Annotated in this window: 412 protein-coding genes, 5 tRNA genes, 3 rRNA genes, 1 other RNA gene, 4 pseudogenes, 5 riboswitches and 3 other annotated features (1 of these 433 cut by a window edge); of the genes and pseudogenes, 314 read left to right on the top strand and 111 right to left on the bottom strand. The window is 43.5% G+C overall.

Translation table 11 applies throughout. The features are described from left to right. The 5 genes from ACZ449_RS20950 to ACZ449_RS20930 all read left to right on the top strand — a co-directional run. On the top strand, nt 1-1420 hold the 3' portion of the coding sequence (locus ACZ449_RS20950; RefSeq protein ID WP_464257994.1) for a histidine kinase N-terminal 7TM domain-containing protein. Its footprint begins 308 nt before the window's first position; only the last 1420 of its 1728 coding nucleotides appear in the window; its start codon lies off the left edge, out of view; the stop codon is at nt 1418-1420. Nucleotides 1421-1677: 257 nt separating this feature from the next. Then, on the top strand, nt 1678-3402 hold the full coding sequence (locus tag ACZ449_RS20945) for a sensor histidine kinase (RefSeq protein ID WP_464257993.1): 1725 nt from the start codon (nt 1678-1680) through the stop codon (nt 3400-3402). After that, nucleotides 3380-4030: a response regulator gene (locus tag ACZ449_RS20940; RefSeq protein WP_464257992.1), complete on the top strand. Its 651-nt coding sequence runs from the start codon at nt 3380-3382 to the stop codon at nt 4028-4030. The genes ACZ449_RS20945 and ACZ449_RS20940 overlap by 23 nt, the downstream gene beginning before the upstream one ends. A gap of 200 nt (nt 4031-4230) precedes the next feature. Then, nucleotides 4231-4566, top strand: coding sequence for a hypothetical protein (locus ACZ449_RS20935; protein WP_464257991.1), 336 nt, complete (start codon nt 4231-4233; stop codon nt 4564-4566). A 26-nt stretch (nt 4567-4592) separates the two neighbouring features. Next, the gene (locus ACZ449_RS20930; protein ID WP_464257990.1) at nt 4593-5333 is read left to right on the top strand and encodes a LytR/AlgR family response regulator transcription factor; all 741 of its coding nucleotides are present in this window, start codon (nt 4593-4595) and stop codon (nt 5331-5333) included. Nucleotides 5334-5419: 86 nt separating this feature from the next. On the opposite strand, the gene ACZ449_RS20925 is transcribed toward ACZ449_RS20930, so the two are convergent. Further along, a complete protein-coding gene (locus tag ACZ449_RS20925; protein ID WP_464257989.1) occupies nt 5420-5761 on the bottom strand; it encodes a hypothetical protein in 342 nt (113 codons plus the stop codon). Nucleotides 5762-6145: 384 nt separating this feature from the next. On the opposite strand from ACZ449_RS20925, the gene ACZ449_RS20920 reads away from it, so the two are divergent. From ACZ449_RS20920 to ACZ449_RS20850, 15 genes and pseudogenes are all read left to right on the top strand, one after another. Next, complete coding sequence (locus tag ACZ449_RS20920; RefSeq protein ID WP_464257988.1) at nt 6146-6988, top strand: phosphate ABC transporter substrate-binding protein; 843 nt, start codon at nt 6146-6148, stop codon at nt 6986-6988. A 46-nt stretch (nt 6989-7034) separates the two neighbouring features. Beyond that, nucleotides 7035-7865, top strand: a complete 831-nt coding sequence (locus tag ACZ449_RS20915) for a phosphate ABC transporter substrate-binding protein (RefSeq protein ID WP_464257987.1) — start codon at nt 7035-7037, stop codon at nt 7863-7865. A 44-nt stretch (nt 7866-7909) separates the two neighbouring features. Beyond that, nucleotides 7910-9253 (top strand): TAXI family TRAP transporter solute-binding subunit, encoded by a 1344-nt coding sequence (locus ACZ449_RS20910; protein WP_464257986.1) that lies wholly within the window; start codon nt 7910-7912, stop codon nt 9251-9253. 108 nt (nt 9254-9361) lie between these two features. Continuing rightward, nucleotides 9362-11251: a clostripain-related cysteine peptidase gene (locus tag ACZ449_RS20905; RefSeq protein WP_464257985.1), complete on the top strand. Its 1890-nt coding sequence runs from the start codon at nt 9362-9364 to the stop codon at nt 11249-11251. A gap of 241 nt (nt 11252-11492) precedes the next feature. Continuing rightward, nucleotides 11493-12377, top strand: a pseudogene (locus tag ACZ449_RS20900) (two-partner secretion domain-containing protein); the annotation flags it as partial. Nucleotides 12378-12479: 102 nt separating this feature from the next. After that, nucleotides 12480-16496 (top strand): beta strand repeat-containing protein, encoded by a 4017-nt coding sequence (locus tag ACZ449_RS20895; protein WP_464261909.1) that lies wholly within the window; start codon nt 12480-12482, stop codon nt 16494-16496. 137 nt (nt 16497-16633) lie between these two features. Further along, the gene (locus ACZ449_RS20890) at nt 16634-16900 is read left to right on the top strand and encodes a hypothetical protein (RefSeq protein ID WP_464257984.1); all 267 of its coding nucleotides are present in this window, start codon (nt 16634-16636) and stop codon (nt 16898-16900) included. A gap of 47 nt (nt 16901-16947) precedes the next feature. Further along, a complete protein-coding gene (locus ACZ449_RS20885; RefSeq protein ID WP_464257983.1) occupies nt 16948-18636 on the top strand; it encodes a ShlB/FhaC/HecB family hemolysin secretion/activation protein in 1689 nt (562 codons plus the stop codon). A gap of 50 nt (nt 18637-18686) precedes the next feature. Continuing rightward, nucleotides 18687-19556: a CAP domain-containing protein gene (locus ACZ449_RS20880; protein WP_464257982.1), complete on the top strand. Its 870-nt coding sequence runs from the start codon at nt 18687-18689 to the stop codon at nt 19554-19556. A 236-nt stretch (nt 19557-19792) separates the two neighbouring features. Continuing rightward, a complete protein-coding gene (locus ACZ449_RS20875) occupies nt 19793-20941 on the top strand; it encodes a TPM domain-containing protein (protein ID WP_464257981.1) in 1149 nt (382 codons plus the stop codon). Between the two features lie 231 nt (nt 20942-21172). Continuing rightward, the gene (locus tag ACZ449_RS20870; RefSeq protein WP_464257980.1) at nt 21173-22852 is read left to right on the top strand and encodes a ShlB/FhaC/HecB family hemolysin secretion/activation protein; all 1680 of its coding nucleotides are present in this window, start codon (nt 21173-21175) and stop codon (nt 22850-22852) included. A gap of 24 nt (nt 22853-22876) precedes the next feature. After that, nucleotides 22877-27571, top strand: coding sequence for a beta strand repeat-containing protein (locus tag ACZ449_RS20865; RefSeq protein WP_464257979.1), 4695 nt, complete (start codon nt 22877-22879; stop codon nt 27569-27571). A gap of 297 nt (nt 27572-27868) precedes the next feature. After that, complete coding sequence (locus ACZ449_RS20860) at nt 27869-29869, top strand: clostripain-related cysteine peptidase (protein ID WP_464257978.1); 2001 nt, start codon at nt 27869-27871, stop codon at nt 29867-29869. Between the two features lie 139 nt (nt 29870-30008). After that, nucleotides 30009-30254 (top strand): phospho-N-acetylmuramoyl-pentapeptide-transferase, encoded by a 246-nt coding sequence (locus tag ACZ449_RS20855; RefSeq protein WP_464257977.1) that lies wholly within the window; start codon nt 30009-30011, stop codon nt 30252-30254. 59 nt (nt 30255-30313) lie between these two features. Continuing rightward, entirely contained in the window at nt 30314-30676 is a 363-nt protein-coding gene (locus ACZ449_RS20850; protein ID WP_464257976.1) for a magnetosome magnetite crystal formation protein family, read from the top strand. 256 nt (nt 30677-30932) lie between these two features. Here ACZ449_RS20850 and ACZ449_RS20845 read toward each other — a convergent pair whose 3' ends face one another. The 3 genes from ACZ449_RS20845 to ACZ449_RS20835 form a co-directional block, all read right to left on the bottom strand. Next, on the bottom strand, nt 30933-32348 hold the full coding sequence (locus tag ACZ449_RS20845; RefSeq protein ID WP_464257975.1) for a phosphomannose isomerase type II C-terminal cupin domain: 1416 nt from the start codon (nt 32346-32348) through the stop codon (nt 30933-30935). Next, complete coding sequence (locus tag ACZ449_RS20840) at nt 32348-33598, bottom strand: glycosyltransferase family 4 protein (protein ID WP_464257974.1); 1251 nt, start codon at nt 33596-33598, stop codon at nt 32348-32350. Before ACZ449_RS20840 ends, ACZ449_RS20845 begins: the two co-directional genes overlap by 1 nt. Nucleotides 33599-33679: 81 nt before the next feature. Further along, nucleotides 33680-34687: a glycoside hydrolase family 130 protein gene (locus tag ACZ449_RS20835; RefSeq protein ID WP_464257973.1), complete on the bottom strand. Its 1008-nt coding sequence runs from the start codon at nt 34685-34687 to the stop codon at nt 33680-33682. A 357-nt stretch (nt 34688-35044) separates the two neighbouring features. Here ACZ449_RS20835 and ACZ449_RS20830 point away from each other — a divergent pair, with 357 nt between their 5' ends. Next, the gene (locus ACZ449_RS20830) at nt 35045-36055 is read left to right on the top strand and encodes a glycosyltransferase family 4 protein (protein WP_464257972.1); all 1011 of its coding nucleotides are present in this window, start codon (nt 35045-35047) and stop codon (nt 36053-36055) included. Nucleotides 36056-36061: 6 nt separating this feature from the next. Here ACZ449_RS20830 and ACZ449_RS20825 read toward each other — a convergent pair whose 3' ends face one another. Then, on the bottom strand, nt 36062-37000 hold the full coding sequence (locus ACZ449_RS20825) for a glycoside hydrolase family 130 protein (RefSeq protein ID WP_464257971.1): 939 nt from the start codon (nt 36998-37000) through the stop codon (nt 36062-36064). Between the two features lie 515 nt (nt 37001-37515). On the opposite strand from ACZ449_RS20825, the gene ACZ449_RS20820 reads away from it, so the two are divergent. The 6 genes and pseudogenes from ACZ449_RS20820 (at nt 37516) to ACZ449_RS20795 (ending at nt 43456) form a co-directional block, all read left to right on the top strand. Then, nucleotides 37516-38220 (top strand): virulence RhuM family protein, encoded by a 705-nt coding sequence (locus ACZ449_RS20820; RefSeq protein WP_464257970.1) that lies wholly within the window; start codon nt 37516-37518, stop codon nt 38218-38220. Nucleotides 38221-38370: 150 nt separating this feature from the next. Next, nucleotides 38371-38784 carry a hypothetical protein gene (locus ACZ449_RS20815; protein ID WP_464257969.1) on the top strand — a complete coding sequence of 138 codons (414 nt, stop codon included), beginning with the start codon at nt 38371-38373 and terminating at the stop codon, nt 38782-38784. A 78-nt stretch (nt 38785-38862) separates the two neighbouring features. Beyond that, the gene (locus ACZ449_RS20810; RefSeq protein ID WP_464257968.1) at nt 38863-40437 is read left to right on the top strand and encodes an ABC transporter substrate-binding protein/permease; all 1575 of its coding nucleotides are present in this window, start codon (nt 38863-38865) and stop codon (nt 40435-40437) included. Continuing rightward, nucleotides 40430-41146 (top strand): annotated as a pseudogene (locus tag ACZ449_RS20805) (amino acid ABC transporter ATP-binding protein); the annotation flags it as partial. The gene ACZ449_RS20810 and the pseudogene ACZ449_RS20805, both read left to right, overlap by 8 nt. A 745-nt stretch (nt 41147-41891) precedes the next feature. After that, the gene (locus ACZ449_RS20800; protein ID WP_464257967.1) at nt 41892-42941 is read left to right on the top strand and encodes a PocR ligand-binding domain-containing protein; all 1050 of its coding nucleotides are present in this window, start codon (nt 41892-41894) and stop codon (nt 42939-42941) included. A 26-nt stretch (nt 42942-42967) separates the two neighbouring features. Continuing rightward, complete coding sequence (locus tag ACZ449_RS20795) at nt 42968-43456, top strand: chemotaxis protein CheW (protein WP_464257966.1); 489 nt, start codon at nt 42968-42970, stop codon at nt 43454-43456. Between the two features lie 134 nt (nt 43457-43590). Here ACZ449_RS20795 and ACZ449_RS20790 read toward each other — a convergent pair whose 3' ends face one another. From ACZ449_RS20790 to ACZ449_RS20775, 4 genes are all read right to left on the bottom strand, one after another. Beyond that, nucleotides 43591-44436, bottom strand: coding sequence for a metal ABC transporter permease (locus ACZ449_RS20790; RefSeq protein WP_464257965.1), 846 nt, complete (start codon nt 44434-44436; stop codon nt 43591-43593). Beyond that, nucleotides 44430-45245: a metal ABC transporter ATP-binding protein gene (locus ACZ449_RS20785; protein WP_464257964.1), complete on the bottom strand. Its 816-nt coding sequence runs from the start codon at nt 45243-45245 to the stop codon at nt 44430-44432. Before ACZ449_RS20785 ends, ACZ449_RS20790 begins: the two co-directional genes overlap by 7 nt. Next, entirely contained in the window at nt 45242-46168 is a 927-nt protein-coding gene (locus tag ACZ449_RS20780; RefSeq protein WP_464257963.1) for a metal ABC transporter substrate-binding protein, read from the bottom strand. The genes ACZ449_RS20785 and ACZ449_RS20780 overlap by 4 nt, the downstream gene beginning before the upstream one ends. A 121-nt stretch (nt 46169-46289) precedes the next feature. Beyond that, nucleotides 46290-46715, bottom strand: coding sequence for a Fur family transcriptional regulator (locus tag ACZ449_RS20775; protein WP_464257962.1), 426 nt, complete (start codon nt 46713-46715; stop codon nt 46290-46292). Nucleotides 46716-47184: 469 nt separating this feature from the next. Between ACZ449_RS20775 and ACZ449_RS20770 the strand changes: the two genes are divergently transcribed. From ACZ449_RS20770 to ACZ449_RS20695, 16 genes are all read left to right on the top strand, one after another. Next, nucleotides 47185-49056 carry an ATP-binding protein gene (locus ACZ449_RS20770; protein WP_464257961.1) on the top strand — a complete coding sequence of 624 codons (1872 nt, stop codon included), beginning with the start codon at nt 47185-47187 and terminating at the stop codon, nt 49054-49056. Nucleotides 49057-49081: 25 nt separating this feature from the next. Further along, entirely contained in the window at nt 49082-50314 is a 1233-nt protein-coding gene (locus ACZ449_RS20765) for a hybrid sensor histidine kinase/response regulator (RefSeq protein WP_464257960.1), read from the top strand. Nucleotides 50315-50355: 41 nt separating this feature from the next. Further along, the gene (locus ACZ449_RS20760; protein ID WP_464257959.1) at nt 50356-51546 is read left to right on the top strand and encodes an HDOD domain-containing protein; all 1191 of its coding nucleotides are present in this window, start codon (nt 50356-50358) and stop codon (nt 51544-51546) included. Then, on the top strand, nt 51546-52601 hold the full coding sequence (locus ACZ449_RS20755; RefSeq protein ID WP_464257958.1) for a response regulator: 1056 nt from the start codon (nt 51546-51548) through the stop codon (nt 52599-52601). Before ACZ449_RS20760 ends, ACZ449_RS20755 begins: the two co-directional genes overlap by 1 nt. Before the next feature lie 302 nt (nt 52602-52903). Further along, complete coding sequence (locus ACZ449_RS20750; RefSeq protein WP_464257957.1) at nt 52904-54010, top strand: ABC transporter substrate-binding protein; 1107 nt, start codon at nt 52904-52906, stop codon at nt 54008-54010. A gap of 46 nt (nt 54011-54056) precedes the next feature. Beyond that, the gene (locus ACZ449_RS20745; RefSeq protein ID WP_464257956.1) at nt 54057-55064 is read left to right on the top strand and encodes a radical SAM protein; all 1008 of its coding nucleotides are present in this window, start codon (nt 54057-54059) and stop codon (nt 55062-55064) included. After that, nucleotides 55061-56182 (top strand): hypothetical protein, encoded by a 1122-nt coding sequence (locus tag ACZ449_RS20740; protein WP_464257955.1) that lies wholly within the window; start codon nt 55061-55063, stop codon nt 56180-56182. The genes ACZ449_RS20745 and ACZ449_RS20740 overlap by 4 nt, the downstream gene beginning before the upstream one ends. Nucleotides 56183-56199: 17 nt before the next feature. Continuing rightward, complete coding sequence (locus ACZ449_RS20735) at nt 56200-56808, top strand: FmdE family protein (RefSeq protein ID WP_464257954.1); 609 nt, start codon at nt 56200-56202, stop codon at nt 56806-56808. A 51-nt stretch (nt 56809-56859) separates the two neighbouring features. Next, nucleotides 56860-57948, top strand: a complete 1089-nt coding sequence (locus ACZ449_RS20730) for a FecCD family ABC transporter permease (RefSeq protein WP_464257953.1) — start codon at nt 56860-56862, stop codon at nt 57946-57948. 32 nt (nt 57949-57980) lie between these two features. Next, complete coding sequence (gene tsaA, locus ACZ449_RS20725) at nt 57981-58814, top strand: tRNA (N6-threonylcarbamoyladenosine(37)-N6)-methyltransferase TrmO (RefSeq protein WP_464257952.1); 834 nt, start codon at nt 57981-57983, stop codon at nt 58812-58814. 32 nt (nt 58815-58846) lie between these two features. Then, the gene (locus ACZ449_RS20720) at nt 58847-59455 is read left to right on the top strand and encodes a MotA/TolQ/ExbB proton channel family protein (protein WP_464257951.1); all 609 of its coding nucleotides are present in this window, start codon (nt 58847-58849) and stop codon (nt 59453-59455) included. After that, the gene (locus tag ACZ449_RS20715) at nt 59445-59840 is read left to right on the top strand and encodes an ExbD/TolR family protein (protein WP_464257950.1); all 396 of its coding nucleotides are present in this window, start codon (nt 59445-59447) and stop codon (nt 59838-59840) included. The genes ACZ449_RS20720 and ACZ449_RS20715 overlap by 11 nt, the downstream gene beginning before the upstream one ends. Nucleotides 59841-59845: 5 nt before the next feature. Beyond that, the gene (locus ACZ449_RS20710; RefSeq protein WP_464257949.1) at nt 59846-60586 is read left to right on the top strand and encodes an energy transducer TonB; all 741 of its coding nucleotides are present in this window, start codon (nt 59846-59848) and stop codon (nt 60584-60586) included. 24 nt (nt 60587-60610) lie between these two features. Continuing rightward, complete coding sequence (locus ACZ449_RS20705; protein ID WP_464257948.1) at nt 60611-61393, top strand: ABC transporter ATP-binding protein; 783 nt, start codon at nt 60611-60613, stop codon at nt 61391-61393. A gap of 122 nt (nt 61394-61515) precedes the next feature. Further along, nucleotides 61516-62121 carry a tetratricopeptide repeat protein gene (locus tag ACZ449_RS20700; protein ID WP_464257947.1) on the top strand — a complete coding sequence of 202 codons (606 nt, stop codon included), beginning with the start codon at nt 61516-61518 and terminating at the stop codon, nt 62119-62121. Between the two features lie 119 nt (nt 62122-62240). After that, a complete protein-coding gene (locus tag ACZ449_RS20695) occupies nt 62241-64226 on the top strand; it encodes a TonB-dependent receptor (protein WP_464257946.1) in 1986 nt (661 codons plus the stop codon). 57 nt (nt 64227-64283) lie between these two features. Here ACZ449_RS20695 and ACZ449_RS20690 read toward each other — a convergent pair whose 3' ends face one another. Then, a complete protein-coding gene (locus ACZ449_RS20690; protein ID WP_464257945.1) occupies nt 64284-64628 on the bottom strand; it encodes a hypothetical protein in 345 nt (114 codons plus the stop codon). Between the two features lie 423 nt (nt 64629-65051). Here ACZ449_RS20690 and ACZ449_RS20685 point away from each other — a divergent pair, with 423 nt between their 5' ends. The 4 genes from ACZ449_RS20685 (at nt 65052) to ACZ449_RS20670 (ending at nt 68551) form a co-directional block, all read left to right on the top strand. Next, on the top strand, nt 65052-66542 hold the full coding sequence (locus ACZ449_RS20685; RefSeq protein ID WP_464257944.1) for a sigma-54-dependent transcriptional regulator: 1491 nt from the start codon (nt 65052-65054) through the stop codon (nt 66540-66542). Nucleotides 66543-66799: 257 nt separating this feature from the next. Further along, the gene (locus ACZ449_RS20680; protein WP_464257943.1) at nt 66800-67870 is read left to right on the top strand and encodes an HD-GYP domain-containing protein; all 1071 of its coding nucleotides are present in this window, start codon (nt 66800-66802) and stop codon (nt 67868-67870) included. Nucleotides 67871-67924: 54 nt separating this feature from the next. Then, complete coding sequence (locus tag ACZ449_RS20675; RefSeq protein WP_464257942.1) at nt 67925-68101, top strand: Spo0E family sporulation regulatory protein-aspartic acid phosphatase; 177 nt, start codon at nt 67925-67927, stop codon at nt 68099-68101. A gap of 258 nt (nt 68102-68359) precedes the next feature. Beyond that, on the top strand, nt 68360-68551 hold the full coding sequence (locus tag ACZ449_RS20670; protein ID WP_464257941.1) for a Spo0E family sporulation regulatory protein-aspartic acid phosphatase: 192 nt from the start codon (nt 68360-68362) through the stop codon (nt 68549-68551). 340 nt (nt 68552-68891) lie between these two features. Here ACZ449_RS20670 and ACZ449_RS20665 read toward each other — a convergent pair whose 3' ends face one another. Then, nucleotides 68892-69059 (bottom strand): hypothetical protein, encoded by a 168-nt coding sequence (locus ACZ449_RS20665; protein WP_464257940.1) that lies wholly within the window; start codon nt 69057-69059, stop codon nt 68892-68894. 173 nt (nt 69060-69232) lie between these two features. On the opposite strand from ACZ449_RS20665, the gene ACZ449_RS20660 reads away from it, so the two are divergent. After that, nucleotides 69233-69643, top strand: coding sequence for a hypothetical protein (locus ACZ449_RS20660; protein WP_464257939.1), 411 nt, complete (start codon nt 69233-69235; stop codon nt 69641-69643). A gap of 11 nt (nt 69644-69654) precedes the next feature. Here the strand turns inward: ACZ449_RS20660 and ACZ449_RS20655 are convergent, their stop codons facing one another. Continuing rightward, complete coding sequence (locus ACZ449_RS20655; RefSeq protein ID WP_464257938.1) at nt 69655-69879, bottom strand: hypothetical protein; 225 nt, start codon at nt 69877-69879, stop codon at nt 69655-69657. 152 nt (nt 69880-70031) lie between these two features. On the opposite strand from ACZ449_RS20655, the gene ACZ449_RS20650 reads away from it, so the two are divergent. Both ACZ449_RS20650 and ACZ449_RS20645 read left to right on the top strand, forming a co-directional pair. Then, nucleotides 70032-70991 (top strand): 3'-5' exoribonuclease YhaM family protein, encoded by a 960-nt coding sequence (locus ACZ449_RS20650; RefSeq protein ID WP_464257937.1) that lies wholly within the window; start codon nt 70032-70034, stop codon nt 70989-70991. Between the two features lie 23 nt (nt 70992-71014). After that, nucleotides 71015-71773: a hypothetical protein gene (locus ACZ449_RS20645; protein ID WP_464257936.1), complete on the top strand. Its 759-nt coding sequence runs from the start codon at nt 71015-71017 to the stop codon at nt 71771-71773. Nucleotides 71774-71826: 53 nt separating this feature from the next. Here ACZ449_RS20645 and ACZ449_RS20640 read toward each other — a convergent pair whose 3' ends face one another. Then, the gene (locus ACZ449_RS20640) at nt 71827-72159 is read right to left on the bottom strand and encodes a hypothetical protein (protein WP_464257935.1); all 333 of its coding nucleotides are present in this window, start codon (nt 72157-72159) and stop codon (nt 71827-71829) included. A 156-nt stretch (nt 72160-72315) separates the two neighbouring features. Here ACZ449_RS20640 and dinB point away from each other — a divergent pair, with 156 nt between their 5' ends. Further along, entirely contained in the window at nt 72316-73476 is a 1161-nt protein-coding gene (dinB, locus tag ACZ449_RS20635) for a DNA polymerase IV (RefSeq protein ID WP_464257934.1), read from the top strand. Nucleotides 73477-73507: 31 nt separating this feature from the next. On the opposite strand, the gene ACZ449_RS20630 is transcribed toward dinB, so the two are convergent. Continuing rightward, the gene (locus ACZ449_RS20630) at nt 73508-73825 is read right to left on the bottom strand and encodes a hypothetical protein (protein ID WP_464257933.1); all 318 of its coding nucleotides are present in this window, start codon (nt 73823-73825) and stop codon (nt 73508-73510) included. 85 nt (nt 73826-73910) lie between these two features. Here ACZ449_RS20630 and ACZ449_RS20625 point away from each other — a divergent pair, with 85 nt between their 5' ends. Beyond that, complete coding sequence (locus ACZ449_RS20625) at nt 73911-75041, top strand: M20/M25/M40 family metallo-hydrolase (RefSeq protein ID WP_464257932.1); 1131 nt, start codon at nt 73911-73913, stop codon at nt 75039-75041. Nucleotides 75042-75112: 71 nt separating this feature from the next. Here ACZ449_RS20625 and ACZ449_RS20620 read toward each other — a convergent pair whose 3' ends face one another. After that, nucleotides 75113-76183 carry a tetraprenyl-beta-curcumene synthase family protein gene (locus ACZ449_RS20620; RefSeq protein WP_464257931.1) on the bottom strand — a complete coding sequence of 357 codons (1071 nt, stop codon included), beginning with the start codon at nt 76181-76183 and terminating at the stop codon, nt 75113-75115. A gap of 25 nt (nt 76184-76208) precedes the next feature. Continuing rightward, nucleotides 76209-77723 carry a Ppx/GppA phosphatase family protein gene (locus ACZ449_RS20615; RefSeq protein WP_464257930.1) on the bottom strand — a complete coding sequence of 505 codons (1515 nt, stop codon included), beginning with the start codon at nt 77721-77723 and terminating at the stop codon, nt 76209-76211. 375 nt (nt 77724-78098) lie between these two features. Between ACZ449_RS20615 and ACZ449_RS20610 the strand changes: the two genes are divergently transcribed. From ACZ449_RS20610 to ACZ449_RS20595, 4 genes are all read left to right on the top strand, one after another. Next, nucleotides 78099-79646: a Ppx/GppA phosphatase family protein gene (locus tag ACZ449_RS20610; RefSeq protein ID WP_464257929.1), complete on the top strand. Its 1548-nt coding sequence runs from the start codon at nt 78099-78101 to the stop codon at nt 79644-79646. A gap of 5 nt (nt 79647-79651) precedes the next feature. After that, nucleotides 79652-81772 carry an RNA degradosome polyphosphate kinase gene (locus tag ACZ449_RS20605; RefSeq protein ID WP_464257928.1) on the top strand — a complete coding sequence of 707 codons (2121 nt, stop codon included), beginning with the start codon at nt 79652-79654 and terminating at the stop codon, nt 81770-81772. Nucleotides 81773-81860: 88 nt separating this feature from the next. Continuing rightward, on the top strand, nt 81861-82151 hold the full coding sequence (locus ACZ449_RS20600) for a hypothetical protein (protein WP_464257927.1): 291 nt from the start codon (nt 81861-81863) through the stop codon (nt 82149-82151). A 208-nt stretch (nt 82152-82359) separates the two neighbouring features. After that, nucleotides 82360-82479, top strand: a complete 120-nt coding sequence (locus ACZ449_RS20595; protein ID WP_464257926.1) for a hypothetical protein — start codon at nt 82360-82362, stop codon at nt 82477-82479. A 104-nt stretch (nt 82480-82583) separates the two neighbouring features. On the opposite strand, the gene ACZ449_RS20590 is transcribed toward ACZ449_RS20595, so the two are convergent. The 3 genes from ACZ449_RS20590 to pdxR form a co-directional block, all read right to left on the bottom strand. Continuing rightward, nucleotides 82584-83342 carry a hypothetical protein gene (locus tag ACZ449_RS20590; RefSeq protein ID WP_464257925.1) on the bottom strand — a complete coding sequence of 253 codons (759 nt, stop codon included), beginning with the start codon at nt 83340-83342 and terminating at the stop codon, nt 82584-82586. A gap of 99 nt (nt 83343-83441) precedes the next feature. Further along, nucleotides 83442-84500 (bottom strand): ATP-binding protein, encoded by a 1059-nt coding sequence (locus tag ACZ449_RS20585; protein ID WP_464257924.1) that lies wholly within the window; start codon nt 84498-84500, stop codon nt 83442-83444. A gap of 165 nt (nt 84501-84665) precedes the next feature. Next, entirely contained in the window at nt 84666-86066 is a 1401-nt protein-coding gene (pdxR, locus tag ACZ449_RS20580; RefSeq protein WP_464257923.1) for a MocR-like pyridoxine biosynthesis transcription factor PdxR, read from the bottom strand. A 124-nt stretch (nt 86067-86190) separates the two neighbouring features. Between pdxR and ACZ449_RS20575 the strand changes: the two genes are divergently transcribed. The 4 genes from ACZ449_RS20575 (at nt 86191) to ACZ449_RS20560 (ending at nt 90540) form a co-directional block, all read left to right on the top strand. Next, the gene (locus tag ACZ449_RS20575) at nt 86191-87132 is read left to right on the top strand and encodes a DMT family transporter (protein WP_464257922.1); all 942 of its coding nucleotides are present in this window, start codon (nt 86191-86193) and stop codon (nt 87130-87132) included. Nucleotides 87133-87344: 212 nt separating this feature from the next. Next, the gene (locus ACZ449_RS20570) at nt 87345-87806 is read left to right on the top strand and encodes a MarR family winged helix-turn-helix transcriptional regulator (protein WP_464257921.1); all 462 of its coding nucleotides are present in this window, start codon (nt 87345-87347) and stop codon (nt 87804-87806) included. A gap of 131 nt (nt 87807-87937) precedes the next feature. After that, entirely contained in the window at nt 87938-88909 is a 972-nt protein-coding gene (locus tag ACZ449_RS20565; RefSeq protein WP_464257920.1) for an MBL fold metallo-hydrolase, read from the top strand. A gap of 132 nt (nt 88910-89041) precedes the next feature. Continuing rightward, nucleotides 89042-89277, top strand: a binding site (T-box leader). 117 nt (nt 89278-89394) lie between these two features. Then, nucleotides 89395-90540, top strand: coding sequence for a YkvI family membrane protein (locus ACZ449_RS20560; RefSeq protein WP_464257919.1), 1146 nt, complete (start codon nt 89395-89397; stop codon nt 90538-90540). Between the two features lie 15 nt (nt 90541-90555). Here ACZ449_RS20560 and ACZ449_RS20555 read toward each other — a convergent pair whose 3' ends face one another. Then, a complete protein-coding gene (locus ACZ449_RS20555; protein WP_464257918.1) occupies nt 90556-91779 on the bottom strand; it encodes an EAL domain-containing protein in 1224 nt (407 codons plus the stop codon). A gap of 287 nt (nt 91780-92066) precedes the next feature. Here ACZ449_RS20555 and ACZ449_RS20550 point away from each other — a divergent pair, with 287 nt between their 5' ends. From ACZ449_RS20550 to ACZ449_RS20535, 4 genes are all read left to right on the top strand, one after another. After that, nucleotides 92067-93191, top strand: coding sequence for a DUF362 domain-containing protein (locus tag ACZ449_RS20550; RefSeq protein ID WP_464257917.1), 1125 nt, complete (start codon nt 92067-92069; stop codon nt 93189-93191). A gap of 229 nt (nt 93192-93420) precedes the next feature. Then, complete coding sequence (gene nuoE, locus ACZ449_RS20545) at nt 93421-93915, top strand: NADH-quinone oxidoreductase subunit NuoE (protein WP_464257916.1); 495 nt, start codon at nt 93421-93423, stop codon at nt 93913-93915. Beyond that, a complete protein-coding gene (locus ACZ449_RS20540; protein WP_464257915.1) occupies nt 93902-95704 on the top strand; it encodes an NADH-ubiquinone oxidoreductase-F iron-sulfur binding region domain-containing protein in 1803 nt (600 codons plus the stop codon). Before nuoE ends, ACZ449_RS20540 begins: the two co-directional genes overlap by 14 nt. Before the next feature lie 12 nt (nt 95705-95716). Then, entirely contained in the window at nt 95717-96481 is a 765-nt protein-coding gene (locus tag ACZ449_RS20535; RefSeq protein WP_464257914.1) for a 2Fe-2S iron-sulfur cluster-binding protein, read from the top strand. A gap of 69 nt (nt 96482-96550) precedes the next feature. On the opposite strand, the gene ACZ449_RS20530 is transcribed toward ACZ449_RS20535, so the two are convergent. Together ACZ449_RS20530 and cooS are read right to left on the bottom strand one after the other, a co-directional pair. Continuing rightward, the gene (locus ACZ449_RS20530; RefSeq protein WP_464257913.1) at nt 96551-97069 is read right to left on the bottom strand and encodes a 4Fe-4S dicluster domain-containing protein; all 519 of its coding nucleotides are present in this window, start codon (nt 97067-97069) and stop codon (nt 96551-96553) included. Nucleotides 97070-97080: 11 nt separating this feature from the next. Beyond that, nucleotides 97081-99003, bottom strand: coding sequence for an anaerobic carbon-monoxide dehydrogenase catalytic subunit (cooS, locus tag ACZ449_RS20525; protein WP_464257912.1), 1923 nt, complete (start codon nt 99001-99003; stop codon nt 97081-97083). A 310-nt stretch (nt 99004-99313) separates the two neighbouring features. Here cooS and ACZ449_RS20520 point away from each other — a divergent pair, with 310 nt between their 5' ends. After that, nucleotides 99314-101692, top strand: coding sequence for an ATP-dependent DNA helicase (locus ACZ449_RS20520; protein WP_464257911.1), 2379 nt, complete (start codon nt 99314-99316; stop codon nt 101690-101692). Between the two features lie 157 nt (nt 101693-101849). Here ACZ449_RS20520 and ACZ449_RS20515 read toward each other — a convergent pair whose 3' ends face one another. Beyond that, on the bottom strand, nt 101850-102404 hold the full coding sequence (locus ACZ449_RS20515; protein WP_464257910.1) for a flavodoxin family protein: 555 nt from the start codon (nt 102402-102404) through the stop codon (nt 101850-101852). Between the two features lie 158 nt (nt 102405-102562). Here ACZ449_RS20515 and ACZ449_RS20510 point away from each other — a divergent pair, with 158 nt between their 5' ends. The 8 genes from ACZ449_RS20510 to ACZ449_RS20475 all read left to right on the top strand — a co-directional run bounded on the left by ACZ449_RS20510 (nt 102563) and on the right by ACZ449_RS20475 (nt 106848). After that, nucleotides 102563-103015 carry an aminoacyl-tRNA deacylase gene (locus tag ACZ449_RS20510; protein WP_464257909.1) on the top strand — a complete coding sequence of 151 codons (453 nt, stop codon included), beginning with the start codon at nt 102563-102565 and terminating at the stop codon, nt 103013-103015. Then, complete coding sequence (locus tag ACZ449_RS20505) at nt 103012-103614, top strand: dienelactone hydrolase family protein (protein WP_464257908.1); 603 nt, start codon at nt 103012-103014, stop codon at nt 103612-103614. Before ACZ449_RS20510 ends, ACZ449_RS20505 begins: the two co-directional genes overlap by 4 nt. Nucleotides 103615-103724: 110 nt before the next feature. Continuing rightward, nucleotides 103725-104084 carry a MerR family transcriptional regulator gene (locus ACZ449_RS20500; RefSeq protein ID WP_464257907.1) on the top strand — a complete coding sequence of 120 codons (360 nt, stop codon included), beginning with the start codon at nt 103725-103727 and terminating at the stop codon, nt 104082-104084. Nucleotides 104085-104123: 39 nt separating this feature from the next. Further along, nucleotides 104124-104912, top strand: a complete 789-nt coding sequence (locus tag ACZ449_RS20495; RefSeq protein WP_464257906.1) for an amidohydrolase family protein — start codon at nt 104124-104126, stop codon at nt 104910-104912. A gap of 25 nt (nt 104913-104937) precedes the next feature. Further along, entirely contained in the window at nt 104938-105564 is a 627-nt protein-coding gene (locus tag ACZ449_RS20490) for a LysE family translocator (RefSeq protein WP_464257905.1), read from the top strand. A gap of 82 nt (nt 105565-105646) precedes the next feature. Continuing rightward, the gene (locus ACZ449_RS20485; protein ID WP_464257904.1) at nt 105647-106177 is read left to right on the top strand and encodes a histidine phosphatase family protein; all 531 of its coding nucleotides are present in this window, start codon (nt 105647-105649) and stop codon (nt 106175-106177) included. A 35-nt stretch (nt 106178-106212) separates the two neighbouring features. Then, nucleotides 106213-106533, top strand: coding sequence for a carboxymuconolactone decarboxylase family protein (locus ACZ449_RS20480; protein ID WP_464257903.1), 321 nt, complete (start codon nt 106213-106215; stop codon nt 106531-106533). A gap of 236 nt (nt 106534-106769) precedes the next feature. Continuing rightward, nucleotides 106770-106848: transfer RNA gene (locus ACZ449_RS20475), tRNA-Arg, on the top strand. A 472-nt stretch (nt 106849-107320) separates the two neighbouring features. Here the strand turns inward: ACZ449_RS20475 and ACZ449_RS20470 are convergent. Together ACZ449_RS20470 and ACZ449_RS20465 are read right to left on the bottom strand one after the other, a co-directional pair. Continuing rightward, nucleotides 107321-107497: a transposase domain-containing protein gene (locus ACZ449_RS20470; protein WP_464261908.1), complete on the bottom strand. Its 177-nt coding sequence runs from the start codon at nt 107495-107497 to the stop codon at nt 107321-107323. A gap of 277 nt (nt 107498-107774) precedes the next feature. After that, nucleotides 107775-108188, bottom strand: coding sequence for an ATP-binding protein (locus tag ACZ449_RS20465; RefSeq protein WP_464257902.1), 414 nt, complete (start codon nt 108186-108188; stop codon nt 107775-107777). A 767-nt stretch (nt 108189-108955) separates the two neighbouring features. Between ACZ449_RS20465 and ACZ449_RS20460 the strand changes: the two genes are divergently transcribed. The 5 genes from ACZ449_RS20460 (at nt 108956) to tnpC (ending at nt 114279) form a co-directional block, all read left to right on the top strand. Continuing rightward, the gene (locus ACZ449_RS20460; RefSeq protein ID WP_464257901.1) at nt 108956-110767 is read left to right on the top strand and encodes an NACHT domain-containing protein; all 1812 of its coding nucleotides are present in this window, start codon (nt 108956-108958) and stop codon (nt 110765-110767) included. Between the two features lie 39 nt (nt 110768-110806). Further along, entirely contained in the window at nt 110807-111766 is a 960-nt protein-coding gene (locus tag ACZ449_RS20455; protein ID WP_464257900.1) for a hypothetical protein, read from the top strand. 121 nt (nt 111767-111887) lie between these two features. Next, entirely contained in the window at nt 111888-112256 is a 369-nt protein-coding gene (gene tnpA, locus ACZ449_RS20450) for an IS66 family insertion sequence element accessory protein TnpA (RefSeq protein WP_464256740.1), read from the top strand. Continuing rightward, nucleotides 112250-112606: an IS66 family insertion sequence element accessory protein TnpB gene (gene tnpB, locus ACZ449_RS20445; protein ID WP_464256741.1), complete on the top strand. Its 357-nt coding sequence runs from the start codon at nt 112250-112252 to the stop codon at nt 112604-112606. The genes tnpA and tnpB overlap by 7 nt, the downstream gene beginning before the upstream one ends. A gap of 89 nt (nt 112607-112695) precedes the next feature. Further along, a complete protein-coding gene (gene tnpC, locus ACZ449_RS20440; RefSeq protein WP_464257899.1) occupies nt 112696-114279 on the top strand; it encodes an IS66 family transposase in 1584 nt (527 codons plus the stop codon). A 710-nt stretch (nt 114280-114989) separates the two neighbouring features. Here tnpC and ACZ449_RS20435 read toward each other — a convergent pair. Continuing rightward, the gene (locus tag ACZ449_RS20435; RefSeq protein WP_464257898.1) at nt 114990-115367 is read right to left on the bottom strand and encodes a helix-turn-helix domain-containing protein; all 378 of its coding nucleotides are present in this window, start codon (nt 115365-115367) and stop codon (nt 114990-114992) included. A 53-nt stretch (nt 115368-115420) separates the two neighbouring features. Here ACZ449_RS20435 and ACZ449_RS20430 point away from each other — a divergent pair, with 53 nt between their 5' ends. The 6 genes from ACZ449_RS20430 (at nt 115421) to argR (ending at nt 121336) form a co-directional block, all read left to right on the top strand. Then, complete coding sequence (locus ACZ449_RS20430) at nt 115421-115753, top strand: helix-turn-helix transcriptional regulator (protein ID WP_464257897.1); 333 nt, start codon at nt 115421-115423, stop codon at nt 115751-115753. 261 nt (nt 115754-116014) lie between these two features. Then, nucleotides 116015-117277 (top strand): arginine deiminase, encoded by a 1263-nt coding sequence (gene arcA, locus ACZ449_RS20425; RefSeq protein WP_464257896.1) that lies wholly within the window; start codon nt 116015-116017, stop codon nt 117275-117277. A 30-nt stretch (nt 117278-117307) separates the two neighbouring features. Next, nucleotides 117308-118309, top strand: coding sequence for an ornithine carbamoyltransferase (gene argF, locus ACZ449_RS20420; protein WP_464257895.1), 1002 nt, complete (start codon nt 117308-117310; stop codon nt 118307-118309). A 31-nt stretch (nt 118310-118340) separates the two neighbouring features. Next, complete coding sequence (gene arcD / locus ACZ449_RS20415; RefSeq protein WP_464257894.1) at nt 118341-119762, top strand: arginine-ornithine antiporter; 1422 nt, start codon at nt 118341-118343, stop codon at nt 119760-119762. A 28-nt stretch (nt 119763-119790) separates the two neighbouring features. Next, nucleotides 119791-120729: a carbamate kinase gene (arcC, locus tag ACZ449_RS20410; RefSeq protein ID WP_464257893.1), complete on the top strand. Its 939-nt coding sequence runs from the start codon at nt 119791-119793 to the stop codon at nt 120727-120729. A gap of 166 nt (nt 120730-120895) precedes the next feature. Further along, nucleotides 120896-121336, top strand: coding sequence for an arginine repressor (gene argR, locus ACZ449_RS20405; RefSeq protein WP_464257892.1), 441 nt, complete (start codon nt 120896-120898; stop codon nt 121334-121336). A 127-nt stretch (nt 121337-121463) separates the two neighbouring features. Here argR and ACZ449_RS20400 read toward each other — a convergent pair whose 3' ends face one another. Next, nucleotides 121464-122342 (bottom strand): LysR family transcriptional regulator, encoded by an 879-nt coding sequence (locus tag ACZ449_RS20400; protein WP_464257891.1) that lies wholly within the window; start codon nt 122340-122342, stop codon nt 121464-121466. 109 nt (nt 122343-122451) lie between these two features. On the opposite strand from ACZ449_RS20400, the gene ACZ449_RS20395 reads away from it, so the two are divergent. Next, nucleotides 122452-122988, top strand: a complete 537-nt coding sequence (locus ACZ449_RS20395) for a flavodoxin family protein (protein WP_464257890.1) — start codon at nt 122452-122454, stop codon at nt 122986-122988. Nucleotides 122989-123114: 126 nt separating this feature from the next. Here the strand turns inward: ACZ449_RS20395 and ACZ449_RS20390 are convergent, their stop codons facing one another. Further along, complete coding sequence (locus tag ACZ449_RS20390) at nt 123115-124446, bottom strand: aminotransferase-like domain-containing protein (RefSeq protein ID WP_464257889.1); 1332 nt, start codon at nt 124444-124446, stop codon at nt 123115-123117. 137 nt (nt 124447-124583) lie between these two features. On the opposite strand from ACZ449_RS20390, the gene ACZ449_RS20385 reads away from it, so the two are divergent. The 3 genes from ACZ449_RS20385 (at nt 124584) to ACZ449_RS20375 (ending at nt 127210) form a co-directional block, all read left to right on the top strand. Beyond that, entirely contained in the window at nt 124584-124871 is a 288-nt protein-coding gene (locus ACZ449_RS20385; protein ID WP_464257888.1) for a YciI family protein, read from the top strand. A gap of 635 nt (nt 124872-125506) precedes the next feature. Continuing rightward, entirely contained in the window at nt 125507-126475 is a 969-nt protein-coding gene (gene arsM, locus ACZ449_RS20380; RefSeq protein WP_464257887.1) for an arsenosugar biosynthesis arsenite methyltransferase ArsM, read from the top strand. A gap of 15 nt (nt 126476-126490) precedes the next feature. Beyond that, nucleotides 126491-127210, top strand: coding sequence for an aquaporin (locus ACZ449_RS20375; protein ID WP_464257886.1), 720 nt, complete (start codon nt 126491-126493; stop codon nt 127208-127210). 290 nt (nt 127211-127500) lie between these two features. Here ACZ449_RS20375 and ACZ449_RS20370 read toward each other — a convergent pair whose 3' ends face one another. Further along, the gene (locus ACZ449_RS20370) at nt 127501-129306 is read right to left on the bottom strand and encodes an MATE family efflux transporter (protein WP_464257885.1); all 1806 of its coding nucleotides are present in this window, start codon (nt 129304-129306) and stop codon (nt 127501-127503) included. A gap of 324 nt (nt 129307-129630) precedes the next feature. Between ACZ449_RS20370 and ACZ449_RS20365 the strand changes: the two genes are divergently transcribed. Beyond that, nucleotides 129631-130164, top strand: a complete 534-nt coding sequence (locus ACZ449_RS20365) for a hypothetical protein (protein WP_464257884.1) — start codon at nt 129631-129633, stop codon at nt 130162-130164. A 268-nt stretch (nt 130165-130432) separates the two neighbouring features. Here ACZ449_RS20365 and ACZ449_RS20360 read toward each other — a convergent pair whose 3' ends face one another. Continuing rightward, nucleotides 130433-130768, bottom strand: a complete 336-nt coding sequence (locus ACZ449_RS20360; protein ID WP_464257883.1) for a L,D-transpeptidase — start codon at nt 130766-130768, stop codon at nt 130433-130435. Nucleotides 130769-130857: 89 nt separating this feature from the next. After that, nucleotides 130858-131250 carry a carboxymuconolactone decarboxylase family protein gene (locus ACZ449_RS20355; RefSeq protein WP_464257882.1) on the bottom strand — a complete coding sequence of 131 codons (393 nt, stop codon included), beginning with the start codon at nt 131248-131250 and terminating at the stop codon, nt 130858-130860. A 75-nt stretch (nt 131251-131325) separates the two neighbouring features. On the opposite strand from ACZ449_RS20355, the gene ACZ449_RS20350 reads away from it, so the two are divergent. Together ACZ449_RS20350 and ACZ449_RS20345 are read left to right on the top strand one after the other, a co-directional pair. Next, nucleotides 131326-131694 (top strand): MerR family transcriptional regulator, encoded by a 369-nt coding sequence (locus ACZ449_RS20350; protein ID WP_464257881.1) that lies wholly within the window; start codon nt 131326-131328, stop codon nt 131692-131694. 289 nt (nt 131695-131983) lie between these two features. Further along, nucleotides 131984-132172 (top strand): hypothetical protein, encoded by a 189-nt coding sequence (locus ACZ449_RS20345; protein ID WP_464257880.1) that lies wholly within the window; start codon nt 131984-131986, stop codon nt 132170-132172. Between the two features lie 156 nt (nt 132173-132328). On the opposite strand, the gene ACZ449_RS20340 is transcribed toward ACZ449_RS20345, so the two are convergent. Next, a complete protein-coding gene (locus ACZ449_RS20340; protein ID WP_464257879.1) occupies nt 132329-132934 on the bottom strand; it encodes a hypothetical protein in 606 nt (201 codons plus the stop codon). Next, on the bottom strand, nt 132931-133161 hold the full coding sequence (locus ACZ449_RS20335) for a helix-turn-helix transcriptional regulator (RefSeq protein WP_464257878.1): 231 nt from the start codon (nt 133159-133161) through the stop codon (nt 132931-132933). The genes ACZ449_RS20340 and ACZ449_RS20335 overlap by 4 nt, the downstream gene beginning before the upstream one ends. Before the next feature lie 315 nt (nt 133162-133476). On the opposite strand from ACZ449_RS20335, the gene ACZ449_RS20330 reads away from it, so the two are divergent. From ACZ449_RS20330 to ACZ449_RS20300, 7 genes are all read left to right on the top strand, one after another. Further along, the gene (locus ACZ449_RS20330) at nt 133477-135105 is read left to right on the top strand and encodes a bifunctional diguanylate cyclase/phosphohydrolase (protein WP_464257877.1); all 1629 of its coding nucleotides are present in this window, start codon (nt 133477-133479) and stop codon (nt 135103-135105) included. Nucleotides 135106-135409: 304 nt separating this feature from the next. Further along, nucleotides 135410-135736 (top strand): hypothetical protein, encoded by a 327-nt coding sequence (locus tag ACZ449_RS20325; RefSeq protein WP_464257876.1) that lies wholly within the window; start codon nt 135410-135412, stop codon nt 135734-135736. 174 nt (nt 135737-135910) lie between these two features. Next, nucleotides 135911-136159: an AbrB/MazE/SpoVT family DNA-binding domain-containing protein gene (locus ACZ449_RS20320; RefSeq protein ID WP_464257875.1), complete on the top strand. Its 249-nt coding sequence runs from the start codon at nt 135911-135913 to the stop codon at nt 136157-136159. 57 nt (nt 136160-136216) lie between these two features. Then, the gene (locus ACZ449_RS20315; protein ID WP_464257874.1) at nt 136217-136933 is read left to right on the top strand and encodes a 2-phosphosulfolactate phosphatase; all 717 of its coding nucleotides are present in this window, start codon (nt 136217-136219) and stop codon (nt 136931-136933) included. Between the two features lie 133 nt (nt 136934-137066). Continuing rightward, nucleotides 137067-137432 (top strand): hypothetical protein, encoded by a 366-nt coding sequence (locus ACZ449_RS20310; RefSeq protein ID WP_464257873.1) that lies wholly within the window; start codon nt 137067-137069, stop codon nt 137430-137432. A 200-nt stretch (nt 137433-137632) separates the two neighbouring features. After that, nucleotides 137633-137878, top strand: coding sequence for a hypothetical protein (locus tag ACZ449_RS20305; RefSeq protein ID WP_464257872.1), 246 nt, complete (start codon nt 137633-137635; stop codon nt 137876-137878). A 133-nt stretch (nt 137879-138011) separates the two neighbouring features. After that, on the top strand, nt 138012-138716 hold the full coding sequence (locus tag ACZ449_RS20300) for an N-acetylmuramoyl-L-alanine amidase family protein (RefSeq protein WP_464257871.1): 705 nt from the start codon (nt 138012-138014) through the stop codon (nt 138714-138716). Nucleotides 138717-138746: 30 nt separating this feature from the next. On the opposite strand, the gene ACZ449_RS20295 is transcribed toward ACZ449_RS20300, so the two are convergent. Next, nucleotides 138747-139007, bottom strand: coding sequence for a DUF2164 domain-containing protein (locus ACZ449_RS20295; protein ID WP_464257870.1), 261 nt, complete (start codon nt 139005-139007; stop codon nt 138747-138749). Between the two features lie 181 nt (nt 139008-139188). Here ACZ449_RS20295 and ACZ449_RS20290 point away from each other — a divergent pair, with 181 nt between their 5' ends. From ACZ449_RS20290 to ACZ449_RS20220, 15 genes are all read left to right on the top strand, one after another. Beyond that, a complete protein-coding gene (locus ACZ449_RS20290) occupies nt 139189-140379 on the top strand; it encodes an MFS transporter (RefSeq protein WP_464257869.1) in 1191 nt (396 codons plus the stop codon). A gap of 135 nt (nt 140380-140514) precedes the next feature. After that, nucleotides 140515-141081, top strand: a complete 567-nt coding sequence (locus tag ACZ449_RS20285) for a TetR/AcrR family transcriptional regulator (protein WP_464257868.1) — start codon at nt 140515-140517, stop codon at nt 141079-141081. A 20-nt stretch (nt 141082-141101) separates the two neighbouring features. Further along, a complete protein-coding gene (locus ACZ449_RS20280) occupies nt 141102-142169 on the top strand; it encodes an efflux RND transporter periplasmic adaptor subunit (RefSeq protein ID WP_464257867.1) in 1068 nt (355 codons plus the stop codon). Beyond that, nucleotides 142166-145222, top strand: a complete 3057-nt coding sequence (locus ACZ449_RS20275) for an efflux RND transporter permease subunit (protein WP_464257866.1) — start codon at nt 142166-142168, stop codon at nt 145220-145222. The genes ACZ449_RS20280 and ACZ449_RS20275 overlap by 4 nt, the downstream gene beginning before the upstream one ends. Nucleotides 145223-145250: 28 nt before the next feature. After that, complete coding sequence (locus ACZ449_RS20270; protein WP_464257865.1) at nt 145251-146606, top strand: amino acid permease; 1356 nt, start codon at nt 145251-145253, stop codon at nt 146604-146606. Between the two features lie 807 nt (nt 146607-147413). Beyond that, nucleotides 147414-148277, top strand: coding sequence for a class I SAM-dependent methyltransferase (locus ACZ449_RS20265; RefSeq protein ID WP_464257864.1), 864 nt, complete (start codon nt 147414-147416; stop codon nt 148275-148277). Between the two features lie 109 nt (nt 148278-148386). After that, on the top strand, nt 148387-149391 hold the full coding sequence (locus ACZ449_RS20260) for a nucleoid-associated protein (protein ID WP_464257863.1): 1005 nt from the start codon (nt 148387-148389) through the stop codon (nt 149389-149391). Between the two features lie 41 nt (nt 149392-149432). Further along, complete coding sequence (locus tag ACZ449_RS20255) at nt 149433-150644, top strand: DUF401 family protein (RefSeq protein ID WP_464257862.1); 1212 nt, start codon at nt 149433-149435, stop codon at nt 150642-150644. Between the two features lie 269 nt (nt 150645-150913). Next, nucleotides 150914-151681: an SDR family NAD(P)-dependent oxidoreductase gene (locus ACZ449_RS20250; RefSeq protein ID WP_464257861.1), complete on the top strand. Its 768-nt coding sequence runs from the start codon at nt 150914-150916 to the stop codon at nt 151679-151681. A gap of 43 nt (nt 151682-151724) precedes the next feature. Further along, entirely contained in the window at nt 151725-152987 is a 1263-nt protein-coding gene (hisD, locus tag ACZ449_RS20245) for a histidinol dehydrogenase (RefSeq protein WP_464257860.1), read from the top strand. Nucleotides 152988-153009: 22 nt separating this feature from the next. Continuing rightward, nucleotides 153010-154557 (top strand): sugar ABC transporter ATP-binding protein, encoded by a 1548-nt coding sequence (locus tag ACZ449_RS20240; RefSeq protein WP_464257859.1) that lies wholly within the window; start codon nt 153010-153012, stop codon nt 154555-154557. Next, nucleotides 154523-155551 (top strand): ABC transporter permease, encoded by a 1029-nt coding sequence (locus ACZ449_RS20235; RefSeq protein ID WP_464257858.1) that lies wholly within the window; start codon nt 154523-154525, stop codon nt 155549-155551. Before ACZ449_RS20240 ends, ACZ449_RS20235 begins: the two co-directional genes overlap by 35 nt. Before the next feature lie 28 nt (nt 155552-155579). Continuing rightward, the gene (locus tag ACZ449_RS20230; protein ID WP_464257857.1) at nt 155580-156653 is read left to right on the top strand and encodes a sugar ABC transporter substrate-binding protein; all 1074 of its coding nucleotides are present in this window, start codon (nt 155580-155582) and stop codon (nt 156651-156653) included. Nucleotides 156654-156692: 39 nt separating this feature from the next. Continuing rightward, entirely contained in the window at nt 156693-157322 is a 630-nt protein-coding gene (locus tag ACZ449_RS20225) for a DUF3786 domain-containing protein (protein ID WP_464257856.1), read from the top strand. Nucleotides 157323-157434: 112 nt separating this feature from the next. Further along, on the top strand, nt 157435-158637 hold the full coding sequence (locus tag ACZ449_RS20220) for a GGDEF domain-containing protein (protein WP_464257855.1): 1203 nt from the start codon (nt 157435-157437) through the stop codon (nt 158635-158637). 93 nt (nt 158638-158730) lie between these two features. Here the strand turns inward: ACZ449_RS20220 and ACZ449_RS20215 are convergent, their stop codons facing one another. The 3 genes from ACZ449_RS20215 to ACZ449_RS20205 all read right to left on the bottom strand — a co-directional run bounded on the left by ACZ449_RS20215 (nt 158731) and on the right by ACZ449_RS20205 (nt 163077). After that, nucleotides 158731-160488 (bottom strand): B12-binding domain-containing radical SAM protein, encoded by a 1758-nt coding sequence (locus tag ACZ449_RS20215; protein ID WP_464257854.1) that lies wholly within the window; start codon nt 160486-160488, stop codon nt 158731-158733. Beyond that, nucleotides 160481-161656 (bottom strand): N-acyl amino acid synthase FeeM domain-containing protein, encoded by a 1176-nt coding sequence (locus ACZ449_RS20210; protein ID WP_464257853.1) that lies wholly within the window; start codon nt 161654-161656, stop codon nt 160481-160483. Before ACZ449_RS20210 ends, ACZ449_RS20215 begins: the two co-directional genes overlap by 8 nt. 167 nt (nt 161657-161823) lie before the next feature. Then, nucleotides 161824-163077, bottom strand: coding sequence for an ATP-binding protein (locus tag ACZ449_RS20205; protein ID WP_464257852.1), 1254 nt, complete (start codon nt 163075-163077; stop codon nt 161824-161826). 792 nt (nt 163078-163869) lie between these two features. On the opposite strand from ACZ449_RS20205, the gene ACZ449_RS20200 reads away from it, so the two are divergent. Next, a complete protein-coding gene (locus tag ACZ449_RS20200; protein WP_464257851.1) occupies nt 163870-164310 on the top strand; it encodes a YaiI/YqxD family protein in 441 nt (146 codons plus the stop codon). Nucleotides 164311-164325: 15 nt separating this feature from the next. After that, entirely contained in the window at nt 164326-165210 is an 885-nt protein-coding gene (locus ACZ449_RS20195; protein ID WP_464257850.1) for an EamA family transporter, read from the top strand. Nucleotides 165211-165313: 103 nt separating this feature from the next. On the opposite strand, the gene ACZ449_RS20190 is transcribed toward ACZ449_RS20195, so the two are convergent. Then, on the bottom strand, nt 165314-165802 hold the full coding sequence (locus ACZ449_RS20190; RefSeq protein WP_464257849.1) for a chemotaxis protein CheW: 489 nt from the start codon (nt 165800-165802) through the stop codon (nt 165314-165316). Between the two features lie 26 nt (nt 165803-165828). Continuing rightward, complete coding sequence (locus ACZ449_RS20185; RefSeq protein WP_464257848.1) at nt 165829-166887, bottom strand: PocR ligand-binding domain-containing protein; 1059 nt, start codon at nt 166885-166887, stop codon at nt 165829-165831. Between the two features lie 278 nt (nt 166888-167165). Between ACZ449_RS20185 and ACZ449_RS20180 the strand changes: the two genes are divergently transcribed. From ACZ449_RS20180 to ACZ449_RS20160, 5 genes are all read left to right on the top strand, one after another. Beyond that, nucleotides 167166-167765 (top strand): nitroreductase family protein, encoded by a 600-nt coding sequence (locus tag ACZ449_RS20180; protein WP_464257847.1) that lies wholly within the window; start codon nt 167166-167168, stop codon nt 167763-167765. 214 nt (nt 167766-167979) lie between these two features. Continuing rightward, nucleotides 167980-168429 carry a tRNA adenosine(34) deaminase TadA gene (tadA, locus tag ACZ449_RS20175; RefSeq protein ID WP_464257846.1) on the top strand — a complete coding sequence of 150 codons (450 nt, stop codon included), beginning with the start codon at nt 167980-167982 and terminating at the stop codon, nt 168427-168429. 4 nt (nt 168430-168433) lie between these two features. Beyond that, nucleotides 168434-168523 (top strand) — tRNA-Ser (locus ACZ449_RS20170). A 322-nt stretch (nt 168524-168845) separates the two neighbouring features. Beyond that, nucleotides 168846-169751 (top strand): ATP-binding protein, encoded by a 906-nt coding sequence (locus ACZ449_RS20165; protein WP_464257845.1) that lies wholly within the window; start codon nt 168846-168848, stop codon nt 169749-169751. A gap of 414 nt (nt 169752-170165) precedes the next feature. After that, entirely contained in the window at nt 170166-170339 is a 174-nt protein-coding gene (locus ACZ449_RS20160) for a hypothetical protein (protein ID WP_464257844.1), read from the top strand. Nucleotides 170340-170696: 357 nt separating this feature from the next. Here ACZ449_RS20160 and ACZ449_RS20155 read toward each other — a convergent pair whose 3' ends face one another. From ACZ449_RS20155 to ACZ449_RS20140, 4 genes are all read right to left on the bottom strand, one after another. Then, complete coding sequence (locus ACZ449_RS20155) at nt 170697-171392, bottom strand: LrgB family protein (protein WP_464257843.1); 696 nt, start codon at nt 171390-171392, stop codon at nt 170697-170699. A 3-nt stretch (nt 171393-171395) separates the two neighbouring features. Next, nucleotides 171396-171800, bottom strand: coding sequence for a CidA/LrgA family protein (locus ACZ449_RS20150; protein ID WP_464257842.1), 405 nt, complete (start codon nt 171798-171800; stop codon nt 171396-171398). A gap of 36 nt (nt 171801-171836) precedes the next feature. Further along, nucleotides 171837-171998 carry a hypothetical protein gene (locus ACZ449_RS20145; protein ID WP_169717580.1) on the bottom strand — a complete coding sequence of 54 codons (162 nt, stop codon included), beginning with the start codon at nt 171996-171998 and terminating at the stop codon, nt 171837-171839. 183 nt (nt 171999-172181) lie between these two features. After that, complete coding sequence (locus ACZ449_RS20140) at nt 172182-173105, bottom strand: LysR family transcriptional regulator (RefSeq protein ID WP_464257841.1); 924 nt, start codon at nt 173103-173105, stop codon at nt 172182-172184. Between the two features lie 553 nt (nt 173106-173658). On the opposite strand from ACZ449_RS20140, the gene ACZ449_RS20135 reads away from it, so the two are divergent. Then, on the top strand, nt 173659-174576 hold the full coding sequence (locus tag ACZ449_RS20135) for a bifunctional helix-turn-helix transcriptional regulator/GNAT family N-acetyltransferase (RefSeq protein WP_464257840.1): 918 nt from the start codon (nt 173659-173661) through the stop codon (nt 174574-174576). A gap of 650 nt (nt 174577-175226) precedes the next feature. Next, complete coding sequence (locus ACZ449_RS20130; protein ID WP_464257839.1) at nt 175227-175718, top strand: CBO0543 family protein; 492 nt, start codon at nt 175227-175229, stop codon at nt 175716-175718. Between the two features lie 82 nt (nt 175719-175800). Here the strand turns inward: ACZ449_RS20130 and ACZ449_RS20125 are convergent, their stop codons facing one another. Beyond that, the gene (locus ACZ449_RS20125) at nt 175801-176601 is read right to left on the bottom strand and encodes a transposase (RefSeq protein WP_464257838.1); all 801 of its coding nucleotides are present in this window, start codon (nt 176599-176601) and stop codon (nt 175801-175803) included. Continuing rightward, nucleotides 176594-177058 carry a hypothetical protein gene (locus ACZ449_RS20120; RefSeq protein ID WP_464257837.1) on the bottom strand — a complete coding sequence of 155 codons (465 nt, stop codon included), beginning with the start codon at nt 177056-177058 and terminating at the stop codon, nt 176594-176596. The genes ACZ449_RS20125 and ACZ449_RS20120 overlap by 8 nt, the downstream gene beginning before the upstream one ends. Nucleotides 177059-177458: 400 nt before the next feature. On the opposite strand from ACZ449_RS20120, the gene ACZ449_RS20115 reads away from it, so the two are divergent. Beyond that, nucleotides 177459-177977 (top strand): DUF2975 domain-containing protein, encoded by a 519-nt coding sequence (locus ACZ449_RS20115; RefSeq protein ID WP_464257836.1) that lies wholly within the window; start codon nt 177459-177461, stop codon nt 177975-177977. Nucleotides 177978-178117: 140 nt separating this feature from the next. On the opposite strand, the gene ACZ449_RS20110 is transcribed toward ACZ449_RS20115, so the two are convergent. The 3 genes from ACZ449_RS20110 to ACZ449_RS20100 all read right to left on the bottom strand — a co-directional run bounded on the left by ACZ449_RS20110 (nt 178118) and on the right by ACZ449_RS20100 (nt 179501). Beyond that, nucleotides 178118-178753 carry a hypothetical protein gene (locus ACZ449_RS20110; RefSeq protein WP_464257835.1) on the bottom strand — a complete coding sequence of 212 codons (636 nt, stop codon included), beginning with the start codon at nt 178751-178753 and terminating at the stop codon, nt 178118-178120. After that, nucleotides 178686-179228: a hypothetical protein gene (locus ACZ449_RS20105; RefSeq protein WP_464257834.1), complete on the bottom strand. Its 543-nt coding sequence runs from the start codon at nt 179226-179228 to the stop codon at nt 178686-178688. Before ACZ449_RS20105 ends, ACZ449_RS20110 begins: the two co-directional genes overlap by 68 nt. Before the next feature lie 132 nt (nt 179229-179360). After that, nucleotides 179361-179501 carry a hypothetical protein gene (locus ACZ449_RS20100; protein WP_464257833.1) on the bottom strand — a complete coding sequence of 47 codons (141 nt, stop codon included), beginning with the start codon at nt 179499-179501 and terminating at the stop codon, nt 179361-179363. Between the two features lie 354 nt (nt 179502-179855). Between ACZ449_RS20100 and ACZ449_RS20095 the strand changes: the two genes are divergently transcribed. Further along, nucleotides 179856-180011 (top strand): hypothetical protein, encoded by a 156-nt coding sequence (locus ACZ449_RS20095; RefSeq protein ID WP_464257832.1) that lies wholly within the window; start codon nt 179856-179858, stop codon nt 180009-180011. A 430-nt stretch (nt 180012-180441) separates the two neighbouring features. Then, nucleotides 180442-180873 carry a metal-dependent transcriptional regulator gene (locus ACZ449_RS20090; protein ID WP_464257831.1) on the top strand — a complete coding sequence of 144 codons (432 nt, stop codon included), beginning with the start codon at nt 180442-180444 and terminating at the stop codon, nt 180871-180873. A gap of 27 nt (nt 180874-180900) precedes the next feature. Here ACZ449_RS20090 and ACZ449_RS20085 read toward each other — a convergent pair whose 3' ends face one another. From ACZ449_RS20085 to ACZ449_RS20075, 3 genes are read right to left on the bottom strand one after another with little or no spacing between them, the layout of a single operon-like run. Beyond that, the gene (locus ACZ449_RS20085) at nt 180901-182307 is read right to left on the bottom strand and encodes a nucleoside recognition domain-containing protein (RefSeq protein WP_464257830.1); all 1407 of its coding nucleotides are present in this window, start codon (nt 182305-182307) and stop codon (nt 180901-180903) included. Further along, entirely contained in the window at nt 182304-183077 is a 774-nt protein-coding gene (locus ACZ449_RS20080) for a FeoB small GTPase domain-containing protein (RefSeq protein WP_464261907.1), read from the bottom strand. Before ACZ449_RS20080 ends, ACZ449_RS20085 begins: the two co-directional genes overlap by 4 nt. A 21-nt stretch (nt 183078-183098) precedes the next feature. Next, nucleotides 183099-183347 (bottom strand): FeoA family protein, encoded by a 249-nt coding sequence (locus ACZ449_RS20075; protein ID WP_464257829.1) that lies wholly within the window; start codon nt 183345-183347, stop codon nt 183099-183101. Between the two features lie 319 nt (nt 183348-183666). Between ACZ449_RS20075 and ACZ449_RS20070 the strand changes: the two genes are divergently transcribed. After that, nucleotides 183667-183933: a hypothetical protein gene (locus ACZ449_RS20070; RefSeq protein WP_464257828.1), complete on the top strand. Its 267-nt coding sequence runs from the start codon at nt 183667-183669 to the stop codon at nt 183931-183933. 189 nt (nt 183934-184122) lie between these two features. Here ACZ449_RS20070 and glsA read toward each other — a convergent pair whose 3' ends face one another. After that, complete coding sequence (gene glsA / locus ACZ449_RS20065) at nt 184123-185043, bottom strand: glutaminase A (RefSeq protein ID WP_464257827.1); 921 nt, start codon at nt 185041-185043, stop codon at nt 184123-184125. Between the two features lie 179 nt (nt 185044-185222). Continuing rightward, the gene (locus tag ACZ449_RS20060) at nt 185223-186389 is read right to left on the bottom strand and encodes a M20 family metallopeptidase (RefSeq protein WP_464257826.1); all 1167 of its coding nucleotides are present in this window, start codon (nt 186387-186389) and stop codon (nt 185223-185225) included. A 408-nt stretch (nt 186390-186797) separates the two neighbouring features. On the opposite strand from ACZ449_RS20060, the gene ACZ449_RS20055 reads away from it, so the two are divergent. After that, on the top strand, nt 186798-188219 hold the full coding sequence (locus ACZ449_RS20055; RefSeq protein WP_464257825.1) for a YfcC family protein: 1422 nt from the start codon (nt 186798-186800) through the stop codon (nt 188217-188219). Nucleotides 188220-188233: 14 nt separating this feature from the next. Here ACZ449_RS20055 and ACZ449_RS20050 read toward each other — a convergent pair. Next, a pseudogene (locus ACZ449_RS20050) lies at nt 188234-188377 on the bottom strand (IS3 family transposase); the annotation flags it as partial. A 93-nt stretch (nt 188378-188470) separates the two neighbouring features. Here ACZ449_RS20050 and ACZ449_RS20045 point away from each other — a divergent pair. The 4 genes from ACZ449_RS20045 (at nt 188471) to ACZ449_RS20030 (ending at nt 193950) form a co-directional block, all read left to right on the top strand. Then, nucleotides 188471-189775, top strand: a complete 1305-nt coding sequence (locus ACZ449_RS20045) for a hypothetical protein (RefSeq protein WP_464257824.1) — start codon at nt 188471-188473, stop codon at nt 189773-189775. A gap of 312 nt (nt 189776-190087) precedes the next feature. Continuing rightward, entirely contained in the window at nt 190088-193042 is a 2955-nt protein-coding gene (locus tag ACZ449_RS20040) for a bifunctional diguanylate cyclase/phosphodiesterase (RefSeq protein WP_464257823.1), read from the top strand. Between the two features lie 335 nt (nt 193043-193377). Next, nucleotides 193378-193692 carry a hypothetical protein gene (locus ACZ449_RS20035; protein WP_464257822.1) on the top strand — a complete coding sequence of 105 codons (315 nt, stop codon included), beginning with the start codon at nt 193378-193380 and terminating at the stop codon, nt 193690-193692. 111 nt (nt 193693-193803) lie between these two features. Beyond that, on the top strand, nt 193804-193950 hold the full coding sequence (locus ACZ449_RS20030) for a hypothetical protein (RefSeq protein WP_464257821.1): 147 nt from the start codon (nt 193804-193806) through the stop codon (nt 193948-193950). Nucleotides 193951-194009: 59 nt separating this feature from the next. Here the strand turns inward: ACZ449_RS20030 and ACZ449_RS20025 are convergent, their stop codons facing one another. After that, nucleotides 194010-194879: an IS3 family transposase gene (locus tag ACZ449_RS20025; protein ID WP_464257513.1), complete on the bottom strand. Its 870-nt coding sequence runs from the start codon at nt 194877-194879 to the stop codon at nt 194010-194012. Then, complete coding sequence (locus ACZ449_RS20020; RefSeq protein ID WP_464257514.1) at nt 194876-195595, bottom strand: transposase; 720 nt, start codon at nt 195593-195595, stop codon at nt 194876-194878. The genes ACZ449_RS20025 and ACZ449_RS20020 overlap by 4 nt, the downstream gene beginning before the upstream one ends. 160 nt (nt 195596-195755) lie before the next feature. Here ACZ449_RS20020 and ACZ449_RS20015 point away from each other — a divergent pair, with 160 nt between their 5' ends. The 6 genes from ACZ449_RS20015 to ACZ449_RS19990 all read left to right on the top strand — a co-directional run bounded on the left by ACZ449_RS20015 (nt 195756) and on the right by ACZ449_RS19990 (nt 199274). Then, nucleotides 195756-195926 (top strand): hypothetical protein, encoded by a 171-nt coding sequence (locus tag ACZ449_RS20015; protein ID WP_464257820.1) that lies wholly within the window; start codon nt 195756-195758, stop codon nt 195924-195926. Next, a complete protein-coding gene (locus ACZ449_RS20010; RefSeq protein ID WP_464257819.1) occupies nt 195926-196351 on the top strand; it encodes a hypothetical protein in 426 nt (141 codons plus the stop codon). Before ACZ449_RS20015 ends, ACZ449_RS20010 begins: the two co-directional genes overlap by 1 nt. A 230-nt stretch (nt 196352-196581) precedes the next feature. Beyond that, nucleotides 196582-197472: an EF-hand domain-containing protein gene (locus ACZ449_RS20005; RefSeq protein WP_464257818.1), complete on the top strand. Its 891-nt coding sequence runs from the start codon at nt 196582-196584 to the stop codon at nt 197470-197472. Between the two features lie 155 nt (nt 197473-197627). Further along, nucleotides 197628-197885 carry a GlsB/YeaQ/YmgE family stress response membrane protein gene (locus tag ACZ449_RS20000; protein ID WP_464257817.1) on the top strand — a complete coding sequence of 86 codons (258 nt, stop codon included), beginning with the start codon at nt 197628-197630 and terminating at the stop codon, nt 197883-197885. Between the two features lie 455 nt (nt 197886-198340). Further along, nucleotides 198341-198880, top strand: a complete 540-nt coding sequence (locus ACZ449_RS19995; protein WP_464257816.1) for a biotin transporter BioY — start codon at nt 198341-198343, stop codon at nt 198878-198880. A 123-nt stretch (nt 198881-199003) separates the two neighbouring features. Then, nucleotides 199004-199090, top strand: a riboswitch (cyclic di-GMP riboswitch). A 52-nt stretch (nt 199091-199142) separates the two neighbouring features. Then, nucleotides 199143-199274 carry a hypothetical protein gene (locus ACZ449_RS19990; protein ID WP_464257815.1) on the top strand — a complete coding sequence of 44 codons (132 nt, stop codon included), beginning with the start codon at nt 199143-199145 and terminating at the stop codon, nt 199272-199274. Nucleotides 199275-199482: 208 nt separating this feature from the next. Next, nucleotides 199483-199569: riboswitch (cyclic di-GMP riboswitch) on the top strand. Between the two features lie 326 nt (nt 199570-199895). Here the strand turns inward: ACZ449_RS19990 and ACZ449_RS19985 are convergent. Continuing rightward, nucleotides 199896-200117 (bottom strand): hypothetical protein, encoded by a 222-nt coding sequence (locus tag ACZ449_RS19985; protein ID WP_464257814.1) that lies wholly within the window; start codon nt 200115-200117, stop codon nt 199896-199898. 347 nt (nt 200118-200464) lie between these two features. On the opposite strand from ACZ449_RS19985, the gene ACZ449_RS19980 reads away from it, so the two are divergent. The 17 genes from ACZ449_RS19980 (at nt 200465) to ACZ449_RS19900 (ending at nt 217893) form a co-directional block, all read left to right on the top strand. Next, nucleotides 200465-200587, top strand: a complete 123-nt coding sequence (locus ACZ449_RS19980) for a hypothetical protein (protein WP_464257813.1) — start codon at nt 200465-200467, stop codon at nt 200585-200587. 124 nt (nt 200588-200711) lie between these two features. After that, nucleotides 200712-201092 (top strand): response regulator, encoded by a 381-nt coding sequence (locus ACZ449_RS19975; RefSeq protein WP_464257812.1) that lies wholly within the window; start codon nt 200712-200714, stop codon nt 201090-201092. A 138-nt stretch (nt 201093-201230) separates the two neighbouring features. Further along, nucleotides 201231-201812 carry a TetR/AcrR family transcriptional regulator gene (locus ACZ449_RS19970; RefSeq protein WP_464257811.1) on the top strand — a complete coding sequence of 194 codons (582 nt, stop codon included), beginning with the start codon at nt 201231-201233 and terminating at the stop codon, nt 201810-201812. 170 nt (nt 201813-201982) lie between these two features. Further along, nucleotides 201983-203080, top strand: coding sequence for an efflux RND transporter periplasmic adaptor subunit (locus ACZ449_RS19965; RefSeq protein WP_464257810.1), 1098 nt, complete (start codon nt 201983-201985; stop codon nt 203078-203080). Between the two features lie 16 nt (nt 203081-203096). Further along, nucleotides 203097-206168 (top strand): efflux RND transporter permease subunit, encoded by a 3072-nt coding sequence (locus tag ACZ449_RS19960; protein ID WP_464257809.1) that lies wholly within the window; start codon nt 203097-203099, stop codon nt 206166-206168. Nucleotides 206169-206260: 92 nt separating this feature from the next. Further along, nucleotides 206261-206425 carry a hypothetical protein gene (locus ACZ449_RS19955; protein WP_464257808.1) on the top strand — a complete coding sequence of 55 codons (165 nt, stop codon included), beginning with the start codon at nt 206261-206263 and terminating at the stop codon, nt 206423-206425. Beyond that, nucleotides 206422-208452, top strand: coding sequence for an ATP-binding protein (locus tag ACZ449_RS19950; protein ID WP_464257807.1), 2031 nt, complete (start codon nt 206422-206424; stop codon nt 208450-208452). Before ACZ449_RS19955 ends, ACZ449_RS19950 begins: the two co-directional genes overlap by 4 nt. Beyond that, a complete protein-coding gene (locus tag ACZ449_RS19945) occupies nt 208427-209182 on the top strand; it encodes a response regulator (protein WP_464257806.1) in 756 nt (251 codons plus the stop codon). The genes ACZ449_RS19950 and ACZ449_RS19945 overlap by 26 nt, the downstream gene beginning before the upstream one ends. A gap of 68 nt (nt 209183-209250) precedes the next feature. Beyond that, the gene (locus ACZ449_RS19940) at nt 209251-209481 is read left to right on the top strand and encodes a FeoA family protein (protein ID WP_464257805.1); all 231 of its coding nucleotides are present in this window, start codon (nt 209251-209253) and stop codon (nt 209479-209481) included. Nucleotides 209482-209502: 21 nt separating this feature from the next. Continuing rightward, nucleotides 209503-209772, top strand: coding sequence for a FeoA family protein (locus ACZ449_RS19935; RefSeq protein ID WP_464257804.1), 270 nt, complete (start codon nt 209503-209505; stop codon nt 209770-209772). After that, nucleotides 209735-212110: a ferrous iron transport protein B gene (gene feoB, locus ACZ449_RS19930; protein WP_464257803.1), complete on the top strand. Its 2376-nt coding sequence runs from the start codon at nt 209735-209737 to the stop codon at nt 212108-212110. The genes ACZ449_RS19935 and feoB (ACZ449_RS19930) overlap by 38 nt, the downstream gene beginning before the upstream one ends. Before the next feature lie 18 nt (nt 212111-212128). Beyond that, on the top strand, nt 212129-212269 hold the full coding sequence (locus ACZ449_RS19925; protein WP_464257802.1) for a FeoB-associated Cys-rich membrane protein: 141 nt from the start codon (nt 212129-212131) through the stop codon (nt 212267-212269). A 106-nt stretch (nt 212270-212375) separates the two neighbouring features. Next, a complete protein-coding gene (locus ACZ449_RS19920; RefSeq protein ID WP_464257801.1) occupies nt 212376-212678 on the top strand; it encodes an HMA2 domain-containing protein in 303 nt (100 codons plus the stop codon). A 6-nt stretch (nt 212679-212684) separates the two neighbouring features. After that, nucleotides 212685-213209, top strand: a complete 525-nt coding sequence (locus ACZ449_RS19915) for an HMA2 domain-containing protein (RefSeq protein WP_464257800.1) — start codon at nt 212685-212687, stop codon at nt 213207-213209. Then, nucleotides 213209-215305 carry a heavy metal translocating P-type ATPase gene (locus tag ACZ449_RS19910; RefSeq protein ID WP_464257799.1) on the top strand — a complete coding sequence of 699 codons (2097 nt, stop codon included), beginning with the start codon at nt 213209-213211 and terminating at the stop codon, nt 215303-215305. The genes ACZ449_RS19915 and ACZ449_RS19910 overlap by 1 nt, the downstream gene beginning before the upstream one ends. 28 nt (nt 215306-215333) lie before the next feature. Continuing rightward, complete coding sequence (locus tag ACZ449_RS19905) at nt 215334-215561, top strand: hypothetical protein (RefSeq protein WP_464257798.1); 228 nt, start codon at nt 215334-215336, stop codon at nt 215559-215561. A gap of 289 nt (nt 215562-215850) precedes the next feature. Further along, a riboswitch (cyclic di-AMP (ydaO/yuaA leader) is annotated at nt 215851-215987 on the top strand. Nucleotides 215988-216045: 58 nt separating this feature from the next. After that, nucleotides 216046-217893, top strand: a complete 1848-nt coding sequence (locus ACZ449_RS19900) for an APC family permease (RefSeq protein WP_464257797.1) — start codon at nt 216046-216048, stop codon at nt 217891-217893. A gap of 161 nt (nt 217894-218054) precedes the next feature. On the opposite strand, the gene ACZ449_RS19895 is transcribed toward ACZ449_RS19900, so the two are convergent. Genes ACZ449_RS19895 through dapA form a run of 3 tightly spaced genes read right to left on the bottom strand, consistent with a single transcriptional unit; the run spans nt 218055 to nt 221319 of the window. Next, nucleotides 218055-219248 carry a sialidase family protein gene (locus tag ACZ449_RS19895; protein ID WP_464257796.1) on the bottom strand — a complete coding sequence of 398 codons (1194 nt, stop codon included), beginning with the start codon at nt 219246-219248 and terminating at the stop codon, nt 218055-218057. Nucleotides 219249-219262: 14 nt separating this feature from the next. After that, on the bottom strand, nt 219263-220426 hold the full coding sequence (locus ACZ449_RS19890) for an iron-containing alcohol dehydrogenase (protein WP_464257795.1): 1164 nt from the start codon (nt 220424-220426) through the stop codon (nt 219263-219265). A gap of 17 nt (nt 220427-220443) precedes the next feature. Then, nucleotides 220444-221319, bottom strand: a complete 876-nt coding sequence (gene dapA / locus ACZ449_RS19885; RefSeq protein WP_464257794.1) for a 4-hydroxy-tetrahydrodipicolinate synthase — start codon at nt 221317-221319, stop codon at nt 220444-220446. A 257-nt stretch (nt 221320-221576) separates the two neighbouring features. Here dapA and ACZ449_RS19880 point away from each other — a divergent pair, with 257 nt between their 5' ends. Together ACZ449_RS19880 and ACZ449_RS19875 are read left to right on the top strand one after the other, a co-directional pair. Then, nucleotides 221577-222257 (top strand): GntR family transcriptional regulator, encoded by a 681-nt coding sequence (locus tag ACZ449_RS19880; protein WP_464257793.1) that lies wholly within the window; start codon nt 221577-221579, stop codon nt 222255-222257. 412 nt (nt 222258-222669) lie between these two features. Continuing rightward, nucleotides 222670-223980 carry an Nramp family divalent metal transporter gene (locus tag ACZ449_RS19875; protein ID WP_464257792.1) on the top strand — a complete coding sequence of 437 codons (1311 nt, stop codon included), beginning with the start codon at nt 222670-222672 and terminating at the stop codon, nt 223978-223980. Nucleotides 223981-224141: 161 nt separating this feature from the next. Here ACZ449_RS19875 and ACZ449_RS19870 read toward each other — a convergent pair whose 3' ends face one another. After that, nucleotides 224142-224849: a flavodoxin family protein gene (locus ACZ449_RS19870; RefSeq protein WP_464257791.1), complete on the bottom strand. Its 708-nt coding sequence runs from the start codon at nt 224847-224849 to the stop codon at nt 224142-224144. Nucleotides 224850-225282: 433 nt separating this feature from the next. On the opposite strand from ACZ449_RS19870, the gene ACZ449_RS19865 reads away from it, so the two are divergent. The 9 genes from ACZ449_RS19865 (at nt 225283) to ACZ449_RS19825 (ending at nt 230260) form a co-directional block, all read left to right on the top strand. Next, nucleotides 225283-225372 (top strand) — tRNA-Ser (locus tag ACZ449_RS19865). A 60-nt stretch (nt 225373-225432) separates the two neighbouring features. Next, nucleotides 225433-225532: signal recognition particle sRNA small type (gene ffs / locus ACZ449_RS19860), an RNA gene on the top strand. Between the two features lie 224 nt (nt 225533-225756). After that, a complete protein-coding gene (dnaX, locus tag ACZ449_RS19855; protein ID WP_464257790.1) occupies nt 225757-227523 on the top strand; it encodes a DNA polymerase III subunit gamma/tau in 1767 nt (588 codons plus the stop codon). Nucleotides 227524-227545: 22 nt separating this feature from the next. Beyond that, entirely contained in the window at nt 227546-227872 is a 327-nt protein-coding gene (locus ACZ449_RS19850) for a YbaB/EbfC family nucleoid-associated protein (RefSeq protein WP_464257789.1), read from the top strand. A gap of 3 nt (nt 227873-227875) precedes the next feature. Beyond that, nucleotides 227876-228469, top strand: coding sequence for a recombination mediator RecR (gene recR, locus ACZ449_RS19845; protein WP_464257788.1), 594 nt, complete (start codon nt 227876-227878; stop codon nt 228467-228469). 53 nt (nt 228470-228522) lie between these two features. Then, nucleotides 228523-228777 carry a YaaL family protein gene (locus ACZ449_RS19840; RefSeq protein WP_464257787.1) on the top strand — a complete coding sequence of 85 codons (255 nt, stop codon included), beginning with the start codon at nt 228523-228525 and terminating at the stop codon, nt 228775-228777. A 100-nt stretch (nt 228778-228877) separates the two neighbouring features. Further along, on the top strand, nt 228878-229174 hold the full coding sequence (locus ACZ449_RS19835; protein ID WP_464257786.1) for a YaaL family protein: 297 nt from the start codon (nt 228878-228880) through the stop codon (nt 229172-229174). A 50-nt stretch (nt 229175-229224) separates the two neighbouring features. Next, entirely contained in the window at nt 229225-229509 is a 285-nt protein-coding gene (locus ACZ449_RS19830) for a pro-sigmaK processing inhibitor BofA family protein (RefSeq protein ID WP_464257785.1), read from the top strand. 61 nt (nt 229510-229570) lie between these two features. Further along, nucleotides 229571-230260, top strand: coding sequence for a hypothetical protein (locus ACZ449_RS19825; protein WP_464257784.1), 690 nt, complete (start codon nt 229571-229573; stop codon nt 230258-230260). A 451-nt stretch (nt 230261-230711) separates the two neighbouring features. Here the strand turns inward: ACZ449_RS19825 and ACZ449_RS19820 are convergent, their stop codons facing one another. Both ACZ449_RS19820 and mgsA read right to left on the bottom strand, forming a co-directional pair. Then, entirely contained in the window at nt 230712-231350 is a 639-nt protein-coding gene (locus tag ACZ449_RS19820; protein WP_464257783.1) for a C40 family peptidase, read from the bottom strand. A gap of 159 nt (nt 231351-231509) precedes the next feature. After that, nucleotides 231510-231887 (bottom strand): methylglyoxal synthase, encoded by a 378-nt coding sequence (gene mgsA / locus ACZ449_RS19815; protein WP_464257782.1) that lies wholly within the window; start codon nt 231885-231887, stop codon nt 231510-231512. Nucleotides 231888-232227: 340 nt separating this feature from the next. Between mgsA and ACZ449_RS19810 the strand changes: the two genes are divergently transcribed. From ACZ449_RS19810 to ACZ449_RS19755, 12 genes are all read left to right on the top strand, one after another. Beyond that, a complete protein-coding gene (locus tag ACZ449_RS19810) occupies nt 232228-233532 on the top strand; it encodes a phenylacetate--CoA ligase family protein (RefSeq protein WP_464257781.1) in 1305 nt (434 codons plus the stop codon). A gap of 29 nt (nt 233533-233561) precedes the next feature. After that, a complete protein-coding gene (locus ACZ449_RS19805; protein WP_464257780.1) occupies nt 233562-234014 on the top strand; it encodes an ACT domain-containing protein in 453 nt (150 codons plus the stop codon). Between the two features lie 188 nt (nt 234015-234202). Further along, nucleotides 234203-235153, top strand: a complete 951-nt coding sequence (locus tag ACZ449_RS19800; RefSeq protein WP_464257779.1) for a sugar kinase — start codon at nt 234203-234205, stop codon at nt 235151-235153. A gap of 334 nt (nt 235154-235487) precedes the next feature. After that, nucleotides 235488-235729, top strand: a binding site (T-box leader). A 74-nt stretch (nt 235730-235803) separates the two neighbouring features. After that, on the top strand, nt 235804-236346 hold the full coding sequence (ilvN, locus tag ACZ449_RS19795; RefSeq protein WP_464257778.1) for an acetolactate synthase small subunit: 543 nt from the start codon (nt 235804-235806) through the stop codon (nt 236344-236346). Beyond that, on the top strand, nt 236327-237319 hold the full coding sequence (gene ilvC, locus ACZ449_RS19790) for a ketol-acid reductoisomerase (RefSeq protein ID WP_464257777.1): 993 nt from the start codon (nt 236327-236329) through the stop codon (nt 237317-237319). Before ilvN ends, ilvC begins: the two co-directional genes overlap by 20 nt. Before the next feature lie 35 nt (nt 237320-237354). Continuing rightward, a complete protein-coding gene (locus ACZ449_RS19785; RefSeq protein WP_464257776.1) occupies nt 237355-238899 on the top strand; it encodes a 2-isopropylmalate synthase in 1545 nt (514 codons plus the stop codon). Between the two features lie 5 nt (nt 238900-238904). Then, complete coding sequence (gene leuC, locus ACZ449_RS19780; protein WP_464257775.1) at nt 238905-240170, top strand: 3-isopropylmalate dehydratase large subunit; 1266 nt, start codon at nt 238905-238907, stop codon at nt 240168-240170. Next, nucleotides 240170-240670, top strand: a complete 501-nt coding sequence (locus ACZ449_RS19775; protein ID WP_464257774.1) for a 3-isopropylmalate dehydratase small subunit — start codon at nt 240170-240172, stop codon at nt 240668-240670. Before leuC ends, ACZ449_RS19775 begins: the two co-directional genes overlap by 1 nt. 83 nt (nt 240671-240753) lie before the next feature. Beyond that, nucleotides 240754-241827, top strand: coding sequence for a 3-isopropylmalate dehydrogenase (gene leuB / locus ACZ449_RS19770; RefSeq protein WP_464257773.1), 1074 nt, complete (start codon nt 240754-240756; stop codon nt 241825-241827). 17 nt (nt 241828-241844) lie between these two features. Continuing rightward, complete coding sequence (ilvB, locus tag ACZ449_RS19765) at nt 241845-243509, top strand: biosynthetic-type acetolactate synthase large subunit (protein ID WP_464261906.1); 1665 nt, start codon at nt 241845-241847, stop codon at nt 243507-243509. Between the two features lie 113 nt (nt 243510-243622). Continuing rightward, nucleotides 243623-244552 carry an ABC transporter ATP-binding protein gene (locus tag ACZ449_RS19760; RefSeq protein WP_464257772.1) on the top strand — a complete coding sequence of 310 codons (930 nt, stop codon included), beginning with the start codon at nt 243623-243625 and terminating at the stop codon, nt 244550-244552. Then, nucleotides 244552-245301, top strand: a complete 750-nt coding sequence (locus ACZ449_RS19755) for an ABC transporter permease (protein WP_464257771.1) — start codon at nt 244552-244554, stop codon at nt 245299-245301. The genes ACZ449_RS19760 and ACZ449_RS19755 overlap by 1 nt, the downstream gene beginning before the upstream one ends. A gap of 47 nt (nt 245302-245348) precedes the next feature. Here ACZ449_RS19755 and ACZ449_RS19750 read toward each other — a convergent pair whose 3' ends face one another. Beyond that, nucleotides 245349-245525, bottom strand: a complete 177-nt coding sequence (locus tag ACZ449_RS19750; protein ID WP_464257770.1) for a hypothetical protein — start codon at nt 245523-245525, stop codon at nt 245349-245351. Nucleotides 245526-245722: 197 nt separating this feature from the next. Here ACZ449_RS19750 and ACZ449_RS19745 point away from each other — a divergent pair, with 197 nt between their 5' ends. The 7 genes from ACZ449_RS19745 (at nt 245723) to ACZ449_RS19715 (ending at nt 256984) form a co-directional block, all read left to right on the top strand. Further along, nucleotides 245723-246958: a DUF445 domain-containing protein gene (locus ACZ449_RS19745; protein WP_464257769.1), complete on the top strand. Its 1236-nt coding sequence runs from the start codon at nt 245723-245725 to the stop codon at nt 246956-246958. After that, nucleotides 246955-248214, top strand: coding sequence for a DUF445 domain-containing protein (locus tag ACZ449_RS19740; RefSeq protein ID WP_464257768.1), 1260 nt, complete (start codon nt 246955-246957; stop codon nt 248212-248214). The genes ACZ449_RS19745 and ACZ449_RS19740 overlap by 4 nt, the downstream gene beginning before the upstream one ends. Before the next feature lie 45 nt (nt 248215-248259). Further along, entirely contained in the window at nt 248260-249579 is a 1320-nt protein-coding gene (locus tag ACZ449_RS19735; protein WP_464257767.1) for a Na+/H+ antiporter NhaC family protein, read from the top strand. A 229-nt stretch (nt 249580-249808) separates the two neighbouring features. Further along, complete coding sequence (locus tag ACZ449_RS19730; RefSeq protein WP_464257766.1) at nt 249809-252016, top strand: methyl-accepting chemotaxis protein; 2208 nt, start codon at nt 249809-249811, stop codon at nt 252014-252016. A gap of 30 nt (nt 252017-252046) precedes the next feature. Continuing rightward, entirely contained in the window at nt 252047-254764 is a 2718-nt protein-coding gene (locus ACZ449_RS19725; RefSeq protein WP_464257765.1) for a hybrid sensor histidine kinase/response regulator, read from the top strand. A gap of 23 nt (nt 254765-254787) precedes the next feature. Next, entirely contained in the window at nt 254788-256023 is a 1236-nt protein-coding gene (locus ACZ449_RS19720; protein ID WP_464257764.1) for a response regulator, read from the top strand. A gap of 13 nt (nt 256024-256036) precedes the next feature. Beyond that, nucleotides 256037-256984: a diguanylate cyclase gene (locus ACZ449_RS19715; protein ID WP_464257763.1), complete on the top strand. Its 948-nt coding sequence runs from the start codon at nt 256037-256039 to the stop codon at nt 256982-256984. 46 nt (nt 256985-257030) lie between these two features. Here ACZ449_RS19715 and ACZ449_RS19710 read toward each other — a convergent pair whose 3' ends face one another. After that, nucleotides 257031-258416 carry a PhoH family protein gene (locus ACZ449_RS19710; RefSeq protein ID WP_464257762.1) on the bottom strand — a complete coding sequence of 462 codons (1386 nt, stop codon included), beginning with the start codon at nt 258414-258416 and terminating at the stop codon, nt 257031-257033. 247 nt (nt 258417-258663) lie between these two features. Between ACZ449_RS19710 and ACZ449_RS19705 the strand changes: the two genes are divergently transcribed. The 21 genes from ACZ449_RS19705 to ACZ449_RS19605 all read left to right on the top strand — a co-directional run bounded on the left by ACZ449_RS19705 (nt 258664) and on the right by ACZ449_RS19605 (nt 278741). Next, entirely contained in the window at nt 258664-259362 is a 699-nt protein-coding gene (locus tag ACZ449_RS19705) for an NAD(P)-binding domain-containing protein (RefSeq protein WP_464257761.1), read from the top strand. A 138-nt stretch (nt 259363-259500) separates the two neighbouring features. After that, nucleotides 259501-260982 (top strand): tagaturonate reductase, encoded by a 1482-nt coding sequence (locus tag ACZ449_RS19700; RefSeq protein WP_464257760.1) that lies wholly within the window; start codon nt 259501-259503, stop codon nt 260980-260982. 14 nt (nt 260983-260996) lie between these two features. After that, the gene (locus ACZ449_RS19695; protein ID WP_464257759.1) at nt 260997-262442 is read left to right on the top strand and encodes a UxaA family hydrolase; all 1446 of its coding nucleotides are present in this window, start codon (nt 260997-260999) and stop codon (nt 262440-262442) included. 125 nt (nt 262443-262567) lie between these two features. Further along, the gene (locus ACZ449_RS19690) at nt 262568-263092 is read left to right on the top strand and encodes a TRAP transporter small permease (protein WP_464257758.1); all 525 of its coding nucleotides are present in this window, start codon (nt 262568-262570) and stop codon (nt 263090-263092) included. After that, on the top strand, nt 263092-264384 hold the full coding sequence (locus tag ACZ449_RS19685; RefSeq protein ID WP_464257757.1) for a TRAP transporter large permease: 1293 nt from the start codon (nt 263092-263094) through the stop codon (nt 264382-264384). Before ACZ449_RS19690 ends, ACZ449_RS19685 begins: the two co-directional genes overlap by 1 nt. Nucleotides 264385-264441: 57 nt before the next feature. Then, nucleotides 264442-265452 (top strand): TRAP transporter substrate-binding protein, encoded by a 1011-nt coding sequence (locus ACZ449_RS19680; protein WP_464257756.1) that lies wholly within the window; start codon nt 264442-264444, stop codon nt 265450-265452. A gap of 97 nt (nt 265453-265549) precedes the next feature. After that, the gene (locus ACZ449_RS19675; RefSeq protein ID WP_464257755.1) at nt 265550-267397 is read left to right on the top strand and encodes a sensor histidine kinase; all 1848 of its coding nucleotides are present in this window, start codon (nt 265550-265552) and stop codon (nt 267395-267397) included. After that, a complete protein-coding gene (locus ACZ449_RS19670; protein WP_464257754.1) occupies nt 267372-268118 on the top strand; it encodes a response regulator transcription factor in 747 nt (248 codons plus the stop codon). The genes ACZ449_RS19675 and ACZ449_RS19670 overlap by 26 nt, the downstream gene beginning before the upstream one ends. Nucleotides 268119-268128: 10 nt before the next feature. Beyond that, entirely contained in the window at nt 268129-269382 is a 1254-nt protein-coding gene (locus tag ACZ449_RS19665) for an MFS transporter (RefSeq protein WP_464257753.1), read from the top strand. A gap of 146 nt (nt 269383-269528) precedes the next feature. Next, nucleotides 269529-269798, top strand: a complete 270-nt coding sequence (locus ACZ449_RS19660) for a hypothetical protein (protein WP_464257752.1) — start codon at nt 269529-269531, stop codon at nt 269796-269798. 130 nt (nt 269799-269928) lie between these two features. Next, a complete protein-coding gene (locus tag ACZ449_RS19655) occupies nt 269929-270768 on the top strand; it encodes an ABC transporter ATP-binding protein (RefSeq protein ID WP_464257751.1) in 840 nt (279 codons plus the stop codon). A 234-nt stretch (nt 270769-271002) separates the two neighbouring features. Continuing rightward, nucleotides 271003-271233, top strand: coding sequence for a hypothetical protein (locus ACZ449_RS19650; RefSeq protein WP_464257750.1), 231 nt, complete (start codon nt 271003-271005; stop codon nt 271231-271233). Between the two features lie 43 nt (nt 271234-271276). Continuing rightward, nucleotides 271277-272374 carry a 3-phosphoserine/phosphohydroxythreonine transaminase gene (serC, locus tag ACZ449_RS19645; protein WP_464257749.1) on the top strand — a complete coding sequence of 366 codons (1098 nt, stop codon included), beginning with the start codon at nt 271277-271279 and terminating at the stop codon, nt 272372-272374. Nucleotides 272375-272399: 25 nt separating this feature from the next. Continuing rightward, a complete protein-coding gene (locus ACZ449_RS19640) occupies nt 272400-273050 on the top strand; it encodes a histidine phosphatase family protein (protein WP_464257748.1) in 651 nt (216 codons plus the stop codon). 161 nt (nt 273051-273211) lie between these two features. Continuing rightward, a complete protein-coding gene (locus tag ACZ449_RS19635; protein WP_464257747.1) occupies nt 273212-274288 on the top strand; it encodes a tetratricopeptide repeat protein in 1077 nt (358 codons plus the stop codon). A gap of 13 nt (nt 274289-274301) precedes the next feature. Then, entirely contained in the window at nt 274302-275309 is a 1008-nt protein-coding gene (locus ACZ449_RS19630; protein WP_464257746.1) for an aldo/keto reductase, read from the top strand. A 20-nt stretch (nt 275310-275329) separates the two neighbouring features. Further along, a complete protein-coding gene (locus tag ACZ449_RS19625) occupies nt 275330-276193 on the top strand; it encodes an NAD(P)/FAD-dependent oxidoreductase (protein WP_464257745.1) in 864 nt (287 codons plus the stop codon). A gap of 227 nt (nt 276194-276420) precedes the next feature. Beyond that, complete coding sequence (locus ACZ449_RS19620; RefSeq protein ID WP_464257744.1) at nt 276421-276627, top strand: hypothetical protein; 207 nt, start codon at nt 276421-276423, stop codon at nt 276625-276627. Between the two features lie 312 nt (nt 276628-276939). Continuing rightward, nucleotides 276940-277239 carry an MTH1187 family thiamine-binding protein gene (locus tag ACZ449_RS19615; protein ID WP_464257743.1) on the top strand — a complete coding sequence of 100 codons (300 nt, stop codon included), beginning with the start codon at nt 276940-276942 and terminating at the stop codon, nt 277237-277239. 301 nt (nt 277240-277540) lie between these two features. Next, nucleotides 277541-277867, top strand: coding sequence for a YnfA family protein (locus ACZ449_RS19610; protein WP_464257742.1), 327 nt, complete (start codon nt 277541-277543; stop codon nt 277865-277867). Nucleotides 277868-278198: 331 nt separating this feature from the next. Further along, nucleotides 278199-278741, top strand: a complete 543-nt coding sequence (locus ACZ449_RS19605) for a hypothetical protein (protein ID WP_464257741.1) — start codon at nt 278199-278201, stop codon at nt 278739-278741. Between the two features lie 447 nt (nt 278742-279188). On the opposite strand, the gene ACZ449_RS19600 is transcribed toward ACZ449_RS19605, so the two are convergent. The 3 genes from ACZ449_RS19600 to ACZ449_RS19590 form a co-directional block, all read right to left on the bottom strand. Beyond that, complete coding sequence (locus ACZ449_RS19600) at nt 279189-280058, bottom strand: IS3 family transposase (RefSeq protein ID WP_464257513.1); 870 nt, start codon at nt 280056-280058, stop codon at nt 279189-279191. After that, complete coding sequence (locus tag ACZ449_RS19595; RefSeq protein ID WP_464257514.1) at nt 280055-280774, bottom strand: transposase; 720 nt, start codon at nt 280772-280774, stop codon at nt 280055-280057. Before ACZ449_RS19595 ends, ACZ449_RS19600 begins: the two co-directional genes overlap by 4 nt. Before the next feature lie 110 nt (nt 280775-280884). Next, entirely contained in the window at nt 280885-281553 is a 669-nt protein-coding gene (locus tag ACZ449_RS19590; RefSeq protein ID WP_464257740.1) for a uracil-DNA glycosylase, read from the bottom strand. A 369-nt stretch (nt 281554-281922) separates the two neighbouring features. On the opposite strand from ACZ449_RS19590, the gene ACZ449_RS19585 reads away from it, so the two are divergent. The 16 genes from ACZ449_RS19585 (at nt 281923) to feoB (ACZ449_RS19510) (ending at nt 299337) form a co-directional block, all read left to right on the top strand. Then, nucleotides 281923-282507: an HD-GYP domain-containing protein gene (locus ACZ449_RS19585; protein WP_464257739.1), complete on the top strand. Its 585-nt coding sequence runs from the start codon at nt 281923-281925 to the stop codon at nt 282505-282507. Nucleotides 282508-282976: 469 nt separating this feature from the next. Continuing rightward, nucleotides 282977-284245, top strand: coding sequence for a serine--tRNA ligase (gene serS, locus ACZ449_RS19580; protein WP_464257738.1), 1269 nt, complete (start codon nt 282977-282979; stop codon nt 284243-284245). Between the two features lie 60 nt (nt 284246-284305). Beyond that, a riboswitch (glycine riboswitch) is annotated at nt 284306-284394 on the top strand. Between the two features lie 285 nt (nt 284395-284679). Then, a complete protein-coding gene (gene gcvT / locus ACZ449_RS19575; RefSeq protein WP_464257737.1) occupies nt 284680-285780 on the top strand; it encodes a glycine cleavage system aminomethyltransferase GcvT in 1101 nt (366 codons plus the stop codon). Continuing rightward, a complete protein-coding gene (gene gcvH, locus ACZ449_RS19570) occupies nt 285780-286172 on the top strand; it encodes a glycine cleavage system protein GcvH (protein ID WP_464257736.1) in 393 nt (130 codons plus the stop codon). Before gcvT ends, gcvH begins: the two co-directional genes overlap by 1 nt. Before the next feature lies 1 nt (nt 286173). Beyond that, on the top strand, nt 286174-287520 hold the full coding sequence (gcvPA, locus tag ACZ449_RS19565) for an aminomethyl-transferring glycine dehydrogenase subunit GcvPA (RefSeq protein ID WP_464257735.1): 1347 nt from the start codon (nt 286174-286176) through the stop codon (nt 287518-287520). Continuing rightward, nucleotides 287517-288974: an aminomethyl-transferring glycine dehydrogenase subunit GcvPB gene (gene gcvPB / locus ACZ449_RS19560; RefSeq protein ID WP_464257734.1), complete on the top strand. Its 1458-nt coding sequence runs from the start codon at nt 287517-287519 to the stop codon at nt 288972-288974. Before gcvPA ends, gcvPB begins: the two co-directional genes overlap by 4 nt. Then, nucleotides 288962-289795: a radical SAM protein gene (locus tag ACZ449_RS19555; protein ID WP_464257733.1), complete on the top strand. Its 834-nt coding sequence runs from the start codon at nt 288962-288964 to the stop codon at nt 289793-289795. The genes gcvPB and ACZ449_RS19555 overlap by 13 nt, the downstream gene beginning before the upstream one ends. Beyond that, nucleotides 289792-290763, top strand: coding sequence for a radical SAM protein (locus tag ACZ449_RS19550; protein WP_464257732.1), 972 nt, complete (start codon nt 289792-289794; stop codon nt 290761-290763). The genes ACZ449_RS19555 and ACZ449_RS19550 overlap by 4 nt, the downstream gene beginning before the upstream one ends. A gap of 154 nt (nt 290764-290917) precedes the next feature. Further along, nucleotides 290918-291745, top strand: a complete 828-nt coding sequence (locus ACZ449_RS19545) for a lipoate--protein ligase family protein (protein ID WP_464257731.1) — start codon at nt 290918-290920, stop codon at nt 291743-291745. Nucleotides 291746-291791: 46 nt separating this feature from the next. Continuing rightward, nucleotides 291792-293195, top strand: coding sequence for a dihydrolipoyl dehydrogenase (lpdA, locus tag ACZ449_RS19540; protein WP_464257730.1), 1404 nt, complete (start codon nt 291792-291794; stop codon nt 293193-293195). Nucleotides 293196-293239: 44 nt separating this feature from the next. Beyond that, nucleotides 293240-293424: riboswitch (cobalamin riboswitch) on the top strand. A gap of 114 nt (nt 293425-293538) precedes the next feature. Continuing rightward, complete coding sequence (gene cobI / locus ACZ449_RS19535; RefSeq protein WP_464257729.1) at nt 293539-294261, top strand: precorrin-2 C(20)-methyltransferase; 723 nt, start codon at nt 293539-293541, stop codon at nt 294259-294261. Continuing rightward, on the top strand, nt 294258-295316 hold the full coding sequence (locus tag ACZ449_RS19530) for a FecCD family ABC transporter permease (RefSeq protein WP_464257728.1): 1059 nt from the start codon (nt 294258-294260) through the stop codon (nt 295314-295316). The genes cobI and ACZ449_RS19530 overlap by 4 nt, the downstream gene beginning before the upstream one ends. Before the next feature lie 9 nt (nt 295317-295325). Beyond that, on the top strand, nt 295326-296087 hold the full coding sequence (locus ACZ449_RS19525; protein ID WP_464257727.1) for an ABC transporter ATP-binding protein: 762 nt from the start codon (nt 295326-295328) through the stop codon (nt 296085-296087). Between the two features lie 23 nt (nt 296088-296110). Then, a complete protein-coding gene (locus ACZ449_RS19520; RefSeq protein ID WP_464257726.1) occupies nt 296111-297064 on the top strand; it encodes an ABC transporter substrate-binding protein in 954 nt (317 codons plus the stop codon). A 161-nt stretch (nt 297065-297225) separates the two neighbouring features. Next, the gene (locus ACZ449_RS19515; protein WP_464257725.1) at nt 297226-297444 is read left to right on the top strand and encodes a FeoA family protein; all 219 of its coding nucleotides are present in this window, start codon (nt 297226-297228) and stop codon (nt 297442-297444) included. A gap of 45 nt (nt 297445-297489) precedes the next feature. Continuing rightward, a complete protein-coding gene (gene feoB / locus ACZ449_RS19510) occupies nt 297490-299337 on the top strand; it encodes a ferrous iron transport protein B (RefSeq protein WP_464257724.1) in 1848 nt (615 codons plus the stop codon). 229 nt (nt 299338-299566) lie between these two features. Here feoB (ACZ449_RS19510) and ACZ449_RS19505 read toward each other — a convergent pair whose 3' ends face one another. After that, nucleotides 299567-299938, bottom strand: a complete 372-nt coding sequence (locus tag ACZ449_RS19505) for a P-II family nitrogen regulator (protein WP_464257723.1) — start codon at nt 299936-299938, stop codon at nt 299567-299569. A 41-nt stretch (nt 299939-299979) separates the two neighbouring features. Continuing rightward, nucleotides 299980-301395, bottom strand: coding sequence for an ammonium transporter (locus tag ACZ449_RS19500; RefSeq protein ID WP_464257722.1), 1416 nt, complete (start codon nt 301393-301395; stop codon nt 299980-299982). A 361-nt stretch (nt 301396-301756) separates the two neighbouring features. Between ACZ449_RS19500 and ACZ449_RS19495 the strand changes: the two genes are divergently transcribed. The 4 genes from ACZ449_RS19495 to ACZ449_RS19480 all read left to right on the top strand — a co-directional run bounded on the left by ACZ449_RS19495 (nt 301757) and on the right by ACZ449_RS19480 (nt 304536). Next, nucleotides 301757-301853, top strand: a tRNA-Sec gene (locus ACZ449_RS19495). A gap of 172 nt (nt 301854-302025) precedes the next feature. Beyond that, nucleotides 302026-302811 (top strand): DUF4145 domain-containing protein, encoded by a 786-nt coding sequence (locus tag ACZ449_RS19490; RefSeq protein ID WP_464257721.1) that lies wholly within the window; start codon nt 302026-302028, stop codon nt 302809-302811. Between the two features lie 285 nt (nt 302812-303096). After that, nucleotides 303097-303864 (top strand): REP-associated tyrosine transposase, encoded by a 768-nt coding sequence (locus ACZ449_RS19485; protein ID WP_464257720.1) that lies wholly within the window; start codon nt 303097-303099, stop codon nt 303862-303864. Nucleotides 303865-304071: 207 nt separating this feature from the next. Next, nucleotides 304072-304536, top strand: coding sequence for a DUF4879 domain-containing protein (locus ACZ449_RS19480; RefSeq protein ID WP_464257719.1), 465 nt, complete (start codon nt 304072-304074; stop codon nt 304534-304536). Nucleotides 304537-304755: 219 nt separating this feature from the next. On the opposite strand, the gene ACZ449_RS19475 is transcribed toward ACZ449_RS19480, so the two are convergent. Continuing rightward, complete coding sequence (locus tag ACZ449_RS19475; RefSeq protein WP_464257718.1) at nt 304756-305778, bottom strand: branched-chain amino acid aminotransferase; 1023 nt, start codon at nt 305776-305778, stop codon at nt 304756-304758. 180 nt (nt 305779-305958) lie between these two features. Beyond that, nucleotides 305959-306206, bottom strand: a binding site (T-box leader). 622 nt (nt 306207-306828) lie between these two features. Here ACZ449_RS19475 and ACZ449_RS19470 point away from each other — a divergent pair. The 5 genes from ACZ449_RS19470 (at nt 306829) to ACZ449_RS19450 (ending at nt 313344) form a co-directional block, all read left to right on the top strand. Further along, nucleotides 306829-307074, top strand: a complete 246-nt coding sequence (locus ACZ449_RS19470; RefSeq protein ID WP_464257717.1) for a hypothetical protein — start codon at nt 306829-306831, stop codon at nt 307072-307074. Between the two features lie 288 nt (nt 307075-307362). Continuing rightward, the gene (locus ACZ449_RS19465) at nt 307363-309084 is read left to right on the top strand and encodes a uracil-xanthine permease family protein (RefSeq protein WP_464257716.1); all 1722 of its coding nucleotides are present in this window, start codon (nt 307363-307365) and stop codon (nt 309082-309084) included. A 546-nt stretch (nt 309085-309630) separates the two neighbouring features. After that, on the top strand, nt 309631-310392 hold the full coding sequence (locus ACZ449_RS19460) for a transposase (RefSeq protein WP_464257715.1): 762 nt from the start codon (nt 309631-309633) through the stop codon (nt 310390-310392). 73 nt (nt 310393-310465) lie between these two features. Further along, entirely contained in the window at nt 310466-311083 is a 618-nt protein-coding gene (locus ACZ449_RS19455) for a ribonuclease H1 domain-containing protein (RefSeq protein WP_464257714.1), read from the top strand. Between the two features lie 206 nt (nt 311084-311289). Then, the gene (locus ACZ449_RS19450; RefSeq protein ID WP_464257713.1) at nt 311290-313344 is read left to right on the top strand and encodes a sigma-54 interaction domain-containing protein; all 2055 of its coding nucleotides are present in this window, start codon (nt 311290-311292) and stop codon (nt 313342-313344) included. A gap of 113 nt (nt 313345-313457) precedes the next feature. On the opposite strand, the gene ACZ449_RS19445 is transcribed toward ACZ449_RS19450, so the two are convergent. The 8 genes from ACZ449_RS19445 to ACZ449_RS19410 all read right to left on the bottom strand — a co-directional run bounded on the left by ACZ449_RS19445 (nt 313458) and on the right by ACZ449_RS19410 (nt 323137). Next, nucleotides 313458-315431, bottom strand: a complete 1974-nt coding sequence (locus ACZ449_RS19445) for a methyl-accepting chemotaxis protein (RefSeq protein WP_464257712.1) — start codon at nt 315429-315431, stop codon at nt 313458-313460. A gap of 223 nt (nt 315432-315654) precedes the next feature. After that, nucleotides 315655-317040, bottom strand: a complete 1386-nt coding sequence (locus ACZ449_RS19440) for an SLC13 family permease (protein ID WP_464257711.1) — start codon at nt 317038-317040, stop codon at nt 315655-315657. 194 nt (nt 317041-317234) lie between these two features. Further along, the gene (locus ACZ449_RS19435; protein ID WP_464257710.1) at nt 317235-318620 is read right to left on the bottom strand and encodes an SLC13 family permease; all 1386 of its coding nucleotides are present in this window, start codon (nt 318618-318620) and stop codon (nt 317235-317237) included. Nucleotides 318621-318793: 173 nt separating this feature from the next. Beyond that, a complete protein-coding gene (locus tag ACZ449_RS19430) occupies nt 318794-318910 on the bottom strand; it encodes a DUF7577 domain-containing protein (RefSeq protein WP_464257709.1) in 117 nt (38 codons plus the stop codon). A 54-nt stretch (nt 318911-318964) separates the two neighbouring features. Beyond that, complete coding sequence (locus ACZ449_RS19425) at nt 318965-319294, bottom strand: 4Fe-4S dicluster domain-containing protein (RefSeq protein WP_464257708.1); 330 nt, start codon at nt 319292-319294, stop codon at nt 318965-318967. Next, entirely contained in the window at nt 319294-321615 is a 2322-nt protein-coding gene (locus tag ACZ449_RS19420) for a molybdopterin-containing oxidoreductase family protein (protein WP_464257707.1), read from the bottom strand. The genes ACZ449_RS19425 and ACZ449_RS19420 overlap by 1 nt, the downstream gene beginning before the upstream one ends. 442 nt (nt 321616-322057) lie before the next feature. Beyond that, nucleotides 322058-322375, bottom strand: a complete 318-nt coding sequence (locus tag ACZ449_RS19415; protein WP_464257706.1) for a DUF362 domain-containing protein — start codon at nt 322373-322375, stop codon at nt 322058-322060. A gap of 39 nt (nt 322376-322414) precedes the next feature. After that, a complete protein-coding gene (locus ACZ449_RS19410) occupies nt 322415-323137 on the bottom strand; it encodes a DUF362 domain-containing protein (RefSeq protein ID WP_464257705.1) in 723 nt (240 codons plus the stop codon). A gap of 425 nt (nt 323138-323562) precedes the next feature. Between ACZ449_RS19410 and ACZ449_RS19405 the strand changes: the two genes are divergently transcribed. From ACZ449_RS19405 to ACZ449_RS19355, 11 genes are all read left to right on the top strand, one after another. Beyond that, nucleotides 323563-325278 (top strand): sensor histidine kinase, encoded by a 1716-nt coding sequence (locus tag ACZ449_RS19405; protein ID WP_464257704.1) that lies wholly within the window; start codon nt 323563-323565, stop codon nt 325276-325278. Beyond that, nucleotides 325275-325940: a response regulator transcription factor gene (locus ACZ449_RS19400; RefSeq protein WP_464257703.1), complete on the top strand. Its 666-nt coding sequence runs from the start codon at nt 325275-325277 to the stop codon at nt 325938-325940. The genes ACZ449_RS19405 and ACZ449_RS19400 overlap by 4 nt, the downstream gene beginning before the upstream one ends. A 223-nt stretch (nt 325941-326163) precedes the next feature. Further along, entirely contained in the window at nt 326164-327882 is a 1719-nt protein-coding gene (locus ACZ449_RS19395) for a ShlB/FhaC/HecB family hemolysin secretion/activation protein (RefSeq protein WP_464257702.1), read from the top strand. A 12-nt stretch (nt 327883-327894) separates the two neighbouring features. Then, the gene (locus ACZ449_RS19390; protein WP_464257701.1) at nt 327895-333963 is read left to right on the top strand and encodes a YDG domain-containing protein; all 6069 of its coding nucleotides are present in this window, start codon (nt 327895-327897) and stop codon (nt 333961-333963) included. Continuing rightward, nucleotides 333960-334226 (top strand): hypothetical protein, encoded by a 267-nt coding sequence (locus tag ACZ449_RS19385; protein ID WP_464257700.1) that lies wholly within the window; start codon nt 333960-333962, stop codon nt 334224-334226. The genes ACZ449_RS19390 and ACZ449_RS19385 overlap by 4 nt, the downstream gene beginning before the upstream one ends. A gap of 53 nt (nt 334227-334279) precedes the next feature. Next, nucleotides 334280-334675 carry an OmpH/Skp family outer membrane protein gene (locus ACZ449_RS19380; RefSeq protein WP_464257699.1) on the top strand — a complete coding sequence of 132 codons (396 nt, stop codon included), beginning with the start codon at nt 334280-334282 and terminating at the stop codon, nt 334673-334675. 243 nt (nt 334676-334918) lie between these two features. Further along, the gene (locus ACZ449_RS19375) at nt 334919-335260 is read left to right on the top strand and encodes a hypothetical protein (RefSeq protein WP_464257698.1); all 342 of its coding nucleotides are present in this window, start codon (nt 334919-334921) and stop codon (nt 335258-335260) included. A gap of 270 nt (nt 335261-335530) precedes the next feature. Then, nucleotides 335531-336535: a beta-ketoacyl-ACP synthase III gene (locus ACZ449_RS19370; RefSeq protein WP_464257697.1), complete on the top strand. Its 1005-nt coding sequence runs from the start codon at nt 335531-335533 to the stop codon at nt 336533-336535. A 41-nt stretch (nt 336536-336576) separates the two neighbouring features. Further along, a complete protein-coding gene (locus ACZ449_RS19365) occupies nt 336577-337584 on the top strand; it encodes a hypothetical protein (protein WP_464257696.1) in 1008 nt (335 codons plus the stop codon). 133 nt (nt 337585-337717) lie between these two features. Then, the gene (locus ACZ449_RS19360) at nt 337718-337963 is read left to right on the top strand and encodes an acyl carrier protein (protein ID WP_464257695.1); all 246 of its coding nucleotides are present in this window, start codon (nt 337718-337720) and stop codon (nt 337961-337963) included. A gap of 124 nt (nt 337964-338087) precedes the next feature. Continuing rightward, on the top strand, nt 338088-339086 hold the full coding sequence (locus ACZ449_RS19355) for a beta-ketoacyl-ACP synthase III (RefSeq protein ID WP_464257694.1): 999 nt from the start codon (nt 338088-338090) through the stop codon (nt 339084-339086). A gap of 8 nt (nt 339087-339094) precedes the next feature. Here ACZ449_RS19355 and ACZ449_RS19350 read toward each other — a convergent pair whose 3' ends face one another. Continuing rightward, entirely contained in the window at nt 339095-340096 is a 1002-nt protein-coding gene (locus ACZ449_RS19350; RefSeq protein ID WP_464257693.1) for a hypothetical protein, read from the bottom strand. Nucleotides 340097-341081: 985 nt separating this feature from the next. Here ACZ449_RS19350 and ACZ449_RS19345 point away from each other — a divergent pair. Together ACZ449_RS19345 and ACZ449_RS19340 are read left to right on the top strand one after the other, a co-directional pair. Continuing rightward, complete coding sequence (locus tag ACZ449_RS19345) at nt 341082-341387, top strand: zinc-ribbon domain containing protein (RefSeq protein WP_464257692.1); 306 nt, start codon at nt 341082-341084, stop codon at nt 341385-341387. A 609-nt stretch (nt 341388-341996) separates the two neighbouring features. Next, the gene (locus ACZ449_RS19340; protein WP_464257691.1) at nt 341997-342560 is read left to right on the top strand and encodes an SGNH/GDSL hydrolase family protein; all 564 of its coding nucleotides are present in this window, start codon (nt 341997-341999) and stop codon (nt 342558-342560) included. An 8-nt stretch (nt 342561-342568) separates the two neighbouring features. On the opposite strand, the gene rnhA is transcribed toward ACZ449_RS19340, so the two are convergent. Continuing rightward, entirely contained in the window at nt 342569-343303 is a 735-nt protein-coding gene (gene rnhA, locus ACZ449_RS19335) for a ribonuclease HI (protein ID WP_464257690.1), read from the bottom strand. 208 nt (nt 343304-343511) lie between these two features. On the opposite strand from rnhA, the gene ACZ449_RS19330 reads away from it, so the two are divergent. The 7 genes from ACZ449_RS19330 to asrC all read left to right on the top strand — a co-directional run bounded on the left by ACZ449_RS19330 (nt 343512) and on the right by asrC (nt 351195). Next, nucleotides 343512-344480: a TAXI family TRAP transporter solute-binding subunit gene (locus ACZ449_RS19330; protein ID WP_464257689.1), complete on the top strand. Its 969-nt coding sequence runs from the start codon at nt 343512-343514 to the stop codon at nt 344478-344480. Nucleotides 344481-344578: 98 nt separating this feature from the next. Beyond that, entirely contained in the window at nt 344579-345055 is a 477-nt protein-coding gene (locus ACZ449_RS19325) for a DUF1850 domain-containing protein (protein WP_464261905.1), read from the top strand. A 32-nt stretch (nt 345056-345087) separates the two neighbouring features. Next, entirely contained in the window at nt 345088-347028 is a 1941-nt protein-coding gene (locus ACZ449_RS19320; RefSeq protein ID WP_464257688.1) for a TRAP transporter permease, read from the top strand. A 138-nt stretch (nt 347029-347166) separates the two neighbouring features. Continuing rightward, complete coding sequence (locus tag ACZ449_RS19315) at nt 347167-348246, top strand: Gfo/Idh/MocA family protein (RefSeq protein WP_464257687.1); 1080 nt, start codon at nt 347167-347169, stop codon at nt 348244-348246. A gap of 165 nt (nt 348247-348411) precedes the next feature. Further along, nucleotides 348412-349434: an anaerobic sulfite reductase subunit AsrA gene (gene asrA, locus ACZ449_RS19310; RefSeq protein WP_464257686.1), complete on the top strand. Its 1023-nt coding sequence runs from the start codon at nt 348412-348414 to the stop codon at nt 349432-349434. Continuing rightward, nucleotides 349421-350215 (top strand): anaerobic sulfite reductase subunit AsrB, encoded by a 795-nt coding sequence (gene asrB / locus ACZ449_RS19305; protein WP_464257685.1) that lies wholly within the window; start codon nt 349421-349423, stop codon nt 350213-350215. The genes asrA and asrB overlap by 14 nt, the downstream gene beginning before the upstream one ends. Before the next feature lie 17 nt (nt 350216-350232). Next, nucleotides 350233-351195, top strand: a complete 963-nt coding sequence (gene asrC / locus ACZ449_RS19300; protein ID WP_464257684.1) for a sulfite reductase subunit C — start codon at nt 350233-350235, stop codon at nt 351193-351195. A gap of 44 nt (nt 351196-351239) precedes the next feature. Here the strand turns inward: asrC and ACZ449_RS19295 are convergent, their stop codons facing one another. Beyond that, complete coding sequence (locus tag ACZ449_RS19295) at nt 351240-351494, bottom strand: hypothetical protein (protein WP_464257683.1); 255 nt, start codon at nt 351492-351494, stop codon at nt 351240-351242. Between the two features lie 477 nt (nt 351495-351971). Here ACZ449_RS19295 and ACZ449_RS19290 point away from each other — a divergent pair, with 477 nt between their 5' ends. The 7 genes from ACZ449_RS19290 (at nt 351972) to ACZ449_RS19260 (ending at nt 361958) form a co-directional block, all read left to right on the top strand. Continuing rightward, nucleotides 351972-354359 carry a CheR family methyltransferase gene (locus tag ACZ449_RS19290; protein WP_464257682.1) on the top strand — a complete coding sequence of 796 codons (2388 nt, stop codon included), beginning with the start codon at nt 351972-351974 and terminating at the stop codon, nt 354357-354359. A 100-nt stretch (nt 354360-354459) separates the two neighbouring features. Beyond that, nucleotides 354460-355680 carry a two-component system sensor histidine kinase NtrB gene (locus tag ACZ449_RS19285; RefSeq protein WP_464257681.1) on the top strand — a complete coding sequence of 407 codons (1221 nt, stop codon included), beginning with the start codon at nt 354460-354462 and terminating at the stop codon, nt 355678-355680. A 105-nt stretch (nt 355681-355785) separates the two neighbouring features. Then, nucleotides 355786-356367 carry a hypothetical protein gene (locus tag ACZ449_RS19280; RefSeq protein ID WP_464257680.1) on the top strand — a complete coding sequence of 194 codons (582 nt, stop codon included), beginning with the start codon at nt 355786-355788 and terminating at the stop codon, nt 356365-356367. Between the two features lie 173 nt (nt 356368-356540). Then, nucleotides 356541-357200, top strand: a complete 660-nt coding sequence (locus ACZ449_RS19275) for a TetR/AcrR family transcriptional regulator (RefSeq protein WP_464257679.1) — start codon at nt 356541-356543, stop codon at nt 357198-357200. A gap of 30 nt (nt 357201-357230) precedes the next feature. Next, a complete protein-coding gene (locus ACZ449_RS19270) occupies nt 357231-358364 on the top strand; it encodes an efflux RND transporter periplasmic adaptor subunit (RefSeq protein ID WP_464257678.1) in 1134 nt (377 codons plus the stop codon). A gap of 14 nt (nt 358365-358378) precedes the next feature. Next, nucleotides 358379-361513, top strand: a complete 3135-nt coding sequence (locus tag ACZ449_RS19265) for an efflux RND transporter permease subunit (protein WP_464257677.1) — start codon at nt 358379-358381, stop codon at nt 361511-361513. 172 nt (nt 361514-361685) lie between these two features. Then, a complete protein-coding gene (locus tag ACZ449_RS19260) occupies nt 361686-361958 on the top strand; it encodes a hypothetical protein (RefSeq protein WP_464257676.1) in 273 nt (90 codons plus the stop codon). Between the two features lie 403 nt (nt 361959-362361). Here the strand turns inward: ACZ449_RS19260 and ACZ449_RS19255 are convergent, their stop codons facing one another. Further along, the gene (locus ACZ449_RS19255) at nt 362362-362928 is read right to left on the bottom strand and encodes a DUF2284 domain-containing protein (RefSeq protein WP_464257675.1); all 567 of its coding nucleotides are present in this window, start codon (nt 362926-362928) and stop codon (nt 362362-362364) included. Nucleotides 362929-363136: 208 nt separating this feature from the next. Then, the gene (locus ACZ449_RS19250) at nt 363137-363421 is read right to left on the bottom strand and encodes an SH3 domain-containing protein (protein ID WP_464257674.1); all 285 of its coding nucleotides are present in this window, start codon (nt 363419-363421) and stop codon (nt 363137-363139) included. A gap of 181 nt (nt 363422-363602) precedes the next feature. Here ACZ449_RS19250 and ACZ449_RS19245 point away from each other — a divergent pair, with 181 nt between their 5' ends. From ACZ449_RS19245 to ACZ449_RS19220, 6 genes are all read left to right on the top strand, one after another. Further along, entirely contained in the window at nt 363603-363896 is a 294-nt protein-coding gene (locus ACZ449_RS19245) for a hypothetical protein (RefSeq protein ID WP_464257673.1), read from the top strand. Nucleotides 363897-363915: 19 nt separating this feature from the next. Further along, complete coding sequence (locus ACZ449_RS19240; protein ID WP_464257672.1) at nt 363916-364494, top strand: ECF transporter S component; 579 nt, start codon at nt 363916-363918, stop codon at nt 364492-364494. A gap of 16 nt (nt 364495-364510) precedes the next feature. Next, nucleotides 364511-364750, top strand: coding sequence for a DUF1653 domain-containing protein (locus ACZ449_RS19235; RefSeq protein WP_464257671.1), 240 nt, complete (start codon nt 364511-364513; stop codon nt 364748-364750). 180 nt (nt 364751-364930) lie between these two features. Beyond that, nucleotides 364931-365899: a tripartite tricarboxylate transporter substrate binding protein gene (locus ACZ449_RS19230; RefSeq protein ID WP_464257670.1), complete on the top strand. Its 969-nt coding sequence runs from the start codon at nt 364931-364933 to the stop codon at nt 365897-365899. 95 nt (nt 365900-365994) lie between these two features. After that, on the top strand, nt 365995-366444 hold the full coding sequence (locus tag ACZ449_RS19225; RefSeq protein ID WP_464257669.1) for a tripartite tricarboxylate transporter TctB family protein: 450 nt from the start codon (nt 365995-365997) through the stop codon (nt 366442-366444). 15 nt (nt 366445-366459) lie between these two features. Continuing rightward, nucleotides 366460-367965, top strand: coding sequence for a tripartite tricarboxylate transporter permease (locus ACZ449_RS19220; protein ID WP_464257668.1), 1506 nt, complete (start codon nt 366460-366462; stop codon nt 367963-367965). A gap of 43 nt (nt 367966-368008) precedes the next feature. Here the strand turns inward: ACZ449_RS19220 and ACZ449_RS19215 are convergent, their stop codons facing one another. Beyond that, nucleotides 368009-368566, bottom strand: a complete 558-nt coding sequence (locus tag ACZ449_RS19215) for a guanylate kinase (RefSeq protein WP_464257667.1) — start codon at nt 368564-368566, stop codon at nt 368009-368011. A gap of 78 nt (nt 368567-368644) precedes the next feature. Continuing rightward, nucleotides 368645-368833, bottom strand: coding sequence for a YjfB family protein (locus tag ACZ449_RS19210; RefSeq protein WP_464257666.1), 189 nt, complete (start codon nt 368831-368833; stop codon nt 368645-368647). A 284-nt stretch (nt 368834-369117) separates the two neighbouring features. On the opposite strand from ACZ449_RS19210, the gene ACZ449_RS19205 reads away from it, so the two are divergent. From ACZ449_RS19205 to ACZ449_RS19190, 4 genes are all read left to right on the top strand, one after another. After that, complete coding sequence (locus tag ACZ449_RS19205) at nt 369118-369765, top strand: bifunctional 4-hydroxy-2-oxoglutarate aldolase/2-dehydro-3-deoxy-phosphogluconate aldolase (RefSeq protein WP_464257665.1); 648 nt, start codon at nt 369118-369120, stop codon at nt 369763-369765. 153 nt (nt 369766-369918) lie between these two features. Continuing rightward, nucleotides 369919-370941, top strand: a complete 1023-nt coding sequence (locus ACZ449_RS19200) for a PfkB family carbohydrate kinase (protein ID WP_464257664.1) — start codon at nt 369919-369921, stop codon at nt 370939-370941. Nucleotides 370942-370947: 6 nt separating this feature from the next. After that, a complete protein-coding gene (locus ACZ449_RS19195) occupies nt 370948-371964 on the top strand; it encodes a LacI family DNA-binding transcriptional regulator (protein WP_464257663.1) in 1017 nt (338 codons plus the stop codon). Nucleotides 371965-372290: 326 nt separating this feature from the next. Beyond that, on the top strand, nt 372291-373052 hold the full coding sequence (locus ACZ449_RS19190) for a tRNA threonylcarbamoyladenosine dehydratase (protein WP_464257662.1): 762 nt from the start codon (nt 372291-372293) through the stop codon (nt 373050-373052). Nucleotides 373053-373087: 35 nt separating this feature from the next. Here the strand turns inward: ACZ449_RS19190 and ACZ449_RS19185 are convergent, their stop codons facing one another. Further along, nucleotides 373088-373279, bottom strand: coding sequence for a hypothetical protein (locus ACZ449_RS19185; RefSeq protein WP_464257661.1), 192 nt, complete (start codon nt 373277-373279; stop codon nt 373088-373090). Nucleotides 373280-373835: 556 nt separating this feature from the next. Between ACZ449_RS19185 and nifH the strand changes: the two genes are divergently transcribed. From nifH to ACZ449_RS19130, 11 genes are read left to right on the top strand one after another with little or no spacing between them, the layout of a single operon-like run. Next, nucleotides 373836-374663 (top strand): nitrogenase iron protein, encoded by an 828-nt coding sequence (gene nifH, locus ACZ449_RS19180; protein ID WP_464257660.1) that lies wholly within the window; start codon nt 373836-373838, stop codon nt 374661-374663. Nucleotides 374664-374696: 33 nt separating this feature from the next. Continuing rightward, a complete protein-coding gene (locus ACZ449_RS19175) occupies nt 374697-375023 on the top strand; it encodes a P-II family nitrogen regulator (protein WP_021167799.1) in 327 nt (108 codons plus the stop codon). Nucleotides 375024-375036: 13 nt separating this feature from the next. Beyond that, nucleotides 375037-375444: a P-II family nitrogen regulator gene (locus ACZ449_RS19170; protein ID WP_464257659.1), complete on the top strand. Its 408-nt coding sequence runs from the start codon at nt 375037-375039 to the stop codon at nt 375442-375444. A gap of 35 nt (nt 375445-375479) precedes the next feature. Beyond that, entirely contained in the window at nt 375480-377093 is a 1614-nt protein-coding gene (gene nifD / locus ACZ449_RS19165) for a nitrogenase molybdenum-iron protein alpha chain (protein ID WP_464257658.1), read from the top strand. Between the two features lies 1 nt (nt 377094). Next, the gene (nifK, locus tag ACZ449_RS19160; RefSeq protein WP_464257657.1) at nt 377095-378483 is read left to right on the top strand and encodes a nitrogenase molybdenum-iron protein subunit beta; all 1389 of its coding nucleotides are present in this window, start codon (nt 377095-377097) and stop codon (nt 378481-378483) included. Between the two features lie 27 nt (nt 378484-378510). Next, nucleotides 378511-379866, top strand: a complete 1356-nt coding sequence (gene nifE, locus ACZ449_RS19155; RefSeq protein WP_464257656.1) for a nitrogenase iron-molybdenum cofactor biosynthesis protein NifE — start codon at nt 378511-378513, stop codon at nt 379864-379866. A gap of 1 nt (nt 379867) precedes the next feature. Then, on the top strand, nt 379868-381196 hold the full coding sequence (locus ACZ449_RS19150; RefSeq protein ID WP_464257655.1) for a nitrogenase component 1: 1329 nt from the start codon (nt 379868-379870) through the stop codon (nt 381194-381196). A gap of 31 nt (nt 381197-381227) precedes the next feature. Then, nucleotides 381228-382475, top strand: coding sequence for a nitrogenase cofactor biosynthesis protein NifB (nifB, locus tag ACZ449_RS19145; RefSeq protein WP_464257654.1), 1248 nt, complete (start codon nt 381228-381230; stop codon nt 382473-382475). 19 nt (nt 382476-382494) lie between these two features. Next, complete coding sequence (locus ACZ449_RS19140; RefSeq protein ID WP_464257653.1) at nt 382495-383112, top strand: Fe-only nitrogenase accessory AnfO family protein; 618 nt, start codon at nt 382495-382497, stop codon at nt 383110-383112. Nucleotides 383113-383117: 5 nt separating this feature from the next. Further along, nucleotides 383118-384158 carry a homocitrate synthase/isopropylmalate synthase family protein gene (locus ACZ449_RS19135; RefSeq protein WP_464257652.1) on the top strand — a complete coding sequence of 347 codons (1041 nt, stop codon included), beginning with the start codon at nt 383118-383120 and terminating at the stop codon, nt 384156-384158. 13 nt (nt 384159-384171) lie between these two features. After that, nucleotides 384172-385005 carry a beta/alpha barrel domain-containing protein gene (locus ACZ449_RS19130; protein WP_464257651.1) on the top strand — a complete coding sequence of 278 codons (834 nt, stop codon included), beginning with the start codon at nt 384172-384174 and terminating at the stop codon, nt 385003-385005. Here the strand turns inward: ACZ449_RS19130 and ACZ449_RS19125 are convergent. Continuing rightward, nucleotides 385002-385163, bottom strand: a complete 162-nt coding sequence (locus ACZ449_RS19125; RefSeq protein WP_464257650.1) for a hypothetical protein — start codon at nt 385161-385163, stop codon at nt 385002-385004. The two genes, ACZ449_RS19130 and ACZ449_RS19125, sit on opposite strands and share 4 nt — an antisense overlap. A gap of 23 nt (nt 385164-385186) precedes the next feature. Continuing rightward, nucleotides 385187-385357, bottom strand: coding sequence for a hypothetical protein (locus ACZ449_RS19120; protein WP_464257649.1), 171 nt, complete (start codon nt 385355-385357; stop codon nt 385187-385189). Nucleotides 385358-385527: 170 nt separating this feature from the next. Between ACZ449_RS19120 and ACZ449_RS19115 the strand changes: the two genes are divergently transcribed. From ACZ449_RS19115 to ACZ449_RS19105, 3 genes are all read left to right on the top strand, one after another. Next, nucleotides 385528-386082 carry a hypothetical protein gene (locus tag ACZ449_RS19115; RefSeq protein WP_464257648.1) on the top strand — a complete coding sequence of 185 codons (555 nt, stop codon included), beginning with the start codon at nt 385528-385530 and terminating at the stop codon, nt 386080-386082. A gap of 31 nt (nt 386083-386113) precedes the next feature. Beyond that, a complete protein-coding gene (locus tag ACZ449_RS19110; RefSeq protein WP_464257647.1) occupies nt 386114-386755 on the top strand; it encodes a lactate utilization protein in 642 nt (213 codons plus the stop codon). Nucleotides 386756-386904: 149 nt separating this feature from the next. Further along, the gene (locus ACZ449_RS19105) at nt 386905-388167 is read left to right on the top strand and encodes a L,D-transpeptidase family protein (RefSeq protein ID WP_464257646.1); all 1263 of its coding nucleotides are present in this window, start codon (nt 386905-386907) and stop codon (nt 388165-388167) included. 36 nt (nt 388168-388203) lie between these two features. Here the strand turns inward: ACZ449_RS19105 and ACZ449_RS19100 are convergent, their stop codons facing one another. Both ACZ449_RS19100 and glgA read right to left on the bottom strand, forming a co-directional pair. Then, nucleotides 388204-390768 (bottom strand): glycogen/starch/alpha-glucan phosphorylase, encoded by a 2565-nt coding sequence (locus ACZ449_RS19100; protein ID WP_464257645.1) that lies wholly within the window; start codon nt 390766-390768, stop codon nt 388204-388206. Next, entirely contained in the window at nt 390758-392314 is a 1557-nt protein-coding gene (glgA, locus tag ACZ449_RS19095) for a glycogen synthase GlgA (RefSeq protein ID WP_464257644.1), read from the bottom strand. The genes ACZ449_RS19100 and glgA overlap by 11 nt, the downstream gene beginning before the upstream one ends. A gap of 516 nt (nt 392315-392830) precedes the next feature. Here glgA and ACZ449_RS19090 point away from each other — a divergent pair. From ACZ449_RS19090 to ACZ449_RS19050, 9 genes are all read left to right on the top strand, one after another. Continuing rightward, nucleotides 392831-394386 (top strand): 16S ribosomal RNA (locus ACZ449_RS19090). A gap of 168 nt (nt 394387-394554) precedes the next feature. Further along, a 5S ribosomal RNA gene (gene rrf / locus ACZ449_RS19085) occupies nt 394555-394671 on the top strand. Between the two features lie 418 nt (nt 394672-395089). Further along, a 23S ribosomal RNA gene (locus tag ACZ449_RS19080) occupies nt 395090-398006 on the top strand. The 16S, 23S and 5S rRNA genes sit together here with 1 tRNA gene alongside, the layout of an rRNA operon. Before the next feature lie 134 nt (nt 398007-398140). Then, nucleotides 398141-398216 (top strand) — tRNA-Met (locus tag ACZ449_RS19075). A gap of 270 nt (nt 398217-398486) precedes the next feature. Beyond that, nucleotides 398487-399509 carry a polysaccharide biosynthesis protein gene (locus tag ACZ449_RS19070; protein WP_464257643.1) on the top strand — a complete coding sequence of 341 codons (1023 nt, stop codon included), beginning with the start codon at nt 398487-398489 and terminating at the stop codon, nt 399507-399509. Further along, the gene (locus ACZ449_RS19065; protein ID WP_464257642.1) at nt 399510-400376 is read left to right on the top strand and encodes an SDR family oxidoreductase; all 867 of its coding nucleotides are present in this window, start codon (nt 399510-399512) and stop codon (nt 400374-400376) included. Nucleotides 400377-400419: 43 nt separating this feature from the next. After that, nucleotides 400420-401496, top strand: coding sequence for a non-hydrolyzing UDP-N-acetylglucosamine 2-epimerase (gene wecB, locus ACZ449_RS19060; protein ID WP_464257641.1), 1077 nt, complete (start codon nt 400420-400422; stop codon nt 401494-401496). A 19-nt stretch (nt 401497-401515) separates the two neighbouring features. Beyond that, on the top strand, nt 401516-402115 hold the full coding sequence (locus ACZ449_RS19055; protein WP_464257640.1) for a class I SAM-dependent methyltransferase: 600 nt from the start codon (nt 401516-401518) through the stop codon (nt 402113-402115). Between the two features lie 20 nt (nt 402116-402135). Further along, entirely contained in the window at nt 402136-405567 is a 3432-nt protein-coding gene (locus ACZ449_RS19050; protein ID WP_464257639.1) for a glycosyltransferase, read from the top strand. 129 nt (nt 405568-405696) lie between these two features. Here the strand turns inward: ACZ449_RS19050 and ACZ449_RS19045 are convergent, their stop codons facing one another. From ACZ449_RS19045 to ACZ449_RS19030, 4 genes are all read right to left on the bottom strand, one after another. Beyond that, complete coding sequence (locus tag ACZ449_RS19045; protein WP_464257638.1) at nt 405697-407082, bottom strand: glycosyltransferase family protein; 1386 nt, start codon at nt 407080-407082, stop codon at nt 405697-405699. Nucleotides 407083-407137: 55 nt separating this feature from the next. Then, complete coding sequence (locus tag ACZ449_RS19040; RefSeq protein ID WP_464257637.1) at nt 407138-407812, bottom strand: glycosyltransferase family protein; 675 nt, start codon at nt 407810-407812, stop codon at nt 407138-407140. Then, complete coding sequence (locus ACZ449_RS19035) at nt 407799-409565, bottom strand: glycosyltransferase (RefSeq protein ID WP_464257636.1); 1767 nt, start codon at nt 409563-409565, stop codon at nt 407799-407801. The genes ACZ449_RS19040 and ACZ449_RS19035 overlap by 14 nt, the downstream gene beginning before the upstream one ends. A 460-nt stretch (nt 409566-410025) precedes the next feature. Next, entirely contained in the window at nt 410026-411609 is a 1584-nt protein-coding gene (locus tag ACZ449_RS19030; protein WP_464257635.1) for a DUF6385 domain-containing protein, read from the bottom strand. Between the two features lie 246 nt (nt 411610-411855). Here ACZ449_RS19030 and ACZ449_RS19025 point away from each other — a divergent pair, with 246 nt between their 5' ends. Genes ACZ449_RS19025 through ACZ449_RS19015 form a run of 3 tightly spaced genes read left to right on the top strand, consistent with a single transcriptional unit; the run spans nt 411856 to nt 417013 of the window. Beyond that, nucleotides 411856-413835 carry a glycosyltransferase gene (locus ACZ449_RS19025; RefSeq protein WP_464257634.1) on the top strand — a complete coding sequence of 660 codons (1980 nt, stop codon included), beginning with the start codon at nt 411856-411858 and terminating at the stop codon, nt 413833-413835. Continuing rightward, nucleotides 413832-415580, top strand: a complete 1749-nt coding sequence (locus ACZ449_RS19020) for a glycosyltransferase (protein ID WP_464257633.1) — start codon at nt 413832-413834, stop codon at nt 415578-415580. The genes ACZ449_RS19025 and ACZ449_RS19020 overlap by 4 nt, the downstream gene beginning before the upstream one ends. Further along, nucleotides 415559-417013 (top strand): glycosyltransferase, encoded by a 1455-nt coding sequence (locus ACZ449_RS19015; protein ID WP_464257632.1) that lies wholly within the window; start codon nt 415559-415561, stop codon nt 417011-417013. Before ACZ449_RS19020 ends, ACZ449_RS19015 begins: the two co-directional genes overlap by 22 nt. Before the next feature lie 67 nt (nt 417014-417080). Here the strand turns inward: ACZ449_RS19015 and ACZ449_RS19010 are convergent, their stop codons facing one another. Continuing rightward, nucleotides 417081-417608, bottom strand: a complete 528-nt coding sequence (locus ACZ449_RS19010) for a DUF3794 domain-containing protein (protein ID WP_464257631.1) — start codon at nt 417606-417608, stop codon at nt 417081-417083. 338 nt (nt 417609-417946) lie between these two features. Here ACZ449_RS19010 and ACZ449_RS19005 point away from each other — a divergent pair, with 338 nt between their 5' ends. From ACZ449_RS19005 to ACZ449_RS18990, 4 genes are all read left to right on the top strand, one after another. Continuing rightward, entirely contained in the window at nt 417947-418498 is a 552-nt protein-coding gene (locus tag ACZ449_RS19005; RefSeq protein WP_464257630.1) for a DUF3794 domain-containing protein, read from the top strand. A 32-nt stretch (nt 418499-418530) separates the two neighbouring features. After that, complete coding sequence (locus ACZ449_RS19000) at nt 418531-419154, top strand: DUF3794 domain-containing protein (RefSeq protein ID WP_464257629.1); 624 nt, start codon at nt 418531-418533, stop codon at nt 419152-419154. A 24-nt stretch (nt 419155-419178) separates the two neighbouring features. Continuing rightward, complete coding sequence (locus tag ACZ449_RS18995; protein WP_464257628.1) at nt 419179-419742, top strand: DUF3794 domain-containing protein; 564 nt, start codon at nt 419179-419181, stop codon at nt 419740-419742. A gap of 165 nt (nt 419743-419907) precedes the next feature. Continuing rightward, on the top strand, nt 419908-421206 hold the full coding sequence (locus ACZ449_RS18990; RefSeq protein WP_464257627.1) for a hypothetical protein: 1299 nt from the start codon (nt 419908-419910) through the stop codon (nt 421204-421206). A gap of 165 nt (nt 421207-421371) precedes the next feature. On the opposite strand, the pseudogene ACZ449_RS18985 reads toward ACZ449_RS18990, so the two are convergent. The 4 genes and pseudogenes from ACZ449_RS18985 to ACZ449_RS18970 form a co-directional block, all read right to left on the bottom strand. Further along, nucleotides 421372-421560 (bottom strand): annotated as a pseudogene (locus tag ACZ449_RS18985) (SPOCS domain-containing protein); the annotation flags it as partial. 136 nt (nt 421561-421696) lie between these two features. Further along, a complete protein-coding gene (locus ACZ449_RS18980) occupies nt 421697-422191 on the bottom strand; it encodes a DUF3794 domain-containing protein (protein ID WP_464257626.1) in 495 nt (164 codons plus the stop codon). Nucleotides 422192-422819: 628 nt separating this feature from the next. Next, nucleotides 422820-423254: a hypothetical protein gene (locus ACZ449_RS18975; protein ID WP_464257625.1), complete on the bottom strand. Its 435-nt coding sequence runs from the start codon at nt 423252-423254 to the stop codon at nt 422820-422822. A 123-nt stretch (nt 423255-423377) separates the two neighbouring features. Then, on the bottom strand, nt 423378-423896 hold the full coding sequence (locus ACZ449_RS18970) for a hypothetical protein (RefSeq protein ID WP_464257624.1): 519 nt from the start codon (nt 423894-423896) through the stop codon (nt 423378-423380). 332 nt (nt 423897-424228) lie between these two features. Between ACZ449_RS18970 and ACZ449_RS18965 the strand changes: the two genes are divergently transcribed. From ACZ449_RS18965 to ACZ449_RS18950, 4 genes are all read left to right on the top strand, one after another. Next, nucleotides 424229-425350 (top strand): glycosyltransferase family 2 protein, encoded by a 1122-nt coding sequence (locus ACZ449_RS18965; RefSeq protein WP_464257623.1) that lies wholly within the window; start codon nt 424229-424231, stop codon nt 425348-425350. Between the two features lie 49 nt (nt 425351-425399). Then, entirely contained in the window at nt 425400-427625 is a 2226-nt protein-coding gene (locus ACZ449_RS18960) for a glycosyltransferase (RefSeq protein ID WP_464257622.1), read from the top strand. Nucleotides 427626-427693: 68 nt separating this feature from the next. After that, nucleotides 427694-428359: a glycosyltransferase family protein gene (locus ACZ449_RS18955; RefSeq protein ID WP_464257621.1), complete on the top strand. Its 666-nt coding sequence runs from the start codon at nt 427694-427696 to the stop codon at nt 428357-428359. Between the two features lie 72 nt (nt 428360-428431). Beyond that, nucleotides 428432-429820, top strand: coding sequence for a glycosyltransferase family 4 protein (locus tag ACZ449_RS18950; protein ID WP_464257620.1), 1389 nt, complete (start codon nt 428432-428434; stop codon nt 429818-429820). 76 nt (nt 429821-429896) lie between these two features. Here ACZ449_RS18950 and ACZ449_RS18945 read toward each other — a convergent pair whose 3' ends face one another. The 6 genes from ACZ449_RS18945 to ACZ449_RS18920 all read right to left on the bottom strand — a co-directional run bounded on the left by ACZ449_RS18945 (nt 429897) and on the right by ACZ449_RS18920 (nt 439354). Next, on the bottom strand, nt 429897-431171 hold the full coding sequence (locus ACZ449_RS18945) for a glycosyltransferase family 4 protein (RefSeq protein ID WP_464257619.1): 1275 nt from the start codon (nt 431169-431171) through the stop codon (nt 429897-429899). Nucleotides 431172-431177: 6 nt separating this feature from the next. Continuing rightward, on the bottom strand, nt 431178-432755 hold the full coding sequence (locus ACZ449_RS18940; RefSeq protein ID WP_464257618.1) for a hypothetical protein: 1578 nt from the start codon (nt 432753-432755) through the stop codon (nt 431178-431180). Nucleotides 432756-432847: 92 nt separating this feature from the next. Then, nucleotides 432848-433828: an FkbM family methyltransferase gene (locus tag ACZ449_RS18935; RefSeq protein WP_464257617.1), complete on the bottom strand. Its 981-nt coding sequence runs from the start codon at nt 433826-433828 to the stop codon at nt 432848-432850. 90 nt (nt 433829-433918) lie between these two features. Continuing rightward, on the bottom strand, nt 433919-434887 hold the full coding sequence (locus tag ACZ449_RS18930; protein WP_464257616.1) for a class I SAM-dependent methyltransferase: 969 nt from the start codon (nt 434885-434887) through the stop codon (nt 433919-433921). Nucleotides 434888-435087: 200 nt separating this feature from the next. Continuing rightward, a complete protein-coding gene (locus ACZ449_RS18925; RefSeq protein WP_464257615.1) occupies nt 435088-436842 on the bottom strand; it encodes a peptidase G2 autoproteolytic cleavage domain-containing protein in 1755 nt (584 codons plus the stop codon). 76 nt (nt 436843-436918) lie between these two features. After that, a complete protein-coding gene (locus ACZ449_RS18920) occupies nt 436919-439354 on the bottom strand; it encodes a glycosyltransferase (RefSeq protein WP_464257614.1) in 2436 nt (811 codons plus the stop codon). A gap of 279 nt (nt 439355-439633) precedes the next feature. On the opposite strand from ACZ449_RS18920, the gene ACZ449_RS18915 reads away from it, so the two are divergent. Further along, nucleotides 439634-441736: a glycosyltransferase gene (locus tag ACZ449_RS18915; RefSeq protein WP_464257613.1), complete on the top strand. Its 2103-nt coding sequence runs from the start codon at nt 439634-439636 to the stop codon at nt 441734-441736. 72 nt (nt 441737-441808) lie between these two features. Here ACZ449_RS18915 and gmd (ACZ449_RS18910) read toward each other — a convergent pair whose 3' ends face one another. Then, the gene (gmd, locus tag ACZ449_RS18910; protein ID WP_464257612.1) at nt 441809-442870 is read right to left on the bottom strand and encodes a GDP-mannose 4,6-dehydratase; all 1062 of its coding nucleotides are present in this window, start codon (nt 442868-442870) and stop codon (nt 441809-441811) included. A gap of 63 nt (nt 442871-442933) precedes the next feature. Beyond that, entirely contained in the window at nt 442934-444022 is a 1089-nt protein-coding gene (gene gmd, locus ACZ449_RS18905; RefSeq protein WP_464257611.1) for a GDP-mannose 4,6-dehydratase, read from the bottom strand. Nucleotides 444023-444211: 189 nt separating this feature from the next. Here gmd (ACZ449_RS18905) and ACZ449_RS18900 point away from each other — a divergent pair, with 189 nt between their 5' ends. Together ACZ449_RS18900 and ACZ449_RS18895 are read left to right on the top strand one after the other, a co-directional pair. Then, nucleotides 444212-444901 (top strand): class I SAM-dependent methyltransferase, encoded by a 690-nt coding sequence (locus ACZ449_RS18900; protein ID WP_464257610.1) that lies wholly within the window; start codon nt 444212-444214, stop codon nt 444899-444901. Nucleotides 444902-445096: 195 nt separating this feature from the next. Next, nucleotides 445097-445219, top strand: a complete 123-nt coding sequence (locus tag ACZ449_RS18895; protein ID WP_021169817.1) for a hypothetical protein — start codon at nt 445097-445099, stop codon at nt 445217-445219. A 685-nt stretch (nt 445220-445904) separates the two neighbouring features. On the opposite strand, the gene ACZ449_RS18890 is transcribed toward ACZ449_RS18895, so the two are convergent. From ACZ449_RS18890 to ACZ449_RS18880, 3 genes are all read right to left on the bottom strand, one after another. Continuing rightward, nucleotides 445905-446663: an energy-coupling factor ABC transporter ATP-binding protein gene (locus ACZ449_RS18890; protein WP_464257609.1), complete on the bottom strand. Its 759-nt coding sequence runs from the start codon at nt 446661-446663 to the stop codon at nt 445905-445907. Further along, the gene (gene cbiQ, locus ACZ449_RS18885) at nt 446663-447472 is read right to left on the bottom strand and encodes a cobalt ECF transporter T component CbiQ (protein WP_464257608.1); all 810 of its coding nucleotides are present in this window, start codon (nt 447470-447472) and stop codon (nt 446663-446665) included. Before cbiQ ends, ACZ449_RS18890 begins: the two co-directional genes overlap by 1 nt. 134 nt (nt 447473-447606) lie before the next feature. Beyond that, nucleotides 447607-448647 (bottom strand): energy-coupling factor ABC transporter permease, encoded by a 1041-nt coding sequence (locus ACZ449_RS18880; RefSeq protein WP_464257607.1) that lies wholly within the window; start codon nt 448645-448647, stop codon nt 447607-447609. A gap of 377 nt (nt 448648-449024) precedes the next feature. On the opposite strand from ACZ449_RS18880, the gene ACZ449_RS18875 reads away from it, so the two are divergent. The 10 genes from ACZ449_RS18875 to ACZ449_RS18830 all read left to right on the top strand — a co-directional run bounded on the left by ACZ449_RS18875 (nt 449025) and on the right by ACZ449_RS18830 (nt 461023). Then, on the top strand, nt 449025-450038 hold the full coding sequence (locus ACZ449_RS18875; protein WP_464257606.1) for an FAD:protein FMN transferase: 1014 nt from the start codon (nt 449025-449027) through the stop codon (nt 450036-450038). Between the two features lie 17 nt (nt 450039-450055). Next, nucleotides 450056-450712, top strand: coding sequence for an NUDIX hydrolase (locus ACZ449_RS18870; RefSeq protein WP_464257605.1), 657 nt, complete (start codon nt 450056-450058; stop codon nt 450710-450712). Next, on the top strand, nt 450709-451968 hold the full coding sequence (locus ACZ449_RS18865) for a sensor histidine kinase (protein ID WP_464257604.1): 1260 nt from the start codon (nt 450709-450711) through the stop codon (nt 451966-451968). The genes ACZ449_RS18870 and ACZ449_RS18865 overlap by 4 nt, the downstream gene beginning before the upstream one ends. A gap of 71 nt (nt 451969-452039) precedes the next feature. Further along, entirely contained in the window at nt 452040-452900 is an 861-nt protein-coding gene (locus tag ACZ449_RS18860; protein ID WP_464257603.1) for a response regulator, read from the top strand. A gap of 106 nt (nt 452901-453006) precedes the next feature. Next, nucleotides 453007-453498 (top strand): molybdopterin-guanine dinucleotide biosynthesis protein B, encoded by a 492-nt coding sequence (gene mobB / locus ACZ449_RS18855; RefSeq protein WP_464257602.1) that lies wholly within the window; start codon nt 453007-453009, stop codon nt 453496-453498. Nucleotides 453499-453741: 243 nt separating this feature from the next. Then, a complete protein-coding gene (locus tag ACZ449_RS18850) occupies nt 453742-455166 on the top strand; it encodes a ThiF family adenylyltransferase (protein WP_464257601.1) in 1425 nt (474 codons plus the stop codon). Between the two features lie 46 nt (nt 455167-455212). Beyond that, nucleotides 455213-456412, top strand: coding sequence for a tungsten cofactor oxidoreductase radical SAM maturase (locus ACZ449_RS18845; RefSeq protein ID WP_464257600.1), 1200 nt, complete (start codon nt 455213-455215; stop codon nt 456410-456412). A 417-nt stretch (nt 456413-456829) separates the two neighbouring features. Beyond that, on the top strand, nt 456830-458569 hold the full coding sequence (locus tag ACZ449_RS18840; protein WP_464257599.1) for an aldehyde ferredoxin oxidoreductase C-terminal domain-containing protein: 1740 nt from the start codon (nt 456830-456832) through the stop codon (nt 458567-458569). 109 nt (nt 458570-458678) lie between these two features. Continuing rightward, complete coding sequence (locus tag ACZ449_RS18835) at nt 458679-458915, top strand: MoaD/ThiS family protein (RefSeq protein ID WP_464257598.1); 237 nt, start codon at nt 458679-458681, stop codon at nt 458913-458915. A 113-nt stretch (nt 458916-459028) separates the two neighbouring features. Further along, nucleotides 459029-461023, top strand: a complete 1995-nt coding sequence (locus ACZ449_RS18830; protein WP_464257597.1) for a sigma-54-dependent Fis family transcriptional regulator — start codon at nt 459029-459031, stop codon at nt 461021-461023. Nucleotides 461024-461373 lie beyond the last annotated feature (350 nt).

Genomic DNA, 461373 nt, shown 5'->3' with positions numbered 1-461373 from the left:
TTGGGCAGTGCTGCTGTTTGTGCCGGCTGTGTCTTGGCTGCTGCTTTTCACCAATTCGTGGCATGGCTGGTACTGGACTCAAGTCAGCAGTAGGGATGACGAAGTGTTGACTTTTGTCCGGGGCATGGGCAACTTGCTCATGGTTTCCTATAATTTGTTGTTGCTGTTGCCAATTTTTTTTCTTGTCGTTCGCTGGGTGAGAGAATGCAGCGGCCTTCGTCGGCGTCAGGCCATTATCATTATACTGGCTCCGGTTATCAGCATGATCGGTACGCTTATTTGGATGTTTATGCAGCACACCGCCATGTTTGCGCCGCTGCCGCTTAGCTCGCTTATTGCCGGCGTGGTTTGGACTTACGGCTTTTTTTATCTAAGAGTGCTTAATCTTTTGCCGTTAGCGCAGGCTGCGGCAGTGGAAATAATGGGAAACTGTCTGGCAGTAGTAGATACAGAAGGCTGGGTTGTTGATTTGAATGCTGCCGGTGCAAGGAGTTTAGGGATTACTCCCGCGCAGGTCATTGGCAAACCGGTTGACGAAGTTTTCAGCAACTGGACTGCGTTTTCGCAAGCGCTTGCTGCTGAACATGCGATGACACAGGAACTCTGCCTGGAAAAAAATAATCAGACAACCTACTATGAACTTCATAGTGTACAATTGGCTGACCAACGCGGTCAGATATTAGGCCAAGCCTTTGTCTGGAAAGATATTACCGAGCAAAAGCAGGCGCAGCTGCAGTTAATGGAGCAGGAGAAAGCGTTGTCTATTCTAACAGAACGAAACCGAATCGGCAGGGAAATTCATGACGGGCGAGGACAAGTGGGCGGGTATTTCCAAATGGAGCTGCAGACAATCCAGGTATTGCTGGAAAAAAACCAGCCCGAGAAGGCCAAACTTCATGTGGGGCGCCTGAGCGCAATGGCCAGGGAATATAATACCGATGTTAGGGAAACTATTGCGGGGCTGAAAATCGGCTCGGCTTCCGCTAATCAGGACTTTTTAACTATGCTGCAAGAATACCTGGACAGCTACGAAAAAAATTACGGAATTACTACTGAGATTAATGTTTCGCTGCAAACAGAGGTCTTGTCATTAGATATTTCCGCCGAAGTACAACTGTTGCGCATCATTCAGGAAGCCTTGAATAATATTCGCAAGCATGCCAAGGCTAAGCGGGTACAGGTAAGCATTCAGACGTCCGGCGGCGAGATTACCGTATGTGTGGCAGATGACGGTCAAGGCTTTGACACCTCGGCCTCTCCGATGGGCAAAAACCATTATGGCCTGGGGATTATGAAAGAGCGGGCTGAGGAGGCCGGAGGTGAACTTCAGGTTGAATCCGAGCCGGGTGTCGGAACCAAGGTAACTGTCAAATTTTCCTTACGAAAGGTTGGACAGCATGAAGATATTGTTGGAGGATGATCAGGGGACGAGGGGGACAGGCTCGTCGTCCCACTATACTCTATCACTGCTCCACAAATACTTACTTATATCTTTTGTAATTCCCGCTTTTAATGGGTTTTGATGAATATACTGCAAAACAATAAACCTGTCCCCTTGTCCCTTAGTGCCGACTATACCTTTCGAATATGCTATAATAAACACATCAATCCCAAAGTAGAATGTTAATTATGTAATGTTTTGGAATAAAATTTGCTGCTTTTCATTGGAGGTCAGTGTTGTTTGAGTTAAGTTATCACTCCATTCAGGATGTCTGGTTTTACTCGCTGGTGGCGTTTGTCTTAGAAGCGCTGGCCGTATATGTCTGGCAGTATCGCCAGAGTCCGGGGGCAGTGCCGTTGGCCGGTGTGCTGGTGAACCGGTCAATTTGGTTGATTAGTCTTGTTGTCATCGGTACAACCGCAGATTATGAAGTTAAACTTTTGGGGGCCAAAGTGCAGCAGGTAACAGCCTCGCTGCCACCGGTTCTTTGGCTGATATTTATGATGCAGATGGTGTATCGCTGGCAGCGGGGAAATTGGCGAATGCTGTCAGCCTTGATGGTTGTGCCGGTTGTTTCCTGGCTGCTGCTTTTTACCAATCAATGGCATGGCTTGTACTGGACTCAGATCCGCGCTGATAGTGATGTGCTAACCTTTGCGCGCGGTTTGGGCAACATGCTTATGGTTTCTTACAATTGTTTGTTGCTGCCGGCGATTTTGTATTGTGGCTGGTACTGGATACGGCAATGTACCGGACTGCGCCGCTGGCAGGCCATTATCATTATCCTCGCCCAATTTAGTGGAATAATTGGTACTTTTAATTGGGTATTAACTCAGCATACCGGCATTTTATCACCGTTGCCGCTAAGTTCGCTTATTGCCGGCGTGGCTTGGACCTACGGCTTTTTTTACCTGCGGGTGCTTAACCTTTTGCCATTGGCTCAGGCTGTGGCTGTGGAAATTATGGGGAACTGCTTGGCGGTAGTGGATACCGAGGGCTGGGTTGTTGATTTGAACGACGCAGCTGCGCTTACCCTGGGGATTACGCCTGAACAGGCTGTCGGAAAACAAGCCACTGAAGTTTTCGTCAATTGGCCTGTGCTGAAAAAGCTGTTGGCAGAGGAGAGCGGGGTGCTTCAGGAATTTGGCTTGGAAAAGGATACCGGTACAAGTTATTATGAATTTCATTTGGTAAAGCTGGCTGATCAAAGCGGCCGGACACTGGGGAAAGCCTTTGTCTGGAAAGATATTACGGCACAAAAACAGGCGCAGTTGCAGCTAATGGAGCAAGAAAAAGTCCTGTCTATCCTAGCGGAACGGAAGCGAATCGGACGGGAAATTCACGACGGGCGAGGACAACTGGGAGGGTATCTCCAAATGGAGCTGCAGACGATCCATGCATTGTTGGATAAAAATCAGCCAGATAAGGCGAAAATCCATGTCAAACGCCTAGGCGCAATGGCTAGGGATTATAATACCGATGTCCGGGAAACCATTGCTGGGCTAAAAATTGGACCAACTTCATCCAATCAGGACTTGTTTGCTATGTTGCAGGAATATCTGGACAGTTATGAAAAAAATTACGGAATTGCTACTAAGATTATTACCTCGCAGCAACCGGGTGCCTTGCTGTTAGATATTGCTGCTAAGGTGCAGTTGTTGCGGATCATTCAGGAAGCACTGAACAATATTCGCAAACATGCCAAGGCTAAGCGGGTACAGGTAAGCATTCGGGCGTCTGGCGGCGAGACTACCGTATGTGTGGCAGATGACGGTCAGGGCTTTGACACCTCGTTCCCTCCGATGGGCAAAAACCATTATGGGCTGGGAATTATGCAGGAACGGGCTGAGGAGGCCGGAGGTGAACTTCAGGTTGAATCTGAACTGGGTGTCGGAACCAAGGTAACTGTCAAATTTTCCTTACGAAAGGTTGGACAGCATGAAGATATTGTTGGTAGATGATCATGCCTTGTTTCTTGAGGGGATTAAGAATTTTTTGGAGGTTAATGACATTGAAGTACTCGGCACAGCCAAAAGCGGGGAGGAAGCGCTGGCCAAAGTCGGGCTGCTGAAACCGGAACTCATTCTGATGGATGTTCAGATGGCAGACGGCGATGGCATTGATACTACCCGTTTGATAAAGCAAGAGTATCCTGACGTGAAAGTGGTTATGCTCACAGCTAGTGAAGACGAAGACAGCCTTTTTGCTGCAATTCAGGCTGGGGCGGTAGGGTATTTGATAAAAAGCATGGAACCCCAACAATTTCTTCGTCAGCTAACAAGTTTGAAAGAAGGGGAAATACCGCTAGCTCCTGGTTTTGCAAAACGCCTGCTCGGGGAATTTACCCGCCGCAGGCAACCCCCTGCTGAATCGGGTGATGCGCCGGAGCAGCAATTGACTGCGCGGCAGACGGAGATATTGCTGTTGTTGACAGAAGGCCTAACATACCGGGAGATTGCCTTGCGGTTAAATCTGAAGGTGGTTACTGTCAAGTATCACATCAAGGAAATTATGAGCAAACTTCATTTGTTTAACCGGACGCAATTGATCGCTCATGCGTCCCGGCTGGAGCTGACCGGAGAAAAATAGTTCCCTAACCGATTGCTTTTGTTCACAAGATCATCCCAAGGTATAGTCGGAAAACTATCTTAAAGTATAGTGCTGACTATACTTTTTTTTTTTTGCAGCTATACCAAAGGTGGGTATCAGGACAGAATATTTTTGCTATCATGATGTCAGTAACGAATTTTAATGGTTACTATACATAGTAAACGAACAGGCGGGTGATTGTGCTGAAACAGCGCTTGGAAGTAGGGGTATGTGGCAACAGCCTGTTTTTGAACGGAATGACGGCAAGTCTCCAAGCGCGGGGGCACTTCAGGATAAGCCGACTGGAAAAATCCTTGGCAGAGGCGATGCTGGATATTAAGATGCTTTCTCCCGATGCTGTGCTCTTTGAATATAGTGACGCAGAAAAACCTGCAATAGCTGCTTTGCTACGAGAGCAACCGGGAATTAGGCTGATTGGACTTGAGGCTGAACGCAATTGCCTTATCGTATTTTCCGGCAGCGAGCACTCCGTGACAAACGTGGAAGAACTGACGCAGGTAATTGTCGATAAATAGGATTCCAACAACTGAGGTGAATGGTGATGATAATTCGAACCGTATTAGTTTACGATGAATTTACGGCATTAGCCAGTTTGCACGATATGCTGACGGTTTTTCCGGAATTTACGGTAGTGCAAACATATAATGCAGCAGAAGACGCCTTGCCGTTTTGTGAGGAGCAGGAGGTGGATGTTGTTTTTTTAGATCTTGAGATTAGTAAAGAAATAGAACTTGCGGCAGCAATAAGGGACGTTAAGCCTGCTATCAGTATTGTCTTTGTAAATGCCTGCAGTGATTATGCAGTCAAAGCATTTGAAATAAATGCACAGGACTATTTGGTAAAACCGATTACCCAAGCGAGGATGTCCATTACTGCCGAAAAATTAAACTATCTAGTCCAACTGCGGCAAACTGTTATGCCAGCAGCCTCATTGGCAACTACAGCCACAGAGGTGATCCCCGCCAAAAACAATGGGCGTATTTATTTGCTAAAAGTGCAGGATATTTTCTACTTCACCAGTATAGGCAGGAACGTTTTTGCTGTCATTGTCGATGATTTGTATAAGTTGAAAGGCAGTCTTTCTTATTGGGAAGAGCGCTTGCCGCCAGAAAAATTTTTCCGGTGCCACAATGGCTATATTGTTAACCTGAGTAAAATCGAATATATCGCACCATTCTTCAAAAATGCTTACTCAATCAAGCTCACCGGGAGTATAGAAACAATTCCGGTCAGCCGCACCTTTGCCAAAGGTCTCAAACAACGAATCCTGCTAAAGGCTTGATAATAAAGTCTGCTGTAGACTAAACAAAAACGCTTGCCCTCACAATTGGTTGGGCAAGCGTTTTTATTGACTAGTGTCGCCTGTATCTATTGCAAATTGGCAGTTCCACTGGCATCCAGAACGACTTGGGAAACACCTTGCAGATTTAAGTTAGTCCAGGAAAGCGTGTTGCCATCAGGATCTTGCGCCTGCATATCCCAAGCTCCGGCATTCGGATCTAAGCTGATGCCGATTTGTGTACCACTAGGCATTACTTCGGATCCCAGAAGATCTCCGCCCCAGTCGTTTTGGCTGGAAATCGTAATATGCAATTCATGGATTTCGACGCCGGTTTGATTGACTACGTTGATTGTGGCGGCTGAAGCGATGCCTGAGAACATAAGCAAGCATAAGGATAGTACGACAAACAGGGTAAGACTTTTTTTCATAGTAGATTCCTCCAAAAATTTATTTCTTGCGTATGGTTATATACGATGGCTGGAACGAAATTCCTTCTGGGGAAATAGTTAAAAATGGCCGAAAACGGGTGATATTCAGCTAAAAATGCACCTGTTATGGCAATAATAGTGCTAAATAGGCGTAAAAAAGCGCCAGTTATGCAAATTTGAATTTTTTTAACAAATGAAAGCTGATTTATCGGGGTGTCAGATAGCAGTAATGTCCAAAATTAATTCATTTGATACCAAAAAAGTACTAGTTATTCCCTAAAAAGAACTAATTATCCCCAAAACGTTCCTACTGAGCGTAGAGCAGAGTATACTTATCCAATAAATAATTTGAATATCGAATTATGTAAGAAAGGTAGGTATAATATGCGGTTATCTAAAAGCCTGATCCTGAGTGGGGCAGTTGTATTAATCATTAATATTTTGTTTATAGCTGGGTGGAACGCCAAACAATTAGAAACTAATAACATTCATTTGCGCGGTTCCGGCAATGTTGCGCCGATTGCGGCCCAGGCGGCGGAAATGTTTATGCAGGAGAATCCCGATATTGTCGTAACCGTATCGTCTACCGGCACTATGCGCGGAATCAAGTCATTAATTGATGCTACCTGCAACATAGGCATGGCTTCGGCTGATTATGATGAAGGAGTCGCCAAACGGGCCAAAGACAATGACCTTACCCTGGTCGAACATGTAATTGCCCATGATGCCCTTGTACCTATTGTCAATCCGCGCAATCCAGTAACAGGTCTGACGGTGGAACAATTGCGTCAACTCTATAGTGGTGAGATTAACAATTGGCAGCAACTCGGTGGTGGAGATGAACCTGTGATTATTCTTTCTCATGACGGTACTTCCGGCAACTATGAAACCTGGAAAGAAAAAGTAATGGGAGAAGGCAAAATTGTTACTCCCAAAGCCAAAGTTATGGTGTCAGGCCCAATGAAAACCTATGTGCAGCAAAATCCTGGTGTTATTGCTTTTTTAGGGTTGAGTTATATCGATAATACTGTCAAACCACTGACCGTCAATGGCATCGAAGCCACAGCAGCTAATGTAAAAAACGGTAGCTATCCGATTGTCCGTGATCTAAAGCTATATACCACCCAGCACTCACCGGCGTCGATTGCTAAATTTATTGAATATATGCTGGCGCCTGACAAAGGACAGAAGTTTGTTGAGCAAGCAGGGGTATTGCCTGTAAACTAATGGCGCAGGTAAAAGACTATATATTAAGGCAAGGCGGTGTTCTTCGTTGAAACAAAGTATTAGAGCTAAACAGCTCAGAGCAGTTAGTATGGTTTGCTGCTTACTCCTCCTTTTGTTAGCAGCGGCAGGTTGTGGTAAACAAGCGAAACAGGAAACCTTGCTAGTGGCAGGATCAAGTACTATGCTTCCCTATATGGCTAAGCTGGAAACCGGCTTTACCAAAATGCATCCCAAAATATTGATTGAAAGCGAGGGAGGCGGCTCCACGGCAGGACTGATTGCCGTCAAACGAACCGCCATTGACCTAGCAACTATGTCCAGAGAAGTAAAGCGGGATGAAGATGACCAATACACCAGAGATTATTTGGTTGGTAAAGATGCGGTTGCCATCATTGCGCATCCGGCTAATCAAGTCACAGGCCTTAACGAAAAGCAACTGCATGACATATTTATCGGAAAAATTACCAATTGGCAGCAAGTCGGCGGCATAGATGCAGCGATCGCCATAGTTGGCCGGAAAACCGGGTCAACGACCCGTAAGGCCATGGATGAAATGGTAATGCAGGGACTGGACTTTCCCAAATTAGCTGTTGCAACAGAATCGGCAGAAGCTGTAATAAAAACAGTAGCTGCCAATCCCCATGCTATCGGCTATGTGGCCTTAAAAGATTTGTCAACAGGTGTGCAAGCACTCCAGATCAACAACATACCTATCAGCAAGGAAACCATATTGTCTGGTAGATATCCACTAAGCCGTTCCTTTTATTTGGTGATCTATGACAAACCAAAAAGCGCTGTACAAAAATTTGTGGACTATGTGATGAGTAATGAAGGTCAAACCATTCTCGAAAACGAGGGTTTAATTAGGGTATATTAATTGCCGTCAGTCTGTTGACAGGCGTTTATTGGGGGATAGAAAATATGTCGAGTACCTTTGAAGCGGAACAACTGCTGCGGAAATACCTGAATAAATTACAAAAAAATAAAATCATCATGAATTCCCTGGCTGCGCTGGTTGTACTTCTTTTGTTAGGCGCATTTGGTAAATTTGTTTATGATATGATACCCCGGCAATATACCTTGACAATTACCGGTGGCGATATCTTATCACAGCGCCATATGATTGCCAAAGTGTTAGAAGAAGAAGCAGCCAAAGAAGGAATCACCCTGGTAATTAAACCGGTGTCAGGCTCGGTAAAAGCGTTAGAGCAAGTAAATGACGGTACGCTGGATCTGGCCTTTATCCAGGGCGGACTCAACCTGCGGCTGGAAAATGTGGAGCATGCGGCTACTGTGTCGTCAGAGGCGCTGCATCTATTGGCTAAACCGGAAATCAAAGATATCAGGGATCTGCGGGGCAAGGTGGTCAATGTGGGGTCGAAAACCGGCGGAACCCGGGTAGTAGCTCACCAGGTAATGAAATTTGTCGGTCTTACCGAAAATCTTGACTATGCCGAAACCAACGATTCGACTGAAGATGTGCTGGCTATGCATCCGGCCAAACTGCCTGATGCCTTGTTTATCGTATCTATGCCGCCTTCCTATGTGGCGGAAACTCTGGTCAAGAAACAAGGCTATCATCTGCTGGAAATACCTTTTCCGGAAGCATTAGCCTTGCGGGAAGGCTGGGTAAGCGGGGAGAAAATCCTGGCCTACACCTATAATAGTAATCCGCCCGAACCGGCTAAAGACCTTAAGTCAGTCGGTGTGAATATGCACTTGGTGGCCAACAAAAAGGTAGAGACAAAAGCGGTCTCGAAACTTTTGGAAATACTCTACAGTCCCAAAGTACAAAGCAAGCTGCGGATGAAACTTGACGAAAAGAATATTACCATTCCGTCCGGTTTCCCCATTTCGGCGGCAACCGAAACCTTCTTAAAACGCAATGAATCAGTCTTCTCCGCCAAAACCGTAGAAAATATCCAAAAAGGCTTTGGCGCTGTTATGACGCTGCTTACCCTGGGGCTTATGATGCTAAAATGGTTTAAAGGCGGCGGCCTTGATGACAATGCCTACTTTAAAGGCTATGTCAAACAAATTGCAGACATTGAGGCTGAAGTAAATCAGCTGCGGCAAAGCGGTCAGTTCAATGTAGAACAATTGCGGGACTTGCAGAATAAAATTACCACATTACGAATTGAAGCTATGAACAGATATACTACAGCCAAATTAACCGATCCCACCATTATGGACAAAGTTTTGAGCAGCAGTAACGGCACCTTGCAGCACATAGCCGTTCTGCAGCAAAGGGGTTCGCAAAAATAGCGCAATAAAGGGAGCCTTCGCCGGATAACCCTGGCGGAAGGCTCCTTTTTGGTCAGAAGCGAACAAGCTGTTTGCAAGTCGTGTTACATCGGTCAAGGAGGTTTATCCATGTTTACCCAAAGAAAACAGAGACTATTTGCAGTCTTAGTTGTGCTGCCGTTGTTGTTAATGTCAATAACCGGCTGTTCCCTTTTTGACAACGATTCAGAGATAGATTCAGGCAAAGCCCAATATACAGTTATGATTTATATGAATGGCTCTGACTTAGAAAGTGATGAAGAAGAAGGCGGGGCTGCCACCGATAATTTACAGGAACTTGTGGACAGAGGCTCCAACGCGAAGGTCAAAGTCGTTGTTGAAACCGGCGGAACCAAAGAATGGTTTGCCGAAGAAATCAGCAGTGACAATCAACGCTGGCTGATAAAAAAAGATGAAATCGAACTGGTAAAAGATGATTTGGGCAAAAAAAATATGGGCTCACCAGCAACCCTTGAGGATTTTATTACCTGGTCGGTAGAAAATTATCCTGCCGAAAAATATGTGCTGATTTTTTGGAATCATGGTGGTGGTGCGGTCTACGGGTTTGGTAATGACGAGAACTATCCGGACGAACCGTCAATGACACTCGATAAAATCCGGGTAGCGTTAGCTGCTGCATATCAAAAAACCAATACACGGTTCGAAGTAATTGGGTTTGACGCATGCCTGATGGCCAACCTGGAAACCGCTGATACCGTAAGACCTTATGGCAACTACCTGGTTGCATCCGAGGAAGTCGAACCGTCACATGGTTGGGATTATGCAAACATGCTGAAAAGCCTCAAAAAAAATCCGAACATGCAGGGTGCGGAATTAGGCAAAGCAATTGCCGAAGGCTATAAGGCCAAAGCCGAGGAGTGGGAAACCCTCTCCGAAATTACCATGTCGGTCATTCAACTGGACAAAGTGCCTGCCGTGATTGAAGCCGTCAATGTTTTTGCCCAACAAAGCACAACCGAAGTGTACAACCCGACACAGATTATGAATATGGCCAAATCCCGGGCGCGATCAGAAGACTATGGCGACCAGGGAGATGGTGTGGCCTCAGACATGGTGGACTTGTATGACCTGGCGAAGACTGCCCACCCGGCTGCCTCCCAGCAAATTATGGAGAGTATTAAGGCGGCTGTTGTGTATAATGTGACCGGCGATATGAAACCAGATGCCCAGGGCATTTCCATCTACTTTCCCTGCCGGGATAAAGAGAGCTTTACCGGCAACCTGAAAAAATACCAGCAGCTTGGCTTCTCGCCCGAATATGTCCAATTTGTTACGCAATATGCCGCCAATCTGGCAAACACCCAGGTAGTAGAGCTGGCTCCCAAAATGCCGCAGCAAATAAGCAATAAGGCAGAGGACAGCATAAACTTCCAGTTAACCCTTGATCCGGCAGAACTGCCTTATGTTGATACCGTCTATTCGGTACTGGGGCAGCCGGTGGCCGGCTCTGCCAACCAAGTCGTGATATTAGGCCGGGATTGTGATGTCGACGTCTATGAAAATGGTCTGATGGAAAGCGAATTTGTCGGCGGATGGGTAACACTGGGCGGCAGTTTTGTCTGCATGAACCTGACCGAAATCACTGATGAATATGACGCCTATTCCATCCCGGTCAAACTTAACGGCAAAAACATGTATATTATGGTGCTGTACACCGAGGAAAAACCGGACGGCAAAATTATCGGCGCCTGGCGGGGGATCGACCGAAACACCGGCATGGCTGACCGCAGAATCCGGAAAATAAAACCTGGCGATAAAATCATTCCGCGGTACCAGGTGCTCAACCTAGATACCAAACAAGAAACCGAAATCGAAGGCACTGAATTTACCGTTGGCCAAAAACTGCGGCTGGGTGTCAGTGAGCTGCCGCCTGGCAACTATTTGTACGGGTATGCCATTAACGATATCTTTCAGCATGAGCAGTATTCCGGGTTTTCCAAGATAACGGTAGGCAGATAAATAGAACTACTGAGGGAAGCAGCCACATAACACCGGCTTTTAACAGAGGATTATTCCAAAGTATAGTCGGCAAACTATCCCAAAGTATAGTGCCGGCTATACTTAAATTTTTTTGTGACTATCCCAAAGGTAGGTATTCAAACTACATAATTTTGCTATCATGAGGTTTAATGACAAGATTTAGCAAACTGCTTCGAAAAAGACAAAAGCAAGTAAATAGATAGTCAAGGAGGACATTTTAATGCAAAGAACCTGGCGCCGTGCCTGGCTGCGCGGCAAACCTGATTTTATGAGCTGCCAATCACAGCCTTCGGCACGGCAAACGAAAAAATCCACGGTGTATACCCTTAGCTCCCGTCTGGCGAAAAAACTTCTGCCCGCAGCAGCAGCCGCCGGTATCTTCCTTAGCACCATGACAGGTGTGCAGGCCAATCCTGCCGGCGGTACGGTTACTGCCGGCGCAGGCACAATTAACGGTCAAGGCACCGCCAATGTCACCATTAACCAGAATAGCGATAAACTGGCCATCAACTGGAACAGCTTTAATATTGCCAATGGCGAGAAAGTACAGTTCCTCCAGCCAGGCACTTCCTCTATCGCCCTTAACCGGGTGCTGGGTAATAACGCCTCAAGTATTTACGGGCAGCTGTCGGCTAACGGCAAAGTCTTTCTCATCAACCCCAACGGCGTACTATTCGCCAAAGGTGCCCAAGTCAATGTCGGCGGTTTGGTGGCTTCGACGTTAAACCTCAGTGACAACGACTTTATGAATGGTAACTATACCTTTAGCGGCGACAGTCAGAAAAGCGTCATCAACCAAGGAACAATCACCGCAACAAACAGCGGCTATGTCGCCCTCCTTGGCGCTGACGTTGCCAACGAAGGCGTTATTGTCGCCAAACAAGGCACAGCCGCACTGGGTGCAGGCAGCAAAATCACGCTGGACTTTATCGGCGATGAATTGTTAACTCTGTCTGTCGACCAAAGCGCCGTCAACGCCCTGGCCAAAAACAGCGGCCTCATCCAGGCTGACGGCGGTTTGGTGGTCATGAACGCCAAAGCGGCTGACTCTTTAACAGGCTCGGTAGTCAACAACACCGGCACCATTGAGGCCAAAAGCGTAACGAATAAAAACGGCACCATTATCTTAGCAGGCGATACGGTTATCAATAGCGGCAGCCTGAATGCCAGCGGCAAAAATACAGGCGAAACCGGCGGCACGGTCAAGGTGCTGGGCGATGCCGTACAGGTAGCTTCCGGGTCTTCAATTGATGTCGCCGGCGACAAGGGCGGCGGCACAGCCCTCGTCGGCGGTGCGTACCAGGGCGGCAATAGCGAATATGCGGCGACTAAGACTACGGTCGAACAAGGGACAAGCATCAAGGCTGACGCCCTGACCAGCGGCAGCGGCGGGCAGGTCGTCGTCTGGGCGAACGACACGACAAACTTTGCCGGCAGCATTTCGGCTAAAGGCGGCAAAACTAGCGGCGACGGCGGCAGTGTCGAAACCTCAGGCAAGAAAACCCTGACAGTTGCTGATACGGCCAGCGTCAACACTACGGCATCACAGGGCAAGACAGGCAATTGGCTGTTGGACCCGGCAGATATTACGATAGGCGTAGGCGGAGATATCGATGTTGGCACCTTGGAAGTTGCTTTACAAGGTTCCAATGTGACCATTACGACTGGCAGTACTACCGGGACAATGACTGAAGGTTCTACAAGTACTACTGTTAAAAACGATATAAGCGGTAATGGTGATATCACGGTAAACAATGATCTTTGGTGGGATAGTACCAATAGCCTCACCCTTTCGGCATACCGTGATATTAATATCAACGGTTCTATAACGAATACCAGTACAAATGGAGCTGCTGTCACACTCAGGGCAGACAACACAGGTACAGGCACAGGCACGGTCAGCTTGAATAGCAGCATTATGACCAATGGTCAGGTTAACATTTACTATAATCCAACCAGTAAGGTCAGCGCAACAATTGGCGGCAAAGCGGTCGATGTCAACAGCTATGAAGGTGCCATAATTTATACTGGGCTTGTACTAAACCAGAATTTGGGAGATGGTAAGCTAACTGCCTATATGCCGATTAATAATGTGAATGACCTGCAGTATATCGGGACAAATGGTACTACGTTAGGCGGTGTTTATGCGTTGGGCGCCGACATCGACGCCGGCGCCACGGCTACTTGGAACAGCGGTGCCGGTTTTGCTCCGATTGGCAATTATAATTCAAAGTTTCGCGGCAGCTTCGACGGTGGCGGGCATACCATTTCCGGCCTGACTATCAACCTGTCCGGTACGAACTATGTCGGACTGTTCGGCTATACTTCCACTAGTAATCCGATTGCCAACATATCTCTTGTGAACGCCAGCATCAAGGGGGCCGATTGGGTCGGTAGCTTAGCGGGATATAATTCTAGCCAGATTACCAACTGCTACGCCACTGGTAGCGTCAAAGGCACTAAATATGTCGGCGGCCTGGTGGGTCAAAACAGCAGCAGCATCAGCAATTCTTACGCCACAGGCAGCGTTGGAGGCCAGATGTATGCCGGCGGCCTGGCGGGCATCAGCAATGGGAGCATCAACAACTCTTACGCCACAGGCAGCGTTGGAGGCCAGATGTATGTCGGCGGCCTGGCGGGCATCAGCAATGGGAGCATCAACAACTCCTATGCCACAGGCAATGTTAATTCTGGGAATTATGCCGGCGGGCTGGTGGGATGGAATAGTGGCAACATTACAAACAGCTACTGGGATACGGAGACGAGCGGGCAGCCGACAAGCGCCGGCGGCACCGGAAAGACAACGGCGGAACTGATGGCTGGTTTGCCAACAGGTTTTGACAATAGCACCTGGGGCATAATCGGCGGCAAATCCTATCCCTATCTCAACTGGCGCTATCAGTCGACCCCGCAGGTCGTCTCCGGTACTTTAAAAGCTGCGACCTCCGCCGCCGGTAAGACCATACAGGTGGCGGCAAACGGCAGTCTTATCGGCAAAACTTCGACAGGCGCCAACGGTTTTTACTATCTGCTGCTTGACAACAATACCATTGCTGATAACACGTCACTTTTGACTTATGTGGATGATGGCAGTGTCAAGGCCAATGCCGTAACGCGCATGAGCGGCACAAATGCCAGCAGCACCGGCCTTGCTCTTGCCAGCAATGCAGTCAATGTCTACGGCGGCAGCAGTACCGCTGCTTTGGACGTAAATAACCTGATGACTACTGCCAAAGGCAGCCTGACAGATGCGGATATTCTCTATACCGCCACAAGCACAAGCGTCACGGTACCAGGCGATCTGAACGTAACAACCGCCGGTGACCTGACGCTGGGCGCGGTTACCGCCCCGGGCAGCTTTACCCTGAAGGCTGGCGGCACTATCACCGCCAACGGCGCGGTCAATGTCGGAACCTTTGACCTCAAGGGCGGAACCTGGCAGCAGGTGGACGCAACGCTGCCGGCTTTTTCCGCCACCGATTTCCGCATCTCCGGCGGCACCTTTATCCGGGCGTTGAGGGGCGACGGTACCAACACTAACAGCACGTCTCCTTATCAGATCAGCGACGTATACGGTCTACAGGGTATCGGCAGCAGCGGTATGCTGGGAAAGAGCTACAACTTGGTCAATGACATCGACGCCAGCGGCACCAAAACCTGGAACGGCGGCGCAGGTTTTGTCCCTATTGGCAACAGTGATGCTGGCCGCGATGCCTTTACAGGCAATTTCGACGGCGGCGGTCACACCATCAGCGGCCTGACAATTAAATCTTCTACACCGTATGTCTACTCTGGTTTGTTCAGCTATGCTGGAAACGGCAGCCAGATCAGCAATATCGGTCTGGTGGGCGGCAGCGTAAACAGCACCAGTGTTGCCGGCGGGCTGGTGGCGCTTAACTTTGGCACAATCACGAACAGCTATGCCACCGGCAGCGTGATCTGCACAGGAAAAAGTGTCGGCGGGCTGGTGGGGTATAACTTAGGCGGCACAATTGAAAACAGCCATGCCACCGGCAGTGTAAAAGGCAGCGACGAAGTCGGCGGGCTGGTGGGCGATAACTCTGGCACAATCACGAACAGCTATGCCACCGGCAGCGTGATCGGCACAGGAAAATATGTCGGCGGGCTGGTGGGGAGTAACTTAGGCGGCACAATTGAAAATAGCCATGCCACCGGCAGTGTAAAAGGCAGCGACGAAGTCGGCGGGCTGGTGGGCGATAACTCTGGCACAATCACGAACAGCTATGCCACCGGCAGCGTAACAGGCACAGGAAACGATGTCGGCGGGCTGGTGGGGTGGAGGGGGAACAACACCACTATCACCAACAGCTACTGGAATGCCGATACCACAGGGCAGACCAAGGGGGTCGGCAATGCAACTGTTAATGAAATTCCAGGACAATATATCGCCCAGCATTCCTCGCCAAGCGACTCTGAGCCCACGCCCGCGCCTGAGCCCACGCCCACGCCTGAACCCACACCCACGCCTGAGCCCACGCCTGAACCCACACCTACACCTGAACCTACCCCCACACCCACACCTACACCTACACCTACACCCAATCCTACTCCCATCCCTCAGATTGTTACCCAGCCGGAATACACCGCCGCTGTAGCAAGCGCCCGGCAAGCAGCAGACACTTCGCCATCGCCGTCTGCCGCAAATAGTGCTTCCACTGCAACTGCGCCACAGGCGGCAGGCAGCCAGCCAAGCAGCCAGCCAAGCAGCGTACAGTTCCGGCCAGATAGTACCAGCCCGGCCCGCATCATCACCACCAGCGGCCAGACGGTGACCATTACGCAGGACAGCCTGGTGCAATTGCAGCTTGATGTCGTGCAAAAAGACATAACGGTCTATCAGACTGCAGGCGGCCATGTTTCTCCCGCAGGCATTTACCATATGGACAGCAGCCAAGGCGCGCTTTCGTTGAACGAATCGGCCGATAGCGCGGTACCGGCTTTGGCTCAAGTGCCAACACCGCAGCCGGCAGTTCCCAGCCAGGCAGTGGCCTCCTTCCAGTTCATCGACGCTCAGGGAAAGACAGCGACCTTTACCATCAGTTATACCGGCGGCCAATTACATATCCAAGCCGAAAATGAAGTGGCAGCCGCTATGGTAAACCAGAACCAGCAAAAACTGATCATTGCCGCCGGTATCGTGGCAGCGCAAGACAAGCTGGGCGTAGATGCTGAGGACTTACAGACGGTGTACCTGGAACAGTAAGCTGATCTGTCATTGCAAGGAGCGGCAATGAGGCGGCGATCTCCGGTACTAAGCTTTGCGTCTTTGAAATTACCATGCTGCCGCTTGCAATGACAATCTCAGCAGCTAACACGTAACAAACAAGGAGAGTATTTTCTATGAATAGTGAAATTTTCGCCGATGGCATTAGTGCTATCCATATTACCGGCAATCTTGTTCGCATCGACCTCATGACAGTGCAGCCTCACCTAAAAAGCGACAACGGCCAGCCTGTGGTTGATGTTAGCCAACGAATTATCATGCCGCTGGAGGGTTTTGTCCAGTCACTGACAGTGCAGGAAAATATTATTAACCAGCTGATCGATGCCGGAGTAATGAAAAAGAATCCAGATCCGGGAGAAAAAACGCCAGACAAAGAAATCTAGCATACATTCGCTAACAACCCCCAAAATTCGCAAAAAAGGGTGATACCATGCGTAAAAGCATCTCCGATAATACCAAAAAACTGTGTCCCCTCGTCACGGCTGTATGCCTCCTATTGACGAGCCCTGTCAATGCTGCCCCGCCGGAGCAAAATGACAACAGCACAACCCTGAGTGGCATTAAGGAGCATACGCTGCCGCCACAGGAACAAGTCAAACCCCAAATCGAAATTAAGCAGGAACAACCGGCGACTCCGGCACAAACCGAGGGAACCAAAATTCATGTGGAAAAAATCAACATTACCGGCCAAAATCTGTACGCCCAAGATGTACTGCTGCCGCTGGTTAAAGACGCCTACGGCAAGGATTTGACGCTTGGCGAACTGGAAGTCTACGCCCGGCATATGACCCAGTATTTCCATGACCAGGGCTATCTTGTTGCCAGAGTCGTTATTCCGGCACAGACCATTGAAAATGGCACCGTGGAAATGGCGGTGCTTGTCGGCCAATACGGCGAAATTCAGGTGCAAAACCAATCCACCCTGAGGCAAACGGCTGTTGATCGGATTCTAAACCCGCTTAAAAGCGGCGAGCCAATAAGAAAAGACACCCTGGAACGGGTGCTGCTGCTGTTATCCGATACTGACGGTATTAAGAGCAAGGCGACGCTGACAGCCGGGAACGCGCCAGGCACGTCCAATCTTGTTGTGAATATCACTGATACCGCCAAAACCAGCGGACAGGCCTATATCGACAACCAGGGCAACCGCTATACCGGCAAAAACCGTTTTGGTTTCAACTATAACCTGCACAATATCAGCGGCCAGGGTGACTCGGTTGCCCTTGGCATCATCCTCGGTAAAGATATGGACGACTACAGCTTTACTTATCAGCTGCCTACCGGCGGACAGGGAGCCAAGCTGGGGGTTAGCTACTCTCGCCAACACTATTCGTTAGGCGAAGAATTTGCCAGCCTTGATGCCAGTGGTATTGCCAAGACCACCAGTATCTACGAAAGCTTTACCTTTGTCCGTTCCCGCAATTATAATCTCACAGGACATATCGGCTTTGATTATAAAGAGTTGGAAGATAGCATTGACTACTTTAGCAGCAACAGTCGCAAAACGGCCAATATCTGGAATTTTGGTCTACAAGGCGACAGTCGTGACAATGTTGGCGGCGGCGGCTACAATACGTTTGGCCTTACCTTCGCGCTGGGGCGTCTCAGTATGGATTCGGCTGATGCCGTTACCAATGACAGCAGCGCGCATACCGCCGGGCACTATAACAAAACCAACCTTAATCTCTACCGGATACAAAGCATCAACAATCGATTAAACCTGCATCTGTCCTTTGCAGGACAACTTGCCAGCGAAAATCTGGACTCTTCGGAAAAAATCTCCCTGGGCGGGCCAAGTGGCATCAGAGCCTATCCGGTCAATGAAGCCAGCGGCGATGAAGGCTATGTGGCAACAGGCGAGCTGCGCTGGAACCTGCCGACGCCCAGTGTGCAGCTGACGACTTTTGTTGATTGTGGGCATGTTAAGTTGAATAAAAACACCTGGACAAGTGATGACAACGAACGAACCCTATCTGGTGCCGGTCTGGGCTTTATTTTCAGCCGTCCCGGCGACTATGCTCTGCGGCTTGACTATGCCTGGAAAATAAGCTCCAGCGCCGCTACTTCCGATACTGACCGTTCCGGTCATTTTTGGCTGCAGGGTGTGAAATACTTCTAACAGGCAAAAGCCATTGTTTAGATACAAAGTTTCAAGGAGAGGGATTGTTAATGGAAACGATGATAAAGGTTTTAGGTAAAGCATTCATGGGACTGCTTGTTATTTCGGTCGTAATGGTCGCTTTTCTGCCTCAGGCAGAATCCTTCGAACTTACGATTACGAATAACTATGACCAGGAAAGTTTATTTTCCATTCTCTATCATGAAGATAGTACAAACAAATGGTTATGCAAGGGCTGGTATAGTGTGCCGGCTGCTACGACGAAAGATTTTAATTTTAATAGTTCAAGTCCTTTTTATGCTTATATTTATAGTTCAGTATGTGACGGCGAAGGAGAGGAAGACGCAATTCTACGTATGGTTGTTAATGACAAATTCCAGTATTATGATGGAGAAAACTGTCCGATGGGCATGAATCGCCGTCAGGTCACTTTTTCTAAGTTTACGATGAATGAAAGTGGTGCGCATATAATTCTGGGCGATAAAGCGGCATCGCAAGCGCCTATACAAACGGAACCTCAAAGGCAAATGGGGGGTATTACCAAGGATGAGTTATATGGCATTGAATTATTGAATAATGATAGGGCTAAGTACGGCCTGGTGCCACTTATTCCTGACGAAAAACTGACCGAAGTAGCGCGCGGTCACGCGACCGATATGGTGGCAAATAATTATTTTGATCATACCAATCTACAAGGAGAGTCGCCGTATGACCGCATGGCAGCAAAGGGTATTAAATATCAGTCAGCCGGTGAAAATATCGCGTATAATTATTCGCTGGATAATATGGAAGAGGAATGGATGAACAGCCCGGGGCATCGTGCTAATATTCTTAATGCCGGTTATACTCATGTTGGCTTAGGACTATATCCGGGGGAAGATGGTTCCATCTACGGGGTTCAGCTATTTGCCAGTTATTAAAAACTTACTTGCGGGCATGTTACGTTCAACAAAAACCCCTGGTCAACCGATGCCAACGGACGCACCCTGTCAGGCGCCGGTCTGGGCGTCATCTTCAGCCGTCCCGGCGACTATGCTCTGCGGCTTGACTATGCCTGGAAAATAAGCTCCAGCGCCGCTACTTCCGATACTGACCATTCCGGCCGTTTTTGGCTGCAGGGTGTGAAATACTTCTAAAAAACTGTACAGGATAGGCGGTGGATAAACTGGCCGAAAAAATAATAGGACTGGTAACGGCTGTCGTGATTTTTGCAATAGCCTGCGTGTATATGCGAATGCAGGGCATGCTGGTAAGCGGCCAGGATCTGTCTTTGGCACTATTGGTATTTACGGTGCTTGGCTTAGTATTGCTGCGCAGTATGGATATGCTGAACGGCGTGATTCACAATGGCTTTCTGCGGGAGCTGGTATTTGCTGTGCTGGCAGGTCTTAGTTTCTTTGGCTTTTGGTGGTTTGGCACCAATACCACTTTATTGGCCTGTATGATGGGGCTGTTCCCGGTGGTGTTGGTTGTTTTGTCAGATGCCGGCAATGGTAAAAAGTATCTGACGCTTGTTCTGGGAGTTGTTTTAATCTGTGTATTCGCGGCCTATCTTCCTGAACGAGGCGGGCAGGCAATACCGGCGCCTACAAGTGAGTTTTATGTCAATGATTTTTCTCAGGTATTGTTATCAGAAACGAAAGCTTTTATTACAACCGAAGGAAAAAAATTAGCGGCAACAACCGGTGCACAAGTTGTAGTAACAATTGTAGAAGATACAAACGGCCGGCCTTTGAACGAGTATGCAATGGCTATGGCGCGAACTTGGGGCATTGGTCAACAAGAAAAAAACAACGGTGTTTTACTTTTGTTTACGACCAAAGAGCCGCATGCCTGGATTGCAGTTGGTTATGGCCTGGAAGGGGCATTGCCGGACGGGCGCTGCGGTGCGATAGTAGATACCTGGGCCGTAAAGGATATTAACAATAAGGAATGGAACCGAGGCGTTGTCAATACCTTTAAAGCAGTAACAGCGCAGGTCTATACCGAGTCAAGTATTGTTGTACCCCAGGAAATTGCAGTATCTAATCCGGCGGCATTGGAAAAGTCAAAAGAGCTGCCCAAGGTCGCAGTTGCCGCGACTGTGCCAACAGAGCCGGATGCTTTTGATAAGGTTTTTGATTTTATTTATGATGATGTCTTAGCGTTCTTGCCGGAAGAGGCCAAAGTTGTGCTTTTATTGGTAGTGCTGCTTTTCATAGGCTATTTCTGTTTCCGTATGCAGATGAGTAGTCGCAACGGCAGCGGCAGCGGCGGGTCTAGCGGCGGTGGCGGCAGCTTTGGCGGCGGTGGAGCTGGGCGATGAGATAGAACGATTGAGGAAAGCAGCCAAATAACACCGGCTTTTTAACAGAGGACTATCCAAAAGTATAGTGCCGACTATACTTTTATTTTTTTGTGACTATACCAAAGGTAGGTATCAGTAATAGATAAATTTGTTACTATGAAACTAGATATTAAAATGCGGTTCACCCACGCCGTGCTTTATGGATATACTGACGTCCAACAACCTGCCAATTACGAAGGGAGATAATCGATGTTTTATAACCAACTGCAACACACCAAACAGATTTGTTCTGTGACCGCCGTTTGTCTGCTGCTGGCCAGTGCGTCCGCATTCGCCACCCAGCAGCCGGATGCCGGCAACATTCTGAAAAACACCCAGGAGAGCGAAATAAAGGAACCAAGCGCTTTGCCGCCTGGTATCACTGTTAAAGAAGACAGTGAACAGCCACCTGCCGCCGACAGACAAACCGTCAATGTCACACGCTTTAGCATCACCGGCCAGGATTTGTTTTCCGAAGCAGAGCTGACGGCCCTTTTAGGCGACAGTACCGGCAAAGAGCTAACTCTCGCTGAACTGACCGAGCGCGCCGGGCGCATTACCAAGTACTTCCGCGACCATGGCTATCTCGTGGCTCGTGCCTTCATCCCACCGCAGGAAAGTAAAGATGGCACCATCACCATTGAAGTCGTGGTCGGAAAATACGGTCACATTGAAATCCTTAATCATTCCCGGCTGGACACAAGCTATCTGCAAGCAGTTGTCAGCCCATTGAAAAGCAGCGGCTATATTTGCCGGGATAAGCTGGAACGGGTACTGCTATTGGTTAGTGACACCAGCGGCATTGCCCTTAAGAGCACCCTCGCACCAGGCAAAGAACCAGGCACCGCTGATCTCATTCTGGAAGTAACCGATACTGCCGGCGTAACCGGACAGGTGTACAGCGACAACTGGGGCAACCGCTTCACCGGTGACAGCAGGGGTGGCCTGAACGTCACCTTGAACAACCCGGGGAAAATCGGGGACAGCTTGACCCTGGACGGTCTATATGGCAGTGGTTCGGGACTGCGTAACTGGAGTGCCGCCTATAGCCTCCCCACAAGTTCGGACGGAGGCAGATTTGGTATCAGCTACTCGCGGGTCAGCTACCTGCTAGGCAAAGATTATGCGTACCTCAATGCCAGCGGGATGGCCAAAACCACCAGCCTTTATGAAACCTATCCGCTGCTGCGCTCCCGGGAGGCCAACCTCAATATCCGCCTGAGCTATGACCACAAAGAACTGAGTGACCAAACCGACAGCAGCGACAGCCAAAAACAGAGCAACTCTGTCAGCCTCAGCCTGAACGGCGACCGCCTTGACCGCGCTGGTGACGGCGTCAGCGGCTTTGACTTAACGGTAACCGGCGGCCATCTTACCCTGGATTCAGCAGACGCCCGCACCTTCGATACCGAAGCGCAAACAGCCGGTAGCTATACCAAAGGCACTCTCAGTTTGTTTCGGCAAAAATACCTAAACCCCAGGCTGAGCTACTCGCTGTCCCTGAACGGTCAGCTTGCCAGTAAGAACCTGGATTCCTCGGAAAAACTCTTTCTCGGCGGCGCCAGCGGTGTCAGAGCGTATCCTCAAGGCGAAGCCGCCGGAGATAACGGCTATTTCTTCACTGGTGAACTGCGCTGGAATATGCCTACCCCCCGCCTGCAGCTTGCCGCTTTTTTCGACAACGGCCATGTGACAGTCAACAAAAGCTCCTGGAACGGCAGTGGGGAGAATGACCGCACACTGAGCGGCGCCGGACTGGGTGTTATCCTTGGCCGACCAGGTGACTATACCCTCCGTCTTGATTATGCCTGGAAACTGGGGTCAGAGTCCGCGCAATCAGACACCGACAAAAACGGGCGCTTTTGGGTTCGGGGCAGCAAATATTTTTAAGAATACAATAAGGGAGGCAACACCATGCAGAGAAAATGGAAACGGCGCTGGCAACGGGCTGTGACAAAAATAGTGGCTGTGCCGCTAGTTGTGGCCGGTCTGTACTTTAGTGTCTATACCTCTGTTCTGGCCAATCCTGCCGGGGCAACCGTCACGTCCGGTTCGGCAGCCATTGCCCAGGACAACAGCAAAATGACCATCACTACCAGTGACAAGGCAGCCATCAACTGGCAAAGCTACAACATCGTCAAAGGCGAAACTGTCCAGTACATTCAGCCCAGCGCCAGTTCGGTTGTCCTTAACCGGGTGATTGGCAACAAGGCTTCGGCCATTTACGGAACTCTTACTGCCAACGGCAAGGTGTTTCTCATCAATCCCAACGGCGTACTGTTTGCCCCCGGTTCCCAGGTGAATGTAGGGGGGCTGGTGGCTTCAACCAAGAATATAGCGGATAGCGACTTTTTGCAGGGTAAATATAGCTTCAGCGGCGACAGCACCGCAGCGGTTATCAACCAGGGCACTATTACCGCCAGCGACGGCGGTTATGTGGCGCTCTTGGGCACCCAGGCCAACAATGAAGGCGTCATTGTCGCCAAACAGGGCACCGTAGCGTTGGCGGGCGGCAATGCCGTTACGCTAGACTTAGCCAATGACGGCTTCTTGAACCTGGTTGTGGATCAGTCCGCCTTAAAGGCAAGTGCAGCTAATAATGGCATGATTCAAGCCGACGGCGGCAAGGTCTATCTGAGTGCTCGCACCGCAGACGCCTTAGCGCAAACAGTGGTCAACAACAGCGGCAAAATCCAGGCCAGAAGTATCAGTAACAAAAACGGCGTCATCGTTTTGGACGGTGGCGCGAGCGGCACGGTTAGCAATGCCGGGTCGCTTGACGCGTCCGGCGCTGCTGCCGGCCAGACCGGCGGCACGGTCAAAGTGCTGGGAGAAACTGTACAGCTTGCCGACAGCGCAGCTGTCGACATATCAGGCGATCAGGGCGGCGGCACGGCGCTCATCGGCGGCAACTACCAGGGCAAAGGAGCAGAACAAAACGCTACAACCACTACGGTAGCTGAGGGCGCAGCTATCAATGCCAATGCTCTTACCCGTGGCAACGGCGGCAAAGTTGTGGTGTGGGCTGACGGGACAACCGATTTTGCCGGCAACATCACCGCCCGCGGCGGCAGCCTGGCCGGTAACGGCGGCAGTGTGGAAGTCTCCGGCAAACACCGGCTGCATTATGCCGGTCTGACAGATACTCGGGCGCCGCAGGGAACGGTCGGTAGTATGCTGCTTGATCCGGAGAATTTTGTGATTGGCAGCGTTGATAATACTGGGATAAGTGCAGCGGATCTTCTTGGGCTATTGAATTCGACAGATGTTACGATTAAGACAACAAGTGATGGAGCCAGTGTAGTGGATGGAAATGGTCCGAATCCGAATTATTATGGTGATTTTAACAGTGATGGTGACGGAGATATAACGGTTGATGCCCCGCTGGATTGGAGCAGTTCTTCTAGTCACTCCTTGACGCTTGACGCTTATAGAAATATTGTGGTGAACCAAGCTGTTACCGGTGGCGGTGCAATCACGCTGAAAGCCGGGCAAAGTATTTATACTAAGGCAGGAGTTACCTCCGCAGGCGCAATTACGCTGAAAGCCGGGAATAATATTACTACTAATGGAACAGTTTCCTCTGGAACAGTTTCCTCCGCAGGCGCAATTACGATGACTGCCGGGAATAATATTACTACTAATGGAACAGTTTCCTCTGGAACAGTTTCCTCCACAGGCGCAATTACAATGGCTGCTGAGGGTGCACTTTGGCTTCATGAAGATATTTCAGCCACAGGTCAAGGTGCAATCACGCTAACCAGTAAGGATGACTATATTTATCTCTACAAACCTGTTTCTTCCGAGGCAACCGGCAAGGCCATTGTGATTGCGCCAGGCAGTGGGGGAAATACAGTGCTTATCGATGGTGGTGCAGTATCGGCTCCAAATGGACAGTGGATTGTCTATTCTGATACTAGTCCTGGTGCAGGTTCGCTGCTAGACAAGGCAGGCAGTAAGATTGGCGGCGAGACCTACAGCAGCCTGGCGCCGACTGACGCGAGAATGCCCGGCAACGGCAATGTTTTGGTATGCGCCAATGTACCGTATTTAATACTCACGCCGGTAGGCAGCATTACCTATGGTGATGCGGTAAGTTATACGGTGGAAAAATCTGACCACATCAACGAAACAGTCTCTGATGGGTTAACTGGTTCGCCGACATTCACTATAGGGGCACATACCGGAAACGGCAGTGATTATCGCTTCGATGCTGGCAGCTATACCCTAACAATGGGGCTTGCCGGTGTAATATCTACTGTACACGGCTACCAATTTATTGGCTTGCCGGCGTCAAGCTACTCGCTGACGGTAACTCCCAAGCCGCTGACCATCACCGGCAGCCTGAGCGGCAGCCGTGTCTACGGGGCTGACAACAGTACCATCAGTTATACCAATACCCTGGCGGGCGCTACCGGTGTGGCTGGTGAAACCATCAGCTTCAGCGGCAAAGTGACAGATAACAGCATTACGGCCACTAGTGACGCCAATACCTATACTAATGCTTTGGGCGTAACCGCCGCAGTCAGCGGCGGCAATGCCAAGGCGAGTAACTATAGCTTTACCAGTCCGACAGGAAACTTGACGATTACTCCAAGGCTGCTGACCATTACCGGCAGCCTGAGCGGCAGCCGTGTCTACGGGGATGCCAACAGCAGTATCGTCTATGTACTGCCGACTGTCAGTACCGGCGTGGCCGACGAAACCATCAGCTTCAGCGGCAAAGTGACAGACAGCAGCATTACGGCCACTAGTGACGCCAATGCCTATGCTAGTGCTTTGGGTGTTGCCGCCACATTCAGCGGCGTCAATGCCAAGGCGAGCAACTATAGCTTTACCAGTCCGACAGGCAGCCTCACCGTTACCCCCAGGCCGCTGACCATTCCCGGCAGCCTGAGTGGCAGCCGTGTCTACGGGGATGCCAACAGCAGTATCGTCTATGTACTGCCGACTGTCAGTACCGGTGTGGCCGACGAAACCATCAGCTTCAGCGGCAAAGTGACAGATAGCAGCATTACGGCCACCAGTGACGCCAATACCTATACTAATGCTTTGGGTGTTACCGCCACATTCAGCGGCGGCAATGCCAAGGCGAGCAACTATAGCTTTACCAGTCCGACAGGCAGCCTAGCCATTATCCCCAGGCCGCTAACCATTACCGGTAGCCTGAGCGGCAGCCGTGTCTACGGGGATGCCAACAGCAGTATCATCTATGTACTGCCGACTGTCAGTACCGGCGTGGCCGGCGAAACTATCAGCTTCAGTGGCAAAGTGACAGACAGCAGCATTACGACCACAAGTAATGCCAACACCTATACCAATGCACTGGGCGTAGCTGTTACCTTTAGCGGCGGTAATGCCAAAGCCGGTAATTACAGCTTTGGCAGCCCGGCAGGTAACCTGACTATTACCCAAGCGCCGCTGATCTACACGGCTACAGCAGTCAGCCGCATTGCTGGGGAGGCTAATCCGGTATTGAGCGGGACTGTCACCGGCTTGAAAAACCAGGAGGAGCTCAGCAGCGTAACCAGTGGCACGGCCAACTGGGCAACGACCGCCGATGCCTCCAGTGGTGCCGGCCGCTACGCCATTACCGGCAGCGGCCTGACTGTGGCCAGCGGTAACTATCTTCCCACCATCAGCCAAGCGGCAAGCAATGCCACGGCTCTGGCGGTTACTTCGTCAACGCCGACGCCGGAGCCGGAGCCAACACCGACACCGGAGCCAACACCGACACCGGAGCCAACACCGACACCGACACCGACGCCAACGCCGACGCCAACACCAACGCCAACGCCGACACCGACGCCGACACCAGACCCAACAGCGATAACGACATCGGCTACCTATACAGCGGCGATTGTCAGTGTAACCGCAGCAGCAGGGAGTGGAACCCGGACAACGCCTACTATGTCCGTAGCGGCTGCTGTCACAACTCCGACCGGCAGCGTGGCTGGCCTGCAAGTAATTGGCGACGGCGTGAATGTCACGCCGCCTGCGCTAACAACTACAGCGGCTAGTACGTCAGCAACAACGCCAGTAACCCCTGACACTACGCCGGTGGCGGCAAGCAATACTGCAAGTACGGTTACGGCAGCAGGCAGTAGCCTGCAATTCCAGAGCGGTACGGCAACAGGCAGGATGACCGTGATGCAGACAGGCGCTACCCTGACGATCACTGCGCCTTCTCTCACGCAGAGTCAAGCGGCAGAGCAGCAGGTTAGTGTATTTGCAGCAGGTGCCACCGGCTCCAATCTGGCGGGAGTGTATACTGTCAATAGTAGTCAGGGAGCAGTGACGATTACGCCTACCGGGACAGCAGCTTCAGCTGTTCCCCAAAATCCGTCAAGCACTGACGGCGGGGTGACCGGTCTTTTCGCAATAACTGATGCCAAGGGAAGTACGGCGCAATTTACTGTTACCTACAATAATGGCGCATTAAGCATCCAACCTGCCAATCAAGCCGCTCTATCCCTAATGACCGAAGCCGGGCAAGAACTTATTACCGGCACAGGCCTGATTGCTGCCCAGACAGAAATGGGAATTACCATGAATCAGGTGCAGGTCGTGTATTTGGAACAGACGATAACAGGTGATACTGCTGACTAAACAGTTATACTCTGGAGAACGGACCTGCAAGATAGTGCTTATTATATGAGGCGGTGGAGCCGGGCGATGACATGAGTCTTTTTGTTATGACAGAAAAACAACCACTTTTACATAAACTATTGTTATTTTTTGAATGAATACTAAAATATAAGACAATGAAATTGTGGAAATTGCTGTAATTTGGCAGGCGGCAATAACAATGTGGAATTGTTTGGCACGATAGCCAGCGGCGGCGCGGTAGAAAACTTGAAACTAAGGTAAAAGTGGAAAATGACAAGTCGTAAGGAGGTGCGCCCGATGAAAAAATCATTCTTTGCAAAACTGCTGCTGCCCGTATTCCTGAGCATCCTGCTTCTCTTCCCTACCGGCGTCCGAGCCGGTGGTGTAGAAGCGGTGCTGGCAGACACGTATCAGCCTACAGATACCTGGACTATCTACTGGTATGTTTGTGGAACCGATCTTGAAAGCAAGAACGGTGCCGCGTCAGATGATCTCCAGGAACTGCTGCAGGTCCAGCTTCCACCGAACGTCCGGGTACTCATCCAGACTGGCGGCGCAGTGGAGTGGCATACGACAGGCATTCCGTCCGGCGCGGTCGCCCGCTATCTCTATGATGCCGACGGAATTCATTCCTTGCAGGAGCTGCCTGATGCCGATATGGGGTCGCCGGATACCCTGGCGGACTTCCTGCGCTATGGAGAGAAAAACTTTCCGGCAAACCACCGCGTCTGCATTCTCTGGGATCATGGCGGCGGTAGTGCAGCCGGGGTCTGCTATGACGAGCGTACCCGGAACTATATGAATCTCAACGGTCTGCGTGCGGCCTTTGAGGCTGCCTATACGCCTGACCATGGTCAGCCACCGTTTGAGCTTATCGGTTTCGACGCCTGCCTCATGGCGACTGCTGACGTCGTACACGATCTCCATGGGCTCACGCGCTATATGGCGGCCTCAGAAGAGATCGAGCCTGGCAATGGCTGGGACTATACCGGCTGGGTCGGCGCACTTGCCCGGAATCCGGCCATGAACGGTGCCGGGCTGGGGCGCGCCATCTGCGATACCTATCTCGCAGGATGTGAGGCTTATGGCACCGACGCAGCCGCCACGTTATCTGTCATCGACGTAGGGCAACTGCCGGCTCTGCGCGACGCCTATGAGGCTTTTGGGATTGAGGCACTGCGCCAGGCAGACAAAAACCCGCAGGCCTTCTTTACCAGCTTTGCGCGTATGGCCGCTGCGACAGAAAACTATGGTGGCAATACCCGTGAGCAGGGCTATGCCAACATGCTGGATCTTGGCAGTCTTGCCCAAAATACCCGCAGCCTGCTGCCAGGTACTGCAGAAGCCCTTCAGCGTGCCGTGCAGGACAGCGTTGTCTACAAAGTAAACGGCCCTTATCGGCGGGAAAGCAGCGGCCTTTCCGGCTATTACTCCTACAATAGCGATCAGGATGGGTTTATGGCCTACGCACAGCAGGCTGCGCCGCTTCTGCCCGTAAAATGCCTCTATTACAACCTCGTCTTCGGGACGATGCCGCCGCAGGCCGCGCCGTATCTGAGTAATGCGGCAACCGGCAGTGGGGAAATCTTCGAACAGCCTGCTGCGCAGCAAAAGCTCTTTGATGTGAGCACCCTCGAAGACACACCGGTGGATATAGACAAAGAGGGTACTGCCTTTGTAAAGCTACGTCCGGAGCAGATGGAAAAACTGGCCTCTGTGCATTGTCAGTTCGTCTACCAGAGCCAAGAGGATGACATCATCCTCTACCTTGGCAGCGACGCAGACATCGATGCAGACTGGGAAAAAGGCATCTTTAAGGATAACTTTCAAGGCAAATGGCCAATGCTTGACGGTCATCCGGTCTACATCGAAATTACCTATGAAGGCGATGGCTATAACATCTACTCCGTACCGGTCAAGCTCAACGGACAGGAGTGCAACCTGCAAGTCACTTACAACTTCAACGACGAAGCCTATCATATTCTCGGCGCGCGCCGGGGACTTGCGGCGAACGGCATCGCGAACCGGGAACTTATTCATCTCAAAGCGGGTGACACCATCACGACGCTGCATTATGCGATGACTATCAGCGGTGATGATGAAGATTTTACCCAGTTTGAAGCCGATACCTTTACCCTTGGCCGGCAGCCGCGCATTGCTGACGAAGAGATGGGAGACGGCACCTATGGCTACTACTTTGAGTTTGTTGACCCACAGAATAAAAGTGCTCTCTCGCGTATCGTAAACTACACCATTCAAAACGGTCAGATTACCACTACTGTCGGCGCGGATGGCTAAAACTCTCCTGAAAGCAAGTAATTTTTGGTGTTAGCGCCAGCACGATCTGGATTGCAGGAAGGCAGGTGAGGCCTGGTAGAGAAAATAGAGGCTATGATTCTATGGAAGATAATTAAAAAATAGAAAAGGGGAAATTCAAATGTCGAAAAAAAGTGTAGGTTTAGCAATTTTCTTAGGAATATTCGGATTTGGCGGTTTTTATGCGGCCGGTTTTAAAAAAGGCCTAATACTCTTTGCAGCGGTAGCTATAGTAGGGGCACTGATTGCCAATGTAATTTCACCAGATTTGGTTCTTATTGCCAATATCGGCAGTGTCTACATGAGCTATAAATGGGCCAAAGAGCATAATGAGGCTTTGCCGATGATTGGAAACGGGCAGGCCTGATAAGTTGGTAGAGGACGCTGCTTTGACAGCTCTTCTACCTTTTTAGTGAGGGAGAATTTATGGAACATGTATCAGGTGGACAAAAAATGCTGGCGGCTGCGGCACATTGCGGATGCTTTTTCGGCGGCCTGGGGTTGGGCCTGCTCCCGCTGGTGATCTGGCTCTGTAAGCGCAAAGACATCTTTGTGGCACATCATGCGAAGCAGGCAGCAGTTTTCCAACTGGCGCTGGTACCGGTGATCATCTTGCTCGTTTTAGTGCTTTCACCGTTGACTGGGACAGAAACCGCTGCATGGATCTTCGTCATTGGCGCCGGACTTTTATGGATAGGCTGCGCAATCCTGGCGACCGTCCGGGCTTTGAGCGGAGAGTACTATGTCTATCCGGTTTTTGTGCCCTTTGGGGTAAAAAATCCGAAGTGAACTCGTTTCAGCAAAGCTGAAACGTCGGGAATTCAGGTGGGGAGTCTACCCCACCTGAAAACGCAGGGGACAGGGATGTTGTTTCGCGAAGGAGGCTGTGTGACTCAGCAATTAAGATAAAAATTTGCAAAGAAAAGAAAGAAAAACAAAACGATATAACGATATATTGAAAGCAATGAAAAAAGAGGTTGGCACAAGTATCCGTCAGCAATGAAGGCTCCCAGTATTCTGGGAGCCTTCATTGTCTTTACTTCTATCATAACCTACCATAGCGATCATCAAAACGGACTATATCATCCTCACCCAGATAGCTGCCGCTTTGAATTTCGATAATCTGAAGTGGCAATTTGCCGGGATTCTCAAGCCGGTGTTTAGATGTTTGTGGTATAAAAACGCTCTCATTCTCGTGTAACACTTGTTCAGTATTGCCGATAGTTACCTTTGCCGTACCGCCAATAACAATCCAATGCTCACTACGATGATAATGCATCTGTAAGCTAAGAATTTCCCCGGAATTAACGACGATCTTCTTCATCTTAAACCCTGGCGCAGAATCCAACACTTGGTAGAATCCCCAAGGGCGATAACAGGGCATATGTTCATCTGGTGGTTTTTGCAATATGCGATCATGACTTTCCAATGGTGCCGACAAGGCATTATCTAAAGCCAGACTAGCGATACAGTAGCCAACAATGCTTTCCGCACCTTGATTGTGGTTTAGACCATCAGCCATAATGCCATCATAACAACCACCTGTTTCGGCGTCAATCAGACTTTCATGGCAAGAGTTGTCACCAGAATACCAGGCAAAACTCCGCTCGGCAAGCTTCAGCATGGCTTTATCACCAGTGACTTCATAAGCAACCAAATGAGCCAGTGTGGACATGGATGCCTCGACAGGTTGCTGATCATATAATGCTGGCTCAGATCCTTGTAGCCACCACCCTTTACAGCCAACAGGACGGAAAAAATCGTCCCGAAACGCATTTTGGTCAAGAAATGTCATGCTTTTGCGCGCGATAGCGAGAAAGCGCTCCTGGCCTGTTTGGCGCGAAGCGACGAACATAGCCCACGGCAGTACGGCGTTATCGTAGGTGAGGCTGTCTTCAAACCAGCACCAGTCATTTTCTTTTACACATTGTTCAAAGCAAACGGCAATAGACTCAGCCAGCTTGCGGATAAGGCTAGCGCTCTCAGAGTTCTCGATAAAGCCAAGACCAATCAAGGCATATGCTTGTCCCCGTAAATACTTGAGAGAATGAATTTGTGGCAATGCACGACGAACAGCACTAGTACAGGCATCCTTTATCCCTAGGGGCATTACTGATGAAGCTAGGGTATACCCTAAAGCCCAAAGACAGCGGCCGAAACATTCTTCCGATCCTTGTGTTTCCGTAAACTTTCGGTCATAGGTCATGAAATTTCGAAAATGGCCGTTTTCATTCTGGGCATACAAGATGAATGCCAGGTAACGGTAAATTAATGCGAGGTATTCCGATGTCTGTTTTTTTTCAAAGAGCATGACCGCCATAAGTAATGCCCGGGCATTGTCGTCAGTGGTATACCCTTTGTCCAAATCGGGGACATTGTAACGTGTGTGTTGAAACATCCCGGTATCATCGGTCATTCGAAAGATATGTGCGTCAGCAAAGACATTGCCAAATTGGCTCATTATCCGACCCTCATTCCATTCCGACCAACTACAGTAAGATGAGGATGAGACTTTGGAACGGCTGGATGGACAAATCGCCTTGAATCATCTTTCGTCTGATGTTCTCTTTCGCCAATAATATTTATGCCTAGTTTGGCATATTGAGCGGCTACATTGGCCCACGTCATCGTCTGTCCAACAGCCAATGTATTCATTTCCATTTCTTTTTTTCGAAGTGGATTATCAAGTACTGATCGAATACATGCTGCCATCGAGTTGGAATCTCTAAATTCGGCAAGCATTCCGCGACCGCCACTCAGCATTTCTTCTGCATAACGATAGGGAGTCGATACAATAACCCGTCCACATCCCATGGCGTATGCCAACGTCCCGCTAACCGCCTGCTCTTTAGACAGATATGGTGTCAGGTACATATCGGACAAATGAAGATAAGTAATTACTTCTTCTTTGGTCAGATACTTATCGATCAACTGAATATTATCCTGCACCCCAAGGCTTTGCGCTAAATCAATCAGGCTCTGCCGATATTTTTCGCCCATACTTTCTTTGACACAGGGATGTGTTTTGCCGAGAATCAGATATACCAGATTGTTATAATCTGCCGCGACTTTCGCCACTGCTTCAATCCCATACTCGAGGCCTTTGGCAGGGCTAATGAGCCCAAAGCTGCTAATGATATGTTTGTTCTGGAAGCCGTGAGTGACTTTCAATTTTTCCCGCGATTCTACATGCATGCTAGGAACACCGTGCGGTATGAATACAAGTTTCTCTAACTCAATGCCGTAGGTCTCAGCCAATATGGGGATAGAGCTTTCAGCCATGGTTACTACCTTGGTGCTGAGGCGGCCTAAGTCCCGAAGGACAGTCCGTTGTTTCGGTGATGGTTCTAACAGCACAGTATGTGTTGTGACAATAAAAGGGATTTTTAGTCTCTTCGCTAAATCAAGGATATATTCGCCACACTCGCCGCCAAATATCCCATATTCATGCTCGATAACCAGGAGGTCAACATTGTCATTCGCCCAAAGTGCAGTCAGCAGATAACTCGTACGGTCGTGCTGACCCAGTTTGCGTTTTACCTGGTGGTTTGTATATTCGTCCTTGTTGACTACCGCAATAACACTTGGTTGAATAAATGGTATTTTATCAATTTCATTTACCAGATCTTCCGTAAAGGTAGCTAACCCACACTCCCGCGGAGGATAGGTACTTAAAAAAGCAATATTTCTTATTTTATTTGTTGCAACCATTTTTTTGTCTCCCCTTTTTATAAAAACACTACTTTTCCCTGTTTCTATAGCTTAGCCTGTTATTGGATTTAATCTAGATTGTTAATAAAATAGCTCATCCAACGGTTTTGGACATTTTTTAATATACTCCAGTAAATCGCCTACATTGGCAGTAGCCAAAGCAATACAAGAATCTGCCCCTCCGTAATACATTTTTAGTAAGCCTGTCTCAGCATTTAATACCCAACCGCTAGGAAAGACTACGTCATCAACGTCTCCTTCCCGTTCATAGCTTGCGGTCGGACCGAAAACCCATTCATCACTCCGGTGCAATACTTTCAACGGATCATCCAAGTCAAGAAGTGCTAACCCGAGTCGGTAAATTGAGCCAGAAGCAGTCTGGCGCACTCCGTGGTACAAAAGGATCCAACCTTCAGCGGTTTCGATCGGTGGAGCTGCAAGACCAATTTTCCCGCCATCCCACCAACCACCCCGACGAGCGTGCATTAATACCTGGCGGGCGTCCCAACTGACGAAGTCATCGGAAGATGACATCCAGATGTGTGCACCAGGTACATAGTTAGCGGTAATCGGCCGATGGATAAGAGCCCATTTTCCATATATTCGTCGTGAAAAAAGTGCAGCATCTTTGTCTTCTGCCGGCATGATCGGTCCGAGCCGCTCAAAATCTATAAAATCACTGGTCAGTGCCATAGCCACAAGTGGTCCGCCACGAGAATAAGCAGTGTAGGTAATAGCCCATTTACCCAATTCAGCAAGCCATGTAATTCGAGGGTCTTCAATACCCCACAGTTCCTCAGGATGATTTTCTGGATCAGGTTCTAACGTTGGCACTTTATCAATTTGCCAGTTGCCAACTCCATCGTCACTAACTGCCTTAGTAAAGTGAGAAAAGCCTCGCCGGTCCTCCACGCGAGCAAGTAATAAAACTTTGCCATGAAACATTGTCGCTGCTGGGTTGAACACTGCATTTGCAGGATAAGGCCAGTTCTTAGCCGATAAAATGGGGTTTTGGGGACTCCTCATAAAAAGTTCTTTATAGGTATTCTTATCGCCCTTCAACCTAGTATCAAATCCGTTTTTTTGCATAAAAAAACCCCCTACGTTTGGATATCGGCGCGTGCCGGCGAGTGTATATTACACCCAGTTCCTCTAATCCGTGGCGGTTAAAAAACAATATAGTGTTGTCACTAATCGTCAGTGATTCTAAACAGTTTATAATCGTATTATACTACAAATACTAGTTTTTGTCAAATAATTGTTTTTCGTAAGGAAACAATTATCCATTTGGAATAAACTTTTAGAACTGTCAGCAACTCTGTGTGAAAGTTATTTTTCTAATATAAATAAAGGCTTCATCATTGTCACTGCCGAAGTTCTTCAAGTGACAATGAGCGATAAGTCAACGAGATTACCAAGCGAATTTTTAATGAAGTGGGGGATTTTATGAAAGTTGCAATCATTTCACCAATTGCGTGGAGGACGCCACCGCGACATTATGGTCCGTGGGAAAGAGTTGTTTCATTATTGGCAGAAGGACTTGTGAAAGAAAATATTGATGTAACACTGTATGCTACCGGCGATTCACTAACGACCGCTAAGCTTCGCAGTGTATGCAAAGCACCTTATGAAGAAGACCGAGAGCTGGATGCTAAGGTTTGGGAATCTTTACATATATCCGAGATTATGGAGCAGGCAAATGAATTTGATATAATACACAATCATTATGATTTTTTGCCTCTGACTTATAGTGGACTAATAAAAACTCCAGTGGTAACAACGATACATGGGTTTTCCTCACCTAAAATTCTACCTGTTTACAAAAAATACAATAAGAAAACATACTATGTTTCCATTAGCGATTCAGATAGGAATGGGGAGCTTGATTATATAAGGACTGTGTACCATGGTATAGATATAGAAAAATTTACTTTAAACAAAGAACGGGGAAAATATTTAGTTTATTTTGGAAGAATACATAAAGACAAGGGAACTTGGGAGGCAATACAAGTTGCTAAAATGGCAAAAATGAAATTAGTAATTGCCGGTATTATTCAAGATGAAGCCTATTATAAAAAATATGTAGAGCCGTATCTTAATGATGATGTTTGTTATATTGGATCAGTGGGACCTGAGGAAAGGGATACAGTATTGGGTAATGCGTATGCATTGTTACATCCAATTAATTTTAATGAACCGTTTGGCCTTAGTATCGTTGAAGCAATGGCATGTGGAACACCTGTCCTGGCATTTAATAAAGGTTCTATGCCTGAAATTATTCAAGATGGTATCAATGGATTTATTGTATCAAGTATCGAAGAAATGGCTGATAAAATTCAAGCGGTCATAAATATCTCACGGGAAACGTGTCGGAAAACGGTTGAGTGTAGATTTACACAGCAGAAAATGGTGAAAAAATATATTGAAGTTTATAAGGAAATACTAAAAATTTCATAATTTAGTTCATGTAATGGCAGGTCTGCTATGATTTAGGCAAAGATCTACAAGATCGTTGATGTTAGCAGTTCCTACGCACATAACAGAATCGGCGGCACCCCAATATATTTTAACAATACCATTGTTTTCAAGGATGGCTCCGCAGGTAAAAACCACATTATGAACATATCCTGTTACTTCCCAGGGGTCTTCAGGTTGCAGAATCCAACTGTCCCCGACTCCGAGAACTATCGCGGGATTGTCCAGTTTGTGTAAAGCGACTCCCAACCTATAAATTGATCCATCCATGGTGGGAAAGACACCATGATAAATAGAGAGCCAACCTTTATCAGTTTTGATAGGCGTTGCCCCAGGGCCAATTTTCATTTCATCCCAGTGATAAGGTGCTGGCATCATGATTAACTCTGACTCTCCCCAATAGATTAAATCTTTTGAATAACTAATCCATATTGCCCAGGGAGAAATTTCAGAATGAGGTCGATCGAGGCGTACATATCTACCGTTTATTTTTTCGGGAAAAAGAACAACGTTGCGATAGTCGGCTTCGGTGATTAATGAGATGCGTTGGATCGATTTAAAATCTGTTGTTTTTGCCAGTCCAATTCGTACTCCATGTTTTGAATAAGCACTGTAAGTAATATAGTATTCACCTTCTATGCATGAAATGCGAGGATCTTCCACACCAAAAGCCTCATATTCTTTAAAAATACTCTCTGTTGCAGGAATAATAAAAGGTTCGGTATGTACGAAAAAAGAGTAACCGTCATTGCTTTCTGCGAGTCCAATAATAGAGCGCCCTGTGTCAAGATGAGAACGAAACAGCATGTAGTACTTGTCCTGATATTTTGCTATTCCTGCATTATGTACGGTATGTACGGAGTAAGGAACATCGTTTTTGGTTAAAATCGGATTGCCTTTATAGCGTTTGACAATGGGTTCTTTCATTGTTGATGTCCTCCTTGTTTACTAGATTCTGTAGTTGGTTCATTATACTACAATGTCTAACTTAAAAGTGCAATTGTTTACTCAAGAAAAACAATAACAAGACAATAAAGAGCGTTTCTGAGAAATCTCAAGAATCCTATTTTAACGGCTAAAGACTGGCCGTATCCCACACATACTGGGATTGTCTATTATGATGGTACAGTTTAAAAATTACAGGTGATGTGTTAACCCTGGGGTGGTATTGTTGTATCTAATACGTTGAGCAAAATGGAGTGGACTTAAAGAAGCCACTCCACTTTCATATCCTGTCTTATTTATCAATTAAAGAGCTTTTATTTCTGCTTGTGATAAAAATTGATTTTAATTTCGTATACAAAGAGAATAGTTACAATATTTCATAATGATATAATAATTTTACGATATATATAAGGATTACATATTAAGTTAAACAAATACAAAGCCATCAAGCAAGGTATGATGCAAGAACTTCTGACCGGCAAACGGAGGCTTGTATAATGGGAAATACAACTGAAATGATTATGTATCAGACAGAAGATGGGCAGACAAAGATTGATGTTCGTATGGAAAACCAAACCGTCTGGTTATCCCTTAACCAGCTTGCGGAGTTATTTCAAAGAGATAAATCTGTTATTTCAAAGCATATAAAAAATGTCTTTGATGAAGGAGAACTTCAGGAAAACTCAACTGTTGCAAAATTTGCAACAGTTCAAGACGAAGGCTCAAGAACGGTTTCCCGGGATATTGTCTATTACAATCTTGATGTCAGCATATCTGTTGGCTACAGAGTAAAGTCCCTGCGCGGCACGCAGTTTAGAATATGGGCCACCAAACGCCTTAATGAATACATCATCAAGGGCTTTACCATGAATGATGATCTCTTGAAAAAAGCCGGGGGTGGTAACTATTTTGAAGAGCTGTTAGACCGAATCAGGGACATACGCTCTTCCGAAAAGGTATTTTGGCGTAAGGTATTGGACATTTATGCCACTAGTATCGACTATCATCCGAATACAGCAGATACGAAGCAGTTTTCAGGAGAATTTGTTTTAACATGGATGACAGCGACTTGCAACAATAAAAAGAAGATCGCTAAACCACTTGTCCAAGATGGATTAAGGTGGAAGCGATCTTCTTTTTATTGTTTAATCATTTGTGAAAGCGACCGTCAATTGATGAGTTCAATCCTTTTGTGGCGGTAGGGTTTATTATTTGTGGGGAATACAGGATTTTCAGGAAAGAATTCCGAAATTATGAGATAGTAAGCCAAACATTATAAAGAAAAAAATGTGGCTGATGCTTGAAATATCAGTTATGTAGGTATAGCCAATATGGATGGAGGTATAGCGTGTATGAATGTATTTTTCGTAAGAACTAACGGACTTGATGAAATAGCAATATTAAATGGTACGCGCTGGCTTGTTCGCCAATGCAAAAATGAAAAAAAAGAAGGTGTTATTGCTGCTGCTCAACAACAGTCAATAGATAATGTACTCAGAAAGTTAGGAGTATCAAATACCAATATAAATAACTTTTTTCGAAATGGATGCATACAAATTGACGAAGCTGCAATACGACTTTTAACTATCGGCAACCCAATTCCCGAAGAGCATGATGGGATTATTTTGGCAGTACATCCAAGAAGAGAACTTTTGACAACCTTTGATGATTGGCCCAATATAGCTAGCATATTGGTTATTCCTTGGATTATGAGTTATTGTCAGGAATGGCTAAGAAATCATAATGCAATAGAAGTGCGTTTATAGGCTGCATAAAAAAACGGATGAATCAGATTTTTCTGTCAAGCGTGTCGAAACTAGAGAATCGTGTTGAGGAGCGAAGCTATGAAAAATAGAGTGTTGCTTATGCTGGTGTTGGTTTCTATTATTATACTGTCTCTTGCCTGGTGCGCAAAAACTACAGGAGCAGTGCCTAGCGATGCGGAAACTGCCATAAAAACGGAAAGTACAAAGTTAAAAACGCTTGATGATATAAAAGATAAACGGATTGGGGTTTTACTTGGCTCTATTCACGATGCATATGTTACAAAAACATTTCCCAATGCAGCAATATTACAGTATAAAAGTCCATCAGATCTAATTCTTGCAGTAAAGTCGGGAAAGATTGACGCAGCTTTTTATAATCGTGAGACACTGGGCGAAGTATTTAGGAACGATAAAGAACTAGGCTTTTTGGATGAATGCGTATATTCAGTTCCTGTCGGTATTGGTTTTAATAAGGAAAATGGCAGCTTACGCGAGACATTTAACGTGTTTTTAAAACAAATAAAAGAAAACGGCGTGTTTGACGATATGGTAAATCGTTGGATAGTAAATGGTACTACCGATATGCCTGTGCTTGAGAATCCTAAAACCAATGGTGTGCTTACCGTAGGTGTAGTGAGCGATAAAGGACTGCCTTTTATAATGGTTAAAGACAACAAGCTGGTCGGCTTTGATATTGAACTTTCAGAACGATTTGCGGCCTATCTGGGGAAAGAACTTACACTGTCTGATATGGAATTTGGCAGCTTAATTGCTGCTGTTTCCACAAACAAGATTGATATGTTTGCAAGCACTATGATGATTACAGCAGAACGACAGCAGAAAATCGATTTTTCTGATCCCTATTATGAATTAGGCGCAAGTGCATTCGCACTTAAAAAGGATATTGCAAAATATGATCAACAGTCAAATACGGCAGTTGCAATACCATTTTTTGAAAATTTAGCTGATAGTTTTTATAACAATATTATCCGCGAGAATCGCTACTTGCTTATCATTGACGGCTTAAAAACAACTGCTGAAATAGCACTGTTTGCCGCAATTTTTGGTACACTACTGGGCGCCCTTGTCTGTTTTATGCGAATGAGTAAAAACAAGTTTTCAAGTATTCTTGCCAAGTTCTATATCTCTATCATGAGAGGAACCCCGGTGCTTGTGCTGCTGATGATTATGTTTTATGTAGTGTTCGCATCAGTAAATATTAACCCTGTCCTTGTAGCTGTTTTGGCATTTGGTATGAACTTTGCAGCATATGTTTCCGAAATGTTTAGAACTTCAATCGAAAGTATCGATAAAGGCCAGGAAGAAGCGGGGATCGCAGGTGGCTTTACCCAACTACAAACATTTCTTTATATTATAATGCCACAGGCGGTTAGGCAGGTGCTGCCTGTCTATAAGGGTGAGTTTATTTCGCTTGTAAAGATGACTTCCATAGTCGGTTATATTGCTGTGCAGGATTTGACAAAAGCCAGTGATATTATCAGAAGTCGCACCTTTGACGCGTTTTTCCCACTTGTCATGGTGGCGGTGCTGTACTTTATCGTTTCGTGGTCGCTTGCGCTTGTTCTGGACTATATTGGAGTAAAAAGTGATCCGAAAAGAAATCGTAAAACAAGGATGGTAGCAAATGATTAAAATAGAACATCTTTGTAAAAGCTTTGGCGAACTTATGGTGCTGAAAGACGTAAGCACTGAAATACAAAAGGGTGAGGTTATTTCGATAATAGGGCCATCTGGTACAGGTAAAAGCACATTATTACGTTGTCTTAATTTGTTGGAAATTCCTAGCGGCGGTACTATTGTTATTAACAATATCGATTTGCTTGCAAAAACTACAAATATGCCTCAAATGCGCCAAAAAATGGGTATGGTATTTCAATCGTTTCATTTGTATGCGCATCTTTCCGTAGTGCAAAACCTCACATTAGGACCTGTAAAACTACTGGGCAAAAGCAAGGCCGCTGCCGAAGGCAAAGCGTTAGAGTTGTTAAAGCTAGTAGGGCTTGCAGAAAAAGCGGATAGCTTTCCTGATGAACTTTCCGGCGGACAAAAGCAAAGGGTGGCAATCGCCCGCTGTCTTGCCATGGATCCGGAGGTTTTGCTTTTCGATGAGCCGACATCAGCTCTGGACCCAACAATGGTGAGTGAGGTTTTAGCAGTTATTCGGCGTCTTGCTAAAGCCGGTATGACGATGGTGATTGTTACCCACGAAATGGAATTTGCTCGCAATATCTCAAATCGTGTGCTTTATATGGACGAAGGGATAATTTACGAGGAGGGTACGCCACAACAGATATTTGAAAATCCGCGCAAGGAAAAAACCAAATCGTTTATCAACAGAATACGCAGATTTAACTACCATATTGTCAGCAAAAATTATGATCTATATGCTATGAACGCAGAAATTGAAGCCTTTTGTGAAAAACACATGTTAACTAAAAAAGTTTGTAATAACGTGCTGCTGCTTGTTGAAGAGGTTTTGGGCTTGCAAACAGATTTTTCCGATATTACCCTGACCCTTGCTTATTCAGAAAAAAATGGTCAGTTAGACTTCGCATTTGAAAGTGCCGGAGTTCCTGCAGATCCGCTTGTGGAAGGTATTAGAGACGATGATATTGGGATAAAGCTTATCAAGGGCCAATGTGAAAGCCTTCGATATAGCTATGAAAATGGAAAGAATATATTGTTGGCTAAGATAAAATGAAACTAAACGCCTGGCTGTATATTCTGTAAGTCTGGTTAATTTCTTTCAAACAGGGATTTTACGCTTTGCGTAAAATCCCTGTTTGTCCTCTGTAGATTGTGTTGTTTTAGATAATTTTCGACAGCGATATATTACAAATATTTCATACTAAAAGTTGCATACCAATGCAACTTTTAGTAGGGGATTAGCATGTGTAGCTTCTGGGGCAACAGAAAAATATGTTGATATTGTCGCTCGTAGCTTGAAAGTCCTAAAGTTTACCGTGTAGTGCAAGGCAAGTAATTTTATAATAGTAAGTGTGCTTGCTTTGGCACGCTTTTTGCATTTATAAATGGATATAACAAATAAGGTGTTCTGTTAAGCAAAAAAAGTAGGAGGAATATACATGAATATGCAAGGTAGAGCCACTAGGTATGAAGTCAATTTAGATACCCTCAAGCTAACCGATGTAATCGATATTGATTTTCTTCAAAAATTTCAGGATGATTTTGCCAAAGGTGTTGGTGTAGCCAGCGTCACAGTTGACCAGAATGGCAGCCCGGTAACTAAGCCCAGTATGTATACTAGATTCTGTACAGACTATACTCATTCCACAGAGTGTGGTGACAAGCGTTGTGCAGAGTCTCACCGCAAGGGCGGTGAAGAAGCAGTGCGGACCGGTAAGCCTTTTGTGTTCGAATGCCATGCAGGGTTGATTGACTTTGCTGCTCCGATAATAATCGAGGGGAAATTGCTGGGTACAATCCTAGGCGGCCAAGTTCTCACATCCAGTCCTGAGGAAGAAAAGTACCGAAGAATCGCTGGCGAAATTGGTGTTGACGCTAACGGTTATATTGAAGCTACCAAGGAAGTACGCATCCTGTCAAGAGAAAGCATTGAAGCAGCTGCCAATGTACTTTTCACAGTTGCTAACAACATGTCCAAGAATGCTTTTCAGCAGCGAAAACTCAAAGCGGTAGCCATGATATTGGATGACAGTCTTCATCAAATTTCGGCTACCATGGAGCAACTAGCCGCCTCCGCCGGTACGGTAAGTGATAATCAGGCTAATCTAAATTCTGAAATTGGCAATGTAAGCACTGTTACCGGTGAAATTAATAGTGTTATGGATCTTATCAAAGAAATCGCTGATGAAACCCGCCTCCTGGGTTTAAATGCAGCCATTGAAGCCGCCAGAGCAGGTGAGGCCGGTCTTGGCTTCGGCGTTGTGGCACAAGAGATTAGAAAGCTATCAGCAGACTCTAAAGCAACAGTTGGTAAAATCAAAGAATTTACAACTCTAATAAGAAATTCTGTTGACCGTACTGTTGCTATGGGCAGCGACACGGCATTAACAGTGGAACAACAAGCAGCCGCTATTCAAGAGGTAACTGCCAGCGTAGAGGAAATTACCAGCATAACCGAACAATTAACGGCTTTGGCTAATGAGACCTGATCTAAGAAGAAAGGAGGAATAAGCTTATGGCAAGTATCCAGCTAGTCATTTTTGATATTGACGGCAGCGAATATGGCATTGATGCCTTAACTGTTAATGGAATTTTACGAGCTCAAAAATATAAAATACAAAAAATACCTGGACTTCCCCGCGAAATAGAAGGTATGATCAATCTCCGCGGACAAGTCAACTACATCTTTAATTTACGAAACAAATTTGGATTAGAAGAAATTCCCAATGCGGAGGAAACTAAATTTATCATGTTAAATGTAGATGGACAGGTTGTCGGCTGTATTGTCGATGAAGTGACAGATATTGTTCATTTTAACGATGAAGAATTACAGGCGGCACCCACCCTGTCCAGCAGTCTAAGCATAAGCTACATAAAAGGAATCGGCAAAGTGGATGAACGTATGATTATTATTTTAGATCCGGTACAGCTACTATCTACTGCAGTTGATTCAGCGCAAGAAACCAAGCTCTTAAAACTATCGGATTTAGCAATTCCCTCTTAAAAACGGAAAATCTAGCGAGAATTTCTTGCACTCTACGGAAACGCTGTTTATCCCCCCATTAAAAAGAGCATTCCCAGCGACTATTATGTTGCTGGGAATGCTTCTTTTATAATATATAGTACGGTTTTCACAATTTAATCTACAAAACGATTCCGGAGTAGAAATGTGGAAAAAAACAGCATTGCCGCGATAAGGATGATCGTTGCACCTGTTGCGGTATTCCAGTAGTATGACAGGATTAATCCAGCCACGCCTGCGAACATGGCAAACAAAACAGAAACAAGATGATATTGCCGTACATTGCTTGTTACATTGCGCGCAGCGGCTGCTGGTAAAACCAGCATAGAATTGATAATCAACAGTCCTACCCATTGGATGCTAATGGCGACAACGATAGCTAGGGCTGATGAAAATAATATTTCGATAAGTAACGTATTAATACCTCGGCTTGCTGCCAACGATGGGTTTATGCTTATGACAAGTATTTTATTAAATATGGCAAGCCACAACAACACGATGCCAATAAACACACAAAAAAGCATACCAAGTTCACCTGGGGTTATACTTAATAAATCGCCGATCAGATAGGATGAAAATTTAGCAAAACTACCGCCATGAGACATAATCATTAAACCTAAGGCGATAGCTGTGGATGAAAATACTCCGATAATGGTATCTGTGGAAACTCGGCTCTTGTTCTTAATAACAGTAATTGCAATTGAAAAAAATAAAGAAAATAGGACAAGCGCTGTAAGAGGCTTAATACCACCTATTAGAACTCCGATGGCGATACCGGTAAAGGCCCCATGACCAAGTGAATCAGAGAAAAATACCATCCGGTTGCTAACGACCATGGTGCCCAGCAAACCGAAAAGCGGAGTAACTAGCAACACTGCAAGTAGCGCATTTTTCATAAAATTATGGCCCAGCCATTGAAAAGGAAGAATGAAGTTAATCAAGTCATACCACAAATCTAACATGAAGAATCCTCCTTGTTAGATGGAATTTTATCTTGCGCATTATGCTGCACTAGCATTCCAAACACATTTCTTGTCCGAGGATCATTAAATACTTCTTCTGGTGTACCATTGCAGATCACTGTTCCATTCAAGAGAACCACTCTATCTGCATATTTTGCCACCAAGTTAAGGTCATGAGAGATTAAGATAATGGACAGATCATGGTTTGCTCTGAGATCTGAAACGATATTATAAAATAGTTCTAAGCCGTTTTGATCGATTCCGGAAACTGGTTCGTCCAGCAGCAATAAGTCGGGTATAGGTTCAAGCGAGAGTGCTAACAATACTCGTTGCAGTTCGCCGCCTGACAGCGCGCCCAGTCTGCGATCAATGAGATGTTCTGCTTTTACTTTTACAAGAATTTGACTGACGCGCTCCCGGATACGTTGGGAGCTAGTTAGCCAGCAGGGAATGTTTGTTAGATAGGCGGTAAAAAGGTCAAGTACACTGGTCGGGGTACTAAGATCAAAATTTAGGTATTGGGGAACATACCCAATCAAAGGGTGTCCACTATGGACACCCTTTGCATCAAAATATTTTAGTGCTCCTGAATGCTTCACTTCACCAAGTATTGCTTTCAAAAGCGTACTTTTGCCGGCGCCATTAGGCCCGATCAGCGCCGTAAGTTCTCCGCAGTGAATATGAAGATTTACATCTTGAAATATCTGTGTGTTGCCAAAAGCAACGTTAAAATTCTCGATTTTAGTGCAGCATAACCGACCGCAGTCACTTTCGCTGTGAGAACAGGTATGCCAATTATTTTCTATCATTGTAAGGCCCCTTGTAATGTTTTTAAATTATTTTCCATTACCCGGATATAAGCATCATAAGCGTCAGGTTTGGCTTCACCAGTTACCACTGGATCAAGAGTATAAACTTTTGCGCCTGTTTCCTGTGCAATTGTTTGAGCAGCTTTTGATGAATACTGCGGCTCAGCAAATAGTGCTTTGATATGAGATTCCTTTATTTTATTGATGGTATCCTCTAATTCAGCTGGGGACGGCTCGGAGCCAGGCTCTCTTTCAATAACCGAAACAATATGTAGCTTAAACTCCTCAGCAAAATAGGGAAAAGCCTCATGGAAGGTAATGATATCCTTATTTTGGATACCATCCAGTGATTTATGCATGGTATCTTGCAAAGCTTCCAATTTTTTCACGTATTCAGCCGCGTTGTTTTTATACTGCGCGGCATTTTGAGTATCTACCGCCGCCAGTTGTTCGGCGATGTTTTTGACCTGAAGAATGGCATTAGAAACACTAACCCATACATGAGGATTTTCTTCCCCGGTCTCAGCTTTTAGTAGTTCAAGGTTCTTGCTGGCATCAATTATTTTTAATTGCGGTTGTTGCTTTATTGTCTTATCTAAAAAAGCTTCCATACCTGCTCCATTGATAACAAAAGCATTTGCTTTTTCAAGCGTTTTTAAATCTTCTGGAGTCAGTTGGTAGTCATGTAGGCAACCAGTCTGCGGCTTTGTCATATTGATGACCTCAACGCCGGGAACGCCTTTGGTAATGTTAATGGTGGAAATATACATGGGATAAAATGATGTCACTATCGTAAAATTCTTTTTGGCCCCCGCATTATTGGCGTTTGTCTGACTATCTGAAACCTTACTTTGGCTACAACCAGCCAACATAGCGGAACTGATGACCGCTATTAACACTAACTTCACTATTTTTGCTAACATTACAATACCTCCAATATACGAATAATCTTAAATAGGAATAACATCAAATAGGAATATTACTATCTATAGTATATGTGACAATTTTTTCCTAGTCAAGTGCAATTTTTGATTGGCGTTATCTTTATTTTATTGTGCTCTTACATTTTTGGCAGTAGCCATAGATTTCAAGAGAATGCCTGGTAACCTGAAATTCCGAGCCTGCGGCTGTTTGTAGACTCTTCTCATCAACCGGACAATAATCCAAACAATTTGTTTGCCCACAACCGAGGCAGACTAGGTGATGGTGGTGGCCATCAATGGACAGCTCGAAGACTTTTACATCTTTTCCTGCCAGGGTAATCTGGTTTACAAGTCCAATGTCGACAAGCAGATTGAGATTTCTATAAACAGTATCCAATCCCACGTCGGGATTGGTTGTTTTGATATCGTTAAAAACCTCTAAGGCAGTAGGAAATTTAGTAAAGTTGAGCAAAGATTGGATTACGGCTCTGCGCTGTGGAGTAATTTTGCAACCTCTATCCTTAAGTTTTTTGATGATTTTTTCCAAGTATAACACCATCCCAAATAATAATATTATTATTTATATGTTACTATTTTAATAGAAAATGAGCAAGGTTTATGGGAATATTGGTGAAAAAGTTAGCGGCTGGCACAAAGCGGTCGCTAACTTTTTTAGTCTACCAGAATTTATAACAAAATTCTGTTGACATAAGAACGACTAAGGCTTCTGCCGGCGACGCACCCGGATGGTGCTAGTGCCGATTGCGCCATGGATGGCATAGCAATTCGGCCGTCCTGAGGGACTTGGCACAAGCCAAGTCTTTTCTTATCAAATATGATGAGAGAAGAATATCGAGCCTGCAAAATATAGGAATTTTCAAAATATTAACACTGTAAAACTGTGGTTTAATAGGAAAAAAGCAGTAGCGTGTCGAAGGAAATACGGTATTTAATAGGTTTGCTTAGCGCTATGTTTAGTCTATTAATAGGGTGATAGAAGGGCGGGGTGAATTTGTTTGTTACTAAACAATAGACTAATTGAGAAATTGCCGATATTTCGCAATATCAATACAATTATTGTAGCATTTGGTGTGTTTTTGCTCTGCTTTATCTGGCTAGGCCTAGGTTACAAAGTGCATAATGAACGTCAAACGGATATCGAAAGTGCGGTGAAAGAAACTGCTAATTTTGCCCGGGTATTTGAGGAACATACCATAAACACCATCACCGCAGCTGACCAGAGCCTATTATTTCTTAAATATCAATATGAAAAAGAGGGGCAATCTGTCAATATCGCTCAGAACATTGGTGATGGCAGGGTTATCTCGCGGACTTTTGTTCAATTGAGTATAATCGATGAAAATGGTGATTTGGCAGATAGCAGTCCAGTGTCAGTTATTTCCTCAAATGTAAAGGATCAGGAGTACTTTCGTATTCATGAGCAAAGTGACAGTAGGAAGCTGTTTATTAGTGAACCGATAGCAGGGCAGCCCTCAGGCAAATGGTGGATTCAAATGACGCGGCGAGTGAATAAGCCGGATGGTTCCTTTGGCGGAGTGGTTGCGATAGCGGTCGATCCCTTCTATTTTACTGAATTTTATAAAGACGTTGATTTGGGACAGAATTCATCCATTGCCCTCATTGGGCAAGATGGTATTGTGAAAGCCAGGCAGTCAGGACAGCTTAGTTCCAGTGTGGGAAAGGATATTACAAACAGTGTCTTAATGCAAAAATTGAGGGCAAAGGAGACTGGTTATTTTACCGAAATGAGCCCGCTTGATAGTGTTAAACGTATTTACAGCTATCGGGCCTTATCCAATTACCCGCTGGTAGTAGTGGTAGGCATCGAAGAATCTGAAGTATTGCATAATCTTAATCAACGTGTTTGGGATAATTGTTTGCTGGCAACCTTGGTTACGGTGGTTATCCTTATCTTCATTGTCATTTTGTTGGCATCTATGCTAAGGCAGCGGCGGGCAGAAGCAGGTCTTGTACAAGCACAGAATGATCTTGAACTTAAGGTGGAGCAAAGGACGCGGGAACTTAAAAATGCGCAAATCCGGATTTTCTATCAGGAAAAAATGGCATCCATTGGGCAACTTGCCGCCGGTGTTGCCCATGAGATCAATAATCCGTTAGGTTTTATCTCCAGCAATTTTGAAAGCCTGCAGAAATACGTAGTACGGCTTAAAGAAATAATAGCTGCTTATCAGGAATTGAATACCAAGGTAATGACTGAACAACATTCGTCAGCTAAAGAAGTAGCAGAGCAAATTACTGCCTTAGAAAAAGAGAAAAAACTGAAGCATATTCTTAAAGACCTGGAGCCGATATTTACAGAGACAGGGGAAGGGATTGATCGGGTGGGTCATATTGTTAAAGCATTACGGTTGTTTTCGCGCGTGGACCAACAGGCTAAGCTGGAAGAGTATGACTTGAATGAAGGCATCTGCAATTCACTAATTGTAGCTAAAAACGAGATAAAGTATATTGCTGCGGTGAGGAAGGAACTGGCTGAAATACCGTTAATTAAGGCGGTGGGTGGGCAAATCAACCAGGTACTGCTTAATCTGATAATTAATGCCGCTTATGCTATAAAAGACAAAGGACAGGAAACGGCAGGGTTGATTACAATTAAAACTTATATTGAGGGAAACTATATCTGTTGTTTGATACAGGATGACGGAATCGGCATACCGGAAAGTGTCAAACCCAATATATTTGATCCCTTCTTTACCACAAAACCGGTTGGTCAAGGCACTGGCTTGGGACTTAGTATTTCTTATGATATTATCGTGAATAAACACCAGGGAAAAATTATTTTGGACAGTATGGAAGGTATTGGTACTACCTTTTTTATCATGCTCCCATACGATTGTCGGCAGTAAAATGAAAGGCTTAGGTGGTGAGTTTATGAAAATACTGGTTGTTGACGACGAACGATTTAATCTGGCCATTGCGAAAGAGATCATCACAGCTAATATTGAGAAGGCGGAAGTACTCTTATGCACTTCGCCGGAAGAGGTTATACCATTGCTTGCACAAACGCCTATTGATATTATTTTGCTGGATATTGTCATGCCTAAACTCAATGGGATCGAGCTGTTGAAGCAAATTCGGAGCAAGGAAGAGTATAAAGAGATACAAGTGCTTATGTTTACTGGCGTGACCAATAAAGAAAGTTTTCGGCAATGCTTTGAGTTTGGCGCAAATGACTATATTGGCAAACCCATTGATGTGACTGAATTTGCGGCAAGAATGCGAGCTGCCGTTCAAACAAGGAAAAACTTATTAAAGCTAAAAGAGGCGCAATTTTATCTTCTTCAGCAGGAAAAATTGGCTTCGCTAGGGGAAATTGCCGCTGGAGTGGCCCACGAAATTAACAATCCTATCGGCTTTGTCAGCAGTAATCTAGAGACAATGGGGAAATATACTGTAAAACTGCGAGACCTGATTGTAGCTTATCGAAAGTTGCTGGAACTTGTTGCAGATGAACATAGCAGTAGACAAGATTTGCTGCAGGAGAAGCAGCAGATTGAGGAATTAGAAAAAAAGCAAAAAATCAATATGCTGCTGGCCGATTTGGAACCGATTATTACTGAGTCTAAAGACGGTATCAACAGGGTGTCCCAAATTGTCAAAAGCTTGCGCAATTTTGCCCGAATAGGAACAGAAGCGGAAAGATCAACAAATATTGTGAGCGATATTGTGGATGAAGCTTTGTTAATTATGCGCAATGAAATCAAGTATACGGCTCAGTTGAGAAAAAATCTTAGTCCGGTTCCTGATGTTATCTGTAATAAAGGTCAAATTGCGCAGGTGCTGATTAATATTTTCAGTAATGCTTCGCAAGCAATCAAAAGCCAGAACCGGGATGAGATGGGCAATATTCTTGTTGAAGTTTACCAAGAAAATAATTATGTTGTCTGTAAAATTACCGATGATGGACCAGGAATCAAGCCAGAACATCTTGCCCGAATCTTTGACCCCTTTTTTACCACGAAAGATGTTGGTAAAGGGACCGGTTTGGGGCTTAGTATCGCTTATGGCATCATCAAAGAGCATAGTGGAGAATTTTTGGTAGAAAGCCAATGGGGAGAAGGTGCTTCCTTTATTATCAAACTCCCCTGGCAGGAAGCTGTGTAAAACTTTGGTTTGGCTATTATTTTGAGAAGGCAGGTGGTATTGTGGAAAATCGGATTCTCTTTGTTGATGATGAAAGATCTATTTTGCGATCTATTGAACGGTTGTTTTTCGATTGTGATTATGAACTATTTGTTGCTGAAAGCGGCGAAGAAGGGTTGAAAATCATGGATGATAACCCTGTGGATATCGTCGTATCTGACATGCGCATGCCAGGAATGGATGGTCATCAATTTTTGAAAAGAGTAAAAGAATTATATCCGGCGACAACCAGGTTGATATTAAGCGGGTATGCAGATGAAAAGGAAATTCTTAATAGCCTAATTGATGGTTCGAGTAGTGTATATTTGTTTAAACCCTGGGATGGCGAAGAACTTGTCAATAAAATCGAAAGAATATTTGAGGCTAGACAGCTTATCAGCAACCCAGCCTTGATGAAGATTGTCAATGGTCTGGGGAACCTATCGGTGGTTATAGGTATTTATGGAGCAATTAGCCAGCTGATTGAGCAGGAGGCTGATATCCAGGAGATTGCCAAGGTAATTGAAACTGACCCGACGGTGACAGCTTCGGTCCTTCGGGTAGTGAATTCAGCTTTTTATAATGTCAAAACCGGTTCTGTTGTGCAGGCGATTACCTTTCTCGGGTTACCTGTTATTAAAGCTATTGTGTTGTCCTGTAGTTTGTTTCAATCAACCAATAGTAAAGTACCGTTACTTAGTATGAGTTCGTTGGCGCGCCAAGCCATGATAACCAATTTGTATATGACCAATATTTACTCGCAATTATTGAAGAAAAAAGTACCTGATACCCTGTCAACTGCTGGTTTACTGCATAACTTAGGCTTATTGATGTTGCTGCATTATTTTCCGGATAAATACAAAGGTGTTGTTGAAAAAGTTCAGAGTCAGGAGGGCGAGGGGCTGTTAGCTGCTGGTGAAAAAGAAATATTCGGCATAACTCATGCTCAGTTAGGCGGACATTTGCTGAATTGGTGGAGTATTCCGTATGCTACGGTTGAGTGTGCTCTGTTTTATCAGGAACCGCTGCATCAGGCTGTGCTGGGCAAGGAAGCGGTTGGTGTTATTCATCTTGCCAATTACTATACCTGGAAGCAAAACGTGCCTTTTTTGGCAGGTAGTTTGGACGACCGAGTTTTTTCTGTTCTGGGTATTAAGCAGCAGGCCTGTGAGCAACTGATTGCTGAAATAAAATGTTCTAAGGGTGGAGTATAATGGAAAACGAAAGAGATACAGTTTTGTTTGTTGATGATGAGCCCTCAATTCTGAATGCTATTTTCCGGGTAACTGCCGATGAACAGTTTAAGGCGATTTTCGCCAACAGTGCCCAAGAAGCGTTACAAGTATTTGAAAAACACAAAATCAGTGTTATTGTTACTGATATGCGCATGCCGGGAATGGATGGTTTAGCATTGCTTAAAATTATTCGGCAGCAATACCCTGCCACTATGCGAATGGTTCTTTCCGGGTATACTCAGATTTCGCAGGTGTTAGCAACAATAAATCAAGGGGAAATATTCCAATTTGTTCCTAAACCTTGGCAGATGGCGGAAGAACTGCTTATGCCTATACGGCGCGCTATTGACAGGTATAATCTGGAATTGGAGCGTCAAAATTTGCAGAATAGCTTGGCGAAGAAAAATCAGGTTTACCAAAAAATACTACACGAGTTGGAGCAAAGAAAAGCAAACGAAAAGAAAGAACTAATTAACTTAAAGCGGCTCAATCACTGGATATTTGATTTTTGGAAACGGCAAAATGGCATGCTATCGGGAAAGACGGAAGTCGATAGAGAAGTAATCGACAGGTATGTTGATCTTATCGAAGAAATTCAGCTGATGTATATTGGCATATTGCCTACAGTTTGTGAGAATAAAACACTAGCAGAGATGCTAGGCAGTATTAACAGGGAATGTGGTGGACGAATTGCTTTTGACGCTTTTGACGAAAGGCAGCAGGATACTAGAGTGCTTGCCGGTTACCCTAGCTTTTTGGCAATGACCTTTAAAATTCTTGTTTATCTGCTTGCGCCGAACAGTCAGTCGTCACTTGCCTGTGATGTGGCAGTTAATACGTCGGATGAGGGGCCGCCTTTTGTTGAATTTAGTCTAAGGCAGCCAGCACAGATGGTTTTGCCTATGGAACAAGGCCGACTTAAAATAGGTTGTTCATTGCTTAATGAAATCGGTAAAATTTATAATGTTTTGCTTATAACAAAAGTAACAGACGATAATTTTATTTTAACCAAAGTGGTTTGGCAATTGAGCTAGTATAATAAAACCAGGGCTGCTCCGAAGATTATTCTTTCGGAGCAGCCCTGGTTTTATTATAGTTCGGTATTCAAAATAGACATTTCGTGAGATGTAGTGACTTAATTCCGTGAATACCAAAACAAATAAACAGAACAAAAACGAACTAAACAGAACTAAAGTGAATAAAAAGATAAAAATATATTGATTTATGTTTATTTTAGTAGTAATATGACTATTAAGGAAAAAAGTAACTTATTACAATAATATGATGATTGAAGCAATTGCGGTGGCCGATGAGTGATTTTTTGTTGGAGGAAAATATGAGAAAACGATGTCTGTCGTGGATAGTGCTTGTTGTCTTTATTCTTGTTGTTTTAGCAGGGTGCGGGAAACAAAATAGCGTGCATTCTGAGGTGGCAGTCGAGGCAAATGGTGGCAGAGTTATTACCGACATGGCTGGCCGTAAGGTTGCATTACCACAAAAAATCCAGAAGGTATATCCGGTGTCGCCGCTGGAGGCGGTGCTCCTCTATACCATTGATCCTGAACTCTTGGCCGGTTGGGGCTATCATATGGATGCTGATCAGTCAGGCTATATTTTGCCAGCCTATAAGAACCTGCCGGTTTTGGGTTGGATTTCTCGTGGTTCTACTGGCAATCTTGAGGAAGTTATGAAGATCAAGCCAGACGTTATCTTGATGGCGGACGATATAAATCAGGTCAATAAGAATTTCGCGGATGAGCTGGAACGATTGACAAAAATACCAGTAGTCATGCTGGATAAAGAAATGACTAATATGGAGCAGACCTATGTAGTTGCTGGCAAGGTACTTGACCGCGAGAAACGGGTGGCCGAGCTTGCCGCCTATTGCCGGGAGACCTTCGGGATAGTGGCCGAAAAAAAAGCGCTGCTCACAGAACGTAAACCGGTGACGGTTTATTATGCAGAAGGTCGCGGTGGTTTAGAAACCGAGCCGCGCGGCTCGTGGCACGCCGAAATCATTGAATTCGTCGGCGGGGTAAATGTTGCTGAGCCTGGTTTAGCGAGCAGTGGAAAAATTGGCCGCAGTCCGGTGTCACTTGAACAAGTGATGGCCTGGAATCCGGAGGTAGTATTAATAGGTTATTTTCGTGATGGCGAGAGCAGTAGTTTTCCGGCGATCATGAGTGACAAGGCGTGGCAGAATATCAAGGCAGTTCAAGACCGCAGGGTGTATGAAATTCCTACCGGTCCCTTTAACTGGTTTGACCGACCACCGGCGGTAAGCCGTCTCATCGGCATCAGATGGGTAGCCAATTTGTTGTATCCTGAGGTATATCCGTTCGACTTTCGTTTTGAAGTAAAGCGGTTTTATGCATTGTTTTATAACTACCAACTTTCTGAGGCTGAGTTAGACGAGTTGGCAGCCAGAACGCAAAGAAAGTGAAATACATGTGTACCTGCGAGGGAGCATGCAGAAAGAGAGGGTTGAAATGAAGTGCAATTATTGTGAATGGCGCTGTGAATTGGGCGGCGGCAGCTATGGTGTGTGCCGTATGTATCAGGAAGAAGACGGGGTGATACAAGAGCGTTTTCCGCATAAGTGGTGCACATATGATATTTCACGGATTGAATCGGTGCCGTTTTACCATGCTTATCCAGGCAGTAGATGTATGACAATTGGTACAACCGGGTGCAACATGAAGTGTCGGTACTGCGTTAATGCGTTTATTGCCAAAGAAGAGCCGGCTGCACTTCAGAATAAAATGTATGCGTTTAGTCCGGCAGAACTTGTCCAAATGGCGGTTAAACGCGGGTGTCATTCGATTATATTTAATGTTAATGAACCGGCTGTTTCACTGCCTTCGCTGCTGGCGGTTTCAAAGGAGGCCCGCTTGGCAGGAATACCAATGGGCTGTCTTACTAATGCTTATACTACGGAAGAAGCGACAGAACTTTTAGCCTCGGTATTTTCGTTTGTTAATGTGAGCTTAAAGGGGTTGGCGCCTGATTTTTGTCGGGAGTATTTGGGAATTCCAGAGGTTAAGCCTGTACTGCGAAATATTGAAAGACTGGCAGCAATGACCCATGTGGAAGTTACAACTCCGGTAATACAGTCAGTCAATGATAATGAACTGGATCAAATTGCGGCTTTCCTGGCTGATGTTGACAGGGAAATCCCATGGCATGTTTTTCGGCTGTTACCAGAATACAAAATGAAGGAAGCCGAATACCCCAATATTGAGGCAATAAATGTAGCGCTGGAAAAAAGCCGCCGATTATTGCCTTATATTTATTTTCATAATTTTGTTGGGTCTGACTGGGTCAATACGCTTTGTCCCCAGTGTGGCAGTGTGGTAATAGAACGTTTTAGTTTAGGGTGCGGCGGTGATAAGCTGGATCGCTATAATTGCAAGGATAAGACGTGTCCTGACTGTGACTATAGGATTAAGCTGCATGGTGAACGCATTGTGTGGAATGCGCAAGGGGGACAGCTATGAGCTTAGCAATTATTGATGCAAGAGAATGGCAGAATATGTTTGATCTTAGGACCGGGCAAAAACGGCAGGATAATTCTCCGAAAATCAAGATGGTAAAAACGGTACTGAATGCGCATCCATTTCCCGGCGATACCGATGAACGGAGCAACCAATGGGTGACCGATACGGCATTAGATTTAGTTGAACGGTATGAGCCGAATTTTGTTTTTTTAGTCTATGCACAACAGTATTATTCTTTTCGCTTTGAGCGCCCCGGAGAGGCCAAGCGTGAACAGCTTATTGATGCTGTTTTTGATGAAGTGGAACGATTTAGGGACGAATCGGGATTTTTTCCGGTGGTTGTGGGCACAGGTGACATGATTCCGGTAAATAATTATATCGATTTGAGCAGGCTGGAGGGCTTGGCGGTTACTAGCCACTGGCTGACGCGGTATGCCGGACTTTATGGTATGAGTCCGGCGGATATGCGCTATTTGCAGGAGCTTGCCGAGATTGAAAGGTTGGTTAGCAAAAAAGAATTTATGTCTTTGTTTAGTGAGGAACCGGTAGATGCCGACCGATTGCCGGAATACCTGGCAGTAGCCCGCGAGGGGTGCTGCTTCAGGTCGACATTGCTGCGGCAGCCGGTTATGATACCATCCCATAATTATTTTATTCCGGTATCGGCGGCACTCGGTGATGTCAAGTCCATCACCGATATCAGTGGCGGCATTGACGCTATTTTAAAAGAAAAAAAAGTGGCGCTCATTGTAGTCGAGGGTGTGGGAATCAGGGATTTCCGCCTGCCCTATACTGCGTGTGCTAATGGTAAAGGCTGGTATGGTTACGAGAATGGTGAGGCGCAGTTTTTGACTATAAGCACAGGCAAACATCAGGTTTTTGCATATCCTCCCGGCAATAGAACGTATTTGGAAGATGATGAAAATAAGGGATATCCCTTTTCGGGGTATTTTACCTCGTTGCCAGGCGGTACGATGGGAGAACGGTTTGGCGGTAAGAGTATTGCTGTGGGAAACCGGAGCATGTTTATGCATACAGTGACAGGCGCAGACATTGCGATTGAATGTTTTGCCAGAAATTTGGCTAACCAGGGATGCATGGGTGTAATTCATCGATAAAAAATAGGTGCGCGAGGATGATGAAAATGGAATTTGAAGGTTCAGCAGATTGGAAAAAAGTGGTGGAATTTCACGGGCATGTATGTCCGGGGTTGGCCACCGGCTATCGTCTGGCCAAGGCAGCGCTGGCGGCGCTGGGGTATCAGGACCCGGAAGAGGGTGATTTGGTGACAATTGCTGAAAGTGATCGTTGCACAATCGACCCCTTTCAGATTGTGCTTGGCTGCACCATTGGCAAGGGCAAGCTATACATACATTCTACCGGCAAACAGGCTTTTACTGTGGGCTGTCGGCAAAGCGGCAAGGCCGTACGGGTGATTCAATTGCCACACAAGTATTCAGCGGAAAGTGATGCATTAACGAAACAGGTAATGAGCGGCAGGGTGTCAGATGACGAGTATCGTCGCTATAAGAGTGAGCGTGAGGCGCGAATACGGGAGATACTGACAGCACCGGACGAAACGCTGCTGAAGGTGGAACCAGTTACTGTCGTTCTGCCGGAAAAGGAAATGATCTATAATTCGCCGTGCTGTGAGTATTGTGGTGAACAAGTGATGGAACCATGGACAAGGCTGCGTGAGGGTAAGATCGCATGTATTGCCTGTGCAGTAACAGTAACACGGTAGTTGCAAATGCAAATAAATGTAACACATTGTATCTAGGAGGAGGCGATGAATATGGGAAATGGCCTAACAACAACGAGCCAGGCAAATATGCCGACAGACCGGATTAACGGAGCTAGCACGCGGTCACGGCGGACGCGCGTTGGGATGTTAAAGGTTTCGGTAATGCTGGCAGTGCTTGTAATCGCCTTTTTCGGTTCCTTTTTAATTGGGCGATACCCGGTTGCGCCCGATATGGTGTTGGCTATTCTCGGGTCCAAGGTGCTGGCGTTGCCGCAGGTTTGGACTGACACCATGGAAACGGTTGTACTGGAAATACGCTTGCCGCGTATTGCAGCTGCCTTGCTGGTGGGCGGGGCACTGGCGGTTTCCGGGGCAGCTTATCAGAATTTGTTTCGTAATCCTTTAGTAGCGCCGCACCTATTAGGTGCTACCTGGGGGGCCGCTTTTGGTGCAGTGCTGGGTATGATTCTTCACTTATCCTGGATATGGGTGGAGGCAGCGGCTTTTGTTTTTGGCATGGTGGCTGTTTTCATTGCGGTTGCCGTTAGCTCGTATTTCGGCAATAAGTCAATAATTTCATTAGTGCTTGCCGGGATTGCGGTCTCGGCCTTCTTTCAAGCGCTCACTTCGGTTCTAAAATATCTCGCTGATCCGATGAATACTTTGCCGGAAATCAGCTTTTGGCTGATGGGCGGGCTATCGAAGGTCAAGGAGCAAGATGTAGTATGGTCGCTGGTTCCCATACTTGTTCCGATGGTAGTACTGTATCTCATGCGTTGGCAAATTAATGTACTTAGTATTGGCGAAGAAGAAGCACATACGTTGGGTATTAATATCCGGCGTACCCGCTTAGTGGTATTGGTTTGCGCGACATTGCTGGCTGCTGCAGCCACCAGTCTCGGCGGCATTATCCAATGGGTGGGTTTACTGGTTCCCCATGTGGCGAGGATGCTGTTCGGGGCAAATTTTGCAATAGTGCTGCCGGCGTCATTGGTCATCGGCGGTACGTATATGTTGATAATGGATAATTTAAGCCGCAGCATAGCTTCGCTGGAAATCCAGGTGGGTATTCTTACGTCTTTAATTGGTGCGCCCTTTTTTGTATTTCTACTGGGTAGAGCCAAAAAGGGCTGGGAGTAACTGCATTTTCCAAAAAAAATGGAGTTTATTACTTGTCACAAGAAAAGGGGTGTGTAGTTGTGAATGAGATAACGATAGCGGATGGTAGTGCTATTCAGCCGATAGGGTATGTGGAAAGCCCCTGGCAAAGTACCATGGCTGTCCCGCTTGGCGGGGTAGCAGCAGTGATTCATATTAAGCCAGAATATCAGCCTGCGTTGTATCGCATTGGTAATCATAGCCACCTGTGGATTTTGAGTTGGTTTGGGCAGGCTGACAGGTCGGTGCTGCGGGTTGTACCGTCAAAAGTTAACCCGGATTTACCGGAACATGGTGTTTTTGGACTGCGGAGTGCGGCACGTCCCAATCCGATTGCCTTGACTTTGGTTAAATTGGAAAAAGTTGAGAATGGTCGGCTGTATGTGCATAATTACGACGCGGTAGATGGGACATTAGTACTGGATATAAAACCGTATTTTGAAGCAGATATTGTTTTTTCCCCGACAACTCCATATTTGCCGCCAAGGGAATACCAAACGCGTAAGGCGTCATTTTATAAGCAGGCGTTAGCGCATCATGGCGAACCATGTCTGGGTTTAGAGCTGGCGGTAAAGATGGTACTGCTGGCGGAAACGCATTTTGGACAAATTCAGTCACCAGATCTAAAGCTGAAGGTAGACGGAGACGCGTGTCTGGCTGATGTTCTCCAGGGCTTGACCCGGGCGCGGCTGGCTAATCCTGCTCGCTTTTTATACCAGAATAATCCACTCTATAACAAGGTGCAGTGGATGAAAAACGGCAAGAACCTCACGTTAACAGTGCGGCCAGATGTTGATTTGAACACAGTAAGTCAGTTGTCAGAGCAGGAACTGTTCATCCAAGAATAATTTTTGCAGTAAGTGCTAAGGAGATGGTCGGTATGTATGACGTCGTGGCAAAGGGCGGGGTCGTGTTTTGTGTCATTATTGCTTGTTCGCTGCTGGCGATGACAGTTGCGATTCAGCGTTGGTGGTTTTACCGCTTGGTAGAACGGGAAGACAGTAAGTATATGCCGGGGTTAAGCCAGGCTGTTGCCGCCGGTAATACCCGGCCTTTTGGCGATGGCGACGGGCCGCTGGCAAGGTTATGGGCTGTCATGCAGGATTTCTGCACGAAAGCAAGTGATGAAATGAGTGCTGCCGCCGAAGTGGTTCTGGATAAAGAGAGTTTGCGGTTAGAGAAATATTTATACATATTAGCAACAATTGCCACTATTGCACCACTGCTTGGCTTATTAGGCACAGTGCTTGGGATGATTAAAACCTTTCATGTTGCGGCAATGAGCGGGGCAGGTAATCCTCAATTATTGGCTGAGGGTATTGCTGAAGCCTTATATAATACGGCGGCCGGTTTGTTTGTTACGATATTTTGTATTGTCTGTCATAATCATTACCGCAACTGGTCGGCACGGCGGCTGTGTATGTTGGAGACTAGAATGAAAGAATTCAAGTCATTGTTGCTAAAAGGGGGAAATGACAGTGGCCAATAGACCGAGGCGGCAACAAATTGGGGTGCATGTTGATATGACGCCAATGGTTGATGTAATGATGCTGCTAGTCATTTTTTTCATGATGACAACGGCTTTTGTTACCGTCTATCCTGGCTTTGCTGTAAATTTACCTCAGGCGTCTGCGGAAAAACAGGCAGAAAAACAGATTGTGGTGTTAATTGCTAAGGATGGACGGATTGCGGTGAATGGTCAGCCGGTAGCTAAAGAGCAATTAGCAGCAGCGGTAAGCGGCATGGGGAAAAATACGGTATCCATTCAGGCCGATAAGGAAACCAGCCACGGGCGAGTGGTGGAGGTTATGGATGAAATCCATAAAGCCGGGGTATCTAAGCTGGCGATAGCTATCGAAGAGAAAGGAAGATAGTGAATATGCGGGCGAACGTATGGTGGGCAGCCTTTGCCTTTGCTGTTATCTTTCATATCGCAGGCCTAGCCGTAGCGGGTCAGGGAATATTGGGGGAAATAGCCCTGGAACCTCAAATAGAATATATGGAAGTCGAGTTGGCAGTGGCACCACCTGCTCCAAAACTGGCGCAGCCCCAAGCCCCGGCTCAAGCTCAAGCCCAAGCTGCACCAGCAGTGGCCGAGCGTCCAAGTAGTAGCATAATCAACAATGTTGCCGAATCAGTCACTGCACCTGTGACAAATCCGGTTTTTGCGGCAAGTGAGGATAGGAATGCTGCTCCCACTACAGTTGCAGATGCATCTGGGAGCGGGACTGGGCCAGTTACAGCAACAAGCGGCGGTTTTGGCGACGTGACAGGAACAGGGGTGACGGGAACCGGCGGGTCGGGCAGTGCGGCTGCAGCCGCGCCGCCGAGTGCGGAACAGGAAGTTGACAGCCAACCGTATGTGATAGATGCACCTTTGCCAGAATACCCGTCTGAGGCCAGACTTAATAAATGGCAGGGAAGAGTGATCGTCAGAGTTTTGGTAGAAGCTTCGGGACGAGTGGCAGATGCCCAGGTAGCCAAAAGTTCTGGGTATAATGAATTGGATCAGGCGGCAGAAGAGGTTTTATACCGATGGCGCTTTAACCCGGCTTATCGAGATGGTCAACCGGTGACGGCCTGGGTAAAAGTACCAGTCTCCTTTAAGCTGACTAGGTAAATAAATCATGAGGGAGGGATAAACTTGCTTGCAGTAGAGAATATCAGTTTTGGTTACCCATCAGCGGGTGAGTTACTTACAGATCTTTCTTTTTCTGTCAGTAAGGGAGATGTTGTTTGTCTCTTAGGGCCAAACGGCGCCGGTAAAACGACGTTGCTGCGGTGCTTGCTAGGAATTGCCGAGCTGCGGACAGGCAGTATAAAAATTAGAGGCCGCAAAATCGGTGATATACCAGCAAGCGAGCTGGCTAGTGATATGGCCTATGTACCACAGGCGGCGACAACCGTATTTCCGCACAGGGTGCTGGATATGGTTGTTATGGGGCGCACACCGCATATTGCCTTTACGGCTGTTCCTACTGACGAAGATTATGCTTTAGCGGAAGCGGCGCTAGTGGAATTGGGTATAGCGCATTTAGCTGATTGTTTATTTAGTCATATCAGCGGCGGTGAACGGCAACTGACACTCATTGCCCGCGCGCTGACGCAACGTGCCGGGTTATTAATTATGGACGAGCCGACGTCCAGCCTTGATTATGGGAACCAGGTTCGGATACTGCGTGTCATTGACAGACTGGCAAAACAGGGATATTCGATTATTATGACATCGCACTTTCCTAATCATGCTTTTTTGTTGTGCAACAAAGTGTTGATTATGAAAAACGGCAAGATTACGGCAATGGGTACTCCGGAAGAGGTTGTTACTGACAGTATTCTAAGCGATCTGTATACAACGAGGGTTAAGATCGTCGATATTGACGACGGGGTATCAAAACAGCTGAAGGTTTGCGTGCCGCTATTAGCGTAAGGCGGTAGCAATAACCGGCAATAACGGGTTTTTAACCCGCTGAGATAAAAACTTAACATTTGCCTTGGAAATAAATATAACAGCGAGGCTCTTGTTGTATATCGATTAGGGAGGCGTTTCGTGTGAAGAAACAATGGTTTATTATTGCTCTCGTTTTACTAGTGTACTGTCTTGTGATACCGAGTGCTGTAGTTCTTGCAGCCGAAAAACAACCCGCCGTTGATAATGATCAAATCATTGCAGATTGTACTATCACTATTGCCGAGAATCCTTATGATGCATTGGCTTATTATAAACGCGGTAAGGCATACTTTGTGCAAAAACAATATGATTTAGCTCTCAAAGATTATAATCGAGTAATCGCAGCCGCCTATTTGGAGCGTGGGTATCTCTACGAGAAAGAAGGCGAAGCTGATAAGGCGATTGAACAGTACCAACTCTCTATATATAATGATCCTACCTATGAGGTAGCTTATGATCATCGGGGATTTATGTACAATAAAACTGGCAGATATGATTTAGCGCTTATTGACTGTACTAAAGCTATTGAGCTTAATCCTAAGTATCCTGCAGGGTATTTAAACAAAGGTACAGCCTATGAAAAGCAACATTTATATAAAGAGGCAATTGAGACATATCGCAGCATGTTGCAAAATGTACCGCTAGAAGATGTGCATCATCGAGACACAGCTATAAAGCGTATCCAAGCATTAGGTGGGAATGTCTAGTTGTTCTTGTTCTTCGCGGCGAGTGGTAAAGGTGGTGACACTAGGGGCGTTAATCCTGATAGCCGAGTTGGGTATACGTGGGTTTAGGGGAGAAATTTGTAAGGAAGAAGGTATTGCATATGCGAAAAAGTTTAAAAAAAATGGTCATCCCATCAGCAGTTTTCGTTTGTTTGTTAAGTTCATTCAATTTTGCCCAGGCAGAAGAGTCCAAGGAGGCTACTCTTGATGAAGTGCAAGTCCGTTCGACAGTATTAGCAGACTATCTGGTGACGACAGAGGTCATTACGGCCGAGAAAATTAAAGAGATGGGCGCAACCAATTTGGCAGAGGCAATTAATAGCGTTCCAGGGTTGTATATCGTTAATGGCGATAAAGGATCTCGTCTGGCGCGCATCCGTGGTGCTGCAGCCGACCAAACGAAAGTCTACATCGATGGCATGCCCGCATTCCCTCTGTCTGGCATTGCTTCAAACTCTGCCTCTGATTTGGAAACCATACCGGCTGATAACATTGAGAAGATTGAGATCATCAAAGGGCCTGGTCCTGTACAATACGGGACAGATTATAAGGGCGGCATTATTTTAATTACTACAAAAACGGGACAAGGCCCTGGTCAATTCAATCTTAATATGTCAGGCGGCTCACATACTAGTTATGATAACTATATCTCATACAGTGGCAGTGACAACAATGCCAGTTACTACGTAACCGCCGGCAAAAAACAAGGCAATAGGGAATTGAGCAATACTGAATATGACACAGATTATTTCAACGGTAAAATCAAATGGAATCTCAACAAAGATACTGATTTGACACTAAGCGGCTACTATATGAATACAGACCGCGAGATAGCGAATAGCATTGACCAAAGTACCGGTCAGGAAACGAGCGCTACTGGTAATAAATGGTCGGGAGACACGTTAGTAAATGGAAAGTCGGACGTAAAAGACTGGAAATATAAGGACTTTAAGCAGACTAACATTGCCTTGCAGTTAGATCAAAAAACCAGTGACAAGTTTAAATATAATATGAAATTATACCATGTAACAGATGGAAATGACCTGTGGGTATATAACGGAAATAACGCCGCTAAACATATTAATACCGCTACCCATCCGACCTGGTATCGTAGTACCTGGACTTCTGAAGGGAACGGTATAGAATTTACTGGTGATTTACAGACTGATCGGAATAATACGATAACTTTTGGTACAAAATACAACAAAATTGACTGGGATTCTGATGACGTCCTTGGTGTTAGTGATGGTGGTACCGATAAACGTACTGGCTATTATATTCAGGATAATCTGAGGCTTGGTGATAAAACCGAGCTTACGCTGGGAGTGCGGTATGACGAGGTAAAGCAGACGTTCAAGAGTGTCGATGATGCGGATGATAATGCTACTGATCCGGTTCTAAATATTACCCATAAAATGGATAAGCAAAATACCTTACGCTTTTCTGCAGGTAAGTCGCATATCTTTGCTACTGCTAAACAAATGGCAGGTAATGTTGTTAAAGGTGTGGATATCCCTGATCCTGAAAGAGCAAAAAACTATGAATTAGGCTGGAAACATGATTTTGATGAGAAATCATCGCTGGATGTTGCGGTTTTTAATAATAAAATTACTGATCGCATCGACAAAAATTCGGATAAGAGCAGCGCGTTATATGGCTTATATTACAATATTTCAAAAACGGAGATACAAGGCGTAGAATTGCAGTATAATCGGTCCTTTTCAAAACGACTGAAGGGCTTTGTCAATTATACCTATCTGGATTGTAAGGATACTGATGCATCCGGGGCTGAAACCAGATCAACCAATTTGCCGGACAACATGGTTAACTGGGGCTTAACCTATACGGTAAACAAGTTCCAGGCGAGCGTTCTTGGTCAGTACCTCGGCAACATGCTAACCACCGATAAAACCTATAAAAAACTTGACAGCTATCACACGGTAGATCTTAATTTTAACTATCAAGAAAATAAAAATCTCGGATATTTTCTGCATGTAAATAATATTTTCGATACCGATTACTGGGAAAAATATGACTCCCCAGGTGATGGAATCAATTTTATGGCTGGTGTTACTGTTAAAATGTAACCTTAACAGTAAAGAGAAGGAAGGCTCCCGGTTTCTCGGGAGCCTTCCTCATTGGTTTTACTTTTTCCTATTTCTATAGCTTAGCCCTTTATAAATACACCAATGGCCTTTTTTGAGTGATTCAACATCAACCCATAGTTTTTGCGGTATTGCATGTGCGGTTGTATACCAATCCGCCGCGCCTTGTACCAGTTTTTGCGGTGGTGCATTCCTGCCAAAATAGGATATGTTGAGAAGTGAAACGCTTATTCTGACTGTAGGATTATTTCCGTCAGCCCATTCCTGTGCTTCGAGTTCTTTGTTCTTAGTTAACCATACGACGCCTTCGACGGATTGGTTAATACAGCCGTTTTCCAAGATTTGTTCCAGATTTTGCTCGGTAGTAAAATGATATAGTCTCATAGATTCTCCTTATCAAGTCTAACTAAAGCAGTTTTTCCCCATAAAAAAAAACCCTATGTTTTGGGTATTCGGGGGCGTACAGGCAAATGTCGCCTATATTCTGTGGCGGTTAAAAACAATATGATATTGTCACTAATCGTCATTAGGTACTTATAAATATAAGTCATTATACCACGAATAATCGATTCTGTCAAATAATTGCTTTCCTGGAACAAACATCTATCCGTTTGCGATAAACGATTTTTAACGAGTAGGGGTAGAATAATAGAGCTGGAGACAAGGCACATAAAAGGGAAATTAAAAATCATAGAGAAATGTATTATATTATGGTACTGCTGGTATAAGCCAATTCAGTGACCGGAATAGGCAGTTACATGTAGGTCTCACTTTATTGGATACTATATATGCAAGGAGGCGCAAAGAATGCGGGTACTGCTGGTAGATGATGATCGGGTTAGCAGATCAGTTGTGAGATGTCTTTTGCAGGACCGTAACTGCGAGGTGACAGAATGCTCTAGTGCTGTTGAGGCACTTATTGAGCTTGTTGATGCAGACTATCCGATGGTGCTTTCTGATATCAATATGCCAGGCATGTCAGGCATTGAATTGGCAGGGGCCATAAAACAATTGTCAGACAGTTGGCGGACAGATATTGTTCTTTTTACAGGATATGCGGATATAAAATCTGCTGTCGACGCTTTACGTGCCGGAGTTTATGATTATCTACAAAAACCGGTTGATCCGCAGGAACTGACATTGACAATTGACCGGGTGGCCGAACATCAGGCATTGTTGAGGGAAAACAAAAAGCTAACTGATCGATTCCAGGATGAAGTCTGTGCAGCTACCGAGGCAACTAGGCGCGAACTCTTTTCCGTGAAAAAGGTTTTGGCAGAGTCAATCATCGGTAAAGTGGGGGTTTTTGGGGAAAGTACTCGTAAATTGTTGGAGCAGGCGCAGCAGTTTCATGCCGATAGGTCTATTTCTGTGCTTATTCAAGGGGAAACTGGTGTTGGCAAAGAAGTTATAGCCAAAGCTATTCACTATGGTGTGACAATGGATGAATTAACTAATAGACCGTTTATTGCTATTAATTGTAGTGCATTGACGCCCTCTTTGTTTGAAAGTGAAATGTTTGGCTATGAGGCGGGCGCATTCACCGGCAGTGCACCCCAAGGCGCAAAAGGTAAATTTGATATGGCACAAAAGGGAACGTTGTTTCTTGATGAGATCGGTGAAATTCCGCTTAACTTGCAGGCAAAACTGCTTAGGGTACTTCAGGAGAAAGAGTTTTACCGGGTTGGCGGGCTGAAGAAGATTAAAAGTGATATCAGGATTATTTGTGCTACCAATAGTTTGATTGAGAATCAAGTAGAAAATGGTACTTTCCGCAGGGATCTCTATTATCGTCTGAAGGTTGGGTGTCTTATGGTACCGCCGCTGCGAGAACGAAAAGACGAAATTGTGCCGCTGGCGAATGCGTTCCTGATGGATGCTGCCCAGCAGAAAAAGAAACGGTTTCACCTGATAGCTCCTGCGGCGGCCAAGCTATTGAAGGAATATTCCTGGCCGGGGAATATAAGAGAACTTAAAAATGTTATCGAATATGTTGCCTTTGCCTATGACGGGGAAGAACTGCAAGTGAACCATCTTGCACATTTACTGGGTGAAGAAAGACACAGCCAAGCATTCAGCCAAGAGCTGGGTAGTGATGTGGTCAGGCAGCAAATGGTGTTGCCCTTTCCTTCGAGTGGATATTCGTTAAAAAGCTTCTGTGATGATATTGTTGACGAGGTCATCATTGCCCATGACGGCAATCAGGCAGCTGCAGCTAAGTATCTGGGAATTTCCCTGCGAGCCTTATATTATCGCCTGGAGAAAAAACGGATCAAGCAAGAGATTAACAAAATCTAGTGAAATAAACTTCATACAAAAACTTCAGTTACTGCAAGTTTTTGTATGAAATGACATTCTTCTACTTTTGCGTTAAGAAAAATCAGTCACTATTGCCAAGGAGATAGTTGCTGAAGTTGTTGATGATTAGGGTGTTTTGCCTGACAAAATAATAGTAGTTGAATATTATTAAGTAAGCGTGCCGATTGTGGCACGCTTTTTGCATTAGAGGTTAGTAAGAAGAGATCATCGGAGGTCAAATTGGAGGGAAGTTATGTATGATGCCGGCGCTTAGTGAGGTGGCGAATGCAGAAATTCTTATTGTAGACGATAATCAAGCTAACTTAGAAATGCTCTCAGTCATGTTTCGAGAATTGGCATATAAAGTGCGGGTTGCGTCAAGTGGAACCTTTGCCTTGCAAATCATACAGCGTAGTGTACCAGATTTAATTATCCTTGACGTCAACCTGTCAGATATGGATGGATATGAAATTTGTAAAAAATTGAAGGCGTCAGTAGAATGGGAATCCATTCCGGTTATATTTATAAGTGCATCAACAGAACTGTTTGATATGTCTGAGGCTTTTCGCGTTGGCGGTGCTGACTATATAAAACACCCCTTTTCCTGTGCTGAAGTGGAGGCTAGAATTGGGACCCAGCTTCGCTTACATCAATCCCGAAAACGCTTAGAAGCCATAGTTAACGAAAAAACGCGCGCAATAGTAAAAGCGCAGTCAGCCTTGAGCTTTGCTTTAACGACAATGGTTGAGTCCTATGATGACGAAACAGCTCAGCATCTCGAACATGTTCAGAAGATTTCTCGGCTATTGGCTTTAACGCTTAAGACGTCGTCGCGCTATTGTGCAGATATTAATGATGAGTTTGTGAAGAATATCTATCGCGCCAGTGTTTTGCATGACATCGGCAAGGTAGGAATTCCTCACACAATCTTACATAAATTGGAAGGGCTCACGTTCCGGGAATTTGAGGTCATAAAATCGCATACGACGATAGGTGCTAAAATGCTGCAAGCTGTTTACGGTTATTATCCTAAAAACTCCTTTCTCCATATGGCGATTAACATTGTACGGTTTCACCATGAAAAATGGGATGGGAGCGGCTATCCGGATGGACTGGCAGGAGAAAATATTCCGCTGGCGGCTCGCATCATGGCAGTAGCCGATGTCTATGATGCCATGCGATCAAAACGTTGTTATAAGTCGGCGTGTTCTCATGCTAAAGCTAGGGAAGCTATTATGCAGGGGATCGGAACCCATTTTGATCCGGTTATCGTTCGTGCATTTGCGCGGATAGAAAATAAATTGGTGGCACGTTATACGGAACAGTAAAGACCTTGGTTGACTGGGTGAGTAAAAAAGAATGTGGAAGAGAGGATTGGATAAATGGAAAAGTTACGGGAGTATGAACAAAAAATCGAATATGCCCGGGTCCAATTGGGTGAATTAGTGGTGGCGAAGGGCTTTAATCTGCAAGACCCTGAATTAATTTCTCTAAGCGATGAGATGGATCGTCTTATTGTTGATTTTGAAAAGGCAAAACAGGTTATATTACAAGTGTGAATAGAGGCCTCACAAATTTCATACGAAAATTGCATACCATGCAATTTTTGTATGAAATTTGTTTAGTGATCTTCTATGAATAAGGAAAATTCTGTTGCAAGTACCTCAGATCTGCTTGAGCTTGTCGAAGGGTGCCATAGATTATAGTCATAAGAAACGTATTTGAATATTATTTAAGAAGCGTGCTGATTTTGGCACGCTTCTTGCTTTGTAGGTAAGCAAGAAGCAATGTGCAAATGACAAAGGGGGTAAGTTTGCATGAAAGATCTAAAAATTGAAGCTATGCGTATCCGGCTGAGTGGCCTAGTGGTAGCCAAGAATTTTAACATGCAAGATCCGGATGTCATTTCCCTTAGTAAAGAACTAGATCGCCTGATTGTTGATTTTGAAAAAGCAAAGCAGCAGGTGTTGCAAAGCTCTGATTATACAAAAAACCTTAGCTTTAGCTAAGGTTTTTTGTCCAGCTGGAAAGTATAACTTTCCCTGGATTAACGGGGCGGCAAAAAGTAAATGACGGCATACTGTCAAATAATTGGTTTAACAATAGGGTAAGTTGGGAATAGTATAAACTAGCTTAGTAAAGAATGAGGTGAGGGCTAGTTTGCTTCGATTTCGCCATAATCCTATTGTGATTTTTACAGCCTTGTTAACCATTTATACGGTTTGTAGTTCGATTTCGGCAATTTTTAAGTAGAGAAAGTAATGTTTTCTATGGTAAATTAGTACAGAAAAACAGCCGCTCCGGGGAGGACGGCTGTTTTTTTACTGGGCAGTGCTGGATAATAGCAATTCAGTGCTCAGAGGAACGGATGCTGTTTCGCAAGTAAGCAAGGATTTTTTGGCCTTCTTCATTAAGAATAGTTCCCGTACCCTGGCAAGTTGGGCAAGGATGAGTGCCAATTTTGCCGGAGCCCTTGCAGTTAGAACAAGTCTCTTCCAATGTTAGGTTTGTTTTCACGGGAGTAGCTCCTTAGCGTTTACTAAAATGTCTCATAATTTGGTGGTGATGTCAAGGGAACTGGAGTAAAAAGGAAGGAATTTGAATTTGTATAACGAAAATATAATAGAAAAAGAACAAGAATAAGGAGGAATAGTATTATGGTAAAAGTCATTTTGCTTGCAGTATGTTTAATGTGTGCATCACTATCTGTTTTTGCGCAGCCATTTGATCCAGATCGCTACCCAGAATCGCCTGAACAGCACCATCCGGATCGCCACCCGGGACCGCCGCCTGAACAGCACCACCCGGGACCGCCTGATCAGCACTATCCGGAGAAACACCGTCAGTATCCTATTGATATTAGTGCAAGCCATGGTGGGTATGTTTCACCAGAAGGAAGAGTTCATGTCCGTGAAGGGGAATCACTTTTTGTTTCTATTCGTCCCGAGCGGGGCTTTGTGGTTAACAAGGTCGTTGTTGATGGCAGAAATATTGGCCCAGTGCGTGACTACCGGCTTCCGCATGTGGAGCGTCCGCACTCGATCTATGTGGAGTTTGTTCCGGAGCGGCATCGCCAACCTGACCATCGGCCTTCTAGATAGGAAAGCTTTGTCTAGTCATCAGACGTAGTCTGTTCGAGAATAGTTGGTTGTTCTTTACTGGTTTGTTCTTGTTCGTTAGCCGTTAGCCGATTGTCGTTAAGTTGTGCTAACAAATCAATCATCTGTTTGTTTTGCGCCACCAGGATGCTTTGGTTTCTAGCAATTTGCTCAAGTGGCGCTAGGGCAAGCTGAAGTTTTTCTACTAGGTACTTTACCATTTTGTCATAAGAAGCCAATATGAAAACCTCCTTTAACCTCTTGTTACAATATATTGCTGGTGAGCTTGAAGGGTGTGGAGGAATTTTAAAATAAAGGATTTTGCCGGTACCCAGGAGAATTTCCTATGAGATTATCAAGAATAGGAAGAGTGTTTGTGGAGGAGAATAGGATGAAGCTTGGGGACGCGGTTAAGAATTCAAAGGGATCTAAAGTGGTAGGCATCTACCGGATTTCACGGTTTGAAGTTAAAACCGCCAGAAATGGTAAGTCATATGGTGATTGCCTGATTAGTGATCAAAGTTTTGAGGTACCTGCCAAGTACTGGGATATACCTGGTGAACGCATACCATTGTTTCAGCAAAATGGGATACTGCGCCTGGAAGCTACATTGGATTATTTTAAGGATAGTCCGCAATTGACAATCGACGGTGTTTTTCTGCCATCGCCGGCGGAAATTGATCAATCGCTGCAAAGCCTGGGTATGATGGCTCCCAGAAAAATTGATGATATGGTTAGTGAGTTAACAGCTATTATCGCCAGTATCAAGCATGACCGGCTGCGGGAATTGTTAGTGACTATCTTTGGCACCGACACGCCTTTTGGTGCAAGATTCAAGCGGCATCCGGGAGCGGTCAAGAACCATCATGCGTACATCGGCGGTTTGCTTGAACATACGCTTGAAGTAGCAGTAGGCGCGGTGGATCACTGTAACCGCAATGACAAAATAAACAGGGATATTCTCTTGGCGGCTGCTCTGGTTCATGATATTGGCAAGGTACGGGAAATTGAGGTAGATGCGTTTGGTATGGGTATTGGCTTTACCAAGGAGGGCAAGCTGTTACGACATATTTCACTTGGCATGGAGATGTTAGACCACGCCTGCCAGACAGTGGGACTTGCGCCAGAGCTTGGTTTAATGCTAAAACATTGTATTCTTTCTCATCATGGGCAGGCCGAGTGGGGTAGTCCGGTGGAACCAATGTTGTTGGAGGCCGAGATACTGCATTATTTGGATAACCTCAGCGCAAAAACTGAGCAATTTTCTCGTGAGGCTGGGCGGGCAGAGCCTGGCGGATTTAATAGAAGTGCTACCCTACGGCGGGATGTATACAGGCCAAGTGTAGAATAATTAATAAGTATGGTGGTGTTATTTTGACAAGCCCAAACATCTATCAGCAAGCCGTTCGCGAGATGTATGAAGCTATTGCTGATGTGGATACTGTTAAAACCTGTAAGGCGCAATACAACGCGATGATTGAAGGCAAGACCTCGACGCATGAGGTCGAGGCATACTGGGAATTTACGGATGGGGATATTACCTATAAGGTTGTTATTCAGGGCAAAGAGCAGGCAAGTTTGGCAGAATTGTTTATTTTCCTGCGAATGCTCCGGGATATACCAGGACAGGTTATCGGGGTCGTCGTGACCCAACCGGTGTACCAGAAAGATATTAAAGACATGGCAGCTAATGCGGGTATTTTGTTATGCGAACTGACTCAACCGATTACCACTGAAGTATGGGAACCGGTTGTTAGCAATGTTCAGGTTAACGTGGATAGGCCCTGGGTTAAACAGGCTAAGGAGCAGGCTGGACTGGGGGATGAACCGGTACAGGTGAGTGCTGATCCTAAGTATAGTTTTATTTATGATGAAGCAGGCAATTGTATAGATACTGTCCAAGGGATTTTTGACCAATATGGCAAACAACATAAAGTCGGTAGTGGTGAACCGCAAACGATAGTGCATACCTTTTCTGTTCCAACGTTTTTGCAAACCAACCATGTATTGGTGCCGTTTATTAAGTTGGACAACATAATGTTTGATGTAGAATTGGCCAATGTCAATCACCGGGCTGCTGAAGACATGCTTGCCAATATTGTTGACATTATATTGAAGTATTTTGGTAAGTAAAAAAGAAGTCCTGGCGGCCGTTTTTTAGCGCCGCGGACTTCTTTTTGTTTTAATTAAAACGTATGCTCGCCCAAAGGAATATCAACAACCTTTTTGGCCTTATCAGATAACTCAAGCGTAAACAGGAAGGCTTTCTTATCAAAATAGGCAGAGTGGTTATTGTCTGGTCGAAGGATAATGGTCTTTATCGGGAAATGATCGGTCAAATCAAGTGAAAGGGTGCGGTCTGATTTGACAATCAGATAGTTATCTAAATTGAGCAACTCAGTTGTCGGTTTTGGTGTATTATGTATCGATTCTGACCAAATAATAGGCGCTATTTCAGCCGATACAGGCTGGAAAAGGACAGGTAGTAGTAAAACGCATAACAATAAGCTTACTTTCATACGTAACCTCCTTTTTCTAATCCTTAGTGTAGCATATAGACAGGTATAGTTAAAGAGACGTTGGTCCTACATTTTGTAACTGCTGTATTGATTAACCCATTAGTTTGTTGTACAATTAACAAGAACATACGTTCCGAAAGGATGTGAGGTTAGATTATGCAGCGTTGGATAATTCATGTGGATATGGATGCTTTTTTTGCAGCGGTTGAGCAGCGGGACAATCCTGAACTGCGGGGTTGTCCGGTTATTATCGGGGGCACAGGCATGCGCGGCGTTGTAGCTACTGCCTCTTATGAAGCCCGCAAGTTCGGAGTTCATTCGGCTATGTCCTCCATCGAGGCCAGACGGCGTTGCCCACAAGGCATTTTTTTGCCGTCTGATCATGAAAAATATAGCAGAGTTTCGCAGGATATCTTACGCATATTTTCTGATTTTTCGCCACTGCTAGAACCGCTGTCTCTTGATGAAGCCTTTCTTGATGTCACAGGTATGGAAGGCGTATTTGCCAGTCCAGTCGATATTGCTGTAAAAATTAAGGAACGGATTAAAGCTGAGCTTGATCTTACTGCCTCCGCTGGGGTAGCGCCGAATAAGTTTTTAGCCAAACTGGCCTCAGATATAAATAAACCGGACGGCCTGATGGTTATCCGTCCGGAAGAGGTTGATAGCATACTCGCTGATATGCCAGTTAGCCGGTTATGGGGAGTGGGGAAGACAACAGCACAGACCCTGACTAAGTTGGGTTTTAAAACCATCGGGCAAGTGGCTCAGGCTGATCCGGAACTGATTGCCAAGCATTGTGGCCAACTAGGATATACTTTGCATCAACTGGCAAATGGGCAGGATAGTCGCTTGGTAGAGCCTGAGTGGCAACCCAAGTCAATTGGCAAAGAGATTACGTTTGCTCAAGACCTTACAGCGTTGGAGGATATTAAGACTGAGTTATGGGCTCAGGTGGAAAAAGTAGGCTGGCGGCTTAGGCGGCAAAAGTTAAGCGGACGAACAATAACAATAAAAATCCGTTTTGCCTCATTTCGTACTATTACTCGCAGCCGGACACTGGCGGTAGCCGCCAATCTTGATGAGACCATCTACCAGGTTGCTGCAGAGATAGTAAGCAAAGTTGTGTTAAACGAAGGGGTAAGGTTGTTGGGAGTTACGGTAAGCGGCTTAGTAGCCGCAGGAGGTCAGATGTCCCTTTTTGACCAAGGCAATGAAAAAGCAGAGGCTGTTACCAAAGCTATCGACAAGGTAAAAGAGCGTTTTGGTGAAGCTGCTGTTACCCGTGGGCGCGCCATGATAGCGCGGCAACGGTAATATATATCAACACACCACCTACCTGCATAGATTACAGCCTAGCACAGTGGGCCAAACGCTGGCGAAGTATATCAGTAATCTGGTTGGCGGTTAGGCCGGTAATATTGAGTTGGAGAGTGGCTGGGTGGTCAGTCGTAGTATAATGATAATTACCAAGGCTAATATCCCCATGCTCGGGATGAGGCGTAACCCAGGTATCTGTATCAGGATGGTAGCTGGTATATAAATAGGCGTCAGCCGCCTGACCAGGACGGCTAAGGTATGAGTTATCTACCACCCGGAAGCCTTGGGCGGAAAGCTGGTTAGCCAATTTGTGATTATAGTGGGCTAACGCAATTGTTTTTGACATGAGGAGCACCCTTTCTACAAATGCTAACATGAGTCGTACCTTTAATATGACTGGGTGCAGCACTAAATATGCGGGAGGAATTCAAATGATTAACCGGAAGCGACTACTTGATGAATTTTATGAGTTGGTACAGATTAAAAGCTCTACCCACGCAGAGCGTCAGGTGGCTGATGTCATTAGGCGAAAACTATCAGACTTACATATAGAAGAAGTAACAGAAGACAATACTGGCAGCAAAACTGGCGGCGATTGCGGCAATGTATTGGCCTTTCTTCCAGGTACATTGACTGGGGCGCCCAGTGTGCTTTTTACTGCCCATTTGGACTGCGTAGAACCCTGCGGCAATATTCAACCTGTCCTAAAAGATGGCATTATTACTTCGGCTGGTGATACTATCCTTGGTTCTGATGACAAATCAGGGGTAGCGGCTATTCTGGAAGCTTTGCGGGTGATCAAAGAACAAAATATTCTCCATGGCGATATCCAAATTGTTTTTACGGTAGCCGAAGAAGGCGGTCTCCAAGGTTCAAAAAATATCGATCAAGCATTGCTTCAAGCTGATTTCGGTTATGCGCTGGATTCCGGCGGATCACCAGGAGAGATTGTTAATATGGCTCCTGGCCATAATAAGCTGAAAATCGTCATTCAAGGTAAGAAAGCTCATGCTGGCGTTGCGCCTGAAGAGGGTGTAAATGCTATCATATTGGCAGGTAAGGCGTTAGCCAAAATTAATGATGGTCGTATTGATTCGGAGACTACGGCTAACATCGGCACAATTGAAGGGGGATCAGTCACTAACATTGTTCCTGATAAAGTGGTAATCCAGGCTGAAGCTCGCAGCCGTAACGAGGAAAAATTGGCCGCTCAGACACAGCATATGCGTCAGGTGTTTGAAGAGACTGTCAAGGCTGCCGGTGGCAAAGCTGAAGTCAGTATAGCTAAAGCATATGATGCCTTTGTATTGCCTGAGACAGCACCTGTTGTGCGTTTGGCCTGTCAGGCTGCCGAAAGTATTGGGCTTAAGCCTGTTATTAAGGCTACTGGCGGCGGCAGTGACGCTAATTTCTTTAACAGCTATGGTATTCCGACAGCTGTACTCGGTACTGGCATGTCCAAGGTACATACTACGGAGGAGTTTATCAAGGAAGAGGACCTCTACAATAGTGGTGAATTGGTCCTGGCCATTATTAAGGCCGTTGGCCAGGCTAAAAGATAGCAATACCAGAGTAACGAAAAGCTAGATTGCGAGCATAGCTCGCAATCTAGCTTTTCTATTAGCGCATAACCTTATAGCACATGCTTTTTTCGCAGCAAGCGGCAGAGCATATACATAAATCGAGGATACCAGCCAGCTGAACGCAGCAGACTATCACGGATAGTACATTGTGCAGGTGGCTCGGTTTTGGGATCAGACAAATACATAGCCAATAAACCGTCAACCACGGTTCGTGCAAAAGCAGTTTCTGGTAGCGAACTAGCCTGAGCGCGGGCCTGGTGGACAAAAAGTGTGAGTCTTGCTAGCATTTCTTGATTATTTGCATAGTAAGAGACAAAGTTTAGGTCACCGCCCTGTTGATCTTCGGCTTCATCAATAAAATAATCCAACAAAATATGCAGACCATTAATCCAAGGGAAATAGGCCTGACCAATTTGCTTAGCTTCTTTGGCTGTAAGGTTAGGATTATAAGCGGCTGCGCATAGCATAAACATACCTAAGGTTGAACCCGTGGCAGCGGCAAATTCCCAGGGGGTAATTCCTGGATAGGAAGGAAGGTGGACGTTAATCCAGGCTAGCATCTTTTGTTGTCTTACTTCGGAGTCTAGATGTTTATAGGTTTGAAGTTCGCAGTATAATCCGGCCTGGCGCAGTGTCTCCAGCTTAACCAGTTGGTAAGCCGGGAGTTTGGTAATTTCCCGGCGGCAGGTCATGACAAGTGCTTGTAAATAACCGCCATCATCTTTATACGGATAGGCGGCATAATAATCGTTTAGCGGCCGATCTGGATCCAGGGCATCAGTCATGGCTAGATGCAGCTGGCGGAAGGCCGCTTCATCGGCAATGCCAGCCCGGTCACAGAGATTGTCAAGGTAATCGCTGATGGTCTGCAATGCGACTACCAGTTGGACAAAATCACCGGTAGGCACGCCCTTATACAAACTATAGACACTGCCGCCCTGACAATGAAATTTTTTTGTACGGATACTGGCAAGTGCTTGCTCTGATAGTTCGCGCATACCATGTGTTGACGCATAGTCCTGCCAACAGGCAAGCGTATTGTCCACAAGCGGAAAGACCTTCCGTACAAACCTGATTAAAAGGATAAGGCCTAAAGTGGTAGTAGCCAGCGAGGAACCCATAGCGTCCTCCTTACGTTAAATATACTTATTCAATAATCAATTCAAAGCCCAGCTCTTTTTTGAACCATTTACGGTGTCCGGCTACCGCTTGACGTTCGATGCTTACAGGGTCGGTAGTGATCAGTCTAAGGGAGGCGTGACTACCAGTGATAGATGGTTCAACATCCTGTACCAAGCCAAGCTGGGTTGTTTCCAGACTTTCGGCCAGAGCCAGTAACAGTGCCAGTTTTCGGGCTGTTTGCCAATTGTGTTGATCAAGAAACTCGCTATAGATTTTGTTGCGGACGTATTTAGCAGACGGCCCATTATGCCAGCCGGCCACAACGGCTACTAACATTTGTTCGCGGTGAGTTAAGCCGAATAGCCGGGCATTTTCAGCAAGGTAGGCGCTATGACGAGCATGATCATAGTAGTTAATGGTAATGCCAATATCATGTAGTAAGGCGGCTACCCGGAGGAGATGCCGGTCACGACCGGACAGTCGTAAAATCGGCTGCCATTTATCGAACATAGTCTCTGCCAATTTGGCGACATGTTCGGCATGGGCTTCATCGCCTTTGTAGAATAGCAGCATATTGCGGGTTGAATGCAGCAGAATATCAGGAATAATGGCGGAAGATTGCTGTTTGGATAGATAGTATTCCAGGAACATTCCTTCCCGGACGCCGCAGCCGCTAATGATAATATTGGTGGCCTGAGATATATCCACCAATGATTTGACAAGGGTGGTTCCGGCGATAATAATATCAGCGCGTTCACTGCTGAGACCGGGATATTTGCGGCGTTGCGTCAAAGTAGTCTTTGTCAATTCCCGCCACAATTCCTCAAAGGCCATTAGCCCAAATCGGTAATTGTGCACTTTGGGAAAAGGATAGTTTTTATGCTTTTGATCCATCTTGGCAATATTACGGGCAGTGCCGCCGACGCCCACAAGGGGTAGGCCTAATCGCTTAAGCCATGGTAGCTTCTCCAGCTGGTCGGCAATATATTCACGCATGGTTAGCAATTGTGAATCGCTTATTTTATCCTGAGATGTAAACTTTTCGGTAAGGTTGACAGCACCTAAGGGGATACTGAAGACCTTGACTGCTTGACGGTTTTTAACCAAGATTACCTCGGTGCTGCCGCCGCCTAAGTCGAAAAGCAGTGCATCGTCGACGTCAATCGTATTGATAATACCAGTATAGGCCAAATGGGCCTCTTGTTCACCACTAATCGCTCTAAGGGGAATCCCAGTATGTTGATGTACTAAATCAATAAATTCTGCACCATTTTTCGCATTACGTACGGCGGCAGTGGCCACTGCTAGGATCGTATCCACCTTTACCAGTTCACACATATGAGCAAAGACTTTTAACGTGCCAATGGCGCGCCACATAGCGTCACGGTCGAGTATTCCTGTTTCGGCCATACCTTCGCTCAATCGGACGCTTTCCTTTTGGTTATATACTAGATTATAAGCGCCATTATGATAAATAGTCATCACAATCAGACGGGCCGAATTCGAGCCTAAATCAATAATTGCTACCCGTTCGGTCAAAACGTTCAACTCCTAACTACTTTGTAAAAAGATTACTACTAAATTTCGCTTTTAAAGATAAAATCCTGCTCATATTTATTATTAAGGAAATTTTTTTAATTTAGTCTACCAGAATTTACAACTAAACTCTGTTGACATAAGAACGACTAAGGCTTCTGCCGGCGTCCTGAGGGACTTGGCACAAGCCAAGTCTTTTCTTATCCGATGACCAAGTTGCTCTATCAAAGCTAATACCAGAACAGGATTAAAATTGCGTTAATTTGCTGTAAATTTAGTATTAAGTCATAAATAAGACAAGGATTTTTTGTTCTAGCCGTCGAAGAAACGAATATAATGTCTAGATACTATAAATTGTGACATAATAGGGGGTTCTATATGGGCAGACATGCACCTGACAGGTTTGCCGCCATTCATGTCGGCTCAGAGCAAATAGGTGTACAGATAGTTGAGTATACCAACCTGGATGACGTCAAAATTATAGAACAGAGCTATCGCCAAGTAATGTTGGGTGAAGAGACGTTTAAAACCGGGCGTATTAGTTTTGGTGCTGTAAGTGAGATTTGCGAACTTTTGAAAGGGTACCGCCGTCTGCTTAGCGAATACGGCGTGCGTGATTACCGCCTTGTAGCGACTACGGCTATTCGGGAAGCGCAAAACCAGCCATATATTATTGACCAGATTAAGGTGAAAACTGGTCTCAATGTAGAGGTTGTTGATATGCCTCAGGAGATATTCTACAAGTATGTTTCTTTGGTTAAAACCGTTAATGATCGCGGCCTGCTCAACTCCCAGGATGGCATGCTGTTCGTCGATATTTCATCAGGTGGTCTTGGGTTTACATTATACAAAGATGGCAATCTCAGATACCAGCAAAATATGCATATTGGAGCGCTCCGCATCAAAGAAAGTTTTGATAAAAACCAACGTGACTCTGCCCATTTCCAGCAAGCGTTATCGGAATATATCGGCAGTACGATCGAACCGGTAGAAACCGAAATGCGCCAGCATGATGTCAAGCGTCTGGTATTATCAGGTCCGGAAACCAAGCTGCTGCTAAAAATGTTGGGCAAAGAGCAAGGGCGGGTCACCTTTGTCAGTTTGTCAGAGTTTAACAACCTGTACAAGCGTGTAAGCTCGCTCAATCTGCCACAGCTGATAACAACCTTTCAGTTGACAGAAAATAAGGCAGAGATCGTATTGCCGACCATCGTATTGTATAAGCAGATATTGTCGCTGACAAACCCTGAAGAAATTGTTGTCTTAAGTGATCAATTTGCTGACGGTGTTATCATTAAACATATTTCCGAAAAAACCTCGCATAGACATAAGGAACTCATCGAGAGTCAGATCATCAGTCTGTGCTGGGAGATTAGCAAAAAATACTACTATGATCCAACTCATGCGGCTGCTGTGGAACGGTGGTCGATGCTGCTATTTGATAAATTGGGACGGATTCATGGTTTGAGTGAGCGCCACCGGCGATTGTTGAAAGTAGCTGCTATTCTCCATGATATTGGCAAACATGTGAATTTACGCCGACATTATTTTTATTCTTACCGCTTAATCATATCCTCAGACATTTTGGGCTTTTCTAAAGCCGAAAGGCATGTGATAGCCAATATCGCCTTTTATCATTCTAAAGGTGTACCCTCTGATGCAGATACTAACTTCGCCTATTTGACACCCAATCAAAAGGTTAGCGTTTCAAAGCTTTCGGCTATTATCCGGCTGGCTGATGCGATTGACCGCAGTCATCGTCAAAAAGTCAGTCAGGCAGAAGTTACCCTGCATGGGGATGAGTTAACCATTACGGTAACCAGCCGGGAAGATATGTCCTTAGAGGGGTGGACTTTTGCGGATAAGGCCGGTTTTTTTGAAGATGTTTTTGGGATAAAGGCTATATTAATCAGACGGGCGGGGTGATGACAATGACAAACGCCAAAAGCTGTGAGATACATGATGATGCTGACTATTTTTTTAATAGGGAATTGAGCTGGCTGAAGTTTAACCGGCGTGTACTGGGTGAGGCTGATGTTAAGACGAAACCTCTACTAGAGCGACTTACATTCCTTGCCATTACCAGTTCTAACCTGGATGAATTTTTTATGATTCGGGTAGCAGGCCTCAAGCACCAGTTGGAAAGCGGGGTTAATAAAGTAGATGCTGCCGGTTTGTCAGTGCGCCAGCAACTAGTTTGTATTACCGAAGATGCTCATGAACTAGTTAAATTGGAATATCGGTATTTAAAAAGTATCAAGACTGAACTGGAAAAAGCCGATATCTGTTTTTGCGAGATTACCAGCCTGGATGAGTGGGCGCAAGAGTGGGTTGAGAATTTCTTTAAAGATACTATCTTTCCGGTCATAACACCCATGGCGGTTGATGCCGGGCATCCGTTCCCTTTCTTGGCTAATCGCAGTCTAAATTTGGCGGTGCTTTTATGCCAGAATCAGGGCGATGATTGTGCTGCTGTTATTCAGGTACCAACAGTATTGCCGCGGATTGTAGAGGCACCTTCCAATGGTACTAAGCGGCAGTTCATTTTTCTTGAGGATATTATCAAACACTACTGTGGTCATTTGTTCCACGGTTACACGATAAAAGATGTTGTGTTCTTTCGTATAACTAGAAATTCCGATCTTTCCATCGACGAAGAAGACGCGGAGGATCTTTTAGCCGAGATTGAAAAATCCCTGCGTCAGAGGAAACATGGTCAGGCTGTGCGCCTGGAGATCGGCAAAACCAGTAACAGGCCGCTGCGCGAACTGCTAGTGTGTAACTTAAATATTGCTGAACAGGAGGTCTACGAAATACCTGGACCGCTGGATACGACCTGCTTTTTTAAGTTTAGCGATTTCCCCGGTCTTGAGCACCTAAAACATACACCAGTGTCGCCCCAAACGCCACGGGAACTTAATGGTGTAACCGATCTATTTGATGCGATCAGGGAACGAGATATTTTGCTGCATCATCCCTATGAATCCTTTCAGCCAGTGACAGATTTTGTGCTTCAGGCTGCGGAGGATCCCCAGGTACTGGCCATCAAGCAGACACTGTATCGGGTCAGCGGTAACTCACCAATTGTAAGAGCCTTGGCGCAAGCTGCTGAAAATGGCAAACAGGTTACGGTGCTTGTAGAATTAAAAGCTCGTTTTGATGAGGAAAACAATATTCTCTGGGCCAAACGTCTGGAGGAAGCAGGGTGCCACGTTATTTATGGCTTAGTTGGTTTAAAAACGCATGCTAAAATGATCTTAGTGGTACGGCAGGAGCAAGATGGCATTAAACGCTATGTCCATATGGGAACAGGTAACTATAATGACACTACCGCCAAAATATACACAGATATGGGGTTGTTTACGGCCAATGATCAGTTTGGCGCTGATGCCTCTGCCTTCTTTAATGTGCTGTCAGGCTACTCGGACCCACCGGTATGGAATAAAATTGTGGTGGCACCGCTTGGCCTTCGGGAAAAAATTAAAGAACTAATTGATCGTGAGATTGAGTTTGTCAAAGCCGGTAAAAGCGGACGTATCATCGCCAAGATGAACTCACTTGTGGATAAAGACATTGTTCTCAAACTGTATGAGGCTTCTTGCCACGGTGTCAAGATTGATCTTATTGTTCGCGGTATCTGTGTGCTCAGGCCAGGGGTGGCGCACGTAAGTGAAAATATATCTGTTCGCAGCATTGTCGGGCGGTTTCTTGAACATCATCGTATCTTTTATTTCAGTAATGGCGGCGATGAGCGGATTTTCTTATCAAGTGCCGACTGGATGCCGCGTAACCTCAATGAACGTGTTGAACTCTTTTTTCCGATTGAAGCCCCCGGCCATATCGCAAGGATTAAGAGGATACTAGATATTACCCTGAGCGACAATCAGAAGGCGTATAGTATGAAAAAAGATGGCACCTACCGCCGGGTTGACAAGCGAGGTAAAGCGGTCACCTCTCAGATGGAATTCTTTGCTCAGGCTCAGATGAACGGGCGGGAGCCTGATATCACTATCGAACAGCGTCTTAAGCCTCTCTATCGGCGAGTAGAGTAAAACTGGTATAGCAGGATTTTAGTAATCGTCGTATAATATTCACGGTATCGGAAATAATTTATTCACGTCGAAAAAAGGGGCGATATTTATGCAGGAAAACTTCAAAGTAGCAGTCCAGTATAACGATGAGTGTGGTTATGTAGAATACGAGCAGGTAAGCAAAACAATTAAGGTTGTTTTTGATAATGCGGCTACCCGCCAAATCATTGAAACCTATCTGTCAGCCGAACATGTTATCAGGGTACCTGGCGAAGGATTGCTCGATTTCAAGGAGGTAATCATCAAGCCGGCCGAAAGTGTGGATAATATGAAAACAGCACTTACCCGGATTTGGGAGAAAACAGGCGTGCATGTCGATTGGAGCCGCCCGGTAGCGTGACATTATGTCACGCTTTTTTATTTTGTCCACAATGCTAAAGTTATCCACAGAGTTATCCCCAAAACACCTTAAAATGTGGATAACTAAGAGAATTATTGTGGAAAAAGGGTTTGATAAGGTGAGAAATAGTTCAAATATAAGCTTTTGGGGTGTGGATAACTCTTGCCTGCAGGTATGTGGATAAATTGGATTATCGCCTTCAGCATGTTTGGCCAGAACAAAAAATTTACGAGAAATCGGAGTTATAAAACAATTCACAACCGTTGTCGATGAAAAAAACTGGGAATGGAAACGTGGCGTTTATTTTGGTGAATTTATCACCGCTTAACCGCGAAACGCCCAAATACATTCTGTATTTGGGCAAAGTGCTGCCGTTTGCAGCTATCGGTCTGTTAATTGTGTTTTGGTACAACTCGTATTTGCCTGAAAGTGTTAGTCCTCATAAAAGAGATCGTTCAACCAGCGTCCTAGTTGTTTTTCGCCATGAGCGCTTACAAATTCTCCTCGTCCTGAACGCAGGTCTCTTAACCAATGCCCATGATAGCAATCACCATTGGTCCAGAGCATAGTGCCGCTGCCTTCGCGGTAGCCCTTACGAAAGGCACCCTCATATTTCCCGCCGTCCGGGTAGAACTTTACGCCTCGGCCATCTGGCAGCCCCGATACTACTGTACCAGTGTATAGCGAACCATCCTGCAGCACAAAATCTTTTACACTTTCGACCACCGCGGGTGACGTTAGTGCGTCGCTTGGCTTGGTAGGAGTATATTCCGGGCCTTTGGCCATAGTTAAATTCTGGAATTCTTTATTCAACAGGGCAATATCATCTGTATTCACTTTACATGCTAGCTTAACTCGAAAGACAACTACGTTATCTTCAAAATTGCGGGTTTCTGATAATAATTTGGTTTGTACTCGTGCTAAGGTGGCATTTTGAATCCAATCTTCAACCAGTTCGTGATTAGTAACTGTTGTGGTACTAGCAAGCACAACGCCGGCTTCCTCCAAGGCTTGTTGTTGTGCATCCAGCCAGGCGCGCCGTTTGGCCTGAACCTCAGTTTCGCTTTCACCAACACGAGCTATTCCTTCCGCGAAGATAGTCTTTATTTCGGCATAGGCAATACTACTTGTGCAGAAGAAAGACATAAGGTAAAGTAAAAGCCCTGATACAATCACTATTCCCTTGTGCACTTATCTCATCCCCCCCTAGTTTCATACTAGAGTTATTACACTTGTATTATCAAAAATCCTTCCAAACCGCATCCTCTTTGCGATAGTTTGCTAGCTTTATCAGTTTGGCTGATATATGGGAAAATGGACTTCGAAACTTGTTCCTTGTGCGCTTGTGGTTACGTTGATTTTAGCTTTATGGCGATAGGCTATTCCGTAACACACTGCCAAGCCCAAACCAGTACCGTTGTCCTTGGTAGTTAGAAAGGGCGTACCAAGCTTGTCCAAGACAGACTCATCAATACCTTTACCTTGGTCTTGAACGACTAAAACAACATGATGTTTCTGGTGAAGAGTTTTAATAGTAAGAGTACCCCCCAGAGGCATTGCATCAAACCCATTTTGCACAAGATTAAAGAGCATTTGACGAATTTCTTTTTCATTGATGATTATTTCTGGCGTATTTGTAATGGAATATAGTAGTTGATTGCGGTTTTCCAGTGCACGAGCTTCTATTAAGGGTTTTATTCGTTCAATCAGATTTGCTAAATCTTGCACAATATAGTTGGAATTCACCGGATCACTCTCGGTTATTGACAAAAAGTTCGCTATGATTGAATTGGCCTTATCTAATTCACTTATCATCAGCTCAAAATAATCTCTATTATGAGCATACTCTGGTTTTTTCATAAAAAACTGCAAAAAGCCGCGTACTGTTGTCATAGGATTTCTAATTTCATGACTTATTCCAGCCGACATCTGACCGATTAAATTTAGTTTTTCCAGACGCATGAATTCATGTTCAAATTGTCTTTTGGCTGTGATATTATTCATTACAGTCAGAAGATAAGGTCTGCCTGCAATAGTAATAAATTCCGCATTAAAGACGGCATTTATAAGTTGGCCCTTTTTACATCTAACGAGAGTTTCAAAACCCTTGACGCTTCCATAAGTATTGAGTAATTGCAACATTATTTCGTGGTCGATGCGAGCAGAAAATATGCCTAATTCCCGTGTTGTTTTGCCGATAACCTCTTCTTTACAGTAGCTAAATGTATCAAGCAGGGCCTCATTTACCTCAAGATAGGTACCGTCATCTATTTCATTAATCGCCATAGGACAGGGGTTGGACCTAAAAACTTTTAGAAATAACTCATCTACATGTTGTGTTATTCTCATACATTAATCCTCGCATACAGTCTATCATTGAATTTCTACATAAACACAAAAAGTCCTTTTAAAATATACCAAAAATGTAAAAAAATATCAATAATAGACAAACTGTGAAGGAAAATTGTGCTAGGCGGAATGAATAGCCAGAAAAGTTCATAAGTGTTGCAGGACTCAACCACTGTAGTGCTTTTTGATATGGTCTTGCAGCAATAAAAGTCCTTGCCTGATTTCATCTGCTTCCAGGTGCCCATAACCTAAGACCAATTTCTCTAAGTGGAGGCCTTTGCGGAGGCTATGATAGTCTACCGGAGTGATATGAATCCCATGTTTTTTGCAGTGCTGTGCAAATTCATGATCAAAGTGCATGCCGGGAAATTCAAGTACAAGATGCAAGCCAGCAGCATCACCCCAGGGGAACCAGGTTCTCCCGAATAGTTCTTCCAGTGATTGTAGAAGGATTTGGCGACGCTGCCCATAGAGCCGGCGCATTTGTTGTACATGTCGGTCCAGTTTGCGAGTGTGTAAATATTCCGCAAGTGCAGCCTGCTCAAATGGAGGGTTTTGGACATCAGCATGAGTTCGCAAGGGACGCCAACGGGTGTGCAGTTGCTGGGGCAGTACCACATAGCCGATACGCAGTGCAGGAAACAGGATCTTACTGAAAGTGCCTACATAAATAACCCGTTCCACATCCATCGAACGTAGAGGTGCTATGGGTGTGCCACTATAGCGGAATTCGCTGTCATAGTCATCTTCTATTATATAAAGGTCATTATCGCGTGCAAACCGTATCAATTCGGCGCGGCGGCCTGCTGGGAGAATGCCGCCAAGCGGAAACTGATGTGATGGGGTTACATATATCGCACAGGCTGCACTCCCCTGTAGATACTCGGTCTGAAGGCCTTGATGATCAACTGGCACTGGCCGGATTTTGAAGCCCTTTTCTTGTAATACCCGCAGCATACCAATATGGCAGGGATCCTCAACGAGAATTTCCCGTTCCTCTTCGGCCAATAACCCTGCAAGCAAGTGTAGTGCCTGGGTGGCGCCGGCGGTAATGAAAATATCATGGGAATCAACAGTAAGTCCCCTGCTCCTAAGCAGCCAGGCAGCAATCTCCTCCCGTAATACCAGCAAACCATCGGGTCCCGTATAACCCCATTGGCTAACAGATAAATTTTCGGAAGCCTTACGCAGTAACTGGAGCCACAAGTTTCGAGGAAAGCGTTTTAGATCCGGCCGACCTGTCCGGAAATCAGCCAAATACTCATCAGCAGGTTGTGCCGTCTTTCTCAAATCCTCCAGGACGGGTGCGGGTTTTTCCAGACGAAGACCTTCAGCTACCCGGGTTTGGGAGCCCTGGCGGCTTACAACGTATCCCTCGGCAGATAACATCTCATAGGCTTCATAGGTAGTATTACGCGATACAGATAGTTGTTTTGCCAGCTCACGCGTGGATGGCAACAGTTCACCAGGAGGCAGCAGACCTTCTGTCATCTGATCGCGTAATAATTGGTAAATCTGGCGCGCCAAAGAAACTTCACCGTGACGCCGTAAGTTCATTCTCCACATACATCCTCCAACTGGCTCTATCAAAATTGCCTTAAACTGGCTCTAATACTGGGCCGGTTTATCTGCTACCATTATACCATAGTAGTTAATTATTGTAATTTGTGTAATGGTGGGGGAGATAAGAATGAAACGTTTTGCAGGTGTGCTTTTTTTGCTGGGCGCCTTTACTCTGGCCGGAACTTCCGTGGTAGCCGGTCGTTTTGTTGTAGCAACACTGGGGACTTTCACGATAACGGTCGTAAGTTTATTTTTTGCCTTAGTGGGCTTGCTGCCGCTTTGCGGTCTGAAGCTGGGCACAGGCATTGGTCAAATGGTAAAGCGGGACTGGGCTGCATTGCTGATTCAGGCCTTGTTCGGCATTTTTTTATTTCGGCTGTTTTTACTTCAAGGGTTACTACGTACTAGTGCAGGAGAAGCAGGGATACTTACTGGAGCAACGCCGGCAACTACGGTGTTGCTTGCGTGGCTGCTGTTGAAGGAACCGTTGGAGAGAGTACGCATTCTTGGCATAATCAGCACAGTTACAGGTATTGTAGTCCTCCAGGGAATTTTTTCGCCTGACATTGTATTTTCAAAAGAACACCTAATTGGCAACGTATTAGTACTTTGTGCAGCAATATGTGAGTCAGTATTTAACGTACTTTCTCGGATCAGTAGTGTAAAGGCTTCTTTGCGATCCTCGCAAGTACTAGATCCCATTGTTCAGACTACGCTGGTAGTAGGAATTGCTTTGTTGCTCTGCCTGGGGCCGGCACTGACTGAACATCCAGTCGCTGCGCTGCTATCTCTCACTATAGTAGGATGGGCAGCATTAGCCTGGTATGGCCTGTTCGTCACTGCCCTAGCCTTTATTTTTTGGTATGCAGGTATCAAACGCTGTGATGCCTCAGTAGCGGCAGCCTTTTCGGGCATGATGCCATTCACGGCGCTGATTCTGTCAGTATTGCTATTAAATGAGCAACCTGGCTGGCAGCAATGGCTGGGAGGGCTAATGGTTGTGATTGGTATGGTGCTGACTGGTTTAAAAGTGCGCTCACGGGAGCCGCAAAGAAATTGCTGTATTTGAAACTATATATTCCGCAGTAAAACAGTTTGCAGGCGCCGGTATGTGATGAATGGGAAAACCCTTAGGATTTCAAGATATTTGCCAAAACTTCGGCAAGTAGTACAGTGTAAAAAAATAATAAAGTCGTAGAAAATATAATAAAGTGCAGGAAAACATAGTAGACTTAGGGTTAACTACTTTACACAATATGGTTTATATGCTAAACTATCTTCATGACAAATAAAATTATACGTGAAGCAAATAACTCCAGCATGGAAAGCCTTAGTATTAGTATTGGTCGACTAATTATGTACTTTAAGCGACTCGAGCGTAATCCCCACGAATTCGGGGCTGCAGGTCGTTTAACGCCTAGCGAAGTTCACATCATTGACGCTATAGGTTGTGGGGATGGTATTCTGATGAGTGAATTGGCTTCCCGCTTAGGTGTTACAAAGGGGGCAGTTACTCAAATAATCAGTCGCATGGAGGTTAAAGAATTCGTTCGTCGCGTTGCACATCCGCTTGACTCCAGATCCACTATAGTTTCATTGACAAAAACGGGATTAATTGCTCATCAGGCACATGCTGAGTTGGTTCAAGAACTTTATCGAAAACTTAGTATGCAATTGGATCCTCAGGAGATCGAGATTTTTAGAAGATGCATTGAAAAGTTTTGTGAAGTTTTGAGAGAGTAATTTTTTTAATAAAATAGTTTATAATATAAACTATTTTATTAAAGGAGAAGGGAGCTTCTGTCATTGAATCGTTGTGGTTAACATCACTAATATACGATTAAGGTAAAAATCAAGAAGAGGTGAAGATACTTATGAAAAAAGACAATCCATTATTAGAAGTTGATGAAGTAAAAATAACTATAATCATGGATAATACAATCGATGCATTTATGACAGGTAATGAAATTGTACATAGGTTTGATTTTTCTAACTCCCCACTTATTGCCGATGATGGTTTTTCAACACTTATAGCAGAACATGGATTTTCTGCTATGATTCAGGTCAAATGCGGAAATAAACAAGGAGCTGTATTATATGATACAGGGCTGAGTCCCGGTGGCACCTTGCATAACATGAGTGCCATGGGAATTAACGTCAATGATATGCAAGCGATTGTACTCAGTCATGGTCATATGGATCATACTATGGGATTACCTGCGTTGATTAATAAATTGGGGGCACATCAAATACCACTTATTTTTCATCCCGACGCTTTATTAGAGAGAAAGGTAATTATGCCAGGTGGGTATGAAAATAACGTTTCAGCCCCTAAGTTAACCGATTTACAACAGGATAAAATTGTTGTTGTTAGTAAGAAAGATCCCACTCTTTTAGTTGAAAATATGATTCTTGTTTCTGGGGAAGTTGCTCGAACTACAGATTTTGAAACAGGTTTTCCTATCCATTATACAAAACGTAACGACCTATGGGCAAATGATCCATTATTAATGGATGATCAGTGCATTATTATAAATGTTCGTGGACAAGGCTTGGTTGTAATTACAGGCTGTTGTCATGCTGGAGTTATCAATACTATCCGCTATGCTCAAAACCTGACTGGTTGTCAACAAGTTTATGCAGTATTAGGTGGTTTTCACTTAACAGGTGGGATATTCGAAAAAATTATTCCTGCTACCATTGTTGAATTGCAAAAAATTAATCCAACCTATTTGATGCCTGGTCACTGCACTGGTTGGTCTGCCATACACCAAATTGCCCAAGCAATGCCTAAGGCTTTTATACCAAACAATGTTGGTACTACATTAGTTTTCCAGGCCAAATAAATAGTAAAGACCTTATTACATACAAAACATAGTGACGTTTTAAAATTGTCTGTTGACAAAAACACATATAAGTGTAACAATGTAACAAAGTTATTCGTCCTGCAGGCGTGTAATTATTTAAAACCAAATTGATTAGAAATGATGATTGGGAAAAAGCAAATCTTATTTTGCCGTAGAGAGTCGGTGGTTGGTGAAAACCGATGCAGATATTTTTGTGAAACTCACCCAGGAATTCTTTTGCTGAAAGTAGGAAATCACACTTATTTAGGCAAAAGCGTGTATTTGCGTTAAAGATATCAGCCATTATGCGTAGTTGGCTGAGTTTTGAGCCTAATGTAGGGTGGTACCGCGATATTATCGCCCCTATTGACATGATTATGTCAATAGGGGCTTTTTTATTTAGCAATTTTATGGTTAATACCGCCTTGTAACATCTCAAGTTTTCTTTCAACAGCCCTAGTGAATAAAAGGAGGACCATCAATATATGGGAAACACAAAAACTGGATCTATTGGAACAGCATTTGCTATGGCTGCAGTCTGGTTTGCAACTCATAGTGGCGGCGGCTTTGCCACTGGCAATCAAGAAGTTAATTATTTTGTAAAATATGGTTGGTTTGCCGTGTTTTTACCAATAATTGCTATGTTAATTTTGGGATGGGGACACAGAAATGCGCTTGTTTTAGCTAAAGATTATAAGACCTATGATTATAAGAGTTTTGGAGATGCTCTTTTTCATCCGTATGAAAAATATTTTTCTATCGTATTTGAGTTCGGCTTTATTATGTTGATTGCCTGTGGTGTAAGTACGTCTATCGCCGGTTCAGGCGCCCTGTTAAAAAGCTCCTTAGGAATTCCTTATGGAATTGGTATTATAGCTGTAGGAACTATTTTGTTGCTATTAACGATATTCGGGAGCGATTTAATTATTAAAGTCTTAAATCTCAAGACGTATTTCCTGATTATTACCTTGTTCATTCTCTGCGTGCTAGGTATTCAAATGGGTGCCTTTAATTTCCAGCATATCATGACTACTCATGAAACCTTTGGTGCCAGCTTTGGGGATGCGGTTTGGTATATGCTGATCTATATTGGCTTCCAAGCGTTTACGGTGCTGCCTATTGTATCCGTTTCTAAGCATATAAAAACCACTAGAGAATGTAATATGTTTATGTTTTTTGGCACTCTTTTAAACGGCGTCTTTTTGGCAGTTGTCTGTATTATGCTATTAGGCTTTAGTCCGGAAATTCTTGATCAGACACTGCCGGTATATTTTGTCACTACACAGCTGGGCTTGTCCTGGCTAAAGATCTTGTACAGTATTATATTGTTTGTTGCCTTGCTTGGTACCGGAATATCCTTGGTGTTTTCTACAGTTGCCCGCTTCGAACCTGTGTGGGTTGGAAAGGGTTTTTTTGAAAAATTAAGAGCTCGTAGAATAGTGATCTCTTTTATTACCATTGCAATATGTACTGGCATCTCTGTCTTCGGATTAACCAATATCGTTGTTAAAGGATATGGTTCTGTTGGGTATATCGGCTTATTATTTGTACTGCTTCCTGAAATTGTTGTCGGCACAATAAAAATCAGGAAAAATGCTAGATTGCGCAAAGAACAAGGAATAGATGAATGAGTTTAAAATATAAGATCAAGAAAAGTCGATGCATAATATATAAGGGTTGCCATTGGCGGTCTGAAAGAGGATAGACCCGGTAAGACAAGGCTGACCATTTGCGAGGGAGATATAGGTTTCACTTATGTATTTTTTGAATCCTGAATGAATATAGAGGTAATAATCTTTTAATGACTGATCAGTTCCCCGGCAATCGGGATGAAACATCCCATGACGATTTTCCTGGTTATCTAACGATGCTTTGACGGTTTCGGTTAGCTGCTTCCCGTTCATATCTAATATGTAGTAACATTGAACGCAGGCTTGATCTTTTGCTATTTCTTTCAGTTTTATTTCAAAGTTCTCGGGACAGACACAAGCTAGCTTTTTTGTAAGCTCTTCTAAAATGTGTTCATAAAACGTTCGCTGTAAGGCTATATTACGGATTTTTTCTACCATGCAACTGCGGTACGAGGAACTCAAAAGACGCATAGTTTTTGCATTCACACTAGTTACTTGGTTGGTAAATGGTGCTGGATAAGCGATGTAATATCCCTGCAGAAAGTCAGCGCCAAGTTCGAGGCTAGTTACCGCTTCGTTATGAGTTTCGACTCCCTCGGCTATGACAAGAGCCCCTGTTTTTTTAGCAACAAGAACCAAGGACCTAAATAATTCCTGCTTATAATAATCGTTATTGATCTCGGTAACAAGTCCACGGTCAATCTTGATAATATCAGGGTGAACTTGCAAAATTCGATCCAAATTTGATGAATCACTGCCCATGTCATCTAAGGCGATTAAAAATCCGTATTGTTTATGAAGTTTGATGAACCTAGTTAAGCTTTCAACGTCATGAACTTTAGACTCAATAATCTCGATAACGATGGATGACGGCTTCAAACCTAGTTGAGTAACGGCTTTTATTAGGTGCCCAGAACTGACAACTTCTTCATTAAGGATAGATGTGTTAAGATTGAGAAATAAAAAGTGATCGTGGTCTTGTCCTGAAATTTTTTTGTAATTTTCAAGTGCCTTTTCGCGGCATAACCTATCAAGCTCAACGCTTTTCTCCTTAGCATCCGCTATTGCGAATAAGGGTTGGGGCATAATTAGTTCATTGCTAGGGCTTACGCCGCGCGAGAGAGCTTCAAGCCCGATAACTGTTTGCTTCCTTATAGATACGATAGGCTGAAAGTGGGTTTGAATGGCTCTGTGTTTTAGCAATAACTCTAAATTTATGCTCTCATTAGTTACCGTCATGAGTACTCAATCCTTCACTATAACATTAAAAAAACAAAAAGGACAATCTCTGCATACATTATGCAGAGATTGTCCTCATTGACAAGATATATAGATAGTACAATGCGTACATAAATTAGTCAAGTGTTTAGATGGACAGATAAAATGCAAACTGGTAGTCTGTAAATAGATACTATGGCACTAAAAAGTAAGTACTTGTAAAAGAGCAGGTTATTCTCTACTATTATAAGGGAGAATAACCTGGAAGTTACAGCGAATTTTGCGATTACAGGTAAGGAGTGAAAGTTATGATGAAGTCAAAAGTGTTCTTTACAAATCTACGGGCAACGCCCAAAATGAATTTGCTGCAGAAGTTAGAGAGACTTGTTAAAAAAGCTGGAATAGAGGAAATTGATTTTCAAGGTAAGTTTACCGCGATAAAAATACACTTTGGTGAGCCAGGCAATTTGGCTTTCCTCAGACCGAATTATTCTAAGGTCATTGCTGATGTAATCAAAAAACAAGGCGGTAAAGTGTTTCTTACTGATTGCAACACGTTGTATGTAGGGCGGCGTAAAGATGCCCTCGAGCATTTGGAGGCTGCTTATGAAAATGGGTATAATCCGTTTACTACTGGCTGTCAGATCATTATCGGCGATGGGTTAAAAGGAACGGATGAGGCCTATGTGCCTGTGCCTTGTGGCGAATATGTTACCGAGGCTAAAATTGGGCGGGCTATAATGGATGCCGATATTGTGATTAGTTTAAATCATTTTAAGGGCCATGAGCTTACAGGCTTTGGCGGTGCATTAAAAAACATTGGTATGGGTTGTGGCTCCAGAGCTGGAAAGATGGAGATGCATAGTGACGGTAAACCTAGGGTAAGAAGTAAAACCTGTGTAGGTTGTGGAGCCTGTGAAAAAATTTGTGCTCATAAGGCGATAACGGTTACCGATAAACAGGCACAGATTGACCATGACAGATGTGTTGGCTGCGGAAGATGTATCGGTGCTTGCCACGTTAATGCGATTGCAGCGGCATGGGATGAGTCCAATGATATTCTCAACAAGAAAATTGCTGAATATTCTTGGGCTGTATTACATGACAGACCACATTTCCACATCAGTTTAGTTGTTGATGTAGCACCATTCTGTGATTGTCATGCCGAAAATGACGTTCCGATAATTCCCGATATTGGTATGTTCGCCTCGTTTGATCCGGTAGCCCTTGATATGGCTTGTGCCGATATGGCTAACATGGCTCCGGTTATCTCAGGCAGCTATTTGGCGGAACAACTACAAAAACCAGGCTGTGACTGTGATAAACAAGATCATTTTCGTGCTACTCACCCGGAAACCAATTGGCAAGTGTGCTTGGAACATGCCGAAAAAATTGGTATTGGCACAAAGAAATATGAACTTATTGAAATCTAATCTGGATCAACAAGAAATCCGTAGACATTTGCTGTCTACGGATTTCTTGTTGGTGTAAAGCAGGGCGGTTATTGAATGGAAGGCGATGATAATAGCGATTTTTGTCAACAACGTTGCGTTATTTTTGCGTAGATAAAAGGGTTTTGTCTACCAAGGTATAATATATAAAAAAAGTAATATTATGGTACGATTTGTAACTGGCGAAATTAAAGGCAGAAGGTGAGACAATATGGCAATGGTAAAAACGTCAATAGATGGTACATCAACTCATAAAGTAATACAAAAGTACCCACAGGAGCAGCGCTATACCCTGGCGATTCTCCAGGATATCCAACACGAGTATAATTACATCCCCAGGGAAGCTATGATTATAGTGGCTAGGTATCTTGATACTCCGTTAAGCAAGTTATACAGTATGGCAACATTCTATAAAGCACTAAGCTTGACGCCGAAAGGCGACAATATTATTAAGGTTTGTGATGGTACCGCCTGTCATATAAGGTCGTCGATGATTATCATTGATGAAATCGAGAAGTCCCTTCATATCAAACCAGGTGAAACTACCAAAGATGGTCGGTTTTCGCTGGAAACAGTAAATTGCCTTGGCTCCTGTGCCCTTGCTCCTGTTATTGTCGTGAATGAAACCTACTATGGAAAAGTTACAGCAGCTAGAGTTAGAGAAATCTTAGGCGAATACGGGGGGGAAACAGATGGGGGCGAATAGCAAAAAAAAGGTGCTGGTTTGCTGTGGCACCGGCTGCCTGGCCAATAACAGCCTGGAAATCTACACAGGATTACAGAATAAAGTATTGACAGCAAACCTGAATGTTAGTGTCGAGCCGATTATAAAAGCTACCGGCTGCAATGGGTTTTGTGAAAAAGGTCCAATTGTAAAAATCATGCCTGATGATATTTCATATTATAAAGTTAAGTCTGCAGACGTCGATGAGATCTTTGAAAAGACGATTATGGCAGACGAGGTTATTGACAGACTTTTATATGTAGATATTGCCACAGGTAAAAAGGTGCGATCGCAAAACGATAACGAGTTCTATAAAAAACAGATGAAGCTGGCTTTGCGGAATATCGGCGAGATTGATCCTGCTAATATTGAGGACTATATCGAAAGGCGCGGTTATCAAGCGTTGTCGAAAGTGCTGTTTGCTATGACCCCGGAAGAAGTTATTGCTGAAGTAACAGCATCCGGCTTGCGCGGACGGGGTGGTGCCGGCTTTCCTACAGGCCGCAAATGGCAGCAATGTGCTGGCTATGACAGTTTCCCCAAGTATGTGGTATGTAACGGTGATGAGGGTGACCCTGGTGCCTTTATGGATAGAAGCATTATGGAAGGTGACCCCAATAGTATCATTGAGGGAATGCTGATTGCCGGTTATGCGATACAGTCTGAAATGGGCTTTATCTATATTCGAGATGAATATTCGTTGGCAATCAAGAATCTGACTATCGCCATCGCCAAAGCCAAAGACCGTGGCTTCCTCGGCCAAAATATTTTAGGAAGTGGCGTCAACTTTGACATTCAAATTGTACGTGGTGGCGGTGCCTTTGTTTGCGGTGAATCAACCGCTCTCATGGCTTCTATTGAGGGCAATGTTGGCGAGCCGAGGGCAAAATATGTCCGCTCTGTAGAAAAAGGTCTCTGGGGGCAACCGACTATTCTCAATAATGTGGAAACCTGGGCCAACATCCCGCTAATTATCAACAATGGCAGTGAATGGTTTAGTGAGATTGGGACCCAAGGGAGTACAGGTACCAAGGTGTTTTCTCTTGTTGGCAAGGTCAAGAATACCGGTTTAGTGGAAGTGCCGATGGGCATACCCTTGCGGGACTTAATATTTGGTATTGGCGGCGGCGTGATCGGCAAAAAGAAATTCAAAGCTGTCCAAAGCGGCGGGCCATCAGGCGGCTGTATTCCGGAAAGTCTGCTGGACCTGAAGGTTGACTTTGACACCCTTGCTGACGCCGGTTCGATGATGGGCTCAGGCGGCATGATCATCATGGATGAGCGTACCTGCATGGTAGATGTGGCTAGGTACTATGTTAATTTCTTGGCCGAGGAATCTTGTGGCAAATGTGTTCCCTGTCGAGAGGGACTAAAGAGAATGCTCGAAATCCTGAATGATATTTGTAACGGCGAAGGTAAGCTGGGTGATATCGAAATGCTGGAGGAGATTTGCAGCATGACCAGTGAAGCTGCCTTGTGCGGATTGGGTAAGAGTGCGCCCAACCCAGTTGTCTCTACCCTCAAATACTTTAAGGACGAGTACCTGGCGCATATTGTTGACAAAAAATGTCCGGCCGGAATCTGCAAGGAGCTAACTGCGTTCTACATTGATCAGGAGTTGTGCACAGGCTGCGGAATGTGCAAGAAAAATTGCCCGGCAACGGCTATTGAAGGCGAGGCCAAAGCTTTCCATACACTAGATATGCAAAAATGTATTAAATGCGGAAATTGCATTGATACATGCAAGTTTAATGCAGTGAAGGTCGAATAGGGGGCTACATTGATGAATATAACCATCGACGGTAAGGTATGTCAGGCAGAAGCGGGAGAATTTCTCTTGGCAATAGCACAGCGTAACAATATATATATTCCTACGTTGTGCCACAGTGAGGCTTTGCCAGGCCAGGCTAGCTGCCGGCTATGTATTGTAGAAATAGTTGAAAACGGCCTGCATAAAGTGGTTACTTCCTGTGTTTACCCGGTCACCAAGGAAGTTGAAGTCATTACTAATTCCACCAAAATAATCGCAATGAGAAAGACCATCATTATGCTGCTCGCGGCCAGAGTTCCGAACAATGAGCAAATAAACAAACTTAGAGAAGAATATTCAGTTTTAGAGCCAGCAAGGTTTACCTCTACAGATGATGAGCAGTGTATTCTCTGCGGCTTGTGTGTAAAAGCCTGTGAAACAATGGGCTTATCTTCCATATCCACGATCAACAGGGGAATCACGAAAAAGGTAGCTACTCCTTACGATGAACCTGCAGAGACGTGTATGGGGTGTGGTGCCTGTGCCCAGGTATGTCCTACTGGAGCCATATCTATTTGTGAGGAAAATAAGCACAGAATTATCTGGAACAAAAAGTTTGAATTGCTAAGCTGCCAAGAGTGTGGCAAGCATTTTATAACCAAAGAACAAATGGAATATATTCGCACCAAGCTGGGTTCTATTGGTTCTACTGATGATGAAATGGTATGTGAAAGCTGTAAGCGAAAGCATATTTTTAACAAATTTAAAAATATATCTGGAGCCGCTATAGCGAAATAAATACGAATAAATGAAGAAAGATCCTACCATGGGCGGTAGGATCTTTCTTTATTTATTCGATAAGTAGATTCAGTCCTGACTATGACTGGTGCAGTCTTCTAGTACTGCAACCTGCTCGCGTCTTTTACCGGCTTGGAAATCAGCTACGGTGCTAAATACCAGTGCCTTGGTTGGGCATGCTTTGACGCAGGCCGGAATACCTGATTCGTCCAGACATTCTCTGTTACATTTTACCGCCCGGCGCTTATCGCCGTCCTGGCGGATAACGCCAAATGGACAAGCCATAATGCACATCCAACAACCCAGACACTTGTCCTGGCGATCGCTATTAGTAACCAGGCCGTCAGGAGTATGGTGGAGCGCATGTGTTGTGCAGAGTTCCACACAGGGAGCCTCTTCGCAATGGCGGCAGGCAATAGGGGCTTTTAGATTATCAATTTGTTCGACGTAAATTTGTTTCAGTGGCGGTTTATCGCTCAACATAGCGCCAACTAGCGTTTTCGAGGGTGAATGGGCTACTGAGCAGGCTACTTCGCAGGAATGACAGCCCATACAGCGTTCATACCGGATAAGGATTTCTTTTTGCATGATAATCCTCCTTACCAACGACGGGTGCTAATATTTAGTTTTTGGCGCCGTTCCTGAAGTGCGTTAAAAATTTTCTCGGCCGCTAGTATCGGGTCTGGTTCAACTATGAAGTAACCGCCTGTCAGTCCTTTGATGTCTTGGGTAAGAACCCGTGTGACCAGTTTGCTGCCGATAACTGGCGGTACCAACCCCAGATGGGTAGGCAGGCCAAGGGAAACTGACCAGGTACCGATAGATAAGGCCTTTTCTGTCTTGTATTCAGGCGCACTGGCAACAACAGGTAGTTGGGGAATGTCCACTTTTAGTTTGTTAGCAAGTGCCACTGCAATATCGACAGGGCGGGAGTTATCAACACAGGAGCCCATATGCAAGATCGGAGGCAACGGACCGTTTAGTCCATTGGCTTCGCCAATTGCTGTGAGTACGGCTTTTAGTCCGTCGCCAGCATAATCAAGTGTTGCCTGCGGATCTAATAGACCATTGCGGGCAAAGGCACCAGCGCCGCACCCGGTAGCCAATACTAGAACATTACGGGCAATCAATTCTTTGGCAATTGTGACAAAATTTTGGTCGTGGCCAACTTTGATATTGCTACAGCCAGCAAATAACACTACACCCTGAATATTACCGTTGACTATATTGTCAACAAGTGGTTGCAACGGATCGTCGGCATTCAGTTTGGCCAAGGCGGCCACGATAGCCTCAGTTGAAAAACCTGCAACTACCTTACTGGTTTTTGAGGGGATATGTACAGGCTTATTGCGACGGCGTTTAAAAGCGGTAATTGCCAGCCTGATTATTTCGCGAGCCTTTTCGCTAGCATGATCTTCGTCAAATTCAATATGGGTTGCACCCGGTATTTTGGCGATATCCATGGTGGTTATCAGCGGGGTTCCAAAACATTCAGCTACATTAGCTAACGAAGGATAGACACACTGATAGTCAACGATCATGGCATCAATTGCGCCTGTCAGAATAGGTAGTTCCTGCGAGACAGCGGTGGCGACAGTTGGTACGCCATGCCGCATGAGAACTTCGTTGCCAGTGCAGCAGATGCCCATTAGCTGGATGCCTTGCTCTGCGCCAGCAGCCTTGGCCTCGGCTACAATTTCAGGTTCGCGGGCGGTAGCGACGATCATATCCGAAAGCACTGGATTGTGCCCATGAAGAGCAATGTTTACGGCCTTTTCCTTAATCACACCCATATTGGCTTCGCTAACTGTTGGCGTTGGAATACCGAAAAGAATATCGGCTAAGTCAGTTCCTAAGTGGCAGCCGGCGAAGTCTGCTATTGCTCCTTTAATACCGCCTAACAGTAAGTTTACCGGGTCAGCGTCCACCCCGAGGGTGGTACGATGCATGATCTCGGCGATAATGCTATCAATACCATACGGTGCTACCTTAAGTTCTTTCATCATGGCAACTCTGCCGGCAGTCACTGTGGTCACCGCCCAGGCGTTGGGTGTTTCGCGTTCGGAAAACTCATCTAGCGCTGCTTGGACTACATCTCCAGCCACTTCCAAGGTAGTGCGATTTTCTGTTGGAATGCCTAAACGCGTGGCCACGGCGGTTAGCTTAGCTGTTTCCTTGACACTGTAAGCGGGAGCCTCACCTTTAGATACTTTCTTGAGAACATGGGCCAAATGCTTAGCATGGCCGGAATGACTGGCTGCTCCGCCTGCGATCCCACGGATGAGGTTTCTGGCAACTATGGTATCGGCTCCGGCACCACAAATGCCGACATCCGGTCCGTCACCAAAGGGGTTAATCCGACAAGGCCCCTGCAGGCAATTGCGACAGCAGATGCCTGTTTCGCCAAAGCCGCATTGTGGCAGTTGACTTTGATAGCGGTCCCACACGGTAGATACATTACTTGTTTTGGCTACAGCCAGCATTTCTTTTACGCTTGAGTCTAATGGTTCTTGGTTCTTCATGAACCTAATCATCTCCTCTACCATACTTTTGCATTATCTTGGCTATAGTTGTTTAATATTCCAGTCAATACATTTTATTCCTGCCAATATAGTTGAGTTTATTGCAGTTTTAGACACAAAATATTTCTCTACTATTTTTAATTGCAGGGTCATTATTCTGTGGTGTTTTTCATACTTTTACTTGAGTACAACCACGGGGGATGGTAACCTAGAAGCAGGACGTAATTGTGCATAATTCAAGACTAGGTAAGGCTGACTTGTGCGTCAACCTGCGCGCCCGGCATGTGCAGAAATTGGAAGGGTAATAGATATGTCTATAAATAAAGTAGTCAAGACTTCAGTGCGTAATTTGGTAGAATTTGTTCTGCGGTCAGGAGATTTGTCAGCAGCTTTTACTGGCAGTTCCCGCATGGTAGAAGGAAGTAAGATTCATCGTAAAATTCAACAAGCGCAAGGAGCCGAATATGAGCCGGAGGTAAGTTTATCCATAGTCGTTGAACAGCCTGAGGTGATATTACAGATCAGCGGCCGGGCTGATGGCATTATAACAACAAAAGATGATACAGGTCTTGTGCAGGTAACTGTTGATGAGATTAAGTCAGTTACAGAAGATCTTGACGAGATACAGGAAGACTATAACCCACTCCACTGGGCGCAAGCCAAGTGTTACGCTTATGTGTATGCTATCCAGCAGGAGTTGCCAGAAATGGGTGTCCAAATTTCGTATTGTCAGGTCGAGACTTTAGAAATAAAGATTTTTAAAAAAGTGTATTCTATTGGTGAGCTAACAGATTTTTTTGACTCTTTGATAACCCAATATGCTCTGTGGGCAAAACGGCTGGGGGACTGGATAGAGGTTCGCAATGATTCGGCTCAATTGCTGCAATTTCCCTTTTCGGAATTTCGCCATAGTCAGCGGCAACTGGCGGTGGCCGTATATACAACAGTGACGAAAGGGCATAAACTGTTTGCTCAGGCACCAACAGGTACAGGCAAGACTATGGCAACTGTATTTCCTGCGGTTAAAGCTTTGGGGTTAGGACAGGTGGAGAAACTATTTTTTCTTACCGCCAAAACGGTAACCCGTGAGTTAGCAGAGGAGGCCTTTGCCCGGTTGCGGCAGGGAGGCTTGCAGTGCAAAACCCTGACACTGACTGCCAAAGACAAAACCTGCTTTATGTCGGCGGCAGCCTGTACCCCGGAGGAGTGCCAGTATGCTAAGGGTTATTATGATCGTATTAACCTGGCGCTGAACGATTGCTGGCACCTGGAAGCCTTCACGCGTGAGACCATCGAACAGGTTGCTCGGGAGCACAGCCTGTGTCCCTTTGAATTATCCCTTGATTTAGCGTTGTGGGCGGACGTTATTATCTGTGACTATAATTATGTTTTTGATCCCCGGGTGTATCTGAAACGTTTCTTTTACGAAAATAACAACCCGTACTGTTTTTTGGTGGATGAAGCTCATAATCTTGTTGACCGGGCCAGAGACATGTTTTCAGCAGAAATAACCAAGCAGAGTTTTCTGGATCTAAAGAAAAGCATAAATCATGAGTTGCCCCGGCTTGCTAAAGCTGCAGGCAAAATAAACACATATATGTTGAAGGTTGGAAAGCTGTGTGTGGAAAAATCCGCAGTTGGTGAAGCGGACTATTGCGTAGAGAAGCTGTTGCCGACAGAGATTCTGCCACAACTTAGAAAGTTTATGGAGTTGGCTGAAAAATGGTTGGCAAAAAATCAACAGACCAGTTTTCGCGAAGAAGTATTGGAACTATATTTCAAGGCCAATGCTTTTGTGCGGACTACTGAAATGTACGATGAGCGGTATGTGACGTACTATGAGAAGCTAGAAAAGGATGTAAAACTCAAGCTGTTTTGCGTTAATCCTTCAGAGCTGCTGCGGCAAGCGGTTAAGCGGGGGAAGGCCGCGGTTTTTTTCTCAGCTACACTAACCCCGCTTGCTTACTTTGCAGAAATTTTAGGCGGTGAGGAGGAGGATGGCAAAATAGCGGTTCCTTCCCCATTTTCCCATGACAATCTAGGACTGTTAGTTGCCGATACCATTAGTACAACCTATAAAATGCGGGAACAAACCTATGATGCTATTGTCGATAGTATAACAGCGGCAATTGAGGCAAAAACGGGAAACTATCTAGTGTTTTTACCATCCTATCGTTATATGGAGGAAGTTTGTCAACGCTTTTGCACAAGAAACCCGTCAATAAGGGTGATTCGACAAATGGGCGAGATGACCGAAGCGGAGCGGGCTGAGTTTTTGCAACACTTTTCCAGTGACAACGCAGCTACTCTTGTGGGTTTCGCCGTACTGGGAGGAGTATTCGGTGAAGGAATTGATCTGACTGGCGAACGCCTTGTTGGAGCCATTGTCATTGGTGTCGGTCTACCGAAGATTTGCCTGGAACGGGAAATCGTCAGACAGTGGTTTGATAAGGAAAACCGTCAAGGGTTTGAGTATGCCTATGTCTATCCAGGAATGAACAAGGTCTTACAAGCCGCCGGACGGGTCATTCGTACTGAGCTGGATCGGGGACTGGTAGTCTTAATTGATGCTCGATTTTCCCAGCAAAGGTATCGGCGGCTATTTCCACCAGAATGGCAGGGCGCGGCAACTACCAAAAGTGTTACTAGTATTGCGGATAAGGCAAAACGATTTTGGTCTTTGACGTAAAATGTTTACAAGGAAGCTCAATTATGTTAGCCTTTTGACAAAATTCAAAGGTTAGTAATAAAAATTGGATAGGATTAGTAGTACAAAGTGCCTAATTCCGATATACTGGAATTAGGCACTTTGCCGTTAGGTATTACAACATTTCCCTGTGAGTACGTTATTTCAAGGCGCGACCGGCATTCTCGGCTATAGCCAGAAGTTCTGGTTGGCTGCTTATAGCATCGGCTGGTCCCAATTCGCCGCCTGCAATATTTTGGACGAGCACCATCTTGAAAAAGCCGCCAAGCCAATGATTGAGGTAATCGGTTAATGATTGAAATACCGCCGCAGGTGCGCCACTGGCGGTTATTGTGATATATTTTTTCCCTGGCAAATGATAAATATGGTAATTCTCACCTAGGAATGGATACCAGCGGTCAAAAAAGAGCTTCATTTGCCCGCTCATTTGTCCCATAAATACCGGCGTTCCAAATACCAGGCAGTCAGCTTCGATAATTTTGGTATAGAGTTCTTGCATATCATCTTTAATAGCACAGTACTCAAATTTGCCGCTCTTACACGCGTAGCAAGCAGTGCACTCGGAAATTTTTAGGCTAGCGAGGTTGATTATCTCTATTTCGTGCCCAGCGCTAGCGGCTCCTTTACAGACAGCATTGACCATGGCGGTTGAATTGCCATTCCTGGGACTGCCGAGAAATGCTAATACTTTCAAATGTAATTCCTCCTATCGTTTTCCAATGATTTCAGGGCAGAGGCTCTGCCCTAGTGGGATAATAGACAAATATTCCCTATACATACAATACTGCGTTTTTTGATAAGTAGTCAAGTAGCTGGAGAGTATCTATAATATAATTGAAAGGAAAGGGATTAATGGATAGCATCGATACTATATTAAAAAACAGTGAGTGTAACTATGAATTTATTTTCCATGAAAACCCCATTTTTTCAGCGCAAGAGGGTGCTGACTATTTTAAGATTGAACTAGGACAAACAGCGCCTACGTTAATTATAAAAGCGGATAACAGTTTCTTGGCATTAATTATTTCAGGCAACCGCAACCGTGTAGATTTTAAGCACATATCAAAAATAGTAGGATGCCAGCATACCCGGATGGCAAGTAAAAGTGAAGTAAAGGAAATAACAGGTTTCGATGTGGGTAGTGTTCCTATGATTGGTATTCCGTTACCTTTTATTTTGGACAGACAACTTTTTAGTTATTCTTTTGTATATGGCGGTTCAGGGCAAGCGACTCGGACTCTAAAAATTGACCCAATTGCCTTGCAACAGTTAAATCAAGTTGTAGCGCTCATAGGTAAACTATGATAGGAGATATTCATCACGCTAATACAGTCGTTATTGTTTTACATGAAATCTATGGAATTAATAAACACATCAGTGGAGTATGTGAAAAGACTTCAAAGCAGGGGATGGACAGTATTGCTCCGGACATGCTTAATGGTAGAGCGCCATTTAGTTATGACCAAGAAATGCTAGCTTATAATTACTTTATAGGTAGTATTGGTTTTGAGAATGCGTTCCAGCAAGTAAAAGCAGTGCTGCATACTGCACGAGCCAAGTATGAAAAGGTGTATGTGTTGGGTTATAGTGTGGGGGCTACACTTGCTTGGTTGTGTAGCGAAACAGGCTTGTGCGATGTAGCTATTGGATTCTATGGTTCAAGAATACGCGACCACCTAGAGATAAAGCCTACATGTCCTGTCTTATTGTTTTTTCCTACGGAAGAAAAAGCTTTTGATGTGGACGACTTGATTTTACGTTTAAGTAACTTTGATACTATCCAAATTGCGAAACTAGATGGTCACCATGGTTTTGCTGATCCATATTCGCGAAGGCATAATAAAAAATCGTCAATGAAGGCCTGTCGGGAAATAATTACATTTGTAAAAAAGTATAGAACTTGAATTAGCAGACCTCACTATAATACTGGTAGGTCTGTTTAATTTTATACTTGACCTTAACATTAATGTCATACTTTATAATAGTGTCAAACGATGACAGAGGGGAGATTACAGTGTTAATAAAAGAATTGTCGCTGCGGACAGGGGCGAGTGTACGGTCGATAAGATATTATGAAACAAAGGGAATTATAAATTCCAGGCGGTTGGAGAATGGATATCGGGATTATGATGATACCGCAGTTGGCAGAATTAAAACAATTCAACTTTATCTAAGTCTGGGACTTAATACTGATAATATTGCACAAATCATTGAATGCCCGACTTCGATGCAAAACGACCGACCATTATGTAAAGCTGCTTATGAATTATATAAAACCAAATTAAGCGAAGTAAATAAACAACTTGAACTATTGCAAACAGTGCAATTGCGGTTACAGGAAAGAATGAGTGAATTTGATCGGCTAGGTTATTAATCTGCCACCAATAATTATGGAGAAAGTGAGGAGACAAGTATGGTTATTGATAGTCATGCCCACGTAATGCTTCCACCGAAGCGGCAAGTAAAGCTCATGGCAGAAGCTAAGGTTGATTGTACTATTCTTTTTACATCGACGATACACCCTGAAACAGCAACTAGCATAGCAGCTCTTGAAGAAGAGCTAAATAACTTGTATGACATTTTGAATGGAGTAAAAAACCCGCTCAATGAGAGAATACGTGCTATTGAAGAACTAGTAACAGTGATTAAGAAAAGTCCAGAAAAATACATTGGCTTTGGATCAATTCCCATCGGTTTATCCTATGAAGAAAACCTGGTTTGGATAAATAAATATATTCTGGCCAACAACTTTCGGGGTATTGGGGAATTGACCCCAGGGGCGGGAAAGATATTTCAAATAGAGCCGTTGTTTCGTGCTTCACAGGAAGTTGGCAATCTACCATTATGGGTGCATACGTTTATGCCTTTGAACTTTGAAGATATTAAAGAGCTGCTAACCTTAGCTAAAAAATATCCTGCTGTGCCGATAATACTAGGACATCTCGGCGGAGCAAATTGGCTAAATACCTTGAAGGCAGTTAAAGATATACCTAATGCATATTTAGACTTATCCGCAACCTTCACGACGATGGCACCCGTTTTCGCTATAAAGGAATATCCTGAACGCACATTTTTCAGTTCTGATGCGCCCTATTGCTCTCCCTTGACAGCAAGAACTATTATCGAGCAATTAGTTGAAGACCGTCATGTTTTGGAGCAAGTATTGGGAGGAAATATAGCAAGGCTTTTAGAAATAGGATAAAATATATCATAGGGAGGAATGATGGATGGAATTTTCAAATATCTGCATATTTGTTTCTGTGTCTTTACTTCTACTGTTATCACCTGGGCCGAATACGATATATGTTGTTACAAAAGGAATGACGGAGGGGCGTAAAGCAGCATTTAAGGCATTGTTGGGAGCATCAACCGGAGATATGTTTCAGGTAATAGCAGCTTCTCTAGGCTTGGCAGTAGTATTACAAGCATCATCGTTGGCGTTTTTTATCATCAAGATGGTTGGTGCTTGTTATTTACTGTATGTTGGGATTAAGTGTCTGTTAACCAGGCAGAAGCTTTTCGAAGGGCCATCTGAGACGAAGACTAAAGGTAAGGATTTATTTCTTACTGGTTTTTTTACTTCTGCACTAAATCCGAAGACTACGTTGTTTTTTCTTAGTTTTTTACCCCAATTTATTAATAATGAAAGTATTTATGCTCAGCAGCAAATATTTCTTTTAGGGGTAGTGTTTGTTATTATGGGTTTTTGTGTATTGAATGTCTATGCATTAGCATCGGCGAAACTGCGTTCTTGGATTACAAAAAATGAAAAGATACAGGCCTATTTTAATTGGGTAACAGGTTTACTCTTTATCGGCTTTGGGTTGCGGGTAGCATTTTCGGAACGGCGATAGCTAATCTGACATACAAAGGTTGATAGAAAAAATATCTCTTGACGAGCAAAGATGAAAATAACTAACAATTGGAGAAACCAGCATGTTAATCGGCTTAGTACGCCATTTTGAGGTAGATTGTCTTCATGGAGCTCTGATGAATTCAACAGATTTCAGAGAATGGATTGACCAATATGACTGTTCATCTATTAAGACTATGGATTTAATAGGTGAACAAGAAATTTGGAATAAGTGCTATTGTAGCGACTTATCCAGAGCAATAGAAACGGCACAACATATCTATGAAGGCGATATTAGTATATCTAAACAAATTCGTGAAGTTCCAATTGCCCCAGTTTTGGAGACTAATGTAAAATTGCCATACCTGTTTTGGCTTATGGCAGGAAGAATGGCATGGTTTTGTTCACAGCGATCGCAACCTGAAACTATAAGTCAGACAAAGGGGCGGGTACAACGGTTTGTCGGGGGTATTCTGGAAGAAGGCAATATTTTGATAGTTACGCATGGATTTCTCATGATGCATATTCAGAAGGAACTATGTACTAGGGGATTCCTTGGTAAAAGAATAACAAGGGCGAGGTATGGAGAAATATACGTATTTGAAAAACGCTAATTTAGATTAACAATTAATTTGGAGGTTCACCCAAAATGGATAATAAATTATCGGTCAGTAACGCTTTTCAAGTATTTATGAAAGAAGCTCCAGAGCATCAGGAAATATGGTTGGACACAGTGCAAAAATTAGGAGCAGCCAGTAAGTTGGATGCTAAAACCGAAGAATTAGCGTACATAGCGGTTTTAGCTTCAGCCAGACTTGAAGGTGGACTGCCCTTTCATGTAAAACATGCCAAATCGCTTGGAGCTACGAGAGATGAAATCATTAGTGCTATTCTGGTGGGGTTACCTGCTGTGGGAAATATAGTAATTCAAGCTTTACCTATAGCATTAAACGCATTTGATAGCGAGTGATACATTTCCACTACCTTACAATTGACACGCCGCACCCGAAATGCTATACTAATTATCGTATCTCGACTAGTGCCATTCCTGTCGAACCTACCAAATATGCCGATTTGCCGTCATTTACGAAAATGCCATTCGAAATTCCATGGATGCCATTTAAGACTGTAAATGACACAGAATAAAAACAGATTTTGGTATGTAGCGGAGGCTAGAAATGGCGGAATACCTCGCAAGAGGAACATGCGCCCGTAGCTCAGGTGGATAGAGCGGTGGTTTCCTAAACCGCGTCAGCCGGTGGTTCGAGTCCTCCCGGGCGCACCATCTAAATACTACAACGGCAAGGCTTCAGGAGTCCTGAACCTTGCCGTTTTTGTGTGCTTTTATTAAATTAGTATGCAACGTGTATGCAATCACCGCTTTCTTGCAAGCGTAGGAAGAGGAAAGATGATGATTTCAGAGCAGCCTGTATTTTTATTTCAAGAGTAGGTATTAGTGGTATCTATGATAGATATAGATACGGTTTTGGAAACAGATGATTGTCGTTGGGTTTCATGTAACTGAAACAAGATGCCTGTCCCCTTTGTTTTTCTCTATATCTGATATTGCGACGTATAACATTTAAAATAGCGTCAGCTTATGCGGAGTGAAATGCGAGGACAGGGATAGTGGTTTATTTCGATTTATCTAGGAAGGCAATTATCTATAAAACACTGTGGAATATATGTAAAATGTAAGCGTCAAAGCAACACCACATGGTAATAAAAAACCACCTGATATACGATAAAATAAAACATCAGATGGTCGTTAGCACGGTTATATTTTTTTTGACCGGCATCTTGCAACTTACAGGAATTTCTTCAGACCAAGGAAGCAGTTTTTCAATACAGAGGGCATCCTGTAGCTGAATTTGCTTAAATATGTATTCTAGATAAGCTCGTGGATTTAACCCGTTTTCTATGGCTGTTTGGATGAGACTGTAAACAGCGGCAGATGACTTTGCTCCGTTAGTAGAAAGCGGGGGGACGGTTCCCGTGCTTCCAACAATGCATTTTTAAATGCATATTTGTTTCTGATAAAGGTACACGTACGATTAATTTTAAGCCGCAGAAAATACAAGAGACAGGTTAGTTGTTTCATGGTAGATTTAATACTTTTGAAATAACGTGCCTGTCCCCGAGTTTCCCAAATTTTACCCGATAACTTCGACTACAATTCAGGTGGCGTTAAAACGTTGTCTGAATTAGTCTTCATTTATTAGAAAACATAGGCTTTAATTCATCATAGGAGGTAATAATAACCATATCCTTATTTAATTCCGGAAAGATATTAGATTCTAAACCTAGTACAAAGTACAAAGAACTTGAGGTTTTAATGTTATAAAGTTTATCCAAATCAAAATATAGATTGGGTGTATCTATAACATAAACATCATAGCCACCATATTCAATTTTAGAATAGATATCCTGAACCTTATCAAATTTATCAAAGATATTAAACCCAACAGGGGGCTTCTTGTTATCTAGCTTAGACTTTAGATAGTGTTCAGCAGAGGATTCTCCATCAAAGAATAACACCCTTTTACCTGTTTCTGCTAGTTTGAGGCCTACCTCAATTGCTCTTGCTGTTTTACCAGAACCAGTATGGCCAATAATTAGTTTCATTTCATTCCTCCCAGAAATATAGATCTGTATATACAATTCCATTCTTTTAAATGGTTTTCCTTTAAAATGATTGAGAAAAAAATAACATTATTACTTACTTATAAAAATTTTGACTTAATACTCCTTAAAGCGGCAGTGTAAACACAAAAAAGACTAGATATGCCCAGCAGGTAAAGAGCTATATTTCGCCAGGGACCGAACTAGCAAAAAGACTGCGGGAAAAACGAAAACTAGCCTTGGCTTAAAAAGGCTAGTTTTCGTTTTTTGATTTCAATATTGACTAATTGGGCAGATGGTCAAGGCATGTTCATGAAAATAAAAGTGTCAAGGGGACGCTTACAGAATATGCCACCGAACTAGTGGCATACGAATAGACCAATGGGGGAATATGGATACCACCATTTAAGCCTGTGTTCAATTTGGAAGGCAACTGCGTTGTAGACCTAAGGTCAAAACCGGACTCGGGAAATCCGACCGTCCGGGATTGTAGGGAGCCGTCAGGAAACATGGTTATTGAAATAGTGCGTGCGCCTGACCCCTGTTTTCCTCAGATGCACCTTATTGCCTAAGTGTCAATAACCCCGTCCCCGTGACACTTCTACCAGGGAATTGCAATCCAATTTCTAATGATCCTCATGAAAAACTTAGAAAAGAATTTTACTTAAGCAGTAGCTAGTACCAAGTTATAGGTTTTATGGGAGGTAATGGAATAACTTTATCGAATATTATAACTTTCCGAATAATTTTTAGAAAAGGAAGTTTGAATAATGACTAATGATGATCTTGCGATTAAATTAACTACGAAGTTAATAGAGAATAAGATAGGAAGCATTGTATCTTTCTTTAATGAGTATACACTAGAAAAATACAATGAACTAAATGTACGATTAGGAACCGTATTTAAAAAATATCTTAATTCTTCCTTAGGTAAATATAGTGAGATTAAAACATTATTATATCGAGATACGCCTGTTTCTTTATACGACTTTTATGTTCACTTAGATGTACGCTATGGTGAAGCCTTAATCTCGACAAATAAAGTACGGCACTTACTTAAAATAAGAAATAGTTTAATAATTACTGGGACTGCAGGTTGCGGAAAGTCGACATTAATGAGGCATCTTTTTATAAATACGGCATTTGAAACCGATTACATCCCGATCTTTATAGAACTTAGATACCTAGACGATGATGATGACCTAATTGAGTATATGTACTCATCCCTTCAACATCTGAACCTAAAGATAGAAAAGAATCACTTTGATACGGTTCTAAAATATGGCAAGGTCATACTTTTTTTAGATGGTTTCGATGAAGTGAAAAATGATTTAAAAAAGAAGATAACAGAGCAAATCTTAAAAATACGAGATAAATACCAGCAAGAAATAGTCATTATAATATCATCACGTCCTGAAGATGCCTTTATTTCTTGGTGTAATTTTGCAGAATTAAAAGTAATGCCTTTATCTAACGAGCAAGCTATAACTTTGATTAATAATTTAAGATATGAACAAGAAGTCAAGCAAAAATTTATTGAAGAACTAAGATCTAAATTATTTGAAACACATAAAACTTTTACAACTAACCCTTTATTATTAACACTGATGCTAATGACGTTTACGCAGTTCTCAGATATTCCAGAAAAGAAATATATATTTTACAATCAAGCATTTGAAACTCTTTATTGGAAACATGATTCGACAAAAGCGGGTTATAAGAGAGAAATGCATTCCGATCTTGCAATAGATTCCTTTGAGAAATTGCTAGCTGCATTTTGTGCTATTACCTATTTTGAAAAAAGATATAGTTTTACGTCTCTCAAGTTAAATAACGAATTAGAGAAAGCAAGATCTTTTTGCAGAATTGACGTAGAGATTCATAAGTATCGTCAAGACTTAATAGATAACGTGTGTATTCTAATTCAAGATGGTTTACAATTAACATTTACTCATCGGAGCTTTCAAGAATATTTTACTGCCTTATTTATTGTCAAGTCAGAAGAAAACATAAGATACCAAGCATTGCGAAGTATTATAGAAGAAATTAGAAGTGAAGAAGTTCTTAACTTAGTAATGGAGATTGATAAAGAAAAAGCCGAGAGAGACATAATAATGCCACTGTTAAGGGAAATTCGAGATAAATATGAATATACGTCATTGCCCTTAGAGCGTTTTTTGCATAGATTCGCGATAAAAAATATGATACAAATCAGTTCAATTGAAGGCAAATTCTATATAAAGGGAGCAAATGCAACGGATTATTATTTGCGATTTATCAACTTTATTTATGAAAAGTATCGTAATGTACATACTTATAAAGAAATAGATGGTATTAGATGTTCTTTTTCAGAGTATGAGGTTTGGAAGAACATCAAAGAACACTGTGGGCAAACCAGAGATACCTTCAATTTTGAGGTTAAATCAACTAGTTTGGGAACTCCAATTTATAAGGACATAGTGCATCCTATTTTAGCTATGAACGTTTTACCTCAACTTATGTATTGTATGTATTTGTTGGATGATTTACAAAATGAGCATAAGACACTTTTGGCTGAAATAAGTAAGCTATTTAAGTTTTAGATTCATAAATTAAGCATCATAGGTCTGGAGGACGCTTTTATGAAACTTCTTCGTTCTGTAGGATTTTGGATAATTTTTGTTCTGGTTATACTTATGGTCGGCGTTTTGATTATTATGTTTAATTTTGATACTGAAAAATCAGCTCAAATTATATCGGGCTTTTCTACGTTGGTATTAGTACTATTAACAGCTTCTTATGTTTATACAACTAACCGCCAATTGTCCTTGATGCAAGATCAATTAGCTGAAATGCAAGATTCTAGGGAACTTTACAATCAACCGTTCCCTTGGTGTAATATTACAAGCATAGAGATTGAAAGTCCAAGAGCTTATCACTATGGTCACTCGGGAAATGTAAGCATACAATGTAGATTGCATGTTAACTATTTAATGAAAAATATAGGTTCAAGTTTAGCTGTCAATATCGATTTAAAGCCTGTAATTCAGCTCCAAGATGAATCTAGTACTGATTTAGATTGTGTAGCTAACAAGATCGAATATTTACAGGTGGAAAAAGAGCAAGAAGTTTCTAGTCTGTTTCTTGATGATGGAAATCTAATTCTTAAGAGTTTAGTAAATGATACTTTCCAAGATTATCCTGTGCTTGGTGTGCTTGTTGTTTATAATAATTTTCTGGGTGTTCCTTTCGCTATCGGATGTAACTACACTTTAGCACCAAAATCGGAAGATCGAAATCGTCTAAAAGATTGGCTAAAAGCATTAGCAACGGCTCAAATTGAATGTTTAGCTTCTGCTAAGGAATTAGCATGTACATATGAGAAAGATCGTGTAAAGTATGAAAAAGATTGGCTTGACTTTATAAATCATTTCGAGAAGTCAATTGGCCCTATTTTAAAAGAGCCAATTATATTAGAATCACACTTAATTGAAAATTCTCTAGTTATAGGCCCCGCAGATAAAGAAAAATATAATGAATTGATTAATAAGTTTAAATATGCGGGAGGACTGTGTTCAAGGCACCCATTGAATAAGCCGTAAGCGTCAAATAAATCGTCACATGTACAACCAGGCCTCCGGATGAGACAATAGGTCTAAGAGAATCACATAGAGTTTGTTGGAGTCATTTGGATTCTTAGAAACTCGCAGGAGGTCTACTTTTATGAGCGTACAGAAAGTGACGCATGAAGTTCGATTGGAGAAATGGCGCAATATTGTTACGGCTTGCCGCAACAGTGGCAAAACCATTAAAACGTGGTGCAGCGAAAATAACATTAACGTGAAAACATACTATCATTGGCAGAAGCTTGTATGTCAGGAGACTTGCCGGGCAATTTCGGTAAGTCTCCCTGCCTCCAGCGAGGCTGTTCCCGTACAGGGTTCGGTATTTGCAGAAATGAAGATGCCTAAGCATCGTGCGGAAACATTGGCTGTTACGATTGAGCGTAACGATATGCAAATCCATGTTTATCAAGGCGCTGATATGGTAACCGTGGAGGCTACGCTTCTGGCACTGAAACATTTATGTTAGGTGATATATCTAAAATCGAACATATCTTTCTCGCCTGCGGCCACACCGATATGAGAAGATCTATTGATGGTCTGGCAGCGACCATACAGCAATGCTTTCATCTAGATCCGTTCTCCAACAGTCTGTTCCTGTTTTGCGGCCGTCGGCGTGATCGAATCAAAGCGCTCTTTTGGGATGGAGATGGCTTTGTACTTTTGTATAAACGGCTGGAGAACGGTGGCTTTCAGTGGCCCAAAGATGAAAAAGAGGTCAAACACATTACGCCACAACAGTTTCGTTGGCTAATGGAAGGGTTAAGCATTCAACAGCCGAGGGCGCATAAAAAAGTCGATAAAATACAAATCGTCTAATTTGCTAAAAGTCCTAAATATCCTGCAAAATCAATGGATTTAACGGAATTTCCATGGAAAAAAGCCATAAAATATGGTATAATTATTACATGAAAATTCTAGTGAACGGTACTAATACACAAGAAGAAATGATCTTTGTTTCTCGTACTGAATATGAGGCACTAAAAATACAAAATGAGGAACTGACTCAACAGGTCAAGTGGCTGATGGAGCAAATGCGTCTTTCCAAACAAAAACAGTTCGGCTCCTCCAGTGAAAAAAGCAAATACGATCAGTTTAATCTTTTTAACGAGGCGGAGGCAACAGCAGATGAACGGGTGCCCGAGCCTGAATTGACTGAAGTTCAGAAGCATTATCGTAAGAATGTCAAAGAAAGAAAAGAGACCATTCCTGCCGATTTACCAATAGAGGTTGTAGAACATTTTTTACCGGAACATGAGCAGGAATGCCCGGAATGTGGTTCAAAACTGCATATTATGGGTAAAAATGTCCGCCGCGAATTGAAGATCATCCCGGCCAAGGCAGTTATCGTAGAACATATTGACTATGTATATGCCTGCCGCGACTGTGAAGTCAATGCATGCAGCGTGCCTATTATCAAGGCACCAATGGACAAGCCGGTAATCAAAGGAAGCTTTGCTTCTCCAGAAGCAGTTGCTCATATTATGACACAGAAATTTGCAAATGGAATGCCACTGCATCGCCAGGAGCAAGATTTGAGCCGTATGGGCATAGCTCTTTCCAAACAAACTATGTCTAACTGGCTGATTCGGTGTTCTGAAGATTGGCTGGAGCCAATCTATGATGCCTTTAAAGAGCTACTTTCCATACAGCCAGTGCTCCATGCAGATGAAACCATTTTACAGGTACTTCACGAGCCGGGCAAATCTGCGCAAAGCAAAAGCTACATGTGGCTGTATAGAACTGGCGGGTGTGCTAGTATGCCTATTGTGCTGTGTGATTATCAGCCAGATCGGAAGGCGAAGCACCCATTAGAATTTTTGCAGGAGTTTAGCGGCTACCTTCATACGGATGGTTATGCCGGGTATCATAGCTTGCCGGAGCGAATCATCATTGTAGGTTGCTGGGCGCACGCCAGAAGAAAATTTGACGAGGCGCTAAAAGGCCTTTTGGAAAAAGACCGGGAAGGCTCTGGGGCGCAACGTAGCAAACAATATTGCGATAAGCTATTTACTATTGAGCGCCAACTAGCTGATTGTACACCGGAAGAACGCTATAAAAAGCGTCAGGAACTGGCAAAACCAGTGCTTGACGAGTTTTTGTCGTACCTTCATACAGTAAAGGCATCTACCAAGAGCGGATTTGGCAGAGCCGTGCACTATACGTTGGAGCAATGGAAATATCTCGAACGATATCTACTGGACGGAAGGCTGGAAATCAGTAACAATCGCGCCGAACGCAGCATTAAGCCGTTTGTGATTGACCGCAAAAATTATCTCTTTGCCAACACACCGCGAGGAGCTAAAGCCAGCGCAGTTGTGTTCAGCATAATAGAAACCGCAAAGGAAAATGGGCTCAATCCATATGCCTACCTGACTTATATTTTTAAAAACGCGCCCAACTGGGATATACGAAATGATGTTGAGGCACTACAACGACTAATGCCCAGTTTTGTTCCAGATTACTGTAATACTAATGCCGTTACCAAATGACTTGTTGTCAAGGTGACGACATTTTTGACGCTTACGGTGAAAGTCCGCTATGGACTCGGCAGTGGGAACCATTAGCCAATGGCAAGGGTGTCCGCCGTGAGGCGGAATCTGAAAGAAGCCGGAGGCAAAGTCTTGACCCGATGAATAAGAATCACATATAAGGCCGAATTGGGGCGGACGAGTTTGCGAGGCAAAACGAAGTCCAACGCTGCCCGAACCCCATACGGTAAATGTGGCGGGTACATGAGATGAAGGATATTGATCTTACCCAGGGAGATCTGGCAGATACGCCGCAGAGATGAATTTCAAAGTGGTAACCTGTGCAGTAATGCACAACTGAGCAGTCAGAAGTCAGCAGGCGCCATAGTATTGTCTCAAGTATATGTGAGGCAAGAAGGGCCGAACGTCAGGAGGCTTAGGAAATTTGAGGTACTCGACAGATATGCAAAGAAAGCAGAAACCCGAAAAGGGCTATCTTGCAGAGAATAGAGTGGAACTCCAAGGTATGCAAGAAGTGCGGAGCATAACTGCGGCGTCCGAAAACGGAATAAGCGACGGCAACGAGTATGCCAGTAAACTGCTTGAAGCTGCTTATCCCAAGACAGCTTGTGAAAGTAACATAAGTAAGCATGTTTACAATTTAGCAGATAGGTTCCTGTCCTTCTGTCCGTCCAAAAATTATCCGCAGACCCAAAAAACAGACGAAAAAATCATTTGCGATTTTTTTCGTCTGTTTTTTGTTTTGTATCCCAGAATATAATGTCAAGTGATGCCTTGATTTTTGCTTTGTCTTCTTCAGTCAGTAGTATATCATCAAACTGAGCATCTGGCAGTTTAAGAAATTCTAATAAATCATTAGGCATTTGTTCTTCTTTAGCTGAGAATTCAGTGGTATTGCGACCAACAAGATAGTCGATAGTAACATTAAAAAAATCCGCAAGCTGTTTTAATGTTTGTAAGTCCGGTTCACGTTTATCTGTTTCATATAAAGATAGGCGGGAACGAGATATTTTTGTTAGCTGTGCTAATTCTTTTTGTGTAAGTGTTCTGCTCTCGCGCAAAGCGGCGAGCCGTTCACCAAGAGACATAAAATCAACTCCTACTTATCATTATATGCTACAGACAGAAGCAATAAAATAAAATGCTTCTAAATGTTGCAAAAGAGATTGACAGCTACAAAATGAAGCACTATAATAAAAATATGGAAATGCTTCAAAGGGAAGCAAAAGGAGGTGTTCGATTGAGAAAAGAGTTAGCTATTGCACGTGAGAATATTGGACTCAGACAAGTTCAAATTGCTGAGATACTAGGAATATCACGCAGCTTTTATGGGTTAATTGAAAACGGAGTAAGAAATCCTGATTATGGATTAGCTAAACGAATAGCTAAAACCCTTAAAGTATCTCCAGAAAGTATTTTTTTTGATCTTGATGGCTTCAAAATGAAGCAAATAAAACAAAGAGATTCCCCATAAACAAAACCTATTAATTAGGTGAATTTTATTTCATAACAAGCAATGGTGAAAAAGTACAGCTTAAAACACCTTTTTCTGGCATATACACAGAATGAAAATCCCGCGAGAGATCCTCTTACGTAAATTATACCAGTAATTATTACCATAATCTTCTACTTTATTCCGACAAGATATAAGAGAATACCCTATTGGCAAAAGCCCTGAACAACAGGAATTTAGGTTTTTTTATGAGTAAATATCCACGACGAAAGGATGGTAACTATGGATAATGCAGTTAGAAAAAGTGATGTAGCAGAAAACTGTCTGCATGTGACGTCTGAAATTGGACGGTTGCGATCAGTGCTATTGCATCGCCCAGGTCAGGAAGTGGAGAATTTGACGCCGGATCTGTTGGAACGGTTATTATTCGATGATATTCCCTATTTGGAAGTGGCGAGAAAAGAGCATGACATTTTTGCACAGGTTTTAAAAAATAACGGCGTTGAAGTTCTTTATCTGGAAAAACTGGCAGCGGAGGCGTTGACCGATGCTCAGATAAAGGGGGCATTTATTAGTCAGTTTATTGCGGAAGCCGCTGTTGAAAATGAGAACTTAAAATATGCGTTGACCGATTATTTCTATGGCTTTTCGAATCAAGAGATGATTGATACGATGATGGCCGGTGTACGCAGGGAAGAATTAGCCCTCTATCAGGGAAGCTCGCTGTATGACCGGGTCAATGGTTTGTATCCGTTTCTCTGTGATCCGATGCCCAATTTATATTTTACGAGAGATCCTTTTGCAACCATTGGCAACGGTATTACGCTCAACCGCATGCGGACGCAAACCCGCAATCGGGAAACGATATTTGCCAAATACATTTTTGAACACCATCCGCAGTTTAAAGAGGCCAATATTCCACTGTGGTTTGACAGGGAAGAAACCACAGCGTTGGAAGGCGGCGATGAATTAATTTTAAATGATAAGGTTTTGGCAATTGGAATTTCGCAGCGAACGGATTCAGCCTCGGTCGAGAAGGTGTGTCAAAGATTATTTAATGCAGATGCTAGTTTTGAGAAGGTATTGGCTTTTCATATTCCCTCATCGCGGGCGTTTATGCATTTGGATACGGTGTTTACTATGGTTGATTACGATAAGTTTACTATTCATTCGGAAATCGAAGGACCGTTAACGGTCTATGAGATGAGCAAATGCCAGGATCGAACAGGCGGCTTACGGATCAAGATTGAGCAGCTCAATCAAAAGCTTGAAAATATCTTAGAAAAATATCTGGAGCGTAAGGTGACGCTGATCCAATGCGGCAGCGGTGACCGGATTCATGCCGCCAGAGAGCAGTGGAACGATGGGGCAAATACCTTGGCAATTGCCCCAGGAGAAGTTGTCGTTTACTCGCGTAATCATGTGACAAATAGAATTTTAGAGGGTTACGGCATCAAGCTGCATGAGATTCCCTCGTCAGAATTATCCAGAGGACGAGGTGGTCCGCGGTGCATGAGCATGCCACTAGTGCGGGATGCTCTGTAAAACTATAAACAGGTAGAGGAGAATGAAAAAATGGGATTTAATTTGCGTAATCGCAGCTTTTTGACATTGATGGAATTTTCGCCCAAGGAAATTGAGTATTTGCTGGATTTGGCGAAAGAGTTAAAACGGGCTAAATTTACGGGAACTGAACAGCAGAAGCTGAGAAAGAAAAATATCATCATTCTGTTTGAAAAAGATTCTACGCGGACGCGTTGTTCGTTTGAAGTGGCGGCGCTGGATCAGGGAGCGCATGTTACGTATTTGGGGTCGACGGGAAGTCAGATGGGGAAAAAGGAATCGATTGCTGATACTGCCAGAGTGCTTGGCAGAATGTACGATGGCATAGAATACCGAGGGTTTGACCAAAGCATTGTGGAAGAGTTGGCCGCTTATTCGGGCGTGCCTGTTTGGAATGGTTTGACAGATGCCGATCATCCGACGCAGGTGTTAGCGGACTTTTTGACGGCGCAAGAGCATGTAAATAAGCCATACAATCAAATGGTTTTTGTGTATGTTGGCGATGGCAGAAACAATGTTGCTAATGCGCTGATGATTGGGGCTGCCAAGATGGGCATGGATTTTAGAATTGTATCGCCTCAGGCGTTATTTCCGGCAGATGATTTAGTGAAAAAATGTCGCGAAGTGGCAGCGTATACCGGGGCAAGGATCACGATCACCGATGAAATTGCGGCAGGTGTTGCCAATGCCGATGTTCTGTATACTGATGTTTGGGTATCCATGGGGGAACCGGACGCGGTATGGGAACAGCGAATCGGCTTATTGAGACCTTACCAGGTTAATGCCGAGATGGTTGCCCTGACCAGGAATGAAAAAGTAATTTTTGAGCATTGTCTGCCAGCCTTTCATGATCTGAAAACTACAGTCGGACAAGTCATTTTTAACAAGTTCGGTTTAACGGCGATGGAAGTTACGGATGAAATATTTGAAGGCAAACACTCGGTGGTGTTTGATGAAGCGGAGAATAGAATGCACACCATTAAAGCCATCATGGTGGCCACCTTGGGAGAATAGCAATGCTGTAACAATAAGGGAGAGGGTTGGCGTGGAAGAGGACAAAAAGCTGGGAATTGTTGCTCTTATAGGTCTGGTGATTGGCTCGATGATTGGCGGGGGCGTGTTTTCTCTGCCGACAGATATGGCCAGAGGAGCGGGGGTCGGCGCTATTATCATCGGCTGGGTAATTACCGGTATTGGTATGATTGCGCTGGCGTTTGTCTATCAGAATTTGGCGATGCGAAAACCGGATTTAAATGGCGGGGTGTACAGCTATGCCAAGGCTGGATTCGGGGATTACATCGGGTTTAATGCAGCATGGGGATACTGGTTGAGTGCTTTGCTTGGCAATGTATCATATGCGGTCATGTTGTTCGGCGCATTAGGATATTTCTTCCCGGTCTTTGGCAAGGGGAATAATGAGGTATCGATCATAGGTGCATCGGTTTTGATATGGACGATACAAGTGTTGATTTTAAGAGGGGTTAAGGAAGCCGCTTTCGTGAATGTTATTACAACGATTGCGAAACTGGTGCCGATATTCCTGTTCCTGATTGGCGTGATTGTAGCGTTTAACGTGGATATCTTTACCCTGGATATTTGGGGACAGGCCGACGCCTCGCTGGGGAGCATCGCCGATCAGGTGAAAAGTACGATGCTGGTCACCTTGTGGGTGTTCATCGGGATTGAAGGCGCGGTGGTGATTTCAGGCAGGGCGAAACACCGCCGTGATGTGGGAAAAGCGACGGTGGTCGGGCTAGTTGGCACTCTGGTCATTTATGTCCTGGTGTCGGTGCTTGCGTTGGGCGTCATGAATCAGGCCGATTTGGCAGGGTTGGACACTCCTTCGACGGCCTATGTTCTAGAGGCCGTTGTTGGCAAGTGGGGAGCTGTGCTCATTAATGCGGGTCTAGTGATTTCTCTGGTTGGCGCGATTTTGGGCTGGTCGATCCTGGCGGCGGAGATTCCTTTTGTGGCTGCCCAGGATGGGATATTGCCCCGGATATTTGCTAAGGAAAATCAACATGGTTCTCCGGTGAACTCGTTGACGCTAACCAATGTGCTTGTACAGATATCTCTCATCATTACGCTGGTTTCAAGCAGTACCTATCAGGCCCTATATTCTATTGCCAGTTCCGCTATATTGATTCCTTATTTATTCAGCGGGCTGTATGCGTGGAAGTTGGCTGCCACCGGAGAAACCTATGATACCAATCCGGCGGGAAAAAATAAGGACCTCATTTTTGCGGTCATATCCAGTGTGTATGCGACCTGGCTTATTTATGCCGCAGGGCTTAAGTATATACTGCTTGTTACCATCCTGTACGCGGCAGGTATCGGTGTATTTGCCAAAGTAAAACAGGAGAAAAATCAAAAAGTATTTACAAGTTATGAGAAAGCAATCGCCTTGCTGTTTTTAGTAGCAGGAGTCATTGCTTTGGTCATGATGGCAACAGGTAATTTGAGTTAGTAGTGTACAAGCAGAGGGGAGAATCATAATGAAACTGATTGTTGCATTAGGCGGCAACGCCTTGCAGGCGGAGGGCAAGCCTGCAACGGCGGCGTCACAACTGCGCGTAGTGAAAGATACTGTTGTGTATTTAGCGGATTTGATTGCAGACGGCAATCAGCTTGTGATCGTGCATGGCAACGGGCCGCAAGTGGGAAGGCTGGTGATTCAAAATGAGTACGCCAGGAACGTGACGCCGCCGATGCCTTTTGATGTGTGCGGCGCTATGAGTCAGGGGATGATTGGCTATCACATTCAACAAGCGTTACGGGAAGAATTGAAGAAGCGACAGATCGATAAACCGGTTGTTACTGTGTTGACCCAAGTGGTTGTCGACCAGGATGATGCGGGATTCCAAAAACCAACCAAACCGATTGGCCCTTTTTATAAGCAGGAGGAAGCGGAAGCGCTGCAAAAGGAACATGGCTATATGATGGTGGAGGATTCAGGGCGAGGGTATCGAAGAGTTGTGCCCTCGCCGGAACCTAAGCAGATCGTTGAACTGGAGACAATTAAAAGGCTGGTAAACGACGAACAAGTCGTGATAACGGTTGGCGGCGGTGGAATTCCGGTGATCGAAACAGAAGCTTATATTTTGGAGGGTGTTGCCGCTGTCATTGATAAGGATCTGGCTTCAGCAAGGCTTGCGGAGGATTTGGGTGCCGATGCATTGGTCATTTTAACGGCAGTGGAAAAGGTTGCGATTAATTTTGGCAAGCCCAATCAAAAAAGCTTGGATATCATGACCATAAAAGACGCAAAAAAATATATCGATGAAGGGCAATTTGCTCCCGGAAGTATGTTGCCTAAAGTGAAAGCTGCGATAAAGTTTGTTGCGTCAAAACCGGGTAGGATGGCGATTATTGCTTCGCTGGAAAAGGCTAAGGAGGCGTTAACGGGAAAGAGCGGTACACTCATTGTGCAATAAGTTCAAGTCATAAGGTATAGCTGAATGCCATGAACCCGTCTACTACAGGCAAAGCTTGTTTTAGACGGGTTCATTACATTCTCAGTCATTGCGAGGAATGATAGCGACGTGGCAATCTCGTTGGGCCAATTATATGTATGATGTGAAAAACGGAGGGGTGAATGAAGTGAAAAGTTTGCGGCACGTCAAGCTTGAGCAAATTGTGGAGCACCAAAGGATTGTTACGCAGGCTGATTTAATGGCAGCCTTGAAACAAGAAGGCATTGAAGTAACTCAGGCCACAGTGTCAAGAGACATTAGAGAGTTGATGCTGATTAAAGTGGGAACTGCTGACGGCGGATATCGTTATGCTATTTTGCCAAGGGAAAATCTATTGTTTTCTCAATCGTACAAGCGAATCGTCCATAATTTTATTGTATCATTTGATTACAGCGGAACGATTATCGTGTGCAAAGTGCTGCCAGGCGCGGCAAAGGTTGTTGCGATGCTGCTTGATATGATCAATTGCCCAGAAGTAATCGGCTCTGTTGCGGGTAATGATACGGTTTTTGTGACAGTCAATTCACCAGACAGCGTTGAGCGAGTAGTAGCCCAATTCAAACAGTAGGACATAAGGGGGCGTTTCTTTTTTGACATCTCGTACATCATTAAAAGGTGACAAGACGGGAGCGTCTCCTAGTGTCCCCTATATTTGAATTGATTGGCTTACCAATATGACTCAGAGGGTCTTAATATCACACAAAATTAACTTCACATATTCTGATAAACTCATTTATTATTGTACCTTTCCATTTATTCTTATGAATAAGCAACTGTAGAAGCAGCTTCTCTTCATTTTCCTTATCCTTCAAATGTAGTCGCTTTATCCTTTGATTTTCATTTACTACTAGTCCAGGCAGATATGTTATTCCAAGCCCGTTCGCCACGATTTTAATAATCGCCTCTGTTGAGGAGCTCTCCATTAGTATGTCTGGTTCAATTCCATTTCTTTTAAAAAATGCTTCTACTTTTTTCCGATATTGACAATTTGGTTCTGTCAAAACGAATTTCTGTTTCTTTAAATCCTCCAAGCATACGTCTGCTGATTCCAGTGGCGCATTTGCTGCTATGTAAAAGCCAAGATTGACGGTCTTTTCTAGTAACAAACACAATTCATCCGATGGTTTATTAAAATCCAATACAAATGCTATGTCAGCCCGTCCACTTGCGAGATAATGCTTCAATTTATCAGCGATACCTGATACGATTTTAATATTCACTTTAGGATACTTTTGAATAAACTGATTTAAAATATTCGGCAGAACTGTCATACAGACAGAATCTACTGCTGCAATACTTAGTGAACCTGATATTTCCTTTTCTTCATGCATAGCATCCAAAAATCTGTCTGTAATTCTAAAAATTTCATTGCTATACTCTAATAATTTTTCTCCCGCAGGTGTAATACGAATCGTATTTCCATACCGTTCAAATAATTTTACTCCAAGTTCATTTTCCAATAGCTTAATCTGTGTAGTAACTGTTGACTGCGCATATCCAAGCTGCTCCGCGGCTTTTGTAATACTATTCAATTCACATACTCTTTTAAACGTATAAAGATTCCTATTTTCCATGTACACCTCATCATAATTCTTGATGTCCTCTTTCGAATATATCAATTTTGCAAATGTCAATTAACATGGTAACATGTAATTCATAAAACAACAATATGAGGAGATTAACATGAAAAAAATATTAATTCTCTGCGGAAGCGGACGTAGACATGGAAATTCTGAAAAGCTTGCTGATGCGTTTATCAAAGGAGCAGCACTACATAACGAAATTACCAAAATTACATTAGCTAATAAGAAAATTGCCCCATGCTGCAACTGCAACTACTGTCAAGATCATAACGGTGGATGCGCTATTCAGGATGACATGCAGGAAATTATTACTGCATTACAAAATAATGAGATCCTTGTGCTTTGTTCACCAGTCTATTATTTAGGCTTCAGTGCACAGCTCAAGACTGTCATTGACCGGACTTATGCCGAAAGTGCAATAGGAAGAAAGATTCAAAGTACAATTCTCTTATCTGTTGCCGGAAAAAAAGACGCATTTGTTTCAGAATGTATGATTAATGCTTATCAACAATTATGTGATTATCTTAGTTTTAAAAACCTTGGAATTATCTCTGCTAAAGGCTTCGAGAACCCTAATGACATAGAAAATTCCTCCATGCTAATTGATGCATTTGAACTTGGGAAATCTATCATTTAACTAAATGAAGTGAATAAAATAGTTATTAGTTCTTGTAAAGATATAATTTAATTAATGACCAGGTTTCTTCTTGATAGAATCGAACTAAAGACAACCCCGTCACCTTAACATCGCTGTAGCTAATAATTACTCCTCAATCTTCTTTATTTCATCCCCAATAGCATCAATACCATAGCTTATATCATCAAGGCTAACTTTGCTTATACTAAGCTTTAAAATTCTATCATTATAATACGTGTCTATGTAATTTTCGCATATATTATTAATGATTATATTTTTCTCTTTAAGCCTCTTTATCAGTTTATCTATATCAGTAACACGCAAAAATTCTCCGCAGGCAAAAAAACCGGATTTCGGGATATGCCAGCAAATATGAGGAATGGGCGCTGTCTCTACTAACTCATTAAGCAGCTTCATTTTTTCAGCATAGATTTGCCGCATCTTTTTACGATGAGTCTTAATCATACCGGATTTTATGTATATTTCTAAAGCTCCTTGAGATAAGATTGAGGTACTTAAATCGATCCATTTTTTATACTCTGTAAAATGCTTGGCAAGCACTCCAGGTATTACTGCTGCGGCAATTCTGAGGCCTGGCAAAAGTATTTTAGAAAAGGTTTTAATATAGATAACTCTGTCATTCATATCTTCATAATACAAAGAATAGGCATTATTCTGCAATTCTAAATCACTTAAATAATCATCTTCGATGATATACACATCATATTTAGCGGCAAGCTTTAAAATTGCTTTGCGCTCATTTTTATTTAGGCTTGTACCTAAGGGATTGTGAAACCTTGGTACAGTATAGAAAAGCTTGATATTATTTTGGGCAAAATGTTGTTCAAGTTCGGTTAAATCTAGGCCGGAAAAGTTTCTTGTGACTCCGTATACAGGAAATTTACTTGCCTCCAAAAACTTTACCAGTCCATTATAAGTTGGCTGTTCTACTAAAATATTAGTTTTATTATTAGGAAATGGCATAGCTGCCAAAATATTTAGTGTTTGCTTTGCGCCTGCCGTAATAAACAGATTGTCCGGTTTAGCAAATATCTGATAATCCTCCAGATATACCTTCATAGCTGCAATTAGGCTGGGCAAGCCTTGGGGCGGAGCGTAATTAAAAAGGGCATGCTGATACTTATGAATAGCTCCGTTTAGGCAATGCTCAATTTCCTGATAAGGGAGAACTGTGTCATCAGGAGTGGTTGAGACAAAGTTTACTAGTTTTGGGCCGACTTCAGCGTGTTTGTTATTTACCAGATAATAGCCATCCTGTGGAACAGCAAAAACTATATGCCGCTGCTGCAGTTCGGCATAGGCTCTGACTGCTGTCACCTTGCTGCACTGATACAGTTCTGCAAGTTCTCGAATAGTCGGCATGCGTTCTTTCGTTTTGATTTCGCTGTTTTCGATTTTCTTTAGCAAGTACTTTGCAATTTCCATATATTTAGGCATGACTGACCTCTTCTATAATTCTTGTACTAGTACAACGTACGATTTTATTCATTGTGGTAACAGAATGTTTTGCTTATAATAACTATTGTACTACGTAGTTACAAATGATTCCTGTACTAAAAAAGGAGAGATTATATATGTTTATTTTGATTTTGAAATATACAAGCGAGCTTAGCGAAATTGATAACGCCCTGTCCGCCCATATTGAATATTTGAATAAATATTATGCCCTCGGCAAATTCATTTGCTCAGGGCCGCAAAATCCGCGCGTCGGCGGAGCTATTGTATGCACAGCTAAAGACAGAGCTGAAGTTGCTACTATTATTGCTGAAGATCCATTTTATGCTAAAAGGCTGGCTGACTATGAAATTATTGAATTTTTACCGACAATGTATGCTGATGAATTAAAACCGCTGCTTGGGTAACAGGTAAAAAGTAAAACCGAGTCCCCCCGGGCGCACCATCTAAATACAATGATAGCAAGGCTTCAGGGCCTTGCTATCATTGCGTAAGCCAGGGGACGGTTCCGTTGCTCCCGTCAAAGATTCGAATTTTGCTAGTTAAGTAGGGAAGCAAACGAAGAACGAAACCACTTTCGCGATGTTCATAAAAGAGAGCCACGATGGTACTACGAAAGCCACTTGTAGATGTGAGAGTACACGCGTGGCTCATTTCAAACATAATATTCAAAGGTATTGGAAGTACTTCTGGTAGGATGGGGGCGGCGGTTTTTTACTCATCCACCAATGATTTCAATTTTGCAGCAGTACTATCCAGAACATGTTGAAGTATTGGACTTACGTTTCCTTGGTACCTCGGTATTTCTGCCGGAAGCGGCTGGTTTGCTAAAAGGTAAAGATGAATGCGTTCTTGTTTGATGTTTCTTACTTACGTTGAAAAACCTAAAAATAAATGAAAGTATATTGCTTAAAAAGCCTACGATTGCAAATTAAAATGAACTTGCAATCGTAGGCGCTTTTATATATAATAACCTTGTAATGAAAAATATGGTAGAAGCTGAAAGATGAACAGCAAATAAATTAAAGAGGGAGCAATAAAAATGAGTTATCTCGATACTACTCATGAATTGTATAAGGAAGCGGCTTTAACACCTCAGGCTAGCTTGTGTTGTGTAACAAGTCAGGCACGGTTTTTGCCGGATTTAAACGTTCCAGACATTATGCACGAAATGAACTATGGCTGCGGAACTACTGTACACTTTGGCGACCTAAATCCGAAGGATACTATTCTTTACGTAGGTGTAGGCGGTGGCTTAGAAGCACTTCAATTTGCATATTTTGTTCGGCGACCCAATTCGGTAATTGCCGTAGACAGGGTTCCCGAAATGATGGCTAAAGCTCAGGAGAATTTTAAACTAGCGGCCGATTTAAATAATTGGTTCCAACCAGATTTTATTAAAGTGGTTCAAGGTGATGCGCTTAACCTCCCGATAGAAAATGAAAGCGTAGATGTCGCCGCTCAGAACTGTCTTTTCAATATCTTCAAAGAAAATGACTTGACTAAAGCTCTTGCTGAAATGTACCGCGTTTTAAAACCAGGTGGCAGACTTTACATATCTGACCCGATTACAACTAAGCCAATACCAGAACACTTACGTAAGGATGAACGGTTACGGGCAATGTGCCTTTCAGGAGCATTAAGCTACCAAGAGTACTTAGATAAAATAATTAGCGTAGGATTCGGTACGATTGAAATACGCGCCCGTCGCCCATACCGTATTTTGGATGCGAAACGATATGGAGTGTCAGAGGATATTTTATTGGAGTCACTCGAATTGGTCGCTTACAAAAATCCCATTCAATCCGACGGAGCATGTGTTTTCGCTGGTGAAACGGTTATATATTTTGGGGAAGAAGATAATTTTGATGATGGCAAGGGACATTTTGTTCAAAGGGATGTACCATTGCCAATTTGCCAAAAGACGGCTAAAAATTTGCGTGCATTAAACCGCAAGGACTTATTAATAACCGAGCCAACTTATCACTACACTGGCGGCGGATGCTGCTAATTATGGGGTGAAGTCATGGAATTAAAAAAATATATCACTGAGTTTATTGGTACATTTTTCTTGCTATTTGTGGGGACAGGCGCAATAATCGTAAATCACCTCTCAAATAATGCACTTGGTCATATGGGTATTGCTTTTGCTTTTGGTTTTGTTATCCTAATTCTGATATACGCTTGTGGGCATATATCAGGAGCGCATTTTAATCCTGCGGTTACTATTGCATTTTCTGTTGTGGGGAAGTTTAGCAAGGGACAAATAGTACCCTATATCATAAGCCAGATACTAGGAGCTTTGTGTGCCAGTGCAGTTTTAAGGATGCTCTTGGGTAATGTCTGTGATATGGGCGGAACATTTCCTACACTACCAGTAGGAAGTAATTTAATCACCACCTCATTTATTATGGAATTTGTTTTCACGTTCTTGTTAATGTTCGTGATAATGAGTGTTGCGACAGATTCTAGGGCTGAGGGTAGTTTTGCGGGAATAGCAATAGGCTTGACGGTTTTGATTGGAGCAACCGTGGCGGGGCCGATTTCAGGTGGTTCTTTTAATCCAGCACGTTCTATCGCACCAGGAATCATCTCTGGGAATATGGAACATCTTTGGTTGTATATAGTCTCGCCAACTATGGGCGCGATTTGTGGTTCATTACTTTACAATGTTATTGGTAATTCGCCTTCACCTTCCCATGAAGCAACTTGTGCAAATATAAATTTGGATGGCACCTATATATAGGTGTGACAATCAAGGTCTGAAAAGAAATAATATGGTATAAAAGCCGGGATTTCGCTAATTTGCGTTATCCCGGCTTTTTCTCCTATAGCCTTTTCGATAGTTGCTTTCAGCAGGTCAATCCTCAGAAAATTTTTAGAAAAAATTCTAGTATCGTACTGAATGCGACTAAATGGAAGGTATTAGTATATTACTGTGTGAAGCGAAGGATATCAACAGAATACCCTTAAATGAAAAATACGACTGTTCTATGAACAACCAGATTGAAGTCATGTGATTATCCATGATGCTCCTTATGAGCACAACTTTCCGGAATGAATCGTAATCGTTGTATTATTCAATCCCAAAACACGAGAATACTCCACTTTCTTGGCAATGGCGTTTACTAATTCAATGCCACCAACCAGGTAACTCTTTTCTTCTTTTTCGCTGTCCGAATACTTTGTCGGATCAAAGTATTCACCATCATCCCTCAAAACGATTATAATTTCCTCTTCTAGTATTTTAATGCGAATATCAATGTAATTCTTTTTCTTGCCTTGATTATAGCCATATCTCGCTGTATTGACAGCCATTTCTTCGATTACCATTCCCACCTTATTGCACAGTCTAATTTCGATTCCGCCTTTATCCAAAAATTCAATGGTTTTTTCCGAAACACCTACTGCATGTTCAATGCTGCTCATGATGGTTAAATCCAGCATCCTAAAATCGCAAACACGTTCGTTATCCAATAATAATATATCTTTATACCTTCCTGCTGACTTTTTCTTCATATAAAGGTAATACACCACAATCATCATAATTGTGACAGCTTCTGCCAGAACAAAGGAAATCCATACGCCTGTAATACCCATCAGCCTTGATAAGACTAAAGCTCCTGGTACCACAACCGCAAACCCTTGCACAACGGAAATGGCATTAGCAATTTTTCTTCTTCCTGTGGTCATATAATAGTACAACATAAGATAGGTGAGGCTTGACCCGATTAAGCTGACGGAAAATATTCTGACTGCCAGTACTCCTACTGCCAGATCAGCGGCATGAGTTAACCCAAATAAGGTCAATACGGCTTCTGGGAAAAACTGCAACAACGCAATAATCACAATACTTGCAAGAACAAGGATCTGAAATGCCCGCTTCACAACAAACCTGATTCCCACAAAATCTTTTTCCCCATACAAGGTTCCTATGATCGGTGCCATAGTCAGAGCTGTCCCGGAAATAAACATTGATATCAAGAAAAGACAGGAAATACATACCGAAAAAGCCACCAGACCAGAGCTTCCTGCCACGTTCAAAACAATAGTATTGATACATAACATTTTAAGAGTCATTAAGATATTGCTGCTAGCACTCGGTGTACCAGTAATAAAAATCCGCTCTAGATACTGGAGTGCCCGTACAGGCTTAGACAGCAGTTTTAAATTAATATTCAGCGTTCTGTCTTTAGCAAATACATAAGAAAGCAGCACCGCAAATCCAATCACATAGCCGGAAACGGTGGCAAGTGCAGCGCCGCCGATACCCATGCCAAAGAGACCGATATAAACTAAATCTAACAGAAGATTAATCCCGTTGGCCGTAAGTAATACGACAGATGCCAGTTTGGCTTTCCCATCAGTTCGAAGACAATACACCATACCCGGGATCAGTACCAATACCGGTGTTCCATAAATCAGCACCTGATAAAATTCCTTAACCAGCGGCAGTAAAACCGCCTCACTTGTTAACAACAGGCTGATTTTATCTAAGAATAAAAATTGAACGATCATCAAGACTACGCTTACAACAAGCATCGCCACCAAAGAAACGGTAAAAATATCATTAGCATACGCCTCTTCGCGCCTGCCTTTGGCAACAGCTATCACAGTCGCAGCTCCCATTCCCAGGAAAACAGCGACTGTGGTATAAAGCATCTGTATAGGAATTACCAGATTAACAGCTGCCAAGGCATTTGCACCCAGAAAATTCCCAACAATAATACCATCCACAATAATGGACATGGAATTTGCCATAGCAGTCAAGACAGTCGGAATAAAAAATTTTCTAAATTTTATATCTAGCAGACCGCTATTCCGATGGTAGCCAAAGTCCATAGCTATAATCATTCCTTTCACAAGTTCAAGGCACAAAACGGGATGAAACCGTTGCTCTTGGGCTTATTTTGTTTTACAACTATATTGTTGAGATTAAAGGCAACTACCAATCACGTGGTGGTGAGTGTGCTTCAAATACATTACTTCAAAATTTATTGCGGACCTCCGTTTAGAAATATTTTACAGGCTCTACCAAACTACTTCTCGGATAATAGCAAGGAATCCTGCCATCAAAATCGAATTTGACTGGAACTCCTTTATGCTGTCAGAATAGGATGGCAGCGGCAAGTCAATAATAAACATATAACTAGGGGGAGGATTGCCTTGAGTAATCAAGTGATTTTATGGTCAATGTTACTCCTGCCATGGCTGACTTTAGTCTTTATGAAGAAGGAAGATATAAAGCGTTTCATGCCTGTCGCTCTATTTTCTGCGCTTACTAGTATATTAGTTGTAGAGGCGGGAGAAAATCTAGGGTGGTTTATCTATGGAGAAGCAGCTTATCCACTAAAGACACACTCTTATATTATTTTTGGATTAAATATTGTCACTACTATGTGGCTATTCCGCTTTATTTATGGTCGATTTTGGATATACCTAGTAATAGATACAGTACTAAACTTTGGATTTATATATTTATTTCATGTTTATTTTCTAGGCAGCAGAGGACTTTTTCAAGAGGTAGGTATTACCCCTTTACTAAACGCACTAATTACTACTATCGATGGTGTTTTAGTATACGGTTATCAAATGTGGCAAGAAGGAATATTTGTTAGGTCTGAAAAAACCAGCTTTAGAGCAAACCTGCAACCAGCAGCAGCGAAACCATTAGAACAGGATGAGCAAGACAAAAAATGAATCATGCCTTCCTAAACTGCGTCAGTCGATGGTTCGAGTCCTCCCAGGCGCACCATTAAAAAGGTTCTGCAAGCATTTGCTTGTAGAACCTTTTTGCCGTTTTATTTAGCTAATAGTATTGATGTTTATGTTTGCAAGCCATTTAGATATTCTATCGATTTTTTTTAACATATCATTGTTGCAGTTATCAACAGGCTTGCGAGGCAGAATTGGTATAAGCACTTATCTTTTAAATTGGTACCAACATTCGTTTACGGTTAATACGAAATTAATTGGTAATAGTAACAGGCGTTCCAATAGGAACTAACCGCGAGAGTTCAAGAACGTCCTTATTATACATGCGTATGCATCCGTGTGATACCAATTTCCCGATAGAGGCTGGATTATTGGTACCATGGATGCCATAGTGCGGTATGCTTAATCCCATCCACATAGCACCAAAGGGTCCGCCAGGATTTGATACCTTATTAATGATATTGTAGGTACCCGATGGCGTCGGTGTAAGCATTTTGCCAACCCCGACGGGATATGAGCCTATAGGTGATCCATTCTTATAGAGTGCAAGACGCTTAGTCGATAAATTTACAGTGATCGAATAGGCCACTGTATCACCTCCTGTGGTATTATATGCAACACAAGAGGTACGGCTATTTCGTTTGTCAGTGCATAGTTCTAATAGGAAAAATCTGTAAATTATACTAATTTGACAACTTCTTTACGCGCCGCAAAGACTTTCCTAGCAACCCCAACCGCATTTAGAACTCGCGGAAATCCTGTATAAGGAATGCACTGCATAAAAATCTCGATAATCTTATTTGATGTAATTCCTACGTTTAGCGCCCCATTGATATGTACCTCCAGCTGATTTTCACAGCCGCCTTGGGTTAACAAACTTGATAAGGTAACCATTTCCCGTTCCTGTAGATTCAATTCTTCCCGGCAGTATATATCACCAAAAGCAAATTCGATAATGTACCTGCCTAAATCGGGTGCAATATCCTTAAGAGCGTTAATGACATTTTCACCAGCTGTACCATCTACCTCTGCCAGTTTTTGTAACCCTTGTTCAAATCGATTTAATTCCATTGTTGTGACCTCCTGTATTTGATATAATTGAATTGTAAATGTTAAAGTATACTTTAAGTCAAGAGGATTTTATCAATGAATTATTCAATAGGACAATTTTCAAAGCTAACCAATCTTAGCGCGCCTACACTTCGCTACTATGAGCAGGAGCAATTAATTGTCGTCAACCGAGATTCCGGCAGACGGCGGTATTATACTATAGAAGATATTGCTTGGATTTTATTTATCAAAAAGCTAAAAGATACAGGCATGCCCATAAAAGCTATTAGAGAATACGCTGTACTACGCTATCAGGGCGACTCGACCATTAGGCGAAGATTAGAAATACTCGAAAACCACAAACTGACGGTCATACAGGAAAAGGCCAAATGGGATAATAATCTACAAAATCTGGAGGAAAAAATCAAGGTATATCAGCACAAATTAAAAAATAACGAGCCATAAAACTAACAAACTAGCATTGTAATATAGCGAATGTTGCATTATTCCAGAAAAGTCCAACAATACGGAATAAACTTTTTAATTGACAATAATTATCCATTTGATTTATATTTTAATCAAATAGGATTTAGAAAATACTAGAGGCGAATATATGAAAAAATTATAACCCCCTAGCCTAAGAAATTGGCTTGGGGGGTTTATTATTGCGATTTACCAGCCTCCTACTCAATTTGTAATTTAGTAGTTATACCTGAGTTAGAGGAAGAAAAATAGAATGAAAGAGGTTTATTGTATGAAAGATATATTATGTATGATTAGAGTAATATTAGGGTTTTCCTCAACAGTGGCACTTTTCTTTGCTTATTGCACATTTTGGGATTATACAATTAAGTCAAGTTTTATAGCATTAGTCTATGGAATAGCTTGTTCGTTACCTCTCTGTACTTTCGTTTACTACTTAGAAGAAGATGAATTAAACTGAAGATACCGAGGAAATGGAAGAGTAACTCCCAACAGATGGGACTAGTGGAAGTTAAAGAAGACAAGGGGACAGTGGAAGTGCCATAAATGACACAACCAGCGTTCCCTTGTCTTTGTCTAATCAGTGCGGTCAGGCCGATACTTGCTCCAATCTGGTTTATTTCATAGCACGGCGCATTAGGTAATTGTATGATACAATTTGCCAACCAATTAAGCCAATAATTACTGACGAACTTGAGATAGGCAGAGCAGTGTAGGATACTAGATTTTCTTTTTCTAGATTTTCATTTGTCTGAGGAGGTTTTTTCGTCGTGCTGTTAATGAAATCAAACTGCAAACCCAGTGATAGCACTCTACTTTTTCCATCCACAGCTTGCTCCGGCGGTACCTGGTATATAGAAATCTGAAAACAAGAAAGACAAAATAAAAAGAGCAATATAGCAAGTGTAGTCAGCATGGTGTTTTTGGCCGCCTGTCCGGTCAAGAGTACTTCGCGTTCGTCCCGCTCTTTGAGGAAAGTAAGTTTCGCCAATACTTTTTCTCTACATGAGGCTGACATCATTAGCCTCATACTGAGACAAAGAGAAACTACCATCCATGATCCAAAGATAAAGCATCCGCCAAAATCATACCAGACTTTTGCATAACTATTTTTCTGCGCGGCCGCTTCCAAGCCAAATATAGAAATTGAGATAAAATAAAGCAAAATTATAGGCAGCTCATACAAAAATATTTTTAAAATAACTCTGTCAAATCTGTTCATTCTGATTCCTCCTCAATCGAAAAAATAGCGTTAATGTCTGTTTTGAAAAAACGGGCAATACGAAAGGCCAACTCTAAAGAAGGGTTATAACCTCCGCCTTCCATCGCTACAATAGTCGCCCTTGTTACGCCAATCGCCTTTGCTAGCTGCTCTTGGGTCAGTCTCTGCTCTGCCCGATATACATGCAGGCGATTTATTATTTTAAGCTGCGTTGTTGATTTAGTCATACAGTACCCCCTTTCATAATGCAAGTATATTATAAATGTATAATTAATTAAACAAAATGTCAAGTTTATTTTACATTATTAAATAGAGGCTGGCAAATGTAAAAACTCTGTAGGCGAGTCTCGTCTACAGAGTTTTTGCATATTCAGAGGAGTTATGCTTAAAATGTTACTATGGGTGAAAGGCCTAAAACAGCAGGGAAAATAGTAAGCTTGTCGAATGACGCCTAGTGGGACTCATTATCCCCCAGTATATGTGCGGCGTGACTGAAGTTCGAGCAAGTGAGAAAGTTGATATCAGGAAGGTGTTGCTAACAGGTGAGGATTGAATTGCACAAGCTCATCGGAGATGAAACTCAATTTTCAATTGAGCATAGATTGCTCAACATAGTATTAATTTTTGGCCTTATTTTAGCGGTATGGAGTGGGATCACTAATTATCTGCTTGATTTAGATTCCTTACTAGTGTTGACTTGCATAGTCAGTGCGGTTATTATGGCAGCTCTTTACTATGTATCTGCTGTGCAGAAAAAATATACAATTGCCGTTTTTCTTTTGATAAGTGCTATCTTTATCATTGCTCCGGTTTCATGGATTTTAAATGGGGGAATTTCAGGAAGTATCGCGTTCTACATAATATTGTTTTCCTCGGTGGCGGCAACTGTATTTTCCGGTTTTAGAAGAAGTGTGGTAATCGCTTATTTTATAATCATATCAGGTGTTCTCTTATTATTGGAATATAAATATCCTTCGATAATTGTCGGCTATTCTAGTAATGCCGAAAGATTTATTGACATTTTTATTGGGTTAACAACTACTATAATTGCTAATACCGTAGTATTTGTGATCATTCTAAAACATTACAACCAAGAACATGAAAGAGCCAAAAAATATTTAGCGCAAAGCCAGCAGGCACAAGAAAGCTTATTGTATTTCAGCTACCATGATGCTTTGACTGGACTTTATAACCGGACGTATTTTGAAAGAGAAGTAACCGATTTTGAGCATCAAAGTGAAAGTGGAATTGGTGTATTTGCGGTAGATATAGACAGATTAAAGTTTATTAATGATACATTAGGTCATGAGCAAGGTGATGCAACACTGGTTCGGGCGGCAAAAGTTCTGCAAGAGTCATTTGGAGAAAATAGTACTATTGCAAGAATTGGCGGGGACGAATTCGCAGTTGTAGTTCGAGGGGTCACTACAAATGATATGGAGGCCATGTATAAACGTATTCACGATACCATTCAGACTGAAAATGAAAGGCTTGCTGAGGTTGCCATTCCGTTAGAAATGTCGGTTGGTTACGCATATTCTAGTGGTATTGATAAGTCAAAACGCGCTCTGTTACGTGACGCTGATAATAAAATGTATCGAGAAAAACTTTACCGCAAGGCTGGTACTGAGGGATCAATAATCCAAACTGTTAAAAATATGTTATCAGCGCGAGACTATGACACTGGGGTTTATGGCGATAGATTGCAAAATTTAATAGCAAGATTTGCAAGTGCAGCAGGGATACCGGGGTCGGCGATTGCTGATATTCAATTATTTGCCGAGTTTCATGATGTTGGGAAAATTGGTGTTCCTGACCGCATTCTTCATAAGCCTGGGCCGTTAGTCAAAGAAGAACGAGAACAGATACAACGTCACTGTGAAATCGGTTATCGCATTGCTCAGGCATCCACAGATCTATTACCTATTGCCGACTGGATATTAAAGCATCATGAATGGTGGAATGGAGAAGGTTATCCACTAGGAATCAAGGGTGATACAATTCCCTTAGAATGTCGTATTGTTGCCATAGCCGATGCCTATGATGCGATGGTTAGTGACCGCCCTTATCGAAAAGCCATAAGCCATGAAGCTGCAATTAATGAGCTGCAGAAGTGCGCTGGTGCTCAATTTGATCCTGTATTAGTACAAATATTTACTACGATTAGATGAATCATTCGATTTGTCTAGTCTTTTCTTATGATAGAGCATAGGTGTAGTTACCACACATAATCTAATGCTTTTCAATTGTATGAATCAACACTTCGCTTAGTTGATATACCCATTCAGTCAGGATATGTACCACTTCGGTCCTATTTTTGCAACATTTGGTAAATTAAGGTTGCAAATTTATACCAGTCCCTGTATAGTTATTTTAGACACAGAACTGTAGTGGTAGGCAAAAATACTCCGGTAACTGTCGGTGGCGTATCTCTCTTCCCATTGTTCGAGAAGCATTTTGAAAGTAGGTGTATTGATGAACAGTCGGTTTGACGGTGTATACTCTAATCTCCAGACAATATTGAAAAATACCCTTGGCCGCCAGGTAAAAGTCTTTGGTAACCTACAGGAAAATGATGATACAAAAATTTTAGAACAATTTGAACTTAAAAAAAATGATAATAACCGTTCCATTCAGGTAGCACTCCGTTTCAATGATTCTTCGAGTCGCACTTTTAACAGGGTAGTAGCAGCCACTATAGACTGGGGTTATTTGCTAAAGCGCACTAAGCCGTTGGTCTGGCTGTATGATGATAAAAAACAGGGCTCTTCTTGTAAAATTTTATTTGATGTTAAAGAGTAATCGCGACAAATCATCTTAGGCATACTATATAGCGATTTCTTTAGCAGATTCGATTAATTTCGATTCTGCTATTTATTTTTTTAAAAATAAAATCTAATTGACAGGTATTATATGATTTGGTATATTTATCTTGTAACATTTTGTCGAACGTGGTAATACGAAGGAGAAATGAAAATGAAAGCAACTGGAATTGTTAGAAGGGTGGACGAACTCGGCAGAGTGGTAATACCTATCGAATTGCGCCGTACCTTTGGTATCGAAGAAAAGGATGGCCTCGAAATATATACTGATAATGACCGAATCATTTTGCGGAAATATGAGCCTGCTTGCGTATTTTGTGGAAGTGCTGATGAGGTAACTGATTTCAAGGGTAAAAATGTTTGTAAAGAATGTCTTTTAGTTATGAGTCAAAGAGCAGTGTAATAATTCAAAAAATAAGTCGTATCCTTCGGGGTGCGGCTTTTTTATGGAGGTAGTTCTATGAATATTAATGTTACGTTCCTGCCTGCGGAAGTAAGTGATATAGATTTATCTAATACGGTCTGCATTATTTTGGATATTTTCCGAGCAACCACCAGTATTACTACAGCCATGGCTAACGGCTGTAAGGCAATTTATCCTGTAGTTTCGGTTGAAGAGGCTCATGCGCAGGCAGTACAAACAGGATTGTGTCTATTGGCCGGAGAGCGGCAGTCTATTAAGATAGACGGCTTCGACTTAGGCAACTCCCCGTATGAGTTTTCTAAGGCCGTTGTAGAAAACCGACATATCATCATGACGACAACGAATGGAACTGTTGCTATTCGCGCTGCTCAAGGGTCATACCGGACGCTGATAGGTTCTTTTTTAAATGCGCATGCCGTATGTAAAAAAGTTTTGGAGTATGGCAACGATGTGTTACTTGTTTGTGCAGGAACAGACCGGATGTTTTCCCTTGAAGATGCGTTATGTGCAGGGTTTCTTGTTGATATTATCCATAGAGCAGCAACAGAAGCTCGGTTAACAGATGCTGCTTGTGCTGCCCAGCTTATGTATTTGCAGGCAAAAGACGGGCTTATCACTGCCAAAAACAGTCGGAACGGTAAGCGCTTGTGTGAAATAAACCATCAAGATGATGTCGAGTATTGTTTCCAAAAAGATATTATAGAAGTTGTGCCCGAATATAAGGACGGAGTTATCTTTTTGAAGCAAAGCTAGTATGAATTTTCCTCCGTAAGGTCGTTTGTAAGGGGTATGTTGAATTATCCAATAAATTCTAAACAAATTCTAAAAAATGGTGGGTAGTATGTAACTAGATAGATTCAGCATTAACCAAAAAGGAAGTGTTCCTATGAAAAGTGTGGCGAAAAAGGTAATCATATACTCAATGCTCGGTATAATGCAAGTTGGCATGGTATCATCGGTAGCTGCAGCAGCACCAGGACCCTTACAAAACAGTGGAATAGTACAGCTTGATCATCATGACTATCACGGTCATAGAGACCATAGAGACCACCGTGACGATGACCGGCGGCATGACGAACGAATGCGTCAAGAAAATGAGCGGCACGAAAGAGAAATGAGGCGGCGCCATTACGAGAGTGAACGGGAATGGCGTGAACGTCAGAGGCATGAAGATGACCGTCATGACCGTGAATTGCGTGATATTGCCGCTATTTTGATTGGGATTGTAATTGGCAGCGCATCAAATGACTAAAACAACAGGGGTGGGCGGTTGTGCAAATTGTCAATGATGGGCCTGGATTGAAATAAATTGGTAAAGAAATTATGGATTTAATAATTATTTGTATTAATGTGTGTTACAATAATAGTGTATCAAGCAGTATCGTAGTCTAATACTATAATGAGGCTGCTCGCTTGAGGTAGCAAAATAAACAGTGACGAGGAGTGTGTATTATGTGCGATGAAGAGGATCTAGAAATGACGGATGAAATCCCGGTACTTTTTACTGATGATGTTGAACTCCTTGGAGACCGCTTGATGGACATTATAATTGCAATGGGCTTGCCAGAAGAGCAGACCAATGCAGCACTAAGATTGATTAACGATGCAGTTGAAGAGCATCACCAAAACATTCTCGATACCTTTGAGGATACTATCGATATCGATGAAGATGAAGATGAAGAAGAAGCAAACGATTAATTTTTTTAAAAGCCGCGAAATTCGCGGCTTTTAATTTTGCCCTAAGGCGGAAAAAATTGCATTTCCTCTAGCGAACTCTGATAAAGTATAATGGGTGTGGGACTGCACACTTTATAAGAGCAAGGATGAGTAAATGCAAGGAAAAATACGGATGCCGATCATATTATCGGCACTATTAGTATTGGTTCTGGGGTTAATGCCATTATCGGTTAATGCAGTAACTGATGATTTGTTAAAGCAAGTAGTAGCGCAGCTAGTTCAAACACAAAGATCTCCATTGCAAGGAAAGGTAATCGTCATTGACCCTGGTCATGGGGGCAGTGATACGGGTGCCATCGGTCCCCAGAACGTCATGGAAAAAAATGTTACATTGGCTATTGGTAAAGAATTGCGTAATTTGCTGACAAGTGGTGGGGCATCGGTAATTATGACGCGGATATCTGACAACGATGTCGCTCATGCTGGAGCAGGTGACAAAGAAGAGTTGGCAGCTCGTGTCGCGATTGCCAACAAGGCAAATGCGGATTTGTTTGTGAGTATCCATGCTGATGCTTTTTCTGCTTTGGCCGGTGGCACAACAACCTATACTTATGGTAAGAAAGACGACAATGTTGCCCCGTTGGTACAGGCTAATCTGGTTGCGCAATTAAAGCTATATGATCGGGGCGTTCAACAGAATGATTACTATGTCCTCAAGAATACCCAAATGCCAGCGATATTGACAGAAGCAGCTTTTATCTCTAATCCTAAGGAAGAAAAATTGCTTGCTGATCGCAGCTTTGACAAAAAAGTGGCAGTAGGAATTTACAATGGGATCAAGCAATATTTTGGTAGTTAAATCCTTTTTAAAAAACCGTAAGCATTTCGCTTACGGTTTTTTATTGATATGGGAAATCTTGCGAAGGGGTTTTTCTAGGGAAAATATATCCTCAAGTTTTTCACCCATGAAATAGTGAACGTCTTTTATTGCCTGATTGTAAATAGGAGGACCGATGTTTTTTAGTATGAAATCCAGCAGCAGTGTTGCTGATAAATCAGTAATTACTTCATCTTTTTCAGTAAAATAGTAGTTCTTTATATCTTCAACAGCAAGCTGCTGCTGTTCTTTTGTTAATTGTATATTTTTCATTGTTATCTCCCAATAAATACATTATCCTAAAATTATAGCATATACGGTAATTTATTATCAATAATAAGGAAATGAATCATAGAACGCCGTCGCAGCAAGAATGCGGGCCATGGTACAATAGATGCTATGGAATTGATAAGTATAACTAATACGAGTAAATGGCAGGTAGTGGGAGGCAAGTATGAGTGCTGAAAACAAGCAGGGGAAAAAGGTTTTAGGACTTGAGCGGAATATATTTTTCACAGGGATAACCAGCTTTTTTACTGATACGACAACAAAGATGATTTATGCGGTTATGCCGCTCTTTTTACTGTCTATAGGCGCAACAAAGACAGAACTGTCGCTTATTGAAGGAATTGCCGAAAGTACGGCATCAATGATCAAAGCATTATCAGGCTTTTGGAGTGATAAAATTGGTAAAAATAAACCTTTTATGGTGATAGGTTATGCTTTTACGGCGGTGATATCCCCATTATTTTCTATAGTCACGTCACCGCTGCAGGTTTTGGCATTACGCTTTACCGAAAGGATTGGCAAAGGAATAAGGACTGCGCCTAGAGACAGTTTGATCGCCGCGACAGCAGGTGAGGGTAACAAGGGGAGAGGGTTTGGCTTTCATAAAGCTATGGACAATAGTGGCGCCATCGTGGGACCGCTGCTGGCCTTTGCCGTTTTGTCAGTGTTTCCAGGTGATTATCGTAAGGTATTCTTGCTTTCGGTAGTGCCTGGTATACTAGGCGTACTGACTATAGTTTTCTTTGTCAAGGAAGCCAAGAGGCATAAAGCAGAGCTGGCTGGAAAAATTTCATTAAAGGATTTTCCAGCCAGATACTACATGTTTTTGGGAATAGCTTTTCTATTTGCCCTGGGTAACTCGACAGATGCCTTGTTGTTGGTAAAGGCAAATGATGTTGGTATAGAAGCAGTGTTCATACCGCTTGTTTACTTGATATTTAACGCAGTTTCAGTACTATTTGCTATTCCTATGGGGATGCTTTCCGATAAGTTTGGCCGGGAAAGACTGATCATCTTCGGATATTTATTATATTCCATCATATATTTAGGTTTTGGCAGTGCAAATGATAAAGTCATAGTGATTTTGTTATTTGCCTTATACGGACTTTATAGTGCGGCGACAGACGGTGTGCAGAAGGCGTTGGTCTCTGATCTTATAGACAAAGACAAGCGGGGGACAGGGCTGGGTCTATACAATTCACTCATAGGAATTACATTACTGCCAGCAAGTGTTATTGCAGGTGTATTATATGATAAGGTTGACAATCGGGCACCTTTTTATTTCGGTTCAGCTATGGCGTTATTTGCTGCAATACTAATGGGCATATATTATTGGAAAAGAACTAGAGTACGTTAATTAGGCGAAATAATGGAAAAGCAGGCAGCTGACAGGCGGTTTCCTATTGAATTTCGGAAACTGAAATACTATAATAGTTTATGAGTGGAGAAGTTGCGCCACTCATTGATTGAGTTTATGGAAGAGGGAGATACAATGGATGATGTAAAAAGCCTTATCCTTGATAAAGCAACCGAACGAATGGATCGCTTTGGTTTTAAAAAGACAACAATGGATGAGATTAGTAGAGACTGTAGAATTTCAAAAAAGACAATATATGAACACTTTTTAGATAAAGAAGATATGTTCAAATGTCTGCTCTTGCGTGAATGCCATAAAACGATAGAGATACTATTTGCACAGATGAGCAATGTATCTGACCCGCTGGCGAGACTGGTTCTTCTTATTAGGAAGTCAATCGCGTATTTTAACCAAGACCACTTTATTACAAGGATACTAAAAGATGATGATTTGTTTGTGGCTTTGGCAACCAGAAAATATCATGAAATTATTGATGAAGAGATTATCGCAATTATCGCCGGGATTATTCGCGAAGGGAAACTGCAGGGGAAGTTTCGGGAGGTTGATGAAAAAGTTGTAGCTTATGCTGGTTTTAAGTTATTCCAAGCCTTCAGCTATGCGCGTACCAGACCGTTGCAAAAAGAAGAGGATTATACAGAGGTGCTTGTTGATTTCATTGTCAATGCGCTTGTGAAGAAATAAATGTGGAGGGAGGCTTTAGTATGAAAAAGACTGTTGCTGGTTGCATTGCACTGGTTATGCTGATTCTATCTGTGGGTTTTGCCGGCTGTTCAAAGACAGAAACTGTCAAAGATGAAACACCGTTTGTTCGTTCTCAAACAATAAAAATAGATGCCATGGGGCAAAGTGCAAGCTACTCAGGTGAAGTGCGGGGAAGGTATGAAACACAGCTGGCATTCCAGGTTGGCGGTAAAATTATCAAACGCCATGTCGAGCTTGGCAGTGTAGTTAATTCGGGGGATGTTTTGCTGGAGGTCGATCCCAAAGACATTCAGCAAACGGTAAACATTACTTCGGCTCAAGTTGCTTCCACCCAGTCCCAATTGAGTTTAGCTGAGATCAATTTGGAACGGTACCGTAAGTTATATGAGCAAGGCGCGATCAGTCGCGCGCAACTTGATCAATATGAGAACGCCTATGAAGTCGCTCTAGCCTCTGTCAACCAGTCAACGGCTCAGTATGCGCAAGGCACTAACCAGCTAGGCTATACCTCTTTGGTGGCAGATAGTGCTGGTGTTATTTCCAGTGTCAATGTTGAGGCAGGACAAGTCGTCAGCGCTGGTCAATCTGTTCTGACCTTAGTAAAGGGCGGTGAACGGGAAATTGAAATCAATGTTCCGGAAAACCGTATTGACGCAATGCGCAAGGCACAGCAAGTAAGTATTGGTTTTTGGGCACTACCTGGCATTACTGCTGAGGGAAAAGTTAGGGAGATTTCACCAGTGGCTGATAAAGTCGCTCGAACTTATAAAGTAAGAATCAGTGTGATTAATCTGCCGGCAGAAGTGAACTTGGGCATGACAGCCAACGTTGCTGTGGGGAGTTCCACCAGTCAGCCAGCAGTGTATATTCCGCTAGCTGCAATCTACCAGACCGGTGATACTCCGAATGTATGGGTTATTCACGATGGTATAGTCAGCTTGCGCTCCATAAAGGTGGGAATTTTTGGTGATGGCAAGGTGCAAGTTCTGGAAGGACTCCAAGATGGTGATCTCATCGTTACCGGCGGGGTACAAAAACTGCGGGAAGGGCAAAAGGTACGGACATGAATAAGCTCAATTTGACCGAATGGGCGCTTAATCATAAGCCGCTTGTGTATTTTTTTGTGCTGCTGACTTTCCTGTCAGGAATACTTTCCTATCAGCAGCTTGGGAGAATGGAAGACCCCGATTTTGTAATCCGCCAGATGATTGTGTCTGTCTCCTGGCCAGGAGCAAGTGCCAGGCAGGTGGAAGAACAGGTAACAGACAAAATTGAAAAGAAGCTACAGGATACACCAGGTTTGGATTTTCTAAAAAGTTATTCGCGGCCAGGGCAGGCTGTAATCTATGTGAATCTAAAAGATACGGTAAACGAAAAAGATGTTCGGCCTACCTGGCTGGAAGTGCGTAATATGGTCAATGATATCAAAGGTACTTTGCCCCAAGGTGTAGTCGGGCCTGCTTTCAATGACCGGTTTGATGACGTCTTTGGCAATATTTATGCACTTACATCAGACAGCTATAGTTACGAGGAACTACGGGAAAAAGCCGAGGAAATACGTAGAATCCTGCTTGGTGTAAAAAATGTGAGCAAGGTTGAACTTATTGGTGTTCAACCTGAAAAAATTTATGTTGAAATGGAAAGCAGTAAACTGGCCAGTCTGGGAATCGATCCGGCAATTATTATTGCTGCCGTAAAAGCGCAAGGCGCGGTGACTCCTTCAGGTATGGTCGAAACAGTCTCAGATAATGTGTATTTGCGGGTATCGGGGATGTTCGAAGATGTCGAGGGTTTACGCAACGTACCCATTCGTGTCAATGAGCGTACCTTCCGTTTAGGCGATATTGCTACGATTGAGCGCAGTTATATTGACCCAATGGAACCTAAAATGTATTTTAATGGTCAGCCCGCTATCGGCATTGCACTTGCGATGGAAAAGGGGGGGAATATTCTCACCCTGGGAACAGACCTGGCAAAAACCATTTCCTCAATAAATAGAGATTTGCCGCTTGGTATGGAAATCGGTCAAGTATCCAATCAACCCCAAGTGGTTAAAGAATCTATTGCTGATTTTGTTAAATCCTTGTGGGAAGCTATTATTATTGTATTAGCAGTTAGTTTTCTCAGTCTAGGTTTTCGCTCAGGTATTGTTGTTGCTCTCTGTATTCCCTTGGTCATTGCCGGTATCTTTGCCTGTATGAAGATGGGCGGCATAGATTTGCACAAGGTATCGTTGGGTGCACTAATCATGGCGTTGGGTCTATTAGTCGATGATGCCATCATATCTGTTGAGATGATGACAGTAAAATTAGAGCAGGGATGGGGGCGCTTCGAGGCCGCTTGCTACGCTTACAGGGCTACCGCCTTCCCCATGCTTACAGGCACGCTGATTACTTGTGCCGGTTTTATACCTATCGGTTTTTCCAAAGGGTCGGCGGCTGAATTTACCAGCAGTCTTTTTCCTGTTATGACTATGGCACTGTTGATCTCCTGGCTGGTATCAGTTGTGGTAACCCCGCTTTTAGGATATAAATTAATCAACCCCAAACATATGGCTGCTGAAGGTCATGATTTATATGATACCAGATTTTATCGATTGTTTCGGCAGATACTTACTTGGTGTTTGTACAACAAGAAGCTGGTGCTGAGCATTACGGTAGCCTGTTTTATCGGTTCAATCTTTTTATTGAAGTTTGTACAACAGGAGTTTTTTCCACCGTCAGTCCGACCTGAACTCATTGTGGAGCTGACGCTGCCGGAAGGTACCGCCATAGCTGCTACTGAGCAAGAAGCACAGAAACTGGCAGGCAGCCTTACCGACGACCCGGATATCGAGTCTTACAGTTACTATGTTGGCAAAGGATCACCACGCTTTATTCTTACGATCGAGCCTAAACTGCCAGCCAATAATTATGCTCAATTTATTATTGTTGCTAAAGATCTGAAAGCTCGTGACGCTTTGCAAAAAAAAGTTACGCAATTATTTATTAATCAGTTTGAAAATGTGCGCGGAAATGTTACACTAATTCAGACAGGTCCACCGTCACCGTACCCTGTTATGCTGCGTGTCTCCGGCTATGACCATGAGCAGGTGCGCGAGCTTGCCAAACAAGTGAGTGATAATATGGCAGGCAATCCAACTCTGAAAAACATTAATTTTGACTGGAATGAAAAAAGCAAAGTTATGCATTTGGCAATTGATCAGGACAAGGCTAGAATGTTGGGAATCAGCAGCCAAAGCTTGGCTCAGGACTTGCAGAACCAGCTAGCAGGTGCCGCTATTGCCGAATATTATGAACAAGATAAAACGGTGGGAATTGTATTTCGTATTGACGCCCGCAATCGAAAAAATTTAGCTAACGTCAAAGATTTGCCAGTACACATCGGCAATGGCAAATTTGTGCCATTAGAGCAAATTGCCAAGATAAGTTATGAGGCCGAGGATGGTTTAATCTGGCGGTACGACTTAAAGCCAACCATTACTGTACAAGCGGAGGTTGTTGCCGGGGTAACTGGTAATGACGCCACGAAGACGGTTTATGAAAATCTAAAACAGCTGCGCGATAGCCTGCCAGCCGGTTATAGTATTGAGGTTGGCGGGGCGGCAGAAAAAGGCAGCACGTCTATGGAATTTTTGTTGCAAACAGTGCCGATAATGCTTATGGTTATTGTGATACTGCTGATGCTGCAACTGCAAAAGGTATCCTTAATGATTCTGACTATGCTTACTGCGCCACTTGGAATTATTGGGGTTAGCGTAGCCATGTTGTTAACCTTGCGTCCGATGGGTTTTGTCGCCGAACTTGGTATTTTGGCCCTTAGCGGCATGATTATCCGTAACTCGGTTATTCTTATTGACCAGATTGAACAACATATTAAAGACGGTGAAACGCCATGGGATGCTATCATCAATTCGGCTGTGCTGCGGTTTCGGCCGATTATGCTGACAGCAGCGGCGGCCATACTTGGCATGTTACCGCTGGTACCTAGTACTTTTTGGGGGCCGATGGCGGTGGCTATTAGCGGCGGTTTGCTTGGTGCAACAGTGCTGACCCTGCTGGCGTTGCCGACAATGTATGCGGTATGGTTTAAGGTACAACCGACAGACAAAGTAGAGTAGGCCACTAAATAAAAGAAGGGGGAAAAGCATGAGTACGAATAATACAGAGCAACACATCCAGCGAGGTCTCAAGAATCGGCATATTCAAATGATTGCCCTAGGGGGAGCTATTGGTACTGGGTTGTTTTACGGCTCGGCTACTGTGGTGAAAATGGCTGGACCAGCTGTTACCTTATCCTATTTAATTGGCGGTATTGTTATCTTCTTCATTATGCGAGCGCTGGGTGAAATGGCTGTTGCTCATCCGGTATCAGGTTCTTTTAGCCAGTATGCCTATCAATATTGGGGGGAGCTGCCAGGCTTTATTGCTGGCTGGAATTATTGGTTTAACTATGTCGTTGTTGGCATGGCTGAATTATCGGTTATCGGGACATATATCAACTATTGGTACCCTGATATCCCTACCTGGGTTTCGGCACTAGTGTGCCTAGTTGTCGTTACCTTGATTAATGTTATTAATGTAAAAGCCTATGGGGAATTTGAATTTTGGTTTGCCATTATCAAGGTATTGGCCATTATCGGAATGATTGTTTTTGGTATAGCCATGATCGTTTTTGGTATTGGCAATGGCGGACAGCCTATCGGTATTAGCAATTTGTGGACCCATGACGGCTTTTTCCCGATGGGCTTATATGGTATTGTCATGTCGCTTGTATTGGTCATGTTTTCTTTTGGTGGTGTTGAGCTTGTGGGCATTACTGCCGGCGAGGCAGAAAATCCTCAAAAAACCATTCCGCAAGCCATTAACCAAGTCGTATGGAGAATATTGCTATTCTATGTAGGCGCAATGACGGTTATTCTGGCGATATTTCCCTGGGATGAAATGGCGACAACAGGCAGCCCGTTTGTCCAGATATTTTCCCATGTAGGTATCCCAGCTGCAGCTAATCTATTGAATTTTGTGGTTCTTACTGCCGCTTTATCGGCGTATAATAGTGCCTTATATAGTAATGGTAGAATGTTGTATGGTCTAGCTCAACAAGGAAATGCTCCTAAAATTTTGGGTAAGCTGAATTCGGCAGGCGCACCAGTAACTGCGGTCTTGGTTTCATCGGCTTTTACCTTAATCACTGTGTTAGTAAGTTATCTGGACCCAGAAAAGGTGTTCTTATATTTTATGGCGTTGGCAACTATATCCATTATCATTAATTGGGCCACCATTGTAATTGTTCAATTGAAGTTTCGCAAACAGAGGGTGCAGGCCAAGAAACCATTAGTGTTTAAAATGCCGTTTTATCCGCTGGCATCGTATGTTTGCTTGGCTTTTTTAGTGCTGGTGGTTGTTGTTATGGCATTTATGCCTGATATGCGCTACTCGCTGTATATTGCGCCGGTTTGGCTGTTGTGTTTGTATATTGCCTACAAATTAAAACCCAAAGCGTAAGGGAACTAGGAAACGGTTCTGTAGACATTTGGGCTACGACGCCTTTGGCTAATTTTAAAACAATTATAAAGAAGAAAAGCATTGTGCAATTGAGAAATTGCACAATGCTTTTCTATAAGGTAAAATGTGAGATGTGAGAACTGGGTAGGCAATTAAGCCATTCCCAATAATAATTTGTATAGGTATTAAAAATGAGTGCTAAACCAAGATGTATAAAATGTCAATATTATCATATTACTTGGGATAAAGATTTCCCCTATGGCTGCAAGGCGATGGGATTTAAGAGTCACCGAATGCCGTCGGCTGTTGTCAAGGAATCATCCGGACAGGAGTGCTTTGCCTTTGCAGAAAAGCAGCAGAAGAAGGAGTAAGTATTAGTATTTTTTACAATAACTTGAAAAGACTGCTGTGGTTAGGTATAATATAAAATAATAGGGCATATTTAAGTTGGAAAGGTAAAAAGGTAAAACTGACATGCGCTAATCATTCTTTTTAGTAACTTCAAAAGAGCGTGGAGAGACACAGCCTGGTATTATGAGACAGGTTTGTTTTGGTGCTCTTTTGTGATTCTAAAGGGGATTGGGTATAGACGTATGTTTTTGGTATACCCTTTTGTCTGTACATCATCCCCCCCCCCTCTTTATTAAAAAGGAGGGGCTTTTCTGTTATTAAAATTAGAAAAAATCGTTAAATATGTGGGAGAACATTGCTTGTTCAAGATTAATCGGCTTACACTGGCTAAAGGTGAAAAAATTGGTGTGATAGGCCCAAATGGGGCAGGAAAGTAACTAACAAGGAGGTAATTTGATGACAAGTTGCAATTGTGCCAAAGTCCTGTTGGATAATCTGTCGCGGTTCACCAGCAGGCCAGCGTTATTTGAACTAGGGGAAGCCTTGTTTTGGGATGATCCGCACATATCCAAGAGTATGCTTGCAGCTCACTTAGCTGCTAATTCTGATGGGGCAAGCAGAAGTTGGAAAACCATTGAAAAAACGGTAAATCATCTTATAAGTACTGCAATTTTGCAACAGGATGATACGGTACTTGACTTAGGCTGTGGCCCTGGCTTATACAGTAACAGATTGTGCAGGTATGGCGTGGCTATTACTGGTATTGACATATCCGAAAGGTCAATTGAATACGCACGGAAAGTAGCTAGGGAACAAGGTTTGAATAGTACCTATCTTTGTGGTAACTTCTTTGATCTGGATTATGACCGCCAGTTTGATCGTGTGTTGCAGATATATGGGGAATTGAGCACTTTTTCTGATCAAGCCCGTAACAGGCTGCTTCAAATTATTCACAAAGCATTGAAGGATGACGGGTTATTTATTTTTGATGTTTCTACTCGTAACTTAAGGATGCGGGAAGGGCTAAAAAACAGGTGGTATTTCGCTGAGAAAGGTTTTTGGCGACCTCATAGACATGCTGTACTGGAACTGGGGTTTGATTATCCCGAAGCTGATATCTGGTTAGATCAGTATATCGTTATTGATGAAACAGGCGATAGTAAAACCTACCGGCTTTGGTTTCATGATTATTCACTCATAACAATTACTGAGGCATTAAACGAGAATGGTTTTGCCCTTGAACAGGTGTGGGGCGATCTGACAGGAACGACCTATGAAAGTGGGAATGACTGGATCGCTATAGTGGCGAGAAAGGTATAAGTACCGGGACGGGGGGACAGGAACCTCGTCCCATTAAATTTTGGACTTTCAAGGAACGGGGATTATTGGTACAATTACAAGCAGATATAAAAAGAAGAGGACGATGCTAATGTTGATCAATATAAACAGAGCAATTCTACATATACTGGATTTTAAATCAGGGGTAACTGTTTTTTCGCAGCAGGAATTAGACCGGGAAAGTAACAGTGTTATAAGCTTTTTAACCAAGCATATTGAGAAATCGTATACTGGGCAAAATGCAAAATCAGGCACTTTTTATCCCAATAGCAAATTTAAAAGCCAGGTTTCGGATTATATTGCCAATACGTTAGACTTTATCAGCTTCTCGGTATATGTAGCAGAATTAATGTATACCGCAATTGCCCAGTCTGACACCTTAGATTCTACCGATGTGCTGCTTTGCGATTTTACTATCGATGATAACCGGGTAATTGGCCTCCTAAAATGCACGAATCGGGTGGGCTTTATTCATCAAGTAGTACAGGAGAATGACCAGCTGAAAAATGATATTATCAACCACTACGCTATTTTACCCAGCCTTTCGCAAAAAATTGAGGAATATGCGTTTGTCGACGTGGATTCGCTGGACATTAAGTTTATTGATAAAAAACGCTCGGTTAATGGCATTGAGACATATATAATTGCCGATCACATACTGGAATGTAGTTCACTCATTTCGCCCAAAGGTACGCTCGAACTGGTGAATACTATTGCACGGGCAGTAGCCGAAAACCATGGAGAAAGTACGGTTGAAGCTGCCCTGAAAAGCAAGAGCTACATCGTTGAAAATACAGAGGTTTCAGAATACCTGAATCCGGTGGAATTAAGCAAGGCTGTATTTCCTTCCTCGCCGCTTATGCAGCAAGAGTATATGGAGGAAGTGGAAAAGGCCGGTATTCCTGAAACAGTGAAAATTGATAAGGATTTGGCTATCAAAGCAGGGAAAAACCATAAGATTAAAACCGATACAGGCATTGAAATAACCTTTCCTGTAGACTACTTTCAAAATAACGAATATATCGAGTTTATTAATAATCCAGATGGTACTTTGTCGATAGCATTGAAGAAAATTGGGAGTATTGTCAATAAGTAAGTCTAGAGAGGACATTATTTTACAATATAGGAGTTGCTGTTATGTTTGCTGTCGCAAAGATTGTTGTCACATTGGCTATTGTTGTATTTTTGCTTAATCGTAAGGTAAAAATGGGTAATGCCATGTTGGCAGGTTCAGGTGTATTGTTGTTGTTGTCAGGTTTAAATTTAGTACATTTGCAAACGGCGGTACTGGAAACAGCCACTAACCCTAGCACATGGGAAATTGTCTTAGCCTTATATTTTGTCATGTGCCTTGAATATCAACTACGCAGCGGCGGTATTGTTGACGGTTTAATGTCAACTGCTCGCAAAGTTATGCGCAGTGATCGGATTTTGTTGGCGTTAATGCCCGCATTTCTTGGCTTTCTTCCCTCATTAGGCGGAGCTATTTTCTCAGCCCCCTTAGTGGAAAATGCCAGCAAATCTTATAAACTAACCGCCGAAACAAAGACTGCCATAAATTATTGGTTTCGTCACGTTTGGGAGTTTACCAATCCGATACTGGCAAGTATGCTGCTTGCCAGCCAGCTTGCCAGTATCCCATTGAACACGCTGATTTCAAATATGGTTTGGGTTACTGCATTTGCGATTATAATCGGTTGGATGTTTTTCTTATCACCGCTCAAAAGTGACCAAAGCGCTGTTCAGCTTGACAGTGCTGTTACTGATGCAGATTCGGGTTATTATTATGTAGCGCTGGCGGCAGGCCCTATTCTTGCTAATTTTTTTCTCGTTGTCGTTGTAAAATTAGCTGCCTCTGTTTCCATGGCTATAGTTGTGGTTGCGATGGTGATGATCTTACGTCAAGGTTTTAGCGATATTCGGACAATGTTGGTACACGCTTTTGATCGCAAGTTGTTGTGGGGCATTGTTGCCATTCTTTTCTTTCAAAATATTTTACGCCAGACGGGTGCGATTGAGGATATTGCAGCGTTGCTGAACAATTTGGCTGTGTCTAATGCCATAATTATCGGTGCTATTGCTTTTGTTTCTGGGATTCTCACAGGCACTTCACAGGGATTTATAGCGTTGACTTTTCCCTTTATCGCGGTGTTAGCCCCTGGTGATATTGAGCTAGCTACGCTTTCCTTTGTTCTCGGTATTGCCGGACAAATGCTGTCGCCGGCACATCTTTGTTTAATAGTTACCTTAGATTACTTTAAAGCTGATTTTTTAAAGACACTTCAGCCTATTGCCTTGTTGGAAATAATTATGATTGCTGCAGCCTGCATTGTTGCAAGAATAGCCTAAACGTTTACCATGCAAATTTAAGCGCAACTATATGTAATGTAGTATAGATTTTTTGTAGGCGAATGGTGTGTTAGCAATACACCATTCGCCTACGTCTGTGAAATTATATACTGCAGGTATATATTCTATCCATAAAGCTTTACTGCATTAAAACAATAATACAGAAATAGTGGAATGAATTAGAGGAATTTCACGAACTTTGCAGAACATAAAGCTATCTATATAGGGTTGTTTTCTTAATGCAAGTAATTGTGAGGTGATTTTTCAAAATGGATTATCGACAGCTTTTTAGCTTGTCAGGCAAAGTTGCCGTAATTACTGGTGCTGGGCATGGTCTTGGTAAGGGGTATGCACTTGCTTTGGCCGGGGCCGGAGCAGCGGTTGCCTGTGTGGGCCGAAGTTCAGACAAGCTTCATGAGACAGTTGAGCAGATAAAAACATCTGGCGGTAATGCAATAGCATTAACCGCTGATATAACGAAGCTTGCTGATATTCAGTCAACAATGAAAGCTATTGTTGATGAATTTGGGCATTTGGATATACTTGTCAACAATGCCGGGACAGAAATCCCCAAGGGGATTATGGAGGTAACGCCTGAAGATTATGACACCATCATGGCGGTTAATCTCAAGGGCTTATACTTTGCCTCGCGGGAGGCTGTAAAATATATGATTCCTGCAAAACAAGGCAAAATTATCAATGCCGGTTCTCTGGCCAGTCAGATTGGATTGGCTGAGGCCACTGTATATAGTGCTTCGAAGGGCGGCGTACTGCAGTTTACCAGAGCCCTGGCGGTAGAAATGGCAGCACATAATATTCAAGTAAATGCCATTGGACCAGGCTATTTCCGCACCCAGATGACAGAACCTTTTTTTCAGGATGAAGAACATAACAAATGGATTGAGAATAGGATACCTGCCGGGCGGATTGGTACCACTGACGATCTTGCCGGGGCGGTCATATTTTTAGCAAGTCCAGCTTCTGATTATATTACAGGCCAGATTATTTATGTCGATGGTGGTTGGTTGGCAAGCTAGTGAAAAAATATCATAATAAATGATTAAGCAAAGGATGGTTGACGTGAAAGTACTTAAAACACCCAAAAGCAGCAGTAAACAACAGGATCATGAGTTAGTAGAAACCGTAGCAGGTATTGTTAAAAAGGTACAGCTTGAAGGCGATCAGGCTATCAAGGAGCTTACCCAAAAATTTGATGGTATTGATGTAAGCAGCATTAGGGTCAGTAGTCAAGAGATTAAAAATGCGTATAATTTAGTAGAAAAAGCGACTGTTGAGCATTTGCAATATGCGGCTGATCAGATTAGATTTTTTGCCGAAAAACAGTTGGAATGTCTTAAGCCTGTCGAAGTAGCAACCAATGTGGGTGGAGTAACACTTGGGCATCGGCTGATTCCGGTGAAATCCTGCGGCGCGTACATACCCGGCGGGCGTTATCCGTTGCCTAGTTCGGCACTGATGTCAATCATCACCGCTAAGGTTGCCGGTGTTAAGCGGGTTGCGGCTTGCTGTCCGCCTTCACGGGAACACAAAGCCATCCATCCGGCGGTACTAGTCGCTATGGATATCGCTGGTGCTGATGAAGTGTATCTTATGGGTGGGGCTCAGGCTATTGCCGCCTATACATATGGTACAAAATCCATTGAAAAGGTAGATTTAATTGTCGGTCCTGGCAATAAATTCGTTAATGAAGCTAAACGTCAGGTCATGGGAGCGGTTGGCATTGACAGCCTGGCAGGCCCTAGCGAAGTGCTGATTATCGCTGACGAGAGTGCGGTACCCGAATATGTGGCTATCGATTTGCTGGCACAGTGTGAGCATGACCCGTCAGCCAGAGGCATACTTGTTACCACAAGCGAAAAATTGGTAGATGAAGTGGACGTTTTGTTAAAAAAATATGTTGACATGCTGCCAACAGGTCAGACCGCGGCGAAGGCATGGGAAGATAATGGTCATATTCTGCTTGTCGATGATTTAGAGGAAGCGATTGCAGTAGCCAATGAGCTGGCACCTGAGCATCTTGAAGTGCAAACAAGTAAAGATGATGAAGTGAGTAAGGCGTTAACAAACTATGGCTCTTTATTCATTGGTAAATATACACCAGTATCGTTTGGTGACTATGTTTCCGGTACAAACCATATACTGCCCACGGCAGGGACAGCCAAATATTCCAATGGGGTATGGGTGGGAACCTTTATCAAAACATCATTCTACCAAAAGGTCTCGGCAGAGGGTGCTAAGAATCTTTCCGCAGCCTGTATGCATCTGGCCGGTGTCGAGGGCCTGTATGCTCATCAGAAATCTGTGGCCCTCAGGGTGGAATAACAGCCGTTCAAGGAGATAACACATGCAAAGCAGTATCTTACAATTAAAAGATATTTCCAAAGTATACCCTGGCACGATTGCGCTGGAAGGCGTAAACCTTGCTGTGCGCAAAGGGGAAGTACATGGCATTATCGGTAAAAATGGTGCAGGCAAATCAACGCTTGTCAGTATCATAGCGGGGATTATCTCACCGACAAGCGGTGAAATAGTGATTGGGGATAAGAACTTCAAAACCTTGTCAAGAAACAATGCCAGAGATCAGCTTATTTCGATTGTCACCCAGGAACCGCAGGTTATCCGGGATTGTACGATTGCTGAAAATCTATTTATGCCCGATTATGCCAGTAAAGGCTTTTTTATCAATTGGAATAAGATCAATTCTATGGCGCAGAGCATTATCAGTAAAGCTGGTCTGAACATGGATGCCAGTATGAATGCCGGTGATTTATCGATAAGTGAACAGCAACTGCTGCTGGTTGTCAAGGCCTGTTATGTGGAAAAGTCCCAAATTATTATTCTGGATGAGGTATCGGCATCCCTCACCCAGGATGATGAAAAATTGCTGTATGAGATTATCCAGAAAAGGAAAAGCGAAGGCTGTACCATTATCTATATTTCTCACCGGACAGACGAACTGCTTAACGTTTGCGACAGGGTGACAGTTATCCGTGATGGGAAAGCGGTTATAACTAAGGAATGTGCTCAATTGAGCAAAAAGGAATTATCTCACCTGATTGTCGGTGATGGTTATACCAGTACTGTGGTTACCAATGATTTGCCGGTAACACAAGCGAAATCAGAAGAGGTTGTATGTAAGGTCAATAATCTTACCAAGTACGGACAATATCAGGACATTACCTTTTCGTTAAAAAAAGGCGAAATCTTAGGGTTTGCCGGGCTGCGAGGCAGTGGACGGACCGAAATATTTAAGGGAATTGTGGGGATAGATCCGGCAGATGAGGGATCGATAACCATTAAAAATGAAACAAGAAGATTTAAAAGTCCAGCCGAGGCTTTTAAAAGCCGTATCTTATATTTGCCTGAGGACAGAGATAAAGAGGGTCTGATTAATTGCTTAAGTGTGCGGGAAAATCTAACGCTTAATATATTATCGCGCATTAGCCATAACACAGTTATTAAGACCGCTAGCGAAAATGACTGTGTAGCTGGGCTTATTGACATGCTGGATATCAAGGCATTCTCGCCAGAGCAGGAGGTTAATGAGCTAAGCGGCGGTAACAAACAAAAGGTTATTGTCGGCAAAATCATGGCTGCTGAACCACTGGTGTGCATCTTAGATGAGCCAACTCGCGGTGTAGACATTGCTGCCAAGGAAGGTATTTTGTCGATTATCAAAAATAGAATGAGTAAATACTCCAGTGTGATCATCACCTCGCCTGGGATCGAAGACCTGGTCGAAGTATGTGATCGCATTTTAGTACTTTATCAAGGGAAAATAATCGCTGAATTTACAGCAGAAGAATTTGATGAAAAGGTAATCTATCATGCACAGCAGGGAGAAAGGAAGGTCGTAAATGCCCCAGAAATGGAAAATATTTTTACTAGATAACTTAATCTGGGTAATTGTAGCACTGTTCTTTTTACTGAACGTGTTTATAACTCCACAGTTTTTTTCAGTAAAAAATGTCGTTAACATTTTTTATCATTCTGCAATCATGAGTATGCTAGTGTTGGCCGAGGGTATTATTTTGATCATCGGCAAGATGGATTTATCTTTAGAAGGAATACTTGTATTTGCGCCAGGCGTTACCATGATTATAGCCACTAAGCTAATACCAGGCGGCCTAAACCCGGTATTGTGTATTGTGTTAACTTTGGCAGTTGGCGGCTTGGTGGGTTTGTTCAACGGCTATTGCGTAACCAAAGTGGGGATTAATCCATTTTTACAGACACTGTCGCTCAATATTATGCTTCGTGGCTTTGTCCTATTTTTACTACCCTTTTCGATTCATCCGTTAAACGAAATCTATACGTTTGCAGGTAAGGCAAGACTATTTGACGGTATGCTGCCTGTGGCTATTCCCTTGGTTATTTTGATTTTTGCGGCGTTTCAATTTGTGATGAAATACACTACTTTTGGCAGACAATTTATGGCAACAGGCGGCAATCCCCGAGCTAGTTTTATCTCCGGTATCAATACTGACCGTATCATTATTATGGGTTTCATAATTAGTGGTGTGTTAGCTGCTTTTGCCGGGCTGTTAGCTGCAGGCAAGCAGGACTCTATTTCTAATGCCATGGGGCAAAATTTGCTGATGGTGGCCTTTGCTGGTGCCATATTAGGCGGAACAAGTCTTGATGGTGGCAAGGGTACGATTATTGGTATGTTCGGCGGAGCCATTCTGCTGGCCATGATAACCAACTCACTGAATCTGCTGGGCGTTAATGTAAGCCTTGTTTATGCAACCGAAGGAGCATTGATCTTCCTGGCAATCCTATTAGATAGAGTAAAGGTAAAAGTTAAAAACAACATACTGCATCAGACCAAGATGAAGGAGGTATTAGAGCATAAAAATAATACGGTAATATCATCAGGTCAGTGAATGAAATAAGGGGTGGATTATATTGAAAATGTCGTTGATAAAGGTAATTATCGCCGTACTTACGCTGTCATTGCTGCTAGTGGGTTGCGGTTCACAGCAAACAAAGCCGGCAGATGGACAAAAGAAGCTAGTATTTGGTATGATTGTTAAGGATATAAGTACACCATATATCCAGGCATTTATTCAAGGTGCTGAGAAAAAAGCACAAGAGTTAGGTGTTGAAATAGTTATTAAGGACGGCCAAGGCGACAGTGATAAGATTATGTCGATAATGGACAATTTTATCACGCAGAATGTCGATGGTTTTATCATGGCCGGTGCTGTTGATTTAAAGGCCATTGTTCCAGGGGTTAAGCGGTTAAATGAGGCCAAGATACCGGTTATGGCGCTTGACACTTCCCCTGAAGGTGGTAAAGTAGACTTGTTCGTGTCGTTTGATATTAAGGATTCCAGTAAAAAAGCAGCCGAAGCCTTTGTGCAAGGTATCAAAGATAGAAATGGCGGCAATGTCCCACAGGGGGTTGTTGTAGAAATAACCGGTGATTTGCGGGATATGTTCACCAAAGAATGCTCCAGCGGCTTTAAGTCGGTTATTGACCAATATCCGCAGTTAACCATTGTACAGGGAGAAGGTAAATGGAATAACACGGATTCCCATGACCGGACTAGCGACTTGTTGACAAGATATGGGAAAGAAATTCTGGGAATCTATGTGCAAACACCGGACATCATGGGTATTGGAGTCGTATCGGCCATTGAAGCTGCAGGCCTTAAGGCGCAGGACTTTGGTATTGCCGGTATCTGCATTGGACCAGAAGGTATAGATTTGATAAAAGACAAAAAGGTACTGGCAATCATAGAACAACCTGCTAAAGATTCTGCCGAACTTGCTGTACAATATTTATATAATATTAAAAAGAATCAACCCATTCCTAAGATTGGTGATACAGTGGAACAAAAGGATGCTTTATGGGCACCGGCAAAAGTTGTCAAGAATCCGTTTGTTGATGAAGGCGCCTACATGATCCTCAAGGGCTCGCTGGTACCACTGGAAGTAAAGGTAGATGACCCGCGGCTGTGGGAGAATCAATTAAAAAAATAAGAAAACTGTCCAATGATTGATGTGGAGGGAAGGCGTAGGATGAAAAGCAACTACCGTGTGGCCTATGATAAGGGGTGGCAGGATCTAAAACAAAAAGAACCGGCAGATATTGCCCTACATATGCAGGTGCAATATTTACCAGAAAAGCAGCAATTTATCGTGCCTTTTCTTAATGAGAACTATATTGTTGATTTGGCGAAGGAAACTTTGGTGCGCGAAAACGATGGTGAGACACCTGAGATTAGTGCAGCTATACTGGTATTGCACTATTTATCCTTTTTTCAATCAGCCGCAGAGGTCGCAGGCAAATGGGTAAGCTTGAAAGAGATACCCAATGGAGGCATGTTGTTTTATCCCGCTTTTCATAAAGACGCAATTTGTGGTTTGATTAAGGCCTTTGGACATCAGACTGGGGCATTTCTTGAGTGCGCTGTTATTCTTGGCGGGCAGCCGGTCAAAGCTGGCGATGTAGCCGCATGGTTTCCCGTCTTCCCGAAAACGCCGTTGCGTGTGACTTTGTGGGAGGGCGACGAAGAAATATCAGCTAATGCAACCATGTTGTTTGACCCTTCCATTGAACACTTCTTGCATATCGAAAGTGTTATTGCCCTGGGAGAATATCTTGCCAAAAGGCTGATCAAGCTGGCGCCGCAGACAGCAGGCTGTTAGCGCCGGTCAGGTAAATAAAATAGGCATCTGTAGACATATTTGTCTACAGATGCCTATTTTATTGGTATAATGAGAAAGTTAATAATTACTTGAAGGGACTTAGCAATAACCAATGGCCAAAATAATGTCGCTATTTACAACAATTCCTGTTGGGTTACTCCTGATCATGGGTATAGCCTATTCGTACTTTACTATGAATAATTACTTGTTGCCTGCTACTATCGAAAACTTTGCTTATGGCATATATGGTATTGGCTTGGTGTTGAGTTGGTGGTTTAATCGCAGTCGAATATTTTTCATTATTACCACGCTTGCAATTTCGCAGGTTGCTCTCAGTGATTTAGCAGTAACTGTTATTGGCATACCCGCTTTTTCAAAGATAATTTATTCTGTTATTTGTATCTTGCTGCCGTTAAATATACTGGTTTTTTCTTTAATAAAAGAACGGGGCATTTTTAATTTTTGGGGATTAGGGCGTTTTAGTATTATTGGGTCTCAACTGTTTTATATTGCACTGGCAATTACCTCGAACGACGATACCTTGCTGAGTTTTTTTTACCTAGAGCCGCTGCCAGCAGATGTGGCTGTTATCACCGCAGTTCCGCAATTGGCGCTGACAGCCTATAGTGTTGCAGGTGTGCTGTTGGTAAGAAAGCAGCTTAAACAGTACTCGTCTTTGGATAATACCTTTAGTGTTGTGCTGGCTGGTTCCCTGCTGGCGCTGCACTTAAAAACAGAGCCGCTGGCAATCCCTATCTTCTTTGGCACTGCTGGAATACTACTCATCATGGCGGTGATCCGGGATTCTTATTCAATGGCTTACTTGGATGAACTAACCGGTTTGCCTGCTCGCCGCGCTCTTAAGGAAGAACTAATGAAATTACGGGGCGAGTATACGATTGCGATGGTGGATATCGACTTTTTTAAAAAATTTAATGATACTTATGGACATGATACTGGCGATGAGGTACTGCGACTTGTGGCAGCTGTGCTCAAAAAGGTAGAAGGGGGCGGTAAAGCCTTCCGTTATGGTGGTGAGGAATTCACGATAGTATTTCCTTACACTACCAGCGCAGAAGCCATCCCCCATCTAGAAAAGTTGCGAATCGCGGTGGAAAAAACCCCCTATGCGTACCAGAAGCGGCAAGTGAAAAAGACTAAGCGCAAACCATCTGTCAAAAAATTGTCTGTGACCATTAGTATTGGGGTGGCAGAACGCAGCGAGAAGAATAAAGAAACCGAAGCAGTAATTAAAGCTGCTGATACCGCCCTCTATCGTGCCAAAGAAAAGGGGCGAAACTGTGTGAGTAAGTAAAGAGCAACACAGATGTCTGTTAGGGTAAAAATTAGGAACCGCCGGATGGGCGGTTCCTTTTGATTAAGCTATTGGGACTAGGATCAAGCTATTTTACTTTTTGAGCGCTGGTTTTTGTGAACGTATTTTCGTTGCAGGATTTGCGGCAGCCAGTAGTTTGCTGCTCTCGTTCATCTTTTTGGTAATTTGTTTAATGTAGCTGCAAGTCCCGCTGATGATATCGATAAATGATGTTTTTTTGAAATCGAAAAGATCTGTCTTGGAGTTATACCCAATGGCTTGGCTCATCATTAGGTAGTCGTCAGAAATGTTAACAGGAATTCCCATGCTAATAACAGCTTTATTCATCCGGTTTATCTCCTTAAGTATTTTTTGCATGTCCAAATCATTGAGCGTATAGTCCAGCTTGCGCCAGAATTCTACGGGTTTATAAATGGAGTATTCGTAGTTCATCAGTTCACCCACAAAGTTTTGTCCTAGTTTGAAACCCAGCTTTTCTTTTTCATCAAACCATACTGTTCCAGGGAATACACCGGGTGGGTTTATGATGACAGTGTCAGGATTGGCTTCTTTAATTAGACTTACATTTTGTTCAAAAACTTCTTCTAAGGATACTCCCGGGACAACAGGGCATGGATAAATCATTGACAACACCATCTGGCACGACACGCCTTCTGCCGTCGCGGCAAGTTTAAGACATTGTATTGTGTCAATGATGTCTTTTCTTACTACTCCCTTGTTCATGATTTTGTCGTTTATCTCATCGTGTCCTGTTTCACCGCCCAAAAAAACGGCTCTAAGGCCAGAGCGAATCATCAAGCGATAGCTCTCGTAGACATGTTCAGATACTTTTCCCGGTCGAGCAAACATAGAATAATTGATTTTTATATCATTATCTAAGATCATTTGAGCGATTGCTCTGCCATGCTCTAGCGGTGTTTCGGAACTGCTGAAACGAAAGAAGGCAATACCCCGGCTAGTCATTGTCATAATCTCATTCTTTATGTCTGCCAACGGTCGTGGCGTGTAGTGTGTGTTTTGCCTTGTATGAGAGCAAAAGCTACACTTATTCCAAGTGCAGCCTAGACCATCGACCAGGGTATGAAACCATACCTTGTCTGCCATGTCTACAGCTCTGTAATTTGGAATGGTAAACGAGTGAAACATGTAGTCACCTTGTTCGTTGTAGTGGCCTGTTTTGATTAACGGAGAAGGTCCAATCTCCCGGTGCACCAGTTTTAGGAAGTCTGCTTTGGTAGGAACAGTACGCCGCTGGTTTAACAAATATTCCAGCATTTCTTCTCCAGGTCCCATAATCGCCAAATCAAATTCTCCTTGAGCCAACACATATTCTCCGTATACTTTCACATGTGGGCCACCAGCGATTACCACAGTTTCGGGGCTTGCCTCCCGAATTCTCCTCGAAAGTTGAACACTCCAGGCGTAGGGGGCTCCTCCCCAAACCTTTATGCCAACAAACGGAATCTGATCGGTTTTTACAAGAGTGACGATGTTGTCGACGATCTTATCCATGTATTTCTTGCGGAAATAAAGGGATAGTGATTGGAGTGGCCAAGCCAGCAGCAGGGCGATAAGTGCTAGTATTTTGAATCGACTGCTATATTGATTTAGTTGAAGTTTTACTAGATTGCGGAGTAACCATGTGCACCATTTAGGAACGCCTCTCTCAACGCGCGAGACCCGTTGTTCGTCGGCAACATAGATGCTAAAGTCACGCTCTTCCAGATAGGTGCGTATCACCGCCAATCCGTTTTCTAATGCTGCATCAGAAGCAATTCGTTGTCTAGGAGCAAAGCTGTTTACCAATAATAAATCGATCCTATTATTCATGGTTTTGTCCTCCTTGATTAGTTAATGAGGCGCAAGCATAAGCAAATTCAGGGATGCTTGTTAGATTGTTTAATAAGATTTGTGCTGCTTGTTGATGAAGGCGCTGATAGCGTGTGAAGGCTTGTCGAGGTAAAACAAATACATCGGATTCGGTTTGGGCGGACACGGATTCCATTTGTCTGATCTGGTTGGTAAGCGTAAAACCGCCAAAATGATCGCCTGGATGGAGTGTGCGCAATTCTGCCTGCGATGTGGCTAGCAAAGAACCTGAGATCAGAATATATAAATCGTCGCAAACGCTGTGCTGGTAGATAATGTAGTCGCCTGGGGCGCAGTGGAAAATCACTCCGGCCAACAGAAGATCTCCGATGCTGACTTTATCGATGTTTTTAAATGCTGGAATTAGAGCGGGAGATGTACTTAGTTTTCGTTGTACATATTCCCATAAAATTTTACGGGTGACTAATTGGGTATTGGGACATTCAGCAGTTTCGGGGAATAACTGCAAAAATCGATGCACAATTGCAAAATCATTGGCATACTTCCGGGCATGACGGTAAAGTGGGGATTTGATGGTCTTTAGATGATCTATATCTTCTAGAACCAAAACAAGTGGAACCAGAAGGCCATATCCTGGGTCGGTAAAGGTTGGCGAGGTTCTCCTAAATCCAATTCGTTCGTATAATGGAATCAAGTACGGATTACATCCTCCAAAACAAAATTGTATCTTTTGCATACGGAGAATTTGATACGCTTGCGTTATTAGCAAGAACAGTGCTGGTGAATTGCGGTATTGCGCAATAACAGCTAGCTTGGTAGCAAGACCAAAACTGGGATGGGGGAGATCGGGGTAGATTACCTTGAACCTCTGCATTTGAAATATCGCGGCTAAGTCTGGTGAATAGTCGTTCGAAACGGCGATGGTAAGCCTCAGCGTAGCAACAATATTGCTGCCTGCTTGCGCATACAGCAGGATACTCTGATTATCGAGAGAATCATAAAGCTGATTAGTTGTGGGTGCTGCTAGAGGCTTGGACATTTCTTGGACATACACTTCATAACGCAATCGGTAGACTTCATGCTTTTCCCAGGGCTTGGTAGCCACGTGAATTTGTATTGGGCAATTAGGTAGGCTGTTGGAGGGAATTCGGGTCTTGTTGGTTTTCATGATAGAAGCATCTCCTTCTTTTGTTTACATCAAGCTGTTGGAAAATGTCATACAATCAAAGGCACCACCACCTCTTCTGACGTCCACATTGTTGAAAATATAGCAATAAATTACAATAAAAAAGAGTCCCTTATAGGACTCTGGAGTAATAAGATGCTATCTCTCGATTATTTAGCTTTAAATATGACGTTAAAAGTCGTCCCCTGCAGACCAGAATCCACTTGAATCCTGGCGTTGTGATCGGCAGCTATCCTGTAAACGACGGCAAGGCCAAGACCAGTCCCAGTTTCTTTGGTGGTCAAAAATGGTTTTCCCATATCCTCTAGAATATGCTGTGGGATTCCTTTGCCTTGGTCTTGGATGGACAGAATAACCTCACCGCTTTTAACATAAGTTCGTAGTGAAATTGTTCCGCCGGGGTCCATGGCCTCCAGGCCATTGCGGACTATGTTCAATACTAGTTGGCGTATTTCTTTTTCATCAAGGTATACTTCCGGTGTAGCTTCTGGACTATATTGAATATCTTTGTTCGAAGCATTTGCTGCAGCTTTTAGTAATGGGTAAATTTCTTGAATAACGCAATTAAGTTGAGTAGGCTTTAAATCTCTTGCTTTATTTTTGCAAAGGGATAGGTATTCTTTGATGATTAGATTAGATCGATCAAGTTCACTGATTAATAGCTCAAACTGTTCCTGGTAGTTTAAAAAGCTTGGTTTTTTCTGAAAAAATTGCAAATATCCTTTCACTGTTGTCAAAGGATTCCTAATCTCGTGGGCCACATTTGCTGCCATCTGCCCTACCGTGTTCAGCCGATCCAGGCGAGCAACATCCTGCTCTAATTCCTTGCGGACAGTAATATCGCGGATGATTCCCTCAAAACTGGTACATGTGTCGCTATCATCAAGAATTGGAACGGTTGTTTGCTCGACCCATATCAAGGCGTGATCACGCCGAATAAGGCGTATGATCAAGGGGTTGTCTGAGGCGGTGATTGGGTCGTTTACCAGTTGTTCCACCAAAAAAGCATCGCTTGGGTGGACTAGTGAAAAAAGTAGGTCAGGTGACGCAGAGAATTCTTCGGTATGGTAACCAGTTAGTTTGGTGATAGAAGGACTAATGTAGTCAAACCCGAGCGATGGTTTGAGTTTGTAAAGGTAAATGGTGTCAGCTGCGTTTTCGGCCAGGAAACGATATTGCCTCTCTTTTACTACCAAATCGCGAAAATTTCGCTCCACATAAAGCATTAAAATACCGAGGGCTATGATAAATCGGAGAGTGCCGCTGATTAGAAATCCCCAGGGTGCAAACCAGCTAACGGTAATAAGTAGTGGCATATCGATGGCGTGTATTCCCAGTCCGATAAACGCAACTCCGACAAGGTATTTACTACAGCCCTTGGTGTCGAGGTGCTGTATAAACATCCACCCATGCCAAAGATTTACATATGCTACGTAAATGCAGGTGGGAAATGCCTTAACTAGAAAGGGAGCATCAAGAAAAATGGTAATGACAGATAAGATGATTACTCCGAAAACACTATAATACCGACTCCGGTGCATCTTTAGCCCAAGAAACATACTTGTGGCAAACATTAATAATAGATAATTGGTGGTTGATACTACTTGAATAACTAATTGAATTATGAGGGGCATATGGTGCAGAGGAGTGCGGTATAGGATTTGACTTCCAAAATGGACAAGCCAGAAAATGGCCCACAAACCCATATAGGTTTGGCGGTAAAGAGAAAACAAAAAGACATAAACACATATCACTGCGAACGTGGCTGATAGAGTTGCAAGAATCGAAAGCTCGTAAAAAGTCATGAGAAATCCCCCTCATCACAAAAGCTACCACATTTTAATTTTCATTTATTTACATATTTCCTTAAGTGTAACAAACATCAGTTGCGAAATATGAGAGTTTATGGCAAATGATTAAAAAGTATCTGCGCGTATAAATAATAAACTATTGTCCCTCGTCTACAGCCTGAACTGGTGGCGGATAAAAAATAGGCACCTGTAGACGTATTTTGTCTACAGGTGCCTATTTTATTGGTATAATTAGATAGTTAATAAGTTGCCTGCTACTAGTGAAAACTTTTCTTATGGTATATAGGGTATTGGTTAGTGTTAAGTTGGAGGCTTAATCGCACGCGGGACTTTTGCGTTATAGCCAAAGAGAAGGGCAGTATTGTGTAAGTAAGGGAGAATTATATGAAAATTTTAATTGATGCCGATGCCTGTCCCAAGGCCGCTCTGCAGATATGTGTTCAAATGGGTCACAAATATGGCATCTCTGTTTGGACGGTGGCTAGTTTTAACCACAATATTGTATCAGACAATCATATAATTGTTGGTAGTGCTTCTCAGGAAGCTGATATTAAGCTAATTAACGTAACCGATCCAGGTGACATCATTATAACCCAGGATTGGGGATTAGCTTCGATGGTACTGGGAAAGCCAGCATATTGTCTCAGCCCGACAGGCAGGGAATATCGTCCGGAAAAAATTGAGTTCTTATTGGAAGAACGGGAACTAAAAGCCAAGTTTCGCCGCGGCGGTGGGAGAACGAAAGGGCCTAGTAAAAGAACACGGGAAGATGATCACCATTTTGAGGCTGAGCTTGAACGGATAATTACTATATTATGTGAGTAGTAAGGAGCGTAAATAATGCGCGAACGCGATATAGGTATTGGGATAGTGGTTGTTGTTTTATGGGGGTTAAACTTTATTGCTATCAAAATTGGTTTGCAGGATGTTCCGCCGTTGCTGCTAGGAACGCTGCGGTTTCTTTTCGCTTGCGTTCCGGCCATCTTCTTTTTTCCTAAGCCCCCCATTCCGTGGTCTTGGTTAATTGCTTTGGGGCTATCGATCAATGTGGGACAGTTTTCTTTGCTGTTTATGGGGATGAAGGTAGGTATGCCAGCTGGCCTGGCTTCGCTGGTACTGCAGTCCCAGGCATTTTTCACCTTGTTGATAGGTGTGGTTTGGTTGGGTGAACGTTGGCAGTGGAACCATTTGGCAGGTCTTATCGTGTCAGGCAGTGGCATGGTTATTATCGGCTCGCTGCAGGGGGGCGAGATGACACTCGCCGGTTTTGGACTAACGGTGGCTGCTGCCGTTTGCTGGGGTATAGGTAACGTTATTATGCGCCGCGCTACCCTAGGAGTAGCTTCATTTTCAATGGTCTCACTGATAATATGGGCTGGCGCAGTTGCTATTTTGCCGTTGGCCCTATTATCCTTGATACTAGAAGGGTATGATACTTGGGTGATTGCATATCATTCGCCTACCTGGACAAGTGTGGGTTCGATTGTCTATTTGGCCTATCTGGCTACCTTGGCTGGTTATGGTTTATGGGGAAAGTTACTTTCGCGTTACCCGGCTGCAGTGGTTTCCCCGCTCGCGCTATTGGTACCAATTGTAGGTATGAGCAGTTCAGCTTGGCTGTTGGGAGAAAAAATTTCGCTATGGCAAGGGGTTGGGGGCATGCTTGTTATGACTGGTCTAGTGGTGCATGTTTTTGGCAGCAGATGGCGATTTAATAAGAAATGAGCAGCCCCTTTAGCGACATAATCGTCGCAGGAGATGCTCATAAGCTTCGGGGAGTAGCGCTTGTCTAAAATATGGTAGGGAAGTATCGTTAATTTCTCCGCACTTAAGAGGGAATGGCTAAATCAGATAGTTTTAACAAGGGAGCTTCTAAATCTGAATTTGCTGTGGTAGATAACAGTTGAACAGGATCAAGAATAATAATCATGCGCTCATCCACCTTGCCGACTCCTTTTATATAGCTTACGCTTTGGCTATTTGACAGAGTGGGGGCTGCTTGTAAATCATCTTCGTTAAAATGAACAATATCTGTTACTTCATCGACAATACAGCCGACAACCTGTCCAGCAATGTGCAACATGATAAATTTGCTATCTTCGGCGTCAGCCATTTCCGCCAACCCAAATTTATTTCGTAAGTTGAAGATGTAGTTTACTTGTCCGCGGAGATTGATCATGCCTTCTATTTCGCGGGGAAGACCAGGTATTTTTTGTATTTTATATTTTTGGGCGCGTAAAATCCCATTGACAGTTAGGGCATCAATACCGTATTCACTACCATCAATTTCAAAAATGACTAGCTGGATGCTTGCCATAAGCTTATTCCTCCTTCCTCACTAAATCAGGTCTCATTAGCCAAAGCTGTTAATTGCTCGGTTATACTAGTAATTTCTTCTACGCTGGCAGTTACCTCTTGAATAGCTGCTGCTTGTTGTTCAACTGTTAACGCGGTTTCACTGCCCATAGCAACAGTGCGGTCAACGGAATTTCTGATTAGGGTGGTAAATTCTTTGATTTTACCAACTGTTGCTTTGGAGTCTGCTGATAGTTTTCTAATCTCTTGCGCCACAACACCGAAGCCCAGACCGGCTTCGCCTGCTCTGGCGGCCTCAATGGCTGCATTTAAGCCTAAGAGGCGGGTTTCATCGGCGATTTCTTTGATTAAGTCCATAACACTATTAATTTCGCCGGTAACAGAACTTACATTGCCAATTTCAGAATTTAGATTAGACTGATTATCACTTACCGTACCGGCAGATGCGGCTAATTGCTCCATTGTGGCTGAAATTTGGTGGAGGCTGTCATCCAATATCAGAGCTACTGCTTTTAGTTTTCGGTGCTGATAAGCATTCTTGGACATGTTGTTAGCAACTGTGAAAAGCACATTGGCAGCTGCTTCAATGCTTTCTCTTGACAGAATACGTACTTCCTTGGTAGCTTCAACATAACCGTTGGCGTCAACACCAATTTCGCCAGCGATTCTTCGGTATTTTTCTTCCTCAGGACTGGCTGTGAGAACTTGGCCGCCTAAGATTGTTCCCAACAATTTTCCTTCGATGATTATCGGAGCAGCAAAGTCAATCAACCCTGCATGGCATTCGAACACAAAAGGCTTGCCGGTCCGTAACGCTTCCTCGCCGCCCTTGCGGTGAGACTCTGCACAGCGCTTGTCGCCACATTCGGTTGAATGAGTAAAGTCTATACAGAATCTTGTATACATACTGGGCTTAGTCACCGGTTTGCCATCATGGTCAACGGTGACACTGGCTACACCAACGCCTTTAGCAAAATCATCCTGAAATTTTTGGAGAAAATCAATATCGATTACATCGGTTAGCTTGAGAGTGGCCAAATTTACTTCATAAGCAGTAGCTCTGTTTTGAGGTCCTTGCTGACTCATAATCATTCCTCCTAGTAGTTTATTGATAAGACAGTGGCAAAGTCCATCACCTATATAGCGCTAAATTCTACCAAAGAGGTATCATATCCTTCTGGTTTATCATAATAAATTGGAATTTTTAAAATAATCAAATTTATTAAGCTGATTAAATTGCCAAGGCTTTTTGGGCTAATAATAAAATCAACAAGGAAAGTTGGCGTAGCATGGCGAAGAATATCAAATAGTAAGACAGCTACAATCTTAAATAATATTAAAAATCAATAGGGGGTTACAAGAGCATGGAGAAAACGTATTTTGCAGCAGTGAAAGACAGAAGGACTTTTTACAGCATTAGTAAAGAGGCTGTTATCACCGATGAACGTATTCACCAGGTTATCCAGGAGGCAGTCAAGCATACGCCCTCAGCATTTAATTCTCAAAGTGCCAGAGTCGTTATTCTTTTAGGAAAACACCATGATACACTATGGGCCATTGTCAAAAATGAGCTTAAAAAAATAGTTCCAGCCGAAAATTTTGCCCAGACAGAAGAAAAAATCAATGGTTTTACTAATGGTTATGGTTCGGTGCTCTTCTTTGAAGATAGAACAGTTGTCGAAAGTCTCCAAAAGAAATTTCCAACATATAGTGACAACTTCCCCATCTGGTCTAATCAATCTGCAGGTATGCTGCAGCATGTGATTTGGGTGGCGCTGGAGAACGAAGGCTTTGGCGCATCATTGCAGCATTATAATCCTCTTATTGAGGAGGTTGTCAAGCCAGAGTGGAATATTCCGACAGAGTGGAAGCTGATTGCACAGATGCCATTTGGTAAACCTACGGCAGCACCAGGGGAAAAAGAGTTTCAGCCGCTGGAAGAACGCATAAAAATTTTTAAATAAGCAAAGAACGACAACCGCAGGGGCTGGCCTGTTCTGCCAAAAAGTAACAGCGTCCGAGACCGGATAGTTGACCGTAAATGAGAGTAAGCGTTAGCTGGGTATTTCCTGCTAACGCTTAGTTAAACTTATCCAGGGTGTAAGATATTGATTTTTTCCGAGCAGCAGGATATAATAGCAAAAGTAACTATAAAAGGCTTTGACGATGGTGAGGCAAATGGATGATAATTACTATATGGGTCTAGCGCTGGCAGAGGCGCAAAAAGCCTTTGACCTTGGAGAAGTTCCGATTGGGGCTGTTCTGGTTATGGACAACCAGGTTATTGCCTGTGGACACAATATGCGCGAAACCTGGAATGACTCTACCGCCCATGCAGAGGTCATCGTGATCAGAGAAGCCTGCCAAAAGCTGAGTCGCTGGCGGTTGACGGGAGCCGCACTTTATGTTACGATAGAGCCGTGTCCTATGTGCGCTGGTGCGCTGGTCATGAGTCGTGTTGACAGGCTGGTGTATGGCAGCCCGGACTACAAGGCAGGAGCAGTTGAATCTCTTTTCAATATTGTACAACATTCTGCACTCAACCATCGGTTGGAAGTAACCGCTGGAGTACGAACTGAGGAATGCTCCAGTATTATGAAAAAGTTCTTCCGTATGCGCAGAAAATAAATATGGAGAGGTGTCCGAGTGGTCGAAGGTGCTTGACTCGAAATCAAGTGTCCTGTCAAAGGGACCGTGGGTTCGAATCCCACCCTCTCCGCCAGTAAATTCGCGGCTCTAGAGCATATCTAGAGCCACCTTAATTTTCTTAGTTATGGTTAACTTGTATCCGAATTTGCATCCATTGAAGGCGAAAAAACAGTGGGTATACGTTTGTAAACATTTTTATTTTTTTTAAGACGCTTCTCGAATTCTTCGAGGGCTTTTCTTTTTTCCTGGGGTATCAAATGGAAATAGATGTTATATGTGATGGTAATATCAGAATGTCCTAATCTCCGTGATACATAACTGATATCTTCTCCTGCTGACAATAAGTGGTTGGCCTGATACTTATCTAACAGTTTTCTGCTCTCTTGTGTTAGAATGTGTCTGATGGTGATGCATTTGAAGATATGCGATCGCTTAATCAAGATTTGACTTTTCATGCTGCAACTGACGAGTTTAAAGCACGAGATATTGCTTTTGGTGAAACCCAAATGATAATGCTTGGAATTATGAATGCAGAAAGAATTTATACGAATCTAGGTCTTCTGTTGTCAGAACAGTGTGTGCATACGATTAAGGCAGCTTCTTTTGAGGGAACGACCAAATCAATATTCAAAGACAGACGGGAATTTAGTGGTTCACTTTTGCAGCAGATGAATGATGCATACAGTTTTATTGAGGTATATAATAAGACTAGAGCTGAATTTTTGAAACTGCACCGGATAGATCGGCGGGATTATCCTGAAGAGGCTGTAAGGGAAGCACTTTTAAATTTTTTGGTGCATCGTGAGTATTCTTTTAGCGGCAGTACCCTGATCAGCATCTTTGAAGATCGGATAGAATTTGTATCCTTGGGCGGGTTGGTTAATGGACTAACTTTAAATGATATTCTTTTTGGGGTATCACAATGCCGCAATGAAAAATTAGCAGCGGTATTTTATCGTCTAAAGTTAATCGAGGCGTATGGCACTGGTATACAAAAAATCATGGATAGTTATCAGGAAAACGTTATTAAGCCTCAGATTGAGTTATCGGATAATGCCTTTAAGATTGTTTTGCCCAATCGAAATATAACTTTACCCGCTCATGATGTGAATGATAGCGAGAAGGTCATATTGAAATTAGTGGACAAAAAGAAAGTCATTGGACGTAAAGATGTCGAAGAGGCACTAGCCATTTCGCAAACTATGGCAGGACGCATTATAAAGCAACTTGTGGATAAGAATATTTTGGTATCGGTCGGGGGTGGAAGAAACCGGAAATATATTAGATTTCGGGAAGAGTAACGAGATAAGGCTGACCGATTTTTGACCCGATTTTGACCCCGAAATAACCAACAAGGAGTAATAAAAGATAACGGCAAACGTGATAGCCATTAAGACAAATCAATAATGCTGAAGGATCTACCACTTTTATAATCAAATGTGTTATACAAGGGGTATAGAGGGACGTTCCTGATTGTCCCTCCTCTAACTGTAAAATTGAATTTAAACAGGTTAATATAAAATAGGAAAATAAAAATAGTGAAAGTCATTTTAGCAAGATTTTAATAGTAATAGAACGAGGTGCGTACTATGAGTCTGAAAATAACCCCAGCAGCGCAAAAAATTATCGCTGATCACGGTAACAGCGTCACCGTCAAGTTGGAGAAACATATTTGTTTTAGTTGAGGCGGAGCTCAGTCGAGAGACTACCCGTCCGTGCGATGGGGCATACCGGAAGCGGTTGAAATAGGCGAATACGAAAATATGAATATCGATGGAGCGACTGCTTATGTTCATAAAGCAGTCAGTTATCGAACAAACGCCAAAATTGACGCAGTGACCGGAGGATTTGGTACCAAGCTCATATTTTTAGGATTTACCAGGAAGTAATAAACAAATGGGCTTAGCAAAACGCTTACCAATTTATTGTACAGGCTGGTAAGCGTTTTGTTGCTATACCGTCTGACAATTGGAAATCGAATAGCCTTTTACCTTTCTCTTTTTTTAGAGAAAGGTAAAAGGCGGATAAGCGATGCGATATGTATCGTCATTTATGGAGTATTCCTGAACAAAGTGAAAACCTTCTATAGGCGCGAGGCTTACGCCGTACCGGAATCGTGGCTCTGCCAGACCGTAATATTCAATCCTGTTGTATCAAAGCCTATACATGCAATAGAGGCATCCAATTGCGCTAAAAAAATTAGCGTAATTGGATGCCTCGTTGATTTAGGGATTAAGGTATAAACTTTAGGTTGTACCCAGTAGCTGCAATAGAAACGGTACAAACCCAGGGGCAAGGAGGGTTGTAATAATGCCTGTGAATATCATTGCCAGACTGGCAATGGCTGTTTCCGTTTTTCCATATTCCTGCGCTTTGGCAGTACCTGTTCCGTGAGCGGACACACCAAGAATTAAGCCTTTTGTTATGGGGCTGACATGTTTCAGCCAGCGGAAAACCAAGGGGCTCAGGATACTGCCGGTAATACCTGTGAAAATTACAAAGGCGGCTGTGAGCGAGGGAATTCCGCCAAGCTGTCTGGACACATCAATAGCAAGCGGAGTGGTAATAGAGCGGGGTGCAAGACTCTCCATCAGCTGAGGATCTAAATGTAATAGCTTTGAAATCAGCAGTGAGGATACCATGGCAAAAACCGCACCGCAAACAATGCTAACGACAAATTCTGGCAAATAGAACCGGAGGATTCTTCTGTATTTATATAATGGTACAGCCAGAGCTACCGTTGCTGGCTGTAGCATAGAACTTAACCAAGAAGCTCCAGGATCATACAAATCGTAGGAAATATCAAATAGCTTCAAGCCGGCAATTAGAAGAATTGGGCAACTAAGTATTGGCAGCAGAAACACTGATGAATAGCGGTGATAAAAATGCTGCACCAACTTGTAGAGTATAACTGTTATAAAGACACTTATCAGTGCAAACATGGATTACCTTCTTTCTCGATAGCGCATGAGTGTTTCTGTTATAGTCCCTACTACCAGCATAACGCCTAGCGTGCTAATGGTAATAACCAAAAAGAACGCTAACCCGTTTTGTTTCAGTAGCGGCTCAAATTGAATAACAGCAACCGCTGAGGGAATAAAAAAAAGAACCAATTCGGCAATTAATAGGTTGGCTCCGGACTCAACCCAGCTAAGCGGCAAAATTCGTAATTCCAGGGCAATAAACAAAAAGACAATACCCAGGATATTTCCCGGTATTCCCCAGGCTATATGCCGGGAAATGAAATTGCCCAGCCAGGCGATTACCACTAAAAAACTTATTTGGGCAACAATTTTTAAAAGCATCTTGGCCTTTGCCAGAAATACCGGCGACACTGTAGCTGTTTTCATACAATCTATTTTCATAGAATATGGAAAATGGTTTGCTTAAGACGGAACAGCAATTTCCCAGAACCATTTTTCGCGGGTAATATCACGCGAAATAAATTTTTTTGTAGCAACAGTGGTGTTATCAGCGTCATATTTCTTTGTTTCAGCTTGCTCCTGAGTATTTATCGGGCCCAGTACAGTTGTAGTTGCAGTGCTCATATAATAGATAGCCTCCTTTAATTACGCACAATTTCTTGTGTTGTGTTTTATTGTACTGTCATCGCTCGTGCAAGTGAAATATATGTTACGCATAGGCCTATTCTCATTGAGAATGAGTCTATATAATTCTGATCAGTGTGAAAATTAGTAAAAACAATAAAAACTGAGACTGCAGGAGCAGCCTCAGTTTTTATTTGCAATAATATCAATATCCATATCTTTAAAACCAGAAAAAGTACGGGCAAACTGAATCCACTGACGGGCGGAATGCGGAAGATAGCGGCCTTTTTTCCATATAACTCCAAATTGCAAGTGAATCGGTTTTCCGGCCAACGGCCTGCTGACTACCTGACTGCTATCCAATTGACGGCAAATGCGGGTTGGCAAAAGGACAATTCCCACATTGGCAGCGACGATTTGAATCATAAATTCTAACTGTGAAGTTTCAAACATGATTTTAGGGTCAAAGCCTTCACTACGGCAACGTTCAATAATCTGGTCATGCAGCCGGAAATCTCTGCTATACAGCACAAAGGATTCTTCCGCCAAATCGGATATAGCAACTGTTGAATGGGCTGCCAAAGAATGTTCGGGATGCATGACCACTTCCAACGAATCACGTGTAAGCCAAAACATCTCATATAATTCTTCATTGGTAACCGGTGCCGATACTATACCGATATCCAATTCACCCTCTTGAATACTTTTTTCAATTGTTATTGAACCAAACTCAAACAACTGAAATTCAATATTAGGATGTTCTTTCTTAAAAACCCCCAGCACTTGTGAGAACATAGTTACACTGGTAATCGGCGGAAAACCTATGCGGATTTTACCCGACTTTTCCGCTAACAAACCATCGATGTTAGTAGTAAGGTTATCAAACAACACAACAATTTGCTGTGCTTGCTCCAAAAAGGCAATGCCGGCATCGGTCAGTTCCACATGCTTGGTATCACGATAAAACAATTCAATGTTTATTTGCGTTTCTATTTCTTTGATCATTTTACTAATTGACGGTTGGGAGATATGAATTTGCTCGGCTGCTTTTGTGAAATTCCCGCAGCGGGCCACCGCCATAAAACACTCCAAATGTCTGATTTCCATAATCAATGCTCCTCATTTCGCACGGCAGCGAGCTTTACAGCCCGGTACACTTCATATGTAAAAAACAAATGCGAATAATATATTTTATATAGATTAAATAGATCGTGTCAATGAAAATAACTAAATCCAGGGGCAAGCACCCATGAAAAGAAAAGCGGTGTCAGGCTTGAGTTATATAAATAAATTGACTTATTTGCAAATTAGCTGCTGACTGATAAAAGGTAGGCAGGTGAGAGAAAACGGTAGAAAACCAAGGATATACTACGAGGATGCAATCTATTTTTAGATTCTATGAATATAGTGACTTTAAACTGGCAATACTAGATATGTAATAGGTGTCCTCTATAGAATACGAGGGTTGCGAAACATTGAAATGAATAAGCGCGCATACGTAAGCACCATATACATAAACCCCTGCCGGGAAGGCAGGGGTTTAACTTTGTATTTAGGCAAAAGTTACTTCTAAAGGCAAATAGGATAGTTGACTTTGTCAATTATATTTACTATAATTTGGTTATAAGTGAAATTATCTACGTTGGGCAGGAGGGTTTTTGTGGAAGAGAAGCTTAGTGCGCGGGCGGTTGCGATTAGGGAATTTAACCGGTTTTATACTAATTTTATTGGTCTTATTAACCAAAAAATATTGGAAAGCCCGTATTCTTTAGCAGAAGCCAGAGTGCTACTGGAAATAGACAAGGCTGATCAGTGTACTGCAAGTGATCTAACCAAATTATTGCAAATTGACCCAGGCTATTTGAGCCGGATGCTTACCCGGCTTATTAAAGAAAATTTGGTTGTAAAATCAAGGTCAGAGGTAGATGGCAGGGCGCAGGAATTATCGTTAACTTCCATGGGAAAAGCAACAGTTAAGCACTTATCAGATACATCAACTCAACAAATAGTTAAGATACTGGAGACAATTCCAATGCAGCAGCAACAAGAGTTGATCAATTACATGGATGGGATTCAGGCCGTTTTATCCCATCAGAGTGGTAGGTCAATCACTATCCGTACTGGGATACCAGGAGATTTAGGGTATATTGCTTACCGGCATAGTGTGTTATATCACCAGGAATATCATTTAGACCCTGTGGTGTTTGAGCGCTATGTCATGGAGAGTCTCCTAAAATACGCTAAAAATCAACAAATTGGAGAAATATGGATAGCAGAGGGTAACAATAAAGTTGCTGGTTTCATTGGGATGGTTGGCTTAGACGAGGAAACGGCTCAGTTAAGATGGTTTCTAATAGAGCCGGAATTTCGCGGTATTGGTTTGGGACGGCGCTTGATCAAAGCAGCTATGGATTATTGCAATGAGAAAAAATATAACAAAGTAGTATTATGGACATTCCAAGGTCTTGATGCGGCCTGTCATTTATATAAAAGCTTTGGCTTTACAGTAACACAACAGGTTGAGAATGATACCTGGAAAAAGGGTTTACTGGAAGAACGGTGGGAGGCAATTTTATAAAACAAAAATCCCAGCATACGCCGGGATCATCACAAGAGACAAGGGGACGGAAGAACTGTCTTGAGATTAAGGCGATACCACCGTCCGTGCGCCAAGCTAAGGGTACATCATATAGTGGGTGTCTTGAAAATAATGAAGCAGACTGGTAATATTTGTATGAACAAAACGCGGAGACAGGGACACCGTTTCTAGGTTGATAGTTGAATAATTAAAACATTCTCCCTGTCCCCGTGTTTCTCCCTAAATTTTACAGCAAGTAATGTTTCACTAGGGTATACTCTAGTGGCACAAAATAAAAGTGTTCCATATAAGTCGAAAAATGATTTTTGGGCTATCCCAGAATCACAATCGGCTTAGTGGAACATTTTTTGATTTTTATGGGGAGGGCAGCATATGAAAATAGGTTATCCACAAAATTTAAAAATGTCATTCTGTTTTTTGGAAAGTTGGCAGAGTGCTTGTTAACATAGTAAACGTGAAATATCCCTGCATCGTTCATAAGAATTTTGTCGACTACAGAATAGTCACCAAGTTCCTTATATGCGACAACTGTCCAATCATAAGTGATACCCGACGAATCCTGATTGAGGTTTCTCCATACTGCGGCAGGGTGTTTTGGCAAAAGCTCCTTCTTATGTTTTGAGGAAAAGATGGTTAAACTAAAAAAAATAACATACAAAAGTGGTGTTTTTGTGTCATTTTTTATAATTCGTTTTGTTATCGTTTGGACTTTTTGGGTATTTTTCGCTGATAAAAAACGCTGGAGAGAAATAGCTCCTGCTTGTGTATTTGCAGGTTATATGGCAGGAATAGCAGACGGAATTGTAGAGCATTATAAATTATGGGCTTTTATACCTGTGTCTATTATTCCTGACTTATTAGATAATATCGGTATTTACCCCGTTGTTACATATTTTTTTATCCAATGGCTCCCTAAACAGTGTACTCTAGGGCGCATGTTCAGTTATTGGTTCGTATGGACCACTCTAACTATAGGAATTGAATTGCTTCATCTTAAAACAGGACATATGGAACATTACATGTGGTGGAGCATCTATCACTCATATACGGCTGATTGGATTTTACTATGGATGATTTACCAATTTCACAAAATCTTTCGACTTGAAAAACTTAATTATTGAAAATACCCTAATTCCAGAAATTTGGTCTAGGAAGATACAAAGGGACGGCAGAGTAATGTCATAAAGCTTAACTTACATAATTTTACACGGAACGTTTTTTGTTAATCGGATATTTATTTTTTCTTGAAGGTTCTCTTCGAGGAAAGCTCCTGTCCGGTCGTGCGGGGACAAGATTCTTGGTTATGTTACCCATTGCTTTATCAAATAAAATTGTTCGTTTTTTAGGATCGTCTTCATAGAAACACTCTATTAGTGTCGTCATCTTTGATATTAATATATTCATGTTCACTTTATATTCGTATTTCAAGCCTTGTTTATTTAATTTTGCGGTTTCGTTTGCTTCCGTTTTTGCCATTGTCATAATATTTGATAAATGTATTGTTGCATAAAAATCCTGCATGATAGCAATCGGGTTAACTCCTGAAAAGTTTTCAAGCTCATATCTGCTTTTTAGCTGACTGTATTTAACTTCAATTCCCCAGCGTTTAAAATAGAGAACTTTGAAATCATCAGTAGTTAGATCCACATTCATAATATTGGTAACTAGCTTTTCTACTCCGCCAGTTGGCAGAATAACGTTAATGATTCTTACTGTTAAAGTCTTATTTTTATGAATAAGCGTAATAAGTTGATCTGGATTATTTGCTTTGTCAAATTCCGGATGAAATTTATTAACCTTTACTCTCATCAAGTATTTCAATTGTTTGGATTCTAAAAAATCAAACATATCTTTTGATGGATAACCCCGATCAAACAAAAATAGGTCATTTTTAAAGCCTTTAAGTTCAAGCCTTTCAATAAGATATTTTGCTACATCTCTTTCGGCAGCTTTCCATGTGCGGATATCAGATTCAAGTATGATATCATTTTCTATATTATACACATACCATCGCCCTTGCTTGCTGCCTGTCACTTTGGTTATGATAATATCCGAAATGTTCTCTGTTGTTAACTGTATTTGGAATTTCAGTAATACTGCCGTCAATCGAAAGCAATCGATATCCTTTATACTTATTAAAGTCATCATCGCTGTAAAACCAATTTATAAATTTTTCATTCAGCTGTATAAACGCATCTGGTTTAATTTTTTGTCTAAGTTGCGAAAAGGCTTGTTTTGTCATAGTATTTTCCCCGCCTAAAAATTCAAACCAATCATCTATTTCAATTTGTAGCGTTTTTCTTAGTCCTTTTAAAATGAAATAGATTGCATCTTTAAAATTCATTTTAGCAGTATCTTTTGTAAAATATGTGCTTTTGGTACGGTTGGTGAGCATAAAAAGAGAATCATTAATTTGCTTTCTAGCTATTTCAAGAGAAGTCATAAATTTTTTTAACATCATTACATCACCCAACAATGAGAGGATATACCCTAAAAAGGGTATCCATCCCGATTATTGGGATACTTCTAAAAAGTCAAGTGTTTTTTCGATTTCTCTAAATTTTTCTGGTTTTTAACCATTTCCTATTTGTTACAGTTAAGCTTTATGACATTGGTCTGCCGTCCCCTCGTATCGTCAGAATGTATTAGGAGGAATGAGGATGAAATGGCTAACTCCCCGTGAACCAGTAACTCTCAACGCAAATACACACTAAAGGACATTTTGTATCTGAGGCTATGCTCGCAAACTGTATCGATTCCTGTTTTCCTGGGCATACTGCTCTGATAACACTACGCGCAATTACCCCTGCATAAAGTGCGATGAAACATCTTCATCATGAGGGTGAAGGCGACGATATCCAGTGAACGCCAATGCAATAAGTGAGATGTTTAAAATGAATGCTAAACGAGGTTCAACCACTTTCTTAAAGGTAATTATTTCTCTGGCTGGAATTGCAGTGCTTGCTTTATGTATTTGGTTGCCTGAGATAGCCATTAGAGATGCAAGGGTACATCCAGATACGGCTTACTTCCTAATCCCCTTTTTAGTATGTGCATACGGATTTTGTATTGCGTTTTCTGTTGCGTTGTATCAAGCATATAAACTATTAACCTACATCGAAAAGAACAATGCTTTCTCTGAATTAGCCCTTAAATCGTTGAAGATTATAAAGAAATGTGCCTTTACAGTCATTTTCCTCATTTTGTTAGGAATAGTAAGCCTAAGGGTGCTTGCTAAAGTTACAGGTGGCGATGATGATGCAGCAGGTCCTATATCATTATGTCTAATGGGTATTTTAGCAACAAGTATCATCGAAGCCATTGTGGACGTACTTCAAAAGCCATTAAAAAATATCCTAGAATTAAAACCCGGAAAATGATTAACGATTTTGGAAACGTGGTTTTTTTGACTATTGCATTTAGTTTACGTGTCGGTTCATATGTGTTGAAATTTCAACACATATCCTTTTTGTAGCACATAGATTCAACCTTCTTAAAGGCATAAGAAATTTTGCGATTCTTATAAGTCGTTTAGATCTTTAAAAAATTGCTGAGTACATTGGTCAACTGCGTAAAGCCAAGCATTCACAATACTGGGCCCACTTCCAAATACTATCGGTAATACCCGAGAACTTCGTACCTCTTTTACTATGTCATTTCTATAGATGTACGATCCATCGTCTGTGTTTATAACTTTAGTAATCATTTCGGCGCTAACCACTTTGTTAGCACTCCAAGGAATAATAAAACTATCCGATCCGTTTCTTTCATTAATTTGATTAAAAGTTAATACAGCCACATTAGGATAATCATACTTTTTTCCAAAGTTAGCGATATCTCCTTTTTTTAAGTCTTTTGGGTCGATATTGTTATCTTCAAGAAATTCCATGAATTGAGTCATAATTTTTTGATTGGCTATTAAATGAAAAGGAGTATTTGCCTGTTCAATTTTTTGGTTTATACCTACTAAGATTGTAGGATATTTCTTGACAACGTCAATATTACTGATGACTACAGCCATTTCAGGTTTAGAAGAGGTCGACGAGAAAGAGGGTGAGTTAGAATAAGTTGACAAGCTTTGGTCGAGATCAATCGCAAAACATGGGAGTGATACCACTAAAATAAGCAAGAAAACCATTATCAGTATTTTTTTCATTGTATGCCTTCTTTCTATTTTTATATTGTTGTTTTAATTTTTTGTCGTTGTCATGGGCATATTTTAAAATAGATGAGTACCATTTGTCAGCGATAGTTTCAGGTATAATTTGAGTCCATAATTTTGCATCATATGTATTGGATGTTTTGTACGTTTTTTCCCCGGACGAATTATATTGAATTTGATCCAAAGACATTAATTCTCGTTCGTTAAGGCGAAATAAGTAGTGGTTTAGGCTATATTCTCCACTATTTGGCTCAGGTATAGTTTTAATCCAGACATCAAGCAATAATTCATCACTATAGCAATCTTTTTCATATTTGAGCGTCTCTGTGTCGAATTGACCGACTGTCGTATCAACGTGGCGCATTTCTTCGAACCTTTGCGGTTCAGATGGCGCCAACGCTGCATAGGCACTTCCGATGTTTAATAAAAATACTGTTGCAAGAATTAATGAAAACTTTTTTAAAAACATGACAATCACCTTCCTTAATGCTCTGATATGTTTTGGGAGCTACTTTAGTTGCTGTTTGGCCTTTTACTTTAGAGGCCCTAATGAAAAACTATTTTAGATAAACAGTAAAATTTCGTACATAATCAATTCCCTTCATTCGTAAGTGATATTTATATATTTTCGTGAAACTGATTCTATTTGTTGATTGACTTTTTCCACTTCGATTTTATCAAGCCTAGTTTCTATGTCTGTAATTTTCTGCAGAAGAAGTTCCAAAAGTTCACGATCTGGCATGCTTTTTCTCCTTTCTTACTTTTGTCTTTATTTTGCCTGCTTTCTAAGCTGAACGATATTTCTATCATGTTGGGGCAGAAACATTAATTTGTTGACTCAAATCTTTCTGCGTTATCCCTTTGTTTTTCGTAGTTCCCGAATCCTGTTCGGAATGCTATTTTCATCAATTACATATAATACCTCAATCACATTTTAACAATAACTAACGAATTTAGATACAATAATAACAGAATTTGAGAATTTATTAAGAAGTTATTGGCATCAACCGATTCGGTTGTTAGAAGAAGCGGAGGGACGTTCTTTTTGCTTCACATTGCAAATAATGATATAATAAAGCAAAAACAGGAGAAATATATGGTAAGATGTGCAAGAAAAAAGAGTGCTAGTGGAATCTATCATATCATGATGCGAGGGATAAATCACCAGGACATATTTTTGGACGAGGAAGTAACACAACGACAAATAGCCAGAGTAACCGGGATTCATCAAAGTATTATTTTTAAGGCGTAAGCGAAGGGAAGCAAAAAGAACGTCCCGTTTTCTTCTGATCAGGGAGCTATCTTGGCGAACCCCGTATATAGCATGTTTAACAGCCCAAGTACGCCGCTGACGGCAAATAAGATCTTGGCATAAGCCTCGTTAGAAAAAAATTCATATACAGAAAGTGAAAAAACAAATAGACCGACTATGAAATGTCTGATTCTACGAAGTGATCGGAGGGAGATCATTCGATGACCACGTCCTTATTTATTGTATGGTGGCAGTCGCTGCATTCTTTATGTTAAAACTGGATATCAACATGATGACGCAAGTGCATTTTTTTTCTCCTCCACTAGACATAAAACGCGATGTGCCGCATAGAATGTAATAGGTTTCGAAAAATAAATGAGAATGATATTCACAAGCATCAATGACGATTGGGTGATTTGGGGGTGAACCTATGCTGTCGCCTAGCCTGGAAGATTATTTAGAGGAAATCTACAGGTTTTCAGTCAGTCACGATATAGTACGAGTTACGGATATCAGCCAGAAATTAAATGTAAAGCTGCCTTCGGTAACCAAAGCAGCGGGGAAACTTCGTGCCGGTGGCTATATTACCTATCAGAAGTATGGCGTGATCGGACTGACCGACAAGGGCAGACAGACAGGTGGGTACCTTGTAGAAAGAAATACACTTTTGCAGGAGTTTCTTAGGACAATTTGTGCTGATTGTGATGTTGCTGCCGAAGCCGAAGCGATGGAGCATTATTTATCGAAATCAACTATTGTTTCGATACAACGTTTCATGGTCTTCATGAAAGACCATCCTGCAACCTACCAACAGTTTGTTGATTATGTACAGGAAAGCAAGAGAAAAAACAAGGAGAGATAAATAGGGGCGGGTAGCCCCTGTTAGTTTTTAGGCAAGACCGAGGCCTCTGGCTGTTTGTGCTACGACAAAACAGACAGCAAAAGCGATAAGGGTCGGGATGAGGAAAGAGAGGAAAGTCCATTTAACGCTTCCTGATTCCTTGTATGCGGAAAGCAGTGTGGTCGTGCATGGCCAGTGCAGCAGGCAAAAGAGCATCGAACAGACGGCAGTGAGCCAGGTCCAGCCGTGATCAAGTAACACTTGCCGGAGTTCATCCAAACTATCAAGCTCTATCATTTGACCTGTAGCCAGATAGCTCATAAGCAGGATAGGCACAACAATTTCATTAGCGGGCAGACCGAGAATAAACGCTAGGAGAATGAACCCATCCAGTCCGATCGCATAGCCAAGCGGCTGCAGCCAGTCGACAAGATGGCCAAGGATACTCAGGTCTCCTATGTAAATATTAGCAAGTATCCAGGTGATAGCACCGGCGGGAGCTGCCATGATTACGGCCCTCTTCAAAACAAAGAGCGTGCGGTCAATCAGCGAGCGATAGATAATCGCGCCAATTTGTGGTGGACGGTAAGGCGGCAGTTCTAAAACCAGGGAAGAGGGTTCACCCTTCAAGATGGTATGGGATAGCAGCCAGGATACTGCGAAGGTAGTGGCAATGCCGAGTAAGACAATGGCAGTGATGATCAGTGAGGTAACAACGGCCTCATATTCAGACGCGAATGTACCGCCGACAAAAATGGTCGCTATCGCGATCAGGGTGGGGAAACGCCCATTGCAGGGAACAAAGTTGTTGGTAAGAATGGCAATGAGCCGTTCACGCGGCGAATCAATTATTCGGCAGGATACGATACCGGCTGCATTACAGCCAAACCCCATACACATCGTTAATGCTTGCTTGCCACAAGCCCTGCAGCTTTTGAAGAGACTATCCATGTTAAAGGCCACTCGCGGTAAGTAACCGAGGTCTTCCAACAGGGTAAATAGCGGAAAGAAGATGGCCATAGGTGGTAGCATAACCGAGACAACCCAGGCCAGAGCCCGATAAAGCCCTAAAACGAGAACTCCATGCAGCCAGGCAGGAGCCCCTGCCAGTGTAAACCATTCGGTGAGCTGATCTTGAAAGACGAACAGTACATCGGCGATCATGCCGGAAGGTACATTGGCTCCTTCGATGGTTAGCCAGAAGATGGTGCCTAATAAGGCCAGCATAATCGGGTAGCCAAACAGCCGAGAGGTGAGGATATCATCCAGCCGGGTGTCCCAGGAGGATTGCTCCTGTTTTTTATGAGTAACCACTTTGCGCGCAATCTGCTCTGCATTAGCATAGATGTCAGAGACAATGGTGTCTCCCAATGTGTTATCCGAACTGAGGCGAATTTTATCCGCCTCAGTACAGATATTAGCTAGCGTTGTCATGGGTTTGACTGTTCCGCTCATAGGGCTGCTACCTCCTGCAATGCTTTTGGATTTAGTTGGAGCTCTAAATGACGGCTGATACTTTCAATGAAGGCCCTATCTCCATCCAATAAGCGGAGAGCTACCCAGCGGGGATTGAGTTTGTGGTCAATAAGGCGCTGAACCGTAGGTATCAGCTGCTCAACGGCTTTTTCTACGGCTGGTGAGTAGACAAGTTGCCGTGGTTTGCTTTTTCGTACTCCTGTACTGACCTGATAGAGCGTTTCCCGGAGTGTATCTAATCCTTCTCCTCTACGTGCAGCCGTGGCCACGACGGGAACGCCGAGTTCCTTTTCCAAGGCCGGAACGTCAATTGCGATCTTCTTCTTTCTGGCTTCATCCATGAGGTTGACACAGACCACAACATGGGGGGTAATTTCCATCACTTGCAGAGCCAGGTTTAAATTGCGTTCCAGGCAGGTGGCATCCAGCACTACGAGAGTCGCGTCCGGCTGACCAAAGCAGATAAAATCACGGGCCACTTGTTCTTCCACTGTGTGTGCCAGTATTGAATAGGTTCCCGGCAGGTCAACCAGAAGGAAAGGTTTTTTCTGATAAGTAAAAGTACCCTGGGCGTTATCTACCGTCTTGCCCGGCCAGTTGCCGGTGTGCTGGCGCAGACCTGTTAAGGCGTTAAAGACGGTGCTTTTGCCAACATTGGGGTTGCCGGCCAGAGCGATTACATATTGCCCTGACGCAGCAGCTATGCCAAAATGTTCACGCAGTACTCGGCCACGGTTTTCCACTTGCATATTCAATGTCGTTCGCCTCCATTATGCCATAGGGTATACTTTAATCAAGCTAGCGTCATCGCTGCGCAGGGCAATGGTCGTATTCCGCACGCGAAACGCAATGGGGTCACCAACCGGACTTTTGCGGATACATTCTACTTGCGTTCCTGGTACCATGCCTAAGTCCAGCACTCGTCTTCTGAGTAACCCATCCAGTTCTACTGACGATATTCTACCGGCGGTGCCTACCGGAAGGTCTGCCAAAGAAGATAATTTATCAGGGACATGCATACAAAAACCTCCTTGTTCTTTGCTGAATACGTACTGTGCCTACTAGGTTAGTTTCGACTAACACGAGTGGATAAGAAAAGGTTAGCAGCAGCTAACATCCAGTGTAAAAAAACGGTTAGCGTCAGCTAACATCTAAATTTTAACCCTCTGCTATAGAATATGGGGAAGAGCGCAAAGTGTTACTGATGGTAATATTAGTTTTTTCTGTTGCCGCAAATTAAAGCGTTGGTTCCCTCGTGCCGACAGGGGGAGTCAATTACCAAGCCGCCACCATGGTCGGCGGTAAAACCCGTATCGCCGTCCAACGAGAGAAATGCTGATGCAGTTTGAGGTGTACAAGGAATGGATTGCCGATGATATCCGTGAGACGGAGGCCAGAGGAGCTGCGCAGGCTACCTTGCAGACACTACGGGAGAATATCCTGGATGTATTGGCTGATCGGTGTACTGTGGTTAGACAGTTGCTGTGGGACAAGGTTCTTGCGGTAGAGGACGCGGGTGTGCTGAAGGCAGTTCATAAGCTGATTGTAAGAGCAACCAGTTTGGAAGAATTTGACCACCAGCTGGAAAAATTGCTATCCGCATAAAAAATAGCCGGCTGCAGCTGCAGCCGGCTATTTACTTTGGGATGGGTGGCGGTTGCTGTACAGCAACACAGGTGAAAAGCTACAGCAAGTTACGTGAATTTCTAATAATAGAATCCAGTATTTATGCGGGTCTGCGGCTATAGCATAAGTAACTTATTAAATGGAAAAAAATTCGTTCGGGAAAGCATATCAATAAACGCTTAAATCTAATTCTAGGGATAAATCTGACAAAAAACTCATTCCGGCAATACTGTTGCCCTTGTCATCCAATATGGGGCTAAACACACCGATTCCCATTTGATTTGGCACAACCGCTACTATTCCCCCGCCTATACCGCTTTTAGCCGGAATACCAACTGTAGCAGCAAATAAGCCTGATTCGTTGTATAAACCACAGGTAGCCATGACAGCTTTGACGATACGACATTTTTCTTTACTAATAATGCGCACATTGTTTTTGAGATCTATGCCATTATTGGCAAGAACACCTCCTATAGCCGCAAGATCTTTGCAAGTAACATTGATAGAACATAGCCGAAAGTATACGTCGAGCAATTCTTCAATATCTCCATTGATGACACCTGTACTGTACATATAGTAAGCCAAAGCTCTGTTGCGATTACCCGTTAAGGACTCTGAAGTATAAACTTGGTGATTTACAGAAAGGTTAGGGTTTCCAGACATAGTCCTCATTAAGTCCAAAATTCTAGTGAACTTTTCAGCATAAGTCGTTCCGCGAACAAAAGGAATAGTAGCAATAGCTCCGGCATTAATCAGCGGATTTAGTGGTTTATGTGTGTTTTTTGTTTCTAAGCTAGCAATAGAATTAAACCCATCCGCAGTAGGCTCTACACTAATAGCTTGGGATATTTCTGCCAAATCATTGTCAAGGAGTGCACAAGTAAACATTATTATTTTTGAAATACTCTGAATAGTAAATGGGATATCATAGTCACCTGCTGCATACTCACTATCACAGCGTATATCCATTATATAAGCTCCCAAATACTTCGGGTTTACTTTTGACAACTCGGGTATATAATCAGCAACTTTTCCATTCACACTCAACACACTATTTTGGGCAAGAAGCCTGTTTAATAACGTTTGCATGCTAGATCCCGTCCCATCCTATAACTGTAAATAAATGAATAATGCCTGTTATTTCGGCCTCCTAGTGAACTCGTTTCAGCAGAGCTGAAACATCGGGGGTTCAGGTGGAGAGTCTATTCCACCTGAACTGACGCCGCCTGTAGAGGCGGGAGTCTTGACTCAGCGATTAAGATAAAAGTTTAATCTAAAAGGTTCAATGTGGCGTGTACACTCAGTTTCATTCCGATTGCAAGCGAATCTTCATCCAAGGTAAACTTGGGGTGATGCAATGGGAAATCACAGCCTTTGTCTGGATTTCCTGTTCCGACAAAGATGAAACATCCCGGTACTTCGTTGAGATAAAAGGAGAAGTCTTCACCGGCCATCAGCGGTGGGACTTTCGCCACGGCCTGTTTGCCCCAAAAAGTTTCAACTGTCTCCTCGACAATTTTAGTGATTGTTTCATCATTGGAGACAGAATCATACCCATAATGATAGTCAAATTTGTAAGAAGCACCATGGGTTTTAGTAATCCCATCGATGATTTTTTCGATTTGCTGCTCAGCCTTTTGGCGAATCGTCTTACTGAAACTGCGGATTGAGCCACACAAGGTAACCGTATCAGGTATAACATTATTGGAAGTGCCACCGTGGAAAGTGGTTACCGTAACAACCAATTTTTCCATGGGATCGAGATTACGAGAAACAATATGCTGTAAATTGGTTACAACCTGAGCGCCAATGGCAATCGGATCGACAGCGAGATGTGGTTGAGAAGCATGTCCGCCCTTGCCTTGTATAGTTGCTTCAAACGTATCGGATGCAGCCATAGCAGGACCATAAACAATTCCTATTTTTCCTACCGGGATATGACTCATTAAATGGAAACCGAGAATCATGTCTACATTTGCCATTACACCTGCCTGAATCATTTCGCGGGAACCGCCAGGGAATAATTCTTCGGCATGTTGAAAAATAAATCGGACTTCTCCTTTAATCTGGTGGCGTAATTGGGAAAGAATTTTTGCAGTTCCCAATAGCATGGCGGTATGCCCATCATGACCACAAGCGTGCATAATTCCAGGAGTTTGCGAAGCAAAAGCCAACTTGGTTTCTTCTTGTATCGACAAAGCATCCATGTCTGCTCGCAGTGCTAGAATTTTTCCGGGTTTATCGCCAATTAGGCGAGCCATCACGCCTGTCTTAGTGGGGCGAGAGACTTCCAGATTTTTTAATTTGCATAGATTGTCATAAATAAACTGAGATGTTTTTTCTTCCTGGAAGGATAATTCCGGATTTTTGTGTAGGTGTCTTCGCCAGGCAATCACCTCTTCTTTTGATTGTTCTATCAAATTATCAACTATCACAAGCCCGACTCCTCTCTCTAGGTGTTTATTGCACAATAACATATAAACGCAGAGTAAAAAATGCACCACTAATTACGCAATATAATAGAAAATTTTTCTAAATTCAGAATAGCACATTTGAGTAATAAACATCAAGAAGTTTTTTAATTACCGAAATTTTCATGACACTTCTTGACAAATTCATCCAAGGACAAATATAATCATTTTAGAACTATTTTCTTAATTGTTACTAAAATAATTAAGAGCGAATAGTAAATTCCGAATTCATCCGTATTGTAACTACTTTAATGAAAGGAGGTTTAAGAATGCGTTACGAGTATAGTGTGTGTCTAAAAATACTCGGCAAAAGTATTTTTAACACGAAAGAACCTATTCAGACGTTAAATCATTGTATAAAGGAGAATTATCATGAATGATTATGCCGGTGGCAAACATAAATGGTATGAAAAAATACCAAGTGCATTCGTTATTTTATTTTTAATCATTATCGCCGTCTGCGCCTTAACCTATGTTATTCCATCAGGTGAATTTCAAAGAACAATGGTTAACGGGCGTAATGTCGTCGTTGCGGGAAGTTATACACATTTAGAAAAAACATCAAAAATGACAGTTGATTTATGGGGCCTCTTCAAAGCAATTCCAATTGGAATGGTTGCAGCTGGACCCGTTATGATGATTGTTTTCTTGGCAGGTGGTATGTTTAAGATTTTGGAACGCACAAAAGCCATCGAAAATGCTGTAGGAATTACCATAAGGACTATAGGTGTATCCACAAAATCAAAACAATTGATGTTATTTGTTTTAACGTTTGTTTTTGGCTTTTTTGGTGCCGTAGTTGGCTTCGAAAATGTAATAGCATTTGTGCCACTTGGAATAATGGTTGCATTAAGTATGGGCTACGACCTTATGGTTGGAGCCGCCATTGTCATTGGCGGCGTCGCTATTGGGTTTGGGACTTCTCCGATAAATCCATATTCTATAGGCATTGCACATGCAATCGCTGAATTACCCATATTCTCAGGAATGGGACCTAGAACATTGTACTGTATTATATGTCTTTTGATTTTGATTCACCACATCTCACGCTACATGAAAAAAATAGAAAGAAATCCTGAAATGAGCTTGGTTAAGGGGATATCAACGGAAGGGTTATCAATTGATAAAGAAAGAATTAATGAATATAAACTGGATACTAGAGGGAAATTAGTTCTTTTACTCTTCGCTTCTTTTATTATTGTAATTGTATTTGGAGTAATACAATATAAGTGGTATCTAACAGAAATTTCTGCTCTTTTTGTGTTGTATGCAATTCTTTTTGGGGTAATCGCGCGTTTTAATGCAGACGAAATAGCTGATACATTTGTCCAAGGAGCTTCCGAAATTGCTGGGGGTGCGATGATTGTTGGTTTTGCTAGGACGATTATGGTTATATTAGACCAAGGTAAAATTGGTGATACCATTATTAATACATTGGCAGCACCTTTGGTGAATTTCCCGCCGGCGATTTGTGCTATATTAATGACACTGGTTCAAGGAGTTATAAACTTCTTTGTCCCATCAGGAAGCGGACAAGCTATGGCAACTATGCCTATCATTATTCCGCTTAGCGATCTTATTGGTGTGAATCGGCAAATCGCCGTTCAGGCATTTCAAATGGGTGACGGTTTTTTAAATCTTATAATACCAACATCTGGAGGTCTTTTAGCGATGTTGGCATTAGCAAGAGTTCCATTTGACAAGTGGTGTCGTTTTGTAGTTCCTATTGTAGTAAAATGCATGATTGTAGGTTGGATCTTTTTGGCTATTGCTACATATTATAATTGGCAATAATTTTTTTCTCATCTTTAAAACCAAAGTTGGAATGCATGGCAAAGATACCCACGAGCAGAATGCATTCTCTTAGTGTTATAGTATAGTTCAATATAAGTAAAGTTCTCTTGCTGAGCTTGTTCAGGTGTTTCGAAATGAGCACCCTGAATAAGCTCTTTTTATTGTTATTTTTCCAAGAAAAGATATTTACGATTTAGTTAAACTATAGTGTATAATAAGTACGATAATATTTACAAGTTACGGGGTATAGCATGGCACACAGAATCGGAATCATTGGGCCTACCCGGTCAGTAGAACGGATCCTGACGATAGCTCAAAATTTTGAACATAATATTGAATTTGTTCCGTTTCCTTTTGAGGATGAAAGTGACATTATCCATATTTTGCAAAAAAATCAGGCGGATACTAAAGGCTGGCTGTTTACCGGGTCAGTCACGTATTTCATTGCCAAAGATTATTTGTCAACAGAAGATAACATAGCTTATTGCGAACCGACGGGGGCAGGTTTTTATATTAACTTGTTGCAAATGGCGATAAACAATAACGCTCTACCGCGTTTTTCTGTTGATATGTTTGAATCCTTAATGGATATTGAACGATTCATACAAGAAACCGGCATTAAATGGCAAGATGTTCACATTAGATATTATAAAACCCAATATGATCCAGAGGAAATCATTCAATTCCATCTTCGTTTATGGCAAGAAGGAAAGATTGATGGAGCAATTACTGCATTGCGAAGCGTTTTTCATGCACTAAAAACACACGGTGTACCTGTTTACCAGTTCACACTGACCGAGCAGGAAATTTATCAGTCCTTGAAAATAATTATTGAAAAAGTAAAGGCATCTTATTTCAAAAATACCCAAGTTGGACTTGTACTTGTTGAAATCGGCCAATATGACGAAATTATTGAGAAAGCTAAAACTCCATATGTTCTTCAAGCTTTAGAGTTGAAACTAAAGGAGCTTCTGTTGCCTCTTTGTGAAAAACTAGATGGTTATCTATTAGATAAGGGAACCGGCGTGTATGAAATTTTTAGTACGCGTGGAGCAGTCGAAAGTGAAATTAATATGCTCCAGAATACGGTTCAGCAACTTTTCGCAGTTGTTGACTGTAACGTTCCCGTTATAGCTGGTATAGGGTATGGCGCAACTCTTTTTGCTGCTGAAAGGAATGCCTATTGCGCTATTCGAAATGCCCGTGGAAAAAAGAGTAACGATATAATCATTGTCCAAGATAACGGGGTCATTGTCGAAGCAGTTAATGAGGAAAAACAAATAAGCTACTCTTATTACTCAAATGACAAAGAGTTGATAGAAAAATTACACCAAGCAGCTGTAGGCATCAAGATATACCAGAAAATTGTAGCAACAATACGACGAATGGGCTGGGATACGTTCACAGCAATCAAATTAGCCAGACAATTATCAGTTACTGAACAAAATATCCGCCGTATCATGACCGGTCTTTGTGCTGCGGGGTTAGCCATGCAGGTCGGCGAAGAGATTGTCGCGACGAGAGGCAGACCGGGTAAATTATATCGGTTAGTTTAATACTATTATCGTTGGGCTATGTTAGAGTATGTGATATTTTTATGGACGAATCTCTCAAAAAATACTATAATTTTACTTAAGAATATTTATTAATAAAATATAGCAGACGGCAGCTGCAAGCGTGATTATTTATAAGTAAGCATTGCGGGTGCATTTTGATAAACTAGCAAGGATGCTGGGCATAGGCCTGGCTTTTTTTTATCCAGATGGAAAGTATAGGCTTGAACGACTAAGGCTTCTGCCGGCGTCCTGAGGGACTTGTCACAAGCCAAGTCTTTTCTTATGATTTGTATGCGAAAGGGTGGCGCTAGTATGTTCAATTCTATGCGCAATAAAATAATCACTGCATTTATCATTGTTACTACCGTCCCCCTGATATTGTTAGCTTTTTTTGTCTATCAGGAGATGGAAGGAGCTCTGGAAAAGGAAATAAGAGAAGGTACTAGTAAAGAAATGATCCAAATGGATCATGCGATTGTTACTATGCTGAATGGTATGAAAGAAGACTGTCAGTATTTGGCTATCAATCCGTTTGTTGAAATGGCGGATACTGTGGATACATTTTATAATACACAACAAGAATTTGTACCTCCGAGCAATGATAGTATACACGAGAAGATTTACCGGGAACTTGAACGATATGCGCAGCAACATCCGGAGGCAGCTTATGCCTATTTGGGAACAGAAAAAGGCGGATTTATCGGATGGCCGCGAAGGGCCGCGCAAAAGGGCTTAGACCCGCACAAGCGTCCCTGGTATAGGCCGGCGATAGAGAATCAGGAAGAAACTTTTCTGTCTGAACCGTATGAGACCTACGACGGCAGTAAATTTACCGTGACCGCATCGCATTTTGTAAGAAATTTCGACGGTGCAGTGATTGGTGTTCTGGGTATTGATGTAAGTTTGGGTCAATTTACTAGAAAAATTTCAGAAATAAAAATAGGTGAAACAGGATATGTTTTTATGCTGGCCAGGGATGGAACAATTATGGCTCATCCGAATCCGGAGTTCTTGGGGCATACTATTGCCCAATTGGCGAGCAGCGGGGCATTAACCCCAAAAGGCAGTACGACCAGTTGGGATTTTCCTGAGTACCAGCGTCTTTTGGCAGGCTCAAATACATATTTTAAAACTATGATTGAAGGTCAAAGATGCGTTGTCAATATGCAGACTTCGGGCATGAGAAACTGGACTTTAGTCACGGTAGTATCTGTAGACGAGATTGCTGACAGGGCGAAAAAAGTCAGTATTCCTTTAGTTGCTGGTACGATTGTTCTAATTATTATGATCTTACTTCTTATTCCGGCAGTTTCCTATCAACTGACTCGGCGCATGGATGAATTAGTCAGGCACCTTAACCATATGGCCAGCGGAGATTTTTCAGAGCGCTTGCCGGATAAGCTGCTTGCCAGCCATGATGAAATTGGCGGAGTGGCCAAGGCCATCGATTTTATGCAGATAAACCGTCAGCAGGCTGAATGGGAGCTACAGGCTAGCAATGAGGAGCTCTCGGCCACTTATGGGCAGTTGGCTGCGACGGAAGCGGAACTGCGTGTGCAGCTTGAGCAGCTTAACATAAAAACACAAGAATTGGCTCAAAGCGAGGAACGATACCGTTTAGTGGCTGCGGGATCGAAAGATGCAATATGGGATTGGAATATAGAAGGAAGAACGGTCGCTTTATTAGGACAATGGGCAGATAATCTTCATTTCTCACATATGTTTACAGACTGCGATATTTTCGATTCCCGCGTTGTAAATAAAATATATCCTGACGATTTGGATAAACGGCAGCAAAGATTGAAAGAACATTTGGAGGGAAAGACACCTGAATATATCTGTGAATATCGAATTATAAACCAAGAAGGTGAGACGTTATGGGTGCTTGGCCGCGGTAAGGCATTATTTGATGCAGATGGTAACCCTATCCGCATGGCTGGCTCTATGACAGATATAACACAGAAGAAAATGCAAAGTATGAAAATACACCATTTGGCTTACCACGATATTTTAACAGGATTGGCCAACCGTCTGTCATTTTTAGAAAAACTTTCGGCAGAATTAGATGTTCAAAAGGGCTGTGGGGCAGGCGCTTTACTATTTATCGATTTAGATAATTTTAAGATGATCAATGATTCCATGGGCCATTCTGTAGGCGATCAGTTTCTGTTGCGAACCGCAAACGCTTTAAAAAAGGTTGCTCAAGAGCAATTTGTAGCGCGGTTAGGCGGAGATGAGTTTATAATTATCCTTTCTGGTAAAACGGATCGTCAGACCATAAGCGAATTTGCGCAGAAATTGATTCAAGTGGTGGGTGAGGTATGCTATGATCCTTTGGCAGTGACGCTCAGCATCGGCATTGCATTATATCCTGATGATGGATGTGATACGAAATCCTTATTGAAAAATGCCGATATTGCTATGCAGTGCGCCAAAAAACAAGGCAAACATCGTTATGAATTCTTTACAACTGATATGGAAACAGATATTATTCATAAAATGCGACTAGAAGCTGGTTTGCATAAGGCTTTGAAAAATGGCGAATTTGTTTTATATTATCAACCGATTGTTAATGCGGATAACCAGTTGGTTGCTTTTGAGGCTTTAATTCGCTGGCAAAGTCCGGACTATGGTTTGGTTTCTCCGGCACAGTTTATTCCTGTTGCCGAGGAAAGTAATTTAATTGTGGAAATTGGTGAATGGGTTTTGCGGACAGCTTGTTTATTTGGCAAAAGGCTGCATGATGCGGGTTTAACGAATGTGCATATGTCTGTTAACGTGTCGGTTAAAGAATGGCTGCAGGATGATTTTGCCGATAAAGTTGCAAGTGTTTTAGAGGAAACTGCTTTTCCCAAGGATTGCTTAATTTTGGAAATTGTTGAGACGATGCTTATCGAAAATTTTAAAAACGTGACTTACAAAATCTGTAATTTAAAGAAACAGGGAATCAGGATCTCTCTGGATGATTTCGGCACAGGGTATAGTTCTTTGACCTACCTCAGTGAATTACCGGTAAACACCATTAAAATTGACAAATCCTTTGTGGATGCTTTGCTGGAAAAAAGTAATTATGCCGCCATTGTGGGAACGGTTATTCAGTTGGCACATGAAATGGGATTTGATGTTGTCGCAGAGGGGGTTGAAACGGCAGAACAAATGTCATTCTTACAGGAATTGAAGTGTGATAGAATGCAAGGTTATTTCATCAGCAGACCTTTACCAGAAGAAAAAATATGGAAAAAATATTGTCAGGGTATGATAATCTAGAGACAAAATAGCGACTCCCATCCTCTCAGTATTAAATTCAAGGCCCCGGAGCATATCCGGAGCCTTTTAAAATTGCCTAATTATGGTTAACTTGCATCCATAGCTAGCCCAAAATGAAGCTTTTACCAATTGTTTATATGGAAAAATTAATGGTGATACACAGAGAATGCAATTCTTTTTAGACGTTTCTTGAATTCTTCGAGGGCTTTCTTTTTCTCTGGGGTATCAAGTGGAAATAAGTGTAATTCAATTACGAGATGAAAAAGGAATTTTAGGCAAGCGGATAGAGTAACCAACATAAATATTAATATAAGAAACAAAAGGGCGGTGTTATTTTGTGGTTTAAAATTAAAGGTTTTTTGTTTGGTCTGCTATATGAGCAAAACGAACCAAGCTTGACAAGAGTAATCATAGCCCTGGGATTTTTGGTTTTCGTTATAGGAACAATTGCCGATATTATTTTGGCTATCTATGGTATTCGTTGGCAAGATTACTCGACATTTGCAACAATTACCGGCGGCGGAGCTATGGCTGGCAAGGTAGGAGATAAATTAGTCACCACATTTACAGCGCAGAAATATGGATCGCCAGAAGGTCAGATGCCACGACCAGTAACTAAAAATTCAAACGAATCTGGAGGAAATCAATAAGGACATGCGGGCAATTTGCTTGCCGTCCTGCTTGCGTTGGTCAGCTTAGCTATCAAGTCAATAAAATAACGCCGTCCATTTGGGCGGCGCAAAAGGGAGAGGAAATAAATCATGATTAGTTTAACCAAACGCCAGGCGGCTTATACTGTTTGGCGTTATTTTAACGAATTTGATACCTTTGTAAGCATAACAAGGTTGAGTCCGATAACCGCCATAATAAAAACCCCCAAGCCTATTTGGTGTGCTCCCCGTCAATAGGACAATCAAAAATATAAAGATTTTCTTTACAGCTCATCCGTTTGGATGGGCTGTTTTTCTTATGCAGCCCTGTAATGTTTGTGGTATTCATAAGGTGTCATAACGTCTAGGTTTCGTTGTAACCGGTCTAAGTTGTAGTAGTGAATATAACTACGGATTGCATGCATTAATTCCGTTCTACTGGTGAATTTCCGAGTATAGTACATCTCGCGCTTCAGTATTCCCCAGAAGCCCTCCATGGGACCATTGTCAATGCAGTGGGCCACACGGGACATGCTTTGTGTCATTTCCTGTTTGACGAGTCTTTTGTGAAACCCGAGGCTCGTATACTGGAATCCGCGATCGCTGTGAAACAGCGGATGTGCTGCAGGTTCTGCTTTTGCTGCTGCATCGAACGTATCAAACGCCAGCCGGTTATCGTTGTGGTCGCTTAATACAAATGACACAATCCTGCGATCGTAGAGATCCAATATGGCGCTCAGATAAAGCTTGTGCACAACCGGACCTTCAAAGTATTTAAATTCACTTACATCCGTCAGCCATTTTTCATTAGGGCAATCTGCATGGAACTTGCGGTTCAGGATATTATCTGCTATATAATCCGGATTTGATGCACGGCGAGTGCAACAGTTATGAGGGTTCTTTATCGTAGACTGGATATGGAGTTTCCGAGCAATCCGCAGGATGCGTTTGTCATTTACCTGTTCATTGTATTTGCGATTTAGATCGTCCCGAATCCGGCGGTACCCTTTATCCGGATGCTGCTCATGGATTTCCATAACTTCTTTGGCTAGCCGTTCGTTTTCTTGTTCACGCAGGCTTTTGCCGTCATTGCGCCAATGGTAATAGGCAGACCGGCTGACATGCAGGATTTTACACAATATTTCAACCGGGTAATGCTGTTGACTATCTTCAGCTAAGGCTTTCACGGCTTCATATTCTCGTTCTTGGCGCGTGAAGCCAAGACATCCCTTCTTTCCAGTTCCTTCAGTTTTTTTAGCACGTCAACCTCCATCTGCAGCCTCCAGTTCTTGTGTTTCAACTGGGCAACTTCAGCCTGTAGTTCTTCTTGCGGGGTACGGCCTGGCAATGTTCCGGCCCGATGCCCACGCCGATCTTCCAGACCTGCATTTCCCATTTCTAGGTATTTTTTTGTCCACTGGTATACCTGTTGGTACGATATCTGGTATTTCAGGGCTGCTTCGCCATAATTCGTATCATGTGCAAGACAGTATTCGGCGATTTCCACACGCTCATTCTGCGTCATCTTTCTAGCTTTCAACATGATTCGACTTCCTCCTGACCGGAGTTTGAACTCCTCATGTCCATTATACTGCTTTAGCCAATGACGCAATTGGAAATCAGAGTGAATCTGGTATTTCTTGCAAATACCCAATAGGGAATCATTACCTTGCAGATAATCGGTCACAGCTGCAAGCTTTAGTTCCGGTGGATACACTCGATTGTTCTTCTGCGGTTTTAAGCCAGCTTCACCTTCTGACTGGTACTGGCAAATCCAGCCACTCACTGTTTTGTGGTCAACTTCCAGGATATTTGCTATATCGGCTATGCTTATGTTTTTTGCCAAATACTTCTTGCAAGCATCTATCTTCAAAGCGATCGATACTTTTTCTTTATGTGGCATAAAATTACCCCCAGATAAGACAGTTTGTTTTTTCATTGTCCTATCTAGGGGTAGCATATCAATTTCCTAGACCAGAGGGTTTATAAGATAACTATTGACGTAACACGATATGCCCCGTGAGTCGCATATAATGAAGTAACATTATAAGGGGGGGAGCAATATGGATAAAGAGAAGATCAAAACTAAATTTGGCGGTACCGGTCACAAAATTGATGATTTTGTGGAAGATACTGCGGAAAAACATAACTATCCAAAATGGAAGGTTTGGGTAGGGTTTGCCATCGCAGGACTGGCTGTTGTCGGCGTTTGCCGTCTGGCCGGGTGGATTTAATGTGGACAAAAAAACTTTTATCATTGTTATTGGCCTGTTGTTTGCTGTGTTTGCCGGTTGGTACCTGTTCGGCCTACACGATAACGGAAGCAGAACTGACGCAGTTAGAAACCAACTTGACACAGTTAACGACTATCAACAATCAACTATTGACCGACTTGGAAACATCGAAAACGGACTTGACGACAGCCAAAAGCAAGTTGGAAGAATCTCAGACACAGTTAGCGAAGCTGCAAGAGCAGTTAACCAAACTCAGGATAGAATCCAGCAAAGCCAAGATAGAGTTAGAACAAGCTCAGAAATTATTGCAGACTGCCAACGAATCCTTGCAGAAGTACGAGAAAGAGGTCAAGCAGGAGAAAAATAGATTGGCTTGGCAGCGCAATTTGTTTGCCACTGTCTGTATCTATTTGCTGGCTAAATAGATTTTAATGCCCGAATTGTTATTAAATTTCATGGTGATTATTTTAATTAACCCTCTCAGCCGTTCATAATATAAAAATCGACGTCTGTCTATATTAGGTAATTCCACCGTCGCGTAGCCGCATCTTTCGGGGTACGGCTTTTCCTTTGATACAATTAAAACATAATTTGTAAAAAATGAAACATTATTGCAATATTTAGATGGTACAATCCTTAAAAAGGAGGTAATAATATGAGTGTATCGTCCATAGACAGTAGTAGCATGGTGGGGCTATTAAGCCAGTATTATTATCAGAATCGAACTTCCAATAGCAACACAGCTAGTGGCAACAGCACATCAACTGTTGATAGTTTGAAAGGAGTGACATCCACCAATTCCGATGGTGACACTTTTCAAATGTCTGGGCTGGCAGCACCGACTCAGCTGTCAGCAGCGGACATGTACAGTAAAATGGACACCGACGGTGACGGTTCAGTAAGCGAGTCGGAATTCGCAGTATTACGTCCTAGTGACGTGACGGCGGAGATGGCTGCAACTCTTTATAGCAGTTTTGACACAGACAGTTCGGACTCGTTGACGGAATCCGAATATGTAACAGCTATGAACAATGCGGCTTCTGCGACCAGCACTGCGACAAGCAGCACCAGTGGCACACTCTCGATTTCGAAAATGTTTAGTAGCATGGATACCAATGGTGATGGCTCGGTGAGCGCCGATGAATTCGCAGCACTACGTTCTAGTGACGTGACGGCAGAGATGGCTGCAAACCTTTATAGCAGTTTTGACACAGACAGTTCGGGCTCATTAACAGAGTCGGAATTTGAAACGGCCATGAACAATGCGCTCTCTGTGAACACAGTTTCTGCAACCAGTTCCGCCAGCAGCACTGCAGCTGCGAGTGGCGGCGGCACGGCATCAGCTAGTAATTCATGTCCTTTAGGTAATAGTAGCTGCACCGGTTGTGGGCAGTGCGGCAAAACAACTGCAAGCAGTTCCACGTCCACTTCTAACTCAATTTTTAGTTCGACTCAGAATAATACAAATGCCCAAACAAGCAAGACGAGCGATTATTTTGCAGCTATTGCCACGAAGGCTTATGAAACAAATTCTGTATATTTATAGGAATATTTGCTGGCATGCGGAATAAATGCCTTTTCTTTGTCGTATCCACTAGGGTACGGCTTTTTTATTTGTGTTAAACCACGAATATAAGGAAAATAAAACGGGAATTATAGAAACATGCAAGCATCATTGTGGAAAAGGATGGTGTTATAATAATGATTTGGTTTTTAGTAATTGGATTGATTTCTGGTTGGTTAGCTAGCAGGATTTCGCGCAGTGGATTCGGTTTCTGGGGCGATTTGGTAACGGGTATTATTGGTTCTTTCATCGGTGGAAGTCTATTTAACTTTATGGGAATATCCACATATGGTACAATCGGAGCAATCATTTCAAGTACTGTAGGAGCGATTATATTCCTTTGGCTTGTAAGGATGATTTTTCATGTAGCACCTGCTGCACATAAGAAAAAGTGACATTTACCTTCGGGTGGGCGGCTTTTTTTATTTGCTAAGCATTCTAATAAAATTCTAAAAAAAAGGGTATATAATTCTAAACATACCATACCTATTATGAATACTTCTCCAACCCCAGCAAATGCTGGGCTTTTTTTTTAGATGGAAAGTATAACTTTCCCTGAACTGAACGCCTATACCCCTAAAGGGCACAGGCGGCTTTTGCTGGCGACGCACCCGGATGGTGCTAGTGCCGATTGCGCCATGGATGACATAGCAATTCGGCTAACGGACTTGGCATAAGCCAAGTCTTTTCGTATAGCCTTCGAAGAAAATTGTGTGTTATGAGTAAGATGTTGGCATGCCGGTTAACCATGAAAAATAGAATGGTTGACGAAAGCTTTAAACTGGTCTTATAATTTGAGTAGGTTTATTTGAAAATGTATAGTTTTAAATAATATAATAGGCGGATGGTTATGATGAACACTAAAGGGGATCTAACAGATTTTATCTATGCAGCGCTTTTTGCAGCGCTAACGGCGGTATTGGGATTTGTTTCTATACCATTGCCTTTCAGTCCAGTTCCTGTTTCAGGACAGAGTTTGGGAATAATGCTGGCGGGAAGTATTCTAACGGCGAGGCAAGCAGTATTTAGCGTCTTGACTTTCATTTTGATTGGTGCCGCAGGCGTGCCGGTTTTTTCGGGATTTGCTGGTGGGATTGGAGTTGTTTTTGGTCCGAGAGGTGGATATTATTTCGGCTTTTTGATAGGCGTCGTTATTATTGCGTTGTTACGAGGACACAAGAATAATATCTGGTATTTAGCTTTAGCAAATAGTATAGGGGGCATTATTGTTGTTTATCTTTTTGGTGTGTTGTGGCTGAGTTTTGTTACTGGTATGGGAGTGGAGAAGGCATTTGTGGCAGGCGCGCTTCCATTTATACCGGGAGATTTATTTAAGGTTTTTGTAGCGACCATCATTGGGGTAGCTATAAACAAACGATTACGCAAATAACAGGTTTTAGAAATGGATTTGTAAAACCAGCTATATCCCCATCAGATAATAATAAAATTGCTAAATTTTATATTATTCATGCAGGAGTTTACCTGCCTGATAGCCAAATAATACTATCAAAATGAATAATATAAGCAAACCTTCTGAAAAGAAGGGACGCAAAGCCATGGGTCTAAAGAGAGTTAACTCTACGACTGCCAGGTTGCACTTAAAGTGTGATCTGGCAATTTTTTATTTCATAATAAGGAGTGGGGTGTTGGTAATGGACAATGTCGTTGTTAGCGAAAATAGTGAATTAAGTAAAGAAGAACTAAAAGAAGTAGAGGAACTGTTGGCTCAATTGCCAAATATTATCGAAGAACTAGAACGAGATGTGTCCAAGGAAGAGTCCTAAAGTAGATATAAATTATCGATTACTCTTTTTTATAAGTTATATATATTCCGCAGAAGAAAGTTTACAGGCGCAGGTAGGTGATGTATTGACAACGCTTCACCACTAGCGTTTAACTTCCGCTTTTGCCAATACACCACCTACCTGCAAAAGTTGTTAACACATTGTATATAGAAGGATTTTGGAGAGCGATGTATAATAATAGTATAAAAAGAATAATAGGCAAACCTTCTAAAAGGAAGGGACGCAAAGCCATGGGTCTAAAGATATAATAATCTATGATAGCCAGGTTGCATATTAAAATGCAATCTGGCTATTTTTTGTAGGAAAGAGGGAGAATAAATTGACAGAAAGAAACTGTTCTTGTGGAAGTAAAGTCTTTGAAAATATTAATGTGACACCAACTGGAATTAAGAAAGAAAGATATTTTACAAGATGCGTACAATGCGGCTTAGTCATAGCTACTCATGGGTGTGAGTCGCAGGGGCAATGTCAGCTGATAGTATCCAAATTGTTGAATGTAGTCTGTTGGATGCCTGCGAAACTTTACCCTGCAGTGTCACTGATATCCGGTTGGTCGAGGAGGCCGGATACGGAACAAAGATGTTAACCTGTTCCAATTATTTAGTGACTATGTTTTTGGTTTTTAAAATGGAAAAGATTTATCATGTCAATTATTGTAAAAAATAAGAAGAACACACAGATAACTTTTGTTATAAATTTTAGGCTGTTTAACGCTGCGGCACAAACGTACCACTCACTCACAAATGGAGTAATGAATACCATCGCCATTAAAGAAAGTAACGATAGAAGAAATAATTGGGTAGCGGGATAATCTTTAAGCATAATATCATCCTCCTTTTCTTATTTATATTTTCATTATATTCTGTTTTTTCCATTATGTCTATTGTTGGCAATTTGGGAGTAAAACATTTAATTTTCTAAACAAATTCTAAAAATTAGTGCATATAATTAAATCATCGTTACAAACGCTTGGCACTACAATTCATAGAAGGGCGCTGCCTTTCTATTGATAATAGATTGTCCCCTATTATAAATGTTGTATCCCGGTGACAATTTGTTACTGGGTATCTTTTTGTTGATAAGGCTTGCTAAACAGGGAAATTATGTTATAATAATTAATGTCATTTAATATTAATTATTGATTTATATATAAATTAGGAGTGATTATCATGGTAGTTGAGCGTGTAGCAGCCAAACCGGAAATATGCAAACCGGAGGACAGGGGTTGGCCGCTTAAAGGTAGTATAGTAGCTGTGGCGGGTATTTTGTATGTATTTTTAATGATAGTGTAGGGGATTTCGCAGGTCGCCGATCTTCGGATAGGCGATTTTTCTTATACATATATATATTGAAGTTTGTTTCGGTACAACATATACTATAACTATACATAGTATGTCTGAAGAAGGTGGTGACAGCATGCGCGCATTGGTTGTTGACGATTCCAAAGTCAGCCGGGAGTTCATTATTTCTCATTTACATGAGATGGGTATAATTATGATTGACGAAGCTATGGATGGATTTGATGCAATAAATAAAATTAAAAAGCTGCCACCAAATTTGAAGTATGATATTATCACTTTAGATGTTGTTATGCCTAAAAAGGATGGTCTGGAGGCATTAAAGGACATTAAATTGTTGTCTCCTGCATCTAAGATCATCATATGTAGTTCGAATAATGATATTCGAACAGTGCAGGTAGCTGTTGGTTTTGGTGTGGATGGGTTTATTGTAAAACCATTTACGCGACAAAAGTTTCTTGACGCGCTTTGGCGTAGTTTGAAGACAGATAAAAAGTAAGCTGAAACCAAAATAACCATCGGCAAAATTTGCTTGATGGTTATTTTTACGGATTTTTATTGACAAAAGAGTAAGGGTGAGTGATAATAGCCACATACCGACTGGTAGGTATGCGGCTGCGTAGGGGGTAGATGTGGCATGACAAAAGAAAATATCATTATTGCTGCCTTGCGGTTATTTGTGACGCGGGGCTATAAATCGGTTTCGCTTATTGATGTTGCCAATGCGGTTGGCATTACCAAGGGGGGAATCTATCATTACTTTTCCAGCAAAGATGATTTGCTGCAGGTAGGGATGCACTATTTACTTGAGCGACTTGAGGCCAAGTATACCGAGTTATTGAGCGATAAAAATAGTATTCGGGAAGTACTTAATGCACTATTAGTGGAAAAAACGTTGGAGCGATATGCTAAAGAACTGTTAGGCGTGGAAGGGGAATGCCGGGTTGACTGTGCTCATTTTGTTATTGAGCTAATGAATAAATTCCCCGATATTCAAGAGCGCATGGAACAAGGGCGCATGGTAGCATGTGCGGCGTTTGCCCAAAAAATTAAGCAAGCGATGGAACTGGGAGAAATAAAGCGCGGCCTTGACAGCTATGCCGTGGCAGCTGCTATCATGGCTGCAGCTAATGGCCAACTATCGCTGGGACGCTCCTTTCAGTCTCGGGAGATGCGTAGCCGAATGCTGGAAAGTATATGGCTATTAGTAACAATATAAATTAGGATGCATTATCGAATTGCGTGAATTTCTAGCGCAACGTTTATAATGCATTCTATAGATGCACTTAGCGCGAGAAAAAAGGCGCTAAAATTTTAAGTTACGACATACCGACTGGTAGGTATGCCCAATTTGCGATACTAGTCCAAATCGAAATGGAGGTTTGTTTGATGAAAAGATGGAAGCCGAAGCATTGGATAATTCCAGTGATCGTAGTAATTGGCATTACATTGGTTGTTCGCAGTGGCGTATTTGCCTTTGGTAATAACGAAGTGAAAGCTGGTGACAGTGCGCTTAGTGTGAAAGTTGCTGCTGCGGGGTATGTAGATACTGTACCTAGTCTTACGTTTAATGGCTCGATAGAAGGAGCGACAGCGGCAACAGTAAGTGCTAAAATTGCTGGACGGATTGAACAAGTCCTGGTCGAGGAAGGACAAGCCGTTAAAGCAGGTGACTCTTTGGTTAAGTTAGAGGCCGTTGAATTGGCAAACTCGGCTCGGCAAGCGGGTGATGCTGTAAAGAAGGCCGAGATTAACTATGAGTTGGCACTGAATGATTACAATCGCTATCAGCGGCTTTTTGATAAAGGCGCTATCTCAGAACAGCAGTTAGATAATGTTAGAGCCAAATTGAAAACGGCCGAAGCAGATGTTTCAAGTGCGACAGCTAACAACAGCAGCGCTAAGCAGCAATATGGTTATGGCATAATTAGTGCGCCAGTTGATGGGGTGGTTGCTAATAAAAATGCCACTATTGGGCAGGTGGTTTCTCCGGGAGCCGCACTCATGGTGGTGCAAGACATTGATCAGGTATATGCGGTAATCAATGTTGAACAAAAAGAATTGGGCTCTGTTAAAGTTGGTCAACAAGCCAATATTACAGTAGATACGTATCCAGATATGGTTTTTACTGGCATAGTTGAGGTTGTGAACCCAGAAGCGGGATCAGGTAGTCGGATGTTCCGGACCAAGATTAAAATTGATAATGTTAGTTCCCACTTAAAGCCTGGTATGTTTGCCAAAGTAGCACTGGCAACCGGTAATAGTGTAGCGGTGCAGACGGTGCCTCAGACAGCTGTTGTGCAAAAACAGGGATTGTACTATGTGTTTACTGTTGAAAACAATAAGGCTGTCCGTCGACAAATTGAGATTGGCGAGGTAACAGGCAATACCATTGTAGTTAAGTCCGGTTTACAGCCAGGCGAGCAGGTTATTGTGACAAGCACCAACCGCATTAAAGATGGTGACGCAGTACGCGTAGCCTCATAGAGTAGGGGAAAAGGACATGAAGCTTACAGAGATTAGTGTAAAGCGCCCGGTCTTTGCTACGGTGATGATTTTGGCGCTGGTAGTGGTAGGCTTGGTTAGCTATATATCCCTAGCTGTGGATCAATACCCCAGCGTAGAAATGCCTGTTGTTGCTGTCACTGTTTTATATCCTGGTGCAGCACCAGAACAAGTAGAATCCAAGGTTACGCAAGCGGTAGAAGAAGCAGTTAGTGAGGTTGCCGGTGTCGAGCATGTAACTTCAACGGTAAGTGAGGGAGTATCGACAACGGTTATTCAGTTTACCATGGAAACAAATGCCGATGCTGCAGCGCAAAATGTGCGCGATAAATTGGGCGGGGTACAGGCAAACTTGCCGGAAGATGCTAAAGCGCCAATGATTGCTCGTTTTGATCCTTCCGACACACCGATTATGTCAATCGCCTTAACAGGTGATGTAACGCAGAGGGAATTGACTGTGTTAGCCGAAGATGTAATAACTAAACGGCTTAAGGCTGTCAATGGGGTTGCTTCTGTCGAAGTAAAGGGCGGCTTAGACCGCGAGATTCAAATCCAATTAGACGGCAACAAAATGTCTGCGTATAGTCTTACCGTACCGGAAGTTCTCAATAGCCTGCGTAATGAGAATATTGATGCTCCTGGCGGTAAGGTTACTGATGGACAGCGCAAAACCGACCTTCGCGCGGTAGGGCGTATTAAAGACACCAGTGAGTTTTTGGATATTGTTGTTGGTCAACGTGACGGTGTACCGCTTTATGTAAAAAACATTGCGGTTATCAAAGATATGACCGAAGAGGTAGCAACAGTTACCAAGCTTAATGATAAGCCGGCGCTCGGCCTTGATATTATGAAGCAGTCTGGCAGTAACACTGTGCAGGCAGTAGACAATGTCAAAAAACAATTGCAAAGTATTAAAAAGGAATTGCCGCCAGGGATTGATTTGGTAGTGGTTCGCGATAATTCAAAAACAATTAACGAGTCAGTGCAGGATGTGGAGTTTAACCTTGTCGTTGGTGGTATTTTAGCGGTTGCTATTGTATTTTTGTTCTTAGGCAACTGGCGAAGCACCATCATTAGTGGTATTGCAATTCCGGTATCTGTTATCGCTTCCTTTGCGGTCATGAAGGCCTTGGACTTCACACTTAACACTATGTCTCTATTGGCCTTATCGCTGGCTGTGGGTTTGTTGATTGATGATGCCATTGTTGTTATCGAAAATATTGTGCGCCATCTGGAAATGGGCAAAGATAAGGTAACTGCCGCGCTAGATGGAACCGCAGAGATTGGCCTTGCCGTTATGGCTACTACCTTTACTCTTGTTGCGGTCTTCTTGCCGGTGGGTATGATGAATGGCATAGTTGGCCAGTTTTTTAAAGAGTTTGGTATAACCGTGGCGGCCAGTGTGCTAGTATCGTTATTTGTTGCTTTTACATTGACGCCTATGCTGTCGGCTAAATATCTCGATCATGCCGAAATGAATGGTAACAGTAAGCTCGGTAGGGCTTGGCTCAGATGGAATAAAAAGTTTGATGAGCTAACCGTTAAATACGGGGAGTTCTTACGTCAGGCTCTAGGACAGCGCCGCAAGGTCATGTTAGTAGCGTTGGCTTTGTTTGTTGGTAGTTTGACACTCGTGCCACTACTGGGGTCTACCTTTGTTCCTGATGCTGATAATGGGGAGATTACTGTTACCGCTGTCGTTGACCCTGGCATGAGCGTAAGCGCTACGGGCGATATGGCAGACGGTATGGCCCAACTTATACGCGACTTGCCTGAAGTTAAGCTAACCTACAGTGTGGCCAACGCCAAAAACATAACCATTTTGGCAGAGCTTACACCTAAGAATCAGCGCAAACGTAGTGATACGGTTATCATTGAGGAGCTGCGGCAAAAATTTAGTAATGTGCCAGGTGCAGAAATTAGTATATCTAAAAAGTCAGGTATGTCAAACGGCAAGCCGGTATCACTGGTTGTCCAGGGAACCTCGCTGGATACCTTGGCGGAGATTGCCGAACAAGTTGAGCAAGTTGTGGCTAACATACCTGGTGCGGTAGAAGTATCGTCAAGCTATGAAGCCGGTAATCCTGATGCTCAGATTGTGGTTAAGCATGATCGGGCGGCAGATTTGGGAATTTCGCCAGCAAGTATTGCTGATACGCTGCAGACTATGTTTAACGGTAAGGTTGTCACCCAATACAAGGAAGGTGATGACTCCTATGATGTACGGGTAATTTTAGATCCTGAGGATCGTCAGAGCCTGGCAGATGTCAAGAATGTGTATTTGTCTGGCAGAGCTCAGAGCAAAAGCGGGCAAATTGTTATGGTGCCGCTTGCTCAGGTAACAGACACGGTGTATGCTACCAGCCCGGCTCAGATTACACGCTATGATAATCAACCGCAAATTACCATTACAGCCAATCTCCGCGGGATTACATTAGGTGAATTCAACACCGCGTTCAATAAAAAAGTGGCTGATGTAACTATGCCGGAAGGGTATCAATTTGTCGCTACCGGACAGACCAAGTCCATGAATGATGCTTTTAGCAGCATGGTGATAGCACTTACCATGGCGGTACTGTTTATCTTCTTCGTACTGGCTGCTCAGTTTGAGAGCTATCTTGACCCCTTTGCCATTATGCTTGCCTTACCGCTGGCCATTATCGGCGCGATCATTGGCTTGTTGGTGATGGGAAGTGAGCTTAGTATAATGTCGTTGATTGGCATAATTATGCTGATGGGCCTAGTAACCAAGAACGCCATTTTACTGGTTGACTTTGCCAAACAGCGTCGTGCCCAAGGCGTAGAACGCAACCAAGCGCTGGTAGAGGCGGCGACCAAGCGGATGCGGCCGATCATTATGACGACAGCCGCCATGATTGTCGGCATGATTCCGCTAGCCTTAGGTATCGGTCCAGGGGCCGAAGCCCGTGCGCCCATGGCTCATGCCATCATCGGCGGCTTGGTGACTTCGACTATTCTGACGTTGGTTATTGTGCCAGTTGTGTATACTGTATTTGATGATATCCAACATGGCAAATTTAGTTGGAAAAGGGTATTCAAACGAGCGTAACAGACAAATTGGATATTAGACGAGAAAAACATCCTGCACGTACCAGTAGGTATAGCTGCAGGATGTTTTTTCTTATTGACGGGTGTATTTTTGTGAAAAAAAAGACGCTTGACAAGGCTGTCGATATCTGCAATAATAAAAACAAGAAAAGTGATAATGATTATCATTACAAGTTAAGGCCTGATGGTTTTACATGTAAGACTAGTAATATACGGGTAAAGCTGGTTCGAGATGATGAGGGTGTGAAAACAGAGTGACGATTAAAACCAGGCTGCTTATTGTTGTGCTATTGCTTGGCATGTTGCCTATTGGAGTTATGATTATAGCTGGCAAGCAAGTAGGGCTAGGCATGAACCAAGCGTTTTATAATACTATGGCAATTGTATTAATGGTAAGTATTCTTGTAGGGTTGGTTAGCCCAGGCATTATCAAACAATGGCTTTTTTCTAATCAGGTCCAGAAGATGAAGGAATTCTGCCAACATATAAAGGCTGGTCGGTATGATGTGGTTTTAACTGTGCCGAATGAACGTGACAATGATGGTAACGAAAATGAATTGGTTGATTTGATGCGGGACATGAATTGGATGGTCCATAGGATTAAGGTGAATGAATTGGAGTTGCGCCAGGTTGTAGTTGATCTTGAACAATCCAGAACTGAGATTCAGTCGCGGAAAAAAGTATTGGAAGAAGTGAATGCCGCACAATTAGTCGTTCAGAGTCAATTGCAGGGGCGAACACAAGAACTAAAAGAGGCGTTAGATAAATTACGCAATTTATTGGATAACATTGGTCAAGGGTTTCTTTCTTTTGGTAAGGATTTAAGGGTTGCCGGCGAATATAGTGCTGAATGTGTTATGATTTTTAATCAGGAGATAAAGCATGAGTTGGTTCCGGCATTATTGTATCCGGAAGATCCAGAGCAGCAGGAGTTTTTGACAGCTTTATTTGATAAAGTATTTCAGGAAGAAGATGTTCTACTCAGGGAAAATTACCTGTCGCTGTTACCGGAAGAAATAGAATTAGCTGGCAGCTTGATCCAAATTACATATAAACTGATTCATTATCCGTTCGACCCGCCTCACAGAGAAATAGTATTGATATTAACAGATATTACACAGAAATGCGCGATGGAAAAAAGGATTGAAGAAGAGAAAGATAGGTTATCGATGGTGGTGCGCGCTGTGACTCACCAACAAGAATTTGCCAAAGCTAAGAGGGACTATGAAGTATTTTGCCGACAAGAGCTGCCAGAACTTCTGACTTCACACGGGACAGAGCTTACTAAGATCGGTGAAGTTTTTCGCACAATTCATACCTGGAAGGGGACTTTTGCACAGTTGGGCTTGCTGCGTGTGGCCGCAAAGCTGCATGAGTTAGAGACTGATTTAGCAGAAGTGCGAAATGAAATAGAAAATGACCGGGTGCATACTACTGTCAGGGAATGGTTTGTGGACTATTCACCTGAAACGCTATATGAGTGGCTGGAACAAGAGGTAGAAGAATTAAGAAAAGTACTGGGTAACCAGTTCCTTCTCCGGGATGCGACAATTGTTGTGGAAAACTGCAAACTACAAGAATTGGAGGAGAAAATTCGACGTTTGCTTACTCCTTGTCAAGCAGGACCCCTTATTGAGGATCTTAGGCGTTTGCGTTATAAGCCCTTCAGTGAATTAATCAATATGGTTCCTGAATACATAACTGATTTAGCATTAAATCAAGGTAAAGAAATTAGTGCGCTATTGATCACCGGCACGAAGACTTTGGTAGATCCTATAAAATATCATGATTTTGCCAAGGCGCTTGTGCATGTTTTCCGTAATGCAATTGCTCATGGCTTGGAAACCCCAGAGGAACGCGTACAAAATGGCAAACAGTCTCAGGGCCAGATTAAGTGCAATATCGAGGAATATGGGGCAAATATGGTAATTACTATTGCGGATGATGGAAAAGGGATTGACGTTAATCGTATAAGAGAATTGGCTGTTGCCAAGGGAATTTGCAGTGAGCTAGTGGTTGCTGCTTTATCTGAGAAAGAAATAGTCCAGCTGATTTTTGCAGACGGGCTTTCTAGTGTTGCTGCTACTAATGAATTAGCAGGACGGGGAGTAGGCTTGGCTGCCGTAAAACAGGAACTTGAAAAACTTGGCGGACATATTGAGATTAAGACGGTGGTGGGTAAAGGTACTAAATTTACTTTTATTTTGCCACTAGTAGACTCTGACTATAGGTTAAATACAAAGGAGGTTGAACCGGACAATGGCGCGTGTGTTAGTTGTGGATGACGCATTAATGATGCGAAAAACCATTGGGACCTTTTTGGGGAAAGCAGGACATGTGGTGGTGGAGGAAGCGGTGAATGGCAAACAGGCAGTTACTGCCTATAAAAATCATCTTCCCGACTTGGTTACGATGGATATAACCATGCCCGAGGTAGATGGTATTGGTGCCCTACAACAGATTATTGCTTTTGACCCACAGGCCAGAGTTGTTATGGTGAGTGCACTTGGGCAAAAACATAAAGTATTTGATGCCTTACAGCACGGGGCCAAGGGCTATATTTTGAAACCGTTTACTGCCGATAAGTTACTGTTGATTATTAATGAATTGCTAGGAGCAACTCATAAGGGTGGGAAGGAATGCCGAGAATATGCGAATCCCTTTGACAAAAAAACGGTGACGTCTAAGAGGGCATTTACTGTTGAAACGCAGGAAGGTATTGCGAGAATTGCGTTGTTGCGAGAATTAACACAAACTGATTTTGACGAGCTGGCCAAAGAAATTAATAACATAAGGGTACATCAGGAAGAGGAGATACTACTTGATTTTACTTATGGAAGTACACTGCATAATAGAAGTGCACCAGCGTATTTGAAAATGATTGAAGAATTTATTGATGCAAGTGGTAGGCTGCGGATTGTCTGCTATACGCAGGATTATACGACATACTTTCGTAGTTTGGCCAGTTTGCAAGCGATTGAGTTTCAACTAGCTAAGCGATGCATTGTCCAATAGAACTATTTTTTTTAACTCAAGAATGAGAATGATTATTGTTATCGAAAAAATTAAGGGGGAAAAACGAAATGGTCAAATTATTAAATCAGTTATTGCCGGGAGAAACCGGTACGATTGCTAAAATTCATGGTAATGGTCCTATCCAACGCCGCATTATTGATATGGGAGTTGTTCTTGGATCAAAGATCGAGGTTCAAAAATATGCACCGCTGGGTGACCCCATGGAGGTTAAGGTCATGGGCTTTAATCTCTCCTTGCGTAAAGTTGAGGCCCAGAATATCGAAATTAAGATGAATTAACTGAGAAGGGTGGTTATGCAAATGCAGAGTGTTGATCAAGGGCAATTAATGATAGTAACCGCCTTGGGCGGCTCGCGGGAGGTAAGGACAAGGCTTACTGATTTGGGTTTTACACCTGGCACGCCTATTTGCATAATAAATCGTAGTCAGGATTCTGTTATTATCAAGGTCCGGGGCAGCCGGATTATGTTAAACAATGTATTGGCTTCTGCCATTAAGGTAGAGCAGGGACAGGACGAAGGAGGATTTTATAGTGGCAAATACCAAAGTCAGTATTGCTTTGGCCGGTAATCCCAATTCAGGCAAAACAACTATTTTTAATAGTGTTACCGGTGCTAGGCAACATGTAGGCAACTATCCGGGAGTCACGGTTGAAAAACGGGAGGGGTTCCGGCAGTATCAGAATAAAGAATTGTTGATAGTTGATTTGCCGGGTACATACAGCTTAACAGCCCATTCGCTGGACGAACTTGTGGCCCGTAATTTCATCATTCAGGATAAGCCGGATGTTATTGTAGATATACTGGATGCCGGCAATTTGGAACGTAATTTATATTTGGCAGTGCAGCTTCTGGAATTGGAACGACCGATGGTCATAGCACTTAATATGGTCGACGTAGCTGAGAGCATGGGCACAAAAATCAACGAGCAAGTATTAGCACAGAAGCTGGGTGCACCAGTAGTTAGAACAGTTGGTAATCGCCATAATGGCATAGATGAGCTATTGGCAGCGGCTGTAAAGGTGGCTGAGGAAAACCAAACCAAATCCTTTGCTATTAATTATGGCGATGCGGTGGAAAATAAAATTGCGGAGATCAGTAGTTTGCTGGCAGAAGAACGGCATAACTTACGCTTTCCCTTGCGATGGATGGCAATAAAACTATTGGAAAACGATCCAGAGATCCGCGATATTGTGAAGGAACTGCCAGGGAGCGCGCAGATTGCTAGGGTTGTTGCGGCAGCCAGGGAGAGTTTGCAGGCTGTTTTTGAAACTGACCCGGAATTGGCTATTGCCAATCTTCGGTATCAATTTGTAGGCGGGCTGTGCCAGGAAGTTATTGTAGCTAAACGGGATGGAATGTTAACGACCTCTGATAAGGTTGACAGGATACTTACCAATCGAATGTTGGGGTTGCCTGTATTCTTAGGACTTATGTGGCTATTATTTAATATGGTATTTACTATTGGGGCGTACCCGCAGGATTGGCTGGAACAGGGGGTAGCTGCCATCGGTAACTTTGCCGGTCTCTATATGCCGGAAGGCGATCTAAAATCGTTGGTTGTCGATGGAATCATCGGCGGTGTTGGTGGAGTTATAGTATTTTTGCCTAATATATTGTTATTGTTTTTGGGTATTGCCTTACTGGAAGATACCGGCTATATGGCTAGAGCAGCCTTTATTATGGATAAAATTATGCATTCTGTGGGACTGCATGGTAAATCTTTCATCCCGTTGTTATTGGGTTTTGGCTGCAGTGTACCAGCGATTATGGGTACACGAAGTTTGGAGAATCCGCGTGATCGCTTGGTGACTATTTTGGTGACACCGCTGATGAGCTGTAGTGCAAGATTGCCTGTATATACGCTGCTGATTGCGGCCTTCTTTAGTGAAAGTATGGCAGGTACGGTGTTATTCTCTATTTATGTATTAGGGGTAGTTTTAGCCGTAGTTATGGCGCGCATTTTCCGCAGTGCATTATTCAAAGGTGAGCCAGAGCCTTTTGTTATGGAATTGCCTCCCTATCGTGTACCTACCTTACAATCCATTTTTATGCACATGTGGGAGCGCAGTGTACTATATCTAAAAAAAGCAGGTACCATTATTCTCGCAGTTTCAATTTTGATCTGGTTTATGGTTAATTATCCGAGTGATGTCAATTACAGCAAAGACTATCAAGGTTTGATTGCTCAGGCAGAAGCTGGTTTTAGTCAACAAGTGGAAGAACAGGTCGCAAAGCCTCTAAATATTGGCGCTATAGAAGAAAATGAGGAGTTTGCAGCATTAATTGCAGATATAACCGAAGTTGATGAAAAATTTGATGAGCAAGCAGAAGGTCTTGGAGAAGATAGTCCGGAATTAGCAGCATTAACAACTACTAAAGAGATAAAACTGCAGGAAATGGAAGCGGCTAACACCGAGTTGTATTCGCTGGCTACTCGCTATCTGGAGCTTAAAGCCGAAAATGAAGAACAGGTTGAAACCTTTGAAAAAGCCGAGGCTGGGGAAAAATTAGCCCAAAGCTATGCTGGTCAGCTTGGTAAATTTATTGAACCTGCTATCCGACCACTGGGTTTTGACTGGCGGTCAGGCATCGGTTTAATCGCGGCCTTTACAGCGAAAGAAGTGTTGGTCAGTACCATGGGAACTATCTATAATGTAGGGGAAGATGATGAAGGCTCGGTTGCTCTGCAGCAAGCGTTGCTCAACGACGGCAGCTTTACCCCGTTAATTGCCTATTCGTTGATGGTCTTTGTGCTTATCTATTCACCATGCATGGCGGCATTAGCTGTTATCAAACGGGAATCAAATTCCTGGAAATGGCCAATTTTTGCCACAGTATATACGACTGTCCTAGCATGGATAATGTCTTTCTTGGTTTACCAAATAGGAAGTTTCATGGGCTACTAAGAAAAAGGAGTGAACACGATGGAAAACATGGTTTTACTACTGATTGGGCTAGTCGCGGTTGGGTATGTTGGTAAAATTATTTGGAAGGAGCTTCACGGCGAAACACAATGCAATTGCGCTGGTGGTTGTGGAGCTAATTGCCATAAACATGCCAAGTAGATTGTGGTAATTTGTTCATAATTCCTTGGTTGCAGGGTGGCTGCAAATGTATTTGCAATGAGAATGATACTTACTATCATGGTATCTAAGCAAGGAGAGACAAAATATGGGTTTATCCTCCCTATATGCAGATCTTATGGATTCATCAAAGAAGAAATTAATCCTACAGCAGATTCAGGTACTTCATTACATGCCAGGGCGTGTTCGGGTCTACTCAAAGCACCTAATCAATCATCCGGAGAGAGTCCAACAAGTGAATTCATACTTGTTGGCAATGCCGGAAATCAAGCAGTTTACCATTAATTCTGCCACCGGTTCGATACTTATTCAATATTCTCCTGGTGATGTTTCGCGTAATCCTTTTCTTCGGGACGTAGAGCAATTGGTAGTTAAACAATATGGAAGGTGATAGTAAATGACCTATCTTACAGGATTGGCTTTGGGTATTTCTGCTGGGGGTAAACTCCATCAGCTACTTGGGGGAGCACGGTTTTCCTTGGTTCATGCTTTGCCTGGGAGACGGCGCTATCAACACGATGATTTACTCAATAATAAAGAGTTGGCAACGGAATGGGAACAGCATTTAACCAGAGTCAAAGGGATTAATACAGTTAAGGTAAATTCGGTTACAGGCAGTATTCTACTGGAATATAGCTGCCAGGAAGAATATATTGACTTAACTATGAATTATCTCAATGAACTGCATAAGATGCCAGACCCCCGTTCTGATTACGGTAAACTAGGTATAAATATTCGCAGTTTGTGCCGAAGAATGAACCGCAATATTTTTAAAAAGACTGGCTATACCTTGGATTTGCGTACCGTGCTAGCGATAATAATGTTTGTTGGTGGAACTGCAAAAATTTGGAGGCTAGGCCAGCGCCCTGCTGGGCCGCAAATGGTGTGGTGGGCTTATTCTTTACTGAAAGGGCGCTGCTAATGGCCTTCCAATATATAACATTTCCCTTAGCGACAGTATTATCCAGCCGCCAACAGGCTTTACTTGAAGCCGATATTCGGCAAATTCCAGCGGTTGTCAGTGCCTATGCGGGTGATGACAGAAATGTGGTTATATATTATAAGGGACAGCTACCGATATCTGAAGTGAACGCCAAGTTACCGCAGGCAGCTGCAATTAGCAAGGTGCAGCATGTGGGAGAACAATTGTCCCCTTTTGCCGAATATCGGCGGGATGCGATCTTAGCCGGAGCTGGATTGGTGGGGTTGCAGTTATTGCGCATGGCTGGGCCGGGCACGTTTATTGCGTTGTATTTGGCTAGAAGCGCTTTTGTACTCTTCGTAGCCCGCAAGTTTATTGCCAGCGGTGTGCGCAGCTTAGTGATTGAGCGGCAGCCCAATGCCGATACATTGACAACAACTGCAGTCGTGGCGTCGATATTAGGGGGGAAACCTGAATCCAGCCTGACCCTCTTAGCATTATCTAATTTCGCCGAGATGCTTACTACCTATACGGCAGAACGCGCCCGGAAGCATATTTCCATGCTGTTGAGACTAGATCAGCAGTATGTTTGGAAAATTGAAGAAGGCAACCATGAAGTGCGAGTAGCAGTGCAAAGCCTAAAGCCTGGCGACCGAATCGGTGTACACTTGGGCGAAAAAATCTGCGTGGATGGCCGGGTGCTGGCTGGGGCAGCCGCCGTAGATCAATCATCCATTACCGGTGAATACATACCTGCGGAAAAAAGTGAGGGTGACTATGTATATGCAGGCACCGTTCTTCAAAACGGCTTTCTAGAGATTGTTGTGGAAAAGATGGGCGATGACACGGCAGTGGCTCGTATTGTTCATATGGTCGAAGAAGCTCAAACCCGGCGAGCACCTGTGCAGAACTTTGCTGATCGTATGTCTAATATGCTTGTCCCCATTTCCTTTATTGCCGCTGGCTTGGTATATGGGGCAACTAAGGATTGGCAGCGGGTGCTAAATATGCTGTTTATTGATTTTTCGTGCGGCTTAAAGCTTTCTACGGCTACTGCTATCTCGGCCGCTATTGGACGAGCCGCTAGCCGGGGCGTATTAGTCAAAGGTGGCAACTATGTGGAGGCTTTGGCAGGCATTGATACCGTTGTGTTAGATAAGACAGGTACAATTACTATTGGTAAGCCACAGGTTATAAGCGTTAAAACCGCTTGCGGAGTTAGTGAACGGGAACTGTTGCTCCTGGCAGCATCGGCAGAATTTCATTCAGCCCACCCGCTGGCATGCGCTGTATTAGAGTACGTAAAAAACCAAGGCTGGCTGATACCGCCACATAGTAGTACTGAAACCATTGTGGCAAGGGGAATTGTGGCCGAGGTACCTGATTTTGAAGAGATATGTGGTGGGCGCGTTTTGGTAGGCAGTAGGCGGTTTATGGAAGAGTATCAGATTGATTGCCAGCTTTTTGGCGATCAGTCTGGCGCAGAGCGCGGCTTTAACCTGGTCTATGTGGCACGGGGCAAAGCGTTGCTAGGAGTACTGGTAGTAAGTGATCCTATTCGCCCCAACATGAAGAAGGCTATCAATCGCTTGCGGCGACAAGGTGTTGACGAAGTCGTCATGATTACTGGAGATACGGAGCCTGTTGCTAACCATGTGGCAACTGTACTGGATATTGACGGATACCATGCCGAGGTATTGCCTGAGGATAAAGCTACATTGGTGAATAAGCTTAGACGGCGGTCACAGGTACTCATGGTCGGTGACGGCGTCAATGATGCTCCCGCGTTGGCTTTCGCTGATGTAGGGGTGGCTATGGGTGGACGGCGTACAGACATTGCCGTAGAATCAGCAGCTATTACCATTAATTCCGAAGATCCGCTCGTGTTGTCAGAAGTAGTCACGCTGGGTAAACAAACTATGAAAATAGTTCAACAGAATTTCACTGCTACCATTGCCGTTAATACGGCAGCCATGCTTCTCGGGGCTATTGGCCGAACTAACCCAATGATTTCGGCGCTGATCCATAATGCTGCAACAATTGGCGTGGTGCTAAATAGCGCGCGGATTTTGATAGCAAATAAAAAAACTATATAAATTATTTTTAATGAAAGGGGGTGAAAATATGTTTGCAAGAAGTGATTTTTGGATAGGTTTAGTTGTTGGTACTCTTGCAGGTGCTTTTGGGTACAAAATGATGTCTGAACATTCAATGCAAGGCTTATTGCCAACTATGCCAATGAATGCTCCTCAACAAGGTATGGGCGAGATTTCGGTAGACGAACTTATGCGTCAAAAAGAACGGCTGGAAGACTTAATAGCAGAACGGCAAGATGGTATGGTTAAAGCCTAGATAGTAAGGTGAACATATACATTTTTTGCCAGCAAAATTATAGCAACCAGTGGTAAAGTGTATTTATATGAAGTGTTTTGGAGATCCTCTTTATGATGGTCTCCATTTTTTTTACAATGAGTGTAATTATATTTTTGAAAAAACGAGCCACAACTCGCAAAAGAAAGCGCGCCTATGAGCGGAGAATCCAAAAGCGCTGTAGTGAGTAGCAATGACACCTAGCAGGCGTTAATCAGGCGTAGCAAGACTTTATGTGTGAATAGAAAAGCAGTATGATTACACTTAGTAAAAAAACACAAGGCCGAGTTCCAGAATGGAAGCGGAGGAACCACTTTTTGGGGTTAATTTTGCCAATTGGCAAAAGGGATGTTTTTCTCTTGTCATCCTACCCGACAGCTAACTTCGCAGGCTAAAGCAAGAGGTCGAAAGACCGGCAGGTCTTTTTTTTGTGTTCAAATTGAATAAGGAAACTGGAGGCGCTACTATGATGCGCGTACTGCGCCGATTACTTATCGGCAAGCCACTTCATAATCGGGAATTGGCTCATGAAAAACTTCCTAAGTGGAAGGCACTGTCTATTTTTTCCTCAGATGCGTTATCATCGGTTGCTTATGGTCCGGAACAAATTATGCTTGCGTTGGTTGCTGTTCCCAGCCTGGTAGCTTACGGGTTTATGGGGCCTGTAGCGATAGGCATTCTGTCACTGCTGGCCATTGTAGTGTTATCCTATGTGCAGGTGGCCAAAGCCAATCCTGAGGGTGGCGGGGCCTATACGGTAGCCAAGAAGAACCTGGGTAAGATGCCGGCGTTGGTGGCAGCTGGCTCTGTTTTTGCTGATTATGTACTGACAGCTGCGGTGAGTGTCTCGGCTGGCACAGCAGCTATTGTTTCGGCTTTTCCTGCTTTGGCGGGGCGGGAAGTAACTATTGATGTACTGGTGCTTTTTGCCATATTAATGCTGGTTAATTTGCGCGGAGTCCGGGAATCCTCCAATGCCTTCGTAATACCTACCTACGCTTTTTTACTTGGTATCATTATTTTAATTGCAATAGGTATATGGAAGTCTGTTACTGTTGCCCCCTACATGCTGCCACCAGAGTCATTAGCTCGCCAGCAGTTGGATTGGTCGATGCTGTTCGTGATTCTACGGGCCTTTGCTAATGGTTGTAGCTCAATGACAGGGGTTGAAGCTATTGCTGATAGTGTTCCTATGTTCCGAAAGCCAGAAGCCCGCAATGCTGCTATTACTACGTACTGGATGGCAGGAATCCTGGGTTTTATGTTTCTGGGAATTACCTACCTTGTCATGCATTATCACATTTTACCAATAGCTGAGGTAACGGCTATGTCGCAATTGGCAGAAGAAATTTTTGGCCGATCGGCTGCCTATTATTATATTCAGATTACTACGATGATGGTATTATATTTGGCAGGCAATACGGCTTATAACGGCTTGCCGGTGCTGTTATCCATTGTTGCCAAAGATGGATATATGCCGCGTTATTTGGCGACACGCGGCGAGCGGCTGACATTTTCCAATGGTATTATTTTACTTACTGTTGCGGCCGCTCTACTAATTATCGTGTTTCGGGGAAATACGGAGCATCTCATTTCTTTGTACGCCATTGGCGTATTCATTTCTTTTACCATTGCCCAGTCTAGCATGGTTGTTCACTGGAACCGGGAGCGTGGTAAAGGGTGGCAGATTCGGGCTTTGCTAAATGGCATTGGCGCTCTTACCACTGGTCTGGTTGTTCTTATTATTACCATAACAAAATTCATCTATGGCGCCTGGATTGTCTTATTGTTTATTCCCATTATGATCTACATCTTTACAGCTATTAAGGGCCACTATAATTCTATTGCCGACCAGCTGCATCTGCCGGAAGAATGCTATGAAAAAGGAGCAGCCACATTTCCCGAGGGTAAACACATCGTTATTGTGCCTGTTTCGACAACGACGCGCGTGGTGTATGAAACCATCAAATATGCCAAGATGATTGGTGATAATATTCTGGCTGTTCACGTTTCTAACAATGAAGAAACGACAAAAAAGGTCATTGAAAAATGGAAGCTGTGGGACCCGGGTGTAGAATTGATCGTTATCCGTTCGCCGTATCGGTTATTAATGAGGCCACTTCTGCATTTTATTGAGAAGAAGGAACGGGAAAAGGGGCCGGATGATTATATCACAGTCATTATCCCCGAGTTTGAGACCAGGAAATCCTGGCATCGCCTCTTGCACAACCAAACCGGCTGGTTTTTACGAAATACGCTTATTTGGAAAGAAAATGTCATTGTAACTACCGTACCCTATCATTTGAAAGTATAGGAGAAAAGCCTTCCAGAGCTTTAGGCACTGGAAGGCTTTTTCTGTCCAGATTGAAAGAATAACTTTTCTCTGGATAAGGGCAACATCAATTTCCGCTTTCGCCAAAGGCTCAGCGCAAGTCGGGTTTTCAAAATATATCAGAGAGTATAAAAATGGAGAGCTTACTTATCTTTTACCCAGTCTTCGGTAACGCAAACATATTTAATTACCTGTCTAAAATAGGTAAAAGTAATATGAATTTTCCCATCGGCTGTTTGTTTTATGGATGGATAGGAATATTCACGATTCAGTTTTTCTTTGGAGTTATTGGTTAAGCAATAGCCGTCGCCCACTTCCAGGTTTCGGATGTAGGGCCATGTGTTACCGTTATCTTGGGAAATGGCAAGGGTCATTGGCGCTCGCGGTGCACCCCAGAAAGCAGTCTTTCCATTCAATTCGGGTTCCGGAGCTTCCTCAGATTCTGTTATTTGAGGCGTTGGTTCACAGTCATCTTCAATTTCATCATAAAGGGATGCCCGGCGTTCTGCGCAGTTTTCCGCATTTACATTATTGAATACAAGAGCCAGGTGTCCATTGTTGAGTACTGTGAACTGAATGGAAGAATTATTGTTGGGAAGTACTGTCGGGACAGGCTGAGTCCAACTTCTGCCGTTGTCGTTCGAATGACTTACATAAATATTATCCGCCCAGCGGCTTCTGAAAAGAGCCAATAAAGTCCCGTCCGCCAGTTTCTCGACATTCATATGCACACAACCGGTACTGTTCGGAACTTGATACTCTACCCAAGTCATGCCATTATCTGCAGAAATTTTTACCGCACTGGTATCCTGATATCCTATCCATTTCTTGCCTGGAGCTGTTTGGCAGTAGAAGATCGGGATAAGCCATTCACCGTTGTCTAATACAACAATTGGTTGACGGATAAAGGTGCCTGAAGTATCAAATAAGGTTTTGATAGAACCCCAGGTGTATCCGTTATCTGACGATATTCGGTATTTGACAATCGCTGTATCCTGATTGCCGGATTTCTGCGCCGTGTATAACAGCCATAACTTGCCGTCTGGAGCGGGAAAGAGGATGGGATTCTGTTCCGAACGTGTGGCATCCTCAGATAATTTGACTTGTGTTGTCCATGTGGACTCGCCGCAGTTTAGTCTGGACAGATAAATGGATATATCGGCAATGCCCTCTTGTGTTCCGCCAAACCATACACACAGCAAATCACCATTCGCCAGCGGCATAATGTTTGAGGCGTGGTTTTGCGGACATTCCGTCGGCAAATAAGCTTCGGTACGGGCTATGTCTTCTGCTGGATGATATAGAATACCTGGATTTTTACCGTAGCTGTTATTCATAACCATCACCTCTACTACTCAAATAATTTTTTGTATATTTCCCGGATATCATCCTTATTCATGGGTTTCGGATTGTTATTCAGCAATCGGGTTACTTTCAAGGAAGCTTCCGCCATAGAGTCAATGTCGCTTTCGTGAATACCTTTTTCCCGCAAGTCTACTTTAAGATTTAAATCATAAATAAGAGAATATAGGTTGTCAATCATTTTTTCGGCTGCCTGTCTGGCTGAAAGCCCTGCTGTCTCCAATTCCATGGCAACGGCGATGTCCTTGAATTTTTCCTCAGCCGCATCCAAGGTGAATTTCATAACATGAGGTAACAGAATGGCATTTGACAAACCGTGAGGGATATGATATTTACCACCTAGAGGATACGACAGGGCATGTACGGCGACCGTGCTTGAGGTGGCAATCGATATTCCCCCGAACATGGCCCCAAGGAGCATATCTTGGCGGGCTGCAAGATCCTTTCCGTTGTTGTAAGCCTTCCGAATGCTTCGGGATATGAGGTTGATTGACTTTAGTGCAAAGGTATCGCTAAAGGGATTAGCCTTTTTTGATATATAGCATTCAATGCCATGCGCCAGAGCATCCATTCCTGTTGCGGCGGTAATAGCTTTGGGCAGATTGACGGTCAGCTCAGGATCGAGAATAATGCAGTTTGGCAACATTTTTTCGCTGACAATCCCGATCTTTAATTCCTTTTCGGGTACCAAGAAGATGGCATTGGGAGTCGCTTCAGCACCTGTTCCGGCCGTAGTCGGAATCATTAATGTGGGAATACCGCGCTTTGTAATTTTGGCTCCGTCCAATAATTCCCGTATGGAATGGGCATTGGTCAGCATGATTGCCACAATTTTTGCGACGTCCATGGAACTGCCGCCGCCAAGGCCGATAATCATTTCACAGCCGGAATTTTTGGCTGTTTCAAATATTTGACTTACCTGATCGGCATTTGGCTCTGGCGGTGTGGTATTGATGATTTTCACTGCAACCCCGGCTGATTCCAGCAGGTTTTTAGGTTTTTGAACCAGACCTGCATTCCATACTCCTTGGTCGGTAATCAGCAACACCTTTTTTGCCTGATAATCTGTAACGATATCACTAATTGCTTTTATACTGCTGGCACCTGCGACAATTTTGCCGGCATTTACCAAAGAATAAACTTCTGTATTCATCGTCTCATCTCCATGCTTTATTTATAGTGTGCAAGAGCTTTTTTGATCTGCTCGTCCGCTTTTTCGCTAATACTGACAGCAGGGCGGCGTGCCGGGCCCGCATTATAGCCTAAGAAATTCATCGCCCTTTTTACTACAGAGTTAGGATTGCCTAATTTTAAAGTGTCTCGAATAGGACGTAAGCTGGCTTGGACTTTTTGTGCTGCAGCAATGTCGCCCTTTTCCCAGAGTTGGTATATTGACACCAAAATCTCCGGGAAAAGATTGGCAATGCCGGAAATAGCCCCCGTGCCTCCGGCCATCAATGCCGACAGGATAAGCGAATCGTTCCCAGAAAGAACGGCAACACTGCCCTTGCTTTCTTCGATATAACGCAGCATATTGTCAAAATTGCCGCTGCTGTCTTTAATCCCGACAATATTCTTTATTTCGACCAGGCGTAGGAGCGTGTGATAATCAATGCTATTGCCGGTACGCATGGGAATATTATAAAGAATGATAGGAAGGGTGACCGCTGACGCAACTTCTTTATAATGGTTATATATTTCATCTTGGGAGAGTGCCGCAAAATATGGAGTGATAACGGAAAGTGCACTTACCCCCAGCTCCTCGGCCTTTTGGGATAAATGGATTGTATCTCTGGTTGTAACACAGCCAGTACCTGCGTACACGGGCAATCTGCCGTTGTTTTCACTGACTACTATTTTTATTACTTCTAGTTTTTCCTCAAAACTTAACGCATAAAATTCTCCATTTGTACCCAGGCAAAACAAACCATGTACTTCGGCCTGAATCATTCTGTTTACCTGGGAACGCAGTTCCTGTTCATTAATTTTCTCGTCAGGAGTCATTGGGGTAACCATAGCTGAAATTATGCCTTTCGGTATAAACATGTTGTACAACGCCTTCTCTCTTTATTTTATCTGCGATCACAAGCACTATCAGTCAATCTCATGATATATGTTATATATAACATATATCATGTTAATGTAAATACTAAATTAAAACATATTGTTTGTCAATATTATGCTGTGTGAATTTTCAAAAAATAATAAACTGATTTATTCATCTTTTTTATTGACAATCTAATTTCATTATAGGTAGTATATAATATACATGATGCTAGATTATGAAAGGAAAAGGTTCTATTATGAATTTACCCAGAATTGATACTTCTAATTTATTAGATAAAACATATAACATTCTAAAAGATCGCATTTTGAATCGTCAATTTAAACCTAATGAAAAATTGTCGATTCCAGACTTATGCAAGCAACTTGGAGTTAGCCGCACTCCGGTTCGCGATGCCTTAAACCGTTTGGAAATGGACGGCTTAGTAAAGACTGTTTCCAAAGTGGGCACTTTTGTTAATACGGTTGATACACAGGATGTTCTTGACTCCTTTGATACCCGTCTAATGTTGGAACTTTGGGTTGTCGATAAACTTGCTGATTTGCCAGAACCGAAGCTTATCGAACTGACCCATACTCTTAGCGTCATCTTGGACGCCACCAACGAATTATTGCAGACAGCTACTTTCGAGACCTTTCTAAAATCAGACTATAATCTGGCTTTTCACATGGAATTCATTAAAGCAGGAAAAAATAAAAGAAACGAAGATATCTATCTCAATGTGATGAATTACCACTTATTGGCGAGTCAATACTCTTTAATAAAAAAGAACATGGTAACTGCTGCTTTAAATCAGCACTATTTGATTATTAGTGCTTTAAAAGAAAAACGGGTTAATGCCCTGAAAGATGCAATCAAAATGCATTTGGATGATGCCAGACAGCAATTAATCAGCGAACTATCAGAAACGGACAAATAATCAGCAACGGGATAACCGTTTTTATACTTTGCCTTAAACGTAATGTTGCCATATTGTTGTAAATAAGCCTGTACCGCATAATGGTACAGGCTTATTTATTGATAAATTATTTATATTTGGACAATTTGCTCTACTCTATTGACAAAAGATATTTTCTAAATTAGTATTAAAACACGATATATGTTACATATAACATATATCGTGTTTGCTTGGCATTGGGCACTTATATTGGAATATTGAATTATTTTTAGCTCTTACTGATTTAGCGGAATCATCAATGTTGCGAGGTGATAAATCGAAAAAGAAACATACCAATATTCTCAATTATTGGAGTTTTGCAAAAAACGAGTACAGTGCAGAGGCTAAGCAATAAATCTTTAGCTGCAAAATATGAAATAATGGGGGAAAACTTATGGATAATAATTTAACACCAAGTGTTGAAGAAAAAGGAGCGCCAATACCAAAAGGTTTTTTTGGTTACTTAAAGTCTTTCGGTCCAGGAATTGTTATCGTGCTTACCTGGCTGGGAGCAGGGGATTTGGTCGATTGTTCTGTAGCGGGAGCAAATTACGGGTACGCGTTGATGTGGGGGCTTGCTCTCGCACTTTTTGCCCGGTTTGCCATGGTAAACGTTATTGCTAAGTTCCAACTGATGAATCCGAACAGATACTCGATTATGGAAGGATACCACGAAGTATCACCCAAGTTTCCACTGATATTGGTCTTCGGTTCAGTACTATACGGACATATAAGTGCGGCGTATTGCCTTTCCGGGGCTGCTAACGCAATTTACGAAATTACGGGTCTGGGCTCTGTTATGATGTGGGCGGTTATAAATTTGCTGATAGCAGTTGCAATCACTGGCAAAGCTGTATACAAACAAGTTGAATTAGTTCAAAAAATAATTTTGGCTGTTATGACCATTGCACTCCTGACCGCGACGGCTATGGTAAAACCAGATGTGGGCCATATTATCTCAGGATTAGCCTTTGAAATGCCAGAACAAATGGGATCGTATAGCGCTATATTTGTTGTAATATCTCTGATCGGCGCGATCGGCGGGTCGATTGCCAACCTTTTATATCCTGTATGGATGAAGCAAAAGGGTTTTATTCGGCCGGAACATAGAAAACTTCAGGTATATGATTTATTGTTTGCTATTATTATGATGATCATTATAAATCTGGCTGTGTGGGTTATTGGCGCGGAAGTATTGCATCCCAAAGGCTTAACTATTAGTAATGTTAAGGACCTTGCAGGGCTTTTGGGGAACGTTGCTGGCCGCAGCGGCGAACTATTAATCTACCTTGCTATATGGGCAGCGACCTTCAGTACGGTTGTCGGTGGTTCTGATGGTTACATGAGACTTGCAATGGATGGTTTACATACTGCTAAATCGGAACGTAAAGTACAATACGGCGATAACTATATTAAAGATCCGCTCTTTAAAGTATTTTATGTTATTGTGGTCATTCTGCCGGTATTTTGGACATTACCTGGCATGCCCGGATTTGTATCTTTAACGGTGTTTGCGAATGCAGCTTTGATTTTTTTCCTACCGCTGATTTCAATCGGCTTGCTGCTAATTATCAATAACAAGAGGTTAATGGGCAAAGATGTCCACAATATAATGGATAATCTTCTCCTGGGTGTGCTGACCATTTTGGCTCTATACGGAGCCTATCACATGGCAGTCGAGTTTTTCAAAAAGATTGTTGGTTAATTAAACTGCCCTCTGAGCAGTAATACTAATTTTGCGCTGTATAAACTGCATAAAAGGCAAAATTAAACCCAGGATACGGGAAATCCCCGCTATTCCTGGGTTTAATAGCTTACAGAATGGACATTTATTGGACGATGTATTTATTTTTCAGGTTTCTATTATTACAAAATGCTGTCAACATAGCGCTTTACTTCTTGAACATAAATTGCATCAGGAATAAACTTTTCTTCTAATAACTTCTTTGTTTTCTCCGATAACTGCATAGTGGTAACAATTTCTTTACCAGCTGTTTCTAAAACCTGCAGATAATTGGAAACCATAGGAAGTAATTCATCTACCTGAGTATTCAGAAGAGCACCTTCGGAAGTATAAATTTCACCAATTACCTCAGTGCCAAGATTGCGTGCATGGCGTTTAATCCAATGAGAAATCACTTGAAAATGAGATTTTTCAGGATAACCACAATTGGACATCATTATTAGTTTAGGTAATGCACTGGTAGTTAAATGGCGACATTCTCCAACTTTATCTTTATCCCAATAAGGACTGCCAATTACCATTAATCGGTCAATAAAGACTTTTAACATACTGGAGATATTATCAAAATAAAGAGGAGTGGCCCAAAGCCAAATATCTGCATTTTGTAATAAATGCAGCACTTCATGCATGTCATCTTTCAATACACATGTTCCAGGAGTTTTGAACCAACAAGCTTTACATGCTGTACAATACCCAATGTCCTTGTCTGCTAAAAAAATATTTACCGTTTCTGCACCAGCTTGTTCCGCCCCTTTTAAAAAGTTACTAACCATAATATTGGTATTGCCTGTTTTACCTTTATGGCTCCCATTAACAGCGGCAATTTTCATTATTAGTACTTCCCTTCTTGTCAGCTTATCTATGTAAAGAGTATATCAAATGAATCCAATATATTACAGACTGGTAATTAGGACCAAATTTTGGTATAATATTCATAGAAAATAGTATGCGAATTCTATTGAATTAAAAAGAAGCAATATCGGCTTCCACCTTCGCCAAGGGCTCGGCGCAAGACGTGTTTTCTAATAAATTTTTATTTGGATTTCATATAGACAAGTCAGGATTGTTTGATATATAATGATACAGGTTGATGCACTGAAGTTTTGTCAGGCAGCAACTTGACAAGCTTTTTGCTAGTGGTTATAATTAAGCAGTATTATTGAGTAGCATCTTATGTAGCCTGCAAGGTTACAAATTTGTTAACAAGTACCAGTTGCATTAGCTGTTCAAATAAGATATAATAATGTTCTGTTGAGAGCACTTGGAGAGATGTCCGAGCGGTTGAAGGAGCACGCCTGGAAAGCGTGTGTACGGGAAACTGTACCGAGGGTTCGAATCCCTCTCTCTCCGCCATATTAAACCAAGAATTGAAGCCGGCTACGGCTTTTTGTTTTCTAGGACGGGCTATAGCAGTGCCGGGTCTTGCGCAATAGGAACTCATGAACCGCGTCAGGTCCGGAAGGAAGCAGCGCTAAGTGATACCTCTTATGTGCCGTAAGGGTGCCTGGTGGCTGCTGTGGTCCGTCGTGGACAACAAGGCGGTAGTCAGCTGGACAATAACATAATTTTCTAATGAAGTAGCCCAATAAACAGGCTGCTTTTTTGTTATATAGTATTAATTTAATTATTTTCTTCAAAAAGGGAAATATTTTACCAATGTGGAATAATAAATGAGCTATATATTTCACATTAAAGAAGTTTGCAGGCGCAGGCGGGTGGTATAGAGGGGGTGTGGGGATGGCTTATGTAGCTTTATATCGGAAATGGCGGCCGCAGGATTTTGACAATCTGGTTGGCCAGGAGCATATCAGTATTACCCTGAAAAATGCCATTACTACTGACAAAATTGCTCATGCCTATCTGTTTGCCGGGCCGCGCGGTACTGGTAAAACCAGTACTGCCAAAATTCTGGCTAAAGCGCTTAATTGCCAGGACGGTCCTACTGTCAATCCTTGCAATCATTGTAATAATTGTGATAAGATCACCGCTGGGACCTCGATGGATGTCTTTGAAATTGATGCTGCTTCCAACCGGGGGATTGATGAGATTCGAGAACTTAGGGAAACGGTCAAATTTGCGCCTGTAGATGGACGTTATAAGGTGTATATCATCGACGAAGTGCATATGCTGACAACAGAGGCTTTTAATGCTCTGCTCAAAACCTTAGAGGAACCACCAGAGCATGTGGTTTTTGTGCTGGCAACTACTGAACCGCATAAGATTCCGGCTACCATCCATTCGCGCTGTCAACGCTATGATTTCCGGCGGATTAGCGTCAAGGAAATCGAACAGCGGTTAGATGGTATAGCTAAGCAGAGTGATATTAAGGCTGCCCCGGAAGCATTGAGGTTGATTGCTGTACAAGCGGAAGGCGGCATGCGTGATGCCCTTAGTATTCTGGATCAGTGTTCCACCTTGGAGGATAGCGAGACGATAACAGTAGAGCATGTGCGACAACTGTTAGGACTAATTGGTCACGAATGGGTGTGGCAGCTGACTGATGCGATTGCCGGACGGGACGCGCATATGGTATTGTTGAAGCTTGATGAACTTATTCAGATGGGGAAAGATATCCGCCAACTATTGCTGGAGCTGGCACTGCATGCCCGCAGTCTGATGTTGTATAAAGCTGCTCCTGATATTGATAGTATTGAAGTGTATAGTGAAGATAAGGTAGTGCTTGCCGCCCAGAGCGCCCAGTTTAGCCATCAAGAGTTGGTACAGATGTTGGAAGTATTACACCAGGCTGCCAATGAGACCAAGTGGGCAGCTGAACCGCGCATTGCCGTCGAGATGGCGCTAATTACCCTATGTCGCCGGGCTGCAGGTAGTGATGTGGCTGCGTTGCTTGAGCGGGTTGCCGCGCTTGAGGCCAAACTGGCTAATCAGCCGGCGATAGCTGTTGAGATTAGCTCTGCGGTGGGTGCGCCAACGGTAAGGCAGCCGCGAACGCCTGCTGTCCAGCCACATAATCTTCCCATGCAACCTAAGGAAAATTCGCAAACGTACCAAAGACCGCAGGTTGCATCGGCAAGTCAGGGTACGCCTGTCAAACGCCCTGCTACGCCTCAACCGGCGTTGGCTCAGTCTGAGCCTGAGCAGACTGGGCCTGCTGTTAATGCTGGTAACCTATCAGAGATATGGAATGCTATGCTGAAAGAACTGTTAACTAGCGGTAAGCGGTCTGTGCATGCCTGTGTCATGCAAGGCCACCTAACAGCGCTTACCGATAATCAGGCCATGGTTCATTTTGCGGCGACCTTTCCCAAAGAGCGCACTGAGAAGGACGATTATCGGGCGATTGTTGAAAAAACGCTGGCACAAGTCTCAGGACACCAAGTACGACTTGTTTGCTCGCTGGGGGTAGTCGCGCCTGCTGCTAAACCGGCTATACCGCCAGTGACAGCAGCGCCACCGGCATTGACTGATGCTGAACTCAATAGTCCAGCAATCCAGGAGGCCCAAAAGATGTTTGGCGGCAAAGTAATTAAGATAGAAGAATAAAATGTTTTAGGAGGCTGACAATATGTTTGGTAATATGGGAAATATGGCAGGAATGATGAAAAAAGTACAAAAGCTTCAGGTCGAGATGGGCAAACTGCAAGAAGAACTGAAAGGCCGTACTCTGGAGGTATCGACCGGGGGTGGTGCAGTAAAAGTGGTTATTACTGGTGAAAAAAAGATTCAATCGATAAAAATAGCACCTTCTGCTGTTGATCCTGAAGATGTAGAAATGCTGGAGGATTTGGTAGCGGCTGCTGTCAATGAAGCTATAAACAAAGTGGATGATATGATGTCCCAAGAGATGGGCAAGCTAACCGGCGGTCTAAATCTGCCACCAGGAATGCTGTAATCCATGAGTTATATTGCGCCGATTGGCAAGCTGGTTGAACAGTTTCGCCGCTTGCCGGGCATTGGACCGAAATCTGCGGCTCGTCTTGCTTATCATGTGCTTAAGATGGATAATAGTCAGGTAGCGGCGTTGGCACAGGCCATTGTTGAGGCGAAAGAACGGGTAGGCTATTGTTCGGTTTGTTTTGACTTAACTGACACTGATCCTTGCCAGATCTGCCGTTCTGAGGGGCGAGATCAGTCAGTGGTGTGTGTAGTGGAGGATCCGAAAGATGTGGCCGCCATGGAACGTACCCGAGAATTCAAAGGGTTGTACCATGTACTGCACGGCGCTTTGTCGCCCCTAGAAGGTGTAGGCCCGGATGATATAAAAGTGAAAGAATTGCTAGCCCGGGTTAATCAAGGGCTGCAAGAGATTATCATGGCAACTAACCCCAATGTCGAAGGCGAGGCTACAGCTATGTATGTTGCCAAGCTCCTAAAACCGTTAGGCGTAAAGGTTACTCGTATTGCTCACGGTTTGCCGATGGGCGGCGATTTGGAATATGCAGATGAAGTGACATTATCAAAGGCCCTGGAGAATCGCCGGGAGATGTAGTATGTTTTATTCTGCCTGTTTATGGGAATACTCGTAAACAGGGGGAGATGTGTATGAGAACAGCGATAATGCAAATTTTTAGTAGGCTGCTGCAAAAAAACATACCTGTTACCAAATACCAGCCTTTGAGCGAGCAACTGAAACAAGCAAAGTACGAATGGCTTAGTGCCCAGAATTATTATAACAATGTGTCAGATGCGGATTTAGTTGATTATGCAGCTTATCATATTCAGGCTGCCGAAAAAAAATATACATATCTGCTGAAACGTGCGCGCCATGAGGGGCTCCGCTCTTCGCCATTTGATTAGCTAATACTAAAATACCGGATTTTGTCCGGTATTTTTTTCATTATTTGGGACTGGCCAACATATATTGATATAAGTACAGTATTATGTTGGAGGGATAAATATGGGGGTATGGCGAAGGTTATTAGGACTTTGGGATACTGAACAATTTTGCGCGAAAGGCAAGAATGATCTGGTCGATATAATTGACCAGGCCCGACTGGACTGGTTAGCTGCCCAAAGTTACTATAAAACAGCAACTGATCCTGATTTGATCGATTATTCCATATTTTGGATTAAGGCATGTGAACGCAGGTATATGTATTTGCTCAAAAAAGCGCGACAAGAGGGAATTCGGCATCCGGGGACAATAAGTATGTCGGGAATTACTGAGGTAAGGACTATACGCCAGGCATTTTAGCGTGGTAAAATGAAAGGAAAAGGCTGCGCTAAAGAGGGGGAACTGAAAAAATGGGATTTTTACCAGCAGGTTTAGAATTCAATGTTATCATTGCTTATGCATTTGGAATCATTTTAATTTACCTTATTGGCCGAATGTTGACAATGCCGATACGACTTGTGTTCAAATTGATATACAATGGCTTGGTAGGCGGAATTGTGCTCTGGGCAGTTAATTTTGTCGGGGCTTACGTTGGTTTTACTATCGGCATAAATCCAATTACTGCACTTATTGCTGGTTTTTTGGGCATACCGGGAGTTATTTTGCTGATTTTGTTTAAACTATTTATTAATTAGAAAAGACTTGGCTTATGCCAAGTCTTTTCTAATATAAGGAGACAAGGAGTGTAGACGCTACGTGGAGGCAGAAAAAGCGGCAGAGCAGATGCAGCCAATCATCGAGGCTTTTGTTGGCGAATATGCCAGCGGTAAGAGTGAAAATGCTGTGAATCGGGCCATTTATTTAAAGCAACAAGGTTTGCCGGTAACTATTGTTGACCTAGATACTGTAGAGCCGTGCTATACGCTCCGGCCTATTAAGCAAGAATTGGAAGGATTGGGCATTGATGTGGTGGCCTGGGAAACACGGGATACTATTGGCCTGGGTGAGGCTGGTAATGTAATTAAAGGTTCGATGCGCTGGGTGCTCCGGCGTAAAGGCAATATCATCATGGATATTGGCTATGGTGTGCATGGAGCCAGGATTTTTAACATTATTGAAGGTGCATTTGATAATCCCTACCTGAAAATCATTGCGGTGCTTAATATGTCGCGTCCGTTTACTTCCACAGTAAACAATATTTTAGAATATGTGGCAACACTGGGGCGAGTAGATGCTGTACTCAACAATACCCATATGGCAGAAGAAACCACTGTTGATATTGTTGAGCTGGGGGCCAAAGGGGTAACCGAGGCAGCCGGGCGCATCGGTGTACCGGTGGTAGCGACCGCTGCTGTAACGGAAATTGCCAAAAAAATTGGATCAGTGGACTGTATGGGCAATCCGGTGTGGCAGCTAGAGCGCATCATGCCGCGTACTTTCTGGTAGTGAACTCGTTTCAGCAGAGCTGAAACATCGGGGGTTCAGGTGGAGAGTCTACTCCACCTGAACTGACGTCGCCTGTAGAGGCGGGAGTCTTGACTCAGCGATTAAGATAAAACAAGGGTTGTCAAGTACAAAACCCGGCACAGGTGGCCGTACTGTTTACGTCCGGCAACCCTCGTAACTCCGTGCTCCCCTGGCCTTTGCCGGAAAAAGCGTTCCGCAGGAGAAAAGCCGGGCGGTATTCCGTTAAGAAATCCGTACTGTCTGAGCGTAGCGAGTTTACGGATTTTAGGAATATCGTTCGGCTTTTTAGCTTTTGGAGGCTTGGGGCCTAAACCTTTTGTTACTTTTGGGGCAATGCCAAAAGTAAGACCCCTTTCTTTGTATTCGATTGACTGGATATCTGATGTGCGCAAATCCAAAGGCCCGCGTTAGCGGGTTTTTATATAGGCTATTACTGAATATATCTGCGGGCACCAATATAATGCTGGGTGTAATAATCTTCTGATAAAGAATTAATAGTGACTTGTTTAGCAACCGAGCTGGCATGAATAAACTTGCCGTCACCCATATAGAAGCCTACGTGGGAAGCGCCGGCTTTATAGGTTGTAAAAAAGACTAAGTCACCGATTTTTAAATCGTTTTTATTTATGGCATTACCGGTAGCATATTGTTCGGCAGCCGTCCGGGGGATGGTAATGCCACTTTCTTTCATTACATATTGGGTGTAACCAGAGCAGTCCCAACCAGTAGGAGTATCGCCACCCCAAACATAAGGGACACCCATATATTTCTGGGCATTTTTAATAATCTCAGTTCCTTTTGTACTATTACTCTCGACTGTTTTCGGGCTCATTGCGGCCCCTAACGCTGAGGGTATATCGGTAGTACTAGTATTTGACGTACCAAGAACCTTGCCAAGCAAGAGTGCTAGCAAGATGTTTAATAAATTGCTGGAACCGCCGCTGCTTTGGGCAGAAGAACCTGTAATATCAGCGAGAGAAAACGCTTGAGCAGGTGCTGCCGGGATAAAGAGCGTGGTAAAAACAGCCAAAAGCAGCACGCAAGCAATGTGATGAATATAGCGTTTCATAGACGCCCTCCTTATCATAGGTATTTATTTGTGAGTTACTTATAAATAATAACATTGATTAATTATTATGTAAACAATATAAATTTACCATAAGAAAAGACCTTATCCTGTAAAGCAACCCTAAGGGTTGCCAACGATAAGGTCTTTGAAGTATAAAGACTAGTCTTTCTTAGTTCGTAAAGACTGTAATACCAGTGTGGCAGTGGCAGCGTTAGTGGCTACCGGGATATTGTGAACATCGCAAAGTCTAAGGAGTGCGGTAATATCTGGTTCGTGCGGCTGGGCGGCCAGCGGATCGCGCAAAAAGATAACAATATCAACTTTTTGGCAAGCAACACGCGAACCAATTTGTTGGTCACCGCCGAGTGGCCCGGATAGATAGGTGGTAACAGTCAGTCCGACCTTTTCCTTAATTAGTTTTCCTGTAGTTGCAGTAGCTATTAGATCGTATTGTGCGAGTATATCTTTATTTTCTAAAACAAAGTTAAGCATTTCTTCTTTTTTGTGGTCATGGGCAATGAGCGCAATAGTTTTCATAAGTTCACCTCATTATGATATAATCTATAGTCTTATCATAGCATAAACGGCTAATACATAATATAAACATTGTGTTAACAATTTGCTATCAGGGCAAATATTCCTTGACTTTGTTGTTGCTAACTGGTACTATAATCCACGAAATACAGTATACAAAACAGAAAATTATTATAATTTAACGAGTGGAAGTGTGTCTAGGGTTCCGGCAGTAGCCTGTGTCTGGTCCGAGCGGCGCAAGACCCGGATGGGTCACACCGTGGGTACAAAAAACCCTAGCGGAAAGTTCCTGCCAAGGACTTATTGCGAGGGTTTTTCTATATCCTAAGAGAGGAGTCGAGATATGAATACATACTGGAATAAGCCGGCGGAAACAATGGAACGGGAGGAAATGAGCAATCTCCAGGCTGGACGGCTTAAAGAAATTGTCACAAGGTTGTATCGGCAGCAACCGTTTTATCGTTCCAAGATGCAGGAACAGGGGCTGTTGCCAGAGGATGTTGTTACTCTAGAGGATATTAAAAAATTACCGTTTGTTTCCAAACAGGATATGCGGGATAATTATCCCTATGGTTTGTTTGCAGCGCCCATGTCAGAGATTGTCCGGATTCATGCCTCTAGTGGAACTACTGGCAGGCCGACAGTTGTTGGTTATACCAAACGGGATATTGGTATTTGGTCAGAAGTAGCAGCCCGCTCTTTGGTGGCGGCAGGCTTGAGTAAACAGTCCTGTATTCAGATAGCCTATGGTTATGGCTTATTTACTGGCGGTCTGGGTATTCACTATGGTGCTGAGCTATTAGGGGCCTCAGTTATTCCCATATCCAGCGGTAATACTAACAGACAAATTATGCTAATGAAGGATTTTGGTACTACGGCAATTGCTTGTACGCCGTCCTATGCTCTCTACATTGCCGAGACTATGCGGGAGATGGGAATTGATCCTCGGGAAACAAAGCTTAGAACAGGGATATTCGGAGCTGAGCCTTGGACAGAACGGATGCGACAGGCGATTGAAGCACAACTAGGGATTAAAGCCATGGATATCTATGGCTTAAGTGAGATCATTGGGCCTGGTGTGGCCATTGAATGCTCAGAGCAAAATGGCCTGCATATCAGTGAAGACCATTTTTATCCAGAAATTATTAACCCGATTACAGGGGAAGTGCTGCCTGATGGCGAAAAGGGAGAACTAGTGCTTACTACTCTCACCAAAGAAGGCATGCCGATGATTCGCTATCGGACCCGTGACCTTTCGGTATTGCATCGTGAAAAATGCGATTGTGGCCGGACACTGGTTCGAATGAGCAAAGTACTGGGTCGCAGCGATGATATGCTGATTATTCGTGGTGTCAATGTGTTCCCGTCGCAAGTGGAGAATGTACTGCTTGGTATTGGCAACACTTCACCCCATTATCAACTTATTGTTGAGCGCAAGGGTAATCTAGATCATCTTACCGTGTTGGTGGAGCTGACAGAAGAAATGTTCACCGATGAAGTACGTGGGCTTGAAGAATTGGAAGCCAAAATCAAAGGCGAACTGTCCAGTGTCCTTAGTGTGTCGGCTACTGTGCGTCTTGTTGGGCCCAAAACCATTGAGCGGAGCGAAGGCAAAGCCAAACGGGTTATCGATAAACGGGAGCTGTAAAAATTAATATAAAATATGGGAGGTACAGCATGATTATTAATCAATTGTCGGTGTTCGTTGAAAACCAGCCTGGCAAGCTGGCCGAAGTATTAGGGGTACTTCATACACATGAAATTAATATCCGGGCCATGTCGGTTGGCGATACGGCTGACTTTGGCATCTTGAGAATTATTGTTAACGAACCGGAAAAAGTGCAACACGTATTGCGTGGTGCTGGTTTTACTGTCAAGATTACACCAGTAGCTAGCATTATATTAAGCGACCAACCAGGCAGCCTGTTTGAGCAGGTGAGTAAATTGAGCTCAGCTGGCGTAAATGTTGAATATATTTATGCTTTTGCCGCTAATTCGGCTGAGAAGCATGCCCGTGTTGTCCTAAAGGTTGATAATTTGAATTTGGCGGAACGCTTGATCAGTGGTAAGTGTGAAACCTCTGAGGCCTATGGGGATGATGCTTGTGCTACCCCTAACTTCTATTGGTAGTGGTTATTCGTTTCATATAGTGAAATATTCTGTAAAGCTGTAAAGACCTGCGGTCATGCCGCAGGTCTTTTATTATTTACAGCGAATTTTCATATACTATATATTCCGCAGTAAAGATGTTTGCAGGCGCAGGTAGGTGATGCAAAAGTCTTTAACACGTTGTATATATGTTGAGAGGAGGAGTAGATTTGCCACAAATAATAACAATTGGCGAAAGTATGGTCATGATGGTGGCTGACCAAAGTGACTCACTGCAGTTTGTTACCAGTTATACACGTAAAATTGCCGGGGCAGAATCCAATGTTGCTATTGGCTTAGCGCGCCTCGGTCATGATGTCGGTTGGATTAGTGCTATTGGTGATGATCCGTTTGGCACGTATATTCGTAACACCATTCGCGGAGAGGGAGTCGATACTTCTCAGGTTCAAATCCTGACTGAGTACCCGACAGGCATGTTAGTCAAAGAACGTAATGAAATTGGCGATCCTAAGGTATTCTATTATCGTCGGGGCTCGGCGGCAAGTCATATTACGTTAGATATGGTGGATGAAAGCTATTTTTCTGATGCTAAAATTTTACATATTACTGGAATTTTTCCAGCGCTTAGCGAAAATTGCCGGGAAACCTTACTGCAAGCGGTACGGCTTGCCAAGAAACAGGGAGCGATGGTTACCTTTGACCCTAATATCAGACTGAAGTTATGGAATAAGGAAGAAGCCAGAGTTACCTTGCGCAAGTTAGCTAGTCTGTCTGACCTTATTATGCCTGGGCGTAAAGAAGCTGAGATTCTTATTGGGACAGGGGATTGGGATCAGGTAAAGGAGTATTTTCACAACGCTGGCAACCGCTATATTGTCATGAAGGATGGCCCGGACGGCGCCTTTTACTCCCACCAGGAAGGTTGTGAGGTTGTAGAAGCAGGATATGCCAAAGGCTTTCCGGTACGCCGGGTGGTAGATACTGTGGGGGCTGGTGACGGGTTTGCTGTAGGTATTCTGTCAGCTCTCATGGAGGGCCTTAGCTTAAAACAGGCGGTTACCCGGGGTAACGCCATCGGTTCGCTGGCTGTTACTGTGCAAGGAGATGTGGAGGGCTACCCCACCAGACATCAGTTGGAAGAATATCTGGCAGAGTCTTAAAAAACCTCTTGACGAAAGACAATAGTGCTGGTATCCTGTATACAAGATTACATGTTGCGTAAGGAAGTGCGTCTAGGGTTCCGCTGCTTGACAGGACTGGGCCGAGCGACGTAGAATATGGGGACATTTTACCCATGTTACACCGTGAGTATAAAAGGCTCTGCGGAAAGTTTCTTACTTTTTTAGTCTACCAGAATTTATAACGCAATTCTGTAGACATAAGAACGACTAAGGCTTCTGCCGGCGTCCTGAGGGATTTGGCACAAGTCAAGTCTTTTCTTATAAGTGAAGCTTTTTGTCAGGGTATTTTTATAACCATTTTGCAACATATTAATTAAATGCGATGATTGGGAGCAAGGCTTAACATCCTGCTTAAGAGAGCCGGTGGTTGGTGCGAACCGGTGCAGAGAGAAGCTATACTCGCCCAGGAGCTCTTTGTTGAACTGTATAGTGTGGTTTATACACAATATACACTAGGCAACAGCGGTGCCGGCCGTTAGCGGTGAGTCGTGAGAAAAAAATCATGACTAATGAGTCCAAAGTAGGGTGGTACCGCGCATTTAGAGCGCCCCTATGAACAGATACTATATCTGTTCATAGGGGCGCTTTCTGCTATTATGGTACTAAACTAACGGTAAAGGAGAGACTATATGGAGGTGGAAATTGTGCAGTCTAATGTTCTTTCGGTGCTAGTACACAATCAGCCAGGAGTGTTGGTCCGAGTGGCTGGGATGTTTTCACGCAGGGGGTTTAACATTGATAGTTTAACAGTAGGTGTTACCCAGGACCCCGAATTTTCCCGGATGACAGTCGCCGTCAGGGGCAATGAGGCGTTCATTGACCAAGTGAAAAAACAGATTGAAAAGCTGGTGGAAGTAGTAGCTGTACAGATTCTGCCATTTGACCATTCGGTGGTGCGGGGTATGGCCCTTCTAAAAGTCAAGGCTGGCGACAACCGCTCCGAAATTCTGAAACTGGCTGAGGTCTTTCGGGCCAATGTTGTTGATATCTCTGGCAGCACCGTTACCATGGAAGTAACAGGCGAAGATAGCAAAATCAGTGCCTTAACAGAACTATTGATACCCTACGGACTTCTGGAAACCATCCAAACCGGCCTTATAGCGCTGGAACGGGGTGAAAATACAATTCATGAATATAAGGAGAGAAAAAATTATGAGCAAAATGTATTATGAGCAAGACGCACGGTGGGAACTTATTCAAGGGAAAACAGTAGCCATTATCGGTTATGGCAGTCAAGGTCATGCCCATGCCTTAAACTTGAAAGAGAGTGGTGTTAACGTAATTGTTGGTTTGTATGAAGGCAGCAAATCAGCAGCAAAAGCCCGCGAAGCCGGTTTAACCGTTATGAATGTTGCTCAGGCAGTAAAAAATGCTGATATTACCATGATTCTTATTCCAGATGAAAAACAGGGTAAAGTATATGCCGAAGAGATTGCTCCTAATCTAAAACCAGGTTCAGCATTGGCCTTTGCTCATGGTTTTAATATTCACTTCAATCAAATTGTACCTCCTGCGAATGTCGATGTATTTATGGTAGCTCCCAAAGGCCCTGGCCATTTGGTTCGCCGGGTATTTACCGAAGGTAAAGGGGTACCCTGTCTCATGGCCGTATATCAGGATTTTAACGGCAGCACTCAGGATCTGGCACTGGCTTATGCCAAAGGCATTGGCGGCGCGCGGGCCGGCGTATTAACTACTACCTTCAAAGACGAAACTGAATCGGATCTCTTTGGTGAGCAGGCTGTACTGTGTGGCGGCGTAACTGAGCTGATTAAAGCAGGCTTTGATACATTGGTAGAAGCAGGTTATGAGCCGGAAATCGCGTACTTTGAATGTTTGCATGAAATGAAACTGATTGTTGACCTTATCTATGAAGGCGGCATGGCAAATATGCGTTACTCTATTAGTGATACTGCCGAATATGGTGATTATGTAACAAGTCGGCGGATTATTACCGACGAAACCCGTGCAGAAATGAAAAAAGTGTTGGCCGAGATTCAAGATGGTACCTTTGCCCGTAATTGGATACTGGAAAATCAGGTTAACCGACCGATGTTCAATGCCAGACGTCGTCAAGAATCAGAACACAAAATCGAAACTGTCGGCAAAGAATTGCGCGGCATGATGTCCTGGATAAAAAAGTAAGAAGTGCAAAAATATAAAGAAAGCGAGGTAATGATATGGAAGCGCGAAGAATTCAAATATTCGACACCACCCTCCGCGATGGCGAGCAAACGCCGGGAGTAAGCTTACAAACAGAAGAAAAGGTGGAAATTGCTCTAGCACTCGCAAAGTTACAGGTTGACGTCATTGAAGCCGGGTTTCCGGTTGCCTCGCCTGGTGATTTTGAGGCTGTAAGCCAAATTGCCGTCAGGGTAAAAGGCCCGACAATTGCGGCGTTGGCCCGCGCCACTGAAAAGGATATTGAAACAGCATATAAGGCTGTAAAAAAAGCTGAGAAGCCCCGGATACACACCTTTATCGCTACCAGCGATATTCATCTTGAACACAAATTGCAAATAACTCGCGCTGAGCTGCTGGAGCGGGCCGAAAAGGCGGTGCGCTATGCTAAGAGCCTAGTAGCTGATGTGGAGTTTTCGGCAGAAGATGCCTCGCGCTCTGATTGGGATTTCTTATGTCAAGTATATGAGCGGGTCATTGCTGCCGGTGCCAATGTTATCAATGTCCCGGATACGGTGGGCTACACTACTCCGGTGGAATTTGGCGCACTTATCACCTATATCCGCGAACATGTACCTAATATTAATGAAGCCGTTATCAGTGTGCATTGTCATGATGATTTGGGTATGGCAGTGGCTAACTCACTGGCAGCTGTTGCTGCTGGTGCCGACCAGGTGGAATGCACCATTAATGGTCTGGGAGAACGGGCCGGTAATGCGGCCATGGAAGAACTGGTGATGGCATTACAAACCCGTCATGAGTATTACCATGGGGTAACCAATATCAATACCAAACATATTTACCGGACCTCGCGCTTAGTCAGCACGTTGACAGGGATTGCCGTACCGCCGAATAAGGCGGTAGTAGGGGACAATGCCTTTGCTCATGAATCAGGTATTCACCAGCATGGGGTGCTTAATAATCCGCTGACCTATGAGATTATGAGTCCCGAATCGGTAGGCATTAGCCGTAATGCTATTGTACTTGGCAAGCATTCCGGGCGTCATGCTTTTGAAGAACGGCTTAAGCATCTGGGTTATGAGCTGGAAGCGGATGCTATCAATATTCTGTTTGTTAAGTTTAAGGATTTGGCAGATAAAAAGAAGATGGTATTTGACCGGGATATTGAAGCGCTAATTGTGGAAAAAGCAGCGGTAAGACCGGAATGGTATACGCTTACGTATCACCATGTGTCTAGCGGCAACAACATGGTGGCTACAGCCTCCGTGCAGCTGCGGACAAGTGCTGGAGTATTGGAAGCTGCCGGCTGCGGCACCGGTCCGGTAGATGCTGTCTTCAAGGCCATTGAGCAGGCTGTAGGGTTTCCTGTGGGCCTCAAAGACTACCAACTTAAAGCAGTTACAGCTGGCGAAGATGCGCTGGGAGAAGCGACCGCCTGGATTGAGCGGGATGGCCGAATCTTTAGCGGGCGGGGACTGGCTATTGATGTAATTGAAGCAAGTGGTAAAGCCTATGTTAATGCAATCAACAAAATGCTGGCTGTCTGCGGTTTTCCCGCAGTTGAACAAGCCGGCGGGAGGTAATCATCATGGCTAGATCAATGACGATGACAGAAAAAATCTTTGCAGCCCATGCTGGTTTGAGTGAAGTTCAGCCTGGCCAGCTTATCAAAGCTAAGCTGGATCTAGTGTTGGGCAATGATATCACATCACCGCCGGCCATCAAAGAATTTGAACAAATCAGCGACAAAGTATTTGATAAAGATAAAATTGTACTGGTGCCTGACCATTTTACGCCGAATAAAGATATAAAATCGGCCGAGATGGCTAAAACCATGCGAGAATTTGCCAGAAAACAGAATATAACTCATTATTTCGAGGTTGGGCGCATGGGTATTGAGCATGTGCTGCTGCCTGAACAGGGCTTGGTGGCTCCCGGGGAAGTAATTATTGGTGCTGACTCTCATACTTGTACTTATGGCGCAGTCGGCGCATTTGCCACTGGTGTTGGTTCTACCGACATGGCTTGTGCGATGGCCACCGGGGAAACCTGGTTTAAGGTTCCTGCCAGTATTAAAGTGGAACTGACAGGTAAACTTACTAAGTGGGTATCAGGTAAGGATGTAGTGTTAACCCTTATTGGTATGATAGGTGTTGATGGGGCACGTTACCAGTCGCTGGAGTTCGCTGGACCAGGTGTAGCTTCACTTACCATGACCGACAGGCTGACAATTTCTAATATGGCCATTGAAGCTGGGGCCAAGAATGGAATTTTCCCGGTAGATAGCATTACCGAACAATATTTGACAGGCCGGGTTAAACGGGCCTATACGCCTGTGGCTGCTGATCCGGGTGCCGAATATATAAGAACAATTACTATTAACTTAGAAAAGCTTACCCCGGTTGTGGCACTGCCGCATCTCCCGGAAAACGTGCGTCCAGTTAGTGAAATGGCTCCTACCCCCATTAACCAAGTGATTATCGGCTCCTGTACCAATGGTCGGATTGAGGATTTAGCACAGGCAGCCGCCATTTTTGATGGCAAACAGGTGCATGAGGATGTCAGGGCTATCATTATTCCTGGTAGTCAGGATGTGTATTTGGAAGCAGTAAAATTAGGCTATGTTGAGATTTTTGTCAAGGCTGGGGCTGTTGTCAGCACGCCGACCTGTGGTCCATGTCTGGGTGGACATATGGGCATAATGGCCAAAGGTGAGCGGGCAGTGGCAACAACTAACCGTAATTTCCGCGGACGAATGGGGCATGTTGATAGTGAAGTATATCTAGCCAGTCCGGCAGTGGCAGCAGCAAGTGCTGTATTAGGCCGGATTGCCGGTCCTGAGGAGGTAGCATAATGCGGTTTACCGGAAAAGTATGGCGCTATGGCGATAATGTGGACACCGATGTCATTATTCCGGCTCGGTACCTAAATACTGCCGATATGAAAGAACTAGCCCTCCATGCCATGGAGGATATTGACCCGACCTTTGCTGGCAAGGTTAACGAGGGTGACATGATTGTTGCCGGTAAAAACTTTGGCTGCGGATCGTCCCGGGAGCATGCGCCAGGGGCGTTAAAGGCCGCCGGGGTTGCCTGTGTGGTTGCCGAAAGCTTTGCCCGTATCTTCTATCGTAATGCGATTAATATCGGGTTACCGCTTATCGAACTAGGTGAAGGCGATATTAATATCAAGGCTGGTGATATGCTGGCAGTAGACTTAGCTGCTGGCCAGGCCGAGAACCTAGCTTCCGGCGAAAAATTCGCCATACCGGCGTTGCCTGGTTTTATCCAGGATATTGCTCAGGCTGGTGGTCTGGTACCTTATACCCAGCAGCTGCTGGCAAAGAAAAAATAGCAAGTGAATACAAAGAGAAGATTGCTTTGTCCTGTTGGCATTGAGGCAATCTCTCTCCCCAGTGGTGGGTTAGGGAGGTAACAATGAGTAGTAAACATATTGTAGTTATTCCTGGTGATGGCATTGGTGCCGAAATCACAGCAGAAGCCCTGCGGGTGTCGCAAGCGGCAGCAGAGAAATGTGGTTTTAGTTTTACTTATGAAAGTAAGCAGGCCGGCGGGGCCGCTATTGATGCTTATGGCGTACCGCTGCCTGAAGATACGATAGAAGCATGCCGCAAGGCTGATGGTGTATTGTTAGGCGCTGTCGGCGGTCCTAAATGGGATCATGTTGCGCCTGAACTTAGAGCAGAAAAGGCTATTTTGGGTTTGCGTAAATCTCTGGGGCTATACGCCAATTTACGCCCGATCAAGGTATTCCCTGCTTTGTCTGCGCAGTCGCCGTTAAAGCCGGAGATTGTTAGTTCAGTGGATATTTTGATTGTGCGCGAGCTTAATGGCGGCATTTATTATGGGGAACGCGAAGAGGCGACTATTGTTAATGGGGTTGAGCAAGCCTGGGACAAGGAGGGCTATAGCCGTCCCGAGATTGAGCGGATTGTACGCCTGGCCTGCCAGAGCGCTATCGGACGTAAAGGCAGAGTTACCTCAGTGGATAAATCCAATGTACTGGCTACCTCCCGTCTCTGGCGCAAGGTGGCTAATGAAGTAGCAGCAGATTTTGCGCAAGTGGAAATAAATCATATGTATGTAGATAACTGTGCGATGCAGCTGGTATTAAATCCAGGAAGCTTTGATGTACTTGTCACTGGCAATCTGTTTGGTGATATTTTGAGTGATGAAGCTGCCGTACTATCAGGCTCAATTGGTCTTTTGCCATCAGCCAGTCTGGGTGACGGCACTGGGCTATATGAGCCAATCCATGGCTCGGCACCTGATATTGCCGGGCAGGGGCTGGCCAATCCGTTAGGAACCATATTGTCAGCTGCTATGATGTTTAGATTTTCATTAGGCAGTGAAAAAGTTGCTGCCATGATTGAAGCCGCTGTTGATCAGGTTTTAGCTGATGGTTATCGCACTGCAGATATTTATCAACAAGGCTTAACTAAGGTTTCCACCGAAGAAATGGGGCAACAAGTAATTAATCGGTTGAAGTGAGGTGAACCGCTATGCTCATGACAGGTGCGCAAGCTATTGTTGCTTCTCTTATTAAAGAGGGTGTAGACACAGTATTCGGGTATCCGGGCGGAACAAATTTGCCACTGTTTGATGCGCTTTATGATTCAGCGATACACCACGTGCTGACCGTACATGAGCAGGGAGCTGCCCATGCGGCTGACGGCTATGCCAGAGCAAGCGGTCAGGTAGGAGTCTGTCTAGCAACATCCGGGCCAGGAGCTACCAATCTGGTTACTGGTTTAGCCACAGCATTTATGGATTCAGTACCTGTTGTGGCGATTACCGGACAGGTACAGACCAATCTGATTGGCCGGGATGCTTTTCAGGAGATTGATATTACCGGCATTACGATGCCAATCACTAAGCATAATTTCTTAGTTAAGGATATAAAGAAGCTGCCTGAAACTATTTGGCGGGCCTTTGACATAGCTCGCTCAGGACGGCCTGGGCCGGTGCTTGTCGATATACCACGCGATGTTCAAGCTAATAAATATGATTTTACTGATATTGAGTCTGTGTATTCACGTTCAAACCTTGTCAGGCAGTCTCCAGACCTGCCTGCCCGGATAAGCAAGGCAGCCGCAGCCATCAGTGCGGCCAAACGGCCGGTTATTATTGCTGGCGGCGGTTGTATCAATGCTAACGCTGGTGCATCGCTATTCAAATTTGCCGAGTATTGTAATCTGCCTGTTGTTACGACCTTAATGGGTATTGGCGTCTTTCCTGGTGGACATAGCAACCTGTTAGGCATGACCGGTCTGCATGGCCTTAAATCCGCTAATCACGTGGTTTATGATGCCGATGTGCTGATTGTAACAGGCAGCCGATTCAATGATCGGGTAACTGGTGACCGGGCCAGCTACGCTGCCGGCAAAACCATCATTCATATTGATATCGACCCGGCAGAGGTGCATAAAAATGTTGATGCAGCTGTGCCGCTGGTTGGTGAGATGAATATGATTTTGGGGGAGCTGCTTACTGCCGTTAAACCAGGGGACTTGTCGGCTTGGTGGGCAGCCATTCGGCAGTACCAGGCAGAAAGTGAAACCGCTACTCCTGAGGATGTGCTTACAGCGCCTTTCGTTATGAGTGAGCTCAACCGGCAGATTGGCGGGCAAGATGTAATCTATGTTACCGATGTAGGTCAGCACCAGATGTGGGCTGCGCAGTACTTGGAAGTCAAGAGTCCCCGCGGCTTTTTAACGTCCGGCGGTTTAGGAACCATGGGTTTTGGATTGCCGGCCGCCCTTGGCGCACAACTGGCCAGGCCGAATAAGCGGGTCGTTCATATTGTAGGTGATGGCGGACTCAAGATGACAGGCTGTGAACTCTATACTGTGGCGGTCGAGCGGCTGCCGATTATTTCGGTTGTTATCAATAATTACAGCCTGGGGATGGTCAGACAGTTGCAGCATTGCTTTTTCGAAAAACGCTATGCCAACTCGCTGTTACCGTTGCCAATGGACTTTAAGGCGTTTGCTAGTGCTTTTAGCATTCCGGCAGCGGTGACCAACACGCCGGCCGAGTTTAGTGAGGCTCTGGCTGACGCGTGGCAGAGACAAGGCCCTGGACTTATTGTGGCTAATATTGCCACAGAAGACCTGGTGATACCGATGATTGCTCCCGGAGGCGCTATGGATGAGTACGTGAACATGGACTAAGACAAACTTAGGGTGAATATTTTAAAGAGTAGTGGTATTATTACTATAATAATACCACTACTCTTTTTGAAAATGGGGGGGCTAGTGAATGGACCCCGCTGAAGGGATGATTTATGAATACAACTGTTGTAAGGGCGGAAAACCTTGGTAAGACATATGGTGACTTTCGGGCGCTTAAGGGGATTTCATTTAGTATAGATGCCGGGGAATGTTTTGGCTTTTTGGGGCATAATGGTGCAGGTAAGACCACGACTATGCGGATGATGTATGGTATGTCCACTGTAGAAGAGGGCAGGTTATGGCTATTTGACGAGTCCTTCCGGCTGACGCCGCCAAGTATTAAAGCCAGGTTAGGGGTTGTATCTCAGGAAGATAATCTTGATGACGATTTAAACGTTATTGAAAATCTGGAAGTGTATGGCATAATATATGGGCTAACCCGAGTTGAGTCACGGGTGCGAGGCAAAGATTTGCTAGTGTTTATGGGGCTGGAAGATAAGGAAAATAGTAGTATTGAGAGCTTATCAGGCGGTCTAAAGCGTCGTTTGGTTATTGCCAGAGCACTGATAAACCATCCGGATATCGTAATCTTAGATGAACCTACGACTGGACTTGATCCACAAGCCAGGCATTTGGTGTGGCAGAAACTACGAAGTCTCAAAGCGGAGGGGGTAACGTTGATTCTGACTACGCACTATATGGAAGAGGCCGTGCAGCTATGTGACAATCTAGTGGTTATGCATGAAGGCAGTATTCTGGCTAAAGGCAGCCCGCAGTACTTGATAGCAACCTATGTCCGTCCGTATGCGATTGAAGTGCATTTGCCGCTTTCCCAGGTGCCGGAGGGGTTAGCAGATAAAGTAACTGCCGAGGGTGGCGAGGTAATCCGAGTGCTTGATAGTTTGTTTTTGTATGCAGATGATGGGGAAAAATTATGGAATAGCCTTGAGGGCTGGGGAGTACCCAAGTATGCTTGTTTGCTGCGACCGTCCAATTTGGAAGATGTATTTTTGAAACTTACTGGCATGGGGGAAGACGCATAATGGCAGCCATACGAATTTTTGCCCGTCATATGGCGGTATTCCGTAAGATTTGGTTTACTAATATTATGTTTAATTTTATTGAGCCACTGCTCTATCTGACCGCTATGGGCTATGGACTGGGAACCTTTGTGCAGGATATGGAGGGCATGACCTATCTGCAATATATTGCGCCGGGGATGGTGGCTTCTTCGGCGATGTTTGCCGCTTCTTTTGAGTGTACCTATGGCAGCTTTATCAGGCTGCATTATCAAAAGACGTTTCAGGCCATGCTGGCAGGCCCGGTTACTGTTCGTGATATTGTAGCCGGGGACATTATGTATGCCACCTTTAAGAGTATGGTGTTTGGGCTGGTCATTCTAACAGTTATTAGTGGTTTAGGTCAGGTTCAGTCCTGGTGGGCGCTCTTTATTCCCCTGTTTCTTGTTATTCCCGGGCTAACGTTTTCGCTATTGGCTATTTGCTATACAGGCATAACTGCCAATATTGATAACTTTAATTACTACATTACCTTGTTCTTGACGCCAGCGTATCTCTTTTCCGGGGTGTTTTTCCCCATCAATTCGATGCCCGGTTGGGTGGAGGCAGTGGCCTGGATTAATCCCATTTTTCATAGTGTTGAGGTTTGCCGGGCCATGGCATTAGGAAACATTAACCCCGGCCTGCTGGTGCATGCCGGGGTGCTCGCGTTATTTGCTATGGTGCTAATGCCGTTGGCAGTACGATTAATGACTAAACGGCTTATTGTCTAAGTCGGTAGTATAGTTTATGTAACACCCCGGGGTAACCCGGGGCAATATTAATGGCAGCTAAGGCGGTTAGGCGTTTTGAGTCGAGTAATTTTGGGGAGAGTATCTGAGACAAAAGTAACCCGTCCGCAGGTGCGGCAGTGGGTGGTGCCATACATGGTATGATCTAAATGGGTCTCAGGGCACCCGGTAATTGTATGCCATAACCAGCGTAGTATAATCGACATTGTCTCAACTCCTTTGCAATAGTTTATCTTATTGTACCCCGCTTAGCCATTGCTGGCAAAGGACAATGCAGGCGGCAGGTTATAGTAGTGGCAGATAACAGGTAATGACAGGCTGCTATATCGCCGAAGCTCACTAATTGAGCAGCTATCTGGATGCTTTCAATAATTGCCAACTATTCTAGTGAAGAGGTGTTAGATTGACTGTTAATAATGCCTATAAAGCAGGGCTGACTTTGGCCGGTGCTGCAGCCGGTTTTGCTTTGAGCTATCCAATGCAGTATACTTTTTGGGGTGGTTTGATTCATAGCGGCTTTGGGGCTGCCATGGTAGGGGGGGTAGCTGATTGGTATGCGGTAACTGCGCTATTTCGCAAGCCTTTGTCCATTCCTTACCGAACGGCGATTATCCCCAAAAACCGGGACCGCATCTTTAAAGCCATTGTCACTATGGTTGAGGAAGAGATTGTAACCGCAGCAAATATTAAAGAAACACTGGAACAGGCGAAGATAGGCCGACTGGTACTTTGCTATGTCAACAGGCCTGATTCCAGGCAAAAGCTCTTCTCACTAGCAGGTAATGTGGCTAGGGAAGCCGTCTATGCGCTAGATGCGTCCAAGCTGTCGGCGGCACTGGAGTTACTGCTACAAGAGCATCAGGATAAAATAAGGCTGGCACCACTGACTGGGCAAGCCTTAGAATGGTCACTTGACACTGGCTTTGCAGATAAAATTATTGAGCTTGCTATTGGCGAAATAAAACGACTGGCAGACGATCCCTACCTAACCGAGTTGATTGCCGACATATACAGTCAGGCCTTGAACGTTTACGCGGAGAGCAACAATCAACGCAAGCTGGCAGGCTGGCTGCTGGAAAACCTGCTAAGCCTTGATTCCAGGGCTGTAGCTGCCCTAATCCAAATCAAGCTTGTCAGCTTGCTGGAGCAATTGGAGACTGGGAGAGAACAGCCGCTACGCCTGCGCTTACGGGGGTGGCTGGCTGAATTTGCGAGTGATTTGCAGCAGAATTCCGAATTGGCGGCAAGAGCTGAGGCAGTGTTACGCCCCTTGCTGGTAAAACTGGCAGAACATGTGGCTCAGTTGCCGGCATCCCAGCCTGAGCTTACCGTGGTCGGGGTTACCTGGGCAGTGAAACAATTGACAAGGCTTGCGGCGGAAGCTGATGAGCAAAAGACGGCGTGGCTTGATCGTTATTTGGCTGTTGTACTGGCACGCTGGGTCAGCCAAAATCATGGACAGATCGGCCAAATAGTCAATGGTTATTTAGCTGGCTTTAGTAATGATGAGTTGGTAACATATATTGAAGACAAAGTGCTCGATGATTTGCAGATGATACGAATTAATGGCTCAGTTGTTGGTGGACTAGCTGGAATGCTGCTGTTTTTAATCAGTTATGTGGTAGGGGTGAGGTTATGAGGAGCGTCAAACGGCGGGCCAATACCGTACTAGCCGCCGCCGCAGGCTTATTTGTTCTGGCGTTGACGTTCAAATATAATTATCCAGCCAGCAGCATGGCTGCCGCTTTTTTGACAGTGACGGAGGCCAGTCTGGCTGGTGGTGTTGCCGATTGGTTTGCTGTGACTGCATTATTTCGTCGACCGCTTGGTTTCCCTTATCATACAGCGTTGATTCCTCGCAACCGAGAGCGGGTTATTAGTGCACTTTCGAAGGCTGTTGAACAGGACTTCCTTAGTAAAGAGGCCATCAAAGCGCGGCTTAACCAGGTCAACCTATTGGATAAAATAATTTCTTATAGCCAGGGCAATGCAATGCGGCCTGTAGTCAGGGGAATTATTGAAAAAGCAATTGCTGAATTGGCAGAAACGATTGATCCTACAACTGTTGGCAAATTGGGGGAGCGTGTGTTCAAACTTATACTGAAGCGCCAGTCGCTGGTACCCTATGTGGCTGCTGGTATTACCTGGGCTTTGCAGCAGGGAAAAGACCGGGAAGCCTATAGTGCCGTTGTTAATAAAGTAACGGCCATAGTAAACCAACCCCAAATTAGAGAGGCTATTTATCAGTATTTGGAACAAATAAAAGAAAAGACAGCCAACAAGAATTGGCTGTCAGGCTTGATTACCGGGTTTATGGAGATGACAGATGGAATTAACCTGACAGATGCCGCTGATGCGCTGCACCAAGAACTGATCAAAGCAGTGGCTGAGCTTACGAATGAGCAGCATCCGGTGCGTCTTTGGTTTCAAGAGGAGCTTGGCGGAATTGCCGTACGGCTGGAAAATCCGGAATGGAAGACGGCTATTGATAACTGGAAAGATGAGTTATTAAACCGCATTGAAGTTGCTGAACCGCTGGGCGCGTTGGCCGATACCGTGTTAACGGCCTGCACGCAACCGACAGTTTATCGGGAATATGTGGTAGACTGGCTTACTGATCAGGCGGCCAGCTATTGGCAGCAGTTTAAAGAGAACGCGGTCCTAAAAAGCCAGGCTGAGGATTATGTAAAAATGCTGATCATGAAGGTTGTCGAGCAAGAACACACGCTTATTGGTAAAATAGCCAGGCGGGCGCTAAACAAACTTTCTGACGAGGATCTTAACCAGTTTATTGAAGATAAGGCAGGGGAAGATCTCGACTGGATTCGGATTAACGGGGTTATTATCGGAGGTCTGGTGGGGATGGGTCTAGCGATTGTCAGGCTGGTAGCATGATAGTGACTTGCGTAACGCCAGACTTAGCCGGAAAGGGATGACTCGTTGGAAACATTAGTAGCATTTGCTCTGTTCTTTACTTCATTGCTTGTTAGTCTCTATAATGGAGTATCACTATTATATCCGTTGTTTTTTGGGCTAGGCTGCTTTACGTTAGTGTCTTTGCGTAGAGGCTATGCAGTAACTGATTTATTAAGAATGATGGGTAACGGTTCGAAAAAATCATTGATCGTAATTAAAATTTTTGTGCTAATTGGTATAATAACTGCAGTATGGAGAGCCTGCGGTACCATTCCTTTTATTGTATATTATGGAATAGCGTTTATGAGTGCCAAGTACTTTATCCTATCGGCTTTTCTTTTGTCTTGCGTAGTATCCTTCTTGCTGGGAACCTCCTTCGGCACTGTTGGAACAATGGGGGTAGTGCTTATTGTATTGGCGAAAAGCGGCAATGTAGACATAAATACGGCTGCCGGTGCAATCATTGCGGGGGCTTATTTTGGTGATAGATGCTCGCCCATGTCCTCAAGTGCCAATCTCGTAGCTGTCTTGACCAATACCAAGTTGTATATCAATATAACAAACATGACAAAGACCTCGATCATACCATTTGTACTATCTATAGTAGGTTATATTTATTTATCTTATGAGAACCCACTAGCTTTTTACAATAGTCAAATTATCGATGAAATAGTAAATTCGTTCGATATAAGTCTGCTTGTATTGTCACCTGCGGTCCTTATACTGCTGCTTGCTGCTTTTCGGATTGATGTAAAGTTGTCAATGAGTATCAGCATTTTGTCTGGTATAGGTATTGCCCTTTTTGTTCAGCATATACCCTTTTTCCAACTGATCAAATATATAACAATTGGGTACAGCATGGAGAAAAACGGCTTTTTTGCCGAGATAATACAAGGCGGCGGACTCTACTCTATGCTCAACGTTTCGCTGATTGTGTTGATTTCTTCTGCGTACGCCGGTATCTTTCAAGGTACTGGTTTATTGCGGGAAATTGAAGTCTTTTTTGAGAAAATCAGTGCAAAAACCAATGTATATTCTACGATGATACTGTCAAGCATTGCCACTGCCGCTTTTGCCTGCAACCAAACGTTAGCAGTAATGCTTAGTCATCAAATCACGCAACAACTCTATGAAAAAAAGCAGTTAAGTAACTACCGGTTAGCGCTTGATCTGGAAAATACAGTAATTATGGTATCTGCGCTCATTCCATGGAATATTGCAGGCGCTGTCCCAGCAGTTACCTTGTCGGCCGATGCCGGGTTTATAGTCTATGCTTTGTATATTTATTTAGTGCCATTGACTAATTTAGTTATGCAAACAATGATAGATCGAAAAAGCCATTAAAGGATTAGACTCATTTCATTTTAAAGAAAACAACAAGTACAGATGAAATTCTTGTAATACTTATATAGAAAGTGTTGCAGGAGTTTCTTTTATTTTGAAGAAATTTACAAAATGAGTTATTTAGAGGCATTTATATATTTTCTTATCGAAAAAGACAAAAATTTTACTGAAGTCACAGAAGAAAAATGATGCTGCAAAGAATTTGACGATTTTAGGGGGCAGGTTAGCTATGAGTATCAGAACGAAGATGGTGTTGGTTTTTTCGGTTATGTCGGCGATTATTCTGTTGGTGGCTTCGAGTGCAGGATATTTCTTTACAAAAGAACGCATTTCCGAAAATATTGAAAAGCAAATGACTGCCAATATAGACGCACATGTTAATAAACTGGATGGTTGGTTAGTATCGAAAAGAAAAGAGGTTGAACTTACAGCCGGAACGATCCAGGCTGTGGGTAACCGTGAAATTTCAGTTGCACTGTTACAGGGGTATAAGAGTATGGACAGCGAATTGAATGATGTTTATTTTGCTTCTGTAGACGGAAAACTGGTGAGTGGCAGCGGCTGGGTACCGCCGGCAGGTTATGACCCGCGTACACGTAGTTGGTATAAGGATGCTATGAGGGAGAAAAAAACGATTTTTACCACTCCTTATGCAGATGCCCAAACCAAACAAGTGGAAGTGTCGGTTGCGCTTCCCTGTCAGTTAGCCTCTGGGCAAATTCTGGGTGTAGTCAGCGCCGATATCTTACTATCAATGCTGGAAGAAAATATAAAGGAAATTAAGTCGGATGGACAGGGGTATGCTTTTTTAGTTGATAAAACAGGTGTTATTTTAGCTCATTCAGAGTCGGACATGGTATCAAATAATCTGTTTGAACTGGAAAAAACGGAGGGAATTTCTAAAGTAGTAAAGACAATCATGGGGAAAGAGCAAGGAATTAAAAATTACCAGGAAAATGGAAAAGATATGCTAATGGTGTATAAGCAAATACCATCCACGCAGTGGACTTTGTGTATCAATGTCGAACAGGCGATTGCTCTGCAACCGCTGGCATATCTGAAATGGCTGTTTATTGGTATAACAGTAGTATCTATTCTTTTAGTAATAGCGGTGACCTTCGTTGTAGCGCGCCGTATTACAAAACCCTTGGAAGTGTTAACACAACAAGTGGAACTGTTGGCGCAAGGTGATCTTACTGTACAGGCAACGGTTTCAGGAAATGATGAATTTTCGAAGCTGGCGAGTGGATTTAACAAAATGGTGGATGATTTGCGTGGAATGATAGATGATATTCATGGTTCGACGGTAGAAATGCAAGGCAGCTCAAGTAAATTAGTTGACACGGCAGCCCATGTGGCGGCAAATACGCAGGAGATGAGTGCTACTGTTAGTATGATTAGTACCACTTTGGAGCAGATTTCCGCCGGTACGGAGGAAAATGCCAGTTCTGTAGAACAGGTCAATCATAATGTTGATGCCGTTGATAAGATGGCCGGCGAGGTATCAGCTACTGCGAAAGAGGCAGTTAATGCATCAGAGCGTGTAGCCGAAGAAGTGAAACAGGTGAGTGTCCTGATTGCCGATGTTTCGCAAAGCATAAATAAGGTGGCGGCTTTTGCTCAGGAAGTTGCTGTGTCTTGTAAACGATCCATTACGATTACCGAGGAAGCTAAAAAGCGATCTGGTGAGACCAATGATATTATTCGGAAGTTGAATAGTTCATCCAAGCAGATTAACAGTTTTGTCGGGATTATTCGTAACATAGCTGAACAAACCAATATGCTGGCGTTGAATGCAACCATTGAAGCGGCCAGTGCCGGTGAAGCTGGCAAGGGGTTTGCTGTGGTCGCCAGGGAAGTGAAAGAGCTGTCCAAACGGACAACAGAAGAAGCCGGGCATATTGCACGTCAAATCGAAGAAATGCAAAATGATATGAATGAAGCGGTAGTTGTAGTAGGGAAAATCACGGATGTTATTGATGAAACGATGGATATAACGCAGACTATTGCCTCAGCTGTAAGTGAACAATCGCCGCAAGGGGCTTATGACACAGCGATTGTAGCAGCAGAAAAGAACACAGGGACAAGCATAAGCAAAGAAGTGGCTATTATTGCCACGAAAAGTGCGCATGTTGCGCAGAATGCGATGGAAGCGGCGAAAAATGTTGACGAGATGTTCCATACGACTGCTGATATGTATCGGATGGCCGATGATGTGGCAACAAGAACAGAGGAAATGGCTGTGATGATGAATAATATTTCGTATGCCACCCAAGAAATGGCTAGAGCTACTCAAGATATAGCCCAAAGCATACAGGAAACAGATAAGGCGATTGCAGATACCGCACTGAAAGCATCTACTGTGAGTGAGTGTTCCTTTGATGCGGGAAAAATAGCCAATCAACTGAAGGAACTAGTAGATAAATTCAAAGCATAAGAACAATTCTGGTTGTGGTAGGTGATCGGCTTGGAAATAGACAGCAGCCTTCTTGATGAATTCGTCCTTGAAGCAAAGGCGCATATTGCGTCAATTGAGGCAGGCCTTTTGCGTCTGGAAGAGGGAGAAAGTGATGACGAAACTATAAACGGCATCTTTCGTGCCGCTCATAGCATTAAAGGTACTGCTAGTTTTTTTGAACTAAATAAGATTGTAGAGCTAGCTCACGTCATCGAAGATGTATTTGGGAAATTAAGGGAACAACAACTGGAAGTCTGTTCAGACATGGTAGATACGTTACTAGCGGCTACTGATGTGTTGAAGGAACTTATCAATAACCCGGCAAATAGTGGGCATTATGATACAACTGACACTGTTGCCTCTATCAATAGTTTTTTTAATAACTTACAACGACAGCCGGAGCAGTCGTCACCTTGTTCTGGGGAACTCTCAGCTTGGGATTTATGGAACCAGCTCACTGGCAGTGACGAACAAACTGTGGAAGAGCCGGTGTCGGATTCCCAGGCATTGACTAGCTTGCTGCAAGAGCAGCCTGCTGCCAAGGCTGGTGATAACAAAGTTTCTCTTGTTGTACAGCAGCCAGAATCTAGTGGTAAACCCCATGCAGTTATTATCGAAGACAGTGTTCGAGTTAACGTGGGTTTATTGAATGACTTGCTTACCTTAGCCGGAGAAATGGTTTTGAGGCGCAATCAATTGCTAAGAGTTGTTCAAGACACGGGTAAACAGGCTGCGCAGTTGGACGTGGTAGCAAACAGTATTGATGAGTTGACTACTCAGCTGCAAAAAAAGATTATGCAAACCAGAATGCAGCCAATTGCTAATATTTTCAATAAATTCCCGCGAATTGTCCGTGACTTATCGCGCAAAGTCGATAAAGAGGTTGATTTGGTTCTGCAAGGGATGAATGTGGAGCTGGATCGTTCGTTAATTGAGGCACTGGCTGATCCTATGACTCATTTGGTACGTAATGCCCTTGATCACGGCATTGAAGAACCTGAAGTACGAACGATGAATAATAAGCCGGTGACAGGTTCTCTAGTTTTACGAGCCTATCATGAGAATGGGCGGGTGATCATTGAGGTTTGTGATGATGGTGCGGGTATTGATCTCCAAAAAATAAAGACTAAAGCGGTGCAAATGGGGATTGTTGGGGAAAAAAGGATTGATGCTATGGGTCAGGCCGAGGTTCTCAATCTGATTATGTCTCCAGGGTTTTCTACTGCAGCTCAGGTCACAGACCTTTCCGGTCGCGGTGTCGGTATGGATGTGGTAAAGACTAATATCGAAAAATTGGGCGGCAAGATTGATATTTTCTCTGAAATAGGCATAAGTACCACGGTACGCTTGGTTTTGCCGTTAACGCTGGCTATTATTTCTGCTTTGCTTGTGGTGACAGACAGGCAAACTTTCGCTATACCTCAAGCAAATATACGGGAGTTGCTGCTTATTCAACCTGGAGAAACTGATGAAAAACGGGTTGAAATGGTGAATCAACACCTGGTTTTGCATTTACGGGGACGCATAATGCCACTAGTCATACTTGGGGAAATACTTAATACCAATAGCACACCTGAGGCACAACAGGATGTTGATTTTATTCAGAGCAATAAAATCCTGCGTGTTTTAGTAGTTAAATCAGGCAAGTTGGTTTATGGTCTGCTAGTTGATGCTGTTTACGACACGGAAGAAATACTGGTAAAACCTCTCTCGCCAGTGCTTGGCAGTTGTGGTCTTTATTCTGGTATGACGGTTCTAGGTGATGGCAGTATTGCAATGATTCTTGATACAGAAAGTCTGAGGCTTCGTGCAGGAATTGTGCCTGCAGATGATACTTTTTCGCCTATGGATGTTCGGGGCGCAACAACTAGCGACGAAGAAAAACAATCGTTATTACTGTTTACGTGTTCTGGTGGCGAAATGCTCGGGTTAGATTTGGCAATGGTGTCAAGAGTAGAGGCGGTGGACCTATCACGCCTGCAAAAGATCGGTTCAAAATACTATGTTGCCTTTCAAGGGCAAACAACCAGAGTCATCCGGCCGGAGCACTATTTGCCAATTGCGCGGCGTAAGAATAAGCGTACTACGGTTTATATCATTCTGCCCAAATTGGAAAAATACTCTATTGGGATTATTGCCGAAACCATCCATGATACTATTTTTACAAAGGTAGCATTAGACAAAGACGGAGTTTGTGGTAAAGGTATTCTGGGATCGGCACTGATTGATGATACTGTTGTTACATTAGTAAATATGCATGAACTATTTACCGCGGCAGCGCCTGAATATTATAATCATGTAGTTGATTGCCAAAGAATTGGGGAAGGGCATTATTTTGGCAAAACGATCGAGGATAGAAAAAATACGGTATTACTTGTAGAAGACATGCCGTTTTTTTTGAGAGTTGTTAAAAGTTATCTGGAAAGCGCTGGTTATGAGGTCGTTACTGCTGAGAATGGGCGGGAAGCTTTAGAAAAATTACTGCAAATTAAAATAGATGTGGTAGTCAGCGACATAGAAATGCCGCTGATGACTGGAATCGAACTGGTACGCGCCATCCGGGCCGATGAAACCTTGCGGTATTTGCCGGTGATTGCGCTTACTTCACTAACGGGAGACGCCAATAAAGAAAAAGGGCTGAGGGCAGGGTTTGACAAGTATGAGTATAAACTTGACCGGATACGACTGCTTGATAGTATTCATGTTGTCTTGCAGAATCAGGCGTAAGCCCAACAGAAGGTGGAGATAAGATGGCTCGTATTCTTATTGTAGATGACTCTTTTGTGGCACGGATGTGTTTGTCTAACATTATGATAGCGCTCGGGCATATTGTTGTTGGTGAGGCTGTTGATGGAAAACAAGCTTTCGATGAGTATGCCAGGTTGAAGCCGGATATAGTGACAATGGATTTGAACATGGATGGCAGTGATGGCGTGCAAGCTATGTCGGCAATTCTTGCTGAATTTCCCGAGGCTCGTATCGTTATAGTCAGTGCAAGGCAGGAGAATAAGATTATTTTCGATGCCTTGGAACGAGGTGCCAGGCATTTTATTATGAAGCCGGTTTCGCCAGAAAAGGTTATAGTGGTATTGAATAATGTTCTCCAGCAGACATTTGACAAGCAAAAGCACTTAGAGTTTATAAGCCGTCTAAAAAAGACCTATGATAGCGATAATAGTTTACTGGCAGCAAACAAACACCGGTCAGCGCGGGTGCTTATTGTGGATGATTCGGCTGTGGCCCGCAAGATTCTGCGGGAAATTATCACAGAATTAGGGCATGTAGTAGTTGGCGAGGCTGCCAATGGAGCCCAGGCATTTGTAGAATATGCCAAACTGCACCCGGATTTGGTAACCATGGATTTGACAATGGAAGGTCTAGGTGGGGCTGAGGCTATCTCTAAAATCGTTGCTGTTGATTCTCAGGCCCGGATTGTAGTAATAAGTTCCATGGAAGTGCGCCTGGGTATTATTGATGCCTTAGAGCGAGGTGCTAGACATTTTATTCTTAAACCTATTCGCAAAGATAAGGTAGCTATCGTGTTGAACAATGTTCTCCAGCAGGAATTTAATCTGCAAAAACATATAGAATGTTTACGGAAGATGAAAGAGCGCGAGAATTCGTTAGTTTTAGTAGATGCTGCAAAAAAAGTGATACCGCCTTATGCTATTAGCATTTCAGATAAAAACTTGCTGCATGTATTCATAAATCAAAGTATTACATTGACTGGTTGTCAGACTTTATTTTTGGAATTGGAAGAGCATTTGAATAGTACGCCACGGGTGCTGCTTGACTTTGGAACAATGTCGAGCCTGGAAGAACAACTGTTAATAAAGATTAATGAATTGGTTGAGGCAATCGAAAATAATTCCGGTATGGTTAAGGCTATTTCCAATGATAAAAGGTTTGTTGATACAATTGTCGCAACACAAATAGAAAATAAGGCTAATGCATTAGCAGATATATTGAGATTTTTTGAGCATTGAAATAGGAGGGAATATGCCGATAATTTTAATTGTAGATGATAGTCCGGTAGAAATTAAAATAATTCGCAGCTTTCTTGGTGATGAATATGAAATATTGGAGGCAACCAGTGGTGAGCGTGCGCTTGAATTAGCTAATGAAAAAAAAACGGATTTAATTCTGTTGGATATAATTATGCCGGGAATAGATGGCTTCTCTGTTTGTAAGGTGCTTAAAGCAGAGCTTGCGACTGCGGATATTCCTGTGATTTTCATTACTGCTGTATCTGATTCGCAAAGTGTAGTTAAAGGATTTGAGGCAGGTGGCCAGGATTATATTACAAAACCCTTTTATTCTCCTGAATTATGCGCGCGAATAAAGGTGCATTTAGATCTGAAAAAATCTAAGGAGACTTTGCTGAAATATGCTAAAGAATTAGAAGCGAAGAATGAGAAATTGAATGAACTGTTGGCAAAAATTGAGACAACTGCGATGACTGATTTTTTAACAGGCTTAGCAAACCGCTGGTGTATGACCAAACGGATCAAAGCGGAAGTAGCCCGCTTAAAACGAAACCAAGGTAAGGGAACACTCATTTTGGGTGATATTGATAATTTCAAGAAGATAAACGATACTTATGGACATGACTGTGGTGATTTGGTGCTCAAAGATGTTGCCAATATGATGAACTCAGTTTTGCGGGAAGAGGATGTCCTAGCACGTTGGGGTGGAGAAGAATTTTTGCTGATGTTGCCTGATGTTGATCTAACAGGGGGCAAGGCAGCGGCCGAAAAAATACGAAGAGTTATCGAAACCGCCGTTTTTCGCTATGAAGAAAAGAGGTTTTCGGTGACAATAACGTTAGGCGTGGCCGAGTTAGATCAAAATTTGGGGGTTGATGCAAGTATTAAAAACGCAGATGAAGCCCTATATAGTGGTAAGAATATGTCTAAAAACTGTGTTGTTCTTTATCAGAAGCAGTAATGTGAATAGGCACCAGGCTCAAATTGAGCCTGGTGCCTATTCTGTATCACAGTCTTTGCGAGGCTTCAGCTGCCAGCGGCGATCGTTCGCATTCGTCGTGGTTTAAAGTCACTTGGAAACAGAGGCTGCTGCCCTTCATTTTTTCTGCCGCATAGACCAGGCCGTTGGTGCGGCTGTCGAGGAAGGGATGGTCGATTTGCTCAGGGTCGCCGAGGAGGATAATTTTGGTGCCCAGGCCAGGACGGGTAATGACCCCTTTGGCCTGGCGGGGTGTGGAGTTTTGCATTTCGTCAAGGATAATCCAGTATTTTTGCAGGGAGCGTCCCCGTTGATAAGCCAGGGCTTCGGTTTGTATAAGGCGTTTGTCAAACAGCATTTGTACGGTATCTTCGGCTTGCTCGATTTCCTTCGGCTCAGTCAGATTGTGACTGGACATAAGAGTAAATAAGTTATCACGAATGGCGCGCATGTAGGGATCAATTTTATCCTGCTCGGAGCCAGGGAGGTAGCCAAGGTCTTCGTCCATTGGCACATTAGGGCGGCAGATTAATAAGTGGTGGTAGGCACGGGGGCGGCAGTCAAGCTGGTTGTATAGACCGACAGCCAGCGAGTAGAAGGTTTTAGCTGTTCCGGCAGGACCTTTAATAATGACAAGTGGCGCTTCTTCCGCGCTCAGCATCAGGCATTCTTGCATGAATACCTGACCGACATTGCGCGGTGAAACGCCAAAAGGATTGCGATTTCGGTATTGTAGCTGCACGACTTTTTGACCGTCAAAACGCCCGAGGGCAGTATGGCGGTCATTGTCGGTAGAACGGATTAACAAGAATTGATTGGTTACAAGATCGGTAGGAACTATACTATGGCTGGCCTCATCAAAAACTCGAAGCATGTCAGGGTCCAGAATATTGCCGTCATCTTGATGAAATTTGTCAATAATGTCTGATGCGGTATATACTATCGCGCGGCCAGTATATTGCTCGTCGACACTGGCGACTTTTTCGTTACGGAAGTCTTCAGCCTGAATGCCTAAAATAGCAGCTTTTACCCGCATGTTGGTATCCCTGCTGACTAAGATGGTGTGCAGACTGTCTTCAGACAGACCTTTGCATACTTGCAAAATCCGGTTGTCAGGCTTACGTTTATCCCAGTGCAGCGGCATAGGAGTATCAAGGTGATTGGCTTCAATGCGCATTAGGCCGCCTTGGTCAGTTAGTGCAACGCCTGTCAAAAGATTGCCCTGGGCCCGGAAATTGTCAATCATCCGGCTAACCAAACGGCTATTGCTGCCGCGCTCGCTAGTTTCGGATTTGAATCGGTCAAGCTCTTCGAGTACTACCTCAGGAATGATTACTGTGTGTTCGTTAAAAGCAGTCATCGCATAGGGAGAGTGTAACAATACATTGGTGTCTAACACATAATACTTAATCAAAAAGCAATCCCCCTTCTTATCTACACATAACAGAGTAAAAAGTGGCAAATGGTTAGGTGTACTGCCTATATATTAAATTGTACGGGCGGCAGGGTAAGAGTATGTTAGCATTTTGTTAAATCTGGATTAAATTCTAAAACAGGCTTTGCACCACCTACCGCCTGGCGGCATATATTACAGAAGCTTACTGTATTGTATGAGCATTAGGCAGGAAATGTAACCTTAACGGATGAGGTGGCTGGAGAGCATGAAACACATCGGATTAATTGGTGTAGGCCGAATGGGCAGAGTATTGGCAGGAAAACTAGCTGGTCATGTGGAGCTTACAATTTTTGATCGTGAGGATAGCCGGCTGCAGGCGGTGGCAGAGGAACTGGGTGTGGCGGCGGCTGCCAGTCTGGAAGAACTGGCTGAACTGGGAATTATTATTCTGGCAGTGCCTGACCGGGAGGTCCTAAGTTTGATTAAGGATTTTAACCAGCTGCACCAGCCAGTTAGGATTATTAATGTTGCCACAAATGTAGCTCAGCATGTGTTGGAGTCAGCAGCCGCCAAACAGGTTATTTGTATTGGGGCTAAATTTGTTGCTCAGGCCAGTGAAATGGCATTAGGTGCCGAGCCGGTTATTATCGTGAATGAACGGCCTGCCGAACTGGCCCTGCTGGTACAGGATATTTTTGCGCCAGTAGGCAAAATTATGATTGGCAATGCGGATGTTGTAACCTATATCAATACGCAAGCGGCTGAAAAGGCATTGACGGCAGCTGTACTGATTGAAGAAGCCTTGCGCTGCCAGCCTTATGCTAATGCAGATATAATAAAAAGTGCTATCAGACAGGTAGCTTCCGGGGTACTGAAGGCCTATGCCGACGACGATTTGGGGCCGTTTGCTCGCGAAATTGTCAGGGCAATCAGGGCCAAACTGCGAATGCCCAGTGGAGGCTAGCAGCATATATTCCAAAAAAAAACACAAAATATCATAAAAAAAGTGTTGTACCATTACTAGCCTTTGGATTATAAAATTAAATAAGATAATTTAAAATTGATGCTAAATTCAAGCAAATATAAAAACGGAGGTATAGTAATGAATAAACTTAACAGTCAGCTTCACCCTGTGGCTGCGTTGCCAGAACGGGTTATTCAGTTTGGTGAAGGTAATTTTTTGCGGGCCTTTGCCGATTGGATGCTGCATCAGATGAATAAGCAGGGTATGTTTAATGGCCGGGCCGTGCTAGTACAGCCTATTGCCGAGGGTTTGAGTCGGCAAATTAATGAACAGGACGGTTTGTATACTCTGTTTTTGCGCGGCTTGAAAAATGGTCAGCCTTATGAGGAGCAGGAAGTTATTAGCTCGGTTAGCCGTTGCCTTAATCCTTATGGCGAGTGGCAGGAATGTATTCGCTGTGCTGAGAATCCGGCTATTGAGTTTGTTATCAGCAACACCACCGAGGCCGGAATCGCCTTTGATCCGACTGATAAACTAGATAATGAACCACCAGTATCTTTTCCAGGGAAGTTAACGGCGTATCTCTATCACCGTTTTAATCATTTTGAGGGTGAGGCCGCCAAAGGCATGGTTATTGTGCCCTGTGAACTTATTGACCGCAACGGTGACAACCTAAAGAAGGTAGTTTTACAGTTGGCTGAACTTTGGAAACTGCCTACTGTGTTTATAGAGTGGATTGAGCAGCATAACTATTTTCTGAACACCTTAGTGGATCGGGTTGTGACTGGCTATCCCCGCGACGAAGTCAAAGAGTTGGAGGCAAAGCTAGGTTATCAGGATGCTATCTTAGATACTGGCGAATTGTTCCATCTGTGGGTTATTGAAGGCCCGGAGCATTTGGCAGAGCGCTTGCCATTTGCGCAAGCTGGTCTTAATGTAATCTGGACAAAGGATATGGCGCCTTATCGGACTCGCAAGGTGCGGATTTTAAATGGCGCTCATACCTCCTCGGTACCGGCAGCGTTCTTGTATGGGCTTGATACTGTTGGTGAGATGATGGACCATGAGATTATGGGTAAGTATGTCCAGCAGATTGTCTTTGATGAAATTATTCCGTCCATCAGCCTGGATAAAGCGATGCTTACTGACTTTGCCGATAACGTAATGGACAGGTTCAGGAATCCCTTTATCAAGCACTATCTTTTGAGCATTCTCTTAAATTCTTCTTCTAAGTTTAAAGCCAGAGTATTGCCATCTATTTTGGAATATCAGAATAAACATGATAAATTACCGGAGAAACTTACCTTCTCCCTGGCGGCTTTGATTGCCGTATATAAAGACGGTAAAATTGACGGAACCAGTATGCAGGTTCGCCGGGAACATGGCGAATTTGTCATGAAAGATGATGTGGCAGTATTGTCTTTCTTTGCTCAGGTATGGAGTGCGTTTGACGGTTCTCAGGCAGCTGCTACTCAGGTTGCCAGCAAGGTGCTGGCCAATAGTGATATCTGGGGTCAAGATCTCAATCAGGTAGCTGGTCTGACTGATAAGATTGGCAGTTACCTTTATAGCATTGCAGTTAACGGCATGCAGGCTACTGTACGGAATTTGGTTTACTAGAGGAGGGGACAGGCTTGTCGCAGTTAAAAATTCATGAAAAAGATAATGTTGCTGTTGTCCTGGAGCCTGCTCAGGGCTCTGAAGCCGGACGTGGTCACAAAGTGGCGTTGACCGATATTCGTGCTGGCGAGCATATCATCAAATATGGCTTCCCCATTGGACATGCCATCGTTGACATTAAGGCTGGCGAGTGGGTGCATACCCATAACATCAAAACCAATTTAGGTGATATTTTAGACTACCAGTATCAGCCAGCGGTAGTTGCTGACAGCGTTTCGTGCGAATGCCCTGTTTTTCAGGGCTATCGTCGTGCCGACGGGCGGGTGGGCGTGCGTAACGAGGTCTGGGTTATTCCGACAGTAAGCTGTGTTAATCAAAATATCAGGCTGATTGCTGAGCAGGCAGCAGCTCTGTGCAAAGACGTGCCCAATGTTGATGGTATCTTTGCCATTACTCATCCCTATGGTTGTTCCCAACTGGGAGACGACCATAAGACTACCCAGCAGATGTTGGCTGACCTGGTATGCCACGCCAATGCCGGGGCCGTGCTGGTGGTTGGCTTAGGCTGTGAAAATAACTACATTGCTGAGTTTAAAAAGGTATTAGGTGAGTATGACCCGACGCGGGTGAAGTTTTTGGTAGCGCAAGAGGTTGAGGATGAAATTAGTGCCGGTGTAGAGCTGATTGAGGAGCTTGTCAGCTATGCTTCAACTTTTAAACGCGAGGATTGTCCGGTATCAGAGCTGGTTGTAGGCCTCAAATGCGGTGGGTCAGACGGGTTCTCCGGTATTACAGCTAATCCACTTGTCGGTGCTTTTTCTGATAGGTTGCTAGCTTGCGGGGGGAGTACCGTACTGACCGAAGTGCCGGAAATGTTTGGTGCAGAAACTATTTTAATGAACAGAGCCGTTGATCGTGTAGTTTTTGATAAAACAGTAAACCTGATTAATGATTTTAAAGACTATTTTGTTAGCCATAAGCAGCCGATTTACGAAAATCCTTCACCAGGCAACAAGGCGGGCGGTATTAGCACCTTGGAAGAAAAATCACTGGGATGCACCCAAAAGGGTGGTACTGGCCAAGTGACTGATGTGATTGGTTATGCCGGGCGTGTCTGTAAAAAGGGTCTGACTCTTTTAAGCTCGCCGGGAAATGATATGGTAGCCGCTACGGCGCTGGCAGCAGCCGGATGTCAAATCATCCTGTTTACGACTGGGCGGGGGACGCCGCTGGGAACCGTTGTACCCACTATTAAAGTGGCCACTAACAGTGAACTGTTTAGCCGCAAAGCCAATTGGATGGATTTTGACGCCGGGAGGCTCCTGACAGGTACGCCTATGAAACAGCTGACTGATGAATTTTTGCAGCATATTATTGCGGTTGCTGCAGGTCAGCCAACCAAGGCCGAGCATATGGGCTTCAGGGAAATAGCCATATTCAAAAATGGTGTAACGTTATAAGCGGATAAGTACCAAAAAAAACACAAAATAATCTAAAAAAACTATTATACTAAATATTTCGAAAGAACTGTAAAATGGACATGAAAGCATTTTGCAGTATTACTTATTATTTTAGGAGGTATGACGTGGAGACACTCAAAAAAATTGCCATGGCTATAGATACGTTATTTGAAAGTATCGCACTCATCGGCCTTGCAAGCATGATTCTTATTGTTACCACGCAGGTTATGACCCGTAAGCTTTTCAATTTTGTGTTTTTCTGGTCAGAAGAGGTAACGCTTTTGCTCTTGGTTTGGTTTGCCTTTATGGGCATGGCAATTGGTTTTAGGGAAGATTTGCATATGGGGGTTGACTCCTTCACTGAGTTTTTGCCGGCCAAAGTAAATCTTGTCCTGGATAAAATTATTGGTTTGTCTATTTTTGGCTTTGGTGTGTATCTGATTTATTACGGCTGGGACTTTACCGTAATGATGCACGAATCCACCCTGGCAGCCACTAAGTTGCCTAATAGTGCTCTATATTTTGTTATGCCGGTGACTGGTGTTATGACCTGTGCTTACGCTGCCTTGCAGGTAGCTGGTTTTGATACCAAACGTCATAAAGGCAATGAAGTCGAAATGGGCGGCAGCGCTTTCGGAGGTGAGGAATAGTGGACCAGCAAATAGTAGCAGTTACACTTTTATGTTGTGCATTTATCGGCTTTATGGTCTTACGATTCCCCGTAGCCTTAGTTCTAGCCTTCTCCACCATGGCTACCATGATTTATATGGATATACCACTTGCAGTTCTGGGTCAGCAAATGATTCAGGGTGTCAGCAGTTTTTCGCTGTTAGCTATTCCGTTCTTTATCCTTACCGGACAAATCATGGGTGAGGGCGGCCTGGCGCTAAGAATGGTTAACTTTGCCTATTTGCTTGTCGGTCGTATTCGCGGTGGCCTGGCGCTGGTTAACTGCGTAGCCTGTATGTTCTTCGGCAACATCTCTGGTTCTGCAGTAGCTGATGCTTCTTCCATCGGTTCGGTTATGATTCCGATGATGAAGAAAAAAGGCTATGATGCCGACTACTCAGTAGGTCTAACTATCTCTTCGGCAATCCAAGGAGTAGTTGTCCCACCAAGTCATAATTTGGTGCTATACTCCATTGTTGCCGGCGGCATCTCAATTAAGAGTTTGTTCCTGGCTGGTATTACTCCTGGCTTCATTCTGCTTTTCACACTTATGACAGTGGCCTATATTATGGCCCGCAAACGCGGCTATCAAAAAGGTGATCCTGTTCCTAAAGAAAAAGTTCCTGGAATTTTGCTTCATGGTCTGTTATCCTTATCACCAGCGTTCGTCATCCTTGGCGGCATTATTTCCGGTCTGTTTACCGCCACAGAATCAGGTGCTTTGGCTGCGTTGTACGCGTTTATTTTGGCGTTTTGTTTTTACCGTGAAGCACCGTTGTCGGCCATGATTCCGGTGTTGAAACGAACCTTCCGCATCGTTCTCATGGTATATTTCCTGATTGCCGCTTCGGCTGCATTTGGCTGGCTGCTTGCCTACCTTAAGATACCCCTGCTTGTTACCGACTTCTTTATGAGCGTTTCGGACAGCCCGATTGTCATTATGATGCTTATCAACATTCTATTGCTCCTCTTAGGCGGACCGATGGATATGGCTCCGATGATTCTCATTATGACGCCGATTTTATTGCCTGTGGCTACTGCCATGGGTATTGACCCAGTACATTTTGGGTTAATACTGATCTTCAACGCTGGTATGGGACTCTTAACACCGCCGGTTGGTACAGTACTATTTGTTGGTTGCGCCATTGGCGGCGTAACGCTCTCTCAAGGCACTAAGGCCATGATGCCGTTCTTTTATGCCATGATTATTGTATTGCTCCTGATTACGTATGTTCCGCAAATTACGATGTGGCTGCCCAACCTGGTTAAATAGTAAGGTCTCTTTGTTTTCGGGGATTCATCCCAACATTATTTAAGGGGGATATTAATAATGAACACCAAAAAACTAATTGCTGGTGCCCTGTCCCTAATGCTGGCCGGTTCGCTTATGGCTGGCTGCGGCGGATCCAAAGAAGGGGACAAGAAAGCGGCTGAAGGCGCCAAGTACACCTTCCGCCTGGCAGAAACTCATCCTGCCGATTATCCGACTACCATGGGGGACAAAAAGTTTGCCGAACTCGTTAACGAACGTACCAAAGGCCGTATTAAAATTGAAGTATTCCCATCCTCGCAGCTTGGCGAAGAAAAAGCTGTTATTGAGCAAATTCAGCTTGGTGCCATCGAGTTTACCCGTGTAAGCTCTTCACCTCTGGCTGAATTCAACAAAGCCTTTGGCGTATTCTCACTGCCATATATCTTTGATAATGAAGCTCATATGTGGAAATTCCTGAATAGCGAAGCTGGTACCAAAATTCTTGATGGTTTGGAAAAATCCAAAATGAAGGGTCTTGCTTACTACAGCTCCGGTTCCCGTAACTTCTATACCAAAAATCCTGTAACTAAAGTAGAAGATCTGAAAGGCATGAAAATCCGCGTTCAACAGAACAAAATCAACATGGATTTGATTAGCTCCCTGGGTGCCAGTGCTACTCCGATGCCTTACGGTGAAGTATACAGCGGCCTGCAGACTGGTGTAATTGACGGCGCTGAAAATAACTCCCCGAGCTACCTGACTGCCAACCATTATCAAGCTGTTAAAAATTTCATTCTTGACAGCCACCAACGTGTACCAGAAGTACTCTTAATCAGCAAAGTAACCTGGGATAAACTGTCTGATGAAGACCGTAAGATTATTAAACAAGCTGCTATTGATTCTGTGGCAACCCAACGTGAGCTATGGGATAAATTTGACAAAGAAGCCATGGAAAAATTGAAAGCCAATGGCGTAGTTGTAACCGAGGTAAAAGATGTTAAACCTTGGCAAGACGCTGTTAAACCTGTTATTGACAAACATGGTGCAGACTACAAAGAACAATTGGATGCTATCGCTCAAGCTCGTTAATTAACAATCAGTCTACCAGAGGGAGATGCCGTAAGGCAGCTCCCTCTTTAACATTTTCGGCAGGATATAAAAATTTTATCGCGAATAATTATTAATTATGATAAAATCACTTCTTAAATTAATTAGTGAAACCATTTGGCTGAAAGACCAATTACTGACAGCCAAACTATTTACCTTCTCAGCTGTAATAGTCATCATTCCCATGATTGTCGTCGGCGTGATTTCGTACTATCGCTCTTCTACCATTGTCGAGAGCGAGGCCAGGAATTATAGCTGGCAAATTAATGAGCAGGTAAAAACGCAAATTGAATACTACTTGCGCGATGCTGAGATAAATTCACTTAAGATACTCAATGATCACGATATGATCACTTTTTTAAAAGCGGGCGAAGTAGAGAAGGCTGCAGGGAAAAAATTGGTGGAGGCCGTACGGGAATTGCTGGAAAATACCGCCTACTCCCGTCCCGATATTTCAAGTGTGGCTGTAGTCCTCGATGGTTTTGAGGTTATTGACAGCTTGGGCTACCGGGGACCGTATCCTGCCAGCGAGCTTGAGAAAGAATACTGGTATGCGTCCGTCCCGGCGAATGGCAACTCTATGCTTGTAAGTCGGATGAGTAAACTGCCGGACAAGCAAGAACCAGTCATTACTATTGCCAGACGAATTTATAGCCCATACACGCTAGAACCGATCGGCATGCTGCTTATTGATGTCAACTTTCGCCGCCTCCAGGACATTGCCGATAAGGTTAATGCTTTTGGTAAAAGCTCGTTTTATATCTTAGATGCTGAAGGCCATTATGTATACCATCCGGATAATTCCCGGATTGGGCGACGGTCAGATATTCTTAATCTGGAGAGTATTCTTTCATTGCAGGACAATTCGTTTATATCGGAACAGGATCAGGTGGTTATTTTAAACCACTCCTCTTCCTTGGGTTGGCGATTTGTTACTGCCATTCCCAGAGAAGAACTATTTAAAGGAACAACCCACATCGGTTCTACGATCTTTTGGACAGTAGTGCTTACTTTGCTTATTGCTTATGTGCTGGGAGTTAGTTTTGCCAGTACCCTCATCCGGCCCATACGCCGTTTGCAACGGTTTATGAAAAATGTGCAGGTGGGCGATTTTTCCCGCCGTGTGCCGGTAGAATCAAGTGATGAAATTGGTCAGCTCACCAATGGATTTAACCAGATGGTAGAAAAGTTGTCCGAACTTATGGAAGAGGTCTATTTCTCCAAACTGCGGGAGACGGAAATGACGTTAGGTCAAAAAGAGATGGAACTGAAAGTGCTCCAGTCGCAGATTAACCCCCATTTTCTTTGCAATTCGCTGGAAACCATCCGGGGTATGGCACTAGAACAGAATATGGGTGATATTGCGGCCATGTCAGCTTCGCTGGGTACTTTGCTGCGCTACAATCTAAAAACTGTTTCACCAACAGTCACCTTGCGGGAAGAAGTCAATTTTTGCACTGTTTACCTAAAAATTCAGCAGTATCGGTTTGACAAAAACGTGAAATACTGTTTTGATATCCCTCAATGGGCTTTGAATGCGATGATTGTTAAGTTTTCCCTGCAGCCGCTGGTGGAGAACTGTTTTGTTCATAGCGTAGGCGCTGGCCCAGAACCAACCCGTATTACAATATCGGCTTATCAGGCCAAGGATAACCTGATTATCAAGGTAGCCGATACTGGGGTAGGGATGGCAGAGTGTGTCTTGGAGCAGATTAAACAGAAGCTTAGCAGTAAAGATATAGCTGACGGCGGTACTCAGATTGGTATTGTTAATGTTCACCGCCGCATTATTAACCTTTTTGGTTCTGAGTATGGCGTGACTGTGGACAGTATTCCCGGCGGAGGAACAACGGTGCTTGTCGAGTTGCCGCTCATACAGAAGAAAGAGGGTGGCGATCAACATGAACAATATACTTATTGTAGATGATGAAAAGTGGGTGCGGTCAGCGCTTAAATGGACGGTGGAACAGACGGGCCTCCCCGTAAAAGTGGTTGCTGAATGCAGTAATGGGTTAGAGGCCCTTGACCGCCTAAAGGAGCAGCAGGTTGATTTAGTGCTTGCTGACATTACTATGCCGATAATGACCGGACTGACCTTCTTAGAGCAGCTCCGGCAAGCTGGAAATGAACAAGCTGTGATTTTTATTACTGTGAATGAAGATTTTTGCTGCATTCAGAAGGCGCTGCGGGCTGGAGCCTATGATTATCTTTTGAAACCAGTGGAGACAGAGCAATTGACTGCTTGTCTTACCAAATGGCTAAATCACCAACAAAAAGCCCTCAAGTCACCGAAAGCCGACGAGCCCATCATACCACTAGCTCAGCTGTCACCGGTAGAACAAGTAATAAAATATATTGAGTCACTGCCGCCAGGTCAGGTAACGCTTGCTGAAGCAGCTAAGCATGTGCATATGAATCCGAGTTACCTGAGTCAGTTATTCAAACAGCAAATTGGTACCAATTTCATCGATTATGTGACTAAGATTAGGCTTACAGAGGCAAAACGGCTGCTGACAGCCACGACACTCAGAATTTCGGAAATTGCTGAACGTTTGGGGTATGCAGACTTAGCTTATTTCACCAATATATTCAAAAAAAGCTGCCAGGTAACACCTTCGGAGTATCGCAAAACACACACGCGTCATTAGGGGATATGATATGAACGAAACTTTTCGGGCCTTACGACATCGCAACTATCGATTATTTTACTTTGGACATGGTATGTCGCTCATTGGCACCTGGATGCAACGAACAGCAACCGTTTGGTTGGTATATCGGTTGACCCAGTCGCCAGAGGTATTAGGCAATGTTGATTTTTCCGGCCAAATTGCCGGAGTTGTGCTCATTCCGCTTGCCGGGGTATTTTTAGACCGCTGGAACAGATATCGGGTGATCCTTTGGACGCAGCTATTAAGCATGGTGCAGGCACTCGCGCTGGCGGCGCTGGTATTTAGTGATACAATTGCGGTTTGGCATATTGTTGTACTTAACATACTATTAGGGATAATTAATTCGTTTGATATGCCAGCCCGGCAGGCGTTTGTTTCACAAATTATTGAAGACAAGGCGGATTTGCCGAACGCTATTGCGTTAAATTCTGCGCTGTTTAATGGGGCGCGGATTATTGGGCCTTCGGTGGCAGGACTGGCGATTGCCGTCTTTGGCGAAGGGTTGTGTTATTTGTTTAATGGGCTAAGTTATGTTGCCATCCTCTGGGCATTATTGGCCATAAAGCTGACCAGGCCGCAGACGCCTGCGGCAGATTCGGGAAATATCCTAGAGGGCTTGAAGGAAGGATGTGTTTATACTTATAAGTCACTGCCGATTCGGATGGTATTGTTGCTATTAGTGTTGGTAAGCTTAGTGGGTTTCCCCATTTTACCGCTGTTGCCGCTGTTTGCCGGACAAGTGCTCCAGGGTGGCTCAGATACGCTAGGATGGTTAATGGCGGCCTTTGGTTTAGGAGCGCTTATGGGGACCATTTTTTTAGCTTCCCGGAAAAGTGTAGTAGGCATTGGAAACGTGATTACCGTAACCTCGATTGTTTTTGCAATGGGGCTAATCGCGTTTTCACTGTCAACTACATTATGGCTCTCGCTGGGTATTGCTGTTATTATGGGTTTTGGCATAATTGCCCAGCTGGCCTCAACTAATACAATTGTGCAAACACTGGTCGATGAGGATAAGCGCGGGCGGGTTATGAGCCTGTATGTCGTATCCTTTGGTGGCGTTTCTCCCATTGGCAGTTTGCTTGCTGGTCATTTGGCCGGTCTGATTGGGACGACGGCTACCTTTAGCATTGCCGGTGTATTGATACTGGTTGGTGCGGGAATTTTTGCGTGGCACCTACCGGCCTGGCGGTCGGAAACAAAGGCGGTACTTGGTAAAAAGAGGTTGACTCAGGATGCGTAAAGGTTGAAAATCGTAACCCCTGCCGATCATAGGCTAAAACCTATATCGTGCGGGGGTTATTTTGGTACTGGCGGGATATGTATCAGTAGCAATTGAGGAAATGTATGCATATTATGTTGTAAAGAAGGGTGAAAGGAGGGGCTTGCATGGCTAATAGAAAGCGTCCTTATTGGGAAGAACCTGAGATTGACGATTGGGATGATGACGAGGAGGATTGGGAAGAAGAATCGAAGGAGAGAAAAGATAGGCAGCTGTTACCTTTTATTGCTGGGTTGGGGTTAGGAATAGGTTTTGGCTGTTATCCCCGGCGATACTGCTATCCTCGTCGATACTGTTATCCCCGTCAGTATTGTTATCCTCGTCAATACTGCTATCCGCGTCAGGGATGTTACCCACGTCCGTGTTTCCCGCTATAATCGACCAATATAGATGATTTGGCTTCCCAAGCGGAGGCCATTTTTTCCTACGGGACTTTGAAAAATTATCAGGCAGGATTTTGCCAGATTATTGTTGAAAAAATACTCATTACATAGTTGTGAGGTTATTATGATTTGTATAGACGGTTTAGTAAAAAAATATGGGGAACGAGTTGCCGTAAATAATTTAAGTCTGACAATTGAGCAAGGAGAAACGTTTGGGTTGCTTGGCCCCAATGGGGCGGGAAAAACTACAACTATCCGAATTTTGACCATGCTTACTCGTCCAACGGCTGGCAGTGTCACCATTCATGGGTATCGCCTGTCGCAGGAAGAGCTAGCCGTTAAATCGGTTATTGGTGTTGTGCCGCAGCATTTTAATCTTGATGTCGATTTAACAGCCAGAGAAAATCTTAATCTGCACGGGCGGCTGCATCATATGGCACGAGGTGAGCGGGAGCAACGGGTGGAAGAACTGCTGGATTATGTTGAACTGCAAGAGCGGGGCAATGACATGGTAAATACTTTTTCCGGCGGCATGAAGCGGCGGTTGATGATTGCAAGGGCATTATTGCATCGGCCCAAGGTACTTTTCTTGGATGAACCTACTGTTGGGCTGGACCCGCAGGTTAGGCGACGACTCTGGGATTTGATTCGCCATTTAAATGCCGAGGGGTTAACGGTGTTATTAACTACTCACTATATTGAAGAGGCGGAAAGTCTTTGTAAACGAGTGGCTATAATGGAAAAAGGCAAGCTGATTGCACTTAACAGTCCGGCGGCGTTATGTGAAAGACTGGGCAGTTATGTTGTTGAATGGAGCGAAAGCGAAGGTACGCAATACCGTTTTTTTGCCAATCGGGCGGAGGCTGCCGCATTCGCTGGTACGCTGGCAGGTAATGCTACATTACGGTATACTAACTTGGAAGATGTATTTGTGGAATTAACTGGCCGCAGGGTGAGCGGCTAAAGAAGCTGGTCAATTGCTTAATAGTAGCCCTACAGAACTGACTGCGAAACGTAACGCTCATGTCCGGCTTTAGCCAAAAAGACTAAGAATGGTTTTAATGGTTTTTGTGCAAAATACACTTGACTGCTGGTGGCGTATATTGTATAATCGAAAACAAGTTAAATAGCTTCTGCACGATGAACAGGAAGTTGATTGCTGTAAGCTTCAGAGAACTGGCGGTTGGTGCGAGCCGGTGTGAGTAGCAATGAATTCCACCTGGGAGTGGCTGATGATGAATCTGACGGGTCCGCCCGGTATAGCGGCAAAAGTTGGCTGAAAAGCAACATGGGTGGCAACGCGGGAGAATGCTCTCGTCCCTGGAGAGGGATGAGGGTTTTTTTGTATATCTTTGACGTTGCCGTGTTCATTGTTGACAGCTTGAAACTGGGTGGCACCGTGGGATTTCTGTCCCGCCCCAATACCTAACTATTGAGGCGGGATTTTTACTTTACTATTATGAGGTGATTTTGTGAACAAGAGTGTTAAACGAGCCTATAATTTTAATGCCGGACCGGCAGCGTTGCCGCTGGCAGTTCTTAAACAGGCTCAAGCAGAACTGCTTGACTTTAATGACACCGGTATGTCCATCATGGAACACAGTCATCGTGGTAATGCGTATGACGTTGTCCATAATCAGGCTATTGAGCTCTTAAAGGAATTGTTGGCGATACCGGAGGGGTATGAGGTCTTATTCCTGCAAGGTGGCGCTAGTCTCCAATTTACTATGGTTCCGATGAACTTTTTGCCTGCTGGCAAGAAAGCAGGCTATGTAATGACCGGGGTCTGGTCAGAGAAAGCCTACGCTGAGGCTGAAAAACTGGGTGAGGTATTTGTAGCCGCTACCGCTAAAGAAGGCAATTATCGCGGGATACCGGCGCTCAAGGAAATTAACTATGATGCTGATACGGCTTATCTACATATGACCTCCAACAACACTATTTTTGGTACCGAATATCATGCATTTCCCGATACAGGTGCCGTGCCTTTGATTGCCGATATGTCTAGTGATATTTTGTCCTGTCCGATTGATGTAAGCAAATTTGCGCTTATTTATGCTGGTGCTCAGAAAAACCTGGGTCCTTCAGGCGTGACGGTTGTTATTATTCGGCGTGATTTCTTAGAACAGGCCAAGAAAAACTTGCCAACGATGCTTCAATATGCTACTTTTGCAAAAAACAACTCTTTATATAATACGCCGCCAACCTTTGGCATTTATATGATGAAGCTTATGCTGGAGTGGGTGAAAGCTGAGGGCGGTTTGCCTGGTATCTACAAGCGTAATCAGGAAAAAGCAGCCTTAATCTATGATGCTATTGACGATAGCAAGGGCTTTTATGTGGGGCATGCTCAGCAGGATTCCCGTTCGTTAATGAACATCACTTTCCGGCTAGCTGACGAGAAGTTAGAGAAGAAGTTTTTGGAACAGGCAAAGCAAGCTGGTTTTGTAGGACTTAATGGTCATCGCTTAGTTGGCGGATGTCGGGCTTCCACGTACAATGCTGTAACCTCCGAGTCCTGCCAAGCGTTGCACGACTATATGCTTGCCTTTCAAAAGGAAAATACCTAAACTGTAAAACATAGAGGAGGACAACATGGCAACAACTCGATTTATATTAGTTCGTCATGGGGAAACAACCTGGAATAAAGAAGGGCGCTATCAAGGGCAGATTGATACACCGCTTACTCCCTTCGGGCGGGAACAAGGTCAGCTGGCCGCCAAAGCCCTCAAGGATGTCCCTATTGATGTTTGTTATGCCAGTCCGCTCAGCCGGGCTGTTGATACTGCCATGATGTGCGTGGCGGCCCATGGGTTGCCGGTAAATACTGATAGCCGTTTGTTGGAGATAAATCATGGCGAGTGGGAAGGTCTCCTGAGTGATGAGGTAGGTAAAACGTATCCTGAACTGCTCGCGCAGTGGAAAACCACCGTAGAAGGCGTTACCATGCCGGGAGCAGGTGGCGAAGACATTGGGGCTGTTCGCGACCGGGCAATGGATGCTTTTCGGGAATTGGCTGAAAAGCACCAAGGTCAAACCGTACTGGTGGTAGCACATGATGCAGTCAACAAAGCCGTGCTATGCGACATGTTAGACATTGATTTGTCCCATTTCTGGCAGGTTAAGCAAGATAATACCTGTATTAATGTTTTTGAATACCAGGATGGCAAGTGGCGACTGGTGCTCATGAACTCCACGACCCATTTGGGCTTCTTGTATAGCGGTATTGAGCAAAAAGGGTTATAGTAGTTCCAAAAGGCGAGGTTGCCACTAGCGGTGGGCAATTTCGCTTTTTGTCTATTGTTTTTTGGGATAATATTGGCAATAATAGCAGGGATTATAGTAAAAGACGCGAACATACTATAGTAGTTAATAATAATTACAAACTCAGTAAAGGAGTTGTTTATATGAATCAAGATAATGGTTGTAATGAAGCTGGCTGCAGCTCATCTTGTGACTGCGGTTGCTCTGGCTGTGGGTCGGTTGTCGAGGAAAGTCAATTTAATAAAGATATGCAGGCACTTTATGATGCTGGTAAAACGGCGGACATATTGGCAGCTTGCAGTAAGCAATTGGCGGCAGAGCCGGATAATAGTGACGCCTATTTTTGGCGCGGTGTAGTAGCTGCTGTTGATAGTGACTTTGAGCAGGCACTGGCCGACTACACCAAAGCCATTGAGCTTAATTCCCACAAAGCTGTTTATTATTCGTACCGTGGCAGTGCATATGCCATGATTGATGATATCAAAAATGCAGTGATGGATTATTCTAAGGCCATGTTTTATGAACCTGAGGATTGGATGAACTACGCAAACCGTGGAGTGCTGTATCTTAATAACAACATGTTTGAGCATGCTATTGATGATTTAAGTAAAGCCCTTGAGCTGGAGCCAGCAGATATGGCCTCTTATATAAACCGGGGCGACGCCTTTGCTGCTCGAAATTTATATTCAACAGCGATTGCCGACTATAATAAGGTAATTGAGCGCTTTCCGGAAGAGCCTGCGGCATTGATTAAACGGGGACAGGCTTACTATGAGATTGGTCTTATTGAAGAGGCATTGGCTGATTATAATAAGGTAATTGAGTTAGAACCAGAGAATATTCAAGCTATTGCTATCAGAGCCTCTATATATATGGGCCAAGAAAAAACTGGCGAGGCTGTTGCCGATTTTACCCAGGTTATTGATGCTGATCCTAGTGATGGCAGACCCTATTTTTTCCGGGGGATTGCTTATGCTGCGCAAAAGGATTATGATGCAGCCATTGCTGATTTTACCCGTACGGTAGAGCTTGATCCGGATAATGTGTTGGCTCACCATAATAAGGCGCTATGCTGCGAACAGCAAAAGCGTACTGCTGAGGCTATTGCTGCTTACAAAGAGCTTTTAAAACGAGCCAAACCAGAGTCGCCGGAAGAAGCTCATGCCAAGGAACGGTTGCAGGCTTTAGAACAAGCAGCAGATGACACGCAACTGCAATAGGAGGAAATGTTTTATGGAAAAAAGACGCTTAGGACGAACAGGTTTTTTAGTGACACCAATTAGTTTTGGCGCACTGCCGATGCAGCGCTGTACAATGGACGAGGCTGGTGAAGTTCTTATTGCTGCTCTGGATGCCGGAATAAACTTTTTTGACACAGCCAGAGCCTATACAGACAGTGAAGCAAAAATCGGCAGGTACATAGCTGGCCGCCGCAGTGAATACTATTTGGCTACGAAAAGTATGGCCAGAACCAAAGCAGCCATGGCTGAGGACATTGCTACCAGCCTGGCTACGATGAAAACCGAGTATATTGATGTTTACCAAATGCATAATGTCAAGACTGAACAGGAATGGGAAGCGGTTATGGCACCAGACGGGGCGTTGGTTGCCTTGAAAGAAGCGAAAGCCGCGGGGAAAATACGTCATATCGGCATAACCGGCCATAATGTGGACATGCTGATAAGGGCGGTTAAAACTGAGGAGTTTAGTACTGTGCAGGTGCCCTTCAATTGTGTAGAGCAGCGGGCCATGAATGACCTGTTTCCGCTAGCCAGGTCACTGGATGTTGGGATCATTGTTATGAAACCCCTAGGGGGCGGTCTCATTGACCAGGTGGACTTAGCCTTGCGTTTTGTGCTGCAACAAGAGGATGTAGTTGCTATTCCGGGTATGGATAAGGTGGAGCATGTTGCCGAGAATTTGGCTCCAGCCAAACACTTTAAACCGCTTAATCCTGAGGAAACAGCTAAACTGACCGCCATAGCTGAGGAACTAGGCTCTAATTTCTGCCGCCGCTGTGGGTACTGTATGCCTTGCGCTGCTGGAATTGATATTCCGCAGATGTTTATTTTTCACTTACAATATACAAGATATGGGTTAAAGAGCGCTATACCAACGCGGTATCAAGGTGCTAAGGTCAAAGCCTCAGAGTGTATCGAATGCGGGGAGTGCGAGGAGCGTTGTCCTTACAATCTGCCCATTCGCGAACGGATGAAACAGGTGGCCAAAGACCTCGGGTAGTACTACAAGGAGGAATGGATATGGCCGAAGACAATAAGTTTGATATTGCCATTATCGGTGGTGGTCCGGCAGGGCTGTCGGCCGCACTGACAGGGCGCATTCGGAATAAAAACATTGCTGTATTTGAACATCTTGATTTTAGCCAAAAGCTGCAAAAGGCACATTTGGTCGATAATTATCTGGGGCTGCCAGAGGTTAGCGGTAAAGGCCTAATGCAGCATTTTACCGGACATGCACTGGCCCATGGTCCGAAGGTTGTTAAAGAAAAGGTAGTGAGCGTATTTCCTGGTGATGCTATGTTTACGCTGCTTACACCGCAGACCACCTATGAAGCCAAAGCCATTATTTTTGCCACAGGTGTGGTAAGTACTCTTTTATTTCAAGGCGAGCGGGAGTTACTTGGCCGAGGAGTCAGCTACTGTGCTACCTGCGATGGTCGGATGTTTGAAGCCAAGGATGTAGCCGTTATTTCCTATACGGAGGAAAGCGAAAACGAAATCGCATTTCTAGGTGAACTTTGCCGTAATGTATATTATTTGCCACAGTATAAAGGTGATTTTACTCAAATGCGGGCGCCAATTAAGGTGCTTACAGCCAAACCAAAGGCTATTGTTGGTGACGGACAAGTGGAAAAGCTAGTGACAGATAAGGACGAAATTAAGGTGCATGGGGTCTTTATTATGCGCCAGTCTGATCCTGTGGAAAATTTGTTGCCAGGCCTGGAACTAGATGGTGAAGTCATCAAGGTCAACAGGGATATGTCAACAAACATTCCAGGGGTATTTGCTGCTGGTGATTGTACCGGCAAACCCTGGCAAATCGCTAAGGCTACTGGTGAGGGGCTTGTCGCTGTGCTGAGTGCCATAACGTATATTGATAAGTAAAAAAGAGCGAGATTGCTTCGCATGCGTTTGCAATGACAAAGTTTGGGGATTTCCCAACTGGTCATTGCGAGCACAACGAAGCAAGCTCGCTTTTGCGTATCTATTGTTTCTTTGTTTTTCGCTGTTCGCGGCGCTGGCTATAGAGGGCCAATAAGTCAGGTGGATTTGAACAGCACACATTTGCCAGCAAGATTGCGGAACGTGCTTCTACGGCTGAAAACCTTGCCTTGGGCGAAGATGCGAGAGCATTTAAAGAGTCTTTTGTGGAAAGAGGCGACTATAGTCCCGGTATGGACGGCGAAGGGAAAGGCGGCAAAGCGCAAGACAAGGTAAAAAGGGAACAGCTAACACCTTTTGAAAAAGCTATATCCTACCACAGAATGGATAAAGTTGAAAAGCTCCTTGGCGACAAGGAGAACAAAAAATCTCTATAGCGGCCTTGGTGGATATTTCTCGGGGTGAAGAAATCTATCAGACTATCAATTTTACTCATTCAATTTCACCCTCCTGAATTTCAGTATACCAAAAACTAGATTTAGAAATGTGTCAATTTTGACTATGGAGATGATTATATGGCGCGTGACTCTAATGTACTACAAAACGAATTAAAAATATCCAAGCATTTTATGATTAAGGCTTTGGGCATTATAAGTGTACTATTTTTTGTTATATAGATATAGCAGGAACTTTTTGTATGGTGAGAAATATAGAATAATGGAATCGAAATAACTTAAGGGGGGATAGAAATGTCTGTTGTCGAAGTTACTATTGTGCCTTTGGGCACGGGATCTTCTAGTGTTAGCCGTTATGTAGCCGAATGCCATAAGGTATTAGCGCAGGAAGATGGTGTTAAATATCAGTTAACGCCGATGTCTACGGTAATAGAAGGCGACTTGGATCGCATTTTTGCCATTATTCGTAAAATGCATGAAGTTCCTTTTGCTGCTGGAGCTGTGCGAGTGTCTACAAGTATTAAAATTGATGATCGCCGGGATAAGGAATTGACCATGGCGGGAAAGATACAGTCTGTCCGAGAAAAATTATAGTAAAATCTGAATTGGTAAAACCCGATGAGTGAGTAGTTTCTATTTTTGATCGATAAAAATACGGAAAGTGTCACTTTACTTTCGTAGGTATGTTTTAAAAACCCACTCTCAGCCGTAATGGCTTGGGGTGATTTTTTTATTTACTTGCGATTTTAACATAATAGTGTCATGTTACTTTCATGTGGTGTTTTGAAAGTGTTTCTAGCCTATATCTAAGCCAGTTCAGTTGGCCGGGGGATGGGTTTTTTAGTTTTTATGTAGTATAATAAATGATAACGATTTTCATTTATTAGGAGGACGTATGGAATTTGTAAAATCAATGGGATATTTCATTCTTGCAGGTTTGTTTGAGATAGGTGGAGGCTACCTAATCTGGCTATGGCTACGAGAAGGTAAAGGCTTTGCCTATGCGATTATAGGTGCGATTATTCTTACCTTGTACGGTGTAATCCCGACACTACAACCTGCTAACTTTGGACGGGTTTACGCCGCATACGGTGGTGTATTTATAGCTTTGTCTATTTTATGGGGGTGGGGCGTAGACAAGGTTATTCCTGATAAATTTGATATTATCGGTGGCTTTATTTCTTTTTTTGGTGTGTTAGTTATAATGTATTGGCCTAGATGATATTGTTATTTGTTCCGTGGCTGCCGCCTGCCGGGTTCATCCTGGTGCGGCTTTTCCTATTTTCCAAACTTTTCTAAAGAAATTCTAAAAATAGGGTCATATAATTCTAAATATAGAAAATTCATAGGAGGCAATACCTCTCTATTGAACATAAATTTTTCGCACTCCTCTCCATCTCTTAATAAAAAGTACCTAGCAACTGTAATGTTGCTGGGTACTTTTTATAGTGTAGCGGATTAGCCCACTCTCAGCCTGACGGTTGGGGGTGGGATTTTTGTATTAAACTTATCCATTAGGGAAGAATAAGTTTAATGGTTAAGGAGGTTTTGAAATGAGTAATCAAGTTATACTATGGAGCCTGATGATCCTACCTTGGTTTACATTATTTTTCATGCCCAAAGACGCTAGAAAGCGGTTTATGCCTGTAGCTCAATTTTCTATAATTACATGTATATTATTTGTAGAGATGGGGCAAACTTTAGGGTGGTTTGTTTGGGAAGAAGCGGCTTATCCATTTAAAACACCTTCATACATCTTCGGATCAAATACCGTTGCTACTATGTGGCTGTTTTATTTTTTGTACGGTCGGTTTTGGAAATACTTAGCAGTGGATACAATACTAAACTTTGGATTTATATATTTATTTCATGTTTATTATCTTGGTAATAGAGGAATTTTTCACGAAGTAAGTCTTAATCCTTTATTAAATGTAGTATATGCAATTATAATTGGTATTCTGCTATATGGCTATCAGATGTGGCAAGAAGGTATCTTTGCGCGTACTGAAACTAAATCCACTAGTCACTTTACTAACTTACAACCAGCAGCAACCAAACTATTGCCTGAAAGCCACAAAGATAACGATGACGAATAAAGGGCTAGCTTTGAAGTGATTCCCGTCCTGGTGGGCGGCTTTTTTATTATAATGTTCCAGGAGCAAAACCATTCTGTATAGCATAGTATGTAATATCCCTAATATATAATGAAGGAGGAATTCTTTATGGGATTTGGTAATTTCGGAGGTAGTGGTAGTAGCTGTTTTATAATCATCATTATAATACTTTTACTATTTTTCTGCTGCAATGATGAATGTAGTCCAACCTGCTAACATAGTTTAATCGTAGCCAAATCCACAACTAAATCTAAAGTGCGGCCGCTTAGATATCGGTTGTGCCATAAGTCGCCTGTCCTTAGAGATGGGTGACTTTTTTATTTTACGGCATAAATAAGCCCTCGGCGTGTGGTGTGCTCCCCGTCAATAGGACAATCAAAAATATAAAGATTTTCTTTACAGCTCATCCGTTTGGATGGGCTGTTTTTCTTATGCAGCCCTGTAATGTTTGTGGTATTCATAAGGTGTCATAACGTCTAGGTTTCGTTGTAACCGGTCTAAGTTGTAGTAGTGAATATAACTACGGATTGCATGCATTAATTCCGTTCTACTGGTGAATTTCCGAGTATAGTACATCTCGCGCTTCAGTATTCCCCAGAAGCCCTCCATGGGACCATTGTCAATGCAGTGGGCCACACGGGACATGCTTTGTGTCATTTCCTGTTTGACGAGTCTTTTGTGAAACCCGAGGCTCGTATACTGGAATCCGCGATCGCTGTGAAACAGCGGATGTGCTGCAGGTTCTGCTTTTGCTGCTGCATCGAACGTATCAAACGCCAGCCGGTTATCGTTGTGGTCGCTTAATACAAATGACACAATCCTGCGATCGTAGAGATCCAATATGGCGCTCAGATAAAGCTTGTGCACAACCGGACCTTCAAAGTATTTAAATTCACTTACATCCGTCAGCCATTTTTCATTAGGGCAATCTGCATGGAACTTGCGGTTCAGGATATTATCTGCTATATAATCCGGATTTGATGCACGGCGAGTGCAACAGTTATGAGGGTTCTTTATCGTAGACTGGATATGGAGTTTCCGAGCAATCCGCAGGATGCGTTTGTCATTTACCTGTTCATTGTATTTGCGATTTAGATCGTCCCGAATCCGGCGGTACCCTTTATCCGGATGCTGCTCATGGATTTCCATAACTTCTTTGGCTAGCCGTTCGTTTTCTTGTTCACGCAGGCTTTTGCCGTCATTGCGCCAATGGTAATAGGCAGACCGGCTGACATGCAGGATTTTACACAATATTTCAACCGGGTAATGCTGTTGACTATCTTCAGCTAAGGCTTTCACGGCTTCATATTCTCGTTCTTGGCGCGTGAAGCCAAGACATCCCTTCTTTCCAGTTCCTTCAGTTTTTTTAGCACGTCAACCTCCATCTGCAGCCTCCAGTTCTTGTGTTTCAACTGGGCAACTTCAGCCTGTAGTTCTTCTTGCGGGGTACGGCCTGGCAATGTTCCGGCCCGATGCCCACGCCGATCTTCCAGACCTGCATTTCCCATTTCTAGGTATTTTTTTGTCCACTGGTATACCTGTTGGTACGATATCTGGTATTTCAGGGCTGCTTCGCCATAATTCGTATCATGTGCAAGACAGTATTCGGCGATTTCCACACGCTCATTCTGCGTCATCTTTCTAGCTTTCAACATGATTCGACTTCCTCCTGACCGGAGTTTGAACTCCTCATGTCCATTATACTGCTTTAGCCAATGACGCAATTGGAAATCAGAGTGAATCTGGTATTTCTTGCAAATACCCAATAGGGAATCATTACCTTGCAGATAATCGGTCACAGCTGCAAGCTTTAGTTCCGGTGGATACACTCGATTGTTCTTCTGCGGTTTTAAGCCAGCTTCACCTTCTGACTGGTACTGGCAAATCCAGCCACTCACTGTTTTGTGGTCAACTTCCAGGATATTTGCTATATCGGCTATGCTTATGTTTTTTGCCAAATACTTCTTGCAAGCATCTATCTTCAAAGCGATCGATACTTTTTCTTTATGTGGCATAAAATTACCCCCAGATAAGACAGTTTGTTTTTTCATTGTCCTATCTAGGGGTAGCATATCAGTGTGCCGGGGGCTTTCGTACATGTTAATGTAGGCTTTAGAAATTTCACCTAAGCTTTATCTAACCGACTATTTTTTCGTGAGGCGTACAATTCCAATAAGTCTGGTATGATTTCGGATTTTAAGCCGCTATCTGGAGCAAGTTCCTTGCATTTATCCACGGCTGCTGTAAAGTCATAAAACACTTCCCATTTGGCCTTAACCTGGTCTTTGCCGACAAGGCGCAGAAGGTAAGCCGGATGATAGGTGGCGATTGCTGGGATACCATATTTGGTGGTAAACCACTTTCCCCGGTCTTTAGTGATGCGGGCTGTTGGTGCCAATAGATATTTTAGCGCTACACTTCCAAGGGCAATGATAATCTTAGGCTTAACCAATGCAAGCTCTTGATCAAGCCAAGCATTAGCGCAAAATTGACCTTCATCCACAGTGGGGGTGCGATTTCCTTTAGGCCTGCATTTAATAATATTTGAAGTGTAAATTTTATCTCTAGTTACGCCTACGCTCCATAGAGCTTTATCTAACAATTGCCCGGACGGTCCAACCAGTGGGACGCCATACTCATCCTCGACGCCGCCTGGTCCTTCCCCAATGACGGCAAGCGGGCTATGAACAGAACCATTATAGGATGTCGGTCCGTGATTATTGTCCTGGCATAGTTTGCATTCAGTACACGTTAGCAGTGCTTGTTCAAGTTGTTCATGTGTAGTATTGCTCATGGTTTCACCTCGTTATATACAACGTGATAAGATTTTTGCAGGCGGAGGATGTGTTGGCTTGCGCCTGCTAGATTTTTTACTGTAGGATACAGTATAGTTCGCGTAACTTACAGGAAAATCCTTTTATATATGTTCCGCAGTGAAGAAGTTTGCTGGCGCAGGTAGGCGAAGTATTGACACGGTATATAATATAGATAAGTGGAAATAATAATTGGGATATACATAAAAATTCTAATTTATATAAATTGTTGCATTATTATGCAAACATGTCTTGACGTCATATGGAACTCAAATTAAAATATATCTATAAATACTAGTGATTATAGCAAAACAGATAGCTTTCATGCCCCGACAGAAAGGAAGCAAAATATGTGCATAATCCACAAGTTTTGCCAAGCGATTGGTGAACGGGATAGTTATACTATTGAACACAGCAAGAAAGTGGCCTGTCTGATGGCTAGCTTTGCAGAGTATGCCAAACTCCCAGGCGAAGAAGTGACAATAGCCTATCTTGTAGGTATTGTTCATGATATCGGTAAGGTTAATGTGCCTGATCATATTCTCAATAAACCGGGACGACTAACAGCCGAAGAGTTTGCGGTAATCAAACAGCATCCTCAAATCGGTGCCGAGCTTATATCCGAGGTGGCTGGTTTGGAAACAGTGGCCGAAATTGTGCGCCATCACCATGAACGTTATGATGGCAAGGGCTATGGACAAGGTCTTTCCGGTAGTAAGATACCATTTTTTAGCCGGATGCTAGCGGTATGTGATACCTTTGATGCCATGACAAGTGCTCGCTGTTACCGACGGAAGCCGCTCAGTGTACGCAAAGCACTGACGGAAATTGCAAAGTGTGCCGGCACACAATTTGACCCGGCAATCAGTAAGCGGTTTATTGAGTTTATCGGGTCACAACAAGAGCAGGGTGCGGTAGCGAGAGCTGGCGTTTGAGACCGGGCTTGCCAGTACTTTACATTCTGTGCTGAATAATGTATAATTTTATAATACATAATAATTGTATCTTGATATCGGTAGATGCAATGACAGGGCAGCGCATAATGGAGAGTTTTCAGAGAACTGGCGGCAGGTGCGAGCTAGTAACAGTATTATGCTATCCACCCTATGAGCATGCGGTGATGAGCCGCACGGTCCACGTCCGTTATGCGTGCCGAGTGGACTGTTGAAGTCAAGCAGGGTGGCAACGCGGGAGATAAACTCCCGTCCCTATTATATGGGACGGGAGTTTTTTTTATGTCCAGATGGAAAGCGTAACTTTCCCTGGATTGAACGACTTAGGCTTCTGCCGGCGACGCACCTGGATGGTGCTAGTGCCGATTGCGCCATAGATGGCATAGCAATTCGGCCGTCCTAAAGGACTTGTCTCAAGCCAAGTCTTATCTTATTAAGGAGGAAGAAATATATGTTAGATATTAAATTTGTGCGGAGTAACCCCGAAGTTGTGGAGCAAGCTTTGAAAAACCGGGGAGCGGCTATGAGTTTGACAGAGTTTATTAATCGCGAAAAAGAACGGCGGGAGCTATTGGCTGAGGTTGAGACGCTCAAAAACCAGAGAAATACTGTTTCCCAGGAGATCAGCAAAAAGAAAAAAGCTGGCGAAAATGCGGATGATATGATTGTTGAAATGCGGGAAGTCGGCGATCGTATTGGCGCTATTGATACCAAAATCAAGGAAGTGGAGACACTGCTTGGCGACATTCTCATGAGCATACCTAATGTGCCGCATGCCTCTGTGCCTGTAGGTAAAGATGAAGAAGCGAATCAGGAAATGCGCCGCTGGGGCACACCGCAGGAGTTTGCTTTTGAACCGAAAGCCCACTGGGAGATTGGCGAAAAGCTGGGAATTCTTGATTTTGAACGGGGCGGCAAGGTCACTGGGGCTAGATTTACCTTTTATCGGGGTTTGGGTTCCCGCTTAGAGCGTTCACTTATCAATTTCATGCTTGATCTTCATACCAGAGAACATGGATATACTGAATTTTTCCCGCCCTTTATTGTCAATGAAGCTAGTATGATGGGCACAGGTCAATTACCTAAATTTGCTGAGGATATGTTCAAATTGGAAGGCCTGAACTATTATCTCATTCCAACTGCCGAGGTGCCTATTACCAACTTCCATCGTCAGGAAATTTTGGAAGCCAAAGACTTACCGCTCTGCTATACTGCTTATAGCGCCTGTTTCCGTGCTGAGGCTGGGGCTGCCGGTCGTGATACTCGCGGCCTTATCCGTCAGCATCAGTTTAACAAAGTAGAAATGGTTAAGTTCAGTCTGCCGGAAGACTCCTATAACGAACTGGAAAAACTGACTCTTAACGCTGAAAAGGTTCTGCAACTGTTAGGGTTGCCATACCGTACTATGTTGCTAAGTACGGGTGATATGGGCTTTTCTTCGGCCAAGACCTATGACCTTGAGGTTTGGCTGCCTAGCTTCAACGCTTATCGTGAAATCTCGTCCTGTTCTAACTTTGAAGACTTCCAGGCCCGCCGTGCTGAAATTAAGTTTCGCCGGGAACCCAAGGCTAAGCCGGAATTTGTTCATACCCTAAATGGCTCTGGTGTAGCGATTGGTCGGACAGTGGCTGCTATTTTGGAGAACTATCAGCAGGAAGACGGTTCGGTAATTATACCTGAACTGCTGCGCCCGTATATGGGTGTCGATGTCATCAAATAAAGTATTGACAACAGTTCGTGTCCTTTGATAGAATTGAGTTAACAATCAAATAATTTTGGAATGATGGTTATAGGAGAGACCGCTTGACTGCGGCGCCGAAGGAGTAAGCACTTTGTTAAACTCTCAGGCAAAAGGACTATAGCCGGACTATACTCTGGAGAGCACATCTGCTACGCAGGTGTCACCGATGGGGAGCCCTACTGGGGCAAATCTCTCAGGTACAATGGACAGAGGCAAAGGGAACTAGTTCCCTTTGCCTCTGTTTTTTAGTTTGTCCAATATAGGAAATCCAATAAAGAAGTTGCAGGCCCAGGTGAGTGGTGTATTGACAACGCTCCACCACTGGCGTTTGACTTCCGCTTTTGCCAATACACCACCCGCCTGCAAAAGTCTTAACACGTTGTATATAGTTGAAAAAAGAGGAGATGATTACTATGACAGCAAAGCAGACGCCGCTTTACGAGACTCATGTCAAATATGGCGGTAAAATTGTTGAGTTCGGCGGCTGGCTGCTCCCCGTACAGTACGAGGGAATCCTGGAAGAGCACAAAGCGGTACGAGAAAAAGCTGGGTTGTTTGATGTGTCCCACATGGGGGAGGTGCTTGTTAAGGGGCCAGGGGCACTAGCCTTTTTGCAGAAACTGGTAACCAATGATGTGTCCTGCATGGCAGATGCTCAAGTGCAGTATACACCCATGTGCTACCTGGATGGTGGTACTGTTGACGACCTACTGATTTACAAACGCAGTCAGGATGAGTATTTCTTGGTTATTAATGCAGCTAACATTGAAAAAGACTGGCAATGGATACAGGGCAATAGCGCTGGTTTTCAGGTGGAGTTAACCAACCTGTCGGCAGAAACTGCTGAATTGGCCTTGCAGGGGCCGCTGGCAGCAACTATTTTAAGCAAGCTGACAGCTGCACCACTAGCTGGATTACGATATTATTGGTTTATTCCAGAGGCTACAGTAGCTGGTAAAACGGTTATGATTTCCCGGACCGGCTATACTGGGGAAGACGGTTTTGAGATCTATTGCCGTCCAGAAGATGCTGCTGATCTTTGGGAGGCTATTATGGACGCTGGTAAGCCCTATGGCTTAGTACCTGCCGGACTTGGTTGCCGTGACACACTACGGTTTGAGGCTGCCTTGCCGCTATATGGGCATGAATTATCAGCCGCGATTACGCCGCTCGAAGCAGGTATTGGCAAATTTGTTTCCTTAGATAAAGGGGAGTTTAATGGACGGGCGACATTGGCCCAACGAAAACAAAGTGGGGTTAAACGGCAAGTTGCCGGATTTGTAGTAACTGGGCGGGGCATCCCCCGAGCCGAGTATTCGGTTGTTTATGAGAATCGAAAAATTGGCACCGTAACCACCGGATCATATGCACCAACACTGGAGAAAAATATTGGTATGGCTTTGATAGAAACTGAGTATGCTGCTATCGGACAGCAGTTTGCTATTGAAATCCGCGGAAAACAGGTTGCTGCCGAGGTTATTGGTAAACCATTTTATTCAAGAAAGGGGAAATAATGATGAACATTCCTAAAGAACTTAAATATTCCAAAGATCATGAATGGGTGAAGGTAGAGGGGAACACGGCGACCATTGGTATCACTGACTATGCTCAGTCGCAGCTTGGTGATGTAGTTTTTGTGGAACTGCCGGAAGCCGGAGCTGAGCTGGCAGTCGGGGCAGGACTCGCGGTAGTAGAATCGGTTAAGGCAGTATCAGATGTTTATACGCCCATTTCAGGCAAGGTAATCGCCGGTAATGATAGTTTAGCTGACGCACCGGAGATTGTTAACCAGGACCCCTATGGTGAGGGCTGGATTGCTAAGCTGGAAATTACCGACAGCGCCAAATTTGATGAGCTTTTAGACAGCGAAGCGTACGCGCAATTGGTGGCCGAGGGAGGGCATTAGCATGCCGTGGAGCTATCTGCCTCATACCCCAGAAGATCGTAAGACGATGTTGGCAGCGATTGGCGTGAATGCGGTTGAAGATTTATTTGACGATATTCCAGCTGACTTAAGATTGAACCACCCGCTGGCGTTGCCAGTCGCTATGTCTGAACCTGAACTGGCAACCCATCTTGCTGCGTTGGCCGGTAGTAATGCTAGTATGGCGGAGTATGCTTGCTTTCTTGGGGCTGGTGCCTATGACCACTACATACCCAGTGTCGTCGATCATGTGCTTAGACGGTCAGAGTTTTATACCGCCTATACCCAATACCAGCCGGAGATATCACAAGGGTATCTTCAGGCTTTATGGGAATACCAAAGCCTAATTTGTGAAATAACCGGCATGGCAGTAGCCAATGCCTCCATGTACGATGGGGGTACAGGTTTGGCAGAAGCAGCTATGATGGCAGCCAACGCTACCGGGCGTACCAAGCTGCTGGTGGCTAAGACTGTCCATCCCCATTATCGTGATATCTTGAATACGTATGCCATTGACCGGGGCTATACCATCAGCGAGCTTGCCTATCAAGACGGTCAAATCGACCTCCAGGAACTACAGGCTTCCTTGGATAAGACGGTAGCTGCAGTTCTGATCCAGACACCGAACTTCTTTGGCTGCCTGGAGGAGGGTAAGGCAATTGCGTCGATGACCCATGCGCAGGGGGCGCTAGTAATCACTGCGGTTGACCCCATTTCTCTAGGACTCTTAGAAGCTCCGGGCAAGCTTGGTGCTGATATTGTGGTCGGGGAGGGCCAGAGTTTGGGACTCCCGATGTCCTTTGGTGGTCCATACCTGGGCTTTTTCGCCACTACGGAAAAGCTTATGCGTAAGATGCCTGGCCGGATTGTTGGGCAGACAACCGACAATAAAGGTAAACGGGGTTTTGTCCTGACACTGCAGGCCCGTGAACAACATATCCGCCGGGAGAAGGCGACGTCTAATATTTGTTCTAATGAAGCCTTGTGTGCCCTGGCAGCAGCCGTATATTTGAACACTGTCGGCCAAGAAGGTTTTCAGCAGGTCGCGGCGCTGTCCCTCCAGAAAGCTCATTATACCTACAACCAGTTAACTGCTGTTACAGGTTGTGAGTCCGTCTTTACAGCACCTTTCTTTAAGGAATTTGTTGTGCGAGTGAACAAGCCAGTTGCGGCAATCAATAAGCAACTTCTTAATGACAAAATCATTGGCGGCTTGGATTTAGGTAAATATTATCCTGAACTTGCCGGGTGTATGCTCATTGCAGTGACCGAAAAACGCTCGCGCGCGGAAATTGATCGACTTTCTGCCATATTGGGGGCGATGATATGAGTGGGGACAACACTAAGGCGCTAGTTTTTGAGTTAAGCAAACCAGGTCGCAAGGCACTTGATTTGCCCGCTTGTGATGTGCCACAGGAGGCTGTGCAGTCACTTATTCCGGCACAGTTTGTAAGGCAAGAAGCGGCGGCGCTGCCAGAGGTCAGCCAGCCTGATCTAATGCGTCATTACAATCGTTTGTCTGAACGTAACTTCGGAGTTGATTCCGGTTTTTATCCACTAGGTTCCTGTACTATGAAATATAATCCCAAAATTAACGAAGATGCCTGTCGCCTGCCAGGTTTTGCTTTGATTCATCCGTTGCAGGACAGTGAAACCGTACAGGGAGCACTTGAGCTACTCTACAACATGGAACAATACTTGGCGGAGATTGCCGGTATGGACGCTGTCAATATGCAGCCTGCCGCCGGTGCCCATGGCGAGTTGACTGGGATTAAGCTGATTAGAGCCTATCACCGTCACCGGGGGCAAAATCGTACCAAAGTTATTGTGCCTGACTCCGCTCATGGTACCAATCCAGCTACAGCAGCCGTTTGTGGGCTGGACATTGTCGAGATAAAATCCCATCCTGACGGCGCCGTTGACCTTGATGCGTTAAAGGCTGTTATTGGTGATGATACGGCCGCGTTTATGCTGACAAATCCTAGTACCTTGGGTTTATTTGAAAAAAATATCCAAGAGATTGCTCAAATCGTTCATGATGCCGGCGGGCTCTTATATTACGATGGTGCCAACGCTAATGCCATAATGGGCCTAACCCGTCCAGGAGATATGGGCTTTGATGTCGTGCATTTTAACCTGCACAAAACCTTCAGCACGCCGCACGGCGGCGGCGGTCCCGGTTCAGGACCGCTTGGTGTAAAAAAGGCCCTAATTCCCTTTTTGCCTACTCCCCATATTGTCCAGAAGGCTGGTAAATTTCACTTGGCAGAAGAGCGGCCGCTGTCGATTGGCAAAGTGCACTCTTTCTATGGCAATTTTGGGGTTATTGTCCGAGCTTACACCTATATCCGAGCTATGGGGCCTGACGGCCTCAAGACTTCGAGCCAAGATGCCGTACTTAACGCCAACTATTGCCTAAGTCAGCTTAAACAGGATTTTTATGCACCTTTTGATCGATTCTGTATGCATGAATGTATCATTACTCCCAAAAAACAGAAAGCATATGGCGTTCATACTCTTGACATTGCGAAACGTTTGCTGGATTATGGCTATCACCCGCCAACCATCTATTTTCCGCTTATTGTGGAAGAGGCTATGATGATTGAACCCACCGAAACCGAAAGTAAGGAAACGCTTGATGGCTTTATTGCGGTAATGCACCTTATTGCCAGGGAAGCCGAAGAAGACGCTTCCCTAATTACCCAGGCGCCGCGCACTACCGTAGTGGGCCGTCTTGACGAAACGGCTGCCGCCCGTAAGCCTGTAGTAAAATGGCAAAAGTAGAGCGGCTGCCACTGCCTGATACTATCCGGTTTTCCTATCCTCAGCAGACCAAGACAGTAAGTGTGACAGGTACAAAATGTGAACTGAATTGCGCCCATTGCGGTGGACATTATCTAAAACATATGAAACCGCTTGCTGATATAACTAGTGCTGGCGCGGACAACAGCGCCAGCTGGCTGGTGAGCGGTGGCTGCCAGACTGATGGAGCTGTGCCAGTTGCCGAGCATATTGACCGCTTGGCTGAACTTAAGCAAAACAAGCGGTTTAACATGCATGTCGGACTGGTAAGTGCTGCTGTTATTGAGCAAGTGGCAACTGTAGCGGATTGTGTATCCTTTGACTTTCTCGCTGATAACACCACTATTCGGGAGGTGTTTGGCAATAACCGCACTGTTGATGATTATATAGCCTGCTACCAGGCACTCAGGCAAAAGGTTAAGGTAATGCCGCATATCTGCATTGGCCTTAAGGGCGGTGAAATCAGCGGCGAATACCACGCGTTAGAGCTGCTCAGGGAGCTTGGTGCTGAGACACTGACCTTTATTGTATTTATGCCGACGCGTGGTACCCGATTTGCCGACAGGCAGCCACCCAACCTGTTAGAGACTGCCAGTCTGTTAAGTCATGCCAGACTAACCTTTCCCCATATCCCGCTCCATCTTGGCTGCATGCGACCTGGTGGGCATTATCGAGAGGAACTAGATAAATGGGCTGTTCGGATTGGTTTTGATGTGATTGTCAATCCGGCCCCGGCGGCCGTGAGGTTGGCCGAAAAACTGGGACTTACTCTGAGCCGGGGAGAGGAGTGCTGCGTATTATGAGCCTATGGAAGTTGTCAGCAGGTACGGCCTGCGTAGTAGGTAAAAAACAGCTCAAGACAGATGTACTCCCAACTACTGCTTACATTATGTTGGGGGAAAAATGCCAGAACAGTTGCCGGTTTTGCGCCCAGTCCAGAGACAGTTCAGCCCGGACAGATATGTTATCCCGGGTCACTTGGCCGGAATTTTTGAGGCAGGAAGCTGTGCAGGCAGTCGGTGCAGCTTTTCAGGCTGGTCAAATTAAGCGGGCTTGCCTCCAGGTTGTCAAGGGCAGCCAAAGTTGGCAGACAAGTATTGCTGCGCTGGCGGCCTTAAGTCAGGAATGCAGTGTGCCTGTTTGTATCTCCGCCGACATAGAGACAGTAGCTCAGGCCCAAGAACTGCTTGATAGGGGGGCAGACCGCATCTCACTTGCACTGGATGCCGCTACGGCTGAACTCTATCATGAGGTAAAAGGCGGTCAGTGGGTCAAACGCTGGGAACTCTTAAAAAGCTGCGCTCATGAACTAACCGGCAGGGTTAGCACTCACCTGATTGTCGGCCTGGGTGAGACGGAAGAGGAAATGATTACCACAATTGCAAACTGCCAGGATAATGGCATACAAGTGGGCCTATTTGCCTTCACTCCCGTACGGGGCACCGCTTGGGAAGATAAATCGCCGCCTGCTATTGGTCAGTATCGCCGCGTTCAGATTGCACACTTTCTCTTAAAACAAGGCTATAGCCGGGATGTCTTTCACTATCAGGACGGCAAGTTGACCAGAATTAGTCTGTCCCGAGCAGAAATGGTGACTGGATTAGCAGATGGCAAAGCCTTTGAAACCAGCGGCTGTACTGACTGTAACCGGCCTTATTATAATGAACGCCCCGGCGGGGTTATGTATAACTATCCCCGGCCGCTTACCCCGGTAGAGGTTAAACAGGCGTTGCTGGAAAGCGGACTGATACCTGGCGATATCCCGCAGTAAAGAAGTTTGCAGGCGCAGGTAGGTGAGGCATTGACAACGCTTCACCACTAACGTTTAACTTCCGCTTTTGCCAACACCTCACCTACCTGAAAAAGCCGTTAACATGTTGTATATAGTGCTGACACCAGAGCTAAGCGAAAGCGAGGAATCTGACATGAAGTGGCGAGTTATCAATAGCGGCATTGGTCGGGCCGCCGATAATATGGCGATCGATGAAGCAATATTAAAAGCACATGCTGCAGGCCAAGTGCCGCCGACCATCCGTTTTTACGGCTGGCAGCCAGCGGCGGTCAGTGTAGGCTATTTTCAAAAAGCCTCAGCTGAGGTTGATATTAGCGGGTGCCGCCAACGGGGAATTGACGTTGTCCGACGATTGACTGGGGGTCGTGCCGTTCTGCATGACGCTGAATTAACCTACAGCTTAGTTGTCAGCGAGACGCATCCGCTTGTTCCGCATACCATCACAGCCTCGTATCGTTTTTTTAGTCAGGGCTTGCTGGACGGACTTAGAGTGCTGGGCATTGAGGCCCAGATGAGCATGCCTAAGGCTGCTTATAGCCAGACCAAGTGCCGTCATCACGCGTCAGCTGCCTGTTTTGATGCGCCTTCTCATTATGAGGTCACTTTTGATGGACGTAAAATAATCGGTAGCGCCCAAGTTCGCAAAGAGGGCGTTATTTTGCAGCATGGCTCAATTTTATTGCGTTTTGAGCCTCAACAGGTAGCCTCTTTGCTTAATCTTCCAACCCCGGAAGCCAAAGCTACAGTAGCTAAGATGCTTGCCAAACGCGCGATCTCGCTAGCTGAAGCAGCTAACCGGGAAATCAGCTGGGAAGAGGCCTGCAAGGCAATCCACACAGCCTTTGGTCCGGCTTTAGGTGTGGAACTGACAGCTGACAGCCTGAGTCAAGCCGAACGAGAAATGGCACAAGAACTGGCTGCGACCAAATACACGCAAGATACATGGAACCTATTACGTTGAAGGAGATGGAGGGACGGTTCCCTTTGTTTCCTAAAGGAGGATAAACATGGGCTATGATGTGGCTGTCATTGGCGGCGGTCCAGGCGGCTATGTGGCTGCTATCCGCGTTGCCCATTTGGGCGGCAGGGTACTGTTAATTGAAAAAGATAACCTAGGCGGAGTGTGTCTAAACCGTGGCTGCATCCCCACCAAGACCTTGCTGAAAAGTGCGGAAAAGTGGCAGGACTTAGTGCGGTGTGCTGAATTTGGTTTAAGGGCCGAGGCTATCGGCTTTGATTTTAATGCCATTATTGAACGGAAAAACAAAGTAGTGACAGGACTCAGAGGCGGTATTGAGCAGTTGGTTAAGAGTAATGACATTGCGGTAATTCGCGGTGTTGCTGCAGTAACCAGCCCTCAACGACTGGTAATCAGCACTGAGACAGGACAAGAAACGGTTGATGGTAGTAAAATAATTATTGCTACCGGCTCAACGCCCAGCAGTATTCCGGTTCCGGGGCATCAATTGTCAGCGGTTATCACAAGTGATGAATTGCTAGAGCTGACTGAAGTACCTAAGAGCATGCTGGTCATTGGTGCCGGCGTAGTAGGTATTGAGTTTAGCGCGATAATGAAGGCCTTTGGCTGTGAGGTAATAGTAGTTGAAATGCTGCCAACTATATTACCAATGCTAGATGGTGACCTAATCAAACGCATGGGACTAAGCCTGCGCAAACAGGGGATTAAAACTCTGGCTGGAACCAAAGTGATGGCTATCGAAGAAGCTGCTGGCGGCGTGGTAGTAAAAGTCGATACCGGCAAAGGCGTCCAGGAATTCCTGGTAGAAAAGGTGCTTGTTGCCGCAGGTCGCAGTCCGGTGACCGAAGGGCTGGGGTTAGATACGCTAGGCGTGACTTTTGACCATACAGGTATTAAGGTTAATGAACGAATGGAAACCAATATAGCAGGTGTTTATGCGATTGGCGATGTTACCGGACAGAGCATGTTGGCCCATACGGCGTCAACGGCCGGCCTGGTAGCGGCTGAAAACGCTATGGGGCTGAATTCAGTTATGGACTATAGCGCAATACCTAGTTGCATATTTACCACACCGGAAATCGCTATGGTTGGTTTGACCGAAGAAGCAGCTAAGGCGCAAAATCTTGAGTTCAAGTCCAGTAAATTTAACTTTGCCGCCAATGGTAAAGCGGTAACAATGGGCGAAACTGATGGACTGGTGAAGATTATTGCCGAGACAGCTACCGGCAAAGTGGTGGGAATGCATATTATGGGGCCGCATGCCAGTGACCTTATTATGGAAGGTACCCTGGCAATTAGAAATAGATTAACAGCTAAAGACATTGCGCATACCATTCACCCTCACCCTACATTGTCAGAAAGTATTATGGAAAGTGCGCATGGCATTTATGGTGAGAGTATTCACCAGGCTAAGTTGAAGCTAAAGAAGTAACCATAAATTGCTTGACTTTTTATATGTTTAATCATACAATTTAGGTAATTACATAAGGAACAGGTGCCCGATTGGGCTTAATAGGGAAGCCGGTTAAAAGCCGGCACGGTCCCGCCGCTGTGATGGGGAGCCAATTTGCAACAAGCCACTGAAATAGAACACTATTTTGGGAAGGCGCAGATTAGCTATGATCCTAAGTCAGAAGAACTGCCTGTTTGACAATCACCGTTTAACCTACGAGCGATGGGGAGGGGATTTGTGCGCCAACTTTAGGCAAACAATCTCTGTTATCTCCATTGGGTGGTAACAGAGATTTTATTTACGTTAAGGAGTTGTTTATAATATGGCAGGAATTTTTTACGGCGTCGGCGTAGGGCCTGGCGATCCCGAATTACTAACTTTGAAAGCAATTAACGCTATTAAAACAGCAGATGTAATCATTGCTCCCCGGACAGAGAAAAAGGACGAAAGCACGGCAATGTCTATCGCCCGGCCTTATATTCAGGAAGCCAGCGAGGTTTTGGAATTGGTATTTCCAATGAATTATAATGTGCAAGCTCTGTCAGATGCCTGGGTAAACAATAAAAAGACTATCTTGGCTCTGTTGGATGCCGGTAAAAAAGTAGTCTTTCTGACATTGGGCGATCCTATGCTGTATAGTACCTATATGTATGTGCAACGCTTACTGGAAGATTCCGGTCATGAGATTATCAATATTCCGGGAGTTAACTCCTTCTCAGCCATTGGCAATCGATTGGGGGTGGCACTCGCGGAGGGCGGCGACATTCTGAGCATTGTGCCAGCGACCATTGATAATGAACGATTAGAAAGGGTACTGGCTGTCTCAGACAATGTTGTACTTATGAAAGTATACAAAAACTTTAACGAGATTGTTGAAAAATTGCATAAACATGGCATGGTGGAAAACGCTGTTATGGTTTCCAAATGTGGTTTGGAAGGCGAAGAAATCATCTATGATCTAGCTGCTAACGGCAGTAAAAAAGTGAACTATCTGTCAACCATCCTAACGAAACGCTCCAAAGTGAGTAAACACGCACTGGCATGAGCAACGGCTCGCTAACAGCGCTGCTTCAACGCAAGCAAGCTAAGGTTCGGTTGGCAGGGTTCGTCCTCTTAGCCGCTATGGTGCTGTTTACCTTAGCGGCTATCGGGTTTGGCCGGGCAGATATTAGTATGGCTGATGCGGCTGCCGTAATCTATGGCCAATTGACAGGTAGTCCGGAGGCTTATGCTCATATCAATGCAGCCAAGATGGCTATTATTTGGGATATCCGCCTGCCACGTATTTTGGCAGCCATTGCAGTTGGCGGGGGTCTGGCAGTGGCCGGTGTTGTCTTTCAGGCACTGTTAATGAATCCACTTGCTGATTCGTATACTATGGGCGTATCAACCGGGGCAGCATTTGGTGCTAGTGTGGCCATTTATCTCAACATCTTCACACAAGGTGGCCTGCCGGTAACCTTATTTGCTTTCGGCGGGGCGGTGGCAACCTTGCTTATCGTTATGTCGATGGCCCGGGTAGGTGGCTATGTATCATCAGCCAACCTAGTGATTGCCGGGATTATTGTCAGCAGCATCTTATCAGCTGCTATTAGTATGGTCAAAAGCTTAGCCGGTGAGCAGGTATCTGCTATTGTCTCCTGGCTTATTGGCAGTCTGGCCGCGAAAAGCTGGGAACATGTGCTGTATGGCTGGCCGTTGATACTGGCTGCCTGTTTTCTTTGCTATTACTATGCCGAAGATTTGAATATTGTCTCTTTGGGGGACAAGGAAGCTCGAAGCCTGGGTATTAACGCCTCTCGTCTCAGAACAGTGCTGTTAGCAGCCGGCGCGCTGATTACGGCAGTATGTGTCGCTATTGGCGGTATCATTGGTTTTGTTGGCCTTATTGTACCGCATATGGTCAGGATGCTGACAGGATCAGATAATAAGGCGCTCATCCCGCTGTGTGGCTTAACAGGGGGGATATTATTATTAACAGCTGATACCTTTGGCCGCTCGGTGGGCAATATTGAGATACCTGTTGGAGTATTGACGACCCTTTTAGGTGGTCCGTTCTTTGTCTATATTTTTAGGATGCGTAACAAGACGCTTGGGTAGGAGCGTACTATGATAAAAGTTAAAAACATACAATTTGGCTATGCGGCCAAGCCTGTGCTCAGGGATATCACCCTAAGCATTAACCAAGGGAGCTTTTGTGGCATTGTTGGTCCTAATGGCTCAGGCAAGACGACACTGTTAAACCTTATTACTGGGCAACTCCAAGCAGCTTCAGGCCATATCAGCATTAAGGGGCGGGACATCGGTTCTTACAAGATTGAAGAACTGGCCCGCCATATTGCTGTTATGCCGCAAAACATGGATATCAAATTCCCCTATACTTGTTTGGAAATTGTTAGCATGGGTCGCACTCCCTATAAAACAAGGCTGCAAGGTCTGACTGATCAAGACATAGCGATTATTGAAAATGCCATGAGGCTTACCGATACACTTGATTTTGCCGGACGCCTGGTAACCGAGTTAAGCGGCGGGGAACGCCAGCGGGTACTATTTGCTAAGGCTTTGGCTCAGCAGCCGGAAGTTTTATTTTTAGATGAAGCTTTTTCCAATATGGATATCTACTATAGTATTAAATGCCTGAATTTGCTGAAAGAATTATGTGTTCAGCAAGGGCTGACAGTAGTGTCTATTATTCATGATCTGAACCTTGTCAGTACTTTTTGCTCTGAGGCCGTTGTCTTAAAGGCTGGTCAACTGATCAAGTACGGCCCAGCTTCGGCTGTACTTGACCCTGAACTTATCGGCGAAGTATTCCACATTAAAGTAGTGCGGGCTGGGGAGACAGGGCTTGCCGTTCTCTCCAATCTATAAGAAAGTTCCTGGAGGAAAGTAATATGAAGAAAAATAAAGTGTTCTGCTTCATTGCTGTTCTTTTGTTGATGTTGATGGTAGCCGGTTGCGGCAACTCTAAGTCTGCGGTTACCACCAATGAGGGTTCAATAAAAATTACTGATGACCTAAATCAAACTATAGTTCTTAAGCAGCCAGCCAAACGCATTATATCCCTATTCTCCGCCCATACCGAAAATCTATTGGCATTGGGACTTGACGCTGAAATCATCGGCGTTAGTCCAGCTGAGTCTGATCCAGTGGCCAAGAGCAAGCCTGTATTTGACTATCGGGCCGATCCGGAAAAAGTATTGGCTGCCCAGCCGGATTTGGTAATTATCAGACCGTTTATCAAAAAAAGCCACCCCGACTTTGTCAAGACTCTGGAACAGGCCAACATCAAGGTAGTTTGTCTTTATCCAGAGAAGTTTGAGGAATTTGACAGTTATATTCAAAAACTGGCTATCCTGACAGGCAAAGAGCAGCAGGCTGCTGAAAAACTGGCTGCTTTTCATGCTAAACTCAACCAAGTGGCCGAGTATACGGCGAAGGCTCTGACTAAAAAACAGGTTTATTTTGAGGCTACAACCACTGAGTACCGGACAATTACGCCTGATAGTATGCCGGGAAAAGTACTTAAACTCGCTGGCGGGTTAAACGTGGCTGCTGATGCACAGCCGCTGAAGGCTGTAAGCAGCATTGCCGCCTATGGCAGTGAACGCTTATTAATGAAGGCCGAGGAAATTGACATTTTTCTGGCACAGCGTGGCCCGATGAATCCCGGAGTAACGATTGATAGTATTAAACAGCGTCCAGGCTTTGATAAAATCAAGGCAGTTCGCGAAGGCAAAGTCTACATTGTTGATGAAGGATTTGTCTCCAGCCCCACCTTCCGGCTGGCTGATGGGGTGGAACAATTGGCGAAACTAATCTACCCTGAAGTATTTGGTGGACAATAAGAAACGAAATTCCAAGAATTATAAAGTGCTACTTGACAAGGTGTCATGAAGTTCATATAATGAGATTGATAATAAATATCAGTTGAGCGTCAGTATCAAAATGGCGCAAATTTTTTACTCAAATACTGATAATGATTATCAGTACTAAAGGGGGATTTAACATGACACTTTCACAAGCAAAACGTGGTCAGCGACTTTTAATTGCTGCTATTCCTAATCCGATTATCAGGGCCCAGGCTATTCGCTTTGGTATTGCGGAAGGTGCCGAAGTTAAATGTTTTGAAAAATTGCCTGCCGGACCGGTTGTTATCGGCAGAGGCAAGCAAGAGATTGCCATTGGGCGTCGTCTAGCCGAAAACATTGAGGTGCAGCCAGCCTAGTGAACTCTCAAGTGAACGGCTCTCAGCTAGCAAGTGGAGGAAAAAATGGAGCATTGTCATAATAATTTAACTCATATCGATATCCCTGAGGGAGCCAAAAAGATAGTTCTTGTAGGTAATCCCAATGTTGGAAAGTCAGTATTTTTTAATGCATTAACAGGAATGTATGTGGATGTGTCGAATTTCCCCGGGACCACTGTTGATATATCGCATGGCCGCTACGGCAAAGACATAGTCATTGATACGCCAGGAGTATATGGTATTTCTTCCTTTAATGATGAGGAAACAGTAGCCAGAGATGTTATTTTATCGGCTGATTTAATTCTAAATGTAGTGGATGCCGTGCATCTGGAACGCGACTTGTTTTTGACGTTGCAGGTCATTGATACCGGTATTCCCACGATTGTTGCCATAAACATGATGGATGAAGCTGCGCAACAAGGTCTGAAAGTGGATAGTGATTTACTTGGACACCTACTGGGTGTGCCAGTTATTGAGACAATCGCTGTAAAAGGCCAAGGCGTTGACGAGGTCAAAAAGCGGGTCTATGAAGCCCGTACCGGGATTATACCCCCAGAGTTGAAACTTAGGCTCGAAAGTATGATGAACCGGATGGGCTCTTGGGGTGAGGCTCTGCTGGTACTTGAGGGTGATCCTCATGTGGCTGAGCGCCATGGTGTAGTACCTGGCGAACTGCGGGAGGAAATTTATCATGATCGTCGCCACCGCGTTAATGACATTGTTAAGCATGTTGTAAATGAGACGGTAGAAGGCGCGACTTTCAGTACTAAACTTGGACGGTATATGCTGCGGACGTGGACCGGTATTCCTATCTTTGCCCTGGTGCTATACGCGATGTATTATCTGATCGGCGTGCTTGTAGCGCAGGATATTGTTGGGTTTACCGAGGAAACGGTCATGCAGGGAATGTATGAGCCAGTAGTACGGGACCTTGTAGGCCGATTTGTTAGTGAACAATCGATAATTGGCACCATCCTAATTGGTGAATTTGGGATATTAACCATGACAGTAACCTATGTCCTGGGATTGTTGCTGCCCTTGGTTGTCGGTTTTTACCTGGCACTGTCCATTATGGAGGATTCAGGGTATCTGCCACGGTTGGCCACGTTGGTTGACCGGGTTATGACCAGTATTGGTTTAAACGGACGGGCTATTATTCCCTTGATCTTGGGCTTTGGTTGTGTAACCATGGCGACTATCACGACTCGCATTTTGGGAACTAAACGGGAGCGGACGATTGCGACCGCCGTATTAGGGCTGGCCATACCGTGTTCGGCCCAGCTTGGCGTAATTGCCGGTATGCTCGCAGGTATTGGCAGCAAATTCATTGCTATCTATGTTCTGGTTATTTTACTGGTACTGGGATTAACAGGGAGGATTCTCCATAAAGTATTGCCAGGTGAGTCTTCTGATCTCTTGATTGATTTACCGCCGATCCGCTTACCACGCGGCGAAAATGTATTGAAAAAGACAGTAATCAAATCGTACGCATTTCTCTTAGAAGCTACACCGTTATTTATGCTGGGTGCGCTTATTATTTCAGGATTGCAGCTTAGTGGGTTGCTGGAGGGGATTCAGTTAGCGTTAGCGCCACTAACCGAAGGAATGCTAAAGCTACCAAAAGAGACAGCAACTGCTTTTATTATGGGACTTATCCGCCGTGACTTTGGGGCGGCCGGGTTAACTGACATGGATCTTTCACCAGCACAGACCTTAGTATCATTGGTAACCATTACGCTGTTTGTTCCCTGTGTTGCCACCGTCATTGTGATGTTTAAAGAACGGGGCACTAAAGAAGGCATTTTGATTTGGCTTAGTTCCTGGGTGTTTGCTTTCATTATTGGAGCCATTGTAGCCGCGTTCGTCATTTGATCCAACAATGCAGAGGTGATTGCTATGCAAGCGCAAGTTTGTCCCCAGTGCAGGATGACCTGTGATTCGGGGGAGATACGCTGCCCCCGTTGTCATAAGCTACTGTTAAGAGAATGTATGGGAAATTGCAGTAAGTGCAAGGGAAAAAACAAATGTTCCGGATAGAAAACATAAGAAACCCCAGAGTTCAATTTACACCGAACTCTGGGGTTTCTTTTAGCGTAGTTCTTTATTTAGGCATATCAGCCGGGTCGGCGATAGCGATGTCGCCTTCTTCGCCTGTGCGGATACGGACGGCATTAGCAACAGAGTAAACAAAGATCTTGCCATCGCCGATTTTTCCTGTTCTGCAGGCCGACTTAGCTGCCTCCAGCACTCTCTCAACCGGTACCTCACACACAACGATTTCAATTTTCACCTTGGGGACTAGATTAATGCTGTATTCTTGCCCACGATACACCTCGGTGTGGCCTTTGGTTAGGCCGCAGCCATAGACTTGCGTTACGGTCATACCTGTGACACCAATCTTTTTCATGGCTTCTTTAAGTTCCTCAAGCTTTTCTGGGCGGGTAATAATATCTATTTTCGTAATTGGTCTCATGATGATTTCCTCCTTTTTCTAGCAATATAAGTAGTTACAGTTTACGCGAGAGTCGTCTTTTTTGCAACTAATTCTTGCGGGACAGGATTTGCAGTGGAACCAAAGCCAATCGGCGAACCTGTCATGAAATCTTGATAAGCATAACCGCGTTCACCATGTTCCGTAATGTCAAGGCCTTGGACTTCTTGCTCTGTATTAGCACGAACTTCCATGAACAGACTAATAGCTTTGAGAATTAGGAAAGTCATTACGGCAGCAAATACCCAACTGATAGCAACCCCAATAAGTTGAGTGGTTAACTGACCAGCATTGCCGTAGAACAAACCATCAGCACCGGCTGGGTTAACAGCTTTTGAGGCAAATAAACCTGTGGCAATAGCACCCCAGGTGCCACCAATTCCATGTACACCAAAGGCATCAAGGGAATCATCATAACCAAGTCTGGGTTTTATGACAGCTACAGCTAAAAAGCAGATAATGCCGGCTGACAAACCAATGATGACTGCCGGGATAAGACTGACAAAGCCGGCTGCTGGAGTAATAGCGACAAGACCGGCGACACAACCGGAAGCAGCGCCAAGGATGGTAGGTTTACCATGATATAACCATTCGGTTAATACCCAGGAAACGGTGGCAGCAGCTGCTGCTACGTGAGTAACTACGAAGGCATTGGCAGCAAGACCATTGGCAGATAAAGCACTGCCGGCATTAAAGCCAAACCAACCAAACCAGAGTAAGGAAGCGCCAATGACAGTCATCGGCAGGTGATGGGGCATCATGACTTCAGAACCATACCCTTTGCGTTTGCCAATGATAAGAGCAATGGTAAGACCTGAAACACCCGAAATAATATGAACAACAGTACCGCCTGCGAAATCCAGTACACCCAGCTCGCGGACCCAGCCGCCTACACCCCATACCCAGTGCGCCATGGGATCATATACCAAGGTAGTCCAGAGCAAGGTAAAGACTACGAAAGCACCAAATTTCATACGCTCAGCAAAGGCACCGGTAATTAAGCCTGCAGTAATGACAGCAAACATAGCTTGAAAAATCATAAAAGCCTGATGCGGAATGGTTGCGGCATAATCGGCATTAGGTTCTAGACCAACACCGCTTAAACCAACCCAGTCAAGCGAACCAATTAAATGATTGATATCTGGTCCGAAGGAAAGGGAGTAACCAAATAATACCCATTGAACAGTTACTAAACCAATGATAAAGAAACTTTGCATGATGGTACTCAGAGCATTTTTGGTTCTTACCATACCACCATAGAATAAGGCCAAACCGGGAGTCATAAGCATAACAAGTGCAGAGCTAATCAGAACAAAAGTTGTATCCCCAGTATCAATCTTAGCAGCTTCAGCCGGCGTCTCGCCGTCAGCAAAGGCAGCTGGTGCAAAAACTAACATTAATAATAAACATACCGTAAAAATAGTCCAAAGCTTTTTCATTTTACATCCCTTCCTTTACGTAATAATATTTTTTGGATGAAAGTGTATATTTGAATAAATACATCCCCTCCTTGCGATATCCGGAAATAAAAAAGACGCCTCAAAGGTAAAAACCTTCGGGACGCCATTGTCCGGAATCTTAGACACAAAAAGCCTTCGCAATTAGTTGCGAAGGCTTCATTGCCTAAAGTATTAACTTGATGTTGTTACTATAACAAATGGTACAGGCCAGTGTCAAGCGAAAAAATGAGTTTTTTATAAAAATATATTAAAAATTGAAGACTAATGGCTCTGGTGTGCGCTGGTGATGCAACTTGTATAAAAGGGCCTCTCATGTTATATTATATATGTAAAGTTATACGGGAGCGGATGGGGCCTGGTGGCTCCTGCAGTCTTCAAAACTGTTCGTTGGGCGTTAATCCGTCCATGGTGGGTTCGATTCCTACACGCTCCCGCCAAAGGGAAATCAAGGGTTTGTGGCTATTAAAGCTACAGACCTTTTTTGTGTTGTATGCAGGAAAATGGACTTGTGGGACAGAAATGGGACAGGAATCACTACTGTTTACATCACCAAGGAAGTTTTTGCCGAATGATTTGGGGCGTCCAAAGAACAGGATAAAGGGGTTCAGTATGGATAAAACAACTGAAAATGTTTCGACGAATAAAACTCAAGGCGAGAAGATAAAAGTATATTGTGGAGAGTGTAAAACGACAACAAACCACGTGGTAATGCAGTCTGTAGATATTGATGGTAGTCAAAGTTATTTTGATGATAATGAGAATGAACTTGGGAGTATTGATTGGGTAGATAATTATCAAATAATCAAGTGTCAAGGCTGTGACCAGGTTAGCTTTCGTCATGAAAACTGGTTTTCGGAAGCTTACTTTCCAGAGATGGGAGAAGATGGCACCACTGTTCACCTTTATCCCGACCGGTCGTATGATAGACGTATAGAAAAGCAATTTAACAAGCTGCCAAGATTGCTTCAGCCAATATACAGTGAAACAGTGGATTGCTACAATAATGATTCGCGGATTCTATGTGCCGCAGGACTACGAGCTATTATTGAAGGAATATGTGTAGAACAAAAAGTGCAAGATGGCCCTGTATTTAAACAAGATGGTGTAACCCCTGTTTTGAAAAAAGACGGAGTAACTCTTGTTCGCAGTAATAGTCTTGAAGGTAAGATAGCGGGACTTCATGAAAAGGGAATTTTAACTAAGGCTAGTGCTGATATACTTCATGAACATCGTTTTTTAGGAAATGAAGCTATACATGAGTTGCAAGTACCAACGAAGGTAGTATTAGGATTAGCTATGGATATTATTGAGCATATGTTAGATGACCTATATGAAATACCAGATAAAGCTGAGGATTTGCGGCAAAAACGAGCGAAGCAACTGAAAAAGAGTTGATTAGTCTGTATACTAAGGCTTCTCCGTCAAAAAGACAGAGAAGCCTTATATTATGATAGGAAGATATTTGTGTGATAGGAAGTCTTCTTAATGGGTACGGTCGGGATTTTTATTAGGTGAAAGTAAGGCACCCATTATCACAGAAGCTTTGAAATCAGCATTAGCAAAAGAGTGAGTATATATATTTAGGGTTGTCATCTTGGATAGTGTCAGAGGGAGTGTCAGAGGGACGGGGTTATTGACAACTATATAACTACGTAATAAGATAAAGCTAGGGGTGAAATAATGCCAAGAACAGCAAGAAAGAAAAGTAAAAGTGAAATTTACCATATAATTATGCAAGGAATAAACCGACAGATCATTTTTGAAGACGAAGAAGATTGTGCCCAATTCCTTGAAGCCCTACAGCGATATAGAGAAAAAAGCGACTATCAAGTCTATGCATATTGTTTGATGGGAAATCATGTACATCTGCTGTTGAAGATAGGCATAGAGCCCTTAGAACAAGTAATGCGCCGGCTATGTGGAAGCTATGTTTACTGGTATAATAATAAATATCAGAGAATAGGCAATCTGTTTCAAGACCGATTTAAAAGTGAACCAGTAGAAGACGATCAATATTTTCAAATAGTGCAAAGATATATTCATCAGAATCCAGTCAAGGCGGGAGTTGTAAAACGCGTTGAAGAATATAAATGGAGCAGTTTTCACGAATATATAAACCAAGCAAATTTAGTAAATGTAAATTTCCTACTTGAAATGATGAGCGACGATAAAGAAATAGCAACTCAAAAGTTTATAGAATATACCAATGATACGAGTGAGCATGAATGCTTAGATATTGACGATCAAGGCAAGCAGCGCATTAGGGACGAAGAAGCAAGAGTTATAATCAAGAAGGTATGTAACTTAAAAAATTCGATAGATTTACAGCAACTTGATTGTCAAACAAGAAATACGTACTTAAGAATGCTTAAGCAGAAATATAACTTATCGATTCGGCAAATCGAAAGACTCACTGGCATTAATAGAGGTATTGTTTTAAAAGCATGAAAAAAGTGTCGATAACCCCGTCCCCTTGACACCCCCTGGGGTAAATATCAAAACTTTTTTGGGGATTTTTGTATTGGATATTTTACGGACATATTTGCTTTCTTTTTATATACATATTAAGAAATTCTTGTTGACTGTTTTAGTCAAAGGACTGAAAAGGAGGCAATATAGTAATTCCCCAAATTTATTTTAGGAGGCTAAATTTTTATGAAAAAATCAATCGTGTTTGTGTTGTTATTGTGTGTGACGATGATTTTAACATCTTCAGTAGCTTTAGCCGGTCCAGCTCCTGCATTGTCCAAGGTAAATATTAATGCTTTTACTGCTGAAAACTATAACAATCAATGGAAATTTACTCCGAATGGTTATCCCAAAAATATGACAAGTTATTCATTTTCAGGTTCGGAGCTATATATGGATGTTGTATATACTGGTATTCCATCCTGGAACTATACTTTCATCAAGATAAATGGATCACAATATAAGCATTCACAACTCTTTGATCAACAGTTCTTTATTACAGATAGCGGGGGCATCATTATCGGTTTCGAAATCATTTACAAAATATCGCCAACTTATCTGTCTGGTTCTAATAATATCACTATTACATCTTCTGGAACAAGTGGCGGGTCTGGTAGTGATATATCAACATATATAAAATTTGTAAAATGATATATTAATTATTTCTCGGACAACCAGGAAAAGCTAATGCAGCTCAAATAATATTATGAGCTGCACTAGCTTTTATCAGTGATAGATATTCTCCCGATATTGCCTAGGATTTTTTGAGTAAAACATCTTGACTTCCTTCAAGAACCGTCATCTTATTGGGGGGCGACGCTGCAATCTCAGACTGGGAGGTAAGCACGATGGGTATTTAGAGGCATGTTCCTAGACTTTAACAACCCAATCGGCTGGAGCCTCCAAATCACCAAATTGAATACCACAAAGAGTGTTGTACAGTTTGGTTGTATTTGGACCAACTTCCGTTTCACTATGGAAGACGTGGAGGTTACCTTTATATTGGATTCCACCAATTGGAGTAATAACAGCCGCAGTTCCGCAAGCACCTGCTTCTTTAAACTCCTTAAGATTATCAATCAAAACGTCCCTCTCTGCCGCTTTTAAACCCAAATATTCTTTAGCTAGATAGAGGAGGGAATATTTCGTAATGCTTGGTAAAATCGAAGGCGATTTTGGTGTGACAAATTCGTCATTCCACGTAATACCGAAGAAATTGGCTGAGCCGACTTCTTCAATTTTTGTATGAGTTAATGGATCAAGATAGATACAATCACCAAACCCATCTTTTTTCGCCAAATGATAGGAGTATAGACTTGCTGCATAGTTGCCGCCAACTTTTGCAGCTCCTGTTCCATATGGAGCTGCCCGATCAAAGTCGGAAACAGTAAAATTGACAGGCGTCATACCACCTTTGAAATAAGGACCAACAGGGATGCAGAAAACCGAAAATAAATATTCCGGGGCTGGACCGACACCAATATTATCTCCGACACCAATTAGTAACGGTCTGATATAAAGAGTGGCACCAGTACCATAGGGAGGAACATAGGCTTCATTGGCTCGTACTACTTGTAATACGGCATCTACAAATTTTTCTTCAGGAATTTCCGGCATTAACAGACGTTGAGCACCGAGATTTATCCGTTTGCCATTTTCATAAGGCCGGAAAAGTTGGATATCCCCATTCTTTGTTCTGTAGGCTTTTAATCCCTCGAAACATTGTTGTCCATAGTGCAATGCGGTTGATGCCACACTGATTGAAAGTTTATTATCAGTTACTAGTTGGCCCTCGTCCCATTTACCATCTTTCCAAGTAGAAACATAACGAAAGTCTGTTTGCATATAGTTAAAACCTAAATTACCCCAATCAATATTTGCTAGTTTACTCATAATATTGTCCATCTCCTAAATAAATTATTAAGCTAACCTATCCATGGCAGGATAAATGCTAAAAAGTCCCCCATGATTTGTATTTTGACAAGCAAACGTCAAACGAGTTTTTTCAAGTAATTCATTACCATACCCCCCTGTAAAAATAAAAAACTCTTGCTCCTTCAAGTCAAATAGACTTAAAGGGGCAAGAGATAATTCTCGCGGTACCACCCTTTTTACAGATAAAACTATCTGCATCTCATCAGGTCAAACAACCCTAGCAGAATAACGACTGCACTCCTTGCGGAGCTGAGACCGGCGCAGCTTACTTTGCAGTTCAGCCTTGCTGTTCAGGAGCGACGTTTGCATTCCCATCGTACCGGTTCACACCACCCACCGGTTCTCTGAAACGACATAGAGCGCAAGTTCTCCCTCATCACATTTACCATATTAAGTTAAAGTGTAGTTTTGCTTTATTTAAATATACGCTCATAGTTAGCTCCTGTCAACGAAATTAAAAAATTTTATCTTTGAGCGACATAAATTCTTTTTCAAATTCGAAAAGCATAGGGACGGTTCTATTGCTTCCTTTTTTCTTTTATGCTAGATTGGAGGAAAAAGATGGCGGGGGAAATGCCAAAAATTGTAAGAAAGAAAAGTAATAGCGGTATCTATCATGTTATAGTAAGGGTTGCGCGCCGCGAGGTGCGCTTCTACTTGCCAGAGCTTCCTTGTGAAGTATAAAGGCCAGACCAGTCAGATGTTGTTCAAAAATACCATAACAAAACCCTCCTGCAGGACATCTCATCCAATAACACGAAAGTAACAGCAGGCAGAAGGGATTATGAACTACACGGAATATCGTATTCTCTTCTGCCTGCTGTGGTTCTAAAGTGAAGTAATTCAGCGTGATTGTCATAGTAAGACAGCGTGATTGTCCTATCCAGGCTCAACATAGCTGAGGTATACTCAAAAATAAACAAACAGGGATTTAACTAACGAGGAGTTGAAGAAGTGCAAAAAAAATCTTAAAAAAGAAAATTCTACCTGCGCTATGTTTGGAAAGGTATGTTTACAATACAGCCTGCTTATGCTGCTATTGAAACAGGATATACAGTTTCAGGGGATAATGTTACCGTAAGTACCTGTGAAATTTCGATTACCAAAACGGTTGCTGATTTTATTATCGTATTTGGTGTTGCAAATGGCGGGTATAGTAATTTTATTCTTAGCAATCCATTAACGACGATTATGGCAGGGGCAAATCAACGTCTTCGTATGCGGAAGTGTGTGGGATATATAATGTTGCCATGATTCAACAACGAATATAAGTGGAGATGCCGTTATAACAGTAACAGCAACAGGTGGTAGCGCTACGAATATTTCTTAATGGTAGTACGCTACATTCATCAGAATCCCATAAAACCGTAGAAGGCCCAAAGATGGAAACATATCAGTGGGGAAGCTACCGAGAATATCTCGAAAAGATTAGATTGATTGATCTTATACGCCTGCCATTTCATCATTGAGTTCCGCCTCTACTCGACGTGCGATGCGTAGTAACATTTATTTTATCGTTAATTACAGAGGAGTGTGGATATATTGCCGGAAGACAAGCCCAAAAAACCAGCGAATCTAGCCTATGGAGTAGAAGATAGTATGCCATTAAGATCATTTATTCCATTGGTTTTGCAGCAACTTATTATGCTGTCGGTTGATTTAATATTTCCGGTGCTGATTGTTGCGGCAATTGGCGGTACAACTGAATTGGCACAAAGTGTTGTCAGTCTGATGATGGTTGCCATGGGAATCGGCACACTGATGCAGGCATGCCATAAAGGGCCACTTGGTTCTGGATATTTTTGTGCACAGGAAACTGGTGCGCCTTACTTTCCTGCTTCTGTAATGGCAGTGAAGGCCGGTGGTTTTCCGTTGCTGTTTGGTATGACTATAGTAGCTGGCCTATCTCAGATATTGATGAGTCGGGTGCTGCATAAAATGCGTGTTCTATTTCCGGTGGAAATTACTGGCCTGATTGTTACAATGATGGCTGTTTCTTTTATCAATTACAGCATTCCGAGTTTTATCGGTCTGGATAGAAACGCGGGAGTAAGCACTGCCACCACAGTTGGGATATCCTGTTTGACACTAGCTGTAATTATCATGATGCATGTGTGGGGCACGGACAGAATGCGTGAGTATTCTATCCTCGGTGGGATTTTGGTTGGTTATGTGGTTTCATATTACACAGGAGTTCTTACTGAAGTCCATCTAAGCAAATTTGCGGATGCTCCGTTTTTCGCCTTCCCGGACATGGGCCATGTCGGCTGGTCATTCGATTCCGCTTTGCTGGCTCCATTCTTGGTAGCCGCATTTTGCTCCAGCATCAAAACTATCGCTAATATTTCTACTTGTCAAAAAGTTAACGATGTTAATTGGCGACGGATGGATATTCATACGGTGAGTAAAGGGCTCTTTTCGGAGGGATGTAGTTCGATAATAAGCGGGCTTTTAGGTACTATGGGTCAAACCACCAGCTCTGGCAGTGTCGGATTGTCTGTAGCTACCGGAGCTACCAGTCGACGTATTTCCTACGGAGTAGGAACGATGTTCATCTTGCTTGCCTTTTTACCCAAAATTGCAGCATTATTTGCTATTATGCCTAAGCCAGTAATGGGCGTCATTTTGCTAATCGAGATCAGTTTTGTGCTACCAACTGGAATGCAAATATGTTCTTCACGGATGCTGGATGCCAGAAAAATATTTGTTATCGGTTTGTCCTTTGCCTTCGGTATGGCGATCGAAATTATTCCTGATTTTTACATGGTTTTGCCGGAATGGTTGCAGCCTTTATTTAAGACGAGTATGGCCATGGCTTCCATAATGGCGATTTTTCTGAGTCTAATTTTTCGAATTGGTATTGATAAGCACCGAATCATCGAATTAGAACAAGGCACCACATCTTCCACCACTGTGCTTGATTTTATGGAAACCAGCGGGGAAATTTGGGGCGCGCGCAGCGAAGTAATCAATCGAGCCGCATTTGCTATCAATGAATTTGTCGAGTCAGCGACCGAACTTGGTCTAGCTACTGGAAAAATAAAGGTAGACGTCAGTTTTGAGGAGTTTAATCTTGATGTAGATATATATTATGATGGATTATTGATGGATTTTCCTGCGGTACGTCCTACAGAAACTGAATTAATGGAAGATGAGTCTGCATTTATCAGGCTGTCCGGTTTTCTTATGAGAAAGTACGCCGATAAAATGAAATCGAAAATGAGTAATGGCCGTTGCCATGTACAATTTCATTTTGATCACTAACAACAGCGTAGTATTGATTGTTGCTGTTGATATCAGAAAAACAAAAAAGTAGTTGCATAATAACACTTATTATGTTATTATCTAAATAAGCACAATCCCTATAGCGACCTAGATTCAACCAAGTATTGCAGAGGTAGAAACTTTCAGTTTCCGTTGTTGCAAAGAGGTTAGTATATCTGGCTCAGGATAGTGTTTTTTGTTTACCCGTTAGTATCTTAGTCTTCTAACCCTAAGTATTGAATTTAAGTAAGTGACTGTTTGAAACAAGTTTTTTCATCTGGTTTGTAGTGATCCATCTTGTCTATCTGGTATATATATCACAGAGTACAGGCGAATCAATTTAGTAAGTTTGGAACAGGTTGTTTGAGATTGTCGTGTATAGTTTAATGCTATAGGGATGGTGCGAGTAGCAGGTAGGAAGGTTAGCCTTCCTACCTGTTTTGTGGTGCGCCCAGCATGGGGGCTTACTTGTTGGGAAAGATCAGAGGGACGGTTCTATTGATGCAATGGGAATAAAGTGGTAAAATTATATTGAGGTGATCACTAATGCCACGACAAGCGCGAAAACAGAGTCGAAGTGGGATATACCATCTAATTATCCGAGGGATTAATAAACAGGTCATATTTGAAGATGAAGAAGATAGAGAAAAGTTCATGTGGTGTTTGCAATACTATAAGGAAGTAAGTCAATATACAATTTATGGGTATTGCTTAATGGACAATCAAATACATCTGCTGATCAAAGAAGGCAAGGAATTGATCAGCAAGGCTATGAAAAGAATTGGAGTAAGTTATGTATCGTGGTTCAACCGGAAATATTGTCGCTGTGGGCATTTATTTCAAGATCGATTTAAAAGTGAAGCTGTAGAGACAGACGAATATTTCTTAATGGTATTACGCTACATTCATCAGAATCCCATAAAAACCGGAGAAGGTCAAAAGATGGAAACATATCAGTGGGGAAGCTACCGAGAATATCTCGAAAATAGTAGATTGATTGATACTGAGTTTGCTCTGGGGATATTTTCTCCAGATGCAGACGTTGCGGTTGGTATGTTTAAAAGATTTATGAACGAAAAGACCGAAGATAACAGTATAAAAATTCACGGTGCATATAGGTTGACAGATCAAGAAGCTAAGCTTGCTATACAAAAAATAGCTGAGGTTACCATACCTACTGAAATTCAAACTATAGAAAAAGAGAAGAGAAACGAACTTTTACGGCAAATCAAAAAAATAGACGGGATGTCAACGAGGCAGATAGCGAGGTTAACAGGCATAACGCAAAGTGTAATTGTACGAGCTTGACTAAAAAGCACCGTCCCATGCGATGCCTTGGGAATGGCAGTTAATAGCAACAAATGAGGAGTGATAATTAGTTATGGCAAAACAGAAATTCTATGCGGTTAAGGTGGGCAGAAATCCAGGTGTATACAAAACGTGGGCTGAGTGCCAAAAGCAAGCCATGGGATATCCAGGCGCATTATTTAAGAGCTTTCCCACCCAAGAAGAAGCCCAAGAATATGTCAGCGGGAATGTTGCTATCACGCCTGTTGATAGCAATGAGAATGATAGACCAGCAGGTAAGCACTATGATATATATGTTGATGGCAGCTATGACAACAGTAAGAAAAAGTATAGTTGGGCATTTGCTGTATATGATGGTTCGCAAGTAATACATACATCTAGTGGAGTAGGTCAAGACACAGAGGCTGTCGCTGTCCGTAATATTGCTGGCGAACTGGAAGCCACTACTGAAGCTGTTACATGGGCTGAAACTCAAGATATTGGCTCAATTACTATTCACCACGATTACATAGGTATATCTGAATGGGCTACTGGCAAGTGGAAAACCAACAATAAGATTACTCAAAGCTATGCAAGCTTTATTCGCCCAAACCTTAGTTGGGTCAGGTTCAACAAGGTTGCCGGTCACACAGGTGTTGAGGGTAATGAGCTAGTAGATAGACTTGCCGGGGAAGCGTTGAGAAGGGTGTAAATTAATATGTTTTTGCTATTTTTCAATGAAAAAAAGAAAGCATCGGGCTTCTTCCTAATTAGTGCTTATTTATTATAGAGGGCTAAACTTCGATCTCCTCCGGCTTAAGGGAAGATCATTACAGTTAAGAATAAATGAGGTATAATATTACTTAGAACACACGTAAACTGTCTATGGTTTAATTCTGTTGAAGGGGAATTGTAAAAATGGATTGTGGAAAATCGTCGCATGAAATGGGAAAAGGACAATTTACATCCCAAGCACTGTCAGATATGTTATCATTTTTCCATTATACTTCAGATCAGTATATCGAAATTCAGAATTACTATACTAACTTAATAAAATACAATCAACCCCCATCAGAACAGTCAATCGTTAGAAAGACTATATTAAATTCTTGGATTCGCTCGAAAGATAATAATGTAAAACCGGATAAAGCGCTTGCATTGAAAAGAGCAAGCGACCGGCAAATTAAGATTTTGCTGAAGGACAATAAAACACTTATTAATTCAGCAATGCCTTTATTAACGAATCTAGCATCTTATAATCTTATTAATAAATCCGCTGGTCTATCTTTATATGATAAAAATGGTATTACCCTGTTTGTTGCTAATAGTGCTTTAAATGGAATGGGACTAGGCAATGATTTGTCCGAGGAAGCGGTAGGGACTACTTCCCATGCCCTTTGCGTTAATTTAGAAACGCCAGTGTATGTTCTTTCACCGGAAAACTACCACCCAGATTTAAGAAAACCGAAAGTTGCATTTTCTGTACCTATTTACGATCAAGCAGATAAAATCATAGCAGCATTAACGATTCCATATTTTGAAGAGATTAAACACACTGAAATGGAAAAGTCCCATTTTTCATGGATGCTTAATTTTTTATTTATGTTAGAAAAAAATATTGAACAAGCTATCGTATCACTAACTTACAAACCCCAAATCAGGGTAGAAGATCTTTCATTTGATACGGCGATGTCTTTAGTTGACGAATCTGTTATCGCTGTTGATTCAACAGGAAACATTTCATATATGAATAATAATGGGGAAGCCTTGTTTGGAATAACAAAAGATCAAATAATCGGAAAATCATATTCCAATATTCTCGGGGTAATACCTGAAATAGAGAAACTCTACAAGAAAAAAATAAAAAATAGTAATTTGACTGCAGAGTATACTTGTGTGAGTAATGATCATAAATACCTTATTAAAGCGAAACATTCATCTACTGAACTAGATGAAAATTCTGTGTTAATCTGTATTTCCAGTCTGACAGGGAACAAGAAACCTGTACCAAGAAGTGAAGCTACTACTCATCAAGTGGATACAATTTTTGGCGATAGCGAGGAAATGCTTAAAGCCAAACAAATAGTTAAGAGAGTAGCTAATACTATGAAAAGTATTTTACTGCTTGGAGAAAGTGGTACAGGAAAAGAACTGTTTGCTCAGGCAATTCATAAAGAATCGCGACCGGAAGGACCTTTTGTTGCTGTCAATTGTGCAGCCTTACCGAAAGGTATTCTTGAAAGTGAACTTTTCGGCTATGAAGGAGGCGCCTTTACTGGTGCAGACAAAAACGGACGTATTGGAAAAATCCAATTGGCACATGGCGGAACACTTTTTTTAGATGAAATAGGAGATATGCCATTAGAATTACAGGCGGTATTTCTTCGTGTTCTAGAAGATAAACAAGTTATGCGTATTGGGGGAACAGAATCTAGCAAAGTCGATTTTCGTATAATAGCAGCAACTAATAAAAATTTGCAGGAAATGATTAGTAATAATAGCTTTAGGGAAGATTTGTATTATCGTATTGCAACTTTCGAAATTTTGATTCCCCCACTTCGCCAAAGGAAAAAAGATATTTTAAAACTTGCTGAGCGTTTCATTGAAGAAGAATGCGCAACGCAGACTGCAATACCCCAGATGGATGATGCAGTAAAACAAAAAATTCAGAGATATGAATGGCCAGGAAATGTACGAGAATTAAAAAACGCAATGGATTATGCAATAAGTATGTCCGTAGGTGGAAAAATTACCTTGGATGATTTGCCCGGAAAAATAACCAAAAATGAACATTTGAATCAGAATACGGGTTCAGCAAAAACAATGGCCGAATTAGAGAGAGAAGCTATTGAGGATGCTCTATTGTCTGCTAATAATAATGTGAAAGAGGCTGCAAATATACTACAGATGAGTCGTACCACTTTATATCGAAGAATTAAAGAATACGGCATCTGCAATATCGATTTAGACTAAATAACGATTTAAAAAAAATAAATGAGTTTCAAATTATAAAGGATGTCTCTATAATTTTGAAACTCATTTTAATTCAAGTCTACAGTCCCGAAACCGCATTGATACGTCCTATCTTACATTCTGAATTTATTAATCGCGCCTTGTAATTCTTCTGCCAATTGTGCCAGGTGGTGACTGGAAGAAGCGATCTCTTCCATTGAGGCCGATTGTTCTTCTGTCGCAGCAGAAATACTTTGTGTCTGGCCAAAAATCTCACGGCTGACACCTTCAACCTCTTTCATTGATACCAGAACTTGCTGGCTGAAACTGGCAAGTCTATTCATACCAGTGGCTACTTCATTAGAAAGCGATGCCACTTGTTTGATATGTGTCTCAATATCAATGAAAGATTTACCGGCCTGCTCAACCACCTCGGAGCCTATTTTTACTTCTTGCGTACCATTAGCCATTGCAACTACAGCCTTATCAGTTTTACTCTGGATATCACCAATCAGTGTTGCAATTTGCTTAGCTGCGTCTTGGGATTGCTCAGCTAGTTTCCTAACTTCTTCTGCTACTACGGCAAACCCTCTGCCTTGTTCGCCTGCTCGCGCTGCTTCAATAGCAGCATTTAATGCTAGTAGATTGGTTTGTCCGGCAATACCAGAAATTGTTTCGACAATTTGTCCAATCTCTTTAGATTGTTCTCCTAGTTCAGTAACTACCTGAGCAGAGTTATCTACACTCTGCCGGATATTGTTCATTTGGTTGATAGCGCCCTCCACGGCCTTATTTCCTGCTGCCGCGAAATTAACAGCCTTGGTAGCGATATCAATCGCATTCCCTGTCTTAGCAGCCTCTTCCTGGGCACCAGATGAAATCTTTTCCACCATCAATAGCGCTTTCTCTACAGCATTCACCTGGCGTTCCACACCCTGAGTTGTATCGGTAATTGAGGCACTAACCTGGCCTGCGACTTGAGCTACCTGCTCAGCATTCGCGGTTAGTTCTTGCGAAGACGCAGCTACCTGTTCGGAAGAGCCGTTGATGCGTTGTACCAGGCTGCGCAAGTTACCAACCATAGTTTCGAAAGAGCGAGCTACATGGCCTATTTCATCCTGAGAGTAAACATTGATGCTTGTCAACGTAAGATCGCCATCGGCAATGGATTTAGCTGTAGTCTCAATTTTTCTTAACGGCTTAGCGAATCTGTCTGCCATTATCATCACTACAATAGTGGCTATAATCAGCACAATAAGACTGGTGAGTAACGATGTCCAAGTAAATGTGTCTAGCTTTGCCCTGATTTCATTTGTTGGCACATTTACGCCTATTGACCAGTTACATCCGGGAATCGGCGCATAGGCAAGATATCTCTTAATCCCAAAATTTTCGTAGCTTAAAATTCCTTGTTCTCCGTTGATCATCTTTTCCGTAGCAACCTTTAATGTTGGAGGTGCATTAGGATCAGTAAGACAGCTGATCGAGTTAATCAATTCTTTGTTAGGATGCATTATGATGGTTCCGTTTCCTCGAATCATATAGGCATAACCTGTTTCACCGGACTTTACGTCTGAAATTAATTTTTCTAGCTCTTCTATATGAGTCATAGCGGCTACTACACCAATGATGTGGTTTTCGGCGCGAATGGGAACCGAGATAACAACCACCGTCTTATTAGTCTCTTTGGACACTAGCGGATCAGAGATAAAAGTTTCTCCTTTAATTGAGCGTTGGAAGTACTCACGTTCTGCTAAATTTCTTGTCACTCCTTTCTGATCAAAAGAATCTCCTTTTTCATCAATCCATATCAGACCTTCGTAAATCTTAGCATTGCGTAGCTCTGCACTTAGGTAAGGCATAATTATCTCCCGATTGCCACTGGCGATAATCGGTGAACGAGAAATTGTTGCAATATCTCGTTTATTACTATCCAACCAACCACTGATTTGTATGGCACTACTTTGTGCTTTACCAGTAAGTTCTAGTTCCGCATCTTGTAGTATGATTTTTTGGGCTTGCCAATAGTTAAGGCCTGACACTAGACCTAGTGCAAGCACGACTAAGGTAAGAACAATTGCAGCAAATTTCACCTTAATAGTTTTCATTACTAAAATCTCCCCTATATTGTTTTTGCGATTTTTCTGATATATTATCCTAGTCAGAGAGATCGCGAAATTCAAGCACATCAAGCTTTTTGCGATTGTTTTTAAAGCTGCTTTCATTCCCACGACGATATTGGAGGGCGAATGAAAGCGCCACTGTATGAGCAAGGGATTATTTCTTTTTCGGTAAATTTGGGAACAGTTCTAAATTTGCCATAGCATATTTTTAGAGTCCGATTAGAGAAACAATAAATGGTACCAAAACGGCCAACAGCACAACCATAGCCAGGGATGGTATAAGTCCAACCTTCAAGGTATCAGTCATTTTATAATAACCCTTATTGTAACTTATTAAAAAAACTGGATTGATTGGGATCAAGAATGTTGCACCAAAACCAAATGCAATTATAAACGCTGTAATTACCGGGGGAAAACCACCTGCAGTTGCAACCGACACCATGGGTGCAGTAAACATTGCAACGCCGGCCGGGCCAACTGGAAATACGGCATGCATACAAACGATAAATAGTGAAAAGAGCAATAGGATAGGAAAAACTGCAAGATTTTGCGTAGAGCTGATAAATAAATCTGCGATCCATTTAGCGGCTCCGTTGGTTAAAACTGCCGCCGCGACAACATTTACACTACCGAATACGATCACAACTGCCCAAGGGACTCCTGCGCAGAACTCATCCCATGTCATTAGCTCAATTTTAGGCAAGAACATTGCAACTAATCCGACCATCGCCACTGTGGTCGCGTTAAGCGCTGGAATCCAGCTACCTGCAATCCACAATACAAACAACGTAATAATAGCGATTTTAACCTTTTGCTCATAGATGTCAGCCTTTCCCTGTTGGTTTGTTTTACTGCGTAACTCTGCTAAGATTTCCCCTTTAATCGGTTCTGGTTTAAAGATCTTAACAAGAGAAAACCAGGTTATAAGAATCATCAATAAGAACATGGGGATTCCTACAGCCATCCATTGCAGAAATGTTATCCTAATACCTGTATGTTCTTCGAAAAGACTGAGTGTAAGAATATTAATATCGGTTCCTGCAGGTGTACCGAATCCACCAATCATCGAGGCAACCGATATTCCTATCATCAGGCATTTACCCAAATTTGAAAAACAGGGTTTTGCATCCATGGCCTTCAAAATGGGGAGGGATAAACCAATAAACATTAACGCAACTGGCGTATTCGACATAATCGTGGAAAGTGTTGCGGTGCAAAGCATAACCGCGAGTACCAATTTTTCGGAATTGGCGCCAGACCAAATCAGCATTTTATTGATTATCTTATCAGGTATTTTCGTTTTGTTTAGAATTACCGTTATCGAAAAGGCCGCAATGATGAAAAACACGGCTGTATTTCCGAAACCTTTGAATGCACTTGTCATGTCCATAACCTCAAATATCGGGACAAGTATCATTAACAACATTCCCGTAATCGCCGAGGGGAATGTTTCACAAATCCATAACACAATTCCTGCTGCCAAAATACCCAAAGCAAGCAACCCTGCTGGGGAAAGACCTGCTGGAGGGGTCATATATTTTGCGCCTATTAAAACTATAGAAGCAATAATAAGGCCTACAAATTTTTTTTCCATATAACATACTCCCCGATTTATTTTCAATATCATTATCAAGGGCGTTTTTGAAGATACCTAAAGAAATTTAAATATGACATTGCCAGGTTTGAACCTGGCAATGTCATATTTAAGCAAGATGAAGCCATTACGGTTCAGCAATCCCTTTAGTTTCATTGAAGCGTTTCATGTCTTTTGTTAGCAATATCCTTCCTTTATAATCCAATTAGAGAAACAGCAAAGGGTACCCAAATGGCCAACATAACTATCATAACCAATGAGGGTATAAGTCCTCCTTTTAACGTATCCAGCATTGTATAGTAGCCCTCATTGTAGGTTAACAAAAACACTGGATTGATTGGAAGCAACCATGTTGCGCCAAAACCAAATGCTAGAATAAATGCAGTAATTACCGGTGAAAAACCACCTGCAGTAGCAACTGTAACCATAGGTGCAGTAAACATTGCAACTGCCGCTGGACCAACTGGAAATACCGCATGCATACAAACAATAAGAAGTGAAAAGAGTATTAAGATAGGTAAAACTGCCATATCATGAATAGAGCTTATGAATAAGCCGGCGATCCATTTCGCTGCACCGTTGGTTAAAACTGCCGCAGCAACAACATTTACACTACCGAATACAATTACAACCGCCCACGGGACACCTGCGGAGAACTCATTCCATGTCATTAATTCAATTTTAGGCAAGAACATTGCGACTAGTCCGACCATCGCTACTGTGGTTGTATTAAGTGCTGGAATCCAGCTTCCTGCAATCCATAATACAAACAAAGTAGTGATGGCGAGTTTAACCTTTTGCTCATAGGCGTCAGCTTTTCCTAATTGACTTGTTTTTCTGCGTAAATCTGCCAAAATCTCCTCGGTAATCGGTTCGGGCTTAAAGATCTTCACGAGAGAGAACCAGGTTGCTAGCGTCATCACCAGGTACATGGGAATTCCTACAAGCATCCATTGCAAAAATGAAACTGAACTGCCTGTAGCTTCTTGGAAAAGACTGATTGTAAGAATGTTAATATTGGTTCCTGCAGGTGTACCGAATCCACCAATCATGGCAGCTATCGGTATTCCGATCATCAGGCATCTGCCCAAATTGGAAAAACCCGGTTTGGCATTCACAGCTTTCAATATGGGGTAGGATAAACCGAGAAACATTAACGCAACTGGTGTATTCGACATAATTGTAGAAACTGTTGCAGTGCAAAGCAAAAACCCAAGCACTAGTTTTTTAGAATCTGTGCCAGCCCAAAGCATCATTCTAGCAACTATCTTATCAGGGATTTGTGTCTTGCTTAAAGTTATCGTTACTGAAAAGGTCGCAATGATGAAAAACACGGCTGTATTTCCGAAACTTTTGAATGCACTATTCATATCCATAACGCCAAATATGGGAACAAGTATCATCAAAAATAGTCCGGTGATCGCCGAGGGGAAAGTTTCACAAATCCATAACACAATACCTGTCGCCAATACGCCCAAGGCGAGTAACCCTTGTGCTGAAAGCCCTGCCGGAGGGGCCATGAATTTTGCACATGCTAAAATTATACAACCAAGAATAAGGCCAATAAATTTTTTTGTCATGTGACACACTCCTACATATTTTTAGTGACAAAGAACACGTAAAACATCCCCCAAATTCTTCGGGGCGTTTTCGAAGCATAACCAAACTAGCTAAAGAGGTGAATACGACATTGCCGTAATTGAACAGCAATGTCTATATTCAGAATTGATGACTGGTATAATTCATCAATTATTTATTTTTTTTCAAGTGGTTCTTTGCATTTTCTGCAAACGGTACTTGTAGAAGGATTTACTGTTCCACAGGAGGGACATTTTACTGATTTAAGCGCGGTTGGAGGACGAAAGCACATGTTATTTCTCCTTTCTCATAAATTACTAAAGATCATTCTATTGTTTTATGCTTTTTACTTTAGCGAGAATAAGACCATTTTCTCCCGGTCGATTTTTTTTGCCAAATCAGTAACTTCACCGAAAGACATACAACCAGCTTGGCAGTGTTTTACGCAACTCGGAACTTTGCCTTTTTCAACTCTATCTTGGCAATGATCACACAACGCTGTAGGCGTAGGAATAAAATCATATTGCCATTTTCGGTTATCTAGCTCTGTTGGTCCAAGTGTTTTTATCTCAATTCCCAGCGTTTTAGCATCATAGCCGTGCTCTTGCTGACATGCAACTTCACAAGTATGACAGCCACTGCAATATTGATAATCAATCAACAAACCATGCGCCATTATTTATCGCTCCCTTCATGTTTGGAAATTTTACATAATAATGATTTATATGACGCACCGATACCCGATTTTCCAGGTCTCATTGGAACCAGACAGTTTATATTGGACTCAAACACTCCAAACAAAGTGCCATCTTCCGGATCTCTTTCCGGGAACCACCATGCGTGGTCGGCTGATACCGTATCTTTACGAATGCGTGTAGAAAGCTCTGCTTTCAATTTGCACTTTCCAAAGTTATTCTCTACATCTACCCAGTCGCCATCTCCAATACCGTATTTGGCGGCAGTTTCCGGATGGATCGTAATCATAGGCTCTGGATTTATCCTACGCATTGATGGACTTTGTCGATGTTCTGAATGGAACAGAGCCCATCTTCTGGCACCAGTTGTTAATACTAATGGATACTCTTTAGCTAGTTCAGGAGTACTGACAGGACTTTCTGGCGGCTCAGTATAAATAGCCAATGAGTCCATATCAAACATCTCCAAGAACTCACACTTGAATTCGTATTTCCCACTGGCTGTTTCAAATCCAGGCTCTCCATCTGATCTTAGCAACCCTTTTTCATGCTTATAATATTCAAACTCCGGATAAGCCCAGGTCCGTTCTTTTATATCATCATAAGTAATACCAGCATGTTCGAGGATTGTATTATAGAACTCTTTATCGTTATTCCATTCATTTCTATCTGGTCTAAAACGTTTACCCATTTCATAGATTATTTGTTGGTCAGATTTACATTCACCAACTGGTTCAACTGCTTTAACAATCGCCCCGAGATAATAAGGCTGGTGCCCTGTCAATCCTATTCTCTCTGCAAAGCCTGCGGCAGGCAGCACTACATCGGCAGCAGCCAGTGCAGTCGGAGTCATAAACATATCTACGACAACATTGAATTCCATCTTCAGCAGGGCTTCCAAAATTCGTTTCGGGTCTGCCCCCATGCAGGTGATTGGGTTATTCGTTTGCATCCAAGTAGCTTTAATCGGATAGGGCTCACCGGTAAGCATTGCCTTTAATAACATATCCTGACTGATACAATTCATTGCTTGTAATGTAGGATAATCGGAGTTCATCCGCTTAACAGCTTGTTCTTCCGAAAGTATGGGTTTGTCCCCACCCCAGCGCCCCGACCATGTTTGTGCTACGCCAAAGCAAGGACGAGCTGCAACCATAGAGCCTGGTTTTTCCAAATTACCAGTTAAGGCGACTAAGTCCATGCAGGCCATACCAGTTATAAACCCTTCAGAAGTATGGTCCATAGCGACTCCCCATTGCAAAGTTGCAGATTTTGCTTTTGCAAAGGCGCGCGCAGTATCCCGTATCAAGGAAGCATCAACCCCACATATTTCAGCTGCCTTTTCCGGGGTATATTCTTTACAATGTTCGGCATATTCCTCGAATCCATAAGTCCACTTTTCTACGAATTCTTTGTCATATAAGCCTTCTTCGCAGATGACATTGGCAAATGCCAGCGCTAATGCAGCATCCGTTCCGGGTCTAACCTGCAAAAAGTACTCTGAACGTGCAGCAAGCCACGTCAATTTAGGATCAATTGTAATTAACTTACTGCCTCTCTTCATACATTCAACAATCCAATGCCCTAAGAAACCATCTGAGTTTGATACGACCGGATTATTGCCCCAGATCAAAATATATTCGGGTATCTCATAACCGGGATGATCATAGCGATCAGGGAAAAATTGAGAATAATCACCAACGACCAAAACACCTAACTTCAATGCAGTGCTGAAAACTCTTGGTACATAACAGGCATTACCACTAAGAAATCCCATACCATAATTGGGGCTACCCATGGATTGCGCAATTCTGCCGCCATAACCGTTAATGTCTCGGCCAGTTCCTTGCATCACATAGATACTTTCCGGGCCATATTTTGCAAAGATTTCTTTTAAGCTTTCTTCAATGAAGTCATAGGCTTGATCCCAGGTAAGTCTTTCCCATTTATTTTCGCCACGCTTACCTACACGTTTCATTGGATATGTAAGACGATCCGGATGGTAGAGCATCTCCTTAACGGCTAGACATCTCGGACAAAGCCGACCTTGATTATATGGATTTTCCGGGTCTCCTTCAATCTTTTCCAACACACCGTTTTTGACATACATTAAGACACCACAGTTATCGTGGCAGCCTGGACCTGTGCGGGCATTGCCGCGAAAAACAGTATACCCGTCTTCTTCCCAAGTCCATTTGCGATCCCCCGGAACATCCTGTGTTTTAAATTCTTTAACGTCTACTATGGCATTACCATATTTTATTTTTGCACTGCCTTCGGTATTTAAGTTTTTCTCTTCCATTGTTTCCTCCTTAAATGCTTGGTTTTTGAATGACTCTTACCAATCCACCTCCTACGTTGTAGCAATACAGTGCAAAATTCATGCCATGTTCGACAATAACTCTATAATAATTGGCAAATATCACGCCTTACCCAATGACAACCTTTTCCCTAAATCTAGCAATCTCGGATATATAGATATAAGTAAAGTGTTTTTTTAAAAAGTTAAATCAGCAGCTTACGTATCTGTTTTATGAGTACAACTTGATCGTTAAAATAAGTAATTATGGCGTGGGATTTTCAGATTGAACGAGCCCTCTTCTTTTTCTGTTTCAAATTGGTTATACGAATTTGTTATTTAGCCATAGTTTCATCTACACAACCCATAACATAATAAAAAAATGCTAATACCGAATTACACCCCAATTTTCAGACAACATCTGAAAACTGGGGTGTAATTGATATTAGTACTTTACCTCAATTAACTCATATTCCATTGATCCCATACCAATTTTGGCTGCGTGTTCAATCTGAATGCTGGCGTTTCTTTGTGGAAATGCCAAATGGCCTAACGTATGTCCATAAACAGCTTTCGTCAAATCCTGTGTTACCTGGTCAATGGCTACCGGATCACTAGATGCCAAGATGCCAAGATCAGGTATTAGTTTCTCACCTGGGCTTTTTACGAGACAGTCGCAGTTTTGCGTCATATTGGTTAACACGTTGAAATAGAAACATTTCCCAGGCTTATCAATCACGGCGCCTAAGGCGTGTTCAGCCATACTCTTCTGAAGATAACCTTCGTCAGCATTAAAATTGTATTATACCGCATCGAACCGGCATGTTGCTATACACTCTCCGCACCCGATGCATTTGTCTGCACGAATATATGCTTTGCTACTATCTTCGATAATAGCATCGGCAGGACACCATTTCATACATTTCTGACAATATGTACATTCTGTGCTATCAATCGTAGGCAATACAGCCGAATGTTGGCGTCGTTTCCCCTTGCGACTTGCTAAACCCATACCGAGATTTTTGATACAAGCTCCTAATCCCGTAGATATACAGCCGGTAGCATGAGAGACAACGAATAAAGCATCGGAACCCATAATTTCTCTGGCAACGTTTACTGTTTTATGAAGCTCGCCTGGTATAGGCACTTCATACTCGGTATTGCCCAGTAAGCCATCAGCCATAACAAAGGGAGCACCAACATTCTCGATGCCAAAACCCTGACGATGAGCTTGCATGAGATGTTTAACTGCATTATGCCGCTCTCCTTTATATAATGTTGAGGTTTCGGTCAAAAACGGAACTCCATTCGCACTTTTTACTTTTTCCACTAGTTCACGGATTAGCTCAGGCTTAATTCGAGTATTATTCGTTCCCTCACCTACATGAAGCTTAATTGCGACGAAGTCGTTACTGCCAAAGATGGATGATACCTCAGCGGCAGAATAGAGGTTACTTATAGCTTGTGCCTGTTCCACTGCAGTTGCGTCGTCTGATAACCTACAAAAATATACTTTTGATTTCAAAGTAAAATGCCCCCTACTTAATTTAATATTCTGGTTCATTGCATGTCTAACTTAGAACTGCATGCATTTAGCTGTTTTACTTTTTTATTTAATGCACAAATCATGCCAAAGAATTAAACCTTTAAAAGGTCTTGGGTAGCTCCACCAACTAAAACCGGAATTGTTGTAACTGGGGAATAAAATATCGAAAAAATCCATTATTATAAAAAATAGGGAGGAAGTATTAGTCAGTGAAATAGCTAAAAGAAGCGAAAGAACCGTCACTATGCTTCAAAACTTAATTTTTTACATAGCGGCCATCTGGGGATGCCAGGTGATAGAAGGACTAATTGCCAATTCTGTCGAAAAGAGGATGAAAGAAATCACGGGAATGGGCCAAAGGGTTGGGACACGTAGGTTTTAGGGGATAGAGAGTGTGATGTTGTATGCCGTCTGTTGAGGTTTTTCTGCCTGTTGACAACATAATAGGGTATTTACTTATTGCAGCTGTTTTTGAAGCTTTGGCGGTCTATCTCTTTCAATTCCGCAGCACACCGGGAGCTATGCTGCTGGTTTATTGTCAGATATGTAAGGGCATCTGGGTGTTGGCCATAGCTTTTTGCAGTATGAGTCCGGATTTGCCGACAAAATTGTTTTGGGCTAGATTTACCGAATGGATGCCTATTCTGCTTATCTATTTCTGGTTTGAGTTTATTTGGCAAGTCAGTCAGCAAAAAGGAAAGCGGCTGATGGCAGTACCGTATATTGTGCGGGGAATCGCTGCCACCTTAGTATTGATTATTGGCTTTGACAACTGGCTAGGCTGGTATTGGGGTCCTATTTCTCTGGACGGGCAGGTTCTGACGATTGTTTTTGGGCCTGCGATCTGGGTGACATTTGCTTTTTGTTATCTCTTGAATCTGATATGCCTGGGTTTATCTGTCTGCTGGATATATTGTAGTAACGGATTGCGCCGGCGGCAGGCCATAGTAATATCTGTGACGCCGTTATTTAACTTTATTGGTAATATCTTAGGGTATACCTTAGAATTTCAGGTTGTGTCACCGCAGATAGTGGGATTATTACTATCTGCAGTTTATGTAACTTGGGTCTTTTACTGGTGGCGGATTTACAGCATTTTGCCTATGGCGCAGGATGCTGTCACCCGTAACATGAATGACGGCCTCATGGTTTTGGATGAAAAAGGCTACATCGTGGACATGAATCCTGCAGCGAAAGCCATATTCACAGGGATTCCGGCAGCGGCAGGCGATAAATTTGCACAAGTTGCCGCCGACTGGCCGGTATTGACCGGACTTGGCGATAATCCCAGTACGGAGGTTTTGGAAGCGAGCAGAGACTTTGCCAATGAATGCCGCTATTATCAAATAAGTACACTGCTGTTTCAAACCCCTCAAGGCCATATGCTCGGCAAAACGATATTATTCAAAGATATTACTGAGCAAAAACGGGATCAGGCCAAGCTGGTTGATCAACAGAAAGCTTTGTCCATTATGGCGGAGCGTGAACGGCTGGGAAGGGAACTGCACGACGGGCCTGGCCAATTATGGAGCTATGTCAATATACAGGTGGAAGCTGCCCGCTCGCTGCTGGAAAAGAAAGAGCTTGTCCAAACCGATTTACTTTTGGAAAAACTGGCTGGAGTGACCCAGGATATGCATGTCGATCTCAGGGAATCGATAGCCGGGCTGCAACTGACGGCTACGCGAGAAGGAGTATGGCAGACGTTAGAAGAATATCTGCAATGGTTTAAGCAGAATTATGAAATTGAAACTGAATTAATGATCAGTGATGAATTTGCTGCCGGTCTGCTGTCCCAGACTACCGAAGTGCAACTGCTGAGAATTATTCAGGAAGCATTGACTAATATTCGCAAACATGCCAAAGCTCAGCAGGTCAAGGTCATTATCAGGGGCAATAATGGATTGGTGGAGATTCGGGTAGAAGATGACGGGTGTGGCTTTGGTTTTGCCGAAGGCTCTGAGAAAAAGGGCAGCTTTGGACTGAAAATTATGCAGGAGCGGTCAGCAGAGATCGGAGCGCAGTTTCATATCCAATCCAAGCTGGGTGCCGGCACTACGGTCATTTTACAAGTCCCGTTGGTCCATCCCACCCACGGCGGAAAGGAAATGTCGCTATGAGAGTACTATTAGTTGATGATCACGCCTTATTTATCGATGGACTGAAAAATTTTTTGACCGCCAATGACATTGAGGTTGTGGGAATGGCGATGAATATACGGGAAGCTATGCGCAAAACGGAAGAACTAGCACCTGAGGTCATTTTGATGGATGTTCAGATGCCGGGCGGAGACGGGATTGAGGTGACCCAACTCATCAAGGCCAAATTCCCTGAAATAAAAATTGTAATGCTGACAGTATCCCAGGATGACAACCATTTATTCCAAGCTATTAAAGCTGGAGCATCCGGGTATCTGCTAAAAGGAATGCCCAAGAAACAATTCCTGCAACTATTGGACGGGTTAAAGAACGGCCAGTCGCCGCTTTCACCCGGTTTGGCAGCCAAAGTACTGGTGGAATTCGCCCGGCTGCAGCGGGAACGGGAAACTGCGAGTAATATTGCCGATAAGACCTCTTTATTAAGCTCCCAGCAAATTGAGATTCTTAAGTTGGTAGCCCAAGGGTTAACCTATAGGGAGATTGGCGAAAAAATGTATCTGAGCGAAGCCACAATTAAATATCACATGGGTGAGATTACCAACCGACTTCATCTGGAGAATCGATCCCAGGTGCTTGCTTTTGCATCTGAAATTAGATTTGCCGCTGGTAAAGAAGATAGTTGAGAAAGAACGGTAATGGTGGTTAACACAAAAATACATAGCTTTTGATAAAAAGTATAGGAAATCTATACTTTTTTTTTGTCAAAATTTATACTTTCGTCTAGTGTGCCTTTTAAAAGATTCTGCTACGCTTTTTATAGTAATAGAAAAACAACATTTCACCGAAGTTATTCTGGAAAAGTAACACCACATATCAAATATAAACTCGGAAAAAGAGGAGAAACCGATGAAGAGCAACTTTCTACAGCACAAGAGACGAATATTCATAAGTCTATCCATAATTGCTTTGGCGACCTGTTCAGGTTATATATTTGCCGCTCCGGCCAGCGCCGCGCTCCCCAATAGCGGCACCGCTATCGAAGGCGCCAAGCCACCGGTTATCCAGCAACCCGGCAGCCAGGCTCCGTCTATCCTTGTCGAAGGACAAGCTCCTTTGCCGCAAGAGAGCGATAATCAACAGAAAATTCCCGTCAGCGGCTTTCGCATCAGCGGCGAATTGCCGGTGACGGAGAAGGAACTCTTAAGGCTCGTCCAGAGTGAAGCCGGTAAAGATATCACCCTAGGACAACTGAATGCCCTTTGCGGCAAAATCACCCAGCACCTCCGGCAGCAAGGCTACCTCGTCGCCTTTGCCTACCTGCCCGCCCAGGATATTATGGGCGGCATTGTCGAAATCGCCGTCGTACCCGGCAAGTACGGTGAAGTAAAAATCATCGGTGATGGACACCTCAATCATGACCGGCTGAAGGACATGCTCTTTGTTGCCAAACCCGGTATGCTCATCACCCGCCCACCCTTGGAACGGGCGCTGCTGCTCATCAGTGACCTAAGCGGCGTGTCTGTCAAGGCCACATTGACGCCGGGAAAAACGGCCGGTACCGCCGATCTCGTCCTGGAGGTGGCCGATACCGCCAAAGTGAGCAGCACGCTCTACGCCGACAACTGGGGCAACCGCTACACCGGCCGCACCCGCTACGGAGCTCAAATCGCCGTAAACAATATTAGCCAAAGCGGCGACACATTCAACCTGGGCGGACTTACCACCGGCCAGGGTATCAACAACCACAACCTCGGCTATAGCGCCAACCTTGGCAATGACGGCGCCAAAGTCGAAGTGAAATACTCTCGCGTCAACTATACCCTGGGGGATACTTTTGCCGGGCTGGGAGCCACCGGCCAAGCCGAAGTTACCAGCTATGGCATTAGTTACCCCTTAATCCGGGGACGGGCTTTTAGCCTCTACAGCACCGTCGGCTTTGACAGCAAACATTTGCGCGACGATATTGCGGATTACGGCAGCTACTCGCCACGAACCAGTAAACTGTGGAACCTAGGACTATCCGGCAGCTTTGCCGATACCTGGCTGGGGGGCAGCACCAACGCCTTTACACTTACCCACTACCGGGGCAAACTCAACTTCCAAGATGCGACAGCCTTGGCGACCGATGCCACAACCGCCCAAACCGACGGCGATTTTGCCAAAACCGTATTCACCTGGCAGCGCCAGCAATATGTAGCGAAAAATCTCAATTTCAACCTTGACTTCACCGGCCAACTGGCCGACAGAAACCTTGACTCCTCGGAAAAACTCTACCTCGGCGGCGCGGACGGCGTACGGTCCTTCCCGCAGGGCGAGGCTTCCGGGGACCAGGGCTACAAGCTGACCGGCGAACTCAGGTGGCGGCTTCCGGGCCTGTCCACTCCAACCAACAGCCTGTACCTAAATGGTTTCTATGACTATGGCAGTGTCATGATGAATAAGCGGCCATACAGCACGGATACCAACCGGCGCAGCCTGATGGGAGCCGGCTTAGGGCTCTTGTGGACGCGCTCCAACGACTTCACCATCCGCCTGGACTATGCCTGGAAGCTTGGTCAGGAGACGTCCGCTGCTGACAGTAACAAGAACGGACAACTATGGCTGCAAGGCGTGAAATATTTCTAAGGAGGGGCTATTATGCAAAGAAAATGGAAACGGCGCTGGCAGCGCCTAGCAAAAACAATATTACCGCCCATTGCTGCAGGGCTGCTGATGGTATCTGCTTACAGCCCGGTCTTTGCCAACCCGGCAGACGGTACTGTCACCAGCGGCTCGGCGGTCATTACAGCCAATGGTTCGACTATGACAATAAACCAGGCAACCAATAAAGCCGTCATCAACTGGCAGAACTTCTCCATCGGCAAGGGCGAAACAGTTACCTTCGTCCAGCCAACGGCAACTTCTGTCGCCCTCAACCGGGTTGTTGGCAACAACGCCTCCAACATCTATGGTAACCTCAATGCCAACGGCAGAGTATACCTTATTAATCCCAACGGCATCCTCTTCGCCCCCGGGGCGCAGGTGAGCGTCGGCGGCCTGGTAGCCTCTACGCTGAATAGCAATGACAGCGACTTCACGAATGGCAAATATGTATTCGCCAAAGACGGCAGTGCCGGCAGCGTGGTGAACCAAGGTACAATCACCGCGGCTGACCATGCCGTCCTCATTGGACCGCAGGTCAAAAACGAAGGAGTCATCGTCGCCCGGGTCGCTTCTCTGGTGTCCGGGAACAAGGTCAGCTTGGACTTTACCGGCGACAAGCTCCTCAATGTTACGGTGGATGCCAGCGCGGCCGGAGGCAGTGCCGGCAATACAGGCACGATCACTGCCAACGGCGGCCTGGTTCTCATGAGCACAGGGACGAAAGACGCGCTCTTGAACACCGTCGTCAATAACACCGGCGTCGTCCGGGCGCAGACCGTTAACAATGTCAATGGTGTCATCCGCCTCGAAGGCAGCACCACCAACGTCGGCGGCACCCTGGACGCATCGGCGCCGAACGGCGGCGACGGCGGCTTTATTGAGACCTCGGGCGGCGTGCTTAACGTGGTTCCCGGCGCCAAGGTAACGACACTGGCGCCCGGCGGCAAAACCGGCCGCTGGCTGATCGATCCCAACGACTTCACTATCGCGGCCAGCGGCGGCAACATGACGGCTGACGATGTCGCCAACGCCCTCGCTAACAACAACTTTGAAATCCAGACCGCCACTATGGGAACGGCAGGCGGCAACGGCGACATCTTTGTCAATCAGCCTGTGCACTGGAGTAAAAATACCAAACTGACACTCTCGGCCCAGCGAAACATCAATATCAATGCCGAAATAATTGCCTGGGGTGACTCTGCCGGCCTGATCCTAAACAGCGGTAGCGGCGGCTACAATCTGAACGGCGGCACGATAACTCTGTTGGGCAGTAATTCTACCTTCAACCTAAATGGGACAGATTATACCGTCATCCACAGTTTAGAGGCTTTGCAGAATATGAAAAATAACCCTTCAGGAAAATATTTCCTTGCCGAACAGCTCTACGTCCCTGAAACTAAAAGTTGGAATTCTGGTGCCGGTTTTGCGCCAATAGGTGGCAGCAATGGCTTTACCGGCGTCTTCGATGGTGGCGGTCACCCGATCGATTATCTGTATATCAACCGCCCAGCAGAGGATAATGTTGGTTTATTCAGCCACACCGGCACCACAGCGGTCATCCGCAACGTTAGTCTGACTCATGCGGACATTGTTGGTCGTCAATGGGTTGGCAGTCTGGCGGGCTGGAACGAGGGTACCATCACCAACGTCTGCAACTCTGGGAACACTGGGAAGGTCAAAGCCATTGGCGGCTATGTCGGCGGCCTGGTGGGTGTGAACTCGGGCTACATCACCAATGCCTACAATAACTATAATGTCAGTACTAACGCTAACGAAGTCGGTGGCCTTGCGGGTGCGAACAGCGGCTATATTTACAACGCCTACAACACCGGTGATGTCAGTAGTGGCAGCTACGATTTTGCTGGCGGCATAGCGGGCACTAATGCCGGAACCATCTTCAATACCTACAGCACCGGGGAGGCTACTGGTAGAAATTGGAGCGGAGGTCTGGTGGGGGATTATACTAATTTCTTTGCCGGTTCCGTCAGCCGCAGCTACTACGCTACCACCAACAAGGCTGGTCAGCCTATCAATCCCAGCAGAGGTTCTCTCAACAAAGCAGGCGAGCCTAAAACCCTGGCCGAGCTGAAAGATCCAGCCACCTTCGCAGGTTGGGCGATAGATGACAAGGGCGGCACCGGCAACATCTGGCGCATCTACAGCGGTAATAGCACGCCGCTACTCAGAAGCTTTCTGCAGCCGCTTACCGTAACTGCTACGCCTGACGGCAAAACCTATGACGGCGCCGTTGCTGCCGGCAGCAATCTCCCTTACACCCCGAGCTTCGGCGAAATCAGCGGTAGTCTGAGTTACACCACCACCAGCAAAAATGCCGACACTTACCGGACAACAGATGGCACACTTACTCTCTTCGGCCTCTATTCCAGCCAGAAGGGTTACGACATCAGTTATGATGCCAGTCTGACCATCAATAAAGCCAATCTGACCGTCACAGCCGACAATGTAACCAAAACCTATGACGGTACCACCGCTGTAACAGGCGGCAAGGCAATAGCGGCAGGAGGTACGCTTTTCGGAAGCGAAAGCCTAAGCGGCGGAACCTTCGCCTTTACCGACAAAAACGCCGGGACGGGCAAGACGGTAACGGTCAATAATGTAACGGTCAACGACGGCAATGGCGGCAACAACTACAACGTAATCTATGCGATCAATACCACCAGTACCATCAACAAAGCCAATCTGACCGTCACGGCCAACAACGCAAGCAAGACCTATGACGGCTTGGCTTACAGCGGCGGCAACGGTGTAACCTATAGTGGCTTTGTCAACGGTGAAGGCAGTTCCGTACTGGACGACAGTCTGACCTATGGCGGCAACAGCCAGGGTGCCAAAAACGCCAATACTTACAGCATAACGGCAAGCGGCCTGACCTCGGGCAACTACTATATAACCTATAATCCCGGTACACTGACCATCAATCAGGCGGCGCTGACCGTCGGCCTGACCGGTAGCGTAACCAAGGCCTACGACGGCGATAACACCGCTGCTTTGGCTGCCGGCAACTACACTATAGGCAGCGGCTATGTAAGCGGCGATGCCGTATCAGTCGCCAACACGGTTGGCAGCTATGACTCGAAAAACGCCGGCAGCGGCAAAACAGTCACCATCACCGGCCTGGCCTTAAGCGGCGCCGACAAGGATAACTATTACATTGCCAACGCCGGCGGCAGCGTCAGCGGCGCAGTGGGTACCATCAATAAACGGAACATCACCGTAAGTGCGGCGGCCGATACCAAGACCTACGACGGTACTGTGGCATCAAGCCTGACACCGACAGCAAGCTGGCTGGCAGCGGGCGACGCATTAAGCGGCGTGCAGGAGTACAGCGATAAAAATGCCGGCACCGGCAAGACGCTGTCGGTAACAAGCTACTCGATCAACGACGGTAACAGCGGCAACAACTACAACGTAACGGCGGTCAATACCAATACCACCTGCATCATCAATCAGGCAGCACTGACGGTCGGCCTGACCGGCGGCGTGACCAAAACCTACGACGGCGACAACACCGCCGCTCTGGCTGCCGGCAACTACACTATAGGCAGCGGCTATGTAAGCGGCGATGCCGTAGCAGTCGCCAACACGGTTGGCAGTTATGACTCGAAAAACGCCGGCAGCGGCAAGACGGTCACTGTTACCGGTCTGACCTTGAGCGGCGCCGACAAGGATAACTATTACATTGCCAATGCCGGCAGCGTCAGCGGCGCAGTGGGCACTATCAATAAGCGGGACATCACGGTAAGTGCGGTGGCCGATACCAAGACCTACGACGGCACTACAACCTCCTCCCTGACGCCGACGGTAAGCTGGCTGGCAACCGGGGACGCATCAAGCGGCGTGCAGGAGTACAGCGATAAAAATGCCGGCACCGGCAAGACGCTGTCGGTAACAAGCTACTCGATCAGCGACGGCAACAGCGGCAACAACTACAATGTAACGGCGGTCAATACCAATACCACCGGCGTCATCAACAAACGGGACATCACGGTAAGTGCGGCAGCCGATACCAAGACTTACGACGGCACGGCAACCTCCTCCCTGGCGCCGACGGCAAGCTGGCTGGCAAGCGGCGACGCATTAAGCGGCGTGCAGGAGTACAGCGATAAAAATGCCGGCACCGGCAAGACGCTGTCGGTAACAAGCTACTCGGTCAACGACGGCAACAGCGGCAACAACTACAACGTAACGGCGGTCAATACCAATACCACCAGCGTCATCAACAAACGGGACATCACGGTAAGTGCGGCGGCCGATACCAAGACCTATGACGGTACTGCGGCATCAAGCCTGACACCGACAGCAAGCTGGCTGGCAGCGGGCGACGCATTAAGCGGCGTGCAGGAGTACAGCGATAAAAATGCCGGCACCGGCAAGACGCTGTCGGTAACAAACTACTCGATCAACGACGGTAACAGCGGCAACAACTATAAAGTAACGGCGGTCAATACCAATACCACCGGCGTCATCAACAAGGCGGCACTGACGGTCGGCCTGACCGGCGGCGTGACCAAAACCTACGACGGCGACACCACCGCCGCTCTGGCTGCCGGCAACTACACTATAGGCAGTGGCTATGTAAGCGGCGATGCCGTAGCAGTCGCCAACACGGTCGGCAGCTATGACTCGAAAAACGCCGGCAGCGGCAAGACGGTCACTGTTACCGGTCTGACCTTGAGCGGCGCCGACAAGGATAACTATTACATTGCCAACGCTAGCGGCAGTGTCAGCGGCGCAGTGGGCATCATCAATCAGGCAGCGCTGACAGTCGGCCTGATCGGCAGCGTAACCAAGACCTACGACGGCGATAATACCGCCGCTCTGACTGCCGGCAACTACACTATAGGCAGTGGCTATGTAAGCGGCGATGCCGTATCAGTCGCCAATACAGTCGGCAGCTATGACTCGAAAAACGTCGGCAGCGGCAAAACAGTCAGCGTTACCGGCCTGACCTTGAGCGGCGCCGACAAGGATAACTATTATATTGTCAACGCCGGCGGCAGCGTCAGCAGTGCGGTGGGCACCATCAATCAGCGGCCCATCACCATCACTCCGAACGCCGGCCAAAGCAAGATTTACGGCGTAGCCGATCCCACGCTGACCTATACCGCCGCTGGCGGCCCTAGCACTACCGGCAACGCCATTGTCAGCGGCGATACCCTAAGTGGCAGCCTGACCCGGGAAACTGGCAGCGCTGTCGGCAATTACCTCATTGAACAAGGCACGCTGATCAGCGCCAACAATCCCAACTATGCGATCAGCTATAGCACGACACCGGTTACTTTCGCCATTACCGCCCAGCCGGTCTCGCCAAGTACACCCTCCACTCCCTCCACACTGACAGTCACAGCCGACAACAAGACCAAGGTCTACGGCGAGGCCAATCCGTCACTGACCTATAGTGTCGGTGACGGCGCGACGACGCTATCCGGCAGCCTGGCCTGCGCCGCCGAGGCCAGTTCCGCTGTCGGCAGCTATGCCATTACCCAGGGCACACTGGCGTCCGGCAGCAACTACAGCCTCAGCTACATCCCCGGCACGCTCACAGTCACCCCGGCCACACTGACGGTCACCGCCGCCAGCCTCACCAAGCAGGCAGGCCAGACCACGCCGCCGTTGACCTACAGCGTTAGCGGCCTTGTCGGCGGCGATACGGCCGCTTCCGTACTGAGCGGCTCCCTGGCCGGCGCCACCGGTTCCGGCCCCGGCAGCTATGCCATCACCCGGGGCACGCTGGCAGTAAACGCCAACTACATCCTCTACTTCACCCCCAGTGTGCTGACCGTCACCGGACCAGCAGTGAATGCCGCCTATGACGCGGCCGTCGTTTATGCTCACCAAATCCCCGGTGGAACAGGCCGGCCAGGCCCTCTGTCCACCTACTGGAGCCCGGTCAGCGGCTACATGGCCGGTGCAGCCGGCAGCTATGTACCGTTGACCATCCGCGGTAGCGGCATCAACACCGACGGCTATGTACTCTGGACCGCGTTAGGCAGTTCCGGCCCAATTGATAATGAACCAGCAAAAGGAGTGTTGAACCAATGAACCAGGAAATCTTCGCCGACGGCATCAGCGCCGTCCATGTCACCGGCAATGTAGTAAGAATTGATTTGATGACACTGCAGCCCCACCTGAAAAGCGACAACGGCCAGCCGGTGGTCGAAGTCAATCAACGGATTATCATGCCGCTGGAGGGCTTCGTCCAGTCGCTGGCACCCCAGCAGGACATCGTCAGGCAGTTGATAGAAGCCGGCGTGTTGAAACAGAACGCTGTTTTCGCAACAGAAACGCAGGAGCAAGGAGGATGATATAACGTGATTACTATATGGCGTAAGCGAATTTCCCCCTTCCTATTGACCCTGTGCCTGTTCCTGTCCGCCTGGGGCACCGCTCAGGCTGCGCCGGCAGCCGCCGGACAGGTTGGCTATGTCAACTTTATCTACCTGGTCGATCAGCACCCGGTACGGCCGTAGCCAATGCCGTCCTTAAAACGGAGCAGGAGAAGGCCAAACAGGAATTTGAGAGTAAAGCGACCGGTCTGAGCGACAAAGATAAGCAGGAACTCGACCAGCAGCTTGGACAAAGAGTAGAGCAAAAACGGCTGGAGCTCTTGCAGCCGATTTCCGCCAAGGTAGTGGCAGCCGCCAATGAAGTCGCCAAAGAAAAGGGCCTGCCCATTGTCATCGGCAAAAATGAAGTCGTCTGCGGCGGCGTGGATATCACAGCCGATGTTTTGAAAAAAATAACCGGCAAATAAACATGCGAATGGCCAGCCAGGAAATATCCCGGCTGGCCATTCGCACGTTCACGGAAGTGTATGATTTACCTATGTCTGATACTGTGAACCGAGAAAATACGTAGCTTTTGATAAAAAGTATAGGAAATCTATACTTTTTTTTGTCAAAATTTATACTTTCGTCTAGTGTGCTTTTTTTTAGATTCTGCTACGCTTTTGGTAAGTAATAGAAAAACAACATTTAGTATAAAAGTTGGTGATTCCTTGAAACAGGTGGAAGTCGTTTTCTGTGGCAATTCCCTATATCTCTCCATGTTGGCGGCCAGCCTGCAGCAAAATGAGCAGTTTCGCATTTGTATGACAGATCACGATCCGACTGACGCCATACCTGAACTAAAAATGCTTTGCCCGGATGTGTTGATAATGGAAGCGGTTAACACCACTTCGTTAGAAATCGATCCGGCGCTTAGAAATACATTTCATCGGATGCTTGTTATAGTCTACCGGCAAACAGATTCAATAGAGGTATTGTGTGAAGAACGGAGGTTTACCGCATCGGTGGATAGCCTGAAACAGGTAATCACCGAGGCCTTTTCAGGAAACTAATACCACATGTCAAGCCAGAGTCCAAAACCAAAGCAAAGGATGGTACGATAATGCATAATTTTAACTCGTCCACTTCCAGTGTCTTGCCGCAAAAACAACTAGAATTTATTGTAAAGCAACGAGAGAAATGTTATAATTTAGCCAAATTCGATACTTAAACCAATAAATTAGCTTAATCGCGCGAGTAAATAGAGATTATCTGTGTTGTAAATATAATTTTAAATTAATTTAGTGTTCATAAGCAGATTATTAGATGGGGTGGGTATATTGGTGGACAAAAAGAATGCTGCTATTACGGGAGTAGGTATTTATGTTCCAGATCAAGTGCTCGCTAATGAGGAATTGGCTAAAAGAACGGAGACCAATCCTGAGTGGATATGGACTCGAACGGGAATCAGCGAACGGCGTATTGCCGATCCTGAACAAGCGGCTTCCGATTTAGGGGTAATAGCTGCCGAACAGGCATTAAGGAATGCAGGAATATCAGCCGAAGATGTGGATTTAATTATTGTGGCAACCGCTACTCCGGATATGTTATTTCCTGCGACTGCCTGTATTATACAAGCTAAACTTGGGCTGAAAAGTACACCTGCCTTTGATTTGGAAGCAGGATGCTCTGGTTTTATTTATGCGCTCAATGTTGGATCTCACTTTATTACAAGTGGGCAGTGTCGTGCGGTATTAGTTATTGGTGCTGAAGTGCTGTCACGAGTACTAGACTGGGATGATCGTGAGACTAGTGTGATTATGGGTGACGGCGCAGGTGCCGTTGTCTTGCAGCCAGCGCTTCCGGGATACGGTATATTGTCTTGCTGTTTGGGTGCAGACGGTTCTGGTGGGGAGTATCTGAAGCTTCCTGCTGGGGGTTCACGTATGCCGATTACTCACCAGGCTATCGAACAGAAAATGAATGTATTTCGCATGAATGGGCCGGAAGTATTTCGCTTTGCGATGCGGAAGGTGCCTGAATCTATAAAGCAGGTACTTGAGGCATCCCAAACTTCCATGGAAGAAGTGGAGCTAATTGTTCCTCATCAAGCCAATCTGCGTATTCTCGAGGCGGTGGCTAGAGTCCTGGACATTTCTATGGATAAATTCGTAATAAATATGGATAGATATGGAAATACTTCATCAGCTTCGATCCCGATTGCTCTGTACGAGGCTTTGGAGAGCGGCCGGATCAAACATGGGGATAATATTGTACTCACTGGTTTTGGGGCCGGACTAACGTGGGGTTCCGTTATTATGCGATGGCAAGACAATTTGCGGCCTTAGTTCCGAGTTGCTAGCGTGTGGGATTATCGAGGGGGAAGATTATGACGGCAGAGGTGTGGTCTATCGTACCTGTTGGTAGTGGCAATGTCGGCCATGTGCCTGATTTATTCCGGAAAGTGTATGGAGACGAGTATTTGCATAGCGAAGTATATCATCCGGAGGCGTTGTGGCAGCAAATCCAAACAGGAAATAAAGTGGCTGTACTGGCTTATTCTCCGTTAGGTCTGCCGATTGGGTATGTGGCCTTAGGACGATTGAGTTATAATCCCCGCATTTGGGAAGAGCAGGGTCTGATTGTTGATCCAAAATACAATGATTCTGGAGTAGCAATTTCGCTGGCGGAGTATTTTACTAAGCGAGAGAACCACCAGAACATTGATATAGATGGTATATTTTCCTATGCGGTGTGCCATCATTACTTTACCCAGATTATTTGTGCAAAAGCTGGGTGGAATGATTGCTTTTTAATGGTAGATTTTATTGATAAGTCTCTTTATACCCAGCAACCGGATACTACTAGGGTAGCTTGTGTGATGATGTATGCAGAATTCACAGAACAGAAAGAAATAGGATATTTACCGCGGCAATATGAGGATATCATTCGTCAGATTGCACAGCCTTTGTATCCAAGAGAGTTTCGCATGGCGAAAGATCCATTACCTGACAGCAAGGTGACAATTTGTGAATACGCTGGTCATATGCCAGCAGGTAGTTGGCAGATTGCTGTTCGAGACATCGGAGCCGATTGGTCAGATATTGTATCTGAAATCCTGGAACAGGCTCACAAGCGTAAGATAGTCAGTCTGCAGGTAATACTTAATATGGCTTGTCCTTATATTGATGCTGCTGTAACTATTTTGCGAGAGCAGGGATTTTTCCTAGGCGGGCTGGCGCCCCGCTGGTTTGGGAGTGATGGTATTTTAATGCAAAGGATTCTGGGCAAAGAGCCGGATTACGATACTATTAAACTTTATACCTGCCCCGGCAAAAACTTGCTGGTTTCTGTTCGAACTGATCAGCAAGCAGTACGGCAACTGTCCGCACAGTAGGGCGAAAGACCTGTTTAATTGGGTGTTAGCAAGCCAATTACCATATTCTGTTCTGGTGGAGTAAAAGCCAAGCAGATTTTGGTGGATGGAGCTATAGATTGATCAAGTGGTAAATGGGAGAGGGGGATTATAAATGGCAACAACAATGGAAAGATTATGCGCCGTAATTCTGAAGTTCAAAAAGGATAAGATTTCGGCGGCGTCACTCAAGCCCGAAGCTCTGTTTCAAGAAAACCTAGGATTTGATTCTTTAGATTTTAGCGAATTACTCGTTTTGGTCGAGGATGAGTTCAGTCTGGAATTGGATTTGGATGGACTGAGGCAATTTACTACGATTGAGGCTATGGTCAAGTATCTCGACAGTCGTCTTGCTGGTTAAGCTTCCTTGATTGTGGTAATAAAATGATGAAAACCTCTGCTGTTAGGTAAAAAGACTTGATAGTGGAGGTTTTCGTTTATGGTCTGTTAAACCAACTTATTCATGCTACTGAGGAGTGAAGAGTATGTCAAATGATAAGATCAGGGCAGGTATTGCTGGAATTGGCATGTATGTTCCAGATAAGATAGTAACCAACTCCGACTTGGAAAAAATCGTAGAAACTAGTGATGAGTGGATTCAGTCACGTACAGGAATCAAGGAACGGCATATTGCCAGCAAAGAACAGGCAGCTTCCGACTTGGGAGTTATTGCTGCTCAACGGGCTTTAGCAAATGCAGAAATTTTGCCATCAGATGTAGATTTGATTATTGTTGCGACAGCTACCAGCGACATGCAATTTCCATCAACTGCCTGTGTTATCCAGAATGCGCTGGGACTGAATGATATTCCGGCTTTTGATGTAACAGCAGGTTGTGCTGGCTTTATTTATGGATTATCAATAGGAAGCCAGTTTGTTGAAAATGGGACATATCGGAACGTCCTGGTAATAGGAGCCGAAGTATTATCGAAGATAACCAATTGGACAGATCGGGAAACTTGTGTGCTGTTGGCTGATGGTGCTGGTGCAGTTGTGTTGCGTCCGGCTTTGCTGGGATATGGCTTGTTGGCGCTACGGTTGGGGGCTGATGGTTCCGGAGGCAAACATTTATTGATGCCAGCAGGGGGATCGCGTATGCCAGTAACGCCGGAGGCTATTGAAAAGAAACTGAATACTTTACATATGAATGGCCACGAAGTGTTTAAGTTTGCAATGAAAAAGCTACCAGAAGTAATGCAACAGGCATTGGAAGCAGCTAAAATTGACAAGGACGAGGTTGCGCTAGTGATACCTCACCAGGCCAATCGACGCATCATTGAGGCGGCGGCTCGTAGTTTAGAAATGCCTATCGAAAAGTTTATGATAAATCTGGATAGGTACGGAAACACTTCTTCAGCCTCTATCCCGATTGCTTTACAGGAAGCTGTGGAAAATCGCTTAATTAAACCGGGAGATTATATTGTATTGGTTGGTTTTGGCGCAGGCTTGACTTGGGGATCTGTTGTTATGCGATGGGGTGAGTAAAAACCACCTTAACGGCTTACTGCTTCCCGGTCAGCACGAATAAACGCCAGTAAGTCTTTGGCCGTTTTACTATATAGCTTAATTTGATTATAATCAGGTTCTAAATCCAGCACTTTTTGCATCAATAATCCATCACTACCAAACCATTGTGGAAGCAATCCTCCCAGAAAGAAACCGCGTTCCCGCATAGCACTTACAGCAGCACCCAAACATGGTAAAGCAGTATTAACCGTGATTTGCAGACTGATTACGTTTCTACGGGCAGCTTCACTCAAGAGTGTGTCAATGTAAGTCTGCCAGTCAGCGCCGATTTCCCAGACTGCTATCTTCCAAGTCTGGGCAGCCGCGTAATACTTATCCTCTTTGACAGTCAAGCCTGCTACAGGCAAGGCCTCATCAGCGAGCAGAAACGTTCGCTGCTTCAAAGACTGAGCTAAAGTGTGCACAATCTCGGCATATTCTGCCGGAACATAAACGGCTGTGGTTGGCTCCGGAATTTCCAGAAAACTCATCACACAAGATATTCGCTGGGGGGTTACTGTTCGGTGATCTTTAAAACTTTCACCTGCTAACTGCGACAATTCTAGAGCGCAATCGCGCATGCCTGACTTGATAGCACCAATTTGCGTAGTATAATGGTGAGAAACCGCTTCACAAAATATACCATCATAGTCAGCAATTCCAATAATTGCTGGATTAAAGTAAATTTTCGCCAGAAGTGACGATAGACTGCTGTGTTTATAAGCAGGATCAACTACCATATTTCCGGCCTCCCATAACCGGGGGTTAGGCGCGTTTTTAAACATGGAAACATAACCTGCTGGCTGACCATGCTGGTCAAAAGCCAAAGCGGCTGTTACGCGGCCTTCTGAGATTTCCCGTCCCAAGATGTCTGGCTCATACACATCCTTAACCGGGAAATCGTCACCATATACTGAGCGGAATACAGCACCAACATGCCTAGTATTGGTACTGTCTACTGGAACAACCTGAAATTCTTCATCAACCAACAGTTTTCCCTCCTATACCCATGTGATATAAAAATTGCAATCCTGATTATTACTTGCAGCCAGCCGCTATGTGTCTCCAATATTTCAGTTGCTATTTTTACATGTTATATTCCGTATACTCCATTGAAAAAGCTTTCTCCTGCTGTGAATTCATATTCGTTATTATCTATGCCCTGAGGAACGCGAATTTTTGAGGGGCAGGCTTGACCTTTTAACTTTATTGACTTATTTTAGAGGGATTAACGTTAACAGTGATACGGAGAAAGTTATCATCATTGGGGACAGGGGGATGTCAGACCGTTTTCGTATAGCCTGACGTCTCTTGATGTCAATAGTTACTTCCGTACAAAAATATCAGAAAAATAAAAAAGTAGTTGCATAACAACACTTATTATGTTATTATCTAAATAAGCACCATCCCTATAGCGACCTAGATTCAACCAAGTATTGCAGAGGTAGAAACTTTCAGTTTCCGTTGTTGCAAGAGGTTAGTATATCTGGCTCAGGATAGTGTTTTTTGTTTACCCGTTAGTGTCTTTAGTCTTCTAACCCCAAGTATTGAATTTAAGTAAGTGACTGTTTGAAACAAGTTTTTTCATCTGGTTTGTAGTGATCCATCTTGTCTATCTGGTATATATATCACAGAGTACAGGCGAATCAATTTAGTAAGTTTGGAACAGGTTGTTTGAGATTGTCGTGTTAGTTTAATGCTATAGGGATGGTGCGAGTAACAGGTAGGAAGGGTTAGCCTTCCTACCTGTTTTATGTGTGCTAACAATGGAAAAGTACTACTTTTATATTCCACAAATAAAAATTACTTGCATTTTCGCTTAGGTATAGTATAATGAAAATATTACAGATGAGGTCCAACGAAATTTCCATTTGTCCTTCTCAAACTGTATTTGTATTTACGTAAGGGAAGTCCTAGTGAGTGTTCGATTGAATCCAAAATTTGTTAATACATTTGAGGAGGCTATATATTATTATGGCAGAAGACAAAACTTTAACTTGCCGCGATTGCGGTGCGGAATTCACTTTCTCAGCATCAGAACAAGATTTTTTTGCAGAGAAAGGCTTCACTAACGAACCAGGCCGTTGCCCTGATTGCAGAGCAGCTCGTAAACAACAAAACCGTGGTGGTTTTAGTGGTGGCCGCAGCTCTAACTTCCAACAACGTGAGATGTATGATGCAACTTGCGCGGAATGTGGCGTACAAACCCAAGTTCCTTTCCGTCCAAGTGGTGATCGTCCTGTATATTGCAGAGACTGTTTCCAAAGCAACAAACGCTAAAGTAAATAAAATGCTCCAGTCATTTGACTGGAGCATTTTTTTATGTACATCAACGATTATGTAGCCTTTTCTCAAGAAAAGAGGTGAATATAGCAAACGAATCAGGGGCAGTATAAAAAAGTTGCATAACAACACTTATTATGTTATTATCTAAATAAGCACCATCCCTATAGCGACCTAGATTCAACCAAGTATTGCAGAGGTAGAAACTTTCAGTTTCCGTTATTGCAAGAGGTTAGTATATCTGGCTCAGGATAGTGTTTTTTGTTTACCCGTCAGTGTCTTTAGTCTTCTAACCCTAAGTATTGAATTTAAGTAAGTGACTGTTTGAAACAAGTTTTTTCATCTGGTTTGTAGTGATCCATCTTGTCTATCTGGTATATATCACAGAGTACAGCGAATCAATTTAGTAAGTTTGGAACAGGTTGTTTGAGATTGTCGTGTATAGTTTAATGCTATAGGGATGGTGCGAGTAATAGGTAGGAAGGTTAATCTTCCTACCTATTTTATATTCTCCGAGAATGGGAAAATATTACTTTTAGCAGGACTTTGACTTTTGACAGGTGATACTTTTATAATTATGAGTATCACATGCATAAAGGAGAAAAAATGTGTCAAATTTTAAAAAAAATAGTAGCTATAGGTGATTCGATTACATATGGTTTTCCCTATTTGCAATGCTCGTCATGGGTTCATTTGGTCAGTGAAGAGTTGGGCTTTCCAATAGTCAACAAAGGTGTAAACGGCGATACTAGTTCACAAATGTTGAAACGGTTTGACCTTGACGTTATCAGTATTTTGCCATCACATGTAATTATAATGGGTGGTACTAACGATGCTTGCGCCAGAGTTGAGGCTGAGAAAGTATATGATAATATTCGTTATATGGTAGAAATGGCTTTACAATATGGGATAACACCGATAATTGGGCTACCAATACCTTGCAATTATCCCCAAGATGAATATATTCTCGGTCTATATCGCGAAGATATGCGGGAGTATGCACTTACGAATGATTTATATGTGATTGATTTTTATACAGCCTTTTTAAAATATGAAAGCAAGCAGCCACAAGTAAAATTTTACGCAGATATGTTACATCCTAATGAGCGAGGCTATAAGGTTATGGCAGGGCTTGCTGTTAAAGTATTACAAACTTATCTAAAAATCTAGAAGAAAAATTAGTACTTAGGCTTTGATTTAGATTTCCAACCCATTTTTTCGGCTTCATTCATTGCAGCACCTACTGCTAGTTCATCACAACGTTCATTCATCGGGTTGCCATGATGGCCTTTAACCCAGTTCCAAACTACCTTGTGAAAACTATTTAGCTGGTCCAGCTCTTGCCAGAGTTCTTTGTTGAGAACCGGGCTGCCGGCCTTGGTTATCCAGCCGTTTCGCTTCCAGTTTTCCACCCAGCCTTCAGCGAGTCCCTTGCGCAAGTATTGGCTATCTGTATGGAGAATAATACTGGTCGGCTTATCAAAAAAACGGAGTGCTTCAATGGCAGCCTTCATTTCCATACGGTTGTTGGTGGTTGATGGCTCTGATCCAGCGATTTCCTTGACTAACGTGCCAAGCTGGATAACTGTGGCGTACCCACCAGGACCACCAGGATTTTTCAGGCAAGAACCGTCAGTATAAATAATGACGCTGTCATCATCATAGGTTCTTTGCTTTTGCGGTGGAACAGGAGACGGACTTGTTTTGGCGGTTTTGGCTTTTGCTGGCTTTGAAGGTAGCGGGGTATTGCGCGGTGGCAGGGCACCAGTGAGGAATTCTTTAGCTTCGCTCTCGGTGGCAAAGCCCTTATAAGCAGCTTTGGGGTAGCCATCTACCTGCTCCTTGCATTCGTCCCAGGTCCGATAGATTCCAGGAACACGTCCTGTTTTTACAGCGTAGAAATGTTTAGCCATACTATCTCCTTTCAAGGTTTGGAGTTTATTTATCATTATATGTTTAATAAGCGGGTATGTCCAAAACAAGATATAAAAATAAAAAAAACAATATACATAATCGTCAATAGCAGGAAAGTGAAATTAAAAATGGAATATACAGAAAATAGTGGGGCCTGGACTGTGACCTTTACTTTCCAGGTTTTATAATAGTTGAAGGGGGTTAAATATGAAAAAGATCGTTATGGTTATTATGGCTTCAATGCTAGTAATGAGTTTACTGGCAGGTTGTGGCGGACAAAAATCAGCTGATCAGAAAGCTCCAGAGAAAAAGTTTATTAATATTGCGACAGGTGGTACAGCTGGGGTTTACTATCCTCTTGGTGGTGCAATTGCTGAAATACTGAACAAAAATGTTCCAGGGGCTAACGCTACAGCTCAAAGTACAGGAGCATCGGTAGCCAACATTAATATGCTCAAAGATGGTAAAGTCGAATTAGCTATGGTACAGAATGACACCGCGTATTATGCTTTTAAAGGCATCGAAATGTTCAAAGATAAACAAGTTGCTAATATGAGAGGTGTGTCTACTCTTTATAATGAAACCATTCAGATCATTGTCATGGAAGACAGCCCGATTAAAAGCATTAATGATTTGAAGGGTAAGAAAGTGGCTGTTGGCTCAATTGGTAGTGGAACTGAGGCTAATGCTCGTCAAATATTAGAGGCCTATGGCCTTGCATATGCCGATCTAGATCCACAATATCTTTCTTTTGGCGAAGCTGCCAATGGTTTAAAAGACGGTAATGTTGATGCTGCCTTTGTAACAGCAGGTGCTCCGACTGCGGCGATACAAGATATTGCGTTTCAAAAGAAGGTTAGATTGATTCCGGTAGAGGCTGATAAAGCAGAGGCTTTGATCAAAAAATATCCTTTTTATGCTAAACAGTTAGTAAAAGCAAATACCTATCCTGGGCAAGCAACAGATATTGCAACTGTAGCAGTGAAAGCCATGTTAGTCGTTCCTGAGAGCATGGACGCTGAAACTGTTTACCAAATAACAAAAGCAATTTATGGTAACACTGACCGTCTAAAAGCCGCTCATAAGTTAGGTGAAGGTATTACTAAAGAAAGTGCTTTGGAAGGTATGCCAATTCCTGTTCATCCTGGTGCGGAGAAATTCTTTAAAGAAAAATAAGATGTAGGAGCAAATAAAATGCCGGGATTACTTTAGGGGTACCTGGCATTTTATCCAATATTATGGTAAAGAAAGTAAGTAGGCAAAAAAAAGTGCTTATGACTGTTTTTTGTTTGCTGATCGGTATGGTACTTTATTGGTGGTTTCTGCCACTAAGGATCGTGATAGCGACAGAGTCGGGGATTGCACTTTCCTTGCCTACCTATCCAGAAGATACGTTTAGTATAAGATTTACTCACTCGGTTCATAAAACACCAGTGTGGGAAAATTTTGTTGTTAGAGGAGTAGATGATCTTACTCTTACATCAACAGAATATCGGTCCTATGGTGTTGGGATGCCTTCGTTACCTTCTGAAGGTATATTTACTCAACTCGGAGATCGGTTTATATTAACAAATTTGAATCGTCCTTTTAAGCAAATACCAGTAAGGGTAGGTCCGGAGGCAAAATTATCTTTTATTCATCAGGAACAGGAATACCCTCTGTACCAATGGTTTGATGCGGGGACGTTGGTGACTGTGCGTATCAACTATGATTACTGGTGGTTTGTTTCGTGTATGTTTAATCAAAAATAGTAATAGTCTGGCATAACTAAGGAGTGAGTAAATTGGCGGTTGAAGAAGAACATAAACAGTTTGATGCAGATGAACTACTTAAAGAATTTGATTCAGAGGCTGATAAGCGAGTCCTAACAGGTTTTGTTGGTAAGGTTGTATCGGCCATTGCAATTTGTTTTACGCTCTTTCAGTTATATACTGCTTTTTTTGGCGTTCTTGATGCTCAATTACAGCGGGCCGTCCATTTGAGTTTTGGTATGGGTCTGATTTTTTTATTGTACCCTAGTCGCCATAATTGGTCGCGGACAAGTATACATCCCTTTGATTTATTATTAGCTATTGTTGGGGCAGCAGTGCCTATGTATGTTGTTGTGACATATCATCAACTGGTATTGCGCGCGGGAACGGTGACTACCCTTGATTATGTAATTGGCGGTATTGGAATTGTAATGGTAATCGAAGGCTGCCGCAGAGTTGTAGGCAAGCCAATGGTTATTGTTGCGTTAGGTTTTATAGCATATGCTTTTGCGGGGCCTTATCTTCCCAATATTTTAGCTCATCGGGGCGTTAGTCCCTCAGATTTAGTTGCACATTTGTATTTTACAACAGAAGGTGTTTTTGGGATTCCGCTGGGTGTTTCATCGACGTTTATCTTTCTGTTCATCTTATTTGGAGCTTATTTAGAGTCAACCGGCTTGGGTAAATTTTTTATTGATATTGCTAATTCTATTGCTGGTTGGGCCAGTGGTGGCCCGGCAAAAGTTACTGTTTTGGCTAGTGGTATGATGGGGACAATATCAGGCAGTTCAGTAGCAAATGTTGTGGGTGTTGGTAGTTTCACCATCCCCATGATGAAAAAATTGGGTTATGAAAAGGAATTTGCAGGTGGCGTTGAAGCTGCCGGGTCTACAGGTGGTCAACTTATGCCGCCAATAATGGGTGCTGCCGCTTTTCTCATGGCTGAGTTTATTGGAATTCCTTATCTTGATGTAGTCAAAGCAGCAGTCATACCAGCACTTTTATATTACACCGGAATTTGGATTGCGGTTCATCTTGAAGCCAAACGAAAAGGCTTAAAGGGTATTCCCCGCAATCAGTTACCAAAACTTAAAGAGGTTTTTACCAATCGTGGGCATCTTGCGTTACCCTTAATTGCAATTCTATATTTGCTTGTGGATGGGCAGACGCCAACCAAAGCGGCTCTGTGGGGAATTGTTATTGCCATTCTTGCAAGTGCATTGCGTAAATCAACTCGCATGAAGCCGGGTCAACTGATTGAAGGACTAGAAAAAGGTGCCAAAGGTGTTCTAGGTGTACTTGTTGCCTGCGCTACCGCTGGCATTATTATTGGTGTTGTGACAAAAACTGGTGTAGGTCTAAAACTTGCAGGTGGACTCATTGAGTTAGCTGGTGGTATGCTACTCCCGGTCATGTTTTTCACAATGATTACTTCCCTCATTTTGGGGATGGGTGTGCCGACGACAGCAAATTATGTTATTACAGCAACTATTGCTGCACCAGCATTAATACAATTGGGTGTTCCGATTATCGCTGCCCACATGTTTGTATTTTACTTTGGTATCATTGCTGATATTACGCCTCCTGTTGCGTTGGCCGCTTATGCGGCATCAGGCATATCTGGTGGCAATCCCATGAAAACAGGGATTACGGCATCAAAACTAGCGATAGCAGCTTTCATAGTTCCCTATATGTTTGTTTACGCACCAGTGCTATTGATGGTTAAAGCTACTCCAGTAGAAGTTACTATGGCTGCTATTTCTGCAGTAATAGGGATGTTTGGCTTGGGGGTAGCGATGATTGGTTATTGGTATACAGAAGTAAGTGGGATAGTGAGAGTCATATCTTTCATCGGCGGATTAATGCTGATTGAACCAGGTTTGATAACTGACATCATTGGTATTGTGATACTTGTTGGCCTTTATTTTATCCAACGCAATAAGTCAAATGCACAGAAAAATCCTGCTACGTAGTTGGATTGAGTAAAGTCGTCTAAGCTAAATGTTACTGATTATGCCCTGCAGTTTATTGACGAATAAGCTGCAGGGCATTTGTAATCAGGTAATCAGGGGATGCTATGATTACCTGAGTATTCTTGAAAGAGGTGTAACATGAGTAAGGTAAAGTTTGCAATAGTAGGGACCGGCTCAATTGTCCCTATCCATGCCCAGGCAATTTCAAGTATAGAAGATGCCGCGGTAGTCGCAATTTTTGGTCGTTCTGCCGCGAAAGCGCAAGAAATTGCCGGCGAATTTAATTGTGATTGCTACAATGACTATCAGGCAATGCTGAAGAGAAGCGATATTGATGCCGTATCGATTTGTACACCTAATGGGCTGCATGCAGAGTTGGGGATTCAAGCAGCGTTGGCAGGTAAGCATGTTGTTATCGAGAAACCAATTGATATTACCTTAGAAAAGGCAGATGCGCTGATTGAAACCTGCCAGAAACAAGGGGTTAAATTGGGAGTTATATTCCAACGGCGCTATAGTGATGGTGTTATCGCGTTAAAGAATTTACTCGAACAGGGAAAATTGGGGAAATTAATTTTCGGCGGTTGTTATATTAAATTATATCGGAGCCAGGAATATTATAATAGTGGTGCGTGGCGAGGAACATGGGCTATGGACGGTGGTGGTGTTCTAATGAACCAAGGTATCCATTATATTGACATGCTGCAGTATCTCGCAGGCGCGGTCGCTGAAGTTACCAGTCATTGTGGAACGTTTGGGCATACAGGGCTGGAAGTAGAGGATACCGCTTCAGCTGCCATCAAGTTTCGATCTGGGGCGTTGGGCGTAATTGAAGGGACTACCTGCGCCTACCCGGGCTTGGTTTCGCGTATCGACATCTACGGAACAGAAGGGAGCGCAGTCCTTGAAAATGAAGTACTTACTACTGTTCAATTAAAATCGGGTTATGAATATAAAGCAGGAAGTACTACTGAAAACGCTGGAGTGAGCAGTCCAGCTATTTCGTACGAATGCCATCGGCGCCAATTTCAGGAGATAATCACCGCCTTGAAAAATAATAGGGAATCGTCAATCAACGGCGTAGAAGGACGGAAATCTCTAGAAGTGATACTGGCTATTTATCAATCTGCCTTTATCGGGAAACGAGTGACGCTGCCACTGGCAGATAGTTTATTTTTGCAAGAATTGGCTAAATCAGGTGGATTCAACAGGAGATAGATTTACTTTGATACCAGGCCGTGCTAAACTTCCAAAATATTTTAAGCTGCCGTGATTTCAGTCACGGCAGTATTTTTTGTATGATTATACAATTAGATTGTTAAATATTGCACAAGCTCGTATCGTTATTCCATACTACATCAATCAAAAGAAAGAGGTGTAAACATGGGTTATTGCTTAGAGAAAGCGGGATTTAATCAAGTATTACAGGAATTGTCACAAGAATATGTTGTTTATGCTCCCAAGCTGTTTAAGAATGGAGGTGGTTTTTCAGATACAGATCGCATCCGTTATGGGGAAATCCATACAGTGGAAGAAATCATTTTTGACCGCAAATCAGAGTATTCCTTTAAAGAGGAATTGCTGCCACTGTCACAGACTTTGTTTTTCTTTACCGAAGCTGTGGTAAAAGAAGCTGACCTACCCCAAAAGGGGGCAGTTATCCTATTGCGCAGTTGTGATCTGCACGCAGTCAAACGGCTGGATACCATCTATCTTAAAAATGGCAGTGAAGATTACTATTATAAGCGGTTGCGGGATAAAGTGAAATTTATTCTGATTGGCTGTCAGCACTCGTTTGAAAACTGTTTCTGTGTCGACATGGGAACAAACCAAACCGACGCCTATGATGCTTATCTTGAAATGAAGAATGGCAAGGTATATATGGACAATCATAATGACGCGTGGGAAGCAGCCTTGGCTGCGCACAGCACAGAAGTAACCGCTGTAATTCCCGCATATGTAACTGAAACTGAAACCCGCGTCCATATTCCAGAGGGGATCACGCTAGATGTGATGCACGCAAAAATGTGGGATGAGTATGACAGCCGCTGTATTAACTGTGGTCGCTGTAATTTCGTCTGCCCCACCTGTACCTGCTTTACCATGCACGACATCTTTTACACCGATAACGGCAAAATTGGCGAGCGGCGTCGGGTAGGGGCATCCTGTATGGTGGATGGATTTACTGAGGTTGCTGGCGGCGGTTGTTACCGCAAAAAAAATGGACAAAGAATGCGCTTTAAAGTATTGCACAAAGTGTATGATTTTAAAAAACGTAACGGCTATCATATGTGTGTAGGCTGCGGACGCTGTGATGATATTTGCCCTGAGTATATATCGTTTTCTAATTCTATAAATAAACTGGCTGAGGCTAGTAAGGAGGTGGCGACAAATGCTGGCAAATGAGTACCTTCCTTTTTTGTCCGAGATTAAGGAGGTTATCAAGCACACAGATATTGAATATACGTTTCGCCTTACTTATAAAGGGGATGTGAAGCCAGGCCAGTTTTTTGAAGTTTCCATTCCCAAGTATGGCGAAGCGCCCATTTCAGTCAGCGGTATCGGTGACGATACCGTGGATTTGACTATTCGCCGGGTGGGTAAGGTTACTAATGAGATTTTTGAGCGGTATGTTGGCGATAAACTGTTTATGCGCGGTCCTTATGGCAACGGTTTTGATGTTAGCAACTATAAGGGCAAAGAGATTGTCGTAATTGCTGGAGGAACAGGCCTTTCTCCGGTAAAAGGTGTTGTAGACTATTTTTGCAGCCACAGCGAAGAAACACAAGGTATGACGTTGGTAGCAGGCTTTAAGACGCCACAGGATATTTTATTTATGGATGATTTCGGGCGTTGGAAGCAAAGCATGGAGGTCATTCTGACAGTAGATTGTGCGGAAAATGATACTGTCTGTCAGATTGGTTTGGTCACTCAATATATCCCCCAACTGAACCTCAAAAATGTGAGTGAGGCGGTTGCCATTGTGGTTGGGCCGCCAATGATGATGAAATTCACTACCCAAGGCTTGCTGGCGCGAGGTTTTCGCGAGGAAAATATTTGGATTTCTCATGAACGGAAAATGTGCTGTGGCATCGGAAAATGCGGTCATTGTAAAATTGATGATACCTATGTCTGTCTAGATGGGCCTGTATTTAATTATGTAAAAGGCTGTCGGCTGCTTGATTAGAAGGGAGGTATGAAAATATGGATGTCAATACCAAAAAACTAAAGAAAAATGCCTTTCGCGTAACAAAACACAGAGGTTTGACTGCTTCTCGGATTCGTGTTCCTGGGGGATTTCTGGAAGCAAAATATCTAGGGATGATTCAAAATATAGCAGAAACCTATGGTAACGGCATTGTCACTATTACGACAAGGCAGGGCTTTGAACTTCCTGGTATCAAATTTGAAGATATGCCCAAGGTTAATGAGCTGCTTCAACCGATTATCGCGGGATTGGATATTAACCAAGAGATTGCGGGACAAGGCTATACTGCTTCAGGTACAAGAAATGTTATGGCCTGTGTAGGAAATAATGTATGCCCCTATGCCTGTTATAACACTTCGGCCTTTGCGAAGCGGATTGAAAAAGCAATCTTCCCCAATGATCTGCATTTTAAGGTGGCGCTTACTGGTTGTCCTAATGATTGCGCAAAGGTAAGAATGCATGATTTCGGGATTATGGGTATGACCTTGCCTAATTATGACACAGATCGCTGTGTAAGTTGCGGGGCCTGTGTGAAAGCTTGTACCAGAAAGTCAGTAAGTGCTTTGGAGACGGTAAATTACAAGGTAGTGCGTGACGCCAAGAAATGTATCGGGTGTGGCGAGTGTGTGCTGAATTGCCCAACCGGAGCATGGGCGCGCAGTCATGAAAAATATTTCCGATTAACTCTTTTTGGCCGAACCGGCAAGAAGAATCCGCGGTTGGGCGAAGACTTCATCAAGTGGGCAGATGAAGACAGTATTACTAAAATCATTTGTAATACCTATGACTATGTAAAAAATTACATTGATCCGTCTGCTCCCGGTGGTAAGGAGCATATTGGATACATTGTGGATCGAACTGGTTTTGAAGAATTCAAAAGATGGGCGCTCAAAGAGGTTCATCTCCCGGCAAAAGCAGAAATATCCACCCCGATTTATTGGAAAGGTATTAGCTATTGATGCAGTTGTACAATACTCTGAATAGCTAAGCAGTTGTTTGTTTCTTAAACGATCCTGCCTGCATTCATGATTATAAACACGTCAAATATATCTTTAAGGTCGCTTGGCACAGCGGTATTATGCCGAACGCCGACACCATTTAAAGCGGAAGCTAATGCAGCTTGAAAACGGGGTGTTAATAAAACATCAGGATTAGGAGAAACTATGGCACTAAGATTGGTATATAAAAAAACCTCAAGCTCGTCGCGAATATCAGGAGGAAGTATAGTCTCTGATCGAGAAAGGGAGACTTTGCTCATAATGACACCTCATCTATCTATATATTCCGGAGTAAAGAAGTTTGCAGGCGCAGGTAGGTGATGCATTGACAATACACCACCTACCTGCAAAAGTCGTTAACATGTTGTATATAGATAGTATATTCGACTAACTTGTTTGTGTGACAAATGTTAAAATATTTTACTCCACCGCAGGCAACAGTAGTACACGTTTTTTTACCAGGTTTAAAGGCTTCTGAGGTTTTTTCTTCAGGAGCCTTTTATAGTGCTTGGCAGGAAAAATAGTTTATGGGACAGAAATGTTGTTGTGATAGCATAAAAATGTATTTAGTAAAATATATTTTTAGCTTCAGATAATACTGTTAGCTTTTCGGCAGGAAACTCATAGATCAGAACAGAATGTTTCGTAAAAATATCCATTTATGTATTTTTTATTGGTTATTATTACTGCAAGAGTGGAGCATATTGTCATCGCTATTTTTTAAGGAGAGAAAAATATTGGACGAGAATAATTCCGACGGCAAAATCCATAACCAGCAATTAAGTAAGCAATCTTCGATAATAGAAGACATCGCGCTGTTCCCGGACGAAGACGACGCACTTAATCAGATTATTGCCTTGTTACGCAAAGCCAGCGGCATTAATTTCGCCGAATATAAGCAGCTAACGATAAAGCGACGTATCAGGCGCCGAATGGGGCTGCTCAAGCTAGACACTCTTGACAATTATCTGGATTATCTACGGCAAAATAGTGCGGAGGTTGCTGCTCTTCAGCAAGATATGCTGATCAATGTCACACAATTTTTTCGTGAGCCCCAAGCATTCGAGACCTTGAAAAATGTGATTTTCCCATCAGTCATAAGTGCCGCCGCAGCCAACTTGCCCATTAGGCTGTGGGTGCCAGGCTGTTCAACTGGCGAGGAAGCGTATTCATTGGCCATTTCTTTGCTGGAATTTTTGGAGGAGAGCAATATCGATAAGCGAATCCAGATTTTTGCTACCGATATTAATGAAGCAGTTATAGAAAAAGCCCGGGCAGGAATTTACCCTAAGACGATTATGAGCGATGTTTCTCTGATAAGGCTCAGCCGTTTCTTTGTTGAGATGGAACAGGGCTATCAGGTCAGTAAGAAAATTCGTGATATCTGTGTATTTGCTAGGCAGGATATCGGGCAAGACCCACCTATCTCCCGGGTGGATATCGTCAGCTGCCGCAATGTGATGATCTATTTTGGGTCGGTATTGCATAAACGAATATTTCCGATTTTTCACTATGCATTGAATCCCAATGGATTTTTGATTTTGGGTGCGTCAGAGTCTATCGGTGTATTTGCCGATTTGTTTGACTTGGTGAATAAAAAGTATAGGATTTACACAAAGAAATCGGTAGCCTCTCCAATAGTGTTTGATTTTTCGTCTGCAGAGCAGGCGGCATCACTGCAAAATAGTAATAGGGATGAGGTGGACGGCTTGCGCAATGGCTCCTGGATGAATGTGCAAAAAGAGGCGGACCGGATCGTTCTCAGCAAATATGCCCCGCCAGGCGTCATTATCAACAGTCAACTGGATATTATCCAGTTCCGGGGCCGTACAGGCGTCTATCTTGAACCGGCCTCAGGAATGCCAAGCGTAAATCTGCTGAAGATGGCACGGGACGGTTTGTTTGCCGGACTGCGATCTGCTATCAACCAGGCCAAAAAGGAAAATACACTGGTCAAGAAGGATGGTTTGCATGTTCTCAAGGATGGCAATTCGTTTCCGGTCAATGTTGAGGTTGTTCCTCTCAATGGGGCCTTTCGGAAAAACGAATATTTCCTAGTGTTATTCAAGGATGTTGTAGCACAAACTCTGCCTGGCTGTATAGCTGACAGTAGTATTGCGATTGCGGCTCAAAAGGTTTTCCATCAAAAAAGAGCTGCCGATGAGGTTTTGCGCCTGCAACAGGAAGTCGCCGCCACGAAGGAATACCTGCAGTCGATCATCGACCAGCATGAATCAGCCAACGAGGACCTCCGGTATGCGCACGAGGAAGTACAATCAAGCAATGAGGAATTGCAGAGCATGAATGAAGAAATGGAGACCGCCAAAGAGGAACTCCAGTCGACCAATGAAGAGTTGATGACCCTAAACGAAGAACTGGAAACCCGCAATCAGGAATTAAACCACGTCAACAATGATATGCTTAATCTATTTCGTAGTATCAAACTCCCGGTGCTAATACTCAGCAGTGAGTTGCGTATTAGGCGTTTCAATTTACCTGCAGGAAAGGTATTCAACTTGATTAGTACCGATGTCGGACGACCAATTAGCAATATTAAACCTAATATTGATATTCCTGATTTGGAGCAAACCAGCCTTCAGGTAATTGATACGTTAAATAGTATAGAGCAAGAAGTCCAAGACCGCTGGGGGCAATGGTATTCTATGCGGATACGTCCCTATCGGACTACAGACAACAAAATTGATGGTGTTATTATCACTTTTGTTGATGTTGATGCCATTAAGAAAAGCATTAGAGATGTCCAAGCAGCCAGAGAGTATGCTAACGCTATTGTAGAAACAGTAAGACATCCTATGGTGCTTCTTGATGCCGATCTATGCCTGACAACAGCCAACAAGGCTTTTTGTGACACTTTTCGGATGACGCCAGGAGAGGTGCTGGGACAATCCATTTTCAAAATAAAAAATAGTCAGTGGAATCTACTTGAACTGCGCACCCGGTTGACTGAGCTTCTTGAGCAGAATAAGGAGTTCGGGGATTTTGCGGTTACTGGTGACTTCGCCAATAGCGGAATAGTAACCATAGTGATTAATGCCCGCCAGATTGTGAATTTGGGCGAGAATACCAAATCGATTCTGATGGTCATGGAAACCGTTGTTTCGTAGATAGGATACTGGGTAGGGGAAAAATAGACAAGAAAGCAGTAATACCAGGATATTCCAAACAGAACCAGGGAAACAATATGCCCGGTCAGGAGGAAGCTATATGACCAAACCAGATGCCGAAGGTACGCGGGGAAGCAGTGTTCTCGCGAAACCGCTCCTATCTTTGGCTGACGCCAGAACAGCTGAAATCGAGCGGCTAAAAGATGAATTGCAGGACCGGGAATTGGATCTGCAAATTCAGTGTCAGGCGATGCAAGAGACTTTGGGAGAGCTGGAAGAATCGCGCAACCGTTATGCTAGTCTTTATGATTTCGCGCCAGCCGGATATGTGACTTTTGACAAAAAGGGCTGTATCAGTGAGAGTAATCTTGCTGGGGCGGCGCTATTTGGCATGGAGCGACAGCGGTTGCTCGGTATGCCGATGGTTGCTTTTCTTGAAAAAGGCAGTTATAACCTTTTTTTTGACCATCTGCGGGCCTGCCGGCTAACTAGTAAAAAAGTTAGTAGCGAATTGAAAATTATAGCAAAAGACGCGTCAGCTATTTATGTTCAGCTTATTAGTATGCCATTGCCAGGCACCGACGGATATGGAGCAGAGTATCGGTCGATTATTACTGACATAACTGAACGCAAACTCATGGAACAAGAAATGTCTCGTATGGAAAGGCTAAATTTAATCGGGGAGATGGCGGCCGGTATTGCTCACGAGATTAGGAACCCACTGACGACGGTAAGGGGATTTTTGCAGTCTTTTTTACGGAAAAAGGAATTTACCAAGTTTGATTCGCAGCTTAATTTGATGATTACCGAATTGGACCGAGCCAATATTATCATTACAGAATATCTTTCCTTGGCTAGAAATAAGCTGCTTGATCAGTCGCAGCAAAGCTTAAATAAGATTGTCCAAGAATTGTTGCCCTTAATGGAGTCTGATGCCTTGATTCACGAACAATGGATTGTTACAGAATTAGCGGACGATATTCCTACATTGCTTCTAGATCCACAAGAAATGCGTCAACTTATCCTGAATTTTGTCAGGAACGGTTTAGAAGCTATGGTACCAGGAGGACAATTGACGATTGGTACATGTACAGATGCTGAACAGGTGATTTTATTTATTCAAGACCAGGGCTGTGGTATTCCGCCAGAAATTGAGCGGAAATTAGGCACACCTTTTGTAACGACTAAGGTAAATGGTACTGGACTGGGGTTACCGATATGTTTTAGTATTGCCAGCCGACATAATGCCAAAATAGAGGTTAAGACAGGCGGTTCAGGGACGACTTTTATGGTGAAATTCCCGCTGCGTAAGCTGCTGTGATATAATACAATTAAAAATGAATGGCGATTTTATTAAACATATATATTCCGAGGTAAAGAAGCTTGCAAAAGTCTTTAACACGTTGTATAGAAAAGGAGTGTTGTTATGCTAGTAGCGCCTACTCCGCCAACAAAACCCACGCCGCCTGTTGCGCCTACGCTTACTCCTCCGGCAAGTTCCCATACGGCGGCTGATCTTTCGCCAGCGGCTGCTGCTAATTCAAGCCAAAACTCGAGTAAGCCGGTGAGTACGGAATTATCAGGTACGGCTAAGAAGCTAGATGAATTGGGCAAGGCTTTTCAGGGAAAGCCGGTGCAGACTAAGACCGGCGACAAGACCGCGCCTGCTCCAACAACAATAAACAAAACAAATAGTATCCAGGCAGCGCCTGCTGCTAGTACTGATTCTCAGGCTGTTTCTGCACAAACAATCGTTCCTGATAAACCGCCAGTGGTGAATAGCAAACCGTCTGCTTTTAGCTATCTTCCCTTTATCGGGATAGTCGGAGTTATTGCCGTTATTTTAGTGGGTCTGCGTTTATATAAAAGGAAGACGAAACAACAGCGTACACTTATTGACTATTCAAAGCGAACAACCGCTGTAATGAATAAAGAGGGCCTAGATATTGTTGTAACGCCTCAGACGACAACACCTAAAGTGAAAAGCAACTTTGAAGTGCGAGTGTAGCCCGCTACGTGGTGGTGGGGCGTGCAAAGTTAAAATGAGAAACCTCCGAATTATCTGTCAGATAATCCGGGGGTTTTTTCGATTAAACCCGCATTTTTTCTGGCCTTATATGGTAGACAGGAAATATATAATATACTATAATTAAACTTACGTTTAAAATGTAAGTTTAAAAAATGAATTTAAAAATAAGCCGTGTTATGGGAAAGGATGTGAATATAACGAAAAAAGAGATATGTGCGGATAAGCCAACTGTTAATAGAATTATTGAAGCAGCCATTCCGTTATTTGCAACCAAGGGATTAGCCGCTGTTTCGGTCAAAGAGTTGGCTGATGCCGCCGGAGTTAATATTGCACTGATCTCTTATTATTTTGGCGGGAAAGATAATTTGTATGCGTTTGTATTAGAAAATCAATTGTCGATACTAAGAGAGGCCATTGATGCCATTAGCAAAGAAGAGATTTCAGCTGTTAAGAAACTACGATGCTTTGCTGATATATTGCTTGTCACTAATAAAAAAAATCCATACATAGATCGGTTATTTTTTACAGAAGTATTCAATCCAACCAACTATTTCGACAATTTAGTGAAAAGTGCTGCGCGGCATACACATCTTTTTTTGCAGGGTTGTATTGAAGACGCGCAAAGCAATGGCGAATTTAGAGCAGATATTGATTCAGGTCTTGCTGCCATTTCACTATTAAAAATATTGAACTTATGCTTTACGGCTCAGGATCTTTTTAAAGAATTGATGCCAAGCAAACAAGACATTGCTGCAGAATATATGTCACAGGCTATTGAAATCTATTTAACTGGCGTTGCAAAACGTCCTTAAATAATAGCAAAAATGGAGGGGAAAATAACGGTGAACAAAAAAAGTATTATATGTCTGCTTGTGCTATTTCTAATTGCAACAGCAGGCTGCAGTAAAAAACAAGTTGCCGGTCAGCCGAAAGAAGTGGCGGTCAAGGCTATGCAGGTTATTCAGCAGGATACGCCTGTTACATACGAATTTGTCGGCGAAATCGTAGCAAAAGATGAAGTCCAAATCAAACCACAAATCGCTGGCAATATTTCTCGAAAATTAATACGTGGCGGTGATACTGTTAGTGTCGGCCAACCGCTGTTTGAAATTGATCAGCGCAAATATGCAGCGTCAGTAGCTGATTCGCAGGCTCAGGTCGCGCAAGCGCAGGCTTCTTTAAGCAACATCCAACGCGATGTTGTGCGGTATCAGAGTTTAGCTGATCAAGGCGGTATTGCTGTTCAAACCTTGGATACGTCCAAGTCACAGGCCGAACAGGCGGCAGCGCAGGTAAGCGCATATCAGGCCAAATTAGACCAAGCTCAGAATGATTTGTCAGATACGGTAATTGTATCGCCGGTAAATGGCCGGATTGGGGTAAATGAGTTAAGTGTCGGCGATTATGTTCAGGCTGGCAGTACTGTTCTAGCAACTGTTTCTACCGTGGATCCGGTGCAAGTTCGCTTCAGCATGAGCGAAAATGAATATTTAAAATTTGCGCAAATGGGCAATTCGACTGATGCCTGGGGACAAAACCTTAAGATGATCCTCAGCAATGGAAGTGAATACCCAATTGCTGGTCACTTGGAACAAGTTGACAGAGGTCTGGCGAACCAAACAGGTACGCTTGCGATGAAAGCCGCTTTTGGCAATCCGCAGCACTTGCTGGTCCCAGGCATGTTTGCCAGGATTGTGGCCGTTGGCGAAACTCGGCGGGGAGCAATACTTATTCCGCAGCGTGCTGTTCAGGAATTGTTAGGTAAAACCTTTGTTACTGTCGCCGGTGCTAATAACGAAGCAGTGACTAAACCGGTAAAGGTAGGACCTAAAATTGGTAATCTGCAAATTATCGAAGAAGGCCTTACAGTCCAGGATATTGTTGTTGTGGAAGGGTTTGCGAAAACTCAGCCGGGAACACCGCTCAAAATTACCATGATCGGTCTTGACGATCTAATTATTCCAGGCGCGAAGTAGGGGGGGGCGGATTCATGGCAAAGTTTTTTATTAACCGTCCAATCTTCGCAATCGTTATATCCATACTTATTGTATTGGCAGGTGGTATTGCTGCTTATACCCTGCCAATTGCCCAATATCCGCAGATTACGCCGCCTCAGGTCAGTATTGGCACTACCTATACTGGTGCTAACGCCGATGTAGTGGAAAAAACGGTAGCTCAGGTCATTGAGCAACAGACCAATGGTGTAGAAGGCGCGGTTTCGATGACCTCCACCAGCGCTGATACAGGCAAGTATTCACTCACTGTTAAATTTGAATTGGGACAAAATCCCGATATGGTGACAATGTACACCCAAAATCGGGTGGCGCAGGCTAATGCCGGTCTGCCTCAGGATGTGCAAGTTTCTGGGGTAACAACCCGTAAGGTTTCACCTGACACAGCTGTGTATTTTAGCCTTGTTTCTCCCAATAGCAGTTATGACAGTGTGTTTCTCAAAAATTACGGTAGTATCAATGTCATTGATGACATCCGCCGAGTTAAAGGCGTAGGTGATGTTAGTGAATATGGTGCCGACTTTAGCATGCGTGTTTGGCTTAAGCCGGATAAACTGGCGCAGCTCGGAATTACGGCTGCTGACATTGCTAGTGCCATCAAAGAGCAAAATGTGCAGGCACCGGCTGGTACGATCGGCCAGCTTCCATCAGTACCAAAACAAGAGTTCCAATATACGGCCAGTGTTCAAGGCCGTCTGGTTACTGAAGATGATTTTAGGAAAATTATCATTCGCTCGCAACCCGATGGTTCGGCCATTCACTTAGGCGATATAGCCACAATTGAATTAGGTTCCAAAGATACTTCGTTTAAAAGTAGCTTTGACAGCAATGAGGCTGTTGTTTTTGCCGTCCAGCTAACAACAGAAGCTAACGCTCTAGAGACAGTGAAAGGTGTCCGGAAAGTCATTGAGGATGCGTCCAAGCGTTTTCCGCCAGACATGGAGTACCGTATCCTTACTGATAATACTAAATATATCACCGAGTCATTAGAGAAGGTATTCCATACTTTTCTGGAAGCTCTTGCGCTAGTACTGATTATTATGTATCTGTTCCTGCAAAATTGGCGGGCCACTTTGATTCCTATGCTGGCAGTGCCGGTTTCCTTGATAGGAACCTTTGCATCCTTTGTAATATTAGGATTTTCCATCAATACGCTGACTTTGTTTGCTATGGTGCTAGCTATCGGTTTGGTAGTTGACGATGCGATTGTCGTTGTGGAGGCCGTTGAGCACCATATGCGTCATACAGGTCTTAATCCGAAGGAAGCGACAATTCGGGCGATGGAAGAAGTATCTGGTCCGGTTATCGCTATTGCATTCGTACTTGCGTCTGTTTTTGTTCCAGTTGCCTTTTTCGGGGGAACGACAGGCGTTTTGTATAAACAATTTGCACTGACAATTGTCGTGTCTATGGCGCTGTCAGCGCTTGTGGCTTTAACATTGACACCAGCGCTATGCGCTCTGATCTTAAAGCCATATAATGGTGAAGAACGCCCCGGCCTGATCGGCAGATTTTTTAGCCGTTTCAACAATTGGTTTGATCATATGCTTGAAAAATACTCCAACGGTGTTCGGCGCTCGATTCGCCGGGCTGGTCTCTGGGGTGTAGGATTGGTAGTAATCGTCATTTTGTGTGGGAGCATGCTGAAAGTCATTCCTTCCACTTTTGTGCCTGATGAAGATCAGGGTTACCTATTATCTGTAGTTAGTTTACCTGAAGGGGCGAGCATGAACCGCACCACAGCGATTGCTAAGCAGGTTGGACAAATCTATCATACACTGCCTGGCGTAGAAACCACTGGGGAAATAGCCGGCTATGATGTTTTGGCCGGTGGACAAAAGCCAAATGGTGCGATGGTAATTGCCAGCATGAAACCATGGGGAGAGCGGACAACACCTGATACCCAGTTGAAAGCTGTTATTGGCCAAGCCATGGCTAAAGTAAGCAATATACCGGAAGCTACTGTTCTTGCTTTTAACCCACCTGCACTGCCAGGGATTGGTAGTGTCGGCGGTCTGACTTTTATGATTCAGGATAGAGGCGGCTCGACTATGGCGGAAATGGATGATGTATCTAAGCAATTCGTCGCGGCAGCCCGGAAGCGTCCGGAAATCAGCATGGCTCAATCAAGTTTTCGGGCTGATACGCCTTCTTATCGCTATGAAGTAGACCGCGAAAAAGCCAAAGCATTGGGCGTACCTGTTCAGGATATATTTACCGCATTACAAACCTTTTTGGGTGGTGTTCAGGTAAATGACTTTAACCGATTTGGCCGTACTTACAAGGTCATGTTGCAGGCGCAACCGGAATTCCGTTCTGATGTGGACGCCACTCGTTTCTTCTATGTGCGGAGTTCTTCCGGTACCATGGTGCCGCTTAATACGTTGGTAAAACCGGTTGCAACCAGTGGGCAGACACTGATCAAGCGGTTTAACGGTTACCCAGCTATGCAAATTAATGCGACCACGGCTCCGGGCTATAGCTCCGGTCAGGCAATGACGGCCCTGGAAGAGATAGCGGCTGAGGTATTGCCGCAAACCTTTACCTACGAATGGTCAGATTTAAGCCGTGAAGAAAAGGTTTCTGGCGGTCAGACGCCAATTATCTTCGGTTTTGCGTTGTTGTTTGCGTTCTTATGTTTGGCAGCTTTGTATGAAAGCTGGAATATCCCCTTCGCTGTACTCCTATCAGTTCCCACAGGAATTTTAGGGGCAACATTCCTCGTATATGCCCGAGGACTGGAAAATAGTGTTTACATGCAAATCGGTTTGGTTATGCTTATTGGTCTGGCAGCCAAAAATGCGATCTTGATCGTAGAATATGCCAAAGCCAGGACTGATAAAGGCATGGAACCAGTGCAGGCCGCGATTGAAGCGGCCAAGCTCAGGCTGCGGCCTATCCTGATGACTTCATTGGCTTTCATCTTAGGCTGTATTCCATTAGCAGTATCAACAGGCGCCGGTTCTGCCGCCCGTACAGCATTGGGCACAACCGTTGTTGGTGGTATGACGTTAGCTACTAGTCTGAGTATTTTCCTGGTTCCTGTATTGTTTGTTGTTATTGAATACGGGGCTGCTAAAATCAAGGGTTTTAAAATCAGCCGCAACGGTTGAACTACTTGTCAAAAACCGCGCAGAAATTAATTCTGTGCGGTTTTTATTTGCAATAAATGAGCGGAGCATCCTGGTTTCTAACGAAAATTTAATATTTTAACGGTAAAATAAATAACAGAATTGATGGTGGTACTCTCATGAGCTAAGCGAATCGTAATTAGGAGGTCTTCCGATGGAGATAAAATCAAGGCAAATCGAACTGGCACAATCAGTCCCGGCCATTGTCGGAATACTGGCAGCGAAACGCCAGGCATTAGTAGAGCGTGCAGGGAAGGAAGCGGCGGCAATAGTGGCTAAAGCGGGCTTAACCATCCGCGAACAGCAGGCAGCCATGGCTGTAGCCGATTTATATTTGCAGTTTTGTCAGGAAGACGCAAATAATCAAAAGTGGAGTGAGCTTATGGAGGCTGCTATTCGGCAGGATGAGTTAAGGCAAATTGGATGAGTTTTTAGGTTTGTCGATTTGTATGCAACATAAACTACCAGGGACAGTCGGAGTTTAACCGTCCCTGGTAGTTTTTTATTGGAATATATAGTACAAAAATGACAATTTTTATAGTAAGTTAGGACTTTTGTCCCTGGAACTGTTTTACATAGTATGTTATTCTTAAAGTAAGAAACTAAAGCATAAGGAGGCTGTGGCAAATGCTCGATTATTTGTTTACATTTTGTGCCTTTGGTGTTTTGATTCTGTGCTTTAGCGGTATCCTTAGAGTCGTATTTGGTAATTTGTTTAGAATTGATAAATGGTGATACTGAGTGGACAATCACAGCAATATAGGGGACGGTTATTGACTTGAATTCGATTTAAGCCAATAACCGTCCCCTATAGTTTTATAGTGTGGCTCTTAATCAATTAATAAGAGGCCTGTCAAAGTAACTTCTCCCGGAATAAAGTCAGCTGGTAACCCTAGCCGTCTACATACTTCGCCCACATCTATTCCTAGCGCCTCCATAGATGGGCGCGCTTGTTGGGGATGGCGACAAGTAAATTTTCCCTCTTTCCTGACGCAGGTCTCACATAGCGTGCAATGGCCGCCAGAGAGTCCTGTTGCCAAAGTAAATCCCATACGAAAGGCTTCCTTTTCGAGCTCAACGATGATTTGGCCAAAATTATTTTTGATTTTATGAAAAGGTTCGATGTAATCACTGCCAGAAAGTGGTTCGGTAATCTGCATTACCAGCGCGAAAGTATACTTTTCTAGAATTTGACTAGTTTCAGCTAAATCAGGTACATTCGGTGGGCACATTAGGTTAGCTCCATATTGCTCACAAGTATTAAGACGACACTTTAATCTTACGCGGTCATCAACACGAAGTTCTTTTGCTAACAGTAATTCAGTCCTAACACATCCCTTTTTTAATGCGTTATCTTGTAAGAGGAGAATATTATGCATCTTTTGGGTTAACGCCATAAAAAACACCGCCTTATTATGTTTAGTTTATTTGAGATTACAGATATTCCGCAGTAAAGAAGTTTGCAGGCGTCAAGCCTATTTTAAGGAGTGTTACCGCAAAGTACTCAAAGTTTCCAAAGTTCTATTTTATTAAACAATCTACCCTTCGTATCCCTTTGCGTTCTTTGTGTCCTTTGTGGTTTAACATACCTAACAGACGGCCGGTCTAATACCGATGGTCTTTAGGGCTTAGCTGCTGAAATATAATCCAGCCTTGGTGGTTTTTGTGTTCTACTTGCCAGAATTGACCATCTTCAGATTTGCTAGATACCCTGACCACATCGCCTAATTTAAGCGTCTCAATAACTGCCGCTGAAGGGGTTGGCTCGGAGAATAATTTAACTTGGTCGACATTGGTTACTGCTGAGAAGACAGCTTGTGCAGGTAAAGCTGTAGAAGTAATCAGTATAAGGAGTAGGAGTAGTTTTGGTAAGAAGGGAATTTTTTTCAAGGTAATTCCTCCAGTCAGATAAGTAGATGAAAATAGAATTCACCAAACGACAGCAGAAGTCCTATGTGTTTTCCTACTTATCTAAAAAAACATGTAGGGATTTAGCGATTGGTTGCGAATAAATAAGTAGGTGCAATGTGTTGCTGAGAAGCGCACAGCTGGTAAAAAGGGGAGAAGTTCGATGATGGATATGATAGAGGATTATAAGTACTTGTTTGCCTTGCATTTGCAGGATATTAGCAAGCGCTACGGGTTGCTTTATTATGACGTCCTTAGAGGAAAAATGCCAGATGAGGTCCAGGAAGTATATGCGGCGGGATTGGCGCAGGTATTTGAGTATATGAATCTGCGTCATGGTTTGGAAATGGAAGAGGTTATGGCTGTTCATGAGACGATCATAGAAAGCGTGCTGGCGGAATTTATTATTGCGGCATTGCATAATGGTGAGTCAGATAATCCGCCATTATTGCAGTAAGTGGGTAGGAGGATAGTAAGTGCATACAAATATGGTTTATATGACGCGAGTGGCAATTTTGGCAAGTGCAGCCACCATTCTGATGCTGCTGGAGCTGCCGGTTATTTTTATGCCACCTTTTTTGAAACTGGATTTTAGTGATATACCAGCTATTATTGGCGCTTTTGCGCTGGGGCCATTGGCAGGGTGTTTGATTGTGCTGCTGAAAAATATCTTACATATGAGCAGTACCCAAACGGCGGGGGTTGGCGAGATGGCCAATTTCCTGGTTGGTACAGGTTTTGTTGTGCCTGCGGCTTTTATTTATCGGATAAAAAAGAACCGTACAGGGGCCATGCTGGCGCTTACTGTTGGAACAGCCTCAATGACGCTGGTGGCCGCGGCAGTTAATTATTGGGTATTAATTCCATTGTATCAATCCGCATTACATCTTCCCCTTGAGGCTATTATTACCATGGGGAGGGTAGCTAACCCGTTGATTGTTGATCTTAAGACTTTTATCGTGTTTGCTATTGTACCTTTTAATTTGTTTAAAGGTAGTATTGTTTCGCTAATTACCCTGGTAGTCTACAAAAAACTATCCCCAATTTTGCATTAGAATTAAGGAGTGTAACATGGCTGAAGAAGTGAGAGTTAGAGTAAAGACCGGGATTTATCGCCATTATAAAGGCAAGCTGTACCAGGTTGTGGGTGAGGCTATTCATAGTGAAACTATGGAGCCGCTGATTGTCTACCGGGCGCTGTATGGCGAATATCGATTATGGGTGCGGCCTAAGGCCATGTTTTGTGAAACTATTATGCTAGATGGCAAGGCGGTCCCCCGTTTCGCATTAGAAGTCGAAGTTGACAATTGAGTGCAAAAATAAAGCAATTTTGTTATGTTGATAAATAAGTATAAATATAGTAAACTGAAACTTGATATATAATAGGTGCGTTTTTATTGTGTCTGAATATTTGGACACAATAAATGCCGGACTTTGATGGCACTTAGTCTGGTTTTTGTTTTCGAAAAAATTTGATAGGGGAGAATGAGTATGAAAAAATGGGTATCTCTTGTACTGGTTTCGCTACTTGTTGCTTCATTAGCCATTACTGGCTGTGGCAACCAAACAGCCAAAAAGGAAGAAGCGAAATATCCTACCAAACCAATTGAACTTATTATTCCATTTGCTGCTGGTGGCGGTACCGATGCAGTTGGCCGGGCGTTTGCAGAAGCTCTGAAAGGCGTTCTTGGTCAAGATGTCGTTGTTGTAAATAAAACTGGTGGCGGCGGCGCTGTTGGTATGGCAGAAGGTCTTAAAGCCAAAGCTGATGGTTATACGTTGACAATGGTAACTCGTGAAATTGTGTCCTTGCCGTTACAAGGACAGGCTCCATTTAAAACCTTTGACTTCAAATTGATTGCTAATGTTAATACCGACCCGACGGTTATTGTAGTATCAACTAGTTCAAAATATAAGACCATTGAAGATTTGCTGGCAGATCTTAAAGCTAATCCTGGCAAATTGAATTTTGCCGCTTCGGTTACTCCCAACTTCTATGCAATTCAATTCACCCAGGCTGCTGGTGTAGACTTTGTAACTGTACCATTTACTGGCGCAGCACCGGCAATCACTGAGATTCTTGGCGGCAGAGCCGATTTCGGTATTTACGGACCTGGGGAAGTTAAGGCGCAAATTGATGCTGGTAAATTGCGGCCACTGGCTGTTATGGCTGAGAAGCGTTTTGACGGATTAAAAGATATTCCGACACTTAAAGAAAAAGGCATTGATGCTGTTACTGGCACCTATAGAGGCATTGCAGTTCCACAGCAAACCCCTGACGCAGTTACTAAAATCTTAGAAGATGCGGTTGCTAAGGCAGTGAAAGATCCTAAGTTCGTTGAGTTTATGAACAAATCATTTTTAGGGATTGATTACAAAAACCCTGCTGAGTATAAGCAGTTCCTTGAATCGGATGTAAAAATCCTAGGACCTATCATCGAAGCAGGTAAAAAGAAGTAATAACCGATGAGAGCGGAGAGCAAATCTTCGCTCTCCTTTTATCCGACAAACACTGGCAGAGAATAGTGCTGGTAAGCAAGAAAGGAAGTGTTAGGGTGAAAAAAGCTGGAGTTTGGGCAGGGATAATTACCCTGGTATATGCGATAATCATCTTTCAACAGTCACTGTCGCTTGAGTATTCCACCCGTCTTGGGCCTGGTCCAGGGTTTTTTCCGCTATGGTTGAGCGGAATCTTAATTGTGCTTACCTTGTGTTATATTGTGGATTCTATTAGACATGATGTTATTAAGGTTAGCGAAATTTTACCTGGCGGAAAAGCCAGTCAGAACATTGTATCAACCGTAGCTGGTCTTATTCTTTTTCCAATTGTAGTTTCTTATTTGGGTTTTGTTATTTCGGCAACCATGTTACAGTTTATTATGTTTGTGCGTGACTTCAAATGGTATACTGCGCTGGGAATTTCGGTAAGTATATCAGTGATGTTGTTAGTTGTATTTCAGTCGCTGCTCGGGGTTTCACTCCCCGTCAATGATTTTGGCTGGTAGGGGGGAGAGAAACTGATGGATGCATTTATGCCGTTACTCGAAGGTTTTGATATTGCTATGGGTGGATGGAACCTTTTATACTGTTTGATCGGTGTCACTATTGGTATGCTTGTCGGTGTTTTACCAGGTCTTGGACCTACTACTGGTACGGCGCTCTTATTACCAATTACCTTTTCTATGGACCCGATACCGGCGATTATCATGTTATCAGGTATCTATTACGGTTCGCTTTATGGCGGTACCGTGACGTCAGTGCTGATTAACACGCCAGGAGAAGCTGCCTCGGTCACCACTTGCTTTGATGGATATCCAATGGCCAAACAGGGGCGTGCAGGCACAGCACTTGGGGTTGCCGGTATTGGCTCTTTCATTGGCGGCACGGTTGCAATAATTGGCTTAGTGTTTATCGGGCCACCGCTCGCAGAGCTGGCGCTCAAATTTGGTCCGCCAGAATTTTTTTCGCTGATGATTTTAGGCTTGGTTATGGTTGTTGGTTTAATGGGCAAATCGATTATTCGCGGCACCATTTCTGCTATTGTTGGTTTAACCTTATCGCTCATTGGCATGGACCCAATCTCGGGGGCGCTGCGATTTACTTTTGGGGAACTGCATTTGATGGAAGGCTTTGACTTTGTGACAATTGCGATGGGGTTATTTGGTATTTCTGAGGTTATGTTGGGCTTAGAGACCTCAATGCATGCCCAGAAAACTCCCAAGGTAGGTAAGCTATTGCCTAACCGGGAAGAATGGCGTCCAACGTTGATGGCGATTGCCAGAGGAACCGGGTTGGGTTGTTTAACTGGTTTGATTCCCGGCTCTAACTCGGTCATTCCCGCTATTCTTTCCTATACTTTAGAAAAAAAGCTGGCAAAAGATCCGTCGCGTTTTGGCAAGGGGGCTATTGAAGGCGTTGCCGGACCAGAAACGGCCAATAATGCGTATTGTGGAGCCGCACTGATTCCGCTCTTTACGATGGGCATTCCCAGTTCGCCAACGATTGCCGTATTATTTGGCGCTTTTATTATGCATGGTCTTACACCAGGGCCGGCATTGTTTCAGAGTAATCCTCAATTTGTGTGGGCCGTTATTGCCAGTATGTTTATCGGCAATTTTATGCTGTTAATTATGAATTTGCCAATGGCTGGAATGTGGGGGAAGGTTGCAACAATACCTTCGAAGATATTGTATCCTTTAATTGTAATTATCTCTGTTGTGGGCGCTTATAGCATCAGTGGCAGTGTCTGGGATATTTGGGTCATGATCTTCTTCGGAGTTATGGGTTATGTAATGAAGAAGATTGATATTCCGATGGCGCCTGTAGTATTGACCTTTGTGTTGGGTAAAATGATTGAGAGTTCACTGCTACAGTCATTAATGTACTTTAAGGGTGACTTTATGGGCTTCTTTGGCCGCCCGATTTCTGGTGTTATGCTTACCCTCGCGATCGTGATCTTTATTTTTGGCATCATTGCCGGTTTGCGTAATAAGCGCGGCATGCTTGCTGATGATGTTGAAGTATAGTAGTAAAAAATAAAGGCCGCCAAATTCAATTGGCGGCCTTTTGCTATATGGTTTTGTCAGGCAGGGTAACTTTGCCGATGATGGCCATTATTTGGTTCACGACGATTTCCAGTGAACCGGTGCTTTTTACTACATAATTGGCTGTTTGCCATTGGTCGAACTCACCAGTACTTTTGGCGTATTCAATACGGCGGTTGATAAGTGCTGTATCATCGCCGCGATCGAGCATGCGGGTAATAAGCGTATCGTAGTCGGCCATAAGGAATATGGATTCCAGGCGATTGGCCAGTAATTTTTTTAGCTGAGTAAGCCCTTGCATTTCAATAGTTACCAGGCTTACCGGGTAAAGTTTGACTTTGTCTAATACTTCTGCTTTGCTCAGTCCGTAGAAATTTCCCGAGTATTCTACTCGTTCGATAAGCTCGTTCTTTTGAAAATCATCTTTGCTAACAAAATAATAGTGAACACCATGCTCTTCGCCAGGTCGGGGTTTGCGGGTAGTATGACTAACCATTTCCGGAATGGCATATTGGGCAAGCTCGCGTAAGATACTGGATTTTCCCGCGGCCGGGGGACCGATAAGTGCATATACCTTATTCATAAAAGACCTCCTTGTCTGAGTTATCTACTAATATATCGTAGAAAAAAGCTTCTGAGTTTACTCCCAGAAGCTTTTAGCTTAGACCGCTATATCAATGTTATTGCCTAAATTAGGCGGGGAAATGCTAGGGGCTGTCGCAGACATAAGCTGCATCAGGCCGTCAGCTTGTTCTGTGGCTGTATTCATAACTTTTTTGAGCATAAGGATATCGGCCTGGTTGCTGACATTTATTTGTGAAGACATCATGGAAATTGCGGCAATATCCATCCTTGTTCGCCTCCCCTGCTAGTATAGGTAAATTATACTATTTACAGAATACCGCGTCAATAAATAGCTGGTTTGGAGTAATTTTCTGTATGGGAGGAAAAACTATATCATGGATTATATATACTAGTCGAAAGAAATTTTCAAACAACAAAGTCTCTGAATAAAAAATGTTTTAGATTTTTGCAAAAATAAGCAGGAATAGTAAAAAAAATAGCTAATATAATCAATATCATCATGTAAACCGATTTCCTAAACCGGTTTACCAAAGGAAGGGAAGAAATAAAATGATACCCAAATTAAATGTTCTGCAAAAAATTATGGATACTGGTGTTGTTGCTGTTGTTCGTGCTGAAAGCTCGGAACAAGCTGTGAAAATTGCCGATGCCTGTCTTAAAGGCGGAATATCCGCTATTGAGATTACTTTTACCGTTCCTGGTGCTGCCGATGTAATTAAAGATCTGGTTGCTAATTATAAAAATGGCGAGATGATTATTGGTGCAGGCACTGTCCTTGACTCCGAGACTGCCCGGATTGCTATTTTGGCAGGCGCACAATATATTGTCAGCCCTTCATTCAATGCCGAAACAGTAAAACTCTGTAACCGCTATCAAATACCAATCATGGCCGGTTGCATGACTATTAAAGAAGTCGTTGATGCGATGGAAGCCGGTACAGACATTATTAAATTGTTCCCTGGTGAAGCACTTGGCGCTTCCTTTGTAAAAGCCTTGAAAGGACCGTTGCCGCAAGCGCCGGTTATGCCGACAGGCGGTGTGGCCCTTGAAAATGTACAGGATTGGATTAAAGCAGGCTGTGTAGCCGTAGGCGTAGGCGGTAAATTGACTGCTGGTGCTAAAACAGGCGATTATGATTCAATCACGGAGATTGGCAAGCAGTTTGTCGAAAAAGTACGTCAAGCTCGCGGTAAGTAAGCAGCCTTAGCTTCAGGCGGGGTTCATCCCCGAATGAAGGTTAGTCTGCTCTTATCCAGGGACTTAATCGCTCTTGTCTTCCGCTACGGAAGCGGGAGGCTTAGAGCGAGTTAGTCATCGGGAAAGTAAATATTATATAATGAGGTGGATAGTGTGAAAAAAGTAGTATGTTTTGGTGAAATCATGCTCCGGTTAGCTCCGGTTGGCTACCAACGTTTTGAACAAACTCCTAGTTTTGAGGCTGTTTACGGTGGCGGCGAAGCCAATGTAAGTGTATCTTTAGCTAACTACGGGGAAGAAGCTATATTTGTAACTAAGGTTCCTGAAAATCCAATTGGGCAGGCTGCTGTCAATGAAATGCGTCGCTATGGCGTTGACACTCGTTATATGGTACGCGGCGGAGAGCGTCTGGGAATTTACTTCTGTGAAAAAGGCGCTTCTCAGCGTCCGTCCAAAGTAGTGTATGATCGTGCCCATTCCTCAATTTCTGGCGCTAAAAAAGAGGATTTTGACTGGAAAACAATTTTTGCAGGTGCTGAATGGTTCCATTTTACTGGTATTACTCCGGCGCTGGGCGACAATGTGGCCGAGTGTGTACTGGAAGCCTGTAAAGCTGCTAAAGAAGCAGGTTTGACAATTAGCTGCGACCTTAACTTCCGTAAAAACCTGTGGACTAGCGAAAAAGCCGGTAAGGTTATGGCGGAGTTCATGCCTTATGTGGATGTATGTATTGCCAATGAGGAAGATGCGGAAAAAGTATTCGGCATTAAAGCCGATAACACCGATATTACAGGTGGTAAGCTTAGTCATGATGGTTACAAAGATGTTGCGAAAAAACTGAAAGAACGCTTTGGTTTTAAGGCTGTAGCTATTACCCTGCGTGGCAGCATCTCAGCTTCTGATAATAACTGGGCAGCTATGCTGTATAAAGATGATGAATTTTATTTCTCGAAAAACTATGCCATTCACATTATTGACCGCGTTGGCGGTGGCGACTCCTTTGGTGGTGGCTTAATCTATGCTCTGCTGAATAACTACTCGAATGCAGACGCTCTTGAGTTTGCTGTAGCAGCTTCTTGTCTCAAGCATACCATTGAAGGGGACCATAACCATGTAACTGTTAGCGAAGTAAAAGCGTTGGCAGGTGGTGATGGTTCAGGACGGGTACAACGGTAACAAATAATGGCTGTCACAATTGCTGAGGTTGCCAGGAGAGCAGGAGTTTCTAAAAGCACTGTATCTAGATATCTAAATGGCTTGTATGATCATATGGGAGTAGATACGAAAGAACGTATTGCTCAGGTTATTGCCGAACTTGACTATAGGCCAAATGCGTTGGCTCGCAGCCTCAAGCAAAAGCGAACCCATACAGTAGGTGCCATTGTTGCCAATATCTTAAATCCCTTTTCTACCAGTATTATTAGAGGTATTGAAGATACACTGAATGAGGCTGGCTTTAATCTGATTTTGTGTAATGCAGATGATGATCCTGCTAAAGAGCGGGACTATGTCAATATGCTGGTAGATAAGCAGATTGATGGGTTGATTATTAATACCACCGGTTGCAATAACGAGCTTATTGCGCAGGTCAACCAAACGATTCCCATTGTGCTTATTGACCGCAAGGCGTCAGATATTACTATTGATACCGTGACGGTAGACAGTGCGAAGGGCGTGCGGCAGGCTATCGATCATTTGGTAGCACTAGGTCATGCTGGTATTGCTATGCTTACTCTGCCCTATGACCATGTCAGTCCACGACTGGAACGGGTACAAGCATATCAAGCTGCCTTGGCAGTGCATAATCTTGCCTTCCGGGAAGAATGGCTGGTACAGACAAGTATGGAAGATGCGGTAATTTTGTCCAAACTGCAGGCTTTACTTGGCGGTGAGGTGACTGCAGATAAACCAACAAGTATTTTTTGTGCGAATAATATGATTACCATGTCAGTGGTAAAGGCAATTAAACAAATGGGTGTAACGATTCCTAAAGAGATTGCGGTGCTGGGCTTTGACGACTGGGAGTGGGCGCAGTTAATTGATCCACCAGTGACAGTTGTTGCACAGCCTGTCTATGATATGGGAAATAAGGCCGCAGACTTGCTGATAAAACGCATGAAGGGTGGCCGTTCATCCAAGAAACCAATTACAATTCTCTTTGAGCCACAGCTTTTAAAACGAAAGTCATGTGGTGAATAGTTAAATAAATATTCCCCCTTTTAAAGTAGATAGCAGCCATCCCTCTGGCTCTATCTACTTTTTAACTATTCTGGTCTAATTTTCGTTAAAACTCATATACTGTTTATTGTGGTACTAATTTAGGAGGTGGCAGGATGCTGGTGCATATTCAGTGTGGAGTCGTAATGGAAGTGGATCAAGAGGGCAATTACATTTGTCCGAAATGTGGTAAAACCATTAAACCACGTATCTCCCGTAAGTAAGATCACGGGCTTGTTGACTGGTCTGGGGATATTTGCTACACTAATACAATGCATCAACTACAGTAAGATAAAGGGTGACAATAGATGTTACATGAATTTTCCCGGACAGAATTATTAATCGGCACAGAGGGCCTGGGTAAACTAGCCCAAAGCAAGGTGGCCATTTTTGGTATTGGCGGGGTTGGCACATATGTTGTGGAAGGTCTGGTACGCTCAGGTGTGGGTAAATTTGTGCTGGTCGATGATGATTGTATTTGCCTGACTAATATTAACCGGCAACTGCATGCTACTAGAAAAACGGTTGGTAGACCTAAGGTTGAGGTTATGCGGGAACGTATTCTCGAGATAAATCCTAAGGCTGAGGTCACGGTTTTTCAAGAGTTCTATCTGCCAGATACGGCCGAAAAACTGCTTGCCGATGATTATACCTATATCGTAGATGCTATTGATACTGTTACCGGCAAGCTTGATCTTGTTGCTCGGGCCAAAGCTAAAAATATTCCGGTTATCTCGTCTATGGGGGCTGGTAATAAGCTGGACCCAACACAGTTTGAGGTGACTGATATTTTTCGTACTTCCGTGTGTCCCCTGGCCAAAGTGATGCGTCAGGAGCTAAGAAAGCGGGGCATCACTTCACTTAAGGTAGTCTATTCGAAAGAGGCGCCAATTACCCCGGTGGCGACCGAGAGCTCTAGTTGTAGCGCTGGCTGTATTTGCCCACAGGGGACAACACGCAAATGTACATCGCGCCATCAAATTCCCGGCAGTATTGCCTTTGTCCCGTCGGTGGTGGGCCTCATTATTGCAGGGGAAGTTGTCAAAGACATTGTTTTTGACAGAGTGTAAAAGAAGCTTAATGGACAGAGTCCATTAAGCTTCTTTTATTTGCTGGTACGTTTTTGGTTATATACTTCCCAGGCGCTCATAACCTTTTGCCGGGAATATTCCAGGCGTTTGGCAGTTACCTTATTGTCATTTTTCTCGCTCTCAGCCGAGAGGTCATAGAGGGTGTTGTTGAGGGAAGATACTATTGCGGCCAGCAGTGCATGGACTTCATCGTTAGAAGTTTCCATAAGGAGAAACCTCCCTTCTGGGGATTTTACTCTGTCAATTGACAGTAGTCTAGTAAAAGTATAACCAGATATTCATGGAAATGCAATAATAAGTCATAGCTGCCATTACACTTATAAAACTTAATTTTCCGAAAATATACAGAGCTATTGCGGGTTGGCGACAGCTATGGTATAGTGTGCTTACAAGATAATAATCTTTAGCGATGAAGCTATGAAGTAGAGAATTCTGCTCATAGCTTTTTATGTTTTTAGGCGCAAAACAATTCCTGTAGATAATTTAATATGTTTTACAAGCAATGAGGCTTACCCCAATTATTAACTGGGGTAAGCCTCGACTTGTTATCACAGGTTGAGGGGGTGATTATCTTCGATACAAATAAAAAGCTTCACGCGTATTAGTAGTACCCGTGAAGCCAGAGTAAGTCGCAATCCCCAAGCGGGCGGCAAGGGTTTATTGACATACCTTTTATTATTATATGCTACGTACTAACATTTTTCAACATATAAACCCGCCATGCCAAAATTATCGTTATAGAAAAAAGGGAGGAAGTTAACAATGAGACAGATTGCTATTTATGGTAAAGGCGGTATCGGTAAATCGACTACAACGCAAAACACGGTTGCGGCGTTAGCTGAAGCTGGAAAAAATATTATGGTGGTTGGCTGTGATCCTAAGGCCGACTCTACACGGTTACTATTAAATGGACTTTGTCAAAAGACAGTGCTTGATACACTGCGTGATGAAGGTGATGATATTGAACTTGATGCTATTTTAAAAGCAGGCTTTAAAAATACTCTCTGTGTGGAATCCGGTGGTCCTGAACCAGGGGTAGGCTGCGCTGGTCGTGGCATAATTACCTCAATCAATATGTTGGAATCGCTGGGAGCCTATACACCGGAACTCGAATATGTGTTCTATGATGTGCTTGGTGACGTTGTTTGCGGCGGTTTTGCCATGCCGATTAGAGAAGGCAAAGCCGAAGAAATCTATATTGTAGCTTCGGGAGAATTAATGGCTTTATATGCGGCCAACAACATTGCCAAAGGTATTCAAAAATATGCAACAACAGGCAAGGTTCGATTGGGCGGTATTATCTGCAACAGCCGGAAGGTAGATAATGAATTGCCACTCTTGAAAGCCTTTGCTGAAGAACTTGGTTCTCAGCTCATCTATTTCGTACCTAGGGATAACTTGGTTCAACGTGCTGAAATTCATAAAAAGACAGTTATTGATTTTGATCCTGAAGCCGGTCAGGCCAATGAATACCGTGCGTTGGCTAAGGCTATCGACGAAAATAAGCTGTTCGTTATTCCCAAACCAATGACGCAAGACCGTTTGGAAGAACTAATGATGCAGCACGGCTTCCTTGACGCTATTGCCTAAATTTAAACGACGAAATATGAAGGAGTGAATGTTGTGATATTAATCAGAGCCATTATTAGACCAGATAAAAAGGATGAAGTGCTGGCCGAACTGTCACAAGCCGGATTTAACGCTGTTACCGTCGTTGACGTTGTGGGACGCGGCAAACAAAAGGGCATTAAAATTGGCGGGGTCGTTTATGATGAAATCCCCAAGACGCTGCTCTTAATGGCAGTGCGGGCTGAATATAAACAGGAAATTATTAAGGTAATCATGGAAGCGGCTAAAACGGGAGAAAAAGGAGCCTATGGCGACGGCAAAATATTCATAACGCCGGTTTCCGAGGTATATACCGTGTCAAGCGGCATGAAAGAACTGTAAAGGAGGCTGTACCATGCAAGAGATTCTAGCCATAGTGCGTATGAATAAAACAAGTGCTACCAAGAAAGCATTGGTAGAAGCCGGGGTAGCCGGTTTCACAGCCTTTAAGGTCATGGGGCGGGGCAAGTTAATTGATGATCCGGCCGTTGTAGCGGAGCGGAAAGAAAAAATGATGAATTTGGCTGGTGCTGACGAGCAAGATGCGGAAATGTTGATTGACGGCTTTCTTGATGGACATCGGTTGTTTCCACGGCGTTTATTTACGATTTTAGCGCATGATGAAGATGTGCCCAAGATTGTGGAGGCCATTATGTCGGCTAATCGCACCGAAAATAAGGTGGGAGATGGAAAGATCATTATTATGCCCATGCTGGACGCTATTAGGGTTCGTACCGGTGAGGCCGGAGAAGACGCAGTATAAGCTTAGTTAGTAAGGAAGCAAAGGGGGTAAGCAGCATGGCTGTTACTGAAAAGGAGTTACAAGAAATTCTTGACCAATATCCATCTAAAGTTCAGAAAAACCGTACAAAGCACATCCTTATTAAAGATGGAGCTGAGAGCGCGCAGGTAATTGAAGCTAATACCCGCACGATTCCTGGTATTATTACCAACCGCGGCTGTGCCTACGCTGGTTGCAAAGGCGTTGTGCTTGGCCCGCTTAAAGATATGGTTCATATCACCCACGGCCCGATTGGTTGTGGCTACTATACCTGGGGGACTCGCCGTAATAAAGCCAAGTCGGATGATCCCACCCAAAATTTCATTAACTATTGTGTATCCACCGACATGCAGGAAAGCGACATCGTGTTTGGCGGTGAAAAGAAACTTGCTAAGGTCATTGACGAGGTAGTAGAGATATTCCATCCTAAGGCCATTACTGTTTCAGCCACCTGTCCGGTAGGACTAATTGGTGACGATATTGGTGCTGTAGCCCGAGCCGCGGAAACCCGCCATGGGGTTTCTGTCCTTGCCTTTAGCTGTGAAGGCTATAAAGGTGTTAGCCAGTCGGCTGGTCACCATATTGCCAACAACATTCTGATGGAGCGGGTCATCGGGGCTAGCGAAACCGAGCAGGCCGCAGGCAAATATCCTATCAATATACTTGGGGAATACAACATTGGCGGCGATAGCTGGGAAGTTGAGCGGGTCTTAAAAGAGATCGGTTATACCATTGTATCTGTCATGACTGGTGATGGTTCCTATGAAGAACTAAAGAATGCCCACACGGCAGAACTCAATTTAGTTCAATGTCACCGCTCGATAAATTATATCGCGGAGATGCTGGAGACAAAGTATGGTACACCATGGCTTAAAGTCAATTTCATTGGCGTTCAAGGCATCAGTGATTCTCTCAGAAATATGGCGTTGTACTTTGATGATGAGGCACTGATTGCCAAAACGGAGGAAGTAATCGCCGCTGAATTGCTGCGAATAGAACCACTCATGGAGCAGTATAAGAAGATTTGCGACGGCAAGACGGCGTTCTGCTTTGTCGGCGGTTCGCGTGGACATCATTATCAAGGACTATTTGCTGAGCTGGGGATTGAGACAGTATTAGCAGGCTATGAATTTGCCCATCGGGATGATTATGAAGGGCGGCAGGTTATTCCTTCTATCAAAACCGATGCCGATTCAAAGAATATTCCCGAGTTGAAGGTAAGTGTAGATGAACGGCGTTTCCGCATGAAGGTATCACCAGAAAAACTCGAAGAGCTCAAGCAAAAAATCCCGTTGAGCCACTATGCAGGTATGAATGTGACGATGAAGGATGGCAGTATTATTGTTGATGACCTCAACCACTTTGAAACCGAAGAATTCATCAAACTTCTCAAACCTGATATTTTTGCCTCAGGTATCAAGGATAAATATGTGATCCAGAAGATGGGGATTCCGGCCAAACAGATTCATTCTTATGATTACAGCGGTCCCTATGCTGGTTTTAATGGTGCAGTTAATTTTGCGCGAGACGTGAGTATGGGGTTTGCTTCTCCTACCTGGAACTTCATAGTTCCCCCTTGGAAGGATGAACCATTGTTAACCGGTACTGTAAATGAGGAAGGAGTGGCCTGATATGCTGGATTGTACACCAAAAGAACTTAAAGAACGTAATAGTGGCGGTGCTATTAACCCGGCTAAAACCTGCCAACCTCTTGGGGCTATGTACGCCGCCCTGGGGATTCACGGTTGTCTGCCGCATAGTCACGGCTCACAAGGCTGCTGCTCGTTTCATCGCATGCACTTGTCCCGGCATTTCCGGGAACCAGCCATGGCTTCTACTTCGAGTTTTACCGAGGGGGCATCAGTATTTGGCGGTGGTGCCAATTTAAAAACCGCCATCAAAAATGTTTTTTCTATCTATAACCCGGAGGTTATGGCAGTGCACACTACCTGCCTGACAGAGACCATCGGTGATGATATTCCCAGTATTATTAAATCAACCGAGATTCCTGAAGGCAAGGTCGTTATTCATGCCAATACGCCGAGCTACCTGGGATCACACGTTACCGGCTTTTCTAACATGACCAAGGGGATGGTCAGTTATCTGGCAGAAGCCACTTTACCGGTAAAAAAGGAACAGGTCAATATCATACCCGGTTTCGTTAATCCTGGTGATATGCGGGAGATTAAACGTATTGTTAAGGTCATGGGAATTAAGTCAATCATGTTCCCTGATACCTCTGGTGTGTTGGATGCTCCAATGACAGGAAAGTTCACCATGTTTCCTCAGGGTGGTGCGACAGTGGCGCAGATAAAAGACAGTGGAAATTCTAAACTGACATTAGCTCTCGGGCGCTTTGCCTCCGGTGATCCGGCCGAGTTATTGGTCCAAAAATGTCAAGTACCAGCAACTACCTTGAAAACACCGATTGGCATTAAGGCTACCGATGCTTTGCTTGTAGCCTTACGCCGGGCGTTTGCACAAGAAGTACCATACGAGCTGGAAGAAGAGCGCGGTCAATTGGTAGACATTATGACTGACACTCACTTTCACTTTCATGGCAAACAGGTAGGTATCTTTGGTGATCCGGATATTGTTACCGGTTTGACAGAATTTGTTCTGAGTCTGGGAATGAAGCCAGTCCATATCTTAACAGGTACACCGGGCGGGGCCAAAGGATCAGTTACCGGAAGTTTTGAAGAAGAGATTCAGGCTATGCTGGCATCCGCGGGTGTGACAGCTAATGTCAAGGCCGGTGGCGATCTATTTACCTTCCATCAATGGCTCAAGAATAAACCAGTTGATTTGATTATTGGTAATACCTACGGTAAATATATAGCTCGCGCGGAAGATATTCCGCTAGTACGAGTTGGTTTCCCCGTATTGGATCGCAGTGTCCATTCCTATTTGCCGATTGTTGGTTATCGCGGCGCTATGCGCCTGATCGAGAGTATCAGCAATGCGTTATTAGATAGAGCAGACAGGGATGCTGCTGATGAAGATTTCGAGTTGGTTATGTAGTTAGGTTGTTAACCAGGAGGTGAAGAAATGAGCGAGGCGACTGCGGCTATTTCCGAAAGAGATCAATTTATAGCTATCAAAGGACGAAGAAAAAATACAATAAAGTGCGATGCAGACAGTATTGCTGGCTGCGTCAGCCAGCGGGCCTGTGTGTACTGTGGTGCCAGAGTGGTTTTAAATCCGGTTACAGATGCTATTCATCTGGTGCATGGACCAGTTGGTTGTGCGAACTATACCTGGGATATTCGCGGCAGTCTGTCCAGTGGCTCCGAACTTTACCGTAACAGTTTTACTACTGATTTGCGGGAACAAGACATTATTTTTGGTGGTGAAAAGAAACTAGCGCGGATTATTGATGAACTTGTAGCCAAATATCAGGCCAAGCTGGTGTTTGTGTACTCTACCTGTATTGTCGGAGTGATCGGTGATGATTTGACGGCTGTGTGCAAAGCGGCGGCCAGCCGTCATGGTATTGAGGTTATTCCCGTAGAATCCAGTGGTTTTATCGGTAATAAATCAGCTGGTTATCGGGCTGCCTGTGAGGCATTACTGAAGCTCGTGGATCCGGTTGACCGACGTGAAGCAGCCGCTAGTAAAGCCATTAACTACCTGGGAGAATTTAATCTGGCAGGCGAAGCCTGGATTATTAAAGACTATCTCAAGCAGATGGGGGTACAAGTCAACACTGTATTTACCGGTGATTCGACAAGGGACACCATTAAAGGGGCAGCAAAGGCTTCACTCAACATTGTTCAGTGTGCCGGTTCTATGTATTATTTGGCAGGCAAGCTGGAAGAACTGTATGGTATCCCATACCAACAGGTGTCCTTTTTGGGGCTTGACGATACGGCGCAATCGTTGCGTAACATTGCTGAAGCCATGGGTGGCGGTGAACTTAGCGACAAGGCTGAAGAACTCATTCGTCGGGAAACTGACCGAGTGTCACCCATTATTAAAGGCTACCGGGAAAAACTAGCAGGTAAAAAAGCAGCTGTCTACGTTGGCGGTGGGTTTAAGGCTATCTCGCTGATTAAGCAGTTTCGTGAAATTGGTATTGAGGTAGTAATGGTAGGTACGCAGACCGGGCGGCAGGAGGAATATGACACGATTAATGCGCTTGTGAGTGATGGTACTGTTGTCTTGGATGATGCCAATCCGGCAGAACTCGAGCGGTTTATGACTGGGCAGGGAGCGCATTTGTTGGTGGGTGGTGTCAAGGAAAGGCCGCTGGCCTACAAGCTGGGACTCGCGTTCATTGACCATAATCATAATCGCAAACATCCCTTAAGCGGGTTTGATGGTGCCATTAACTTTGCGCAGGAAGTGTACTCTACTGTATGCTCGCCAGTATGGCAATATACTGCTCGTCAAGGAGGTGGCTGATATGGAAAACCCCTGTCATATGTGTATGCCTATGGGTGGAATATTGGCACTTAAGGGCATTGAACGAGCCATGGTAATTGTCCATGGTTCTCAAGGGTGCAGCACTTATATGCGGCGGCATATTGCCGAACATTTTAATGAGCCAATTGATGTCGGCTCCTCTTCACTGAATGAAAAAGGGACAATATATGGCGGTGAGGCTAATCTACGCCAGGCCCTTGATAATATTAGTAAGGTTTATCAGCCGGAATTGATTGGTGTTGTTACCACCTGTCTGGCCGAAACTATCGGGGAAGACATAGCCAGGATAGTGGCTGACTACCGGCAGGAGCGTAAACTAACCATGCCTATCGTGACTGCTAACACTCCCGGTTATGGTGGTAGCCACACGGAAGGCTACTGGCTGACACTCAGACGGTTGGTAGAGACAATGGCAGCAGCAAGCGAACGCCATAACAAGGTTAATGTCTTTATTCCTGGTATTAGTCCGGCCGACATTCGTGAACTGAAACGTTTATTTGCTGCTATGGATTTAGAATATATGTTGTGCCCGGATATTGCGGACACTCTTGATCGTCCGTACCTTGCTAATTATAGTAAATTGCCTGCAGGTGGCACATCCCTTGCGGATCTTTACCGCATGGGTGGTGCTGCAGCAACCATTGAATTGGGTGTTACCCTAGATAGTAATGTATCGCCAGGAAAATATCTTAAAGATACCTTTGGGGTACCACTATATTCTGTACCTATACCTATTGGTATTCAAAACACGGACGCCTTTATGGGTGTGCTAGAAAGTATTAGCGGTAGGAAACGCCCTGCTGACATTGAAAACGAACGGGGACGGCTGATTGATGCCATGATTGATTCCCACAAATATAATTTCGCCGGGCGCAGCGCCATTTTTGGTGATCCTGAACTCGTCTATGCTGTAACGCAGCTCTGCCTGGAAAACGGAATTCGCCCAGTAGTGGTGACTGGGGATAAAAGCGGCAATCTGTCGCGACTTTTACCAAAATCTGAAATGTCAGCCGAAACCATTGTATTATCAGAACCTGACTTTAATTTAGTTCAACAGCAGGCCAAGGCTGGTGGGGCTAATATTGCTATTGGTCATTCAGACGGGCGCTTTCTTACAGAAAGAGATCATATTCCACTAGTGCGATTAGGGTTTCCTATTCATGACCGAGTGGGTGGACAGAGGCTGTTGTCAGTAGGTTATACTGGCACTATGAACTTGCTAGATAGGATTACCAACACCCTTCTAACCGAAAAATACCAGCACTACCGCCAGGATATGTACCAGAAATATTATAGTAAATCATCGTAATTCCCACTTGAAGAAAGGAGGTGGCCGCTCTATGGCGAGCGTGCTTACCGATAAACATCCTTGCTTTTCCAGTCAAGCCCAACATCAATATGCGCGCATGCATCTGCCGGTAGCACCAAGGTGCAATATCAGTTGCAACTATTGCAGCCGCAAGTTTGATTGTGTCAACGAAAGCCGCCCCGGGGTAACAAGTGAAGTATTGTCACCTGCAGAGGCACTTGTAAAATTTGAAAAGGTGAAAGCTGCCATCCCCAATCTTAGTGTGGTTGGAATTGCCGGTCCGGGGGATGCTCTGGCTGATTGGGATGAAACCCGTGAGACTATTGAGCTTATAAAAAAAGCAGATCCCAATATGATGTTTTGTTTGTCAACCAATGGGTTGCTATTGCCGAAATACGCTCCAGAAATAGTCAAACTTGGTGTGCGCCATGTCACAGTAACTGTTAACTGTACTGATCCGGAGGTTGGCGCACAGATCTATGGCGCTGTCAATTATGAAGGTACTCGTTATGTCGGGGCAGAAGGCGCAGCAATCCTCATGAACAACCAACAGGAAGGCATACTGTATTTAGCTGGTCATGGTGTTGTTGTTAAGGTAAACATTGTAATGATTAAAATGGTTAATGACTGGCATATACCTACTGTAGTTAAAAAGGTCAAACAATTGGGTGCTACCCTAACCAATATTATGCCCTTCCTTCCCACGCAAGGTAGTGTATTTTCCGGGTTGCCGCAAACCAATATGCATGATGTTACGGAGATGAGGATGGCTTGTAAGAGTGAACTGAAACAGATGACTCATTGTCGCCAATGCCGAGCAGATGCGATTGGTCTTTTGGGCCAGGACCGTAATAGCGAGTTTAGAGGCTGCGCCGCTGCCACTCCGGTTGAACCAGTTGAGCGTAAGCCAGTGCCGTTTGTCGGTCATTACAAAGTGGCGGTTACTACCCAATCAGGCAAACTGGTTGATTTGCACTTTGGTCAGGCCGAAGAATTTGATATTTATCAAGTAAATAATAGCCGGTATCAATTAGTGGAAACCCGCAGTTTAGAAAAATATTGTACTGGTAACGAGGGCTGCGATAGCGAAGATAAACGTCGAGAGGCTATAATTGCGGCATTGAGCGATTGTGACGCTGTATTGACCATGCGGATCGGTTATCAGGCACAAAAACGTTTATTAAAGCGGGGCATTATGTCTGTGGAATATTGCTATACGGTGGAGAGTGGGCTTTATTATGCCGTCGAACAACTTGGACTAAAAGCTGCGGTCGTGTAAAGGCAAAGGAGGAAAGAACATGGGGCGGGACATAGCGGTATTTATTGGGGACAATGGCAGTACAGCCTCCTTGGACGAACCGGGAAAAGTAGTAGTTTATCGTCGCCAGCAGGGGAAGTGGCAATTGGTTGACTCCTTGCCTTTTCAACTTGACCGCGCAAGCGGTATGGCTGGAGTGCGGCGGCAGCTGGCAGACATGATTCAATGGTTAGGGCAATGTCGGGTATTTGTTGCGCAGGCAGTAGTTGGTTTGTTATACAAAGAGTTGGAATATCACGGGTTTAGTATTTGGGAGTTTGGAGGTCGTCCCGCGGATTTTCTAGAATACATTTTGGTGCAGGAAGAGTTATCCTCCCGCGAGCGTGAGCCAGTAAAATCTACAGTCCCAGCTATTGTTGAGACTGAGCCGGGCTGCTTTCAGGTATCTCTCAAGGATATTCAGCAAAGCGGCAGTGGTTTAACCTCGAAACAAGTATTGCAACCACTTTTAGCAAAGAGTTATTACCAGGTGGAGGTTCTATGCAGTCATATCCCGCCTTGGCTGGAGGCCGAATGGGCAAGTGGACGCCTTGACTGTAAGGCTGAACGCTCAGCGAATGGTGTCAAACTGATGATAAGAAAACAACGTTGCGGGTGATCAATATGAACAAGCTTATGTGGTTGGATCAGACCTTGAATATAGCTGTCAGGCAACAGTATACTGCGCAAAAACTTGTGGATTTTGCCGGTATACTAGCAAGTTTAGGGATACAACAGGCCGTTATTCACCTTGCTGAATGGCAATGTGATCGTCCGGAGTTGGCTGAAGTGCAAAACAAGATTACACTTTATGGGCTGCTTGATTTCGCAGGCTGTAAATTGTCACTGGCCGAGCAGGCAGGTATAACGCAAATGATCTTGGTTTGTGATGCTAAACAGCTGGACTTTGGCGTCAGACTAAAGGAAGTTATGGAGGAAGCCAGCGCGCGCGGCTTGGCGGTAACTTTGTTGTTGGAAGGGCTAGAAGGCCTTACGGCAACCGAATTGTCCGGTATTATAGCTAATCTTAAGCAATACCCGGTTGTTGGTGTTATATACCAACAACGCAAGGGAAATCTGTTCGCGCTATTTGACCAAATAACTCTCCTAAAAAGTAGTTTGGCATGCCCCATAGGCATTTCAGCTAGTAATGCCTATGGCTTGGCAACCGCCAATACTCTGGCAGCGCTGAAGGCTGGTGCTACACAAGTGTTGGCAGCGGTAGGCGGGATTGACGGTTATACTCCCTGGGAAGAAGTGCTTATAGCAGCTAGGCAATTTTTGGGGATCAATACTAAGCTGCCAGGTAAACTTGCCATTGGCTGCTGGCAGATATTCTCTATGTTGAATCTGACGGTTCCGGCAGACAAAGCTGTTATTGGCCCGGCTATTTTTGCGCACGAATCAGGTCTACATGTTGACGGCGTTACTAAAGCTCCGGAGCTCTATGAACCGTTTGCCCCTGAACTGGTAGGACTATGCCGACAGCTTATTGTTGGTAAACATTCAGGGACCGCGGCACTTCGAACAAAATTTGCGGCTTGGGGTATTAAATTGGAAGAAGAAGAGAGTAAGCATTTGCTGGCTGGAGTACGGGCATTAGCTGTTCGGAAAAAAACAGCCCTAAGCGATGATGAACTCCGGAGCTTATATTTGTCAGGCTGAAAGGAGCCGATTTATGCCAGAACTCAAACAAGGTTTTCTTATCGATACCACTTTGCGGGATGGGGAACAAGCGGCCGGGATTGTATTTTCTGCTATGGAAAAGCTGGGAATTGCAATTGCACTGGATAACGCCGGTATTACTTGGATAGAGGCAGGTACCCCGGTTATGGGGCAGGAAGAGGCTGAAGCCATGCGGCTCATCCTGGACGCTGAGTTGAAGGCGGTTGCCTTTTCCTGGAATCGTGCCTGCCGTCAAGATATTGAAGCTTCTGTTGCCTGTGGTTTTGAGTTTTTGCATATATCTGTACCTGTATCTGATTTGCATATTTATCGTAAGCTAAAGCAAAGCAGAAAGTGGGTGTTTGATCAACTTACCCGTGCTGTTTATTTGGCCCAGAGTCATGGCTGTTGTGTATCGGTGGGGGCCGAAGATGCCTCAAGGGCCCATCCCGATCAGTTCTGGGAATTGGCTGAATTAAGTGAGCGTCTAGGGGCCGTACGCATCCGTTATGCAGATACGGTTGGATTGTTAGACCCGTTTAGTACCCGGAAAATAATGAGCGATTTGGCTGTCCGTTGTTCACTGCCGATAGAATTTCACGCTCATAACGATTTTGGATTGGCTACAGCCAATACGGTAACCGCCTTACAAAGTGGGGCAATGTTTGCCAGTGTAACTGCCGCTGGTATCGGTGAGCGTGCAGGTAATGCTGCGTTGGAAGAGGTACTAGCTGTTATGGAAGAGAATCATGGTTTGCCAAAAGGCATTAACCTGGCTGCAACCCAAAAAATAGGCTGCCAGGTGGCAGCCATAAGCAACAGACGAGATATTTTCTATAGCGTTTAAAATGTTTGGTGGGCCTGTCCGTTGCTTTTGCGTTCCGGGCGGGCTTTCTCAATGTTTTTTTTGATTTCCGGGTCGGTGCGAGCACCGGCTAAGATGGTAACAGAGGAGAGGTTTTTGCTAAATCCCTTACCGTGATAATATTTTATTTTAGTTTTCACGGCAGACCTCCTTATAGTAGTCGCTAGTTTTTTAAGCGCTGGTAAAATTCCTGGTACTTTTTAAATACAGGGTCTGCGGCTAAATCGCTATCAAGCTTGTGATCAAGCACGGTTTTAGGGCAGAACTCTGAGGAAAATTCACAGGAGCTGCTTTCCAGGCAATTGTCGCATCCCCTGAATTTGTGCTGTAACACAAGAATCGCCTCCTAGTAGTTTGTTATATATAGTTTCCCGAAAATAACATCAAATTATTACAAAAGGGAGATAAAAAACTTCTGTAAGATTTTCTTAACAATTCGGCACAAAGGCGACTTATTTTGATTATCTATATGGATAATGTTATAATATAAAAAGTAGATTATATATGAAAAGTGGTGGACAAGCCATGCCGATAGGCAAGGTTGGGCAGTTATATATACCAGGGCAAGGCAAGCTGGAAGAGAAGATTAGGTATCGTTTAGATAATGAGGGGCATAGTCTGCTTATTGTCAAAGCAGGAATTAGCGATCAGGAAATTGAAGATATTAAGAGTGGTGTAGTCGAGTTAGGTCTATACATTGATGGTCCTATTATTTTTTTGCTGTTTAAATTGGGGACAGGTAAGTGGAATGATGCGCCCTATTCCTGGCATACTGTGCCGTCAGGTATTCGCGTGTATCCGCAGGAAGCGATAGCTACCGGTACGCTCCAGATTGCGCTGGTAGATGCAACTGATGGTATTGTGAAAGCAGTAGAGGAAGTTGCACTCACGCCAGACTTTGCCGATAAACTTAATGAGTCTATCACCATCCAAGCCAATGGCAGTTTTAACGGCTTATCCTACGCCAAGCATATAAACATGGTGTACAATCAATATGCTGCTGTGGAAATGAGAGAAATGGCTGTGGCGTACATGAGTAAGCGGCCCTTGTTTTCCTAATACATATATTTGTTGAGGGGGAGAAATGAACATGAGCGAATTTAAAACCTGGCACAATCAGACAATTGGTGCTAAAGTCGTGGAAGCTTTGCAGAAGAATCATTTTACGGCTAGCTATGTAAACACCAAGCAAGAAGCATTAGACAAAATCGCTACCCTTATTCCTAATGATGTGACCGTAGGTATTGGCGGCTCATGGACAATTAAAGAAGTTGGTATTGACGCGCTGCTTGAGGAACGGGGCAATACTGTATTTAATCATAACAAACCTGGTTTATCGCCGGAAGAGACACTGGAGATTCGTCGCAAGGAAATGACTTGTGACGTATTTTTAACAGGCACCAATGCGCTTACGCTAAAGGGTGAGCTTGTCAATGTTGATGGCGCAGGCAACCGGGTGGCGGCGATGATCTTCGGGCCCAAGAAAGTAATTGTGATTACTGGCGTTAATAAAATTGTTACCAATCTTGAGACTGCAATGGACAGGATTGAGCTGTTTGCTGCTCCTATTAATAATAAACGGCTAAATCGCCCGAATCCCTGTACGGTTACAGGTGAATGCATGGATTGTCAGGGGCCAACCCGGATATGTAATGTCACTACTGTTATGCATAAAAAGCCAGCAGCTACCGATGTTGAGGTAATTATTATCGGTGAGGAATTGGGCTTTTAATTAAGTACAAGTTAAAAGAGATAAGGTAGCACAGTTATAATGTGTTGCCTTATCTTTTTTTGTGGCTTGTCCAAGTAATTCACGCATATCAATTGCTGCCGATTCATATATGTTATTGTCTTAGGCATTTGCTAAAAGGGGATGGCAGTATGGATGAGAAGCGGGTATGCAAACAGATTTTTTGGATAATTTTAGGATCTATCATGACTATTCTGCCTGTTAATGTACAGGCCATTAAACAGGCTGTGTTGCCGCAAATTATCATCAATCTTCCTAGTCGTACGCTGGAACTGTACCAAGGGGATACTCTGCTCAAGGAATACCCAATTGCCATTGGTAAGCCGTCCACACCTACACCTACAGGGGAATTTTTAATAATGGAAAAAGAGGTGAATCCCTGCTGGTACCCTCCTGGCAAAGGAGCTATAGTGCCGTCAGGGCCGAGTAATCCCTTGGGATATCGCTGGCTGGGTATTGCGCCTATGTACGGCATTCATGGAACAAATGCACCTTGGTCGATTGGGACAGCTGTGTCGAATGGTTGTGTGCGAATGCAGGAAGAAGATGTGGAAGACTTATTTGAGCAGGTTACTTGCGATACGCCGGTTAAGATAGAGTATGAGCGGGTTAAAGTGCGGATAGATGCCAGCGGAAAAGCTTCTATTGGCATCTATCCGGATGTCTATGGCAGGCAGAAAATTACACTGGCTAGTGTTAAACAGGCACTTGCCAGTGCTGGTTTAGATGGTTTAGCGGAAGATACCTACTTGAAGTCATTGATTCAGGAGGTTCCTGACAGGCAAATAGAATTTGCCCAAACTCACAAGCTCAAGATAAACGGAACAATGCGTAGAGAACACATAATTTCAATAGCTGGTGAAAAGCAGATACCTGTTATGGCATTGGCTGATAGTTTAAATACTTCGGTCAACTGGGATGAAAATCAACAAATTGTATCTCGCCAAAATAAAATGGCTCCTGGCAAGAAGCGTGGTAATTCGGTATATATTAGTGTGGAATATCTACCAACATTATTTGGTGGGCGAGAAGTATGGAATAACAAACAAAATTGCCTGGAATTGATGTTGCCTGTGGCTAAATTCGAGGGTCAGATACTATCAGGCGATATTCATCAGAAAAAATCCGGTTGGGTAGTGCCAGCGTTGCCGGTGGCTGCCGTGTTAGGTGAACGCATAAAATGGCAGCCTAATAAACCGGAATTGCTCATTCACGGGAGAGCAGCTCCCATCATGATTGTGGACGGACAGCCATTTATAACCGTTAATGATATGGGACAATTATTTAATATGGCAACCCACTGGGACGGTCAGACGCAAACGCTGGAGTTGTCATATCCATTATATATGGTAGATTATTCGATGTACCTTGATCCTGGTGAAGAGTTTCTTTGAGGCGCAGCGTGGCAATCGTACTTTGACGGTTTGGCGTTAACTCAGCATGATTGAATCAACATGCACATCGCGTCCCGGCGTTATCCGAGCATAATCTTCCGGCAAGCAATGACACCAAAGCGGAATGGGTTGATCCATTTCCCAAATGTCTGCGGCGTATTCAGAGAAGGTACGATCGCTGGAAAACCAACCGGAATGAGCAATGTTCATAAGGCACATGGACTGCCAGCGATTTTTGTCACGATAGGTAGTAGCCAATTCATTCTGGGTAGAGACATAGGAGGCAAAGTCTTTTAGCAGGAAGTATTGGTCGCCATGATGAAGGAAAGCGTCATACTGGGTGCGGAATTCATCAGAATTAACTGGAAAAAAGCCATTTATTAACTGGTCAAGAATGATTTTAACCCGCCAATCGCTGTTATAGATATCCCAGGGGTTATAGCCGCCGTGCCGGTAATAGTTGAGTACTTCTTCGGCGGCTAAGCCAAAGACAAAGATGTTACTCGCGCCAACAGCATTCCTGATCTCTACGTTGGCGCCGTCCAGTGTGCCAATGGTTAACGCTCCATTCATCATGAATTTCATGTTGCCGGTGCCTGAGGCTTCTCTGCTGGCGGTTGAAATTTGTTCACTAACATCAGAGGCCGGGATAATAAGTTCGGCTTGAGAAACATTATAGTTTTCCAGAAACAAGACTTTGAGTTTGCTATCAATACGGGTGTCATTATTGATTTTATCAGCTAACGTAGTAATCAGTTTAATGGTTTTTTTGGCTTTATAATAACCGGGGGCAGCCTTGCCACCAAAAATAAAGGTGCGTGGGGTAATATCAAGCTGGGGGTTTTCCTGTAGACGGTTATAAAGATCCATAATATGCATAACGTTAAGACATTGCCGTTTATAAGCATGGATACGCTTAATGTGGGAATCAAATATTGAGTGAACATTAACAACAACATTGTATTTATCTTTAATGTATTTGGCCAACTTAAGTTTGTTGCGCATTTTGACGCTAGCCAGATCTTCAAGAAAAGCAGTATCTTTGACTAGCGGAGCTAATTTGGCCAAGTCGCAGGGATATTCTATCCAGCTCGATCCGATAGCGTTACTAATTAGGTCAGCTAGCCTGGGGTTTGCTGTTAGCAACCAACGACGCTGAGTAATGCCGTTAGTGACATTGGAAAATTTGTCAGGTGTATGGGTATAAAAATGGTTCATAACTGATTTTTTAAGAATCTCGGTGTGGATTTCGGCTACCCCATTGACAGAGTGACTGCCAGCAATGGCCAAATGTGCCATATGCACCTGATCGTCAGAAATTACGGCCATGCTTCGGATACGATCCCAGTCGCCCGGATAGCTGTTCCAAAGCTCATGGCAATAACGCTCATTAATCTCATGAATAATCATATAGATACGCGGCAACAGGTGCTCAAGCATGCTGACAGGCCATTTTTCCAGCGCTTCGGGTAAAACGGTGTGATTGGTATAGGACAAGGTATGTACTGTTAGATTCCATGATTCATCCCAGTCTAAAGAACAGTCATCCAAGAGGATACGCATAAATTCAGGTACTGCCAATGCTGGGTGGGTATCGTTAATATGGATGGCGATTTTGTCAGGCAGTTCATGTAGCGTGTCATGGTGCAGCCTGAAATCGCGGATAATGCTCTGCAGGCTGGCCGACACAAGGAAATACTGTTGCTTAAGACGCAGTAATTTGCCCTCATAATATGTATCATTAGGATAAAGAATATCGGTCAATGATTCAATAGTATGTTTATAATCAATGACACTGTTACAGTCACCGCCGTGAACGTAACAGGTGTGGTTACCTACATCTATTTCAGCGCTCCAGAGCCGTAAGGTGTTAACCAGTTCATTTCTATAACCGACAATAGGCACATCGTAGGGAACTGCTATGATGGACTCATAGTTTTCATGAATAAACTTAATTTTTCCGTTAGTTTGCACCCGGACTGTACCGCCAAAGCGTATAGTCGTTTTTTCCTCCGGACGACGGTATTCCCAGACATAGGATTGGTTTTTAAGCCAGTTATCAGGGGATTCGTGTTGATAGCCATTAATGATTGTTTGTTCAAATAGACCATAGCGGTAGCGCAGACCGCAGCCATGACCGGCAAGACCCAGGGCTGCCATAGAGTCCAGGTAGCAGGCTGCTAGACGACCCAAACCGCCGTTGCCCAGTCCCGCATCTTCTTCCTGACCTAACAGTATGCCAATGTCAATGCCTAACTGGGATAATGCTTCGGCACAGATTTCTTTGATGCCTAAGTTAACCAGATTATTTTCCAAGAGACGCCCGAGAAGAAACTCAATGGAAAGGTAATACACTTGTTTAGGGGCGTCGTGGGCTCGCTGTTTTTTAGTTTCAATCAGATTTTTACTAATAATCTTTCTGGTTAACCAGACTAATGCTTCAAACTTTTCCTGGTTAGTGGATTGATTCAACATTTTGCCATGCAGGGATTGAAGCGTATCGATAAAGGCATCTCTCAGCTCGGGAACAGTGCTGTATTCGGGATTAGTATTATGTGTCGTCGTATGGCTAGAACATTGCAGGTTGGTATTAGTGAACATAAGGAGCCTCCTCTACAGGGAGTGATTGTTCAAAGTCGTTAAGGGGAAAAGTTAGACCGCTATAGTCTGGAACAGCTTCAGAGCTGGATGTAGCTTCTTTATAGATAGGTTTTTCCACATATAGCTTATTGTACAATTGACGGTATTTGCTGGCGGAAATATGCCAACTGTTGTCAGTGCGCATGACGCGGTCAACAAGTCTATTCCAGATTTCTTTATTGTGATAGAAGCTAATGGCTCGTCTGATGGTGTGCAGCAGGTCATGGGCGTTGTAATTGGTAAAGCTGAAGCCATTGCCTTCGCCGGTGTATTCGTTATAGGATTGAACAGTGTCTTTGAGTCCGCCTGTTTCTCGAACAACAGGCAAAACTCCATAGCGCATGGCAATAAGGTGGCCAATGCCGCAGGGTTCATAACGTGACGGCATCAGAAATAGGTCGGCGGCAGCATATAATTTGTGAGCCATATCCTCACTATACGGAATTATAGCGGCCAGCCGGTCATTATGCAGCCAGGAGGCATGCCACAGAAGATGGTGATAGTAGTCATCCCCTTGACCCAAAATAACCAGTTGCACGTTGCTGTCAAGAATTTCGCCAAGTATCCGTATGACAAGATCAAGTCCTTTGGCTTCTACCAATCGGGTATTCATGGCTAGTAATGGTGTATTGGTAGTTGGCGGTAGTCTCAACATTTTCTGCAGTGCAATTTTGTTTTTGGTTTTACGTTTTTTGGATTGCTGATCGTAGTTTACAAATAGGTTGGGATCGGTTGCCGGATTATAGGTAGTGTAATCAATGCCATTAATAATGCCTGAGAGGGAATTTTTGCGGCTGGCTAGTACGCCCTCTAATTTTTCACCAAAGTAAGCGTGCTGGATTTCATGGGCGTAGGTAGGGCTTACTGTATTAATTAAATCTGAAAAAACAAGCCCGCCTTTCATAAAGTTGACCTTGTCGTAAAACTCAATGCCGTTCGGGGTAAAATATTCCCAGCCTAAATTAAGCAGGTTGACCATGATGTCTTTGGGGAAAATTCCCTGGTATTTGAGATTGTGAATGGTAAACAGAGTCCTGATTTTTTCGTAAAACGGATCATGACGGTAATGAGCCGCCAGGAATACACTAACCATACCGCTATGCCAGTCGTGGCAATGCAGAATGTGTGGTTGAAATCCAAGATGTGGTAATGATTCCAGTACAGACCGGCAAAAAAAAGAAAATCTCTCGGCATCATCAAAATGTCCGTAAAAGCCGGAACGGTTGAAATAATACTCGTTATCGACAAAGTAAAAGGGAACACCGTCAAGATCGAGTTTTTCGATACCGCAGAACTGCAGGCGCCAGGATAAGGATACTTGGAAAACTGCCTGGATTGATAGCTTAGCTTTCCATTCTTCGGGCATTGAACCATATTTAGGAATAATAACCCGTGCATCTATTCCCTGCCGTCTAAGTTCTTTCGGTAAGGAAGCAGTGACAGCGCCTAAACCACCAGTTTTGGCAAATGGAGCGGCTTCACTGGCAACAAACAGTACTTTAAGCATATGGTATAAAAATTCCTTTCTACAAAGTGTTTTTAAAACTAAAGTATGGACATATGGTGGGTTTGCGGACAATGTTAAGGGTCATCTTGTCAGTATTTCAAGGCAACATTATTGGATTGTGTATGGCCGCTTGCCTTTATATACAAATTCATAGTTGACGTAACAGGTATGGTGTGATATTATAAATAAGTTGCCTCAATACGCAGCACAATATTCCAAGATAAGCTTCAACTTAGTTGGAATAAACAAAGAAATATTATGTTGACACGGTGAAACAAACGTGATAACATATATAGATGTCGGCTCCGCAAAAATGCGAACGACAATCGGTCTCGGACAAAGCGTACCGTCCGTGACACTAGTACATCCATGTACGTCGTTCCCTGAAAACTGAACAATGTAAGTAATGCATCATAAAAGCCAGATGTGCGGTTGTATGTCGCTTGCGACATGCAACACAAAAACAATTTCTTACTATGATTTATAGAGCCAACAAATGGCTTCAATAATAAAACTTTATTGGAGAGTTTGATCCTGGCTCAGGACGAACGCTGGCGGCGTGCCTAACACATGCAAGTCGAACGGGGAGTTATTTATAACTCCTAGTGGCGAACGGGTGAGTAACGCGTAGACAACCTGCCTCTAAATTGGGGACAACACCGCGAAAGTGGTGCTAATACCGAATGTGGTATCTTGGTCGCATGACTGAGATAAGAAAGGTGGCCTCTATTTATAAGCTACCGATTAGAGATGGGTCTGCGTCTGATTAGCTAGTTGGTGAGGTAATGGCTCACCAAGGCAACGATCAGTAGCCGGTCTGAGAGGATGAACGGCCACACTGGGACTGAGACACGGCCCAGACTCCTACGGGAGGCAGCAGTGGGGAATCTTCCGCAATGGACGAAAGTCTGACGGAGCAACGCCGCGTGAGTGAAGAAGGTCTTCGGATTGTAAAGCTCTGTCGTTTGGGACGAACGTGGGATGTGTGAATAATGCATTCTAATGACGGTACCAAAGGAGGAAGCCACGGCTAACTACGTGCCAGCAGCCGCGGTAATACGTAGGTGGCAAGCGTTGTCCGGAATTATTGGGCGTAAAGGGCGTGTAGGTGGATTTTTAAGTCGTGTGTCTAAGTGCGAGGCTCAACCTCGTATAGGCGCAGGAAACTGGGAATCTTGAGTGCAGGAGAGGAAAGTGGAATTCCCAGTGTAGCGGTGAAATGCGTAGATATTGGGAGGAACACCAGTGGCGAAGGCGACTTTCTGGACTGTGTCTGACACTGAGGCGCGAAAGCTAGGGGAGCGAACGGGATTAGATACCCCGGTAGTCCTAGCCGTAAACGATGGGTACTAGGTGTAGAGGGTATCGACCCCTTCTGTGCCGCAAGCTAACGCAATAAGTACCCCGCCTGGGGAGTACGGCCGCAAGGTTGAAACTCAAAGGAATTGACGGGGGCCCGCACAAGCGGTGGAGTATGTGGTTTAATTCGACGCAACGCGAAGAACCTTACCAGGGCTTGACATTGAGTGAAAGACTAAGAGATTAGTTCCTATCTTCGGATACACGAAAACAGGTGGTGCATGGCTGTCGTCAGCTCGTGTCGTGAGATGTTGGGTTAAGTCCCGCAACGAGCGCAACCCTTATCCTTTGTTGCCAGCACGTAAAGGTGGGAACTCAAGGGAGACTGCCGTCGACAAGACGGAGGAAGGCGGGGATGACGTCAAGTCATCATGCCCCTTATGTCCTGGGCTACACACGTACTACAATGGGCTTAAACAAAGCGAAGCAAGACCGCGAGGTCAAGCAAAACGCATAAACAAGCTCTCAGTTCGGATCGGAGGCTGCAACTCGCCTCCGTGAAGTCGGAATCGCTAGTAATCGCAGGTCAGCATACTGCGGTGAATACGTTCCCGGGCCTTGTACACACCGCCCGTCACACCACGAAAGTTGACAACACCCGAAGCCGGTGGGGTAACCAGCAATGGAACTAGCCGTCTAAGGTGGGGCCGATGATTGGGGTGAAGTCGTAACAAGGTAGCCGTATCGGAAGGTGCGGCTGGATCACCTCCTTTCTAGGGAGAACCGTTCAGCGTAACAACTGAACTAACTTCTAGGTCGGTACATCTTGGCAGATGAATACTCTTACATTGTTTAGTTTTGAGGGAATGCAAGTTTCCATAAGTTACTTGTTGAAAAACACGAGTGACTATGATAACATAAGTATTCCTGAAAACAAAATATCCAGTGACGATAGCTGTAGGGCTCCACCTGTTCCCATACCGAACACAGTAGTTAAGCCTACAAACGCCGAAGGTACTTGGTTGGAAACGGCCTGGGAGATTAGGAAGTTGCTGGTTTGTCTCGATAGTCGACGTTAGACATACGACCTTCGATAAACTATCGAAAGTCTAAAATCGTACATCGAAAGTCGAGCAAGTGTTCCTTGAAAACTGCACAGAAGAAAGCAAAGTAAAATTACCTCTCATATGCAAATATGTAGAAGTAACTTAACGAACGCGCAATTAGGATTATACTGAAGGTAAAGCGTAAGCTAAACCCTCGGCACAGTAAAATGTAGCCGAGAGACTGGCTAGCGTGCATCAGATGCTAGGCGCGGCGAGCACCGAAGCGGAGGCGTACTGATAAGTACGTTGAGCATCGGAGCGCAGCCTGCAACAACGGTCGATCATTATGCCGTCCATGGCATGATCGACACTAGAACCATCCATGGTTCGTCGCAGATGATGTGCGATAGACAGTCGACAACTGATCATAAGTCAAGTTGTTAAGGGCATACGGCGGATGCCTAGGCGCCAAGAGCCGACGAAGGACGGGGTAAGCTCCGATATGCCAGGAAGAGCTGCAAGCAAGCTTTGACTCCTGGATTTCCGAATGGGGGAACCCGGCGGTGGTAATGCACCGTCACCTAACTTAGGTTAGGGGGGCACCCGGGGAACTGAAACATCTAAGTACCCGGAGGAAAAGTAATCAATTGAGATTCCCTAAGTAGCGGCGAGCGAACGGGGAAGAGCCCAAACCAGAGAGCTTTGCTCTTTGGGGTTGCGGACTGACAAAAATCAGAAAATATCTAGTCGAACTACCTGGAAAGGTAGGCCACAGAAGGTAACAGCCCTGTAAACGAAAGATTGCATCTGAGGGTCAGAATCCAGAGTACCACGGGACACGAGGAACCCTGTGGGAAGCAGGGGGGACCACCCTCCAAGGCAAAATACTCCTTGGCGACCGATAGCGCATAGTACCGTGAGGGAAAGGTGAAAAGCACCCCGGGAGGGGAGTGAAAGAGAACCTGAAACCGTATGTCTACAAGCAGTCGAAGACCCTTATGTGGTCGACGGCGTGCCTATTGAAGAATGAACCGGCGAGTTACAGTAACTAGCGAGGTTAAGTGGAAAACATGGAGCCGAAGCGAAAGCGAGTCTAAATAGGGCGATAGTTAGTTATTGTAGACCCGAAACCGCAGTGATCTATCCATGGCCAGGTTGAAGCGCAGGTAAAAATGCGTGGAGGACCGAACCCGTGAGCGTTGAAAAGCTTTGGGATGAGTTGTGGATAGGGGTGAAATGCCAATCGAACGCGGAGATAGCTGGTTCTCCCCGAAATAGCTTTAGGGCTAGCCTCAGGTAATGAGTATAGACGGTAGAGCACTGATAGGGCTAGGGGTCTTATAGATTACTGAACCTTGTCAAACTACGAATGGATATACTTTAACCTGGGAGTCAGACTGCGAGTGATAAGATCCGTAGTCAAAAGGGAAACAGCCCAGACCATCAGCTAAGGTCCCCAATGCCGTGCTAAGTGGCAAAGGATGTGGAATTTCCGAAACAACCAGGATGTTGGCTTAGAAGCAGCCACCATTTAAAGAGTGCGTAATAGCTCACTGGTCGAGAGATTGTGCGCCGAAGATGTCCGGGGCTAAAGCACGGAACCGAAGCTATGGCATGTCTAACGACATGGGTAGGGGAGCGTTCTATACACAGTGAAGCAATACCGTAAGGAGTTGTGGAGAGTATAGAAGTGAGAATGCCGGTATGAGTAGCGAAAAGACAAGTGAGAATCTTGTCCACCGAAAGCCTAAGGTTTTCTGAGGAAGGATCGTCCGCTCAGAGTAAGTCGGGACCTAAGCCGAGGCGTAGATGCGTAGGCGATGGACAACTGGTTAAAAATCCAGTACCACCTAAAGTCGTTTGAGCGATGGAGTGACACAGTAGGGTAAATGAGCGCGAGGATGGAAATTCGCGTCTAAGCTTGTAGGGTGTTGTGTAGGCAAATCCGCACAACTTGAACCTGAGAAGTAATGGGTAGCTGTTAGCAATAACGGTGAATTGATTGATCCCACACTGTCAAGAAAAGCTTCTAGTGAGATAATAGGTGCCCGTACCGTAAACCGACACAGGTAGGCGGGGAGAGAATCCTAAGGTGCGCGGGAGAACCCTCGTTAAGGAACTCGGCAAAATGTCCCCGTAACTTCGGGAAAAGGGGAGCTTATATATCGTGTAAACTTGAAACGGTTGAAGCGAAAATGAGTTGCAAAAAAGAGGCCCAAGCGACTGTTTACCACAAACACAGGTGCCTGCTAAAGCGAAAGCTGACGTATAGGTGCTGACACCTGCCCGGTGCCGGAAGGTTAAGAGGAGCGGTTAGACGCAAGTCGAAGCTGTGAATTGAAGCCCCGGTAAACGGCGGCCGTAACTATAACGGTCCTAAGGTAGCGAAATTCCTTGTCGGGTAAGTTCCGACCCGCACGAAAGGTGTAACGACTTGGGCACTGTCTCAACGAGGGACCCGGTGAAATTGAAATACCTGTGAAGATGCAGGTTACCCGCGACTGGACAGAAAGACCCCATGGAGCTTTACTGCAACCTGACATTGAGTTTTGGTAAATGATGTACAGGATAGGTGGGAGACTGAGAGAATAGGACGCAAGTCTTGTTGGAGTCAATGTTGGGATACCACCCTTTATTTACTGGAATTCTAACTCAAGAAGTAACGAAACTGAGGACAGTGTCAGGCGGGCAGTTTGACTGGGGCGGTCGCCTCCGAAAGAGTAACGGAGGCGCCCAAAGGTTCCCTCAGCGCGGATGGAAATCGCGCGAAGAGTGTAAAGGCAGAAGGGAGCTTGACTGCAAGACAGACAAGTCGAGCAGGGACGAAAGTCGGGCTTAGTGATCCGGTGGTACCGAGTGGAAGGGCCATCGCTCAACGGATAAAAGCTACCCTGGGGATAACAGGCTAATCTCTCCCAAGAGTCCATATCGACGGGGAGGTTTGGCACCTCGATGTCGGCTCATCACATCCTGGGGCTGAAGTAGGTCCCAAGGGTTGGGCTGTTCGCCCATTAAAGTGGTACGTGAGCTGGGTTCAGAACGTCGTGAGACAGTTCGGTCCCTATCCATCGCGGGCGTAAGAGACTTGAAGGGAACTGCTCCTAGTACGAGAGGACCGGAGTGGACGAACCAATGGTGTACCAGTTATTCCGCCAGGAGTAGAGCTGGGTAGCTACGTTCGGAAAGGATAAACGCTGAAAGCATCTAAGCGTGAAACCAGCCTTAAGATGAGGTCTGTCATTCGAAAGAAGTAAGGCCCCTTGCAGATTACAAGGTAGATAGGCCAGATGTGGAAGTGGAGTAATCCATGCAGCTGACTGGTACTAATAGGCCGAGGACTTGACTTAAACCTTGTTTGCATGAAGTGCAAACAGCAGTAAATCCTAATGCGTAGTCTTTCTTCTGTGAAGTTTTGAAGGAACAAACCTTCATAAATAGACATATCGAAAGTCGTAAATCGACAGGCGAATGTCGAACACATCGCGGGATGGAGCAGTTGGTAGCTCGTCGGGCTCATAACCCGAAGGTCACAGGTTCAAGTCCTGTTCCCGCAACCATGATAGTAAATGCTAAACAAGGTAATGTACCTTGCTTAGCATTTTTTTATTTGTCTGAACGCGCCAAATATCAATTGTCTAAGATGATTACAGACCGCACTCTAGTTACGAGTGGAGGTCTGTTTTAGATTTTCATATTTATTTACACAAATTTTTTGCAGCCTCATACACTATCCTAAGAGCAGACTTGAAATTGTTAAAGTAAAATATTTTGATATATCATATATCAAAATATAAAAAAATGAGAGTTACTTAAGGGAGAATTTCTACATGTTTAATAACAAAACTATATTAATTACTGGTGGAACGGGTTCATTTGGAAACGCAGTAATGAAAAGATTCTTACATTCAGATATTGCTGAAATACGCATATTTTCAAGAGATGAAAAAAAACAAGATGATATGAGAAAACTATATAAACATAAAAAATTAAAGTTTTATATAGGTGATGTCAGGGATCTAGCTAGTGTTAAAAATGCTATATATGGTGTTGATTATGTATTTCATGCGGCGGCTTTGAAGCAAGTCCCATCATGCGAATTTTTTCCTCTTGAAGCTGTAAAAACAAATATTTTTGGAACAGACAACGTTCTAACCGCAGCTATAGAATTTGGGGTAAAAAAAGTAATTTGTCTATCCACAGACAAAGCTGCTTATCCCATAAATGCTATGGGGATATCAAAAGCTATGATGGAAAAAGTTTTTGTTGCAAAATCTAAAACAGTTTCATCCGAGGCAACTCTTATCTGCGGTACTAGATACGGAAATGTTATGGCGTCTCGTGGTTCTGTAATTCCGCTTTTTGTTGAGCAAATACTGAATAAACAATCGCTAACTGTAACTGATCCTACGATGACTAGGTTTTTGATGAGTATTGATGAAGCTGTAGATCTTGTGATATTTGCATTTAAAAATGCTGAAGCAGGAGATATTATGATTCATAAGGCTCCGGCTTGTACAATAGGAGTTCTGGCTCAAGCTATAAAAGAAATATTTAATGCAGATAACGACATTAAAATAATAGGAACAAGACATGGTGAGAAACTATATGAAACTCTCCTTACAAAAGAGGAGTATGCAATAGCTGAGGATATGGATGCTTTCTTTAGAGTTCCTGCAGATAAACGAGATTTAAATTATGAAAAATATTTTAATATAGGTAACCAACAATTATCTTCCCAGGATGAGTATAATTCTCATAATACACTCCGCCTTAGCATCAATGAAGTAAAACAAAAACTCCTGGAGCTTGATTACGTAAAGTTAGAATTAGAGCGAGAGAGGAGAAATTAAGTGAAATTTTTTGTTCTTGGAGCAACCGGTATGGTCGGGCATGCTATATCCTTATATCTACAGGAACAAGGTCATCAGGTTATCACATTCACAAGAACCCCTTTTTTATTAACTGAAAACATAGTTGGTGATGCTTGTGATTCAAAGCAAATAAAAGATTTAATAAATAAATACCAATTTGATGCAGTGATTAATTGTATCGGAATTCTAAACCAAAATGCAGAAGTAAATAAGCAGGAAGCAGTATTTATAAATAGCTATATACCACACTATTTGGCTTACATTACACATGGAACTAATACTAAAGTTATTCACTTAAGTACTGATTGTGTTTTTTCCGGGCAAAATGGTAATTATCATGAAAATTCTCTCAAAGATGGAGTAACTTTTTATGATAGATCTAAGGCTCTGGGAGAGATAGATAATAAGAAAGATATAACATTTAGAAATTCTATAATAGGTCCGGACATGAAAGAAAATGGTATAGGTCTTTTTAATTGGTTTGTGAAACAAAATGGCGATATTGCCGGTTATTCAAGGGCTATTTGGACAGGAGTAACTACTCTTGTTTTGGCTAAAGCCATAGAAAAAGCTACAAAAGATAGTTTAGTAGGACTATATAATCTAGTGAATAATTCTAAGATAAGCAAGTATGAGTTACTTATGCTATTTAACCAGTACTTTAAAAATAATCAATTAACAATAAATAAATGTGAGAGTGTCATTGTGGATAAGTCGCTTATAAATAATAGGACAGATTTTAACTTTGTTGTGCCGTCTTATGTGGATATGGTGATAGAGATGAAGGAGTGGATCATAAAACATAAGGAGTTATATAGACACTACTTACTAGACGGCCATACGTAGTAGAGCAATAAGAGAGCATTTTGAAAAGTGGGGAGTTTTCTATGTGAAAGTATTAACTGTTATTGGTACAAGACCAGAGATTATTAGACTCAGTAGAATAATTCCAATTTTAGATCAGAATTGCCAGCATGTTCTAATGCATACAGGCCAAAACTATATCAAATCATTGAACCAAATATTCTTTGAGCAGTTAGGTGTAAGAGTGCCTGATTATATGTTTGAATGTAAGGCCGAAACATTAATGGGGCAAGTGTCCCAAATACTAATAGATGTTGAAAAAGTGATACTAACTGAGCAACCTAACCGAATACTGCTGTTGGGGGATACTAATAGTGCACTTGCAGCTATTGTTGCTAAACGTATGCGAATTCCCGTCTTTCATATGGAGGCTGGCAACCGTTGTTATGATGATAACGTTCCTGAAGAGGTAAACCGGCGTCTTATAGACCACTGCAGTGACACATTATTGCCTTATACGGAACGTAGTAGAGCAAACTTAATTAAAGAAGGTATTGCTAGTAATCGAATATTTGTTACAGGCAATCCGATTGCAGAGGTTTTACAATATTATGAGTACCAGATTCGGCAAAGTAATATTCTTGAACAGCTAAATATTATCCCGAAAAATTATTTTTTGGTAACGCTTCATCGGGCGGAAAATGTTGACGATGTAAGAAGGTTAGAAAGTTTCTTTGAGGCATTTATAAGATTAAAGCAAAAATACAAAATACCAATTATTTTTAGTGTTCACCCTAGAACTCGTTCACAAATAGAAAAAACCCAAATTATAATCAATTGGGACGGACTTATTAGTTTGGAGCCAATTGGTCTATTTGATTTTGTCGAACTAGAAAAAAATGCTGCTTGTGTATTAAGTGATAGCGGAACAGTTCAAGAAGAATGTTGTATTTTGAAAGTACCTAGTGTCACACTGCGCGATGTTACTGAACGACCGGAAACTGTCGAGACAGGAAGCAATGTACTAACCGGATGTAATCCCAACGACATATTACGATCGGTGGATTTAGTTTTAAATGAGACGTGTGAGTGGTCTCCACCAAATGAATATTTAAAAAAGAATGTTAGCCAGACAGTTGCGAAAATAGTTCTGGGGAAATAAATTTTAAGGAGTTTGTATAATGATTGGATTGTCGGATACAGAAAAAATGGCAGTTTTAAGCAATGCTGTTGGACTGGATTGGCATGAGCAATTTATTGAGTCTATAGCGGCTATTGTAAAACCTAAGGTATATGTTGAATTAGGTCTTTATAAGTGCACATTATTTAATCGAATTATTCCTTATGCACAGCAGTTAATTGGTTTAGACATAAATCCCAATTCACGTACATATATGCAGAAGAGCTCAAAAACTCGCTTTATATATGCTGATACAAAAGCTTTTGCTCAATATCTAACTAATAATCCAATAGAAATAGATATGCTATTTATTGACGCCGATCATTCTAAGCAAGCAGTTGAGGAAGATTTTTTGGCATACTTTCCTTTTGTTGTACCTCATGGACTAATTTTATTACATGATTCGTATCCAAAAGATTTAGAACAAACTAATCCGGGCTATTGCGGTGATGGATATTTAGCAATTGAAAAACTATCTCATAGAACAGATGATTATGAAATGATGACTATACCTGTACCACCTGGATTAACATTATGTAGAAAACGCAAATCGCAGTTAGCTTGGCAGGACAATAAAATAGTGAGCGAATGCTCCTGCTAACTTAATAGGAGGGAGCAAGTTTGAACAAATATTCAATAGTATGTATATGTCAGATCTACAATGAAATTGAGAAGGGAAACCTTGATAGATTTATCCACTATACAAAACCATTAGTAGATGCAATGGTTATATATGATGATGGCAGTATAGATGGTAGCTATGAATATATGCTAAATAACACACCTTATGTTATTAGAGGAATTAAAAATGATTTTGATAATGAAAGAACGCATAAACAAAAACTATTAAATGAGGCTTTAAAGTTGTCACCAGATTTTATACTTTGGCTAGATGCAGACGAGGTTTTGTGTGCCAATACGGCTGAGAATCTGCAGAACTTATGTCACTATTGTATGCAAAATGATTTTGATGGAGTTTCATTCCAAGAAGTAAATATTTGGAGAAGCAAAACATGGAAAAGACTTGATAGCTTATACGATACAGGATGGTTCGTACGTTTATGGCGTGTTACTCCTGAAATATCATTTGGTCAACTTACACCTGGTCTTCATCAACAGCCATATCCTGTAACGTTGAGGAAAATAATACGTGTGTTAAATTTTAAAGTTTTGCATTATGGATTTTCAACAATCAAGAACCTTGCTTATAAATATTTAACGTATAAGTCAAAAGGACAACGTGGATATAATATGTTGGACCGGCTCATTAGTGAAGAAACTCTTGTTTTGGAACAAGTTCCAGAACAAGAGTTTCCTGAGGGATTATGGTTGGATGATGATCCACCAATCGCAATGAGTTTTTTAGAATCTCTAACCGAAGTCGAAAAATACCGAAAAGCGGTATTTCGTCCTAAATATTCAATAATATGTTTAATATATAAAGATGTAGAATGGCTTAAATTTATATATAATCAAGTATTGAAATATACGGATTTAAGTGATAAAGAATTTTACTTTGTGGCAAATAATGCGACAGAAGATGTTTTAAATTATCTAAAGGATAACTATATACCACATTATATATATAATAATACCCCCAATCAGCCGGATGAATGGTACATTAATAATGTATACCGTGCATATAACTATGGTGCAAAAAAAGCACAAGGTGATTTTTTAATCTTTATTAATTCTGATATGGCATTTGCTCCGAATTGGTTCGAAAACCTTTTAAAAGTTTATAATGGAACTAATTGTGTAACTTCTCGATTGGTTGAATCTGGGAAGTTAACAAGCGGGCTGTATGGGGTTGAAAAGAACTTTGGATATACTTATGATTCATATAATGAAGATGAATTTAATAAATATGCAGCAGAAATAAGTGAAGCTTCAATTCAGGATAGTGGGTTGTATATGCCCCTATTAATCCGGAAACAGCATTTTGAGTTAGTGGGAGGATATCCAGAAGGTAATATTATTCCAAGCAGTAATATTTTTAGTCCTCAATTGGCGCAAAAAGGAGAAGCAAATATATCTGGAGATAAAGTCTTAATGAAGAAATTACTCATTCATACTATCAAACATCAGACATCATTTGATAGTATCGTTTATCACTTTCAATGTGGTGAGTTAGATAGTGAACCAACAAAGAATTTTGATCAACCAGGTGCTAGAATTGCTATTTGTAACGATATTGTTACCGGCTCAATGGGAGAAAAAGTTTTATGGGACTTTCTGCTGGATAACTGTCCAGCTACTATCGGTGTTGATACTAGGATAGTAGGTAAAAATAAATTTTCTTTAGAGGCAAAAAAATATATAGACTCCCAGCATCCGGAGGTATCAGTCGTTTTACAAAATGCAACATTTATAGACTTTGTTGATCAAGAAAAGTTCACAATTGCTTTTTTACAAGATGATTTACGCGGAATGGGAAAACCTTCCTTACAACAAGAAAGAAATCTAAAGTTAGCCCACAAATTAGTAACAAATTCTATCCAAACTGCCTTATCCTATCCTGAGTATGATTTTGAAATTATTTCTATAGGTGTAGATGAAACTTTATTTCAACCTTTAGATAAAGGTGAAGTTAGAAAAAAGAATGGCTTTAGTCCGGCTTCACGAGTTGGAATTTTTGTTGGTAGTCTTTCAGAAACGAAAGGATGGACAAAAGTTAGGACGTGTATTGAGCATTATCCTGATATAGAATGGATAGTAGTATCAAAATATAATGAATCTTATACAGCGTCCAATGTTAAGTTTTATTCACGTATTTCTCAGCAAGATCTTGTAAATCTGATAAATTGTGCTGACTTTTTTATTTTAGGCTCAAATATAGAAACTCAATGTCTGGCAGCTATTGAAGCTTGTTTGTGTAATGTACCCGTAATTATGAATAATGTTGGTATATTTAGGGATTTTAGTGCAGAAGATAGGAGTAAAGTGGGGATATTTGACAAAAACTTTATCTTATCAATTGAAAAAATAAAAGATATGACATTTTTCCCTAGAACTACTATACTGCAAAAAAAGTTAACCATTAATGATTCAATTCAAAAATGGAATGAACTATTTCAAAAGGTCTTGCAAGATATCACCTGTCAACACAGTAGAGTAAGTAATAACTCAAGGCCTATGGTTTCAATAATCATGCCGACTTATAATCAAGATCAATTTATTGCCCAATCTATTCAAAGTGTAATAGAGCAAACATTTACTGATTGGGAATTAATTATTGTAAATGATGGGTCAACAGATCATACGGTTGATATTATAAGGAAGTATACCAACTATTGCTATGGTAAAATAAAAATAATTAATAAAGAAGTGAATCAAGGAATAGCGTTAGCAATTAATGATGGTTTGCGCGCAGCTAGAGGAAAATATTTTTGCTGGTTAAGTTCTGATGATCTATTCACCTCAAATAAGTTAGAAAAACAAGTATCATTTTTAGAACTACACTCAGAGTATGGTATGGTCTTCAGTGGGTATGACTGGATAGATGAAAAAGGCAATTATTTAGGAAGTATTATAGAAAAGGAGTTAGAAGGAGCCACCTTTTATCGAATATTATTAATACGAGATTGTATACATGGTTGTTCAATTATGATTAGGAGCGAATGTTTGGACGAAGTCGGTATGTTTAATCCTGACTTCAAGTATGCCCAGGATTATGATATGTGGTTACGATTGGCGACGAAATTAAATATAGCCTACTTATCTGAAAGTTTACTAAAAGGTAGAATTCATACTAAGGCGAGTACGAATGAGGGGAAGAATGAAATAGAGGCAATACATGTTATTTTTACTTTTATTTTGAACAATACTGCCTCTACCAGATTATTTGAAAAGGCTGGATTTGACAATTCTATCAATGCTTTAACTTGGATATTAGAAAGCCTATATGATCAATTCTGTAACAAAAATGAAGAATTGATGCAAATTAAACGAGGAATAGAGTGGATTTTAAGTAATAGAGATATTCCGGAAGAAGTAGCTAACTTTATTAAAATGCTTGATAAAAAAATCGAATGCAAATTAAATTCTCTGTGAACCCACTAGAACCTTCCCAATGCAACAAACCCGCGAATTTCGCGGGTTTGTTGCATTGGGTTCGAATTAAAATAGTGGAGGCGACTCATGAAAACAGTTCTTTTTACAATAGGTTGGAGATTCAATAACCTACATTTGCAGTCTGTTTTTCAAGTCATTAATGGTAGCTAGAAGGCTTATTATTTGATCCACATGCTCGGTTTCATCTGCAAATTTCCATTCAAGCAGCTTACTATCACTCCAATCACAGGATGATATATTGCTATGAAAATTACTCAAATAACCAATGCTCTGCTTACTACTTTCGATCAAATCTTGCAATATACTATGATTAGTTATCAATGTATACTCACATTTATTACCTTTGTATAACTCAATATCCTTTCGTACTTGCTTCACATCAAATAAGTACTCAATCAATTCCGCGAACCCATCAAATGATTTTCCGCAATGGTATTGCTTTATCTTTGCCACGATGTTCCCGCTATTATTATTTGATAATATGAAACAACCTGCGGCCAAACTTTCAAAGAACGTAAAGGAATATGTTTCTGGACAATTTGACCAAAGAAAAGCTATATCAATTTTATGTGCTTGTATGGCCTCTACCATCTTTTCGTCTCCCTGTTTTAGCACCGAAACAGGAATGAAAGAAACTCCCGTCAGTTGTTCCTGCCAGCTTCCGAGATGATAGAAGTCATAGCTTTCCTTACATTGGTTAACAACTTCTTTCCATTGGAGATAACCTTTTGTTGGTTGTTGGGAACCAATATATCCGATTTTAATTTTAGTGCTTGGCATATCAATCGCATTTCTCTGTTTCATTAATACAGTTTGGTGTGGAACTACCTGGTATTTCTTTTCAAGGTCTCTATAAACTGATCCCCATATAAGTTTAGAAATTTCTGAAGGGAAAACAAACCTGCCCTGAAAGCGATAAATAAAGGCTTCCATTTTACTCCCGATCCTATTTCGGACATCAAAATAGCAACAATCTTGGCATGTCTCTGATCCAAATGGTTGCGCGCCACAGTATTCAAAATTATTTTTAAGCAAGTTGCACTGTGGACAAATGGTGTAAAAGTCATGTATATAAAGATAACTTTGACGCGGTTGTAGTGATTCTTCTAAAATGGTTAGCGCTTTTAAAAAGAAACCCATCATGTGATGAATTAGGAGGGCAAGTACGTTTATTTGTCCGGTTTTTCTCAAACGCTCGAAAAAAAGTGATAATTGCTTAACCGAAAAAAAGCCTATAAAAGCGCTGTCAATATTTAATCCTAATAATTGATTCCATTCAATATTTCCTTCTTCATAACCATAGTTTTGAAGAGGAAATAGTTGCACATAATGCAAATTGTTGTCCTTACAAAACATTTCCTCGACTTTTATTAGTTTTTCCACACCTCCGGTTGTCGCCAGTAAATAATTTGTATGAGAAATTGCAACAATCACATTATGCCGCAAGAAAAATTGATCAAGCATTTCAATTTTTATCTGTGATGAATTAGTCAATAAAATACCTCCTTGTATAATAATAATCTACTAAAGTTATGCTGTGAAAGTTGATTTAACAAGGAAACAAGTTTTTTGAATATTCTTCCAAGAAAACCTTGCGGTATGCATCGAACCCGTCACTAACATTGACAATTCCGCAATCATGAACGCACCAGGGCTCAACCTGGCAGGGAATACCTACCTGATATCCGGCGCGGATAAACTCCATGCTTTGGGATAAATCATAAAAGTGCCAACCAGTAAAAATATCATCTCTCCACGGAACATCATACTGAGTAATCATCATAAGTCCATCTATACCCTGAACTTCTTGATATTCACCATTAATGTCCAAAAAAGAAAGCAGTTCCATTTTTCCGCTATGGCTGTCAAAAACTTTACCATAATTACACTTCGAATCCCACCAGACACCAGTAGTTGGAATTTTGGCACTACCCGCAAAGCCAATCATACCAATATTCGGATGTTTAAGAAATAAGTTAACAACATTGTTAATAAAGTTTTTATTAACAATAAAGACATCCTGGTGTAGATATACCTTATACTTTGCATCAGAGGACCGCATTGCAGAGTTGTATGCCTTAGTTATATATTCCGCATCCTTACTTTTAATAATCTCAATTTCAAAACCAGCGGGTATTATCAGATGATTTATATATAAAAGGGACTCCTGATATATTTCTATATCATTTACACACGTGATGAAACATATTTTATGCGGGTTCATGCTGTGCCTCCTTGATCTTAGCAATCAGTTCCAGAATCTTGGCATCCTTTTGATCTAATTGATCCAGCAAGTTAAGTGCAACGTCAGATTTTCCCGTCATAGAAAGAATATAAGCAAGATGGTAAGCCGTTATGGGATCTTGTGTATCCCTTTGATAGGCGTTCTCCAACAGTGTTAGCGCGCTTTCAGTCAATTTATATTCATAACAGTAAACTGCTATTGTTTGCAGAAGTTCCTCTTTTTTAACAATATCATTTTCGGTAACATGTATTATATCGTTTGTTGAGAGAACACCGCTTTCAATAAACTCCATAAGAGTATTGAGGGTCTGTGCTTTATCGATGTCGTGTTCTATTCGTCTTAATAAAAACACTAAATTAAGCGGTGCCTTTAATTTAGCTGCAAATATATATTGATTTGCCCGATATTGCTGAGCCAAGTTCGGATCCCCCATTAATTGAGTAACTTTTTTAATAAAATCACTATCTTGCTCAGTTTCAGGAAAAGTCGTCATTCGATACTCCTGAACACAGTACCCTAGTTCTTTAAAAGTTTTATCAATTTCATACAAGGTAAAAAGACGCAAGTGAGTTTTGTCTAAAATTCCGGCAGCCTCATAGGTCCAAAATCCCTGCAGCATTTTCTTTATTACACTAAAATGCATAACATTAGGAATAGACACCAGTAATTTTCCATATGGTTTTAAATATTGTTTGAATGTGGTAAGAGCCTTCCCGGGATTGTGTAAATGTTCCAACACATCCGCAAGTAGGATATAGTCAAAAAAATTCTGGGGATATGCCAATTCTAATTCCTCTATGTTTTGATCAGATACTTCTGCAAACAGTGCAGCACTACGTGCTGCAGCTTTATTTATTTCAATGCCATAAAGTGACGCTTTTTTATACTTATTTTTCAAGTGTAAAAGTGTTCCACCACAGGCACACCCAACTTCTAGAATATTTAGCGGAGTATCTTCCGGATTATCTGCCAATGCTGCAACCTCAAATCTAATTAAAGAAAAATAACTTGAGTCAAAACCCCATTTGTCCGCAAACTTATTACCGTTTTCTTTTAGTAGGGCCGCATATCTGGAGTTATCTTGTTTAAAAGATACACTTCCAAAATGATGGATAAACGTGTCTTTACATAAAATTAGGCGAAACCCCGCTAGCCGAATTCGATAGGAAAGGTCGTCATCTTCAAAATTTCCAGGGCTGAATTGCTCATCCAAGAGCCCAACCTGCTCCAAAACACTTCTCTTAATAAGCAGGCAAAAGCCAACAAGTTTCAGACGTTCTTCCCACATCTTGGGATTAAACCTATTTACCGTTTCTGCAAATAGCTGCATCTCTGTCTCAGAGTGATAATTTACGCTAATTGCCTGATAGTTGGATACATTGTTAGTTATGGGGCCTACCGCCCCAATCTCATTTTCGCTATAAAGGCACTGCACAAGATTATCCAACCAATTACTCGTAACTATGACATCATTATTAAGTAATAAGATATTATCCCCAGTGGATACGGCAATTCCTTGATTGCAGCCTTTGGGAAAGCCAATATTTTCCTTGTTAAAAATAGTTTTTATATCTTGTTGCTCTTTGAGCCAGGAATTTGTTCCATCTGTGGAGTTATTATCAACAATGATAATCTCATACTCGTTCTTCTTAGTATATTGACGTATACTATCAATACATTTTTTTGTATACTCCAATTGGTTAAATGTTAATATTACAATGCTGGTTTTCATTGTGTCCCCCTGTTTTAACTTTGAAAACAACATTTCTACTTGAGACTATCAGCTAAATGGCTCGGGGAAATGCTGTTTACTAACAAAGGACTTCCGCTCCTTTTTTGATATCATTCTATATATTAAACTATGCCGAACATACTTTTTGGTTCTTAATAGGAAGGCACCAAAATACTGTTTACAAGAAATCGCCTCTACCTATCCAAGGTAAGAGGCGATTAGTATTCCGGCATTTGAGGCCAATACAAAATTATATTTATATGCGACCTTGAGTACAGATGCTTAAGGTCGTTCCATGGCTCGAGTTTAGGGAACAGTAGGCTACACGAGCATAATGAGTCATAGTATTAGGTACTTGTATATTTCGCATAAATGTAACAAAAATCATTTGATATAATACATTTCCCTCATCTTATTGATGAGGGAAATGTATTTGGCAGGCGATGGTAAGGGCGTAACCTTACCCAATCGTATTACCTTGGAAGAAGACGTTGAGGGTTACGGCACTATTGGTGGCATCTTGTGCATAGTAGTACACACGGGCGTATTTGAGGAAGACACCGGCGACAAGGGCTGCTGTGCCGTTGTAGGCGATGGTATACGTGGCGCCATCTTTTATCCAATTGTTGCCGTCTGGGCTCATTTGCAGGTATGTTATTGCGTTATTTGGTGACGGGGAGTCGTTAACTACGCCATACGTCCATTGGCCAAGGCCTAATACTTGTCTTTCGAAGCCAGGACCGCCGTTAGTGATACCTGTGAGAGAAGGAAACACGACATCAGTTGTAGCGAGAGACACGGAAACGGGAAGCAGTTCACCATTAGTAGTGATAGGCAGAGCGGTAGAAGCACTAATAGGAGTAACAGTGGTAGCACTGATAGGCAGAGCAGTATCAGCAGTAATAGGAGTAATAGTGGTAGCACTGATAGGCAGAGCAGTATCAGCAGTAATAGGAGTAATAGTGGTAGCACTGATAGGCAGAGCAGTATCAGCAGTAATAGGAGTAATAGTGGTAGCACTGATAGGCAGAGCAGTATCAGCAGTAATAGGAGTAATAGTGGTAGCACTGATAGGCAGAGCAGTATCAGCAGTAATAGGAGTAATAGTGGTAGCACTAATAGGCAGAGCAGTAGAAGCACTAATAGGAGTAATAGTGGTAGCACTGATAGGCAGAGCGGTATCAGCACTAATAGGAGTAATAGTGGTAGCACTAATAGGAAGCGCGATAGAAGCACTAATAGGCAGAGCGGTAGAAGCACTAATAGGAGTAACAGTGGTAGCACTGATAGGCAGAGCAGTATCAGCACTAATAGGAGTAATCGTGGTAGCACTGATAGGCAGAGCAGTATCAGCACTAATAGGAGTAATAGTGGTAGCACTAATAGGAAGCGCGATAGAAGCACTAATAGGCAGAGCGGTAGAAGCACTAATAGGAGTAACAGTGGTAGCACTGATAGGCAGAGCAGTATCAGCACTAATAGGAGTAATAGTGGTAGCACTGATAGGTAGAGCGGTATCAGCACTAATAGGAGTAATAGTGGCAGCACTGATAGGCAGAGCGGTATCAGCACTAATAGGAGTAATAGTGGTAGCACTAATAGGAAGCGCGATAGAAGCACTAATAGGCAGAGCGGTAGAAGCACTAATAGGAGTAACAGTGGTAGCGCTGATAGGCAGAGCAGTATCAGCACTAATAGGAGTAATAGTGGTAGCACTGATAGGCAGAGCGGTATCAGCACTAATAGGAGTAATAGTGGCAGCACTGATAGGCAGAGCGGTATCAGCACTAATAGGAGTAATAGTGGTAGCACTAATAGGAAGCGCGATAGAAGCACTAATAGGAGTAACAGTGGTAGCACTGATAGGCAGAGCGGTATCAGCACTAATAGGAGTAATAGTGGTAGCACTGATAGGAAGCGCGGTAGAAGCACTAACGTCTAAGCTTCCGGAAGTATCGGTTTTTAATGCTGCATTAGTATCACTACCATAAATTTGCACCTTCATTGATTGGGCTTGGTCTTGAAAGACCTTATAGTTAGGCATAGTTTCTTTTTCCCCCTAATTTAAGTTGGATTTCTGCAATAACAATAACATAAGAGGTAATAAGAATATTAACATAACGTGCTAATATCTACCTCATGATATAATCTATGAGCGTTGATAAATAAAGGTTAACATCATAAACATAAAAAAAAGATTTCTTCTATGTAATTTAAATAGGAGACTATTAGGCACCATGCGAACCAGTCGAACATATATTAAATGGGACACATATCCGGGGGTGGAGAAATGCCTGCAATTAGCTTATGTATGATTGTTCGTGATGAAGAAAAATGTCTTACCAAATGTTTAGCCAGTGTTCAAGAGGTAGTCAATGAAATCATTGTCGTAGATACAGGTTCTAAAGATGAGACAAAAAAAATTGCTGCTGGTTTTGGCGCCAAGGTTATAGATTATATTTGGAATGGTAGTTTTGCAGATGCCCGCAATGCATCCCTTGAAGCTGCCAACGAAGATTGGGTACTGTTCCTTGATGCCGACGAATATCTGGAACCTTCTTCACATGAGGCATTACGTAAGGCAGTGGCGCAAGCTGATGTAGAAGGCTACTATATACCTATTGTTAATATCTATGGCAATGAGCAGCAGCCTGAGCAGTGCCGGGACCTATTGTTCCGTCTGTTCCGTAATCGAAATGAATATAGATTCTGTGGCATTATTCATGAGCAAGTACTAAATTCAATCCTGGAGAAAGATCGCAATGCCAATCTTGCTATTGCCCATGATGTTACCATCTATCATTATGGATATTTAGACAATCAGGTTCAGGAAAAAGATAAGATAAACCGCAACCTTGCACTTCTGGTGCAGCAGATTAAAGATTTTCCTGAAGACAAATATGTGCTGTATCAATATGGATTGGAGCTTTACCGGGCTGAACGTTATGGGGAATCCATCGAAATGCTGAAAAAATCACTGGCAGGTCTGAAACCGGGAGGACCTGAAAGTATGTATTTGCCCAAACTGATCAGGCTGCTTGTTATGGCTCATTATCAGGCTCGCAGATATGAAGAGGCGGTCGAATATGTTAACTATGGTTTATCGCTATATCCGGACTACGCTGATTTGTATCATTATGGCGGGCTGTGTTTCTATGAACTTAGAGCGTTCGACACTAGCTTTGAGTATTTTATGAAGGCTACAACACTAGGTGAGCAAGCCTATGTGTATGGCTCCTATCCTGGTGTAAGAGGGTTTAGGAGTCATTTTTACATGGGGAAAATTTGTGAAGAGTTTGGCAGCGAGGAAGAAGCTCTTGGGCATTATTTGGCAAGTTTTCGGGAGAACTCTTCTTTTCATATCGCGTTAGAGCAGATCATACGAATTTTGGTGAAAGGTGAGGAAAGTGACGATGTAAGAATTGCCCTTGCTACTATGTGTGAGTGTTGTACGGTAGACGCTAAATTCCTGGTAGGGCGCATGTTATTTATGGAACGCTCTTATAAATTAGCAGGGGAATATCTTGAGGCAGCAGCCTCTGGTGGACTAAATACAGCTGAGGTTGCTATCTGCCTGGCTATTTGCCTTAGTCAGCAGGATCGGGTAATTGAGGCTTTAAAACTGCTTGATGAATATATAGATGACAGCGAACATTATGTAAGAGTAATGGTTAACAAAGCCATCATCTTCTGGCTTCAGGATAATGCTTTCAAAGTGCGAAGTATTACCGATAGTCTGCTACTAGTAGGCTTGGATGATGATTTTATGGCAATAGTTAAGTTGTTAAGGTTCCAGCCTAAGGAGGACGTGGGCTTCGTAAACGTAAGGCCGGACTCATCGGAGCTACTTTTTGATATATTGCTGAGAGCCATGGATCATGGAGATTTCAAAAAAGTAGACGAGATTTTAGCCAGGATGCAGCAGGCGTGGATAAAGACGCATGCTTATAGGCTTATGCAAATGTATCTACGACATAATCGGCTTAACGATGCAGAGCGGTATGGACATATCTACTTAGTGAGTAATCAGAACAGTTTTGATGCACTTGTAGGCATGGGGGATATAAAAAGTAAAAAAGCAGAGTACTGGGAGGCAGCTGAATATTACCGGGCTGCTGTTAGCGTTGCTCCTTGCAGTCCCAGGGCGTATGTCAACTTATTGAAGATGTATGACAAACTCTGTCTGGAGACTTTGAAAACTGCTGTAGAAAAACATCCTGACGTCGAACTGTTTAAAGCGATGCTGGAGCAGGAGACGGCAAGACAATGACAGGGCTGATCAGTATTGCTATGATTGTAAAAAATGAAGAAGATATGCTGAGAGCCTGCTTGGATAGTGTTAAAGCGGTAGTTGATGAGATTGTGATTGTGGATACAGGATCAGTTGATAAGACCATGGAGATAGCAAAAAGCTACACCGATAAAGTATATAATTATTCATGGCAGGGAGATTTTAGTGCTGCGCGTAATTTTGCCATCGCCCAGTGCAGTTGTGAGTGGATTTTGGCTGTAGATGCAGATGAACGTTTAGCGGTTGGGCATGAATCCTTGCGAGAGCTAATTACAAGTACAACGAAAGAGGCATTTATATTGCCACTTAAAAATTATAGCGGCCCTGGCAGCAGTGATTATAATGTAATCGGCGTGTTAAGGTTGTTCCGTAACCTGCCGCATTATCGCTATATTGGCAAAATACATGAACAAATTGGCATTGCCGACCAAGACATTGTCGGATACAGTGACTATCCGATTATCAGTCATAGTTATATAGAGCCGCGCCGTCGTCAGGACAAACGCAGGCGCAATATGCACATGCTTGCAGAACAGTTAAAACATGAGCCGGAGAATGAGGCATTTATAAAATATTATCTGGGTTGTGAATGGTTGGGACTGGGACGGTATCTGCAAGCTTGCGCTTGTTTTCGTTGTGCGTATGAGCAGCTTGATAAGAGTCATATATTTTTTCGGTCAAGTGCTGTACGAAGTCTGGTTGCCTGCTTACGATATATGGGGAAATTTGAGGAAGCGTTGGCTATTTGTAAGAGAGAAACAGTGGTATATCCGGAATATACCGATTTGTTTTTTGATGGTGGGGTAGTGTTGGAACAAATGGGGGAGTATGAGGCAGCGCTGCGGTGGTTTGAAGCTGCTGTAGGTTTAAGAACGCCGCTTATTGTGTACCAGCATAGCAATGGGACGGAAAATTTTTTATCTCAATATCACTTAGGACATTGTTGTCAGAGGCTGGGGAAATCTGAGAAAGCTGCTGAGTGGTATGAAAAGGCGCTTGCGGCTAACAAAAATTTTATTTATCCGTTATATGGGCTTTTTATGGTGTTGGTGACCAAGAAAAGTTGCGAGGAATTAGTAAACTACTTCACCGAACGAGGGTATGTGGCAACTGGTGAAGGTCGGCAGGCGCTGGGGGCGCTTTTTTTTGCCAGTGGCCGGCCTGATTTAGCGATAAAAGTATGTAGTCAGGCAGAAAGACCAAGCATTCCTTCCATCGATTTGGCGAAGTATTACCTTTACGGTGGTGATTTTAAGCAGGCATTAACAATGATAGAGGAGCTTCAACCCAAACAAGACCCGAATGATGCGGTGATAATGAAGCTGGAAATACTTTGTTATATATTTCTGCGTGATTTAAGCGCCGCTAAAGCAAAGTGCCTGATTATGTGGCGATATGAGCCTAGGCGTGCTGAGGCTCTGGCTCTATTAACGCTTATTAAAAGATTAGGCGGTCATCGCCTGAAGGTCAGTGAACAATATGAGTCTGTTTTGGTAAACAGTTTACTTAGGATAGTTGCTGATTGCGCGCGTTCGTACGGCGAAAATTCAGGCGTATATATTGAGGTGGCCAAGTGTTGTGAAGAAATCATGAGCGACTTAGAACAGGGAAGTAGAGCCTTGCTCGATTTTTGGAAGAGTGAAATAAAGGGTATAGAGATGCTGCTTGATGTAAGGTATAAAAGTGCGAGAGGTTTATATGTATGGAAAAAGGATGGTTGCTAACAGCTTGTCTTATTGTAAAAAATGAGGAGCATTGTTTAGGGGATTGTCTTAACAGTATTAAGGATTGGGTAGATCAGATTGTGGTTGTAGATACAGGCTCAACAGATAACACGGTGCAAGTCGCCAGACAATATGATGCCCAGATTGAGTATTTTCCGTGGAAGGATGACTTTGCTGCAGCACGAAACTATAGTCTGCAATTTGCTGAAGGTGACTGGATTTTGGTGTTAGATGCTGACGAATGGATCGAAGGGGACTTGACAATCCTATCAGACTTAGTGGCTAAAGATTATGAAGGCTATTATCTTACGGTAAAAAGTTCTTTAGGGACGGAAAAAATTGAGGTTGAGGATTATGTTGTGAGATTATTCCGTAATGGCCGGGGGTACAAATTTATCGGAGCAATCCATGAGCAGATTGCAGGCAGTATAAAAGAGCGTAAGGGGCAGGATGCACTTGCTTTTTCGGGTATTATTGTCAGTCACAGGGGATATGAGCCTGAAGAGATTTTACGCAAGCAAAAGATGGTGCGCAATAGCCAGATAATTAAAAGTCAGTTAGCACGGCGGCAGGATGATACCTTTATGCTATACAGCCTTGGTACTGAACTTATACAACAGGAAAAGTATGGAGAAGCATGCAAGGTACTTATGAAAGCGCTTAGACATATGACGGGGGGAGAAGGGTACTTTCGAGAAGTTATACTGCTTGTACTTATGGCAAGTCTCAAAAATGGTGCTTATGTAGAAACGGAAGATTTGTTTGTTAAATCGCTGGCAATGCTGCCTGCTGATAGGGATATCTTATTTTTGGCAGGACTGCGGCAAGCAGCATTAGGAAATTATCGTTTGGCCGAGGAACTGTTTACCCAAGGGGGCATTAATACTGTACTAGTGCCGCCACAGCTACTTTATGCGATCGTTGGAGAACTTTTTTTCAGGCAAGGAATCTGGCAGGAGGCGGTTATTCATTTTAAGCAGTCATTGGAGGCGGCACCTTCGTTATATAGTGTGGTGAGGCTGATTGAAGTTATGAAACAAGGGGAAGTGGGGGCTGCTAATAATTTGGCTGCTGCTATGGGTAAGAATTTTGCTAAACTGGCACAAGAGGCTTTTCAAAAAGAAGAGTATTATGCGGCTGCTGCTATTTGTCTTGTTACCATGGATAAGGATGTTGGCCAAAATTTTGATCAGTGCAAAAGCATATATCAATCTGTTATAAAACAAACAGACGGCATGCCGTCTAGTATTAAAGGCTATCTGGAATTTTTATATCAACAAATGGAGATATGCAATGCTGTTTTAGTAAACGACAAAAAGTGCCAGATAGCACAAAACTATCTGGCACAAGCAGCCAATAGAAGTCTTAGGGTATGGTTAACGTTGTGGCCGGAGCATATCATGCCGAAAAGTATTTGGGAGTATTGTTTGTAATTAAATAGGGCATATAGCAAAGGGGTTGTGTTGAAACATTTACGTTTTAACACGGCCCCTTTCTCATTTAAGGCGTTTGTTGGTTGTGAGATTGGTCGGTACCTAGTTCAGGACGGCAAGTAGGAGCAAATACTTCTGGGTTACTTGACTCAAAGAAATTGACAAAACATGGATTGCACTGATGGGGGGGCAGTGGATGATAGGATCGTGCCAGTTTTACGCCCAAAATTCTTACATTTAGAGAGATTGCCAGCTCTCGTGAATTAGTGAGATGCAGTTGCTGAGTATTAATATCACATTTCAGATATGCATTCATGCCTGTACGTGCACGGTAATGTACAAAAGTTTCGTCAAAAGGCAGCCTAAAGAATATAAAAGCTACAGGCTGTGTGTCATCGTGAACAGATGCCACGTATTCTGCACAAATGCTGATATAGCCGGTAATACGCATTTGTCTAGGTAATACTACGCATTGCTCAATTATTGGTGTTGATGTTACGCGCAGTAGAAAATCAATGTCAGGCTTATCACCAGGGAGTGTTAAGTTACTGTTGGTCGCAAATTGCCGGGCTCTTCTGTGCTTCGGACGAGCCATACTCTTTCCTCCTTAATCTAATGATATACGCTCTGTATGCAATTATATGTATTGTTTTTGGAGCTTTACTAGTAGTTTATGATTTTAAGTGAAATGTGTTCCGTATATAACCAAAAACTAGCTAGTTGTTTGCATAAATAATAACAGTTGAAAAAAATGTGTTTTTAATAATCTTTTTTGATCTTGGATTATCTAGCAGTAATACAGCGTTTTCTAGCGTTTATGTAGCCGTGTTTTGGAACTACCGAACAATATACTACATATAATGAAGCAGATGAATAAAGTACATCCGAAGTTTTTCTAACAGCCAATTATCCAAATAGTAAGGAGGAATATACATGGATGACAGCTTGGTTACCGTTGCTGGGCTCTGTGACATTAGAGGAATCAATTTTACAAAAGGAGTAGATAATTTTTGGACTCAAATCTCGATCCAGGAGAATTTAAATATTCCTGATATAAAACCAGAGATCGAGCAAATCACAGGAGTAAATGTGGCAGTAAGGATTATTAGAAAAAAGGTAATTGTAACACCTAGTACAGACGAGTGTCCAAATTTTGAAGGCAAATTACTTACAGGGCGGAAACTAATTGTTGAAGGAGAACTTTGCCAAACAATATCCTATATTGCCGCTCGCTGTGAACAACCTGTACATTCAGCTCGTTTTGTCATCCCGTTTTCCGCTTTTATCGTCATTCCCAAGTCGGTGCGGGTATGGTACAAAGACGACGATCAAGAGGTAGATTCGCTGCATACTACTTACCAGATTAATACTTGCTTAGAAGACGTATTTGTCAAAAAAATTACCCCAAGAGAAATATTTGATAATGTAATGTTACTACTACAGGCTGTACCGGTTACAGCCAACATTTGTCTTGATGAGGGTTAGTCAGACAATATGTACAAAAAGGAGGAAGAAATATGAGGTATTGCGATAAAGAACCTGGCAAGGAGAATCTTAGCATAGAGTCCGTGGATTGTAGAACTATGGGTAAATTTCAGAAACCAAAGCTGTCTGACCCTGAAGATCGATCCCAACTTCTGACTATTAACGGTATATGCTCCCCGGAAAAGCTAGAAAAGTTTTTAGATGACGGTGCTATCCGGCGATGGACGGAGCTGGTGATACCGGAAGTGTTATGTATTCCATCATTTAAACCAGATATTGAGCAACTGATAAGCATTTCTGCTGCTGTGGAACTTATCTGCGAGCGGGTAATAAGCACACCGTTCAAAACAATCAACCCCAAGCTGTTTCCTCCTATTTTTAATCAGGAAGGTACAGCAATAACCGGGAAAAAGCTGGTAATAGAAGGAGTACTGAGCCAAAAAATTGTATATTCTGCTTGCCAGACGCAAAGTGTGCATGCTGTGCATTTCGATACGCCGTTCTCGGCGTTTATTGTCCTCGATCCACAGGATCCGCTCACAAGAAAATTTAAGGTAGACGTCTGTATCGAGGATATTTTTGTCACAGATATTACTCAGCGAAAAATATTTAAAAATGTTACATTGGTCATTAGGGCGTTGCCCCTCTTACGCTAAACAAGAACAAGGAGGTTTTCACTGATGAAAGTATGTCAATGCTTTGGGCAGAACGCTGTTGAGATAATAGGCTTGTGTGACCCGGACGAAGTGACTGTATTTGTGGAGCAGCAGGATGAAGATGATTGTGTTGAGGCAGGAGCCTGGACGCAAATATCTGTTCCGGAATTATTTAGACTACCTGATGATAAACCTGATATCGGAACGATTGATAAAGTGTTTGCTGAAGTAAAAATTATTACAACTAGAATTATAAATACACCAATAGGGCCTTGCCCCACAAAAGAAAATATTGAAGGCACCAGGCTGACCGGGAAAAAACTGGTAGTTGAAGGTGTATTAAAGCAAAAGCTTGTTTATACTGCAGCTAGAGCGGATCAGCCGGTTTTTACTGTGCATTTTGACGCACAGTTTTCGGCATTTATTGTTTTGGCACCACATGACGATCATAAAGATTTTTGCGTAGAGGCCTGTATTGAAGACGTATTTGCAATACCATTTAATCCAAGAGAAGTATTTAAAAACGTAACGCTGTTTTTACAGGTAAAACCGTTTAGTGATAGCGATAGTCATGTTTATTTTGAATGAACATGTAATTGAGTAAATTATAGTAATAGTAAAAAGAGGTCTCCTAAAAAGTTAATTAGCTTTTTCGGAGGCCTCTTTGCTATGCATTTAATCCTCGTATTTGAATGCGAATGCCACACCGTGACCATTTCCAATCCTAGTATACGGCTGAACAGCGGTTGGTGCATGAAAACCATCGGGGAGAACAGGATCTCTGCTCTGTTGCTTGCAATAGCCGCTATTATACGATTTGTAGTTATATTTGTAAGAGGGCGGTTCCAAATCGTAGTTATGATGAGGCTTGCAGTTCTGGTTGTGAGAAGGAGAATTATAATCGGTGCTGTGATTCGGTTTGCAGTCATAGACGTGAGAGGGAGGAATATAATCGCCATTGTGATGAGGCTTGCAATCGTTGTCGTAAGAAGGCGGTTTGCAATCGCAGTTGTGATGGGACTCGTAGTCCTGGTAGTGAGCGGGTGGTTTGCAGTCGTCATTGTGATGAGGCTTGCAATCGCAGTCGTGATGAGGCTTGCAGTCGTCATCGTGATGAGGCTTGCAATCGCAGTCGTGATGAGGCTTGCAATCGCAGTCGTGATGAGGCTTGCAATCGCAGTCGTGATGAGGTTTGCAGTCGTCATTGTGATGAGGCTTGCAATCGCAGTCGTGATGAGGTTTGCAGTCGTCATTGTGATGAGGCTTGCAATCGCAGTCGTGATGAGGTTTGCAGTCGTCATTGTGATGAGGCTTGCAATCGCAGTCGTGATGAGGTTTGCAGTCGTCATTGTGATGAGGCTTGCAGTCGTCATTGTGATGAGGTTTGCAGTCGTCATCGTGATGAGGCTTGCAGTCGTCATCGTGATGAGGCTTGCAGTCGTCATTGTGATGAGGCTTGCAGTCGTCATTGTGATGAGGCTTGCAGTCGTCATTGTGATGAGGCTTGCAGTCGTCATTGTGATGAGGCTTGCAGTCGTCATTGTGATGAGGCTTGCAGTCGTCATTGTGATGAGGCTTGCAGTCGTCATTGTGATGAGGCTTGCAGTCGTCATTGTGATGAGGCTTGCAATCGCAGTCGTGATGAGGTTTGCAGTCGTCATCGTGATGAGGTTTGCAGTCGTCATCGTGATGAGGTTTGCAGTCGTCATCGTGATGAGGTTTGCAGTCGTCATCGTGATGAGGTTTGCAGTCGTCATCGTGATGAGGTTTGCAGTCGTCACCGTGATGAGGTTTGCAGTCGCAGTCGTGATGAGGTTTGCAATCGTCATCGTGATGAGGCTTGCAGTCGCAGTCGTGATGAGGCTTGCAGTCGTCATTGTGATGAGGCTTGCAGTCATCATCGTGATGAGGCTTGCAGTCATCATCGTGATGAGGCTTGCAGTCGCAGTTATGATGTGGCTTTTTGCAGTATGGCCCTTGAATAGGTGCACAATGTGGATCGATATGTTTGCAGAGGCTTCCAGGACTTGGCTTAGAGCACTTTTGCTGTGAGTGTTTAGGGATGCGGGAAAATTTAAGTTTACACAGTTTTAATAGTACTATTGTGTTAATCATCCTTGGATTAATAACTTCAGTTTCGGAAATTCTAATTCTAGTTTGCAGGCAAGTAGTGAAGTGTTCACGAGCAAACCGGTGAAGCAGCAAACCGTTGAACGGTATCTCAGCTTGCAGGAAGTGTATAGGTTGTGAGTGGTCAGCCGAACATGCAACATATTCTATACGGATACATACATGTCCAGTAAAAAAAATCTTTTTCCGTATAGTTATAGTTTTATCAATTTTTGTAGTTGTTGAGGTGCGAAGTATGGATTGGATATCAGGTTTATGTTTGGGTACGGTGAGCATACCGTTTACGGAAATTTGAGTACGTCCCATATTCAAATCTCCTCCTATCTTCATATGATAAAGTAGGTAGTTTGTTTATCGTCTACGGTAAGGGCTAGAGTTCTTGTGGCAGCTACCTACTAAGTACTGTTGCAAACTAGAAGTGGTAATTGGCATTGTCATCATGTGGGTGGGAACAATAATTGTATGCTTCTTCAAATACTGGGCAGATAAATATGACTGTGTTTACTATTAGGCATCTGCAATCTAAGCAGCGGACAGAGATATCTTCTATTGCCGAGCATACTTGAATTACTTCATCCTTGATAGGGCCTAATAATATTAAACTGCAAAAGGGAATTTCAAAATGGGCACAATGGACCGACTGGCAGAGGTCATCCGCGGCAAAAGTAACCTTGATCTGTTTTGTGCCTTCGACGACAACCTTGTTCCCAACAGGGGTACAAATAATTTTAGCTGAGCAAATGACTACGTTTACACAAACTTCCAACACATCGCGGATGTTAGGATTAGGGTGTGGTATACATAATTTATCAGTTTCGCAGAATTCGGTGAAGGGATGTCGGGGAGGACACTTTGGAAACTGTGATGTCGGTGTAATACCCGTAACATCGACAAACTTACTACTCATGAGGGTTCCTCCTTATCTATGAAATGTTTTATATCTTCCATTTGTATTATTTTATGTTTTCAGGAGGATTTCTGTTACTATAACTAGATATTAATTCAAACTATTATGTTCGGTTGCGTAAATAGTAAATAATAAGATAAGACTTGGCTTGTGCCAAGTCCTTTAGGGCGCCGGCAGAAACCTTAGTCGTTCTTATGTCAACAGAATTTAGTCATAAATTCTGGTAGATAAGAAAAACCGCTAACGCAGTCCTTTGGATTTGAGCACATCAGATATCCAGTCAATCGAATACAAGGAGAGAGGTGTTACTTTTGGCATTGCCCTAAAAGTAACAAAAGGTCTAGGCCCTAAGCCTCCAAAAGCTGAAAAGCCGGGCGATATTCCTAAAATCCGTAAACTCGCTCAAACAGTACGGATTTTTTAACGGAATACCGCCTGGCTTTCTCCTGCGGATCGCTTTTCCCGGCAAAGGCCGGGAAGTTACGGAGGTTGCCGGAGTACCACCACATTCTGATACGTTAAAGAAAACGGAAGCCGATGTTGCCTTATCCAGGCGGAAAGTTATACTTTCTTACAGGATTAAAGGAAAAGCCGGTGCGTCTGCGCGCCCCGGCATCGTGGATTTATGCTATTCGTCTGTGAGACAAGCGCCACCGCTTGTTAGTCCTATTGAGGAAACATCATCCCAATTAATTAAAATGGAGGAAGGCACTGCATAAAGTGTTTCGGGGGCTCCGGTGAAGCCGAGTATCGGTGTAACTCTTGAGCCGCTGACTGGGTCGTCGGCAAAAGTTGGACAGCAGATGTTTCCAGGAATACATGCTATCGTCATGCGAATAAAGCGAGGGGCACAACAATCGCCCATACGTAGGCCGGTGGATTCTTCTTTTTGACTATCATCTGAATCTGATGAGGGACTATCAGGGCGGGAATTTGTGAACCGACCACAATCCCAATCATCGATTGTTCCTTGATATACGATACCACATCTAGTGACAATAGTTGCACTTAGGTTTCCGACCAGGCAGCCCAAATTTAACCTATCTTCACTTCCCGAGGTCATGATTACATTACTCCTTTCTTCCAATATTAAGATAAGCGGAGTACCGCGTTCACTTACCTAATGTTTGTAAGTACGAAACCCCGGAGACCGGGGTTTCGTTGTTAAAGAAAGCAAGAAGTTAATCTAAGCAAGACAAGCAACAGATGGGCCGATGGCGGCAATCTCATCTAAGCCAATTAATATAGTGTCATCTTCACTAAACAGAGGAGTAAAGACGCCTCCGAGTGTAACTCCTACACCAATAACTGCGGCAAAGAGACCAACAACAGCAGTAATATCAAAAGTAGGACAGCACACAAAAGCAGGCGGGCAGGTTAGGCGCAGGCAGATAAATTTGGGATCATTAATGCATTTGACATCAACATCAACTTCAACCGGTTTGGTGGGGCAATGAGGTTTTTTGTCATCGTTGTCATCGTCGTCTTTGCAGTCTTTTTCTTCTTTGTCATAGCCCATAGTCATGGCTGGGAAAACAACCGGGCAGCCGTATTGCGCACGGGTATTATCGTCGTCTTCATCAACCACGACTCCTTGGAATATAAAACCGCAGCAGGTTACGACAGTAATAGCTGCATTTCCTAATACGCAGTCGAGATTAAATCCTTTTCCTTTTCCTTTTCCTTTTTTCGCACCAAATGGCATAATTGAATCTCTCCCTTATTAAATAATTTTTTTTGGCTCTCGCCTACTATATACTATGCAACGCTATTGTTAAGTGCTTATGAAAAATAGATTTTTTTTATTTTGTATATATGGGTTGCACACTGTAATATATGTATCACCCTGAGAAATGTCATATTGTCTTATGAGGTAAATTTTTGTAAATTAGAATATTTATCTTTATCTCACAATAAAAATGTTATAATCACGACAAAGCTGGTCCTCTGCATGCAGTGGGGACCAGCTTATCTTTCACATTTCAGTGTCGCTAGGAATAAAGTAATTAGTAGCATATATTTTGAGGAGGTAGTAACATGCCGGATAGTGCTAAGCAATCCCACGCACCGATAACTATTAGTTTATGTATGATTGTAAAAAACGAGGAGGCTACAATTGAGCGCTGTTTGCGATCGGTTGAGCAAATTGTCGACGAAATCATAATAGTAGACACAGGTTCAACAGATAAAACAAAAGAACTGGTGAGCCAGTTTACCAATAACATCTATGATTTTGAGTGGATAGATGATTTTTCTGCCGCCCGCAATTATGCATTTAGTAAGGCTACGCAGGAATACATTCTCTGGCTGGATGCTGATGATGTTTTTTTCGACCAAGAACGTCAAAAGTTTCTTGAATTAAGAGCAACTCTCAGTCGGGAAATTGAAGTCATTACTATGCTTTATTATTTAACTTTTGATCCAAGTGGAAACGTAGCCTGTCAAATACGCAGGGAGCGTTTAGTTAAGCGAGAAAAAAATTACCAGTGGATGGGAGCGGTTCACGAATTTTTAGACGCGAAAGGCACTCAGTTAGATACAGGAATTGCCGTAGCCCACAAGCCCTTAAAACACGATAGCGATCGCAATCTTAAAATCTATGAACGACGGCAGTTAAAAGGAGAAGAATTCTCACCGCGAGATCTATACTATTACGCCAATGAGTTAAGAGAACATAGTCTCTATAACCGGGCAATTGAGTGTTACCAAAAATTCCTAGAAACTAAGCAAGGAGCATTTGAAGAGAAAATTGCTACCTGCGCCAGTTTAGCTGATTGCTATTATTTGCTTCATGACGAAGAAAATGAGCTTAAGTATATATACCAGTCTTTCCAATATAGCACTCCCAGAAGCGATTTCTGCTGCCGGCTTGGTTTTAATCATCTTAATAATAATCGAATAAAGCAGGCTATATTCTGGTATACACTGGCTACCCATCTAAAGACTGCCAATTCTTCATGGGGGTTAGTGAATAATCAATGTGAAACATGGTTGCCTCATCTTCAGCTGTGCGTATGTTATTCACGCCTTGGCGACTACAAATTAGCTTACGAACACAATGAAAAAGCGGCAAATTTTATTCCCGATAATCAATTGATTCACCATAATCGGAAACTTTTGCAAAGTAAACTGAATATTGAGCCTTCTGAGGGTGATTAACTGGAATTGCAGAGTTAAATTATGAGCCTATAATAAAGGAGGTCTCAGAGTGGACTGCTGTCTTACCAGTATCATTGTCATAACCTACAACAAGCTAGAGTATAACAAGCTTTGCATTGAGAGTATTAAACAGTATACACAGCCGGACTCTTATGAACTTATAGTTATAGACAACCACTCAACCGATGGCACGGTTGAGTGGTTGCAAGGCCAGCAAGATATAAGATTAATTCTAAACAGTGAGAATGCCGGTTTCCCTGTAGGCTGCAATCAAGGGTTAAAAGCGGCTAAGGGAAATAGTATTCTTTTATTAAACAACGACACTATTGCGACGCCTAACTGGTTAACTAACCTTATCAAGTGTTTATACAGTTCCAGCGATATTGGTGCAGTTGGTGCAGTTACCAACTCGTGCTCAAATTTTCAAAGCATTCCATGGGAATATACCTGTGTGGAAGAAATGATAAGGTTTGCCACACAGGTGAACATTTCTAATTCAGAACTTTGGGAAGACAGAGCGCGGTTAGTTGGTTACTGCCTGTTAGTTAAGGCTGAAGTAATCAGTAAGATTGGGTTGTTGGATGAGACATTTTCTCCTGGGAATTACGAGGATGACGACTATTGTATGCGTATCAGAAATGCCGGTTATCGCTTAGTCTTATGCAGGGATACTTTTATTCATCATTTTGGCAGTGTATCTTTTAGAGAGCAGGCTAATCAATTAAACAACCTATTGGAAAATAATAAACAGAAGTTTATCGAAAAATGGGGCTTGCCTCCGCACTTGGCTGCGCCATACGAGCTTACCCAAGACCTAATGGTAAGAAACTGGTTTTCTTATCAATATGAATATAGCTATTTTCAGTTCTGGATAGAAAATACAAGAAGGAAATTTTTTTCGTATATAGATAAAGCTGAATTTGCTTTGTTGTCAGGTAATTTAGAGAAGGCCGCGGTATTAGTTAAACAAGCAGCAGATTATGCATATCACTCTCATCCAGGGTTTTTCGTTTCGCCAAGGTTAGAACTAATTCTTCGCGAAATTGCAACCAAACTAAATGGTCGTGCAGCTATACAAGTACCACCCAAAAATACTGAGAAGAGAAATATTATACATGTATTAAGTCAAGGTTACGCAGCTAGTAGTCACACAAGAACAATAGAGCGCTGGATATGCATGGATTCTGAATCAGTTCACTCTGTAATAGTTACTCTCAATAGTACAACTGTTCCTCAATCGTTAAAGGACGCAGCAATTCACTCTGGCGGCTGGTACACTACGCTTGACACTGCCAAGTATAGTCTGTGTAAAAAGGCAAAAATACTGCGTAATGCAGCAGCTATGTGGGCAGATGTAATTGTTTTGCATATTCATCCCCATGACCCGGTTGCACCGATAGCTTTTGGTGTTGCAGGCGATCAACCCGTGGTTTTTGTCAATCATGCGGATCATGCTTTTACTATAGGCATGAGTGTAGCAGACATAATAGCTGATCATAGGGCTGTTGGTCAAGAAATAACTTTATCCCGCAGAAACATGAATAATTCCTTTAGACTACCGATGCCTTTGAGCATACCGCAAAATCTACCTGATAAACAAACCTCGAAAAGGGAGCTAGGAATAGACGAGGACAGGATAGTCTTCTTGACAATTGCTTCACCCCATCAATTGATAGCTTGTGGAGAATATAGCTTTTCTCATTTGATTAGAGAGTTGATTAATAGACACCCAAATATCGAGCTTTTAGTCGTAGGGCCCTCTGATATTGGAGAATGGACACAACTCAAACGGCTAAGTAACGGACGAATAAGAGTTTTTGATATCCAGCAGGATTTGAATAAATTCTACAGTGCGGCTGACATATATCTAGATTCGCTACCTGTAGGGTCGCTTGCAACAGTACTTGAAGCAGGTGCTCTGGGTATTCCCGTTGTTGGTATGGCGATAGGTTTTTCGGAACATTTTAGCAATGACATATTACCTAATATTATAAAAACACATTTTTCTAACTTGGAAGAATTGTTAATGCTTATTGATAAATTAGTAAATGATGAAGATTACCGTAGTAACCAAGGGACTTGCCAAAAATCTGCCATACTTCAGCAGCATTATTTAGAATGGGGGGAAGTTTCAAATAAATTATACTCTCTCCTGCCTATTACTCATAAACCTGCTGAAATACCGGTTATATCAGAACAGACCGCTACTAACAGTGATATTGTTTGGGCGTACTTTCAATGTCGATCTGGATTAAGCCGTTCAAGCTTTAGCTAAAGAGGGGGGGGGACTATGCAAACTAAAGTTTATGAAAGATTATATTAAAAACTATAAGGGAGGTAACCATGAACGCAAGTAAAATTTGTTTCATAACATGCGTTACTAGTGATGAACTCTATCTAAAATGTCTGTCCAATATTAGTAATCTGGATGTTCCAGCAGGCTATGAGATAGAGACGCTCTCTATAAAAGATGCTGATTCCATGGCAAATGGCTACAATAGAGCTATCTGTCATAATGATGCCAAATATAAGGTGTATTTACATCAAGATGTATTCATTATTAATAAATCATTTATTCAAGACTTTTTAACTGTTTTTAGCGATGAAAAAGTAGGTATGATTGGAGTCGTTGGTAGTGCCCAGATTCCTCGTAATGGTGTCTGGTGGGAGTCACGCGATAACTTTGGCAAAGTATATGAAAGTCATATCGGGATAATGCGTTTATTATCATTTAAAAACGTCGAATCAAAATTTAAAGAAGTGCAATGTATAGATGGTCTTATTATGATAACTCAATATGATGTACCGTGGCGCGAGGATATTTTCACCGGCTGGCATTTTTATGACCTATCACAAAGTTTAGAATTTATACGAGCTGGCTATAAGGTAATCGTTCCTCGGCAGAATAAGCCGTGGTGCATCCACGATTGCGGGCTGACACTTGTTAGTAATGACTTTCATAGCTATCGCCAACTATTTTTAAACGAGTATGGCAGAGATTTAAATTAGTCTACTAAAAAGTTTGATACAAAAAGAAGGCAATACGAAACAATAAACCGGCACAAAGAAAGAAGGGTGCTGATGCGAATTATTATTGACTTGCAGGGGGCACAATCAGAAAGCCGCTTTCGTGGAATTGGTCGCTATAGTATTTCACTAGCTAAGGCGATAGTGCGTAATCGTGGAACTCATGAATTTTTTATTTTACTAAATGAACTTTTTCCAGATACAATTGAAGAAATTAGAGAGTCATTTACTGGAATCCTGCCTAAGCATCATATTATGGTTTTTGGTGCAGTAGGACCTGTTAATGAATTGAACATAAAAAATGAATGGCGAGTACTTGCTTCAGAGTTACTGCGAGAAAAGCTCATTAAGGATCTTGATCCTGATATTTTACTAGTGAGCAGCCTGTTTGAAGGGGCAACGAATAATACAATCTCTTCAGTTGGTAAAATTTTTCCTGAAATTCAAACTGCTGTAATCTTCTACGATCTTATTCCTTTGCTGTATCCCAAGACCTATCTTGCCGGGGGATCTGCAAAAAAATGGTACTATAGAAAACTAGAATTTTTAAAACAGGCGGATTTGTTGTTGGCAATCTCTAAATCAGCTCAAAAAGAAGCCATTGAGCAACTTGGTATTGAAGAAGAGCGAATTATTAGTATATCCTCAGCAGCCGATGCTGCATTTTCAAAGGTAGATATATCTGCCGAAACTATTGCAATGTTACGTACTCGCTTTGGTATACAGCGAAGTTTTCTTATGTATACGAGCGTGTTTGAACCACGCAAAAATTTTGAAGGTTTGATCAAGGCTTTCGGTCTTTTGCCAACAGCCTTGCGAAAAGAGTATCAATTGGTGCTAGTTTGTACCTTGGGTAATGAACAGAGAAAAATCTTTCGTAATGTTGCAACCAAAGCTGGATTGGATCAAGATGATTTGGTTTTAACAGGCTACGTATCAGACGAGGAGTTGCTGATACTTTATTCATCATGTCATTTATTCATCTTCCCCTCGTTTCATGAAGGCTTTGGCCTACCTGCTTTAGAGGCAATGTCTTGCGGTGCGGCTACAATAGGATCTTCTACAAGTAGTATTCCCGAGGTTATTGGTAGAGAAGACGCGCTTTTTGATCCTGCATCACCGGAGAGTATGGCCTGTTTGATTGAGCGCGTACTTACAAATCCATCATTCTGGCAATCGCTTAAACAACATGCAGTAAATCAGTCAAGACAATTCAGTTGGGATAAATCTGCAATTATTGCGATTTCGGCATTAGAGAAAATATATAAAGAAAAAGTTGAGGAAGATTGTAATAGCTATCTAAAGCTGATTGATGAAATATCACGGATAGATAGTAAAATTAAGCCAACGAATCAGGATATTATTACTACTGAGGCTGCCATTGCGCAAAACGAAAAACTGGCGTATAGAATGAAGAGATATTTTGAAATGACCATATCATAGCAAGAAAGGAAAAGACGCCGCTGGTACTACTGCACAACACAGTAGCACCAGCGGCGTCACCACTTGGATGGTATGGTCAATGAAGGCAATGAATATACCAATTTCCCTGTAACAAAACATCGAGAAGATTTGCAGTACTTTCAGCCCATGACAACACCGGCATATCCCCGGATAATGGCACAATCTCTTTTTCGTAGAGCTTCATCCATTGCATAATTGCTTCGCTTAGACTATTCGCATCTAAACCGGTGAAATAATAAGCATGCTGTCCTGCAATCTCACGAAACACAGGAATATCACGTGCTACAATTGGCAGCTTGCGCTTTGCAGCTTCAACAAGCGGTAATCCAAACCCCTCGCCTTCAGAAGCAAGAAGCAGGCAAGTAGCGGCGCCATAGATCTTCTCTAAATATTCGTCACTAACGTTCCTCAACCAAAACAGTCGCTTTCCTAACTCCGGATGATTTCTCAATCGGTTCACTAACGTATTCACCATCCAGCCCCAATTACCCACAATGAATAAATTGACTTGTATGTTATCTTTCCAAAGTTTTTCGAAAGCAGCCAGCGTCTGTGCATGTCCTTTACGTGGTTCTATAGTACCCACCATCAAAAAACTGGGGTTCTTCTCCATCTTTGATAGGATCATTTCTACATCATTTGGCAAACCAAACGTTGGTGCAGATCGCTCTATGTCAGAACCAAGATGAAACCAGCCAATCGGAAACGGTTGCAGGCGATCGACCACGTTGTTGTTCATCCATTCATGTAGATCATCAGCTACTGAGCGAGAGATGCATATAGCTCCGTCGAAAGAGGTTATCGTTTGAAGCCATCTATTGTGAGCAGTATATACACTGTTAGCAAACACTTGTGGCATTAAAACCGGCAGTAAATCATACACTACGAAATACACGTGCGCGCCAAATCCTTTAATGTCGGTTAAAAAAGTTCTTTGGGCAAATACAATTATTGGTTGCCAATCTAGACCGAGGAAAACATCTCCCTGCGCCACTTCAATGGGGGCATCTTCTATCCGTCCACACGGACAGTCCAGGAAGCGTAATGTGAAATTCCTTGCATAGCGATATCCTAATTTGCAATTAGTTGCGAAAATTGGCTCAACCCTATATCCTTGAGGTGGATTTTCCAGTAATTCTTTTAATATGCTTCTGGTAACGCGATGTATTCCAGTTTTTAAATCCATTTGGACTAATGCTGATATATCTACTAACAGCTGTCGGGATGGCCTTTTGTCCGATTGATTTTGCGTAATATGCTGTGCTGATACTATAGCTTGTGCCTCCTGCAGATCAATTCGCATCCATGACTCTCCTTCTTCTGTGCTCATGTCAATTCACCTATAAATGAAAACGGCTTCAATGAATCCGAGCCCAAGTATTCGGGCATCGTCTGATAGACCAAGCTCTTGCGGTGACTTAGCGTTAGGTATTTCAAATTGTAATAGATAAAATTTATCACACTGTTCCGGTAATGCCAAATTAATCAAAACTGGCTGGTTATCGCTCAAACTAATGAAAAATTCAGTGACTGCTTGATTGTTCACAGTTACTTTAATATATTGCTGCGGCAGCAAGGAATTGACATATGCCTGTAACTTAAATTGAATGAATGCAGGCTGGCATATTGCTTCAGAGGGTATAATTAGCTCTGCGCAACACCCATCTGCCCAAGTTCCCCAGTTCTCCGCATCAAGGAATCCGTCGCCGGTGTATAAAAAACTATTTCCAGAGGACCGAAAATCTATGGTAGTGACTTGCTTGCGTAAGTCATTGTATTCAATTCGCTTCCAGGGTCTGGGGAGAACAACTGTCGACTGAACAGATAACTTGCGGCGCAAAATAGGATCCAATTGATCGTACGCCCAACCGCCGAACAGGCTGCGAAAAAGATTGGGTGCTTTAAACTCGCTGTTTGAACATCTACCTGCTGGCATAAGCCGATTAAGACCAAAGATTTGTTTCCAGAAATCGACTGATAGGATCGAATGCCCGAGAGAATAAACTTTGGCATCACTGGCGACCAAAGAGCCCCCCGGCCTTAATGGCTCTCCTAATAAAAAGTGCACGTCTTTATTAAAATATCTCGCTTCTACACCCAGCGAACTGCTTAATGTCAGGACCAGTTTGATATTTTCATGACTTAGCAGGGAATAGCTGTTGTAATTGACGATTGTTCCCCTGCCAAGGTTATGAAGCAGATAAATCATTTGATCAGCCATACCTAACGGGTGGGGACACATAAGGATATCGGAACACTGCGCTGTGAGTTCTTGAATCCTCGCACAATAATCCCGCACCTTGACCGTTCTACCAGCTTGAATGACAGATGCATCGTTGCTCGTCTGTCCAACAAACATTGCCGATTCCGGCTGAATAAAGGACTGATCCGCTATATCCCCAATACATAAAGCCCGCAGTACATTCGCGTAATCATACGCGCAGTCGAGTTGAAATGACCATCGATGTAAGACATTACTTATAGCATCATTATTTGTACTAACTGCAATTAAAAGATCAGGTAGAAACCGTACGGGATGAACAAAGAAGTTCATATAGGGAATACCATGCTTAGAAAGCCACCTGGACATACTTGGGGCTATCTCAAACCCTATCACCAAATCACCTTCAGATGGTAATAATGATTGAATCCATTGGGGTAGCTCCACAGTTTCTTCCTGAAGCTGAATCCAGGACTGAGTAGTCGATATTTCCAGTTCCTCAAGCTTTTTAACATGGCTGTTGAAATCACTGGTGAGCGAATAGAAGAACTTAGGCATTGTACCGGTTGCCAAGGCGATAGGGTTACTTAATAGTCTATACAGGACTCGAAAAGCGAAGTGAATGTGAGGTGAACGCAAGAAATCTCCCAAGAACACAACTTGGTTTGATTTCGGAAGACCTGCTCTCATCATGAAATCTCCTTTACCTGAGTATGCAGAATCTCTAATTTATTAAGCTACTTTTCCTGTGATTCACCTTTAATGACTTTGCTAACAATACAAGGCTAGTTGTTGTTCAACTTGCTTACTAGGCTGCTATATATTGCCACACAATATGGCTGGTTGAATCTTTTCAGGTGGTCTAAGAAACTAGATATTTTAGCATGCTGCTGCAGTTTTTCAACATGCAGTATAGTCCAAGCGTAATAATAGACTTCACATGGATTTGAGCTTTTTCTGGCCTCTTTAAAAAACAAACTATCCATTTCGGAGCTGCCTTCCAAGATGGTTTTCCCATTTAAGATTGATAAATTAGATTCATGAATCATAAGAAAATCCACTACACATTTAGGCTGTAACCGACAATTTACTTTCTCAGCCGTGTTTTGATTTTTGATAATATAGGGATGATAACCAAGGCTTGAAAAAAAATCAAAAAAATCATCCATTGTTCGCTGTGACCAAGATAGGCACCACCCATTAAACTCAGTATATATTGGCGGATAGCTGGCGATTTCTAAAAAGCGTGACATTCCCTTGACTACTTCGATCTCGGATCCTTCAACATCTATTTTAATTAAATTCACATTGGCAGCATCAATATGCTGGCTCCAGTCGTCAATGCTAATCCCATTAATCAGGGAGTCATTTTCATGATTAAAGAATGTGTTAACTAGGTGACCAAAAGGTCCGTCATTATGAAAGAAATATACGCCGCTTTTTTCAGTCACGGCACTTGGTATAATTGTAACGTCAAATTGATTATACTCTTGCGCTTTTTCCATTTGCGCTGCATTGTCGATGTTAGCTTCAAAAGCATATACTTTGTATCCATTTGCGCCAAAAACAAATGAAAAAATTCCAAGATTAGCCCCGATATCTAGAAAAATGCCTTGTGGATTGTAGAATTTGAGTAAGTGAACTGATTGATATAAGAGTGCAGCATTCTTTGCTTTCAACTCTTTGGAAATTGGATCAGTGTTATTTTTGTTTACAAAAAACCCAATATCATTGCTGCCATCAGATAGAACGTAAAGATCGTCCATCTCTTCATCCCCTTTTTGTCAAAACTCGTAACTGTTGTTTTTAAGATCTAAGAACACCCGATTTTTGAGAGTTCCTCTGTGTCCCTCAAGTCATTCTCCTTTGCCTGAGAAGGTTTTTTTTATAAAGGTACGGGTCAGGGCATAATGGGCATTTTCGTTATTACGAGCAATCTCTTTAGCAAAAGAGTCAGATCTTGCAGGTGGAGTCACAGCCCAATCATAAGGTTTTTTTAATAACAAATGAATGGAACCAAAAAGGAATCCGTCGTGATAAAGTACTAAATTCGGATATGCCGCTTCTTTATCGGCCAAAGATTGAATCGAACGGGCTGCTCCAAGAAAATCAACTAATCGCCGGCGCGTATAAAAAGTCTCATCAGAAGGGGTAATTTCAAGATCTCCGACAAGCGTTAATCCTGACGGCTTAATAATGTAATCATCAATCAGCTGTGGTGTAAACAAGATACAGTTATTATCAAACCATGGACGGTCCTCGGGGCCTTCTAAACGAAACTCGGTAGAAATTGACGCGAGCCCACCTGGTTTCAATACTCTGGCGATTTCCTGGGTAGCAGCTGCAACAGCAGCTAAGGAGCCAAAGTGTTCGATCGATCCCGAAGAGTAAATGCCGTCGAAAAAGGAAGAGGAGAGTCTAAGGCTGCGGGCATCTGTATTTACGGGGATTACATGACCCGGGGGAAACTTTATTTCTGAATACCATTGCGGCTCGAGCATCATGCCGATGGGGGATACATCCGACCAAGGTGTATTCTCCATATAGCGATCACAGGGAAACGTAATACAGCCCCTGGACGCCAGATAAAAGGTTGTTAACTCTGTGCCAGCCCCGATCCCGGCAAAGGTATTTCTTTCTTTGATCAAGCCGAATTCTTCAAAAGCTCGTATCGCCATTGCACATTCCCAGTGCTTTGAATCGGGAATAACCTTGGGAGCCTTAATCCCAAAACGCTGCATCTCGACTGCTGCGAATTGTTCTAATAATGGCCGTAAATGAGAACTCTCAAAGTCTTTTAAATCGATTACTTTTGAATAGTTCATGGCTGCCTCCTAAATCTGTTTTGGAGAGTTGTAACCAGTTAGCATTGCTTGCCTTTTTTTAGACGGAAAGAGGGCTGAGAGCGGTTCTGCGCCAATACCGAATCCCAGCCCAGCCCTACTTTACCCTGTTCAAGAAGACATTGATAAGCTACACCACTTTCAAGCTAAATGCGTATACATGAGGTCATGATTATCGATTATCAACGAAACATTATCAGAATCTGAGTGTCGCTTACGCGTTCCAGCACCCGGTACCCGTTTGGCGCAGCAGTGGCAATTCCGCCGTTGCCAACGCTGCAGTAACCATTGACCTGGCAGGTGCCGTCGTGCCGCACTAGTATCTGCCCCAAAAGACCTACCGGTACCCATTCGGGCCGCCGCAGGCGGGAGATATACGTCTGGGTACTGTCCCAGGCCGGGTTTAATACCGGCCTTATTTCGGTGCGATCGGGGATGATCACATTGCCAGTGTTATCTGTCTCTGCCGGTATGACAACTTCCTCTTTCTGGATCCGTCCCCATTCGTCGGTAAGATATTTGCCCTTCCAGCGCAATTCCCCGCTGTTAGCCAGCACGGAATAGTTGATGCTGGTTACCCCCAGAATATAGTCGCCAGCTTCAGCTTCCCGGATTTTTTTGCCGTCCAGTGTGACAAAATACCCGGGAGCGATCGTCTGGCCGTCGACCGTCTCGAACGTTTCTGCGTAGTCAGCACCACCGGTAAACCACGTGCCATCAATATAGCCGTTAGTTAGACCTGTATACGGAGGAGCGGCAGAGGGATCTACGCCAATAATTTTCGCACCCAAGCCCATGAGCTGGTCTGGACCGGTACCGTTGGCCAGGAACCAGGAATAGGGGGCTTCTGCCGCACCGTACTGACCCATAATATGAGCGCCGGGATAAGAGAGTGTATTCGTATTAAAACCCTCGGCATGGGAGTTAAGGGCATCGGCAATAGTGAATCCGCCTTCTGAGTGGGAACGGATACCACTGGCAGTTGTGCTTTGGCCTTCGGCGTGCGAATATGTGCCACTGGCTAGTGTTAAAAGGCCTTCGGAGTGGGCCCCATGACCGCTATCGTTATCCACACCCGCTGTTGTGCCAAACCCTTCGGCATGGGAACCCGCGGACAGAGCTGTTGTGCCAATCCCTTCGGCATGGGAACCAAAGGTCTGAGCAGTAGTGAATCCGCCTTCTGCGTGGGAATATCCGCCCAAGGCATTCGTGGTGTTTCCCTCGGCGTGAGCCCCTAGACCGTTCTCGTTATCCACACCCGCCGTCGTGCCAATCCCTTCGGCATGGGAACACGAGGCCAGAGCTGTTGTGCTTCCGCCTTCTGCGTGGGAAGCCTCACCGCGGGCTGTTGTGGTGTTTCCCTCAGCATGGGAGGCCTCACCGCTGGCTGTTGCGTTCCCGCCTTCTGCGTGGGAAGCCACACCGCTGGCTGTTGTGGTGTCGCCCTCAGCATGGGACGCCTCACCGCTGGCCTCAGTGACATGTCCTTCCGCGTGGCTATAATTGCCGATCGATATCGTTTGGTAGCCTTCGGAATGAGAAGCCTGACCGCTGGCATTTGTTTCTGATCCTTCGGCATGGGTGGCACTGCCGCTGGCCGTTGTGAACCAGCCTTCGGCGTGGGCCGCCGTATTATTGGCCGTCGAGCTATATCCTTCACCATGAGACCAGTAGCCGCTGGCTGCAGTATTTTCCCCTTCGGCATGGGCTGCTAACCCTTCTGTTATTGTACTTGATCCCTCGGCATGAGAAGCATTGCCGTTAGCTATCGTAGCCCAACCTTCGGCATGAGCTGCGCTGCCGTCCGTTTCATTTATGCCAGCTACTGTAACAGACCCCTCGGCATGAGAGGCAAAGCTGTTTGCAGTTGTATTGAAACCTTCTGTGTGTGAAAAGGAGCCACCCCGGAGCATCGGGGTGTCTTCTGCGGTAGACATTTTAATCCCTCCTAAAGTCATGTCTATTTCAGTATATGTTACATAATCTTGGAGTGACACTGCTGTTGCCTTGATTTTATCTACCGCTTTCCCCACAAGATGAGGTACTCGTTAACAAGAAGTTTGTAACCATATTCTCAATACGATGATCGGCTTCGAACTTTTCTCGCGCTTTTATTGAGAGGCTTCTCAGCATCTCAGGTGTTCTCATAATTGTATCAAGCACTATCTCGAGCGACGCACTTATTCCATTTTCGTTAAGCACGAGCTCATTGTCTAGCCCGAATCCGCTTTGGCAGTTCGTTATAATGGGACGCCCTAGCGAAAGTTCACGCACTAGAGCATGACTCATGTGTACGCGCTCTTGCTTTCGACAAGCGACGACGATATCAGCCGCCACTAACAAGGTGTCAAAGTCCATTTCGTCATGAGATTTTTCGAAAATCAGTCTATCCTTTAAGTCTTTTGCCATGAATTGTTTGTTAATTTGTCCAAACGTCTCCTGATCAACAATTTTGCCGCTGAGCAGGAAGAAGATACGCCGGGATATTGCTGTAATGTTGCGTGTTTTTTCAATGTAGGCTGCAATTCCCTCGGCAATTTCTACAAGGTATTTGACTTTCACAATCGAACCGAAGGCACCAATTAGAACATCGTGCTCCTGTATACCATGAGAACGCCTCCAGCTTTGCGCTGCCCGGACCAGTTGTGGAATGGCCCGGTCATCAATACCCATGGGAATGTATTTTATTGACGAAACAAACGTAGTATTTATTCCGATCTCTTCTCCCCGGCATTTCTCAACCAGGGGTGAATGTGAAATTAAATGGCTGCCTTTTTCCCTCAGCCAGGCTGAACTAAAAGCTTGCTCTATCGGCATAAAGTTTTCCAGATTAGTTAAGCCTCCCGCGGTTGCGGCTTGTATGCGCGGAATTAAAGCACTGTCTAAACCGATGGTATAAGTAGTAAATAACTCACTAAATTTTCCTGAACAATAGAAATAGTACACTAAACCAAACAGGTAAACCAAATCGTGAGCAACGACAATATCGGAAGCTTTACCGAATTTCTGGAGCAATTCCACCCCAAAGCCAAGGCTATCTGAGATTGCCAGATTATAAATAACAGGATTATCAAAGTCGGGGTTATCAAGAGCAAACGATTTGTAACTTTTAATACGAACATTCGGATAAGCCGGCAGCTTTTTAGCGTTCGTGTCTGCGGTATAGAAAAGCAGTTGTTTATCAACACCTGCCGGAATAGCAGAAGAATAGTCAGCAACACCGCAAAAGTTAGCAGGTGTATTGCTGACAACCCGTACGGCCATGTCATTTCTCCAGGCCGAAAAACGGCTGACTGCATCTTCACAAGCTTTAGTAAGAATACGGGGAACCTGTTCCCAATGTGATTTAAAAAAACTGCGCAGTTTACTATAATACTCTGACCTGGCTGGTGCGGCCATAAATTGCTGGAAGCTAGCTTCATCTAGCATGCTGCTTTGTGAAGGGTGAAGAAAGCAAGCACCGGCAAAGTCGCCTCCCGTCACTAAAATTTCTCGGTTCATAGGTATGTCGATCGCGAAAACTTTTGCTTCCAGAAACAATGCCTCCAGGAAGGGTATTCCGAAGCCTTCATCGACAGATAGATGAGCAACAAGTTTTGAATTCATTTGTAACCGCAGCTTTTCAGCCTCTGTGATTGCACAGTCTAGGTTAAACAGACCAGTGCTAGTAATCTGTTTGATAGCCTTATACTGGTCCTTAGTTGGCGTAGTAATATTGACAGGTTCACCTGCTATTTCGGAGGCTTGTTTTAGTAATGCAAGAGCTTGCGTAGTATTTTTGGATCTATGCGAGCCTAGGATTGAAAATATGTTGTGCCGCAGAGTCTTGTCTGAGGCACAGGGGACTTGATACTCCGGTGACAGGTTGGGGTATATAACCGTAATTCGTTCCCTGTCCAATCCGAGATAGCGCACTAGGTGCTCTTTTACGGTTGCAGAAATTGTGATAACCCCATCAGCCTTACGCAGCCGGTCCAGACTATTGTGGTAACATTCAACCAGTACGGGAGAGCGTAGATAATAGGACGGGTATCGTAACGGTATAAGATCATAGGCGATACAGAGTGTGGCGCAGTGCGTAATATCAAATCGTGCCGGTAGAATGAAGGGAGTAGCATCCACATATATCGAGAAATTGAAATCTCTGGCAGCTTTTTCGATTTCATAAGATGAAATGTGAATGTCGTCTTTGCCAAATTGATTTGGAACAATATTAATACAATGAGAGAAAGAACATTTTGTAAGAAGGGGATCATCTTCAGCTAGACGGCTATTGGCGTATAAAATCAAACAGATAACATGACCGGAGGTATGAAAATAGTCGATTAAAGCACGTACATACCTGCCCATGCCGCGATCAGCAGCCTCTGTACTAAAAACGCGCCCGTCAATTCCGACAATATGCCGGTTCTTGTGTGGGCTGCCGAAAGCAGCTTTGCCAATTACCATATGATCAGTTCCTTTACCTAAAATTGACGATTGTATGTGGAAGCGGGATACGGTGGGTTGCACTGGGTACCATGTGAAACTCTGATACATTTCAGTATATGCGTTAATCACAAAAGCGTGCGAATAAGCGCCATTGTCCAGGGAAAGCTGGCTCGCAGTATTCACAGTTTTTTCAAATATGAATACCCTAAATAAGGATATAAACATTTGAATACTAAGTCGGTAAAAAAATATGACAACCTCACGGTTGGCGAATAGAGAGAAAAAGGACTAGATAAAATGCGAGAAAAGGATCAGTACTGTCCTAGTAAAAAATGTGTAAATCAAATTTCTGCTCCTGGACGAGAGATAATAGAAGCACATAAAAGTCTTACTGATATAAATAGTGTTAAATCAGATTTGCGTATGGCTAGAGAAGAAGAACTGGAAGTCTTTTTATCAGCCAAACAACAGTTGAATTTTAGTACACCTAGCTCTCCTAAGGTAACCATAATACTCGTTTTATGGAATCAGGTCGAGTTGACGCTTGCTTGCATAAAAGCTCTTCATAGTCAAGATAACGGCAGTTTCGAAGTGTTGATTGTCAATAATGCTTCGTCAGATGCTACAGCACAGCTGTTAGCTATGATTAACGGTGTTCGCGTCATTACCAACGCTGAAAGCATGGGTTTTGTTAAGGCTGTCAATATGACGGCACACCAGGCGCACGGCCAATATTTATTATTAGTAAGCAACGCTGCAATTGTTCGCCAGGGAAGCATTCAGCAGGCAATTACCAGAATCGAATCTGCGCCTAATATTGGTGCTGTTGGCGGCAGAGTTATCTTATCTGACGGCTTGCTGCAGGAAGCCGGTTCTATGGTGTGGCAGGACGGCACATGTTCGGGTTACAAGCGTGGAGAATTGCCTGATACGAATGAAGCTATGTTTGTAAGAGATGTAGACTATTGTTCCGATGTTTTTCTGCTGACGCCGACAGAATTATTTTGTCAAATGGGCGGTTTCGATGTTAAAGATGCTCTCGCTTATTATGAAGAAATTGACTACTGTATGCGTTTATGGAAACGCGGGCTGAGGGTTGTGTACGACCCGGCTGTAGTGGTGGACCATTTTGAATATGGGAGCGCTGCTGCCAATGAGCAGGCCATATGCCAAATGGAAGTAGATAGAAATAAATTTATTAGCACCCATATTGACTTCTTGGCAAAACATCATAACTATAGTGTTAAAAACATATTGTACGCCAGGATGAACAATAATTATAAGGGGCGCGTGTTATTTATGGATGATCGTGTTCCTTTGAAAAATTTAGGAGCCGGTTATCCAAGAGCTAAAAGCATCTTACAGACAATCACCGAAAATGGCTGGTTTATTACTTTTTATCCATTAAACCAACCTAACCTAGTAGATGATTGGCTGGATATTTATGAAGCTATTCCTGACACGATCGAGGTTATACGGGGAGGGTATGGCATAAATAAACTGGAACGCTTCCTGACAGACCGGGCTGGTTATTATGATGTTTTATTTATTAGCCGGCCATCCAATATGATGAAAATAAATAAATTGTATAACAAAAGTCCGGGTTTATTTTCCGGACTAAAAATTATCTATGATGCCGAAGCAATTTGGTCAATCAGGGAGATTCAGAGGTTGAAAATACAAAGAAAGTCAATCTCGGAAAAGTACGTGGCCAAACACATTGACAATGAAGTGGCATTAGCTAAGGTCTCACATACCATTCTAGCTGTATCTAATCAAGAAGCACAGTATTTCAAGAATGCCGGATATAATGATGTTCATGTTTTAGGTCATGCATTAGCGGCTAACCCAACGCGTAAGAAATTTGAAGAAAGAAAAGATATATTGTTTGTAGGACGTATGGAGGAGGACGGCACGCCCAATGTTGATTCTGTGATGTGGTTTACAAGCGAAGTGCTGCCATTGATCAATGCCGACCGCAAGGAACGGGCTAAGTTATATTTAATTGGTAAGAATGGAGCAAAAGCGCTCAGAAAGATTAATTCTCCTGACGTAGTTTTGTTAGGCGCTATTGATGACCTTACAGATTGGTATAATAATTGCCGGATTTTTATTGCGCCGACGAGATTTGCGGCAGGCATTCCCCTCAAGGTACCTGAGGCTGCTGCGTATGGAATTCCTGTTGTGTTAACACCAATTTTAGAAAAGCAGCTGGATTGGCGGCATGAGCAAGAAGTGCTGGTTGGGGATACTGCAACAGAGTTTGCTAAGCAGTGCAGGCGTCTGTATACTGATAAAGAGCTTTGGCAGCAGCTTAGAGAAAATGCTATAAATCGGATTATCTCAGAACACGGTATTATCCACTTTGCGAATTGCCTGGAAAAAGTCCTGAATAGCTAGATGGGGCCCGCTGAAACTATAGTTTCAGCGAGGCCCCTTAATTATTTCTTGCTCCAGTCGCTAACCCAGAAATCAATTATTTATGCATAGCAAATCCCGTTGTGCATTTTTTAGATCTTCTGTAACCATCATACTCACAACGTTTTCGAGGCTGGTCTCCGATGTCCAGCCTAATTTTTCTCTTGCTTTGGTCGGATCACCTAGTAAAAGATTTACTTCAATTGGTCTAAAATAGCGAGGGTCTATATGGACAAGTTCCTTGCCGCTAGCCGGCTCTATTCCTTTCTCTTCCAATCCGGTGCCACGCCATACAATAGTAATGCCGGCATTTTTAAATGCTAACTCTACGAACTCTCGTACCGAATGAGCCTTGCCTGTGGCAATAACATAATCCTCCGGCTGCTCTTGTTGCAGCATCAGCCACATAGCTTTTACATAGTCACCGGCATAGCCCCAGTCTCGTTTGGCATCAAGATTACCAAGATATAAGCTTTCTTGTGAGCCAAGCTTAATGCGTGCTACTGCCCTGGTGATTTTACGCGTTACAAAGGACTCGCCGCGGATAGGGGACTCATGATTAAATAAAATACCATTACATGCGTATATCCCGTAAGCTTCCCGATAATTAACTGCTATCCAGTAACTGTAAATTTTAGCGGCGGCATATAGACTACGTGGATAAAAAGGTGTCGTCTCCTTTTGCGGCGTTACTTGCACCTTGCCAAATAACTCACTAGTGGATGCTTGAAAAAAACGGGTTTTTGCTGTCAATCCGAGGATTCGGATGGCCTCAAGTAGTCTCAAAGTGCCGATAGCATCAGCATTAGCTGTATCTTCTGGTGCTTCAGATGAAACTTGTACGTGACTTTGCGCAGCCAGGTTGTAAATTTCATCAGGTTGAACTTGTTCAATAATACGAATTAAATTTATAGAGTCGGTAAGATTACCATAATGAAGAGAAAAACGAATATCAGTATCGTTAATACCGTTATATACGTGAGCAGTCCGATCTGTGTTAAACTGAGAGCTTCTGCGTTTTATTCCATGTACATAATAGCCTTTTTCTAACAAAAGTTTAGCTAAGTAAGCTCCATCTTGGCCAGTGATACCGGTAATCAACGCAACCTTTTGCACAAAATATCTCCTTTCTTTTTTACTCGACAGGAGTAACTTCATACTTTGCTAATAGCACTGTTCTTACTCGCTCCAGTTACTAACCCCGAAACCGTTTTTCTTGCATAAAAGATCCCGTTGTGCATTTTTTAGATCTTCTGCAACCATCATACTTACAAGCTTTTCGAAGCTGGTCTCCGATGTCCAGTCTAATTTTTCTCTTGCTTTGCTCGGATCACCTAGTAAAAGATTCACTTCAGTTGGTCTAAAATAGCGAGGGTCTATATGGACAAGTTCCTTGCCGCTAGCCGGCTCTATTCCCTTCTCTTCCAATCCGGTGCCACGCCATACAATAGTAATGCCGGCATTTTTAAATGCTAACTCTACGAACTCTCGTACCGAATGAGTCTTGCCTGTGGCAATAACATAATCCTCCGGCTGCTCTTGTTGAAGCATCAGCCACATGGCTTTTACATAGTCACCGGCATAGCCCCAGTCTCGCTTGGCATCAAGATTACCAAGATATAAGCTTTCTTGTGAGCCAAGCTTAATGCGTGCTGCTGCCCTGGTGATTTTACGGGTTACAAAGGACTCGCCACGGATAGGGGACTCATGGTTAAATAAAATACCATTACATGCGTATATCCCGTAAGCTTCCCGATAGTTTACTGTTATCCAGTAAGCGTAAATTTTAGCGACGGCATATGGACTACGCGGATAAAAAGGGGTCGTCTCTTTTTGGGGTGTTTCTTGTACCTTCCCAAATAACTCACTAGTGGATGCTTGATATATCCGGGTCTTTGTTGTTAATCCGAGGATTCGAATGGCCTCGAGTAGCCTTAAAGTTCCAATAGCATCGGCATTAGCTGTATATTCCGGAGTTTCAAATGAAACTTGGACGTGACTTTGCGCAGCCAGGTTGTAAATTTCATCAGGTTGAACTTGTTGAATGATACGAATTAAATTTGTAGAGTCGGTAAGATCACCATAGTGGAGAAAAAAACGAATATCATTTTCGTGAATGTCTTTATATAAATGATCAATCCGATCAGTATTAGACTGAGAGCTTCTGCGTTTTATCCCATGTATATAATATCCTTTATTTAACAGAAACTCAGCCAAGTAAGCTCCATCCTGGCCAGTGATTCCGGTAATCAACGCAACCTTTTGCACAAAATACCTCCCTTCTTTTTCTAGGAGTAGGACTAATACGGCCGCATTAGTAATAAAGTCATTACTCCACTAAGAGTAATTACATTTATACTATATGATTTAGGCTAAGTGAGTGTTACCTATCGATCTAGGTATGAATACTATAAAATGTATAGTTGCCCCAATGTTGATGATGGAGGATGTTTAGTAGTGAAAGATTATTCATTGTATAGTGGCGAGCGCCAAACCGGCGTAACACTTGATGAAATTAGGTATGACCATTTAGCAAGATATATTTTTGCTGGTGAAACAATTAGAAATATTAAAAAGAAAAGTATATCAATTTTAGATGTATTTACAGGGACAGGATATGGTGCTTTTCATTTAGGGAACAGCTTAAAAGGCACAGTGGTTGTTTATGGTATAGACGGTTCTAAAGAGGCAATTGATTTCGCAAATGAGCATTATATTCTACCTAATAATTTTTTTTGCTACAAATTATTTCCGTTTGTTCTTCCTACGCAAGCGTATGATGCGATTACATGCTTTGAATCATTAGAGCACGTAGAGGATGACGATAGTTTACTAGAGGAAATAATTAAAAGTATCAAGCCAAGCGGCTTGTTATTTATATCAACTCCTAATGAAGCAATTCAATCACTTGACAAAAATCCTAACAAATTTCATATCAGGCATTATCTTCATAATCATGCAATAGAGAAAATCACTCAAAAAGGGATGGATTTATTATCATGGTATGGACAAAATGTTTATACATTTGTAGATGGATATACTCAAGGAACACTACTTTCAAATCAAGAGATGGATTTAAAAAAAGATGTAGAAGGGCAATTTAATATTTATCTATTTCAAAAGATATCTAAAAAATTTGCGGGATGAAGAAGAGTTTTTTCTACTGCCGTATGCCAATAAGAGGTAGCGAATCAGTAAGATACACTTGCAGCTTATTTTAAATAAGGATAGGTGAAGCAAAGAAAACAATACAATACAGCAGTAACTAAATAATAGCCACCAGCATAATATACATTGCAATGAACCCCTATATGATAGCTAAGCGGAAGGAGGGAATTTAAAATGGGCTTTGGTTTTGGCGGTTGTGGTGGCCATGGTCGCGGTGGGAGTTCCTGGGTTGTGATCATCATCATAATAATTTTACTGTTATGCTGCTGCGGTGATGACGATAGTTTAAGCTGTTAAGCCTATAGTTAATTAAGTCAATACTTACAAACAAGAGCTGCCACACTAAGTAACTTAGTGCGGCAGCTTTTTCTTTGATAGTGCAATAATATATGTAAGCCTCATCGTGTGACAGGATCCTCTTATAATAGAGCGAAATTAGTAGCAAAATCACGCCAATACCATAGTATATAATATCTCCCCTACTACATAATAAAGGAGGTATATATATGGGTTTTGGTTTTGGTAAAGGTTGTGGTGGTCACGGCAGCAATAGTTGGGTCATAATTATCATTATAATTATCCTATTATTTAGCTGCCTTGATGAAGACAGTTCAACCTGTTGATTTGACAACAAAGCCAGCTCTAAAGAGTACCTGTTCTATTTAGGTATAACATGGAATTGAGTAGTTTTGGTTGTGCCAAAAATTGTCCGCATTTCAGTGGGTGATTTTGGTATTTTAAAGAAAAAGGTTAGTGCATATCTGCCCCAAAATTCAGATTGATTTTTGTATACATAGATGCTATAATAAGCACATGAATAAAGTATACATAGCCGTTCGGTGGCAGAATGAACATCATGTTCGGGGTCTGTCGTTGGCCGTGTCGAGTATACAATATAAAAAAACCTATCATCGAATTTGGGGATATACCGAAATTCGATGATGGGTTTTTTTCATTGTTTGTTCAGCCTTATTAAACAAGTTCACTGTTTTGGCGGATGACAGATAGGGCAACCTTGCATGCGGAAGGGTTTCTCTAAATGTGCTTTATTAAGAAGTTCTTCATCACTAAAGATGTCCAACGTGGGACCGTCAGCAATGACTGTACCAGCGCTTAACACTACTGTGCGGGCGCAGAGGTCTAAAACTAGGTCCAGGTCATGGGTAGCAATAATCTTTGTATGCTCAAAAGTTTTGAGCAGGTTAATAAGCTGACGGCGTGCGGCCGGGTCCAGGCCGGCGGTAGGCTCATCCATGACCAAAATGCAAGGGTCCATAGCCAGGACAGCGGCAATAGCTACCGAACGCTTTTGACCGCCTGATAGCCGATAAGGAGTACGATCCTTAAGATGTAATGCTCCTACTATGGTTAGAGCAGCGGTTACGCGGGCGTCAACTTCTTCGGGAGGAAACCCTAGATTCAGGGGGCCGAAAGCGACATCGTCATAAACTGTCGGCATGAATAGTTGGTCATCGGAATTTTGAAAGACCATACCGACGGCGCGGCGCACATGGGGTAAGGTTTTTTTCGTTACGGGATAACCGCCGATATTGATTGAGCCGCTAGTAGGGAAAAGTACGCCGATCAGATGGGAGAGCAGGGTGGTTTTTCCTGAGCCGTTGGCTCCGACGATAGCAACTGATTCGCCATGAGTGATACGGACAGACAACCCACGCAAAGCTTCTGTTTGATCAGGATAGGTATAGGTTACATCTTTTAGTTCGACAATATGATGGCTCATTAGTAAACCCCCATGAGTAATTTACCTAGTAGTTCTGGAACATCAAAGCAACGGATGAGTACGAAAAAGACTAGCCAAAAGGTAAGATAGCCTATGTCTGATGTGGTAAGCGTACTGGTACGCAGTAGGCGTACTTCGCCGTCAAAGCCGCGGCAAAGCATGGATTGATAAATACGGTTAGCGCGGTCAATGGAACGAATCAAGAGCTGCCCTAGGAGTGAACCCCACGCTCGGAACTGCACCCCCTCGCCATGGAATGAACGCAAGCTGTAGGCGGTCGCAGTACGTACGAATTCCTCAACTAAAACATGCAAATAGCGAAACATAAATAACAGTTGAATAACAATAATTCTGGGTACGCCAATTTTAAGTAACGCCGAGCCAAGGGCATCAACCCCCGTAGTTGCTACTAAAATTAAGGCAGTAGTAATTGTCAGGCATAGCCTGATGGTGATGGAAAAAAAGGAAACCCAGCCGCCGGTAATAACGATAGAACCAATTTTCGTGATTGGCGTATGATCGAAAAACGGATTAAATATGCCGATAAACAAGACAAAGGGTGCTACCAGCAGCAAGCGTTTAAGGATGGGGGCAGCAGGAAGATTGCCTAAGGAAAGCAAGACTACCGGAAAGAGAAAAAAAGGAAAGAGTCCGGTAATTTCATATTTGGAGAAAGATGTAACGGCAATAATAAAACTAAGGGCAGCAATCAGCTTGACGCAAGGGTTGAGGCGGTGAATAAAAGTGTTTTGGTTGGCAAGCGCATCAAGATAGCGTAAGTCGATCCAGTTAGCTTCAATTTTTAGCATAAATCAACCTCTTTTACAAGCTATATTCCATATTAAAGAAGTTTTGCAGGCTCAGGCAGGTAATGTATTGCTAACACACCACCCGCTTGCCTGCAAAGATTTAACGTGCTATATACAAAGCAAATCCATTTAAATTATTCTTTAGCGAAACGCCGCAAGCCTTTACCAATTGAGTAGGCAAGGGCTAATGTCAACAGCGATCCTAAGATACCTGCAATGGAAGTGCCGCTGTCAACAGCTGGCCAAGCTGCTGCTTCTTCAGCTGCTTTAGCTTCGGCGACTGCTGGTTGTTCTGATTGTTTCAAGTTATAGTCAGGCAAAAATGCGGTTTTCTCTTGTAATTCGGCAAAGAAGCTATGAATTCCTTCCGGAGCTTTTAATTCATCTTCACCGGTAACTCCCGCAATAGACCATTCAAGGCCATCCGGGTTGGCAGAAGCAAACCAGCTTAGAGCACCGCCAGTAAGCATGGCGGCAATAAGCAGAGTAACTAATACGCCTTTGATAGAAATAGTACCCAAGGGTTGCCCCTTAGCTGCTTTCTGCAAGATTTCAGGGGATTCTTTCATAATAAACATCACGATAGCGGCAGTAATCAGTCCCTCGACAAGACCGATTGCCAGGTGAATAGGCTGCATTAAGAGCACAAAGGTGCTAAAGGGCAGCTCGGAAATTCCTGAAAATAGGGTTTCCAGGACAACGCCAAAAGCCCCTAGCTGCAAGCCAATTACGGCAGCTAATACTGAGCCGAGGAATAGGCGTCCCTGTGAAGGGTTATTGCCAGTTAGTGGTTTATAAATAAGTGGGTAGCCAATGAAGCAGGCTAAAAAGCCCATGTTGAAAATGTTACAGCCAAGAGCTAAAATGCCGCCGTCGGCAAAAAATAAGGCCTGAATAGTTAAGATTGAGGTAATTGTTAGAAAGGCGGCCTGCGGTCCCAGTAAGATGGCAAGCAAGAGCCCGCCGCCTATGTGACCACTGGACCCTGTGCCAGGGATAGTGAAATTAATCATTTGGGCGGCGAAGACAAAGGCTCCCAATACTCCCATCAGCGGGATTTTGCGATCATCAAGGTCGTTTTGAACTTTTTTGGCGGCGTAAGCGGCTACGCCAGCGGTTGCTGCCCACATAACCCCGCCAACGGCTGGGGAGATAAGTGCGTCTGCCATATGCATGATTTAATCACTCCTATTAATTTAGTTAATAAGTAAGGGGGACTGGTTGGTACAAAAAAAGACTACTAAGAAACCCTGGTCATTTGCTGCCAGGAAGAGACTTTCGTAGCCTTACTCAACGGTATCAAATTGTTTGGAGAAAATAGTTCACCGGTTCTTCAGAACCTAGGCATCTTCATGACACACTATCTTGTGAATATTTTCATCTACATAGGTTATTCGCTATAGGTCGAATTATTCCTGCTGAGTAGTCAATTTTTTTTTGAATTTTTACATTACGTTTATGGTAATATACTCCCTGCTGCTGGATTCAATGGTATAATAAATAATAGAAAAACGGTAAGCTACTATATTGTGTCCGGAGGCTAGCATAATTTATGAATATTTTAAGTCGTGTAGTTACAAGTGGTTTGTTGATTTTTCTGCTTGTTGTTGGTGCAGGCTGCTCAACCAGGAGTCTATTTACTGACAAACCGTACAAAGAAACTCAGTTTCTTATGGATACGATTATTGAGATAACGGCATACGGTAATGGCAATGAGGCGGGTGTTAAGGCGGCCTTTGCCGAGTTTAAACGGATTAATGAGTTGACAAACCGGTTTGATGAAAGCAGCCAAGTGTCGAAGATCAACCAGGCTGCAGGTCAAGAAAAGGTGCAGGTTGATCCTGATGTCATCATAATGCTAAAGCTGGCGCGCAGCCGGTCTGAGCAGTTAAACGGTGCGCTTGATGTAAGTGTAGGGGCGCTTACGGAATTATGGAGTGTGGGCCATAAAGGGGAATTTGTGCCCAGCGATGCCGAGATTAAAGCGCTCTTACCGTTAGTCAACTTTCAGCTAATTGAGATTGATGATAAGGCTAATACTGTGTTTTTGCCAAAAGCTGGTATGCGAATTGATCTTGGGGCAATAGCGAAGGGGTATGCTGATCGGAAGGCTATTGACGCTCTCAAAGCCCACGGGATTAAGTCGGCATTGGTAAACGCTGGCGGCGATGTGCGGATTATTGGCAAGCGTCCGGACGGGCAGCCCTGGCGTATTGGTGTACAAGACCCGCGTGATTCTGAGGGGATTGCAGCCAAGATAGCGCTGGCTGACTGGGATGTACTGGAAACATCAGGCGACTATCAACGATTTTTTATTAAAGATGATGTACGGTATTCGCATATCATTGACCCGCGTACTGGCTATCAGCCAAGGGAAATTGCCAGTGTCACCATTGTAGCTAAAGCAGATAGCAATGTGGATATACTAAGTACAGCCATGTTTGTGTTGGGGGTTGAAAAAGGGCAACAACTGCTTAAACAGTATCCAGGGACGGAGGCGATTTTTATCACAACTGATGGAAAAAAGATAATTACACCCGGCTTAGAAGGGAAAATCGAACTTTAAATATAAGAGGTGGAGCCATGGATACTCATACTGTGAGAAGGGCCTTGGCCGGTGCGTTACCCAGTCACTCAGGCAAAATTGCCAATGCAGAGGATTATTTGCAAGCAGCTGTTACTATACCGCTTATTGAGATAGCAGGACAACCTGCGGTTTTATTTGAGGTGCGTTCAGGAAAGCTAAACTGGCAGCCTGGCGAGATTTGTTTTCCCGGTGGCCGCATCGAAAGCCGGGACAGCAGTCCGCTTGAAGCCGCTATACGGGAGACTGTCGAAGAACTTGGGGTAAAAAAGGACGATATTGCGGCCTTGGGAGCATTGGATTTACTAGTTAGTCCGATCGGCGTTATTCTTTATCCTTATGCGGTACACATTGCAACTGACGCAGTGGTGGTGCCCAATACGGATGAAGTAGCCGAGGTTTTTACTGTGCCGCTGGATTTTTTGCTTGCAGCTAAACCGCAGACTGCATATATGGAAACCGCTACCAGGCCTCTGACAGGCTTCCCATTCGAACTGCTGCCGGCCGAGTATCCTCAAGGCTACCGGGGACGTGCTAAATACCCAGTCCTTTTCTACCAATATAACCACTATGTCATTTGGGGAGTAACAGCAAGAGTGTTGACAGCTTTTATTGGTATTTGCCAAAATAGAATGAGCGGGTATCCTTTGTTATGACAATTAATGTTGCGTTGTTGGTAAGCATAACAAATATGCTGTTTACCTACCCGTTTGACGGTAATTTCCGCTTTACACTAAGTGTAGTTGTATTAGCCACACTGCTACTATATTTTAAGCAATTACCCATTGTTCGGGTCGCGGTTTTATCAGGTGCGCTGGTTCTCTTGCTGCGTACAGCTATTAAATATCCGTTTGATGATGAGCTGCTGGTTAGTGCTTTTATGAATAACCTGGCGTCCTTTTGGTATTATGTGGTATATGGCCTGTTGTTTAGGCTTTTTAAGATACGTGATCGCACTGATAACATTCCGGCGCTTATTTTACTATTATGCCTTTGCGATATTGCCAGTAATTGCGTGGAACTTGTTATCCGCTGGGAACTGGTTGGCCGAAGTCTGGAGACTATTTTATCACATATAGTAGCAGTAGGGGTTTGTCGTGCACTATTAGCTGTAGTTGGTTATTATTCACTAAAGCGCTATCGCAACTTTGTGTTGGCTGAAGACTATGCGACTCGCTATGCTGATTTAATCTTAATTATTGCTAAGCTTAGGTCTGAATTATTTTACCTGAAAAAATCATCAGCCGATATTGAGTTAGTTATGGAAAAAAGCTATACGCTGTCGCAAACTATGAATAAGGCTTGTCCTGGCGAGTTAGCGCAGCTTAATTCCCCTGCCGCTCGGGCGCTTGAGATTGCCCGTGAAATTCATGAGGTCAAAAAGGACTATTATCGCGTAACCAGAGGAATTGAAGAGATTTTGGATGTAGCGGTAAGCGACGAGGGGTTGCCACTCTCGGAATTTTTTCAGATTGTTGAGCAAAATACGAGAAGATATATCAATAGTTTGGACAAGCCAGTTACCATTACCTTTACGTATAACGGCGAATTAATTACCGACAAGTATTACAATATTGTTTCCATCTTGAACAATCTGATTATTAATGCCATTGAGGCTGCGTTGCCTACTGGTGTTATTACGGTAACAGGGCAATGCAGTGATGGTAAATTGGCACTGGTTGTTGCCGATAATGGTCCAGGCATTGCTCCCGAAGAAACCGAGCTCATATTTGCTCCTGGGTATTCTACCAAGTTTTCGGAAGTAACTGGGCAAATGTCGACAGGACTGGGGCTTAGTCATGTTAAGAACATAACAGAATCATTAGGTGGTGAAATACAACTAACATCAAAACCAGGAAAAACAGTGTTTACTGTTTTGCTGCCGCTTGCCAATTTATATAGATTGCGGTAACCTGACAGATATACGATTCGGGGGCGTAAGGCCTTTGGCTAGCTAGCAAGATAGTGGATGGGGGTGGATAAATGCGGTTCGTTATTATTGAAGATGATGTAAGTATTCGAAAAATCACCAGCAATATTCTTAAAAAATATGACTTAGGAACCATTGTGGCTGAATGTGGCGATGGGCTTAAGGGCGAGGATATCATTGCGGAGTATGCCCCAGATGTGGCATTGGTTGATTTGTTGTTGCCAGGGCAGGATGGGGTAGAATTAATTAGAAAGCTCAAGGAAAGAGGCGTGGAAACCTCGTTTATTATGATTTCTGAAAGCACTAGTCAGCCTATGATTACTAAAGCGTACGAGACAGGAATTGATTTTTATATTCATAAGCCTATTAATGTTTTGGAGATTACATCGGTAATCCGCAAGGTGGAAGAAAGCAGGCGGCTGCGGGCAGTTATGTCACTGATTTCGCAAACAACGGCTCGTTATGTCAGCTCTGATACCAGGCCGGCCGAGCAGGATGACAATGCGAAACGGAACCGGATTAATCGAATATTTTCTGAGTTGGGTATCATTAGTGAAGCTGGGGCAAAAAATATTCACCAGTTAGCGCAATTGGTAGAGGTTCGTTTGAGCGGTGAACAGGATCAGACATATCAGCTGCATGACCTATATCAGGAACTGTCAGAAGCCATTGAGCAGGATGTTAAAACGATTGAACAGCGCGTTCGGAGAGCCATTGCTAAAGCCATGCAGAATGTGGCTAATATGGGGATTGAGGATTATCACGATGATAAATTTGAGATGTACAGCGGCGCATTGTTCGATTTTAAGGAAATCAGGAACGAGATGGCTTCTATCCAAGGGAAAAGTTCTTATCATGGTAAAGTTAACATCAAAAAATTTATTGAAGGTTTATTGTTTTTAGCAGCTGAGTGAAGACCACAAAAAATCTTCATTTCGTAATAGACTCTTTCTTTGTTTCAGTTTATAATATGAGTAGTTTATAATAGAAAATTTAAATAATTTAAGCGAGGAACTATGTATGATACCAGTAATTTCCCTTGTAGGTAAGTCGGGTTGTGGTAAGACCACATATCTAGAAAAATTAATCAGTGAAATGAAACGTCGTGGTTTTAAAGTTGCCACTATTAAGCATGATGTGCATGGTTTTGATATTGATAAACCAGGCAAAGATACTTGGCGTCATGCTCAGGCCGGGTCTGATATCGTTTGTATTTCATCTCCACAAAAAATGGCGATGATTAAAAAGGTCGAACAGGAACTTTTGCTTGACGAAGTGATTGGTTATATTGACGGCGTCGATATTATTTTTACTGAAGGCTATAAACGTGAGAGTAAACGGAAAATTGAGGTTTTCCGTCAGGCCGCTTCAGAGACTCCGCTCTGTAGTAGGGAAGAACTGCTGGCTATGGCTACAGATGTTAAAGTATATGAGGATGTGCCAAATTTTAGTTTAGAAGATGCATCAGACATGGCTGAGTTTTTGGCTGCCAATGTTATTAATCAAAAATAAAGTAACATAGCCTAATTATATATATTACAAAGAGTTCCGAGTTACTATCGCCAGACAGGTGATGGTAAACGTGGGTGCGAGAAGGAATTTTCGTGCCAGCCATTGTGCAAAGGAAGTCCGGTAACACGGGCTTCTTTTGTTTATTCAGATATATATTCCGTAGTAAAGAAGTTTGCCAACACACCACCTACCTGCAAAAGTATTTAACACGTTGTATATAGAAGGAGAAGGAGGGCAATTTTTGTGATACTTGAGCGAGAGCAGATAAATAGATATTTAAGGCATATCCTAATACCTGAAATAAGCGGGCCGGGTCAGAAAAAACTATTGGGGTTGTCAGTTTTTGTTTGCGGGAAAAATGTAAGCGACACTGCCGCTGCTATATACTATCTTGCAGCAGCCGGCGTAGGTCATATAAGCTGTCAGTTCGATGACTCCACAGGGAGCGATAAGCTCTTAGCCAGTATCCATGATTTAAACGATGATGTCTCTATCGGACTATCAGACGGTAGTAACAGCGACTTTCGGATTTTTTTAGGAAGACCGGAGTTTATTATCAAGAAACAGGAGCTGATTTATACCAATTTTGTACCTTCTGTAATATCCCTTTATCAAGGCTGGCAGGGAGGCCTGCAAATTAGCCAAGATAGTGATTGTTTGCAGGCATTCTTATCCAAGCTATTAACTGCCCAGCAAATATCAGGCAATGAGGTTCCAGATAATACTAGGAATGGGGAGCTATTATCGAACTGCCTTTCAGGTGCGCTATGCGCAATGGAAGTTATAAAACTCGCACTTGGTATCGGCACAGCAGTAGCTGATTTTTTATACTTTAATCTACTATCTATGGAATTTTTAAAAGCTGATGGAGCGGAACTTAACCATAAGTTAACTGAGCTATGTACCCTACAGCCGGAAGATTGTCGTGCGACACCATTGGAAGATCGCAAAGTGTTGATTGTGGGGACAGGCGGCTTGGGATCTCCTGCCGCGTATGCGCTTGCATTAGCAGGTGTCGGCACAATCGGTCTGGTCGATTATGATACTGTTGAAATAAGTAATCTTAATCGCCAAATACTCCATTCTAGGTCAAGGATTGGAATGCCAAAGGTGGAATCTGCCGCAGTATTTTTAAAAAGCATAAATCCGGGTCTTACTATAAATCGCTATAACATCAGTCTAAGTAAGGAAAATGTTCTTAATATTATCGCAGGTTATGATGTCGTAATCGACGCAGTGGACAATTTCCCAACCCGTTTTTTATTAAACGACGCCTGCTTTTTTGCAGGAAAACCGATGATCGATGCAGGGGTAATCAGATTCGACGGTACTTTCAGGACAATTTTACCCCAAAAAGGTCCTTGTTATCGTTGTACACTTCCTGATATTCCGGCTCCAGACAGTATACCGTCCTGTGCTGAATCAGGCGTGCTTGGTCCGGTACCGGGAATAATGGGCTTTATCCAGTCAGCAGAGGCTGTAAAGTTCTTAGCAGGTCAAGGAAATCTTGTAAACGATCGAATGATTTTTTTTGATGGACTGTTTTCTGACTTTTGCACCATAAAATTGAGCAGGAACGCTTCCTGTCCGTTATGCGGTACAGACCCTACTATCCATGAGCTCCAGGAATATGAATTTATATGCCCAGATGTTGCAGAGGACAATTGAAAATTTCTATGATAATAGTAGGACACTGAATCATTGGGGGTATGGTATGAAAAAAACACTGGAAGATCAGGGAATTAGAAATGTTGCTGAGGGAGAGCGGGTTCGGATTGCTAAGGATGGTTGTTTGAAGTTACCTATATCCCTGGAAGCAGACCAAGAGGTCCTATTCATTCAAACCGAAGGGGGCTATCGACTAATCCCGCTGCTACCGGATATAAAACGAGTATATATTGAGGTCACTACGAAATGTAATTTTTCCTGCATAACTTGTATTCGCAGTTCCTGGCAAGATGATTTGGCGCACATGGAGTGGGAGACCTTCGAAAACATAGTGAAAAATCTCAAGGAATTGCCTAAACTGGAGTCAGTTCACTTTGGCGGTTTTGGTGAGCCGTTACTGCATCCAAGAATTTTTGACATGGTGAGGGCGGTGAAGGAACTTGGCCTCAAGGTAGAAATGATAACCAATGGTTCTTTTTTACAGGAAGAAACGATTCAAAAACTGATCGATATAGAATTGGATATTCTGTTTACTTCCTTAGATAGCCCTGAGGCCGAAGAGTATAACCAAATCCGGCCAGGAGGCGATTTTCAGGACGTTTTTCATAATGTAAAAAATCTGCAGGCTATGAAGCAGCTGCAAAAGACCAAAAAGCCGGAACTCGGAATAGAATTTGTGGCTATGAAAAAGAATTATGCCAGGCTGCCTAAATTGATCCAGATGGCCTGGGAGCTAAATGCCAGCAAGGTAATCGTGTCTAACTTACTACCTTATCATGAATCCATGAAGGATGAAATAGTTTACGATATTGATGATACTGGGTGTCTGTTTGGTCATGAATCGTTGCTGACCTCTATCCGCGCTCATATGTCGAATATGAAATTGAGGACAGAACGTAATTGTAAGTTTGTAAAAGATAAATCGGTGTGCATAAACCATAAAGGCAATGTCAGTCCCTGCTATGCCCTTATGCATACCTATCAGTGTTATATCTATGGAAGAAAAAAACAAATGTATCCATATTATTTAGGTAATGTCAATGAAAAACAGCTGCAAGCCATATGGATGGACTTCGGGTACGTCAATTTCAGGAAGACTGTCGATGAAAATCACTTTCCTTCCTGTACGGACTGCAAGTTTCTGGACGGTTGTAATTATACAGATAGTAACGAAATGGATTGCTGGGCTAACAGTCCTTCGTGTTCCGATTGCCTCTGGGCGAGGCAAATTGTTGCTTGTCCCTAACAAGTCGGAAAATAAATAATTAAAAAATTATAAAAATTATAAAAAGTTGCAGGAATATAAAAATATACAGCGAATATAAATTACTAAAGAGTTCCGAGTTACTATTACCAGCTAGGTGATGGTAAACGTGGGTACGAGGAGGAATCTTCGTGCCAGCCATTGTGCAAAGGAAGTCCGTTAACACGGGCTTCCTTTGTTTATTCATCTATCTTATAGGTGTGGTTACTATGTGATGGGAGTTAGTAATCAGAAAATCGAATAATGGCTTCCGATTTATTATTATCCCATCGGGATATAATAAACATTAGGTGCGATAAGTAATTATCACGCCCGCCAATGCGCAAAGGAAGAGGTACTAAATTTTTTTTAGCGCCTCTTTTTTTATATTTAAAAATAAATTAATTAGGAGGGTTTTTCATGAATAATTTTATCCGTGTAAACATGACCACCAAGGAAGTTACAACAAATGAGGCCCCGGCGAAGTATGCAGCTCTCGCAGGTCGTGCGCTTACTTCAAACTTTGTTAACGACGAAGTTAAGCCAACATGCCATGCCCTGGGAAAAAACAACAAGCTGATCTTTGCTCCAGGTCTTCTTAGCGGCACTAATGCTGCCCAATCAGGTCGGCTCTCCGTAGGTGCCAAGAGCCCGTTGACTGGTACCATCAAGGAAAGTAACACAGGTGGAACTTTCTCCCAGAAGATGGCTAAAATGGGTATTAAAGCGCTTGTTATCGAAGGAATGCCTGCAGAGGACAAATTCTATATCGTTAAAATTGACATGAGTGGTGTAACCATCGAGGAGTCACCGGCCGAAATCCTCGGCGGTTGTGGTAACTACGAAGCGATTAAAGTCTTAACTGCAAAATATGGTGCCAAAGTTGGTATCGCGCTGGCAGGCCCGGCTGGCGAATATCGACTGCCTACCGCTAATATTTCTTTTAAAGATCCAGAAGGCAACATCCGTAGTGCTGGCCGTGGCGGTCTAGGTGCAGTACTAGGTTCAAAAAAGGTAAAAGCCCTTGTAATTGATGATGCCGGCGCACCAGGAGTTACTATCGCGAAACCTGAAGAATTCAAGGCAGCAGCCAGAGTATTTGCCAAGGCTCTGACGACTCATCCGGTTACTGGTCAAGCATTGCCGGCGTATGGTACAGACGTACTGATTAACATCCTAAATGAAGCTGGTGGTTTGCCTGCTAAGAACTTTACCACTGGTCGTATCGACTGGAATGACAAAATCTCCGGTGAAACCATGAATGCCACAATCAGTGAACGTGGCGGTGAAGGCAAAGTCTCCCATGGTTGCCACACTGGCTGTATCATTCGTTGTTCCCAGTGGTATCCAGATAAGAACGGCAAATACGTTACAAGCGGTTTTGAGTATGAGACCGTATGGGCCCTTGGTGCTGGCGCTGGTATTCAAGATCTCGACGACATCGCTTATATTGACCGTGCGATGGATGATGTTGGCGTAGATGCTATTGATGTTTCTGTTGCTGTAGCGACTGCGATCGAAGGTGGTTTGTTGCCGTGGGGTGATGGCAAGGCTGCTTTGGATGCTATCAAACAAATCGCCACACCTACTCCACTTGGCCGGATAATTGGCGGCGGTACAGCCATTGTCGGTAAGGTTTGCGGTCTATACCGTACTCCTGTTGTTAAAGATCAGGCTATCCCGGCCTATGATCCGCGTTCTGTTAAAGGTATCGGCCTGACCTATGCCACTACTCCGATGGGAGCCGACCATACGTCTGGTTACTGTATTGCTACCAACATCCTGAAAATTGGCGGTTATGTTGATCCGCTTAAGAAGGAAGGTCAAATAGAACTCTCACGTAACCTGCAGATTGCTACTGCTGCTGTTGACAGTACAGGTATGTGTCTCTTCATTGCCTTCGCTATCTTAGATATTCCGGAAGGCTTCAACGCCCTGGTTGATATGATCAATGCCCGCTACGGTCTGTCGCTGACTGCTGACGACGTAACTGCCCTCGGAAAATCAATTCTTAAAGTAGAGAGAGCCTTTAATGCAGCAGCTGGTTTTACTAACGCGCATGACCGTTTGCCTGAATTCTTTGAATATGAGCCATGCCCGCCGCATAATGCTGTTTGGGACTTCACGCCTGAAGAAATCGACGAAGTCTACAATTTCTAACAACTAAAAAAAGCCGGGCTTATGCCCGGCTTTTTAATACTACGATGATCACTTTGATAAGTCAGCATTACACTGCTTCACTTTTGAAAATAGTTATAGGAGGATTTGTATGGTAGTGGAAGTGCGTTTGTATGCTACATTGAGGCGTTATACGCCATCAACTCCGAATGGCGTAATAACAGTAGATGTGCCTGATGGAATTACGGTGCTTGATTTAGTGAAAAAAATTGAAATTGATCCGGCAGAAATTCACTTGATTATGATAAATGGTATTGGGTGTGAGTTTGAGAAGATAGTAAAGAGTGGTGACAGGGTTGGTTTGTTTCCACCAGTTGGTGGTGGTTAGCCGTTGGGTGGTATCGCTGGTGATATTGTATTTTTTACAGATGGTGTGTTGGTGATTATTGCAGCAGTGTAGATAGCATAAACAGAATGACTAGCAAGAAAGGGGTGGGTTGTATGACGATTGTTGCTTTGCCCATGATGGACCCTGTGTATGTGGAATGGAAAAAATTTTTACAGACAGGTAATCCCTATACGTGCAAAGCTCGTCAACAGATTATTGAGTCGTGGGACAGGTGCTATCATGGGGGGGTAGATCCTTATAATGATCAAATTCACCACCAGTTAGATGATTTGAATCTGCATAAGGTTTTGAAAGAAAAGGAAAAACTTATTCAGATAGCAAAACCCTTTATGTCTAAGCTTGATAAATTTTTTAAAGGTTCTGGCTTTATAATTGTATTAACTGACGAAAATGGCTGTATTCTTGAAATGTTATGCGATGAGGATAGTAGGCAAAGTCCAATGACTAGATGCTTTTATCCGGGCGTTAGCTGGCGGGAAGAAGATGTAGGGACTAATGCCATCGGTACAGTAATCAAATTGGGCGAACCACTTCAGGTATCAGGTGCGGAGCATTATTGCAAAAAAATTCATTCTTTTGCCTGCTCGGCAGCGTCGATTTATGATTCAAATGGACGGATTGTTGGTGTTTTAGATATATCATACGCGTCCCATGCGTCCCATTTGCATACTCTCGGAATTGTAGCAGTTATTGCTGAAGCTATTACTGCGCAGTTAAGTATTTGGCAAAAAAATTGTGAATTGGTTTTGCTTAATAAAAGAGTGACCAATTTTTTTAATACCGTTTCCGATGGCGTGCTGGTAGTTGATAACAATGAGGTTGTAATCGAAATAAATCCTGCAGGCAAGGCTATGCTCGGAAAATCGGAGCAACATATTTTAGGAATAGAACTTAAGCGCTTATTTGACAGTAGATCAGGGGAGCTGCTAACTGCTAGTAAAAGTTATCACGATGTCGAAATAATAGTGGATATCCAGGGGAGCGGATGGCAGTGTGTAGCTTCTCGGGAGCCGATAGTTAATGAGCAAGACGTGGTAACTGGCGGCATTGTTTTCCTCAGATCGCTCAAACAAGTGAAAAATATTGTGAATCGTTTTATTGGCAACTCTGCCATATTGCAGTTCAACGATGTAGTTGGGAAAAGTGTTCAAATCTGCGAAGCTATCCATGTTGCAACACGGGCTGCGGCCACTACATCAAATGTTTTGCTGACTGGTGAAAGTGGTACAGGTAAAGAAATATTTGCCCAAGCCATTCACAATCGAAGTGCCAACCATAATGGACCATTTGTGGCTGTCAATTGCGGGGCCATTCCACGGGAACTGATTGGCAGTGAGTTATTTGGCTATGATGAAGGGGCTTTTACAGGAGCGAAACGAGGCGGTAAACCGGGGAAGTTCGAACTAGCGTCTGGTGGAACTCTTTTTTTGGATGAAATCGGGGACATGCCGCTCGAACAGCAAATCGCCTTACTTAGAGTGATACAAGAAAGAAAAGTGACGCGAATTAGCAGCGATAAGATGATCCCGATTAATATTCGTTTGATTTGTGCTACCAACAAAAATCTGCTGGAAGAAGTAGCAAAAGGAACCTTTCGCCTTGATCTTTATTATCGATTAAATGTGCTGTCAATCATTATTCCGCCGTTGCGGGAGCGGCGTGAAGACATACAACCGCTTTTTGAACATTTTTTAGAAAAGTTGAGCCGCGAACAAGGTTGCAACTATTCTGTGGAATTCGAGGTCATTGCTTATTTAAACAGATATTACTGGCCAGGTAATGTTCGAGAACTACAAAACGTGATTGAACACGCGGCCTGTTTAGCTGAAAATGGGGTTATTACTGTGAGGCATTTACCTGAAGCGGTTTATGCACCATCTTCACTCAGGGAACAAGCAGCCCCACAACCAGATGACACTATTCTTAGCAGGGAACAGCGGCAGCAGATAGCGGGATTTACGGAGAAAGATAAGATAATTAGTAAGCTCAACGCATTTGCCGGCAATGTTAGCCGCGCAGCTAAGGAATTGGGGATATCTCGAAATACTTTATATAATAAGATGCGTTTGTATGCTATAAAAAACTAGTTACAGCTTCTTCTGCTAAGTTCATTTAATATAGGAGTTGGTGAGGGGCTGCTAAGTGGTCTAAAGTAAGTGTTCTATAGAGTGCGCAAATTGTGTAAATTTATTGCGCAATTTATGCACTCTCCAGGTAACACTATGGTGCAGTTGTGTGGCGGTCTGGTTAGTCTATTAAATTAATTCCTAATCCCCAAAAGCGTTAATTGCCTGGTTTAACAGGAATTGACGCTTTATTTTGTTCTTTTTGAATAATTGGCATAAAATTTGCAATATATACGGTTTATGAGAGTTAAAAATGTTCCCTCTTTATGGTAAAAAGGTTGGTTTATATTCATCATAGCATGAAAGTAAAC

The sequence above is a fragment of the Desulfosporomusa polytropa genome, from assembly GCF_055380075.1.
Note: the sequence above shows the minus strand (reverse complement) of the source record. Positions and strands in the feature narration are given on the sequence as shown.

Coding starts and splice junctions, on each gene's coding strand:
- ACZ449_RS20255 (WP_464257862.1), top strand. CDS start 149,433: ATGTTTGCTGTCGCAAAGATTGTTGTCACATTGGCTATTGTTGTATTT.
- ACZ449_RS19275 (WP_464257679.1), top strand. CDS start 356,541: ATGAATTTAAAAATAAGCCGTGTTATGGGAAAGGATGTGAATATAACG.
- dinB (WP_464257934.1), top strand. CDS start 72,316: ATGCAGCGTTGGATAATTCATGTGGATATGGATGCTTTTTTTGCAGCG.
- ACZ449_RS19665 (WP_464257753.1), top strand. CDS start 268,129: ATGAACGAAACTTTTCGGGCCTTACGACATCGCAACTATCGATTATTT.
- ACZ449_RS19000 (WP_464257629.1), top strand. CDS start 418,531: ATGAGGTATTGCGATAAAGAACCTGGCAAGGAGAATCTTAGCATAGAG.
- ACZ449_RS20140 (WP_464257841.1), bottom strand. CDS start 173,105: ATGGAAATCAGACATTTGGAGTGTTTTATGGCGGTGGCCCGCTGCGGG.
- ACZ449_RS20110 (WP_464257835.1), bottom strand. CDS start 178,753: ATGAAAAAAATACTGATAATGGTTTTCTTGCTTATTTTAGTGGTATCA.
- ACZ449_RS19995 (WP_464257816.1), top strand. CDS start 198,341: ATGATGAACACTAAAGGGGATCTAACAGATTTTATCTATGCAGCGCTT.
- ACZ449_RS20755 (WP_464257958.1), top strand. CDS start 51,546: ATGGAAAACGAAAGAGATACAGTTTTGTTTGTTGATGATGAGCCCTCA.
- ACZ449_RS18990 (WP_464257627.1), top strand. CDS start 419,908: ATGAAAACCATCGGGGAGAACAGGATCTCTGCTCTGTTGCTTGCAATA.
- ACZ449_RS20670 (WP_464257941.1), top strand. CDS start 68,360: ATGAAAGATCTAAAAATTGAAGCTATGCGTATCCGGCTGAGTGGCCTA.
- ACZ449_RS19895 (WP_464257796.1), bottom strand. CDS start 219,248: ATGAATAACAGCTACGGTAAAAATCCAGGTATTCTATATCATCCAGCA.
- ACZ449_RS19035 (WP_464257636.1), bottom strand. CDS start 409,565: ATGAAAACCAGCATTGTAATATTAACATTTAACCAATTGGAGTATACA.
- ACZ449_RS19220 (WP_464257668.1), top strand. CDS start 366,460: ATGGATGCATTTATGCCGTTACTCGAAGGTTTTGATATTGCTATGGGT.
- ACZ449_RS20325 (WP_464257876.1), top strand. CDS start 135,410: ATGAACAGTCGGTTTGACGGTGTATACTCTAATCTCCAGACAATATTG.
- ACZ449_RS20690 (WP_464257945.1), bottom strand. CDS start 64,628: ATGAGACTATATCATTTTACTACCGAGCAAAATCTGGAACAAATCTTG.
- ACZ449_RS19610 (WP_464257742.1), top strand. CDS start 277,541: ATGGAATTTGTAAAATCAATGGGATATTTCATTCTTGCAGGTTTGTTT.
- ACZ449_RS19505 (WP_464257723.1), bottom strand. CDS start 299,938: ATGAGACCAATTACGAAAATAGATATTATTACCCGCCCAGAAAAGCTT.
- ACZ449_RS20195 (WP_464257850.1), top strand. CDS start 164,326: ATGCGCGAACGCGATATAGGTATTGGGATAGTGGTTGTTGTTTTATGG.
- ACZ449_RS20095 (WP_464257832.1), top strand. CDS start 179,856: ATGGTAAGATGTGCAAGAAAAAAGAGTGCTAGTGGAATCTATCATATC.
- ACZ449_RS18925 (WP_464257615.1), bottom strand. CDS start 436,842: ATGTCTACCGCAGAAGACACCCCGATGCTCCGGGGTGGCTCCTTTTCA.
- ACZ449_RS19680 (WP_464257756.1), top strand. CDS start 264,442: ATGAACACCAAAAAACTAATTGCTGGTGCCCTGTCCCTAATGCTGGCC.
- ACZ449_RS19935 (WP_464257804.1), top strand. CDS start 209,503: ATGCAGAGTGTTGATCAAGGGCAATTAATGATAGTAACCGCCTTGGGC.
- ACZ449_RS18880 (WP_464257607.1), bottom strand. CDS start 448,647: ATGCATATGGCAGACGCACTTATCTCCCCAGCCGTTGGCGGGGTTATG.
- ACZ449_RS20250 (WP_464257861.1), top strand. CDS start 150,914: ATGGATTATCGACAGCTTTTTAGCTTGTCAGGCAAAGTTGCCGTAATT.
- ACZ449_RS19810 (WP_464257781.1), top strand. CDS start 232,228: ATGAATACATACTGGAATAAGCCGGCGGAAACAATGGAACGGGAGGAA.
- ACZ449_RS19840 (WP_464257787.1), top strand. CDS start 228,523: ATGAGAACAGCGATAATGCAAATTTTTAGTAGGCTGCTGCAAAAAAAC.
- ACZ449_RS19920 (WP_464257801.1), top strand. CDS start 212,376: ATGGGTTTATCCTCCCTATATGCAGATCTTATGGATTCATCAAAGAAG.
- ACZ449_RS19280 (WP_464257680.1), top strand. CDS start 355,786: ATGCTAGTAGCGCCTACTCCGCCAACAAAACCCACGCCGCCTGTTGCG.
- ACZ449_RS19990 (WP_464257815.1), top strand. CDS start 199,143: ATGGACAATGTCGTTGTTAGCGAAAATAGTGAATTAAGTAAAGAAGAA.
- ACZ449_RS20485 (WP_464257904.1), top strand. CDS start 105,647: ATGTTAATCGGCTTAGTACGCCATTTTGAGGTAGATTGTCTTCATGGA.
- rnhA (WP_464257690.1), bottom strand. CDS start 343,303: ATGGCTAAACATTTCTACGCTGTAAAAACAGGACGTGTTCCTGGAATC.
- ACZ449_RS19385 (WP_464257700.1), top strand. CDS start 333,960: ATGAACCAGGAAATCTTCGCCGACGGCATCAGCGCCGTCCATGTCACC.
- ACZ449_RS19655 (WP_464257751.1), top strand. CDS start 269,929: ATGATTTGTATAGACGGTTTAGTAAAAAAATATGGGGAACGAGTTGCC.
- ACZ449_RS20205 (WP_464257852.1), bottom strand. CDS start 163,077: ATGTTTATACAGCACCTCGACACCAAGGGCTGTAGTAAATACCTTGTC.
- ACZ449_RS20745 (WP_464257956.1), top strand. CDS start 54,057: ATGAAGTGCAATTATTGTGAATGGCGCTGTGAATTGGGCGGCGGCAGC.
- ACZ449_RS18955 (WP_464257621.1), top strand. CDS start 427,694: ATGAACGCAAGTAAAATTTGTTTCATAACATGCGTTACTAGTGATGAA.
- ACZ449_RS20145 (WP_169717580.1), bottom strand. CDS start 171,998: ATGAGCACTGCAACTACAACTGTACTGGGCCCGATAAATACTCAGGAG.
- ACZ449_RS20610 (WP_464257929.1), top strand. CDS start 78,099: ATGGGCAGACATGCACCTGACAGGTTTGCCGCCATTCATGTCGGCTCA.
- ACZ449_RS19135 (WP_464257652.1), top strand. CDS start 383,118: ATGAACAAGCTTATGTGGTTGGATCAGACCTTGAATATAGCTGTCAGG.
- ACZ449_RS19435 (WP_464257710.1), bottom strand. CDS start 318,620: ATGACAAAAAAATTTATTGGCCTTATTCTTGGTTGTATAATTTTAGCA.
- ACZ449_RS20020 (WP_464257514.1), bottom strand. CDS start 195,595: ATGCCACATAAAGAAAAAGTATCGATCGCTTTGAAGATAGATGCTTGC.
- cobI (WP_464257729.1), top strand. CDS start 293,539: ATGGCAGGAATTTTTTACGGCGTCGGCGTAGGGCCTGGCGATCCCGAA.
- ACZ449_RS19460 (WP_464257715.1), top strand. CDS start 309,631: ATGCCACGACAAGCGCGAAAACAGAGTCGAAGTGGGATATACCATCTA.
- ACZ449_RS19630 (WP_464257746.1), top strand. CDS start 274,302: ATGGAAAAAAGACGCTTAGGACGAACAGGTTTTTTAGTGACACCAATT.
- ACZ449_RS19255 (WP_464257675.1), bottom strand. CDS start 362,928: ATGGCGTTAACCCAAAAGATGCATAATATTCTCCTCTTACAAGATAAC.
- ACZ449_RS18865 (WP_464257604.1), top strand. CDS start 450,709: ATGACAATTAATGTTGCGTTGTTGGTAAGCATAACAAATATGCTGTTT.
- ACZ449_RS19040 (WP_464257637.1), bottom strand. CDS start 407,812: ATGAACCCGCATAAAATATGTTTCATCACGTGTGTAAATGATATAGAA.
- glsA (WP_464257827.1), bottom strand. CDS start 185,043: ATGCAAACGTTATTAAACAGGCTTCTTGCCCAAAATAGTGTGTTGAGT.
- ACZ449_RS20750 (WP_464257957.1), top strand. CDS start 52,904: ATGAGAAAACGATGTCTGTCGTGGATAGTGCTTGTTGTCTTTATTCTT.
- ACZ449_RS19480 (WP_464257719.1), top strand. CDS start 304,072: ATGAAAAAATCAATCGTGTTTGTGTTGTTATTGTGTGTGACGATGATT.
- ACZ449_RS20390 (WP_464257889.1), bottom strand. CDS start 124,446: ATGCCTAAATATATGGAAATTGCAAAGTACTTGCTAAAGAAAATCGAA.
- ACZ449_RS18940 (WP_464257618.1), bottom strand. CDS start 432,755: ATGATGAGAGCAGGTCTTCCGAAATCAAACCAAGTTGTGTTCTTGGGA.
- ACZ449_RS20215 (WP_464257854.1), bottom strand. CDS start 160,488: ATGAATAATAGGATCGATTTATTATTGGTAAACAGCTTTGCTCCTAGA.
- ACZ449_RS19555 (WP_464257733.1), top strand. CDS start 288,962: ATGGCAAAAGTAGAGCGGCTGCCACTGCCTGATACTATCCGGTTTTCC.
- ACZ449_RS20560 (WP_464257919.1), top strand. CDS start 89,395: ATGGGAAACACAAAAACTGGATCTATTGGAACAGCATTTGCTATGGCT.
- ACZ449_RS19500 (WP_464257722.1), bottom strand. CDS start 301,395: ATGAAAAAGCTTTGGACTATTTTTACGGTATGTTTATTATTAATGTTA.
- ACZ449_RS20435 (WP_464257898.1), bottom strand. CDS start 115,367: ATGTCTCTTGGTGAACGGCTCGCCGCTTTGCGCGAGAGCAGAACACTT.
- ACZ449_RS19730 (WP_464257766.1), top strand. CDS start 249,809: ATGAGTATCAGAACGAAGATGGTGTTGGTTTTTTCGGTTATGTCGGCG.
- ACZ449_RS20240 (WP_464257859.1), top strand. CDS start 153,010: ATGCAAAGCAGTATCTTACAATTAAAAGATATTTCCAAAGTATACCCT.
- ACZ449_RS19590 (WP_464257740.1), bottom strand. CDS start 281,553: ATGAGCAATACTACACATGAACAACTTGAACAAGCACTGCTAACGTGT.
- ACZ449_RS20845 (WP_464257975.1), bottom strand. CDS start 32,348: ATGAGCCAATTTGGCAATGTCTTTGCTGACGCACATATCTTTCGAATG.
- ACZ449_RS20055 (WP_464257825.1), top strand. CDS start 186,798: ATGAATGATTATGCCGGTGGCAAACATAAATGGTATGAAAAAATACCA.
- ACZ449_RS19450 (WP_464257713.1), top strand. CDS start 311,290: ATGGATTGTGGAAAATCGTCGCATGAAATGGGAAAAGGACAATTTACA.
- ACZ449_RS20720 (WP_464257951.1), top strand. CDS start 58,847: ATGTATGACGTCGTGGCAAAGGGCGGGGTCGTGTTTTGTGTCATTATT.
- ACZ449_RS20940 (WP_464257992.1), top strand. CDS start 3,380: ATGAAGATATTGTTGGTAGATGATCATGCCTTGTTTCTTGAGGGGATT.
- ACZ449_RS20815 (WP_464257969.1), top strand. CDS start 38,371: ATGAATGTATTTTTCGTAAGAACTAACGGACTTGATGAAATAGCAATA.
- ACZ449_RS19400 (WP_464257703.1), top strand. CDS start 325,275: ATGAGAGTACTATTAGTTGATGATCACGCCTTATTTATCGATGGACTG.
- ACZ449_RS20905 (WP_464257985.1), top strand. CDS start 9,362: ATGTTTACCCAAAGAAAACAGAGACTATTTGCAGTCTTAGTTGTGCTG.
- ACZ449_RS19760 (WP_464257772.1), top strand. CDS start 243,623: ATGAATACAACTGTTGTAAGGGCGGAAAACCTTGGTAAGACATATGGT.
- ACZ449_RS19355 (WP_464257694.1), top strand. CDS start 338,088: ATGTCAAATGATAAGATCAGGGCAGGTATTGCTGGAATTGGCATGTAT.
- ACZ449_RS20585 (WP_464257924.1), bottom strand. CDS start 84,500: ATGAGAATAACACAACATGTAGATGAGTTATTTCTAAAAGTTTTTAGG.
- gcvT (WP_464257737.1), top strand. CDS start 284,680: ATGACAGCAAAGCAGACGCCGCTTTACGAGACTCATGTCAAATATGGC.
- ACZ449_RS19585 (WP_464257739.1), top strand. CDS start 281,923: ATGTGCATAATCCACAAGTTTTGCCAAGCGATTGGTGAACGGGATAGT.
- ACZ449_RS20790 (WP_464257965.1), bottom strand. CDS start 44,436: ATGTTAGATTTGTGGTATGACTTGATTAACTTCATTCTTCCTTTTCAA.
- ACZ449_RS20930 (WP_464257990.1), top strand. CDS start 4,593: ATGATAATTCGAACCGTATTAGTTTACGATGAATTTACGGCATTAGCC.
- ACZ449_RS19960 (WP_464257809.1), top strand. CDS start 203,097: ATGAAGCTTACAGAGATTAGTGTAAAGCGCCCGGTCTTTGCTACGGTG.
- ACZ449_RS19805 (WP_464257780.1), top strand. CDS start 233,562: ATGATTATTAATCAATTGTCGGTGTTCGTTGAAAACCAGCCTGGCAAG.
- ACZ449_RS20090 (WP_464257831.1), top strand. CDS start 180,442: ATGCTGTCGCCTAGCCTGGAAGATTATTTAGAGGAAATCTACAGGTTT.
- ACZ449_RS20040 (WP_464257823.1), top strand. CDS start 190,088: ATGTTCAATTCTATGCGCAATAAAATAATCACTGCATTTATCATTGTT.
- ACZ449_RS19475 (WP_464257718.1), bottom strand. CDS start 305,778: ATGAGTAAACTAGCAAATATTGATTGGGGTAATTTAGGTTTTAACTAT.
- ACZ449_RS20650 (WP_464257937.1), top strand. CDS start 70,032: ATGAAGCTTGGGGACGCGGTTAAGAATTCAAAGGGATCTAAAGTGGTA.
- asrB (WP_464257685.1), top strand. CDS start 349,421: ATGCTGGCAAATGAGTACCTTCCTTTTTTGTCCGAGATTAAGGAGGTT.
- ACZ449_RS19015 (WP_464257632.1), top strand. CDS start 415,559: ATGGAAAAAGGATGGTTGCTAACAGCTTGTCTTATTGTAAAAAATGAG.
- ACZ449_RS20840 (WP_464257974.1), bottom strand. CDS start 33,598: ATGGTTGCAACAAATAAAATAAGAAATATTGCTTTTTTAAGTACCTAT.
- ilvB (WP_464261906.1), top strand. CDS start 241,845: ATGACAGGTGCGCAAGCTATTGTTGCTTCTCTTATTAAAGAGGGTGTA.
- ACZ449_RS18875 (WP_464257606.1), top strand. CDS start 449,025: ATGAATATTTTAAGTCGTGTAGTTACAAGTGGTTTGTTGATTTTTCTG.
- ACZ449_RS20675 (WP_464257942.1), top strand. CDS start 67,925: ATGGAAAAGTTACGGGAGTATGAACAAAAAATCGAATATGCCCGGGTC.
- ACZ449_RS20210 (WP_464257853.1), bottom strand. CDS start 161,656: ATGAAAACCAACAAGACCCGAATTCCCTCCAACAGCCTACCTAATTGC.
- ACZ449_RS19195 (WP_464257663.1), top strand. CDS start 370,948: ATGGCTGTCACAATTGCTGAGGTTGCCAGGAGAGCAGGAGTTTCTAAA.
- ACZ449_RS19455 (WP_464257714.1), top strand. CDS start 310,466: ATGGCAAAACAGAAATTCTATGCGGTTAAGGTGGGCAGAAATCCAGGT.
- ACZ449_RS19910 (WP_464257799.1), top strand. CDS start 213,209: ATGGCCTTCCAATATATAACATTTCCCTTAGCGACAGTATTATCCAGC.
- ACZ449_RS19750 (WP_464257770.1), bottom strand. CDS start 245,525: ATGTCGATTATACTACGCTGGTTATGGCATACAATTACCGGGTGCCCT.
- ACZ449_RS19430 (WP_464257709.1), bottom strand. CDS start 318,910: ATGTGCTTTCGTCCTCCAACCGCGCTTAAATCAGTAAAATGTCCCTCC.
- ACZ449_RS20680 (WP_464257943.1), top strand. CDS start 66,800: ATGATGCCGGCGCTTAGTGAGGTGGCGAATGCAGAAATTCTTATTGTA.
- ACZ449_RS20880 (WP_464257982.1), top strand. CDS start 18,687: ATGGAAACGATGATAAAGGTTTTAGGTAAAGCATTCATGGGACTGCTT.
- ACZ449_RS20190 (WP_464257849.1), bottom strand. CDS start 165,802: ATGGCAAGCATCCAGCTAGTCATTTTTGAAATTGATGGTAGTGAATAC.
- ACZ449_RS19515 (WP_464257725.1), top strand. CDS start 297,226: ATGACACTTTCACAAGCAAAACGTGGTCAGCGACTTTTAATTGCTGCT.
- ACZ449_RS19295 (WP_464257683.1), bottom strand. CDS start 351,494: ATGAGCAAAGTCTCCCTTTCTCGATCAGAGACTATACTTCCTCCTGAT.
- leuB (WP_464257773.1), top strand. CDS start 240,754: ATGAGTAGTAAACATATTGTAGTTATTCCTGGTGATGGCATTGGTGCC.
- ACZ449_RS19980 (WP_464257813.1), top strand. CDS start 200,465: ATGGTAGTTGAGCGTGTAGCAGCCAAACCGGAAATATGCAAACCGGAG.
- ACZ449_RS20795 (WP_464257966.1), top strand. CDS start 42,968: ATGGCAAGTATCCAGCTAGTCATTTTTGATATTGACGGCAGCGAATAT.
- arcA (WP_464257896.1), top strand. CDS start 116,015: ATGGATAATGCAGTTAGAAAAAGTGATGTAGCAGAAAACTGTCTGCAT.
- ACZ449_RS19835 (WP_464257786.1), top strand. CDS start 228,878: ATGGGGGTATGGCGAAGGTTATTAGGACTTTGGGATACTGAACAATTT.
- ACZ449_RS19830 (WP_464257785.1), top strand. CDS start 229,225: ATGGGATTTTTACCAGCAGGTTTAGAATTCAATGTTATCATTGCTTAT.
- ACZ449_RS19230 (WP_464257670.1), top strand. CDS start 364,931: ATGAAAAAATGGGTATCTCTTGTACTGGTTTCGCTACTTGTTGCTTCA.
- cbiQ (WP_464257608.1), bottom strand. CDS start 447,472: ATGCTAAAAATTGAAGCTAACTGGATCGACTTACGCTATCTTGATGCG.
- ACZ449_RS20130 (WP_464257839.1), top strand. CDS start 175,227: ATGGTTAAACTAAAAAAAATAACATACAAAAGTGGTGTTTTTGTGTCA.
- ACZ449_RS20835 (WP_464257973.1), bottom strand. CDS start 34,687: ATGCAAAAAAACGGATTTGATACTAGGTTGAAGGGCGATAAGAATACC.
- ACZ449_RS19880 (WP_464257793.1), top strand. CDS start 221,577: ATGAATTTACCCAGAATTGATACTTCTAATTTATTAGATAAAACATAT.
- ACZ449_RS20345 (WP_464257880.1), top strand. CDS start 131,984: ATGAAAGATATATTATGTATGATTAGAGTAATATTAGGGTTTTCCTCA.
- ACZ449_RS20155 (WP_464257843.1), bottom strand. CDS start 171,392: ATGTTTGCACTGATAAGTGTCTTTATAACAGTTATACTCTACAAGTTG.
- ACZ449_RS20505 (WP_464257908.1), top strand. CDS start 103,012: ATGATAGGAGATATTCATCACGCTAATACAGTCGTTATTGTTTTACAT.
- asrC (WP_464257684.1), top strand. CDS start 350,233: ATGGATGTCAATACCAAAAAACTAAAGAAAAATGCCTTTCGCGTAACA.
- gcvPA (WP_464257735.1), top strand. CDS start 286,174: ATGCCGTGGAGCTATCTGCCTCATACCCCAGAAGATCGTAAGACGATG.
- ACZ449_RS20510 (WP_464257909.1), top strand. CDS start 102,563: ATGGATAGCATCGATACTATATTAAAAAACAGTGAGTGTAACTATGAA.
- ACZ449_RS20085 (WP_464257830.1), bottom strand. CDS start 182,307: ATGAGCGGAACAGTCAAACCCATGACAACGCTAGCTAATATCTGTACT.
- ACZ449_RS19100 (WP_464257645.1), bottom strand. CDS start 390,768: ATGTTCACTAATACCAACCTGCAATGTTCTAGCCATACGACGACACAT.
- ACZ449_RS18840 (WP_464257599.1), top strand. CDS start 456,830: ATGAATAATTTTATCCGTGTAAACATGACCACCAAGGAAGTTACAACA.
- ACZ449_RS20120 (WP_464257837.1), bottom strand. CDS start 177,058: ATGATGTTAAAAAAATTTATGACTTCTCTTGAAATAGCTAGAAAGCAA.
- ACZ449_RS19900 (WP_464257797.1), top strand. CDS start 216,046: ATGATGCGCGTACTGCGCCGATTACTTATCGGCAAGCCACTTCATAAT.
- ACZ449_RS19915 (WP_464257800.1), top strand. CDS start 212,685: ATGACCTATCTTACAGGATTGGCTTTGGGTATTTCTGCTGGGGGTAAA.
- ACZ449_RS20100 (WP_464257833.1), bottom strand. CDS start 179,501: ATGCCAGATCGTGAACTTTTGGAACTTCTTCTGCAGAAAATTACAGAC.
- glgA (WP_464257644.1), bottom strand. CDS start 392,314: ATGCTTAAAGTACTGTTTGTTGCCAGTGAAGCCGCTCCATTTGCCAAA.
- ACZ449_RS18920 (WP_464257614.1), bottom strand. CDS start 439,354: ATGGTAATTGGCAAAGCTGCTTTCGGCAGCCCACACAAGAACCGGCAT.
- arsM (WP_464257887.1), top strand. CDS start 125,507: ATGAGTTATCTCGATACTACTCATGAATTGTATAAGGAAGCGGCTTTA.
- ACZ449_RS20045 (WP_464257824.1), top strand. CDS start 188,471: ATGGCACACAGAATCGGAATCATTGGGCCTACCCGGTCAGTAGAACGG.
- ACZ449_RS20230 (WP_464257857.1), top strand. CDS start 155,580: ATGTCGTTGATAAAGGTAATTATCGCCGTACTTACGCTGTCATTGCTG.
- ACZ449_RS20385 (WP_464257888.1), top strand. CDS start 124,584: ATGTTTATTTTGATTTTGAAATATACAAGCGAGCTTAGCGAAATTGAT.
- gcvH (WP_464257736.1), top strand. CDS start 285,780: ATGATGAACATTCCTAAAGAACTTAAATATTCCAAAGATCATGAATGG.
- ACZ449_RS20370 (WP_464257885.1), bottom strand. CDS start 129,306: ATGGACTTTGGCTACCATCGGAATAGCGGTCTGCTAGATATAAAATTT.
- ACZ449_RS20740 (WP_464257955.1), top strand. CDS start 55,061: ATGAGCTTAGCAATTATTGATGCAAGAGAATGGCAGAATATGTTTGAT.
- ACZ449_RS20265 (WP_464257864.1), top strand. CDS start 147,414: ATGACAAGTTGCAATTGTGCCAAAGTCCTGTTGGATAATCTGTCGCGG.
- ACZ449_RS20520 (WP_464257911.1), top strand. CDS start 99,314: ATGTCTATAAATAAAGTAGTCAAGACTTCAGTGCGTAATTTGGTAGAA.
- ACZ449_RS20015 (WP_464257820.1), top strand. CDS start 195,756: ATGGATAAAGAGAAGATCAAAACTAAATTTGGCGGTACCGGTCACAAA.
- ACZ449_RS19150 (WP_464257655.1), top strand. CDS start 379,868: ATGGAAAACCCCTGTCATATGTGTATGCCTATGGGTGGAATATTGGCA.
- ACZ449_RS20375 (WP_464257886.1), top strand. CDS start 126,491: ATGGAATTAAAAAAATATATCACTGAGTTTATTGGTACATTTTTCTTG.
- ACZ449_RS20315 (WP_464257874.1), top strand. CDS start 136,217: ATGAATATTAATGTTACGTTCCTGCCTGCGGAAGTAAGTGATATAGAT.
- ACZ449_RS19700 (WP_464257760.1), top strand. CDS start 259,501: ATGAATAAACTTAACAGTCAGCTTCACCCTGTGGCTGCGTTGCCAGAA.
- ACZ449_RS20810 (WP_464257968.1), top strand. CDS start 38,863: ATGAAAAATAGAGTGTTGCTTATGCTGGTGTTGGTTTCTATTATTATA.
- ACZ449_RS19070 (WP_464257643.1), top strand. CDS start 398,487: ATGTTTAATAACAAAACTATATTAATTACTGGTGGAACGGGTTCATTT.
- ACZ449_RS19115 (WP_464257648.1), top strand. CDS start 385,528: ATGAAAAGTGGTGGACAAGCCATGCCGATAGGCAAGGTTGGGCAGTTA.
- ACZ449_RS20465 (WP_464257902.1), bottom strand. CDS start 108,188: ATGAAACTAATTATTGGCCATACTGGTTCTGGTAAAACAGCAAGAGCA.
- ACZ449_RS19030 (WP_464257635.1), bottom strand. CDS start 411,609: ATGCCTAACTATAAGGTCTTTCAAGACCAAGCCCAATCAATGAAGGTG.
- ACZ449_RS19945 (WP_464257806.1), top strand. CDS start 208,427: ATGGCGCGTGTGTTAGTTGTGGATGACGCATTAATGATGCGAAAAACC.
- ACZ449_RS18845 (WP_464257600.1), top strand. CDS start 455,213: ATGAAAAAAACACTGGAAGATCAGGGAATTAGAAATGTTGCTGAGGGA.
- ACZ449_RS19345 (WP_464257692.1), top strand. CDS start 341,082: ATGGCAGAAGACAAAACTTTAACTTGCCGCGATTGCGGTGCGGAATTC.
- ACZ449_RS19520 (WP_464257726.1), top strand. CDS start 296,111: ATGAAGAAAAATAAAGTGTTCTGCTTCATTGCTGTTCTTTTGTTGATG.
- ACZ449_RS20735 (WP_464257954.1), top strand. CDS start 56,200: ATGATGAAAATGGAATTTGAAGGTTCAGCAGATTGGAAAAAAGTGGTG.
- ACZ449_RS20480 (WP_464257903.1), top strand. CDS start 106,213: ATGGATAATAAATTATCGGTCAGTAACGCTTTTCAAGTATTTATGAAA.
- ACZ449_RS19395 (WP_464257702.1), top strand. CDS start 326,164: ATGAAGAGCAACTTTCTACAGCACAAGAGACGAATATTCATAAGTCTA.
- ACZ449_RS19315 (WP_464257687.1), top strand. CDS start 347,167: ATGAGTAAGGTAAAGTTTGCAATAGTAGGGACCGGCTCAATTGTCCCT.
- ACZ449_RS18975 (WP_464257625.1), bottom strand. CDS start 423,254: ATGACCTCGGGAAGTGAAGATAGGTTAAATTTGGGCTGCCTGGTCGGA.
- ACZ449_RS19190 (WP_464257662.1), top strand. CDS start 372,291: ATGTTACATGAATTTTCCCGGACAGAATTATTAATCGGCACAGAGGGC.
- ACZ449_RS18860 (WP_464257603.1), top strand. CDS start 452,040: ATGCGGTTCGTTATTATTGAAGATGATGTAAGTATTCGAAAAATCACC.
- ACZ449_RS19010 (WP_464257631.1), bottom strand. CDS start 417,608: ATGGCTCGTCCGAAGCACAGAAGAGCCCGGCAATTTGCGACCAACAGT.
- ACZ449_RS19105 (WP_464257646.1), top strand. CDS start 386,905: ATGGATGAGAAGCGGGTATGCAAACAGATTTTTTGGATAATTTTAGGA.
- ACZ449_RS18830 (WP_464257597.1), top strand. CDS start 459,029: ATGACGATTGTTGCTTTGCCCATGATGGACCCTGTGTATGTGGAATGG.
- ACZ449_RS20630 (WP_464257933.1), bottom strand. CDS start 73,825: ATGTCAAAAACAATTGCGTTAGCCCACTATAATCACAAATTGGCTAAC.
- ACZ449_RS19170 (WP_464257659.1), top strand. CDS start 375,037: ATGCAAGAGATTCTAGCCATAGTGCGTATGAATAAAACAAGTGCTACC.
- asrA (WP_464257686.1), top strand. CDS start 348,412: ATGGGTTATTGCTTAGAGAAAGCGGGATTTAATCAAGTATTACAGGAA.
- ACZ449_RS19440 (WP_464257711.1), bottom strand. CDS start 317,040: ATGGAAAAAAAATTTGTAGGCCTTATTATTGCTTCTATAGTTTTAATA.
- ACZ449_RS20565 (WP_464257920.1), top strand. CDS start 87,938: ATGAAAAAAGACAATCCATTATTAGAAGTTGATGAAGTAAAAATAACT.
- ACZ449_RS20305 (WP_464257872.1), top strand. CDS start 137,633: ATGTGCGATGAAGAGGATCTAGAAATGACGGATGAAATCCCGGTACTT.
- ACZ449_RS20285 (WP_464257868.1), top strand. CDS start 140,515: ATGGATGATGTAAAAAGCCTTATCCTTGATAAAGCAACCGAACGAATG.
- ACZ449_RS19420 (WP_464257707.1), bottom strand. CDS start 321,615: ATGGAAGAGAAAAACTTAAATACCGAAGGCAGTGCAAAAATAAAATAT.
- ACZ449_RS20550 (WP_464257917.1), top strand. CDS start 92,067: ATGATGAAGTCAAAAGTGTTCTTTACAAATCTACGGGCAACGCCCAAA.
- ACZ449_RS20260 (WP_464257863.1), top strand. CDS start 148,387: ATGTTGATCAATATAAACAGAGCAATTCTACATATACTGGATTTTAAA.
- ACZ449_RS19875 (WP_464257792.1), top strand. CDS start 222,670: ATGGATAATAATTTAACACCAAGTGTTGAAGAAAAAGGAGCGCCAATA.
- ACZ449_RS20830 (WP_464257972.1), top strand. CDS start 35,045: ATGAAAGTTGCAATCATTTCACCAATTGCGTGGAGGACGCCACCGCGA.
- ACZ449_RS20350 (WP_464257881.1), top strand. CDS start 131,326: ATGAATTATTCAATAGGACAATTTTCAAAGCTAACCAATCTTAGCGCG.
- ACZ449_RS19550 (WP_464257732.1), top strand. CDS start 289,792: ATGAGCCTATGGAAGTTGTCAGCAGGTACGGCCTGCGTAGTAGGTAAA.
- ACZ449_RS19775 (WP_464257774.1), top strand. CDS start 240,170: ATGCGGTTTACCGGAAAAGTATGGCGCTATGGCGATAATGTGGACACC.
- ACZ449_RS20010 (WP_464257819.1), top strand. CDS start 195,926: ATGTGGACAAAAAAACTTTTATCATTGTTATTGGCCTGTTGTTTGCTG.
- dnaX (WP_464257790.1), top strand. CDS start 225,757: ATGGCTTATGTAGCTTTATATCGGAAATGGCGGCCGCAGGATTTTGAC.
- ACZ449_RS19330 (WP_464257689.1), top strand. CDS start 343,512: ATGAAAAAGATCGTTATGGTTATTATGGCTTCAATGCTAGTAATGAGT.
- ACZ449_RS20200 (WP_464257851.1), top strand. CDS start 163,870: ATGAAAATTTTAATTGATGCCGATGCCTGTCCCAAGGCCGCTCTGCAG.
- ACZ449_RS20640 (WP_464257935.1), bottom strand. CDS start 72,159: ATGAAAGTAAGCTTATTGTTATGCGTTTTACTACTACCTGTCCTTTTC.
- ACZ449_RS20395 (WP_464257890.1), top strand. CDS start 122,452: ATGAAAAAAATATTAATTCTCTGCGGAAGCGGACGTAGACATGGAAAT.
- ACZ449_RS19595 (WP_464257514.1), bottom strand. CDS start 280,774: ATGCCACATAAAGAAAAAGTATCGATCGCTTTGAAGATAGATGCTTGC.
- ACZ449_RS20825 (WP_464257971.1), bottom strand. CDS start 37,000: ATGAAAGAACCCATTGTCAAACGCTATAAAGGCAATCCGATTTTAACC.
- ACZ449_RS20555 (WP_464257918.1), bottom strand. CDS start 91,779: ATGACGGTAACTAATGAGAGCATAAATTTAGAGTTATTGCTAAAACAC.
- leuC (WP_464257775.1), top strand. CDS start 238,905: ATGGCTAGATCAATGACGATGACAGAAAAAATCTTTGCAGCCCATGCT.
- ACZ449_RS19025 (WP_464257634.1), top strand. CDS start 411,856: ATGCCTGCAATTAGCTTATGTATGATTGTTCGTGATGAAGAAAAATGT.
- ACZ449_RS20660 (WP_464257939.1), top strand. CDS start 69,233: ATGTGTGCATCACTATCTGTTTTTGCGCAGCCATTTGATCCAGATCGC.
- ACZ449_RS19635 (WP_464257747.1), top strand. CDS start 273,212: ATGAATCAAGATAATGGTTGTAATGAAGCTGGCTGCAGCTCATCTTGT.
- ACZ449_RS19365 (WP_464257696.1), top strand. CDS start 336,577: ATGACGGCAGAGGTGTGGTCTATCGTACCTGTTGGTAGTGGCAATGTC.
- ACZ449_RS20765 (WP_464257960.1), top strand. CDS start 49,082: ATGAAAATACTGGTTGTTGACGACGAACGATTTAATCTGGCCATTGCG.
- ACZ449_RS20910 (WP_464257986.1), top strand. CDS start 7,910: ATGTCGAGTACCTTTGAAGCGGAACAACTGCTGCGGAAATACCTGAAT.
- ACZ449_RS20275 (WP_464257866.1), top strand. CDS start 142,166: ATGAATAAGCTCAATTTGACCGAATGGGCGCTTAATCATAAGCCGCTT.
- ACZ449_RS19965 (WP_464257810.1), top strand. CDS start 201,983: ATGAAAAGATGGAAGCCGAAGCATTGGATAATTCCAGTGATCGTAGTA.
- argF (WP_464257895.1), top strand. CDS start 117,308: ATGGGATTTAATTTGCGTAATCGCAGCTTTTTGACATTGATGGAATTT.
- ACZ449_RS18945 (WP_464257619.1), bottom strand. CDS start 431,171: ATGAGCACAGAAGAAGGAGAGTCATGGATGCGAATTGATCTGCAGGAG.
- lpdA (WP_464257730.1), top strand. CDS start 291,792: ATGGGCTATGATGTGGCTGTCATTGGCGGCGGTCCAGGCGGCTATGTG.
- ACZ449_RS19720 (WP_464257764.1), top strand. CDS start 254,788: ATGGCTCGTATTCTTATTGTAGATGACTCTTTTGTGGCACGGATGTGT.
- ACZ449_RS20225 (WP_464257856.1), top strand. CDS start 156,693: ATGAAAAGCAACTACCGTGTGGCCTATGATAAGGGGTGGCAGGATCTA.
- ACZ449_RS19490 (WP_464257721.1), top strand. CDS start 302,026: ATGGATAAAACAACTGAAAATGTTTCGACGAATAAAACTCAAGGCGAG.
- ACZ449_RS20180 (WP_464257847.1), top strand. CDS start 167,166: ATGGAGAAAACGTATTTTGCAGCAGTGAAAGACAGAAGGACTTTTTAC.
- ACZ449_RS19110 (WP_464257647.1), top strand. CDS start 386,114: ATGAGCGAATTTAAAACCTGGCACAATCAGACAATTGGTGCTAAAGTC.
- tnpC (WP_464257899.1), top strand. CDS start 112,696: ATGAAAATTCTAGTGAACGGTACTAATACACAAGAAGAAATGATCTTT.
- ACZ449_RS20860 (WP_464257978.1), top strand. CDS start 27,869: ATGAAAAAATCATTCTTTGCAAAACTGCTGCTGCCCGTATTCCTGAGC.
- ACZ449_RS18970 (WP_464257624.1), bottom strand. CDS start 423,896: ATGCCATTTGGTGCGAAAAAAGGAAAAGGAAAAGGAAAAGGATTTAAT.
- ACZ449_RS20005 (WP_464257818.1), top strand. CDS start 196,582: ATGAGTGTATCGTCCATAGACAGTAGTAGCATGGTGGGGCTATTAAGC.
- ACZ449_RS20855 (WP_464257977.1), top strand. CDS start 30,009: ATGTCGAAAAAAAGTGTAGGTTTAGCAATTTTCTTAGGAATATTCGGA.
- ACZ449_RS19130 (WP_464257651.1), top strand. CDS start 384,172: ATGCCAGAACTCAAACAAGGTTTTCTTATCGATACCACTTTGCGGGAT.
- ACZ449_RS19940 (WP_464257805.1), top strand. CDS start 209,251: ATGGTCAAATTATTAAATCAGTTATTGCCGGGAGAAACCGGTACGATT.
- ACZ449_RS20320 (WP_464257875.1), top strand. CDS start 135,911: ATGAAAGCAACTGGAATTGTTAGAAGGGTGGACGAACTCGGCAGAGTG.
- ACZ449_RS20570 (WP_464257921.1), top strand. CDS start 87,345: ATGACAAATAAAATTATACGTGAAGCAAATAACTCCAGCATGGAAAGC.
- pdxR (WP_464257923.1), bottom strand. CDS start 86,066: ATGTGGAGAATGAACTTACGGCGTCACGGTGAAGTTTCTTTGGCGCGC.
- mgsA (WP_464257782.1), bottom strand. CDS start 231,887: ATGAAAACTATTGCGCTCATTGCCCATGACCACAAAAAAGAAGAAATG.
- ACZ449_RS19740 (WP_464257768.1), top strand. CDS start 246,955: ATGAGGAGCGTCAAACGGCGGGCCAATACCGTACTAGCCGCCGCCGCA.
- ACZ449_RS19340 (WP_464257691.1), top strand. CDS start 341,997: ATGTGTCAAATTTTAAAAAAAATAGTAGCTATAGGTGATTCGATTACA.
- ACZ449_RS20535 (WP_464257914.1), top strand. CDS start 95,717: ATGAATATAACCATCGACGGTAAGGTATGTCAGGCAGAAGCGGGAGAA.
- ACZ449_RS19755 (WP_464257771.1), top strand. CDS start 244,552: ATGGCAGCCATACGAATTTTTGCCCGTCATATGGCGGTATTCCGTAAG.
- ACZ449_RS18890 (WP_464257609.1), bottom strand. CDS start 446,663: ATGAGCCATCATATTGTCGAACTAAAAGATGTAACCTATACCTATCCT.
- ACZ449_RS19020 (WP_464257633.1), top strand. CDS start 413,832: ATGACAGGGCTGATCAGTATTGCTATGATTGTAAAAAATGAAGAAGAT.
- tadA (WP_464257846.1), top strand. CDS start 167,980: ATGGATGATAATTACTATATGGGTCTAGCGCTGGCAGAGGCGCAAAAA.
- ACZ449_RS20850 (WP_464257976.1), top strand. CDS start 30,314: ATGGAACATGTATCAGGTGGACAAAAAATGCTGGCGGCTGCGGCACAT.
- ACZ449_RS19905 (WP_464257798.1), top strand. CDS start 215,334: ATGTTTGCAAGAAGTGATTTTTGGATAGGTTTAGTTGTTGGTACTCTT.
- ACZ449_RS19970 (WP_464257811.1), top strand. CDS start 201,231: ATGACAAAAGAAAATATCATTATTGCTGCCTTGCGGTTATTTGTGACG.
- ACZ449_RS20490 (WP_464257905.1), top strand. CDS start 104,938: ATGGAATTTTCAAATATCTGCATATTTGTTTCTGTGTCTTTACTTCTA.
- ACZ449_RS19870 (WP_464257791.1), bottom strand. CDS start 224,849: ATGAAAATTGCCGCTGTTAATGGGAGCCATAAAGGTAAAACAGGCAAT.
- ACZ449_RS20495 (WP_464257906.1), top strand. CDS start 104,124: ATGGTTATTGATAGTCATGCCCACGTAATGCTTCCACCGAAGCGGCAA.
- ACZ449_RS19660 (WP_464257752.1), top strand. CDS start 269,529: ATGGCTAATAGAAAGCGTCCTTATTGGGAAGAACCTGAGATTGACGAT.
- ACZ449_RS20685 (WP_464257944.1), top strand. CDS start 65,052: ATGCGGGTACTGCTGGTAGATGATGATCGGGTTAGCAGATCAGTTGTG.
- ilvN (WP_464257778.1), top strand. CDS start 235,804: ATGGAGGTGGAAATTGTGCAGTCTAATGTTCTTTCGGTGCTAGTACAC.
- nifE (WP_464257656.1), top strand. CDS start 378,511: ATGAGCGAGGCGACTGCGGCTATTTCCGAAAGAGATCAATTTATAGCT.
- ACZ449_RS20355 (WP_464257882.1), bottom strand. CDS start 131,250: ATGGAATTAAATCGATTTGAACAAGGGTTACAAAAACTGGCAGAGGTA.
- ACZ449_RS19820 (WP_464257783.1), bottom strand. CDS start 231,350: ATGAAACGCTATATTCATCACATTGCTTGCGTGCTGCTTTTGGCTGTT.
- ACZ449_RS19405 (WP_464257704.1), top strand. CDS start 323,563: ATGCCGTCTGTTGAGGTTTTTCTGCCTGTTGACAACATAATAGGGTAT.
- dapA (WP_464257794.1), bottom strand. CDS start 221,319: ATGTTTATACCGAAAGGCATAATTTCAGCTATGGTTACCCCAATGACT.
- ACZ449_RS20780 (WP_464257963.1), bottom strand. CDS start 46,168: ATGTTAGCAAAAATAGTGAAGTTAGTGTTAATAGCGGTCATCAGTTCC.
- ACZ449_RS20430 (WP_464257897.1), top strand. CDS start 115,421: ATGCTTCTAAATGTTGCAAAAGAGATTGACAGCTACAAAATGAAGCAC.
- ACZ449_RS20460 (WP_464257901.1), top strand. CDS start 108,956: ATGACTAATGATGATCTTGCGATTAAATTAACTACGAAGTTAATAGAG.
- ACZ449_RS19625 (WP_464257745.1), top strand. CDS start 275,330: ATGGCCGAAGACAATAAGTTTGATATTGCCATTATCGGTGGTGGTCCG.
- ACZ449_RS20075 (WP_464257829.1), bottom strand. CDS start 183,347: ATGCATGTCCCTGATAAATTATCTTCTTTGGCAGACCTTCCGGTAGGC.
- ACZ449_RS18835 (WP_464257598.1), top strand. CDS start 458,679: ATGGTAGTGGAAGTGCGTTTGTATGCTACATTGAGGCGTTATACGCCA.
- ACZ449_RS19715 (WP_464257763.1), top strand. CDS start 256,037: ATGCCGATAATTTTAATTGTAGATGATAGTCCGGTAGAAATTAAAATA.
- ACZ449_RS19265 (WP_464257677.1), top strand. CDS start 358,379: ATGGCAAAGTTTTTTATTAACCGTCCAATCTTCGCAATCGTTATATCC.
- ACZ449_RS20890 (WP_464257984.1), top strand. CDS start 16,634: ATGAATAGTGAAATTTTCGCCGATGGCATTAGTGCTATCCATATTACC.
- ACZ449_RS19215 (WP_464257667.1), bottom strand. CDS start 368,566: ATGAATAAGGTATATGCACTTATCGGTCCCCCGGCCGCGGGAAAATCC.
- ACZ449_RS20310 (WP_464257873.1), top strand. CDS start 137,067: ATGAAAAGTGTGGCGAAAAAGGTAATCATATACTCAATGCTCGGTATA.
- ACZ449_RS19675 (WP_464257755.1), top strand. CDS start 265,550: ATGATAAAATCACTTCTTAAATTAATTAGTGAAACCATTTGGCTGAAA.
- ACZ449_RS19005 (WP_464257630.1), top strand. CDS start 417,947: ATGGATGACAGCTTGGTTACCGTTGCTGGGCTCTGTGACATTAGAGGA.
- ACZ449_RS20575 (WP_464257922.1), top strand. CDS start 86,191: ATGAAACGTTTTGCAGGTGTGCTTTTTTTGCTGGGCGCCTTTACTCTG.
- ACZ449_RS20150 (WP_464257842.1), bottom strand. CDS start 171,800: ATGAAAACAGCTACAGTGTCGCCGGTATTTCTGGCAAAGGCCAAGATG.
- ACZ449_RS20185 (WP_464257848.1), bottom strand. CDS start 166,887: ATGAGTCAGCAAGGACCTCAAAACAGAGCTACTGCTTATGAAGTAAAT.
- ACZ449_RS20270 (WP_464257865.1), top strand. CDS start 145,251: ATGAGTACGAATAATACAGAGCAACACATCCAGCGAGGTCTCAAGAAT.
- ACZ449_RS20785 (WP_464257964.1), bottom strand. CDS start 45,245: ATGATAGAAAATAATTGGCATACCTGTTCTCACAGCGAAAGTGACTGC.
- ACZ449_RS19245 (WP_464257673.1), top strand. CDS start 363,603: ATGATGGATATGATAGAGGATTATAAGTACTTGTTTGCCTTGCATTTG.
- ACZ449_RS19140 (WP_464257653.1), top strand. CDS start 382,495: ATGGGGCGGGACATAGCGGTATTTATTGGGGACAATGGCAGTACAGCC.
- ACZ449_RS19670 (WP_464257754.1), top strand. CDS start 267,372: ATGAACAATATACTTATTGTAGATGATGAAAAGTGGGTGCGGTCAGCG.
- mobB (WP_464257602.1), top strand. CDS start 453,007: ATGATACCAGTAATTTCCCTTGTAGGTAAGTCGGGTTGTGGTAAGACC.
- nifK (WP_464257657.1), top strand. CDS start 377,095: ATGCTGGATTGTACACCAAAAGAACTTAAAGAACGTAATAGTGGCGGT.
- ACZ449_RS20000 (WP_464257817.1), top strand. CDS start 197,628: ATGATTTGGTTTTTAGTAATTGGATTGATTTCTGGTTGGTTAGCTAGC.
- ACZ449_RS20600 (WP_464257927.1), top strand. CDS start 81,861: ATGCAGGAAAACTTCAAAGTAGCAGTCCAGTATAACGATGAGTGTGGT.
- ACZ449_RS20335 (WP_464257878.1), bottom strand. CDS start 133,161: ATGACTAAATCAACAACGCAGCTTAAAATAATAAATCGCCTGCATGTA.
- ACZ449_RS19890 (WP_464257795.1), bottom strand. CDS start 220,426: ATGAATACAGAAGTTTATTCTTTGGTAAATGCCGGCAAAATTGTCGCA.
- ACZ449_RS18935 (WP_464257617.1), bottom strand. CDS start 433,828: ATGGACGATCTTTACGTTCTATCTGATGGCAGCAATGATATTGGGTTT.
- ACZ449_RS19705 (WP_464257761.1), top strand. CDS start 258,664: ATGAAACACATCGGATTAATTGGTGTAGGCCGAATGGGCAGAGTATTG.
- ACZ449_RS19185 (WP_464257661.1), bottom strand. CDS start 373,279: ATGGAAACTTCTAACGATGAAGTCCATGCACTGCTGGCCGCAATAGTA.
- cooS (WP_464257912.1), bottom strand. CDS start 99,003: ATGAAGAACCAAGAACCATTAGACTCAAGCGTAAAAGAAATGCTGGCT.
- nifB (WP_464257654.1), top strand. CDS start 381,228: ATGGCGAGCGTGCTTACCGATAAACATCCTTGCTTTTCCAGTCAAGCC.
- ACZ449_RS20695 (WP_464257946.1), top strand. CDS start 62,241: ATGCGAAAAAGTTTAAAAAAAATGGTCATCCCATCAGCAGTTTTCGTT.
- ACZ449_RS19850 (WP_464257789.1), top strand. CDS start 227,546: ATGTTTGGTAATATGGGAAATATGGCAGGAATGATGAAAAAAGTACAA.
- ACZ449_RS20070 (WP_464257828.1), top strand. CDS start 183,667: ATGCAGTTTGAGGTGTACAAGGAATGGATTGCCGATGATATCCGTGAG.
- ACZ449_RS20400 (WP_464257891.1), bottom strand. CDS start 122,342: ATGGAAAATAGGAATCTTTATACGTTTAAAAGAGTATGTGAATTGAAT.
- ACZ449_RS19425 (WP_464257708.1), bottom strand. CDS start 319,294: ATGGCGCATGGTTTGTTGATTGATTATCAATATTGCAGTGGCTGTCAT.
- recR (WP_464257788.1), top strand. CDS start 227,876: ATGAGTTATATTGCGCCGATTGGCAAGCTGGTTGAACAGTTTCGCCGC.
- ACZ449_RS19785 (WP_464257776.1), top strand. CDS start 237,355: ATGGAAGCGCGAAGAATTCAAATATTCGACACCACCCTCCGCGATGGC.
- ACZ449_RS19205 (WP_464257665.1), top strand. CDS start 369,118: ATGATACCCAAATTAAATGTTCTGCAAAAAATTATGGATACTGGTGTT.
- tnpB (WP_464256741.1), top strand. CDS start 112,250: ATGTTAGGTGATATATCTAAAATCGAACATATCTTTCTCGCCTGCGGC.
- ACZ449_RS19210 (WP_464257666.1), bottom strand. CDS start 368,833: ATGGATATTGCCGCAATTTCCATGATGTCTTCACAAATAAATGTCAGC.
- ACZ449_RS18915 (WP_464257613.1), top strand. CDS start 439,634: ATGCGAGAAAAGGATCAGTACTGTCCTAGTAAAAAATGTGTAAATCAA.
- ACZ449_RS19985 (WP_464257814.1), bottom strand. CDS start 200,117: ATGCTTAAAGATTATCCCGCTACCCAATTATTTCTTCTATCGTTACTT.
- ACZ449_RS18870 (WP_464257605.1), top strand. CDS start 450,056: ATGGATACTCATACTGTGAGAAGGGCCTTGGCCGGTGCGTTACCCAGT.
- ACZ449_RS20295 (WP_464257870.1), bottom strand. CDS start 139,007: ATGAAAAATATACAATTAACAAAAGAACAGCAGCAGCTTGCTGTTGAA.
- ACZ449_RS20280 (WP_464257867.1), top strand. CDS start 141,102: ATGAAAAAGACTGTTGCTGGTTGCATTGCACTGGTTATGCTGATTCTA.
- ACZ449_RS19360 (WP_464257695.1), top strand. CDS start 337,718: ATGGCAACAACAATGGAAAGATTATGCGCCGTAATTCTGAAGTTCAAA.
- ACZ449_RS20030 (WP_464257821.1), top strand. CDS start 193,804: ATGATTAGTTTAACCAAACGCCAGGCGGCTTATACTGTTTGGCGTTAT.
- feoB (WP_464257724.1), top strand. CDS start 297,490: ATGGAGCATTGTCATAATAATTTAACTCATATCGATATCCCTGAGGGA.
- ACZ449_RS20290 (WP_464257869.1), top strand. CDS start 139,189: ATGAGTGCTGAAAACAAGCAGGGGAAAAAGGTTTTAGGACTTGAGCGG.
- ACZ449_RS20340 (WP_464257879.1), bottom strand. CDS start 132,934: ATGAACAGATTTGACAGAGTTATTTTAAAAATATTTTTGTATGAGCTG.
- ACZ449_RS19390 (WP_464257701.1), top strand. CDS start 327,895: ATGCAAAGAAAATGGAAACGGCGCTGGCAGCGCCTAGCAAAAACAATA.
- ACZ449_RS19545 (WP_464257731.1), top strand. CDS start 290,918: ATGAAGTGGCGAGTTATCAATAGCGGCATTGGTCGGGCCGCCGATAAT.
- ACZ449_RS20530 (WP_464257913.1), bottom strand. CDS start 97,069: ATGCAAAAAGAAATCCTTATCCGGTATGAACGCTGTATGGGCTGTCAT.
- ACZ449_RS18930 (WP_464257616.1), bottom strand. CDS start 434,887: ATGAACTATTCAAAAGTAATCGATTTAAAAGACTTTGAGAGTTCTCAT.
- arcC (WP_464257893.1), top strand. CDS start 119,791: ATGAAACTGATTGTTGCATTAGGCGGCAACGCCTTGCAGGCGGAGGGC.
- serS (WP_464257738.1), top strand. CDS start 282,977: ATGTTAGATATTAAATTTGTGCGGAGTAACCCCGAAGTTGTGGAGCAA.
- ACZ449_RS20235 (WP_464257858.1), top strand. CDS start 154,523: ATGCCCCAGAAATGGAAAATATTTTTACTAGATAACTTAATCTGGGTA.
- ACZ449_RS18965 (WP_464257623.1), top strand. CDS start 424,229: ATGCCGGATAGTGCTAAGCAATCCCACGCACCGATAACTATTAGTTTA.
- ACZ449_RS19525 (WP_464257727.1), top strand. CDS start 295,326: ATGATAAAAGTTAAAAACATACAATTTGGCTATGCGGCCAAGCCTGTG.
- ilvC (WP_464257777.1), top strand. CDS start 236,327: ATGAGCAAAATGTATTATGAGCAAGACGCACGGTGGGAACTTATTCAA.
- nifH (WP_464257660.1), top strand. CDS start 373,836: ATGAGACAGATTGCTATTTATGGTAAAGGCGGTATCGGTAAATCGACT.
- nuoE (WP_464257916.1), top strand. CDS start 93,421: ATGGCAATGGTAAAAACGTCAATAGATGGTACATCAACTCATAAAGTA.
- ACZ449_RS19485 (WP_464257720.1), top strand. CDS start 303,097: ATGCCAAGAACAGCAAGAAAGAAAAGTAAAAGTGAAATTTACCATATA.
- ACZ449_RS20800 (WP_464257967.1), top strand. CDS start 41,892: ATGAATATGCAAGGTAGAGCCACTAGGTATGAAGTCAATTTAGATACC.
- ACZ449_RS19530 (WP_464257728.1), top strand. CDS start 294,258: ATGAGCAACGGCTCGCTAACAGCGCTGCTTCAACGCAAGCAAGCTAAG.
- ACZ449_RS20220 (WP_464257855.1), top strand. CDS start 157,435: ATGGCCAAAATAATGTCGCTATTTACAACAATTCCTGTTGGGTTACTC.
- ACZ449_RS18980 (WP_464257626.1), bottom strand. CDS start 422,191: ATGAGTAGTAAGTTTGTCGATGTTACGGGTATTACACCGACATCACAG.
- ACZ449_RS19925 (WP_464257802.1), top strand. CDS start 212,129: ATGGAAAACATGGTTTTACTACTGATTGGGCTAGTCGCGGTTGGGTAT.
- ACZ449_RS20885 (WP_464257983.1), top strand. CDS start 16,948: ATGCGTAAAAGCATCTCCGATAATACCAAAAAACTGTGTCCCCTCGTC.
- ACZ449_RS18950 (WP_464257620.1), top strand. CDS start 428,432: ATGCGAATTATTATTGACTTGCAGGGGGCACAATCAGAAAGCCGCTTT.
- ACZ449_RS19605 (WP_464257741.1), top strand. CDS start 278,199: ATGAGTAATCAAGTTATACTATGGAGCCTGATGATCCTACCTTGGTTT.
- nifD (WP_464257658.1), top strand. CDS start 375,480: ATGGCTGTTACTGAAAAGGAGTTACAAGAAATTCTTGACCAATATCCA.
- tnpA (WP_464256740.1), top strand. CDS start 111,888: ATGAGCGTACAGAAAGTGACGCATGAAGTTCGATTGGAGAAATGGCGC.
- gcvPB (WP_464257734.1), top strand. CDS start 287,517: ATGAGTGGGGACAACACTAAGGCGCTAGTTTTTGAGTTAAGCAAACCA.
- ACZ449_RS19615 (WP_464257743.1), top strand. CDS start 276,940: ATGTCTGTTGTCGAAGTTACTATTGTGCCTTTGGGCACGGGATCTTCT.
- ACZ449_RS20105 (WP_464257834.1), bottom strand. CDS start 179,228: ATGTTTTTAAAAAAGTTTTCATTAATTCTTGCAACAGTATTTTTATTA.
- ACZ449_RS20620 (WP_464257931.1), bottom strand. CDS start 76,183: ATGGGTTCCTCGCTGGCTACTACCACTTTAGGCCTTATCCTTTTAATC.
- ACZ449_RS20625 (WP_464257932.1), top strand. CDS start 73,911: ATGATTAACCGGAAGCGACTACTTGATGAATTTTATGAGTTGGTACAG.
- ACZ449_RS20080 (WP_464261907.1), bottom strand. CDS start 183,077: ATGCAAGTGGAAAACCGTGGCCGAGTACTGCGTGAACATTTTGGCATA.
- ACZ449_RS20300 (WP_464257871.1), top strand. CDS start 138,012: ATGCAAGGAAAAATACGGATGCCGATCATATTATCGGCACTATTAGTA.
- ACZ449_RS19415 (WP_464257706.1), bottom strand. CDS start 322,375: ATGGCTGAACACGCCTTAGGCGCCGTGATTGATAAGCCTGGGAAATGT.
- ACZ449_RS20540 (WP_464257915.1), top strand. CDS start 93,902: ATGGGGGCGAATAGCAAAAAAAAGGTGCTGGTTTGCTGTGGCACCGGC.
- ACZ449_RS20455 (WP_464257900.1), top strand. CDS start 110,807: ATGAAACTTCTTCGTTCTGTAGGATTTTGGATAATTTTTGTTCTGGTT.
- ACZ449_RS20820 (WP_464257970.1), top strand. CDS start 37,516: ATGGGAAATACAACTGAAATGATTATGTATCAGACAGAAGATGGGCAG.
- ACZ449_RS19975 (WP_464257812.1), top strand. CDS start 200,712: ATGCGCGCATTGGTTGTTGACGATTCCAAAGTCAGCCGGGAGTTCATT.
- ACZ449_RS19285 (WP_464257681.1), top strand. CDS start 354,460: ATGACCAAACCAGATGCCGAAGGTACGCGGGGAAGCAGTGTTCTCGCG.
- ACZ449_RS19325 (WP_464261905.1), top strand. CDS start 344,579: ATGACTGTTTTTTGTTTGCTGATCGGTATGGTACTTTATTGGTGGTTT.
- ACZ449_RS20870 (WP_464257980.1), top strand. CDS start 21,173: ATGTTTTATAACCAACTGCAACACACCAAACAGATTTGTTCTGTGACC.
- ACZ449_RS20920 (WP_464257988.1), top strand. CDS start 6,146: ATGCGGTTATCTAAAAGCCTGATCCTGAGTGGGGCAGTTGTATTAATC.
- ACZ449_RS19055 (WP_464257640.1), top strand. CDS start 401,516: ATGATTGGATTGTCGGATACAGAAAAAATGGCAGTTTTAAGCAATGCT.
- ACZ449_RS20925 (WP_464257989.1), bottom strand. CDS start 5,761: ATGAAAAAAAGTCTTACCCTGTTTGTCGTACTATCCTTATGCTTGCTT.
- ACZ449_RS19470 (WP_464257717.1), top strand. CDS start 306,829: ATGTTTACAATACAGCCTGCTTATGCTGCTATTGAAACAGGATATACA.
- ACZ449_RS19445 (WP_464257712.1), bottom strand. CDS start 315,431: ATGAAAACTATTAAGGTGAAATTTGCTGCAATTGTTCTTACCTTAGTC.
- ACZ449_RS20865 (WP_464257979.1), top strand. CDS start 22,877: ATGCAGAGAAAATGGAAACGGCGCTGGCAACGGGCTGTGACAAAAATA.
- ACZ449_RS20710 (WP_464257949.1), top strand. CDS start 59,846: ATGCGGGCGAACGTATGGTGGGCAGCCTTTGCCTTTGCTGTTATCTTT.
- ACZ449_RS20605 (WP_464257928.1), top strand. CDS start 79,652: ATGACAAACGCCAAAAGCTGTGAGATACATGATGATGCTGACTATTTT.
- ACZ449_RS18895 (WP_021169817.1), top strand. CDS start 445,097: ATGGGCTTTGGTTTTGGCGGTTGTGGTGGCCATGGTCGCGGTGGGAGT.
- ACZ449_RS19235 (WP_464257671.1), top strand. CDS start 364,511: ATGGCTGAAGAAGTGAGAGTTAGAGTAAAGACCGGGATTTATCGCCAT.
- ACZ449_RS20730 (WP_464257953.1), top strand. CDS start 56,860: ATGGGAAATGGCCTAACAACAACGAGCCAGGCAAATATGCCGACAGAC.
- ACZ449_RS18995 (WP_464257628.1), top strand. CDS start 419,179: ATGAAAGTATGTCAATGCTTTGGGCAGAACGCTGTTGAGATAATAGGC.
- ACZ449_RS19260 (WP_464257676.1), top strand. CDS start 361,686: ATGGAGATAAAATCAAGGCAAATCGAACTGGCACAATCAGTCCCGGCC.
- ACZ449_RS19640 (WP_464257748.1), top strand. CDS start 272,400: ATGGCAACAACTCGATTTATATTAGTTCGTCATGGGGAAACAACCTGG.